This is a genomic window from Blautia sp. OM06-15AC, assembly GCF_003481425.1.
Classification (GTDB): Bacteria; Bacillota; Clostridia; order Lachnospirales; family Lachnospiraceae; genus Fusicatenibacter; species Fusicatenibacter saccharivorans.
The window spans coordinates 1-376,421 of the sequence record NZ_QULD01000002.1 but is presented as its reverse complement, the minus strand read 5'-3'; the positions used below and the strand labels follow the sequence as shown (position 1 = coordinate 376,421).

The following is a 376,421-nucleotide window of genomic DNA, read 5'->3' as shown; positions in this document are numbered from 1 at the left end:
GGTACGTTAGTTAATGAGTTACTATAAAACGAGTGTTTTGACACCCATATCATACTTATTAGACATTTTTAAATTAATCTGATATACTTTACATGAGTTCTCGCAATGAGAATACTACACATATCTCTATGGGATACAGAAATGCGTACTACGTTTATTGATGACGGAAAATAATCACTCTCTCCTATTTGATTGAAATCCAGACAGGGAGGTATAACGAATGAAAGATTATGGAATTTATGAAAAAGTAAAACTAAACGGAATCGTTCCTGGACGATTGATTCGCCATACCCGGGCGGACAGTGCAATCATAAAAAGTCACTGGCATCCAGAGTTGGAAATAAATACGGTTTTTGAAGGCTCTTCCCGCTTCTTTATAAATGGAAGAATTGAAGATGTAACGCCTTCACATGTTGTTGTGATAAACAGCAGAGAAGTCCATTCGTCTATCCCTTTTTTTCCACAGGGCGGGATCTGCGTTACAGGGGTTACGATACAAATCAGCTACGATTTTCTAAAAAAAGTGATTCCAGATTATGATAACTGTTACTTTATTCTTAACAATATGGCAGAACGGAAGATACAGTTACTTCTTGAAGAAATGAATAAGAAATGTAAAACACAAGATGCAGCATATATGAATATTTATGCAATCAAACAAATTTGTGAAATTGTGTATATTCTTGCAACAGAATGTTGTATGAAACGGGAAAAGTTCGAAGCGACAAGTTCGGAAAGTTTTCAGCGTTTTGAACATGTTCTTAATTATGTTCATGAAAACTACAGCAGCAATCTCAAGACCAGTGAAGTAGCAGAACGTTTTTTCTTCTCCAAAGAATATTTTTGCCGTTTATTCAAAAAAAATACAGGTATGACATTTAATCAGTATGTGACACAGTGCAGGGTTATTCATGCAGAACAATTGCTTAAGGACACAAACACACGGATCTCTGAAATCGCTCAGGAGGTGGGCTTTTCGGATGAGGGAAGTTTTATCGCTCAGTTTAAAAAATATTATTCGAAAACCCCTGGAAATTATAGAAAAATGATAACAAAAAATCCATTTTATGATTAGGGGGTCAAAAGATACACCCGTGCGAACCTTGAAAATTTCATACAAAACAACAAATTTATGTCAGGAAATGGTATAATGATCTCAGATTATTTGTGAGGTGATCCTATGTCTTTTGCTAAGAATGAATAATTTCTTATTCACAGAAGAAGGGACCAGGGTTATCAGCTGTCCTGCCGGAAATGCCCCGAAAAGCTGCAGCTATATCAAGCAGACAGGGCAATGCCGGTCAGAGGACTTTTAGCCACAAAGCTTCGGTTCGGAATTAAACTTGCAGCATTGAATTTTAAGAAACTGTCAGCATATCTGGACAGTCTGGATCAGTGCGCCTTACTTTCAGCAAACAGCTAAAAAAGTAACAAAGAATCTGAATGTATGTTAATGGAAAACACTACTAATATGAAATATTTGTTGTCTTATATGAAATTTTCAAGGTACGTTAGTTAATGAGTTACTATAAAACGAGTGTTTTGACACCCATATCATTTATAAAAATGACTGGTCAATATTACTAAATTCAAAGGTTAATTTTCCTATATCTTACAATATACTATCTATGATATCTTTCAGATAAGTAAAAGCGCGCGTAAAAAACTTAAAATAATCTTGGAGGATTATCACAATGAGAGATAAGAATAATGGAGAGATTGCAAAATCTCAAATGTTTGGATACGCACTTTTTGGCTGTGGAGCTAATTGTCTGGGTGGTATTCTTGGTTCTTTTTAACACTGTATCTGACCGACAATCTGCTGTTGTCCATGTCGTTTATTGCTTTTATGATGTCTGCCGGACGTATTATCAACGCAGTGACAGAATTTTCAAGCGGTTTTATCATTGACCAGACACACACTTTGTCTCTGTGTAAATATGACGCTCAAGCTGCAAATAATGGCATTGCACAATCTTCTGTCACCCTGTTTGCTGAAAGATGCGGATATGCAGTCGTTCCTTTGGTCTGTAGCATTTTGTTAGTTTTGATTAGTAACTTTATGAATCCAGATGAAGAAGTTATAAAATTGAGAAATACCCAATAAAGGAGAGAATTCTAATGACACAATTATTCAATAAATTTTATATTCCTGAAGATGTAGGCATTTCCTCTGTAGCTATTGCCCAGTTTCTGAAAGAATGTGATGAAATAAATTATAAATTGCGGACTCTTCATATTGTTCGCCATGATAAAGCGATAGCAGAAGTTTCCAAATATCCGTTTTGTGCACTTGATAAAAGATTGGTATATTCCGTAAGCAAAACATTTACATCCACGGCTATAGGGATTGCGGTAAAAGAAGGTTTGTTGCGGGTAGATGATTTCCTTCTTGATTATTTTCCGGAATGTCGAGATTTGGACATGGATGATGCAGCCCGTACCATAAAAATTTGCCATCTTTTGACTATGAGTACGGGTCATGGCGTGGATACAGTGGGAGATATGTGCAATGGCATAAGACCCTGGCCGGAAATCTTTTTTACCAGAAAAATGGTATATGAGCCAGGAACTCATTTTGTCTATAATTCCGGAGGAACTTATATGCTGTCAGAACTTATCAGCCGTGTGACTGGCATGTGCCTGAAAGATTGGTTACAGACGCATCTATTTGATCCTCTGGAGATTACAGATGTCAGTTGGGATAAACATGGAGATGTTAACACTGGAGCATGGGGGCTTTTGATTGCTCCACGTGATCTCACAAAACTGGGACTTTTGTACTTACATAAAGGTGTTTACAATGGCATACGCATTCTCACGGAAGAATGGGTTACGGAGGCATCATACCCCCACATTTCCACAAACGTGCAGGGATGTGCCGGATGGGGCCGCCACTATGGATATCAAATTTGGGAGAACAGTCCGGGGAGCTATCGTGCTGATGGAGCATTTGGCCAGTATTGCATGGTATTTCCGAAAATGGATATGGTTATTACAACTACTGCTGAAGAAACGGATGGAAGCAGAATTTTCCCTCTGATTGAAAAGTATATCCTTAATAACATAACTGAGCAGCCGAAACCTCGTGATGCATGGTGTTACCAATACATGAAAAACGTAATGAACCAGTGGGAAACTCCCGTTGTATATTCGCCGAGTGCTTCTTATCTAATGCATATGCTTCAGGGAAAAGAATTTGATTTACGCAGTCGTACATCAGATGAAAAACATACTCTTCGCTTTGAAATTGGCAACAGCCGTATGGAGTTTGTAATCGATGAAATACAGACTATTCACAGTTCCTGTACTGTTGATTTGTTTGGAGAAACCACATATGCAATTGAAATTCCGTCAAATAGCCCACTTATTGGAGACGAACAGAGAAACCGTATTTGGAAATATGCTGCCCATCACAGTTGGGTAGACCAGAGTACCCTTATTTTGACTATATGCTGGCAGGAAACCGGGCATTCACAAACATGGAAATTCTATTTTCATGAAAATACCTTGACTTTGATTGTCACAGATAGTACTAAAGGAATGTTTGAATTGTCTGGTGCGGTGAGTGACCGGAATGTAAGATTTGCTGATATGATTTTTGATGGTGCTTTTAGATAGAAACACGTAAAAATACTCCGGGGATTTTTATTTTTCCCCGGAGTATTTCTGTCAATATCATCATCTCTTCCTTCAATAAACGCCAGGATATCATCCAGTGATCTGTCACTATGAGAATACGCTTCATAAAGAGTAGTTTTTATCTTTTCAGATTTTCCGTATTATCCTTCTTCTTTTCCGGTATACTTCTTCCATTTGACACTCCCCACAGCAAGGGGTTTTACGACGCATTGGATAAGCAGCAAGCTTTCGGATCACGCCATTATCCCTTACAGAATAATGGATTGCATCGATGTAGAGAATAGGATAGACCTCGTCCAGTGGCCGGTTTTGCCAGTCTTCAATCTATGGCAGGATCTTATCCGTCACATCAGAAATTTGAACGCAAAGCAAAAAATTCCCCCGCACCAGCTACTTCCGGTACAGGGGATTTGTCATACTTTATTTTGTTTTCTTCTTTAAAAATCCAATCGATGTCTTACAGATCAGTTTATCGAAAATCATAAACATGGCCGGCAGAATCAGGATAACAACGACCATACTGATGATCGCGCCCCGTGCAAGCAGAGTACAGATGGAACCGATCATCTCAACCTGAGAGTAGCAGGCCACACCGAAGGTTGCGGCAAAGAAGCTCAGACCACTGCTGATGATGGACGGCATACTGGTCTTATGGGCAATACTGATAGCTTCCTTCTTGTCTTTTCCATTCTGGCGCTCTTTCTGATAACGGGTTGTCATCAGGATCGCGTAGTCCACGGTTGCACCGAGCTGAATCGCTCCGATTACGATGCTGGCCACGAATGGAAGGCTGGTTCCCTGATAATACGGGATTGCCATATTCAGCATAATTGCAAACTCGATGACTGCTACCAGAATAATCGGCAGAGAAATCGATTTGAAGATCAGCAGAATGATGATAAAGATTGCACCAATGGAAAGCACGTTTACGTTGACAAGGTCAGCATCGGTAACATCCTGCAGGTCTTTCATCAACGGTGCTTCACCGATGACCATTCCATTTTTATCGTAGGATTTTACGATTTTGTCAATCGCTTTGACCTGTTCGTTTACTTCATCTGTTGCGGACTCATATTCAGAGCTCACAAATGCAAGCTCATACTCATCGCTCTGCAGCATGCTTCGGAGATTTTCCGGGATCATGGATTCCGGAATCGTCGGTCCAAGCAGGGAACTCATGCTGATGGTCGATTTGACACCTTTTACGTTGCCGATCTCCTCCATCATTTTCTTTTTCTGTTTGGAATCCATATCGCGGTCCATCATGACGATGTGCATGTTGCTGACGTTGAACTGCGCTTTTACTTCATCGTTTGCCACGTTACAGTCCAGGGTAGATGGAAGGGAACGTGCGATGTTGTAATAAATCTGGGTATGATTGTTTCCGTAGATCGACGGGAACAGCAGAACCAGGAAGATCACAACCCATACTTTATAATGTTTGGTGATAAAGGCGGACGGTTTATCCAGGCTTTTTACCAGCGGTTTGTGTCTCGTTTTCTCAATTGCCTTGTCAAATACCAGAACCATGGCCGGCAGGACGGTGACACAGCAGACAACGCCGATCAAAACACCTTTTGCCATAACGATACCAAGGTCGCGGCCAAGGGCAAAGGTCATAACACACAGTGCCAGGAAACCGGCTACGGTGGTAACGGAGCTTCCGGCTACGGATTTGAACGTGTTGGCGATTGCATGGCCCATCGCACGCTCTTTGTCATCCGGGAAACGCTTTTTATTCTCCTCGAAACTGTTCAGCAGGAAGATGGAGTAGTCCATCGTAACACCAAGCTGCAGCACGGCGGTCAGCGCTTTTGTGATGTAGGAAGTCTCACCAAGGAACACGTTGCTTCCCAGGTTGTAAAGGATTGCAAGTCCGATACTTAACAGGAACAGGATCGGAACAACGAAGGAAGTCGATGTCAGCTCGATGACAACGAGGCTCAAAACTGCGGCGATGACAACGTAAACCGGCAGCTCTTTTAATGCTACGTTTTTGATATCGGTAACAACACCGGTCATACCGCCGATGAAGCACTGCTCGTTCGCAATTTTACGAAGATCCTCGATTGCCTCCATGGAGTCATCGGAAGAAGTCGTATTATCGAACAGAACGAGCATCATGGTTGCATCCCCATTGTAGAATGCTTTCCGGAGTTTTTCCGGGATCATCTCAACCGGCACGCTGATGTCTGCCACATCGTCATACCATAAAACTTCTTTTACGTGGTTTACCTGCTCGAATTTTTCTTCGAGTTTCTGTACGTCCTTCATTTCCATGTTTTCCACGACAACCATGGAGAACGCACCCATGCCGTATTCATCTACCAGAATGTCCTGTCCTTTTACAGTTTCCAGATGCTCCGGCAGATAGCTGAGCAGATCATAGTTTACTTTCGTTGCTGCCATTCCGATGACTGACGGAATAATCAGCAGAAATCCAATGATCAGCATCAGAATCCTGTGCTTGGCAATCCATTTGCCAACTTTAACCATTTTCATTCATCTCCTCTGATTCATTTTTAACTTGTTTTTCTAGTACCACATCTTACAACTTAAATGACTATTAGTCAATATTTGAAATGGTGAAAAATGAATTTTGGTCATTTTTTGTTTACTTTTACAAAAAATAACGGAAATCGGAAATGGGAATCGTTGATTTTTCTGCGCATCAAAAAAGAGTGCCTGGCTCCTTCGTCCTGACACTCTTTTTTATGCATTTTTTTATTTCACTTCAACCAGCTCAATCTCAAAATTCAGCTCTTTTCCAGCCATCTCATGGTTGGCATCAAACGTGATATTGGTCTCGTCTTTTGCAGTAACTTTTACCGGGAACGGCTGGCCATACTGGTTCTGCAGATAAACCTGCTGTCCGATCTCTACTTCCTCTGCTCCCGGAAGCTGTGCGATCGCAACGGTGAAAATTGCGTTCGGATCCGGCATTCCGTAAGCCTCCTCCGGCATCAGATGGATGTTGACTTTTTCGCCGACTTCCATCTCTGCAACGGCTGCATCGAAGCCGCGGATCATCTGGCCCACACCGCAGATGAACTCGAGCGGTTCGCCGCGGTCGTAGGAAGAATCAAACTGGGTTCCATCGTTGAAGGTTCCTCTGTAGTGGGTACGGCAGGTTTTTCCGACATTCTTACCTTCCATAACCGGAGTCGGTGCACCGCATCCGCCGCCGCAGGTTCCGCAGGAACCGCCGCAGGAGCTCTCCTCTTCCTCATGGCTTCCGCAGTGGTCGCCGCAGGAATGGCCTTCCTCGTGATCGTGGTGATCGCAGGTTGCACCCGCAGATGTGAGCGTTCCGTTTAAGTAAGCTTCCACCGCTGCATCCACATCTCCCTCCGCTCCGGAGCAGAGCTCTACGCCTGCCTCAGCAAGAGCAGCCTGTGCACCGCCGCCGATGCCGCCGCAGATCAGAACATCCACGCCCTGCTCGGAAAGAAGGCCTGCCAGTGCGCCGTGGCCGGTTCCGTTGGATCCGATCACTTCGCTGGAAACCACCTGATTGTCTTCTACTTCGTAAACCTTAAAATTCTCTGTTTTTCCAAAATGCTGGAAAATATTCCCGTTATCGTATGTAACTGCAATTTTCATCTAACTAAATCCTCCGTAGTTTTTTCTTACGCCTCTTTTTCCTGCATAAAGGCTTCAATCTGGTCTGGATCACGCATCAGATTCTCGGAAAGAACCTCGCATCCGTCCTCTGTAATCAGGATATCATCCTCGATCCGGATTCCGATCTCCCACTCGTCAATATAAAGACCCGGCTCATCGGTGATGATAGCGCCTGGACGCAGCTTGTCGTTCCATGCCGCGGTCACATCGTGTACATCGATGCCGAGGTGATGGGAAACGCCGTGCATGTAATAGGTTCCGACCTCCTCTTTCTTCTCGATCAGGCCAAGTTTCACACAGCCCTCGCCGAGAACATCCTTTGCGATATCGTCGAGCTCTTTTAATGTCATACCCGGTTTTGCTGCTTTTGCAACGGCGCGGTTTGCTGCCAGAACAACGTCGTAAACCTGTCTCTGACGGTCCGTATATTTTCCGTTGACTGGATACGTTCTGGTGATATCTGCGCAGTAGCCCTGGAATTTTGCTCCGAGGTCCATCAGAAGCAGGGTCTCATCCTCGCACACGTCACGGTTGGTGTCGTAGTGCAGCATCGTTCCGTTTGCACCGCTTCCTGCGATCGTCGGGAATGCGGTTCCGTCTGCTCCCTCGTGGAAAATCTTGTACTCGAAATCAGCCTGTGCCTGATACTCGGTGCAGCCCGGTTTCAGGTTTTTCATTACAAATTTCAGCGCATCATCCGTGATTTTGATTGCCTGGCGGACAAGTGCGATCTCATCCGCATCCTTCTGCATACGCAGTGCCGCGATGACAGGCGCAATGTCTTTGATCGGTCTGCCCGGGAATTTCTTTGCAAACTCCTCTGCCTTTACCATGTTGTAGTCCGGCAGATCCTCGAACTGATAGCGGTAGCAGTCGAAATACAGTGTTCCGATGTCTTCGCGTGCCATCAGACGGTTTACCATACCCTCAAAGGAATCCAGGAAACGAACGTCGTCGATTCCGGTAATCTCCTGTGCCTCGGATACGGTTACTTTTCTTCCAAACCATCTCTCCTGGCTCGGATCCGCTTTCTCGATAAACAGAATGGATTTCTCCTCTTTTGCGGTCTTTTTCATCATCAGGATCATGTGATCTCTGCGAAGGCCGGTCAGATAGAAAAAGTTGCGGTTTGCTTCAAACGGCAGATATTCGTCTGCGCTGACATGCAGCTCGATTCCAGAAAACAAAAGCAGTGCGGAATCCTGGTCCATTTTATCAAAAACCTGTTTTCTTCTTTCTGTAAAGTTCATCTGTCTTTCCTCACTTTCTTTTAGAGCCTGCCAAGATCTGTTTTCGGCTCCTCTACTAAGATAACACGTTCGTGCTTTTTTTCCTACCTTTTTCCTGCTTTTCTGTAAAAATTCTTATTTTATTCCGCACTTTCCAGTCCTTTGACAACTTCCAACGCTTTTTCGAGCTGCACATCGCTCGTCGCGTCATCCGGCAGCTCCACCTCGACATCCGGCGTAATGCCGACCTTGTGGATGTCGTTTCCGAGCGGCGTGTAATAATGGGCAATCGTCAGTTTCACCACGCTGCCGTCCGAGAGCTGGAATGTATTCTGGACAATGCCTTTTCCGAATGTCGTCGTTCCGACAATCGTTCCGATGCCGTAATCTTTGACTGCTCCCGTGAAGATTTCTGCCGCACTTGCCGTATTTTCATTGACCAACACGACGAGTGGAATCGAAATCGGGGTATCGCCGTCGCAGGTATACTCTTCCCGTTTTCCATTTTTATCCTCGGTATACACGATGAGTCCCTCCGGCAGGATCTGGCGCAGGGTGTCACAGACTGCCGTCACGAGGCCGCCCGGATTGCCGCGCAGATCGATGATCAGGCGCTCCATGCCCTGATCCTGCAGTGACTGGTATGCTTTCTGGAACTGCTCGGAGGTAAGCCCTGTAAACTCGCTGATGGCCAGATAGCCGATCTTGTCGTCCAGCATTTTACCGTCTGCCACAATCGCCGCAAGCTTCTCTTTTTTGACTTCCGTTTCAATCAGATCCGCCTCGCCTTCCCGCTCGATGGAAAGCGTCACGGTATCGTTCTCGCTGTTTTTCAGAAGACCGACCGCATCGTTGAGGCTTAAGCCTTCGAGTGTCTGCCCGTCAATCTTTACAATGCGGTCATCCGCCTGAATACCGGCCTTCGCCGCCGGGGTATCGTCCTGTACGCCGGTGACCTGCAGCTTATCGCCGTCCAGCGTCACCGTAACACCGATACCCTGATAGTAGCCCTCCTGCGCTGTCTTGATCGCTTCGTATTCCTCTCTCGTGTAATACGTAGAATACTTGTCGCCGAGGCCGCTGATCATCCCTTTATACATCGCATCCGACAGCTCTGTGTCATCCACATCGCCCGCGTAAAGCTGGCTGATCATCGCTTTGATCGCCGCCGTCTTCCGCCACGACCAGAAGCCGCCGGGGTGGTCCGCACTGCTTCCCGGCCAAAGAAACGTTGTTCCGACAAGCACGATCATTACAAGCGCCAGCATGGAAATCATGCCCGCAAAGTAGCTCTTCCGCATCTCATTTTTTCGGTTTTTCTTTCTGTTTCTGCGCTTTTTCGGTTTTTCCTGCTCTGCCGCTTTTACGCCCTCTTTTTCTTCCTTCATCAGTTCTTCCAAAATATGCCTCCCAATCGAAAGATCCCGGAATCTTTTGACGGATTCCGGGACTTATTTTTACTTTATTATATTGTCTAATCCTATCAGACTTTCAAGTGTTTTCGAATCGTAAAGATACTGCCGACAAGTCCGATTCCCATACCGAGAATGAGTCCGACCGGAAGCAGAATCCGGAATACGGCCGATACCGGCATGAATGCCATAAAGTTCGACAGTACGCTGAACTCCGTCATAACGTAGCTGATGACTCTGTTGTATACAACGTACAGCAGCCCCAGCGGAATCGCTGCTCCGACGAGACCGATCAGGATACCCTCGATCAGGAACGGAGCCCTTACAAACAGGTTCGTCGCACCGATCAGCTTCATGATACCGATCTCCTCTTTCCGGACCGAAATACCGATCGTGACGGTATTGCTGATCAGGAAAACAGATACGGCAAGAAGAATCAGGATGATCGCGATGGAAACGTAGCCAATGACACGGTTCATCGTCGTCAACGTTGTTGTTGCACCCTCGGCCTGTTTAACCTCACGGACACCGTCCAGCGAGCGGATATACTCAGCCAGTGCATCCTGCGTCTCTACCTGGTATACGTAAACCTCGTAGTGAGCAGAAGTTGCGAGCGGGTTGTCGTTTGGCTTAAAGCCGTCCTTGTATTCCTCTTTTCCTTCGAAATACTGTTTTGCAAAGTTTTCCCACGTCTCATCCGCGGAAACATACTTACATTCCTTGACCACATCGGTCTTGGCCTTGATCTCCGTTCCGATCTCATCGATCGTCGCCTGATCCACATCTTCGTTGAAGAAGACGGTCATGGATACGTCTGTCTCGGCATTTTTTACGATATAGTTAAAGTTGATGACAACCGCAAAGAAGATACCGAACAGAAAGATACAGGCTCCCATGGTTGCGATGGATGCCAGCGAGAACATCTTGTTTCTCCAGATGTTTTTGACACCCTGTTTGATGCTGTAGCCCAGTGTACTAAACCTCATGGTACTCGCCCTCCTTCTCATCGCTGACTACCACGCCTTTTCGCATGGTAATAACGCGTTTTTTCATGGAGTTGACGATCTCACGGTTGTGGGTTACCACAAGAACGGTCGTTCCTCTGTTGTTGATTTCCTCCAGGAGCTTCATAATCTCCATGGAGTTTCCCGGGTCCAGGTTTCCGGTCGGCTCGTCCGCCAGAAGAATGTCAGGCCGGTTGACAATGGCTCTTGCCACGGCAACTCGCTGCTGCTCTCCTCCGGAAAGCTCCTTCGGGAAGGATTTGTACTTCTCTGCCAGTCCGACCAGCGTCAGGACTTCCGGCACGCGCTTTTTGATGACGCGGTTCGGTTTCTCGATGACACGCTGTGCGAATGCTACGTTTTCATAGACATTCCGGTCTTTTAAAAGGCGGAAATCCTGGAATACGACGCCGACACCGCGGCGGTATTTCGGCACTCTCCAGCGTTTCATTTTATTTAAGATCTGTCCGTTTACCTTAATGGTACCGGATGTGGGCTCGAGTTCTTTCAAAAGGAGCTTGATCAGCGTCGATTTTCCAGAACCGCTGTTTCCCACGATAAAGACGAATTCCCCCTTCTCGATGTGTAAGGATACGTTGTTGACGGCCGGCTGGCCTTTCGCGTAACTCTTACTTACACTATCCAATGTTATCATGCAATTCCTCCTTCAAGGGTTCTCGCTTAATAATCGAGCGTTTCCATGTATTTCATGTACTGCACAACCATAAGCGCAATCTTGAATGTGATCGCATCTTCAAAAACTCTAAGATCGAGTCCCGTGCTCTTCTGCAGCTTATCCAGCCGATAGACAAGGGTATTTCGGTGTATATAAAGCTGTCTCGAGGTTTCCGAGACATTCAGAGAATTTTCAAAGAATTTATTGATCGTTGTCAGTGTCTCCTCATCAAAGTCATCCGGCGATTTGTTGCCGAAAATTTCTTTGATGAACATTTTGCACAGTGGGATCGGAAGCTGGTAAATCAGACGGCCGATGCCCAGTGAGCTGTATGCATAGATATCATTCTCAGCGGAGAAAATTTTTCCGACGTCCATCGCCATTCTGGCTTCTTTATAGGAACGCGATACTTCTTTGATCTCCTTGACAATGGTACCGTAAGCAACGTGGGTTTTCCCCTCCTCATCTCTTCCTGCTGCTTCCAGAATGGTGGCTGCCACTTTGTTCATCTGGGCATAATCCTCACCTGGAGCAAGTTCTTTTACGATGATGATGTTTTTCTCATCAACTGCAGTTATAAAGTCACCGGATTTGGTACCGAGCAGACTCTTGACGCTCTCGAGCGCCCCGCTGTTTTTATCCGGATTTGTCTCAAGAATAAATACAAGGCGGCGTGCTTCCACTTCAATATGTAACTTCTTCGCCCTGTTGTAGATGTCGACCAGCAGCAGGTTGTCGAGCAGCAGATTCTTGATAAAGTTGTCTTTATCGAAGCGCTCCTTGTAGGCGGTAAGGAGGCCCTGAATCTGGAAGGTAACCATTTTCCCGATCAGGTGAATGTCATCGTTTCCGCCTTTTACAACCAGAATGTACTCCAGCTGGTGTTCATCGTATACTTTAAAAAACTGATAATTTTTCATGGTCTGGGAATCTGCCTGAGACTGCGCAAACGTTACAATATCATTCTGGCTGATCTCAACCTCCGGAAACGTCGTTACCAGAACTTTTCCTTCTACATCAGTCACGCAGAGTTCGACACGCGAAATATTTTTGATTCCCTCAATGGTACTCTGTAAAATCTGATTTGAAATCATATTTTCTTCCCTCTTTCATCCTATAGTTTGTCTCCGGCTGCACCCGCTTTCATTTCCAGGCATATCCACACCCCTATGGTTCTGCGCCTGATGCAAAGTACCTCACAGATATACTTATTTTAATACAAAATAGACAAAAAAGGAAGAGAAAACACAACATTTATACCACAAATTACGTAAAAAGGTCAGGAGAAATCCGTCTGGAAGCCCTCTCCTAAGACCTCTCTTGCATCCGACACAACGACAAACGCGTCCGGATCGATCGTTCCTACGATCTGTTTGAGCTGCGGGATCTGTTTTTTGCCCACAACACAGAATACCATCATACGCTCTTCGCCCGTGTACATTCCCTTGATGTGGATGCCGGACGCGCCGCGGTCGAGTTCTTTCATGAGCTCATCGGCTACCTGCTCCGGATGCGCGGCAATGATAAACGCGGATTTCGCATAATTCATACCTTCCATCAGGGCATCCGTCATTTTCGTCGTCACGTAGATTGCCACGATCGCATAGAGCGAAGCGTGGATACCGAAGACAAAAATACCGGCGATGACGATGATTCCATCAAGCACCTGCATAACCTGTGCAACGGAATAGTGGCGCAGCTTTCTCTGGATCAGAGCCGCCATCATATCCGTTCCGCCCGTCGTACCGTTTCCGATGAAGACGAGGCCGATGCCTGCTCCCATCAGAACGCCGCCGAACAGTGCGGAAAGCATCCTGTCATCCGGCACCAGCTGCAGCACCGGGAGAACGGCAATCCAGAACGTATTCATCAGGGTTCCGAAGATGGTTTTCACCAGAAAATCGCGGCTCATGCGGATTCCGAACAGAAAGAGCGGAATGTTCAGCACAAGGTTCGTCACCCAGAGCGGAACTCCTTTTCCGAACAGCATCTGGCTCAGTTGTTTGATGACGATTGCAAGACCGGAAAATCCTCCGGTAACAAGCCCCGCCGGGTCGTAAATCGAGCTGGTCGCAACCGCCATGACCGCGGTTCCCAGCGTAATCAGCAGATAATCTCTCCACTGCTGTTTGTTCCGTATCCAGTTCATGAACTTCAACCGTCCTTTTCGCTGTTATATTTTGTTACCATCCACTTGAACGTATTCTTCTTTAGCAGAGTTCCCCACCAGCTCGTTTTTATACCGGCCTCGTTCTGCAGCGTCGAATGCTCGCCAAGGCTCAGCCAGATTTTTGCGCTGATTTTGCTGCTGTTTTCCAGAACGAAACGATCCTGCCGCGTTCCCGCAAGGCCGCTCACAATCACGTCCGTCGTCTGGCTGTTGATCTCGTTGACCAGGCTGTCAAACGCGGATTCCTCCAGCGTCTCGACGACAGCACCGCCTCCGATCTCAATGCCGGGATACGTTTCTGTCAGATATTTCTGCAGTGTCTGCAGTTCTTCCCCAGTGTCGCCCAGTACGAAAATCCGGCTTTTTTTCTGAATCAGTCCCCAGAAAAAGCGTGCGATGAACTCGTTCGTCTCCACTTCCTCATAGGACGGCGTCTCCGGGTCAATTCCTGCTGCCTCCAGCACCTCGGTTTCCCCGATGACCGTCAGATCCAGATCTTCGATATACTGTTTCCACGTCGGTTCCTTGCTCGCCTGCATCAGCATCTGCATCGTAACAATCCCGATGGTGTTCAGCTTATCGTTTGAGAGGTATTCCTCTGCAATCTCCATCGCCGCATCGACGCGGTAATGTTTCAGCTTCACACCTAAAATTTCCAGTTCTGCATTCATTGTTCTGTATACTTCTGTTTTCCTTCGAAATCCAGAAGCGTTTCCTCCATGTTTTCCTGCCGTTTCTTCCGGCAGCGCTGTCCGCCTTTTTCTTCTGGCAACAGCTAATCTTCATTATACTAAAAAAAGAGGCTGTTGTCAAAAACAGCCTCTTTTTCTGCCCTGTTTTCACAGAATTTTTACAATTTATCAGACCGTCTGCGGATTAAACCTCAAACATCAGATCGCCGTAAGACGGCATCGGCCACATCTCTTTGTCTACGATCATCTCCAGTTTGTCAACCGGTGCACGGAGTGCCTCCATAGCCGGAGTAACTTTCTCGTAGTAGTATTTTGCTTTTGCTTCACCGTCTTCCATCTCGCATCCTGCATTCTCGATTGCGATCAGCTCGTCAAGTGCTTTCTGGGTTTCCTCAAGCAGTGCACTTGTCTCGTTCAGCAGATTCTTCTGTACACCAACTGCTGCAACACCTGCTGCGGTGATGGTGTTGATAGATCCAGCCAGGGAAGTCGCATATTTGATGACTGCCGGGATGATCTGTTTGCTTGCCATGTCGATCATGGTCTTTGCTTCGATGTTGATGGTCTTTGCATAGTTCTCGAATTTAACTTCTGCACGGGATACCAGCTCTGCCTCGGTGAATACTTTGAAATCGCCGAACAGTTTGATTGCGGTATCAGTGGTCAGTGCCGGGATTGCATACACCATGGATTTGATGTTCGGAAGTCCTCTTCTCTCTGCCTCAGCTAACCACTCATCTGCATATCCGTCGCCATTGAAGATGATTCTCTGATGCTCACTTAAGTTCTTCTTGATCAGATCATGGACAGCGTCCTCGAAGTTTTCAGCGCCTTCCAGTACATCGCATGCATCGCGGAATGCTTCTGCAACGATGGTGTTCAGTACGATGTTCGGAGCTGCAACGGAATCACGGGAACCAACCATACGGAACTCGAATTTGTTTCCGGTGAAGGCGAACGGTGAGGTTCTGTTACGGTCGGTAGCATCTTTCTTGAGATCCGGAAGTGTCTTAACACCAGTCTCCAGAACGCCCTCTTTTTTGCTCTTTGTTGCATTTCCGGTGCTGATGAGCTGCTCTACAACATCCTCCAGCTGCTCTCCAAGGAATACAGAAATAATAGCTGGCGGCGCCTCGTTAGCTCCCAGTCTGTGATCGTTTCCCGGATCGGCTGCGGACTCACGAAGCAGATCTGCGTGAACATCAACGGCTTTCAGAACGCAGCTTAATACGAGCAGGAACTGAATGTTCTCGTGCGGTGTTTTGCCCGGCTCAAGAAGGTTGATGCCGTCATCTGTGGTGATGGACCAGTTGTCGTGTTTACCGGAACCGTTGACACCTGCGAACGGTTTCTCATGCAGCAGGCATTTCAGTCCGTGCTGGCATGCAACTCTCTTTAAAGTCTGCATAACGAGCTGGTTGTTGTCAACTGCTACGTTTGCCTCGGAATAAATGGAAGCCAGCTCGTGCTGTGCCGGTGCAACCTCATTGTGCTGTGTCTTTGCTGTAACACCCATCTTCCACAGCTCAATGTTGACATCTTTCATAAAGGAAGCAATTCTCTGACGGATGGTTCCGAAATAGTGATCGTCCATCTCCTGTCCTTTTGGAGGCATTGCGCCAAACAGGGTACGTCCGGTGTAGATCAGGTCTTTTCTCTGCAGGAATTTCTCTGCATCTACCAGGAAGTATTCCTGCTCCGGTCCTACGGAAGGAGTTACTTTCTTGGAAGTGGTGTTTCCGAACAGTTTTAACAGACGCAGGGACTGTACATTCAGAGCTTCCATGGAACGAAGAAGCGGTGTTTTCTGGTCAAGCGCCTCTCCTGTGTAGGAGCAGAATGCAGTCGGAATGCAGAGGGTTGCGCCTGCTGCGTCCTGACGAACGAAAGCCGGTGAGGTGCAGTCCCATGCTGTATATCCTCTTGCCTCAAAGGTAGCACGCAGTCCACCGGACGGGAAAGAAGATGCATCCGGCTCGCCTTTGATCAGCTCTTTACCGGAGAAGCTCATCAGTACTTTGCCGTTCGGCATCGGTGCTGTGATAAAAGAATCGTGCTTTTCTGCAGTTGCACCGGTCAGCGGCTGGAACCAGTGTGTATAGTGTGTTGCTCCTTTTTCAATTGCCCATTCTTTCATCTCATGTGCAATCGTATCTGCAGTAGCAAGATCCAGCTCACCGCCTTCTTCGATGATCTTTTTCAGCTTCTTGTAAACATTTTTTGGAAGACGTTCCTGCATTACAGTGTCATTGAATACATTTTCGCCAAAAATTTTGGCTGGATTTACATATTCTCCCATTTTCTTTCTTCCTTTCCATTTGTGAATTTTGCGATGCGACCTTCCCGCCGGATTCTAAAAAGATCCTAATACAAGAAAAAGGAGTTCTCAAAAAGGTAGCTAAAAAAGCTATATTTTTTGTAGAACGCCCTTGTTTTACATTCGCATATGGATTTGATTTCCAACTGATACTAAAATAACTCAAAAACCCCAAAAACGCAAGTGCTTTTTTGAACTCAGTCCCTTTTTCGTATTATTTTACAAAACTTTCCTAATTCAGGCGAAAAAATTAGCGGATTCGATGAAAGCTTTCGCGGCAGTCGTCAAGGTCTCGTACAAGCACGGACTTTGACTCGTTGCTCGCGAAAAAAAATACTGTGCGGACCCTGAGGGGGAAGTCCCCCAGGAATCCTGCACAGCATTTTCGTGCTTAAACTCAGGCTTTGTTTGCAGAACCGAACAGTTCGATTTTCTCTCTTACAGTAGCTTTGATAGCTTCTGCGCCCGGAGCAAGCAGTTTACGAGGATCAAATCCTTTACCCTGCTGATCTTTGCCCTCTTCGATGTATTTACGTGTAGCTGCTGCGAATGCAAGCTGGCACTCTGTATTTACATTGATTTTGGAAACGCCAAGGTCAATGGCTTTCTTGATCATGTCATCCGGGATACCTGTACCACCGTGAAGAACGAGCGGCATAGTTCCTGTCAGCTCCTGTACAGCTGCCAGAGTCTCAAAGCTCAGTCCCTGCCAGTTAGCCGGGTATACACCGTGGATATTGCCGATACCTGCTGCAAGCATATCTACACCGAGGTCTGCAATCATCTTGCACTCGTTCGGATCAGCGCATTCGCCCATACCTACAACACCATCTTCTTCTCCACCGATAGAACCAACTTCTGCTTCCAGAGACATTCCTTTCTCTTTGCAGACAGCTACCAGTTCTTTTGTTTTTGCAACGTTCTCTTCGATCGGATAATGAGATCCGTCAAACATGATGGATGAGAAACCTGCTTCGATGCATTTGTAGCATCCTTCGTAGGTTCCATGGTCCAGATGCAGAGCAACCGGAACAGTGATGTTCAGTTCTTCGATCATAGCCTTTACCATAGCAGCTACAGTTTTAAAACCTGTCATGTATTTTCCTGCACCCTCGGATACGCCAAGGATAACCGGAGAATTCATCTCCTGTGCGGTAAGAAGGATGGATTTTGTCCACTCCAGGTTGTTGATGTTAAACTGACCAACTGCATAGTGGCCAGCTTTTGCTTTGTCCAACATTTCTTTTGCTGATACTAACATAGCTCAAATGACCTCCTGTGTCTGTAATTGTGCCGCGTGCCCTTTTAGAACAGACCGCCGCATACTTGTTACTTTCATAACTAGTTTTATTATACAACATCTTTCTGCAAATGCCAAATGGTTTTCGTAGCGAAATCCATTTTTTTGCACTTTTTTGTGAAAAACTTATCAAAAAGCCGTGCCTACTTATTGTTCAGAACCAGTTCCATGGCATGTTTGCGCGCTTCGATGCAGACATAGCCGTGATCTCCGCCGTATTCGCCGTCCAGAGTCCAGGAAATCTCCTGGTTGGACTCGATGATGATGCGGTCGGTCTTGAACGAATCGATGAGGTCTGTGTGATCCTCCTGCATCAGCAGGGACGCAATGATCTCATTCAGTTCCAGCGGGTTTTTCGGGCGTTTGATCAGGGTTACCTCGAAGAGTCCGTCATCCAGGCGTACATCCTGTCCCGGCAGGTTTTTGAAGCCGCCGACGGACTTGGCATTCGTCACCATACCGTAGATATACTCTCCCTCAAAGGTTTCCCCGTTTGCCTCGACTTTAATCCAGTACGTCGGCACATTCCAGATCCGTTTGGATCCCTCCAGCAGGTATGCCAGATGGCCGAGAATGTTTTTCATGTGCTGGTCTGTCTCATAGGAAACATCCGTGAAAAGGCCGAATGCAGCGATGTAGACAAAGCTGTCGTTGTTGAACGCTCCCACATCACAGGAATACAGGTTTCCCTCGATGATATCCTTTGCCGCCTGTACCATATCTTTCGAAATAGAAAGACTGTTTGCAAAGTCATTGGTGCTTCCGGCCGGAATATAACCGATCGGAACGCGCTGATCCACTTCCATCAGACCGCTGACAACTTCATCCAGTGTTCCGTCGCCCCCGCTGCAGACAACGAGATCCACCTGCGGCGCAAGCTCCTTTGTCTTTTCGAAACCATCTCCGACTGCCTGCGTCGGGTGGACAATGACTTCATATCCGCCTTTTACAAAAACATCGATAATTTCAAACAGTTTACTTTTAATCTGTGCTTTTCCGGAAAACGGATTAAAAATAAACAACATTTTTTTCTTGCTCTCCATGCAAATGCTCTCCTTTGTATCCCATTTTAGCTGTTCTGTATTCTGTATTGTACCTTATTCGCAAAGCAGATGCAACCCCGTACATTGCCACAATTTCGCAATTGTGTCATATAAAATATGATATACAACAAAACAGGAGCCACCTACTAAGAGGCAGCCCCTGCGGATTTCAAAACTATTTACAGATTAAACCAGCTCGATTACAACTTCCATAGCTGCATCACCTTTACGCGGTCCGATCTTGATGATACGGGTATATCCGCCGTTACGGTCTGCATATTTCGGAGCGATCTCATCGAACATTTTCTGTGGCATATCGATGGACTTGGTGTTTTTCTTGCGTCCTGCTGCTTCGGTCGGAACCTCTGTTACAGGATAGAAGAAGCTTGCCATCTGACGTCTAGCGTGAAGTCTGGACGGAAGATCTTTTTTGATCTCTTTCTGAACTTCATCGTATACGGTAACTTTTTTGCCGTCTTTTACTTCTTTCACACGTTTGCCATCAGCATCTTTGCGAGCTACTTTAGCAGTAACGGTAACGGTCTCAAAGTTATCTTTCTCTTTTACAGCCAGTGCGATCATGCTTTCAGCGATCTTACGGATCTCTTTTGCTTTGGTCTCAGTGGTAACGATTTTTCCGTGATACAGAAGGTTGGTTACCTGGTTTCTTAATAATGCTTTTCTCTGGTCAGATGTTCTGCCAAGTTTTCTATATTTTGCCATTTTAAATTTTCCTCCATTTGTGGAACCCACAAGTCATGCTGCCTCGGACTTACTGACAGGGGGTTTTCGTCTACAAATCAAACGGAAAGATAAATCGCTGTGATTTATTCTCCGTCCCCAGGACTCAGTGACAGTCCCAGTTCTTTCAGCTTTGCAAGTACCTCTTCCAGAGACTTGCGGCCCAGGTTACGAACCTTCATCATGTCTTCGGAAGTTTTGTTGCACAGCTCTTCTACGGTATTGATACCGGCACGTTTCAAGCAGTTATAGGAACGCACGGAAAGCTCAAGCTCGTCGATGTTCATCTCCAGAACTTTCTCTTTCTCATTGTCCTCTTTCTCGATCATAACTTCTGCTGTCTTCGCATTCTCAGACAGATCGATGAAGAGTTTCAGATGCTCGCTTAAAACCTTAGCTGCCAGGCTGACTGCCTCGTCCGGATCCAGTGTTCCTCTGGTGTAAACATCCAGTGTCAGTTTATCGTAATCGGTAATCTGACCTACACGAGTGTTCTCCACTTTGAGGTTTACACGCTCAACCGGTGTATAGATAGCATCCACAGCGAGAACGCCGATCGGCATGTCATCGCTCTTGCCTTTGTCAGCACTGATATAACCGCGGCCTTTTGTGATCGTCAGCTCCATGTACAGCTTGCTGTCCGGGCCGCCGTTCAGGGTTGCGATTACCTGATCCGGATTCATGATCTCAATATCCTGATCTACCTGAATATCGGATGCTCTTACAACTCCCTCGCCCTCGAACTCAATATAAGCAACTTTTGCTTCGTTGGTTTCGCTGTTATTGCGGATTGCAAGGCTCTTCAGGTTCATGATGATTTCTGTAACGTCTTCTTTTACTCCAGGGATGGAGCTGAATTCATGAAGAACGCCCTCGATTTTAACCTGGCTTACTGCTGCTCCAGGGAGGGAAGAAAGCATAATTCTGCGAAGAGAATTACCTAATGTGATACCGTAGCCTCTTTCCAGAGGTTCAACCACAAATCTGCCGTACTTCTTGTCATCAGAAATCTCAGTAATTTCAATTTTCGGTTTGTTAAAATCAAACACTCGAAAGCCCCTCCTTTTAAATTGGTTGGCTCATTACTCATGGGAATAAAGCCTTCCGCGTATGGCGATTCTTTATTTAGAATACAGCTCGACGATCTGCACTTCGTCAACCGGAACATCGATCATTTCGCGGGTAGGACGCTCTTTTACAACACCTTTGAGTGCCTCAAGATCAGCCTCGATCCATTCTGGAGTCAGACGGCCGCCTGTAACCTCTACGATGTCTTTATATCTCTGAGAGGATTTTTTACCCTCTTTGATTTCGATGGTATCACCAGCGCTTACAAGGTAAGACGGGATATTTACCTGTTTGCCGTTAACCAGAACGTGTTTGTGGTCAACGATCTGACGTGCTTCTTTTCTGGTTCTAGCCATTCCCATACGGAACAGAACGTTGTCCAGACGGAGTTCAAGAAGGATCATCAGGTTCTCACCAGTCTGTCCTTCCATTCTGTCAGCCTTTTTGTAATAGTTAACAAAAGGTTTCTCCAGAACGCCGTAGATGAATTTTGCTTTCTGTTTTTCTCTTAACTGAAGACCATACTCAGACATTTTTCTGTTTGCTCTTTTCAGCTGTCTTGTGGACTTCTTATCAATTCCAAGATATACAGGATCCATTCCGAGGGATCTGCATCTTTTCAGGACTGGTACTCTATTTACTGCCATGTTCTTAACCTCCTAATCAGACTCTTCTACGTTTTGGTGGGCGGCATCCGTTGTGCGGAACCGGTGTTACGTCGCGGATGCTTGTAACTTCAAGACCGCATGCCTGAAGGGCACGGATTGCAGCTTCACGACCTGATCCTGGTCCTTTTACCATAACGTCAACAGTCTTTAAGCCATGAACCAGCGCTGCTTTGGTAGCAGTTTCTGCAGCCATCTGAGCTGCGTATGGAGTAGATTTTCTTGAACCTCTAAATCCCAGACCGCCGGCACTTGCCCATGAAAGAGCGTTTCCTTCTGCATCAGTCAGTGTTACGATTGTATTATTGAAGGAAGACTGGATATGTGCCTGTCCGTGTTCAACGTTTTTTCTGACACGACGTTTTGTCGTTTTCTTTGTCACTTTTGCCATTTTAAAACTAACCTACACTTTCTTAATCTTATATTGGACTACTGGTTAAATTATTTCTTCTTATTTGCAACAGTTCTCTTAGGACCTTTGCGGGTTCTTGCGTTGGTCTTTGTTTTCTGACCACGAACCGGAAGGCCTTTACGATGACGGATACCTCTGTAGCATCCGATCTCCTGCAGACGTTTGATGTTCATAGCGATTTCTCTACGAAGATCTCCCTCTACAACCTGAGTCTCATCGATAACTGCGCTGAGTCTCTTTACTTCATCGTCTGTCAAATCTCTGCAGCGTGTATCTGGATTTACTCCAGCCTCTTTTAAGATACGATCTGCACTTGTTCTACCGATTCCGTAGATATAGGTCAGACCAATCTCAACACGTTTGTCTCTTGGTAAGTCTACACCAGCTATACGAGCCATGTACTTTGTCCTCCATTTTTCTAAAACATTAATATTTTCCTAATTGGGATACAGGTATGCGTGTATCCAGCCGTGTTCGCACGACCTTTCTCCTTCTGCCACCTGACAGATGGGAGTATTAAGCAATATTATAAGGGATGTCTGCGCTCCGCGCGTCCATCCGCCGGAGGTGTCCTGGCTGCTTTGTCTGCCAGGTGTCTCACTTTATAATATTAACAGCAAAACAACGCACTCACGCGCATCTTTGCTGCAGCCGCACTTAAAATCTGCACAATTACGATCAAGCCTAATGACGGATTAGCCCTGGCGCTGTTTGTGCTTTGGATTCTCACAAATGATTCTGATGCTACCTTTTCTTTTGATAACTTTGCATTTCTCGCAGATCGGTTTTACAGAAGATCTAACCTTCATGATGAATCCTCCTTTCTTTGCTCCTTAGCGCCCCGTGTAGGGGAATTTTCTGTTGTAAACTTTTGGAATGCGTTTTCTTTTTGTGGGTTAGAAAAAAGTCCACGCGCAAAAGTTCGTTTTATAGTATAGCATTTTGTCCCCGGAAATGCAAGGAATTTTTTACATATTTTTTCACTTTTTTTTGCTCCTTTTCTGTGCATTTTTTCATTTCTCCCACCGGTAAGAAAAAAAACAGGCAGGACAGATTTTTTTCTCTGTCCCGTCTGTTTTTACAGGTAACATCTTTTTTTGCATCATGATCCTGAGTTCAGCGGTTTGTATTTGCTTGCGCATACGGATTCTGATTTTACTACATTTCCGCTTGCATCTTTGTAATCACGATACGTTACATTACTCATTTCATCGATCTGCTTTACCCTTGGCTCAATGGTATAGTCGTCTTCTTTTGTTCCGAGAATTTTTACGGTCAGTGTGTCACTGCTGTCCATATTCATCACAATTTTCACCGGGTACTTATGATTATTTTCAAATTTGAAATCCGGTGAATCCCAGAATACGGTTGCATCCATTCCAGACGGCACATAATGTACCGGCATCGAATGGTTGGCTCTTTCCACCACATCAAGGTCTGTGTACAAAATAGCGGAAAACAGTGTGGAGGACACCTGGCATTCGCCTCCTCCAAGTACCTGGACGACTTTGCCATCCTGATAGCCTGCTGCCTCCTGATATCCTTTTTCCGCCGTTGTATCACCTACGACACCATTAAAAGAGAAGGTTTCTCCCGGCAGAACAATCTGTCCGTTGCAGATAGATGCCGTAAGTCCGACGTTGTGAATTCTTCCGCTCGTTCCACCCGCTGCGCTGGAGCTGTAACTTCCAAGCGTGTCTTTAAACAGGTTTGCGTTCATCTTCTCGGTTGTAATCTCCGGCTCGGTAAATGTAAACGGAATCGTGATATCCGTATTTTCTTCTGCACTCTCATACTCGGCTTTCGCATTGTCCGCATTCATTGAGGTTCCGTTTTTCGATGCCACAACGGAATATCCGTTATCCGGATCCAGCGTCGCATTGACGGGATCGGTATAAATCTGGCTTGCAATTCCGGCAAAATCCGGTTCTGTCAGCTGATTTTCTGCCGTCGGGCAGGAAATTACATCCTGGAAATTCATTGCTGTCACATTCGTCTGGATCTGCTGTTTTAAGGCATCCACATCCGGTCTGGTTCCGGAAATGCCTTTATGCACGATCAGGCCGGTATCTGTTACTTCATATGTAGTATCCTGCATGGAGTTGTAATCCTGAATGCCGGATGCCTGTACAATTCCTTCCACCTCATCTGGATGGGTCGCAGTCGGCTGCACATCATAGGAAAGCTTCTCTGCCTTTCCCCATTTCATCTCGACCCACTCCAGACCGCGAACCAGAAGATTTCCATGGCCTTTTTCATATGCTTTTTCAATTTCTGCGGAAGCATCCATCCCCAGCATTGGAAATACGTTCATCGTATACTGCTGACCATCCAGCTCAACGGTAACAGCTGTATCTTTATAATCTTCTTCAAACTTCTGTTCTACTGTCTGCGCAGCTTCTTTTTTGCTCATTCCCTGAATGTTTACTCCGTTAATAGAAGCATCTGCCCAGATTTTGTCATCCTCGATGATCAGACAGAAGATTCCATATGCAGCGGCAAGTAAAACAATCACTGCAACTACGCTCAATGCTGCAACAAGGCCTTTTTTCTTTCCCCTTTTTGTCATTGCACATTTTCCTTTCCTGTTATCTGTAAGGAGCAGCGATGCCATTGCTGCAGATCCGAATTTTTTTCAGACTGCAGCCTGCTGTTTCATAAAATGTTTCCCTGATTTCTGCCGGTACATGGATTTTACCGCACCGCACAGGAGATCCTTCCCGGTAAAATTTCTCCGTAAAGTTTCTCTATTGCATTGTATCACATTATTTTGAGAATTCAACCAAATATTTCAACTTCACACAGAATTCACAAACATATATTCTTCTGTCGCTTTCGAGCCCTCATCTGTCATTTTCACGGTTTTCCGGCCGCTCTTTTCTCCTGTCTTTTCACTTTTTCTTTTTTTTCTGACGGTTTAAAAATTTTGTTTCAAAAGTGCACAAATTCTCCTGGTTTTTACAAAAAGTTTTCATAAAATTTTATACTTTTTTCATTGCTTTTTCTATTAAAATATTGCATAATACATCTGGAAGGTTTCAAAAGGGACTGAAAAGAAATTCAGATGCCCGCCGCCGCGGATGCTGCAGGGTTTGCAGACTGGTGCTTGCTTTGTGGCTGTCAGAAATCTGAAGGCCGGTGATCGAAATCTTTGTTCTGTAGAACGGTTACTGTTATTGGGGATGAATACAGAGAAACACATACAGAGAAAAAGCCATCCGGCATGCCGGATGGCTTTTTTTATCGTATTTCTTATTTATCTCTCCAGATAATACGTCCCTTGTCCAGATCGTATGGGGACAGCTCGATGGTTACTTTGTCTCCCGGAAGAATACGGATAAAGTTCATACGCAGCTTTCCGCTGATATGAGCCAGTACAACGTGTTTATTTTCCAGTTCTACTTTAAACATTGCGTTTGGTAATTTCTCGAGGACAGTTCCCTCTACTTCAATTACATCTGCCTTAGACATTGATTAATCCTCCTTCAACTCTTTGCAACTTTTTTCTTTTAATGCCTTACGGATATCTTCATCACGAACCGCATCCGTCATTTCGTAATCCGGCTGTACGTGAATCAGCTTCTTCTTTTTCGGCCGGTTGGCGGTACGGATTTTTCCGTCCACCAGGAATACGTATGGCTCCTGTACATCCGAAATCACATACAGCTTTCCTTTATCGTGGCCGGCCAGGCTTCTGGCAAACATTCCTTTCACAATCGGTTTCATAAATCCTCCTCCGTATGCGAAAGTGTCAGAATTTCCGGTTCTCCCTCCGTAATCAGAATCGTGTTCTCATAATGTGCGGCAAGAGAGCCGTCTTCTGTCACAACGGTCCAGTCATCATCCAGCCATCTGACTGCATAGCCTCCGGCTGTGATCATCGGCTCGATGGCGAGCGTCATGCCAGGCTGCAGACGGACGCCGCGGCTTGGCTGTGCGAAGTTCGGCACTGCCGGATCTTCGTGCAGGTGCGTTCCGATGCCGTGGCCTACCAGGTCGCGGACAACGCCGTAGCCGAAGCTCTCTGCGTATGCACCGATCGCCGCCGAAATCTCATGAAGATGATGGCCTGCTTTTGCGTATTTGATTCCTTCAAAAAAGGCCTGGCGTGTTACTTCCACCAGTTTTCTTGCCTCCGGCGAAATCTCACCGACCGCGTGTGTGCGGGCTGCGTCGGAATGGTATCCTTCATAGATAAGTCCCGCATCCAGGCTGACAATGTCGCCCTCTTTCAGAATCCGTTTTTTACTTGGGATTCCGTGAACCACTTCTTCGTTCACAGAAACGCAGATCGAAGCCGGATACCCATTATAGTTTAAAAAGTTGGGAGTGCATCCGAAGCTGCGGATCATCTCTTCTCCGAGCTTGTTGATTTCCCAGGTTGACATTCCCGGATGGATGGCGCGGCCTAATTCATCGTGTACCTTCTCCAGCAGTTCACCGGCACGGCGCATTTTTTCAATTTCCCGGGCAGTTTTAATTGATATGGACATCCTTTACGCTCCTAAAATCTTTACTATATCCTGAAATACCACGTTGATATCCTGGGTTCCGTCAACTTCCACCAGAACATTGGCTTTCTTATAGTAGTCAATCAGAGGCTGTGTCTGAGCATGGTATACAGACAGTCTCTTCTGTACGGTCTCAGGTTTATCGTCATCACGGAGAACCAGCTCGCCGCCGCAGGTATCGCATACATCTTCTACCTTTGGTGCGTTAAATTCTACATGATACGTTGCTCCGCATCCGATGCAGGCACGGCGTCCGCCCATACGGTGAACGATATTTTCATCCGGTACTTCTACATTGATTGCGTAGTCAATTTTCTCTCCGCGTGCTTCCAGGGCTTTGGTCAGTGCCTCTGCCTGCGGAATCGTTCTTGGGAAGCCATCCAGCACGTAGCCCTTTGCTGCGTCCGGTTTGGAAATACGGTCTACAACAAGATCGCAGGTCAGCTCGTCCGGAACGAGTTCTCCCTTGTCCATGAATGCTTTCGCTTTCTTTCCAAGCTCGGTTCCCTCTTTGATATTTGCGCGGAAGATATCGCCGGTTGAAATATGAGGAATCTCATATTTTGCAGCGATCTGTTTTGCCTGTGTACCTTTTCCGGCACCAGGTGCCCCCAACATAATAATTTTCATGCGCTTTTCCTCCCATGTTTGAATTTGCAGCAATCCACTGCGTGTAATTTACCCTATTATACCATAAAATAAACCACAATAGCAAAAATTTTCTCTGTTAAAGCCTCTTTAAAAGCGCTTTAAACAAAAGAAAGGGCCTGTCTTATCCAGACAGTCCCTCTTATGCCTTAATCGTTTAAGAATCCTTTGTAATTGCGTACCAGCATCATGGATTCAATCTGTTTTAAGGTTTCCAGAATTACGCTGGCAATAATGATCAGAGAAGTACCTCCAAAGGATACATTCGCTTTGAAAAATCCATTAAAGAAAAATGGAATCACTGCAACAATGGTAAGACCTGCTGCACCGATAAAAATAATATAGCTGAGCAGATTGTTCAGATAATCTACCGTGGATTTACCCGGGCGGATGCCTGGGATAAAGCCGCCCTGTTTTTTCATGTTATCTGCAACTTCCATCGGGTTGAAGGTGATGGAGGTATAGAAATAAGCGAAGAAAATAACAAGGACAATGTAGAGAATCAGGCCCAGCGAAGCAACTGGATTGGTTTTATCAAACCAGTTGTTGGAATTCAGCATCTTGATCAGCGTTCCGCCGATGCCTTTGATATCCGACTTTCCGACAAACGACAGGATAATCGATGGGAAAGACATGATGGATGATGCAAAGATGATCGGGATAACGCCCGCTGTATTTACCTTCAGCGGAATATTGGATGACTGTCCGCCAACCATTTTTCTTCCGGCCATTTTCTTGGAATACTGTACCGGAATTCTTCTCTCAGCGCCATTCAGGATCAGTACCAGCACAACGACAGCGATGATCACAACAGCGATGATAATCCACATCAGCAGACCACGCGCGATGGTTTTGCCTTTTACGAAGGTTTCGTAAAGGGTTACCATATCCTGCGGGATTCTGGAAAGGATGTTGATTAACAGGACCATAGAAATACCATTTCCAACGCCCTTGTCGTTGATCTGTTCTCCCACCCACATAAGGAAGGCAGAACCGGCTGTCAGAGCTGCCACTACAACAATCACATTAACTGCGTTAAAAGTGGTGAGGAGTCCCTGGCGTCCAAAGCCTACTGCCATGGCAACAGACTCAAACAATGCAAGACCTACTGTCACATAACGAGTAATCGCAGTCATTTTCTTTCTTCCCTCTTCGCCGTCACGCTGCATTTCCTCAAGTCGTGGAATTGCAATGGTGAGCAGCTGAATAATGATGGAAGAAGTAATGTACGGTGTAATACTCAGAGCAAAGATGGAGAAACGGTCGAAACCGCCGCCCGTGAATGCATTCAGGAAGCTGAATGCCTCATTCGTATTATTTGCAAAATAATTCGCAAAAAAGCTTGTATTGACACCCGGTACAGGCATCTGAGAGCCTAACCGGATGACAACAAGCATCATAAGCACATAAAATATTTTGCGACGAACATCTTTGACCTTAAATGCATTGATAAAGGTCTTAAACATTAGATCACCTCGACTGTTCCACCTGCCGCTTCAATTTTTGCCTTTGCGCTCTCGCTGAAAGCATTTGCTTTTACAGTGAGTTTTTTGGTGACTTCACCGTTTCCAAGGATTTTTACGCCATCTCTCGGATTGGAAACAAGACCAGTCTCAATCATAGTTTCTACGGTTACAACAGCTCCGTCCTCATAACGATTCAGAGCATCTACATTGATTCCAACGATTTCCTTGGAGTTTCTGTTTTTGAAACCTCTCTTCGGAAGACGTCTGTATAAAGGCATCTGACCACCTTCAAATCCCGGTCTCGGTGCTCCGGAACGTGCTTTCTGTCCTTTGTGGCCTTTACCTGCTGTTTTACCATTTCCTGAACCATGTCCACGGCCTCTGCGGAAGTTATCGTTCTGTCTGGAACCTTCAGCCGGCTGTAAATTAGATAAGTCCATTACGGTACCTCCTTATGCTTCTTCTACTTTAACCAGGTAAGAAACCTGATTAACCATGCCGCGAACTGCTGCGTTATCCGGCAGTTCTACCGTCTTGTTAACTTTTTTCAGACCCAGTGCTTCCACGGTTCTTCTGTGTTTCGGAACACATCCGATCGGGGATTTCACCAGTGTTACTTTTAATTTATCTGCCATTTTTCACATCCTCCTTAAGCAAAGATCTCGTTTGTAGATTTGCCGCGAAGTCTTGCTACTTCTTCTGGAGTCTTCAGCTCAGACAGACCAGCGATGGTAGCCAGAACTACGTTCTGCTTATTTCTGGATCCAAGGGATTTTGTACGGATGTTCTTAATACCAGCTAACTCGATTACGGCACGGGCTGGGCCACCAGCGATGACACCAGTACCTTCAGGAGCTTTCTTTAACAGAACCTCTGCGCTTCCGAATTTACCTACGTAGTCATGAGTGATACTTCCGTTCTCATTGATTGCTACGCTTACCAGTTTCTTCATAGCGTCTTCTTTACCTTTGCGGATAGCTTCCGGAATCTCGGCTGCTTTTCCAAGGCCTGCGCCTACGTGTCCATTGCCGTCGCCGACAACTACTAAAGCTGTGAAACGGAAGTTACGACCACCTTTAACAACTTTTGTAACACGCTTAATTGATACGACTTTTTCTTCCAGTTCGAACTGGCTTGCATCAATAATTGTATGCTTCATGTGTTCTTTTCCTTCCTTTCTTAGAATACCAGCCCAGCTTCTCTAGCTGCGTCTGCGAATGCCTGGATTTTTCCCTGGTAGATGAATCCGCCACGGTCAAATACAACTTCAGTAATACCTGCTTCTACAGCTTTCTTTCCAAGAACGGTTCCAAGATATGCTGCTGCATCTACATTGTTGGTTTTCTCAAGCTCTGCTTTAACATCTTTCTGAAGAGTAGAAGCAGAAACTAAAGTATTTCCAATCGTATCGTCGATAATCTGAGCATACATATGGTTATTGCTGCGGAATACACACAGACGCGGACGCTGTGCAGTACCTACGATATGATTACGTAATCTTCTATGCTTTTTCTGGCGCATCTGCGCTCTTGATACTTTACTAATCATGTTCACACTCTCCTTAATTATTTCTTACCAGTCTTACCAACTTTACGTCTGATCACTTCATCAGCATACTTGATTCCCTTGCCCTTGTATGGCTCAGGTCTTCTCTTGTCTCTGATTTCAGCGGCATACTGGCCAACTTTCTCTTTGCTGATACCGGAAACAATGATCTTGTTGCCGTCTACAGCGGAGGAGAGCCCTTCCGGATCGATCATCTCTACCGGATGAGAATATCCAAGAGACAGAACTAATTTGTTGCCCTGTTTTGCAGCTCTGTAACCTACACCGTTTACTTCCAGTGTTTTGGTATAGCCTTCGCTAACACCAATTACCATGTTGTGGATCAGAGTTCTGGTCAGACCATGAAGAGCTTTCATTTTCTTCAGATCGTTCGGTCTTGTAACTACTACGTGTCCGTCTTCCAGTTTGATGGTCATTTCAGACGGGAGAGTTCTCTCTAATGTTCCTTTTGGTCCTTTTACTACAACGTGGTTGTTTTCCTGGATGTCTACTGTTACACCTGCAGGAATTGCCACTGGCAGTCTTCCAATACGTGACATACCAATTTCCTCCTATTAACTTAGATTTTCGGAGAGAGCTTTAAGCTCTCTCTGTTTTCAGTTGCCTTGTTTCGTTTCTATTACCAAACGAATGCCAGAACCTCGCCGCCGACCTGCAGCTTACGAGCTTCTTTATCGGTGATAACACCCTGGTTTGTGGAAAGAATAGCGATTCCAAGTCCGCCAAGTACTCTCGGCAGCTCATCTTTGCCAACATAGATTCTCAGACCCGGTTTGGAGATTCTCTTCAGACCGGTGATGATCTTCTCGTTTTTGTCAGCGCCGTATTTCAGGGTGATGTGCATATTCTGGAATGCACCCTCATCGCTGAGTTCATATTTTGCAATGTATCCCTCGTTTACCAGGATATCAGCGATTGCGATTTTCATTTTGGATGCCGGAACATCTACTGTATCATGTTTTGCAGTGTTAGCGTTACGGATTCTTGTAAGCATATCTGCAATCGGATCACTCATACTCATTTGAATTTGCCTCCTTCTAAAATTTTACCAACTAGCTTTCTTAACGCCAGGAATCTGGCCTTTGTATGCTAATTCACGGAAGCAGATTCTGCAGATTCCGTATTTTCTTAAATATGCGTGTGGACGGCCACAAATTCTGCAACGATTGTATTCTCTTGTAGAGAATTTAGCTTTGCGCTGCTGTTTGATTTTCATTGCTGTTTTAGCCATGAATCAATTCCTCCTATTACTTTGCGAATGGCATGTTGAATAATGTCAGTAATTCACGAGCTTCTTCATCTGTGTTAGCAGTGGTAACGAAGATAATGTCCATACCTCTGACTTTATCAACTTTATCATACTCGATCTCTGGGAAAATCAGCTGCTCTTTGATACCAAGAGCATAGTTTCCTCTGCCATCGAAAGCGTTCGGATTTACGCCGCGGAAGTCACGTACACGAGGCAGTGCCAGGTTGATCAGGCGGTCTGCGAACTCGTACATTTTCTCGCCACGAAGGGTAACTTTGCATCCGATCGGCATACCCTCACGGATTTTAAAGTTTGCTACGGAATTTTTCGCTTTGGTGGTAACTGCTTTCTGTCCGGTGATAGCTTCCATATCACTGATTGCAGCGTCCAGAAGTTTAGCGTTCTCCTTAGCTTCACCAACACCCATGTTGATTACGATTTTGGAGAGCTTCGGCACTTCCATCACGTTTTTGTATCCAAATTTTTTGGTCATTGCATCAACGATCTGCTCGTTGTAAAGATCTTTCAGTCTACTCACGGTTTTGCCTCCTCTCTTCCTTAATCAATTACTGCGCCGTTCAGCTCTTTTGCTTTTGCAACGCGGGTTCTAACAGCTTTTGTTTTGCCGTTTTTCTCAACCATCTCAACTTTGATTCCAACGCGGGTCGGAACTCCTTTTACAACCAGCATTACGTTGGATGCATCGATAGGAGCTTCTTTGTTAACGATTCCGCCCTGCTGATTGCTCATAGACGGTTTCTCATGCTTTGTAATCATGTTTACGCCTTCAACAACAACACGGTTGTTCTTTACGTCAACGCTGACTACTTTGCCGGTTTTGTCTTTATCTTTGCCGGCGATTACCTTTACGGTATCGCCTTTTTTAATCTTCATTGACATAGCTGTCCTCCTATAATACTTCCGGAGCTAAGGAAACAATCTTCATGAACTGTTTCTCACGAAGCTCTCTGGCTACTGGTCCAAAAATACGGGTTCCTTTTGGAGTTTTGTCATCTTTGATAATAACTGCTGCGTTCTCATCAAATTTGATGTAAGAACCGTCTTTACGACGAGCGCCTTTTACGCTTCTTACAACAACAGCTTTTACTACGTCACCTTTTTTAACAACGCCGCCTGGTGTTGCATCTTTGACCGAAGCAACGATTACATCACCAATGTTGGCATATCTTCTTGTAGAACCGCCCATAACACGAATGCATAAGATTTCTTTTGCACCGGTGTTGTCAGCGACTTTCAGTCTAGTTTCCTGCTGAATCATGCTGGTATTCCTCCTTTAGCATTCTGATCTCTTATTTATTTCGCTTTCTCAACGATCTCCACAAGTCTCCATCTCTTATCTTTGGATAAAGGTCTTGTTTCCATAACTCGTACGGTATCACCTACATGGCACTCGTTGTTTGCATCGTGTGCTTTCAGCTTATATGTGCTTTTTACAATTTTCTTGTACAGAGGATGTTTTACATGGTCTTCGATGGCAACCACGATAGTCTTATCCATCTTATCGCTGACAACTTTGCCCACGCGAGTTTTTCTAAGATTTCTTTCTTCCACGATATTTTCCTCCTAATTACTCAGCTGCGTTTGCCTTCTGGGCAATAACAGTCTGGATTCTTGCAATATTTTTGCGAACCTCTTTGATTCGGCTTGTATTGTCAAGCTGGTTGGTTGCATTCTGGAATCTTAAATTGAAGAGTTCCTTTTTAGCAGCTACTAATTCGTCATTCAGCTCAGCTGCGCTCTTTGTATTTAAATCTTTTACAAATTCGTTAGTTTTCACTGTTATCACCGCCTTCTAAGTCTGCACGAGAAACAACTTTGCATTTACATGGTAACTTATGCATGGCAAGACGTAATGCCTCGCGGGCTGTTTCTTCCGGAACACCTGCGATTTCGAACATTACACGGCCTGGTTTTACTACTGCTACCCAGTACTCCAGAGAACCTTTTCCGGAACCCATTCGGGTTTCAGCCGGCTGTGCGGTTACTGGTTTGTCCGGGAAAATTTTGATCCAAACTTTACCACCACGTTTGATGTAACGTGTCATGGCGATACGGGCTGCCTCGATCTGGTTGGATTTGATCCAGCATGGCTCAAGGGCTACGAGACCAAATTCACCGTAGTTAATTTTGTTTCCTCTGAGGGCTTTACCCTTCATGGAACCACGGAACTGTTTACGACGTTTTACTCTCTTCGGCATTAACATAATTAATTCTCGCTCCCTTCCTTTTTAGTTCTGGTTGGAAGTACTTCGCCATTGTAGATCCATGCTTTTACGCCAACTTTACCGTAAGTGGTATCTGCTTCAGCGAATCCATAATCGATATCGGCACGCAGGGTCTGCAGCGGAATAGTTCCCTCGCTGTAGAACTCGGTACGAGCCATATCAGCTCCACCAAGACGTCCGGATACAGATGTTTTGATTCCCTTAGCGCCAGCTCTCATCGTACGCTGCATGGTAGACTTCATAGCACGACGGAAGGAAATACGGTTTTCCAGCTGTAATGCAATGTTCTCAGCAACGAGCTGTGCATCGCGGTCCGGTCTTTTTACTTCTTTGATATCTACGATAAGCTTTTTGTCAGTCAGTTTCTGAACTTCAGCTTTTACTTTCTCGATCTCTGCTCCGCCTTTACCGATAACAACGCCCGGTTTTGCGGTGTAGATGATAACTTTTACTCTGTCAGATGCTCTTTCGATTTCGATCTTGGAAACACCTGCGCTGTACAGTTTCTTCTTCAGGTATGTGCGGATGTTGTAGTCCTCTACGAGGTTATCTGCGAAATCACCCTCGGCATACCATTTGGAATCCCAGTCTTTAATAACACCGACTCTCAGGCCGTGTGGATTAACTTTCTGTCCCATGACATGTCCTCCTTATTTCTCGTCTAACACAATCGTGATGTGGCTGTTTCTCTTCAGGATTCTGTAAGCTCTGCCCTGTGCTCTCGGATGAATTCTCTTCATGGTCGGAGCCTTGTTAGCGAAGCACTCAGCTACATACAGGTTTTCTCTGGAAAGACCGTTGTTGTTCTCAGCGTTTGCGATTGCGGACTCCAGCAGTTTTTTCACTACGCTGGAGGCATATCTCGGGTTATAAGTTACAATACCAAGTGCGGTTGTTACGTCTTTACCGCGGATTGCATCTAAAACAAATCCAGCTTTCTGCGCAGACATTCTAGCGTAGGATAACTTTGCAGACGGTCTGGTATCTTTGTTAGCATTTCTTGCTCTTTTAATCTGACTTCTATGTCCTTTAGCCATTGCTAAAAAACCTCCTCTCTCAAATCATTCTACTTAGCGGACGCCGGATTTCTTCTCGTCCTTGCCGTGACCTCTGTAGGTTCTGGTTGCTACGAACTCACCGAGTTTGTGTCCAACCATATCCTCTGTAACGTATACCGGCACATGTTTTCTTCCGTCATGAACAGCGATTGTGTGTCCAACGAATGACGGGAAGATTGTAGAACGACGTGACCAGGTTTTAATGACTGTTTTATCTCCTGAAGCGTTTGCAGCGTCAACTTTCTTTAACAGGCTTTCATCTGCAAATGGTCCTTTTTTTAATGAACGAGACATCGTTTACCTCCTTATTTCGATAAAGCTTTTCCATCGCGTCTTCTTACGATGTACTTGTTAGACTGCTTGTTCTTTGCTCTGGTCTTCAGGCCAAGAGCCGGTTTTCCCCAAGGAGTAGACGGGCCCGGACGTCCGATACCGGTCTTTCCTTCTCCACCACCATGTGGATGGTCATTCGGGTTCATGACAGAACCACGTACAGTCGGGCGGATACCCATGTTACGTTTCCGTCCTGCTTTACCAATGTTGATCAGGCTGTGCTCGCCATTTCCAACAACACCGATGGATGCACGGCAGTTGATCGGAACCATTCTCATCTCTCCAGACGGAAGACGAAGGGTTGCGTATTTGCCTTCTTTAGCCATCAGCTGAGCGCCATTACCAGCTGCACGAACAAGCTGTCCGCCTTTGCCTGCATGAAGCTCTACGTTGTGAACCATGGTACCAACCGGAATCTCGGACAGCGGCAGGCAGTTTCCAGGTCTTACTTCGGCAGCAGCGCCGCTCATAACCTTCATGCCAACTTTCAGTCCTTCCGGAGCCAGGATGTATGCTTTCTCGCCGTCTGCATAGCAGATCAGAGCGATGTTTGCTGTTCTGTTCGGATCGTACTCGATCGATTTAACAGTTGCCGGAACATCATCTTTTCTTCTCTTAAAGTCGATGATTCTGTATTTTCTTCTGCTTCCGCCTCCGCGGTGTCTTACAGTGATTTTACCCTGGTTGTTACGTCCAGCGTTTTTCTTCAGGGACACTACCAGAGATTTCTCCGGTGTGCTCTTCGTGATTTCGTTGAAATCAGAGGAGGTCATGTGTCTTCTGGAAGGTGTATATGGGTTAAAGCTTTTGATTCCCATTACTTTGTTCTCCTTTCATTTCGTATCGCACTTATGTGTGCATATTTCGAACAGCTGCTAATTAAAGTCCTTCGAAGATCTCGATGTCTTTGCTGTCCTCGGTCAGAGCAACGATTGCTTTCTTGCTCTTTGCAGTTTTTCCAACTACCATTCCACGACGTTTGTTCTTTCCGTCCATGTTCATGGTGTTTACGCTTTTAACTTTTGTTCCTTCGAACATTTTCTCAACTGCTTCTTTGATCTGAGATTTGTTTGCTTCCGGGTGAACCATAAATGTGTATTTCTTCTCGCCCATAGCGTTCATGCTCTTCTCAGTTACGATTGGTTTCAGGATTACGTCGTAATATCTGATATCTGCCATTATGCGTACACCTCCTCGATAGATGCAACACTGCTCTTGGTTGCGATGATGGTGTTGTATTTCAGCATGTCGAATACGTTGATGGTATTAACAGATGCAGTCTGAACGCCAGCAATGTTTCTTGCGGAAAGTGCTACGTTTTCGCTGTCATCTCCGATGATTACCAGTGCGTTGTTTACTTTGAGGTTATCAAGCACTTTCTTCATCTCTTTTGTTTTAACTTCTGCAAGTTTCAGCTCATCAAGAACGATGAATTTGTTCTCCTGAACTTTGCTTGTCAGAACGGATTTTAATGCAGCTCTTTTCTCTTTCTTGTTCATTTTGAAAGAGTAATCTCTTGGTACTGGAGCGAATACAACTCCGCCGCCTGTCCACTGAGGAGCTCTTGTTGAACCCTGTCTTGCGTGACCTGTTCCTTTCTGTCTCCACGGTTTTCTTCCGCCACCGCTTACTTCGGAACGGGTTTTAGCTTTCTGAGTTCCCTGACGATTATTTGCAAGCTGAAGCACTACAGCCTGATGTACCAGATGCTCGTTGATTTCTACACCGAACACTGCATCATTAAGCTCCATGCTGCCAACTTCTTTGCCTTCCATATTTAATACAGATACGTTAGCCATTACGTGTGTTCCTCCTTTCAACGAACTTATTTACCGCATTTTACTGTCTCTTTGATGGTAACCATGGATTTTTTCGGTCCTGGTACAGCACCTTTGACTAACAGTAAATTGTTCTCTACGTCAACTTTTACGATTTCCAGGTTCTGTACGGTGATTTTCTTTCCACCCATCTGTCCTGGCATTCTTTTTCCTTTGAATACCTTACTCGGATCGGAGCAAGCACCATTGGAACCTGCGTGACGATGATATTTGGAACCATGAGCCATAGGTCCTCTGGACTGACCATGTCTCTTGATGGCACCCTGGAATCCTTTACCTTTGCTTGTTGCAGTAGCGTCGATTTTGTCGCCTGCGCCAAAGATATCGGCCTTGATTTCCTGTCCTAATGTATAGGTTTCGGCATCTTCAAATCTGAACTCTTTCAGATATCTCTTGCAGGAAACACCTGCTTTTGCGAACTGGCCTTTCATCGGTTTGTTCACACGGTTTTCTTTCTTCTCGCCGAAGCCTACCTGAATTGCACTGTACCCGTCGTTGTCTGCGGTTTTCACCTGTGTTACAACACACGGACCTGCCTGCAATACAGTTACCGGTACTAAAACACCGTTTTCGTCGAAGATCTGAGTCATTCCGACTTTTGTAGCTAAAATTGCTTTCTTCATTCCTTTTACCTCCTGTTTTATCTACAGCGGAACTTCCTATTATAAAGAAGTTCATTCTAGCGAACAGTTGATATAAGTGGAACACTATGACCCTTAGGGATGTTGATTCCTTCGAATGAGTGTTGCTTCTATATCATCTATTGCTTACTTAATTGATGGCCGGGGGCTGATCCCGGACTTTTTGCAGCTGATCTTATTTGTTTTTCATCTTGATGTCGATGTAAACACCAGCCGGCATTTCCAGTCTTGATAATGCATCCACTGTTTTCTGGGTAGGTGCGATGATATCAATCAGTCTCTTGTGGGTTCTCTGCTCGAACTGCTCACGGGAATCTTTGTACTTATGAACGGCACGAAGGATAGTTACTACCTCTTTCTTCGTTGGAAGCGGTACTGGTCCGCTCACCGTTGCTCCGTTCTTCTTTACAGTTTCGATAATTTTCTGTGCAGATGCATCTACTAACTGATGATCATACGCTTTCAGTGTAATTCTCATTACTTGACTTGCCATAAAAAAAGTCGCCTCCTTTTCGCACTTTTACGAGTACGACAAGCGGTGACTGTACACTTACCCGTGTGTGTCCTGATGTTTGCACACGGTCGTTTCCACTCTTACAGGTGGACTTAATTGTGGGTACAGTGACTTGTCGCCAGTTTCTTTAACTTGACATTCGCTCCACGGAAAACCCGCTGTTTCTCAGCGGCAACCTCGCGCTTCAACGCTATCAATGTCACAACAGTTGTTAGTATACAAGAAAGCACGCGAAAAATCAAGGTTTTTTTTTATTTTTTTCGATTTATCCGTTTTTATGCAAAAAGAGAAATACAGGGGGGCCGTGTTGTGCACTTTTCCTATATTTCTCTCTTTTTTGACGTTTTCCAACTATTCAGAGCCCCATCTCGATTCCGCTGCGATGCATCTCGATGTGGCTTCTTGCCATATGAACAAAAAGAAAAGAACGTTCATTCATGCAAGCATGATTCGCGTTCTTTTCTTTTCGTTCGCATGGCTCTGAATAGTTACAGAATGTCGGAATAATCTAAGATTGTGATGCCGGTTGCAGGATCTTCAATGACTTTCGGGTCATCTCCGGCTGCGTGGGCCTTCTGGAGGAGTTCTTCCGCCGTGTAAACCGGCATGGCAAGTTCGATCGGCTCGGACGGTTCCGGTTCCGGCTCTTCGATGGTTTCTTCAAACTCTTCGATTTCTTCCACAGTTTCCGGCTCTGTAGATTCCGTTTCTTCGGTTTCTTCTGTCACTTCTTCCGCTGTTTCTTCTGCGGCAGCTTCTTCGACGATTTCCGTTTCTTCCACGGCTTCCGGAATTTCTTCGGTTTCTTCTCCTCTTACAAGGTTCTGCAGATCGACGGTATGAAAGGACACCTGCTCCGTTCCTTCTTCTTCCAGATCCGGAATTTCAAATTCGTCCTGTTTCTCTTCTTCTGCCGTTTTCTGGTCGGCTGCTCTCAACTGTTCGGTCATTTCCTGTTCTTCCCGTTTCTTTTTTTCTACCAGGGCAGCTTTCTTTCTGCTGCGAAGCTCTTCGGACGCTTTCTCATCGTCCTCGTCCTCGTCTTCTTCCTCTTCTTCCTCATCCTCTTCTTCATCACGTTTCCATACCTCGGAAAGGATGAACAGAATGACCAGAAACAGAATGGCAAGTCCGATGATCATGATTCCCTCTCTGCTCTGCGCCGCCATCGACAGAAAGCCGATCACCGGAATCGTGACGATCACTTTGCTCACGGTTGCTCTCACGGTAATTTCCGTTGTGTCTCCACTGATCACATTTTTTACGGATGCGGTTCCGGCAGCGGTGTCGAGGGACTGTATCGTATAGATATACTTTCCGGAATTGTCATCAACCAGGATTTTGTCTCCCGTCGCAACCGATGACGTATCTGTCTTCTTTGCGTACGTGACAGCGCCGCGGGAAATGTTGGTATTTCCCATCCCGTCTGAGACAAGTGTCGTGATACCGGCAAACGGCGGAATCACCAGTGCGCCTGCTGACAGGATTGCAAGCAGAAGCAGCGTATTCACAATTACCTTCAGTAATTTTGACATATTCAATTCTCCTTGTATTCTCAGTCTTTGCCCCCTATTATAACCCCTTTTCTTCGATTATGCAAGAAAACGTTACGCATCGTGTCCCGGCCGCCCGGTTCCGCGTGTCGAATTTTTCGATTTTTTCTTGAAGATCTGTCCTGTTTCTTCTATACTATATGCATAACCAAAGGGGGAATACTTTCATATGAATACACTGATCAAAACCATCGAAGATCTTTCCCTGAACGCATGGCCGTCTCACCAGATCGAGCTGTACGACGGATGGATTCTTCGTTTTTCTTATTTTTATACACACCGGACCAACAGCGTCGAGCAGATCGGGCCGTCCACGATTCCGGTGGAGGAAAAAGTGCAGTACTGTGAGGAGATCTACCGTCGCTGGGGTACACCGGCAATTTTCAAGATCAGTCCGCTTGTCAATCCCGGCTTTGATGCAATGCTCGCCGACCGCGGCTATGTAGTCCAGCACACGACGCACGTCATGACAATGGATCTGGCGAACTTTGCCAAAAAGGATCCTGCCGTTGCCGTGACCGTCAGCAGCTTTATCCCGCCGAAATGGATTGACAGCCTCTTTGCTTTAAAGAGCACGACGAACGTGATGCACCGCATGGTCGTTCCTTCGATGTACCGCGCTATTCCAAAAGAAACCATCTGTACCTCCATCCAGGATGAAACCGGAACGATCGTTGCCACCGGCCTTGGCATCCGCGACCGCGATTACGTCGGTGTCTATGCCATCCATGTGCATCCTGCGTACCGCCACCGCCACTACGCTTCCTCGATCTGCCGCACAATCCTCTCCGAGGGAATCCGGCTCGGTGCAACGAAAGCATATCTTCAGGTTGTCGAGGGAAACACGCCTGCGATCACACTGTATGAATCGCTCGGTTTTTCCTATTTCTATACCTACTGGTTCCGCGCGAAGAACGTGGTCTGATTTTCGTCTGATTTCACATAAAAAAGCATAGCAAAACGGCATGTCAAAATTTTCTGACATGCCGTTTTGCTCTATGTTCATGCTATAAGTGCAGTAAGATTATTCAGCAAAAGGACTGCTTAAATATTTTTCAACGCCGTCCATGGCTTCGCTCTCGTCTTTTCCGTTTGCGGTCACGGTAACTTCCTCGCCATTGTCCAGACCAAGTGTCATCATACCCATAATGCTCTTCGCATTTACTTTTTTTCTGCCGCTCTCGACGTAGATTTCACTTTCGTACTGGCTCGCTACCTGTACCAGCATGGCAACTGGTCTCGCCTCCAGGCCGCTTGAAAGACGAATTGTGATTGGTTTCTTAATCATAATACTTCTCCTCCTTGTTTCCTTCGCAAATCTTCTGCAATCTCTTTTAGTTTCCTTAATCTATGATTAACTCCGGATTTACCAACAACCGGCGTTAACATCTTGCCCAGTTCCAGAAGCGATGCTTCCGGGTATTGTAAGCGGAGCCTTGCCATCTGCTCCAGCGGTTCCGGCAGAGAAGAAAAGCCTGTGGTTTCTTCGATATACCGGATATCTTCGATCTGGCGGATCGCCGCGCTGACCGTTTTGTTGATGTTGGCAGTTTCACAGTTCACCTTTCGGTTGACACTGCCGCGCATTTCTTTTAAGATCCGCACGTTTTCCAGATTCATAAGTGCGATGTTGGCTTCCATGATGCCAAGCATCTCCACAATCTGTGCGCCTTCTTTCATATAAACCACATGGTGGTTTTTCCGGAGAACGATCCGTGCATCAATTCCAAAGCTTTTCAGAAGTTCCTGCACCTGTTCTGCTCTCGGCGCATCGGGGCAGACAATTTCGAGATGGTAAAACCGGTTGGGATCGCTGATGGAACCGGACGCTAAAAATGCGCCCCGCAGAAATGCCCGTTTGCAGCACTGACGCTGTACCACAACAGCCGGAATCGGCATTGTTAACTGCCGGTCTGTCTCGTGTAACTTCACTGCCTGCAGAATCTGACAGGTTTCTTCCCTGTCATTTGCGCGGATCAGATACGTATTTTCCTTCTGATTCAGCTTAACTGCAAGCTCTGCCTCTATATTAAATGTTTTTTTCAATAAAGTAAAGTACTTTCTTGCCACATACGCATTCTCTGTCTGAATCCGTATCGTCCCGTCCTTCTCGGAAATCTGTCCGCAGAGTGACAGGATCGCCGCTGTTTCCGCAATCTGGCAGTGGCGTGCCGTCGGAAGATGTCTCGATAATTCCTCTTTTACCTCGCTTGAGAATGACATCCTTCCACCTCTAAATTCCTTTTCGGATGGCGTCTTTTTCCAGATCCCGGTGCTCAATCCGGATTCCATAGTCCTTCGCGTTGGAAAGACGCCGGTACAGCTCGTTGGCAAGGGTTACGGAACGGTGTTTTCCGCCGGTGCAGCCGATGCTGATAATGAGCTGATGCTTGCCCTCGGAAATATAATTCGGAATCAGAAAACGGATCATATCCTCTAATTTTTCCGCAAACACCTGCGCTGTCTCAAATCCCATCACATAATCCCGCACCGGAGCATCGTTGCCGGAGAGCGGGCGCATGCCTTCTACGTAGTAGGGATTCGGCAGGAACCGCACATCGAAAACAAGGTCCGAATCCGCCGGGATTCCGTATTTGAATCCAAATGAGAGCACAGTAATCATCAGATTTTTGAATTTCTGATCCTGCACGAAAATCTTATCGAGCTCCGCTTTCAGCTCTCTTGTGAGAAGCTGGCTCGTATCGAGAATGTAGTCCGCATCTTTTTTCAGGAACTCAAGTGCTTTGCGCTCTTTTCTAATTCCCTCATCCACCCGTCCAAGACCTGCCAGCGGGTGCGTTCTTCTCGTCTCTTTGTATCGTTTGACCAGCACGTCATCGGACGCGTCCAGAAACAGGATCTCATAGCAGATTCCGTTGATGCTCATCCACTCCAGAACATTCTGCAGGTCCGGGAGCGCCTGGCCGCTTCGGATATCGATTCCGACTGCCACTTTCTGGATTTCTCCGGAAGTACCGTCGGCGGTAAGCTGTGCAAATTTTTCAACCAGCGGGATCGGAAGGTTATCGACGCAGAAATATTCCGCGTCCTCCAGCATTTTCAACGCTGTACTTTTTCCCGCACCGGACATGCCGGTCACAATTACAAAACGCATGTTTTTTCTCCTTTGGTGGATAACGAAAATCAGAATTCCCCGAGGAACTGGATTTCCGGCTCAAGCTGTACGCCAAACTGTTCTTTTACTTTTGCCTGGATCTGACGGATCAGTTCCATCACATCCGATGCGGTTGCACCGCCTGCATTGATCAGAAAGCCGCAGTGTTTTTCCGATACTTTTGCACCGCCGACTGCGTAGCCGGAAAATCCGGCATCCATCACAAGCTTGCCTACAAAATAGCCTTCCGGCCGCTTGAATGCGCTGCCGGCGCTCGGATACTCGAGCGGCTGTTTCTCTACCCGCTTGTTTTTCAATTCCTGCATGCGGGCAAGAATTTCTTCTTTATCTCCCGGAACAAGCATAAGTTCTGCTCCAAGTACGACGTAGCCCCTGTCTTTGATGACGCTGGCACGGTAGCCGAAGCCGAGCTCTTCTTTTTCCAGTTCCCGGATCTCACCTTCTCTTGTGAGTACAGTGACATTCTGTACAATATCCTTCATCTCTCCGCCGTAGGCTCCCGCGTTCATACGGACGCCGCCGCCTAAAGTTCCAGGGATTCCGGAGGCAAACTCCATACCGGAAAGACCGGCTTCTCTTGCCGCCCGGCTGATGGATACGAGCATGCTTCCGGCTTTCGCCCGGATTCTGTTTCCTTCCACTTCGATTCCCTGAAAGTTTTTGTAAACCGAAAGAATCACACCGTGGTAGCCCTCGTCACTTACAACGAGATTGCTGCCGTTTCCGGTGACGAACCACGGGATCTCTTTTTCTTCGCAGAGAGCCACGATTTTTCTGATTTCTTCTTCTGTATGAGGAGCGACGAAATAATCTGCCGGACCGCCCACGCGGAAGGTCGTATGATTTTTCATCGGTTCTGCGGTCTGTACCGCATCTTCCCCTGCAATTGCATAAAGTTCTCTGACAATCTCTTCTTTGATCACGATTTTTACCCTTTGCCGCATCTGCGGCCGAACATTTCATTATGAATTACTACGAATTACAGATTATACTTTTTTTAGACGCGAAAGCAGCCGACATCCCTCACTTCTTCGTTCGTTCTGCCAGCCGCTGTTTTTCTTCTTCGTCTGCCCGCCTTTTTTGCAGGCTCACGGGCTATTCTACCACGAACCCTCAAAAAGTGCAACGAACTTTTTCGTTCCGGCTCTTTTTTCTATCAGATCTTCCGGATCAGTATCATTTCCTACATCAGACAGTCTTTTCCATGGATTCTCGACGGGGTGACAAGCACCATCTGATTCATGAGATTTTCTTCCGAAAGAACGGCAACGCGCAGATATTCTCTCGTATGTCCCGTCCAGTAACGGACGCCGTCGATCTCGACTTCTTCTTCCATGAGCACTTCCAGCTCTTTTCCGAAGAAGCCTTCCATATATTCCTGTCTCCGTCTCTCGTCCAGTTCCAGCAGAACATGGCTGCGCTTCGTCTTCTCCTGCTCCGGAATCTGGCCTGCCATCGCTGCGGCGCGGGTGCCTTCTCTTCTCGAATACTTGAAGATGTGAGTCTCGAAGAAATGAATGTCCTCGACAAAGGCGCGCGACTCTTCAAACTCCTCCTCACTCTCCTGCGGGAAACCGACAATCACATCGGTCGTCAGCGCCGGATTTCCATATACCTTACGCAGCAGATCGCATTTGTGTTTGTATTCTTCTGCGGTATATTTCCGGTTCATCCGCTTCAGTGTTCCATTGCTTCCGCTCTGCAGTGAAAGATGGAAATGCGGGCACACCTTCGGCATTGCGGCGATCGCCTCTGCAAACTCTTCGGTGATGATGCCCGGCTCCAGGGATCCGAGACGGATTCTTCTGATGCCGTCCACTGCATCAACAGCGCGGATCAGGTCGAGCAGCGTCTCTTTTTCGCCCTCCGGGAAATCGAGTCCGTAGGAGGAAAGGTGGATACCGGTCAGCACGACTTCCTGGTATCCGGCCTCCACCAGACGTTTTACTTCTTCTACCACATCACTCTGGCGGCGGCTTCTGACTCTGCCGCGCGCGTACGGGATAATACAATAAGTACAGAACTGATTGCATCCATCCTGTACTTTCAGGAATGCGCGGGTGTGCTCCGCCGTTTTGCTGATCGAGAGTGTCTCGTACTCACGGTTGTGTGTCATATCCACGAGGAAGCTCTTACACTCCGCGTCGGATGGTTTTCCACCATCCTCACGTTCTGCCAGAAAGTTTTCCAGAATATCCACAAGATCTTTCTTCTTATTATTTCCGATGATCAGATCAATCGCCGTATCCTCTTCGAGTTTTTCCCCAGCCGCCTGCACATAACAGCCGCAGGCCACAACAACCGCATCGGGATTCATCTTTTTCGCTTTGTGCAGCATCTGCCGCGATTTCCGGTCCGCAATGTTCGTCACGGTACACGTATTAATAATGTAAACATCCGCTCCCGGTGCAAAAGGCACGATCTCGTACCCTCTGTCTTCGAGGAGCTGCTGGATGGCTTCCAGCTCATATGCGTTCACTTTACACCCAAGATTATGCAAAGCTACCGTTTTTTTCATGCCATACTCCTTTCTTCTTCATCTTTATTATTAAAAATCACGAAGATTCCACTTTATCTTTGTATGTTTTCGCATTGACTTTTTCCCCTCCAGACGGTAAGATAAAGCTGTTAAATGAGGGTAATAAATAATGTTAACCAAATAACAGGGAGGATTACAAACATGAAAACAGTACAGATTTCTCTTAATTCTATCGACAAAGTAAAATCTTTCGTCAACGACATTTCCAAATTCGATTTTGATTTCGATCTGGTATCCGGAAGATACGTAATCGACGCAAAATCCATCATGGGAATCTTCAGCCTCGACCTTTCCAAACCGATCGACCTGAACGTCCATGCTGATGGAGATGCTCTTCAGACCGTACTTGATGTTCTTGCTCCGTACATTGTATAATTACGATAGAACATAAGGGCCGCGCACTCGCCGCGGCTCTTTTTTTGTCTTTGTTTATCATCAGGACCGGATCTTGTTTTTCAGAACCCCCAAAACAAGATCCGGCCTTTTTGTTCTTTAAAGCAAGTTTTCCTTAGCAGACCTCGATCGTCTCTGCGGTAGAAACTGCGCGTTCCATCATCTCGTCGATCACGTCGTCCAGATGGCGCTCGGAGCATTTGATGACATTCAGGTTCGGTTTTGTCACCGGATGCTTTGCAACGAAGATCGTGCAGCAGTCCTCATACGGCAGAACAGATGTCTCGTACGTACCGATTTTTTCGGAAATATCGACGATCTCCTGTTTGTCGAAACCGATCAGCGGACGGAAGACCGGCATGGTGCAGACTTCGTTGGTAACGGCGAGGGAATGCATCGTCTGGCTTGCCACCTGTCCGATACTCTCTCCGGTGATCAGGCCAAGGCATTTGTCCTGACGTGCAAACGCTTCTGCGATCTTCATCATATAACGGCGCATGATGATGGTCAGCTCGTCGTGCGGGCATTTTTCGTAGATTGCAAGCTGGATCTCGGTGAAGTTGACCACATGCAGACGGATCGGGCCGCTGTAGCGTGCAACGAGTTTTGCAAGATCCACAACCTTCTGTTTGGCTCTCTCGCTGGTGTACGGCGGAGCGTGGAAGTAAACGGCATCAATCTTAACACCGCGTTTTGCGATCATGTATCCGGCAACCGGACTGTCGATACCGCCGGAAAGCAGCAGCATGGCCTGTCCGTTTGTGCCGACCGGCATACCGCCAGGGCCTGCGATGCTCTCGCAGTACAGATAAATCTTCTGACGCAGCTCGACGTTCAGATAGATATCCGGCTCGTGAACGTCTACTTTGAGGTTCGGGCAGACATCGAGGATGCGGCCGCCCAGCTCGCAGTTGACTTCCATTGTGTGCATCGGATAGTTTTTGTTCGCACGGCGTGCGCATACCTTAAAGGTTTTCTCCTCGGTCGGGTACAGCTCTTTCACGTAGGAAACCACTGCCTCTGCCAGATCTTCAAAGCCGGTGTCCTCTAAAATGACAACCGGGCAGATCTCGGCGATACCGAAAACTCTTGTCAGCGCATCGACAGCGCCCTCGTAATCAAAGTCTCCTTCGGTGTTGACATAGATTCGTCCCATCTCACGGGTGACCTGGAAATTTCCGTCTACCGGGGCAAGCGCGTGCTCCATCTGTACGCAGAGCGCTTTCTCGAACAGATGACGGTTCTTTCCTTTAATGCCGATCTCGGCATATTTTACCAGAAATGCTTTGTACATCATCGTTTTTTATTCTCCTTTTTTCTCAGCCAGATCACGGAAGAACAGAGGATATTCCTCAGAAAATTTCTTCAGGATCAGGTCAGATACCTGACGCATCTGCGGATGTGCGGCGTTGGCGCTTCGAAGCCGGATAAAGTGGCGCCACTCTCTTAAGTTCATGGTCATGACGATCTCGGTTTTCAGGGAGTTCGGAAGAATGCTTCTTGCCTCCTCCGGCTTTGCTCCGAGTTCGAGCATCTGGAAGTAATACTGCTCTGCAGCTTCCATTGCTTTCTGCCATACCTCGTATTTTTTACTGTCGTTCTCGTCGTCCAGATCATAGGAAAATCCGGTTGCCAGATCGATACAGGTGATCTGGTTTCCAAATTTATCTTTCGAATAGTTGCAGTAGCGGGTGCTCTCCTGGCTGTAGCTTGCGATACGGTGGCGGACGATCTCATGGGTCACGCCGCGGTCGCACGTTACTTTTACGGTGATGGAGCCGTGCTCAATGACGGATTCATGGCCGCGTTTGATGATGCCTGCGATGAATTTCTCTGCAGTGCCTTCTCCAATGCGCTCCTCGCTCTTGTAGCAGACTCTTCCGATTTTCTCGATCCGGCGCAGCATATCCTCGTAGGATTCGGTGCTCAGGATTTCAATTTCCGGCTGTATTGTAATCATAATTTTCCTCTTTCTATTATTTCCTGGTAAATCTGCGCAGCATCGGCAGTACCTCGCGCAGCGTATCCAGGGTATAATCAATCTGTTCCAGTGTCGTAAATTCGCTGAAGCTGAACCGCACGGCAGACTCCATCTCGGCTTTCGATGCGCCGATGGCAGTCAGCGTCGGGCTTCCGGCTCTCTTGTGTGATGAGCAGGCGCTTCCGGCGGAAACGTAGATCTGGCGGTCCTCCAGCGTGTGCAGCAGCACTTCACTGCGCACATTTAAGAATGATGCATTGACAATCTGCGGCGCACCCTCTTCTTCCGGCATGCCATGGATGACCACATCGTCCAGCTCCCGTAAGCCTTCGATCAGACGGTGTTTGCAGGCACGCATCTGCGCGGTCTGCTCGTCAAAATGCTTGTAAACGATCTCAGCGGATTTCGCAAGGCCTGCGATGCCCGGCACATTGTCGGTTCCGGAACGCATGCCGTTCTGCTGGCCGCCGCCTAAGATCAGCGGACGGATTTTTACTTTCTCATCAATATATAAAAAGCCGCTTCCCTTCGGTCCGTGGATCTTGTGGCCGCTCACGGAGAGCATGTCGATGCCCATCCGTTTCGGATAAATCCGGTATTTGCCGAACGCCTGGATCGCATCGACATGAAAATACGTTTTCGGATTTTTCGCCTTGATTCTGCGTCCGATCTCCCCGATTGGCTCAACAGAACCGATCTCATTGTTGACATACATAATCGAAACGAGAATCGTCTCCGGCGTGATCGCTTCTTCGAGTTCGTTCACATCCACAAGGCCTTCTTTATTTACCGGCAGGCGCGTAATACGGAACCCCTGCTCCTCCAGAAATGCCAGCGGTGCCGACACGGCCGGGTGCTCGATCGCGCTTGTGATAATGTGGTTTCCCGTTCTCTTATTTGCCATTGCTGTTCCGACGAGCGCCCAGTTGTCGGACTCTGTGCCACCGGAGGTAAAGAAAATTTCTTTTTCTTTGACTTTCAGAATCTTTGCCAGCGTTTCCTGGGCGGTTCTGATATATTGTTCTGCTTCTACCCCTTTTTGATGCATCGCAGACGGATTTCCATAATGATTTACCATCAGATCACAGACGAGATCTGCGGTTTCCTGATAAACACAGGTGGTTGCGGAATTGTCCAGATATGCTTCCATTATCTTGTTCGTTCCCTTCCTTCTAAAAGATACACCAGAATGGAAAGCACGGTCATTCCGGCCGTTTCCGTGCGCAGAATGCGCTTTCCGAGCGTAATCGGCTCTACCTTTTCCTTCATGGCCATTTCCACTTCCGCTTCGTCGATACCGCCCTCCGGTCCGATCAGGATCGCAATAGATTCACCCGGTTCAATGGATTCCAGAATTCTTCTCGTTCCTTCCATCCCCTCTGCGTTCTCATACGGCATCAGGCGAACGTCTGATTCTGCTATCATTGCAAGCGCCTGCTGAAATGTAACAGGCATGTGTACCGTCGGAATCTGCATCCGTTTGGACTGCTTTGCCGCACCAAGCGCGATCGTCTGCCAACGCTCTGCTTTCTTTTCCGCCTTTTTCCGGTCCAGCTTCACAACGCAGCGTTTCATCTCCACCGGAACAATTTCCGTCGCACCAAGTTCCACTGCTTTTTGGATGATCAATTCCATTTTGTCACCTTTTGGCAGACCCTGAAACAGTACAATTCCGGACGGGAGTTCTCTGTCTGCTGCTGTGACTTCTTCTACTGCGGCAAGAACCTCCCCTTCCGGAAAATCCGAAACGGCACAATGATATTCCTTTTCGCCTCCGGTACTGACCAGTATTTTTTCGCCCGGCCGCATGCGGAGCACATTTTTGATGTGATTAACGTCACTGCCCGTGATGTGGACAGTGCCGTCATAAATCTGACTTTCTTCTACAAAAAAACGGTACATGAATCTGTTCTCTTTCTCTTCTGGTGTTTCGCTTTTCTTAATTTACATCGGTTTTCTTGCTGTAACGGAAACCCATTCGCCCTGATGTGTAACTTCAACCACTTCAAGTCCCGCTGCAACGACTGCCTCTTTGACAACTTCCTCTTTCACATCGAGAATGCCGGATGTGATATAAACAGCGCCCGGCTTCATCTGGTGTACGATTACCGGCGTCAGCGGAACGAGAACATCTGCAAGAATATTGGCGGTAACGATATCGTATTTCTCGTATCCGACTCTGTCCTGTACTTCTTTGTCATCAATGATATTTCCGATCATCATATCAAAAGCTTCTACCGGAATTCCATTGACTTCTTTGTTTTCCTCAACCGCAGGAACCGCACACGGATCGAGGTCTGTTCCGACCGCATGACGCGCACCAAGCTTCAGTGCAATAATCGAAAGAATACCGCTTCCGGTTCCGACATCAAGCAGCTCGGTATCCTTTGTCACATATTTCTTTAACTGACGGATGCAAAGCTGTGTTGTCTCATGCATACCCGTTCCAAAGGCTGTGCCCGGATCGATATGGATGATCATTTTATCCCGGTCTTCCGGCTTTACTTCCTCCCAGGACGGGATGATCAGAATGTCGTCCACATAGAACTGTTTGAAATACTGTTTCCAGTTGTTGATCCAGTCCTTGTCCTCTGTCTCAGACTCTGTGATGGTGCACTCTCCAAGGTCCAGGAACTCCTGCATTTCTGCAAGTGCCGCGCGGACATCTGCAAGAACCTTCTCCTTGTCCTCATCCACATCGAGGTAAAAATTCAGGTAGGCAATGCCGTCGTCATCCGGAATATCCGGCATGATATCCACGAACATCTGCTGTTTGTCGCTCTCGGTCAAAGGCTGTTTGTCCTGAATTTCCACGCCTTCGATTCCCACATCGGCCAGAGTGGAGATCACAATGTCTTCCACTTCCGATCTTGTTTTTAATGTAAATTTATTCCATTTCATTGTTTAAACTCCTTTTTGCGCTTCTCTTTTCCATACGTGCAAAGAAAACCACATTTATCATACACGATATCGTTCCTGTTGTAAATGTTATTTTCGGCTTTTACGGCCCGTCTCAATCCGAAATCTTTGTCAGAAAGCCATCTTTTTTCGCCTTCTGATAACGCCATATCAGCCCGAGTGTGGATAAAATGCGAACCCCAAGATCTATCAGGTTGAACCGGTACAGTGCCGTAAGATCTGCCCCAAGTGCCGTATACAGACGGACACCAAGCAACGGCAGAACACTGTTGGTCAGCGTCGTCATCATCGTAAAGAGGCTGATCAAAAGCGAACGGTTCTTTTCCGGTGCGGCATTTAAAAGAATCTGTACCGTGCAGAGTGCAACGGCACACTGTGGAGCGTTCAGAACCGTCATCAGAACAATAAAAGTAACCCCGCGGTACGCCAACGGTAAATGTGGAACCAAAATCATAATAACCGGGCAGAAGCAAAGACCGATCCCGGCGAAAATCAGTGCAAAATCCGGCGATTTTTTCCGGACAACCTTCGCGATCATTCCAACTGCCGCAAGCTGACCGATATTGAAAACACCGTTGCAGATGGAAAGTGTCATCTCCGACATTTTGCAGTATTTGACCTGTCCTAAATACCACATGCTCCAGTCAAGCTGCCAGGTGATATAGAAAAAGACCACCGGCACGAAGAACCAGCGCAATGCTTTATTTTTCCCACACTTGTGATCGCCTCCAGCAGGTCAGAAACAGAAAAACGTGAGGATGCATTTCCCGCTTCTGCCGGAGCTTTGCCCTCCTCCTGCTGTTTCACCGGAATTTTTTTGATTGCAGCGGCCTGCAACAAAACGCAGACAGCACACAGATAAAAGAAGCTTCGGAGTACCAGAAGTTTTCCATCGGCCGTGTGGCATCTTCCCATCAGAATCCCGCAGATCACCGGTGCAAGAATGCCAATCACAAACATGAACTGATTCCGAAAGGCATAGACATCGTTTCGCTGCCGCAGTGAAACCGCAGCACCGAACATTGCCTGCCACTGCGCATTGTAAATAGCAAGTGCCCCCGCAGTAAATGCCAGTGATACAAAAAACAGCTCCATACGTCTCTCGCCGAGTGCCGGTACACTTCCAAGAAATGCATAGCCGGCACACATCACAAGAAGCGTAAGCATCGGTATCGTCTTTGTCGACTTCAGACGATCCGCCAGAATTCCAAGCGGCAGCAATGCTGCACACGCTACAATGTTCGGCACCATCTGGATAATGCCGATCTGACTGTCGGTTGCACCCATGTTTGTCGCATACAGATTCAGACCGAAACCGTTAATCGATGTGATATATTGCAGAAATACACCCTCGACGGCAAACAGCAGCATGATCTGCGCAGATGGCGGCATCTTTTTTGCCCGGTAAAACAGACTCTTTTTCATTGCTTCATCCCCCATGCCTTCTTTTGTCATCTTCACGTTCCTGCCCCCTGCCGGATACGTAAAGATTCTGCTTTCATAATGGCAATTGCATGTTCAAATGTCAACAGAAATACCCGGATCCGATGTGAGAATTTTAACGGCATTTTCTGTCAATATTCACAAAAGAAAAAAGGGCATTCTTCCTGTTGAATGCATGGGTTTGGCATAAGAAAAAGGAGCCCCCGTTTTACCTGGGGCTCCGCCTATTGGAAATGTTTATAGCAATCTCAGAAACTTGCGTTATTTTCGGGGTTTGCTATCAGAATTCGATCTCGCGCAGATATCTGTGCAGCGCATCCTGCCAGGTCGGCAGTTTTTCGAATCCGTTCTCGGTCAGTTTCTCTTTGCTCATGCGGCTGTTGGACGGACGTTTTGCTTTTGCCGGGTACTGGTCAGAGCTTACCGGTGATACACTTACTTTTCCGTAAGCCGGATCGATCTCAGCGGCCTGTTTGAAAATCTCGCAGGCGAACTCATACCAGGAGCAGAGTCCCTCGTTTGTTGCATGGTAGCGGCCGTAGTTCTCTTTCTCTGCCATGTCGACAAGCAGGCGGGACAGGTCGTAGGTGTAGGTCGGGCTTCCTACCTGATCATCTACAACAGTCAGATGATCGTGTGTCTTTCCAAGGTTCAGCATGGTCTTGATGAAGTTCTTTCCGTTCACGCCGAATACCCATGCGATGCGGACGATGTAGAATTTTTTCACCCATTTCTCTACCGCGAGCTCTCCCTCGTATTTCGTCTGGCCGTATACGTTCAGCGGATGACGCTCATCATCCGGCTCCCACGGGCGGGTACCCTGGCCGTCGAATACGTAGTCGGTGGAGATGTAGATCATTTTGCAGTCAAGGTCATGGCAGACTTTTGCGATGTTCTCGGTTCCGACTGCATTGACCTGATGTACTTTTTCTTTTTTGTCATCATCCTCAGCAAGGTCTACAGCGGTCCATGCTGCACAGTGGATTACGACATCCGGGTTTGCTTCGGTAATGACTTTTCTTACGCTTTCTGCATCGGTGATATCCATTTCTTCAATATCAACGCCGATTCCTTCATGACCGCGTTTTGCAAGTTCATTCATGACGTCATGGCCGAGCTGGCCTTTTACACCTGTTACAAATACTCTCATAATGGTTCTCCTTTTTTCTGATTTTGTTATCGTTATGTTTTGTCTGTCTCTTGTTTTTCAGTCTGATTTTCTGTTTGTACCATGAGTATAAAGGATGACGTTATGTCATGGTCAAGCACTTTTTTTCAAAAACTGCCCCGGATTTTTCTTCCGGGGCAGTTTTCTTCAACGCTGTTCGCTTTTATTTGTCGATATATTTTCCGTTCATCACGTCCATCAGGTACTGGCCGTACTGGTTTTTCTTCAGCGGCTCGATGTCGGTCAGAAGCTGGTCTTTGCCGATCCAGCCGTTCAGGTAACCGATCTCCTCGAGGCACGCGATCTTGCGGTGCTGATGGGTCTCGATGGTTTTTACGAAGTTGGTTGCCTCTACCAGACTCTCATGTGTACCGGTATCCAGCCAGGTGAAGCCCTGTCCGAGAAGCTCAACGTTCAGGCTGCCGTCTTCCAGATAGATCCGGTTCAGGTCGGTGATCTCAAGTTCTCCGCGCGGTGACGGTTTCAGGTTCTTTGCATACTCTACGACTTTGTTGTCATAGAAGTACAGACCTGTAACACAATAGTTTGATTTCGGTTTCTCCGGTTTCTCTTCGATGGAGATGGCTTTTCCCTCGGAGTCAAATTCTACGATCCCGAAACGCTCCGGATCATCTACATAATAGCCGAATACGGTTGCGCCTTTTCCGGTCTCAGCGTTTTCTACTGCTGCTTTCAGGCGTTTGTTCAGACCGTGTCCGAAGAAGATGTTGTCGCCGAGCACCATGGCAACGGAATCATCCCCGATGAACTCCTCGCCGATGATGAAGGCCTGTGCCAGTCCGTCCGGGCTTGGCTGTACCTTGTAGGAAAGCTGTACACCGAACTGATGGCCGTCACCGAGCAGTGCCTCGAAACGCGGGGTGTCCTGCGGGGTGGAGATGATCAGGATGTCGCGGATGCCTGCATTCATAAGAACAGACAGCGGATAATAGATCATCGGCTTGTCATAGATCGGGAGAAGCTGTTTCGATGTTACCATAGTTAACGGATAAAGACGTGTGCCGGAACCTCCGGCAAGTACGATACCTTTCATAATTCGTTACTCCTTTTTCGTATATGATACCTCTAGTATAACCTCATTCCCGGAAACGCGTCAACCCGTATCGTAACGTAACCGTTACTGTTCACCCAGCAGTGAAACACTTGCTGTTTCGCTGCGTAAGAACATGTTTCAGGTGTGAGCAACCCTCCTTTTGCGAAGCAAAACTTTAAATGAGGGTTGCGAATGTTACAGTTCGCTGGGCACCAGTGAACTGTAACACGTAACGGTGTGTGATAACTTTGTGACGTTTCTGTTATCAGCAGCTGTATTTCGTCAGTTTCTGGCGGGAATAGATCGAGCTGTTGCGGTTGAATACGTAGGCCGCGGTGCAGACAATAAAGAAATATGGCAGATAATCGTAGCCAAAAATCTCGCCGCCAATGAAAATAGCCGCCAGTAAGGTGTTGGTTCCGCCGCCAAAAACCGCCGCATAGCCAAGCGCCGCGGAAAGCTCCACCGGAATACCGAACAGATTGCCAAGGACTGCTCCCAGGGTTGCTCCGATGGTAAACAGCGGTGTTACCTCGCCGCCCTGAAACCCGGCGGACAGCGTCAGAATTGTCAGGATAAATTTCAGCGCCCAGTCATATGCATATACCTTTTCCCCATGAAATACCGCTTCCACCAGATTCGTTCCAAAGCCGCAATACCGTCCGCGGTACAGAAGCAGGAACAGAATGCTAAGGATAACACCGATGGAGAAAACACGCACCAGCGGATTTTTGATTTTTTCGCCGAGATATTTTTTCGTGTGCTTTAAGCACCAGGCGAAGAGGCCGCCTGTGATTCCAAAAATAATACCAAGTGTAATCAGACGCACCAGCAGGAACGGTGTCAGGCTTTCGCTGATGTGGACAGCCAGATTTTCTTTGCGGATTCCAAGCAGGGAAGCTACAGCGCTCGCAGAGAAAGATGCGGTAAACGCCGGAAGCAGTGCCTCGTACCGCATTTCACCCGCAGCGAGCACCTCTACCGCAAAGATCACAGCTGCAATCGGCGTTCCGAACATGCCCGCAAAGCCGGCGGCCATACCGGTTACCAGAAAGATACCGGGCGCGTTTTTAAACGGTAATTTTTTGCCGGCAAAATAGGAAAACACAGCACCGATCTGAACGGCAACGCCCTCGCGGCCGGCACTTCCACCGAACAGATGCGTCAACGCCGTTGAGAGCATTGCCAGCGGAATCATGCGAAGCGGAAGCTCTGTCTCCTCTTCATACGCTACATCAAAAATCAGACTCATGCCTCCTTTTCCCCTGCCACCGAATTTCTGATTGACTGCCACGATCACAAGACCTGCCATAGCGAGAAACGGCAGACACCAGAAAAGATGTGCCACGCGAACAGCCGTGACTTTCAAAAGCAGACGGCAGAACAGCGCCTCAATCAGACCGACTGCCGCACCGAGCGGAACGCCGGTCACACCGAGCAGCAGCAGGGCGCCGTAGGTGCGAAGGGATTTCTTCAGTTCTTCTTTCATTCTCTTTCTCTCCTTTTCGAATTCTGCTGTTATCATATCACGAAGCGGACAGATTGTGAACTATGGATACCTTTTCCTCCATACTCTTTGCCAGTGCGTCGGCAAATTTTTCCTGCATCCGGATTGCTTCTGTCATCTCCTGCTCCGTAAACTGCGCCGCAGCTTCCTCCTCGGACTGAAACAGCGGAAGAACCAGCTCTCTCGCATACTGTTTTCCCGTTTCAGTCAGACTGATGATTTTTTCCCGCCGGTTTGCCGGATTGACTTCCATTTCGATATATCCTGTTTTCGTTTTTAGTCCGTTTTCGTACTTTTTGTTTTAGTGTTTTTTTCTTCCTTTGTCAAGATTTCCAAAAGCCTCTTTTTTCCGTATATTTTCCGGCATTTTTCAAATACTAGCAACTGTCCAGACACTGTTAGGGAAAGGAGATTTTGAAGATGAGAAAAATCAGAAGAGTGTATATGACGCTGGCATTGGCGGTATTACTGGCCGGGATGACGGCCTGTGGAAACAACACCACGAACGACACCGGAAATGGCAATACCAACACGGAGAGCGACATGGGACAGACGGATAACAGAAACGATGTCAATACGACAGAGATGCCGTCAAACGACAATGTAAATGATGTGACGGAGGGCACCGATGGGAATGCCAACGGTACGAACGGTACAAATACCGGGGATGGAAATACCCTTGGGGATGATGTCGGCGACGCCGCTGAAGATGTGACCCGTGGTGTCGGTGAGGGCGTTGAGGATGTCGGCCGCGCGGTGGACGATGTGGTAAGCGGCGGCGACAATGAGACGCAGAATCCGCAGGAAAACGGAGCAACTACACAGAATGGAGCGGGGATGGCACAGTAAATATGCACTTCTGCTGCTCCCGTATCTAAAAAACTTCCCTTGGCGAACGATATATGCAGGTTCGCCGGGAAGTTTTTTTACTGCCAGGCACATCAGCACCTGGTTTGATCCGTCGCTTTTGATTTTTTCTTTTACAGACCGCATCTGAATTTTCTGCCCTTCGCGCCAAGAATGCTGGCCATCTGATCGCTCCACGCTGCACGCTCTGCATAAATATCAACCCGTTCCAGATCTCCGCTCCGGTCCACAAAGGCAGGGAACAGAAATCCACAGATAGGATTTCCCGGCTCGTATTCTCCAACCAACGGGCAGACAGCGCAGATCAGATAGGGGAACATCTCCTCGGATTCCCCCAGGCGCTCTTTATCGGAGGCCTTTGCAGGAATATCATACCGGTCATAAAACATGTAAATGGCATAAGCCCCGTGAATCTGCAATCCTTCGATCAGGATATCATAGAACGTTTCCAACAGCGCATCGTTCTTCAGTCCGCATTCCCGCAGCGCCATCAGCATCTGCCAGATACTGCCCGGCCCCTGGGATGTTTCCGGAAAACGGTATTCCCGCAGCTTCTCATTCGATTCCGCAAACGGAATTTTCTTGGCAATCGCCAGATTCCTGGCCTTTTCCGAACCGGACAGTTTCAGAAAATGAATGTTGAAACTGCCGTCATACTCCCCATCCGAATCCGTATAGCAACCCGCCATCCGCACAAACGAAGTCCGCGCCGGCGTCATCCTCCTCGTCAGCTCCAGCATGTCTTCCCGATTAATCATACATTCCCTCCGACAGTAAATATATTCGAAACTCTCTGCCTTTGATCTTATCATAACATGCTTTTTCTGTCAGCAAGTTTTTCGGAATCAGATGGGATACTTATTGACCAGCTTCTTAAATTCCGCCACAGACACTGCCATACAGTCGGCGGCATCCTGAATGCTGATCGTTCCTTTTTTTAATAAATTTGATAACACCTCAAGTTTGCCTTTTTCAATGCCTTCCGTTTTGCTGTCTTCCATCATTTCATCAATTGCCTGGCTTATATTTTTATAAATTGCGTTCCTTCTCACCATTTGATAAAATCAAGACAGTATCTCGCATTTTATGATTTTGACATAGAAAGGAAAACACATGAAATTAGCAGTAATCAGTGATCTTCATGGGAATTATTATGCACTCTCGGAGGTGATGGAGTTTCTTCGCAGGCAGCAAATTGACGGTATCATCGGGCTGGGGGATTTTGTGACGGATGGGCCGTTTCCGCAGAGGATGATGGGGGTGCTCCGCGAAATGCAGGAGGAGTTTCCGTGCTATCTGGTGCGCGGCAACCGGGAGGAATATCTGCTTGAGAATCTCTGGCAGCCGCAGAACTGGAAGGCGGGTTCTTCGACGAGCGGGCTTCTGGATTACACGTTTCGGAATCTTACCGAGCAGGATCTAAAATTTTTTGAGCAGCTGCCGACAGACGGTGTTCTGATTGGAAAGCTGGATGAAGCCGGGAAACTGGTTCCCGTTTTTGTGCCGCAGGAAGAAGTTACACCGGACACCTGCCGTGAATCCCTTTTCCCGGCACTTCGGCTCTGCCACGGCGCACCTGGTGAAATCCGAGGGAATTTCGGGCTGCATCCGGAGCTCCTGCTTTCTCATCTGGAAAATCTCGATGCCTCCATCCTGCTTGGCGGCCACAGCCACAAGCAGGAACAGAAAGAATACGCAGGAAAAACGTATCTGAATCCAGGATCCCTTGGGCTTGCGCTTGATGATGTCGGCGGCCATGCGCACTTCGCAATTCTGACGTTGGAAAACAGCACATGGCAGATCGAATGTTTTCAGATCCCCTATGATCTCGAGGGCTATCTCGCCGAGTTCGACCGTGCCGAACTGGAAACCCACGGCAGTGTACTTGCCCGCTCCTTAAAGCGGACGCTGACCTGCGGTATCAATTACTTTTATCTCACGGTAAAACGGGTGCGGGAACTTGCGGATGCACTGGCGCTGACTGATCTTGACGAAGAGCTCTGGGAAAAAGCGGAACGGGAGCTGAAATAGATTTTTTGACAGAGGAACGTATTCCTATTACACTGCATAAGTGAAAAAACTCATTGGCTAAAACAGAAAAGCAGCTCGAAAGAAAGCAGGCTGTGCAACTGCACACAGCCTGCCTTCTTTTTTATCTTTTCTATTTCCTGCTTCTGCCTTACTTCGCAGCAATCACATCCTGCATATCATACATACCGGCTGGCTTTCCAGCCAGGAATTTTGCGGCCTCTACTGCACCTTTTCCAAAAACTCCCTTGGAATATGCTCTGTGGGACAGGGTAACAACCTCGTCCGGGCCTGCGAAGATGACGTCGTGATCTCCGACGATGGTGCCGCCGCGTACAGCAGAGATTCCGATTTCTTTCGGGTCACGCTGCTCGTGGCGCTGGCTTCTGTCGTATACGTAGTGGTACTGGTTGTCCATTGCCGCGTTCAGGCTGTCTGCCAGGGCGATGGCGGTTCCGCTTGGAGCGTCGCATTTCAGTTTGTGGTGTTTCTCCACGATCTCCATATCAAAGCCTGCTTCGGCAAGCACTTTTGCAGCTGCCTGTACCAGTTTCATCAGCGTATTCACACCAAGGGACATATTTGCAGAGCGGAGAACCGGGATTTCTTTGCTGGTCTCCTGCACTTTTTTGAGCTGATCCTCGGTGAGGCCTGTGGTGCAGAGGACGAGTGGAAGTTTTTTCTCCTTGCAGGCATCGAGCAGTGCGTCGGCTGCCTTGTAGGAAGAAAAGTCAACGACTACGTCTGCCGGAACATCGCATTCTGCCAGGCTTTTGAATACCGGATAATCGTTCTGGCCGTTGTCGTTCATATCGATTCCGGCTATGATTTCTGCATTTGCATCTTCTTTTACCAGGCCGGTGATGACCTGTCCCATATGGCCGTTGCAGCCATGCATAATAATTTTAACCATTGTCTTTTTCCTTCTTTACTTCGTGTATTCTTAACTTAAGCCAGTTTGATTCCAAAATCTTTCATAGCCTTTGCCAGGCGCTCCTGGTTCTGCGGCTCCATCTCGGTCAGCGGCAGACGAAGCGGTCCAACCTCTTTGCCCATCAGGTTCAGCGCTGCTTTTACCGGAATCGGGTTTACTTCGCAGAACAGCGCATCGATGAGCGGCAGTGCTCTCAGCTGGATTTCTCTGGATCCGGCCACATCGCCGTCGAGGAATTTCTGTACCATGTCGTGGGTCTCACGCGGTGCTACGTTAGAAAGAACGGAGATTACACCGCTTCCGCCAAGGGAAAGGATCGGCACAACCTGATCGTCGTTTCCGGAGTACAGATCGATCTTTCCATCGGTGAGCTGCATAATTTTTGCGACCTGGGAAATGTTTCCGGAAGCCTCTTTGACTGCAACGATATTCTCAACGTTGTTGAACAGATAGACGATCGTTTCCGGTGCAATGTTTACGCCGGTTCTGCCCTGAATGTTGTAAAGGATGACCGGCACTTTGACGCTGTCTGCGATTGCGGTAAAGTGTGCAATCAGGCCCTTCTGTGTTGCTTTATTGTAATACGGAGAAACGAGAAGAAGTCCGTCCACGCCGTATTTTTCTGCTTCCTGAGACAGATAAATTGCTGTCTCCGTGCTGTTGGAGCCGGTTCCTGCAATTACCGGGATTCTGTGATTTACTTTTTCCACGGTATATTTGATGGCATCCAGATGCTCCTCATGGGACAGGGTCGAAGCCTCACCGGTGGTTCCGCAGATAACGATGGCGTCGGTTCCGCCGGCGATCTGCTCCTCAATCAGTTCTCCGAGTTTTTCGTAATTCACTTCCTGTGTTTCGGTCATCGGTGTGATAATTGCAACAGCTGCACCTTTAAAAATAGACATTCTCTTTTCCTCCTGTATGTTGTGTCAGATAAAACCATAAGAAATCAGTCGCCGGAGCTTATCTCCCACGGAAAATTTCACTTTCCGTTAAAAAAAGAGGCGCCTCATCCCAGATAAGATCGCCTCCAAATTCACACATACGCAGTATCTATGATCAGATAGCTCTCCATCTCTCGATGACAGTCGCAGATTTTTTCAACCTGCGCCCAGGAGCATACCGGTTCAGCGCCGGATGTCCTTCGGCATTCTTCCCTTTTCCTCTTCTTCTTTTGCTGCTGAGGCATCCGAAAAGGTACTCTTGAAGTAATGCGACCTCTATCCACTTCAGTTCTGCTTTTACTATAGCATCATTAAATTTTCTTGTCAACAGCGGATCGCGCTTTAACTCTCACTATATTCCAGCTTGCTCACCGAAACCTCATATGCGGTCCGCTTTTCCATTTCCGTCTCGCTCAGCCGCTTCATATATTCCCGGCTCTGGATCCGTCCCCAGATGAGAACGTGGCCGCCCACGGCAAACGCAGAGGCATACCGCGCATTCCGTCCCCAGCAGATGCACGGGATATAATCTGATTTTCCATACGGACGGTTGACCGCGATCAGAAGGTCGGCGATCTCTCTTCCCAGAGGTGTTTTCCGGTAGACCGGCGGTTTACATATGTATCCATCGAGGTAAATCTGGTTGGATTTGACGGAATCGTCCTCTTCCTCCACGAAGCTTAATTCCCGCGCAAATACGGAGAGTACCAGACGGTTCTTCTTCTCCTCGTGGCGGTTGTAGGACCGGAACTGACCGCTGATGCAGATCCACTCACCCTGGTAATCCTGTGATACATCCACCAGCCGCTCGGAGACCATCACCGGAATGATGTCCTGCGATTCACTCAACCGCTTGACCATCACATCGACGAGGTAAAAGCCCTCTCCGAATACCTGATGGCTGAATGTAAACGGGGAGACAATCTCTCCCATGATAACCACCTGATTGTTTTCAATCATCTTGTCTGCCATAATGAAAATCCCCTTCCTTTGTCTTTTCTTTCTGAATATTGATTTCTGATCGGTACTTTGCTGATCTATAATCCTAATGTATGAACCACATTTCTTTTTCAGAACCACTTTTTTCCAGATTTTTTTATTTCTATTCAAATCAGCATTCTGCCCAATTTTTTGTATATGTTTCTGTAAAAACCGCACCACATGCTTCGTATTTTCTACCATTGCAATACAAAAAATGTCACATCTTCCCTGTTTTTTTTCTCTGTTCTGTGCTATAATAGTTCAGATAGGCAGGCATCCAGCAGAGACAAAACGGCAAGGCACCTGCCTTTGTGCTGTGATAAACATTCCCGGCCGGCTTGAAATTTTGAAAAATTGAACCCGGCAGGGTCAACCCATAGGAAGAGGAATGAAGAAATGAAAACAACGAGAGAAGATGTAAGAAACGTTGCCATCATCGCCCATGTCGATCATGGTAAAACTACACTGGTAGACGAGCTTCTGAAACAGAGCGGCGTTTTCCGTGTCAATCAGGAGGTTCAGGAACGTGTCATGGACTCGAACGATATCGAGCGTGAGCGTGGAATCACCATTCTTTCCAAAAATACAGCAGTTTACTACAAAGGAACGAAAATCAACATCATCGACACCCCAGGCCATGCGGACTTCGGCGGCGAGGTTGAGCGAGTTCTGAAAATGGTAGACGGCGTTATTCTGGTTGTAGACGCATTCGAGGGCGCTATGCCGCAGACCAAATTCGTGCTGAAAAAAGCACTCGAGCTGGATCTGTCCGTTATCGTCTGCATCAACAAGATCGACCGCCCGGAAGCACGCCCGGATGAAGTTATCGACGAAGTGCTCGAGCTTCTGATGGACCTCGATGCATCTGACGAACAGCTTGACTGTCCGTTTCTGTACGCATCCGCAAAGATGGGTCATGCGGTACTCGATCTGAACGATACCCCGAAGGATATGACTCCTCTGTTCGAGACCATCCTGAAATACATCCCGGCTCCGACCGGCGATCCGGAAGCTGGCACACAGCTTCTGATCAGTACCATCGACTACAACGAATACGTTGGACGTATCGGTGTCGGCAAAGTTGAAAACGGAACGATCCGCGTGAACCAGGACGTTATGCTGGTCAACCACCACGATCTGACCAAGAAGAAAAAAGTAAAGGTCAGCAAACTGTATGAATTTGACGGACTGAAAAAAGTAGAGGTTACTGAGGCAGGCATCGGTTCTATCGTTGCTGTTTCCGGTATCCCGGATATCCACATCGGAGATACTCTCTGCGGCGATCTGGACAACCCGGTTTCCATCCCGTTCCAGAAAATCTCCGAGCCGACTATTTCCATGAACTTCATCGTAAACGACAGCCCGCTGGCCGGTAAAGAAGGTAAATACGTAACTTCCCGCCACCTGCGTGACCGTCTGATGCGTGAGCTGAACACTGACGTTTCTCTCCGCGTCGAGGAGACTGATTCCGCAGACTGCTTCAAGGTTTCCGGCCGTGGTGAGCTGCATCTGTCCGTCCTGATCGAAAACATGCGCCGTGAGGGATATGAGTTCGCAGTAAGTAAGGCAGAGGTTATCTACAAAGAGGACGAGCGCGGACGCAAACTCGAGCCAATGGAAATCGCATACGTTGACGTTCCGGACGAGTTCTCCGGTACTGTCATCCAGCTCCTCAGCGAGCGTAAAGGCGAGCTTCACGGCATGAGCCGCGCAAGCGATGGTTCCACCCGTCTGGAGTTCGAAATCCCGGCACGAGGCCTGATTGGTTTCCGTGGAATCTTCATGACCTCCACCAAAGGAACTGGTATCCTGAACACCGAGTTTGAAGATTACGCACCGTACAAGGGCGACATTGAATACCGCAAACAGGGTTCCCTGATCGCTTTCGAGGCAGGCGAGTCCGTTACCTACGGTCTGTACTCCGCACAGGAGCGCGGTACTCTGTTCATCGGACCTGGCGAGAAGGTTTACGCCGGTATGGTTATCGGACAGAACGGTAAGGCCGAGGATATCGAGCTGAACGTCTGCAAGACGAAACACCTGACCAACACCCGTACTTCTTCCTCCGACGAGGCACTGCGTCTGACTCCGCCGAGAATCCTTTCCCTGGAGCAGGCTCTGGACTTCATCGACAAGGACGAGCTTCTTGAGGTTACTCCGGTTTCCTTACGTATCCGTAAGAAAGAGCTGGATTCCAGACTTCGTAAGAGAGCGGCAATGAAATAAATTTTCATAAAATGACATAAGAACCGCCGGTTCACTCTTGATTTGAGAGTAAACCGGCGGTTCTTTGTCGTTTTTCTATTCTGTTTTCTATTCGTTTGTCGTTCCGCCATGGAAGCCGTAATACGTCTCTCCCGCTGCAAGATCCACGCCGTTTGCCGCTGCAAGAGTATGAATCGTGACAAGCTCATACCCGCGGTTGATCAGCTCCGGCACGATCGTTGCACACGATTCTACGGTCGTCTCGTGGATATCATGCATCAGGATAATGTCTCCCGGGCTTACACTGTCGAGAACGGCGCTGATGTTTGCCTGTACATTTTTTGTCTGCCAGTCCAGGGTATCGACATCCCACATGATGCTCGGGCGGCCGATAGATGCGAGCAGTTCATCGGTGCTGTTTCCATACGGGAAACGGATGACAGTTGCACCCTGTCCGTTGTTGTACTGGGCGATCAGATCATCCGTCATCTGGAACTGGGCAAGGCCGTCGTCGGTGCTCAGTTCTTTCATATTCGGATGCGCATAGGAGTGGTTTCCAAGCTCACAGCCGATCGCCGCCATGCGCGGGATCACATCTGCACCGTATTTTTCCACATTGCTGCCGAGCATAAAGAACGTCGCCTGTGCCCCGTACTGCTCCAGCGTATCGAGAAGCGTGCTGGTATAGACGCCTGGGCCGTCATCAAAGGTCAGGGCTACCATCATCGAGCCGTTGCGGTCTGGCTGGTAAACACCCTGGTCATCAAAGTAACAGCCTTTTCCGCCGATCGCTTTCCAGCCGGTCGCCATGTAACCATTGGAATCAAAATGGTACTGGTTTCCGTCGATATCTGCCCAGCCGTTGACGTAGTACGTTGTGGCATCCGTTGCGTACCACCAGCCCGACGAGCTGTACTGCCATCCCGGCGTCTCATTCGGCGGCGTGGTCTCCGCAAGCTTCTTAATTCCCGCATTTCCCGATCCGTCCTCCGCCTCCGGCGCCGTCTCGCTCACCGTCTTTGCGGCTGTGTCATTACTCAGTACAATTCCTTTTTTCGCAAGCTGCGCTCCCGCAAATTTCCAGATAAGCGCAAGAAAAAGAAGGCCGATTACCACACACAGGGAAATCCGTGATACTTTCTGCATCATCTGTCTGCGGCGCATCTGCTTTCTTCTCTGTTTCAATGATTTTCTTTCCATATGATCTGTTTATACTCCATCGTCCCGCCCCTTTGCGGAACTTTCTTCCATCGTAACACAAACGTTTTTCGACATTTTTCTACTTACTATCATAACGTGATCTGACCTAAGATGCAAGGCACAAATTCTTACATTTTTCCACTTCTGGTAAATTAATGTTTATCGTTTCTTAACATCTTGTCACAAAAAAAGAGTGACTCTGCACCCATGGTAAAAGCGGATACAAAATCACTCTTTGTCACTCTCTTTTAAAAAACCTGGTTTCTTTCTGGTGCTTTGCCACCAAATCACAGGTCTTCCACCTGTCCAGCCTGATTATCCTCTCTGCTTAAGAGTAACTGCAAAATTTTAACGTTGCCAGAACAACAGAAGCAAACACCTTATGCCTCATGTCCTATTTTAGTCAGGAAATCGCTGCCCATCACCCATTTTTCGTTTTCCAGCGTCACAACGGACTCGAGTTTCCAGGTGACGGTCTCTATTTTGGTTTTGCGGAAGAAATGGAGGAAACGGGTTCGTCGCTCGATCGCAGCGGTCACGTTGGTTTCGATCTTCATCTGGTTGGATTCGTTGGTTACGGTTGTGGAGACGCTGCTCACGGTGATGCTGGTGATTCCGGTGTTGGTGTCGCTGTTCAGGTAGGCATCGCAGAGCTGCTGGTACTGTTCTTTGGCGGTTTTCTGTACGGCGGTGTCGGCGGAAAATTCATTTTTGATGGTGCTGAAGGATTTTCCGGCGGCTGCGGCTGTGAATACCTTGTCCAGGGACTCTTCTGCGCGGTCGGCGATGGTTTTGCCGGTGGAATCGTTGAGTTTTAAATCCGGCAGGAATTCCATGCTGCTGTTGTCCTGCACGAGGACGATCTCGCGGTATGGGTCTTTCTGTTTTTCGGTCAGTTCAATGGTGTGGCCGCCGAGGAAGAGATACGGGATTTTGTAGATGCTGACGTTATCTGCCGTCTCTTTTAAATACTTTTTCCCGACCTGCACGCCGTCCAGATAGAACGAGGCATCCGCCGGGACGGTGATTTCGACATCCGTCACGCAGCTGTCTTTCGGCACAACGTACCACTCTTTGAAGTTCCATTTTACGGTATCCCCGGCGGCGATCTCCAATGTTTCTTCCTGCGAGTCGCTCATGCCTTTTAACGTGTACCGCACAGTATAAATCCTGTTTTCCCCGGTCTCAAGATTCTGTTTTCTGCGCATGAAAAAGCTCTTGATCTCCGGTGTTCCCTGCCCGTCAGTGCCGTCCTGTTTTGCTTTCCAGGTCATTGCATTGACGTAGTTCTTCCGCGACAGAAACGTGCTGTCCGGGAACTGGCATACATCGTATGCACTGTTCCAGTCTCCTGCCAGGCATGCTTCCACGTAATTCCGTCCTGCCGCCTGCGGCGCATACAGATACGCGCCTGCCATAAAAAATACGGCGCACAGAATCAGAAACAGACTGAGATTCACGATCAGAATCCGCAGACTCATCGGCAGATCACGAAATTTTGCCGCCCGTATTTTCACAGAAAGCTCCGTCGTCTCTTCTCCATCTTTTTCCACATGGCGGAATTTTTTTCCTTTTCTTTTCCACTCTTGGAGCATAGTTTTCCTCATCTTTTCCTCTTTATTTGGTAATTATTCAGAGCCATGCGAAATGGAAGAAAAAATTGCGAATCATGCTTGCATGAATGAGCAGTTTTTTCTGGAATTTCATATGGCGACAAGCCACATCGAGATGCAGCGTAAGCGGAATCGAGATGGGGCTCTGAATAATTACCTTGTTTCTTCCACCGAATACGTATGCACCCGGTCACTCGTCTGGCTGTATGCCTCGCCTTCCGCATAATACTCCTGCGACGTCGTGGAAAAACGCGTAATCGTCTCTTTCACACGCTCCCCCGTCGTTCCCTGATGAAGAAACAGCCCCACGATCATCAGAATCGCAAACACATTCAGAATCAGTACCGCCGCATTTGCCACGATGCCAGGTAATTTTTTTATCCACATAGGCTTCCCTCTTTTCTGTCTCCATTGTAACAAAATGCTCCCGAAAATACAAGGAAAGCAGAGACCCCGGCGAACCGGAAATTCTCTGCTTTCCACAAATGACATATTTATTTTTTAACCTGAAAGGGTTTACTCCTCGGTATCATCCTTTGACGGAATCATTTCCTCAAAGTCGAAGTCAAGCATCGGCTCTTCCTCTTCAGCTGACGGTTCTTCAACCGGAGCTTCTGCTGCCGGAGCATCGTCCTCAAGATCTTCGGTCAGAATCAGATCCTCGTCCTCTTCTTCCTCGATCATGCTGTCGGTATTCAGATGAATGTTGCTGTAACACTTCATACCGGTACCGGCCGGGATCGGTTTACCGATGATAACGTTCTCTTTCAGGCCTACCAGATGGTCAACCTTACCCTTGATAGCAGCGTCGGTCAGAACCTTGGTGGTCTCCTGGAAGGATGCTGCGGACAGGAAGGAATCGGATGCCAGGGATGCTTTGGTGATACCAAGCAGTACCTGTTTTCCTTCTGCCGGCTCTTTGCCTTCTGCGATCAGAGCTTTGTTGGTCTCGTCGTAATCCAGGAAGTCTACCATGTCGCCCGGAAGGAATTCGGTATCTCCGTTTTCCTCGATGCGGATCTTCTTCAGCATCTGGCGAACGATAACCTCGATATGCTTATCGTTGATTTCTACACCCTGCAGACGGTAAACTCGCTGTACCTCGCGGATCATGTAATCCTGAACGGCACGTACACCTTTGATCTTCAGGATATCATGCGGGTTGACAGAACCCTCGGTCAGCTCGTCTCCGGCTTCCAGAACTGTTCCGTCTGCGATCTTAATACGGGATCCGTAAGGGATCAGGTATGTCTTGGATACGCCGTCTTCCGGATTGGTAACAACGATTTCGCGTTTCTTCTTGGTGTCTTTGATCTGTGCAACACCGGCGATTTCGGTGATGATGGCAAGTCCTTTCGGCTTTCTTGCCTCGAAAAGCTCCTCGACACGAGGAAGACCCTGTGTGATATCTCCACCGGCAACACCACCGGTATGGAAGGTACGCATGGTCAGCTGTGTACCAGGCTCACCGATCGACTGTGCTGCGATAATTCCGACAGACTCACCAACCTGTACTGCCTCGCCGGTTGCCATGTTGGCACCATAGCATTTTGCGCAGATTCCGTTACCGGAACGGCAGGTAAGAATGGTACGGATTTTTACTTTTGTATAATGCTCACCGTTCTCGTTGATGCCGTCTTTGATGACACGGGCAGCACGTTTCGGGGTGATCATATGGTTTGCTTTTACAATGACGTTGCCGTCCTTGTCTTTGATCGTCTCGCAGGAGAAACGGCCTGTGATACGATCCTGCAGACTCTCGATCTGCTCTTTTCCGTCTGTGAACTCGCTGACCCACATACCCGGAATTTCGTCCTTGCCCTCGGCACAGTCGATTTCACGGATGATCAGGTCCTGAGAAACGTCTACCAGACGACGGGTCAGGTAACCAGAGTCGGCGGTACGAAGCGCGGTATCGGACATACCTTTTCGTGCTCCATGTGCGGACATGAAGTATTCCAGTACCTGAAGACCTTCACGGAAGTTTGACTTGATCGGCAGCTCGATGGTGTGTCCGGTTGTATCGGCCATCAGTCCTCGCATACCGGCCAGCTGTTTGATCTGCTTATCGGAACCACGGGCTCCGGAGTCAGCCATCATGAAGATGTTATTGTATTTATCCAGTCCGTCGAGCAATGCTTTTGTCAGCGCATCGTCGGTCTTCTTCCAGGTATCTACAACCTCTTTGTAACGCTCTTCGTCTGTAATCAGACCACGTTTGAAGTTTCTTGTAATCTTGTCTACCGTTGCCTGTGCTTCGGCGAGCATCTCCGGCTTCTGCGGCGGCACGGTCATATCGGAAATGGATACGGTCATGGCTGCACGGGTGGAGTATTTATATCCGGTTGCCTTGATATAGTCCAGAACCTCTGCGGTTTTGGTAGCTCCGTGTGTATTGATGACTTTTTCCAGAATCTGTTTCAGCTGTTTCTTTGCAACGAGGAAATCAACCTCAAGCGCAAGCTCGTTACCCGGAACCGTACGGTCTACGTATCCCAGATCCTGCGGCAGAATCTCATTGAAGAGGAATCTTCCGAGTGTGGAGCTTACGTTCTGCTGCATTACAGTACCATCTTCCATCTCTTTTTCGCAGCGGATGGTAATCTTGGTCTGCAGGGTAATGTATCCGTTCTCGTATGCCAGGATGGCTTCGTTCATATCGCGGAAGAAGCTTCCTTCGCCCTTCTCGCCCGGACGCTCCTGTGTCAGATAGTAGATACCAAGAACCATATCCTGGGAAGGAACGGCTACCGGACCACCATCGGACGGTTTCAGCAGGTTGTTCGGAGAAAGAAGCATGAAACGGCACTCTGCCTGTGCTTCTACGGACAGCGGCAGATGGACAGCCATCTGGTCACCGTCGAAGTCGGCGTTGAATGCGGTACAAACCAGCGGGTGAAGCTTAATTGCTTTACCTTCTACCAGAATCGGCTCGAACGCCTGGATACCCAGACGATGCAGTGTAGGGGCACGGTTCAGCATAACCGGATGCTCTTTGATGACGTCCTCGAGAACGTCCCATACCTGCGGCTCGAGTTTCTCGACCATTTTCTTTGCGTTTTTGATGTTGTGTGCAGTACCGTTGGAAACCAGCTCTTTCATAACGAACGGTTTGAACAGCTCGATTGCCATTTCTTTCGGCAGACCGCACTGGTAAATCTTCAGTTCCGGTCCTACGACGATAACGGAACGGCCGGAATAGTCAACACGTTTACCAAGAAGGTTCTGACGGAAACGGCCGGATTTACCCTTCAGCATGTCAGACAGAGATTTCAGCGGACGGTTTCCAGGACCGGTAACCGGACGGCCACGGCGTCCGTTGTCGATCAGGGCATCAACTGCCTCCTGAAGCATACGTTTCTCGTTGCGCACGATGATATCCGGTGCACCGAGCTCCAGCAGTCTCTTCAGACGGTTGTTACGGTTGATGATACGGCGGTACAGGTCATTCAGGTCAGATGTTGCAAAACGTCCTCCGTCAAGCTGTACCATAGGACGCAGATCCGGCGGAATAACCGGAACCGCATCAAGAATCATCCACTCCGGACGGTTTCCGGACTCACGGAATGCCTCAACAACCTCAAGTCTCTTGATGATGCGGGCTCTCTTCTGTCCGGTAGAATCTTTAAGACCTGCCTTTAATTCAGCAGACTCTTTTTCCAGATCGATTGCCATCAGAAGCTCTTTGATGGATTCCGCACCCATACCTGCACGGAAGCTGTTTCCGAACTCCTCTCTGGCATCCTGGTATTCTTTCTCGGTCAGAACCTGTTTGTACTGTAATTTGGTATCGCCTGCATCAAGAACGATGTAGTTTGCGAAATACAGAACCTTTTCCAGAGTTCTCGGAGACAGATCCAGGATCAGTCCCATACGGGACGGAATTCCTTTGAAATACCAGATGTGGGATACCGGAGCTGCCAGCTCAATGTGTCCCATACGCTCACGGCGCACACTGGATTTTGTTACTTCTACGCCGCATCGGTCGCAGATTACGCCTTTGTAGCGAATTTTCTTATATTTACCGCAATGGCACTCCCAGTCTTTGCTTGGTCCGAAGATTCTTTCACAGAACAGACCGTCTTTTTCCGGTTTCAGCGTTCTGTAGTTGATGGTCTCCGGTTTTTTTACCTCGCCATGGGACCACTCCCGGATTTTCTCCGGGGAGGCAAGTCCTATTTTGATGGCATCAAAGCTCATCTGGTAATTTTCTTTTTTTGCTGTTTCTGGCATTTGATTACCCCTTTCCTCGCAAAGCGAAGATCTACAAGTTACATGTCATCATCTGAACTTTCATCCAGATCAAGATAAGAGTCTTCTTCTTCATCCTCTTCCACATCTACCATTTCTTCTCCGTCAAATTCTTTCTTGGAGAATCCATAGTCACCAAATCTCTCGTCCTCTCTGTCAGAGTAACGGTCTCCCTCGATGATGTGGTTCAGGTTGGTATCACCGTAATCAACTGATTCCATAATTTTAACTTCGGTATTGTCATCACGCAGTACGCGGACATCGAGTGCCAGGGACTGCAGCTCTTTCAACAATACTTTGAAGGATTCCGGAATACCAGGCTCCGGAATATTGTCGCCCTTGATGATGGCTTCGTATGTCTTCACACGGCCAACCACATCGTCAGACTTCACAGTCAGGATCTCCTGCAGCGTGTAGGATGCACCGTACGCCTCAAGAGCCCAAACCTCCATCTCTCCGAAACGCTGTCCACCGAACTGAGCTTTACCACCCAGAGGCTGCTGTGTAACGAGGGAGTATGGGCCGGTAGAACGGGCATGAATCTTATCGTCTACCAGGTGATGCAGTTTCAGGTAATGCATGTGTCCGATTGTCGTTCTTCCATCGAACGGCTCACCGGTACGTCCGTCGCGAAGCTGTACCTTACCGTCTCTTGCGATATCAACACCCTTCCACAGTTCTCTGTGATCCAGATGCTCTTCCAGATACTGATATACTTCCGGAAGCAGAATATCTTTATATTTCTCGGAGAATGCATCCCATTCCATGTTTACATAATCGTTTGCCAGTTCCAGGGTATCCTGAATATCTTTCTCGTTTGCGCCGTCGAAAATCGGGGTGGATACGTTAAATCCAAGCGCTGCTGCTGCAAGGCTCAGGTGGATCTCCAGCACCTGTCCGATGTTCATACGGGACGGCACACCCAGAGGATTCAGCACGATGTCCAGCGGACGTCCGTTCGGCAGGAACGGCATATCCTCTACCGGAAGTACACGGGAAACGACACCCTTGTTTCCGTGACGACCAGCCATCTTATCGCCGACAGAGATTTTTCTCTTCTGTGCGATGTAGATGCGGACTGCCTGGTTTACTCCAGGAGAAAGTTCGTCGCCGTTTTCACGGGTAAATACTTTGGCGTCCACGATGATACCATACTCACCGTGCGGTACTTTCAGGGAAGTATCACGTACTTCTCTTGCTTTCTCGCCAAAGATGGCACGGAGCAGACGCTCCTCTGCGGTCAGCTCGGTTTCTCCCTTCGGAGTTACTTTTCCGACCAGAATATCACCGGCACGTACCTCTGCACCGATGCGGATGATTCCACGCTCGTCCAGGTCTTTTAAGGCTTCATCGCCGACGCCCGGAACGTCTTTTGTGATCTCTTCCGGTCCAAGCTTGGTGTCACGGGCCTCTGCCTCGTACTCCTCGATGTGGATGGAAGTGTAAACATCATCCTGTACCAGACGCTCGCTAAGAAGAACGGCGTCCTCGTAGTTATATCCTTCCCAGGTCATAAATCCGATCAGCGGGTTTTTACCAAGAGCAAGCTCGCCCTGGTAGGTAGACGGACCGTCTGCGATTACTTCGCCGGCCTCTACATGGTCACCTTTAAATACGATCGGTTTCTGGTTGTAGCAGTTGCTCTGGTTGCTTCGCATGAATTTGGTCAGATGGTAAACATCTTTTGTTCCGTCATCATTGTTCATGCGGATCTCGTTGGAGCAAGAGTAGGAAATGGTTCCTGCTTTCTTTGCAACGACGCAGACACCGGAGTCTACGGCTGCTTTTGCTTCGATACCGGTTCCTACTACAGGAGCATCGGTGATCATCAGCGGTACGGCCTGACGCTGCATGTTGGATCCCATCAGCGCACGGTTCGCATCGTCGTTCTGAAGGAACGGGATCAGCGCCGTAGCAACGGAGAATACCATCTTCGGAGACACGTCCATGTAATCAAACATGTGCGGCTCGTAGGACTGGGTCTCATCCAGATAACGTCCGGAAACGTTCTTGTTGAGGAAGTGTCCTTCTGCATCCAGCGGCTCATTTGCCTGTGCTACATGGTAATTATCCTCTTCATCTGCGGTCATGTAGACTACTTCGTCTGTAACACGCGGATTTTTCGGATCTGATTTGTCAATTCTTCTGTATGGAGCCTCAACGAAGCCATACTCGTTGATGCGCGCATACGATGCCAGAGAGTTGATAAGACCGATGTTCGGTCCCTCAGGAGTCTCGATCGGGCACATTCTTCCGTAATGGGAGTAGTGTACGTCTCGAACCTCGAATCCGGCACGGTCACGGGACAGACCGCCAGGTCCAAGGGCGGAAAGACGTCTCTTGTGCGTCAGCTCTCCAAGCGGGTTATTCTGATCCATGAACTGGGACAGCTGGGAAGATCCGAAGAACTCTTTGATTGCAGCTGTAACCGGTTTGATATTGATCAGGGACTGCGGAGAAATTCCGTCGATGTCCTGTGTTGTCATACGCTCACGTACCACACGCTCCATACGGGACAGACCGATGCGGTACTGGTTCTGAAGCAGCTCACCTACGGCACGGATTCTACGGTTGCCCAGGTGGTCGATATCATCGGCATTTCCTGCGCCGTATTCCAGATGCATGTTGTAGTTGATGGAAGCGAAAATATCTTCCTTTGTGATATGTTTCGGAATCAGGTCGTGAATGTCACGTTTGATCGCCTGTTTGATCTCTTCGATATCGGTATTTTCCTCCAGGATCTTTTCCAGAACCGGATAGTATACTTTCTCGTTGATGCCAAGTTCTTCCTCGTCAACATCTACCCATGCTTTCAGATCTACCATTAAGTTGGAAAGAACTTTTACGTTTCTCTCCTCTGTCTGAATCCATACATACGGTACTGCTGCGTTCTGAATCTTGTCTGCGAGTTCCAGAGTAACGGTGGTGCCTTTTTCTGCAAGGATTTCACCGGTGGACGGATCTACAACATCCTCAGCGAGGATCTGGTTGCGGATACGGCTGCGCAGTGCAAGTTTCTTGTTGAATTTATAACGGCCTACCTTTGCCAGGTCATAGCGACGCGGGTCAAAGAACATGCTCATGATGAGGCTCTCTGCATTTTCTACTGCGAGAGGCTCGCCCGGACGAATTTTCTTGTACAGCTCGAGAAGACCTTCCTGATAGTTGGTGGAAGTATCTTTGGTGAAGCTTGCAAGAATCTTCGGCTCTTCACCGAACAGCTCTACGATCTCTGCATTGGAGCTTACTCCAAGTGCACGGATGAGGACTGTGATCGGAACTTTTCTGGTACGGTCTACGCGGACATAGAAGACGTCGTTGGAATCGGTCTCGTACTCCAGCCATGCTCCACGGTTCGGGATTACGGTACAGGAGAACAGTCTCTTTCCGAGCTTATCATGTGCGATGCCGTAATAAATACCAGGGGAACGTACCAGCTGGCTGACGATTACTCGCTCTGCACCATTGATAACGAATGTTCCTGTTGCTGTCATCAACGGCAGATCACCCATGAAAATTTCGTGCTCTGTGATCTCGTCTTTTTCCTTATTATATAATCTTACTTTTACCTTTAACGGTGCCGCATAAGTAGCGTCACGCTGTTTACACTCTTCGATTGAGTATTTTACGTCATCTTCACACAGTGTAAAGTCTACGAATTCAAGGCTCAGCCGTCCGCCGTAGTCGGAGATTGGTGAAATGTCATCAAAGACTTCCTTGAGTCCGCTTCTCAGGAACCAGTCATAGGAATCCTTCTGGACTTCAATCAAGTTGGGCATTTCCAATACTTCTTTTTGTCTCTGGTAACTCATTCGCATACTTTTTCCGGTAGGTATCGGACGTATTCTGTTTTTCTCCATTGACGTTGTCACCCCTTGTGTTATAATATATTTATTACCGCTCATGCCTGAACAAAAGGTTTTAGGCATATCTTGCCATAATAGTGCATTTTCTAGATTATCATGTTTTTTCAAGTGTGTCAACAAAACAGATTGTATTTTTTTCAGTACAATCTGTTTTTTACTGGTTTTTCTTCCGTGACCCTGTTAGAATAATACTTTAGATGTGATTGAAAGCACCGAATTTTCAGAAAAAACCGCCTGTTTGATTTTTTTATTTTTCAAATCAAACAGGCGGTTTTTTTATTCTAATTTTTTAATATTTCAGAGCTCCATCCCGATTTCGCTTATGCCGCGTCGAATCGTTCTTTTTAATGCTGAATATTGTCAGCCATCATGTCCATAAAGCTCCATGGTTTCAGAACTTTGTTGATCTCTGCAAACACTTTATCATCGTAGTTGTGTTTTACTTCCGTTTTGCGGTCAAACACCATGGTATCCGCATCCTCTGCTTCTACTTCCGGCCAGTGCGGGAGTCCGGCATGATCCGGGGTGCCGTTCTTTGCGAAGGCAAGAAGTGCTCCGAAGATTTCGCTTTCCAGTTTATCGCTGACATCCGGGATGCCACAAATTTCTACGAGATCTGCGTTTCCGAAGAAATATGGGATATCGGAGCAGTGCCATGCCGGCTTGCCGTGCTGGAACGGGAATTCCAGAGCGAAGTTGTAGAGATATGCTTTGCCGCCGCCTTTTGCGAACAGTTTGGCAAGTTTTACGGTCGGCTCACGCATTGCACGGTCGATGGCAAGAACATCTACGCCGTTCTTCTCCGGATATGCTTCTTTGAAAGCGTCCAGAACCTTTTCGGCATTGTCTCCATAAACCTTTTTGAGGATTTCCAGAATCTCTTCCGCTGTCAGTTTGTTCTTATCATAAGCTGCCGGTGCAAACGTTGCGAACTCGCCGTATACGGTTCCGATCATCATCGGAATCTGATGTGCATGCTCACGGAAGCCTGCGTCGAATGGATTTCCATAGAAGTAATCGCCCTTTTTCGGGCCGCCGCCGATGTAGCCGCCACTCTGTGCAATCGCCGGAGCCACTTTTGCATATGCAGCAGCAAGCTGCGGATACGGTACAGTTTCCAGCTGAGCCACATCGTCAAAGCCGAGCGCTTTCATCATTGCCGTAATAATCTCCGTGCCGTCTTTCTCTCCTGCGCCGAGCGGATCGTCCTCCATAACACCGCTCATGACAAGGCCTTTCTGGAACAGGCCGTCTGCTGATGGAATCTGCATCAGGTCAATCACCTTCATTCCGCCGCCGGACTGGCCGAAAATGGTTACATTCTCCGGATCGCCGCCGAACAGGGCAATATTGTCATGTACCCACTGCAGGGCTGCCACCATATCGGCGTGGCCTGCGTTTGCGGAGTTTTTGTATTTTTCCCCAAACGGAGACAGATCCAGATATCCTAAAATATTCAGTCTGTGGTTGACAGAAACAAGAATCGAATCACCTTTCTTTGCGATGCTGACGCCGTCATACGCAACCTGCTCGATGGAAGATCCCGCTGCGTATCCACCGCCGTGGAACCATACGAGAACCGGTTTTTTGGCTTCCGGATCAAGTTTGTTTGTCCAGATATTTAAGGACTGGCAGTGCTCATCCTGCGGCCAGTAGCGGTGCGGAACCATAAGCTCGCCGTTCGGTGTATCTTGGTTCTGAAGCGGGCATACAAAGCCGTAGTTTGTCGCATCCTTCACGCCATCCCATTTGGACGGAACCGGCATCTGGAAACGGTCTGCGTATGCATACGGAATTCCTTTGTAAATGTAAACACCGTCATAAAAATAACCTTTTAAATCGCCGGATGTGGTATGCAGCACCGGCACGCCATCGTAATCAAATATTTTCCCCATTTTGAAATACCTCTTTTCTGTAGAATTTAGCATTTATGTTGTTTTCAGTATAAACAATATTTTCGTCCTTTTCTACTCGAATTGTCGCAAGATCTTCTTATATTGTTGCTTTTTTTCCACTCTTTCTCTGTATTCTCCCACCGCGAGTGCAATTTTTTGAAGATTTTACAGAATCTGCTCCACCTCAATCAGCGCCGTCTCGTGCGGCTCCAGGCGTTCCTGCACCGTGAGGCTGCCTTCCGGGTCGGTTTCCTGCTCCCAGACACGGTATTCCGGGTCCGCACTGTGGCACAGCATCGCGCGCTCCATCCGGTTCATCCGCTCCGGAGCTCCCATCCGCACCCACGCATCGTAGCTGCTGCCGTGCTCTTTTGTCACTTTATACAGCCGCAGGCAATATTTTCCCGGTTCCAGTCCGGTCAGTTTCACTGAAAAGGTCCGGATTTCCCCCATATTGAATACGCGGTAACGGTCCGTGCGGGAAATATTCACGGCATGGCGGTAGCGGTACAGCATATCGTAGTGAACATAGTTGTACAGGTAAATCTGGCTTTGGTTTTTCTCCGGCTCCGTGCTGATAAAATAGCCGTCCCCACGCTTCACCAGACGAGATCCCATTCTGCCGAGCAGCCGCAGCGCAGTGCAGACCGCCTTTGGAATGCCGTTCATCGTGAACAGCCCAAAACCTCCATGATACGTTTCCCGCGCCGGAAATACTTCATCCAAACGGTCATTGACCGAGAAATACGCAATTCCCTGCAGCGCCTCTTCATTTTCCAGAAGATTTTTAAACAGCCATGCCGCTTTATAACAGGTATCGTTGCACAGATCCCTCTGCCAGATGTTGCTGCTGCACTCATCCACCAGAACCGGCAGTGCACCAAGCCCAGCCTTCTGCAGCAGACCTTTTACCTTCTCCCCGCGGTTCCGCAGAAAATCCGGGTCGCGGCTCACAATCATATTGACGCTCTCGTTGTTCTGGATCAGATTCATTTTCTCCTCTTCCTCTCCATAGATCACCGTGCCAAACGAGCGGAATGCAAAAATTTCCGGCACACATTCCTTTTCCTTCATAGTTTCGATAAAGGCTTTGAGATGTTCCTCCGGTCCAAGACCAAAGGAAAGACATGTTACAAGATCCGGGCTCACACGTTTCATCTCCTCGTACGATGCTTTCCACGTCTCAAAGAACTCATCTCCTCCATCAATCGTGATCACGTCTCCGCTGATCCACGGGTTGAAAATCCAGCGCCGCATCTGGTTGATTCCATACCGTTCCCTTAGATGTTCCATCAGGTTTTTGATCAGCATGCGCCACTCAGCCAGATCTCGCGGAGAGCTGCTTAGCGCCGGACGCATCGTTCTTCCCGGGTCTGTTTTTGCCAGCAGCAACGGCATATGGCCGAATTCCAGCAACGGCTTCGCTCCCGTGGAAAGGATGAAATCGATCACCTCATCAATATAGTTCCAGCAGAACTGAATCTCGCCCCACATATTCCGCCGAAGTACGCACATATCATCATCAAGAATTCCTTTTACGCGGATCAGCTCATAGCCGAGCTCCTGCACCAGCTGTTCCAGCTCATCCTGCACCTCGCGGTTCAGCACACTTGCCGCATAGCCAGCATTGATCACGCGCTTCCAGTGGCCTGCCACTCTTGGTTTCCGTCCGTTTACTGCCGCTGTCACGGAAACGGCACTCTCATTTATCGTCTCAATCTCCTGCTCCGTGACCGCTGCATACTGCAGGAGACTCTGGAAAATATCATGGTCTCCCGCCGCCTCTTCCCGCTCTTTTCCTTTCTTTTCACGCTGTTTTACTGTATATTCCATCTGCTTCCGGTATTCGCTCGGTGTCATACCGCGGTATTTGCGGAATGCGCGGATCATCGCCGTCTCATTGACAAATCCATTGTGATAGGCAATCTCCGTCAGCGTTGCGCCGCTGTGCATTTCCTGTACGGCATGCGCCAGGCGCACCTGCGTCACGTACTCCCGAAATGATACACCGAAATACTGCGGAAAGCTCCGTGAAATATAGGCACGGCTCAGATAAAGATGATCCGCCAGATCCTCCAGCGTAATCTCTTCCCGGCAATGCTGCAGAATATAGTCTGATGCCCGCTGAATGCGTTCCCTTCCGCCCCGGCCCTGTTCCACCTTTTCCCCGGATGTAAAGTAAAAAAGCAGATCCTCCAGAAGCGCCGTCACACGGCTTTTCATATAGATCGGTTGTTCCTCATTATTCTTGTACATCTCAAGAAAGATCCGTGCCATATCCCGCCGGATCAAATCAAATTTTTCCTGCTGATCTTCCATATAAAAAAACGACTGACATTTGACTTCACATTTCAGCAGCTTAATGTGAAATGAATCAATCGTCTCCGCTGAAACGCAGAGCGACAGAGCAAGTCCGTCTTCGTCCAGATCCAGGTCACAGATCTGAAACCGGTTGATCGCAAAGATAGATCCCATCGGGAGATTGTGAACTTCCCCGTCCTCGTAGCTGACTCTTCCACTCCCACGAAGCAGAAATAAAAGTTCAAAATCCGGATTCCACAGTTCCCGTTTCTTCTCCGGCCGGAGTAGCCGAAAACGGAATCCCGGCATTTCCTGTTTTGTTCCTTTCAGCATCATGTCTTCGTCTCTGTTGTCTCTTTCCATTTCACACCTCATGATAGATTTTTTTGTTGTATTGTACCACAAAAAAGGTCCCGCAAAAAGATCTTCTCCTTTTGTGGGACCAATTTTTCGGTTTTTGTTTTAGTTTTTGCAATTATTCCTTCACCTTCAGCACCAGACACTGATACGGTTGCAGACGGATCGTTTCCTCGCCTGCCTCGCAGGTGTCATAGTTATTCAGAAGTACTTCTTCGATTGTGTCTGTAAATGGCAATGTAATGCCATCCGCAAGAGAAGTAGTAAGGATCAGAATATTATTCTTCTCATCCTTCCTGCGGTACGCCAGAACGCCGCTTACCGTCTCGTATTCCGGAATCAGCGTTCCGTAGAGGAAGGTTTCTTCCAGATCTTCACGTCGTCTTACTGCCACCATTTTGCGGTAAAACCACAGCAGGGAATCAGGATCTTTTTCCTCGGCCTCATAGTTCAGTTCCGTATAGTTTTTATTCACCGGGAACCACGGCGTACCTGTTGTGAATCCCGCCTCGGCAGATGCATCCCACTGCATCGGAGTTCTGCTGTGCTCGCGGCTCTCGCGGTTGATCTGCTCGAGCGCTTCCGCATCCGTTTTTCCTTCTGCAATCAGACGGTCGTAAATAGCAAAGGTCGGTTTGTCGACGAATCCCTGAATAGACTGTTTCGGGTTGTCGCGCATGCCAATCTCCTGTCCCTGATACAGAAATACAATACCCGGCAGGAAGAAATTGGTGACCGGAAGCATCTTTTCGCTGTAGCGGTTCTGGTCCTCCGGCATCAGGAACCGGTCGATGATGCGCGTTTTGTCATGGTTTTCGAGAAAGTTGCAGAGCATGCCGCGGCCATCCACGATTTTCTGCGCCGCAAAAAGCTGATCGCGATAATCGTCAAACAGCGCCACGGTATTGCCCCATTTCGGGTTACGCACATTGTCGAGGGTGTGACAAAAATCGAAAACGGACGAGAAACTGCCGTTTTCCCCAATCACATCCTCCACATCCTCCGGTCCCATGTGATCGTACTCTCCGATCGTCAGCGCATCGGTCGGCGCAAAGGTGCGCTCCTTCATTTCACGCAGAATGTCGGCAAGACCGTCTACGTTGTTAAAATACTCGAACGCCATATTGTACTCGTCCGGTCCATCCGGCGGAAGGTTGGTGTACTGATAATTCTTTTTCAGATGGCTGATCGCATCAAGACGGAATCCGCCAAGTCCCAGATCCATCCATTTTAAAATCATCTCATAAATTTCTTCCCGCAATTTGGGATTCTCCCAATTGAGATCCGGCTGCTCTTTTGTGAAGATGTGGAGGTAATACAGTTTATCATATCCCGGTACTTTCTCCCACGCGCTGCCGCCAAAAATCGACCGCCAGTTGTTCGGCTCTTTGCCGTCTTTTCCTTCCCGGAACACATAATACTTTCCGTACTTTCCAAACGGATCTTTGAGTGCCGCCTGAAACCACGCATGCCGGTCAGAGGAATGATTCACGACAAGGTCCATCAGAATGCGGATGCCGCGTTTTTTTGCCTCCGCAATCAGCTCCTTCATGTCCTCCATCGTTCCAAACGACGGGTCGATATCCATGTAATCGGAAATATCGTATCCGTTATCCACCATCGGGGATGCAAACACCGGACAGAGCCAGATGACATTGGCTCCCAGCTTTTCTATTTTGTCAAGATGACGGATCACGCCTTTCAGATCTCCTATGCCGTCTCCATTGGTATCCTGAAAACTCTTCGGGTAAATCTGATATCCGACCGTTTTGTGCCACCACTTTTTCTCCATTACTCTTCTCCTGTTCATTTTGTTTTTATAATGCGGGCCGTTCTTTAGGTTTACCGCAAAACCTATAGTGTTTCCACTATATCACAAAAGAATGGATTATGCTACTTTTTCTTTTTGATTTTTCCCGATGTCCGCTTTACCGTTACGGTTCACTGTTTTTTCATCAGCGGCAAAATCACGCAGGAAGCAGCTTTTCTGCCCATATGAATGGTCTGATGTGCAATTTTATTTTCCGTTTTTTCCGACCACAGCCCTTTCTGATTGCTGTGGACATGGTACTGCGGGAAGTCGGAGGAGGAAACATCTACACGAATGCGGGAACCCTTTGGAATCGTGTATACAATATTCCACATAGTAATCTGTACCTCTGCCACGCTGCCCGGTTCATAGGCTCCGGCCCCCGTTTTTCCCTGCTCCAATGTTGCAATCGAGGAACGAATGTTGTACGCTTTTCCTTCCGGCGTTACCTCCATGATTTTAGCGGTAAATGCCGTATCCTCGCAATCACTTTCCACGAACAGACGGACGGAAGCTTTTCCGTTCAGCGTGAAAGTTTCTTCCAGCGGTTCTGATACAAAGCTCAGGACATCCTCACGATAATCCGGTTCCGGCTGAAGATGGCTGCCGATCTGCGGCATCGTATGCAGAAGGGCTTCTCCGCCGATGCTCTCGACGGGAGTGGCCGGGTCAAACGTGTAGTTTCTCGTTTTTTCCCGTTCCGGCGCGTCTTCCCGCAGTGTTTTCTCATCCAGATACAGCGTCATGCTTCCCGCAGTTTCTTCTTCTCCCAGTCCGTCGGACACGCTATCAATCCAACGGTCTGAGCCGATCTCATAGGCACGGATCCGCTGTGTTGGGATTTCTTTTTGTTTCAGCGTCAGCTCAAACCATTCCAGCATCTTTGGAATTTCTTCATTCTGCGGGTGCAGCACCTCTTTGCCCTCGAGGCAGATCTGGAAAAAGTGGTTCCAGGCGCCGATTTCGAGCCAGCTGTGCTGTTTTGTTTCCGCGTTCAGCCGCTCCCACGTTTTCATACTGCTGCCGTGGTGATGATCGTACCAGCCGCTTAAAAGATAAATCGGAACCTTCGTTTTTGATGGAATTTCCCGTAACTGTTTCCACCAGCCCGTCTGCCAGAGTGCCGCATCCGGGCTCGGGCTTGTGATGTATTCGCGGTAGGACGGAACACGCTGTCCCCACAGCGCCTCGTCCACTTCAATCTGCGGCAGATAACGGCAGCTTTCGCGATAGTCAGCATTCACTGGTTTTTCCGCATTTTCCATCGACCATGCGGTCAGGATATCGTGGCGGAAGCAGCCCTTCTCGTAGGCTGATACAAAACGATCCGTTCCATAGTCCTCCAGAAACATTGTGGCAACTTTCCCCTCCGCGGCATCAGCGAACGCCCAGCCGGTCATGCTTGTGTAGGAATGGCCCCAGTAGCCTAAGATTTCGCACCATGGCTGCTCCACAAGGTAATCCATGGTGTCAATGCCATCGTTCCGCTCATTAATGTTTGGCTCCCATTTTCCTTCCGACTGCTCTCTGCCGCGGCAATACTGGTAGACATACACATAACCCCTGCGCGCCAGTCCCTCGCCGTAGGCACGGTGAATACGGTCGTTGCCCGGATAGCAGGTACGAGTCAGGATGACGGGATATTTCTTGTTTTCTCCTGATCCGCCTTCCCTTGGAAAATAATAGATTGTATGCAGCTTCACACCATCGCGCATCTCGATCTGGCTGTCTTTTCTTTCAAATGCTGCACAGCTTTCGGAAACGCCGCTTTTCGCAAATTGTGCTTCTACGCGTTTTACCGCAGCCGTCATAAAATCTTCTGCCATTGCCCTAAACCTCCATTTCCAGCAGTGCCATACCGAGTGTCTTTCCATGTTTGTCCAGCGCCAGCGATCTTGTGACACCGCCGCCGAGTGTCTTGTCGAGGACAAAGTTCAGCGCATGGATTCCGTCCAGTTCGTAGCGGGTTACTTTTCCGTGACAGATTTCGCGGAAGTATTCTGCTACGCGTGCTTCTGTTACTTTTTCTTTCAGCATTTCATAATTGTTCTCATCATATGGGATCACCGAAATATTGGAGATCTCGCCTTTATCGCCTGTTCTTGCATGTGCAATCTCTTTTAATTTCATCGCCTTATACCTCCCGGAATGTAACTTTTGCTTCTACTGCATCGCGCGGCACAAAAATTGAGCAGACCGAGACAATCTCGGACACCCGTTTCACTGCTCCGCCGCCTCCTGCGGGACCGTTGGTATAGAGAGCCTCCACCTCGTTTGCCAGCAGAACGGCATTTTTCCGGTCTTTCGTTCTGCCTGCGGCGCGGAGACGCACTTCACACGGAGTTCCACTTCCGATCTCCTTGGAAATTGCATCACGATACAGGGAATTGCATCCGATAAAATCAGTACGGTACTCTTCCAGCTCGATGCCTGTCAGTTCAATCCGCTTCTCCAGAATCTCCGCCGCCAGCTCCGCCCGTGCCATACAGTTGCTTCCGCCATAGGAAATTTCACCCTCACCGATGAAGCAGTCCTTGTAGCCGACACTCACTTTCAAAGTTTCCGGTCTTCCATGCGTTGTCGCATGCTCGGCGCAAACCTGGTTTTCCCCGATCTGCCGGAACGTCACCTTTGAAAAGTCCGCTGTTGCATCCGGGGTCAGGTAAGCCTTGGGGTTGTGGATTTCGTAGATCATCTGCTCTTTACAGGTATCCACACTCACCAGTCCGCCACTTCCCTCGACTTTTGTCACGGTAAATGCGCCTGTCTCGTCGATCTCAATGAGCGGGAATCCAAGTTTCCACAGATCCGGCACATCCTTGTAGCCCGGATCCGCAAAATAGCCGCCTGTCACCTGTCCGGCACACTCCAGCAGATGGCCTGCCAGAACCGCCTGTCCCATCTGATCCGGGTTGTCGTCAATGTTCCATCCAAATTCATATACCAGCGGTCCGATCGTCAGTGCAGGATCGGAAACGCGACCGGTAATGACAAGATTGGCACCCTCTTCCAACGCTTTTGTGATGCCCTCCGCACCCATATAGACATTCGCAGAAATCAGAACATCTTTTTTCTCTTTTAACAGCGTGCCATCCTCCAGCACTGTTTCATTTTCATACTTGTCCAGCTCGTCTGTAATATCATCGCCGGTCACACAGGCAATCTTCAATCCACTGACACCCAGTTTTCTGGCAATTTCACACGTCCGTTCTGCAGCAGATACCGGGTTGGCAGCTCCCATATTGGTAATAACTTTTACTTTGTTTTTCGCCATCAGCGGGAGAATTTTTTCCATTCGATAGTCGAGCAGCTGGTTGTATCCCTTCGACGGATCTTTCTCTTTGTCCTGCTGCCCGATCGCAACGGTGCGTTCCGCCAGACACTCGAAAATAATGTAGTCCAGATTTCCTTTTTCCATCAGTTCCACTGCCGGCTCAATGCGGTCTCCCGCATAGCCTGCGCCGCTTCCGATTCTGATTTTTTTCATGTTCTATGGCCTCGCTTTCTTTGATCTGAGATCATTGTAATGCGATATCCGGGCAGATACTACAAAAGGGATCGTAATTTCTAAAATTTTAGAAATCATGATCCCTCTTTTATGTGAGTTCTGTTACAGCAAAGACAGAAAATACCACAAAGCTCCAAAGCTGCAGAAATTCCGGCATTTCATTCTCCTTCTGTCTTATTCTTTGATTTTATTGTATAACGTTGCCAGCGAAATTCCGAGTTCCTTTGCCGCTTTTTGCTTCCCTTCCATATCCCGTCCGTACAGCAACAACGTATTTTTGATCTCCTGCCGTTCAAAGCGGCGCACCCGCTCTTCCAGCGTCATGTGAGCCTCTGATTCCCGTTTTTCAAACTGTACGAGACTCGTCACAATTGAGATGCTTCCGCGGATCTGATGCTCTTCCCAGATCGGATAAACACTTGCAAAGTATTCCTGTGTTCCCTCTCTCCGCACCATTCCCTCGACCGGGATGCCGCTCCAAATAACTTCCGGAGCAATGGCAGATTTTCGGTACTCCGTGATTTTATGACCTTTCGCGGTTTCAAGCGGAACGCCGATGAAATCGCTGTAGACTTGATTGAAGAACACAATCCTGCTGTGCTGATCGCAGATCAGGATTCCCTGCTGTAAAGATTCCAGAACGGAATGTACCTGCATTTTTCGTTCCTCCCGTTTTCTCTTTCTGTACTCTCGGAGTCTTTCTGTCATGAGGATATTTAGCCCTTATACTCCTCCGTAAATGTCTTGTATGAATAGATCACATTCTCAATTTCATCTCCACGGTCGCAATTACATTTTGATACCACATGGCATCACCATACCTTCCGGCAATTTTTAACTTTATTGCCACAAAGTATGGACTCAGTTCAAAAAAACGCACGGCAGGAAATCCCGCCGTGCGTCCATAGATTCTGATTTACGCTTAAATTATTTAAGAGTAACTTTAGCGCCTTCAGCCTCAAGTTTAGTTTTGAGCTCTTCAGCTTCTGCTTTGGAAGCACCCTCTTTGAGGACTTTCGGAGCACCGTCAACTACTTCTTTAGCTTCTTTCAGGCCAAGTCCTGTAGCTTCACGTACAACTTTGATAACTTTAACTTTGTTCGGGCCAACCTCTGTCAGCTCTACGTCGAACTCGTCTTTCTCCTCAGCTGCTGCTGCATCGCCTGCTGCTGCTGCAACTACAACGCCTGCTGCTGCGGATACGCCGAACTCTTCCTCACATGCTTTTACAAGATCGTTTAACTCTAATACAGATAACTCTTTGATAGCGTCAATAAACTCTGCGGTTGTTAACTTTGCCATTTTATTTTCCTCCTTGGATATTTTCTGAATAATGTTCTCAGGCTGCGTATTTCACGCTGCCCGCTTGAGGCTTAGGCCTCTGCTGCGCCGCCTTTGGACTCTGCGATCTGGTTGAGGACGCGAGCCAGGTTTGCGATCGGGGACTGGATGCTTCCAAGCAGTTTGCCAAGAAGTTCTTCTCTTGACGGAACGTTTGCCAGTGCTTCCATTCCAGCTTTGTCGTAGTAGTTTCCTTCTACAACACCAGAAACCATCTCCAGCTTCGGAGCGGTTTTTGCAAATTTAGCGATGATTCTTGCCGGAGCTGTTGCATCGTCCTTGCTGATTGCGATAGCGTTTGTGCCATCCAGGTCTTTGGTAAGAGACTCGAAAGCAGTACCAGCGAATGCACGTTTCATCATTGTATTTTTGTATACTTTGTAATGAACGCCTGCTTCTCTTAACTCTTTACGCAGCTGAGTATCCTGAGCAACGGTTAATCCGCTGTAGTTTACCAGCAGCACGCACTGTGCGCCTTCTACCTGTGCGCTGATCTCTTCCAGGACCGGCTTCTTCAGATCGATTTTTGCATTGATTGCCATGATTGCACCTCCTTGTAGTATTTCGTACCTACGCTTTGGAAGTATAAAAAAAGCTCTTCGCGAAGATTGGCGAAGAGATCTCAAAATTCCATAACATGAACCTTGTGTAACTTCTCCTCGGCAGGCGTTTGAAACTTACGCCTTGCGGCACCTGCTGTCTTCGGCGTGATACAGGTGGTATGATATCATATGTGAGGAGGGTTGTCAAGATCAAAATAGACTTTTTTCATATTTGTGCAACTTCATCAAAATATGCGTTCTATTTTTTCAAACCGTTTCTTCCTATACCATGTTATACTTACGTTGTTGTCGCCTCCCAAACTGGCAACAGGAAGGGGGTGAGCGCATGTCTATACTTATTTCTCTTATCGTTTCCGTTGTAGCAGGTGTAATCAGCTACTATATCTGCAAGTGGCTAGACGGAAAACATGGTGACAATTAGCACAGGCGGATGCCCTTCCGTAAAATAGGGAAGAACCCCCAGCAGTTGCCGCTGCTGGGGGTTCGCTTTGTGAACACATGTCACTTATTTCTCTTATTAGCTACATATACTATATCATATGCCGAATCGAATTTCAAGATTCCTCTCCCACATTTTTATTTCACTTTCACCAGTCGCACAGCCATATACGGTCTTGACGGCATGTCGATCGTGAATTCTCCGCTGTGGCGGCCTGCCGGGGTGATGGTCATGTTCCAGGTGTCGATGATTTCCGATGAAGATATTCTGAAGCTCAAAGATCTGCCGATCTGGTTTACACACGCAAAAACCGACCCGGTTGTCGTTCCGGATGACTTTGTCGTTCCGACCTATGAGCGTCTGGCAAAGGTCAATCCGAATGCACACTTCACCTACTGGGACAAGGTACTCGATCACACCGGAACCCAGAAAAATGCAGACGGCACCCCATTCGAATACATCGGCCACTGGTCCTGGATCCCGATGCTGAACGATGAGTGTGTCCTCGATTATGACGGCAAACCGGTTATGACGGACGGAAAAGAAACTCCGATTCTGGAGTGGATGGCTGCACAGAAAAAAGCATAACACAGCACTTGCCGGATTCTCCGCCTACGGCGGATTGTTGCAGTGAAAAAAACAGATGGTATGAAATCGGACTTCAAAGCTGATTTCATATCATCTGTTTTTGTCTGTTCTTGTCTTTTTTTCTCTGTTCCGTTTGATATCGTCAACCGTGCAAGTCGGCTGATCTTTTCGAAAAGCTCTTGCCCCTACTGTTCTTTTCTTTTCAGCTCTTCATAAAATTTCTGCAGCACATAAAATGCCGGTTTGCGGTACTTTTTGTCCTCAGAGAGCAGCCCCTTTCGGTTATAATATTTCTGGATCAGGCTTGTTCTGCGCGGGCAGCGGAAGTCGTAGAGAATCCAGGGGGTCATGCCCTTGATGTAGTCAATGTTCCGCAGCGTTGCAATCTGTTTTTCGTACACATCCGCCTGGCACTCCTCGGTTCCTTTGTCCGAGATGGTTCCATGGTGATGCGGCAGCGCGTCTGCGCCGAACTCCGTTACGATAACCGGCTTGTCCGGCTGGCTGTTTTCCATCAGTGCCGGCAGCATCGCAAAATCCGGGGTGTACCAGCCGCAGTACTCGTTGATGCCGATGATGTCAAGGTATTCCATCAGACGGTCCTCAATCTTATTTTTCGCAGCATTAACCAGGCAGGCCGCAGACACCATTCGCGTCTCATCTTCCCGATGCGCGCATTCTGCCAGTGCGCTCATGAATTTCAGCCGTTCATCCGTATCGGCATTCTCATTTCCGACAGACCAGATGATCACGCTCGCGCGGTTCCAGTCACGGTTGATGAGTTCGCGGAGCTGATTCTGGGCATCCTCATATGTTTTTTCACGTTCAAAACGAATTGCCCAGTAAACCGGAATTTCCTCCCACAAAAGAAGCCCAAACTCGTCGGCGAGTTTTGCCATTTCTTCGTTATGCGGGTAATGTGCAAGGCGCATGAAGTTGCATCCCAGTTCTTTCGCAATGCGGATATTTTCGATCCGTTCCTCTCTTGTCAGGCCTTTTCCGTTTTCCACGCTGTCTTCGTGGCAACTGATACCACGCAGGAAAACGGGCTCTCCGTTCAGCAGAATGTCTCTGCCGTTCACGCGAATTTCACGAAAGCCGACCCGATCGCTGACGGTATCGGTTCCACAGGTTACTTTTACATCATACAGCTTCGGTTTTTCCGGTGTCCAAAGCTCCGGTTTTGCATCAAAAACAACTTCTCCGGCTCCGTTTTCCAGCTGGATTTTCCGGCTCACGCCAAGCTCCTCGATGACAAGCTCTGCCTTGGCTGTGATTTTTTCCGACAGTGTCACTTTCGCCATAACATGTCCAAATGTTCCGTCCGGCACAAGCGCAATTTTAAAAGTTTTGATATGGCATTTCGGAACACGGATCAGTGCGATATCGCGGTATACGCCGCAGTAGTTGAACCAGTCGGTATTCTCGGTCGGCACCTGCTCCGGCCGTCTCGTTCCGTCAACAGCAAGCACGATGCGGTTCTCCGCTTTCAGGTATTCTGTGATATTCCAGAACGCCGGTGTCGATCCGCCGCGATGCATACCGACGTATTTTCCGTTTAAGAAAACGCGGCACAGATAATTGGCTGCGCCCACCTTCAGAAAAACTGTTTCCTCTCTTTCTGCGATATAGGAAATTTTTCTCGTAAAGATCATGCTTCCCTCATACAGGAGATACATCGGATCGATGGTATTCCAGCTGCACGGAAGCTGCATCACCGGCCACTCGTCAAAGGAATAGTCGATTGGCACAGTGAAGCCTTTTTCGTCGCGGTATCTCTCTTTGTACCATTTCTGGCGCAGACAGGTATCGTACTGATCGACTGCATAATGCCAGCCGCCGTTCAGCAGCTCCTCTCTTCTTCCCCCTTCAAATATCATCGTGTCCACTGTGGCAAATCCCGTTTCGTACTGTTCGGTATAATCCTCGAGATGGATATCCGACATATACTTTTTCTCTTTTTTTGCTTCCATAAACTTTTCCCTCACTTCTCCAAACGATCCGAAACACGCTCTGCGAGTTTCTCAGGGTATCGCGGCAGTCGCCGGGTCTCGTGCAGACACGGACTTTGGCGCGGCACCACCCATTCCTTGTTTTTATTATAACGCTTTCACAGGAAAAATCTATGGTCAAAACTGTTGAGGATATTGCAAAAATTGCGGTACCGCTTATTTTTCTCAATGTCATTAACTTAAAAGCAGAAGATATTTATTCCGAAATGGATTAGATATCTTCTGCTTTTTTTGATATGCTTATATTGTAAAAAGAAGCCATGAACCTGCTCAAAAAAGGATGTGATTATGCATGAAGCATTCTCAGAAACGTATATTCATGGATATAGAAAAAATGACTTCTGATGAATTTAAGGCATTTTGCCGATCAGGTAATAAAAATTATTTTACCAGAATTCGAAAAATGCCTCTTCAGGATCTTCTTTTCACGATGATAAACAGAAAGGGGTTGACGTTGGCATTGGAACTGAGAAATTATATGAAACTTGCTCATCCTGGTGTGTCTATTTCAAAACCAGGATATCTGAAACAGCGTATGAAACTTAATCCAGATGCTTTTTTAGAATTATATAAATATCATAACCGTAACTTTTATGCAGATTCCACCTTTTCAACTTACAAAGATCATTTAATATTAGCCGCTGACGGCTCAGATATTAATATTCCTACCACTGCTGAAACACTGAAACTATATGGTTCTGCAAGCCGGAAAAACACAAAGCCCCAAGCTCAAATAGGATTAGGCTGTATTTATGATGTAATGAATCGTATGATACTGGAAAGTGACTGTAATAAGGTGAAATTTAATGAAATGCGCCTGGCCGAAAAACAGATGGAGCGAATACCGGAAACAATAGGCAGCATTCCCTATGTTATTATCATGGACAGAGGCTATCCTTCTACGCCAGCGTTTATACATATGATGGATAAGGATATTAAATTTATCGTACGTTTAAAAAGCAGTGATTACAAAAAAGAGCAAAACAGTTTAATAGAAAAGGATCAGCTAGTTAAAATAAAACTTGATAAGTCAAGAATCAGACATTACGAGGGAACGCCAGATGGAGAACGTATGAAAGAATTAGGTGAAATTTCATTGCGTATGGTAAAAATCCTATTAGAAAACGGAAGTTTAGAAGTTTTGGCTACAAATCTTTCACAAACTGAATTTCATACAGAAGAAATAAAAGAATTATATCATATGAGGTGGGGGATAGAGACTGCGTATGAAACGCTAAAGAGTCGGTTACAGTTAGAGAATTTTACAGGAACAAAACCTATTCTGTTATTACAAGATATATACAGCACTATATATCTGAGCAATTTAGTTGAAGATATCATATTAGATGCAGAGCGTGAACTGGATCAGAAAGAAGCGAACAGAAAACATAAAATGATGATCAATCAGACTGTTAGTATTGGAATCTTAAAAAATGATCTGATTTATATACTTCTTGAAACGGATGGTCAAAAGAAAAATATGTTATTTCAGCAAATATATGAAGATATCAGTAAAAATCTTGTTCCCATTCGTCCTGATCGGCATTATACCAGAACGAAAGGGCAATTAGCAGGAAAATATTCGAATACCCATAAAAGAGCGTACTGAGCTAAAAAATACGAGTACAAAGAGAAGGGGATAAGTATGCCCATATACAAACAAAAAGCAGGAATCATAGTTTTATAAATGCTTACGATTTCTGCTCTTTGCTAAAGTTAATGACATTGTTATTTTTCTTCGTTTTCGTTCTTTCCTTCCGCCGCCATCTGCCGCTTCCTCCGTGTCACAAGGCCACCGATCCGTCCCGTTTCTTTTGCCGTGAGTGATCGCCAGCCGTCATTCAGCACGCGTTCTAAAAGCCCCAGCTCACCTGCGATTTCGTATTTCATTTTCTCCTTCTCCGTCATATGTTCCAGATCAATTTTCTTCTGCCTTGCCATTTTTTCTACACTCCTTTTCTCTGCATTTTTGCTTTATCCAGAGTGTAGACACTTTTTTCCGGCCTTATACCTCCTGTTGTCAAACGGCTATGAGCAATCCGCTTCGCTGCTTGCTCATAGCCGAAGAGCTGCTTCGCAGCTTATCTTTTCATCCCTGCTTTCGAAATCCCCCCCGAAGGCAGGAATCTTTTATCTGCCGCCACAAAAAAAACCTCGCTTTTTGAAATACGGTCCGGTTTCCCATTCCGTTTTTTCAAAAAGCGAGGTCCTTTTCTTTATTTCTATTCTATGTTCCTATCTCCTCACTCCGGCGTCTCTCCGAGCCCGCTTTTAATTGCGGCAACAGCCGCCCGAAGTGCCTCCTCTTCATCCTCCCCGCTGCTGCAGATCTCAATGGTTTCTCCCTGCCTGATTCCTGCGGCAACGATACTCAAAATACTCTTTAAATTAACCGTTCCCTGCATCCCGTTGTTTTCATAGGTAAACGACATGGAAGATTTGTACCGGCTTACACTGTTTGACAAATTTACCGCGTTTAAAAGATGCAGACCTGACGGATTGACAATCGTTACTTTTTCACTTACCATCTTACGTTCCACCTGTCTTTCCTTTGTAATCCGCTCATTTTTCTTTGAAAAATGGCTACTTACTCATTTTTTGCCGTGTCCCGAGTTCAAAAATCCTCCTGCAAGCTTTGCCTGCATCGGTTTTTTGACCTTTTGACACTGATATTTTCATGATAGCACAGTTTTGTTAATACAGTTTGAACATTCTGTTAGATACTCCTCAATTCTTTCCTCTTACTCAGCTGACTGAAGAACAGGTAATAAATAAAGTATGCAATCGTTGTGATCACCCACGACAGCGGATAGCAGAAGGCTGCTCCTTTTAAGGAGTGGAAATGCGGCAGAACCGCCGTCATCCACACGATACGTACTCCGCAGATTCCTATTCCGGTGATAAACATCGGAATCCATGCATCTCCGACACCGCGGAGTGCACCGGAAAGGATTTCGATGGAAATGTAGGTAAAGAAGGTCGGAACCAGGAAATGGATCAGTCCGTGACAGATTTCACGCACCGCCGTATCTGTGGTAAACAGAGAAATCAGTGTATCACCGATAAACCACATAAACACAACCATCAGACCCGTCATCAGGAATGCCATGATCATGCTGGTGCGCACACCGCGGTGTACACGATCCATCTTTTTCGCACCGTAGTTCTGACCGACAAAGGTTGTCGCCGCAATACCGAGCGCATTGATCATCATCCAGAAAAGACCGTCCACCTTTCCGTAAGCCGCCCACGCGGCCACATTGTTGGTTCCCAGCGAATTGACGGCAGACTGAATGATTACATTCGATACCGAGTACAGAATTGACTGTACGCCTGCCGGAAAACCAATGCGGACAATTCGTTTCAGCATAATCCAGTCGATGCTGATTTTCCGCAGATGAAGCCGGTAAATGTCTTTGGTCCGCATCAGAGAGCCCATAACAAGAACCGCACTGATGATTTGAGACAGAATGGTTGCAAGTGCCGCGCCCATAACACCCATTTGCAAACCGACAACAAATAAAAAGTCAAGCGCGATATTGGTCATACAGCAGATGATCAGATACAGCAGCGGACGTTTCGAATCGCCGACCGCACGCAGAATACCGGAACCCATGTTGTAAATCAGGTTTCCGATGGTTCCAAGGAAATAAACACGCATATAAATCAGCGCATGATTTACAACATCATCCGGCGTGTTCATCAAATCGAGCATCCATCTCGAACAGCCAATGCCGACTACTGTCAGCACAATACCTCCGAGAATGGAAAAGGCAATGGAAGTGTGCACTGCCCACTGCACCTTGTCCTCTTTATTGGCTCCGTAATGCTGTGAAATAACAACCGTCGCACCACTCGAAAGGCCGACAAAAAATCCGACCAGCAGATTGATCAGCGTACCTGTCGTTCCGCCGACCGCCGCAAGTGCCTGTTTTCCGAGAAAGTGTCCGACAATCATGGCATCTGCCGTGTTGTAAAGCTGTTGGAAAAACGTTCCGAACAGAATCGGCAGGAAAAAGATCAGAATCTGCTGCCAGATAACACCTTCCGTAATCTGATTTACCTTTACTACTTCTTTCTTCTCTTTGTTCATACCCAAATACCTTCTAAAACTGCCGCCGGATCTCATGGCTGATTCCGACGGCAGTCCCCCTTTAAAATTTTCTTCTGCTCCTCTGCAGATACTCTTCTTCTGTTTTATATTTTCAGCTGCTTCATCCCTCTTGGCAAGCGGATATTTGCAATCCGCTTCGCTACTTGCTTGATTCGGTTAAGTAATCTTTCAAAAAATCAAACAGCGTCTGCATTTCTTCCCGCGTGCCAATCGTAATACGCAAATAATTGTCAATGCGGGGTTTCTCAAAATACCGCACATAAATATGGCGTTCCCGGAGTGCCTGAAAAATCTTCCCGGCCGGTACGCTTTTGTGCGTTGCGAAAATAAAGTTCGATTTCGAATCTTCGAAAGAAAATCCCAGCTTTTTCAGCTCCTCCTTCGACCACTCTCTCGTTTCCATCACTTTTTTCACCGTCTTGCGGAAATATTCCACATCGCGGATCGCTGCGGCTCCGGCTGCGATCGTGGTCTGATTCATGGTATACGAATTGAAAGAATATTTCACATCATTCAGATACGAAATCATCTTCTCATTTCCGATTGCATAGCCGATGCGCATGCCGGCAAGCGAACGAGATTTTGATGTTGTCTGCACAACCAGCAGGTTTTCATATTTTTCCAGCAGCGGCTGCGCAGTGGCTGCTCCGAAATCCACATATGCCTCATCCACAATTACAACCACATCCGGGTTGTTCTGTAATATCGATTCGATCGCAGAAAGCGAAAGCTCCACACCCGTCGGTGCATTCGGGTTCGGGAACACGATTCCGCCATTTGGATGATTCTCTGCAAAATACTGCTCCGGCACAATGCAGAAATTTTCATCGAGCGGGATCTGCTCGTACGGAATGCGGAATTCCTCCGCCCAGACATCGTAGAAGGAATACGTAATGTCCGGGAAAAGAATCGGTTTGTCAGAGTTAAAATACGTCATAAACGCCATCGCCAGAACATCATCCGAACCAACGCCGACAAAAACCTGCTTTGTGCTTACGTGGTAGACATCCGCGATCGCCTGCACCAGTTCTGCCGCGGTCGGATCCGGATAGAGACGGAGGGTATCCTCTTCTGCTACCCGTCTGATCGCCTCTGCGGCTTTTGGTGACGGCGGATACGGATTCTCATTCGTATTCAGCTTGATCATGTCAGCCTCATGCGGCTGCTCGCCCGGTACATACGGCACAACTTTTCTTACATTCTTTTCCCAGTTACTCATAAGTTCCTTCCTTTCTGCCTGTGGTCAGGAAATGCACCCTGACTTTATTCCGTCTTTCTGTTTTTTTGGAAACCCCTGTGAATCGTAACCATTTTTTCTTTTCCTTCTGCTCCCGGCAGTTTCCCGCCGACGCAAAGTCCCTTTTCTTCCCGGTGAACCGCTTTATCCTCTCTTCTTCCAGGTAGACGGATAGAAAAGAATCAGCATCGGAAACAGTTCCAGACGGCCTGCCAGCATATCAAAAATCAGAATCAGCTTGGAAACCGGACCGTATCCAAAGAAGTTACTGGTCGGTCCTACCTGGTCAAGACCCGGTCCGATGTTGTTCAGTGTTGCGGCAACTGCCGTGAAGTTTGTCTCGAAGGAAAATCCATCCACACTGATGATCAGCATGGAAAAGCTGTAGATCACCAGATAAACAATCAAAAATACGTTGATCGCCCGCAGAACCTCATGCTCTACCGGGTGATCGTCGAAACGGATGCGTTTGATACTGCGCGGATGTACGATCGAACCAAGCTCTTTTTTCACGGTTTTTAAGAGGATCAGGATTCGCGAAACCTTGATTCCGCCTCCCGTTGAACCGGCACAGGCTCCGATGAACATCAGCATCACCAGAATACATTTTGACAGCTCCGGCCAGAGGTCAAAGTCCGTCGTGGAATAACCCGTTGTCGTGATAATCGATCCGACCTGGAAAAAGGCAGTCCGCACCGCTTCACCGATGGAATGGTACATCGGATAGGTATTCCAGGAAATCACGCCTCCTGCCAGAAGGATAATCAGGAAATACGCTCTTACCTCCTGGGACGAAATGGCGGCCTTTCCCTTTTTGCAAAGCATCAGATAATAAAAGTTAAAATTCACACCGAACGCAATCATGGCGATTGTCAGAATCCACTGCTGCAGTGGTGTGTACACTGCACAACCGCTGTTCAACACGGCAAAACCTCCTGTTCCGGCAGCTCCCATGGCGAGTGTGACAGAATCAAATGTCTTCATGCCGGAAAGCAGCAGGGCAGCAATGGTAAAAAGTGTCATGCCAAGATAAATCTGATACAGAATTTTAGCAGTTCCGCGCACTCTCGGAACAAATTTGGAAACGGTCGGTCCCGGGCTCTCTGCCTTCATCAGGTTCATGACGGAACCGCCCTTCATCGGAAGCAATGCAAGAATGAACACAAGAACGCCCATACCGCCAATCCAGTGGGAAAAGCTTCTCCAGAACAGGCTGGCGTGTGAAAGTGCTTCCACATCGCTCAAAATGCTGGCTCCTGTCGTTGTAAAACCGGAAACGATCTCAAACAGCGCATTGATATAAAACGGAATTTCCCCCGTAATTACAAACGGCACCGCTCCGAAAACACCAAGGACAACCCAGCTTAACGAAACGCAGACAAATCCGTCGCGGGAATAGATTTCCATATTGGACGGTTTTCTGAAGCAGAGGATCAGACCGGCCGCAATGCAGAGCAGTCCCCAGATAAGATACGCAAAGCCTGTCTTTTCCTGATACATGGCTCCGACCAGCGCCGGAAACAGCATCAGCATACCTTCCACTTTCAGCACCCAGCTGATGACAAAACGAATCATTTTATAGTTCATAATCCGCTTCCCCCGTTACTCTGCCAGAATCTCATGGATATCCTGAAGACCGGTTTCCGTTGTTACGATAATGACGGAATCTCCTGCCTCAAAGGAATCCTGTCCACCCGGAATGATGACCTTTCCCCGTCTGTTAATCGCTGCTACCAGAAGGTTTGGCCGTGTTTTCATATCCTGCAGACGGATGCCGATCATACGGCAATTCTGGTTCACGATAAACTCAAGAGCCTCCACACGGTCTTCCATCAGCTTATACAGCGTCTCAACGTTGCTTCCGATGGAGTTTTTCATTGCCCGGACATACTGCAGAATGTACTCTGCGGTGATGTGTTTCGGGTAGATCAGGCTGTCCAGGTTCAGGCTGTGGATAACATCATTAAATTCCAGATGGTTGATTTTCGTTACAACCTTTGAGGATACCTTCTCTTTCGCATACAGCGACAGAATGATGTTTTCCTCATCCACATCGGTGCAGGCCACAAAGGAATCCATATTCTGGATGCGCTCCTCTTTTAAGAGCTCCTGGTCACTTCCGTCACCGTAAATAACGGTTGCATCTGGCAGTGCTTCGCTTAAAACCTCACAGCGATCCTTATTTTTCTCGATAATCTTGACATCGACGTTCATATTTGCCAGTGATTTTGCGAGATAATACGTAATTTCACCGCCGCCGACGATCATCGTACTGTGTACCTTGTTTGTATGAACACCGATTTTCTTAAACAGGCTCTCTGCGTTCTGCGGTGTGGTAATGATGGAAAGGCTGTCTTTTGCCTGGATCACAAAATTTCCATCCGGTATGTAAACCTCGCCGTTTCGCTCAACAGCACAGACCAGCAGACTGTACTGAAGCGCTCCGGCCAGCTCACGCAGCGACATATGGACAATTTTCGATGTTTCCGGCACTTTAAAGCGCAGCATTTCGATTCTTCCGCGGGAAAAGCTGTCGATCTCAATCGCAGATGGGAACCGCAGCAGTCTTGCCATTTCCATGGCGGCCGCGTGCTCCGGGTTGATGATCATGGACAGACCCAGCTTTTTACGGATAAATTCTCTCTCCTCCCGATACATCGGATTTCGAACTCTGGCGATGGTGTGACAGTCTGCTGCCTGTTTGGCGATGACACAACAAAGCAGGTTCATTTCATCACTTTTGGTTACGGCAATCATCAGATCCGCATGCTCAATATCCGCCTCCTGAAGCACCTGATAGCTTGCTCCGTTTCCTACAATTCCCATAACGTCATAGGTGTTGGAGACGTTGCGGACGACAATACTGTCTGTGTCGATGACCGTCACAAGGTTGTCCTCGCGGCTCAGCTGGGCGGTCAGTGCGGCTCCGACTTTTCCGCAGCCCACAATGATAATTTTCATGTTCTCTCCCTTCAATGCAAAAGCATTTCGCGTAAAATAGTAAAGACCCGCCAGGCGGCATCGTAAAACCATTTTTCGATGCACTCCAAAAAGCAGATCTGTACCCCTATTGTACGATGGCGATTATATCATATTTCCAGGAAAAGCGGAATAGATTTTAACAACATTTTGGACGGAGTTTTTGTAATGATTGATCAAAAAAGGGAAAACCTGTTGAACCTTGCGCTGGCCGCAACGGAAGTCGAACGGCGGCGTGTGCCGGAGCTTTCGGCAGGTTATAACTCTTACAGCAAAACATGGGAAGTAATTGTACAGTATCAGGGAGACCTGGCTTTTCTGGAGGAGCAGGGAGTTCGTGTGACGCTGCTGCTGTTTTCGTATGCCATTCTTCTGGTTCCGGAGTCCCTGATGGATTACGTGACAGGACTGCCGCAGATTACCTATCTGGAGAAACCGAAATTACTTTATTTCGCAGATGCATTTGTGCGGAGCATATCCTGTATTACGCCTGTGCAGGAGGGGGTTATGGGTCTGTCTGGGAATGGGGTGCTGCTTGCATGCATTGATTCAGGCGTGGACTATGCGCATCCTGATTTCTGCGCACCGGACGGGACAAGCCGAATTGCAATTTTATGGGATCAGACGATTCCGGGGAATCCTCCGATGGGGTATGCTCTTGGGTCGGTATATACACGGCAGCAGATCAATGAGGCACTTGCATCTTCTACGCCGGAAGAACGGTTTGCCCTCGTGCCGTCCCGCGATGTGACGGGGCATGGGACAGCGGTGCTCGGAATCGCAGCGGGAAATGGGAGATCCTCGGCAGATGCGGCCATGCGGGGCGTGGCACCGGAAGCAACACTCGTGGTCGTAAAGCTTGGGAATCCTGATCCGGCGGATCTGCCGCGGACATCGCAATTGCTGCAGGCGGTGGATTTCTGCGTAAGATATGCACTTCTGGTGGAGCGGCCGCTTGTGATTAATTTGAGCTTCGGGAATAATTACGGTTCGCACAGCGGGGATTCCTTACTTGAAACGTATTTGAATGCAGTGTCAAATTTAGGGCAGAACGTGATCTGTATCGGGGCAGGAAATGAAGGGGATACCGGACGCCATTATACCGGGAACCTAAAGTCGGACCGCAAGTCGTCCGGTCAGACGCAAACAGTCCGTCCGACATCTGATCCGGCTGCGACGTCTGCGGTCTCGGCAACGGCTGACCGCGCTGTCTCCGTTGAATTTCAGGTCGGTGCTTATGAATCCTCGTTCAGTCTCCAGATCTGGAAGGTTTATGGGGATGAAATCTCGATCGAACTGATTTCCCCCGGCGGCATCCGCTCCGGCACGCTCTCTCCTGTCCTCGGCACGGCGCGTCTGACGCTTGGTCCGACAGAACTTCTCCTGTTTTATGGCATGCCATCCCCCTACAGCCAGGCGCAGGAAATTTACCTGACCTTTCAGGGCGCAGGAAACCATCTGTCCGTCGAAAACGGCATCTGGACCTTGCGTCTCACCCCCGGCCGCCTGATCTCCGGTTCCTTTGACCTCTGGCTTCCCGGCGGAAACGCCGTCGGTTCACAGACACGCTTCTTCTCCCCCACTGCCGACACCACACTCACCATCCCTTCCACCGCCCGCTCCGCCATCACGGTCGGTGCCTACGATCCCCGCCTTTCCTCCTATGCCAGCTTCTCCGGCCGCGGCTATACCCGTATTCTCCACGAAATTAAACCTGATCTCGCCGCCCCGGGTGTCAATATCCCAGCTCCCCGTTCCGGCGGCGGCTATGCTTCCTTCACCGGCACCTCGTTTGCCACGCCTTTTGTATCGGGAAGCGCCGCTCTTATGATGGAATGGGGTATTCTGCGCGGAAATGACCCGTTTTTATATGGTGAAAAGCTGAAAGCTTATCTCATCGCAGGCACAAAACCCATCGCATCCGAGAGCGAATACCCGAACAGGCGGGTGGGATGGGGACGACTTTGTTTAGAAAGTAGCCTGCCAGATTAAAGTTATTGAAGGATTCGATAGAAGAAATAAAAGCGCAATGTAAAGAGTTAAACGACAAATGAGACATATTTTTATCTCTGTACTATCTTGTACTTTGCTACGAAAATAAAACTCGTAGCAAGGTACTTATAGTGTTCATTTGTCTGGCAACTCTTTTTTATTTAACTGTTAATAACTTGCTGTTTAAAATTTTTTGAATGCAAAGAGAATCACTTACCCAAAAGATATTCTTCCAACATTTCCTTTACTTTTTTCTCAATTTCGTCTATGATCTCTTCACACCTTGTCTTTTTCATCCCTGCACCAGTTCCTACCGCCAGTAACTCTTTTCTGCCTGGATTTCTTCCATTTCCATCTACTGACGTAGTATGTTCGCCATAATACGTATTACTGTAAGTAAGATCATATGCCGGACTTAAATGCCATTTATCTTCGTCTGCTTCGTACAAATACGTGAAGTTCTTCGAATGATCATCTCTGTTATGTGCAAAAACATTGAAACACATTCGGCGGAACATATTTTCAACATCTTCATCGCAATTGCGTGTCATGATTTTTGTCAGTTTCATTAATCCATGATAGTCCAGACTTGGCTGCTCAAAATCCAATTCCAGAATTGCAGCTGTCGTCAACATGTGCACTTTCTTTTTCCCTTTCAAACAGTTTCTCCTGTCAAACCTTTTAGTTCCAAAATATCCTTTACATTTTTCTGATGGAAACAATCTCGTTTCACTCATCATAATTCCGCAGGCCTTGGCACAGCAGGAATAGTCATATTCCATTTTTCCTGCATCTTTTCCGTCCACATGCGCTGGAAATTTGATAATCCATTCTTCATTATCAATGGTTGTCATGATTTTAGGTCTTGCTCCGCCGCTGGTACCTCCCAGCAGATACAATTCGTCCAGTTTATCCGAATACTCTGTATTCAGTATCTTTTGACACTCTTCCGCCAGTTTGTCCAGATCTGCACTGCTCTGCTCCTCTGGAAAATTCTTTTCCGGGTGATATGTCAACGCTCCCATCCCCGATGTGCCCACAATCGCCAGACGATCCAGTACGGTCAGTTCATCCGGATTTTGTTTATGTGCCCGTAACAGGCGATCCAACAGTAATCTGCCCCAATGATCTGGAAGACTGTCCGCAAAAACCCCAAATAATCCTTCAAAATGATCCTTAACTGGAACAAATACCTGTTTTTGCAAAGGCAATGAAAATGGGTTGATCGAAAATCCGGTTTCCAGCCATTCATCACTGTACTGAAATGCCACTTTGTGGTCTGCCGTCATAGCTAATGTTCCCACCGTTTGATCCTCATAACACACCTGCAGTACTTTATCTTGTTTCATTGATAACCTCCTGAATATCTTTATACGGTACCTGCGTGAAAATATTTCTGAGCTCATCTGCAAGATCCAGTGCGATTGCAATTTTCGTTAAAGATAACAGGGAAATTTGTCCTGTCGTTTCGAATCTTTTGATTGAGCCGTAACTCACTCCGCTTATAGATGCTAATTTTTCCTGCGTAATTGAACGTCTCTTTCTGATTTTTCTCACTCGCTGCGCAAGTTTTTGATCCAGTTCTTCCGGAGTTTCCCATATAAATTGTTCCATTTTTTCCCCTTCTTGTTACAGATTATATGTTATCTAAAATATCCTGTTTTTATTCAAAACAGATTATATATTATCTATTCTATTTTACCACTCACGTGCAGAAAGCACAATGATTTCCTGCCCTGTTTCCATAAAAACTCCACCCCGTTTTTGTAACTGCAGATAAATTTTGCATCTCCTTTACTCTATAGGGATAATTTGCGCTTTTTTGACTATCCGGTAGTATTTGTTTCAGAGTAAGTAAAAAAGCCTCTGCCGGGCAAAAATTTTGCTTTCCGGCAGAGGCTTTGCTGGTCAAACGGATATTCATGCAAGCATGATTCGCGATTTTTCTTCCATTTCGCATGGCTTGGAATCGTTACAAATACTGGCTGAATTCCACTTTTTCTTTATTTGGTCCTTCGATCGTGAAGAAACGGACGCCATTTTCCCAGAACGGAAGGAAATGTACTTCATCCTGCGTCGTATTCAGACCGGCCCCGGTAATCATTTCGTGAACCTTTTCAATATTCTTTACGTCAATCGCCACATGGTCGATTGCTCCGGGTTTCAGTGCTGCAGCTTTGTTTTCGTACGTTTCGATCACAAGTGTTCCAAGCTTTAAGAATGCCACTTTCTCATCCGCCGCCTCATTTACGGTGCGGAATGCAATTTCAAATCCAAGCTTTTCATAAAACGCAATCGTCATCTCAATATCGTTGGTCGGAATAGAGCGTGTCTGAAAAAGGCTTTTCGTGAGCTGCGAGTCCCAGTTCGTGGGAGATTTTATCCGAATAAGGGCGGCGTAGCGGGCTACGGCAACCGAATGAGGGTAAAATATACCGCAAAGTGGAGCTTGCAGATTGCGGAAATGATTTTTCAGACACGCTCTAGCACCTTTTTTCTCCACACAAAGGCTTGCAACGGCGTTTCCAAACCGGGCAAACGCTGCCAGTTCTTCCTGCGGCTGTAAAGATATGCTCCATTCCACCAAGTGTCACTACAACTATTTTTACACTCTGATGATATAATATTTCCGCTGTTTTTGCAACATTTTGCTCTCTCCTGCCCGTTCGCTGCCGTTTTGCTGTTTCTTTTTTTCACAGATCACAAGGATGAGTGCCAGCATTCCTCCCATCAGGCTGCACCAACTGCCAGCCGTCCGTCCGGGCGCATGGTACACAAGAACAATTTTGTGCTCGCCTGATGGGATTTTTGCGCCGAGAAATGCCGTGTTTGCGCGGAACAGCAGTGTTTCTTTCCCATCCACTTTCAGCACAAAATTTTCATCGTATGGAATGCTGGTGATGAGGTATCCGTCTCTTTCCGCGGAAACCACGCCTGTGATGCCGTCGCCGCCGTATGTTGCTGTTGTTCCGCCAATCAGGGTAACCGCCTGACTGTACAGCTGCTCCGTTTTTTCCAACGGCTGTGCCATACCAGTCCATGTCTCAAAATTTTTCAGGATATAATGGCCTTTTCCCATCCGAATGAATACGGTTCCATCTTCTTTCATCGTTACAAGATAGTTAAACTGTGTATTCCCATTGGCATACGTATGGTTGATGCCGGTCAGGCGGTTGGTCTGGCCGTTGATGCGGATAAACATATCATGACTCGCTTTCTGATTCTCCACCTCGAAAGAAACGGCGAGCAGCGTTGCTCCCTCTGCGGCACCCGGCAGCGTTGCTGAGACGGTCACGGATTTTTTCGTCTCAATCTCATATCCGTCCGCTGTCTTCTGAATGCGCAGATCTTCCTGATCGGTCTCTGGAATTTCAAGGTTTACTTTCTGAAAACAACTGTGAAACAGGGGTCCTACAGAACCATTCTTTGTATCTGAATCTGCAGCGGCTCTGAAATTATCCACAGATTCCGCCGATTTTTCCTGATCCGTGATTGCCGCTGTTGTCTTCCGCATTTCCTGATCCGGGATCACGGCTGCCGTCTCCAGTATTTCCTGGTTCTGCGGATAAGGTAACGATTTGTATTCCGTCTCGGAAACCACCTGGTCTGTCACGTAGGCAACCGGCGCTGCGGATATGGCACGATAAACCTGAAAGTCCCCGTAATCCCGGTACAGTTCATACCCTTCCGGCCGTGTTTCTGCCAGAATGTACTTCACGCCCATGAGCTGCCAGAACAGCGGATCATCGGAAACCGTCTGCATCATGCGGTTGCGGAAGGCTTCATTAATCCCATACGTCTCGTCCCGGAATTTCTTATATTCTGCATTGTATGCCGAGGAATAAATCGTCGAAACATTCTGCCCAATATCCCATATCCGGTTGACGTTCGCAAGGTTCTGTCCGCCGTCTCCATACTGCTCCATACGGTACCAGCCGGGATCCTCCGCACGGATCTCGCGGATTGCCGCTGCAATCTTGCTGTCCGTCAGAGCTTCATACGTTTTGCGCGGGATCATCACATGCTTTTCCTGATTGATTGCTTTTCCGGCAAATGCAAGAATCACAGCACTAAAGACGAGCGGTAGAAACGGAAGCTCTCTGCCCCGCAGCTGTTTTTTTGCCGGAAACCACCGCCATGCCAGATAGCACGCAGTCACACAGATCACATCCAGTATGCCGAGATGCCAGTATGGTTCAAAGTATGTCTCTTGCTTTGCATTCCACATCAGAATCAGAACTATGAGGTACGGAAACAATTCTCGCAGCTCTGTCATGACTTTGCGCTTAAAATTCCCGGTGCTTCGATTTTTTCCACACTCCCGCTTCCGGACAAGCTGGTTTTCCACATAAAGCCCGACTTCTGCACAGAGGACCGGAAGAAACGGGATGAATACTTTATCTTTGCTGTACAGGCCACCGTTCAGCAGATAGCCGAACAGGGGAATACAAAAGAATACCAGCAAAAGGAAGGACAACAGTTTCTCACGCAACCGGCTCTTTCCGATCACTCTGCCCAAAAGCGCCACCCCCGCAAATGCGGAGAGGCCAATGCCATACGGCGTGTAGCAGAGACGCAGGATCAGAAACTGCGGTTTCCACATCGCCGGATCGGTAAAAAGTCCTGCAATGCCGCCCGCTGCGGTGCCGCGTCCGCCCTCGCCGCTGCCGCCGAACAAGGCGGCAGCCGATGGGATCAGCAGAATACCGGAAAGAAGGATTCCTGCGAGGACCGGAAGCGCAAAGCGGATTGCTGCGCCAAAAAAGCTCCGCAAACCCGCCAAAGCTTCGACTGTTCCTGAAGATTTTTCACCTGCCATCTGCTTTTTCTCTGCCCCGGCCTTTTGATTCCGCGACACTTTTCGATTCTCCTGTTCCGCTTCATACGCAGCATTTTCTGTACCGCATTTCAAATACTCCGTCACCGCATACGCCGTGAGCGCAAGCAGCCCGCCGACAGAAAAATAAAAGCTGGTCAGAATCATCCCAAGAACGGAAAGAATCAGAAGACCGCTCTTTCTCTTCTGAAAATGGCGATCCACGCCCAGCAGAGCCAGCAGCAGAAACGGCATATAATTGACAAACATAAGCTGATTATAGGAATGATATAGAAGTGCGGTAGAACACGTAAAGAAAAGTGATGTAAAAAGACAGTTGCCGTAATGCAGACCCTTTTTGCTGATCCATTGATAAAAAAGCACTGCATCCGCCGCATACAGCAGCGCGGAGGAACCCATCACCCACAGGTCCATCGGGATGAACGGGAAAAGGTAGGATAACAGCATGGTCGGACTCAGCAGTCCGTAGTAGGCAAAATGGTAAATATTCTGACCTCCTCCCAGATTCCATGCGAAATCCGGGAAGAGGTTTCCGGTCGCGTAAAACCGCTTTCGGAAGTAATCGGCAAGGGTGCTGTGCTGGCTGATCCAGTCAATCGAGGAGCCGAATACGCCGTATTGCAGGACGAACAGCCGGCACAAAAGCAAAGAAAAGAAAAACAGACCAGCCGCCGTAAAATCCTTTCCGGTAAGACCTTCCAAGAAGCCGTTCCGCCGTCCTTTCGGCTGGCCTTTCTTTTTCCGTGATTTTCCCGGCTCTCTTATTTCCTTTAAGATTTCCTTTTTCATGCCCGGATTTCTCCTCTTTCAGACGCATGGCGTTTGTCGGCATACTCTGGAAAATACACGTTTTTCTTTTCTGCCGTATGGGTATCTTTTCTTCTCTTTGCAGCACTCTCCTGCTTTTTCACCGGCTGCACACTGTGCATCTTGACCGTCTCTTCACTCGTCTCCTTTAAGAGATAGATCGGACGGTGCTTTGTTTCAAGATATGTCTTGGAAAGATAAATGCCTACAATGCCCGTGCAGAAAAGCTGTACACCGCTCACCAGAAAAAGGATGCATGCCATCGACGGCCAGCCCGCAACGGGATCGCCAAACAGCAGCGTTCTTCCGATGATGAACACGATCAGAATCATAGAAATCAGGAAAAAAAGCACGCCCATGACAGATGCAAGTGACAGCGGGGCTACGGAAAAGCCTGTGATGCCGTCGACCGAGTACGCGAGGAGCTTTCGAAGCGGCCACTTCGACGTCCCGGCGCAGCGGTCCTCGTGCTCAAATTCCAGCCATTCTGTGTGAAAACCGACCCATCCGAAAATCCCTTTGGAAAAGCGGTTGTACTCACTCATTTCCAGCACGGCATCCACCATTTTGCGGCTCATCAGACGGTAGTCCCGTGCACCGCTTACAATCTCTGTTCTGGAAAGGCGGTTGATCACACCGTAGAAGGCATTTGATAAGAAGGATTTGATTTTTCCCTCGCCCTCCCGCGAACTGCGGCGTGCCGCTACACAGTCACAAGTGCCGCTCTGCAGCATCGCGTACATTTTCGGAAGAAGGGACGGCGGATCCTGAAGGTCGACATCCATCACCGTTACGTAATCACCTTTAGCCGCCTGCAGTCCGGCGTACATGGCTGCCTCTTTTCCGAAATTTCTCGAAAACGAGAGGTAACGGCAACGCATATCCTTCTGCGCAAGCCGGCGCATCTCAAACAGACTGTGATCCCTTGAGCCGTCGTCAACAAAGATCAGCTCGAACTGAACCTTCTGCTGTTCTTCCATCTCATTCATCTGACGTACCATCGTCTCGTAGTAAACCGGAATTGCTTCCTCTTCGTTGTAGCATGGTATGATAATACTGATTGTCTCCATTTTTTTCCTCCCGGGGATTACATACTCTCTCAGAATCCTTCTTCAGATCCTTCCTGCTGCAATCCCGCTTCTGTCTCATTCTTATGCAAGTCAGGTTTTTGTGGCTGTTTCTCCCGCTGCAGAATCCTCGCCTGCCTCCGGGAAACGCAGGATGACTTTAAACAGATCGCCGTCTGCCGCAAGCTCCATGCGGCCGCCCATGTTGGCCGTGTAGCTTGATGCAATCGCAAGGCCAAGGCCGTGCCCCTCGCTCGTCCGTGATTCGTCGCCGCGCACAAAGCGTTCCATCATTTCCTCCGCTTCAAAATTCATCTCATAGGCGGAAATGTTTTTCATCGTCACGAAAATCTCCCCGTTTTCCTTCCCTGCGTCAATGTAAACTCTCGTTCCGCCCAGGCTGTATTTCAGGATATTTTCCACAAGATTCTGTATCACGCGGTACATTTTCCCATTATCCCCAAGGAACGGCAGTGGCTCATCTCCGAGCGCCGTGCGAAACGACAGATTGCTCTGCGCAATCGCATCGTCCATATCGGCGAGGGTCTGCTCGATCAACCGTTTCATATCCATTTTTTCCATCTGGAATTTTTCGGTTCCGCTTGTCGATTTGGAGAGCTCGAAGAGGCTTTGGATCATCTCCTTTAGCTGTTCCTGTTTCACAGAAATCACTTCGACGTAATCCTGTGCCGCCGGTGTCAGATCCTCTTTTTTCAGAAGATCCGTATAGCCGACCATCGAGGTGAGCGGTGTTTTCAGATCGTGCGATACATTGGTAATCAGGTCAATTTTGAGACGCTCCGCCTGCATCTGTTTTTCTACGCTCTTCTGCATAGCGCTCTCAATATTTTCCAGCTCTGCAAATGCCGGATACAGCAGAGATTTTTCGGATATTTCATGGATCCGACTTTCCATGCTGCCTTCTGCCATCGTATGGATCTGTTCCATCAAAAGGCCCATCTCCCGGTTCAGGCGACTGCGGTATGTTTTCCAGGCAAACAGAATTAAAATCAGCGTGGTCAGCCCAAGAAGAATGACAAACAGTACCTCGCCATCCATTCCGTTTATCAGTCCGGTGATCATGGTAATCACGATTAGAAGTTCCGCAATCAGTGCCACACGGAACGGCCATTTACTCTGACCGGCAAGCTGCCGTTCCAGGCTGGTCCGATCTCTGTAACGCTTCCTTTCTCTGCAAAAAAAGGACATTTCTCTCAGTTGTTTCTTTTCATAGCGACAGACAAGAATGCCGGCACTGAGAAGGAAAACGCCACAGATTCCAAAAAACAGAAGACCTGTCTGCACACACTCTATTACAGTACCCCATTCGGCAACAATGCGGTATCTGGCATAACTGTGCCGGAGCGGCTGAAGCCATTCGAAAAAAGCAAATCCTCCGACAAGAACCAGAAGCTCATTTGGCACCTTTTCGGATTTTTTCAGAAACAGCTGCTCTTTCTCTGCTTCCGCAGCGGCTCTTGCCTCAAACTGCATCTGCCGGGATTTTTCTATTTCATTTGTCTCGGACTTATCTGCGGCTGCCCCTTCGCTGCTTTTTGCTGTTTTTCCCGCTTTTTCCGGTTCGCTACCGGCAAAAGCAGTCATTTTCGAGTTCCCGGTATTTTTTCGGAATTTCCATACCAGATACAAGGCTGCGGCTATGCCCAAAACGCCGACTACCGTCACTCCGATGCCGATTCCCCATTCGATGCTGCGCCACATTCCCCATTCGAATTCACTGGCCCATTTCCGCAGAAGCTTTCCGCACAAAATCAGTACCATAGAAAGATCGAGAAGCATCCACAGCAGGATGCGTTTTTCAGTTTCCGTTAATTTTTTCAATTTTGTATCCAATTCCCCACACCACCTTTAAATATTTTGGATTTTTCGGCGCAATTTCTATTTTCTCACGAATGCGCCGGATATGAACCATGACGGTATTTTCTACGCTGTAAGCATCCTCCTGCCAGACCTGGCTGTAGATTTCTTCGGCTGAAAATACGTAGCCGGGATGCTCCATCAGAAGCTCCATGATTTTGTACTCGGTTGCAGTCAGGCGGACGGATTCGCCGTCCACCAGGAGTTCTTTGGTGTTTCGGTTCAGCAGCAGACCGCCGTTTTTCAGGATATCCTGGCTTTGCGTGGTTCCGTTTGCGGCGCCTAAGGAAAAGTAACGGCGGAGCTGGGATTTGACACGGGCCATGAGTTCGGCGGTGTTGTATGGTTTTGTTACGTAATCATCGGCGCCCATCGAAAGTCCGATGACTTTGTCGCTCTCTTCGGTTTTCGCGGAGAGCATGATAATCGGAATGTTGTTTTTTTCTCTTATTTTCATCAGGGCGGAAAGGCCGTTCATTTTGGGCATCATGACATCGAGCAGAATCAGATGGATCTGTTCTGTCATGAGGATGTCGAGCGCCTCCATGCCGTTGTAGGCTTTTTTTACCTTGTAGCCTTCCAGTTCTAATAGTTTGCCGAGAGACCTTACGATTTCCCGGTCGTCGTCTACGACTAATATGTTGTATTGGTTCATCTTGTTTTTCCCCTCTTGGTTCTATGGTGTTTATCATAGCAGAGAAAACGGAGATTATTTGGATAAAAAACTGACATTTTTCTTAAAATGTAATCCCCCATTACGTTTTCCTGCTTTTTTTACAAAAAAAACACTGATTGGTAGAGTTGTAAGCTGGTGTAAAAAATAAAAACAAACGCATATAAATTAGTAAAAATGCCTGCCATAGCACCTGAAAATGTGGAAAAAGATAAAAAAAGTCAATATAAGTGGACAAAATACACAATATCAAACGGGGATTTTATTTGATATGATGTAAATATCACAAATAATCAAAGAAAATGCGTAATAAAAACGCACAAAACAACGGAAAGGATGGGGAGTATGGCGAAGGAAAAAATGAAAAAGAAAAAAGGAGAGAAAATTACCCCTGCAATCTTGTGGAAACAGCGTTGGCTGCTTGTGATGTCAGTACCATTTGTAATCTGGCTGATTATCTTCAAGTACATTCCGCTGTGGGGATGGACCATGGCATTTCAGGAGGTAAAACCTGCGACATTTGCACTTCCGATCTGGGAGAGAACCTGGGTTGGATTTCAAAATTTTACAGATGCATTCAAAGACCGTTTGTTCACACAGACATTAATCAACACATTGGGAGTAAGCTTCCTTGACATCGCGGTTGGAACGATCGCAGCAATCGCATTTGCGGTTCTTCTGAACGAGATGTTCTTTATGAAGTTCAAAAAAGTAACGCAGACCATTTCTTATCTGCCGCACTTTGTATCCTGGGTTATCATTGCAAGTATTGCAAAGAATATTTTCAACGACGGCGGTGTTGTTGACAGTATCTTCGGCAAGAACCTGCACCTGATGAGTTCCAACTCACCGCTTATCTGGGTAACCATTATCCTGATTAACTGCTGGAAAGAGGTTGGCTGGAACGCAATTATTTATCTGTCCGCCATGGCAGGTATTGATCCTGGTCTTTACGAGGCCGCTGATATGGACGGTGCAAGCCGTCTGCAGAAGATCTGGCACATCACTCTGCCGGGTATCCGACCGACCATCATTGTACTGCTGATTATGAGCATCGGTGGCGCCCTGAACGTAGGTATGGAGCGTCAGATGCTTCTTAGTAACCCGCTGGTTGAGGATCACACGATGGTACTTTCCTGGTTCTCTTATAAGAGAGGTATCGGAAACAGCAACTACGGTCTTGGTACCGCAATCGGTGTATTCCAGTCTGCAGTCAGCGTTACCCTGCTGCTGATCGCCAATAAGATTGCCGGTCTGGTAGGCGAAGATAAACTTATGTAGGAGGACGCGAATATGAACAAGAAAGCAAAAAAATTTGACTACGTACTGGCGGTAATCTTCGTATTCCTCGTCATCATCACCATTTATCCGTTCCTGAACGTACTGGCGATTTCGTTCAACGATTCTACGGATACCATTAAGAATGTAAACTTCATCATTCCGAGAAAGTTTACATTAAGCAACTATAAATATGTATTTAAAGACGGCGGCATTGCAATGCCGGCTGTGATTTCTGTAGCAAGAACCATCATCGGAACAATCGTAGGTATTGTATGTACCTCGATGGTTGCTTACACATTAAGCCGCAGAGACTTCGTACTCCGCAAACCATTTCAGCTTCTGTTCGTTGTTACCATGTATGTCGGTGGCGGAATGATTCCGGAATACCTTCTGATTATCCGTACCTTAAAGCTGGGCAATAACTTCATGGTATACATTCTGCCTGGTCTGATGTGGGTTTATAATATGATTCTGGTCCGCTCTTATATCGACGGACTGCCGATGGCTCTGCAGGAGGCAGCAAAGCTCGACGGAGCAAACGATTTTCAGATCTGGTATAAAGTCGTTATGCCGCTTTGCAAACCGGTTATCGCAACCGTAGGTCTGTACTATGCAGTAGGACAGTGGAACTCCTTCATGGATACTTACCTGTATGCGAAAAAACTCCCGACTCTGCAGTACAAACTGTATGAGATTATGAACCAGGCGACCATGAAAATGGACGTTCATGCAGGAACCAATGTACAGACGGCCGTAACACCAATGTCCGTACGTATGGCCGTAACGATTGTAGCAACTGTGCCGATCGTTATTGTATATCCGTTCCTTCAGAAATACTTTATCGGCGGTATGACACTTGGTTCTGTTAAAGACTGATAAAAAGCAGTATTAAAAAATTTTCAGAAAAAGATGATGTTTATTCCTGCCAGGCGAAAGAAAGAGTGCAGGATGACATAAACCATTTTAAGGAGGGCTTTTATGAAAAGAAAAGTAGTATCACTCATGTTAGTATCTGCTATGGTGGCCGGAATGCTCGCAGGATGCGGTTCCGACAGTGGCAGCAGCAAGGGAGGGTCCAGCACAGAGACTGGATCAGCGGCAGAGGCAAGTTCTTCAGGCGAGACAGCAGATGATGCAGATGACAAATCTCCGATTACCTTTGAGTATTTTAACGCTGATGGTAAAAACGGCAACTGGGATAACCCGGTAGCAAAAGCAATCACAGAGGCAACAGGCGTTACACTGGATGTTTCCTATCCGGTAGCATCCCAGGGTGATGCAAAAGAAGATATTGCGCTGATGATCGCAAATGATGAGTATCCGGACATGATTTATGCAAAAGGCTCAGCAACGGATTTGTATCAGGCAGGCGCGCTGATTGATATGACAGACCTGATTGAAAAATATGGTCCAAACATCAAAAAAATGTACGGAGCAGAGATGGAAAAACTGAAATGGAGCCAGGATGATCCTGGAATCTATCAGCTTTCCTACGCAGGTGTAAACCAGAAAACCCTGACAACAGGCGGAAGCTGCCAGATTCAGTGGGCTGCATTAAAAGAGAACGATTATAAATATCCGAAGACACTGGATGAGTATGAAAAAATGATCAAGAGCTATCTTGCAGCACATCCAAAAACAGAAGATGGTCTGGATATGATCGGTATCACCATGAGTGCTTCTGACTGGCACTGGATGATTACCCTTGGAAACCCGGCAGGACTGATCGCTGATGCATCCCCGGATAATGGACAGTGGATCATTGACGACGAGTACAACGTACATTACAAACATGTAACAGATGAAGAGAAAGAATACTTCAAATGGCTGTGCCGTATGTACAACGAAGGTATCCTGGATCCGAACTTTGCAACGCAGACAGATGATGACTATATTGCAAAAGTTGCCAGCGGCCGTGTTGTTGCCATCACCGATGCTGAGTGGCATTACAGCCAGTGCGAAGCTACTCTGGTAGCAGACGGAAAAGTAGATCAGACTTATGTTGGACTTCCTGTAACCTTAAGAGAAGATCAGGTAGAAAAAGCCCTTCTGTATCAGGGAACTACCGTTGGCTGGGGTATTGGAATTACCAAGAGCTGTGAAGATCCGGTTCGTGCCATCAAATTCCTTGACTATCTGTGCTCCGATGAAGGACAGATCCTGTATCACTGGGGTATTGAAGGCGAGAACTACTTCCTCGATGATAACGGACAGCCATATCGTACCGATGAAGAAGTTGCAAAAGCTCAGTCTGATCCGGATTATGCAAAGAATACCGGTATTGACAACTACACTGGATTCCCGATCTACGGAACAGGTTCCTACTCTGAAGACGGATTCCCATATACTCCAACTACCAAAGAGTCTGTTATTGCAAACTACAATACAGCAGAAAAAGAAGGATGCGAAGCGATGGGATTTGAGATGCTGACCGACATGTTTGCACAGCCGGAAGAGTTCGATCTTCTTCCATACTCTGCACTGTGGGCATATCAGCAGCCACAGGAACTTGCTGAGAAACAGACAATTCTGGACGAAATTGCTTGGCCGGGACTTGTTAAATGCGTAACTGGTACCGAAGATGAGTTTGATGGAAACTGGGAGAGCATGGTACAGGAGCTGACAGACAATGGTCTGGCAGATGCAGAAGAAGCTATGACAGAGTTCCTTGCTACCAAACTTGTTGATGTAGAGTAAGTAAAGCAAAAACATAAGGTTTTGCCGTTGAACGGAAGGCGGCACAAAAACATGGTCTGATATTATTAAATGTCAGGCCATGTTTTTAAATACAGCGACAGTAATGGGAAATGTGAAACATTGTAAAAAGATAACAGTATATGGAAAATCTGCAAACAATTTCATGAGACAAAATAATCGGGAGGTTTTTGGAAAATGACAGAAAAGAAGGAGTTTCAGGTAAACAAAAACACACCGTTCTGGGATGCATCACTGACGGATCAGGAAAGAATCGACTGGCTGTTAAAAGAAATGACGGTCGAAGAAAAACTGGGATACCTCGCCAGCTCTTCCCCGGATCTGCCGCGCCTTGGCATTCCGGGTGTCTCTGTGGGCGGTGAGGCGGCACACGGCGTTGAGGGCAGAAACGATCAGAACGGTCTTGGAAAACCGGATGTGACAACATCCTTCCCACAGCCGATCGGTATGAGTGCATCCTGGGATCCGGAGCTGATCAGACAGGCCGGTGAAATAACAGGAACCGAGGCGCGCGTCGTATGGCACCGCCATCAGGGCCATGGACTCAGCAGATGGGCTCCGACCGTTGATCTTGAGCGCGATCCGAGATGGGGAAGAAACGAAGAAGGTTACGGAGAGGATCCTGTGCTGACCGGAAAAATGGCCGGTGCTTATATCCGGGGAATGCAGGGCGATGATCCGAAGTATCTGCGCTGTGCAGCGACCTTAAAGCATTTCTATGGAAACAACACGGAGGTCGGCCGCGGATGGAAAAATTCTTCCATTGACCCGCGGAACAAATATGAGCTGTATCTGGAGCCATTCCGCAGATGTATTGAGGATGGCGGCGCAGAGGGCATTATGACGGCATATAACAAGATCAACGGAACGATCGGTATCCTGAATCCGGAAGTGACCGATATTCTGAAAAAACAGTACGGTCTCCGTCACGTTGTCAGCGACGGCGGTGCGATGGGACTTGTCGTGAATCTGCATCACTATTTCGGACAGCATGCGGAGACGATCGCAACGGCGCTGAAAGCCGGTGTGGATGCCATGTCTGACGATCCGCGTATGGTAGAGCAGGCGGCACGCGAGGCATATGAGCTTGGCATTCTGAAAGAAGAGGATATGGACCGCTCTATTCGCTGTATGATGGAGACGAAGCTTCGTCTCGGCGTTTATGATCGGGAAAATCTGAATCCGTATGACCGTGTGACCGAGGACGATATCGATTCCCCGAAGGCACGTGAAATCTGTAAAGAGCTGAGCCGCGAATCGATCGTACTTCTGAAAAATGAGAACGGAGCGCTGCCACTTGACAAAGCCCTGAAAGCAGAAGATATTGCCATTGTCGGACCGCTTGGTGGTGCATGGTATCAGGACTGGTACGGCGGAACGGCACCATACCGCACAACCTTCCTGCAGGGGATGGAAGTACTGAAGCAGGAGAACATTACATTCGCGGATGGTCTGGATCGCGTTGTTTTCCGCTGTGATGGAAAAGGTCTTGCCGTAGCAGAAGACGGAACACTTCAGATGGCAGATGAGCCAGATGTGTTTATCAAGGAATACTGGGGTGAGGGAAGCTATACGTTCAAGAGTGTCCGTACCGGAAAATACCTCAGCGCAAGACTCTCAGAGTCGCAGGGAGAAAAGCCGAAAATGGGACAGATTGCGGCAGACCGGGAGGAAGCCTTCGACTGGTTCGTGATGGAGATTTTCCACGTGGAGCCACAGGAGGATGGCAGCGTTGTGCTGACCAACCGTTTCCATTACCCGGTTTATAAGGATGCAGAGGGATTTTTCTCCTTTGAGCAGACGGAGGGAATTCCGATTACGATGGAGGTTGTCGAAAACGGAATTGAAAAAGCAGTTGCTGCAGTCCGGGGCAAAAAGCAGGTTTTACTTGCGCTCGGCTGTAACTCCGTGATCAATGCGAAAGAGGAGATCGACCGCAACACACTGGAGCTGCCAGAGGAGCAGGAGATGCTGCTTGACCGGATCACAGAGGTCAATCCGAATACCGTTCTGGTGCTGTTTACGAATTATCCGTACACACTTCAGAAAGCGATGGAAAAACTGCCGGCGATCATCATGTCTGCAACGGGAAGCCAGGATATGGGAAGCGCAATGGCAGAGGCTGTGCTTGGAATCTATGCACCGGCCGGCCGTCTGAATATGACCTGGTATGAGAGTATCGATCAGCTGCCGGACATTGATGATTACGACATCATCAAAGGAAAAAGAACGTACCGCTATTTCGACGGGAAGGAATTGTATCCATTCGGCTATGGCCTGACGTATACCACATTTGCGTATGAGAACTATAAGATTTCCTTAAAAGATGACCGTCTGCTGCAGATCTCTCTCGATGTGAGAAATACGGGCGCTACCGCAAGCGACGAGGTCGTCCAGATCTACGGTTCCGCTCTGGAATCCTGCGTAAAGAAACCAATCTGCCAGCTGCTTGATTTTGTCCGTGTGAAAAACATTGCCCCGGGCGAGACGAGACACATCGCACTGGAAATCCCGGTGGAGGAGCTTCGCTTCTACGATGTCATCAGCCGCAGACTGATGGTAGAAGAAGGAACGTATGAAATCTATGCGGGCGCATCCTGCAAGGATAAAGCCGTTTCCGCAGAAATCTTTATTCCGGGCGGAAAAAGGGGAGTACGCGATCTGAGTGCATTTACCGCGGCAGACCACTACGATGATTACGAGAACATGTATCTGACGGAAGGCCACTTCAATTTCAAGGCAGTCCGCGTGCAGGATGAGACGAAAGAAGGTGTTCTCGTTTACCGTGACTGTGATCTTTCCGATGCTACTGTTCTGGCACTTCATGTGAAGAGTGAACGTGGCGGCAGTGTGGAAGCCTTTGTGGACGGTATTTCGATGGGAAGCTTTACCGGTGACACAAGAACCTGCGAGTTACGCAGCGCTCCGAAACTGGACCGTTATGCGGAGGACGAAGTAAAAGAGCGCAATCGGTACCGTGAGCCGGTTTATGAGGATATCGAAATTTCCCTCGCAGACAGACCGCAGACGGATGGCGCATCTGAGATCCGTCTCGTCCTGACGGGAGATATGCGGATCTGCTATCTGCGTGTGCTGCAAAATAAGAGCACAGGAAAAATTCATATGGGTGTAGCAAACTAACCAGATCATGTATTGTCTGAAAAAAGTATTGACAAATTGTGTGAATATGAATAAAATATTCCTGTAAAAACAAAATACGGAGATCTTCAGGGCAGGGTGTGATTCCCTACTGGCGGTATAGTCCGCGACCCGCTGCGATATCAAACAGCGGCTGACTCGGTGCAACTCCGGGACCAACAGTTAAAGTCTGGATGAAAGAAGATGAAATAAAATTTATTTGCATGGAAATATTTTTGGTGCCCTGAATTCAAGAAAAGGAATTCAGGGCACTTTTTTTCGCGGGCAACGAGCCAAAGTCCGTGCTTGCACGAGACCTTGGCGACTGCCGCGAAAACGAGTTCAAATTCGTGGAGCGTATTTGGACTCGTTACTTCCGGCAGAACCGGTCAAGATCTCCAGAAAAAAAAGGAGAAATACAGTTATGAATGCACAGACAACAGCAAAACAGACATCAAAGATGTCGCAAATCGGAAAAACCCGTTACATGGTACAGGTGGCAATGCTCGGCGCCGCCGCAGTCGTATTGATGTTTTTTGACATCCCGCTTCCGTTTGCCCCGAGTTTCTACAAGATTGATTTAAGCGAAGTTCCGGTGCTGATCGGAGCCTTTGCGATGGGACCTCTTGCCGGAGCTGCGATTGAGCTGATTAAGATTCTGCTGAACCTTGTTATGAAAGGAAGTACCACCGCAGGTGTTGGTGAAGTAGCAAACTTCCTGATCGGCTGCGCGTATGTTATGCCGGCCGCATGGATCTACAAAACACAGAAAACAAAGAAAAATGCCATGATCGGTATGGCAGTCGGAACTGTATTTCTGGCAGCAGCCGGCGGTCTTCTGAACGCTTTTGTACTGCTTCCGGCTTATGCAGCAGCCTTTGGAATGCCGATGGATGCCCTTGTGGGAATGGGATCCGCAGTCAACAAAGCAATTACAAGCCTTCCGACCTTTGTTCTGTTTGCCGTTGTACCGTTTAATATCATCAAAGGTGTTGTGGTATCACTGGTAACCATGCTTCTGTACAAGCACATCAGCAGACTGCTGAAGGGTGAGGCGATGAATTAGTTCATCATTTCCGAAATCATTTTTGTAAACGGAGAATCCAATAAATACATTGTAGAGAGACGGACAAAATGCAGAGAGAAATCCTCTGTTTTTTGTCCGTCTTTTAAAATTTTCGGGGAATGGCGGCAATGGATTGCCCACACAGGTCTTTTAGTAGTACAATGAAGCATAATCGATAAAAGAAAATACACAGCGAAATTGGAAAGGAGCGCAAAAAAAAGAGATCCGCACATTGGCTGAAATCTCTTTTCTATCACATTTTAATATTGTTATTATGTCTCGAAACTGTTAAGCGCTTTCCAGATGTTCCATCACTTGAACGCCCCATTTAAAAAGGGCGGTTCGCATGGCGAAGGTCAGGACTGCGGTAAGCAGAATCATCATGCTCGTGGTGATGTGGATGTTGAGGTGAAGTTTTCCGTACAGCAGGTAGCCGGCTCCGATCAGGATTGCGCCGACGGTGAGGTCGATGAGAACGGAGATCAGGGAGCGGTTGTTGGATTTTATGGCGGCGGTTTCGTTTTCCCAGTTTAATTTCGGAAATGCAAGGTCAAAAAGGAGCTGTTCATAGTTGACGAACAGGGTAAATAAAACCGTGATCGCCGTGGTGTAAAGAAGGGTCGCCGGGTGCAGACCGAAGACGACAGCAATTATGTTGAAGACCAGAGCGTACGGCAAGGTGCCAAGGAGACTGATCAGGATGCCGCTTACCAGCATGGCACGGATCTGGTCGTGATAGCTCATCGGAATGCATTTCATGTAAATGTATTCGCTGCCTTTTCGGGACATCGCTGTGGCGGAGATCACGCAGAACATGGACATCATGACGGCGATTCCGGCGGCGGTAAGGACGGCAACTGCGACGGGCAGTTCCCCTTTCAGGAGGCGGAATATAGTGCCATCGGCGACAAGCCGGGTCCAAAGGCCGGTGGTTTTAGCCATGCCAAGGCTGGAAATGATTGAAATGAGGGCAATACCAAGCATGAAGACCGGCCAGATGAGAGGCATCAGAACACAATTCATGAACCAGGCCGGTGTGCGGTACAGTTTTTTCCATTCAATCATCGCGTAGGTGCGGACCGGATTTTTGCTTTTGACGGTTCGGGTCACTTCTTCTTTGGATAAAATGCGTTTTTCGCTGGTGGTCTCGCTCATGCCGAGGACAGCCGGAAGGTAGATTTTCCAGGCGAGGGCGAAAAAGACAGCAAGGATGACGGCGGTTGTAGCGATGTAGAGTATCATTTTGAGAAAGGATGCATCTGCAAGGCTTCCGGTCATCAGGGGCAGGTTCGGAAAAATGGTCCGGAAGGCGCGCAGAGTGCCCTTCTGGCTTTCCATCAGGTTCATGATATCCTGCATTTCAAAATTTCCGATACTGCGCGAAAATACGTTGATGCCGATCGCAAAAATCAGGGATGCGGCGAATCCGAGGTAGCTTAAGAAATCCTTGTTTCGGATATTTTTGAAAAGACGCATCACGAGCATCGTCAAAACTGCGGCGTAAACGAGCGGCACAACCGGGAAAATAAGGCAGGCGAGGATCATATTGATCCAGTAAAAAATGCCCATTTTGGCGCTGATCCCGTACCCTAACAGAAACGGAAAGAACAGCAGTACAATAAGATAGTATTCGTTCAGCAGACAGCAGAAGCCTTTCGCACCGACAATCTGCGCCGGGGTAAACGGCAGCGGCAAAAGCTTTACGAGGTCAGAGTCCATGTAATACTCGCTCAGAAACAGCGGCAGGCCATAGAAGAAAATGACCATCATGCCAATGGCACAGACGAACTCGATCAGCAGGGTTTCCAGCCCGAGCGGCTGCAGGAAGGTATAGCCGGAATATCCCAGAAGAAACAGTAAGACCGACACGGGAAGGAGGCAGACACCAAGCAGAAGGTATACAACGATACGTCCTCCGTCCGAAAATGCTTTCTTTTTTCCGCTCTTCTGATTGCTTTTTCCTGGTCCGCTTTTCAGAAGGAAACGGGTGAGAATCCATAAGTTACGCATGTTCGGTGATCTCCAGAAAGATATTTTCAAGTGTCTGATCCGGATAGGCCGCTTTTAATTCTTCCAGAGTACCCAGGTATACCTGGCGGCCGTGATGGATGATGGCGATGCGGTCGCAGAGTTTTTCCGCTACTTCCAGCACATGGGTGGAAAACAGCACGGCGTTTCCGGCATCGGCGTGTTCACGCATCATCTGTTTGAGCTCGTGCGCGGAGCGCGGGTCAAGGCCGGTCAGCGGCTCATCGAGAATCCAGACCGGCGGCTTGTGGATCAGTGCGCCCATCACCATGATTTTCTGACGCATGCCATGCGAGTAGCTCATGATACGGCTCGAAAGGTTCTCTTCCATCTCAAAGCGTTTTGCGGTTTCTTCGATAAAACGCTGACGCTCTTCCGTTCCGACACCGTAGATATCTGCCATAAAATTCAGATATTCAATTCCCCTGACGCGAAGAAACGCATCCGGGTCGTCGGGCACAAAACCGAACTGGCGCTTGGCTTCGAGCGGATCCTTCTGGATATCTTTTCCATTGATTTCAATCGTTCCCTCGGACGGTGCCAGGATGCCGGTGATCATTTTTAATGTTGTCGTTTTCCCGGCTCCGTTTGGGCCGATAAATCCGGTGATCTTTCCATCTTCGATATCCCAGGAAAGATCATCGACGGCTTTTTTGCTTCCATCGCCGTAAATTTTGCTGACGTGGTTCAGACGAATCATGTTTTATTCCCCCTCTTTTTTTCTTGTAAAACGAAACTGTGATTCTCTTGCTTCGTTTCTAAAAACAGACTGCCCTTTTCTCACTCCGAAAGCTCTTATCCTTCCCTGCGCAGGAAAAGGAGTCAGGCAGATCTTCGCAATCCGCTTCGCTACTTGCTTGATTCGGTTAAATTTCGAAGCACGGGCTGTGATCTTGTGTTTTTTTCAGTATGCATTCTTCTGCCAGAACTGTCAATCAGCGGAACGAAAAATACAGAATTTTGTAAGAACTTGTAAGACTTTTAGAGCGTGTCTGAAAAAAAGATACCGCAAAGTGAAGCCTGCAGATTGCGGAAATGCTTTTTCAGACACGCTCCAGAATCAAATCCGATTTTACCCTCTACTTTTTCAGAATCACATCGATGACTGTATCGACTCCATCCGGCAATACCGGGTCTTCGCCGAGATCGGCGAATGCCATGGTCGGATAATCGCTGTGTACCCAGCTTGTGGAAACCGGGATTTCCGCGCCGGTTGCGACGTAGCGGATCGCCTGGATTTCTTCTTTTTTCACGCCGGGCAGCGGCAGCGGCCCAACGGTATTTTCATAGACATGAAAATACAGATGGTTTCCGTGGCGCGTCACACGGCCAAAGTCCGGTTTCTCAATACCGGCTTTTCCGCAGCCGTAAATGCTCTCTCCGTTTTTCTTCATCCACTTTCCAATCTCAGCCAACCGTTCGATCGACTCCTCCGGGATATTTCCCCTGGCGTCCGGGCCGACGTTCAAAAGCAGGTTTCCACCCTTCGATACGCACTCGACCAGCTTTTTGATCAGCATCGGTGCCGGTTTGAAGAAGTGGTCGTTGGCACAATAACCCCAGTGATTGTTCATCGTGACGCAGGATTCCCAGGCGATATCGTTTCCATTTACATCCTGGATGCCATTCGGCGGAATCATCTGCTCCGGGCTCACAAAGTCGCCGTGGTACGGGGTCGGATTTCCGGCCGCCAGAGAACCGTAGCCCTCTCCGCTCACCTCGAGACGGTTGTCGATGATGACATCCGGCTGGAGCTTCCGCACCATATTGATCAGCTCCGTCGCTTTCCATGCTTCGCCGCGCAGCGTATCGTAGGAAAAGTCAAACCACAGCACATCGAGCTTTCCGTAGTTTGTGCAGATCTCGCGTACCTGATTGTGCATGTAGGTCAGGTAGCGGTCGAAATCGCGGTCATCGTTTTTGTATGCCGGGTTGTTCCGCATCGGGTGGTTCCGGTCGCCGTAATGTGGGAAATCGTCGTGGAACCAGTCGAGCAGAGAGAAATACAAACCAACCTTCAGTCCTTCTGCGCGGACGGCATCAACATACTCTGCAACGAGGTCGCGGCCGCATTTCGTGTTGGTGGATTTGAAATCGGTATACTGGCTGTCGAAGAGGCAGAAACCGTCGTGATGCTTGGCAGTCAGAACCATGTATTTCATGCCGGCCTCTTTCGCCGCTTTTGCCCATTTCCGCGGCTCGAAATCAACGGGGTTGAACTCCTCGAAATATTTCATGTAATCTTCTTTTGGAATCTGCTCGGTACTCCGCACCCATTCTCCGCGCGCCGGGATGGCATAAAGTCCCCAGTGGATAAACATGCCGAAACGGGCGTCGCGGTACCACTCCATCCGCCTGTCATAAGCTTCTCTGTCAAATTTGTACATCGTTTTGCTTCCTCCTGTTTTAGTTTTATATTGGTAATGATTCAGAGTACCATTTCGCATGGCTCTGAATCGTTACGTCAAGCGGATATTCGCAATCTGCTTCGCTACTTGCTTGATTCGGTTAAATCTTAATTTTCACCCATTTTCCCTGTTTGAATCGGATCGTCGCAAAGATAAACCGTGACATCTGATCCGCCAGCACGCCGAACCAGATTCCGACGATGCCAAGCCCCAGCGTGTAACCGCCAAGATACGAAACGATCGTACGAATAAATGTAACGCTGATCATAGATGCAACTGCCGTATAGAGCGTATCTCCCGCACCGCGCAGGCATCCCATGTAAATAACCTGACAGATCTGGAAAATGACGACGAAGATAATGACATGGATGATGCTGACACCGATTTCAATGATATGCTGTTCTTCGAAAAACAGGCTGTACAGCCATCTTCCGCCGAAGAGATAAATCGCAACGAGGCATACTGCGATGCCCGCGCCGATCAGACGGCACGTTCTGCCGTACTCTTTCGCAAGATCCGGCTTTTTTGCGCCGAGGCTCCGGCCGATCAGTGCAACCGCTGCGGACTGGAGGCCATCGCCGAACGCAAACGAAAGCGACATAATATTCATGCCGACCTGGTGTGCCGCCATCGCATCGGTTCCCTGCTTGGCCGCCATGATCGCCGTCATCATAAAGCCGATCCGCATGAAAACCTGCTCGAAAAACACACTGTACCCGACCCTGACCAGGCTGATGAACGCTGCAATCGTCGGTTTAATTTTGTTCTTCAGAATATAGCCAAGATTCAGGAATCCGTCTTGCTTTGTGATGGAAAGGATGCTCATCACACATCCGACAACCGTTCCTGTGACGGTTGCCAGTGCCGCACCCTGAATGCCGAGTGCCGGGAACCCGAAATGGCCGTTGATCAGAAGATAATTCAGGATAATATTAATCGTATTTGATGTTACATTTGTGCGCATCGTGATTTTTGTATTGCCCGCACCGCGCTGTGCCGAGTTGATCCCCATCTGGATACAGTTAAAAATCATACCGCCCATGATGATACGGAAATATGTTACTGCGCCGTTATGCGTCTCCGCCGTTGAGCCGCACAGATGGATGATCGGACTTGCAAACGCCACAAATCCAACACTGAATGCAGCTGCCGCAAGGATAATAAATACAAGCGCAGTTACCAGAGTCTCATTCGCCGCACCCTGTCTTTGTTCCCCTCGCCGCCGCGCAACAAGGGCGGAAATCGACACATTCAGCGCAAAGAAAAACGCCAGGCCAAGCAGCTTCGGCTGTGTCGTCAGACCGACCGCGGCAACTGCGTAGGAGCCAAGCGAACTTACCATCAGCGAATCTACAAGACCCGCAAATGCAATGAAAAACGACTCCACGATCGCCGGCCACGCCATGTTGACGGCGGTCTGGAATGTGTCTTTGTGGTATTTCCCCTTTAACTTGTTTCCTAAGTACCCCATTTCTTTTCCTCTCTTTCGTCCCAATACCAATTTCTATTTTACTTTGTTTTAACAGAAGGGTCAATACGGTACCGGCAGAAAAAAGCCAGCCGCAAAAGCAAAATTCTTTTCGCTTTTTGTGGCTGGCTTTTCTTTTATCTTTCCGTAGCGATTCAGACCCCCATCTTGATTCCGCTTACGCTACATCCCAGTATTGCTTCTTATTTTTTCAGCACAAATTCTGCCTTATTCTCTGTCGTGCTGTCGCTTCCGATGAAGACTTCGAAAGCACCGTTTTCACTTTCTACACGCTCATTTTCTGTCAGGAAGCGAAGCTCTTCTTCTGTGATTTTGAAGATGACTTCGGTTTCTTCTCCCGGCTGAAGGGTTACCTTGCAGAAATCTTTCAGCTCTTTCACCGGGCGTACCACGGATGCGGCTACGTCGTGGATGTAAAGCTGTACGGTCTCGGTTCCCTTTGTATCGCCGGTGTTTTTCACGGTTACGGAGGCTTTAATCTCATCTTCCATGCCAAGCTCTGCCTTGTCCAGTTTCACATCTGAAATTGCAAAGCTGGTGTAGCCAAGGCCATATCCGAACGGGAACAGTGGTGCGTTCGGGATGTCGAGGTATTTGGAGCGGAAGCGGTCTTTGTCCTTGCCCGGCACATGCGGTCTTCCGGTGGAATACTCGTTGTAGTGAACCGGCACCTGGCCTACAGAGTATGGGAAGCTCATGGTCAGCTTGCCGCTTGGAGCGTATGCACCAAAAACAACGTCTGCGATTGCATTGGCACCTTCGGTACCCGGCATCCATACTTCAAGAACGGCTTTTGCTTTCGATACGACATCGCGCAGGTCGAGCGGACGACCGTTGAAGAGGACAACGACAACGTTTTCATTGACTTTTGAAACGCGCTCAAGCAGTCTCTGCTGGATTTCCGGGATGCGGATGTTCGCGTTGCTGGTTGCCTCGCCGGACTGCAGACGATCCTCGCCGATCGCAAGAACGACAACATCGGCCTCTTTTGCTGCGTTTACAGCCTCAAGAAGCATTGCTTCTTCCTCTTCCGGCGTGGTGGACTGCTCCATCGCCTCGCCGAAGCCCTCCAGGCGGATGTCGGAGCCAAGCATCGGAGAGCCTGCATGGAAGCTCATGTTTGTCGTATCTGCCTGCGCTTTTACGGCCTCTTCCAGATTTGTCACATCCTTTGCATCTCCGATGAAGGACCAGGAGCCCATCAGGTTTCTGCTGTGGACATACGGTCCGACCCAGGCAATCTTCTTCTCCTTGCCAAGCGGCAGGATTTTCTCTTCGTTTTTCAGCAGTACAAACGATTTTCTTGCGGCTTCTCTTGCCAGGGCGCGGTGCTCTTTGCAGAGAATGACTTCTTTTTCTTTCGTCTCGTCTGCGTCTTTATACGGATTTTCAAACAGTCCCAGTTTGTTTTTCAGTTCCAGAATACGCATGCAGGACTCGTCGATCAGATCCTCGGAAAGCTTACCCTCTCTTACAAGACGGCACAGGTTTTCGCAGTAAATGCCGGTCATCATATCGATATCGACGCCTGCCTCGGCGGAGCGGACAGCTGCCTCCTCACGGTCTGCGCAGTAGCCGTGGTAAATAATCTCCTCGATTGCCGCCCAGTCGGAAATCAGAACTCCGTCAAATCCCATCTCGTCACGCAGGATGCCGCGCATCAGTTTCTTGTTTCCGGTTGCCGGAACACCGTTTACCGTGTTGAAGGAAGTCATTACCATCGCTGCGCCTGCATCGATACCGGCTTTGTAGGATGGCAGATAGAAGTCACGGAAGGTATGCTCGGAAAGCTCTACCGTATTGTAGTCTCTTCCTGCTGTCGGAGCACCATAGCCTGCGAAATGCTTCACACAGGAAGCAATCTTGTACGGCTCCTTCAGATCGTCTCCCTGGAATCCGCGCACCATTCCGGCACAGAACAGACCGTTCAGATACGGATCCTCACCGGTAGACTCCATGACACGGCCCCATCTTGCATCGCGGACCAGGTCGGTCATCGGTGCGAAGGTTACGTGAAGGCCGGAAACAGCTGCCTCTTTTGCAGCAACTGCCGCACACTTTTTGGACAGCTCCGGTTCAAACGTTGCGCCCTGTCCCAGTGGAATCGGGAAAATGGTCTTGAAGCCGTTGATGACATCCAGCATGAACAGCATCGGGATGTGATGCGGGTGCTGCTCCACAAAATCCTTCTGGATTTTCTTTAACGTTTCTGCACCCATGCTGCCCAGGATGGAACCGGAAAGCGCTACATTTTCCGGCGTAAAGCCTTTATCCGCCATCGGTCCCATGGCTGTGATGTCCATATCTTTATTGAAGAAGGCACCCACCACCTGGCTCATCTGGTTCACTTTTTCTTCCAGCGTCATGTCGGCCAGAAGCTCTTTTAATTTCTGCTCGGTCATTTTTTCTCCTCCATACCTCGTTTTTGCTGTATCTGCTTCTTCAGAAACCCCTAAAATGTCAGAAAAATATCGTTTTTCCGTTTTTTCTGAATCTTATACTGAAATTTTACCACATCTGATCTGAAAAAAATATCCCCTGATCCGACCTTTTTCTTTCACTATTCTGACCTGTTTGCTGTTGTTCCGGTGCGTAAGAAAGTGATAAAATCCTCTGTTATTTCCCGGACATGTGAAGGGTGGCTTTCCGCTATTTTTCACTAAAGCTTCTTCGGTATTCCAGCGGTGCGTATCCCGTATTATCCTTAAACATCTTCGTAAAGTATGAGAAATTGCTGTACCCCACATACAGCGACACCGTATTAATCGGCAGCGTGCTCTGTGTCAGAAGCTTTTTTGCCTCCTCCACCCGCTTTTGGATGATATAATTACTGATCGAAATACCCTTTTCTTTTTTAAAAATCCGGGACAGATAATCCGTATTCAAAAAGACAAGCTCCCCAAGCTCCTCCCGGTGAATCTCCTCCCGGTAATGTGCATCGATATAAGCGCATACCTGACTCGTAACCGAATCTGATTTGTTGATGTACTGTCTGTACTGCACTGCTTTCCGAACCAGTACCCCCGCATATTCCATCATCTCTTCTCTTCCGTAAAGAGAATTTCGATGCAGATTTTCCATATCCGCATCTGCAAACAGTGCGTACGCCTTGATCTCCCGTTCCGAAAGCCATGCATACACCACCTGCGTCAGATCGGTACGGAGTGCTACCAGAAGCTCCCTGGTAATCATTCCTTCCCGCTCCGTCCGGTCAAGGTATTTCTGCAGCCGCTCCAGCAGCTCCTCCGGTTTTTCCTCCGAAAGCAGAGCTTTCCACACATCCAGCTCCTTATTTTCGTAGCTGGTCTGCGGAGCCTGAAATTCGTTCAGAAACAGCACCTCGTTCCGCACGGAAAGGCTTCCCTCCCGCATTTTCTGAAGATTCCGGCTCTGCTTTTGCATCCCCCGCACAGATTCCCACTGTCCGGCACCGCACCACAGCTCCGGATAGATTTTTTCATTCATCCACGCAACAAACTGCCGCAGAATTTCACAGTCCCGCTCACCGTCATGCGGGAATGCTTTTTCCTTTGACTGTGTAACAATCCAGTAGCTGCCCGGTTCCTGGTAAAAAACAGTATCTACCGCAATGTCCGTTTCCTCATACAGTTCCGACAGCACATTTTCGATCACAAATTCCATGGTCGCCGTATCCCACATTTCCCGCTTATTGCTCTTTATTTCCGGCATCAGACAAATCAGCCGGAAATAGTGTCCCGGTCCGTATGGCAACTGACGCTGTGCCGCCGTTTCGCAGAATTTTTTCTCAGAGAAGCCGTCTTTCAGCACATTTTTCCAGATATCCTGCTGCAGAATTTTTCTGTTCTGATTCCACTTGATGCTTTCCTGCCTGAGATCCTGTATTTTCTTTTCTTTCGCAACAGATTCCGCCGCACGCTGCACGGCCGCCTTCAGCTTTTCAAAATCAATGGGCTTCAGCAGATAATCGACACTGTTCAGCTGTATCGCTCTTCTGGCATAGTCAAACTCCGCATAGCTTGTCAGGAAGATGACCTGGACCTTCAGCTCCTCTTTCCTGACCCACTCCACAAAATCGAATCCCGTTCCGCCCGGCATCACGATATCGCTGATTACAATATCAATATCCACCATTCCCATGATGTTCTTCGCCTGCTGTACGGAAAACGCGGTATACACCTCGCTCACCCCGGTCTCTGTAAGATCGAGATTTCTTTTGATACTTTCAATCACGTACTCTTCATCATCCACGAGCAATAGTTTCATGTTCTTCTCCCCCTGTCTTGTATGGAATATGGATATCTACAATCGCTCCGCCGAGCGGGCTGTTATCGAAATGAATCTCTCCTGTATCACCATAATAATAACGGAATCGTTTCAGGCAGTTTTCAATCCCGATATGCTTTCCATGCTCGGAAATATCTTCCCCTGCTTTCAGCCTTTGCAGCGTCTCCTCCGGAAATCCGTTTCCGGTATCCGAAATATAAATGTTGACATACTTTTCTTCGCCGCGGTCCTCCGGGTAAACCGTCACGGAAATCAGCGGAACCGTCTCCAGCGTCAGAGCATGTTTTGCCGCATTCTCTACAAACACCTGAATCAGAAACGGGAAGATTACCGCGTCTTTCACTTCTTCATGGACTTCAAAATAATAGGTGAATTTTTCCGGATAGCGCAGCAGCAGAATTTTGAGGTAATTTTCGCAGTGGTTCGTCTCCGCCGTCACCGGCACCATCTCGCTTGTATTGCGGAAAATGTAGGCGAGATAATCGGACGTAATACGGCTCATCGACTTTGCATGATCGTACTGTCCGAAGTCAATCATGCTGTAAATAAAGTTCAGACAGTTCATGTAAAAATGCGGACGAATCTGGATTTTGAGGTAATCCATCTCGATTTTCTGTTTTTCCAGCTCCTGCTCATACAGCGTGATCTTCAGACGTCGGATCTGATGAATCATGTTTCGGAATTTATCGTCAATCTGCTCCAGCTCTACCAGATTTCCTTCCGACATCTGATAGGTGAGATCCCCATTGTCATATTTTTGAAGATTTTCCGTAAACATAGCGACCGGCTTCAGGATTTTTGTCTTCAGATGGAACAGCAGCACGGAACCGGCAATCACCATCAGAAATGCAACGCCGAGAAGAGCAAACACACTTCCCGTCATCAGATTTAAGACTCCCGTCCAGGAGATTTTTGTACGAATTTCAAACGGTGCCTGTGAAAGCTCCTGCCGGAACGTATAATTGCCGGTATCAAGCTTCAAACCATCCGTTACAATTCCTTTTTCCGTCAGTGTTCCGATGCTTTTTCCGTTCTGGTCAACGAGACTGACATAGCCGCTCTTCCCAAGAGACAGCTCAGAGAACGGTTCCAAAATCGTCTTCAGATTGACGTAGCAGCCGAATCCGACGCCCTGACTCTGTGCTACCTTGAGCATATAAACCTCATTGCCCTGGCGCATCACGGTCCATTTTTTCTTGACTGCATACGTCTGCTGGGACAGACTCCTGATCCGGCGCTTCAGCGCTTCCTGCAGATACGGATCAATGGAATAACGCCCGTCGGAGGAAATGCTCAGCTGATATAAGCTCTCATCCTTCTGCGTATAGAGAAAAACATTGTAATCCGTTCCAAAATCCCACGCTGCAGATACATAGTTCCTTCGCAGCTGTGTGATGACATATTCCTCATACTGATCCTTCTCCATCAGATCCATGTATTTCCAGAAAGCAGAATCCGGGTTGGAGCTGTCCATTACGGTCGAAAACAGATTTCGGCTGATTCGAAAAAAACGGTTGTCCAGCTCATCCGTATACAGCTTTGAAACCTCCTCCAGCTGCTCATATACCTGCTGCTGCGTCCGGTTCAGAATAAGCATGCTCCCAGCCAGAAAAAGCAGCATCATACTCAGCAGGCAGATCAAAAGATAACGCCCCTGCTGCGCCAGTGTTGTTTTTTTCGTCTGTTTTGAAATATGCATGAAGTTTCCTCCTTTTTTTCTGTTCCGGTACGCTCGGAATCTTTCCATGTTTGTTTTTGCGAACGGATCTTTTTTACTGACTATGATAATACAGCAGAAAAACAGCACACCTCATGTTTTCATGAGTCTGTACTGTTTTTCTGCTGTATGCCGGAAACACAAACGTGTTTCTCTTTTTTCATTTCCGCATGTGAATCATCCTTTTACCGCGCCAAGTGTGATACCTTCTGCGAAGTATTTCTGAAGGAACGGATAGATGATAAACAGCGGCAGCATGGCGATAAATGCGATTGCCATACGGATGGAGGTTGTCGGCAGCTTTGCCACCTCCGCGCCGATATTTCCGGTTACTTTTCCGCTTGCCAGATACTGAATATCGGTGATCATCTGATTCAGCAGGTTCTGGATGCTGTAAAGCTTCTGACCGTCATTTCCTGATAAATAGTATAAACCATTTGTCCAGTCATTCCAATAGCCAAGTGCGGAAAACAGTCCCATTGTTACCAGAATCGGTTTTCCAAGCGGAAGGGTGATGCTGGTAAAAATTTTCATGTGTCCGGCACCATCGATCTTGGCCGCCTCGAACAGCGCGTCCGGGATACTGGTGTTAAAGTAGCTTCGGATCATCAGCACGTTGTTTGCACTTAACAGGAAGCCCGGAACAATCAATGCCCAGATCGTGTTTTTGATATGAAGATAATTTACATACATCAGGTAGGTCGGCACCAGTCCGCCGTTGAACAGCATCGTAAAGAATACGAAAAAGGTAATTGCTCTGCGGTACGGCAGTTTTTTAACCGAAAGCGGATACGCCAGAAGAGAGGACATCGCAATATTTGCAGCGGTACCGACGATGGTTACAAAAATGGTAATTCCGTATGCTCTCAGGATTTTCTCGCCCTGGCGGATGATATAGGAGTAAGCATAGAAGCTGAATTTTTCCGGGAAGAACGAATATCCGTTGCGGATCAGTGTGTTTTCATCGGTCAGCGAGGAAATAAATACGAGTACAAACGGCAGTACAATGGATAAGGTAATCAGAACGAGTACTACATTAATCCAGAACTGGAAACGTTTTGCTTTTTTTGAATTTGTCATACTTCCATCCTCCTAGAATAATGCCTGGTCTTTGTCTACTTTGCGGACAATCCAGTTACTCAACATTACGACACAGAAGCCTACCAGAGACTGGTATACACCGGCTGCAGATGACATACTGATATTTCCCTGTTCAATCAGGGCACGGTATACGTAGGTATCGATAACGTTTGTGGTCGGGAACAGAACACCGGAGTTCATTGGTACCTGATAGAACAGACCGAAATCGGAGTAGAAAATTCTTCCGATGCTGAGAAGCAGCAGGGTAATGATGGTCGGAACGAGGCTCGGCAGTGTGATTTTTGTGATCTCCTGCCATTTGCTTGCGCCGTCCAGTCTGGCAGCCTCATAGAAGGAAGGATCAATACCGATCAGCGATGCGATATAAATCAGGCATCCGTATCCTACGCCCTTCCAGCAGTTCGCGATGATCAGGATCGCCGGCCAGTATTTCGGTTTCTGGTACCACTGGATCGGGTCAATATGGAAGAACGGAAGGATCGAATTGTTGACAAGACCATTTTCCGCACTCAGAAGCGCATATACGATGTAGCTTAAGATAACCATGGACATCAGGAACGGAAGAAGAATTGCACTCTGGTACACTTTTTTGAGCTTTGTGTTTCTTACCTCCGTAATCAGAATCGCAATGGCAATTCCGACTACCATGTTTACAAGAATAAATGCGACGTTATACAGCAGCGTGTTTCTTGTAATGATCCATGCATCCTTCGAGGAAAACAGGAACTTAAAGTTGTCGAGTCCTGCCCATGGGCTTGCCCAGATACCTTTTGCAAAGTTCAGTTTTTTAAACGCAATCACCATACCTGCCATCGGGATATAGTTGTTGATCAGCAGATACAGAAGTGCCGGAAGCATCATCAGATAAAGCGGCCAATATTCCTTCAGCACGTTTTTCTTTTTCTCTTTTTTAACCTCTGCTTTTTTCATAAAGCGTGTCTCCTTTTATGAGGGCTGTTTTTTCAGGTTCTTTCACAGAGAAAGCTCCACATCTTTTCGGGTAAGAGTGGAGCCTTCGGTTACTGTATCACACCGGATTTTCTTTTGCCCCGGTCGTGTTCTTTTTACAAATTATGGTGCTTATTTCGCTGCAAGAAATGCATCCAGCTGCTCCTGCTTTGCAGCAATGACATCATTGATTCCCGCATCATCCAGTGCCTCCAGGAACTGTGGAAGCAGTTCTTCCGGATCTCCAGAACCGCTGTAAAGTGCTCCGCTGTACTGTTTTACAACGTTGGACAGAGCCGATACCTGATTGGTATATTCGCTGTTATCAAAGATAAATCCAAGTGCTTTCGACTCGATACCGGAATCATTAAACTCCTGCATTTTGTCCCAGAGCTGCGGGTCAGATCCGTTCCATTTGTATGCGATAAACTGGTTCGGAAGCTCCCATCCACAGTTAAAGCTGTAGCCTACGTTGTCTGCTGTTACGCCATCCGGGTAGTTGATGATTCCGTTTTCTTCATCTTCTACTACGTAGTCGGTTCCCTCTTCGCCCCAGTTCAGAAGGTTCATGACCTCCGGGCTGCCATAGATATAATCCAGAACCTGCATTGCTTTTTCCGGATTTTCGGAGTTCTGTGCTACAGAGAAGATAATTCCGCTGTAGGAGGAAGAGTTGATTATCGGTGCATCATAGAACGGTACGATTTCAAAATCATATCCGGTAGAACTCTGGAACTCAACCGGGGTACCTGGATGATAGGAGAAGAACAGGGAGAACAGGTTTCCTGCTTTGCATACGGTTCTCCAGTTTTCTGTGTTTGTTCCGGCATCCTTGCTGATATAGCCTTTCTGATACCAGTCATACAGCATCGTTGCGGTATCTTTGAACCAGTCGGTCGCAAAGAAGTTCTCTACGGTTGTGCTGTTGGTCTGATCCATCAGAACGCCCGTGTTGGCATCGCCAAGTGCATCACCACGGAACAGACGGGTCAGTGGGGTATCACCTTCGTTGATGGAATACAGCATTGTCATGTCAGGCTCGCCTGCCTGTACGGTCTCAAATACTTTCTCCATATCCTTCGGCTCTTTGATTTCATCGGTATTGATATTATACTTTTCTACCAGGTCTTTTCTCATGAAGATGGCTGGAATGCTGCCTCGTTCGATCTGGTTCGGAACGCCATAGACAAACCCATCAATCTGATTTGTTTTTGCAATATCCTCGCCATAGATATCTTTCAGGTTTGTGCCGTATTTGTCAATCAGTTCAGACATATCCATGATCTGGCCGGAATGCATATACTGTACAGCTGTTGTTGCATTTGTGTACAGAAGATCGATTTTCTCATCGCCGGAAAGCATCAGCTGTAACTGCTGAGATGCGCTTGCCCACGGAAGAACAACGATATCGAGCTTTGCATTCAGCTCCGGCTCCAGAATCTCGTTGATTTTTTCTTCGATTCTCTCTTCATCCTGCTGCTGGCTGCCCTGCAGTACCATAGTTACAGTGTACGGCTCGCCTTTTTCCTCTGTCTTTGCTGTGCTTCCGGAAGCTGCGGAGGAACCGGAATCAGAACTGGATCCTGTGCTTCCGCATGCTGCCATGGAAAATGCCATGGTTGCCGCAAGAATGCCTGCTAACACTTTTTTCTTCATACTTTTTCTCCTTTTCACGTATCGTGTTGTGTGACCTTTGATGGTTGTATTATAGCAGGATTTTGACTTGCAACTCTATAACTGATTTGACTTTGAAGTATCACTCTTCCGACCTTTGTGTCTTTTTTGTGTCTTTTTTCTGTCAAAAATCTTCCACCATCTTTGCCCCTTCTGCCCCATCGAGTTCGGTCACGGTTCCATTCATGACACGGTAAACTCTCTGGCAGAGGCTGAGGACACTCGGACGGTGCGTCGTAACGATACAGGTTTTGTTGGGACGCTGACGGATGATGTTTCGGAGGACGTTTCGTTCCGTCGTGACATCCAGTGCCGAGGTGGCTTCATCGAGAAGCAGCACCGGGGCATCGCGGAGGACGGCACGGGCGATGGCAAGCCGCTGGGACTGGCCTTCGGAGAAACCGCGGCCACGTTCCCCGACGCGGCTGTTGATGGTATCCGGCAGATGCTGGACGAAATCCCAGGCGCAGGAGATTTTGAGTGCCTCAATGATCTCCTCGTCGGTCGCATCCTCTTTTACCATACGCATATTTTCGGCGATTGTGCCGGAAAGGATCGTATTTCCCTGCGGAACATACGCGAAGAGATGACGCGTTTCAGCGTTCATGGGAACCGTCTTTCCGTTTGAGACAATGATCACGGTTTCCCCCTCCTGCGGGCGGATGAGACCGAGAATCAGGCGGATCATCGTTGTTTTTCCCTCGCCGGACGGGCCGACCAGCGCTACGATCTCGCCGGGAGCGGCCTGAAACTCCGATTTGGTGATTACTTTATTTCCTTCTATATAAGAAAATTCTACCCCGTGCATCTGTACCCGGAAGCCATCCTTTGCCAGCGGATCAAGCGCGGCACTCTCCGGGATATGGATTTCTTTTGGCAGCTCCACGAGCTCACGGATCCGGTGCGCCGAGACGGAGCTGTTGAGGAAGGACGGAATAATCGAAATCACGTTTCCAAACGCGCCGGAAAGGTTGCTCCGCTGCTGCAGGAACAACGTCATGGTTCCATAGGTAATGTCGTGCGTCCACAGACGGAACAGACAGTATCCGAATGCCGTAAACTCCACCGCACTCCCGAGAATGGACATTACAATATTGGTTTTAATCGTAAACAGATTATATTTCAGGCTGATGTCTTTGAAAAGTCCCTGCCACCAGCGCATCTTTTTGCTGTAATACGGCGCAATGCCAAACGATTTGATGGTATCAAAATTGTAGAATGCTTCTACCTCAAAGCTCATCAGGTTGCTGCTCATCTCGCGCACTTTTTTGCTGTATTCCCGCTGACGGCGGATCATAAACCGGGACATCAGAAGCAGGAACGGTGCGCTTAAAAAAGCAATCAGTGCCATGACCCAGTCATAATGCAGGATTACGAAAAAGGTGGCAATAAACCGATACACGGCAATGATAATCGTCGGGAGCCAGCTGATTGCGTTGCCGCTGACCGTTCCAATGTCGCCGTTGAAACGGTTGAGTACGTCACCGTTTGCGTATTTGCTGATTTCCAGCCAGTCCGCATCAACGATTTTGTCAAAAATATCCGCCTGGATGTCGTTGTTGATGGCGATACCAAGCTTCGTTGAAATGCGGTTGATGACACTCTCAAACCCAAGGCTGAACACGGTGCTTCCGATCATGATGCAAAGCAGCAGCGGGAGCTTCTGTATCTGGTATCCGGTGATGATATCGATCAGGTATTTTCCTGCCACGCTGCTGACAAGGCCAAGAGAAGTGCTTAAGATGCCGAGAATCGTGTAAAAAACGATCGCACCTTTATAGCGCGCACTGTAGCCAAAAATCCATTTCCAGTCATCGATGATTTCAGAGAACGTTCCATTTTTCCATCGCTCCGACAGGATGCGGATAGACTCAAAGGGAGCGTCTTTACTTTTCTCTTTGGATTCTTCCTGCATGCGCGCCTCCTCTCTTTTTCCCGTCTGCGGTGCGGATCATATCGTATTTCTTCAACAATTCGACACGTCCCGCACCCACTTCAATGCTCAATTTCTGTCCTTTTTCTCCCTGCCCCAGCCATTTCAGGATTCGCTCCACGTATGCAGCCGGGAGCAAAAACGGATACCTCGCCGCATAGGGATACTTGTTTTTCATATAGGAAGCTTCCGGAACCAGCGATTTCCAGATTCCCCCGGCTGTGTGCTTTTCCATTCCGGTTTCTGCCGCATACAGGGTAATGTTTGCACTGTGGATCCGTCCCGCGCTCGATTTTCCGAACGAACCGGCATCGAGAATATCGATCAGAAGCGCTTCGGAATCCGAGTGAAGCTTCTTTGCGGCACGGACTGCCCCACTTGCTTCATAGGAAAAGCCCAGATACCGCTCGCCGATATCCAGCAGATTGATACAGAAGCACGTCATATGATACTCTTCGCACAGCTGCCAGAACATTTCCCAGTCTATTTTTCTTCCATATATACGAATCATCTGTACCATATCACAGATCTGACGGATCCCGACGCCGCCGTGAAGAAAGTGCTTGAAGCTGTGACAGAGAAGATAGAAAAGATGATGCGTTTCTTCTAAGGTAAAGATACTCTGACCCTGCACTTCCACCCTGGATGGATGCGCAAAAACATCGGAAAATGCACGGTTCAGATAACCATAGGCAGAGGATTCTGTGCTGAACAGCCTGGTATGTATTTCATAGAAGACCCCTGTTTTCGGATGAATGTAGCCCATCTCTTCCGGGGCATCACCGTCTTTGGCACCATTTGGCATTGCGGTTTCTTTGTCCCGCACAAAGCCCTTCCTCATAAAACAGGCATCTACTGTTGCAAAATCCTTTGCCGAAATCAGAAGATCCTCATCCCCGGACGGGCGCAGATCCGGCTTCGGATAGAGACTTCTGCACACAATTCCTTTCATCACCAGCGGCTGCACGCCCAGATGCTCCAGCTCCTTTTCATCGGAAAGAAACAGCGCTGTACGCGAAACCTGCTGCAAAACACTCTGCATTGCCTGCGTTTTTACCTGTCTGCGAAGCTCGTCCGGAAGTTCTGCAAATTCCGGTGTTTTGCCCACAACATCGTAGACCGCTGACAGCAGCGAATGCTGTGCCGCTAGGACAAACAGATGATTCCATTGTTTTTCTGTCAGCGCCTGAATTTCCGCCGGCGATGCTTTTTCTTCTGTCAAAAACGCACAAATCACCGCAAGGAATGCGGTTTCTGTTTCTGTAATCATCTTCTTTTCCTTTCATTTTCTGTGCACGCATCATTTTTCTTTTTATCCACACCGAATAACCGGGCATATCCATGCATCAGAATCGGGCGAAGCGGGATGATGCGAATCCAGACCTGTGCAAAAAACTCCCACCAGAACGTTCCCGGTACAAGTATTTTTCCTTTTCGTTCCACTTTTGTCACCCGTGCAAAGATCTGCTTCCGTTGCACATGATGCTCGATTTCCGTCTGTGCATCCCCGATTATGTCATAACCGTCTGCATGAACGCGGCAGATCCGATGCACGACAAACTGTCCGCCCGGCCGCTCATAAAATACGATATCACCTCTCCGAAGTTCCCGCTCCGGCGCTCGGAAGAAAATACTGTCGCGTCCATGAATCAGAAACGGCGCCATGCTGCTCCCGGAAATCACCATACGCATTTCTCTGCCCTGCTCTACAAGTTCTTTCAGCATTCCGACATAGGCACGTGTATCCATCATTTTCATGCATGTTTCTCCCTTTTCTGAATCATGTTTTTGTGCAGTGCAGCTGCATATGTTTCACTTTCGAACGAACCGGCCCCGATCTCCTGCTCCAGCGTTTTCACCGCATCTTCTGAAATGTCGCACGCCAGATGATACACCGGAACTTTTCCAGCAAGCTGTTCGAGAAGGTCGAGACTGTGCACCATTCCCTCCCTGTCCCAGCGGTTCATGGTGATCTGTCCGTACAGACTCGTAAATGCCTCTGCCGGACGCAGCCGCCACGCCTGATTCGTCTTTGCCTGGCTCAGCATTACAATGCATCCGACCGGGAGCTTTTTGTTTTCGCAGACTCCTGATGTTCCGCAGACCGGCCAGCCGTTTGCTGTCCACGCTGTGCCATCATATTCCAGCAATGCCTTATCCCCATTTACGGTACGGCTTCCCCGGTACTGTTCCCAGAGTTCCGCCTGCGTGGTTTTGCCCGTTCCCGATGGTGCAGAAAAGAGCATTGCTTTCCCCTGATACTCCGTGTATGCACAGTGCAGAATCAGGCACGGCTGCTCTGCCAGACGGCGCTCCAAGGCAAGGAGGGAAAGAAAAACAACTTCATACTTTTCAACTTCTGCCAGATACCACCTGCCGACGAAAACCTCCGCACGATTTTGCGCAGTCTCACGGTAGAATGCATAAGGACGCGCTTCTCCTTTCACACCGATCCGGCGGCTCTCCAATCCTTCTTTTGTATGAAACACCTGCAGATCGACCCGATCCACAATCAGCTCCCCTCCGCTTCCGGCAATATGTCGACGGCCGTAATGATATATGTATAATCTGCAGAATCCGTTTCCACCAAAAATTTTTCCATATCCACCGGAAGTACCAGCTCTTCCGGAAACTTCAGCCGGAAGGAAAAACTCCCTGTCTGAAATGTTTTTTCCATCAAAAACTCCTCTTTCTCCCCATGATCTTCCCTTCTCTCCGCCACGTATCACGATCCCTTTTTCCGCATTTATGATAACAAAAAAAAGAGTCTCCGTCAATCTTTGTGGCTTTTTTGTAATTAAATACGTAATTTTATTTTTGACTGATCTGCAGCGTTTTATAGTCATGCCGGAAATACAGGATCTCCGCCGCACTGGTAATTCTCCACGAAAAGATATACAGCAGATACAGTGACGTAATGGTATGGAAATACGCGAAAATCGTGTACACCCAGATCACACGGAACACACAGGAACCGAGAATAATGATAAAAATATTCTTCCACAGCGAGTTTTCATCGTTGTATTGCAGAATGGAAATCTGCTGATTGCGTTGATATACTCCTGGGATACTTCGCGGTTTGGAATGGATACGTTTTCTTTTTCGTTATCGTATGTCAGATCTTTCATTACCTGTACCAGATTCTTTTCATCACGGAAGCGCACCTGACTGTACTGCTCTCTGAGATCAAAAATCAGATAGTCGTTCAGCATGCGCAGCATTTCGTCAATGCCGCTTGTTGCGCTTAAAAATTCCTGCATATTGGTTTTTATTACATCATACTGATTCCGATGTTTTTTATATGTTTCACTTCTGCCGATTTTTAAATTCTGAAATAGTGCATCGGTGTCTGTGCTTCTGTCATAATAAGCCGCCAGCATATCCGCTGCCATAGATTTTCCAAATCGTCTCGGACGGCTCACGCACAGATACCGCTGGAGTGTCCGCACACAGCGATTTGTTTTTCGTTTTTGAGCAGATTACATTCCCATCTTTTTCCAGTTTTTACTTGACTTTTCCTAGTTCTTCTTCTATAATCTTTTTGTAATGATAAATGTAATTTATTTCTGCGAACATTCTACATATTTTTCTTGCTGACTGCAGAAATACTTTCTGCCTGAAAAGGCACAGCATTTTGCAAGAGGGGAGTTTGTGATGGAACCGATTGCTTCTCCGACCCGGTCGGATTTGTTACAAAAGATAAATGAAAAAAAATATCGTGTCAATTCCGATTATCTGCTGCGTGAAATTGCAGGGGAATATGCGATTATTCCCGTTGGGACTGCCTGTCAGATTTCGAATGCAGTGATGGTTCCAAACGATACCGCTGCATTTCTCTGGAATGCTTTTCAGCAGCCACGTACCATTTCGGAAGTCGTTGCACAGGCGTTAGAGGAATATGAGGCTGCGGAAGATACGATTCAAAATTCTGCTTTAAATTTTGTGCATGATACTTTAAGGTATGCATTATTAGAGGAGGTTATATCGTTATGAAGAAAGAGTGGATGGAACCTGTTGTTGAGGTTCAGGAATTTGCTGCAAATGAATATGTGGCGGCCTGCGGGGATAGCGGGAAAGTTTATAAATTTGTCTGCGATGCTGGACAATACGGTCATAATTATAATGTTTATTATTATGATGGATCTGGGCAAAAAAAATATATCGCAAAAGAAGACTCATGGGGAGGCTGGGGCTCTCAAGCTCAATTTTCTGGATATCATCCTTGTAACAAGACTCATGAAGCGGAATCTGACAGTGGATTTATCAGTGGTTTTATAGATGACCAGTCTACCCGCAATGATGAAGCAACCCCCGTTGTCATCTGGACCGAAAATGGTACAAACGTTCATTGTACTACCAGACTAGACATCAATACTTGGGAAACCGCCAAATCCTGATTTTTCCACTAAATAATAATTTTTCAAACCACAGCAAAAGGATCGAACCCACTCGTTTCGATCCTTTACTATACCTATTAATAATTGGTTCATCAAACCACTTTTTTCGGAGGAACCTTTATGAACTACATGGACGACGCTTCCACCTTCGAGCGTTCTTTTCTCCAGAAAGCGCGCCAGCAGCACATTCCTATTACCGGCGCGCTTGAACTTCTGCCACTCTGCAATATGAACTGCGACATGTGTTATGTCCGTCTGTCCCGTTCAGAAATGGAATGTCAGGGACAACTCCGCACAGTTGATGAATGGATTCTGCTTGCACAGCAGATGCAAAAAGCCGGTACACTTTTTCTTCTTCTGACCGGCGGTGAACCACTTCTCTTTCCTGATTTCAAAACACTATATCTTGAGCTTCGAAACATGGGTATGATTCTTACCATCAACACCAATGGAACCCTGCTGGGCGAATCCTGGGCTGATTTTTTTGCTGAGTACAGGCCGCGCCGCATTAACATCACGCTCTACGGTGCCGATGCCGCTTCCTATAACCGTCTCTGCCATTACCCCCAGGGCTTTGATCAGACCGTCCGCGCCATCCGTCTGCTCCGCGAACGAAACGTTGATGTCAAAATCAGCTGTAGCGTCACTAAAAAGAACGCGCATGATTTTCCAAAAATCTTTGTTCTCGGAGAAAAGCTTGAAGTCCCCGTTCATGCCGATCACTATATGATGCCCGCCGTCCGGGAACGCTCCCTTCCTTTTGATGCTCAGGTCCGCCTGAACCCGGAAGACGCCGCTGCGCTTGCCCTGCAGACACTGAAACTGCAGCTGACCAGCGATATTTTCCGGCAGTACGTTCATGAATCCATCCACCGCGTCAACAATCCGTCTTTTCCACGGGACAATGGTCATATCTCCTGTCTTGCCGGAAACTGCTCCTTCTTCATCAACTGGCAGGGCTTTCTTTTCCCCTGTGTGATGTTATCCGAAATCTCCGCCCCTGTTTTTGATCTTGGATTTATTTCCGCCTGGGAAAAAGTTTCCGCCGCTGCACAGAAGATTTCCCTAAGTTCCCAATGCTGTCAATGCCGTTTGCAACCGATATGCCGCACCTGCGTCGCAGCCGCGTTTTTAGAAACCAGTTCTTATCGGGGAATGCCTGGTTATCTCTGCCGCTATTCCGAGCATTACTATCACCTGCTGCTGGCAGAAGAAGCTTCTTTTTCCTCCATCGCCTTATAGTCTTTACATATGCTGAAAACGCCGGACAGATTTTTCTCTGCCCGGCATTTTCTATCTTCATGTTTATGATTCAAGCAGCTGCAATACCGCATCCAGCATAACTGTCTCACCTTTTTCCAGTTTTACCGCTTGACGCATCTCTCCATACACAACTTCCCCTTCATACGCCTGATCCGCCGTAACCGCACACCGTGTCAGTTTTCCATTCTCCCACGCAAGTGCAATCGATGCATTTCCAACCAGCCGCAGGCCTTTCACTTCTCCATGATCCCACGCCTTCGGCAGCGCCGGAAGGAGAATGATTTTGTGTTCTCTGCTCTGCGCCATCGCGCGCTCCAGCTTTTCGGTAATCTTCTCTGCCTCTTCGATCACCAGAGTATGACCCATGGTATACACACGGCCGCCCGTTGCTTTTGCCGACAGGCACATGGCCAATTCCAGGGCATTTTTTCCTAGGTTTCCGCTCAGATAAATCGTGTGATCGTTGACCTTTCCTGTACGGTCAAAATATTTTGCACGGTTCAGCATCACCTCAACCGACACTTTTCCCTTCGGTGCACGAAGATGCAGCACCATACAGTCCGCCGGTCTGGAAATGAAGCAGGTTCGGCAGATTTCCAGCGATCATCGCACCAAGCCGTCCATTCTGTCACCAAAAGAGGGAGGCAGACGATTCCACCTCCCTCTTCGTTTTTCAATTTCTATCTAATACTTAATACTCGACGTTCTCTTCATTTCCTTCTTTTCTGACCGTCAGAATCTCTGTCTCACGTCCTGTCAGCGCGCGGCTTCTTTCGCCCGGCTGCTGTCCGCCGATGGAGATTTCATACTCGCCCGGCCGTACGACACATCCGCCGTCCTCTGTGATAACAGCAAAATCTCTTGCATGCAGTGTCACGGAAACCTCTTTTTCTTCTCCTGCCTGCAGTTCCACGCACGCGATGCCTTTTAACTGGAAACCTGGCTCACCCGGCTGTGCGTTTTTGTATTTCACATAAACCTCTACGCTCTCATGCAGCGGATATGCACTCTCATTCTTCACCTTCGTGCACACGGTCACATCGTCGAGCACCGCGCTCGTCTCCTGCTCCGTTTTTGCGCCGCTGTAGGAAATTGTTCCATACGTCAGTCCATATCCAAATGGATACAGAATATTTTTATCAGTATAGCGGTAGGTTCGTCCTGCCATGCTGTAATCGGTGAACTCCGGCAGATTTTCTGTTCCCTGATAGAAAGTCACCGGCAGTTTTCCGTTCGGTGCATAATCGCCGAACAGCGCCTCGGCCACGGCTTTTCCGCCGCGCGCACCCGGATACCAGCTGTCAAGGATAGCCGGTACATGCTCCTCGGCCCAGGACAGGTCGATGGCACTTCCTGCCGAGAGAACGAGGACTACCGGTTTTCCAACCGCTGTGATTGTCTCAAGCAGTTCCTCCTGTAAGCCCGGCAGATTGAGGCCCAGCTTATCGCCGCTCGCGTATTCGTTTCCGGCATCGCCTTCCTCGCCCTCAACAGTTGCATCAAGTCCAAGGCACAGAACGACAACGTCTGCGTGCTCAGCGGCAATGACAGCCTCTTTGAAACGGTCTTTGTCCTCGCCGAGTCCTTCGACTTTATTTTTATACAGATGGCAGCCCTCTGCGTATGTCACTCTCACATCATCACCGACATACTGCTGAATTCCTTCCAGCGGTGTGATGTATCTGGACGATGTTCCCTGATAGTTTCCAACCAGCGCTGCTCTCGAGTTCGCGTTCGGTCCGATCACGGCGATACTGCGGATCTTCTTCACATCGAGCGGCAGCATGTTGTTTTCATTTTTCAGCAGAACCATACTTCTTCTCGCTGCCTCGACGGACAGATCAACATGCTCTTTGCACTCGACTAGATCGTAGGACAGATCTTCGTACGGTGACGGATAGTCTTTCATCATACCGAGGCGGATGCGGATTTCCATCAGGCGCTCAACTGCCGCGGTGATTGCCTCTTCGGATACCAGGCCATCCTCGTATGCTTTCGGCAGATGCAGGAAAGCAACGCCGCAGTTCAGGTCACAGCCGTTGTTGACGGCACGCGCTGCGGACTCCTCTACATTTTTGGTCACTCTGTGGTGCTCATGGAAATCTATGATTGCCCAGCAGTCGGAGACAACATGGCCTTCAAAGCCGAACTCATCGCGCAGGATGTCCTTTAACAATGTCTTGCTTCCGCATGCCGGTTCACCGTTGACACGGTTATACGCGCCCATGACTGCCTCGACTTTTGCATCCTTGACACAGCGTTTGAAGGCATACAGATAGGTGTCATACAGATCATGTTTGCTGACTCTTGCGTCAAACTCATGGCGGATCGCCTCTGGGCCGCTGTGGACGGCGAAATGTTTGGCACACGCCGCTGCCTTCGGGTGATCCGGGTCCGGTCCCTGTAATCCGCGGATGTAGGCGCATCCGAGCTCACCAGTCAGATACGGGTCCTCACCATATGTCTCATGGCCACGGCCCCATCTCGGATCACGGAAAATGTTGACGTTCGGTGCCCAGAAGGTCAGGCCTTTGTAGATGCCGCGGTCGCCTTTTCTCGAAAACTCGTTGAATTTTGCACGTCCCTCGGTAGAAACAACATCACCGATCTCCTGCAGCAGCTCTTTATCAAACGTTGCTGCAAGGCCAATAGCCTGCGGAAATACCGTTGCCACACCAGCTCTTGCCACGCCGTGCAGCGCTTCATTCCACCAGTTGTATGCCGGAATGCCAAGACGCTCGATCGCCGGTGACTGATAGACCATCTGGCTCATTTTTTCTTCCAGCGTCATCTGGGAAACCAGCTGTTTTGCATACTCTCTCGTCTCTTTACTCATAGGTAAAATCCTCCCGAAATTTGTTGCCTCTATTATATCGCCGCGTTTCCCGTTCGGCTAGTCAAGTATTGCTCTTTGCTTCTCATTTTATGCGATTTTTGCGAACAACACAGGGGAACATACGAGGAAATCGTGTATGCGTAACCATCTGATATACACGCAGAAACTCCCGGCAGAATTTCTCGTATAAGATCTTCCGTCGGGAGTTTCCCTTATCTATTCCTGTGAAATTTTATTTCTGATACTCTTCCTCGATATTTTTTACCGCACGGAGCTTGTTCGCGTATTCCAGAATCTCTTCTTTGGAATATTTCTGTTTCCGGCACCAGGTGAGGATTTCTTCTTTTACTTCCTCCGGCATCTTGTTGTTCATGCGCAGACAGTCACAGAAGGTTCTCTTCGGAGAATAATATTTGTAGGAACCAAACTCTGTCTTTTTCTCACAGATTTCACCCGGGACATCGGCATTCTGGAAATAAAAACGTCTGATTTCAAAATTTTCCAGATCCATTTTTTTTCGGTCTGTCCGTGCTGTTGCAACTGCAATCGTAGCCGGCTCTTCTTTCAGCATTCCGGCAAGCCATGCAGCACTGTCCATGCAGATGACTGCGCGTGGGTTTACTTTCGCAATTTCAATATATTGATAGTCTTCCGGTTTTTCATAACCACAGTCCTTGCACCAGTACCAGCCGCGTGCAAATCGTTCCAGACTTCCTTCCTCTTCCATTTCTGCCAGCTGCAGTACAGTCACCTGATGATCTCTGAGGTCTGCGAAGCTCATATATCCATGATGTTCTTTAAATAACGTCGTGATCTTCTGGTATGTTTTAAAAAGCATATTTTCTTTCCCCTTTCAGGATGTGATACATGTTTTTTCATCTATAGGCGTTTGCACATATAATATTCCAATTTTCATGGAATGGCAAGCACTAATTTGCAAAAACCATGTTTTTTCTCTGTTTTTTTCTTATTAGCTGCTGCTAACATATTTCTCTTTTTATCACTTATAAGTATACCTTTTTTACCTGAAATATGCAACCTGCTGATCCGCTTTTTCTGTTCTCATACCAGCAGAAAAAGACCGGATTTTTTACTTCTCATCCGGTCTTTTTCTCTTTCATTCTATCTTTTAACGTTTACCGTAAAACCTTTTTTCACTCTGCCGCTTCCAGAATTTCTTTTAATGCTTTGATATAAAGTTTACACTCCTCCATCGTTCCCACGCTCACACGGCTCATCTCAAAAGCGCCGATACGGATGCCCTTTTCCATCAGCTGTTCCTGAATCCAGGCAGGATCTTTTCCGGTATCGAAGTAGATGAAATTCGACTGGGACGGATAAACCCTGCAGCCAAGCGCTGCCATCTCTTTTTCCAGATATTCTCTTCCCTCCACGATTTTTGCTTTCTGCTCCTGATAATATTCCTGGTCTGCCAGGCCTGCCACTGCCGCTTTCTGGGCACAGACATTCAGGTTCCAGGAAGCGGAACATTTCCGCATGATTCCAATCAGCTCTTCGGAGCCCAGCGCATAGCCGACACGAAGGCCTGCCATCGCATAATATTTGGAAAAGGTACGGAGAACCAGAATCGGTTTTTCCGGATGCGCTTTCATATAATCAACCATACTGCAGCAGTCCGGCTCGGTGGCAAACTCCATGTATGCCTCATCCATCACCAGCAGCACGTCCTCCGGAAGAGTATCTGCGAATGCTTCCAGCTCCCCGATCGGCACATACGTTCCGGTCGGGTTATTCGGATTGCAGATCACCACGATTTTTGTTTTTTCACCGATTTTTTCTTTCATGGCAGGGAGATTAAATTTCTGCTCCTCGGTTACCGGTACGGAGACCGGCACACCGCCATTTAAATACGCCATGTCGGCAAATGCCCCGTAGGTCGGCGCGGAAAACAGCACCTCATCTCCCTCGTCCAGAAAGGTCAGTCCGATCATATCGATCATCGCACTCGATCCGGCGCCTGTCAGTACATTTTCTGCTTTTAATCCGTACTGCTCCGCTACCTTCTGTTTCAGCAGTACTGCCGCAAAATCAGGATAAAAATGGCTTCCCGCCATAGAGTCCTCCAGTGCCGCCACTGCCTTCGGTGACATTCCGTAATTGTTTTCGTTTAATCCCATATGGATCAGTTTTGAGGTGTCCTTCGCAAATGCCTTCTGACGTTTGCTCGGCGGCATGCTCTGTAATGCGTGGCTGATGATTTTATTTACTTCCATATTCATTTCCTCCTGTTTTCACGGCTTCTATTGTTTTTTTTCCGGAAAATTACCGTTTTACGGCTCCCCTCGAAACAGCTGCTAAGCCATCTGCAGAGCCTTCCCGTTTTCCGATTTTTTGCTTAAGACTCAGAAGAGCTGTCTCCCAATACCAGATATTTGGTACGGATCATGTTTCTGGACGGGTCGATCTCAAAGTTTGTGATATCGGTGCTTACCAGATAAATATTGGAAGAATTCAGTACCGGTACGCCGAAGCAGTAGTCGTTTACCAGTACGCTCTCAGCCTGGTGCAGCAGCTCAAATCTGGCGGTCGGATCGCTTTCCTCATTCGACTGTGCCATCAGTTCGTCATACTCCGGGCAGTTGGTCTTGTTATCGTTGTAGCTGTCGTTGGAACGGTACATGGAAAGGAAGGTGAACGGATCTGTAAAGTCTGCAGTCCATCTCATGCGGGCAAGCTGGAAATCACCGGATCTTCTCTCTGCTACCTGTACCTGCTGCTCCTCTGCCTGAAGCTCCACCTCGATGCCAAGGTTTGTTTTCCACTGTGCCTGCAGGGCCTGTGCCATATCGCTGTCGAGCTGGAGGTTCGGGTATTTGTAGGTGATGGCCGGGAAGCCTTCTCCATCCGGGTAACCGGCCTCTGCCAGAAGCTCTTTTGCCTTGTCCGGATCAAAGCCGATCGGATCTTCCTCTACTTCCTCTGCCCAGTCCTTGCCGCTTGCGGAGGATTTCAGATGTTTTGCTACGAAGAAATCACTTGCCTCATAAGAGGAACCGCACGCGGAAGCTACCTCATCGCGGTTGACTGCCATAGAGAACGCCTGGCGGACACGGACATCGTCAAACGGTGCTTCATTTACATTAAACAATACGTAGTAGCTTGTCATGGCCGGAGAAGTAATCAGCTCATCGCTGTCTTTATACTCGTCCATAACGGTATAATCTGCTGAGATAAAGTTCAGCTCACCGGATTTATACGCATTGATGATGGACTGTGTATCGTCCATAACCATCTTTTTGATCGTATCGGTTTTGATCCGGTCTGCCTGAACGTAATTTTCATTTTTCTTATAAACGCTGTACTGGTTCGGTACATACTCTGCGAGGTAGTACGGTCCGCAGCTTACCAGCGCATCCATGTCATTTCCCATTGCCCAGTCGCCGTTGGTTTCTGTCTGAAGCTCGCGATGCGTCGGCATATAAACCGGAAGTACAAAGAGCTGTTCGAAGTAAGCGCACGGCTCCTTTAAGTTGAATACGATGGTCTTATCATCGCTGGTGTCTACGCCAAGACCGCTCTCATCGCCGGTTCCGTTGTACATCTCCTCAGCTCCCACAATCGGGTAAAGCATTGAGGAATAACCACTCTTGCAGTTCGGATCCAGTGCGCGGACAATGGTATTTTTGAAATCGGCACTTGTCACATCGTCTCCGTTGCTCCATTTTGCATCGCTGCGGAGGTGAACGGTGTACTGTGTCATATCCTCATTGACATCAACGCTTTCTGCCAGAATGTAATCCCAGGAACCGTCCTCTTTCATTTCCATGATCGGCGCCATACACACATCATCGTAGGACCACCACCATAAACCGCTCTCTCCTGCGCTGTCCAGGCTTCCGGCCTCGGTATTCATCGTTGTTACAATCATATCGGAAGTACTGCCGCTTTTGCCTCCTCCGGAAGAGCTGCTGCTTCCTCCGCTGCTTCCGCATCCGGCAAGGGATCCTGCCAGAAGAACAGCCGCTGCCAGTGTCGCTGTTGTTTTCCATAATTTCCTCATAATGTTCTCCTCCTTTTGCTGCTGATGCTTGTTTGAAACACAGCTCCGGTCCCTGAAACCTCTGTTCCCAAACCTGCCGCACCGGAATGGTTCTATTTTGCTCCGGCCAGCAGCGGTTCGATTGCCAGACCCTCCCTCTGTCTCAAATACCGCGGGGAATATAAGAAGCAAGCCACTTTCCTGCCCTCAATATCATACGTTGCCGGGCGGGCCTGGCTGCATTCTTCCATAGCGTAGGGGCACCTCGTGTGGAACGGGCATCCTTTCGGCGGATGGATCGGACTTGGGATTTCGCCTTCCAGCAGGATTCGTTTTCTGCTTCTTGCGGTCTTCGGATCCGGGATCGGCTCTGCAGAAAGCAGTGCCTTCGAATATGGGTGAAGCGGACGGCGGTAAACATCATTGGATTCTCCGATCTCTACCATGTGTCCCAGATACATGACACCGATCCGGTGGCTGATATGCTTTACCATGCCAAGATCGTGTGCGATAAAGAGATAGCTGATACCCTCTTTTTTCTGAATATCCTCCAAAAGGTTGATGACCTGTGCCTGGATGGAAACGTCGAGCGCCGAAATCGGTTCGTCGCAGACGATAAAGTCCGGTTCGAGTGCCAGCGTTCTCGCAATTCCGATTCGCTGTCTCTGGCCGCCGGAAAATTCATGCGGATATCTTCGGATGTGGTCCGGTTTTAATCCAACCGTTTCCAGCAGCTCCTGCACGCGTTCTTTTCGCTTTTTTTCATCGTACATGTGATGAATCACCATCGGCTCCTCAATAATCTCACCGACGGTAAAACGGGGATTTAAGGATGCATATGGATCCTGGAAGATCATCTGCAGCTTCTGCCGGTAGGGAAGCATCTTTTTCCGGGAAAGCCTGGAAATATCTTCTCCCTCGAAAACGATTTCGCCCTTTGTCGGCTCATAGATCCGTAAAATCGTGCGGCCAAGTGTACTTTTTCCACAGCCGGATTCTCCGACCAGTCCGAAGGTTTCCCCTTTTTTTACCTCGAAGGAAATACCATCTACGGCAATGACCTTCTGTGCTCCCTTCATTCCTCTGTTCACATCAAAGTATTTACACAGGTTTTTTACTTCCAGTACATTTTCACTCATTGGCAGCCGCCTCCTCCCCGGAAACTGTGATTTTTGTTTCATCCATACATTCCAGCCAGCATCTGCAGCAGTGCGTCTCGCTGTAGGTTGTCACCGGAGAGGCCTGTACCTCACAGATCTTCATAGTGTAAGAACAGCGGCTCATAAATGCGCAGCCCTTCGGAAGCTTTAAGAGGTCCGGCGGTGTTCCCGGAATCGGAACGAGCGGTTCGTCGTTATCCTTTGCCGAATTGTTGATACTGTTCAGAAGACCTTTCGTGTACGGATGATGCGGTTCGTAGAAAATCTCATCGACGGTTCCCTCTTCTACGATCTGTCCTGCGTACATAATGGCAATCCGGTCACACATAGAAGCGACAACGCCGAGGTCGTGGGTAATCATAATAACGGAGGTTCCTTTTTCCTTCGTCAGCTTTTTCAAAAGCTCCAGAATCTGTGCCTGTACGGTCACATCCAGTGCGGTTGTCGGCTCATCTGCGATAATCAGCTTCGGATCACACGCCAGAGCCGTCGCAATGATGATTCTCTGCCTCATACCGCCGGAAAATTCGAACGGATACTGATCGAGCCGCTTTTCCGGACTTGGAATTCCGACCTGCCGCATCAGCTCAATGGCTTTCGCTTCCGCCTCTTTTTTGGAGCAATTCTGATGCTTTCGAATTCCCTCTGTCATCTGAATTCCGATTTTCAGGATCGGATTCAGAAATGTCATCGGATCCTGGAAAATCATGCCGATGCGGTTTCCGCGGATCTGCTGCATTTTCTTTTCATAAGCCCGTTTTTCTTTCCGGTCCTTCGTGTGCGGCGGAGAAATGTTTTCTCCGTCGAAAAGGATCTCTCCTTCTTCCACTCTGCCGTTCGATGCCAGAAGCCCCATCAGGGTCAGCATGCCGACACTTTTTCCGGAACCGGACTCGCCGACAATACCAAGTACCTCGCCCTCTTCCAGATGGTAGGAAACATCGCGGACTGCGCTGACGGTTCCCTGCTGCGTTTCAAATTTTGTTGTGAGATGGCTGATTTCGAGTAAACTCATACGCTTCACCCCCTGGTTTTCTTTGGATTAAAGGCATCGCCGATTCCCTCACCGAGGAAGTTCAGGGAGAAAATGGTGATACAAATGCAGATGGTCGGCAAAAGCAGCTGTCCCGGGTGCATGGTGAGCACCTGTCGGGCATCCTGCGCCATGGAACCCCAGCTTGCCATCGGAGCGGAAATGCCGATTCCGATGAAGCTTAAGAAGGCTTCGGTGAAAATGGCGTTCGGAACAAGGAAAGTAATCTGTACGATGATCGGCCCGATGGCATTGATCAGCAGATGGCGGAACAGAATTCTCGCATCGCTTGCTCCGATGACGAGTGCTGCCATGGAAAATTCCTGCTCCTTTAAGGCGATCAGCTGGCCTCTTACCTGACGTGCCATGCCGATCCAGCCCGGAATGCAGATACCGATCAGAATGCTTCGTACATTCGATCCGAGAACCATCATGATCAGAATAACGTAGATCATAGATGGCATTGCGTAGATGATATCCACAATACGCATCACAAAGTTATCAAATTTTCCACCAATGTAGCCGCACAGTCCACCGATCACCACACCGAGTACGGTGTTGATGACGGCTGCTCCAAAACCAATCGCCAGGCTGATGCGGCCTCCGTAGCAGAGTCTTGTAAATACGTCACGGCCGAATTTGTCGGTTCCGAAAATGTGCTGTGCCGAAAAGCCCGCGTACTGATTGGCTGCGTCCTGTGCATCGTATGCATAGGGGCTGATCATCGGTCCGAAAATGGAAACCACCGCCAGAAGGAGGATGACGACCAGTCCGAGAACTGCCATTGGATTTTTCTTAAATCTTCCCCATGCCGCTTTCCAGAAGCTTTTGCTCTCCACGGCAATAAACTCGCTGTTCTTTTTGGATGGATCAATCGGTGAAAACCAGTCCATAACAGTCACCTCCTAGTTTGTCAGTTTGATTCTCGGGTCAATGAGGGAACAAATGATATCCACCGCCAGGTTGGCAACGGTGATAATCACACCGATGAAAACACTGAAGCCAAGGACTACGGTGTAATCACGGTTTGTGATGGCATTCGTAAATTCACGTCCGATTCCGGGAATGGAAAAAATAGATTCTACGACGAAGCTTCCTGTGATCAGAAATGCGATAGCCGGTCCGAAATAGGTGACAACCGGGATCAGTGCATTTTTAAGGACGTGACGCGCGGTGATGTACAGATTGCTAAGTCCCTTCGCTCTTGCCATCGTTACGTAATCCATCTGAATCGCCTCGGAATACGTACTCTTGGTCAGTCTGGCAATCGAAGCGATCTGTCCGAATGACTGTGCTGCCACCGGAAGAATGTAGTTGGCCGGAGAACCAAGACCGACGATCGGGAGTACCGGCCACCAGACACCGAAAATCATCATCAGCAGAATCGCTGTGACGAATCCCGGGATACTGACCCCCAGCGTCGCAATTCCAAGCAGGGTGTTTTTCACTGCCAGCCGCTTGCTCGTCGCCATCCAGATACCCATCAGAATACCGATGAAAGCGGATACCGCGATAGAGAGAAGTCCGATGCTTAACGTATACGGAAATCCTCTTGCGATCAGTGTATTAACAGAAACGTTCTTTTTATAGGAAATGCCGAGATCCCCGTGCATCAGATTTTCCATGTAAAGAATATACTGTTTCCACATGGGTTCATCCAGCCCGTAGGTCGATTCAAGCTGCTCAATGGCGCTCTGGGAAAGATTGTCTGCCTCGAACGGGCTGCCCGGCATAATCCGAATCAGGAAAAAGGTAATGGTGATCAGTGCCCAGATCGTCACCACTCCAATAAATAAACGTTTTATGATGTATCTTACCATGCAGCATTCCTCCCGTTCCGGCTTTTTTAGCTCAGAAGAGGCAGCTGAACGATCTGTTCTGGCTGCCTCTTTGCACCTTTTTACTGTCTTTTGTTTTTATAATGCTTCCTCGCCACGCTGGCCGGTACGAACCCGGATGACATCTGCCACTTTCTCGACAAAAATCTTTCCGTCTCCGATATTTCCGGTACACAGCTTCTTTTCCAGGAAGCCTTTTAGCACTTCAATTGTCTTATCGTCACCCACGGTCTCGAATTTGCATTTCATCAGTACATTCGGCCCGCTCATGGTTCCACGGTACATCACCCGGTAACCCTTCTGGTTTCCATATCCGGTGATATCCGTTTCCATCACGCCGTACACGGCACACGATTCCATGATGTCGATGACATCCTCCCGGTTCGCGGGTTTGACAATAACTGTCAGCTTTTTCATATCCGCACCACCTTTTTATTGATCCTTTTTCATCAATTCTTTTTATTTGTCATTGTGGAAGTGGAAGTTTGCATAAGCGCTGCATCCGTGCTCGTGCATATCCAGTCCGTCGATCTCTTCCTTCTCGGTTACGCGAAGTCCGATGGTCTTTTTCAGGACGAAGAACAGAATGAACGCCAGGATCAGGGTATATGCCGCAACTGCTACAAAACCGATCAGCTGGATGATAAAGCTGCATCCCTCGCCGAAAATACCGGTAAATAAGGTTCCGAGTGCTCCACAGACACCGTGTACACTGATTGCACCAACCGGGTCATCGATTTTTACGACTTTATCAAAGAATTCAACTGCAAATACAACGACAACACCTGCAACTGCTCCAATGAACAGTGCCTCGTAATCATTGACTACATCACAGCTTGCTGTGATAGCTACCAGTCCGGCCAGTGCGCCGTTCATTGTCATACTGATATCCGGTTTTCCATAACGTACCCAGGTAACAATCAGGGTAACAAGTGTTGCTGCTGCTGCTGCGAGGTTTGTGGTCATGGCAATGTCGCCAAGGTTATAGGTTGCTGCTGTGGTTGATCCACAGTTAAATCCGAACCAGCAGAACCAGAGGATAAAGACACCAAGTGCTCCAAGCGGAAGGTTATGACCAGGAATAGCAACCGGTTTTCCCTCTTTTGTGTATTTTCCGATACGAGGTCCGACCATTTTTGCACCGGCAAGGGCACACAGACCGCCGACCATATGAACTGCCGTAGATCCTGCAAAATCATGGAACCCGATCTGGCTTAACCAGCCGCCGCCCCAGATCCAGTGTCCGGTGATCGGATAAATGAAAACGCTGATGGCTGCGGAGTAAATCAAATAAGAGATGAATTTGGTTCTCTCTGCCATAGCACCTGATACAATCGTGGCCGATGTTGCACAGAACACAGTCTGGAAAATCATAAATACGCCGATCGGCAGTCCGTTGAACATGCCATCTGCATCTGCCAGCGATTTCGGGTTAAAGAAACCTGCTGTTCCGATAAAGGCATTGCTTCCTCCGAACATCAGCGCAAATCCGATGATAAAGAAGAAAATAGAGCCGAGCACGAAATCCATCATATTCTTCATCAGAATGTTTCCGGAGTTTTTCGCTCTTGTAAATCCTGTCTCCACCATGGCAAATCCGGCCTGCATAAAATACACCAGAAAGGCTCCGACCATGGTCCATACGATATTGAGTAATACCTGTGTGTTTTCCATAATAAGTTCCTCCTCATTCCCATCTTACCTGTTCCCGTCTGCAGATCTTCTGAAACGGTCATCCTGAAACGGTAGCTTTCAGATTTTTTAAAGTGCCTGTTCGCCGTGCTCACCTGTCCGGATCCGCACTGCATCTTCGACATCGTAAACGAAAATTTTTCCATCGCCGTAGTTTCCGGTTGACAGGTTTTTCACAACAAAATCAACGATTTTCGGAACCTTGTCGTCCTCCACAACGGTCTCCACTTTAACCTTCGGAATCATTTTGGCCACGATTTCCGCTCCACGGTACATCTGACGATATCCCTTCTGATTTCCATATCCAAGGATATTTGTGATCATCATACCGTTTGCCTTCTGCTCCTCGAGGCGTAGCTCCAGGTTTTCGAGGCTCTCCGGACGAATTACAATTTCCAGCTTTTTCATGATTTTCCCTCCCTTTCCGAACCGGCTCCTGTACAAGCTTCCTACCTCCATTTACCGGCTCTGCTGCTTCTATATAGAAATCTGTTTTCTGACAGATTTTCTAACCTCTTCTTTCATGCCTGGACTGTTCCGCAGCTCTGCTGTTTTTACAATTGTTTTTATAGTTGTTTTTACAGTCGTTTTTTTGCAGCTGTTTTTTTGCAGCTGTTTTCACAATCCACTGTTTTTAATTAATCACACTCGTCGGCATTCCCTCCAGGTAAGACCGGAAGTTTTTCACCGCCAGATCGACTGCGCGGAGTCTTGCTGCCTTCGGCTGCCAGGCGATATGGGAAGTAATAAAGGTGTACGGCGACTGCATCAGCGGAATCTGATACTGCGGCGGCTCATTTGCGACAACATCGAGTCCTGCCATATAAACCTTTCTCGATTCCAGCGCCTCAAGAAGCGCCTCCTCATCGATGATGACTCCCCGTGCGGTGTTGATAATGATGACACCGTCCTTCATTTTGGCAAATGCTTCACGGTTCAGCAGGTTTTCTGTTTCCTTCGTATGCGGACAGTGAATGGAGATCACATCCGACCGTTCGAAAATTTCTTCCATGCTGACCTGCTCGATGCCGTCATACTGCGGCCCCGTCTTTTTGTGACGGCTGTTTGCGATGACCTTCATGCCAAAGCCCTTTGCCATTCTTGCCGTCCAAAGACCGATTGCGCCAAGTCCGATGATTCCCATCGTTTTCTGGTAGAGCTCAATCTGCGGCACGAACAGTTGATTGTAGCTTGCCTGCGGATTCGTTTCTTTTTCTTTCCAGTACCCTGTTTTGGTGTAATCGCTCTGTACCGTCACGTTATGACAGATGTTCATGAGCAGTGCCATCGCATACTGGGCAATGGTGACATCACCGTAAATCGTATTCGTTATGGTCACGCCCCGGCGTCTTGTCATTTCCACATCGAAGTCTTCAAATCCATGTCCCAGCGTTGCGATATATTTCAGATTCGGATGCGCTTCAAAGAGCTTTTCGTTGATCACTCCTTTGTGGACCCAGATACCAAGTGCTGCGTCGGCGTTCCCGATCTGACTGCTGTAATCTTCGAAGGTGTACCTCTTTTTCTCCTGATGGATGATACGGAACTTTCCGATCTGTGGTACACTCTGCAGCATTTTGTTCCACTCTGCTTCTATTTCTTCGTACGTCAGATCGATGGTTCCCGGGTCTCCCTGAAAAACGACTACCTCATAGTTTTCTTCTTTCATACGCCTCGCCTCCTGTTGTACTTCTGTCTTTTTATGTTCCGATTTCAAGATGGATTTCCAGTATGCCGACAAGTTGATTCTTCTGTTTTTATTCTGTAAGAATTTCCTTTTCCTGTTGCCTTACAACGGATTTATTTTCCCATTTATGACCGAGATACCGGACAATGTAAAATCCTGCACGGACTACCCAGTCGAGGGTCTGTGCAATCCAGACACCAAGGAGTCCCACATGGAGGGAAACACCGATCAGATACGCCAGTGCAATTCGAACGAACCACATGGACAGGATGCTGACCGTCATCGTAAACTTGGCATCGCCGGCAGAACGCATCGTGTTCGGAAGGGTAAAGGCCAGCGGCCAGATCATCATACAGCAGATGCTGTGGTATCGGATCACAATCACTGCCATCCGGTAAGCGCCATCGGAAAGGTTATATGCTCCGGCGAACAGTGGTGCTGCTGCCAGAAGCAGGATATTCAGAATCCAAAGGAATGCGTAGGCTCCTGTGATCAGCTTCTTTGTATAGCTTCTCGCCTGCTTATAATCTCCCGCTCCGACACACTGGCCAACCACGGTTGTCATGGCAAGTCCCATCGCCGATCCCGGCATAAAAGCAAGCTGTTCCACGGTCATTGCACAGGCATTTGCTGCGATCGATGCTGTTCCAAATCCGGCAATCATGCTCTGGGTCAGCAGCTTTCCGATCTGGAACATACTGTTTTCCAACGCCTGCGGAACACCGATGAAAAAGATCTTTTTCAGCATCTCCTTGTCCCATCCGGCCAGGAACCATTTCGTACAGTGGATCTCGTATTTTTCCTGATGCAGCAGTACAAGAATCACAACACTGGCAAATGCTCTGGAAATCAGAGTGGAAAGTGCCACGCCTGCAACTCCCATGTCAAAGCCGAAAACAAAAACGGCATTTCCGATGATATTCAGCGCATTCATCACGATGGAAGTAACCATTGAAATGTTTGAGTTTCCCATAACCCGGAAAAGCGCTGCCCCGGCATTGTAGATGCCAAGGAACGGGAACGAAAGCGATGTAATGAAGAAGTATTCCACCGCATAGGCCATAACCTGCTCTTCCGCCGATCCGTAGACCACACGGAGAATCCAGCGGTTTCCGAAAAAGGAAATGCCGCAGATAACAAGTGCAATCAGTCCGCAGATCATCACGAGCTGTTCGGCTGCGTGACACGCTGTTTTCTTATCCCCGCTTCCGAGGAACTGTGCTCCAACAACGGAACCGCCGCTTGCCATCGATGTGAAAATCACGATCAACAGTACGCAGATCGTATTGACAAGTGAGATTCCGGAAACAGCCGTTTCACCGGCCCCGGATACCATCACCATATCTGCCATACCGACGGTAACGGCCAGCACCTGTTCCACAATCAAGGGAACGATCAGCCGGATCAGACGCTTTCGGTCGAATAAAACATTTGTGTTTTCCATCGGACTTTCTCCTTTCCGGTTCTGCATTTTTTCTGTCCTGTTTCTGACAAAATCAAATCTGGTTTTCAGAAGCAGTCCCTGATACCTTTGATAACAAAAAACGACCTGGAAGTCTTCCTTCCAGATCGCCCCGTTGCGAACTCTTTACTGACGTTTCTCCTTTGGATTGAAAAACGCGGCACGAAGCTTTCCCTTCGTACCGCGCCTTCGCGAATCCATTACTTATATGGAGTTTATCTTGAAAAACAGACAGATCATTTTCTGGTTTCCTGAGAGTGTTTTCCGGGAGAAATTTAAACCTGGGAGAAAGGGAAGAAATAAAAAAACGGAGAGATTCTTTTTTCAGAACCGCTCCGTTGCGTTGTCTTTATTTTGTTCCATTGCTCTGCTGTTTTTCAACATAGGCACATTCTAACGGAATTCCCGCTTTTTGTCAATCCTTAAATTTTTCGATGATTTCCGGTCTTTTGCGTCAGTTCTGTCAATTTTATACAATTTTGCCGATATTTTTTCAGTCATTTCTGAACATTTTTCTCATGAACCTTTGAAATTTCTTTGTTTTCTTTTAAAATCGCGGAAAAACTCCGGCAAAATTCTGTGAAAATTCAGAGCGAACGCCAGACTTTGCTTTCATCAAATATCCGCCACCTGTCCGGCGCCTGTTTGAAAAAGACTCCGGTATATCAGATCCAGTCAAAATCTCCGCCGGTAATCGCAAGACTTAAGAGTGCATCCATCTTTTCCACTTCCTCTTCGCCCTCAATTCTTTGCAGCAGCACTGCGGTATCCAGCACATCCTCCAAAGATTCGCCAGGTCCGATCTCATAATCCACCTCTGCCTCGCAGTCCGGGCATGGAATTTTTTCCATCGTCTGAAGGGATAAAAAGCGGTTGCCGCATTTCTTGCATTCATAATAACCACATGTTTTGGTTCCGTCTGGTACGTAATACATAGATTCTTATCCTCCTATCCATTTTCCGTTTCTTATTCTACCATACTTACCTTGCCAAAACCAGACATCTGAAAAAGAATCGTTTTTGCAAAAAACAACTCGTAAACACATGCGTACAAGTATTACACTGATTCTTGAAAGAAAAAGGACGCTGTATGCTCTCGTTTCTTTCGGGGCTGTAGCGTCTTTTCTGCTTTCACGGCTCGCGCAGACCGCAGGGCAGTCAAACAGATTTTTCAGCAGACATAGTTTAAGCCCGATCGATTCTTTTTTCTCTCGACCGGGCTTTTAATGAATTTCCAGTAATTTCATTTTATACACCTGCTGCTTTCATTGATTTCGGGGTATTTCGTTATGTTCCTTTTGGACCATACCTCCTGAATTTTTTTGTTTTTATTTTTTCCCTATGGGCCTCTGCCTTTCATTGGAATCATCTCCTTTAGGTTCTATATGTAAACTCTTCAGAGATTTTTTTGATGTTCAGATTAACTATGCCATTGGACTGTACCTCTTACTTTCTTAGATTTCGTTTTGATGTTTCTTTTTCGTCTTGATGTTTCTTTCTTGTTTTTATTTTTGTTCTCTTTTCTTTTGTTGATCTTATATTAACTCATCTTCTCTGTTTTGTCAATACTTTCTTTTAATTTATTTTGTATTTTATTATTTTCAGAATATTATGACATTAAAATCGAAAGATCAGAAACCTGATGCAGTCTCACTTACAAAGAGGCGGCCGCAGGCTTTCGCAAAATTCAACCCCCGGCTTTTTTTGACCCACCGCAGGGCGATCCTGCTCCCTCCGGAACTCCACAGAATCTTCTTTCCAAAAGAGTAGAACGAAAGACTCCGCTGTCTTTGCCTTTCGCAAAGTCCAGCGGAGCATTTTTCCCATATTCTTTCTTCTCTTCTTAATTTCTTATTTGCAGAGTTCCTCGGCCAGTGCCTCGATCTCTTTTACGTTCTCTTCCTTCACAGCGGACATTACTTTTACATTATTCTCTGTCCAGGTGATATTTTTGCTCTTCTCAAACATACCTTTCATCACTTTCGCTGCGGTCGGTGCCCAGCTTCCGTTTTCGATCAGACCGATGGTGCGGTTCTGGAAGCTGCGCTCTGTCAGACGGTTGATGAAATCCTGCATGAACGGGTAAATGCCTGCATTGTAGGTCAGGGTTGCGAGAACCAGCTTACTGTAACGGAAAGCATCCGCTACGGCAGCAGACATATCGTCTCTTGCCAGATCGTAAACAACGACCTTCGGGCATCCTTTTTCTTTCAGCTTATCTGCAAGCAATTCGGCAGCTTTTTTTGTATTGCCGTAAACAGAAGTATAGGCAACCACAACACCTTCTTCTTCCGGGCGGTAGGAAGACCAGATATCGTATTTTTCAATGTAGTGGCCAAGATTTTCCGTCAGAACCGGACCGTGCAGGGAACAGATTTTCCGGATATCCAGCGTACCTGCTACTTTCAGGAGCTTCTGTACCTGCAAACCGTATTTTCCGACAATACCGATAAAATAACGGCGTGCTTCGTCATCCCATGGTTCCTCGCGGTCGAGTGCACCGAATTTTCCAAAACCGTCTGCTGCGAACAGAACCTTGTCCGTGCTGTCGTATGTAACCATAACCTCCGGCCAGTGTACCATCGGAGCGAACACGAAGGTCAGAACGTGTTTTCCGAGCGTAAGGGACTCACCGTCCTTTACTTCCAGTTTCCTTCCGGCGAGATCCATCTTTGGGAAAAAGTTTTTCATCATGGCAAAGGTTTTTGTGTTTGCAACAACGGTTGCTTCCGGATATGCTTTTACGAAGTTTTCAATATTCGCAGAGTGATCCGGCTCCATATGCTGTACGATCAGGTAATCCGGTTTTCTGCCATCCAGTGCTTTCGCAACATTTGCCAGCCATTCATCCGCAAAGTTTGCATCTACGGTATCCATAACTGCCGTTTTTTCATCGAGAATTACGTAAGAATTATATGCCATGCCGTTCGGCACTTTGTACTGACCTTCAAACAGGTCTACCTGATGATCGTTAACTCCCGCGTAGATAATATCCTCTGTAATTTTCATAAAAATCCATATCCTTTCCATCTTGTTTTTTCCTGCCCGGAACCTGCTCCGAACCGTATATTTTTATATTATCCTATGATGGAGGAAAAAGCAAGGAAAAAGCAAGTAAAAATAGTAAAGATTACTATTTTTACTTGCTTTTCTCCGTTCACACACACGATATCCCTTTTCCACAGCTTGCAAATCATCACAATACTTCTATTTTACAGGCATGTTCTTTTGTTTCTTTATCATAACTGATTCCAACCGCCAGTCGCAAAAGCAAGTGCAGAAAGATTCCGAGCGTACATGCTGATACTATGAGTATAGTCTTTTTCTGTGGGAGGCGCAAGAATGGAATCCCGTTTCTCACTTCTTATTTATTTTCCGGGAAAACAATCTCTTTCTCTGGTACGCCTTCTGATTTGATGACGTAGCCGTCAACATCATCAAAATGAATCTTGTACTGATATTCGCTTTCACGTCCCTCTTTTGAGTCATCGGCATCAGCGTAATAGGTAAGGCGAATTTCGAAAGTATTTTTGTTTCCTTCGCGCCAGGACTCATCGCCGATCAGCCAGTCGTTTTCGAGGTTTTTGTTTCTTTTCAGCAGCACCTCGGCGTACTGCTGTGCGCCCCTCCAGATTCCTGTGTTTTTGTACCGGTTCTGCATGGTGTTCTGATACTGCCACAGTGTTACAAACATGATCGTCGCCATAATTGCCGTGAAAAGAACGGTTTTGTATTTCTTTTCTTTTTTCTGTCTCTGCCGGCGGATACATCGAATGGTTCCGATCATCATCATTGCCAGAACAAACAGATACCACAGGGTCCAGAAGATCTGCTCTTTTCGTTCCAGACCGCCGGGAATGAATTCTGCCAGCTGATCGCCCCAGACGAAATTTACCAGGGATGCCAGAATGCCGATAGACAGAATGGATGCTGACCCATAGACTTTCCGGCTTTCTTCATCATCGAGGTTCTGGAAGAAATACCACAGCGATACAAACGCTGCTGCCACCAGACCGCCTAGAATCAGGCCGCCGCCCACGTTTACGATCTTTGCCGCCCACGCTGCCGCTGCCACACCGATCACCAGAAATCCCGCGATCACGTTTGCGTTCCGGTCCTGTTTTTTCTGCTGCCTTGAAATGTCACCTGCGTTCTGCAGCATTTCGGCCACCTCCTTCTGAGTATACTGAATTTCCGGCGTTGCCTCTTCCTTCGCCTTCTCCTGCCGTTCGGAGCGCATCAGTTCCAGCACAGAAATCCCAAGTGCCTGAGCCAGCGGCTCAATCGTCTGGATATCGGGAAAGCCAAGTCCCCGCTCCCACCGGCTGACGGCTTTATCCGTCACATGAATCTTTTCCGCAAGCTCTGCCTGCGTCATCTTTTTCTCTTTTCGCATTCCGGCAATAAACCGCCCGAACTCTTTCGCTTCCACGTCGTGTCCCTTCCTCCTGCTGTTCCCGCACCGCCTCATGTTGCCCAGCGGAGCGTTTTTACAGTCTCAGAATAGGCGAAAATAGGCTGTTTTGTCAATCTACGAATCCTTTACCTGCGTTTTTACGCCAAAAAATCCCCGATTCAGCACAAAAGTGCCAAATCGGGGATCTTGTATTTTCCTGTATTTACAGCCCGATCATATTTGCAAACAATACGATCAGCGGAATGGCAATGATGGTTCTCTCCAGAAAGATCACCAGCAGTTTCCAGAAATTCAACGGAATTTCACTTTTGATAAACGCCGGGGCGGGAACTTTTTGTTAAAAATATCGGAATCTGCCGAATTCTGCGATTCCCCCTGCTTCTTTCGTTGCATAGGCAAACAGTCCAACTCTGCATCCTGTGAAATGATCCATTTTGAAATAGAGCTGATGCCATGGTCCGATCTGTTTCCATTTTTCATCGCTCCAATATAAAAACCGGACTTTATCGTGCTGGTTCTGGAAATCTGCTTCCAGCCGGATTCTTATTCTCGATGATTCAACCGACACTGCTTCCCATTCGATTTCTTCGCTGTTGCCCTGATTTCCTTCCAGGCTGTCATTTTCCGCTTCGAGAGATCTCATAACCAGAAACATCCGTCCATCACGCTTTGTAACGGCCGCCATGCCGTAACATCCCTGTAATGCACACATACCTGCATAATCTCCGTCCTTCAGTCTTTCCGCATCAACGGTTACTTCTGTTATGCACATCGGAAACTTCATCCTCTGGGTGATCGTATTTACTGCCTGCGTGACATTTTTGCACTGCTTTTTACAGCTCATTCGGAGGCACCCTTTTTCTGCATCATTCTCAATCCAGGAAAGTTCCGGTTCGTGATTGAACTGCCAGCAGCTCTTCCATCCAAACGTTCCAAACAGCCGTTTCTGGTCCGGATTCCATTCTGAAAAATCATCACTCTCCACAAGCGAATGATACTGTTCCTCCGGTCTTGTGCTTTTTGTTTCCACTTCACAGAGTGCCCTTCCCGAATCACCCAATACCGGATAATTTTCTTTTATGATCTGCTCTTTTTGTTCGCCCGGCGCCGGCATATAGGTAACTCTGACATTTTTCTCCCATTTTACTGGCACAAGAACCGGGATTCTGCCGACAGCACCTCTGTCCTGGAAAAGTACGGCGTACCATTTATGATCCGGCGTATCCACAATTCCTCCCTGCGCAACGCCCTGGCCGCAATACCCCATGGTATCACACAACACATCTCCGCCTCTAAATTCTCCCGTCAGGCTGTCTGATACATAGCATGCCTGCGTCCGCATCCACCTGTCCGGAAGGGAATGAATCAGGAATAAATAATACATTCCATTGATTTTATAAAAATGACTTCCTTCAAAACCAAGCCCCGGATTCCGACTATCACTGACCAGAATCCGATCCAGTCCGCCTTCCTTTGGACCGCCCAGATCTTTTTTCAATTCCTGCAGACGAACATTTCTATTGCCGGAAACAATATAAACATGATCATCCTCAAACAAAAGTGAGCAGTCATGATAAAAGCCTTCTATGATGCGTTTTTCCCATGGTCCTTCGATATCATCAGCAGTATAAAGGTATGTTTTTCCGGTATCATTCGCCACAAAGCAAATATAATACATCCCTTTATGGTATCGGAGCGATGCGGCCCACATGCCTTTTCCATAGCAGTTTTTCTCACCAACAAGCCTCTGTTCCTCTGTGCTGTCCAGTCTTTCATACACATAGCTCAGATGTTCCCAGTGAATGAGGTCATACGACCGCAGAATCTCACACCCCGGCATAAAGTGCATTGTAGTGCTTACCATGTAATACGTATCATCTACCCGGATGACATCTGGATCCGGATAATCCAGTTCTGTAATTGGATTTTTTCCTGCTATCTTCATATGCTCTCTCCTCATATAATATTTCAGGGTCATGCCAAAACAGCATGACCCTGGATAAAATGCAGTATCTTTATTCTTTTACTCCGCCAAGAGTAAGCCCGGCAACAAAGTATTTCTGTAAAAATGGATAAATACAAATAATTGGAAGCATGGTAATAATGGTTGCTGCTGCACGGACCGACGTCGGTGTGACCGAACCGGCTGCATTTTTCATTGCTTCCACAGAGGTTCCCTGATTCGTAACCGATGATAAGAGTTTCATAAGCTCATACTGAAGGGTCGTCAGATTGCTGTTCATTCTGTTGTACAGCATCGCATCAAACCAGGAGTTCCACTGTCCTACCGCCACAAATAATGCTACGGTTGCATATACCGGCTTACAGAGCGGTGAATAAATCTTCAGAAAAATCGTGGTATATCCTGCACCGTCAAGCTGCGCGGACTCTTCCAGACTGTCGGAAATTCCGTTCATATAGGTACGGATTACCAGCATATTGAACGCACTGACCATTCCAGGAATTACATATACCCCGAAACTGTTTGTCAGGCCAAGTTGTTTGTACAGCAGGAATGTAGGAATCATTCCACCGTTGACATACATGGTGATAACCCAGAATAAGGATAATTCTTTTTTAAACAGAAAGCGTTTTCTGCTTACAATAAACGCCAGGATTGCATTTGCTACCAGTGCCAGTAGCGTTCCGATGATGGTTCGCGCCACTGTGATATATGCGCCCGTGATCAGGTTATCCTTCTGAAGAACGGTGATATAGTTTTTCCATGTGAATTTTCTTGGCAGCAGATAAATTCCTCCGCGAAGGGCATCTGTACCATCGTTTAATGATATTGCCAGTGTATTTAATACCGGATACAGTGTAATGACTATAAACAGTACCATGATAATACCATTTATTATCGGAAACAGATCCAATTTTCCGGTCTTTTTTCCAGTTTTTTTTGCCATGATGAACCTCCTTAGAACAATCGCTCTTCGCCATTGCGTTTTGCAATCTGGTTTGCGATCATAATCAGTATAATGCTGACTGCACTCTTGAAAATACCTGCTGCCGTACCGATTGCATAATCGCCCTGGCTGATACCCCATTTCAATACGTAGATATCAATGGTCTGTGATACTCTCTGTACCAGGCCGTTTCCTAAAAGATACTGAATTTCAAATCCGGCATTCAAAACGTTGCCTACGTTCATCAGGAGAAGAATCATAATGGTCGGTTTGATTCCAGGAAGTGTCACGTACTTAATTTTATTCCACCTTCCGGCGCCGTCTATGGATGCCGCCTCATATAAAGATGGATCAATTGCTGTGATTGCTGCCAGATAAATAATGGCATTCCAGCCGGTTTCCTTCCACACATTTGCAAAAGCAACAATAGGCCAGAAGTAGCTCGTATGTGCAAAAAAGTTAATTGGCTGTTTGATGATATGCAGATTCACCAGAACTTCATTTACAATACCAGTTCCGGAAAGCATATCATGCAGAATACCGGTTACAATAATCCACGAAAGGAAATGCGGCAGATAGGAAATGGTCTGAACCACTTTTTTTCCTATATGGCTTCTGATTTCATTTAATAAAATTGCAAACGCAATTGCCGTTACGAAAGTTACAACAAGATTGATAACTCCCATTGCCAGAGTATTCCGGATAACACGGATAAACGTCATATCTGAGAACAGTGTCCGGAATTTTTCTAATCCTACAAACTCTGAATGCAGGATTCCTAGTTTCGGTTTGTAGTTCTGAAATGCCATTGCCCAGCCAGCAAGCGGAAGGTAATAGAAAATCACACCATATGCTACGATAATTGCTGCCCAGAAAAGCAGGACTTTCTGTCTTTTGATTTCTTTCCATGTGATTTTTGTTCTGGGCTCTTTTGTTTTTGATTTTGTTCTCGCTAAAGACATGACCTCACTCCTTAAAAAAACGGGCAGATGAAATTTTTCACATCTGCCCGCTTCAAAATTTCATTTTTTATTTGAACTTCGCTGCCTGCTCCATTCTTGTGTCTAATTCAGTCTGCAGTTCACTGATAAAGTCTTCCGGGTGGCATGCATTGTAAGCATCCATGTAGGTATCCCATGCCGCGTCAAAATCTTTTGCCATAACAACCTGCGGAAGCTGCTCATGTTTTACATCTGCAATTTTGTTCCATGCAACTCCGCCAGGTGTATCTGTTGTGAAATTGTTAGAGAAGGACCACATCGGATACCAGTCTCCAGGTGCCTCATTTGTTCCAAGCATCTCAACATAAGTCTCAACACCATAAGCCTCAAAGGTTTCTTTTACATCCTGATTTAATCCATCAAAGAACTCACTTGCCTGTCCATCCGGTTTATTGGCGTTAATTCCATCATCACTGGTTCCAGTGTACTGTGGGAAGTAGGAATATGGGCAGGTATGAGATGCTTTGTACGCGGTATCAGACTGTTTCGTCCGCTCTTCCTCTGTTCGGTAGAATTCTCCGTTTTCATCCACCTCATAATCGGTACCCTCTACACCCCAAAATCTGAGATTGTGAATATCCTGATCCAGAAGATCATTTACAAACTGTAATGCTCCTTCCACATCTTCACAGCTTGTTGTAATTGCAAGACCGCTCGACTCATTAAATGCCCCGCCTGAATTGTGCCACTGATTGTCACGGCCATCAATCGTAACCGGAACAGGAATATAATCGCAGCCCTGCTCATCCAGTCCAGCCTGTTTGATTGCATCATTTGCATTCGAGAAATCCCACCACTGATCAATCATTCCAAGTACACGTCCGGTAGAAAGTTTGGAAATATATTCATCGTAACTCTGTGTAAAGGATTCCGGATCTACAATTCCCTTCTGATACTCTTCATTCAGTTTTCGGAAGTAGGCAACCGCTGTATCCGAAGTGTTATAATCTAAAACGGTCAGTGTATCCGGATCTACCATACAGGATCCATCATTTGGATATCCGTCGAGGAACTGCGGGGCATTCTCCAGACAGAAATATCTCCAGTCGTCACAGAGGATGGTGTATGGAATATTTTCCGTTCCGTCTTCCATAGTCGGATTCGCTTCGTTGTAGGATTCAATCAGATTAAAGTAATCATCCATTGTTTTAATTTCCGGATAACCCGCCCATTTTAAGACTCTGGCCTGAATCCAGAATGCTTCATCATTATGTGTACATACTTTTTCTTCATTTTTAATGCAGCTAAACTGTGGAATCCAGTAAATATGGCCATCATCCTGTCTTAATTTTTCCCACTCAAGATCAGAGAACAGATTTTTAATATTAGGATAATCATCCAGATAGTCATCCAGTGCAACCAGTGCATCGGCATCATATAACTGCATCTGTCCGTTTCCGCCCTCAATAAAGTCCGGATACTCTCCTCCTGCGATCATGGTGCCAATAGCCTCAACATCCGTCTGACCCGTCAGCCAGGTTTCTTTTACCTTTGCGCCTGTTTTTTCTGCAATGATCTGCTGAACCTCATTATCATCATTGATTTCGGATCCCGGGACTGCAAAAAATGCGGTAAATTCTTTTATCTCTCCGTCAGAATCTCCCTTAGAGGAACTCTTTCCTCCTGCTCCACATCCTGCGAGCAGGGTTGCTGCCATTGCCGAGGCAAGCAGCATGCTTACAATTTTTTTTCTCTTCATCTTGTAATACCTCCCTTTGATAGTATTTATTTTATCAGTTTGCAGGTTTGAAACAATCGGATGAACTATAGTAAGAAACAGGGTAAATTATAGATCGTAGATACGCACTATAATTTACCCTGTTTCTTACTTCCTGTTTTCTTTAACTTCCCTGCTGCATCTGTTTTCGGAATCTGGCCGGTGTGCACCCTTTCACCTGAATAAAACGGTTTACAAAATAATCCAGATCATGATATCCTACTTCTTCTGCAATCTGCACAATTTTTTTATCCGTGCGGATCAGAAGGCCTGCGGCCTGCTCCATCCGGAAATTGTTCAGATAGTCCTTGAAGGAAAGACCATATTTTTTCCGAAACAGCTGCCCGAGATAGGCACTGTTGACATAGTATTTTTCACTGAGACCCTTCAGCGTGAGGTTGGCGGCATAATTCTCTTTGATTTCTTTTTCTACCATGCCGAGAACGCCCCTGGAAACGTTTTTTCGAAGCTGAGAAAGATAATCGCCGTATTCACATGCAAAGCGCGCCATATGCGCCTTACTGCCACGCAGGATACCATTCTCAAAGCTGCTTTCACTGATCAGCCGCAGGATTTCTTCCTGGTTTACGTCATTATCCTGCTCACTCGCCAGATGGATCAGTTGGAAAAGCAGATAATTGATATTCAGATTCATGCTCTCAGCATTCATTCCCATCTGACTCATTTCTTCATAAAACTGTTCTACTGCTTTCCGGATCTCCATGTGGTTATTCTGTTCAATGGTGGTAAGAAGCTGATCCAGCCCCTGTTTGCATAAGACCATTCCAGCCGCTGTAACCTGCACTTCATCCTCATAATAATAGATTTCTTTTCGTGCCCGGAACCCCTGAAAAGAGCGGAGCATACAGGCATTACCATACGATCTTGCCACATTGCTGATATCTGGTACTTTTTTCCCAACCAGCATAATAACCGGCTGTTTCGTATTATTGACAAGATATTGCCGGAATGCAGAAAGGTATGTTTTATCATCCATTCCCAGACGCTCCGCAAGGTTTTCAGAATATACAAAACCAATATCATATATTTTTTCATCCGCAGAAACATCAAATACACAGTGCTTGGCATCTTCTTTCAAAAATTCTCTGCAGCAGTCATACAGCTCTCTTTGAAAATTCCGCAGGTCTTTATCGCTCTGTTCTTCCAGATTGTTCGGCTGTTCTTTCTGAATCTCCACATAACGGATTCCCTGCGTATCTTTCATGTGTTTTTTTACGTAATTAAGATTGACATCATCGTATTTTCCATGGATTAAAGAGATCAGATGTCTCGAAAAATAGGCATGTTCCATTTCCTCATGTGCCTTTGATTCCTGTCTCTCCCGGTCTGATAATGCACGAACCTTATGCAACAGTTTTAACAGGGTTTCCCGGTCAACAGGTTTTAACAGATATTCCGTACATTTATTCTGCATGGCACGCCTTGCGTAATCAAACTCCGCATAACCGCTCAGAATAACAAAATACGCATCCGATATTTCTTCCCTTCGTATCTGCTCCAGTAATTCCAGACCTGTCATACCAGGCATCCGGATATCTGCTATGATAAGATCCACTTTTTCTTTTTTCAAATATTCCAGTGCTTCCAGACCGTTTTCTGCCGTCGCAGCAATTTCAAATCCTTCTTTTTCCCAGTCTATGATGACCTTAATTCCCTGCAGGATAAAGGGTTCATCATCAACCAACAGTACTTTTAACATTTTTCTCCTCCCTGCTCTACACTACATATACTCCAGGGGCATCCAGATTGTTATCAGTGTACCCACCCCTTCTTCTCCATCCAGATCGATCTTCACTTTATTTTCCGATACCATTTTCAATCTTAAACATGCATTGACAATTCCTACCCTTCCTTTCTTTTTCAGCATCTCAATGTCTGCGTTTCTCATGTTTTCCAGAAGTTCCTGCCTTTTGCCTTCTTCCATTCCGTTCCCAGTATCTTCTATTTCCATGCAGATCAGCTCGTTTTGTTCATATACTCTTACAAAAATCCAGCCTGGAGACGCTTTACTTTCAATTCCATGCACACATGCATTTTCTACGAATGTTACCAGCGTAAGTTTTGGAACCTTTCTTTTTCTGCATTCTTCATCAATCTCAATCTGATAACTCAGTCTTTCTCCGAAACGATATTTCTGGAGTGCCAGATACGCCTTTACAAATTCCACTTCCTGTTCAATCGTCACAGAGTCCTCGCCCCATTCGACATACTGTCTTTGCATGACAGCCAGTTTTTCAACCATATCCGCTGTTTCATTCTCATTTTTCAAAATGCTGTGCATGCGGATGCTCTCAAGTGCATTAAACAGAAAATGAGGATTAATCTGGCTGTGAAGGGCAAGAAGTTCTGCATTTTTGCGGCTGACAAGCATCTCCTGCTCTACGAGTTTGTTTTTATAAACTGTCTGAATCAGCTCATTTGTCCTGGCCGCCATTCGATTGTAGCTTCGAACCATACTTCCGATTTCATCTTTTCCGCCTTCATGACGCATCGGTACAAGCTGTTCGGAATCCACGCTTTTAAACACTTCATTCAGCTCCGTAATACGTTTTGTGAACGAATGATTCAGGATATGTACAAAAAAGAATGGCAGAATCGCATTAATCAGGATCAGAAGCAGAATACTCGGTAAATTATGAGCAATATTCGCAATCGCGTTCTCCCCCGTACGTCTGACATACACCTCAAGTTCCGTACCATACAGATTGACCGTCTGATGATATCCCTTCTTTATTTTATCATCCAGTTCTTCAAAGTCTGAACCTGTGCTTCCATGTTTCGTATTGGAAAGTACAATCTGATTCTCCTCACAGATCAAAACTTCGTTGTCAAAATTCATTTTCTGAAGCGTACGCATCGTGTTCCCATAGTCAAATTCCAACTGCAGCATTTTTTCCTGATCTCCTGAAAAAAAATCGAGTTTTTGAAGAAATACCACCTTGCGTTCCTCTGCCGTTCCGGATCTGTTTTTGTCATAGACAAAGAAAAAACCTTTTGTTTCCCCACTCTGGTTCAGTTTCTGATACGCCTGCGTTTCTTTCAGATCCTCTATATTACCTACTTTTCCTCCCTTCACAATGGTGTCATTGTTCGTATACATCGTAAATACAATCTGATTCATTCCCAGCAGATTTTCTAACAAAGTATCCTTGAAAAACTCCTGGTATTCCATGATATACTGAGCAGAGGTATCATATTTTCTGGATAGAAAATCATCAATATATCTGCTGGTATAGATCGTTTTTGCCATTTCTCCTGCATTATTTACCACGCTGCTGATGTTGTAGCTTACCGCATTTGCAATGTTGGTCATATCATGTTTCTGCTTTTCCATCTCGGAATTTCTTATGATTAAAAAAACCACGCTGTCCGTAATGATCAGCGGAAGCAGTACGCAAAAAATATATAAAATGTATAATTTCTTTTTGACCGTAAAGTCATCCATCCGTTTTTCAATTTTTTGAAGCAACTCTTTCATTCTCAGAACCTCTCACGTGAATCAGGGAGCAGACACTGCCTGCTCCCTTCTGGATTTTCCAATGTCATCTTTCACACAGTTATCTTATCATATCCAGATTTAGATTGGAATTCTGTTTTCAGTTCTCTTCTTTCAATTTTTTCTCTTGTGATCTCTGTTTTACTGTATTATGATAATATCAAATTTACAGCAGTCCTCCGGAGGCAATATTATGATTGAACATTTAGACGGGATTCACGAAACCGTAACGTATAAAGAGAACAGCAGTCTGCGGCTTTTTGTAAACACAGACTGCGAGGACTATCCCATTCACTGGCATACTCCCATGGAAATCATTATGCCTCTGGAAGGGACTTATACGGTTTTCCTCGGGGATAAACCTGTTCTTCTTCAGGAGGGCGACATTATTTTCATCTGCCCTGGGATCCTTCACTCTCTTGTGGCACCGGAAAACGGAAAACGAATTATTCTGCAGATTGAATGGTCGGTTGTGTCAAAAATCCGCGATCTCAATTCCATCCTCGCGCTGATTTCCCCGGTTCTCACTCTTACTCCTCAGACCGCTCCTGACATCTATTCCGATATTTATCATCTTATCTGCCAGATTCTTTCGGAATATGAAGAGGATTCCTTTCTTTCGGAAGCTGTTATCTATGCGCGCATGCTTGATATTCTTTCTCTGATCGGCAGATACCAGGCCTTTGCATCCTGCCGTTTTGATGCCGGACCGCAAAAGCAGAAAGAATATCTGGATCGTTTTCTTTCCATCTGCAATTATATTGATGAACACTGCACGGAAGATCTTTCCCTTGACCAGGTTGCAAAAACAGCAGGCTTCAGCAAATACCACTTTACCAGACTGTTTAAGCAGTTTACAAATACCACCTATTACAAATACCTTAATCGCAAAAGAATTGATCATGCCATGCTGCTCTTATCCGATCCCGATATTCCTGTCACGGAAGCAGCACTTCAGTCTGGTTTCTCCAGTCTTTCCACCTTTCTTCGCGTCTTCCGTTCTGTCAAACAATGTACGCCTACGGAATTCCGCGATATGTATATTTATCCGGAAAAATTGCAGAAAAATCCCTAATTCCTGCTGCTACAGGTAAACCATGCAAAGTCTGCATGGTTTTTGCTTTCCATTCCATTAGAAGAAGCATACATGCCGATGGTACATCCGACAAAACCACCTGCCTCTTCTGTTGTGTACGGAAGAAGACTGATTTCCTCTGCCGCACATTCCCAGCCATTTTCTGACGCAATCCATACTTTTGCCGTCTGATCATGGCATTGCAGGCGTATTTTCAGCAGTTGTTCCGTCTCTCCTGGCAGTAAAACTTCTGCTGCTTTCGTTTCTGTTCCTTTGATACACGTTACAACACGAAAAACTTTCTGTTCCTGCTTTTTTGCGATTTCCATCCTCAGATGATTCTCATGATTCTGGTAAAGAACCAGACCTGCCGTTTCCTTCTCGTTTTCCGGCACAAAGAAAACTCCTGTTTCCGCTTCAAAGCGATAGCTTTTCTGCCGTAATCCAAGATAGGAGCAATAGGCTGCTTCTGCAATACTTTCTTTTCGGGGATACAACCGCAGCATTCCCTCTTTTTCTTTCAGCGAATAAATGGTTTCATCACACCCGCCAATTCCAATCAGTCTCTGATCCAACTCTTTATCCCAGAAATGAATCTGATCACATTTTGTAACTTCCTGTGCAAAGCGATATTCTTCCATTGGGATTTCCACCTGTTCTTCCAGATGTCCCACTCCAGGCGCAATGACCGGCCATCCATTTTCCCATATCACTTTAGCAAGAAATGTCTCTCTGCCCATACTGCTGTGTTTTCTGCACGGCCGTGAAGCAAGCATTACTACATACCAGTTTCCATGTCCATCATCTACAAGATCTCCATGGCCTGCATAAATCACCGGATAATCCATTCCCAGATTGCGATGTGTAAAAATGGGGTTCCTCGGGCATCCTTCAAACCACTGAAACAGTTTTCTGCTTCTGGCAACTGAGATACTGTGTTCCGGACCTGTACCGCCCTCTGCATGCATCAGGTAATAATATTCTCCGATTTTGTAAATATGCGGCCCTTCCGGCCAGATGCAGTCTTTTACCGCACCTTTCCAGATTGCCATGCTTTCTCCTGTCAGTTTCATGGTGTTCAGATCAAGTTCCTGTACCCAGATTTCCCAGTCCCCATTATATCGCACACCTTCCGGGTTTGGTCTTGTTCCGCAGTAATAGCACTTTCCATCTTCATCAAAAAACAGGCTTGGATCAATTCCTGCTGCTTCTTCACCAAGGTAATATGGATCTGACCACGGGCCTTCCGGATTTTTCGCTGTAACGATAAAATTTCCACCGTAGCTTACATTTGTTGTTATCATATAAAATAATCCTTCATGATAACGAATCGTCGGTGCAAAAATACCTCTTGAGATTTCACTTCCCTCTACTGGAAGCTGCTCCTTCCGGTTCAGAATATTTCCGATCTGTTCCCAGTGTGCCAGATCTCTGCTGTGAAAAATCGGAACTCCCGGGGCATAAACAAAACTTGAATTTACAATATAGTAATCATCCCCCGCCCTGCAAATCGACGGATCCGGATAAAAACCGGATAAAATTGGATTATTTGCCGTTACCATAACTTTCTCCTTTACTGTACATACCCGAATCCAAGAATCGTAAACTGTTTATTCCTGTCTTCTTCTGGTATTGTAATTCTCACGATATGTTTCTTACTCTCTTCCTCCTGGAAAAGAATGACCGCATTGCAATGCAGCCAGTTATTGATATGCGGATCCGCTGTCATACAGTATCCTCCATCTACGGAAATCTCTGCTTTTCCCGTATAAATTTCACCGGAATCTTTAAAAACAAGAAGCAGACTTCTGCAGGTTATCGTCATTTCGAAATAGTTTTTATCGGAATTGGTGCCATCATACATCCAGTTATACGGGAACTGCGGCACAGGTGTAAGTTCTGCATCCATTTCGACACTCTGCAGTTCCCTGTCCACGGCTGTAAATCCACCTTCATCAATTTCGGCTCCTCTGTATCCATCTTTTCGATCCAGCAGACGAACTGTTTCAAAACTCTTTCCGATTGCGGGTGGCTCGCTCATGCATTCTTTCAGTCGTTCTTCCGCCTTCATCTGTCTTTCCAGTGTTTCAACCCCACATTGATTCCTGAGATCGCATTGTTCAAACAAATACTGCAGACAGTCCGCCATAATCGTGTGCCCCATATTGTTTGGATGAAACATATCATAAAAAAACTGATTTTTTGTCAGAACCCGTCCCCGTCCTTTTGGCATCTGAAACTGCGGGCTTACGGCATCCCGTATACTGACCATCGGAAGATCATAGCGGTATCCCACCGGTTTCAGGCGTTCCTGAAGATTCCAGTCATTTGCAAAAACAGAAAACAGAAGCACTACAGCAGGCTTCCAGGGAAGATTCAGCACTTTACGTACAAGGCTTTCATAGCAGTCCCCCTTTGTTTCATCCCCTTCATCATTAACAGCAAATTCGATCACTACAAGATCCGGCTGTTCCTCTCTGCGCAGAACATCTCTGTCAAAACGGATCATTCCCAGTTCCGAAGGGGTGCCTCCCACTCCTGCTTTTATCAATCTGACATTATCCTGTGCTGCAAAGCGCTTCTGAAATAATTTGCAGGACTGATAGGCGTAACATTTTGTATGGATCGGAATTGCTCCCGCCCCCTGCGTGATAGATCCGCCGATATATGCAAGCGTAACTTCTTTTCCGTCTCTGGCTTTTTCAATTACTCTCTGTATCCGGCAGGTATTTCCGAAATTCATCAGAGATCTTTGTATCATTTCCCTGTATTCTTCCGAACGGACATCTATTTTTTCTTCTGCGGTTTCTTTCGGTGCATCATATCCATCATTTAAATAAAGTCTTACACTTGCTTTTCCCAGCAATTCCGGTATCTGAAAGATAAATTTTATCTGCCCCGGAATATCATCATCTTCTGTCCATGTATAATCGGACAGATCTATTTTTCTCTCCATTCCATCTCCGGGCAGTTTGGTTTTCAGATTCGTTCCCCCTCCATAGAGATCCTTTTTTCCATACATCTGAAACACAAATTCAACAGACTCTCTGGGATCATCCAGTTCCACAGAGATTCCGATGCTGTGTACCAGTTTTCGAAATCCTTCTACGTTCTCCAGTAAGGCCAGTTCCTCCTGATCTGTGATATTTCCGGCAATCTGTGCACTGTTGATCAGTCTTCCGTCACTCTCATACACGAACTGGATTCCGGTTCCATCTTCCTGTTTTGATCCAAAAATTTCTTTGTCCTTTAAAATATAAAAATAGGGTCTCATTTTTTCCGGATCTCTTGGCGCCTTCGGTCCTTCCATCCTTATTATTCCTCCTGCTTTTCCTATGTTAACTCAAGATAACTCCATTGTAACAGAACTCCAGGTGCTGTACACCGGGAGAAACTATAGGAAACCTTCCTGCAAAATATATGATTTTATTACCGATAGATCCGGTAATTTCCTGACAAAGCAAGCATTGCAAAAAGATACAGAAAATTATCATAATACCGTCTCTCGCCTGTCCGAAGCGGTGTATTCCAGAAACGTCTTACACATTTCTCTGCATACGGTCCGTCTGCGGCAAGTGAGGCCTGTGCATTTACCGCAATAATTGCCGTCGGATGAAGTGCTTTTTCTTCCAGCCTGGTGCCGTCAGTCAGAAATACCCCATCCCAGTGTTCCGCCTGTTCTTCACAGTAAAATTGCTGCAGCTTATTGGCATTTTCCGTCTGCCAGGGATCCGCGTCAAACCAGAGATGATCCATTCCGATATTGGCAATCGTACGATACGCATCGCTGTAGTACCAGTCATGACGGCCGAAAATCTCCTGATGCTGTGCATGCGGTGTTCCGTCATAATCTGCATATTCCGCAGATAATCCGGTTCGGAAGTGACATGCCGTGTGAAGATATTTTCGGCTTGCGTCCGCTGCCTTTTTCCAGAATTCATGATCGCAGGGATCTGCCCACAACGCAAACAGCTCATAAAAGTGCGGCAGATGATAGGATGGATCACTGAACTCAAAAGAGGTAACAAATTTGATCAGATGATTTTCCGGATTCCACATCGGCTCTCCTGGATGCCCTGGCTCTCCCTTATGGACACATTCCCGTAAAATTGCTCTTGCCTCGCTGCTGTAATCGAAAATGCCTTCTCCATCTCCCCATCTCTTTGAAGCAAAAAAGAGCGCCATTGCAAAATATTCTTCTCCATCCGGTGCCGGTCCGTCCGCGTTTCTTGTACCATCGACAGCACACGACCAGGCAAAATAATTTTTTCCCGGACCATCCTCGATATACATATACGTCCGTACCCATTTCCATAAACGGTCAAATTCTTTTTTCCGGTTCATCTGGACGCACACCATCATTCCATATGACATGCCCTCCGTTCTGACATCATGATTTCCGGTGTCCTCCATGTATCCCATGTCCGCACCTGCTTCATGATAGAAACGCTCTTCTTCACTCCCATAAAAGATTGTTTCAAATGTTTCTTTCACTCTTTTTTCAATTTCCTCTTCGGAATATCCACACTCTTTAAAAATATTGCGGTATACTCCTGTTTCATATGCTCCTGCCATATTTTATTTTTCCTCCTGTCTGCCGTGATACGTTTCTGCCGGTCCAAGATAACTTTCTTCCGGCTTTTCCCCCATCGGATAAATCACGATTTTTTCGAGAACGAAGCCGGGTGTCACATGATAGACCCGAAGTGTATTGAACCCTGCTCTGCATTTTATCGAAACTGTTTGTCTTCGAATCTGACTCAGAACACCTTCTGCCCATTTCTCTGCCTGATCACCGACCTGATAATCTTTCTCCACTGCGTTTACGGTTTCTGTCATCTCTTCATTTATCCTGACCGCATAAAGAAGTTGATTCTCTCTGGTAACCGGATTGGATGGCTGCATATAGAATTCTGCTTCATATGTTCCGCTTTCTTCCAAAACAAATTGATACTCCAGATACGGCGCATCCTGTCCCGGAACTGTGCAGGCATCGGATGGAAATGCCTTCATCGCTGAATTCGTCTTTCCATATCCCTGCAGATTTTCAAATTTTACCTGTCTGTCTTTGTAATTTCCAGGAACAGAATTTACATAATGTGCCGCTTCGATGCTGAGATACCCCATTGTATCCACAAATACATTTTTCTTATCCTGTAGATTTCCTGTATAAACCGGCACTGTAATCTCACATTTTCCTTCCGGTGTTGCAATCTCGAGCGAATCCTGAATAGTATCCTGGTTCGTTTCCGGTAATCTCTGTTTTATCAAGGTAAGATTCAGCCGCACTTTCTTCTGGCTCACGCCATCCAGCCATCCTTCCATCGGCTCCACAGACAGCCAGCCCGGTTTTTTCAGAACTTTGTACTCTGCCTTTAAATCACTCCGGCTATATAGGGTGACGGATGCTCTGGTACAGTCCGGATTTAAGAAATCCTTTAATTTCATCGTGTTATCCAGCCACGGGCTTCCTTCCGCATGCTGCGCCGTGCCGTCTGCTGCCACAAGGATGGATCTTTTCTTTAATGGTATGACCCGCATAACGACTGGATTCCTGCATTCATCTTCATTCCAGTGTGTAAATCCAATATGCTGTGACATTCCCATTCCATACCATCTTCCCTGATCCATCTGATGATACATTTCCACAGCTTTTCGATCCTGTTCCATGCATCTTTCCACTTCATCCACATAATCATTGGCACAGACCGCACCAAGATTAGCATAATAATGATTCCAGCCTGCAAGAATCTGCATCTTCACAAGATTCATTGTCCCAAATGCCGGATAATATACAAGCGCGATAAATGCGGACAGATTCTGCGGATTCGTTTTTTCAATTGTTTCATATACGTCCTGCAGTTTTTTCAAAAGCTGCTCTGCTTCTTCGAAGATCCTGCTGCTTTCCTTTTCCTGCACCGGATGATACGTCTCCGGGTTCAGTGCTTCCGGCCTTCTTCTGTGGATGATTTTTGTGTACTGCTCTAAAATGTCTGCAATAGTGTCCTGTGTCTCTTCTTCCACAGAACCGAATTGCTGTCTCACCCACTTTCTGGTGTACTCCTGCGTGCAGTTAAGCGCCCTGCTTCCCCAGCGATCAAAGTCATACGCCATGTCCAGAAAAAAGCTCAGTGGAAATTCCTGTGTGGCGATGTCTCCGACATTTACCATCCAGAGTTCCCGCACACCAAAATCGTATGCCATACTCATCTGCTCCCAGATTTTCGGCAGATAAGAACTGTTGATCCACTCATAGGAAACCGGCCATCCGTGGTAGTCCAGATGATAATACATACCATAGCCGCCTGCGTGTTTTCGCATCTCTTCTGTTGGAAGTGTCCGGAGATTTCCATAGTTATCATCACAGAGCATCAGAATCACATCCTCTAACTCCTCTGCTCCCATCAGTCCCTTTGTTTTTTCATCTCCATAGAAAAATTCTTCTACTTCTTTGTATAAGGCTATCATACGCGGAACCCTGGTCAGATCAGGATTGACATGTTCCTGAATCAGTTTTTTCTGCGTTTTCAGTACATCCCGCAGCAATTGAATATTATCTTCCAGTGTTGCATTCTTTCCCATGATCGCAGTATCCGCTTCTCCACGCATGCCGACGGTGATCACATTTTCAAACTTTCCGCTTCTTTTCAGTCCATCTTCCCAGAATTTTGTAATCCCCTCTCTGTTTGTTCTGAAATTCCAGGCATCTCCGTAAACAGAATTCTTTCCCCTAAGATATTTGTATTCTTCCCCCTGCCTTAAGCACGGCTCATGATGTGACATTCCCATAATAATTCCGTATTCATCTGCAAGCTCTGCGTTTAAGAGACCCGGTCCATCATCTGCAAATCTTGCGCTCCACATAGCCGGCCAGAGATAATTTCCTTTTAATCTGAGTAAAAGTTCAAATACATGATCATAAGCTTTTGCATTAAAGCCGCCAAAATTATGATTGCACCAGTTTCCAAATGCCGGCCATTCATCATTAATAAAAAATCCCCGGTATCTGACGGATGGCTCTTTGCTGATACAGGCCATGTCTTCCCTCAGTTCTATCTTTTCCTGCTTTGGCGGCATCAGTCCGCACCAGTCGACAAACGGTGAGACTCCCAGCATTTCCGATAAATGAAAAAGGCCATAAATCGTTCCTCTTTTGTCGCTCCCGGCAATTACAAGAAGGTTCGATTTTGTCCTGTTTTTTATTTCAGGAAAAATCCATGCATAGCATTCTCTCTTTTGTTCCAGCTCTTTTAATTCCGCACTCCCGGCTTCTTCCAGCTTTTTCAGGAAGCTGCTTTTTCCTTTCGTCGCGGCAATGATCGTCCAGTCCTCCCCGCTGCTTTCCAGTGTTTCCGGTATCTCTTTTTCTACCAGAATCTGCGGTTTCTTTCCCGATACAAGTTCCACATCGTGTGCTACCTTTTCCGTAACTCTGATTACGCCCGGAAAGGCACTTTGCTCCAGACAAATTCTCATAGGATTCCCTCCCGTATTTTATAAAAAGCCCCCATCTGTTTACTGGTTATCACCATTGTAAACAAATAGGGGCCTTCGGACTATTTAGTTCTTGTCATTCAATATGCAAAAATTGCTATTCTTTTTGTTCATTCGTTGATTGAGCTCTTTCTGTAAATCCTCAAAATAGCTCTGTGGATCGCATGCGTTGTATGCTTCCATATAGGAATTCCATGTTTCTTCAAAATTCTGTGCCAGAATCACCTGCGGAAGCCACCGGTGTTTTACTTCATCCATCCGTTCCAGTGTCTGTCCTGCCTGTGTATTTGATGTCAGTGAATTGGTATACGAATACATGGGATACCACACTCCCGGCGCATCATTTCTCCCAAGCATATCTACATAGTTTGTTACTCCATACGCCTCAAAACATTCCTGTATATCCCAGGGCTGGCTTTTCCAGAATTCTGCCGGTTGATTTTCCGGCGAAAATGCATTGATTCCATCTGACAGCATTCCTTCACTCCTTGGAAAATAGGAATATGTACAAAAATGCGTCTTTTTCAGTTTCTGATCATTTACCCTTACGCCCTGCTCCTCATTCAGATAAAATATTCCGTTTTCGTCTATCGAATAATCCAGATTTTCTTCTCCCCAGAAACGTAATTTCGTAATCTCCGGATCAAGGAGGTTATTTACAAACTGCATTGCCCCTTCCGGGTCTTCACAGGAAATGGTAATAGAAAGTCCTGACGCGGTATCCAGCTCTGCTGATCTTGCCGTATGCCACTGATTCTTTACTTTTTTGTCTATTGTTATCGGAAGTGGCACATAATCACATCCATAACTGCGCAGATTTCCGGAATCATACGCTGTCTGTATGGCATAATAAAACTGCCATCTTTGATCTACCATGCCAAGAACAGCACCTGTGGATAGTTTGTCCAGATATTCTTCATAAGTATCCAGAAATGTTTCCGGGCTGATCATTCCTTTTTTGTATTCTTCATTTAATTTCTGATAGTATCTTTTGGCTGTCGGTGTTGTATTATAGTCAATGACCTGCAGTGTATCTGGATCTACGATGCAGCTCCCATCATTCGGATATCCATCCAGAAATTGAGGAACATTCTCCAGACAAAAGTATCTCCAGTCATCGCATAAAATAGCAAACGGAATATTCGGTGTTCCATTTTCCAGGCAGGGATTTGCTTCCTGATACCGTTCCAGAAGATCAAAATATTCATCCACCGTCGTGATTTCCGGATAGTCTGCCCATTTCAAAACTCTTGTCTGAATCCAGAAAGCTTCTCCGCTGTGGATTACTTCCGTGTCCTGTCCCTGTGAAACTCCGAATTGTGGAATCCAGTAGATATGTCCGTCTGCCTGCCGAAACAGGTCCCACTGTTCCTCTGTCAGATAATTTTTTATATTGGGATAATTGTCCCAGTATTCGTCAATGGGAATCAGTGCTCCTGCATCATATAATTTACTTTCGCCGGAAATAAAATCCGGATACTCGCCGGCTGCAATATAAGCATTCAGTGCATTATCCTTTGTCTGTCCTTTCAGCCATGTTTCTTCACAATCGGCTCCGATCTGTTCAGCGATCTTCTTTTTCATATCATTATCCGAAGTGATCTCTTCCCCTGTTGTTGAAAAAAAGGCCGTATAATGACGGATCTGATTTCTGCTGTTCTGGCTCTGGTACAGGAGAGCAGCTATTCCAGCTATCATCAGACTCCCTGCCAGTAATAATATTGTTGTTTTTTTCTTCATTCTTTTCCCCTGTCTCATTTCCTCTTTCTATTTGTTATAATAAGCACCTGATATTCTGCAATAATACTTGCTAAAAATAACACCTAGGCCTCTGGCTTAGATATTGTCATTATTGTTTTTATTTTATTGCTTTCTACTTCTTGCACACCAAGGGCAGCCCCATGTTAGCCACTTCAATTAAATAAGCAAGCTAAAACCTATAATAAAAAGAGCCCGACGCATCAGGCTCTTTCAAGGTGTTGTCCGAAGACGGCCACCGCAATTCATAACTATAATGTACCACACAGGGTGAAATCCTGCAAGAAATTTTAAGAGTTATATGTTTTTCCTTTCAGCAGTTCTGCCGCAAGTGCCTCATTGATATCATCGGACAGATTGTTTTCCTCCGGTTTGCCGAAATATGTTTCCATTGCACGGCTTAAGGTATCAAACGCACCGGAAATGACCTACTGGAATGGTACAGACATCGAATATTCTGGATCCAGGAACGCAACGTCTGCCTGTGCAAAAATGATCTTACAGCAGTTGGAAACCAAACCGCCCTGTTTTATTCGTGGATCTTTCTGATATTGCACATTTTAACAAATTCCGGATCAAAATGCTTGACCGCAGTTCCCTGATAGCCAAGATCCAGTGAACTGATTTTCTGCATCTCCTCTTCAGTCAGTGTAAAATCCCATATCTGGAAATTCTCTTCGATTCTCGCTTTGTGAACCGATTTCGGAATGACCACAACGCCGCGCTGCACATTCCAGCGCAGAACAACCTGTCCTACGGTCTTTCCGTGTGCGGCAGCGATTTCTTTTACCATCTCGTTGTCAAACGGATTGTGGCGTCCTCCGCCGAGCGGTGCCCATGCCTCCGGCACGATCTGGTACTCTTCCATGACTTTTAATGCAGACTCCTGTGCGAAGTACGGATGCATTTCAATCTGGTTTACCATCGGACGGATCGCTACCGTTTCCAGTTTACGGTATCCTGCCATGAAATCACCTGCAGGCTGATGGATAAACATCAGATCGATGTAGTCGGTTCCAAGCAGTTCCAGACTCTTTTCTACGGTTCCTTCTGTCAGATACTGGCTTGCCCAGATTTTGGTGGAGATGAAAATGTCCTCTCTTGCCACACCGGATCTTTTGATTCCGCGTCCGACCGCGCGCTCATTCATGTAAGCCTGTGCAGTGTCGATCATGCGGTATCCGCAGGCTAATGCGTCCACAACCGCCTGCTCTGCCTGATCTGGTGTCATCATAAAGGTTCCGATTCCCACTGCCGGAATCTGCACCTGATTGCTTAATGTAAAGTTCATCATCATAACCTCCCTGTTTTATTTTGATGTGTGATATTTTGTTATTTCCCTGTCTTTGTAGCTTTAGCTTATCACCCGGGAGTTGCTACCGGTCAAGGACTTTTTTAAAAAAATTTCTAAAATCTAATCGTTCATTCCTATTTCGTATCGACTGAAATATTTACAAAAACGTCATATCATGAATTCCGTTGTCCATGATATGACGTTTTTCCTCTCAGCATTCGGTTTTCTATCTTTTTATCTTTTCAATCCTGCACTCATGTTCTTTCGTCTTTTTATTGTAGTTAATTCCCACCAGAAGAATATTTCCTGTATATTCCAGAATAGAATCCGGATATTTTTTATCCCAGATCTGCTCTATGGCAGTATCTGTGCTTTTGTTCCACTTAAGTTCTACCAGCAGCGCCGGATAACTTGTTCTGTATTCCGGTTTCGGAAGATAAACAAAATCTGCAAAACCGCGTCCGGTCGGTAGCTCTCTTACGGGTTGGAAATAATACTGCATAGAGCTTAAATATGCTATCGTAAGCACGCTGCTCAGGGAATTTTCATCATTATATTGGATCACCGAACTGTACTCCTGATGAATTCGCTCTATCCCATCTGCTACCGCTTTTTCATCCATATCCAGGGTTGCATCCAGCAAATCTGCGGATTCCTTCTGAAAAGTAATCATTTCATTCCATTTATTGCGTTTCACCGCATTGTTTAATTCATGTCTGATTTCCTCATTTGGAATAAAAACCTGCTCCCTGTCCTGATCGTAAGCCAGATATCCCAAGTGGATCAGATACGTCAGTACATCATCCCGGTTGGCGAAGCTTACGGTATCATTCTGGAAAGATGTCACATCCACATCCACGGCGGCCCCCGACATCATTTCTATAATTGCCGCCCGCAGTCCGTCGAAATTCATGTTAATCAGTGGCACGATTGCTTCATAGCTGCCGGTATTGGACCAGTAGCTTTTATATTTTCCATTCAGCATCAGGCTGACAACGGCTTTTGGATTATATACCTGATACCCTTCCAGAGAATATCCATCATACCATAATTTCACCTGCTCATAGATCTGTCCGTACCTGTCGCATAAATCATGCACTTCCTCTTCTGTAAAGCCAACATACGGTGCCATTCTTCCTGCATCCAGCATGGTAAATTCTTCAAAATTGTTGAGAGCGGACTGTGTCTTTAATTTCTTGATCGGCAGAATTCCTGTCAGATACGCCAATGCAATATATTTTGACGGTTCTGACCCTTTAAACATGCCACGCAGAAAATCAATATACTTTTCCTGTACTTTATGATTCTGTGCCTCATCACGGATCAGTACATCCCATTCATCGATGATGACAACAAATTTGTTTCCGCTGGCAGCCTTGATATAAGACATCGCACCATAAGCAGTTTTTACCGTATCCGGAATCAACTCTCCGTATTTTTCCTTCAGTTCCTGCAGTATTCCATGATTGATATATTCCACAACCTGATCCGCATTCCCGGCGTCCATCATGCACCATTGTACATCAAAATGAATGACATCGTACTGATTCAGATGTTTTTCAAAAGACGAAGCCTTGCAAATCGCATAATCTGCAAACAGTGCTCTGGAATCACAGCCCTTGCTGTAGTATGCTGACAGCATCTCCGCTGTAATCGACTTTCCAAAACGTCTGGGACGGCTGCTGCAGATAAATTTTGATGTCGTACTGATTACTTTATTGGTGTATTCCAGAAGCGGTGTTTTATCTACATAAATTTCCGAATGAATGACTTCCGAAAATGCTTCATTTCCCGGATTTAAAAATCTTCCCATGGCGTCCTCCTGTTCACATTTTTTCTGACTGATACATTCATTATACACGGAAAAAACGCGGATTGGTAGACTTTATCTTTTAAAAAATGCTGCACCACGGATTCTTTTTCCATGGTACAGCATTTCCAAAATTTCTATTCTTGATTAAATATCCAGCGCCGCATGATACCCCTGATATACGGCATTGGTGATGGTAGATACACGTCTTGCGTCTCCGATCACGCGTACAAACGGCGCGGTATTACGGAGCTGCTCTACAACGTCGGTTCTTGCTCTCTGGCCGAGGGCGCAGATGACGGTGGTTCCTTCTACGAGGTGGCGCTCCCCATTCGCATCGGTGCACCATACGCCTTCCGGGGTGATCTCCTCGGCGCGGTAACCGGTGTGGACGGCTTTGACCTGTTTTTCGATTTCTTTTAAGAGCAGCGGGCGGTGGCGGACGTTTGCATCCGGGGCGAGGGCGTCGCGCATTTCGACGAGCTGAACTTCTTTTCCTTCCATGCCAAGAGAGATCGCACACTCGCATCCGGCGAGGCCGCCGCCCATGACAACGACTTTGTCGGAAATCTTGTCGAGATTGCGGTACAGCTCATTGACAACGACAACCTGCTCTCCATCCATGCCTTTGATCGGCGGAACAAGCGGACGGGAGCCTGCGGCGATGATGAGGGCATCCGGTGCTTCTTTCTCGACGTACTCCGGTGTTACCTCGGTGTTGAAGCGGATTTCCACACCTGCATTTCTTGCGAAACGCTCGTAGGTCTCGGTCAGCGCGAACATTTCCCGTTTAAACGGCAGGGCAATTTCGCTCTTTAAGATACCGCCGAGCGCTACTTCTTTCTCGCAGAGCACCACGCTGTGGCCTCTTCTTGCTGCAGTCCATGCCGCATACAGTCCTCCAGGGCCTCCTCCTGCGATGAGGACTTTTTTCTTCACCAGAGCCGGCTGTACTTCATCGCCCTCCATCTCTCTTCCGATCAGCGGATTGACGGTGCATCGTCTCGTGCCGGTTGCCGCACGCTCTGCCATACAGGTGAAGCACCGCAGGCAGTGCACGATATCTTCGGAACGGTTTTCCATGACTTTGCGCGGCAGGAATGGATCTGCGAGAAGGGCTCTTGCCATGTAAACAACATCGGCTTTTCCGGATGCGATGATCTCTTCCATCTGCGCCGGATCATTCAGACCGCCGATCGTTGCGACCGGAATGGAAACGTGTTTTTTGATCTCGGCTGCGAGGTAAACGTTGCATCCGTGGTCTTTGAACATCGACGGATGCGTATCGCCGAAGCCTCTCTGATACGTTCCGGCGGAAACGTGAAGCAGATCGATGCGGGACTCCAATGTCTGTGCGATGCGGACACCTTCTTCCAGATCATAGCCGCCCTCGAACAGCTCGGAACCGCTGAAACGGAACTCGATCGGGAACATCGGGCCGACAGCGGCGCGGACGGCATCGAGTACCTGACAGGCAAAGCGGCAGCGGTTTTCCAGGCTTCCGCCGTACTCATCGGTTCTGTGGTTGAAATACGGGGAGAGGAACTGGTTGATCAGCCAGCCGTGGCCGCCGTGGATCATGATCATCTCGAAACCGGCGCGTTTGGCAAGGCCTGCTACCGTTCCGTATGCCTGTACGATCTCATCAATCTGCTCTTTCGACAGTGCGCGGACCGGTACGCCGTCCGGGCGTGTCGTGTCGGACGGGCCCCACTGGCACATTTCGTGCTGTCTCGTTTTATCGGTCATGTAAGTTCCGGCATACATACCGGAATGGGACAGCTCCAGGCTCGGCACAGCGCCGTGGCGGGAAATTGCATCGGCAGCGTACGTTGCAGATGCCAGGGAATTTAAGACTGCGGTATCCAGATGATACGCATGGGAACCATCGGTTACCGGGTGTACCATGCACTCGCTGACGGTGACAGCTGCTGCTCCGCCCTTTGCGCGAAGCTCATAGAATGCTGCGGACTTCGGTCCGATACATCCGTCGTTCGTGATATCAGTTCCGCCCATCGGTGCGGAAAACATGCGGTGCGGGAAGGTCTTTCCTGCAATGGTAATCGGGCTGCAAAGGTGTGGGTAATCGTATTTCATTTTTGCTTCCTCCTCTTTTTTAAATCTGTAAAATACCCCATTTTTTTTTATTCAAACAGCATCCCCGGAAGGAAATGCAGTTTTTTGCCAATCGTTCTGGCAATGAATCCGACCAGAAGGGCTGCTACGATGGTTCCCTCGCGGACACCGTTCAGCTCACGCGCCAGGAAGAACGAAGCGGCAGCGGCAATGACGGCCATCGAAACATCGAATGCGATTTTCGTCACACCGAACTCCGTTTCCCATCTGGCAACAACCGCGCGGACAAAGGATTCGCCCGGCAGCATGACAACATCAGCGAGCACTTCCATGTAAACACCGACGCCGAGGATCAGACATCCGATCAGAAGATAAGCAACTTTTGCCGCATACATCTGCGGATTCAGTGCGTTTAACAGAATCATACTGAAATCAATGAAAAATCCAAAGGCAATGGATACCGGGATCTGAAGAAGGGATTCCGGTTTGAAATTCTTTCCGAGAATCACAATCTGGAGAACGATCAGCAGGATGCTGAAGATGATCGTAAAGTTTCCGAGAGATAATGCAAAGTTAAGACTTAATACGTAAGGGATCGAAGAGATCGGAGACGTTCCGAGATTTGCTTTGGTGATGAGTGCAACCCCGAGGGAGTTTACAAACAGTCCCGCAAGAAAAATCAGGTAACGTTTCAGAAGGTCTTTTTTGTTGTTTGTCATAGGTGCAGTTCAAATCCTTTCCTCATAATTGTAATTCTTTGTTATCTTATCACCAACCGCAAAACATGTCAACTTTTACATGTTTTATTTTACTTATTTTTTCTGTGGATTTTCCGGTGAAGCTGTGCTATACTCAAAAACACAAAAGCAAAACGGTTTTGAAAAATTATTTGGATAAAGGAGTTTCATGCGAATGGGAACTTTGAAATATGCGATTCTCGGACTTTTGAACCGAAATGAAATGACAGGCTATGAACTGTCGAAAGAATTTGAGACAACCTTATTTGAATTCTGGAATGCAAAGCACAGCCAGATTTATCCGGAACTGAAATCACTGAACGCCGAGGGGCTGATCCAGTATCGGGTGGAAATCACGGGAAATGTGCTGGAGAAGAAGGTCTATACGATCACCGATGAAGGACGGCGCGATTTTTCGGAATGGGAAGAAACGCTCTGCCCGATCCAGACGGCATCCAAGGATGAATCCCGCCTGCGGCTCTTCTTCCTCGACGGCGCTTCGCCGGATTTTCAGCAGCGTTTTCTTGCCGACCAGCTTTCCCAGCATCAGAAGCATCTGGAACATCTGCTGGAAAACCAGAAAAAGTTTGATGAAATCCCTCCCACAGATGACCGCGCGTTTTCGGATTATCTCGTCCTGCGCGGCGCGGTGTACCGGGAAGAAGCTGCACTGCAGTGGATTCAGGAATGCATCAAACTTGGTGAGCAGCGGTCTGCGGAATTAAAAAAATAATTAAAAAATGCAGAGAACCTGTTTTTTCGGTTCTCTGCATTTTTTATAAACGTATTTATACTTATTTCTCCATTGCCTTTTTGATCGCTCCAAGCAGCTCCTCATACGTCTCATACGCCGGGATCTGCGGATAGTCGGCTTTGATCTTATCGGTCGAGCGGAACAGGAATCCTGCCTTGCTTGCCTGAATCATGCCGAGGTCATTATAGGAATCGCCGCTTGCGATCGTTTCGAATCCGATAGACTGCAGTGCTTTGACCGTGGTGAGCTTCGACTGCTCGACTCTCATCTTAAAGCCGGTGATCTCTCCGTCGTCTGCGACTTCCAGGGAGTTGCAGAACAGGGTCGGATAGCCGAGTTTTTTCATCAGCGGTGCGGCAAACTCCGTGAAGGTGTCGCTGATCAGGATCACCTGGGAGAAGGTGCGCAGCTCGTCGAGGAACTCTCTTGCGCCCGGCAGTGGATCAATCTTCTCAATCGTAGCCTGAATCTCTTTCAGTCCCAGGCCGTGCTCTTTTAAGATTCCAAGTCTCCATCTCATCAGTTTATCGTAATCCGGTTCGTCGCGTGTCGTTTTTTTGAGTTCCGGGATTCCGCTTGCCTCTGCAAACGCGATCCAGATCTCCGGTACCAGTACTCCTTCTACGTCCAGGCATGTAATATACATTGTTATAATCCCCTTTCCTGCGCTGCCCGCCTTGTTTGCCGACGGGGTTTTGTTTTTTTTCACAGCATCACTTTACCACACTATATCATAGAATCCATATCACTGCAAATTAAAATCACGTTTTATTTTTTTATACGTATATATCTCTCTAAAATTACATTCTTTTTACAAAATCGTTGTTTTTTACAAATTCATATATTTATTTATATGTTTTTTGACTATTGATTTATTTTTCATATATTTATATAATAATTACAATCATTTTTATTAATTTTCTATTTTATCATCCATATTAACGAACGAATTTACTTTTCAGATAGTGCACTAATCTAAGGATAAATAAAAAACTAAAACCATCCAACAATACTTATGAAAGGAGACCACTCATCATGAAAAAATTAAAAACATGTCTTGCATTTTTTATTTGTTGTATTCTGTCCTTAAATATGGTAATTTGCAATGTAAAGGCAGATAATAATGTTGTTCTATCTAACAAAGCATATCTATTAAAAACCGGAATGCCACAAAAGGAAATAGAAAAGCTGGATGATGACGTCATGCAGTTCATTGTGGATGACTTAAAAAGTGGAGGTAAACATTTTGAATATATTAATTCAAATATCGAAAATCAAATATCGATACTCAGTAGCGAAACTTTAACCGGTATTTCCTTTACTGCATCAGCTTTTAAAAATGCATCAACCATTTATATCTATCCAACATACGAGTTTACTTCTAATAAACAACCTCGCGGAAAAGACAGTTTTTCTTTTCAATTAGGCGCTGCTATGAGACCGTATGAATATGGTGGAAAATTATGGTACAAAGATAATACTATGAACGATTGGAAAGTCGGTGGAACTCTTACTGCAAATAATCAGCAATTATCTGGTGCTGAATTTTCAGGGAGTCAACTAGGAACACCCGACTATGCCATGAAGCTTAAAGGTGTTACATACTGTCACGCTACTGCAGGTAATAGCAGTGATAAAAGAATTGTAATGGGATACTTATATAATCCCCAGAAAACCGGCTACAGTATCTCTTTTTCCTACAACGGTGGTGGAATTAGCTACTCTCCATCAGGAACAGCCTATACTGCATATAAAACAATGAACCTAAGTTATTAAACTTTCATTCACCACATACAAGTACATTTAATTTCTAATTACTCTTTCAAAGTAACAATTTGCCTATCCAGAAGCACAAATTTCTCTGATAGGCAAATTGTGTTTAAGGTATTTTCAAGTAATTTAAGTAAAATCATGAGCAAGTCGCCATTACTCGTAGAAAAACGGGCAGATTATGAATGTTTTAGGAATTGCAGGAACAAAAAGTACAGAACAACCATTCAAAAAAACTTTTAAATCCGGCATCAACTGAATAAAGCCATAAATAAGAGGTAACTCATTATGAAAAAAATCAAATTTTTATTTTTCACCCTGTTATTCTGTTTTTCTGTTCCAGTCAAAGCAGACACTGCATTCGAAAATGACGATACGGTATTGTGCTCTTTTTTAAAAGAAAACGTACCAGAAAATGCTTCGCCAATAGAATCCAGTTTAGAAAACGAGTATCGAAAAACTTCTTCCAAACCTATCGATTTCTATTTTTTTAAACGATCTGAAAAGACAAAAAGTTTCCAAGATCTGTATGCCGCAAATGTACTCACCTATCAGGAAAAATCAGATCGTTCTTTGTTATATCAGACAGTTTTCGATTTTCAAAATATAACCCAGGTAAGAACTGCGAAAGAAGACTTTATCCGTCTGGAGACAGATCCACTGATGTATCTTTTTGAATTAGAAAAAGCAGAATTGTGGACTCGGAACAGCACGGAAGAACCCTGGACGCTGGAACGGAAAATCACAACGCCTGGAAACCCAGATTTTTATCTTCCTTATAGCCAGTTTTCTTCTGATAAAAAATATTTTCGAATTCTGGCATCTTTTTCCTGGAGCCCGAGCCCTGCTGAGGAAAGCGAAGTTTCTTCGCCAGAATATCATTGCATTTATACCTCTGTGTATCCGGTATATCAGATTCCGGTGAAAGTACTCGTTTTGATATGCGGAGGCGCAGCTTTCTTCTTTCTCTACCGGAGACACAAAAAAAATCATATCTCCCAAAAAGATGTTCCGTAAGCTGCGCCTTTTCAACATGTTTTCGTCACTGTTCAGAGCCAACTTCCAAAATGCTACGCATCTCATCGGTGTGGCTTTATCTGCTTTTCATCGCATCCCGAATCCGCTCCAGTGCCTCGGTCAGGGTTGCGCGCGGGCAGGCGATGTTGATCCGCTGGAAGCCGCGACCGCAGTCTCCGAAGATCTTGCCGCTGTCGAGCCACAGCTTCGCCTTGTTGATGATCAGGTCTTCCAGTTCGTCGACAGAAAGCCCCGTCTCGCGGAAATCGAGCCATACGAGATATGTTCCCTCCAGGTCGATCATCTTCACGCCCGGAATCTGCTCCTCCACATACTGCCTTGTAAATTCTGCATTTGCCTTCACATAGGAAAGCATTGCCTCATACCACTCCTCGCCCTTATTATATGCCGTCTCGCATGCCACCAGACCCATCACACCAAGCTGGCTCGTTCCGGCTGCATCGAGCTGTTTCCGGAATTTCGCACGGAGTTCCGGGTTGGCGATAAAGATGTTTGACATCATCATACTTGCCAGATTGAATGTCTTACTCGGCGCGGTGCAGGTGATCGTGATGTCCTCGTACTCTTTTTTGATCGCAGCAAACACCTGATGCTCGCCCTTAAAAATGAAATCTCCATGGATCTCATCACTTACAACGGTCACGCCGTACTGCACGCAGAGATCGCCGATCGCCGTCAGCTCCTCTTTCGTCCAGACTCTTCCGACCGGGTTGTGCGGATTGCAGAGGAAAAAGAGCTTCACGTTTTCAGCTTTCAGCTTCTCCTCGAAATCCGCCACATCCATGTGATAGCGGTTATCATTGCCGAGCACCAGCGTGCTGCTGACAACTCTTCTGCCGTTATCCGCAATGACTTCCGAAAATGGATAGTAAACCGGTGACTGGATCAGCACGGCATCCCCAGGCGCGGTGTAAGCTTTGACTGCCATCGCAAGTGCAAATACAACGCCCGGCGTTTTGATCAGCCATTCTTCTTTCGGCTCCCAGTTGTGATGGCGTTTCATCCATCCCGCAACGGCCTCAAAATACGGAGTCTGCGCATCGCTGTAGCCGTAAATGCCCATTTTCGCACGCTCTACCAGCGCATCCTCGATGTAGGAGGATGTCTCAAAGTCCATGTCCGCCACCCACAGCGGCAGCACGTCGGCTGGCATACCGCGTTTTACTGCGAAGTCATATTTTAAACAGTCTGTATTTTTTCGGTTGATGATTCTGTCAAAATCAAGATTTCTTTCCGTCATTTTTCTCTTCCTCAATTTCTGCAAAAACCTTCTCAAGCTCGCCGATCAGGTCCTCGATATTTTCAATTCCAACAGAGAAGCGAAGGGTGCTCTCCGTAATTCCGTTCCGCTCACGGATTTCCTTCGGCACATCGGCATGTGTCTGCGTCGTCGGATACGTAACGAGTGTCTCCACGCCGCCGAGGCTCTCTGCGAAACGGATCATTCTTACCTTTTCCAGAATGGCAAGGGCAAACTCTTTGCTCTCGAGCTGGATTGTCAGCATGGCACCGAAGCCTCTTGCCTGTTTTTTCATAATCTCATGGCCCGGGTGATCCGGCAGTCCCGGATAAATCACTCTTGTGACTGCTTTCTGCTGCTGCAGCCATGCGGCAATCTGTTCTGCATTCTCCTGGGAGCGTTCCATGCGGATGCCAAGCGTCTTCATGCCGCGCAGTACCAGCCAGCAGTCAAACGGAGCAAGGCCTGCACCTGTTGTCTTGATCAGGAAACGCAGTTTTTCCTGAATATCTTCGCGGTTCGTCACGATAAAGCCTGCCAGTGTATCGTTGTGGCCACTCAGGTATTTCGTGCCGCTGTGAATCACAACGTCCGCACCGAGATCGAGCGGATTCTGAAAATACGGGGACATAAAGGTGTTGTCCACAATCAGAATCAGGTTGTGGCGTTTTGCAATATCCGCCATCTTTCGGATGTCGGTTACGTTCATCATCGGGTTCGTCGGAGTTTCGATGTAGATTGCTTTTGTATTTTCTTTCACATAACTCTCCACGTCATCACGGCAGCAGTCGATGCTGGAAAACTCGACGCCGTTTTTCTCGTTGACGTTGTGGAACAGACGAATGCTTCCGCCGTACAGATCGGAATCCGCAATGATGTGGTCGCCCTGGCGGAACATTTCCATCAGAAGAGAGATCGCTGCCATGCCGGAGCTTAATGCAAACGCATCAATTCCGTTTTCCAGTGCAGCCACCATCTTCTCCAAATGCTCTCTGGTCGGGTTCTGCAGTCTGCTGTAATCAAATCCGGTGCTCTGTCCTACGCCCGGATGCGCATACGTTGCGGTCTGATAAATCGGGTAGCTGAGTGCGCCGTAGTGGCTACACTGTCCTTCGTCTTCTTCTAAATGGATACATTTTGTGTCAATTCCTCTTGCCATATGAATAATCTCCTGTTATTTCGTAATTTTTCTTTCTATACTAATCTGATAGGTTTTGTAACGTAACCTATCATAACAGAAAATGCGGCGTTTGTATATTCCCTTTTTTCTTTGACTTGTTATAAGTTTTTCCTATAACTATCGTAAAAAAACGCCGCCAGAAGATTTTTTCTCCCGGCGGCCGCCTCTTGCATCCATATTTTAAATAAGTTCCGCACAGATCGGATAATGATCAGAAAGGCACACACCGTCCTTCTGCTCCGTCCATTTTTCCACCTTTTTCAGTTCCCAGTCCCCTTTGAGAATGATGTAGTCAATCGAGCACTGCGGATCATTCGGATCATCGCGATGATAGTTGTGGAAGGTAATGCCGATTCCTTCCGTCGCATTCACAAGACCGGCAGTTTCCCTCAGCGGTTTCATCTCTTCGCTGTCCGGCTCGGCATTGAAGTCGCCGCTAAGAATCACCGGCACATCGGCAAATGCTTTCTCTGCTCTCAGATGTGCGAGAATCTGCTCCAGGCCAAGCTTTCTCGCCCCGGCGCACTCGTGATCCAGATGGGTGTTGATGACGCGGAACACTTTTCCGGTCTCCATATCCTCAAATACCACATCCGTCGCAGTACGCGGGCACATACTCTGTACCGGATAGCGGGATCCCGGCACGTACGGTGTCGGTGACAGCCAGAAGGTTTCCAGGCTCACACTCTGAAAACGTTCTTTCCGATAGGCAATGATCATTGCCTCACCGGTCAGATCCTTTTCTCTTCCACATCCGGCAATGTAATATTCCGTCAGATTTTCCTTCAGCCAGGCAGCCACATGCGGCAGTACCTCCTGAAAACCGATGATATCCGGCTTTTCCTGTCTGATTTTTTCCAGAATCAGCGGTCTGCGGTAGATAAAATTATTGGCTCCATCCTGGCCAAAATCACAGCGAATATTAAATGTTACAAATTTCATGGTAAAATCCCTCTTTTCATTTGTTTTCCTAACCCTTATTTTTGCTGGAAAGCGCTGTGCTTTCTCTTCTTTTTCTTCGTATTCACACGGCGCAGACACGCATAGCGCAGCTTCAGCCGCATTTTCCAGCTGCAGCCCGGTACCGGCTCCATCAGCTTTTCCAGAAAATGGTTCAGCGTACGTTCCTCATAAGGAGACAGCAGAATCTCACCGTAGATATGTTTCTCGATCAGATGGCAGACACGCGTATATTCGCCTGGCTCGACCGCCGGAAATCTGCGGGCGAGTTCTGCATCGGTTGCTGCTGTTTCTTTGCCGCCTGTCCAAGGCAGATGATCCGCGCCGCCTCCGCCGCAATCACAAGCAGCGTCAGCAGAATCAGAAGCACGCCAAGCAGCCCGAGAAGAAACAGCGAAACACTGCGCAGTACCGGAAGAACGGCTTCGCCTGCCTTGCTCTTTCGGTTTTCCACACCGGTAATCTGCTCCGCCGACAGCGAATTGTTCTCCAGCACCACATTCTTCTGGACAGAATCTGGACTTCCGACCATTTTCTGAAGAGATGCAACATTATACAGGAACAGTTTGTTTTTTAGGTATTTTCTTTCACTTGTTTTTCTGTTGCTCCTTCCTCCATTTTTTGCTCTGCCTTAACTTCTAAAGACCATCCCAGAAAAACGCAAGTATTTTTAGTATTCCAGATACGCCCCTTTCATCGGGCTTGCTGCGTGGAGGCTGAAAAGACGGAGTACGCCTTTTTTGTATTTCGGCTCGCGCGGTTTCCAGTTCCGGCGGCGTTCTTTTAAGATCGCATCAATTTCTTCCATGGACTTGCGTTCTCCTGCGATTCCGATGATGTTAAGTTTTCGTTCCTTCACATCAATCTCAATCAAATCCCCTTCCTCGACGAGTGCGATCGGGCCGCCGTCTACAGCTTCGGGACTGCAGTGGCCGATGACCGGGCCGGTGGAGGCGCCGGAGAAACGGCCGTCGGTGATAAGCGCGATGCTCTTTCCAAGCTCTTTGTCGCTGCTGATTGCCTCGGAAGTATAGAACATCTCCGGCATACCGCTGCCTTTCGGGCCTTCGTAGCGGATGAAGACGGCGTCGCCTTTCTGAACCTTATGTTTCAGCACGGCATCGAGGCACTCCTCCTCGCTGTCGAACGGTCGGGCACGGAGGACGGCGTGGAACATTTCTTTCGGGCAGGCCGTGTGCTTGATGACGGCTCCCTCCGGCGCAAGGTTTCCGCGCAGAACAGCGATGCTGCCGTCCGTTCCGATCGCCTTGTCATACGGGCGGATAATATCTTCTTTTGTAATCGAAGTTCCATACCGCTCATTAAATTTTGCGAGCCATCCGCTGCACTTCTCATAAAATCCATTTTCACGAAGCTCCGCCAGATTTTCACCCAGTGTCTTTCCGGTCACTGTCATCACATCGAGATGCAGATGATCTTTGATTTCTTCCATAATCGCCGGAACGCCGCCCGCATAATAGAAGCACTCTGCCGGCCATCTTCCCGCCGGGCGGACATCGAGCAGATACCGCGCGTTGCGGTGCAGACGATCGAATGTGTCGCCGGTAATCTCGATGCCGAACTCATGCGCAATGGCCGGGATGTGCAGCAGGCAGTTTGTGCTTCCCGAAATTGCCGCGTGGACAAGAATCGCATTCTCAAAACTCTCTTTCGTCACAAGATCGCTTGGCCGCATATGCTCCATCTGTGCCAGTTTTACCGCCTGGCTGCCTGCCTCCTGTGCATATGCCAGAAGATCCGGGCTTGTCGCCGGCATCAGAGCGCTTCCAGGCAGGGCGAGGCCGAGTGCCTCCGCCATGATCTGCATCGTGGATGCCGTTCCGATAAACGAACAGGCACCGCAGCTCGGGCAGGCATTGCATTTCGCCCAGTCGAGCTTCTCCTCGTCGATCTCACCGCGCTCAAATTTTGCGCTGTACATGCCAAGCTGCTCCAGTGTCAGCATCTCCGGTCCCGCATTCATCGTTCCGCCCGGCACAACAACCGCCGGAATATCGACACGCGCAAGGCCGATCAGATTGCCCGGCATACCCTTGTCGCAGCTCGACAGATAGACGCCGCCGTCAAACGGTGTCGCATTCGCGTGGATCTCGATCATATTGGCGATCATCTCGCGGCTCGCAAGACTGTAGTTGATGCCGTCCGTTCCCTGGCTCTCGCCGTCACAGATGTCGGTGCAGAAATACCGCGCCCCGAAGCCCCCCGCTTCCGCAACGCCTTTCCGCACTTCCTCGACCAGCAGATTTAAGTGGCCGCTTCCCGGGTGGCTGTCCCCGTACGTACTCTCCACCATAATCTGCGGTTTTTCAAGATCCTCTTTTTTCCATCCTGTTCCAATCCGGAGCGGATCCATCTCCGGTGCAAGTTTCCGCATTTCCTGACTCTTCAGCATTTCCTTCTCCTCCCGCTGTTTTTTAGGTATTAAAAATACTCTTTCTGCTTTTCACTATAGCAATCCCTGTATTTGATTGCAAGACAAAAAAGCTGCAGTCTGCAGGGATTCCCCACAGACCGCAGCCTCTCTGAACAGCTCACAGATTTCTCTGTTTTCTGTTTGCCTGCTTCCGCAGATAATTTCCAATGCTTGTAAAACTAAGCAGCGTCACAATCAGAAAAACACCCGGGATCAGAATGATCCACCATGCCTTTGTCATCAACGCTTTTTCCGAAAGTGACAGCATGCTGCCCCAGGAAATCACCTCCAGCGGAAGACCGATTCCCATAAAACTCAGTGTGGATTCTGCTACAATCGCACTTCGGATGTTCATAACCACCATAAACATAATAGACGAAAAAAAGTTCGGTGCCAGATGGTGCCATAAAATATAGAAAAAACTGCCTCCCATACAGCGCGACGCAATCACGTATTCACTGTTCCGGATCTGCCGTACTTCGGTCCGCACAACCTTTGCAATGCTTGTCCAGCTTGTCATTCCGATCACGGCAGAAATCGTAATCACATTGGATTTTCCCGCAGCAGCCAGAAGAAAAATGACAAGAAGAAGATTCGGCACCGACAAAAAGATCTCGGTCAGCCGCATCAGAAGCGCGTCCAGCCACGCCGGTGCACATCCGCTGACTGCGCCGAAGAGAACGGCAATCACAGTGGAAATCAGCGTAGAAAGCAGACCGATCGCCAGCGATATTCTGCCGCCGTACCAGATCATCGAGAAAATATCTCTTCCCATCGTATCGGTTCCAAACAGAAATTCCCGGCACGGCATGACGGAACAGTTTTTCAGATCCATATACGAGGGATCCTTCGTCATGATCTGCCCACAGAAAAGGCAGCTCAGCACAAGAAGACCCAGAAAAAGCTCTGCTGCCACCGGCCGGTCCTGATACCATTTTTTCTTTTTTTCTGCTTCTGTTTTTTCTGCAGGCCTCTCTCCTGCAAATTGAAATAATTGTGTTTTTTCTGTCACAGCATCATTACCTCCGATGTTTCTGCCGCTTCTTTCTCCCGCATCCGCGGATCAATTCTCTCGTTGATGATCTGTGCCGCCATATTGCACAGAATCACAACGATTCCGGACATCAGGCAAAGCAGCATCAGAAGATTGTAATCTTTGTACCGTGCGCTCTCATACGCCAGCGTTCCGATACCGGGATACGAGAAAACCGTTTCTACAATATAGGTTCCCCCCAGCACATGCGGAACAGAAATGGCCATGATGCCAAGATACGACGGAATCGTATTCCGCAGGCAATGCCGGAACAGAACCGTCTTTCGTTTCAGCCCCTTGGCTCTTGCCAGAAGCACATATTCTTCCCGCACTTCATCCAGAATTTTATTGCGGATCATGTATGCGTAATACCACAAATGACTCAGCACTACGACCGTCATCGGCAGGATCAGATGACAGACACGGTCGGAAAAATCTGCCTGTTTTCCAACAGAGTAGGCACCGGAACTCGGCAGCCATTTGAGCTGCATGGAAAAAACAAGAATCAGAAGCAGCGACAGCCAGAATTCCGGAATACATCCCGTGATGGTTCCCACCTTACAGATGATGCGGTCCAGCCAAGTATCTTCCTTCCATGCACAGAAAATTCCAAGAAGCAGCGCGAGGGTGAAAATCAGCAGAAATCCAATGCCGCCAAGCACCAGCGTATTTCCAATTCTTCCCTCGATCACGCGCGTTACATCCATTTTATATTTGTACGAAATTCCGAAATCCCCATGCAGCGCATTGCCTGCCCAGCGGATATACTGTACGGAAATGGGATCCTTCAGTCCCAATTTTTCTTCGGCCCACGCTCTTTCTTCGGGCGTCATTTTTTCCACGCGGTCTCCGTAATATGATACCAGCGGATCTCCCGGCGCAAGCCTTGAAATATAAAATACGAGCACAGACAGCAGTAGAACACTTGCCAGAAATGCCGCTGCTTTTTTTCCATAGTAAAGCACTCTGTTCCGGCTTTTCATCCTGCATCGCCTCCCTCCATCAGCACAAAATGATCTTTTTCCACTTCCCGCAGTGTTCCCGTCCGGGGAAATTCTGTATTGGAAAAATCCGGTACAGCTCTCGCTCTTTCCCTTCGCGGATCCGGAATCGGAATGGCCGCGATCAGTGCTTTCGTATATGGATGCAGCGGATTTTCAAACACGGCTCGCGCCGGGCCGGTCTCCACCAGTTTTCCATGGTACATCACACCTACTCTGTCACACAGAAATTCGACCATATCCAGATCATGCGCAATAAACAGGAACGAAAAACCGTGCTCCTTCTGCAGATGACGGAACAGATTCACAATCTGTGCCTGTATCGACGCGTCCAGCGATGCAATCGGTTCATCCGCCACCAGAAGCTCCGGCTCCATCGTCAGTGCCCGTGCAATCGCAACGCGCTGCCGCTGTCCGCCGGACAATTCTCCCGGATATTTTTTCAGATATTCCGGATCCAGCCCCACGTATTTCATCTGGAATCTGGCTTCCTCCTCATAGCTTCCCCGCAGCGGCCGGATTTTCTGCACGCGCATCGGCTCCTCAATAATGTCGCGGACCTTCATCTTCTGATTCAGACTGGAACCGGAATCCTGAAAAATCATCTGGCGTGTCGTCTGCAGCATTTTTTTATTTTTCCGGAACTGGCCTCTGTCGCAGGTATCAATCCCTTTATAATAAATCTGGCCGGCATATGGCTGATAAATATTCATCACACAGCGTGCAGCGGTAGATTTTCCGGAACCGGATTCTCCTACCAGTCCAAAAATTTCTCCTCTTCGAATCTGAAACGATACATCATCGACTGCCTTGACTGCTGTTTTCCGGGACAGTGGAAAAATATGGGTCAGATGACGCACATCCAGCAAAATCTCATGTTCCATCTGTGTTTCCTCCTATCGGCGGCACAACCTTCGGTGCTCTCTCATCCAGCAGCCATGTTGCCGCATAATGGCTGTCTGTGACCCGGAACATCGGCGGCTCCTCCTCAAAATCAATTTCCAGCGCATAAGCATTGCGGCTGGCAAAGGCATCGCCCTTTGGCGGATGGAGAAGAGACGGCGGCATTCCCGGGATAGACGGCAGGCTTTCTTTTCCCCTCGAAAACGCCGGTATGGAACGCAGCAGTCCCCACGTATACGGATGACGGGGATCATAGAAAATCTCATCCACGGTTCCAATCTCTACTATTTTTCCCGCATACATGACCGCTACCCGGTCTGCGATCCGCGCTACAACGCCAAGGTCATGTGTGACAAAGACCGTCGCCGTTCCCAGTTTTTTCTGAATTTCCCGAAGCAGGTCCAGAATCTGTGCCTGAATCGTCACATCCAGCGCTGTCGTCGGCTCATCAGCAAACAGAATTTCCGGATTGCCCGCCAGCGCAATCGCCAGTACGACCCGCTGCCGCATTCCGCCGGAAAAGTGATACGGATATGCCTTTTTCCGCTCTTCTGCCTGCTCGATTCCCACCAGCTGCATCAGTTCTGTCACTCTCTGTTCCACTTCTTCTTTTCCCATGTCTTTCTGATGCGCCCGCACTGCCTCTGCAATCTGCGCTCCGACTGTCATCGTCGGATTTAAGGAAGTCATCGGATTCTGGAAAACCATCGAGAACAGTTTTCCCCGCAGTTCCCGCATTCTTCTCTCCCCGTATCCTGCAATTTCTTCTCCATTGACCAGAATTTTTCCGTTTTTGATCTTTGCATTCTCCGGCAGCAGCTTCATAATGCTTTTGCAGAGCACACTTTTTCCGCAGCCTGACTCGCCTACAACAGCGAGCACCTCACCTGCATTCAGGGAAAAGCTGACATCGCGGACCGCCTGTACTTCCCCCTCATCCGTAAAAAAGCTGACGGAAAGATGTTCCACTTTTAATCGTTCCTTCATTCCGTTTTTCTCCTGTACAGACAAAAAGGAGGTAACCATACCTCCTTCGTCTGCTTTTTTGTTTTTATTCTTCGATTGTCCAGTCCTGAATATTCCAGAAAATACCAACGCCGTGGTGGCCCAGCACCGTGTCTTTGGAAATTCCCTGAATACCGGAATCTGCCACATAATTTGCATCAATATAACAGATGAATGCATAGGCCGGATCTTCTGCCAGTTCTTCCTGGAATTTTCCGTAATATTCTTTCCGCACTTCCGGATCGTCACTCTGGCGGGCAAGAGACAGATACTCATCTACTTTTTCATTGGAATAGCTCGAATAATTCGCCCCTTTGTCCGTGCCGAAAACCTTATATGTATGATCGTCCGCATCGAACGGGCTTCCCCAGCCGATCAGACAGGCCATCTGTCCGCCCCAGTCCATCTGTGCCGGAATTTCTACGGTACAGTTGATTCCGGTTTCCCGGAGCTGCTGTGCTGCTGCCTGGGCAATATCAATGCGGTCCTGCTCACCGGACATCACGCTGATGACAAAACCGATTTCTTCGCCGTCCCGCTCATAGAAACCATCGCTGTTTCTGGTGCATCCGGCCGCTTCCAGAATTTCCTGTGCTTTTTCCGGATTGTAATCATAGTGTTCTACATTTTCGTTATTATAAATGTTACGCTGCAGAGGACTGTATGCCGGCATTCCCTCGCCAAGAAGTACAGAATCAATGATCGCCTGACGGTCAATAGAATAGCATACCGCCGGAATGATGTCTCTGTTTTTCGTCCAGTAATCATTTGCAAAGTTAAATAAAATTCCGCGGTAATCTGCCGTTGTCATATCGTAGCAGGTAAAACCGTCTTTTTCTTTGAAATTCTGTGCATTTTTCGGGTCAAGCAGCGCCAGATCCAGTTCGCCGGATTCCAGCTGCATTGCCTGTGCATTATCATCCGGTACAATTTTGAAAATGACCTTGTCAATCTTTGGTGCACCGAGGTAATAATTTTCATTTTTTGTCAGAACGATCGACTGGCCTTCATCCCAGCTTTCCAGCTTGTACGGACCTGTTCCGACCGGTGCTCGGAAGAAATCCGACTCCTGCATATTTTCACCTTCCAGCAGGTGCTTCGGCAGGATGGCCATCGTCATGTATTCCAGGAAAGCCACGTTCGGCTCGGAAAGGCGGAAGGAAACGGTGCTGTCATCTATAACTGTAATCTCTTCTACATCCTCATAATTTGGTGCATTTTCAGATCCGTTTTCCGGATCCATGATCGCTTCGATGGTGAATTTCACATCATCCGCCGTAAATTTTTCTCCATCATGCCATTGGATGCCATCCCGGATATGAAAGGTGTAGGTGCAGGTTTCTGCATCGTACTCCCATTTTTCTGCCAGACCCGGAACAATGTTGTCATCCGCATCGTGTGCGGTCAGTCCGTTGAACAGCAGTAGATTAATTTCACCGTGCTCATCCATCGCCGGATTAATCCTGGTATAATCAGCAGAACCGTAAACCAGGGTCGTCTCTTCCTCCCCTGTCTGGCCGGAAGAAGCTTCCGTCTCTGTTTTCGACAAATCTGTACTGTTGCTGTTTTTCCCTCTGTCCTGACCGCATGCCGCAAGGGATGCTGCAAGAGACACCATCAGCATCAAAGATAATATTTTCTTTTTCATCCTTTTCCTCCCATTTTCAGACCGTTTTTACCCGGACTGACCGCTTTTTTGCTTTGTACTCCCATGATCTGCGCGCCTGATCCATGTACTGTTCGTTCATTATATTTGATATTTCAGGCTCTCACAAGCCGGGTGGGGGGATATTTTTTTCTTTTCTTGTAAAGTTAATCGTCTCATGCAGAGGGAGTTGCCCGTTTCTTTTTTGTTATCCTATTTTCTTTACCCTATCACATCCGTAACCGCATTCACCGCTTTCGCCACAAAGCTGATCGTCTTTTCATTGAACACTTCCCCGTCTTTTGAGATCGAAACGTGTGCGAGTCCGATCTCATCTTTCTCGCTCGCTTCGGTGCTGCCCATGAGGGTTGTCCATTTGATATGGACATCGTCGGCAGTGATGGCGTGGTCGCATATTACGATGTACTGTGCTTCATCGAACAGCGGCGAATTGGATTCCGCATAGACGATGATGTCGTTGTTTTTTTCCTGATAGACGCGCACGGTATAATTTACCAGGTCTTTTTCATCCGTAATATAGTCCTTGTTCGGCGATACGGTTTCTTCGCAGATCAGGCTTGCATCTTTTGGAATGGTATTCTTCTCTTTCGTTTTGGTCATCCCGATCATCAGCATACAGTTGCAGAGCGCTGCGATCAGAACTGCAAGCAGCAGGATTTTTATTCTATGTTTCATTGTTTTCTCTTCCTTTTCCCATGTCATAGTTTGTCACTGATGTTTCATTTCCATTATACATGATTCCCCCAAAATAAAAAACGTTAAAATACGTCCGTCCCCATAAAAGCTTTTTTGAAAAAATTTCTCAAAGAAAAAGTTTTCCATTTTGTTCCAAATATGTTATGCTATACTATCCGTTAGGCAATTCTAACTTGATGCACTCTCGCAATAAAGGAGGTCCTGCATGCCTTTAAATTTAACCGTTTTCAATCAGTTTTACGTCATCAATAAAATCTGCGGCCAGGAAAAGCAGCGTCATTATCTGGAGTCGCTGGGGTTTGTTCCCGGGGCCAGGATTTCGATTCTAAAGAAAAAATTTTTACGCTTCTCAATAACAGAAGCGAAGAAAAACAGTACGCCTTTCTGATGACGGATGTCGACAATTTTCATCTGCTCAACGATTACTGGGGTTATGAGACGGGTACGAACATTCTGAATTTCATCCTGAAAAAGCTGGAACTCTTTCCGCAGACACTCTTTGTGAACCGCTATCACTCCGATATCTTTGTCGGCATTATCGATATCACCTGGCAGGATCCGGCCGTGGTGCGGGAAAAGATTTCCGCCTATCACAAGCAGGCGATCCGCTTCTTCCACGATCGGAATATCCGCATTTCCATGGACGATTTCGGATCGGGGTATTCTTCTTTGAATTCGCTGAAGGATATTCTTTTTGATGAAGTCAAGATCGACAAACATTTCCTCTCGGCGGGCCTTTCCGAAAAAGGAAAAATTTGAAGAGCTGATCGCTTGACAAAGTCCGAATTCTATACTATGGTTATCTTGCCCGGTAGTTACTACCGATTCAATTCTGTTATCAACTTTGTTGGGAGGTATGCATGATGTATTCCATGAAAGAAGCCTGCGTTCAGACAGGCATGTCGTATGAAACCCTGAAATTTTACTGCAAAGAAGGCCTCGTCCCGAACGTAAAACGCGACAGCCACAATTACCGCGTTTTCGACGACCGCGACATCAAATGGATCCAGAGCCTCGGCTGCCTGAAGCGCTGCGGCATGACGCTGGCGGAAATGAAAGAATATCTCGCCTACTGCCTCGAAGGTCCATCCTCCATTCCGGAGCGTAAAGAAATTCTCGCGGTAAAAAAAGAAGCGCTGCTCGCATCGATGGAAAAACTGCAGAAAGCCATCGATTATATCGACTGGAAACAGAATTTTTACGATGATGTCCTGTCGGGAAAAATCGAATATCACAGCAATCTGATTTCCGATGAAGAGATTGCACAGAAGGCACAGTAGTCCTTCCTATCCTATGCAAAAAACGGCGCCGATCTTTTTACAGATCAGTGCCGTTTTCTCATTTTTTCTCTTCTTTCCTCCACCGTCTCCATGCGTCGTCTGCGGAGCTGTTCATTTACTTCGGCTGCGGTCCGCATACTCTGTCCGAAATCGACGATGTGCCACAGGATTTTTGCTCCCAGAATAAAGGATCCGTAGATGGCTGCATCCAGCGGGCCGTACCAGAAATGCCAGTAATGTGCCAGCGGCAGCAATGTGATTTCCAGCAGGCAGGTATGCAACTCTGTTGAATTTATCTCGTCAATCATGTCATCATCTCGTCACGTAAGTGACGTGATTAATTTTCTCGAATATTATATGTTTTTCCGTCTCAGATCCGATCCAGCACTTCCCCAATATCCCCTTTAATGCACACCGCTCTGTCACGGATCAGATCCGGGACACGCATATCGCTGGTGTTGATGCAGACATAAAGATTATCTTTATCTTCTGCTGTCATGCTGAAAAATGGATATTTGATGATTCCCGGCGTGTTGTATCCCACGCCGAGTTCCAGATACAGGATATGGCCTCTGTTGTGACGAAGCAGGAAATCGATGCGTCGGCTGGATGCCTCATGCCAGCCTTTATCTTCCACAAACGTGTCATCCGCGCGCAGATTCATGCTCATCGGTTTTCCGCAGTGTGGGCAGTACGGCACCAGTTCTGATGGGATCCGCATGCTCAGGTTTCCGTTCTCCGGCGGAACAAGGCTTCCGTCTTCCAGGATCTGATACCCCTGGGCAAGCAGCATCTTTCGAATGATTTCTTCATTGTCATACTTTTCCTTGCAGCACGGCTCAGAGCACTGAAACAGGCCGTAATCTCCCTGCGTGTAAAACAAACGGTTTTTATCAAATCCGGCTTTCTGGAAGCAGTGGTCTACATTTGTGGTGATGACAAAATAGCTCTTATTTTTCATCAGGCTGAGCAGTTTCTGGTAAACCGGTTTTGGCGCGTCCTGATAACGGTTGATGTAAATGTATCTGCTCCAGTACGCCCAGTATTCTTCCAGCGTATCGTAAGGGTAGAAGCCGCCAGAATACATATCGTGGAAACCGTATTTCTGTTCAAAATCTGCAAAATATTTCCGGAACCGCTCACCGCTGTAGGTAAATCCGGCCGATGTCGAAAGCCCAGCCCCGGCTCCTATTAAAATCGTGTTTTTTTCCTGCAGTGCGGTGCGAAAACGCTCCATCTTTTTTTCAAATTCTCTTTCTTTCCAACTTTCAAACATCACAAATTCACCTCTTCTTTTCTTTCTGCTTTTGTTCCCCATTCTTCAGCGATTACTTTTCTCCCAGCAGCTCCTCATAAATCTCCCGGTCGCGGTCCTTGAACACGTTGAAAATGACCTTCTCCACGCTCGTCTCTTTCTGCGCCAGAAACTCTTTCACCGTCGCAACGGCAATCTCCGCTGCTTTCTCGTTCGGAAAATGAAATTCTCCAGTGGAAATGCAGCAGAACGCCACGCTTTTCAGTCCGTTCTCCGCCGCAAGTGACAGGCACGACCGATAGCAGTCCGCCAGCTGCCGGCAGTGTGTTTCCGTCAGATGGCCGCCCACAATCGGTCCAACCGTGTGGAGCACATAGCGGCACGGCAGATTATACGCCGGCGTGATTTTCGCCTGCCCCGTCGGCTCCGCATGGCCCTGCGCTTCCATCATCTCCTCGCAGTACAGCCGAAGCTGCACACCCGCAAACGTATGGATGCAGTTGTCAATGCACCGGTGATTCGGCACGTAACAGCCAGTCATCCCGCTGTTCGCCGCATTCACAATCGCATCGCACCGGAGCGCGGTGATATCGCCCTGCCAGAGATACAGCCCCTGCTGCACCGGCGTAAGGTCGTCGACATTCGTCACGCCCTTTTTTGCCGTCTCCTCCTGCAGATACGCATCCTGAATGTTCAGAAATTCTGCACTGCTCTTTTTCACCATGCGCACATTCATCAGCCCCCGCAGAAGCTGTCTCTGCCCGGTGCTGTCAGACGGAATCTGCATTCCGCGGTACTCCCGGCTCTCTTCCAGCAATGACTGGATCAGAAAATTTCTTCGTTCACTCTGGTTCATGTTATTCCCTCATTTCCATCGTTTCTATAGACTTTATCTTATCACTATTCCCATAAAATCTGTAGCTAAAATAAGGGGACTACTGCCCTCTTTTGCGAATCGTTCCTCTCGGACACGTCTCCGCGCATCGGCCGCAGTGCAGGCACTGGTGCTGGTCGATGACGGCCGGGATGCGGCTGATGTCGAAGTATTCTCCCTCGGCCTCGTACACGCGGAACACCTCAAGTGCCGCGCGTGTATCGCCGGGATAAATTTTCTGCATGTATGGATTTTTTCCGAAAATTTCATCCAGCTTTTCACTGTGGATGTTCTGGATTCTGCCGCGGAGAGAGACTGCTTTTTTATCTTTCGTCGCAGAAATTGCCACATAGCCCTGCTCCATGAGCTGTGCATAAAAGGCTTTTCCTTTTGCCGTCAGAAAATACACTCCTTTCTTGTCCCACAGCATCATATTGATCACACGGGTCTGTGGATGACCGTCTGCACCGATCGTTGCCATCGTGGTTGAGTGCATCTCCTCTACTAACATCTTCAGATAATCATTTCTCTCCATAGCGGCAGATTCCTTTCTCTTTTTACTTCAAATTCATAGCGACAGATTAAAACTCGTACGGCGGGTTTCCGGAAAAGTCTGCGATTACACCGTGTGCATTGTTCAGATAGAATACCTCGAAAATCGGGTTGTCAGCGGTTTGGTACTGGCCTTTTACAATCGGATTTCCCATGCACATTTCTTTTGCAGCCATGTTGTTTTCAAATACAGCTTTTCCGTTCAGACGGATCCATGCATAGGATGGGCTGGAAGTGGAAATTTCAATTTCCGGATTTGCCAGCATATCTTTATAAACATCTTTTGTGTTGTTGGTACAAAACCACAGTTTTCCTTCCATTTCGCCAATAAACATAAACGGACGGCATTTTGCTTTTCCATCGCGTCCTACAGTTGCTAAATACTGTACCGGGTTTTCTTTTAAGAATTCTACTACTTTACTCATGATGATGTCCTCCATTTTCGTTTTTTGATTTTGTTTTTGAGCTTGTTTCTTATGATTTGGTTTCGGCCTTTTTCGAATGCGCTCCAGACCTTTTTTCGCGAAAGGATTGCTTTTTTCTTTCGATGGCTTTATAATAAGCCCAAAGCGTCTTAACATAAAGTAAGCACAATATTGTGCTGTAGTTACCAAAAGGAAACTATTGTGTAAATACAAGGTTTTCCGTGCTTACTTTTACAAGAAAATCTTTATGAAATGGAGGTTTTTTATGTCAGTTTCTGAAAAAAACGCAATATCTTTAGCCGATCTCCCGGCCTGCCCGGTAGAGACTACCTTAACCTTAATCAGTGATAAATGGAAAGTCCTGATTCTCCGTGATCTGATGCCGGGCACCAAACGTTTTGGCGAATTAAAAAAATCCATCGGTCACGTTTCCCAGAAGGTTCTGACGAGCCAGCTCCGTCAGATGGAACAGAGCGGGCTCGTCAGCCGTAAAGTTTATGCAGAAGTTCCACCGCGGGTAGAATATACCCTCACCGACCTGGGCTACAGCCTACAGCCAATCATGGATGCCATGTGGAGCTGGGGAGAAAATTATAAGAAAAAACTCTCCGCCGAAGAATCCGAAACTGCCTGATATTCGTTTGTTTTTTGCAAAAAAAATGTCTCAAAACCAGTCTTTTGTTTTGAGACATTTTTATTTTTTATTTTTCCCGGAAGTTCGGACTGTTTTCTTTCAGCACCACTGTTTCCCAGCTTCCGATTGTTCCATCATACTGTCCGTTCCACACCGGATACTGTTCGACCGGAAGTTTGATTTCCACGGCATTCCGATTAAAGTTCTGCACGAACACATACCGGATTCCGTTCTTTTCGCGCGTTGTAACCTCCACGCCATCCGGAATCTCTTTCACCACCGATATGACACCTGCTTCTTCTGCCAGTTTCCTGCAGAGCTCATCGTACAGACCCTGTTCAAAATCGGCACAGATCTGATATGCTTTTCCTGCGCCATACTGGTTTTCTGTCAGTGCAGGCATTCCTGCATAAAAATCTTTTCCATAAGTCATCAGCACTTCTGCTGCCGATGGTTTCACCAGTTCACAGAGATTGCTGCACCGGTACGTCCGGGTCAGATGCAGACGGTTTTGCGGGACCGGAACTCCTTCGTTCCATTCCCCATCGTACAGGCCGTCAATCTCCATGCTCCGAAGTCCCATTACATCCAGCAGTCCGTGCGGCGTTCCGCCAAGGAAACAAAGATCCGTCTCATCTACAATTCCGGACCAGTACGTTGCCAGGAAAGTGCCGCCTCCGGCCACAAACTGCCGTACTTTTTCCGCCCATCCTTCCCGCTGCAGATAAACCACAGGCGCTGCCACGATCTGATAGTCCGAAAGGCCCTGCGTTTCATCGATGACATCAACATCCAGGCCGAGTCTGCGGAAGGCGCGGTATGATTTTTCCACGGTTTCTTTGTAAAACAGGCCCTGATTCCGTGGCCCTGCCGCATCTTCCAGTGCCCACCGGTTTTCGGTGTCATAAATCACAGCCACTTTCGGACTGCAGATGGCACCGGAAAGTTCCTGCATCTGCGCCAGGGTTTCTCCTACCTTTGTCACTTCCCGGAATACACGGGTGTCATCTCCTCCATAATGGTCTATCACCGCTCCATGAAACTTTTCGGAAGCCCCACGGCTCTGGCGCATCTGGAAATACAGGACACTGTCCGATCCGTGCGCCACGGCCTGCATGGATGCGGCGTGCAGCATGCCCGGCTTTTTCAGTTTGCTGACCGGCTGCCAGTTTGTTGCGGACGGACAGCTCTCCATCAGATAAAACGGCTTTTTCTGGATACTGCGCATGATATCATGCTGCATCGCCGTATCTGCTGCCGTAACTGCTTCCGCTTCTTTGTGCCAGGTCGGATAATTGTCCCAGGAAACAAAATCAACAATGTCGGCAAACTTGTGATAATCCAGTCCCTTGAAATCATACATCATATTGATGGTCGTAGGCTGTTTGGCACCGGCATCCCGCAGCGCGCTGATCTCCCATTTCACAAAATCGGCTGTCTGATCTGTTACAAATCGTTTCCAGTCCAGATTCAGTCCGTGCAGCGATGCGTCTCCTTTTGGCGACGGACTCTCCACCTGATCAAAACTCTGGTATGTATGACTCCAGAACGCCGTGTTCCATGCATGGTTTAAGGCCTGTAAACTGCCATATTTTTGTTTTACCCAGTTCCGAAATGCCTCCTGGCAGAGCGGACAATGGCACTCTCCGCCTAGTTCATTCGAAATATGCCATGCAATGACACCTGGATGATCCCTGAACGCTTCTGCCAGTTTTGTATTGATCTTTCTCGTTTTTTCCCGGTACACCGGCGAGGTATAGCAATGGTTATGACGCTCTCCGTACAGATTTCTCTGCCGCATCGCATCCATGCGGAGTACTTCCGGATATTTCTGTGCCATCCAGCGCGGTCTTGCCGCTGTCGGTGTAGCCATCATGACAGAAATTCCATTTTCATACAGGCGGTCTACCATTTTTTTGAGCCATTCCAGATCAAACACGCCTTCTTCCGGCTCCAGGAATGCCCAGGAAAAGATGCCGAGGGAAACTTCATTTATTTTCGCTTTTTTGAAATACGCAAGATCCTGTTCCAGAATTTCCGGATATTCCAGCCATTGTTCCGGATTGTAATCTCCGCCATGCAGAAGTTTTCCAAAATTTATATTCTGTCTCATGAAAATCTCCTTTTATTCTCAAATGCCTCGGAATGTAAAGGTAAATTCCAGTTTCTGGTCAACCGGAATCAGGTATTCCGGATGGGTCTGTGCACCCCAGCTGTCGTCTCCTCCGACACCCATCTGCTGTTTTGCCACGCGCACAACGGTGTAATGTACCTGCGGCAGTTCATACGGATGCATCGCATTTTCCAGCTCGTGCGGTGTGTACGGCAGTGCGGAAAATTCCATCTTGTCGCCGCTGAACATCATACCACGGCCCTTGCGGTTCGTCACGGTTGCCCAGCGTACACCAACCTTGTTGCCGCACTCCTGCGGAACGAGATATTTCGCCATATTGTCTTCGACTTTATTCTTATAAACGCCAAGCTTTGCTCCGGCGCAGCGGTCCACATACGTCTCCTCCGGTCCCATGCCGTACCAGGTAACGTGGTCGTAATCGGCATCCAGCTTGAACATCACGCCGAATTCCGGCATATCGCCGAGCTCTTTCACCGGATCATACGTCAGCGTCGTCTGAATGCTTCCATCGCCGAAGACACGGTAGGTCAGACGGCACTCACTCGCCGGTGTGGTCGGCATTACATAGCGGTAGCTGACTTCTGCGCAGTCCTCGTGTACTTCGATTTCCGGCGCATACAGTCCCGGATAATGGCTGCCGTTCGGATATTTGTGGGACAGATACATCGAAGCAATCTTCCACTGGCTGTAACGCATCGGCATCAGGCTTCCGCAGTCATTGTCGATCGGCGCACGCCAGAAGTTCGGTTTCGGAATCATTTTGATCATCTCAACGCCGCCGTAACGGTACGATACGAGTCCGCCGTTCAGATCGGAGAACATCACATCGAAATTCTCGCCGCGCACACCAAAATCATGGTTGGAACGGATCACTTCAAATTTCGCCGGTTTTTCTGCTTTCGCTGGTGCTTCCACTTCATAAACACCCTGTCCGAATGCAACTTCATGGCCGCGCTTGCCCCATACGTTATCTTCTTTCAGGCGGAAGGAAACGGTCACCGCATACTCGCCCGGAAGTGTCTGTACGGCAATCGGAAGCTCCACTGTTTTTTCGGAAAGCGGTTCCACGGAAACTTCCATCGGCACTTCTTTCAGTTTCTTTCCTTCTTTTTCGAGAATTACCACGCAGTCAAACGCATCAGTATTCACAAACAGGTTCTTATTTTTTACAACTGCTTTGTCTTTCTGTACATCCACAGCAATGTTCTGATAGCAGAATTTTACTTCCTGCATCTTCGGGGAAGCATCGCGCTCGCCGCCGTATACAATACCATTTCCGCTGAAATTGTAATCACATGGATGATCGTCAAAATCGCCGCCGTACGCCTGAAATTCTTTTCCGTAGCGGTCTTTTTTGTAGATTGACTGGTCGATATAATCCCAGATAAAGCCGCCCTGGAACAGCGGTTCTTCCTCGGCAAGATCCATATATTTCTTCATGGCGCCGCAGGAATTTCCCATCGCATGCGCATACTCACAGCAGACATACGGTTTTCTTCTGTCTTTCGACAAGAATTCACGGATTTCATTGACCGTCGTGTACATCCGGCTTTCCATATCGCTGGTGTCGTTGTATCTGCGGTCGTCATTAACTCCTTCATAATGAACAAGACGGGTCGGGTCCATCTTCCGGTACAGCTGGGACATTTCAAAAATAACTTTTCCGCCAAACGATTCATTTCCGCAGGACCAGATCAGAATCGCCGGATGGTTTTTGTCTCTCTGATACATCGAATTCACACGGTCGAGCATGCAGTCCATCCACTCCGGGCGGTCGCATGGTACAACACCGGAGAAATCTCCGTTTCGTACCGCATCCGTATCTCTCGTTCCATGGGACTCCATGTTGCACTCTGCAATCATGTAAATACCGTATTCATCGCACAGATCATAAATGCCGACCGCATCCGGGTAATGGCAGGTACGGATTGCATTGATGTTGTTCTGTTTCATCGTTGTCAGGTCTTTGATCAGCTCTTCTCTCGAAACAACACGGCCGGATACGGAGCTGAACTCGTGGCGGTTGACGCCTTTAAAGACAATGCGTTTTCCATTCAGCATCATGATGTGGTCTTTCATCTCAAAGCGGCGGAATCCGACTCTCTGCGGAATCAGTTCCTGCACCGTTCCATCCTCTGCGGTGACTTCCAGCAGAAGATCATACAGCACCGGTGTCTCTGCGGACCACAGTTCCGGGTGATCGACTTTCAGAACAAACTGTGTTTCCCCATCCAGCACACCTTCGGTGCTCTGCAGTGCCGTTCCGTCTTTTGACAGGGTAATTTTCACTTTTCCTTTTCCGATCGTTTTCGTATCAATGACCAGATCTGCCTTCGTAAACGTATCATCCAGCAGCGTCTGTACTTTCAGATCCGAAACGTGAACCTCCGGAATCGTGTACAGATACACATCACGGTAAATACCGGAGAAACGGAAGAAATCCTGATCCTCGCACCAGCTTCCGCTCGTCCATTTGAAAACCTGCGCAGCCAGTTTATTTTCGCCCTCTTTCAGATACGGGGTCAGTTCAAACTCGGACGGAGTAAACGTATCCTCGCTGTAGCCAAGGAACGTTCCGTTCAGCCATACGGCAATACCGCTCTCTGCTCCCTGGAAGGAAACAAAAAGCCGTTTTCCTTTCATCTGATCCGGCACTTCAAAATATTTCACATAGGAAGCCGTCGGATTGAACCGCTCCGGAATCTCGCCCGGCTGGATTTCTTCTCTTCCTTCCCACGGATACTGCACATTGGCATACTGCGGTGCGTCGTATCCCTCCATCTGGATATGCGCCGGCACGCGGATATCATCCCATTTTGTGCAGTCATACTCCGGTGTCTCAAATCCCGGAATCGTGCTCTCGTAGTTCTTTGCATAGTGGAATTTCCACAGTCCATTCAGACTGTGACGGAAGTTTTCCACATGCTGCTCCATTTCTTCCACCGATCCATAATACCTGTGATCGGAATGCGCCGGTACCCGGTTCTCTCCATAATACGTCGGGTCCTTCACTTTTTCATACTGAAATACACCCATTTTTATTTTCCTCCTTCTGGAATTTTATTTTCTTTGATCTTTTGAAAAAAGGTGGATATTCATCCAAATATCCACCTTTTCTGTTCGATTCTTTTTCTTATTTTACAGCACCTGTGATACCTTCTGTGAAGCTCTTCTGGAAGCAGAAGAAAATGATTGCTGTCGGGATCGTACAGATGAATACGCCGAGCATCAGCACGCCATAATCTACAGTGTAGCCGCCGAGCAGGTTCGCTACCAGCATCGGCATGGTAATGGAATCATTGTTCTGTAAGATAACCTTTGGCCACAGATAGTTGTTCCATGCATTCATGAAGGTGATGATCGTTGCTGCCGCATAGGTCGATTTCATGGTCGGCATATACATGCGGAAGAAAATTCCTGTCTCGCTTAAACCATCCAGTCTTGCCGCTTCGATGATATCGTGCGGGAAAGAACGGGAAGCCTGACGGAACATCATAATCATAAACGGAGTGGAAATCGAAGGAAGCATAAATGCTGCCATCGTGTTGACCATTTTTAACTGTGAAAACATACGGAACATCGGGATCATGATTGCTGCGAACGGGATCATCATCGCAGTCAGAAGCACGGTAAATACCGCATCTTTCGCTTTGTCATGATAAATTTCAAATCCATAACCTGCGATTGAGCAGACCAGAAGACAAAGGACCGTCAGTACCGTTGCATTCCGGAACGAGTTCCACAGTGCAAGACGCAGGTTCTGCTGCGCAATCAGTGACTTGAAGTTTTCCATCAGATAAGTACCCGGAATCAGTTTTCCGGCAATAACATCAATACTTCTGTTCGTAGACGCGCAGAACATATAGTACAGCGGAAATACAGAAAGGAGGGATGCTACCGTTAAAACCAGATACATGAAGAATTTCTTTGTTTTTCCCATTATCGCTCGTCACCTACTTTCATCTGAATCAGTGCCAGAATGGCAACCATAATCAGGATCAGGATCGACATTGCTGCCGCATAGCCGAAGTTTGGACTCTGTACAAAGGACATGTTGTAAATGTAATGAGACATGGTCATGGTCGATTTTCCAGGACCTCCGTTTGTCAGGTTCAGGGACTCATCGAACAGCTGCAGCGTACCATTGGTAGAGGTAATCGTGGTCAGCAGGATCATCGGCTTTAACAGCGGAACGGTGATCTTGAAGAAGGTCTGCAGCGGGCTTGCGCCGTCAATTTTTGCTGCTTCGTAGATTGAGTATTCAATGTTCTGCATACCGGAGAGGTAGAATACCATATTGTATCCCGTCCATCTCCAGACCAATGCGATGATGATAACGGCACGGGCTGTCCAGGCATTGGAGAACCACATGATCGGATGCATGCCAAGTCCGCGCAGAACGGTGTTGATAAATCCATCGTTTGCAAACAGGGAACGGAAAATCATTGCGTAAGATACCAGCGATGTTGCGCACGGCAGGAAAATGCAGGTACGGAACAGTCCCTTGAAACGCAGATCTTTGTTGTTCAGCATCGATGCAAACATCAGACCAAGGATCAGCATGATCGGCACCTGAATAATCAGGTAGAGGAAGGTGTTACTTAAAGTCTGTTTAAAAGTCGGGTCTTTTAAAATACGCGCATAGTTTGCAAATCCGTTGAATTTCAGGTTAATGCCCATACCGGTCTGCAAAGACAGGATAAATGCCTGAATCATCGGATAAAAGCTCATCCATGCGATCAGAATCGTTGCCGGAAGCAGAAAAACCCATCCGGTAAAATTCTGTTTTCTTTCCAAGTTCATTCCTTTTTTCTTCTGGCTGCTCATGGAATCTTCCTTTCTTTTTTCGCTGCGAGGTACGCTTGAAAAAATCTTTTTGCAGACAACATTGCATGTTCTCCTGCAGAAATCATTTTTCAAGCCCACCCCGGGGCAGATACAGAACGGGCCTGCTTCTGTCTGTCTAGAAGCAGACCCGTTTCTTATCCTCCTACTTTTTTACAATATGAGAAATCTTAGTTACCCATGTTGAACTCTACGGTTTCCTGTGCAGTCTGGAGTTCGCTGTCCATATCTGCTCCTGTCTGGATGATATTGGAAAGTGCGGTTCCGACAGCATCGCGTGCATCGTAGTAGAATGCTCCAGTGATGTTGGATGGAGTCTTGGTTGCGAAATCAACGATTTTTGCATAAACCGGGTCATCACTGAAGAATGCAACTGGCTGTGCATATGCTTCGGACTCTCCTGCCGGTGCCCAGGTTGCCAGAGCGCCTTTTGCGATGATGTCATCGTAAAGAGCTGTGCTGCCTGCGAAGGTAGATTTCATAAAGTCAATGGCAAGATCGGTTTTCTTGCAGTTGGAAGAAATTGCCCAGGAAGAACCACCGTTGTTGGAGTAGTTGGTTGCTCCGTCGATGCCGTCCAGTTTTGGCATATTGGTGAGCGCCCATTTACCGGACTGATCGTCGTTTGCTGTGATGGAAGCCATGATCCAGCATCCGTTGATAACGCCTGCTGTGGTTCCGTTGTTGATGGATGCAATGTACTGATCCCAGTCGGTAACTTCTACCAGAGTACCGTCTTTTACCATCTGGCTGTAGATCTCAAGGATTGGTTTTAATGCTTTGTTGTCTACGATATTTACGGATCCATCCTCATTAAACAGAGACTCGCCGCAGGACTGCAGCATTTCCATAACAAGGTCCGGAGATCCGGCCTGAGATGTCAGGATTGGCTGACCTGTTTTCTCTTTGACAACTTTTGCTTTTTCCATAAAGTCATTCCAGGTAATGTCTGTGAAATCATCTACGGTAAAGCCTGCCTCTTCCAGCATATCGGTACGCAGGCACTCGATCACGGCGCCATTGTCAAACGGAATTCCGTAGTTCTTTCCATCCAGTGTAGAGTAAGCAACTTTTGCGGATGAGAATTCACCAAAGTCGATACCGGAATCGGTCAGATCTGTGAAAATGTCCGGGTAGTTGGTTGCATATTTCTGGAAGGAGTTGTCCTGCATCAGGAAGATATCCGGCAGAGTACTTAAGTCTCCTGCAGAAACTGCTGTGGTCAGGCGGGTTTCAATGTCATCGGACTGTACTTCGCTGACTTCTACTTTAAAGCCTTCGTGATCCTGTGCGTAAATCTCAGCTGCTTTCTGGATCGCATAAACGTTGAAGTTCGGGTCCCAGGTCCATACGGTTAAGGTGTTGTCATCATCTGAACCACCTTCTACTACGTCGCTGCTCTCTGATTTTGCAGTGGTGTCATCTGCTGCTGATGCATCGTTTCCGCCGTTGCTGGAGCTTGTTGTAGTTCCTCCGCTGGATCCGCATGCAGCCAGTCCAAGTACCATTGCTGATGCCATTACGATTGATACAATTTTTCTTCTCATATTGCACATCCTCCTTAAGATGTTATTTTACAACCTGACTTTTTCACATATATCGCTTAAAAGTCTTTTGGTTGTTTTGTACATTTTTTAGGTTTTTATCCCCTCAACATGTACAAATTATAACAACATTCTTTCGTCTGTTGTGCGCATATTCGACTCTATCCTATGCATTTTCAACTATCTATAGATATTTTCACTTTGTTTCACCATCCTTCCTGTGTTTTTATGTCAAATTTCAACAAATTCTGCTCGTAATGTTCCGGTGCCCTCCGCCATTGCTGGGGCGAAACGCCGAGAATCTTTCGAAAATTACGATTAAAAGTGGATATTGTTGTGAATCCGCAGTGCAGTGCAATGTCACTTACGGAGGCATTTGTCTTTCTCAGCTCTTTGCACGCTGCCCGGATCCGAACCCAGTTGATATATTCCACCGGCGGCATCCGCATGGATTCCTGAAAAATACGGCGCAGATGTGTCTCACTGATGTGGCACACATCCGCAAGTTCTTCAATCCGGATGCTCTCGTGGAAATTTTCCCCGATATAATTGAGCGCAGGAAGAATCAGGGCAATGCTGGCATCATCCAGAATGGCATTCTTTTCCTGCGTCTCATCTTTTTCATTCCATCTCGCAATCTGCATCAGAAGCGCCCGCGTCAGCCCCTTTACTTCTTCCAGATAAAATTCCTCTTTTTCATCCATGCATTTAATAATCAGTTTGATCAGCTCCGCCACCTCAGGTCTGTCCTCATTTTTCGAGTAATGAGCCCTCTGGTTGATGCGGGAAATCAGCTTCTGTGCCATACGCGAATTATCCTTATACAGTTTTGTGATAAAGCCTTCCACATCAATAAACAGCCATGCCCAGGAGCACAGACTGTTTTCCTTTGAGTTTGTCGTATGTGGAAAGTTCTTTGGTACTACCGTAAATGCCCCCCCGTCGTACGGAATTTCTTTATCTTCCAGGACAATTGTCCCCTCACCGTAATAGCAGACGCCGATCTCCATCATATTATGAAAATGCAGGTAATCAATCTGATAACCGTAGTTCTGTACCCATTTTTCGCCCAGAAGCGCCAGCACCGGACATTTCTCCGGCGCTTCGTAGTAGCGGTATTCCATCCTGGGCTTTTTCTTTCTGCTCATGGCCGTCCGCTCCGGTTACTCTGCTTTTTTCTGAATCATCGCCAGAAAGACCAGCGGCTCTTCCCCAAGGCAGGAAATCGCATGTCCGCTGCTGTCCTCGCAGAACGTCGTCATGCCAGCCTGTACCGGATAGGTCTTGTCATTATCCTGATACATTCCCCCGCCGGATAAGATGTGGTACGTTTCTGTCTCTCCGTGATGCTCATGATACGGAAGCTCGTCGCCCGGTAAAATTGTTACTTTCGCAAATAATGTCACCTTTCCGGAAAGACGCTCGCCCTCCAGTAATTTTTCTGTTGTGTGTCTGTCTGCCATTTTTTGTTCTCACTTTCTTTTTTCTGCTGTTTATTTTACTCCAGATTGCTTAAATATTCTACCACGAAAGCAAAAAATACCTGAACACTTCCGTTCAGGCATTCCATTTCTATTTCACAATTTTTCCTCTGTCAATCTCCACTGTCGTGTCGCACAGGGCTGCAATGTCTTCCCGGTTGTGGCTGGCAAGAAGAATGGTTTTTCCTTCGTCTTTCAGTTTCAAAAACAGCTGCCGCATCTCCTGCACGCCCTGGTTGTCGAGGCCGTTCATGGGCTCGTCCAGGATCAGAAGGGACGGATCTTCCATGATTGCCTGTGCGATGCCGAGGCGCTGGCGCATACCGAGGGAATATTTGCCGACGTGCTTTTTCGCTTCCGGGTCCAGGCCGACTTTTCGGATGGCTTCGTCGATCTCTTTCTTTCCGATTTTCCCGCGGATGCCGGCAAGAAACTGCAGATTCTGCCTTGCGCTGTATCCCGGAAGGAAGCCCGGTGTTTCGATGATAGCGCCAATGCTCTCTGGCGCTTCGATTTCTTTTCCGATCTGTTTTCCATTCACCAAAACCGCACCGCCGTCCACCCGCAGAAATCCGCAGATGCATTTGAACAGAACCGTCTTGCCGCTTCCGTTTCTTCCGATGATTCCGTGAATCTTCCCCTTCTCAAAATTCAGACTGATCCCATCCAGCGCCGCATAGCTGCCGAATTTTTTCGTTACGTTTTCTATTCTGATCTTCTCTTCCATCGCCCTAGATTTCCTCCACAAAATTCAGATCCTTCTTCCGTATTCCGAGATACGAAAGGATCGTACATGCGCCGATGACAGCCGCAAAGACACTGTAAACATATGCTATCGACGGCCCGTTTCCATACCCCTGCCACTTGTAGCTTGCAATATTCATCCAAAGCGGCGGCGCGCAGTAATAGCCGATTGTGATGTTGGAAAATTTGCTGAGCAGAAGCGCGGTGAGTGCGATGCCGCAGTTGATGACGATTCCAAATCCCCTGTGTACCAGAAAATTTCCGGCATAACTCACAACGCCTGTCATAACCGACAGGCACCAGATTGCAAGCATTGTGAGCCCCATTGCCTCCTGCGGCGAAAATCGCGAAATGATCAGATAATCCAACGGTTCCTGGTCAAAGGTATATGCCGCATTCGTCTGAGCCAGCGTACTGATCACCTTCCCCCATCCGGTTTCCCACCCTACATTCGGAAACACAAGCAGTACCGGAATCATACTTAAGCATATGGTGTAAAAAAAGGAAACAACCACAATGTATAGCATGTTTCCCCAAAACCAGCTTTTCCGCCCGACTCGCAGAATCTGCCACCCGCTGTTCGGTTCCAGAAACGGAGCATCACAGAAAAGCAGCAGAGCCCCAAGAACGATGATAATCTGGTCTCCATTATATCTGGTCATAAACGGCAGCATCCAAAAAGTCACATCAACTCCGGTCTGCTCGCAGAAGCCTCGAATACCCGCCGTCATTACATGAAAAAGGATCGCAATCCACAACAGCGCAACATAAAATCGTGGTGTTGTGAATGTTTTCCGCAAACGTATCTGACATACCCGAAGGCTCATCCGTATTCTATCCATTCTGCGCCCTCCTCTTTACCACTCGCACGAAAATTACACCTTCCATTCCTGTCAGAATAAGGAAATAACCAGCTATCACAAAAAAATCCTTAAAATTCCGGATACTTCCCCCATGGAGCTGGTACCATCTCATCTGGCCCGGCAGCTGCAGCGCTTCTGCTACAAGCTGGCTTGCATAATAAAAAAGAGCCGGTGTGCTGACCAGCACGAACAGATTTTTTATTTTTCCCGATATCATAAGCGCAAAAACTGCCATAAATGCATACTTGACAGCCTCAACTCCAAATCTTGCGGCAAGGTAAAACGGCAGGACGAGTCCATTTCCATAGTTTAAACCGCCTGTTAATGTTTCAAGCTCTTCTTTTTTTATCCACGGTATTTTTAATGCCAAAATGCCATAAACAACTGCCATTCCCAGAAAAATACTGATCACAGAGCCGAAAAAGGCCACTACCAGATGCGACCAGCAATACGCTGTTCTCCCTATGCGTGTCTCAATGCATCTAAGATAGCCATTTCTGCTGTCTTCCCAATAGCTCAGCGCAAACGGCAGCACAGCCAGCACAGAAAACACTTCAAAAAATGCACCCACACCATGGCTGCTGACAACCAGGTAATATACCGATACATTCCACCGGCTCTGCATTGCTTCCTGACTGATGTTCAACACAGTAACCAGCATCGCACCTGCAATGGCAAAATAAAATTTTCCTGATAAAAGCATTCTTGTAAAATCCATTTTTATCATTCGAAAAAAATTCATGAAAGATCACCTTCTTTCTGTTTTGATTTTCGAGATAGTTTTACTGGTTGATACATTCCATCCCTCGAAACTTCTCTGCGTCTCTATAAAAGATGTGACCCCGCTTAGCCCGGAGCCACATCTTTCACAAAAATAATTTATTCTTTGAGTAAATCATAAAGCTCAGACAAACTCACCCCGCAATTTCCCGTCCATCCAGTGCATTGATGTAAACATACTGTTCGATCTCATCTTCTATAAATCGAAACTGCCACGCAGGAATCATATCACACATCCAATGCCCTGTTTCATTTCTTCCCGTTGTCATCGGGTAATAAATCAGTTTCATCTGATCCAGCGTAATCGGCTCGGCAATTGCCAAATCATACTTATTTCTCAGCGTTTCCAAAATAATATCTTTTTCCGCAAGAGATACCGGTTCCTTTTCCCGAATAGCATAGTGATTAACTGCTTGAAGATATTGAATTCCGCCCTCCGTTATAACAGCCTGTATTTTAGATGACGGAATATAAAGATCATCCTGCCGGTTAATTTCATTGCATAATACAGGAACCCCATTCAGATATCCCTGAAAAAACAACAGGAAGCAATCATCTGCTTTTGACCACTCATATTTCTGAATCTTCTGAGGCTTTAGCAATTCTCCATTCTCGATTGCCTGTTCCATTAATTCCTGCTGTTTTTCCATCTGTTTATACGAAAAACTGTATTTACTGGTCAATTCAACTTTTTCCCAGTCTCCAATCCATCTAACAAACTCTTTTCCTTCCTCTATCAGCTTTTCTTCGTCTTCCAATGAAATTTCCTGCTCATTGTCTCTGACTAAAATCCCTTCACCATAGGCTGATGTAATATATTCAACAGGTAAATTATAATAAACTTTTTTTCCTTCTTCCGTTTCTACTCCTAATATATTGCTGACAGACACCGTTCCATTTTGATTTTTTAATTGTTCGCCAAGTATTCCCTCATACGAATAACAAACATCCGGCTCTCCTGTGTCTCCTTTTCTTGTTTCCAATCCACTTTCCGGGATTTTCCCAAGTATTTTATTGAACACACTTTCTCCTTGAAATCCATCCACTTCTATCACACATTTTTCAAACTCGTTCCATTTTTTGTCAGGCATGTCAACAACCGCATCAATTTTTGCCTGACTGCCAAGCTGAAAACTAATATGCTCACCATCGCTTAATTCCTGATCATTTTCATGTGTCACATTTGTTTCCGTTTCATCATTGCTGATAGAAATATTCCGTTCTTCTCCATTTTCCTGTTTTTTTACCTGCTGCAAATTTTCTGACTCATTCCCCATATTCTGACAACCCGAAAGAAGCAGCAATATCGTCAGAACTCCCAACACTTTCTTTCCCATATATCCCCTCTTTTCAAAATTTCGTTCTTTCTCTTCTGTACTCGAAGCATAACGAAAATTTTCTCCATCGTCAACGGATCTGGGATATCATGCTCTATCTGGGATAATCGGTACAGATGGCAAAAAATAAGACTTTGTCCTTTGAAATCCGCATTCTTTTTGCTTCCTTCATACAAACAAAGTCTTTTTTATTGCGTTCTATGAGGTAGGTATCAAAAGGTCTTTTGACACTGATATCATTTTATCGGAAACACTGCCTCTGCGCAAAACAAATCTCCTGTCTCATAATACTTTAACGCGCCACCTACCTTTTGCATCGTCCGTTTTACACTTTTGTGCCCAATCCCGTGGCTGCTTGTATCTTTCTTCGTCGTATTCAAACTTGAATTTTCATTTAAAACAGATCTCTCTATTTTGTTTTGAATCTCCAACCGAAGATATCCCATTTTTTCCTCTACAAAAATTATAATTTCTTTCTTCTCTGTAACTTTCCGCTCTGCTTCAATCGCATTATCCATGAGATTTCCAAACACAGTGCAAAACTCCAAATCATCAATTCCTTCCATTTTGCTCAGAATCGTACATTTCACATCTACTTTTTCACTTCTCGCAAGAGTAATTTTTGTATTAATCATAGAATCCACATAACTGTTTCCGGTCTGAATCAGTGTCTGCACATCTTCAATTTTCTGATTAATTTTTTCCCATACCTTTACCATTTCCGACTGCGGCATGGTCTCCATTGCCTCTTGCAGAGGTAAAAGATAATTTTTCAAATCATGTTTAAATTCTCGTAATTCTTCATTACTTCTCTTAATAATTTCCATACTTTCCTTTGAATATTTCTCTTTTTCTTTCATCAGTTCATATTCTAGCTTTGTTTGATTATCCTTGCTCATTTGCTGTACTATAAAGTACATAATCAGGCACATCAGCCAGATACAGCATACGCACAGCAAAATCCATTTCTGTTCCTGCATCTGCACACTTGGCAGATCTCTTACTACCAAAATCATAGTATCTCCCGCAATAATTGAGAAAACAAGGTTGCATCCCATGACAATCCATTGCCAGCTTATCAGATTCTCTCGTTCAAACAAAAGACTATTTAGTAATTTACCAACAAAAAAATAAGAAATTTTTGATAATAGCACGAGCGCAATTCTTACTGTATCCTGATCTTGAATAAACGATGCAACACTTTCTTGAAGGATAAAACTGCCGCCGAAAAGGATCGCTGTGTTTACCATCATCAATACTGCTCTCGCAACTACCGCTGCAGTAACCTTTCTCAGAACACTTCCCTGTGTACCCACCATCAAATAGACAAAAAGCCAAATCAATGTGATCCACATTTCCCACCTGTCATATAACGCAGGATACTTTTCCAACGCAGGAAAGATTAGCCCAAATAGCACTGCAATTCCCCACAAAACTTTACCTTTTTTCCCTCTGGGTTTCTGCTGCATAAAATCCATGCAGAATTCCAACAAAAGTATGTTTTCCCAAACAGAAATTGCAAGTTCAAAGACCTTCCAAAATGCTGCACTCATTCCATCACCACTCCCATAATTTTCATTCGAACCTGATTCAGATAATTTCTGCTGACAGGAATGCTTTTCCCGTTCAATAACAGAAGTTCTTTTTCGCGCAACCGATATACATAGTTCATGTTAACCAAATATCCTTTATGTGTCCTTACAAATTTATGCGCTTCTAGTTTTTTCTCCACTTCTGACATTTTCATTCTTACACGAATCGCCTCATCCCTCGTATCTTTTTCCCGATAAAAAAGCAGATAGTTCTTCTCGCTCTCCACAAACCAGATATCACGCAATGCAAGTTTTACACTCTGACGCCCTGTCTGCAGTTCTATTTGGGGAACTTTCTTTCCTGCCTTTTTCTGCAGTTCCAGCAACTGCGGCTCCAGTTCCTCATCCAGATGTGCCTTGCGGATAAAAAAGAATGGATGATACACCAATGACTGAAACACCAGATCATCCTTATTCGATACAAACACAATGCAACATTCCCTGTTCCACTTTTTCAGATACGATGCAGCCTCAAATCCATTCACTTCCGGCATATCAATATCAATAAAAAAAACAGAAATCTCATCAAGATTTTTGATTCCTTCCAGCATCTCCTTCGCAGATACGTAGCACTCCATTTCCACTGCAATCTTATGTTTCTGACATAAACCTCGAATTCTGATTTCCAGTTTATCTAAAAATGCTTTATCATCATCGCATAAAATTAAATTCATTATTTTCCCCCATACTCTTCTTATCGAAGATTCTACTTCTCAACAGCATACCAAATTTTTTCTTTTACCTCAAGCAATCTGGGATAACCCGCAGTATTTGGGATAAGCCGCAACGTAAAACAGCACCCGAATCATTTTGACTGATGCAGGTGCTGAAATGTATGGATTCTTTTTTCTGTGTTACGCCACGACATCCTCGAACTGCGAATTGTAAAGGTTTGCATAGAACCCATTCTTCGCGAGCAGCTCTTCATGGTTGCCCTGCTCGATGATATCTCCGTCCTTCATGACAAGAATCAGATCCGCATCGCGAATCGTAGACAGCCGATGGGCAATGACAAAGCTTGTTCTGCCCTTCATCAGGTTATCCATTGCTTTCTGGATCTCGATCTCTGTTCTGGTGTCAACGGATGAGGTCGCCTCATCGAGAATCAGGATCTTATTGTCTGCAAGAATTGCTCTTGCGATCGTCAGAAGCTGTTTCTGTCCCTGGGATACATTACTTGCATCCTCATTCAGCTCCATCTGGTAGCCGCCCGGCAGGGTCTGAATGAAATGGTGTGCCCGCGCAGCCTTCGCCGCTGCAATAACTTCCTCATCCGTGGCATCTGGCCGGCCGTAGCGGATATTTTCCATGATACTGCCTTTGAACAGCCACGTATCCTGCAGCACCATACCAAAAGCATCGCGAAGCTCTCTGCGGTTGAAATCCCTGATATTGTGGTCATCCAGAAGAATTGCTCCGCTGTTTACATCATAATAACGCATCAGCAGCTTAACCATCGTCGTTTTTCCTGCTCCGGTCGGGCCGACAATGGCAATTTTCTGACCCGGTTTTACCTGCGCGCAGAAATCATGAATGATGATCTGATCCGGATTGTATCCGAACTGTACATGATCAAAGGTTACCGCTCCTGTTACCGTCCCAATATCAGCCGGATTTTCCGTGGTCTGATCCTCTTCCTCTTCGTTCAGGAATTCAAAGACACGCTCGGATGCCGCCGACATCGACTGTACCATGTTGATCACCTGCGCAATCTGCTGGATTGGCTGGGTAAAGTTTTTTACATACTGGATGAATGCCTGGATGTCACCGATTGTAACCACGTTTCGAATTGCCAGCAGGCCTCCGGTCAGCGCCACACAGGCGTAGCCCAAATTCCCGACAAACATCATAATTGGCTGCATCATACCGGATAAGAACTGCGATTTCCATGCGGAATCATAGAGAATGCTGTTGGTTTTCTCGAACTCTGCAATGGTATCCTTTTCACGGTTAAATGCCTTAATTACAAGATGGCCGCCGTAAACCTCCTCAACCTGTCCATTAATATGACCCAGATATTCCTGCTGGTCACGGAAGAATTTCTGGGATTTCTTCGTCACCAGTCCGATCAGCCCCATGGAAATCGGCAGGATCACAAGTGCGATCAGCGTCATCAGCGGAGAGATACTCAGCATCATGATCAGAACGCCGACCAGCGTTGCCACAGACGTGATAATTGTAGTAATACTCTGGTTCAGTCCCTGACCCAGTGTGTCGACATCGTTGGTAATACGTGAGAGCACTTCGCCATAGGTACGGCTCTCAAAATATTTCATCGGCATGCGGTTGATTTTCTCCGAAATTTCCTTTCGAAGCCGATAACATACCTTCTGGGTAACACCGGTCATGATCCAGCCCTGGATGAAACTGAACAGGGCGCTCATCAGATACAGGCCAAGGGTAAACAGCAGAATTTTTCCGATTTTCGTAAAGTCAATGCTGCCTGTCCCTCTGATTTTTTCCATCAGTCCCTCGGACAATGCCGTTGTTGCTTTTCCGAGGATTTTTGGTCCCGCAACGTTGAACACGGTCGAACATGCGGCACAGAGCATAACGACAAAAATCGCAATTTTATATTTTCCGATGTACTGTGCAAGCTGTTTGATCGATTTTTTCAGATTTTTCGGCTTCTCGCCCGGCTGCATACCGCGGCCCATGCCTCCCATCGGTCCTCTTTTGCGCGGCTGCTGATTTCTCTTGTCACTCATGGTCAGCCACCTCACTTTCTATTCCAAGCTCCTTTGCCGAAAGCTGGGATTTTGCAATCTCCTGATAAACCTTACAGTTCTTCAGCAGTTCCTCATGCGTACCTTTTCCGACTACCTTTCCGTCATCGAGCACCAGAATCTGCTCCGCATGGAGAATCGTGCTGATCCGCTGTGCCACGATGATCACGGTGCTGTCTTTGACATTCTCCGCCAGTGCTTTTCGAAGCGCCGCATCTGTTTTCAGGTCAAGTGCAGAAAAGCTGTCATCGAAAATAAAGATTTTCGGATCCTTTGCAATCGCACGCGCAATCGCCAGACGCTGCTTCTGTCCGCCGGACACATTCGTTCCGCCCTGGGAAATCGCGGTCTCATATTTATCATCTTTTGCTTCAATAAACTCTGTTGCCTGTGCAATCGCGGCTGCTTTTTCGATCTCGGCATCGGTTGCATTTTCTTTTCCGAAGCGCAGGTTCGATGCGATCGTTCCCGAGAACAGCACGCCTTTCTGCGGCACAAAGCCAATCTCGTCGCGCAGATCCTTCATGGTAATGTTTCGGATATCTTTCCCATCCAGGGTAATCTGTCCGCCCGTCACATCGTAAAGACGCGGAATCAGGTTTACCAGCGTTGATTTTCCGCAGCCGGTACTTCCGATAATTGCCGTTGTCTTTCCCGGCTCCGCCACGAAATCAATATCATGCAATACATCCTCTTCCGCTCCCGGATACCGGAAATTGACATGGCAAAAGCGAACAACACCATTGTGTACGTCTAATTTTTCCGGCGTTTTAGCATCCTGAATCGAAAGCTCTGTCCGGATAACCTCATCGATACGACCTGCGGCAACCGCAGCACGCGGCAGCATGATAGACATCATCGTCAGCATCAGGAAGGACATAACAATCATCATGGCATAGGTAATGAACGCTGTCATTGCGCCGACCTGCATCGTACCCTCATTGATTCTGTGTGCACCAAACCAGACAATTCCTACGGTCAGTACATTCATAATCATCATCATACCGGGCATCATAAAGGTCATGACACGATTGGTAAACAGTGTCGTCCCGGTCAGCTCCCGGTTTGCCGTATCAAAGCGTTCTTCTTCTTTATCCTCTCTTCCGAATGCACGGATAACGGAAAGTCCGGTCAGGATCTCACGGGAGACCAGATTGATGTTATCTACCAGCTTCTGCATCTGTTTGAATTTCGGCATTGTAATAGATACAAGCAGCATGACATAGCTGATAATCACAATAATTGCCAGTACGATAATCCAGCCCATGCCGGCCCCTGTTTTTACCACCTTGACCACACCGCCAATACCAAGAATCGGCGCATACGCAATCATGCGCAGCAGCAGCACCGATACCATCTGGATCTGCTGGATGTCATTGGTACTTCGCGTAATCAGAGATGCGGTGGAGAATTGATCCATTTCCGCATTGGAAAACCCAACAACCTTTTTGAACACCTGATCTCTCAGATCACGACCGATTCCGGCAGCGACACGGGATGCAAACAGTCCGACAAAAACCGTTACCACACCCATCAGAAGTGCCATGCCGACCATCTTAAGACCCGCCGTCAGAAGATACGACTTCTGAATCCGGTCGATATCAAGTCCCGCCGCTTTATCTGCGGAAACCGCATAGGCAATTCCCATCGATTTTACCAGGGAGCTTCCCATCGTATCGAGCGTTTTTTCCATGCTATCGCGCATCGAAAGCACGTCATCCTTCTCCATCTGTCCACTCTCGAGCATAGACGCAAAAATCGGACGGACATCTACGCAGGTCACTTCCACCTTGTTTCCATCCTCATCTTCTTTTTCCTGCCGGAAGCTCTTCAGCTCCACATGCATCATCTCTCCGATCTGCTCTATCGTCATGTTTTCAAACACGGACGCATCCTGACCGGTCTGCTGTGCCACGAGCTGTTTGAAGGCAGTTTCCTCCATCGCACCCATCTGGTAATTCATAAGGAGTGCAACGGTCAGCGTTTCATCCGCTGTATCTAGTTCTTTTTCGGAAGCTTTGTTCCGTTCGTAATAGCCGTCCTTTTTCGTATAAAGGCTTTCCCACAAGTCTGCCTCATCATCCGTCATGATGAACTTTGCTGTCTGAAATTCTTCCTCTGTGATTCGTTTCGGTGTAACGTGCTCAACACCGCTGTTCTGAATGCCCACATCGATGATGTCGGATGTATACGACGGGAGCGACAGGTCGCACCACGCCTGGACAAACAGAAGCACAAGAATCACGAGAATCGATTTCCAGTACGGGATCATGTTCTTGAAAATCTTACTCATTTTTCCCCTTTCTGTCTTTTTTTGTGTACCAGCTTGCCGGCACACTAATTCTGTCGTTTTCGGGTGTCAATTTCTTTTTCTGCGATCTCATAGATACGATCCAGATAATCAACCAGCTGATCTATATCCTCTTCCTTTAACTGTGACATCACAGAGCAGCCAAAGTCCTGCATTCTGTCCCGTACCTCTTCCCCCTTTTTCCAGCCCTTCTCTGTCAGACTGATATACGTATTTCTGCGGTCTTTTTTGTCAACGCTCCGCTCTACATATCCTTTTTCTTCCAGTCCGCGCAGTGTGCGCGACACAGCCGGCGGAAGTGTTTTGGTCTTCGCCGCCAGCTCTGAGCTTGTAATTTTTCCGTTTTCTCCCATTTGCAAAATCGCACCCATAACGGAAAATTCGGAACTGCTGAGTCCCGGAACCAGGTCTGATACGTTCAGTTTTTTAAACTGGTGCACCGCACGAAACAGTTTTTCAAATGCATCCTTCATATTATCCCCCTCCTTTTTGTGCAAATACTTAACAGTGTTATTTATTTACGCGTGTTAAATAATAACACCGGCAAATTTCCATGTCAAGAAATTTGCCAGTGTTTATGTTTTTTTTAGAATTTACGCTACTCAAATAGAATTTGACAAACGCTGCCATTTTGTTTAGATTAGAAGCAAATACGAAAGGACACCTTCATTCCCATGCCAGGTTTTATCTTACATCTCACCGCAGCCCAAATGCTGTTAAAGCACCTCCCGTCCCACCCGGATTTTCCATATCCGATTTCATCGGTAAATGATTTCCTAATCGGAAATCTTCTGCCGGATGCGACGCAGCAGAAAGAATCCTCCCATTTCCGCGACCCGCTTTACCGCGAAAAAATGATGGTATTCCCGGATCTTACACGGTTTACAGCGAAATACCGTTCACTTCTGCCAGATTCGAGCGCACTGGGATATTATTTTCATCTTTATATTGACCGGAAATTTTTTAAGGATTTCATTCCGCAGATTGTGGAATTTTATAATGCGGATGGAGAAATTACAGATATGAGAGATGAGATTGCAACGGTTTATATCAAAAAATCGCGGACATCCATTCCTTTTTCCAGATATCTCACGGAGGAGTATTATTACGGGGACTATACACGAATGAATACATATCTTGTCAACCGCTATTGCATCCCGCTCGATCTCAATCCTAACGTCACGAACCCTGGAATCGCAGAAATTCCGTATGAGAACGTCCAACAGGTACTTGACCTCCTCCATCACTTCCTCTCCGTCCCGCCGGAAGCCGCGCAGGATCTGAAGGTCTTTCCGCTTGAAGAACTGCTTGCGGCACTGGAACAATATGTAGAAGAGTTTTTGGCTGTGCCGAATAAGTATATTTCATAATTCTCCATTCAAAAAGGAGCAGAACCCACACCAGATTCCGCTCCTTTTTCAGAATGTAATTTTTCCGTTTCCTCTTACACTACATCTTGAACGATCCCTTCTCTGTCATCCGTATCCATTTGTTTTTTTCTTCGATATTCCGTTGGTGTCCTCCCATAATATTTCTTAAATGTTTTGCAAAAATAATCCATATTTTCAAATCCCGTCTCGCCGGAAATTACAGTTATCTTTTTCTCCGTCGTGGCCAGAAGCTTTGCAGCCTCCTGCAGACGATACTTCACCAGATAATGCACCGGCGTATCGTGAAGATATCTTCGGAACAGATTCAATGCCGTACTTTTGCTCACCATAGCCTGCCCGGCGATATCCTCCAATGTAAGATTATGTCGGAAATTTTGATGAATATATTGCATCATCAGCTGTGTTCTTCCCTGTGAGGATGCCGTATTTTCTCTTTTTTTCTGCAGCACTTCCGAATCCATGTGCAAATAAAGCAAGTGCCACAATTCCTGCGTCAGAAATAAAGTAACCAGTTCCCGGTCTTTGTCTGATTCCTGCGCTTTGAGAATTTTCTGCATGAGCTCCAGTGCTTCTGCCTGCCATTTTATTTCCCTGCAAAAGACAATGCAGTCCACCTTACACGCCTGTATCGGTGCAATGTATTTTTTGTAAATCAGGCTGTCTGCCGGAGCGAGAAATGTCGGTTTCAGAACGAAATTTGGCACAATCGCATGGCCTTCAGAAAAATAGCGATGCAAAATCTTTGAGTTAATAAAAATGCCCGTTCCCTGTCCCAGTGAAAACTGCTTTTCGCCAACCCAGAAGGTTGCTGTTCCCTCCTGTACAAAAACAAACTCAAACTCCACATGCCAGTGCCATTCTACACAATGAAAATCAAACAACGCAAGATCGTCGTAATACAATTGAAACGGATATTCACTGTTTCCATGCTGTATCGTTTCCATCATGCTTTCATCCGTTTGGATCTTGTTATAAAATGTATTAAATTCCATCTTTCCCCGCCTCCGTTTTTCAGGCACGCCCCTCTCTATTTTACGATATTATACAATAAACAGACGATATATTCCAGTGAAAGCGACACTATTTTACGTTATTATACAAAAAGAATCGTTGTCGCTCCATGGAACACGGTGAACGGCAACGAAACGAACACTACGGCCGCAGCAGTTCTGCCATTTTAAAAAACGGAGTATATCATCATGAAAAAGAACTACCACAAAACCTTAATTGCCTGTTATCTTGGATTTATCACGCAGGCAATTTCTGCAAATTTTGCACCTTTACTATTTCTTACCTTTCACAGAACTTACCATATTTCTCTTGGAAAAATTGCGTTTATCTCGACAGTATTCTTTTTCACACAACTTCTTGTCGATTTGTTCTGTGCCAGATATGTCGATAAAATCGGTTATCGCAGGTGTGTCGTTGCTTCTGAGATTCTTTCCGCCTGCGGCCTGATTGGACTTGCCTTTCTGCCCAATATTCTGCCAAATGCCTATGCAGGAATTTTGCTCAGTGCCATGATCTATGCCGCCGGAAGCGGACTGATTGAGGTTCTTGTCAGCCCAATCGTAGAGGCTTGTCCGTTTGACAATAAGGACAGCGTTATGAGTCTGCTTCACTCCTTTTACTGCTGGGGGTCTGTAGGCGTCATCTTACTTTCCACTGCTTTTCTGGCAGTTTTTGGTATGGAACGCTGGCCGATCCTCGCATGTATCTGGGCTGTACTTCCACTGTACAATACGTTTAATTTCCTTTCCTGCCCGATTGAATCACTCACCGGAAGCGAAGAAGGACTTACCATTCGTCAGCTGTGCCGTCTTCCCATTTTCTGGATTTCCCTTGTTCTTATGGTCTGCGCCGGAGCAAGCGAGATTTCGATGGCGCAATGGGCTTCCGCTTATGCCGAGTCTGCATTAGGTCTCTCAAAAAGCATTGGAGACATTGCAGGACCGTGCCTGTTTGCTGTTATGATGGGCATCAGCAGAACCTTCTATGGTAAATACGGGGAAAAAATTGACTTAACAAAATTTATGATCGCATCCGGTACACTTTGCCTGATCTGTTATCTGGCTGCAGCTCTCGCACCATATCCTCTTTTAAATCTTACAGGCTGCGTTGTGTGTGGTTTCTCCGTAGGAATTATGTGGCCGGGAACCATCAGTATTTCATCCTCTAAAATTCCACTCGGCGGAACTGCACTGTTCGCACTTCTCGCCATGGCCGGAGATATGGGTGGTTCCATTGGCCCATTTGTTATTGGATTTGTCACACAAAACACCGGCGACGATCTGAAGGCAGGTATGCTGGCCGGCTGCATTTTCCCTGCTGTACTGATTTTGTCTGTTTTTCTGCTCCGACAAAGGAACGCAGAGCAAAAATAAGCACCGAAGAGATACTGTAACGTGTCTCAGACACAGGAGCCGGACAGTCCGGCTCCTTTTTTTCATGTCTCTGCAATATTTCTCACAACTCCCGAAAACAGAATCGATCCGTCCTGCCCCGTGACAAGAAACAGGAATGGACGATCCAGTACAAAGTCGATTTCGTCGTCCGGTATTTCTGCTGCGGCTTCTGAAACGCCAAGTTCTGTATACGCTGCTCCGGTTACTCCGTTTTCGTCGATTTCAAGCATGGCGGCGTGGTCTGCTTTGCTCAGGTATAAATTCTCTTTGTCCCCTGTTAATGGGCTGAAATCTGCCAGATCTGCATCCAGCGCATCCGTTACACCCAGTGCGCGCACCGTTTCGATCAGGTCTGTTTTTTCCGATACTTTAAATTTAGGAACAGACAGGTTCACCATAGGGGAATACCAGTTATCACTGCTTTCATCCCGCCGTATAACCTTCATCAGATCCGGATCCGATACCAGTTCATTGACATCGGTATTTTCATCCGGAAGCAGGAAATACATGGAGCCGCTGTCCTGAAGGCTAAGGCTGACTGCACGGAAATGTTCGCCCTGGTAGACATCCATCCATTCCGTTTTTTTCATCATGTCCACAGTGGTATCTCCCGCAGCTCCGTGGAAGGTTTCCTTCTCTGTATTCACTTCCCAGAAATTTTCCCTCCACATCGCCTTATAATAGATGGTTGATACCAGTTCAAATACCGTTTCCGGGGCGATCGCCATGTCTTTCGTATATTCCTTCAAAAGTCCGCCGGTATTATCATCCGTCCACGTCCGCAATGCCTGATTCATCTCTTCCGATCCAGGTGTTCCTCTGAATGTCGATGCATAGTACTGTTCCGCAAGCCGCTGCAGCGTTGTGTCACTGTATGTTTCCTCACCATCCAGCCACAGCGAATTTGCCAGCACACTTTTCAGCGCGGGCGTGTCTGCATAATTGCTTTCCCAGAGTGAAGAAACATTTTTCCGTAAGGTGTCCATATCCTGCGCACCAAGCATATCCAGAATCTGCTGCCGCGTATTTCCATCCGAAGTTTCCGCCAGCATTGCAAACGCGATATACAGGTTGATCGGCGAGCAGACGGTATTTTCATCTTCTGAAACCAGCATCTGTTTCATCAGGTTCTGATAATACGCATCCATTCCCGACTGCAGTTCTGCTGATTTTGCTGTCAACTCCCGGTACGAATCCCACCAGTCCCAGTGTGCATCGCTTTCCATGAATTTCTGTGCATCCATCGTCTGCGCCACAGATGCCGGATAAGCTGCCATAACCGTCTTTAGCCCCGACGGGTAACGGACTGCCGAACTCCCCTGTCCATTTCTCCATGTCGTAACCCCCAGCACAGCTCCGCCGATGATCACCGCGCAGGCTGCCGCGGCCGTCCATTTTTTCCATGCAGCCCTTCGTGAACGCTGATATTTCCCCGCGTTTTCCACCATACCAGGATCCAGATTTCCCAGCGTTTCAAATAATTCTTCTTTCTTCATACTTCGAACCCTCTTTCCGTCAAGTGTGTATGCAGTTTCCCGCGGATCCGGTTCAGCGTAACTGAAACATAGTTTTCGCTTCTGCCCAGACGCCCCGCGATTTCGCCGATACTGTCTACATACCAGTACCGCAGAACAAACATGCATCGTTTCTCCTCCGGCAGCTTCTGCAGAAACTGATTGATCTCCGCGATCAGTTCTTTCATCTCCCACTGCCGCTCAATATCATCTTTCCCCGAAACACATTCTTCCAGCTCGTCCAATACTGCATCCATCTGACTTCCTCCGCGTTTTTTGCGATGCATTTTTCGATACAGATCAAACGAAAGATTTCTCGTTATTTTTCCAAGAAATGTGGATAACAGAGACGGCCGGTGCGGCGGCATAGCATTCCACGCGTGAAGCCAGGTGTCGTTGACACATTCTTCTGCATCCGCCGGATTCTGCAGAATATTCTGTGCAATGGACGTACAGTATGTACCATATTTCATCGCAGACTCGCTGATCGCTGTTTCGTTCCTGTCCCAGTACATTTGGACAATATGAGTATCCTCCATATGGAAATCCCCCCTTTCATCTATCATCACGCCATTTTGCAGAAAATCTTACACTTTTCAAAAGAAATTTCAGTTCAAAAAAGGGCGTGACCGAAGCCACGCCCTTCCATTCTTTTATTTTCTTTATGCCAGAATCGGTTTTAAAGCCTCTGCGAGTTTTTCTTTCTCTGCTTCTGCCTCTGCCAGATCCTTGCCAAGTGTTGTGTAGTATACTTTGATCTTCGGCTCTGTTCCGGACGGGCGGACGATGACGGTTTCACCGTTTGCCAGTTTGTAGATCAGAACGTTTGCGGATGGGAGTCCTGTTTCTTCCGGTTTCTCGTAATCGGTTACTTTGACAACAGCGGAACCTGCGATCTCGGTCAGCGGCTCTTTTCGAAGGCCATCCATAATACCGGCCATCTTGTCCATTCCGCTAAGTCCCGGGAACTCGAAGCTGTCTACTTTGTTCAGGTAACGGCCATACTCGGCATAGATCTCTTCCAGTCTCTGTTTCAGGGAGCTTCCGATGCTTCTGTAATAAGCTGCCATCTCGCAGATCAGCATGGAGCCGATGACTGCGTCTTTATCTCTTACATACGGGCCAGCCAGGTATCCGTAGCTCTCCTCGAATCCGAAGATGAAGCGGTCTACTTCGCCGTCTGCCTCAAGGTTTGCAATCTGATCGCCGATCCATTTGAATCCGGTCAGAACGCTGCGGAGTTCTACGCCGTAGTGCTCGGCAACAGCATCTGCCAGCGGTGTGGATACGATGGATTTGACAGCAACCGGTTTCTCCGGCATGGTGCCTTTCTCGATGCGGCCTGCGCAGATGTAGTCGAGAAGCAGAACGCCGACTTCGTTTCCGGTTACCAGCTCATAGCTTCCATCCGGGCATTTCATGGCGATACCAACACGGTCTGCATCCGGGTCGGTAGCCAGCATCAGGTCTGCGCCGGTCTCTTTTGCAAGATCCAGGCCTTTTTCCAGTGCAGCAAAGATTTCCGGGTTCGGATAGCTGCAGGTGGTGAAGTATCCGTTCGGATACTCCTGCTCCGGAACGATCGTGATATCGGTGATGCCGATGTCTTTTAATACACGGGTAACCGGTACAAGACCAGATCCGTTCAGCGGGCTGTAAACGAGCTTCAGTCCGGCTGTTTTGCAGAGGCCCGGACGAACCTGACGGGATTCGATTGCTTCATACAGGGCATTCTTGCAGTCTTCTCCGACAAAACGGATCAGTCCTTCTTCCACGCCCTCTGCGAACGGCATGTATTTTACGCCGGTCAGGATATCGGTTTTCTGAATCTCTGCGTATACAATCGCAGCAGCATCGTCAGTCATCTGGCATCCGTCCGGACCGTAGGCTTTGTAGCCGTTGTATTTTGCCGGGTTGTGGGATGCAGTTACCATGATACCTGCGTTGCAGTTGTAATAACGGGTTGCAAAGGAAAGTGCCGGTACCGGCATCAGTGCGTCGTAAATTCTGACTTTGATTCCGTTTGCTGCCAGAACACCTGCTGCTGTTTTTGCGAATACATCGCTCTTAATACGGCTGTCATAGCTGATGGCTACGGTCTGGTTTCCGCCCTGTGTTTTTACCCAGTTTGCAAGTCCCTGTGTTGCCTGACGTACTACATAGATATTCATACGGTTTGTTCCTGCGCCAAGTACACCACGAAGTCCTGCGGTTCCGAATTTCAGAGATACAGCAAAACGGTCCTTGATCTCCTCATCGTTTCCTTCAATCCGTGCCAGCTCCGGGTTTAGATCTGCGTCTTCCAGATCAGCTGCCAGCCATCTCTTATACTCTTCCAGATACATGTGTTTATCTCTCCTGTTCTCTTTTATTTTATGTCCTGCTATGTAATGTCCATCCTAATGCAAGCATAAGTACACTATAGTCATAATATACCATAGCCAGCCCAAAACAGCAATTAAATTTGGTCATTTAAGCAGAATTTTACCGTTCTTTTTCTCTTTTTTTCGACTGTATCGGCTGTTTTCAGACAGAACAGGAGCAAAACAGATTTATCAGCCTTTTTATTCCTCTCCCGGTCTGTGATGATAATCAAATCCACATTTTTCCAGAAATGCCCGAGCGATTACCGTCGCACCGATCTGGTTCGGATGGATTCTGTCCCAGGCGATGTAGGAAGAATGGCGGTACTGGAAATAATCATTGAATACGGCCTGCAGGTCGATGAAGCGGCAGCCGTATTTTTCAGCCAGCTCACTGCAGATGGCCCCGTAGGTGTCCATGCGTTTTCTCATCCAGTCCTCTCCATTTGGCTCCATGTAGTATGGGGTCATAAGGAAAATACCTTTTACGTTGTCTTTTACGGAAAGAATCATCTTTTCGACGTTAAAACGGTACTCCTCCGGGGATACCTGCTCGTCCGGGATAGCCGGGCTGTCGAACTGTCTCCAGACATCGTTGATACCGATGCAGATGGAAACCCAGTCCGGTTTCAGAGATACCACATCGCGGTCAAATCTCTGCAGCAGATCGCGGCTTGTGTTTCCGCCAATACCGGAGTTTGTCACACGCAGATACACCTCCGGGTAAAATGCCGCAAGCATATTCTCGACGATTCTGACATAACTCTTTCCAACATTTTCAAATAAACCTTCCCCCACCGGCTGTGCGCTCTCCATATCCGTTACGGAATCTCCTGCAAATACAATCCGGTCCATGTGTTCAAAAATCATTTCTGTACCTCCTCTGGTCCTAATTTTTTAAATCTTCTGAGCCTCATTATAGTCTTGCCGTTTCGACTGTGCAAGGCAATCTTTGCGAATCCCCCACTTGGCGGACGCAAAAATTCCCGGCGGCAAAGCGTCGTTTTTTGTGCCTTGCTGTCGGGAATTTCATCTTTCTTTTTCTTACTCAATGCCATCCATATAAGCATTGTAAATTGCCGGGTCAATATTCTCTTTGATTGACTCATACACGCCCTGGGATGCCTCGCGGATGTCAGCTCTTGTCTGGTCATCGAGTGTCAGAATCTTCGTTCCGCTCTCCTCGATCGTCGCAATTTTATCGGCGATACGGGCATCGGACTGCTCTCTTGCGTACTCGGTCGCAATCTTTGCCGCCTTGGTCATGATCTCCTGCTCGTCCTCCGGCAGAGCTTTGAAGAAATCGTCGTTGACAATCAGGGAAATCAGATGCGGCAGATGGTTCGTTTCCACTACGTAATCCTGCTGCTCATACAGGTTATTCGAAACGATGACCTCATACGGGTTCTCCTGCGCATCAATCGTGTGCTGCTGCAGGCCGATGTAAACCTCACTGAAGCTCATCGGCGTCGGGTTGGCACCGATGGCTTTCCAGAATGCCAGATGGTAGCTGTTCTCCATGGTACGGATCTTCTGGCCCTTGAAATCCGAAAAGCTGTAAACCGGCTTATTCGTACTCATGACACGAAATCCCTGATCTGCCATACCGAGCAGGTGATAGCCGCCCTCCGTATAAACATTGCTGATCAGATCGTAAAACTCCGGATTATCAATCTTCTCACGGCATTCATTGAGAGAATCAAACACACACGGCAGATCAAACACAGCAAGATCCCCCATAAAGGAAACCTGCGGTGCCGTATTCTGTACGACAAACGGAATATCACCATCGGCACACGTTTCAAGCAGATCGCGGTCGCCGCCGAGCGTTGAGTTTGCGTAAACCTGAATTTTCATCCTTCCATCGCTCAGCTCTGAAATCTCTTCCGCAAACTTCTCAGCGAAGATCTGCGTTACCGTGTCCTCCGGGCTCGCCGTTGCCAGCGGCCAGGAATAGCGCTGTGTCGTCTCTTCTCCGGAAGAGCCGCAGCCGGCAAGCGATGCGCCAAGCGCAATGACAGCGGCAAGTGCCGTCACTTTTCGGAAAAGCTTTTTCTTTTTTGTCATCTTTTTCATCGTCCTTCGCTCCTCCCTATAAAATTCCAATCGAAATTGCCGGAATAAATGTAATCAACAGCAGTGCCGCGAGGAAGAAACCGATCATCGGCATAGCCTTCTTTGCGATCTGCATGACCGGAACCTCGGTCAGGGAGCTTGCCACGAACAGGTTGACGCCGATCGGCGGTGTTACGAAACCAATCGCAAGGTTGACAACCATGATGACACCAAACTGAATCGGATTCATGCCGATCGCCTGTACAATCGGCAGAAGGATCGGCGTCAGAATCAGAATCGCCGGTGTCGTATCCATAACCATTCCGACAATCAGCAGGAATACATTGATGATCAGAAGGATCGCAACCGGGCTGTGGAAGTTGTTCAGGATAAACTCGCTGACCGTCTGCGGTACCTGCATCAGCGTCAGCACACGGGAAAATGCCGTCGATGCCGCCAGAATAAACAGGATCGGGGTGAAGGTACGAATCGCCTCAACCAGAATGGACCAGATGTCGCGGATGCGGATACTCCTGTACACAAAAAGGCTGATGATCAATGCATAGAATACGGAGATAACAGCCGCCTCAGTCGGGGAAGCGACACCGCTGTAGATACAGCCAAGGATGATCACCGGACTGAGCAGTGCAAAAAAGCTCTCTTTTAAAACGCGAAGCAGGCCTTTGTCATGCAGCACTTTGACTTCTGCATGGATCTTCTCTTTGTCCTCCCCATACCGTTTGCAGTGATAAACGGCATAAACCATCAGCAGCAGACCGATCATCAGACCCGGTACAATTCCGGCAAGGAACAGGTCACTGACCGAAGCGCCGGAAGCCATACCGTACATGATGAACGGAATACTCGGGGGAATGATAACGCCAAGGCCGCCGGCAACTGCCACAATCGCTGTGGAGAATGTCAGATCATAACCAAGGGTAGTCAGAATCGGGATTGTCATGCTTCCGACAGCGGCAACGGTCGCCGGAGCGGAACCGGAAATCGCACCGTAAAAAAGGCAGGTGACGATAACCGCGCACGGCATACCTGCGGTGAATTTTCCGAGAAAATAGGCAAAGACATCAAACAGTTTTTTGGAGATGCCTCCCTTAGCCATGATGATACCGGAAAGGACGAACATCGGAACTGCCAGCAGTGGGAAGGAATCGAGTCCTCCGAACATGGCACGGATCAGATATTTGGCTCCTACCGTAAAAGATGGGTCAAACACCGACGGAAGCACAGATGTGATTCCAAGGGTAATCGATACCGGAACAGCGATGACCAGCAATGCAACAAAAATCAGAAATAATACTACGACTGGCATTAGCGTTCCTCCTCATTCGAATTTTTAATCGTATGGATGCGGTTGTCGATACCCGCGTTCAGGGCATTTTCTGTGGCGTTATCTGCTCCGGCATTTGCCTCGATGAAGGATTCCGGCGTATTTCGCTCCGGATGGGCCGGGTCGAAAACGTTCTCACCGCGTGCCACACGGAACTCGATCATCCACCGCTGCAGAACGCGGAATGCAACCAGCACAAAGGAGACGAGCGGTGCTGCCTGGATAAAGTACATCGGAATTTTGCAGGCCGGGGAAAGCTGGCCGCTTTTAACTGACGACATCATATAGGAAAAAGCAAACGGAATCATATAGATGAAAAAAATCAGTTCAAATGTATGATTCACAATTTTGAAAACAGCTTTTCCTCTCCGCGGGAAAATCGCAACAAACTGCTCGATCTTGATGGAAAGGCATTTTTTGCTGCAGTAGCTGACGCTTAAAAAACCGCACCAGATAAAAATATATCTGGTCAGCTCTTCCGACCACGACAGCGACATGCCAAGGACGTAGCGGCAGAAAACCTGAATTCCCATGATCAGCGTCATGGCGATCAGGCCGATCACAAGAAGAAATTCTTCGAGGTTTTCATCCAGCCAGTGAAATACTCTCTTCATAAAAGGCATACCTCCGTTAAATTTATAACAGAACAATAATACAAAAGGGACATCGGCATCAACAGCAAAGCTAAAAATACCGGTGTCCCATAAAGAAAAAACGGTTACATGGCTTTGTGAAGCAGATCCAGAACGGTGCTCAGATCATTGACTCCCATCTGACCCGGTGCGGATGCTTTCTTCGCCGCGCCGAAGGTCATGGAAGAACCAAACACCTCACCGCAGAGACGGCTGATTACACCGGTGCCTGCCATAGACATGGTGATGATCGGTCTGTCCGCATAATTGGTGGTCATTTCCTCTGTTGCCGCAAGCAGGGTCAGAACGTCTTTCTTATTCTGCGGCATAACAGCGATCTTCGGAATATCTGCGTTCATATCCTGCATTTTGCGCAGTCTGTAGATGATGTCTGCTTTTGCAGGAGTTTTGAAGAAATCATGGTTGGAAGCAACAACCTTTACGCCTGCTGCGTGTGCACCGTCGATGATCTTCTTTACAATGTCATCTCCGGTAAAGATCTCAACATCCACCAGATCCACATATCCGGTCTGTGCTGCTTTGATGTTCAGCTCCGCATAGGCTGTCGGCTCAATCGCTTTTTCACCGCCCTCTTTGGAGGTACGGAATGTCATCAGAAGCGGAATATTGCCGAGTGCTTCGCGGAGGTCTTTTAACACGTCCTCTACCTGTGCAAAGTCGAATACACCCTCGAACCAGTCTACACGCCATTCTACAACGTCAACCGGAATCGAATGGAAAGTTTTTGCTTCTTCGATGATATCGTTTTTGGTAACGCCTACGATCGGAACGATGATCTTCGGTGCACCGGCACCGATTTCAATATCACGAACTTTTACTGTATTCATGTGTTTTTCCTTCTTTCTTCAATATTAACCCTAACTTTTCTTTTGCAGGCTTTTCTTTTTCACGCCCGGATTCCCTGGTACTTCGTACTCCCGCAATCCTTAACCTCATTTTAGTTGTCCTGCTGTGCAAGTTCAACCATTTTTTTATAGCGAATGTTTACAAACAGTCCAAGCGCAACACCAACTGCGGTCAGAACGATGTTCATGGTCATAACGCCGGACGGCTGCATTTTAGATGCTGCGGTCAGGATGGTGTAGTTGCAAAGAGAAGATGCAATCATAACCAATGCGGTTACGGTTCCTTTGATTTTCGGGAACAGCATATTGCAAACGGAAGTTGCGATCTGAAGCAGTCCGCCTGCGCCTGCCCATCCGATAATGAAAGCACCGGCAATCATCAGCGGTTTGCTCTGTCCCATCAGGACAGCAATCATAGTTACAAGGCAAATGGCCGGGTAAACAACGATGAAACGAACATCTTTGATTTTTCTGGTCAGGAACGCTGTTACGATCAGTGCCAGCATGGTTCCTGCAGAATAATAGGTCTGCATGATGGACGGATCAGCCCAGCCTACATTCTCTTTTGCAAAGTTCTGTGCACAGTTCAGCCACAGCTGGAATGTACCGGTGCAGGTGAATCCGATCAGGATCATGGCGATGGATTCGAAGGAGAAATGTGTATGTTTCAGACTGTCGATCAGGCCCTCTTTTTTGCCGGATGCTTTCTGGTCAGCGTCTGGCAGCGGGAACAGGAATACCAGTACAAAAAGTACGATATAAGCGATTCCGCATCCGTAGAATAACGGATTGTAGGAGGTAAGGCCTGCTGCTGTAGAAGTAACAGCTACACCAAGAACAAATGGAAGCAGCATCTGAGCAATTGCGATGAAGAATTTGATTCCCATGGTAGCAACGCCAGGAGCTTTGTAAATAATCTCGGATACTGCCGGGTAAATACCGGTATCCAGAAAGGAGTTTGCGATACCGCCGATAATGGCGCATACGTAAGCGATGGTATAACCACCGTGTGTTCCTGCATGAAATGCAAGGGCAAGGCCGATCAGATAAATTGCATAAGAAGCACTTCCGATTGCGGTGGAAATGCGACGTCCGAGCTTGTCGGACAGAGGACCTGCAAATGGCAGTGCGATCAGACGGCCAAGACCGAGTGCTGCGGAAATTGCGGTAATTGCCATTGCTTCCACTCCCCATGCTGCTGCCAGAGCCTCTTTGATGACTGCCTGGCCCAGAATAGAGCATCCAACACCGTGGATAAAGTAGTTCAAGTACAAAATTAATGCACTTGGCAGGTATTTCTTGTTCATGGTTTCTCTCCTTTTTAAATAGATCATGTGTTGAGGTCAAATTGTCTTTTTCCTCTGTTCGGTTCATCATTTTGTTTTGTCACAAACAACAGATTACCAGTTTCGTGAATGTTAAAAAAATAACATTTGCCTTTATTTTAACAGTGAAAGTGTGTGCGGTCTAATGCTTTTAAAGGAAAAAATCAATGCATTGAATGCATTGATATGGTATACTTGAGTTATCATAATAAGAGGAAGCAAAGACTTTCTTACGGAACCATTTTTTCAGGAGGAAAAACCACATGACACTGAATCAGATTCTCTATTTCCGAAAGGTCGCCCGGCTGGAAAATTATCACCAGGCGGCAGAGGAGCTTTATATTTCCCAGCCATCCCTGAGCCGTTCGATGGCCGCCCTTGAAAGCGAGCTTGGAATCACGCTGTTTGAAAAGAAAGGGCGCGGTGTTGTCCTTACCAATGCCGGCCGTCTTTTCCTGGAGCATGCAGACCGGATCGCGGGCGACTGTGACATTGCGGCAGGCAAGATGAAAGAGCTCGCCTCCGGTGGCGGCAAAATCAATATCGGTTATATTTTTCCACTTGCCGGACATTATATTCCGCACAACGTCCGTACCTTTCTGGACCAAGAAGAAAACAAAAATGTTGCATTTAGCTTCTGGCAGAACCATACCCCGGCCATTGCACAGAAGGTGAAATCCGGCGAACTCGATCTTGGGTTTGGCGGCTTTTTAAAGCGCGACGACATGGAGTTTTTTCCGTTGATCCAGCAGCCGCTTGTCATCGTGTCCCCGGAACAGCATCCGATTGCCGATGAACCGGAGGTTCCGCTTGTAAAGCTTACCCGTTATCCGGTGATCGGCTACGACCGCGCATCCTGGATGGGGGCCTACACCGGTCATCTCTACCGCAAATATCAGCTTCATCCGAATATTATCATGGAATGCCCGGATGAATATTCGATTGCGGCACTGGTACGCGAAAACTTCGGCATCGCGCTCATGCCGCGAACCGATATTCTGGAACAGGCAGACGGTATCCGCATCCACACACTGAAAGGTCTCGAGATTTATCATCAGACTTTTATGTTCTGGATGAAGAACCGCTACCGGCTTCCGGCTGTCGAACGGTTTACCGAATACATGAAACAGCACGCTGACATTATCGAAGAGTCCAGAAACGATAGCGAAAACGTATCAAAAGTTTATCTGAAAGATATTGTTAATTTTTAGTCGAAAGCGTTATGATGGATTTGTCACAAACAGAGGATTACCGCTCATGTAATGAATAAGGAGAAATTTTCATGAAGAGTGCTTACCCAAAAATTTTCGAGCCAATTACCATCAAACGAACAACGATTAAAAACCGTATTGCAATGACCCCGATGGGAACCAACTACGGTGAGACAAGCGGTGAAATGAGTAACCGTCATATGAACTACTACTCTCTCCGCGCAAAAGGCGGCGTTGGTCTTATTATTCTGGAGAACGCCAACATCGAGTACCCGGTCGGTTCCAACGGAACCAGCCAGATCCGTATCGACCACGACAGCTTTATGCCGCGCTACTATCAGTTAGTCGAAAACCTTCATAAAAACGGTGCTACCGTAGCGATCCAGATCAACCACGCCGGAGCTTCCGCATCTTCCGCAAGAACCGGTATGGAAACCGTTTCTTCTTCCAACATCCCGACAAAAGCCGGCGGAGAAACCCCTCGCCCGATGACAAAAGAAGAAATCATGACAACCGTGAAAAAATACGGCGAAGCTGCAAAACGTGTGCAGGCCATCGGCTTTGATGCCATTGAAATCCACTGCGGCCACTCCTACCTGATGAGCCAGTTTATCTCCCCGTATTACAATAAAAGAACCGATGAATTCGGTGGTTCTGTAGAAAACCGCCTGCGCTTCCCGCGTATGGTCCTCGAAGAAGTACGTAAAAACGTCGGACCGTGGTTCCCGATCATCGTTCGTATCTCTGCCGAGGAGCGTGTTCCGGGCGGAAACACACTGGAAGATACCCTGGAATACCTGGAGTACCTGGATGAGTTCGTAGATATGTACGACGTATCCTGCGGTCTCAACCCATCCCTGCAGTATCAGATCGATTCCAACTTCCTGCCGGATGGATGGCGTTCCTACATGGCAAGAGCCGTAAAAGACAAATTCAAAAAACCGGTCATCAACGCTGGTAACTACCGTGATCCGAAGGTCGTTGAAAAAGTTCTGGAAAGCGGCGATGTTGATATCGTCGGCATGGGACGCGGCCTGATCGCTGAGCCGAACTGGGTAAAGAAGGTGGAAAACGGCGAGGAAGATATCCTTCGAAAATGCATCTCCTGTAACGTCGGATGTGCCGGAAATCGTATCGGTGTCAACCGCCCGATCCGCTGTACCGTAAACCCGGCTGTTCCGGAAGGCGATGTTTACAAAGCACTGAAAGTGAACAAAAACTGTAACGTTGTTGTTGTCGGCGCCGGTACTGCCGGTATGGAAGCAGCCTGCACCGCTGCAGAAGTCGGATGCAACGTTTTCGTACTCGAGAAAAACGACCACATCGGCGGTCTTTCCACTTTCATCTCTGATCTTCCAAGCAAGAGCCGTATGAAAGACTTCCCGAAATACCTTGAGGCAAGAGCCGCCAGACTGAAAAACCTGTATATTTTCCTCAACACCGAAGCTACGGTGGATAAGATCAAACAGTTCAAACCGGACATCATTGTAAACTCCACCGGTTCCGTTCCGCTTGTTCCGCCGATCAAAGGCCTGAAAGAGAACATCGATGCCGGAAACGTAAATACCATCTTTGGTATGATCAACAATGTAAACGCCGGAAAATATCCGGAAGAAGCCTGTCAGGGCAAGAAAGTCGTTGTAGTCGGCGGCGGTTCCGTAGGACTTGACGTTATTGAATACTTTGCACCGAGAGGCGCCGAGTGTACCATCATCGATATGCTGCCGCAGATCGGTATGCTTGCAGACCCGATCACCAAATGCTCCATGCGTGAGACACACGACAAATACGGTGTAAAAGAATATGTCAATACTGCTCTTCAGGAAGTAAAAGAAAACGCATTCACCGTAAAACTTCCGGACGGAACCATCCAGGATCTCACCTTCGATTACGGATTCAACTGTCTTGGAATGCGCTCCAATAACCCGATTCTGCCGGAGATCCAGGAAGCATTCGCTGATACCAATACTTATGTATACACCATCGGCGATTCCGTACGTGCACGCCGCATCATGGAAGGTACCATGGAAGGCCGCGCGATCCTGAATGTACTGGAGTCCCAGGGCTACCTGCATCTGGAGCCGCTTGAGTAATCACTGAATCACTTTCTTACACAATATAAAAAAACAGAAAAGAGGAAAATATCATGCCAAATATTACAGGACATACCGAATTAGTTGGATTAATGGCTTACCCGATCCGTCACACCCAGTCTCCGACAACCCACAACCTTGCATACGACAAAAACGGAGATGACGTCATTCAGCTTGCTTTCGAAGTTGATAACGATTCTTTAAAAGATGCTGTGCAGAGTATCCGCGCGCTGAAAATGCTCGGTTCCAATATTTCCATGCCAAACAAAACTGTTGTCCACAAATATCTGGACGAGGTAGATGAAGCAGCTAAGTTATGCGGCGCTATCAACACCGTAGTCAACCTCCGCGACGAAAACGGTCAGGTAACCGGCAAACTGAAAGGCTACAACACCGATGGTATGGGATACTGGCAGGCACTGACCGAAGAAGGCATCGATTTCAAGGGAATGAAGATGGTCCTGATCGGAACCGGCGGTGCTGCTACTGCAATTGCAGTGCGCGGTGCTCTGGATGGAGTTGCAGAAATTGAAATCTTCAACATCAAAGACAAATTCTACAGCCGTGGAGAGGAAATTGTTGATCTGATCAATAAGAACACCAACTGCAAGGCTACCATGAACGATCTGGCAGACAAAGACCTCCTGAAAGAAAAAATGCACGCAGCTGACCTGTTCTGCGATGCTACCGGCGTAGGAATGCATCCACTCGAAGACCTTTCCAACATTCCTGATCCTTCCTTCTTTAAAAAAGATCTCATCGTAACGGATACCGTTTACGCTCCGCGCGAAACCGTTATGATGAAACAGGCAAAAGAAGCAGGATGTGAGAAAGTATTCAACGGCATGGGAATGATGCTGTTCCAGGCACTCATCGCAATCAAGCTGTACACCGGAAAAGATACTCCGGTTGACTACATGAAAGAGAAACTTGGAATCTGATTTCCGGGCGAATCTTTTCCATCTTAAACCTTAATCAAAAACCAACACGAAAAGAGGAAATGAACTTTGCGTCATTTCCTCTTTTTTTCTTGCTTTCTTTCGGCATCTGGAGTATAATTCACTTCATATAGTAGCAGTTTAAAGTGCTACAGCACGATTTATCATCATGCGGAAATACGAGGAGAGAGAGGATTTCAAATTATGTCAAAACACATCACAGGACACACCGGATTATTATGTTTACTCGGAAGCCCGGTTGCACACAGTGTTTCTCCGGAAATGCACAACGAAGCATGCGACCAGCTCGGCCTTGATTATAGCTACCTTGCCTTTGATGTACCGGAAGACAAAATGCCGCAGGCAGTCGAAGGACTCCGCACCATGGGTGCAAGAGGCTGGAACATCACCATGCCTGGCAAAAATATCATGTGCAAATTGGCAGACAAGGTTTCTCCTGCTTCGGAGATCTCCGGCGCATGTAATACCATCGTCAACGACAACGGCGTTCTCACCGCTTACACCACCGACGGTGTCGGCTTCATGAGAGCAGTTGCAGAAAACGGCGTAGACATCATCGGCAAAAAGATGACTCTGCTCGGTGCCGGCGGCGCTGCTACTGCAATCCTGGTACAGGCAGCCCTCGACGGCGTGGCTGAGATCAATGTATTCAACGTCAGAGACAATTTCTTCGGAAGAGCCGAGGAAATCGTTGCAAAACTCAATGAGCGTACTTCCTGCAGGGTTACCCTGCACGACTTCTCCGATCCGGAAGTCCTTCGCGCATCCATCGCAGACAGCGCCATTCTTGTCAATGGAACTTCCGTCGGAATGGCTCCAAAAACCGAGAACACCATCATCACCGACACAACGATGTTCCACAAAGACCTCTTCGTTTTCGATGTGATCTACAATCCGCAGGAAACCCGCCTGCTGCGTGAGGCAAAAGAGGCTGGATGCAAGACCGGAAACGGTATGTACATGCTGTTATACCAGGGAGCTGCTTCCTTCAAACTGTGGACTGGCGAGGATATGCCGGTTGAGATCATCAAAGAGAAATACTTCTCCGGAAAATAAGAAGAACTCCTGCTTTGCCGAATTTTCCGCCTGCGGCGGGTCGCTTCGGCGACACGCGCAAAAAGCGACACGAACAAGAAACGGCAAAAGGCTTCTGCCACGGATTTTTATCCGCTGGCAGAAGCCTTTTTTATAATCTTTTTTTTGATCTTTTTTTGATCAGCCCGCTTTCTGTACTTCATCAAGCTGTGCTGTATACAGTTTATAATAATGGCCTTTCTTTGCCATCAGCTCATCATGTGTTCCGCTCTCCATAATACCGCCGTTATCGATATACATAATCTTATCGCAGTTGCGGATCGTAGACAGACGATGCGCAATGATAAATGAGGTTCTGCCCTTCAGCATGGCATTGAGTCCCGTCTGCAGTGCTTTTTCGGTCTGTACGTCAATGCTTGAGGTCGCCTCATCGAGAATCAGAATGGCCGGATCGGAAAGCAGGGTACGCGCAAACGAAATGAGCTGCTTTTGTCCCTGGCTCAGCATGGAACCACGCTCCCTTACCTCCGTCTGATAGCGATCCGGCATTTTGCTGATAAACTCGTCCGCACAGACAGTTCTGCTCGCCTTCACAATCTCCTCATGTGTTGCGTCAAGCTTTCCGTAACGGATATTATCCTCAATATCTCCCGAGAAAATAAAGCTGTCCTGCATCATAATACCCATCTGCTCACGCAGGGAATGAATGGTCACCTGCGAGATATCCTGTCCATCAATCAGGACGCGACCGCCATTGACATTGTAAAACCGTGAAATCAGATTGACAATCGTACTCTTTCCGGCTCCGGTCGGTCCGACAAGCGCCACACTCTCACCCGGTTTTACCGTAAACGAAACATCGTTTAAGATCTGTTTTGACGCATCGTACGAGAAATTTACGTGATCGAAGGTCACCTCACCGCGGATTTTTGGCATTTCAACGGCATCTTTTGCATCCTTTACCGTCACCGGCTCATCCATCGTCTCAAAGATACGTTCCAGATACGCAATGTTGTTGATAAAGTTATTGAAGATGTTTCCAAGGTTCATGATCGGCTGCCAGAAATACGATGCATAGCTCGAAATCGCTACAATCGTACCAACCGACTTATTTCCCTGCCCGAAAAGGATCAGACCGGACAGAAAAATGGCAGCACGCACGCAGACGGAAATTGAATCGATACCCGGCCATACCAGGTTGGAATAGCGAACTGCTGTATTCCATGTTCTGCGGCAATCCTTGGAAAGATCTTTGAAAATCTCCGCATTCTCATCCTCTCGTGCAAAGATCTGCGTAATGCGGGCTCCGACAATATTCTCCTGCAGATAGGCATTCAGGTTTGAGTTCTTGTTCGAAACTGCCTGCCATGCACGTCTCTGTTTATTCTTGATCCAGACCATGAAAACGCACAGCACCGGCACGCCGCAGAGCACGACAAATGCCATCTGCACATCAACCAGAAACATGAAAATCACGATAAACAGAAGGTTGAAGCTCTCCAGAACGATGTTGATCAGACCATTTGACAGCATATCCGATACCGAGTTGACGTAGTTGACAACCCGAATCAGGATCTTGCCGTGCGGGCGGTCATCGTAATACTGGAACGGCAGCTCCTGCAGATGTGCAAACAAATCTTTTCGGATATCATAGATGATACTCTGACTGACATCCACCATAATGCGGCTTCGGATTGTTGTGAAGATCACGCTCACCAGATAGATGCCGACCAGCATTCCCACAAGAGAAAATAAAAGCCTCTCGTTTTTCTCCGGAATTGCAAGGTCCAGCGCCCGCTGGATAATCATCGGCGCCACATAGCCGGACGCACCGCCGATGCCACTCAAAAGGATCGCAAAAACCATCCGTTTTGCATATTTTTTGATATAGGATGAAGCTCTGAGCAGATGCTTGATGTCAAACGGCTCTTCGAGCACTTCATCCTGCTTGTATGTATTTTTTGCCATTGCTTCCCCTCCTACAGTTCATCCACACCGGTCTGCAGCTTCACCAGTTCATAATAGTAACCCTTCTTCTCCATCAGTTCCTCATGTGTTCCCATTTCTTCAATATAGCCATTTTGCAGAACAATAATCTTGTCCGCTGTTTTCGTTGTCGAAATTCGCTGTGCAATCACAATCTTGGTACATGGAAAATCAAGCTCCCGTAAGGACTGCTGAATCTGTTTCTCTGTTTCCATATCAACCGCCGATGTTGTATCGTCAAGAATCAGAACCGATGGACGGATCGCCAGTGCTCTTGCCAGAGAAATTCTCTGCTTCTGGCCTCCGGAAAGACCAACACCGCGCTCTCCGACCAGGGTATCGTAGCCCTCCGGCATCTTTGAAATGAAATCTGCCGCAGCGGAATACCTTGCAAACTTGACAACCTCGTTCATCTTGATCGAATCATCGCCGTAGGCAATGTTTCCCTCGATCGTGTCAGAATACAGCAGAACATCCTGCGTGGCAAGTCCGATCTGTTTTCGGAGATCATACAGCTTCAGCTGTTCTACAGGAATTCCGTCAATCCGGATCTGTCCTTCTGTCGGCTCATAAAACCGCGGGATCAGATTGATCAGCGATGTCTTGCCGCAGCCGGTCTCGCCCATGATCGCAACCGTCTCGTTCGGATGGGCCGTGAAGGAAATATTGTGCAGAACCGGCAAATCACCATCCTCGTATTGGAAGGAAACGTTATCAAACTCGATTTTGCCTTCAAACCGCTCCGGATGGGAAACGGCATTTTCTTCGTCCCTGATTTTCGGTTCGGAGTAATACAGCTCCATGACCTTTTTCGACGCTGCTGAGAACCGCTGAAATTCGTTCATGATATTTCCCATCTGACGCATCGGATTGGCGATTGCCCAGATGAGGCCTGAAAATGCCACATAGTCTCCCATAGTAAGCTGTCCTCTGATCATAAAAACACCGCCGACTGCGAGCAGGACAACCGGCATCAGGTTCGCAATACTCTCGACAATCGGGAAAAATTTCAGCCATACCATTCCGGTTGCCTTATTCGTCTCCGCATAGTCGGTATTGGCACGGTCGAATTTCTCGATTTCGTAATCTTCTCTTGCAAACGCTTTGACAACGCGGTTTCCGGAAATATTCTCCTGTGCGCATGTATTCATCTGTGCCAGTTTTTCACGCAGCGCCGCATGCATCGGGGCAACGCGGTTCCGGAACAGATAGATAATCCAGAATACAAACGGTGAAATCACAAGAACGCACAGTGCCAGCTTCCAGTTCGTATACAGGAAGAAAACGGCCGCTGCAGCAAACAGAGAAAATGACTCAACCACCATTCGTACAACCCATGCAACCATGTGACGCACCGCATCCAGGTCTCCTGTCTGCCGTGTCATCAGATCTCCTGTCCGATAGGTACTGTAAAACGTCATATCCTGACGCTGAAGCTTGTCGTACAGATAATTCCGCACCCGGTACAGAACACTCTGCGACACCGTCTCATAGATCATACAGCTGCCATAAACAACGATAACACGCAGGAACGTAAAGCCGACCATCGCAAACAGCAAGCGGTAAAGCAGGTCACGGTGTACCTGAAGATTTGTCGCCGCGTTCTCCCCCGTTAAAAACAGATCCACAATTTTTCCCGAAAAATAGGGAATCGTAAGCTGCAGAATATTGTACAAAACGGTTCCGAGAATACCGACAAAGTACAGCGCCCGTTTTCCCTCCATGTTTTCCCACAGCCACGCAATTTTGTTTTTCGGGAATTGTTTCGTGTTGCTTTTCATGTTTTCATATCCCCCCTTATCTTAGGAAATTGAGTTACCAAATTCAGCATTAATTTTCTTTCAAATGCTTTCGCCATTGTATCAATTTTCATTTGGATATGATATAATGCGACTGTACAAAAATAGAATGTTTCTATTTTTCCGAAACTGATATTCCCAGAAAAATACTGAATATTTTTTACCTGAAGGGGGACTTTTCCGTTGAAGAATCTTTTTGAATACAGTGACATCCTGCACTCGCCGATTGAAGCCTTTTCCTGCTGCTCCGACAGTTTTTCCATGCCGGTCAAATCCCACTGGCACTATTTTACGGAGGTTCTTTATCTGCAGGAAGGTTCTCTTCTCGTGAGCTGCAACGATTCCGTCTACCACATAAAACCGGGCTCTTTCATCCTGTTTCCTCCACAGACGGTCCACGCACTTGCCGCAGACCAGGATCGGCCATTCCGCTATTTCTGTATCAAATTCAACCTGAACCGCATCCAGCTCACCGGAAGCTACCTTCCGAACCTGAGCTTTGCTTTCCATAAAATCGCCACGATGACCTATCCTTCGCTTTTGTTTACGCAGGAAGATCTCTCAGAGCTGAATCTCCATGATTTTTTTGTAACCCTTGAGAGGGAGGCTCTTGAAAAGAAATACGGTTATGATGCCTATATCTATTCTCTCTTTTCCACACTGTTTCTCCGGCTTCTGCGTATCTGGCACTGCCAGGGAATCTGTTTCAATCCCGAATCGATTTCCGAAAGTGAGGAACAGAGTATGCAGGATATCCTCGTCTATCTCGACCGCCATTCCCAGGAAAACATCAATATCGAGGCACTGGCACATAAATACAACATGAGCTACTCCTATTTTGCCAAACTTTTTCTGAAGCATTACGGGCAGAGCTGTAAGCAGTATATCGAGTTTATCCGCCTGAACAAGGTTGAAAACCTGCTTCTTTTTACCGACTATGACCTGAACTATATTGCAGCCGAGACCGGCTTTGCGGACTGCAGTCATCTGATCCGCACCTTTAAAAAGCGGTACCAGATCACCCCGCGGCAATTCCGTCAAAAGCACCAGACCACGGTTTCCTCGTCTCTCCCGGCGAAGCTGGGATAATCTGAAAATGAAAAAACCCTGCAAAAAAGAGCGTTGCCATAAGAAAACATGAAAAAAACCAGTAAAATCAATGTTTTTTAGGGCAGCGGAAAACGGGGCAGGTCAAAACAACTGAATAATCAGACAGAAACAGGGTGTTGTCAAGCATGACAGCGCCCTTTTCTGTTCCCCGGCTAAGCCGCAGATTTTGAAAAAGTCTGCGGCTTTTCTTTTTGCCCAAACGCAGAAAGGAGGCGACGGCCTATGTACTTCACTTCCGGCAGCGACCGGGCCTTTGAACAGCCCAAGCCCCGGCCAGAGCAGCCGGACGAGGCGGCACCGGGATTGGAAAACTCGGTGTTGGAAAATCCAACATCGGATAATCCGACACCGGGAAACCCGACATTGGAAAATCCAATGCAATTAAATAAAGATATATCAAGTAAAGAAAAAACAACTACGGATGTATCAATTACCGATTCCATTCCTATCCTTTCCCGACCCTTCCCATCGGAGGACGAAGCGGCACAGCCGCCGGAACGGAAAGGAACGGGAGCGAAATCACAGAGCGCCATAGAGATTTATCGTGAGATCATCATGGACAACATCGAGTACGAACACCTTTGCCAGCACGCCAAGGGCATTGACCGGGAAACGCTGGACGAGATCGTGGACTTGCTGGTGGAAACCGTGTGCAGCGTCCGCAAGACCATCCGTATTGCCGGGGACGATTACCCGGCAGAGCTGGTGAAATCCAAGTTTATGAAGCTGGACAGCTCTCACATCGAGTTTGCTATGACATAATCGGCAATTATCCAAAACGCCGGGCGCGGAGGTGTCAAAGCCTCTGCGTCCGGCGCTCTTTTTTCTTATGCCTGCCCCATTGGGAAGTTAGGCAGTTCTTCCAACAGTTTCAGAATAAGGTGCTGCTTCATATCTTCGTCAACGGCCAACTCGTCGATCATGGGGGTGTAGTGTTCGATCACTTTTTGTTTAGCCCATAGCTCACCGGCGACGGCGGCCCTGATGGTAGCTGTGTCCAGTAACATTTCCTGTTCGGCCATCGTGTCAACTCCTGTCGTTTTTTGTCTTATTCCAGCATACCACAGAACCGGCGGGAAAACCAGCGCCGGAAAGATTTTCCTACGCATTTCAAAGCCCGTTCCGACGGGTATTTGATAAATCATTCTGCCACCCCATCGACCACCGCCGAAAAGCCTTGATTTCCGTGGGCTTTTTGCCCCCTAAATGCGTAGACAGGAGGGGCTTTTACTGGCTTTTGGTTTCATATTTCCAGTGTACCCAGCAATAGAAATGTGTTCTTCTAACATCTAATAATTCATATTTTATGCCTTGTATTCTCTCCTGAAAGGAAATATAATTAAATCTATTAGAGATAAAAAGTGTAGTACAATGCTGACATAAGGCAGGTGAACATAGAACAACATGAAAATTTTGATTGTTGAGGATGATTTAGAGATCAGCAAATTGCTGGCTGATTTTTTACAGGGAAATGGATATGAGGTGCTTTGTCAGTATGATGGGCTTCATGTGTTAGACTGCATACAAGAACATCAGATTGATCTTATTCTGCTTGATATAATGCTGCCTTATCGGAGTGGTGATACTATACTTGCGGATATTCGTAAATTCTCAACGGTTCCTGTCATAGTAATTTCAGCAAAGGAAACAACACAGAACAAGATTGATTTGTTGCGGCTTGGTGCGGATGATTACATTACAAAACCTTTCGATATGGAAGAAGTTCTCGCCAGAATTGAAAGCAACTTACGCCGGATTCAATTTCAAAACAGCACGCCGTCATCTTTGAAGTGCAATGATTTGGTTTTAGATTTAGACGGCAACAGAGCTATGCTACAAGGGGCGGAGTTACCTTTAACTGCGAAAGAATTTGCTATACTGGAATTGCTTATGAAATACCCGGACAAGATCTTCTCAAAGGCGAATTTGTTTCAAAGTGTTTGGAATACAGAGTATATCAGCGAGGACAACACCTTAAATGTCCATATTAGCAACTTGCGAAACAAGATGAAAGCCATTTGCCCGGATAAAGAGTTTATAGATACTGTGTGGGGCATTGGATACCGTTTGCATAAAGCCGAGGGGTAAGCTCTTGGCTTTATGCTTTTTTTATGGTTTCCAAATAGAAATTAAGAAATTCTTTATGATTTCCCCTTACACTAAAATGTAAAGGAGGATGACAACATGAGTTCTGTTATTTTGGAAGCACATGACTTAACAAAAGAATACCGGCACACAGTTGCCTTAGATCATATTGATTTGAAAATTGAAAAAGGGAAAATTTATGGCTTCATAGGCCAAAATGGAGCAGGAAAGACCACCTTTTTGAGATTGGTTACAGGATTAGCGTTTCCGACAAGCGGCACCTTATCGTTGTGGGGGAAAACCGTCGAAAAGGAATTGCAGGAACAGAGAAAGCGGATCGGTTGCATGATCGAAACACCTGCGCTTTTTCCGACAATGACCGCTTATCAAAATATGGAGATACAGCGTATCCAACGTGGTATCCCTGACAAAGCAGTTATCCAAAAAACTTTAGACATGGTAGGTCTGAAAGATACCGGGAAAAAAGCTGTCCGTAATTTTTCGCTGGGGATGCGACAGCGATTGGGTATTGCAATCGCACTATTAAATACACCAGAATTTCTTATTTTGGATGAACCGATCAATGGGCTTGATCCTGCTGGAATTGTGGAAATTCGTAATTTGCTAAAGTCCCTGAATAAGGAATACGGAATGACGATATTGGTATCCAGCCATATCTTAGAGGAACTGTATCAGACAGCATCAGAGTTTATTTTAATAGACAAAGGCAAAATTATCGAAGAAATATCAGATCGAGAACTAAATGATCGTTGCAAACGGCATATCGCAATAAAGGCAACTGATCCACAAAAAGCTCTGATCGTTTTGGAAGAAACGCTACACACAGATAGTTTTAAGCTGATGCCAGATGGCATAATTCGCCTATATGATTATCTCGATGATATGGAAAAAGTGGCTGCTGCTTTGTCAGATGCACATATTCTCGTTACAGGTCTTTCTGTGGCCGGTGATACATTAGAAGATTACTTTTTAAGCAAAATAGGAGGGACAGGAAATGTCAAATCTCCTAAAAGCTGAATTTTATAAGCTGTTCCATAGCTGGTATTTTTGGGGGATAGGATTGTTTAATCTCCTTTTAAGTAGTGTGTTGTTACTGGATAGCGTTGGGGAAACATCCAACCTTTTCTTTGCTTCGATATACAATATGCCAATCCTATATTTCCTCACAATCATCTTTTCTGCCCTGTTTGTTGGAAATGATTTTGGCAGAAGAACATTACAATCATATATCAATGCCGGACATCGACGCGGAAAGATACTATTTGCGAAGCTGGTAGTTCATCAAATCGCCTGCATGGTTATCCTGTCTTTTCCACTGTTGTTACATAGCATAATTGGTACGTTTGTCACTAAAGGAGCATTGGCAAGCATCGGCATAGTTGTAATGGTGATTGCTTCGCAATTTGCAATGTGCCTATTACCTTTTTTCTTTGCCTTCATTTTCCGTGATATAGGAAAGAGTATGGCTGTGCCGATGGTACTCTTTTTCTTAATGGTCTTTTTGATGAATGGAGATCAAGTGCAGCTTATCTCACAAATATTGCCTATGGGCCAGCTTCGGCTTATGGCATTGCAACAATCCAACATATCCGGCGGGCAATTCATGTTTTCAGATTTTTTATGGGTACTGGCATTATGCTTAGGTACTTATCTGTGGTTCCGACGCTCGGATTTGAAATAACAAGGAGGTGTGGGAATGAACAACTTACTGAAAATGGAAAAATATCAATTATCACATAATATCTTTTATTGGTGCGGTTTAATAGGGATATTTTTGATTGGTTTTTTTACCGCAGATACTTATGTCCCGGAAGCTATGGGGCCTATGGGTGGGGCTGCTACATCCCTCGCAGATATTTTTAATGGAATGGTTTACGATTCAACCTTTCTCCTGATTATTATATCCAGTATTTTAGCTCTGATTTTAGGACAGGAATTTTCCAGTCGGACGATTGATCTTGAGGTCAATGCAGGACATTCGAGAAAAACCATTTTCTTTGCTAAAGTAATCTCATACTTAATTACATTTAATATCATGGCTCTTGTTTATCCTGTGGCTGGTTGTATAAGAGAAAGTGTCCGCTTTGGTATTACCGAAGCAGGCAACCTTTGTTATCAGGTCAGTAAGGCGATTTTATATTCTCTGCTTTTGAACAGTGCGACTTTTCTTATTGCAATCTGGATTGTTTTTTGGTTAAGAAGCTCTGCAAGAGCAATAGCTGTTACCGCTTTAGTCACTTTTGTTCTTAGCCTTTATCTTGGGTATGGAATGATGTTTGATCTTCCTGTTGCATTTTTGGCAACCTATCAGATACGGGAAGCGGTTTTTTCTGTGACCTATTTTTTGCCATGGGCCATTTTAGTTGGCGTTGTTTGGATAGTTGCTTTGATAACCTTTTCATGGATTAGCTTTCGCAAATGTGAACTCAAATAACAAGGAGGGAGGTGTCTGGAATAAAGCTGTTGTTAATTTTAGTTATCGCAGTCTTGATAGTAGTGCTTTTCAAATATGTGCAAATCAAAAGACAAATCCGTAACCTATCGAAACAAATGACCGATCTTACAACTGGAAAATCGGAAAAGATGCTGGACATCTCTCTTGTTGATAAAGATATAGAACAACTGGCCGCAGTATTAAACCAGTATAATGAAAAGCAAAGACAGTCCATTGCAAGCACATTACGGCACGAAATGTATTTGAAAGAGTCCATTGCTAATATTTCACATGACTTGCGTACCCCTCTGACGGTAATACTTGGCCATTTACAATTATTAAAAAAGGAGAATTTATCAGCAGGTCAAACACAGCGTATAGAAACCATTTATAATAAAGCAGAAAGAATGAAAGCGCTGATACAAACCTTTTACGATGTTTCTGTAATAGACGCAAAAGAAGTAACTCCTGTGCGTGAAGATTTCAACTTAACAAATTTGCTGATAAATCTTATCACAGAGAACGCCCCAGCATTGGAAGCAAAAGGCATATCTCCTGTAATTGGTCTGCCAGATCATTCCGTTTATCTCCATTCGGACTATGGTATGGTAGAACGTATTTTTCAAAATCTTATTATAAATGCTATTCGATATTCCTCTGGCTCGATTAAAATTGACCTGAAGCAAGGCAAAGAAAAGAGTGCTATTTTTATCATTGAAAATCCCATTGATAGTAAGGTGGAAATAGACCCAAACCGACTATTTGAAAGATTTTATACCGGGGACAAATCAAGGCATAATAGTGGTACAGGAGTGGGGCTTGCTGTGGTAAAACTATTAACTGACAAGCTCGGCGGCAATGTGTTCGCTAAAATTGAAAATGATACACTAACCATTTCATTGGAAATCAAATAAACAGTATTGTTTCAACTGCCGGGCGACGGCAAAGAAAAAAAGCCGTCGTACAACAGCCCTTTTGACACGCCCATAAAACCAGCGGCGGCTTTGAGAAATCAAGGCCGCCGCTTCTCTTTGCCCAGCGCAGGATCGGCGGCCCACGGAGGGAGCCGCCATGCTGATATACTGTCCCGTGACTATGAATTGGAACAGACTAACCTTACAAACCTTGTCGAATATCTTCGGCAAGAAGTCAAGGAACAGGAAAAGCAGAAAGTCAATGTCAGACAGTTTATTGCAGCGGTCAGGAAGTACACTGATATGCAGCAGCTTGATGCCTCTGTTCTCCGGGAGTTTGTGGAGAAAATTTATATCTCCGAGGTTTATACGCCGGACGAGAATGAGCCGCGCATCAAGGTCAGAGAAATCGAGATCGTCTATAACTTCATTGGTGCATTTGATTTTGAGGACGCAAGGGAGCAATCCCAAGCAGCCCAAAAAGAAAAGAAAACCGGCGTAGCCTAAACTACGCCGATTCTCTCACATAAATGTTTTCTTACGTCACCGCCCCTAAGCAGGGCTTTGTCTACAGTCTGAAATCTCCCGGAGTTTTTCCGGGAGATTTTTTTCACAGGACGCCTTTTCTGATCAGAAAATAACGCTTTTAGATATTGAGCAGATCACTGAATACTTTCAGTGCTCCGTCTGTCTCGTGAGCCAGAACGCGTTTTGCAAGGACTTTACCAAGCTGTACGCCTTCCTGGTCGAAGCTGTTTACGTTCCACAGGAATCCCTGGAACATGATCTTATTCTCGAAGTGTGCAAGCAGTGCTCCCAGCGTCTTCGGATTTACCTGATCTCCGATAATGATGCTGGACGGACGGCCGCCTTCGAAGTTTTTGTTTTTATTCTCATCTGCTTTACCGCAGGCAAATGCAACGATCTGAGCTGCTACGTTTGCGCAGAGTTTCTGCTGGCTGGTGCTGCCCTGGATGTCGACATCGGTCTCCATCTGGTTATTGCGGAATCCTACAAACTGCAGCGGAACGATATCAGTTCCCTGATGCAGCAGCTGATAGAAGGAATGCTGTCCATTGGTACCTGGCTCGCCGAAGAGAACCGGACCGGTCGGGTAATTGACCGGCTCGCCGAAGCGGTTGACCGATTTACCGTTGGACTCCATATCTACCTGCTGTAAGTGAGCCGGGAAACGGTTCAGTGCCTGGGAGTACGGAAGAACTGCAGTGCTTGGATAGCCAAGAACGTTTCTCTCGTAAACACCGATCAGCGCATCGAGCATCTCCGGGTTCTGTAATACGTCTTTGTTTGCAGAAAGTTTATCTTCTGCTGCAGCGCCCTCGAGGAATGCTGCGAATACTTCCGGTCCGAAAGCCAGGGACAGAACAGCGCCGCCGACTGCGGATGTGGAAGAATAACGGCCTCCGATATAGTCATCCATGAAGAATGCTGCCAGATAGTCGTCGCTCTTTGCCAGCGGAGAAGTCTCACTGGTAACGGCGATCATATGCTTGGATGCATCCAGGCCTGCATTTTTCAGAGCGTCTTTTACGAAGGACTCATTGGTCAGAGTCTCCAGTGTGGTTCCGGATTTGGATACCAGAACGAAGATGGAATGTGCTACGTCGATCGAATTCAGAACAGCTGCTGCGTCATCCGGGTCAACGTTGCTGATGAATTTTGCTTCCATTTTAAAGCAATCGTTTTTCTTTGCCCAGTTTTCCAGAGCCAGATACATCGCACGCGGGCCAAGGTCGCTTCCGCCGATACCGATCTGCACAACGGTGGTGAATTTTTCACCTGCTGCGTTGGTGATCTCACCTGCATGTACTTTGTTCGCGAACTCTGCGATGCGGTTCTGCTGCTCTACGTAGAAAGCACGTTTGTCTACGCCGTCTGCCGTAACGGTGTTTCCGAGCTGGCCGCGGGTCAGCTGATGAAGCACGAGACGGTTCTCTCCGGTGTTGATGACAGCACCGTTGTAAAGCTCCTCAAATTTTTCAGAAAGCTGTGCCTCTTCTGCCAGTTTTACGAGTGCGGCAAGGACATCCTCATTCACCTGTTTTGCTGCGTAGTTATACGCAAGTCCTTCTGCCATCGGAACGCTGTAAGATTTTACGCGCTCTGCTCCGTTTTCGCCGGACATCACCTCGGCAAGATTGACACGCTCCACTTTTTTCAGCTCCTCAAAAGAAGCCAGTTTATCAAGATTGTTCCAGGTAACCATTGTTAAGTTCCTCCTGTTTTTTTATTTTGTCTCTCTATTCCGTCCGCGGAAACATTTTTATTCCCGCTATTATACCAATGAAACAGACTGCTTGCTAAAAACAGTCTGTTTCGTGATATTTTTTTATTTCGTATAGTTATAAGAAAGAGCTCTTGCGATCTCCCACTGATATTCCGGCAGAGTCTTTGTCATGGACAGTGCCTCGTCGATATCGTAATCTACATATTCACCGTTCTTGTATGCAACTACGCGGTCTGTTTTTCCTTCCAGAAGAAGGTCCACTGCGTAAGCACCCATGATAGACGCGTATACACGGTCTTTACATGTCGGGCTTCCTCCACGCTGCATATGTCCAAGAATCGTTGCACGGGTCTCGATGCCGGTTGCAGCTTCGATTCTGCGCGCCATGCTGGTGGAATGGCCGATGCCCTCAGCATTTACGATGATATGATGTTTTTTGCCTTTTCTACGGTTCTCGATGATGTTGTTGATGATCTTCTGCTCATCGTAATCGTATTTCTCCGGAAGAAGAATATCCTCTGCGCCATTTGCGATACCGCACCACAGAGCGATATATCCGGCATTACGTCCCATAACCTCGATGATCGAGCATCTCTCATGGGAAGTGGAAGTATCTCTTACTTTATCAATGGCTTCCATTGCAGTGTTTACCGCGGTATCAAAACCGATGGTATATTCTGTGCAGGCGATATCCAGGTCGATGGTTCCCGGTACACCTACGGTGTTAATTCCAAGAGCTGCCAGTTTCTGCGCTCCTGCAAAAGATCCGTCTCCGCCGATAACTACCAGTCCGTCGATGCCGTGTTTTCTGCAGACATCTGCAGCACGTTTCTGGCCTTCCGGTGTACGCATCTCTGCGCAGCGGGCGGTATAAAGGATAGTACCTCCGCGCTCGATGGTGTCGGATACATCGCGGGCTGTCATGTCGATGATTTCTTCGTTCATCAGTCCGTCGTAGCCTTTCAGGATACCTTTCATCTGAACGCCCTTCTGCAGACCTCTTCTTACGGCTGCACGGATCGCTGCGTTCATACCTGGTGCATCACCACCGCTGGTAAGCACTCCGATTGTCTTTACCTTGTTAGTCGTTGCCATATGAATTCCTCCATCTCATCACACACATTAATAAACGAGTAGTTTTATTTATTAATCACACACAGTTTTATTTTAAAGCATTCAGGCCCTTTTTTCAATACTCTTTTCTACAACTTTCACGTTTCCGGTACCGAATTTTGCCTGAAGTGACGCCACCAGACGGGCATCTGCCTGCACATTGCGGCTCGGCGGCAGTTTTTTCATCGCTTTGATCGATTTGATGTAGAGAATCACGCTGTCCTTGCCGTCGGATTCATGCAGCATCTGGTACAGATCCGCCACTTCTCTCTCGTACGTTTCCTTGTCCGGGAACTGGATCCAGAGCTCTTTCGGGATGCCTGCAAACGGGAAAATTTTCTCGCAGATCAGCTTGCTCGGCTTATCATCCTCCGCGGAAACACGGCCCTGGATGAAGACACGCGCATCGGTCTGCATCATCGCTGCGTTTTTCTCGTAATCGCGCGGGAATACGACGATTTCCATACTGCCGACGAGGTCCTCGAGTGTGAGAAATGCCATTGTCTTGTTATTCTTTGTATATTTGATTTTTTTATCCGTGATAATGCCGCCGACAATCTCTTTCGCGCCGTCGGTGACGGATGGGAAACCCGTCTCCTCATCCGGCTGGAAGTCTGTCGTTACCGCGGAAATGTTCTTCCGCCAGCACTCCTCCTGCTCCTCGAGCGGATGACCGCTGACGTAGATGCCGAGCACCTCTTTTTCGAGCGCCAAAAGATCACTCTTTTCGTATTCTCCGACATCCGGGTACACCGTTTCATACGACCGTTTGGTCGTCTCATCTACGAAGTCAAACAGACTCATCTGGCCGCTTAACGAATCTTTTTTCTCGCGCGCCACATCATCGAGCACATTGGCGTAGACGAACATGAGCTGCTTTCTCGTCACGCCGAAGCAGTCGAATGCACCCGCCTTGATAAAGTTCTCGACAGTCCGCTTGTTGACTTCTTTTCCGCTTAAACGCTCTGCGAAATCCTTTAACGAGCGGAACGGGCCGTTTGCACTCCGCTCCTCCACGATCGCCTCCATGACCGGCTTTCCGATGCCTTTGACCGCCGCCATGCCATAGCGGATCGCCTGGCCGTCCACCGTGAATTTTCCTTCGCTTCGGTTGATGTCCGGCGGCAGAATGGAAATGCCCATCTGGCGGGAACTCAAGATATACTCTGCGACTTTTCCCGGGTTATCGATGCAGGAGGTCATCAGAGCCGCCATGAACTCAACCGGGTAATAGTATTTCAGCCATGCCGTCTGGTACGATACGAACGCGTACGCCGCCGCATGGGATTTGTTGAAGGCGTATTTCGCGAAGTCGATCATCTCGTCGTAGATCTTGTTCGCTGTCTTCTCATCAATGCCGTTTTTGATACAGCCCGGCACGCCCTCGGCCTCGTTTCCATAAACGAAATTCTGGCGCTCTTTTTCCATGACGGATGCCTTTTTCTTCGACATCGCACGGCGCACCAGATCAGCCCGTCCAAGCGAATAGCCCGCCAGTGCCTGTACGATCTGCATAACCTGTTCCTGGTAGACGATACAGCCGTACGTCGGCTCCAGAATCGGTTTTAAGAGCGGTGTATCGTACGTAACGGATTCCGGGTTGTTTTTTCCTTTGATGTACTGCGGAATAAAATCCATCGGGCCCGGCCGGTACAGGGAAATTCCGGCGATGATATCCTCGAGGCTCTGCGGTTTTAACTCCTTCATGAAGTTTTTCATTCCCGCACTCTCGAGCTGGAATACACCGACCGTTTTCGATGCGCCGATCATGCCGAGCACTTTCGGATCGTTGTAATCGATGTGAAGCAGATCAATTTTCTTATTGCTGTAACGCTCTGCGAGCTTTGTCGCATTCTGAATGACGGTCAGGGTCCGAAGCCCTAAGAAGTCCATTTTCAGAAGTCCCAGTTCCTCGAGCGTCGTCATCGTGAACTGCGTGACGATCGTTCCGTCGCTTCCTCGCGAGAGCGGCACAAATTCCACCAGCGGACGCGAGCCGATGACAACACCGGCGGCGTGCATCGACGTGTGGCGCGGCAGACCTTCAAGTCTCCGTGACATGTCGATCAGATGTGCAACCTCTTCATTGCCCTGGTACAGCTCCCGCAGCTCGTGGTTCATCTGCAGTGCCTTGTCGATCGTGATATTCAGTTCATTCGGAATCATCTTCGCGATCGAATCGACCTGTGCATACGGCATATCCAGCACACGGCCGACATCGCGGATGACACCGCGCGCCGCCAGTGTACCGAATGTGACGATCTGTACAACGCGGTCCTTGCCGTATTTTCTCGTTACATAGTCGATGACCTCCGGGCGGCGTTCGAAACAGAAATCCACGTCGATATCAGGCATGGTAACTCGTTCCGGGTTCAGGAAACGCTCGAACAGGAGCTGGTACCGCATCGGGTCCAGCTGTGTGATGCCAAGGGTGTAGGAAACAATACTTCCGGCCGCCGATCCTCGTCCCGGTCCGACCATGATGTCGTGGTCGCGCGCAAATTTGATGAAATCCCACACGATCAGGAAGTAATCGACGTAACCCATCGTTTTGATCGTATCAAGCTCGTATTTCAGCCGCGCTTTCAGTTCATCCGTCGCCGGGTGATACCGTTCCTCGAGGCCGTCGTAGCAGAGCTTATTTAAGTATTCCCAGGAAGTGTATCCTTCCGGCACATCGAATTTCGGAAGTTTTGTGACACCAAATTCGATCTCCACATTACACCGGTCTGCAATTTTCTGTGTATTTTCGATTGCCTGCGGTGCATACGGGAAGAGCGATGCCATCTCCGCCTCGGATTTCACGAAATACTGGCCGCCCTCGTAGCGCATGCGGTCCTCATCCGTGATCTTCTTTCCGGTCTGCAGGCACAGAAGAATATCATGGGAATCCGCATCTTCTGCGTACGTGTAGTGAATATCATTCGTCGCCACCAGCTCGATGCCGGTTTCTGCCGAGAGGCGCATCAGCTGCTGATTGACCATCCGCTGCTCCGAGATGCCGTGATCCTGCAGTTCCAGGAAGAAATTGCCTTTTCCGAAAATCTTCTCATACCGCAGTGCGGCCTCTTTTCCCATCTCGTACTGGTTCCGCACCATCGCACGCGCCACCTCACCTGCAAGGCAGGCGGAAAGCGCGATAATGCCCTCGTGATACTTTTCCAGAATCTCCATGTCGACACGCGGCTTATAGTAAAATCCATCGATAAAGCCCGCCGAAACAATCTTCATCAGATTGGAATAGCCCGTATTATTTTCCGCCAGCAGAACCAGATGGTAGTACCGGTCCTCTCCGCGGCTGGTTTCGCGGTCGAAACGGGAACCCGGCGCCACGTAAACCTCACAGCCGAGGATCGGCTTGATGCCCTGCGCGCGGGCTTCTTTATAAAAATCGATACAGCCGAACATGACGCCGTGATCGGTGATCGCGGCGCTGTTCATGCCAAGCTCCTTGACTCTGGCAACGTACTCTTTGATCTTGTTCGATCCGTCCAGAAGGCTGTATTCGGTATGTACATGTAAATGCGTAAAACTCATCGTTTTCTCCTCTATTTTCCAAAGGCATGTTCCGCTGTCTCCAAGATCGTCTGCACCAGGCTGTCCGGCTCGATCGGCTTGGTCAGATGGCTGTTCATGCCCGCTGCGCGGCATCCCTCTTTGCTCTCTTCGGAAGACTGCGCCGTCATCGGGATGATCGGGACTTGTTTTGCTTCCGGAAGCTCCATGGTGCGGATCTGCCGCGCCGCCTCAAGGCCGCCCATCACAGGCATCATCAGATCCATTAAAATCACATCAAATTTCTGCGGATTCGCCGCATACTTTTCGACCGCCTCGCGGCCGTTCCATGCCTCTTCCACCGTCGCACCGTGATCGGTCAGGTAAAACTCGGCGATTTCCATGTTGATCTCATTATCCTCGACAAGCAGAACGTGGAAGCGGACAAGCTCTTTTCCTGCGATCCGTGTCTTTACTTCCTGAATCCGCTGTCCCTCGCAGTCAATGTAAAACGGAAGCCGGAATACATACGTCGTTCCGACGCCCTGCTGGCTCGTTACCTCGATCGTGCCCTGCATTTTTTCGATCAGTTCTTTGACGATCGACATGCCAAGGCCCGTTCCCTTGTACTGCGTTCTCGCACCGGACTTCTCCTGTGTGAACGGATGGAACAGCTCTTTTTCGATAAATTCGCTGCTCATTCCGATGCCGCTGTCCGTGATGCGGAACTCGTAGACGACCCGGGTTCCGTCGCAGGAGACTTCGCCCGCATACGTATCGATCATTCCGCCCGGCTTGTTGTACTTGATTGCATTGCTGAAGAGATTCAGCATAATCTGCCGCAGGCGCAGCGGACTGCCGATCAGTCTCGTGTGCGTCAGCTCACCGCGGTGCGTACGGTGGGTAATGCCCATCTCCGTAATCTGCGCATTGACAAGGGATGACACATCATCCATCAGATGCGTCAGGTCAAAAGAAACGCTCTCGATCGTCTCTTTTCCGGACTCCAGCTTATTCATATCGAGCACATCGTTGACGAGTGCCAGCAGATGGCTTGCGGAAAGATTGATTTTATCGAGGCAGTCGTCCACTTTTGCCTCATCCTGCCGGTTTTTGCGGATGATATCCAGCATGCCCATAATGCCATTGATCGGCGTGCGCACATCGTGGCTCATGCGGTTCATAAATTCTGTTTTTGCACGACTTGCACTGTCTGCAGCTCTAAAGGCATCCTGAAGCTGTATCTTCTCCCTCTCTTCCCGGCTGTGAAACTCTGACGTATCACGGAAAAGGATCATGCCGTGTACCACAACGCTCTCCCGCTTTGTCTTTCGGTCGTAGACGGTATCCTGTGACATAAGAACCGTCTTCTGCAACCATATTCTTCTGCCGGACTCATCTGTTTCCTGATACTCCACGACTACCTGCTTATCTCCGTTTTCAAAGCGCTGCAGCAGTTTCTTCGAGGAATCCACAATGCGGTATGATTCCAATGTCTCCTCCGCGACAAACGCACTGCATTCCCCGCAGTATTTCTCGTAGGAACACGGCAGATCTATATTGAGGTCAAATTTCTTCTGCTCGCTGTGGTAAAAAATCTGCTCCAGCGAATCATTCGTCAGATCAACGGCGAACACGGCCTCGGCCGTCTCGAGAAGTGCCTCGGCGTAGTGGCTGTTTTCAATGATCGACTGTTTCATCTGTTCATAGTATTGGTCGAGCTGTTCTTTTTCATTCCGAGCAGCTTCCCCATTGGAGCGGAACCGCTCAAATCCCATCAGAAAATGGTGCAGTCCGCCATCCTCGGCCGCGTCGTAGAACAGAATGGTGACTTTTCCCCGGCAGAGCGCTTCCCCTTCGCTGCCCTCCTGATACTCGTACAGAATTTCTACGCTCTCTTCTCCCTTCTGATAGCACTCCTTCAGATGGGTAAGATCCAGCATTCTACGCATTTCCTTTCTCTTTTCCTCATCCGTGATGCCCTGCACAATATGCTCGGCCGCACCGGTATAGCTGCCGTCCTCGGCAAGGAAAAAGCCCGAAACGGCACGCAGAATCCGGTACTGGTCCTGTCTTGCATTGCAGTAAATACAGTTGGAAAAATGGTATCCCTTTTTCTTTACGACGTCCAGCGCTTCCAGGCTGATCTTCCGCTCTGCGGCGGCTTCTTCCATCTTCGCGCGGTTTTTGTCGATATACATGTTCTGGTCCGCATGGCGGAACAGTTCCCGGATATCACAGTCTTCAAATTCCGTGGACAGTGCATAGCCTCCGGCGTAGCTGATCGGCATCTCCGGGTGCTGGCGGGAATATTCTGCCGTCTGCGTGCGGATGTGATTCATGCACGCTTCCACTTCTTCGCGGTTCAGTCCGCGCAGAATGGCAAGAAACTCATCTCCGCCGTTTCTTCCGACGAAATACTCCTCCGGGACTGCTTTTCGAAGCTGAACGGCAAAGGAACGGATATATTCGTCTCCCTTGTCGTGACCCAGACTGTTGTTGATCGTGCGCAGATTGTTGAGGTCAAACACGCAGACCGCATACACGCCGGAAATTTCTTCTCCTCCGTCGCTTCCCTCCAGAATCTCTTCGCATTTATTTTTATTTGGCAGGCCCGTCGCCTCATCGAGATAGACTTTCTTCTGCAGAATACGGTTCATCGCCGCATAGCGGACGGCCTTGATCAGCTCCATGCCGATGACAAACACCAGACCGATGATATCTCCTACTACCACCTGCTCCAGCTTCTTCAGCGAATACGCCATTCTCTGCGAATACGCTTCCGCAAGGCCCGTCGCCTCGTCACAGATTTTGAAAAAGGTCTCACTCTTTTCGATAATCGCGGTATTCTCATATCCTTTTTCACGCACCAGCAGAATCTCTGCCTTCAGCTCTTCAAAATACGATGCCAGCTCCGTCATCTTATCCTGAAAATCCCGGTCATCCAGGCGCACCAGATCCAGCTCGCTGCTTCCGTTCCGCAGACCGTCGATATAAGCGTTGATGTCTGCAATCATCGTATCCTGCGGTTCTCCCGCATCTTCCAGCTTGATAATCCGCTGCGTTTTTCCGCGTACCAGACCGGCATAGTTGACAACGCGGGCCGTTCCCTGTATTTTCTCGACCATCGACATAATGCAGAAAAACAGAATAATCAGAATGATCGTCAAAACCGTCATTGCGGTTTTGGAAATAAAAGATGTTTTTTTCTTACTTTTCTTTTTCTTCATCGCTCTCCATCAGATCCTGTGTCATTTTTTGTCATATAGATCATATTATAAGCGTAATCCTCTCTTCGCGCAACCGCAAACCGGGCGCAGAAAAAATTTCAAAATTTTATCTGCTGTCTGACACAAAAAAAAACGGACACCGGAGAGGATGTGCTTCCTGTCCAGTGCCCGATTTTTTCTTATTTTGCTTTTTCTGCCGTCCAGATTTTACCGTCGCGGATGACAACCTGTTTTTCTTTCATCAGATGGCCGACCGCGCGCTTAAATGCTGCTTTGCTGAGGCCGAATTCTCTCTGAATCACTTCCGGTGATGCTTTGTCATCAAATGGAAGGACACCTGCAAATTCCTCGATCACAGAAAGAACGCTCTCTGCATCGATTGCGATCTGCTCGTACGCTTTTCCGCGTGCGGACAGGGAGAGTTTTCCGTCCTCTTTGACTTCTGTAACGCGGCACTCAAGTTCCTGGCCGACATGATAGTCTGCCTGTGCTTCTCTCTTTGGAATCAGGCCGGAGTAGCGGTCATCAACAGCAACGAAAACGCCGAAGTTTCCGCTGATCTCGTAGATTCTTCCCTTTACGATATCGCCTACGACGTACGGAGAATTGGTTTTCAGGAAATGGTAAACCTTCATCGTTGCGCAGAGACGGTCGCTCTTGTCGATGTAGAGGGAAACCAGAACCTCATCACCTGGATGGAGGCGGCGGGTCTGCTGTTTAAACGGAAGAAACAGATCTTTTTCCAGACCCCAGTCCAGAAATGCTCCGATCTTTCCGGTAGCAGCTACGTTTAAGACAGCCAGCTCTCCAAGCACCAGCTTCGGCTCTCTGGTTGTCGCAATCAGACGGTCGCTGGAATCGCGGTACAGAAATACTTCCAGCTCATCTCCCTCTTTTGTTCCTTCCGGCACCTGTTTGATCGGCAGAAGAACACGTTCCTTCTCGCCTGCTTCCCGGGTCTCCCCAAGATAAATACCGAATTCTACTTTCTTTACTACTACCAGCTTTTGCTTTCTTCCTATATTTAACATTTGACTTCCTTTCTTACTGCTCGCCGAGAGCCTTCATGCTCATCTCCTCGAGCAGGTCGCTCTTGATGTGGTACAGCTTGTCGGACAGATCCACGTAAACCTCATGCGGATTGACCAGACGTTTGGACTCCTCCCAGAGGGTATCTTTCTCTCTGGTGCAGATGTCGCGGATCTCCATGACGGATGGAGAAGTGTAGACGCATGCGCCCTTCTGGAAAATCGGAACGAGGAGCTCGCGTAAGGTGTAGGTTCCGCCTTTGATCTTCGTCTTTTTCCAGGTCTCGATCGGGTCGAAGATGATCATATCTTTGCTCTCGTCGAAGGTCTCGTCTGCGAGGCAGATCAGGTCGGCACGGATCTTTCCGGTTTCTTTATCATAAATACGATAAATCGTCTTATTGCCCGGGTTTGTTACTTTCTCGGAGTTCTCGGACAGCTTGATCTTCGGTGTGAATTCTGCGTCATCTTTATCTTTTGCTGCTGCCAGCTTGTAAACGCCGCCGAATGCCGGCCAGTCACCGGATGTGATCAGGTTGGTGCCGACGCCCCAGGAATTGATCTTCGCACCCTGGGTTTTCAGGCTGTCGATCAGGTACTCATCGAGGTCACTGGATGCGGAAATGATGGCATCACCGAAACCTTCTGCCTCGAGCATCTGATATGCTTTTTTCGACAGGTAAGCCAGGTCACCGCTGTCGATGCGGATGCCGTAGCCCTTCATCGGTAAGCCCTCTGCTCTCATCTCTTTGAAGACGCGGATCGCATTCGGAACACCGGATTCGAGAACATCGTAGGTGTCTACGAGAAGAATGCATGCTTCCGGATACATTTTCGCATACGTTTTGAATGCGGTGTACTCATCCGGGAAGCTCATGATCCAGCTGTGTGCGTGGGTTCCCTTGACTGGAACGTCAAACATCTGTCCGGTCAGGACATTGGAGGTTCCGATGCAGCCGCCGATCATGGCAGCACGCGCGCCGTAGATACCGGCATCCGGTCCCTGTGCACGGCGGAGTCCAAACTCCATGATGCCGTCGCCCTTTGCCGCGTAAACAACGCGGGATGCTTTCGTCGCGATCAGGCTCTGATGGTTGATCATGTTCAGAATCGCGGTCTCTACAAGCTGTGCCTCCATGATCGGAGCGACAACTTTTAAGAGCGGTTCTCTTGGAAATACGACGGTTCCTTCCGGGATCGCATAGATATCTCCGGTGAAATGGAAGCCTCTTAAATACTCCAGGAAATCATCGTTGAAAATATGGAGGGAACGGAGATAGTCGATGTCATCCGGTGAAAAGTGAAGATCGCGGACATACTCGATTACCTGCTCAAGTCCTGCACATACGGCGTATGCGCCGCCGCATGGATTCTTTCTGTAAAATGCATCAAATACCACGATCTGATCGGACGGGTTCTCGTAGTAGCCCTGCATCATGGTAAGTTCATATAAATCGGTTAACAGTGTAAGGTTCTGCGCTCTCATGGCAAATTCCCCTTTCCTCATTGTGTTTATTACGTTCGTATCTTATTCTTTCCGATTGTACCACAATCATTGAAATTCCACAACTACGTATGGCTGTCCTTTTTCATCGTTCAGCGAGATAAAACAGCCGTTTTCCGTCTCGGCGCGCAGCGGATGCAGGACATCGCCGAGGTGCGCCTGCTGTTTGTATTCGGCGCGCATCCGGCGCACGGTGAAGTTCTTCGGAAGGCATTCACCGGCAAGGGAAATGAACTGTGCGTTATTGACGTGGTGGTTCGTATCGAGGTTGTGCGGCTGCACCGGGAACGGTTCGCCGATGAAATCTGCTTCCGGCATTTTCACTTTGCGCTCGCCGAAATCCTCGTCGATCGGATCGTCAATGCCATAGGCGTCTGTCGTCTCTTTCGGTGCGCGGACGGGATGACCCGTTTCCATATTGACGTAAGACCAGATGGAGTTGGCACAGGCGAGCATTTCGCCGTCTTCTGTTTCCATCGTGAAGTTACGCATGCCAAGAAATCCTTTGAAGCCGCTCGCCCATGTAGTGATTTTTACCGCTTCACCAAGGGATGGATAGCGGCGCACATGAATCTGCCACGCGGACAGCACCCAGGCGCAGCCTCGTTTTTTGAGCTCCGCAACGCCCTCGCCGATCGCTTCCGACTGGAAGGTACTGCAGTCCTGAAAGTAATTGATCAGCCCCGGCAGGGTGAGATTTCCGTCCTCACCGATTTCGCTGTAGCGGATTCTGCTCGTAAAGGAATACTTCATCGTTTCGTTCCTCCTGCTGTATTTGTTTTTGAGCATCGAAAAAGGCCTCAGGTACGAGACCTGAGACCTTTTAATGAGCTGGGCTACCTGGATTCGAACCAGGAACTGACGGAGTCAGAGTCCGTTGCCTTACCGTTTGGCGATAGCCCATTGCCTTGCGACAAAATGTATAATACACTATCGCAAGAGAAAAGTCAACACCTTTTTTGAAATTTTTTTATTTTTTTCAAAAAACTGACTTTTGGAACATTTTGGAAGGGATTTGACGGCTCAACCCGGCCGTTGTCACTCTCCCGCCACGTATTTTTTGTCGATGTTGACGACGCATTCATACTTCTCATCCATTTCCTTCATCAGCGCCCCGATCTGCCCGATCACGCGATCACAGTCTTTCTTCTTATAAGAATACGGGATTTCAAGATCAAAAATCAGCTTCTTTTTCTCCGCCCCGTTGATCATACGGAAATCGTGGAAGGAAAGCTCCGGATCGAGAATGGAAATTACGTTTCTTACCTTCTCCTTTGTCGCAAGAACCGTCGCATCGTGGATCTCCACCGGATCCATGTGGATGACCAGCAGAATCCCCAATTTTTTGCCGACCTCATGTTCAATGCGGTCGATAATATCATGCGATACCTCGATATCGACATCTCGCGGCACCTCCGCATGGATCGATGCCATACTTCTGCCAGGCCCGTAGTTGTGGACAATCAGATCATGGGTTCCTACAATTCCTTCATAGGAAGCAACCTCTTTCATGATCCGTGCATACAGATCCGGATCCGCGCCCTGCCCGATCAGCGGTTCCAATGTATCTTTTGCAATGGAAATACCGGACCACATAACGAGTACCGCCACAACAAGTCCTGCGATTGCGTCGATATTAACCGAAAGGAAATGGCAGATCAATATAGAAGCGATCGTTGCGCTCGTCGTGATCACGTCGCCCATGGAATCCGCCGACGTTGCCAGCATCACCTTCGACTGAATGCGGTTTCCCAGTTTTCGGTTGAAAAGCGCCATCCACAGCTTTACACCAACCGAGAGCACCAGAATCAAAAACGGAACCATCTGAAATGTGATCTCTTCCGGATTGCGAATTTTCTCCAGGGAGCTCTTTAAAAACGTAAAGCCGACTTCAATAACCAGAAACGAAACGATCAGCGCTGCAATATACTCGATCCGTCCATGCCCGAACGGATGCTCTTTGTCGGCCGGTTTGTTTGCCATCTTGACACCAACAAAGCTGATGACCGAAGATGCCGCATCGGAAAGGTTATTGAACGCATCCGCCATGATCGCCAGAGAATGCATCCCAACACCGATCAGCAGCTTGGCGGCAAACAGCAATACATTGCAGCAGATTCCTACCATACTGGATAAAATACCATATCTCGTCCGCACATCCGCATTGTCAGTGTTCTCATACTCTTTTACAAAACATCTTACCAGAAAATCTGTCATGGGTTCCCCTTCTTTCCACAATACATTCAGAAACATTAGCTTAGATAAAAAGGGCCTCACGCATCGCCGCGAAGCCCTTATGTTTTTTCTGTCTTTTTCTATAGTAGGCAGTGTTGAAAAAAAAGTCAAGCCTAACATATTTTCGGAGATTCTATCGACAGAGAGAAAAAGCAACGCAGACTGCTTCTTTTCAGCAATTCTGCGCCGCTTTTTCTCTGTTTTTTCAGATTTTATCTCTTTTCAGGCAGATTTGACAATCGAATGAGAGTTTTTCTTTTTCCTGCCTGAAATAGCGTTACCGCCCACCGGTACCCAGCGAGCCGTAACGGAATAGCTACTATTTTACTTTATAAATTTTCGCCATATCCTGCACATACAGCGGATAGAACCGATAGCCCGCAAAATCGCTCCGAAGTGCAACCTCACATGCCATATCCTCGATATACAGGTTTGCCGCATCGTCACAGAGCAGTGTTTCCATTTTTTTGTAAATCTCAACCTGCTCCTCTTCATCCGTGCTGGTCTTAACCTGCTGATACAGTTTATCATACTCTTCGTTGCTGTAGTTGATAAAGTTCTTGGATGATGTTGAGGTAAACCGTTCCAGCAACGCGCGTCCGGTCAGATATGCCGCATCAACGCCGACAACCGTGGACTGGAACTTCCGGTCTGCATATACATCCGACAGCCAGCTGTCCCACTCGACCTGCTGAATTTTGGCAGTAACACCGATCGCTTTAAGCTGCTCTACCAGAACCTGGGCTGTATCGATATGCTGCTGATAATTGTTCGGCACTGTAATCGTAAGCTCAAATCCATCTGGGTATCCGGCTTCTTTTAACAGTTCTTTTGCCTTCTCAATATCCTGATTATATCGCTCTGACAGTTCCGGCACATAATATTTTCCAAATGCCGGGAACATGCTGCTTCCGATGATCGTTCCTTTTCCGTCCGCAATCATATCCAGCACTTCCTGGCGGTTTGCCGCATAGCACAGCGCCTGGCGCACCTTCACATTGTTGAGCGGTTCCACGGCATTGTTCAGATACAGCGCCTGTACCAGGTTCATACCGCCGTCATAAATCGTAAAATCGGAATCTTCGGCAAGCTGCGCTGTCTGTGTGGAACTGAGACGTGCATACATGTCCAGTGTACCGGATTTCAGGTTTGTTACGACTGCATTGCTGTCCTTGACAATTCGAAATGTTACCTTGGCCAGATACGCCTGATTTTCCGTATCCCAGTAATCGCTGAATTTTTCAAGGACAATGTTTTCCTGCGGGGATCGTGATACATAGTGGAACGGGCCTGTTCCGACCGGATCTGCTTCCAGATCTTCCACATGCTCAGGTACAATCGCTACCGTCAGATAGGCAAGAAACTCGGTGTCTGCCTCTTTTAAATAGATGTCGATCGTGCTCTCGTCCGGAATTTCAACCTTGTCCACATTGGAAAATGCCTCTACCAGAGGCGTTCCGTCTCCGTTGATACCCGCACAGCGTTCGATTGAATATTTTACATCCTCTGCAGTGACGGTCGTTCCATCGTGGAATTTGACACCATTCCGGAGCTTGAAGGTATAAACCTTTCCATCCTCCGAGATCGAATGGCTCTCTGCCACCGCATCGTTCAGATTTCCTTCTTCATCGGGCTTTACAAGGCCCTCATAAATATTGAATAGGATTTCTTTCGTTCCTGCCGCAACAGATTTGTGTGGGTCAAGACTATCCTCAATGTCCTGAGGAATTCCTACCGTGATGGAACCTCCCATAACAGGTTCCCCTGTCGGGGTTGATTCCGTTGATACCTGAGAACTTGTGGTATCGGAAGAATCTGCTTTCCCATCCTTGCCATCCTGGCATCCGCCAAGTACAACAGTAAGAGCTGCAACTAAAAGCAGCGCAAGTACGCTTCTTCTTTTCTTCATGATTTCTCCTTTTGATACGAGTTCTCTCATTTTGTAATTGTCACGCCTATTGTATCGGACCTGTTCCCAAATAGCAAGTACATTATTGTATACAATTTATTTTCCGAATTCGAAAATCACGTATATCCGCCCCGCGTATTCCGGATTCTTTCCCTCGGGATGTACCGGAAAAGATAAAAATTTTGCCGCCCGGGAATTTTAACATTCCCGGGCGGCAAACGCTTTTGCTTTTTTTCTTTTATCCTTCAATGGAGATTGTCTTTTTCTGCTCCACAGCCGGTTTTGCTTCCTTCTTCGGTACGAAGAGTTTCAGCAGACCGTGTTTAAATTCAGCCTTGATATCCTCTTCGGTAATATCTTCACCTACATAGAAGCTTCTGCTGCATGCACCTGCGTAACGCTCTTTGCGGATGTAGCGGCCGTTCTCTTTTTCTTTCTCGTCTTTGTCAAGACCTTTCTCTGCACTGATGGTCAGATAACCATTTTCCAGTGTGGCCTGAACTTCATCTTTCGTGAAGCCCGGAAGGTCAACCACTACCTCGTAGCCATTATCCAGCTCGCGAATATCTGTTTTCATCACATGGCTGGCTTTGCGGCCATACAGTTTCTTTTCTGTATTCTTCATCTCTTTGTCATAATCATAGAACGGAAAATCGTTGAAAAAGTCATCAAATAAATTTTCTCCAAAAATACTAGGCATTAACATAAGTCATCGCTCCTTCTTATTCTTCTCATGGAACCTGATCCATGCTTTTTCTCCGGTTTTTCTTTTCACCGGATCTTTTTGTTTACCTGTTTCTTTGGAACGGAAAGGCTTCCGGATACCGGAGGTTTTCTTCTTTTCCTCTCTTTGTATCCCTCTTCCTTTGTTCTAGATGTAATATAACACTTATTATTAGCACTGTCAAGAGGTGAGTGCTAATTATTTTGTGAAGAATTTGTGAACGCTACAAACCATGCAAAATGTTGAAAAAAGACGCCCTGCTAGTTTACTTGCAAAGGCGTCTTTTTTTGCTATTTTATAGGGCGACAGCCCTACAGCGAGGGAATTCTTTCCCGAGCTGTGCATGGCGTAACATTCTCTTTCGCACTCGATTTTCTTGGTTTGACCACATTTTTACGACAAATTCTTGGAAAAATATATTTGTCTGATTTTCTTACTACTCCTCATCTCTTTTATTATTAGATTTCAGGCATACTTGCTAATTTCTTCTATTCAGTCTTCCCCTCTGGGAAAATAATTTTAAACACAAAGAAAAAAATCACCATGGAAACTCCACCTGTAATAATTGTCACAAGCATGTTATAGACTGCCGGGGCCACATATGCAGATGCAACTGGCATCCACAGATTATTAAATCCATTACAAATCAGTGAAATTACCACCCATGCAACAAAATACCAAATTGCCTGATATACAGGATTTCCATGGCTTTTAAAAGTAATATTTCTCTGACGTGGAAAATTGATACACTGTGCAAGAAATGACCCCAATTCATAACTGATAAAATAGCCAAGTCCACCACCGATCAGTATATTTCCCGTTGCATCACGCAATACATTATACCCCAGCAAACTCCATGTAAATTTTACTACAAACAGATTCATGGAAACCTTTGGCCACATAAACTCTGTACCAGCCAGTCCAATTCCCAAAATCCCTGGTAAAAATGTAAATACAAGATACTGGAATACTGTCACGCCCATACTGAATATAACAAAATAGAATATCTGATAAAGCCATTTTGCAATAGCAGAATGTTTCTCTTCAAAACATTTCCATATATTTTTTATATGATTCATCTGCACTTCCCTTCGGCTCCTTTTAATAATTTTTCATATTTCTTATTATTTCTTCTGTTTCTGAAATATCCGCCAACTACTTTTTTTACTCCACGCATAAAGTGTCCATTCACAGCATCGACAATTCCATATACCATTTCCATACTGACTGCCCCGCCGGTCATTTTGGCAATACCTCTAAATGGCATGTTGTAAATAAAAAGAATATTCAGATCCGGCTTTCCCTGTGCCTCACTCTTCTTTTTCATTTTTGTGAGACATCTATATATCAGTCTTGCAAGTCTGCTTTTTGCATAATACATCTGACAGATTGCATCATTGATTTCCAGATTTCCACTCCATCTTCCATTCGGTATCTCATGACCAAGAAGTTCACGAAATTCCTCATCTGATATTTTCTGCACGATTCCTGTATAATAGTAAGGCATTTTGCCGGATTATAAGGATATCCTTTACTGTTTCCTGTTCTCTCGGTCATACCTGTTAAACGAATATCTGCAACACTGGCACCTACCATAATCTGATAAGTTCCTGTTTCTGTTTCCCACTGTCCTGTTTTTATATTCCAATAACGGAATGTCTTATCATCAAAGGGAATTCTGATCTGTCTGCTTTCTCCTGCCTTTAAATAAACTTTTGCAAAACCTTTCAGTTCTTTTTCCGGTCAGAATATCCAATGTTGCAGAAGCGCCTGCCTGTCCATTCAGATAGCCATGCAAAATCGCTTTGCAGCAGGTGTGCCATGGCATTTCTATCGCAGATCCTGCACTCAATATTCCAATAATATTTTCATTCACTTTGCTGATATCCTGCAAAAGATCTATCTGATCCTGCGGAATACGCATATGGGTTCTGTCCAGTCCTTCTGATTCACTGATCTCATCAAGACCAAAGCAGAAAATCACAATATCCGCGTTCATAGATAAATTTAATGCAAACTTTCTATCATTCTCATCTACATCTCCATTTCTCTGATAGCCTCTTGTCATTCCCAGAATATTCAGATCATATTGTTGCAAAATTGATGACATATCTTCTACTTTTGTTGGATTGACCATAGAAGATCCTGCCCCCTGATATCTGGGTGAAAAAGCAAAATCTCCAATAACAGCGATGGATTTTTTTGTATCCAGCGGAAGAATCTGTTTTTCATTTTTCAGAAGAATCATGCTTTCTGCTGCTGCTTTCTTTGCCAGTTGATGATGTGCGTTTCTGTCAAAGTTTTTATTTGAAAGCTTCTTCCCTGATGTCAGCTCCATCACTGCATCCACCAATTCTCCAACTCTTTCATCCAAATCCGCTTCCTTCAGCTTTCCACTTTGGACAGCAGCAATCACTTCTCTTGCAGAATCGTACCCACAGGACGGCATCTCCAGATTTGAGCCGGCAGCAACACCTTTCACATGGTCATTGCTTCCGCCCCAGTCTTTGCGCAGGATGTCTGTCAAAAGATGTTTGTCCTCATTAGCATAAATCCCATTAATCTGGTTGTAACTGCTCATGATTGCTTTTGCGTGTCCTTCTTTAACAGCTATCTCAAAACCGGTCAGATATATTTCTCTTAATGTCCGTTCGTCAACAACTGCGTCCATTGCCATTCTCCGAAGTTCCTGACTATTAACCGCCAGATGCTTCGGGCAGGCATATACGCCTTTACTCTGTATTCCACGAATATATGACGCTGCCATCTTCCCGGAAAGATATGGATTTTCTGAAAAATATTCAAAATTTCTTCCACATAATGGGCTTCTTTTAATATTTAATCCCAGACCAAGCAGGATATTTACATCCATACTTGCTGCTTCCTCTCCAAGAGCCTGTCCGATTTCTTCCCCCAGGTCCTGATTCCAGCTGTTAGCTATTGTCGCTGCTGTGGGAAAACAAGTTGCATTCAAGGATGCATTCAGTCCCAGATGGTCTCCTGCTCCTGCCTGTTTTCTGATTCCATGCGGTTCATCTGAAAGAAAGATGGACGGAATGGAAAGCCGGTCAATTTCTCTGGTCTGCCAGACAGTTTTTCCACTGAGGAACGCTGCCTTTTCTTCTATTGTCATCTTTTCAACCAATTTTTGCTGTTTCATAACTGTTTTCCATCCCACTTTCATCTTTATTCAGCATTCTTTCTTTTCTTATATTCTCTGATTACCAGTACTTCCATTCCTGTCATGAAAAGTGCTATTACAATATCGATACCAATTCCTGCTTTCTTCCAGTTTTCCATACCTGTTTCTTCGTGTTCTCCATCATAAGCCCAGCTGCTTACAACTGTATACATGACATTTTTGCAGGCATTTCTCATCTGAAGTACAGATGTTGGATGCTCCGGATTGGCTACATTGTTCTCTTCTCCGTTGAATGTAGACAGCATTGCATCTTCATGAATTCATCACTATCTATTACTCAACAACAATTAACACACTTTTTCTCTTCTTATATTTCTTCACCAGAACTACTTCCAGAAGAATCAGGATAACAGCTACTGCCACGTCCACACCAACCATGATTTTCATCCACAATGCCAGTGTTAAAGATGTTTCACCAGCATATGCATTACTGTTCACAACAGTATACATAATGTTCTTGCAGGCAGTTCTCATATACTGAACTGTGGATGGGTCAGATGTATCTGTAACAAAGTTTGTTCCTACATCAAATGTAGACAAACAGCAGGAACCGCCAGTTGCGATTACCTGATCTGCATTCATGTTAAATGCACCAGCAAAATAGTCGGTTTCTACAAAGCCTTTGAATCCCCATTCATCACGGAGAAGCGTTGTCTGCAGTTCGTAATTTCCGCCAGCCCACACATTTCCAATGTAGTTAAAGGAAGACATTGTAGCTGTAATATTGCTGTTTTTTACACAGATTTCGAATGGTTTCAAATACAGTTCACGCATTGCCTGTTCATTTGACCAAGTGCAGATCATAATCCAACGGTTTGTCTCCTGCTCGTTCATTGCAAAATGTTTCATATATGCATAAACACCATTCTCAGCAGCACCATTTACAACCTGTGCAGACATAGTTCCTGCAATGATTGGGTCCTCTGACGGGTACTCATATGTACGCCCACCAAATGCACTTCTATGAAGGTTCATAGATGGTGCATACCATCCAGAGCAACCAAGTTCTGTAGCCATTTTTCCCATATCATATCCGTATGTATGAGCTAAATCCTTATTCCATGTGCAGGCGATCATAACATTTGACGGGAATCCTACAGAACCTGCACCTGTAAAGTTATTGCTCACAGCGGATGGTCCATCGCAGTCAACAGTAGCAACTTTTTCAACGCTTTTTGCTTCTGCAGTCTGGAATCCGGCATGGGCGATCATATTCTGCATCTCATCAATTATAAGCTGATCCAGAAGTGTTTCCCAACGCTCATCATCTTAATCTGCACCGCGAAGCTCCGTCAGTTTCATTCCATTATCCGCACCAGTCACAGGCATTTCGGCATCTGGAATTTCCGGCATTTCATAGTTGGAAGTTACAATAAATCCCTCTTTTAAATCCTCCGGCATAGACGTGCTCGCAGGTGCAGCTGTTGTTTCATCATAACTCTTGAAGCCATCTTTACGTGATAAATAGGTAAGATGTCCGTCTGCATAACCGAATTGATTTACAGCAGCAGTCAAGTCTGTCGAACGTGGATTTGCCTCATCATAAACAATATCTTCATCTACTGTATAAGTAACAGAATCGATCACATTATGAGAATCGCTGTTGATACTGATCTCATAATCTCCTGCTTCCAGCACGTAGCATCCATTTTCCAGGTAATCATAAGAAGCCATGTCCTCAGCTGTAAAAGAAATTGTTACCGTCTGTGATTCACCTGGTTTCAATTCATTTGTTTTCTCATATCCAATAAGATTTGCCGTTGATTTCTCAATTCCTCCATTGGTATATGGCGGGTTATAATAAACTTCCACAACATCTTTTCCAGCTATGTCCCCAGTAAGTAATAATATAGGTAAAAACTGACCGCAGGATATACGCACAGAACACAACGACCATTACCGTCCAGAATGTCCTCCACGCATTATCCGGCAGCAGCTTGTACATACACCACCTAGAAATAAACGGAAATGCCAGATCTATTACTGCTATTGCCAGAGCACATACCATATCCAGCAAAAACAGCTTCCTGTGTGGTCTAAAATATGACAGGAATATCTGCATCTCACTTTTGTTTTTAAAATCTTTCTGGTTCATTTCTTATTGCTCCTGATTCTTATTTATTCTCTTATTTTAGTATAAATTCAAGTCGAACGCACGTAAAGATTTGGTACGTGATTCTGGTCAGCATAAGCTATTGAAATGTTTTAAATTTGGTGTTACAATTTGTCACATTAATAGCCACTATCGGAAATGTTCTCAAAATCAAGCCTATTCTCAGAGGAAACAAAGATGGCTATATTGTAACTTATAAAAATGTCCGTGGACGTAAAGCAGCCCTGAATACTCTGATCAATCTGGTTTGTGATAATATTATAAAACCTGAAGAACAGATCATCGATATTGCACATGCCGACGCTTACGAAGATTCTCTTTATATCATGGATAAAATAAGAGAAAAAATCAACATACGTGATTTTATCAACACATCTTACGACTTCTGCACCGGAAGTCATGTCGGTCCTGATACAATTGCCCTTTTCTTTATCGGCAAAGACAGAGAACTGGTCCAGTCATAATTCTTCACACAAAAAGGCCGGGATCCTTTCGGATCCCGGCTATATATGGGGAGAATAAGCAATGGAAGTTAACCTTCAATTGCGATATAACCATCTTTTTCTTCAACGACTTTCGGTGCTTTCTTCGGAACAGAAAGTTTCAGAATGTCATCTTCACATTTCACATGTTTTCTGAATTTCATCCCTCGTCGGCATTACACGCAATGCTCCTTTTCTTGTTGTGATCACAGATGCTGCTGCATTTGCAAAAGTCAACATTTCCTTTAGTTTATTTTCATCTAAACCTTCCATTCCGTGTTCACAAATATAATGTAATACACAACCACAGAATGTATCTCCTGCTCCTGTTGTCTCAATTGTATTTTTCTGAAGGAACGGTTTTACTTCTACCATCGTTCCGTTATAGTATGCACGACTTCCTTCTTTCCCCATAGATACAAGAATCAACTGAATCTGATATCTTTCTCTGATCCAGTTTACCCCGGCAGTATAATCTTCTTCACCTGTCAGCCACTGAATCTCATTATCTGAAATTTTCAGAATATGACAGTGTGCTAATCCATATAATACCTGTTCCTTTGCCTCATCCAAAGAATTCCAAAGAGGTGGACGTAAGTTCGGATCAAAAGAAATAACTGCACCAGACTCTTCTGCAATACGGATTGCTTCTTTTGTTGCTTCACGTACTCCTTCATGTGTCATAGACAATGTTCCGAAATGGAAGATTTTTGTTTCTTTAATAAGTTCTGCCTGAACTTCCGTTTTATTCAACATCATGTCTGCTCCCGGATTTCGATAAAATGAGAAATCTCTGTCTCCATCCGGATAAGTATGCACCATTGCCAGTGTTGTATGGATTTCCTTGTCTGTACATAATCCTTTTGCATCAATCCCTACTTCTGTTATCACATCTCTCAGCTGTTCTCCGAAAAAGTCTTCACCTACTTTTCCGATGAATGCCGTCTTATGTCCTAGTTTCGTCAGCATTGCAAGTACATTGCAGGGTGCGCCTCCTGGATTTGCCTCAAAAAGTGGGTTTCCCTGATTACTTTTTCCATTTTCTGTAAAATCAATTAACAATTCTCCAAGTGCCACTACATCATATTTTTTCATCATATTCTCCATTCTGCCGCAAAAAACGACATTTCTTCTATCATTGATACTATGCTCCTATATGCAAAAGGGATTCCCGTTTCAGGAATCCCCTATCATTATCCATGCATCTTCAATTTCAATATAATTTTTGTCCTAAACCAGATTGTATTTCACTATATCGATTTTAGCTGCACCTTCAGCAAAGAATGAAATTCCTTTTGCCTCTTGTTCTGTAAATATAACAGCAGACATAACCTGCTCACCGTCATTAATAAATATTTCAGCACTGAATCTATCCAAGATCACACGAAGCTTTAATTCATTGGCATCGCCATTTACCAGACACCTTCTCTGATGAACTAATGCTCGTTCGGTTCCTGAAAATTTTCTGTCAATTTTCAGGACAGACTCATCCGGGCGGAAACTTAATTCTGTATAAAACTTCTCATTTTGTGCAAAACGTAATACAAATTTCTTATACACATTTTCTTTATCTTCCGGACGTATCACAAGTTCCATATCTATAGTTCGTCCTTCGATTTTGTCTAATGTGATCGCATCATTATCTATTACTACATCGTTGTACTCAACTCTGTCTTTACGCATTGCATCGAGTTCTTTGATCGGAGTCTGATAAAGTCTTCCGTTTTTGACAGACACTTCTCTCGGCAGACTCATTTGCGCAAACCATTTTGAGTCATTACAACGATGAGCAGTCGTATCCCAGTTCTGCATCCAGGCAATCATAATTCTACGGCCATCCGGTGCAAGCAAAGTCTGCATTGCATAATAATCCATTCCATAATCGACGCTTTGTACTGTCTCTTCTTTTAAGGTATGTGTCTCCGGATCCATCTCTCCGATGATACATAAGGTCCCATTTCCATTATGGAACTCCAGTCCTTCCGGCAACATGTCCTGTGGACTTGTCAGAAGAACATGTTTTCCATCTAATTCGAAAAAGTCCGGACACTCCCACATCTTTCCATAACGTTTTTTATTTTCTGCCAGTACACTGACAAATTCCCATTCAAATCCATCTGCACTTTTATAAAGAAGAATCTGTCCACTTCCATCTGCCGGACGGCTTCCGATCACACAATAGAAGTACCCATCTTTTTCTTTCCAGATCTTTGGATCCCGGAAATCCACTTTACTTGCACCTTCCGGCAAGTCTTTAGCTGTCAGAACCGGATTCTTTTCATATTTCTTATAATTTTTTCCATCTCCAACAGCCACTGCCTGTGTCTGAATATCCCTTGCCGTTCCATCTTCAAGCGTCTCCTGATCTACAGCAGTATAAATCAGCAGCTGTCTGCCGTCGTCCAGTTCTATTGCACTTCCTGAAAAACATCCTATCTTATCATAATCTTCATCCGGTGCCAGAGCTGCCGGAAGATATTCCCAGTGAAGCAGATCTTTACTTACCACATGGCCCCAGTGCATACTGTTCCAATGTGTATCATATGGATTATACTGGTAAAACAAATGATACTCTCCCTGATAGCAGGAAAAACCATTTGGATCATTCATCCATCCAACATATGGACTCACATGAAAAGCCGGTCGATCCTCTGCTTTTATCTGCAGCCCCTGTTCAGCTTCATATTTTCTAGCCTTTTCTAACATCTCACTCATGAAAATTCTCCTGTTGTTTGTATCGTTATTTTTCTTCACTCAACGACTTCTGATACTCATCAAAGTATTTCTGTTTAATTGAAATATAATCAGAAAGTCCATACTGTTCCATTTTCTTCAGATAAAAATCCCACTCTTTTTCAATTCCGCCATTCAGGATCCAGTCTGCTTTCTTCTGTTCTGCATATTTTTTGATATCTGTATCATACTGAGATACTTTATTGGTATCATCAATGCTCATGAATACGTTTGGATAAACATATTTACTGTTCATATCCTGTAAATAAGTTTCATGCATATTGTCCAGACGCCATTTTGCATCCTCTGGCTGTGTTACATAGACGTCATAATATTCATTCAGAACTGCAAGAGGACCATTTACAGATTGTGCTTCACGTACTTCTACCGGAGACTGATCCCCCAGATCCATGTGTTTCAGCATTTCTCCACCATCTTTATTGGTAGACAGTTCAAAAATGTTAAAGGAATCCTTCTCTCCATAAGTTCCCCAGTTATTCTGCGGTGACTGAAGTGGTGCATACATCTGATCGATCCATGCAGCAGCAAGTGCTGTGTTACGGCAGCTGGATGTAAGAACACATCTTCCACGATCATATCCACTTGTTTCACTGTTATTCTGTCTTGTAATGTTCCGCATACCATCTGGTCCTGTCAGAGCCGGCAGCATAACATAATCTTCATTATTATCAATATTGGCGATATCCCATGTAAAGCAGAGACCATAGCGGTGATTCTTTCCTTTGGCGACATAAGTAGACCACTCTTGTGTAAATGCTTCCGGGTCGACCAGATCCTCTGTTACAAGTTTATGTAACCACTCAATTCCTTCTTTGTATCCTTCCTGAACGGTTGTATAAATAACTTTTCCTTCGTCCGTTACAGCGAAATGATCTCCTGTATCTCCATAGCCTTCTCCAAATCCATTGAGCAGAATTGCCGGATCCTGGTCACCATTATTGATGATAAATGACATTGGAATCACAGCACCTTCAATCGAAAATTCTTTTTCAAGCTCATCTGCATGATCACGGAATTGAATCAATACCTGTTCCAGTTCATCTGTTGTTGTCGGAATCTCGAGTCCTAGATAATCCAACCATTTTTTATTAATATACGGAATATCTCCGATTGCCTGAATGGCTTCTTTCCCAGAACCAAGCTGTTCAATCCATGGGAAGGAATAAATATGTCCATCTGGTGCGGTGCACATTGTCCTGTATTCTGGATATTTTTCAAACACTGCCTGTAAATTCGGCATATATTTATCTATCAGATTTTCCAGCGGAATGATAATCCCCTGTTTTGCATAACGCAACAGATCATAATCACTCATTCCGGCATTGAATAATCCATCTGGCAGATTTCCAAATTGTGCAAGCGCCAGATTCTTCTTATCAGAGAACTGATCCGATACAAAACAAGTCCAGTCAATATGAACATTGGTCTGCTCTTCCATTCGCTGAAAAATTACTCGTTCATTCGGATCCTGTGTTGATGTAGCCGGTGCACTTGTAATAAAGGAAAGCTCTGCAGTTTCCTTTAATGGAAACTGCACCTCCGATACAGGTGTACCCGGATCAATTTCAGCCTCAAGCTGCTGCTTTTTTCCACATCCTGCAACTCCCACCATCATCGTCAGGGACAGTACAATTGCAAGCAATGCATTTACTTTTCTTTTCTTCATATCTGTATCGTTCCTTTCTTATTAGCCTTTTACCGATCCGACCATAATTCCTTCATCAAAGTATTTCTGGAAGAATGGGTACATTACTAACAGTGGTAAACTTGATACTACGATCGTTGCATATTTCAGCTGTTCTGCTACTTTTGCCATTTCTGCTGTACTCTGAATATCAGCGATCATTCCAGGCTGTGGTGTATTCTGTACCAGGATGGAACGGAGTACCAGCTGTAATGGCTGAAGATTTGCATCATTCAGATAAATCATTGCATCGAAATAACTGTTCCACATTCCAACAAAAGACCAGAGTGCCAGTACTGCGATGATTGGCTTACATACCGGAAGCATGATTTTAAAGAAATGCTGGATCTCATTTGCACCGTCAATCGCAGATGCTTCTCTTAATTCTGTCGGGATTGACTGATAATAAGTTCTGGCAAGAATCATATTCCATACATTAAATGCTCCTGGAATCAGGATTGCCCACACTGTATTAACCATGTGCAGCTGATTGATCAGGATAAATGTAGGAATCATTCCACCACCAAAGAACATTGTGATCAGGAAAATAACATTGAAAAAGTCTCTTCCTACAAATTCCTTCTTTGACAGTGGATACGCAGCCAGTAATGTCACAAAAACAGAAATTACTGCAAATGCAAGTGAATACAGGAAGGAATTCAAAAATCCACGCCAGATCATTTCGTTCTCTAATACTCTTCGATATGCGTCTAATGTCCAGTCCTTGGTGTTAAAACTCAATCCCTGGTTATTCAAAACAGTAGGATCCATAAAGGATGCGAGTACTACATAAATAATCGGTATCGCTATAGAAAGGACGAATAAACCAAGAATAGTAAATCCGATTCCAAGGATTACTTTGTCTGTCCTTGAATATTTTCTCTTTTTTTTCTCCATCTCTTCTCCCTCTTTTCTATAATCCTTCTCCATCATTCAGTTTCTTAACAACCCAGTTCACAAAGATCAGCAAGATAACATTTACAACTGAATTGAAAAGACCTACCGCTGTCGAATATCCATAGTCTCCATTCAGAAGTCCAATACGGTATACATATGTAGACAGGATTTCTGATGCCGGAAGGTTCATATCTGTCTGTAAAGCATAAGCTTTTTCGAAACCAATACTCATGATATTTCCAGCCTGCAAAATAAACTGAATTACAATGATATTCTTAATTGCCGGCAATTCTACATACCAGATCTGCTGCAGAAGATTCGCTCCATCCATGAGGGCTGCTTCTTCCAGCTCCTTGCTGGCATTCGCCAGTGCTGCTGTGTACATGATAGATGCCCATCCTGCGGTCTGCCAGATTCCACTTGCAATGTAAATTGTCCGGAATGCAGAAGGCATTGTCATCCAGTTTGTACTGATTCCTAATACTTTATTCAGTGGGCCTACAGGAGATAAAAGCATACGAACCATACCACAAAGCACGATGACTGAAATAAAGTTTGGCATATAGATCAAAAGCTGCACTTTCTTCTTAATTCCGGTCTTACGAATACGATTCAGAAGCAATGCAAGAATGATTGGAACCGGAAATCCCCACAGTAATCCATAGATACTCAATTTCAACGTATTCATCAGATAGTTCATAAAATCTGGTGAAGATAAGAATCGTCTGAAATACTCAAGCCCTACCCAGGGACTACCAAGAACTCCTTTTATTACATTGTAATCTTCAAAAGCAATCAGAAGACCTCCCATCGGGAGATACTTAAAAATAATTGTCAGTAAAAGTCCCGGCATCAGGAAAAAAAGATATAACTGCCAGTTTTTCTTCACATAAGTCATCTTTTCTCTCCACGTTCGCTTGCTTACGGACTTTGCTTGATTTTGCATTCTTTTCATGCACTTCTTCCTCCATTCCATTGATTTTATGAGAACCGGTTACGTAACCGGTTATTTTATGATTTGATATTACTATATCCATTTCTTTCTGTCAACACTTTTGTATACTAAAATAACCGGTTACGTAATCAGTTATTTTATCGTTGCGTTTTTCCATCAAAATTGCTATACTGAAAAATATTATTAACCGTCAGCCATCATATTGAAGGAGATTCAACTTTTATGAGTAAAAAGAAACAGGTAACTTTTGCAGATATTGCGGAATACACCAATTTTTCAAAAACTACAATATCAAGATACTTCAATCATCCTGATTCTCTTACCTTGGAAAACCAGGAAAAGATTTCACAAGCTCTTGACACACTTGGATATAAAAAGAATAAGCTGGCAAAAGTTCTGGCAAATGGAAAAAGTGAATTTATTGGAATCATTGTTCCGAATCTTTACCTGCACTATTATTCTGAGATGCTGACACAATTCCTTTCCAGCTACCGTGATTATCATTATAAGTTTCTTGTTTTCGTCAGCGAACATGGCGCAGAAGAAGAACAACAGTATATTGAAGAACTTCTGTCTTATCAGATTGAAGGACTGATTGTTTTAAGTCACACTCTTCCATCTGAGAAACTCGCTTCCTACCAGATTCCTGTCATCGCAATTGAACGCGAAGCAGAACATATCAGCAGCGTCAATACTGACAACTATATGGGAGCACTTCAGGCTACTTCTCTGTTGATTCGAGATAAATGTGATATATTAATTCACATAAATGTCAATGTGAATAAATCCGCCCCGGCTTATGACCGAATCTGGGCCTTTCAGGCAACTTGTGAAGAATATCATGTGCCATATGATATAGATTTGAGTGTAAAAGGTGCTTCTTATCATGAGCTTTTGGATGTAATCCGAGAGATTTTCAATAAGATAGAATCAAAATACCCCGATCAAAAAAAAGGTATCTTTCTTGCGAACGATACCTATGCTAATATGTTTCTTAATTTAATTTTCCAAAAATACGGGACATTTCCTTCCACTTACGAGATTGTTGGATTTGACAATTCTCCGATTGCCAGCGAGGCAATCCTTCCGATCACAACCATCGGACAGCAGATCGATGTGATTGCAAAAACTGCCATGGATCTTCTGGTCCAGCAGATGGAGGAACAGAAAAAGCGTGTTCCCAAACCATTGGGTGAACCCATCCATAAACAGATTACACCTATATTAATTCGCCGCAATACAACAGAATAATTTATTTCTCATGTAAAAAGGCCGGGATCCTTTCCGATCCCGGCTATATATGGGGGGAGAATAAGCAATGGAAGTTAACCTTCGATTGCGATGTAACCATCTTTTTCTTCAACGGCTTTCGGTGCTTTCTTCGGAACAGAAAGTTTCAGAATACCGTCTTCATATTTCGCATGGATATCTTCTTCACTGACTGCATCACCAACATAGAAGCTTCTGCTTAAAGTACCAGCATAACGTTCACGTCTGATGTAGTTGCCCTTCTTATCCTGTTCATCTTTATCAAGACCTTTGGCTGCTGACAGTGTCAGATAACCATCCTTCAGCTGAACCTTAATCTCGTCTTTCTTAAATCCCGGAAGATCCACATCCAGTTCATAACTGCCATCAGTTTCACGGATATCCGTTTTCACCATGTTCTGCGCATGTTTACCATAAAGCGGATTCTTCTTGCCCCAGAACTCATCTTTAAACGGGAAGTCCATCCAGTCATCATCAAATAAGTTTTCTCCAAAAATACTAGGCATCAACATAAGTCATCGCTCCTTTTCATGACAAACAAATCTATTTTTAAGTCTTTCGACTGTTACTTACTAATCTATTTTAAGGATACCGCCCGAAGCCTCCGGGCAGTATCACGAGTCTTTAACGATCATACATTACCTGACGGAAATGAATCAACTTCTCAATCATTCAATGGTGATATATTTCGGATCGTTGGAAACCGGTTTTGCTTCTTTCTTCGGAACAAACAGTTTCAGGATACCGTGTTTGTACTCGCCCTTGATGTCTTCCTGTGTAACATCTTCACCTACATAGAAGCTTCTCTCGCAGGCTCCTGCGTAACGTTCACGTCTGATGTAACGTCCTGTCTTCTTGTCATCCTCTTCCTCATCAAGGCCTTTAGCTACACTGACTGTCAGATAACCATCTTTCAGTGCTACCTTAACTTCATCTTTCTTGAATCCAGGAACATCAATTACAAGTTCATAACCTTCCTTGGTTTCTTTAATATCGGTCTTCAGAAGATTCTGTGTTCTGTGTCCGTACAGCTTCTTCTCTGCTTTCTTCTCATCTTTATCATCGTAATAGAACGGTGTAAAGAAATCATCAAATAAGTTTTCTCCAAAAATACTAGGCATTAACATAAGTCATCTCTCCCTTTTCTTTTATGATCTATCTTGAAATAAGTTTTAAGTTCTGAACTCGGTTGGTATGAAGGATATTCAAAAGATTTTCTTTCAATCTTTTTATCTCATATCCCTCTTCCTTTGTTCTAGTTGTAATAGAACACTTATTATTAGCACTGTCAAGAGGCGAGTGCCAATTATTCTGTGAAAAATTTGTGAAGCCTTGATTTTACGGGCTTCACAGGGATTTTTCACTTGCTTTCGCACTCTATTTTCTTGATTTGACCACATTTTTACGACAAATCTTTGGAAAAATATATTCGTCTAATTTTCTTACCACATTTTACGACAACGACTTATGGTTTATACCACAGCAGGTACGGTTTCCGGCAGATTCATTTTAGACATCTCATTTTCCACGTGAGACTTCTTTAATTTTCTTTGTCAGGTCTTTCCGAACAATCTTACCGTCAAAGTTCTGACGGAGCTTGTTCTTTATTTCTTCATGGGTACTTTCACCCTCTGCAAATTGCTCCATCTTTCTCTCCTCCTGCGGCATTAACTAAAAAAATCAAACTCGTCCACCGCAAAGGCGATGTCAATCTGGAATGGCTCCCGCTGTGGCATCTGTAATCCCTGTTCATCTGCAATTACCAGATAATAAGTAGCTGTATTGCTGTATTTTAGAGATTTTAGATTAAACTGACAACGGAAAGTTCTTTCTGCACCGTTATCACTGGTCTTATCTGCAATAATCTTCTGAATATCACTAATCTGCTTGCCGTCCTCATCTGTAAAGTAAACCTGATGGTCACTAATCTCTGTCATTAGCTTTGTCAGAATTACTTCGTTAATACACGGAAAGCACTCTGTTCCTACCAAATCTTCTACTGTCAGCTTTTCAAAACGCTGATACAGACGAGCTTCATCCTCAACATAACGTGCCACATCATATAATTGCGGAATGTTGTCACTATGAAGCCATTCAGAAATAAAACCGTCCAGTCCGGCAAGATATTCCTGCCGCATGGTACGGGTCGCCGCGGTTAAAAGCAGATGAATTGCCAACCGCCCAAGATCTGGTTCTTCCTCCACAAATCCGCATCCCTGACGAACCATCGCCCAAAATGCTGCGTCTGCATGATATTTTACAAAATCCTGATAAACCGTATTATTATTCAAATCCAGTCCCGCCTGGAACACACTACGGAGAATCATATTAGGCTGTGCATCTTTCAATCCACAGATTGCCGCCATGACAGCCATGTGTAACTGTGCCGGTGTTTCCGGAACTTTATTCTGCGTGCTAACTTTCAAACGACAGTCTTTCGCATTGAAATAAGCACGATAATTCTTAACCTGTTTCCTCATTGCTGGATTTGATATAAGTCCCATCTCATCCATCCAGATAGAAATCAGATCCGCCCGAAACTCTTCGCTGTAAAGCTCCACATCCAGAAGCCAGTTATCATCAGGGCGGTTATAGACACACGGACTGTAAACCAGATAATTTGTGCTCAAATCATCTACTGAAAGCAGTTTTTTACAGAAAACGCATTATTTCCAGTCAGTGCAATCACCTTTGCATTTTCTAAAACCACTTCATCCAATTTATCCTCAAATTCCTTATCTTCATCGTACCAGAAAATGATACGACGCTGATAAAACTCAGGAAGAGGTGCAGCAAATCTGCGATTTAAATCTTGTATTATTTTATCTGTATCCATGCTGTCCTCCTACCTTATAATTTTCCAATTTGCTTTTCGTTTTGTTCCGCCCTGTACCAATCTACCTTTTTCCTGTAAAGAAGCGAACATTCGAGAAATCGTTCTTTTCGATATACCCATTTTTTCTGCATAATAGGCCTGTGTTGCAGACGGATTCTTCTCTATAATCTGCAACAATTTTTCTATCTGCGTCTGTTCCTTATTAAGCGGCACTTCAGCGATATTAGTGCCATCATCAACGCCACATTTAACGCCATTAGCGCCATTTTTAGTGCCATTGGCGTTAATCATGGCGTTATTGGTAGCAACCTGATCTCGATAAATATTAATACGCAAATCAACTTCGCCACCAATAAACTCCAGCTCCCGCAATCCGGCAGCTTTTACTTTATCAATAATTCTCGGAATGCCGCTTCCCCAATGCTCAATCAGGTTCATATAGGCAAACGCATGGGCAAGGGCTTCATTTCTGATTTTGGAATAGCCTTCTTTCATACGCTCCATCGTTTGTCCCATTGGCAGCTTTCCTGGAGAAGTAATTTCCAATCGGTTGTCATATACCGCTACCTGTATCGTACCATGATCCAGATAACTACGATGTACCATAGCATTTATAATCAACTCACGAATGGCATCCGGTGGAATCTCATAAACATCCTGGCGATAAATTCCCACAATTGTAGCACCCAGATGAATATTTCTCAGGTTCTTCGCCATAGCCATCGGAACGGATTCTTTTACTCCATCCCGGATAGCTGTTTCCACCCTTTCCTGAAAAGCATCTTCCTTTTCTCTGGTTTCCAGATACGGATCTGCTTCATTCCTGTACTCTCTGGAAAAATAATCGTTTAAAGCAACTACAACTGCTCTGGTGTACGATTTATATTTTTCCCTGTCCATCGTCCGCAAATATTCCCATGCCTGCCTGTCCTGTTCATCACAAAGGTTCAAACGGATATTGGTATTGATGATTTTCCGTTCTTTTCTCATACAAGCATCCCTCCGTTTCTCTGGATCTTCCTTACGGTCATTGCTTCATAACCTTTCGCTGTGGCACAGATGTCCCGTACAATCGTCATTCGGTTCTTGTCATATTCTCCGAAGTTCTGGATCATACAACCGCCACCGCCCACTACATACAGACGCATCAGTTCTGGATTGTATTCCCGTTCCCTCAGCTTATGAAAGATTTCTTTCGTATAATCTCCGGCAGTTTTACGAATCACTGTCAGATATTTCTCACCAATATCTGCTGTACCGGTACGGATCACCTGCTCAATCACTAGATCGTCCACTACTGTTCCCAGTTCTTTCAGCAGGGATTCCCTTACAGCAAGCACACACTGATGTGTTCCATATTTCTCTGTAAAGCATTTCTTCTCTAATGGACGGGAATTGTTGATATACATGATGTTCATAGTTCCGTTTCCAATATCCACAAGCATGTTGATTCCTTTGAAATCCTGTAAGCGGTAAAAGGCTGCTGTAAATCCCTGTGGGTAAATATCAGCACCTGCAAACTCCACATGATACTCTTTATTACGGAATGTAAAATCTACACATTCATTCTGGAGAAGATATTTCTGAAAGTCTTCTTTCTGTGTAGCTACCCAGGTAAGGGGAAGTCCGGCAGCGATATGTACCGTTGCCCGGTTCATACATTTCCCATCCAGTTCCCTTGCGATAGCCGCCAGTGTCAGCACATAATAGTCCTCTGCTCAATGTTGCCAGTCCTTGCATATTGTAATTCCAGTCATCTGGCAAACTTAACATCAGCGATAATAGACCTTTCGCTTTCAATGTCAGATTCTTATTCTTGAAATGATGATTACTCATTACCGTAAAATTCTTAGTTCTCTCTACACGAAAAATCTGTGCCATGCTCCCATCCTCCTTTCCAGTTCAAAAGAAAAAGACGCAAGCCATATCTTATGACTCACGCCTTACTTCGCTCACAATATTCTATTTTTATCAGTTACCTGCCAGATTAGTTACTGGCAATCCTTATACATAAATCAATTCTTTCAGGATAATCTCTTCTGCAATCGCTCTGTGCTGATTGGCAGCTCTTACCCATGCCATCTGATCTTTCTCCTTATCCGGCAGTGGTTCTTTTTCTTCCAACTGTTTCAGAATCACTTCTTCCCGTTCCCTGGCTGCCTTGTCTACTTCCAGAAGATGCTCTCCAATGGTGTTCTGCAGAAGCATCACCTGATGTAGTCTTATCAAAGTTGCTGTTCAGATGATATTCAGAAATATATGGCTCACCCAGTTCTGCAGATGCCGGCGCTTTTGTAGCCTCTTCATAATTTGCAAAATGATCTGCTCGTGAAAGATATGTCACATCGCCTTTTGCATTTTCAAATACATTTGATGCTGCAATATCATCTGATGCTCTTTTATTTTCTCCCTTATATACTACATCATCACCTGCAGTATAAGTTTTCTGATCCAGCACAGTGTGTGAATCGCTGTTGATTGAAATCACATAATCCCCTTTTTCAAGAACATATGCTTTTGCATTATTCTCATCATAAGAAGCCATATCTTCTATACTGAATGTAACTGTAACAGTCTGAGTTTCTCCCGGCTGAAGCAGATCTGTTTTTGAAAACTCGATCAGATTTGCAGAAGATTTCTCGATTCCGCCATTTGTATATGGCGGTTTATAATACACTTCTACTACATCTTTTCCGGCAACATCTCCGGTGTTGGTTACTTCTACATCTACAGAAATCTGTCCGTCTTTCTCCTCCAGTTCACCCATTTTCTGTTCAAATTCCGTATAACTCAACCCATATCCAAATGGATACTGTACAGTCTTATCGTAATCAATCGAACCTTCCTGTGCAGCTGTTTCATAATACTTGTATCCTACATAAATGCCTTCCACATAATTTGTAAATGCCGGAGCATACACCTGAGCGGTTCCTGCGTTCATTCCTTCAACGGCCATATCTGCCAGATTTGTATACTCCGTTTTTTCTGCATTATTCCACCACGGTGCAGTCGTCATATCATAAATGAATGTATCCGGTGTTTTTCCGGAAGGATTGACTTCACCTGAAAATACTTTACCGAGTGCATTAAATCCCACATTTCCCGTTCCTGGGCACCATACAACAGATTTAATCTGAGGATATTCATCTACGAAACCAAGTTCAAACTGATTTGCTCCATTATAAATTACGATCACATTGTCAAAGTTTGAGCAAACCATATCCACCATATATGTCTATTTTGCCATTACATCAAATATCTCCTTAAATGCTTCTTACTCCACTTCCTCCAGTTCTGTTCCTTCTGGAAGAATATATCCGCAGTTATCACATACTCCGTCCTCTGCAAGTATCCCGTCTTTCACAAAGGCTTCAATGCCTCCCGGTTCATGACAGCGTGGACAATCTAATTCCTGTATCCTTTTCTGATTTCTTACATCCTGGCAATTGGAAAATTCAATTTTACCCATAGTGATTCCTCCATTTTCATTCCATATCAATTTGTCTTCGTAAAAAAGTTCCTACTATACGGGAAAAATTGCTGATATTACGAATATAGGCAAAGTCTTTTCCATAGATTCTCTTTTCCACGGAGAGCTCTTCTTCATTCCCTGCAAAAATACCAATTACGAAAATTCCCTGATTTCTGGCCCGACGTACCTCATATGCAGTATCTTTCACAGCTTTTTCTCCGTCATAGATCTTGGGCTGGCGGGTTCCTGGTCGTTGTATGCTCATATCACAGGGTTTTCCATCACTTAATACGATTAAAATCTTATTTTTTTCCGGTCGCTCCATGAGAGAGGAACCGACTGTTTTCAGTGCAAGCCCATCTCTGTTATTGGCATATGCACGAAATTGAAAGATTCTTTCATTTGTTTCCCTTGGATCTTCATAATCCCGAAATCTCTGAAGTACTGTATATCCCCAGAAAGCACAGTATCCTGTCACCCGATGAGGAATTCCTGCCTGGCTTAATGCTTCACTGATAATATATCCCTGCGCCGCTACCTGATCCTGTCTGTCAGCCTGGGAACCACTGGAATCAATCAGGACGTCTATTACAAACTCAGAATCTTCTGCTCTCTTTTTTCTATTAAATAACTTGTCATCGTCTGTTCTTCCAATTTTCCATAATCTCTCAGGAACAAGCTGTCCTGCATCAGATCTGCTGACAAAATCATCCTTTCGGATTATAAAGGCCCGTTTCAGTGACTCTGCCAACACAGAAATATTTCTTTTAATGATCCAGTGATTATTTCCATAATAGGCTTTATTTTTTTCAAACTGAAGCTGAGAAAAACGGTATTGATTATTTTTAATCACAGGGCTCTGTAATATTCCATCTGTAAGATACAGGTTACAGTTTTTATGGATTCCTGTACAAAATTTCCGGTTGACTCTGGCCTGCTCCGATTCACTTAGATACGATTTTCCGTAATTCAGTTCCACATATTCCCGTATCCGTCGCACTGCCTGTGGATTTATATTCTCCGAGCTTTCCGGAACTTCTTCATTTTCCGGAGAGAAATAAAATCTTTTTTTCTTTTTGTTTCTGATATCCAGACTCATCATCTTTTTTTTGAGATTAGAAAGATATTTTTGAATGATGTCTTCCATCTGTTCATCCGTCATGCATTCCTGCCACGCGTCATTGGCTAATGCCATATCCGGTAAATTCAGAATCTTCTCCAGATTTCCATTCCTTTTTTCAAAAGAGGGATCCAGAACATGATTATAAATCTCATCTATCACGTTTATGACATCTTCCGTATTTTCCGCATCCTTCAGAGAAAGAATCTTGTACAATGCAATCTCTGCCTGTGGATCCATTCCCTCATCGTCTGTGTTCTCCAGAACATGCCTTATATACAGAAGCCTAATCCTGTGAATCAGGTCTGTTCCAGCTTTGTCTGATACCTGCTCTTTCTCGGCCTTTTCCAATTCTCTGAACGCCTGTTCTCTGATTTCCTTTGTTCCCAAACGTTCTCGAATGATAAAACGCTCCACAGCAGCATCCATGCATAATCCAGCAAGAGGCAAAAGTATATCTTCTCCAGCAGAAAAATGTAATTTTTTCATCAAATACATGCCAAGTTTCTTCTGATCAAAATATCGTGCAAAGGCACCCTGCTTCACTGCCTCATATAGAACCGTTTGTTTTGAATAAACATATTTTTCTGTGTCCGGTTCAAATTCCATATCATAATCACCACTGACTGTCCAAAAAAGATTTCTGATACGATTGCTGATCTCCAGACGATGTTCTTCCAGTTGTTTCGCCGGCCATCTGACATCCTCCATACAAGTTTACCCCCATATGTCTTTTCCGGTCCAGGAAGATGGGATTCTGGTAGAAACCACATCTTCTACGATCTCTTTTTCAAATACATCAAAACTTTTATTTATGATTCCCATCTGGATTGCATCAATTGGAGAAAGTCCGCTTTTTGTTGCTTTTACAGCAGAAACCAATCCTCTCAGGTCAAGAGATTTTGTTGAGATTTCTCCATGATAAGCTTTGATCTGCAAATCCAGAAACAGTCCTGCAAAAGCTTTCAGTGCACTTTTTTCCCCATCTGGAAAATGTTGTCTTAATACAAAAAGGACACTATCCTCATCCATTTCAGGCATATCAATTACCATAAACCTTGAAACCAATGCTTCATTTAGCTCTCTGGTACCTGCGTAGCCATAATTCATCGTGCCGATAAATCGTGTTGCCGGATGAAGTAAAATCCTGTTATATCCTGGAATATCGATTCTGCGCCGATGATCCAGTGTGGCATGCAGTACAGAAACCGCATCATTTTTTGCCATATTGATTTCGTCCAGGATTCCAAATCCTCCAAATTCCGCGCATTGGTAGATGGGGCCTTTCCGAAGGCGAACCTCATTATTTATAAAGGTATCCGTTCCAATCAGATCGGCACTGTCTGTATTTACATGAAAAGAAATGTCGTATTCCGGTCTTCCGAATATCCATGCCAGTGTCTCACATAGTACATTTTTCCCTGTAGCTTTCGCACCGGAAAGTAACAGGTTATCTCCCTGAAGAAGCGCTGCTATTGACATTTCCAGAATCTTTTTCCCATAAAACAGGATATCCGGTTTTTCTACCCGTTCCTTTACCTGATCCTCTACCTCATAACGCATGTGAAAATCTCTCAGTTCTCCAATTAGTTCCTGCGCTATCTTCTGGTCTTCTAAATATTTTTCTATTTCTGCCCAATGATTTCTCATGAAGATTTTCCTTTCTTTACAATTAGTTATGCCAAATCAGATAATATTTCTGTTTACTCAATCTTCAAACTTTCAATCCTCCAACTCACAATCCCAACTTCTTTACAATTTCTCCCAGTGCACTTCTTACAGGAGAATCTTTCGGAAGCTGTATGATCGGCTTTCCATCACAGTCATACTGATATACCTGGTCATCATGTGGCACAACCCCTAACAATTCCAGTCCCTGATTTCGAATTTCTTCCAGAGTTCCGGCATCCAGTTTTCCATCCGGAACACGATTCACGATTAATCCAGTTTTCTGTGGTTTAAAGTTTAACTCCTTCATCAGCTTTGCAATACGTCCGGCTGCCTGAACACCTCTTCTGGAACAGTCACTCACAAGAATCGCAACTTCCATCATTGGCAGGATTCCTCTGCTGATATGTTCCATACCCGCTTCGTTATCAACCACAATATATGGATAATGGCTTTGCAGTTTCTGAACCTGGGTCTGCACAAGACCATTTACAAAACAATAGCAGCCCTGTCCCTGGGTTCGTCCCATTACCATCAAATCATAATCGTCTTCTTCTGCAATCGCATCAGAAAGACGCATTTCCAGATATGCCTGTTTTGTCATACCGGAGGGAATCTGATATCGTGGGTCTATGCCTGCCCGCTCAATTTCTTCTCTCAGCTCCCCAAGTGTGACCTCCGGCTCAACACCGAGCACTTCGTTCAAATTTGCATTTGCATCTGCATCCACCGCCAGGACCGGACGTTTTCCGCTTTCACATAAATACTGGATCAACAATCCACAAAGAGTTGTTTTTCCTACGCCGCCTTTTCCTGATACTGCAATTACATGTCCCATGTTTTTCCTCCTAAAATTCTGAACAATCTGTTGACTTTTTCTTTAAACCTCATTATAGTTGTTACTATATAAATTACAATAATCAATCTGTGAGATTTGTATGGTTACTCAACACATCAGAAAAATTGTTGAGAAATTATATGATACTAACTAATACAGGAGTATATAATGTCAGAAAAAACGAGAAAACAAGATCGCCGTACCCGCTATACCAGGCAAACCATAAAAGATACGTTCTTAGAGTTGTTAAATCAGAAAAGTTTTACGAAAATTACAGTTACAGAGATCTGCAAAAATGCTGAAATCAACCGTGGCACTTTTTATCTTCATTACTACGATATCCATGATGTATTATCAGATATTTTTAATGATATGACTCAGGATATGTTAACAACGGTAGATCATTTATTCTGTCTAAATCAAAAAAGCTGTTCCTATCCGTTCTGTCAGAAAATACAGATGGAATCACAATACAGGGCACTGTTTCTGGATGATGCAATTGCCCCTATTCTTCTGGAAAAAATAGCAGAAAATACAAAAGAAGGCTATGTGACCTGGCTTATGTCACACAGCCTCCTGACCTTTGAACAGGCAGAATCGGTTTTTTATTTTCAAATGAATGGCTGCCTTTCCATCAACAGACTGATGCTCCGCAATCACTGTAATGACTGGAAACAGATTCAGACAGTAATCGACAAATTTATCAAAGCCGGGCTGGAAAGTTTTCTGATTCATGATCAGAGAGAAGAAAAGGCTTCCGATAATTTTTGCAGCAAAATTTCTCCAACTGTTACCGCATCTTCTACACTCAGATAATGATCGGCATGATCCTGAAGAAATATTTTGCCAGATGCAGGAAATTCTTCATCTGCAAACCATATCTTTAAAGTTACCGGATATCTTGGCAGAACTGGAAAAACAGCACACAGATCCGCCTTTGTTTCTGTGAATTCTGCACCTAGGTTTTTACATGCTTTCTGAATTTTCTCAGGATCTTTATCCTGCAAAAGCTTTTCCAGTTTCTGCTCTGCAGTCCGGTCAAACTTGGTTCCCCGAATCAATCCATCTTTCAGGTTACCAAAAGTAATGAGCTTCTGTGAGCCTTCTGTGCCATCGGCCATATCCAGATAATGCAGCAATGTCAGATAATGCCATTCGTCCACGTTTGAGTTAATACGAAACTCAGGGAGTTGAATTTCAATTGTTTCATAAAAACTCAGTACTTCAAGCACATTCCGGCTGCTATGAAAAACAGCCCCGCTTTTTGCAGCAATCTCCTCTCCGGAACGATTTTGCAGCCGTTTTACTGCTGCCTGCAACATTTCCTGAAATGCACGATTTTCTGTTTGATTTTTGTATTCCATAAGTTCTCCTTTGTGAACATTTATAGTATCTGTGTTGACTTTTCCTTTAATCTCCATTATAGTTGTAATTATATTATTTACAATCATCAAAGCATTAAAAAATGTACAGTTTATCAACACATTAAAAAGAACTGTTGAGAACTTAGGATGTTTTAAACAAACCAGAAATATTTTCATCCCAAAAACGTGAAAACAAGATCATTATATCATACTACAAGGAGTTTCTTATCATGAAATATTCAACGAAATTAAGTGATACTGTTCATGTGATGGTTCTGATTGCTATCAACCAGGAAAAATCCCTCTCCAGTGCCTCAATTGCAGAAAGTGTCCATACAAATCCCGGCTTTGTACGCCAGCTTATGTTAAAACTAAAAAAAGCGGAACTTATGACAAGTGTAGCCGGACATGCCCGTCCTTCTCTTTCAAAACCAGCCGATCAGATTACATTGCTGGATATTTATAAAGCAGTTGAAGGTGATAAACCATTGCTTCATTTAGATACTCATACCAATCCAGATTGTGGCGTTGGTATTAACATTCAGTTATCTTTGCAGGGATTTTATAATGAAATTCAAAAGGCTGCCGAAGAAAAAATGAATACGATTACTTTACAGGATATCATAGATACCTACTATCAGCGGATATCTATAGAAAATAACTTACAGAATATTATTTAACAGGAGAACACTTTCATGTACCTTCAGCAAATACGAAATGCTACCAAAACACTGTGGGAGAAGTAGACTATGAGAAAACAATCTGGTCAAGTTCATAGCAGGGAATCTTCTGCAACTCTCCAACTGACAGTAAGTTTACTCTATCCTTAATTGCTTAAGCTGGTTGTATATGAATAAAGAATGATGTATAGTATTTGCAAGAGGCACCTTCTTTCGTAAATGTTGCAAATGTTTGTTTCGTCACTTTCATTATACAACATCAAGAATCAAGGTGTCTTTCTTTTATGCAAAATCACGAACTTGCTCATTTATAGATAAAACGATTTTATTTTTATTTCGAAAGCCGTTTTTACTAAAAATACGTCTGCCGTTTTTGGTCATTATTACTATGCATTGATACCTGGTCAAATTTCTTCCGAAAACAGATGATTTCAGGAATCAACTTGTCGACACACTCCTTTGTAGTATGTTGTCTATCTTCCATTGAAATCTCTCTTCTTTGGTGATACAATGTGCTACAATGCTTATCAAAAGTTACATCATTTTGGGGGACATTTACACTACAAAGGAGAATTTTATTTATGTTTCAGGTTTTTGTTGATTCAGCGGCAAATCTGCCTGCTGTTACTGCGAAAAAATACGATATCCATGTCGTTTCTTTCGTCAATCTTGTGAATGGAAAAGAGCTGGTCTGCTTCGACCCAGATCTGTCACCGGAAGAGGAGCTTTCAAAAGGAAAAGAATATTACAATGCCATGCGCACCGGCTGTGAAATCAAGACCGGACTGATCAGCACCGCAAATTTTGCGGATGCGTTCCGCACCGCTCTTGAGGCAGATCAGGATGTCATCTATCTTTCCTTAAGCAAAAACATCAGCGGAACTTATAACTCCGCAAGACTTGCTGCCGAGGAGCTTCTTGAGGAATACGGCGGAAAACGTAAAATCCGCCTCGTCGATTCCCTGAATGCCTCTCTTGCACAGGGCATCCTCGCCATCTATGCCAGCGAAATGCGCGATCGGGGCATGAACGTAGACGAAGCGGCAGATCTTCTGGAAACCTACGTCGGCAAAATGAACGGCATTTTCACCGTCGGCGATCTGAAATATCTTTCCCGCACCGGAAGAATCAAGGGAAGTGTCGCTGTGGTCGGAAATATGCTGAAAATCAAACCGATTCTGCGTGGAAATGAAGATGGCTATATCGTTTCTTATAAGAATGTCCGCGGACGCAAGGCCGTTTTAAATGAACTGATTCGTCTTTTCTGTGAAACGATCGAAGACCCGGAAAACCAGATCGTCGGAATCGCACATGCAGATGCCTATGAGGAATCTCTTTATATGATGGAAGAAATCCAGAAAAGAGTGAAGGTGCGTGAATTTATCAATACTTCCTACGATTACTGCACCGGAAGCCACGTCGGACCGGATACGATCGCTTTGTTCTATCTCGGAAAAGACCGCAGTCTTCTGTAAAAGGAGCAACCAGACTAACCACTGCTGTTCCACTGTATTTTTTCCGAAATTGCTGCAAACAGCGGAAATACTGTTTCTTTTTTCCATGCATAATTCCACCTGTTTTTCCACATACTACCCATACAGCACAAATTATGGAAAGTACATTGCGGAAACAGGAGGAATTTTTCATATGAAAGCGACGGGAATTGTTCGAAGGATTGATGATCTGGGGCGTGTGGTAGTTCCCAAGGAAATCCGGCGCACGATGCGGATCCGGGAGGGACAGGCCATGGAAATTTATACCGGACGGGAGGGTGAGATTATCCTGAAGAAATACTCACCGATCGAAGAGCTGGCGGAATGCGCAGCAGGGTTTACAAAATCGATTTCAACGGTGACCGGATGTCTCGTTTGTGTTTCGGATCAGGAACAGATTGTAGCGGCAAACGGGCCGGAACAGAAAAATTATCTTGGCAAGTCCATCAGCAGCCGGCTGGAGGAAGCGATTCTGAACCGGAAAACAGTACTTGCGCGTCCCGGTGAAAAGGCTTATTTTTCAATTTTGGAAAACACAGACAATACTACTCCTCTGCCGGAGCTCATTTTTCCGATTCTCTCCTCCGGTGATGCCATCGGTTCGGTCATTCTCTGCGGCAAAGACAGGGAGTCCCTGCCGGGCGACACGGAAAAAAAGCTCCTCCAGGTAGCGGCAACGTATCTCGGACGGGAAATGGAAAACTAAACAGGGGATTTATCGAAGGCAATTTATCAAAGGCTTTTTGCATCATCCACACCGGTTATGCAAGAGGCCTTTTCCTGTTATTCTGTAATTCGAGATATTCCAATTTTATCTTGCTATTTACACCTGCATTGTCTACAATAAAAATGACGTGCACGAAAACCTTCAGCCGATACGCCCGAAGCTTTTCTGTGCCTGCTTTTATAAGCCGGGAAAAATTCCCGGAGTATCCTACATTACACAAGGAGGAATTTCCATTCATGAAATACATTGCAAAGAAATTCGGCTCTCTCCTTCTTACGCTGCTTCTTGTATCCTTTTTATCGTTCTTTGCCTTTTCCGTCATACCCGGAGATGCGGCAAAATCGCAGCTTGGAACGGAGGCGACGCCGGAGCGGATTGAGGCTCTGCAGAAGGAAATGGGCCTGGATCGGCCGGTTCTGGAACGGTATGCTTCGTGGGTAACCGGCTTTTTTCATGGAGATCTCGGCACCTCGTATTCGTACTCGATGCCGGTCGGAGAACTGATCCGCGATAAAGTTCCGATTACCATCGCTATCACCGTTATCGCATTCCTGATGATCCTTGTTGTCTCGATTCCCATCGGCATTTTCACAGCACAGCACGCCGGAGGCCATCTGGACCGGCTGATCATGACGATCAATCAGGTGATCATGTCTGTGCCGGGATTTTTCATCGGTATTCTGATCACGTATCTTTTCGGTCTGATTCTCAAATGGTTTCAGCCGGGCGCCTATGTGCCGATTTCTGAAAATTTTTCCGGTTTTATCGGTTATCTTGTTGCACCGTCTGCCGCCATTGCACTTCCGCGCTGTTCCATGGCTGTCAAAATGCTGCGCAGCTCTGTGCTCTCGCAGCTCGATGCCGACTATGTGCGCACCGCCTATTCCCGCGGAAACAGTACACGCCGTGTTATGTATCACCATGTGCTGAAAAACGCCCTGATTCCGGTACTGACCTTCTGGGGCATGACAATCGCAGATATTGTAGCAAACAGCATTATTCTGGAACAGGTTTTTTCGATTCCGGGCATGGGCAATCTTCTGATCACTTCGATCTCCAACCGCGATTACCCCGTGGTTCAGGGCATCCTTGTACTGATCGCCGCCCTCATTATTATCATCAATTTCGTGGTAGATCTGCTGTATGGCAGAATTGATCCGCGTATCCGCGTAAAAGACTGACGGGAGCTTTCGATCATCAGCTCCCGCGACCGAAAGGTCATGGGGAGCCGCCCACGACAAAGGAAAGGGTTTTCATTATGAAAAAGAAACGCAATCTCACGCTGATCATCGGAGCTGTTCTCACCGCTTTTATGCTTCTGTTTCTTCTGATCGGCTTTTTCTATACACCGTACGACCCGGATGCAATGAACGGCGCAGCCAAGTTTGCTGCTCCCTCTCTGTCGCACCCGTTCGGCTGCGATCACTTTGGACGCGATATTTTCAGCCGCGTCTTAAAAGGAACCGGTACAACCTTCTTCGTCGCTTTCGCTACTCTGCTACTCGGCGGAACCATTGGTGTTCTTGTCGGTGCGTTCACCGGGTATTTTGGCGGATGGATTGACGAAATCCTGATGCGCATAAACGATGTCATTGTTTCCTTTCCGGGAATCCTGCTGGCGCTGGTATTTATCGCGCTGCTGGGTCCCGGCAAATACAACGTGATCCTTGCACTCGGTATCGTATTCATTCCGAGCTTTGCACGTATCACCAGAAGCGAATTTCTCGCACGCAAAGATATGGACTATGTCAAAAGTGCCCGTCTGATGGGTGTTTCCCATCTTCGGATCATATTTGTACATATCCTGCCAAATACGGTCCCGTCCCTTCTTTCGATGGCAGCAATCGGTTTCAACAACGCCGTTCTCTCCGAGGCCGGCATGAGCTTTCTCGGCATCGGTGTCCAGCCGCCCGATGCCTCGCTTGGACGGATGCTCTCAGAATCCCAGACGTATCTGATGACTGCTCCCTGGGGCTCTGTTTTCCCCGGTCTTGCCGTCATTTTACTGGCGCTTGGCGTATCGCTCCTCGGCGACGGATTACAGAAGAAAGGCGGTAACTGATATGGCACTTCTCGATGTACGTGACTTAAAAATTGCATTTTACGATACCACGCCACCGACCGAAGTGGTAAAAGGCATCTCCTTTTCCTTAGAAGAAGGTGAGACGCTTGGCATTGTCGGGGAATCCGGTTCCGGCAAAACGCAGACAGCACTCTCCATTCTGCAGCTTTTAAAGGAAAATTCCGCCGTATCCGGTGGAGAAATTCTTTACGAAGGTTCTTCCGTTACACACGCTTCCAGCCAGGATCTGCAGCGCATCCGTGGAAAAGAAATCAGTATGATTTTTCAGGAGCCGATGACCTCTTTAAATCCGGTTCTGGCCATCGAAGAACAGATTGCAGAGGGACTGCTGATTCATGAGAGCTGCACACCGGCAGAACGTCATGAAAAGGTTCTTGCTATAATGCATGAGGTCGAGCTTCCCGACCCGGAAAAGCTTTGCAAAAAATACCCTCACCAGCTCTCCGGCGGTCAGCGCCAGAGGGTGATGATCGCTGCGGCGCTTATTACAGAACCGAAGCTTCTGATTGCAGACGAGCCGACAACAGCTCTTGATGTGACGATTCAGTCGCAGATCTTAAAGCTGCTGAAAAAAATCAATGAACGCCATCACACGGCGATTCTTTTTATCTCACACGACCTCGGCGTCATCCGTTCGCTCTGTGACCGGGTCATCGTCATGAATCATGGGACGATTGTGGAATCCGGCAGTGTAAACGATGTCTTTTTCCACCCGAGGGAAGACTACACCCGCCGCCTGCTCGATGCAATTCCGAACCGACGAACATCGCTGCGAAAGCGAATCAAAATCGCTCCAACAGCTCAATGGCCGACAGGCTCTGACAAAAAAGCTGCTCCGCCTGCGGAAAAGGAGGAATAACCCATGGAAGAAATCAGTCCAAACAACATTCTGAAAGTCAGCCATATTTCTGCCTCCTATCAGGAGGGAAAGCAGAGAAAAACGGTGCTTCATGATATCTCTTTCGAGCTTCATGAAAATGAAATTCTCGGTCTCGTCGGAGAGAGCGGATGCGGAAAATCGACACTCTCCAAAGTGATCTTAGGATTTATCCGCCCAGATGAAGGCGAAATATTTTCGCAGGTCGACCATCCGCAGATGATTTTCCAGGATCCATTTTCTTCCCTGAATCCTGCGAAGAAAATCTCCTGGATTTTAGAGGAGCCGCTTCGGATGCAGAAGGTTCCAAAAGAAGAACGAAAAAAACGGGTTCTTGCGATGGCCGAAAGAGTCGGCCTCTCCGCAGAGCACCTGAAACGCCGCCCGCATGAGCTCTCCGGCGGCCAGCGCCAGAGAGTCAGCATCGCGGCCGCACTGATCCAGGGCTCACGCCTGATCCTTGCCGACGAACCGGTTTCCGCTCTCGATGTGACGATTCAAAAGCAGATCATGGAGCTGATGGTTCAGCTTCAGGAGGAGCTTCAGCTCTCGATTCTCTTTATCTCGCATGACCTCAACGTGATCTATCAGATGTGCGACCGGGTTCTCGTGATGAAAGAAGGCCGGATTGTGGAGAACGCGGAGACGGAAGAACTGTTTGCGCATCCGCAGAATGATTATACAAAGGAGCTTCTGGCGGCATCACCGGAGCTGTAGTTTTATTTCCAGCATTCTCTAAACACCCGAAGTACATTCTTGGAAAAGACCTTCTCGATCTCTTCATCGGTGAAACCGTCGTGGCTCATCACATCTGCGAGATGCTGCATATGCGCGGTGTCCGGCACATCCGTTTCACCACTGAAACCGTCAAAATCGGTTCCAAGGCCGATGATGTCGATGCCGCCGACGTTGCGCAGATATTTCATATGGCGTACCATATCCATCGTCGATGCCTTTTTCGCCGCCGGCTCCTCGCGCAGAAACGACGGACAGAAATTGATACCGGTGACGCCGCCACGCTCTGCGAGCTGACGAATCATTTCATCTGAAAGGTTTCGCAGATGGAAGCACGCACCGCGCGCATTGGAATGAGATGCAATGACCGGACCTCTCGTATGTGCAAAAACGTCGCGGATTCCGGCATCATTTAAGTGTGATAAATCGATCACTATGCCGAGCCGCTCCATCTCCTCGACAAAGGTAATACCGGTCGGCGTCAGCCCGTTTTCAAGATCCGGAAGATATGGCTTTCCCTCTTCCTGCGCCGGGTTTGGGAATCCGAGTTCATTCGGGAAGTTCCAGGTCAGTGTGGAAATCCGCACGCCGAGATCGTACATCGTATGCAGTTTTTCAATACTTCCCTCGTAAACACCACCCTCTTCGACGGTCATCACCGCGCCTATTTTTCCTTCCTTCTGTACCTGCATCAGATCCGCATACGTTTTGATCTGACAAATGCGGTCCGGATACCGTTCCACCTCTGATTTCCAGAGATCAGCCAGCTTTCTCACATGCTCAAACGGCGTTTCGTCTTTCAGTCCCTTCAGGAACGTAAACAAAGAAAAGCACTGGCAGAGGCTGCCGCCCTTTTCCAGCTTATCCAGATTGATCTGAAGATCCGCATCCGCAAGATGCTCCTGTTTTTCCTTCCACTGCAGCGCCGGGATGGTGTCGCAGTGCATATCAATTACCTGAAACATGGCAATAATCCTCTTTTCTGTTTTTTTTCTATTCTATCATATTTCGCTGCATTCCTTCACAAAAACTGGAAGAAAACGGAAAAAACCGCCTGGCTCATGGTAAACCCATAAGGCTAGAGAAAATATATCTTTCCGGAATCGCAAAAAATTTGGGGGTTCGCGTTTTTTCTCGAAAAAAACTTGCAAATCTCGTCTGAGATGATATACTTTTTGCATTGTGTTACTTTATGAAAGCACTGATCTTCCAAGAAAGTGCTTCTGCTTATGAAAAAGAAAGAGGTATCTATGCTCCAACTGATTGAAACCATCAACAATGCCGTGAACAATTTTATCTGGGGTGTTCCGGCTATGATCTGTATTTTCGGTGTCGGTCTTTACCTGAGTCTGCGCACCCGTTTTCTCCAGATTCGAAAATTCCCGTATGCGATCCGCACAACGCTCGGAAGAATGTTCCGCAAACGAGATGCTTCCGATGGCGCAATTACACCGTTCCAGGCGGTCTGTACAGCACTTGCCGCCACGGTCGGTACCGGTAATATTGCCGGTGTTGCCGGCGCTATCGCTATCGGCGGACCCGGTGCCGTATTCTGGATGTGGGTTTCCGCTCTGCTCGGCATGTGTACGAAATTTGCCGAGGTAACACTGGCTGTTTTCTATCACGAGAAAAATGCCAACGGGGAACTCGTCGGCGGACCGATGTATTACATCAAAAACGGTCTCAGCAAAAAATGGCATTTTCTGGCCTATCTTTTCGCTGCTTTCGGTGTACTGACTGTGTTCGGAACCGGAAATGCAACGCAGGTCAACACCATCACAACCGCAGTCAACTCCGCACTGATGAATTACCATGTGATCTCAAAGGACGCGGTCCCGACCTCCAACCTGATTCAGGGTATCATCATTGCGGCACTCGTAGCGCTGATCCTGCTCGGCGGTGTCAAACGGATCGCACAGGTAACAGAAAAGCTCGTTCCGTTTATGGCTCTGTTTTATATTGTCCTTGCCATCGGTGTAATTTTGCTGAACCTCAACCGGATTCCGTCTGTTTTCGTTTCGATCCTTGAGGGCGCCTTCCGTCCCTCCGCCGTTACAGGCGGTATCGTCGGAAGCATGCTTATGAGTGTAAAAAAAGGTGTGTCCCGCGGTATTTTCTCAAACGAGGCAGGTCTTGGTACCGGTTCGATCGCGCACGCCTGTGCCGACACAAAAAAGCCGGTCAAACAGGGTATGTTCGGTATCTTTGAGGTATTTACTGATACGATCGTGATTTGTACCTTAACTGCACTTGTTATTCTCTGCAGCGGTACTTCCATCACCTACGGACAGGCTGCCGGCGCAGAGCTGACCATCAGCGGTTTTACCCTTACATACGGAAACTGGGTTTCGCTGCTCACCGCGTTCGCGATGTGCTGCTTCGCCTTTTCCACGATTCTCGGATGGGGACTTTACGGTGCACGCTGCATCGAGTTTTTATTCTCCGAAAGAATCACAAAATATTTTATGGCCGCCTATGCGCTGGTTGCCATCCTTGGCGCCACCGCAAACCTCGGCCTGATGTGGAGCATTGCCGAGACCTTCAACGGTCTCATGGCGATCCCAAACCTGATTGCGCTCTTCCTGCTTTCGGGCAAGGTTGTGGAGCTTACAAAGGAATACTTTTCCGGAGAAGGCAAAACCCGGTAAAATTCCTTTTCTCGCGGCGCATTCCCTTCTTCTGTAAGAAAATCATGTAAATTCGCCTTTTCCCTTGACAATCAGGTTGCTACCCCTTACACTGTTAAAAGTTTATAACATGTTTACCAAAGAGGGAAAACCGGGAGGAACTTTTGAATGGAAAAATGGAATGAAGTAAAACTGGTGCCGGAGTTTTCGGAACAGGGCGTGGACTGCTATCGCCTCGCAGGCGGCGATTATGAGAACGAATACTATGTCGTTTCCGAAGCAGAGACAAGAAAGCTTCTGAACACACCGGAGGTTGTCGGATATGAGGTTTATCACTGCCTGATTCCGTCTACTTCACAGATGCTTTATTATTTTAAAGAGCAGGGAAAGGTAACCGCAGCCAACATCCTTTCCATCCTGCGCGGCGCTTTGAATTATCCGCTGGAGGAAAGCTGCTACCGTGAGCACATTCGTGTACATGACATCAGTTTTCTGTCAAGTGAGCGCGTCTTTAAAGAGGAAGAAATCGCAGGGCTGGAAATCAAATACAGCAAGCTGACGATGGTTCCGGGAAGTACACTTCTGATCGGCGATATCATCGCAACGGGTGAAACGCTGATCCACTGCCTGCGCTACGTAACCGATTTCTACCGTGAGCACGGTGCTTCCCTTCGCAACATTATCATCTTTACGATCGGCGGCACAACCGGAATCAAAATTCTGGAACGTCTCACAAAAGAAATCCGCGAGTTCTGGCCGGAGTTTGAAGGCTTTATCACCGTATATTACGAAGGAATCTTCAGCACCTATCAGGACAGGGGCGTATCTGGAATCAATCTGCCGGATGTCGATTTCTACTGGAAAGACGGTATCATTGCACCGGAGTTCCGAAGAGAAACGCTTTCCATGCGCGATCCTCTGTTTGAAAAATGCATCATCTACGATGGCGGTGCAAGACGCTATGAAATCCATGAGCATGTCGAGGAGGTTCTCGATTTCTGGAATAAAATGCTGGAGAAGGCCGACCGGATCGACTTCACCAGACTGCTCGAGGAGAAGCTCGGCTGCCCGCTTGGCGCATCCTACGAAGAGTGGATTCACATCAATCACTATGAAGAAATCGATGAACGTGTGACCAAATGGCTGTACCGCCAGGAAAAAGGCTATATTGCAAGCCTTGGCGATGCTACCCTGAAAGAAATTGCGGCTGAACGAATTGAAGAGTTTACCGCAGCACTTCGCAAATACATGCTGTAACAAAAAACCATTTCTTACGGTTCGCTGAATTTCGGCGAACCGTAATCACAGTTTTCAGGAGATATTATGGAAAAAGAAAAGAAAGTAAAAGATGTTGACTTCGCGGACAGCGCGGTTCCGTCTTCTGCCCGGAAAAATGTAGTAACCATGTTTATGATCATGCTTGGCTTCACCTTCTTCTCGGCAAGCATGTGGGTCGGCCAGCAGCTCGCTGACGGCCTCGATTTCTGGGGCTTTTTGGGATCACTGATCCTTGGTGGAATCATTCTTGGTATTTATACCGGTCTGCTCGGCTACGTCGGTGCAAAAACCGGTCTGTCACTTGATCTTTTGTCCCAGAGAGCCTTTGGCGAAAAAGGTTCCTATCTGCCGTCAGCCATGACCAGCTTTACGCAGATCGGATGGTTTGGTGTCGGTCTTGCCATGTTTGCAATTCCGGTTTCCAAGGAGCTGCTCGGCGGAAGCACTGCGGCACAGTGGGGACTTGTTCTTCTTGCCGGCGTCTGCATGACCGCCTCTGCCTATTTTGGTATTGAATCTCTGACCATCGTCAGCTATATCGCTGTACCAAGTGTTGCCATTCTCGGAACGATCGCCATGGTCATGGCCGTAATGAGAGGCGACGGAACGATCATCGATCAGTTTGCCAAATCCAGCGGATCTCTGACTATCATCGGCGGTGCCGGTCTTGTCATCGGCTCCTTCGTTTCCGGCGGAACCGCAACCCCGAACTTCGCACGTTTTGCAAAGGACGGAAAAGCGGGTGCCATCACCACGGTTGTGGCCTTCTTCATCGGAAACTCCCTGATGTTCTTCTTCGGTGCCGTTTCCTCGATCTTTGTCGGCGGAAACGATATCTTCGAGGTTATGGTCCGCCTGAACCTGTTCTACCTGGCTGTTCTCGTTCTCGGTCTTAATATCTGGACTACAAACGACAACGCTCTGTATACCGCAGGTCTTGGTCTTGCCAACATCTTCCATCAGAGGAAAAAACCGATGGTTCTCCTTTCCGGTATCATCGGAACGGTTGCCTCCGTATGGCTGTACTACAACTTCTGCGGCTGGCTCAACATTCTGAATTGTACCCTGCCGCCGGTCGGCATGATTCTGGTGCTCGCCTACTTCATGAACAAAAAGGACTTTGAAACCGATCAGCCGAAGCTTAAAACCGTAGACTGGTTTGCGGTTGCCGGTGTCATTCTCGGTGCCATTGTTGCGAACCTCTTATACTGGGGCATCGCTTCCATCAACGGCATGGTTGTTGCCGCTGTATGCTACTGTGTCGGTCAGGCCGTAAACAAAAGAAAATAAGCAAAATCGTCCTGAATATGTTCCTGTATCTTATCTCCGGAACATGTTCAGGGCTTTTTATTTTTTCGGATTCGCGTTATAATATATGCATAACTCTGCATAGTTACAATTTTCGAAGCGAAAGGAAACTACCCGGATGATCCATTCCACCGTATCTGCTCCCAAAGGAGAAAAAACAAAATACCGTCTTGCCGAATCCATGAAGGAGTGCATGAAAACAACACCCGTTGAAGAGATCACCGTGCGCCAGATCTGTGAAATCTGCGGTGTTACCCGCCAGACCTTCTACCGCAATTTTCTCGACAAATACGATCTAATCAACTGGTACTTTGATAAATTACTGACAAAATCCTTCGAACATATGGGGCGCGGAACGACCGTTTTTGACAGTCTGGAAAAGAAATTTACCTATATTCAGAAAGAAAAAGCTTTTTTCGCCGCTGCCTTCCGCTACGACAAGCAGAATTCTCTGCGTGAGCACGATTTTGACCTGATTCTCGCGTTCTACGAAAATCTGATTCACGAAAAAAGCGGCAGTCCGGTTTCACCGGAAATGCATTTTCTTCTCGAAATGTACTGTCAGGGTTCCATCACCATGACCGTAAAATGGGTGCTTACCGGCATGGATCTGACACCTTCCGAGTTTGCAGCTCTTCTCGTCCGGGCAATGCCGGAAGACTTAAAAAAACTGTTCCGGAATCTGCAGCTGCTCTCTTAGAGCGCGTGTCAAAGTGGGGCTTGCAGATTGCGGAAATGGTTTTTCAGACACTCTCTGGTTATTTTTCACAAATTTTGTTCTGTTGTTTTTGTCACAATGGCGATTTTTTTTAAAGTGTTACACTTCGCTTCTTCTGTCACTTTCTTTTTCCCTTCCGGATTTGTTAATATAATAACAAGTTCAGTAAAACCATTTATTCATTTTAGAAGGGAGTTTTTCAATCATGGCAAATCGTATTAATTTAAATGCAACCTCTTATCACGGAGCAGGCGCTATTGCCGAGATCGCAAATGAAGCAAAGGCACACGGCTTCAAGAAAGCTTTCGTATGCTCTGACCCGGATCTGATTAAATTCAACGTTACTTCCAAAGTAACCGATATTCTGACCGCAAACGGACTCGACTATGAGCTTTACAGCGATATCAAGCCAAACCCGACCATCGAAAACGTAAAACACGGCGTAGAAGCTTTCAAGGCATCCGGCGCTGACTATCTGATCGCCATCGGCGGCGGTTCTTCTATGGATACCTCCAAAGCAATCGGTATCATCATCGCAAACCCGGAGTTTGAGGATGTCAGAAGCCTTGAAGGCACTGCACCGACCAAAAATCCATGCGTACCGATCATCGCTGTTCCGACCACAGCCGGTACTGCTGCAGAGGTTACCATCAACTACGTTATCACAGACGTTGAAAGAAAACGTAAATTCGTATGCGTTGACCCGCACGATATGCCAATCATCGCAGTTGTTGACCCGGATATGATGTCCTCCATGCCAAAAGGACTGACCGCTTCTACCGGTATGGACGCTCTGACCCACGCAATCGAGGGTTACACCACAAAAGCTGCATGGGAAATGACTGACATGTTCCATCTCAAAGCCATCGAACTCATCTCCAAATCTCTGCGCGGTGCTGTCGCAAACACCAAAGAGGGACGCGAAGGAATGGCTCTTGGCCAGTACATCGCAGGTATGGGCTTCTCCAACGTAGGTCTTGGAATCGCTCACTCCATGGCACACACCCTTGGTGCTGTTTATGATACCCCACACGGTGTTGCATGTGCCATGATGCTTCCGATCGTTATGGAATACAACCAGGAGTGCACCGGTGAGAAATACCGCGAAATCGCACGTGCCATGGGCGTTACAGGTGTAGACGAAATGTCTCAGGAAGAGTACAGAAAAGCAGCGATTGATGCTGTTAAGAAGCTGTCCGCAGACGTTGGAATCCCATCTGTTCTCGAGGCAGTCAAAGAAGAAGATCTGCAGTTCCTTGCAGATTCCGCACACGCAGATGCCTGCGCACCGGGCAACCCGAAGGATGCAAGCGTAGAAGATCTGAAGGATCTGTTCCGCAAAATCATGGCGTAACGAACACAATTCGTTTCCCACATGCGAAGCGGATATTCGCAATCCGCTTCGCTACTTGCTCATAACTGAATAACTGTTCCGCAGTTTATCAGAAGGAGCTTGCACTCCTCCTGATACAAGCAAGTCCCCCCCCACTGCTTATTGCTTTTCGCAATGGAAGCAGGGGACTTACTTGATTCGGTTAAATCACCCCGGAAAACAGAAATTTTTATCCTGTTTTCCGGGGTGATTTCTCTTTTTATTCTACTGTATTTCCGTCTGCATCCACAGTCACAGTATTGACCGTTGCATTATCGAGAACCATATTGATCATGCGCTCCATCATGATATTGCGCACTACCGTATCTTCCCCGTAATAGTCATTGGCTGCCTTCAGGAAATCTTCCTGCGACATATTGGCATTGGCTGCCTCATCGTTTAAGATCTGCTGGTAATCCTGGTCATCTGTTGTCCAGCCTTCTGCCTCTTTTACGGCATCCAGAAGAAGGGCACTTTTTGCCATCGTTCCTGCATACGTTGCTTTCTCCTGATTGTAGGTCGCTCTGTCCGCATACTGCTCCAGATAGTCGTCCAGGGAAATGCCGTAATTCTGAAGATAAGCGGTATACCGTTTATCGTAATCTTCTTCGCCAAGGGTGATATAGGATTTCGGAATTTTGTGAAACGTACAGCCGTCTGCCACCTGCTGCATCGCGTCATTCTGCAGATTATTTTCCGCTGTCGTCTCATTTGCAGCCTCCAGCTCTGCGCGTTTTCCGGCACGGTATTCCTCCACAGTACTGTAATCTGTATTTTTTGCTACCCATGCATCATCGAGCTCCCATCCGTCAATGTTTTCTGCCGGGCGGGTAAACGCATTTACCGTAACGGTAAACACAACATCTTTTCCTGCCAGATCGGTACTCTGATAGCTGTCAGGGAATTTCAGGTTCAGATCCTTTGTCTCCCCTGTTTTCATTCCAATGACACCATCCTCAAATCCATCGATGAAGGTACCGGATCCGATCACCAGATTGTAGGAATCGCTGCTTCCGCCGTCAAACTCCTTGCCATCAACTTTGCCAACATAGGCAATATCGGCGGTGTCGCCTTTTTGTACGGTGGCATCCGGATCGTCCATGGTGACAGCTGTCTCTGCCATAATGGCCGTCTGTACGTCATCATCCGTTACCTGCTCTACTTTCTTTTCCAGTGTGAGCTTTTTGTAATCTCCAAGCGTTACACACTCTGCCGGATCAACTTCCTCATCGACAACCGGAATCCCGTCTACATCACTCGGGGAAGCGTATTCCTCAGAAGCTGTGCTGTCGGACGATGTGCTGCCTGCGCTCGACGCATCGGATGCTGAGGAAGCGCTTGTGCTGCTTGCGCTTGATACGGAACTGCTGCTTGTTGTATTGTTTTTTCCACATCCGCTCACACTGGCTGCTCCCAGTGTCATGAGCAGAAGCATGACTGCTGCTTTTCTTTTCATTCTTGAATTTTCCTCCATACTACGCCGTTCCCGGCGCGTTGTAAATCTCATTTTACCATACTTGTCTGGTAAAAAAAAGGCTGGGGCTCCGATTTTAGAAATTCTTATGATTTTCGACCGTAAAATCGCCTGGATTGCGCTAAAATGTGTTTGCGTTTTGCCGAAATCAATGTTAGAATGTTCATAGACTGGCATTGTATGTTCCGATGCCCACATTATTTTTTGCAGAGGAGGAATAGAGGGATGAAACCCTGGATTATCGTATTAATCGTATTAGCTGTCATCGCTGTCATCCTTGGTCTGCTGTATTACTTCGGTAAAAAAGCACAGACAAAACAGGCCGCACAGCAGGAACAAATGGAGGCCATGAAACAGACTGTCTCCATGTTGATCATAGATAAGAAAAAGCTTCGCATGAAAGATTCCGGACTTCCACAGATGGTCATCGACCAGACACCGAAAATGATGCGTCGTGCAAAACTGCCGATCGTCAAAGCAAAAGTCGGTCCGAGAATCATGACCCTGATCTGCGACGCTGCTATCTTCGATCAGATCCCGGTAAAAAAAGAAGTCAAGGCTACCGTAAGCGGTATCTATATCACCGGAGTTCGCGGCATCCGCGGTTCTTTAGAGCAGCCGGCAAAGAAAAACGGCTTCTGGCAGAAAATGCTCCGCAAGGCACGCGGCGAGGAAAAATAAAATTTCATCTGAAGCAAAAAGAAACACGCTTTGCGTGTTTCTTTTTGCTTTCGCGGCAGTCGCCAAGGTCTCGTGCAAGCCCGGACTTTGGCTCGTTGCTCGCGAAAATACCCGAGTTGAATGATTTTCATTCTTCCCGGGTATTTTTTTATAAATTCAGTTTTCCGCCTTCCCGCGGTCTTACCTCGATATCGATTACGCAGTCCCCCACGTAGCTGTCGTTGATGTCGAGCGCGTATTCTGCCTTCAGTAAAATCTGATCCGGCGTCTCTTTCATTCTGACCTTCGTCGCCGCAACTCCCATGTTGATCATGCCATATGGCGTGTGATAAAACGAAATGTTCTTTTTATCCTCCTCAAAAATCATATGGACATCAATGAGGCCGCGTTTGCGCACCTCGAGGGCGTTTTCCGTAAATTTGATCATGTTGTGCGTCATCATGTCAAAGCCTTCGGTTGCCTCGTCGTAGATCAGAAAGTGATGGCCGTTTTTCTTGTAGTACGAACCCGTCGTCATAACCTCCACCGGTTCTTGTTCGCCGGATTCCTCATCCATCAGATACTGCAGTCCGCGGATGCTGATGAGTACGTCTTTTTCCATCCTTTTCTGGTGTTCCTCTCTCTTTTCTGTATGTCGTTTTTAATAGTTTTCAATCTGTACCTGTTTCGTATCGCTGATCTGTTCCGGCAGAACGGAATGTGCGAAGGCATTGAACCGCTCCACGCCGTCGCTTGCAAAGAACTGGTATTTCTGACGGCCCAGCTCATCGTTTCCCGGATTCTCCAGATCCAGCTCCCGCAGCAGTCTGCACAGTGCCTGTGAGGTTTCGTATGCCGGGTTGACGAGTGTTACTTTTTCTCCGACTACTTTCCGCAGCAGAGAACGCAACAGCGGATAGTGGGTGCATCCCATAATCAGCGTGTCGATGTCTTTATCCAGAATCTCTGCCAGATAGCGGCGCGCCACTTCCTCGGTGATCGGATCTTTTGTCCAGCCCTCTTCCACGAGCGGCACGAACAGCGGACACGGTTTTCCGTAAACGGTGATCGCCGGATCTGCCTCGGTAATGAGCTGCTGGTAGAGGCCGCTCTGAATAGTGCTCTCGGTTGCGATGACGCCGACACGCTTGTTCTGCGTCGTCTCGACGGCCATCTGTGCACCCGGTTTTACCACGCCGATGATCGGGAGATCAATCTCTTTTTCGATCGTATCGAGTGCCAGCGCACTTGCGGTGTTGCAGGCGATGACGATTGCCTTGACCTGCTGGGTTTCCAGAAAGTGTACGATCTGGCGGGAATAACGGATGACGGTGTTCTTCGATTTGGAACCGTACGGCACACGCGCGGTATCTCCAAAATATACGATTCGTTCGTCGGGCAGGTTTCGCATAATCTCACGCACTACGGTCAGTCCGCCGACACCGGAATCAAAGACGCCGATCGGCGCCTGTCTGTCTGCTTTCATACTTTCCTCCATTTTTCATCCGGCATTACTTTTTTGTCATGCCGAATGGGGTTCATTTCTATATTATATATCTGAATTTTTACATTTCTTTTTTCATTTCACGACCCTGGTTAAAATAGGTCGCTGATACATTATTTTAACCCGAATGGAGGAATATTGCAATCATTTCTCTTGAAAGTCTTTCGAAAAATCCGCCTAACGCCAGAAAAACCGGAACGAAATCCAGTCACTTTTCAGGATTTCGCGGTAGGCGGCGTCACTCAACAGATTCTGCAGCGGAATCCGGCTTTTTTCGACTTTTTCTGCACTTTCGCCGTCCTCGTTTACGGGGCGCAGGGCATCCGAAAAGCAGATGGACGGGTACAGCATGCACCACCAGTTGTGCCCTTTGGCTCTGCCGATGTTGATCTGAAGAGCGTCGTACGTTCCGGCGGGGAGAATATAATTGCCCGTTTCTTTTTCCTCAAAACTGGCTTTTCCGTACGTTACGGTGATATCGTCAGTACTGCCTCCTGCGCGCAGCGTCTGAAGGGCGGCGGCACGGATGGAGGGCTCGTTTTCACGCAGGATTTTTTCGGTTTCTGCTTTTGTTTCGGCTCCGTGCAGGATCGTCTGCAGTTCTTCGGCAACGGCATCGCGTACCTGAAGCTTGATCTGCTGGTCGGAGGCGCAGTCGCTGTTGGCTCTTACGTGAAAGCGCACGATCTTTGCAGCGACTTCCTGCTGCAGACGGGACTCGCGGAGAAGATTGGCGGTTCCGGAAAGGATCAGCGCCGCAATGCAGACGGGGAGCCAGCGGCGGCAGAAAATTTGAAATGCCGCCTGGAATTGACTTCTATGCTGGTTCCCAAATGTATTTCGGGGCTGCGCCTGCCTGTCCCTGGATTTCTTCTGTGTCTGATTTTGATTCCGTTTCCGGCTCTGTACTTTTTTCTCATTCATATGCTGCCTCCTGTTTTTTCCAGTTTTGCCGGATTTCAAAACTTTTATACACAGACACTCACTACCCGCTCCGATATTCCATACACTTTAAACCTTTTACGGCGCTTTCGGAATCCACGGAATGCTCCTTTCGTTTTCCAACGCATAGCACAAGTCCGCCAGTGTCACCGCCTCTTTTCTTTTCACCCGGTTGTCATAAATTCCGCACAGGTACTCACCGACGGACTCCACCTGTTTTCCGTTCTGCTCCATGATATCTTCTGGTTTTTCTGCGTGAAACAGATAGGCACTGTGCCCAAGCGCACGGTCCTGTTCCAGGTACTTCAACAGTTCTTCCATCCGTCCCCGGTCACTGAGCAGTGCATCGGAAAATACAATCGCCTGGACGTGTCCGGTGTCGAGATCATATTCCTCTGTGCTGTCATATTGCTGCGCAATCTCCTCAAACGTCTCCGCTTCAAAGAACAGCGATGCGGGGTCCTCGTCGGTTCCCTCCTCCTGCTCATCCTTTCCCTGGCCGGTCACCACCGCAAGATTCGCAGGCGCATACCAGACGCGCCATTTACCGCCAGCCGTCTCCTTTTCTCCGCCGCTCTCACTGACCGCCGTCCCGGTTTCTTCCCCAGTTTCACTGTTTTCCGGCGCAGTCGCCTCTTCCGACACATAATCAAAGGCAACCGCCAGTGGATACAGCCGCTTTTCCGGCTCTACTGCCCCGCAGGATGACAGGAAAATCATACTGCCCAGCGCCAGACACACAAGCCGCAGTTTTTTCATATGCTTCTGGCAGAAGCCGAGCAGCACCGTGATGGCAAGGAAAAACGGAAAGTAACCGTATCGGACCGACCAGCCGCTTTCCGCGCATGACAGCAGCCATATAAAAAGCACTGTACCGATCTGTACATAGAGATTCTGCGGTTTCCACAGTCCCGTCTTCTCTCCGATCAGCGATACGTAAAACAGCAGACTTCCCAGTGTGAACAGCAGTCCCATCAAAAGAAATGCCATCCACAGAATATCAAACCGCTCCAGAAATCCACCCGGCAGGCTCGTTCCTGCCATTAACAGTAAGAGCGGGTCCTGCGCCGCAGCCGTGCCGCGCCGGCCGAAAACGCCGAGCAGCGCCATGCTTCCTGCAATTACAAGAAGCCCCGTTTTCCAGATACTCTGCGTCACCGGAAGAATGACACTCCTGTGCTCTTTCTGCACATGCCCCAGTAAAAACGGCAGCAGCGCAATCGGTGTTCCATTTTCCAGTGTTCTCCACACATTCCACCCAAAAAGTATTCCGTTATCCACAATTTCAACAGACTTTGCTGTCTTCCAGGCATCCTCAAACGAGGAAAAATGCATCTGCGGAACCGTCAGCAGAAGCAGAATCAAAATCCCGCCCACAATCCACGGATAGAGTGCTTCCGCCAGCCGTCCTCTTTTCTGTACTTCACTGCCGACACCAAACCCGGCCGCCGCGAGCAGAAACAGTCCGCAGAGCTCCTGCGGTACACCCGCTGTCAGATACACGGCGGCAAGCTCCGCCATTCTGCGAAGCAGTGTTCCGCCGAGGAAAAGCAGATAACACAGATGCATCACTGCCAGAAGGAGTTTCCCAGCCTTTCCCATCACGCTTTCCAGGCGGCAGTAAAGCCCGCCAAGGCGCACGAGATAAATGCACCACACCGCCAGCAGCCCATATCCAACGAAAATCCCTGCCATACCGGGCAGGCCGTCCGATGCGCCGTACGCCGCGAGCTGCCAGAACGCCGGGCAGAGCAGAACGAGCACGATCTGGCGTTCCATCTGGCGCTGTGAAATTCTGTCATTTTCCGAAAACATGCGTCACTCTCCCCTTTCCTGTTTTTCTTCCGGCTCCGCAGCTTTTCTGTTTTTCCGCAGCCGCACTCTCTGATCGCGCTTTGTAAAGACCGGCCGCTCCCGCATCTGATGCAGCGGCGGCCGCCATACGGAATCCTTCGGCGCATGGTAGCCCGCAAGTCCTTTCCCGACGAACGGCATCAGATAGGGAATGCCAAAACTCGTAAGCCCGGCGAGATGACCCGCGAGAAGAAATGTGCCGAGCACCATGCCGAAAATGCCGAGCCATCCGCCGAGCAAAATAAAGCCAAATTTCAGCAGCCGGAACGGTGCGCCGAACTCTTCGTTCGGAATCGCCAGCGAACAGAGCGCCGAAACCGCAACCACAACGACGGTCATCGGGCTCACCAGATTGGCGGAAACCGCCGCATCTCCGATGATCAGTCCGCCCACAATTCCGATCGTCCCGCCAAGCGGCCCCGGCATGCGCACACCGGCCTCGCGGATCAGTTCAAAAGCAAATTCCATCAGAAGAATTTCCAGAATGCCGGGGAACGGAACGCCTTTCCGCGCTTCGGCGAACGCCAGCAGGAGTTTGGTCGGAAGCACCTGCGTGTGAAAGCCCGTGACAGCCAGGTATCCGCCCGAAATCCATAGGGCGAGAAAGACCGCCGCATACCGCAGCAACCGCTCAAATGAGACGATCAGAAAATGATGATACCGGTCCTCACTGACCTTTAAAAAGCTGTCAAATGATGCCGGGAAGAGAATCCCGACCGGGGAATTATCACATAAAAGCAGGATTCTTCCGTCCAGAATCTCCATCGCCGCGCGGTCCGGCCGTTCGGTCGTCTCGAAGCGCGGGAACGGCGATTTCCACTGCGGTTCGCAGAGCTGCTCGACCATGCCGCTGTCAAAAACGCCGTCCACTTCCCAGCCGGCAATCTGCTGTTTTACCTCTTCCAGAAATTTCGGATAAATCAGCTCTTTCTCATACACCAGAGCCAGAACCGTATCAGAACGCGCACCAAAATGTATCTCCTCCACTTTCAGATCGGTGGTCCGCAGACGCTTGCGGACGAGTGCTGTGTTGGTTTTGACGGAATCGGAAAAGCCCTCGTTTGAGCCGCGCAGCACTTTCTCGGACTCGGCTTTCTGGACTCCCATATTTGGATATCCCTTCGAACCGATTTTGACGGCGCAGTCGTAACCGTCCACAAAGAGAACGGCGTTTCCCGCCAGCATCGAGGCAAAGGCATCCTCGAGGGTGTCAAATTCCAGCGTGTCCGAAATTCCGAGCTGATTTTCCGAGAGAACCCCCGGGATATCTGCCTCGGGAACCTCCATCAGACGGTTCAACAGCTTCCCGATCACGGAATCCTTCAACATAACGCAGCTCACCGCCACTTCTACGTAGATCAGCAGCGCACCGGTTCCGCCCGTTTTGCCGAGTTTCATCGGGCGGATCTGAATATCATCGCAATTTTCACACCATGTACGGATCACGCTTTCATTTTCCGCCAGGGTGAGTGAAATCTGCGTCTTCTCTTTTTCCATGCCTGCGTCCCTCCTTCTCCTCCTTTTGAAAGCTTCCGAAAAACCATCTGGAGAAATATACTCTGCAAAATTCCATAAAAAAACATTCTGTCACGATTTTTTTACTCTGTAACAGAATGTTCCTTTTTCGAAATTTTATACGCTTTTATTTTTCTTCTACACCCGTCATGCTCTGGTGATGTACGGTCTGCATAATACTCTCCTGCTGTCGCTCGATATGCTCGCGGATCATCTTCTGTGCGCCTGCAAGATCCCGATTTTTCATACGTTCATAGAGGGCATCGTGCTCCTCGACCAGGGAACGTCGGGATTTTACATCCTTTAAATATTCAATCCGGTAACGGTACATTTGCTCCCGCAGATTGTTCAGCAGCTGAATCAGGCGCTCGTTGTTCGTCGCCTGATAAATCACATCATGGAATGCCACATCTGCCTGTGCAAGCTTCTGCAGATCATCCGTCTCTGTTGTCTCCAGCATTTGTTCAAAGCTGCGCGATGCCTGATAAAGCTTCTGCAGTTCGCTCTCTGTAATCCGCTGACACGCCAGTTTTACCGCCAGCTCCTCCAGTCCAAGCCGCACCTCCAGCACATCGTTCAGGTCTTTTTCCGTGATCTGTGCTACCTGCGCACCCTTCCGCGGCACCATGATCACAAGGCCGTCCAGCTCCAGCATACGGATCGCCTCGCGGATCGGGGTACGCGAAACGCCGAGCTGATTTGCCAGCCGGATCTCCATCAGCCGTTCACCCGGCTTTAACTCCCCGCGCAGAATCGCCTGGCGCAGCGTGCGGAACACGACATCGCGGAGCGGAAGGTACTGATAATCCTCCATCTGCAGGTCTAACTCATTTTTTGCCATACTTTGTACCTCCCGGTTTTGATACTGTAGTCAGGAATGTCTGTTTCGACAGTCCGCTTATTTTTAACTGATCGCGGGCAAATTCTGCCTTGTCCGGATCGTCGAAAATGCCGAATACGGTCGGGCCGCTGCCGCTCATCATCGCATTGACCGCACCGTTTTTCATCATCTGTGCCTTGATCTCATCGATCACCGGATACGCCGGACACGTCACGGATTCCAGCACATTTCCCATGCGGTCCGTGATGCCGTACAGGTCATGATTTCGGATCGCCTCTACCATGCCGTCGATATCCGGATGCTCCGTCACCTCATCAAGATGCAGGTTTCCATAGACAAATTTCGTCGAAACATTGATGCCCGGTTTTCCGATCAGCACGTAGCACATCGGTACGCCGGGAAGGGATGTCAGCTTTTCGCCGATTCCTTCTGCCAGCGCCGTACCGCGCATCACACAGTACGGAACATCCGCTCCGATCTGCACACCCCGCTCCATCAGCTGGCGTTTTGTCAGACCAAGCTGAAACATGCGGTTAATTCCTACCAGTGCTGCTGCCGCATCCGAGCTTCCGCCCGCCATGCCGGCCGCTACCGGGATAAATTTTGTCAGGTTCATATCGACTCCCTGATGGATATCAAATTCATCCATCAGAAGCTTTGCCGCTTTGTATACGAGATTTCCGTCATTACACGGAAGGAACGGCAGATTGGTTGTCAGCCTTATGCCAGGTTCTTTTCTCTCCTTTATTTCCAGCTGATCGTACATCTGGATCGTCTGCATTACCATGCGGACTTCATGGTAACCATCCTCTCTTTTTCCGGTCACATCAAGACCAAGATTTATTTTTGCAAGCGCACGCAGTTTCATCGTAGGCACCACCTTCGGTAATGTTTTTTGTATACATAGATATTAATGGATTTTTCTTCTATTTTCAAGCGTTATCTTCTGTTTTTGTACATAATTTTATACAATTCAGTTCAACAGACTTAGAAACGCAGGCGTAAGCAGTGGCTGCGTGAAACGAACAAGAACAAAATAAGAGTTTACGAACCTGTCGAAACTTGCTATAATTTTCATCAGATATCAGGGCAAAAGATCAAAAAGCCGGTGCAAGCTCGCTTGCAAGAGGATTTTTGATCTCTTGACCCCAACATTTTTGCCAGATGCCAGAGCATGTCTGAAAAAAACTTTTCGTAAGCTGCGAATCTCAGATTGCGGAAATGATTTTTTCAGACATGCTCTAGCTTCTGCGAAGGAAAAGGAAGTAGCTTTTTATGAGTTCACAAAGATCTTATTCATTTTCCCGCCAGGTTCTGGTCAACGGAATCCGCGATGGCATTCCGATCGGGCTTGGCTATTTTGCGGTCTCGTTTTCGCTCGGCATTGCAGCGCGTAAGGCAGGTCTTAGTCCTTTTCAGGGCTTTCTCGCCAGTCTTTTCAACAATGCTTCCGCCGGAGAATACGCTGCCTTTACACTGATTGCCGCCAACGCAGGCTATCTGCAGGTCGCTATCATTACGCTCATCGCCAATGCGCGGTATCTTCTGATGAGCTGTGCGCTTGCCCAGCGCTTTTCGCCGGACACGCCGTTTTTCCACCGTTTTCTCATTGGTTACGATGTAACGGATGAACTGTTTGGCATCACAATCGCGCGCCCGGGCTGGCTGAATCCGTATTATACATACGGTGCCATTCTCGTCGCTGCTCCCGCGTGGTCGATCGGCACGGCTCTTGGCATTATTGCCGGAAATCTGCTGCCGCTGCGCGCTGTCAGTGCCTTAAGCGTGGCGCTGTACGGCATGTTCCTTGCAATCATCATTCCCCCGGCGCGAAAGAGCCGTGTGGTAGCGGGTCTTGTTGCCGTCAGCTTTTTCTTAAGCTTTATCTGCAGCTATCTCCCGGGCATCTCCACTCTCTCCGACGGAACCAGAACGATTCTGCTCACCGTTCTGATTTCCTGCGCCGGAGCTATCCTGTTCCCGGTAAAGACAGAGGAGGAAAATGCTGATGTACAATAATTATATCTATATCGCCGTCATGGCCCTGGTTTCCTACACCATCCGGATTCTGCCGCTGACGCTGATCCGGAAGCCGATTAAAAATCAGTTTATTCAGTCGTTTCTGTACTACGTTCCATACGTGACGCTGTCAGTCATGACCTTCCCGGCGATTGTCCATGCAACACAGAGCCCTGTTTCCGGCGCACTCGCGCTTGTCGTCGGCATCGCAGCCGCATGGTTCGGTGCAAACCTGTTTCAGGTTTCGGTGGCATGCTGTGCCGTGGTATTTGTGATTGAATTGTTTTTGTAATAGAAATGAGCCGCCCTGTGAGAACAATCCTTTTCCCCGGGGCGGCCCGTTTTGTATGTATTACTTTTCTGTTTCTGTTTTTCTGAAATGATAAACGCTGACCGAAGCCGCCGGCAGTGCAATCTGGAAGGAGTCTTTTTCCCGTGCAGGTGCTTTTCCTTCTTTGCAGCGGACTCGGTTCGGATGTTTCGCATCGTTGTAGTTCTGCGGATCTTGGGAGTACAGTGTTTTGGCCTCAACAAATTCCGGATACTGTTTGAATTTCAATTCGATTTTCTTTGATTCGCTGTAGCTTGTATTTACGAGGTTGACGTAGATATCATCATTTTTGATCGAAGCAAAGATGCAGACCTCAGGATCTTTGTTCTTTTCCTCAAAGCCAAGCGTATACGCACCCTGATGCACCTGATACATATCGAACACATCGTAGTTTGGTGTCAGAATACAATGCTCACCATCCGTCAGGAACAGGGAATTCAGGACATTGACAGACTGTGCCACACATGCCATGCGCACATCCCCTGTATTGCGGTGGAAGATGTCGAGCGTCAGTGCAGTTGTAACGGCATCGCGCATCGTACACTGCTGATACAGCGCCGGGCGTGCATTAAACGCACTGCTGTGCCAGTTTCCCCACTCACCGACAATCAGTTCACATTTTCTCGGTGCCGCCTGAAACGGACCCTCCGGTTTCGGAAGTGCCTCAAGACCAGCGTCTATCAGGCGGCGCTGCTCGTGAATGACATTTTCCAGCTCTTTGCATCCATTGATCACATCATACCACTGTTTTTCATCAAACTTTTTCTCTGTCTGAAGCTGTTTCAGATTCCAGTTGTAAAAATGGAGATCATAGCCGTAAAGCGATGGCATACGGTATTTTCCCATCTCCTTAAAAAAGTCTTTCGTCCACGCAGCACGTTCTTTCGGCTTATTTCCATCCGGGCCGCTGGCGATGCATTTCATGGAAAATGCCTGATCGCCGCCTCCAAACGACGGACAGGAGGAACTGAATTTCCGGTATTCGTTCGCATACATCTGCGGCGTCATTTTTCCACCGCCGTCCCATACTTCATTTCCGATACCCCAGTATTCAATCTCGAACGGTTTTTCATGGCCGTTTGTTTTTCGTTCCTGCGAAAGTGCCGTCGGCTCTTTGCGGTTACAGTACTCCATCCACTCTCGCATCTCGGATGGAGAGCCGGTCATCATATTGATATTAAACCATGGCTTCGCGCCGATCATCTCGCAGAATTCCATCATCTCGTGCGTACCGAACTGATTGGGATCCGTCTCGAAAGTACCGAAGTTTTCATTGTATGTAACCGGCCGCTGCTCCCGCGGACCTATGCCGTTCCGCCAGTGATATACATCCGCAAAACATCCGCCCGGCCAGCGGATCACCGGCGGGTGCAGCTTCTGAAATGCATCCACAAGGTCTTTTCGGATTCCATGATAATTCGGAATCTCCGAATCCTCTCCAACCCAGATTCCATCATAAATACAGGAGCCAAGAAACTCTATAAAGTGTCCCTGCAGTTCCGGGTAAATATATTTTTCTCCAGCTAATTTTCGAAACGTAATCTTCTGCATAAAAATCCTCCAAATGAAAGCGTGATGTGTATTTTTGCTACTTTTCAGTATAGGACACTTTAAAGGAAAATACAATTTATTCTGAAAAGATCTCCGTAAAACTAGGATTTTCTGGTTTTACGGAGATCACAAATTTTTATGCTCTTTTTTTGTCTGCTCCCCTCGGCGGATTTACCCGTCGAAATTTTAGCGCCCGTTCTGGAGTCGTTTCCGGACAATCTTCATCAAATACAATAGGTTTTTCTTTTGCTGCTTTTAGTTCCCTTAATTCTTCTTCTGAAAAAGCGAGTTCTTTTATCAGGCTTTCTGTCATTTCTTTAGTATTTACCATAATAAAGCCCCCTTTCAAAATTGGTTGCATATCTTGCGGAGATTAATCTTGTCACATCTATTTCTGCCCCATTTTCATTTTTCCGTATTCTTTCCGTATACACTACAAACAAAACATCATCACTTTTTATATTTCCAATCATAATCTCTGTATTACGCTCTATTTGCGCTGTCCCTGCAGATAAATCACCTATGATATCATATCAATCTTCAACATTACTATTTTCCTCATCATAATATTCTATTCGATCATAATCAAAAAATACACGGGCAGCACTTTTAAATGAAATTCCATGTTTTTCTATATTAATTTTATTCTTTTTCTCATCATATTCGAAAATCATTCCACCAAGTGAAAATGTTACAGTTTTGCTATTCTCCAATGATTACCTCCGATTTCAGTATTTTACTGTTTTTATCGTATCATCTTTTCTTTTCTGCGTCAATGCATGATGTTAATTCACAAATTGCAATTCTCTACTTGACATCTGATATTATCAGTGATATATCAATAGTATAATCAGAAAGAAATGCAAGATTTACCAGTTGATAACGCATAAAAAACTATACAGGAGAATTTTCATGGATCAGAAATTATATGACAGTTATGTAAAGATTTTAAAAAACGAGCTTGTTCCGGCGCTTGGCTGTACAGAGCCGATTGCCATTGCATATGCGGCAGCAAAAGCACGCGAAGTACTCGGACAGATGCCGGAATCGATCGAGCTTTGCTGCAGTGGAAACATCATCAAAAACGTAAAGGGTGTTAAAGTTCCAAATTCCAACGGTCTGAAGGGCATTGATGTTGCGGCAACGCTTGGCGTCGTCGGAGGCTGTGCCGAACGTGAACTTGAAGTACTTGAAGATGTGACCGAGGCAGATATTGAAAAGACAAAAGAACTGGTACAGCAGGGATTCTGTACCTGTACTTTAAAAGAAGGCGTAGAGAATCTCTACATTGTTGCAAAAGTCATTGCCGGAGAGCACAGCGCGGAGGTAACGATTGTAAACCGTCATACCCTGATTTCACGCATCGTAAAAGATGGTGAGATACTTTATCAGATTGCGGCTCATGAGGATTCCCCTGAATACGTTGATAAAAGTGTGCTGAACGTCAAGGATATTCTTGAATTTGCCGATACTGTGAAGATCGAAGACATCAAAGAAATTCTTGACCGTCAGATCACCATGAACTCTGCCATTTCCGATGAAGGTCTCCGTCATCCATACGGTGCACAGGTTGGCCGCACGCTGCTGAATGAATACGGCAATGACGTAAAAATCCGCGCCCGCGCCCGTGCAGCGGCAGGCTCCGATGCGCGTATGAGCGGCTGCTCTCTTCCGGTCGTCATCAATTCCGGCAGCGGAAACCAGGGCATGACCGTTTCCCTTCCTGTCATTGAGTTTGCAAAAGAATGGAACGTTTCCCAGGAAAAACTGTACCGCGCACTCGTTGTCAGCAACCTGATTGCGGTTCATCAGAAAAAATATATTGGAAGTCTTTCCGCTTACTGCGGCGCCGTCAGCGCAGGCTGTGGAGCCGGTGCCGCCATTACCTATCTTTCTGGCGGAACTTATGAAGATGTCAGTCTGACGATCGTCAACACCATTGGAAACGTCGGCGGTATTGTCTGCGACGGCGCAAAATCCTCCTGTGCGGCGAAAATTGCATCCGCTGTTGACGCTGCTATTCTCGCCCACTACATGGGCCAGCATCACAGAAGTTTCCAGCCGGGCGAAGGTATCGTGCGGGAAGATGTCGAGGATACGATCAAGAGTATGGGATACATCGGAAGAGTCGGCATGAAAGATACCGATACGGAAATCCTGAATATTATGATCGACCGTGTGGATATTGACGAAGTGTGTAAATAACGAAAGTATTACGATAGACAGCCATCTGGACAAACTTGCACAGATGGCTGTTTTTATATTGCTCTTTCTGTCCATACAAAAACCCGCTGCGACGCCCTCTGTCGAACAAAATTTCCGATAAATTGTGACACACATCTTGTGGAAAGCTTTTTTCAAACAGGCTCTGATTTTGATTAGCAGTCCCTGTCACATCCCATAATTCAATTTCAGTTTCGCAAAAAAGTCTCTCAACGTCAGCTCCGCATTCGGATCATGGTAAACGCGAATTTTGCGGTTCTTTCCGGTGAAGTGATAGCTCATGTCCTCATAGCTGATTTCCGGCGCTTCTACCATTTCATAGAGGTCGGTACGCTGTACCTCTGCCAGCAGCAACCCAACTGTCGGAGAATCGCCGAGACCCCAGATTTCGCCGTGCGGCCATTCCTGGAACTGATAGAAGGTGTTGTTAAAGTCTACCATCTGCTGATACAGATAATTTCCAATTTCTCCACATGGCTGAACATTAAGCTGCAGCTCGGCAAGAGAAACTGTTACTTTCTTGTATACGGTAGACGGAACCTGCCATACCTTCATGCCGGATTTCATCACAACGTTTGCAGCTGCGATATCCTGGCGGAGGTTGAACTCTTCTCCCCCTTCCGGATACGGTGCTCCGCCGATCCAGATGGCGGTCATGCGGTCTGCGATTTCCGGTTTCATCAGAAGTGCGGAGGCAACGTCGGTCAGTGCTCCCTGGCAGGCGATGAACAGCGGATGCGGATCATCTTTCATGGCTTCTTCGGCGATCAGCTTTGCGCCATCCGACACGGCCGGAGTCTGCTCGTCCTTCATCGGAAATTCCGATCCTTTGCAGACCGGGCATACGCCCTGCCGATCCATCAGATCCAGCACTTTATTGACCTCGTCCATGCTCGCCTGTGCCGTGTGGCCATCGCCATAATCGCGGGAGAACATGTTGAAGTGACACGGAACGATGCCTTTCAGAATAAACATCGGTGTCATCAGGTGATGTGCCAGTGCGAACTGGTCGTCCGCCTCATTTTTGCAGTCTGTGCTGACAATCATACGCACGCGTTTGTTGTCCGGCACGGAAAATGTGTAATTCATTTTTTTCATAGTAAATCCTTTCTGCTGTAAAAGCCAAAAACATACAAAGCAATCCGCCCGAAGACCGCACAGCTTTACGGTTTCCGGGCGGATTTGCCTTAGATCTAATTATACCTAATGTTGATCTTTCGTTAGTTTGCTTCTTTTGCTGCTGCAATCGTATCAAGGTTAGACTGCGGAGTTTCTGTAGCTCCTCCGTTTTCATCCAGCCATTTATCCAGCTGCTCCTGTTTTGCATCCATAACAGTCTGCAGTCCGGCTGCATACAGCGCATCATTCAGTTTCTGGAGTGTTTCTTCTACACCAGCAACTCCGACAGAGCCTGTCTCAAGTGCTGGACGATACGTATTCAGTGCATTCTGCAGAGCTGTGATCTGTGTAGAGTATTCAGAAGAATCCCACATAAATCCGTATGCCGGTGAATACTGTGCCCAGTCGTTATGGTGCTGCAGTTTATCCCAGTAATTTGCATCCTTGGAACCATCATTCCATACGTATGTGTTAAACTGATTGCCCATAAACCATCCTGTATTCTGATGATATTTAAAGTTAGAAGCATCTTCACCATCTACATAATAAGCAGTACCATCATCCAGAACTTTATAGTTTACATCCTGAATACCATTCTGCCACAGATTCATAACCTCCGGATCTGTATACAGCGCGGAGATAAACTTAAAGGCCATTTCCGGATCCGCACTGTTGGTTGCGATGCCAGTATCATAAAAACTTACGTTTGTAGTTGAATATCCACCTTCTACATCCTGTCCAAAATACATTGCATAGCAGTCTGTTCCTGTAGATGCCTTTGCCTCAACAAGATAGCCCGGCTTAATTGCTGACATATAAGAGAACGTATTTCCAGCCTTCATCATAACTGCAGCTCCCTGTGTATCCGTCAACGCATCCGGATAAATGTATCCTGCATCAAACCATTCCGCCAGCTGGGTTACTGCTTCTTTGTAAGTATCGGTTTCAAACTCGTTCACTACGGTTGTGGAGTCATGATCAGCCTCCCAATCCAGAACACCGAACTGATCCGCTAACTCGTCGAAAAATGCAAGACGTCTCATCGGGCTTGCACTTCCCTGCAGATACAGAGGTGTCATTTCCGGATGTGCTTCTTTTACTTTCTTGAAAATTTCAGTTGCAACAGACCAGTCATACACTTTTCCGGTGTATTCATCCTGATTCAGCTCCAGTCCGTATTCCTCTGCGATACCAAGTTCATCACAGATATCTGCTCTCATAGTCAGACCACCAAGTTCAACCGATTCCTTCTGTGCCGGAAAACCGAACAGAATACCATTCATGGAACCTACCGTTGCATTTGCTTCACCAAGCACATCTTTAATAGCCTGTCCCTCCGGAGTATCCATATACTGGTTCATATCGACAATACCATTCATTGCAATCCAACTGGAAGCATTGCTGTAATAAATTGGCATAACATCCAGCTCATCACCACCGGAAATCATCAGCTGAATCGTCTGCTGATATTCTGCATACTGCAGTGGAAGAAATTCCACTTCAATATGGTATTTCGGAATCATATATTCATTCAATGCATCCTGTACTGCAGTACGTGCTGCGTCATCCTGCTCGTAGAACTCGACGAAGGCAAATACGAGATGATAAGGATTTTCTTCCGTATACTCACCAAGCTCTGTTTTTGTTACGGAAGCATCTGCCTCGCCAGATGCCGATGCTGTTGATGTTGTTCCAGAAGAGCTCTTGGATGAGCCGGAAGTGTCTCCACTGTTTCCGCAGCCGACAAGCAGGCCGCCCACCATTGTCGCTGCCAGAAAAGCAGCAAGCATTTTTCTTTTCATATAAAAATTCCTCCTTAAAATAAGTTTATCACGAAGCAGCCCTTTTCGCTGCTAATGATTCATTCCATCTGTATCAGCCTTTGACTGCACCAAGAGCGATACCTTTTGCATAATATTTCTGGAAAGATGGGAAAATCAGCATAATTGGCAGAATTGCTACAAATGCGATTGCCATCTGGATTCCCGTTGCCGGAATGGTCGATGCAGCTGCTGTCACATTCGAGTTGGAGCTCTGTGTCAGGAACTGAATATTCTGTACCATCTGGTTCAGAAGGTTCTGTACGTTGTACAGACCTGTATTCTTAACGATATAGTACAGACCATTGGTCCAGTCATTCCAGTAAGCAAGGCCTGCAAAGGTGCCCATTGTTACCAAGATCGGTTTTCCAAGCGGAAGTACGATTTTCCAGAAGATGGTAAACTGGCTTGCACCGTCAATCTCTGCCGCCTCGTATAATCCATCCGGAATGCTTGTGGTAAAATAAGTTCGAATCATCATAACATTCCATGCAGAAAGCAGGAAGTTTGGAAGCAGCTGTGCAAAAATCGTATCTTTGATATGGAAGGTACCTGTCCACATAATGTAAGATGGAACGATACCGCCGTTGAACAGCATGGTAAAGAACACGAAGAACATCATCACATTTCTGCCCGGAAGATTTTTTACTGACAAAGGATAGGCCATCAGAGCAGACAGAAGGACATTCAACAGAGTTCCGACTACCGTGACACCAATACTTACTCCATAGGCCTTCAAAATCTGACCTCCGGATTTGATGATGTAGGAATAGGACGCGAGGGAGAACTTCTTCGGAAAGAAGGAGTATCCATTCGCTACCAGTGTGTTTTCATCTGTAATAGAAGACATAAATAACAGAATAAACGGTAAGATAATGGCAAGCGTCCAGATAATCATGACAGCGTTTGCTAAAATCTGATATTTGGAAAATGGTTTTTCTTTCATACGTGATCTCCTTAGAACATTGCGTTTTCTTTGCTGACTTTACGTACGATTCCGTTTGCGGTAAGGACAATGATAAATCCGATGATGGACTGATAGAAGCCGGCTGCTGCAGACATTCCGACATTTCCGGATTTCATCAGGCCGCGGTATACGTAGGTATCAATAACATTGGTTGCCGAGTACAGAAGTCCTGAATCACGTGGTACCTGATAGAACAGACCGAAATCGGAATAGAAGATACGGCCGACACTCATCAATGTCAGGGTGATTACGGTTGGTTTCAGGAATGGAAGCGTAATGTTTTTGATCTGCTGCCATTTGGTTGCGCCATCCAGAGAAGCTGCCTCATACAGAGACGGATCAATGCCATTGATGGTAGATATGTAGATCAGACATCCATATCCTACACCCTTCCAGGTATTTACAAAAATCAGAATGAACGGCCAGTATTTCGGTTCTGCATACCAGTTCACAGCATCTTTTCCAAGTGCACTTAAAATCGAATTGTTTACAATACCTGTACTCTGACTTAAAAATGCATATACAATGTAGCCAAGAATAACAGCCGACATCAGATATGGAAACAAGATTGCACTCTGATAAATTTTCTTTAATTTTTTATTAAACGTATCGCAGATAAAGATTGCAAAAATAATTCCGACTACCGTGTTCAGAACAATAAACGCCAGATTGTAAAGTAACGTATTTCTTGTAATAGTCCATGCATCCGATGATGCAAACAGAAATTCAAAGTTCGCCAGTCCGCAGAACGGGCTCTTCCAGATTCCCAAACGGGCATTGTACTTCTTAAATGCTACGATAATGCCTGCCATCGGAATATAATTGTTAATGAGCAGATAGATCGCGCCTGGAAGGAACATCAGATACAGCGGAAGGTATCGTTTGAATTTTGCTGCTTTGCTGTGGCTGCTCCCGGATGATGCATGGGATTTTTTTAAAGATGCCATGTTTTTCCTCCTCGTTTCCTCTTTGTTTTCTCGTTTTTTTGTCGTTGCAAGTATGTTCGAACAAAATTGCTTTGACTATCAACTGTTGTTATTATATAATTTTAATAAACTTTTTAGCAATTCACATTGCTTAGGTTTTATTGCACTTTTCTTAGAATCTATGTGCAAATTATATATAATTACGGAGGCATCCTTCTTGAATTCATCAAAACATCGTACTTTTTCACTAAACTTCAATTTTTTTGACCACACTATGCACAAACACAAAATATATTCCCTAAAGAAAAAAGCATTTTGGTATTGGATGCGTATTTTAATAATGTTCAGTATTTTATTGCTGTTTTTAATTTTTTATATTTCCAAACAGCTTCAGCATGAAACCTACCAGGGAATTCATCAGACAATGGATCTTTATGTCCAGCAGTTAAATAAGAGTATGGAAACTGCTGAAAACTGTCTCTGGGAATTCGCTAATAACAATACTGATGTTGTCGATACGATCACTTCCAAAAACAACCCAAACGCAGTGATTTCCCAGATTAAAGCCTCCAGGCTTTTGGATAATACTTTAAGTTACATGACAGACATTGACGGTATGTTTGTTTATGGAAAAGCAAACGACCATTTTGTCTGCCGCTATAAAAATGGGGGCTCCAATGACTGTAGTTCCTACATGAAAAAGCTTTTACGTCAGTCGGGAGAGGACGCCTCCGCTCTCAACTTCAAGAGTTGGTATTATATAGAGCTGGAACGCCATACCTATCTGATCCGAATTATCAATGATCTCCATGGCTATCTTGGTGCCTGGATCCGTCTGGATGAACTGAATACTCCATTTGATGATTCAAATACCATTTTTCTGTTTGCTGATGAAAATGGTATTCCATACGACAACGAAAGCTGGTCCGATTTTAAACTGTCTACCGACTTTTCTACCCAGAAATCTCATCGGATCCGCGGAAAGGACGGTATACAATATTTACAGGTCGCTGAAAAGCTTCCTTCTTCTACCTGCTCCTTAAATGCACTCATCCCCTCCGAAGAAGTCAACACTCCTATTTACAATATGCTCAAGCTTCTGCTCGGGGGTGCTCTGCTGATTTTCGTGGTTTCTCTTTTATGGACCGTTTCCTATGAACACCTGATTTCAAAGCCTCTTGATCTGATCCGGAAAATGGCATCACAGGTCAAAGAGGAACAACAGGTGCCGCACCCGGATCTTTCCAATGAGCGGTGTGAGGAGGTTCTGGAAATCGGTGAAACACTGAATAAGCTGATGAATCGAATTGAGAAGTTAAAAATCAATGTTTATGAGGATAAATTAAATCTGAAGGCACTGGAGATTCAGTATCTGAAATCCCAGGTAGCGCCGCACTCTCTGATCAACTGTCTCTCCGCAATCGCATCAATGCCATTCACGGAAGAAGGAAGGCGGCTCACAAATGAATTCGTCCGCACACTTTCGAATCATTTGCGGTACACCCTGCAGGATAAGACAGCCGTTCCTTTGAAAGAAGAACTGAAATACGTAGAAAATTTTCTGGAGATGACAGAACTGCGGTTTCCAGGCTGTCTGAACTGGGAAATCCATGTGGATGAGAAATGCAGGAATGCTTCTGTTTTTCCGATCATTCTGCTGATGTTTACAGAAAATACCATCAAGCACAACATGATCATGGGCGAAGAGCTCCGTGTCCGTATCACCGGCAGCCTTGTGGAGCGCAATGGTGAAAAATATGTGGTTCTCACTCATCTCGACTCCGGCAGTGGTTATTTTGAAGAGGATCTGGAATACCTGAACCGGCCAGTTTCCCAGCAGGTTCATGACTTTGATGGAAAAAAAATCGGAACCTACAATCTGCTCAAACGGCTTTATCTTGTTTATGGAGAAAAAGCCCATGCGCATTTTTCCAACGAACCCGGATGGGGTGCAAGATCAGAGGTTACGATTCCATACATTCCATACCGGGAGGATGGCAATCCGCCGGAAAGCAAAATTGAAACATCGGAACCTCTTTTTTCACATGCTTCCGACACACCTCAGGTCCCCTGCAAAAGAAACGAGAGCTAAAGCTTGTTTGAAAAAGGCTTTCGGCTTGCTTTTTGTAACGATTCAAATCCATGCGAAACGGAAGAAAGGAACAGGGCTTTTACAATGAACATTTTAGTAGTGGATGATGAATATTATATTGTGAAAAACATTATCGAAACGACAGACTGGTCGGCGCTCGGGATTGAGCAGGCGTTTCCTGCCTACAGTGCCAGCCAGGCAAAACGAATTTTTGAGGGTTCCCAGGATATTGATATTCTTTTGACTGACATCGAAATGCCGCGCGAAACCGGTCTGCAGTTAGTGGAATGGCTGCATGAGAACAATTTTCATCCCATCGTACTCGTTCTGACCGGCCATCAGCGATTTGATTATGCGCAGGAAGCGCTGAATTTACATATTTTCTCCTACCTGTTAAAACCAATCGACCCGGATCAGCTTATGGAAAAGCTGGCGGCGGCTGTGCAGGAGGTGAAAAAAAATGCATGGTATGAGAAAGAGCGGCTGAATATGGAAGAGCACCTCTCCACCGATGCCTCGGACCCGATCAGCGTCATCAAGGACTATATCCGTTCGCATCTTTCCGATCCTGAACTGGGCCGCACCTCCATCGCCGAGAAAATCCACATGAACCCGGACTACCTGTCCCACATTTTCAGTACGAAAACAGGAGCGTCGCTCAGTAGCTACATCATGGACGAACGTATGACAACCGCAAAACGTCTGCTTGCCACCACCAGCTTCTCCCCCCAGCAAATCTGTGACCAGATCGGAATCGCAAACGTTTCCTACTTTTACCGGCAGTTCAAGAAAAGCAGTGGAGTGACACCGCAGCAGTATCGGGAGAAGCATTTTCATGGATAATCACGAGCCCTGGAGCGTGCCTGGAAAAGGTCTCCAGCGCACAAAAAAACAGAGTGTATTGGAATTCTTCGTTTCCATACACTCTGTCTCATTTCTTACCCACAAAAATCCGCCAGATCCTCTTTCAGATAGTTCTGCGTCTTCTCCAGATCTTTCTCCCGGATACTCTGCATAATATCGTTATGATGCGCAATGTCCAGTGCCGGGTTTACGTTGGACCAGGTCTGCCAGTAAAACTGGGCGTAAGCGCGTTTTAAGACGTTCATGGTGCGTTCAAGCTCCTGATATGCGTAAGCGTTGCCGGAGAAGGAAATCAGCTTCAGATGGAATGCTGTATTTGCCTCCCAGTGATCCCAGACGCTGTCGGTGCTCTGCTTGCATCTCTCATCAATCTCGGCAAGCTCCGCCAGATTTTCTTCGGTGATATGTCCGATCGACTGACGAAGATATCCGCCCTCGAGAACAAGGCGGAAATCCAGAATATTCTGTGCCTCTTCGCGGGACACGCTGACAACCTGGTAGCCGAAGCGCGGGAAGCTGTGGAGAATTCCCTCGTTGCAGAGCGTCACCAGTGCTTCACGGATTGGCGTCTTGCTGCAGCCGAATTTCTGTACCAGCTCCTGCTCGTTGATAATTTGATTGGGTTTATATTCATCGGTAAAAATGCCGTTCAAAATGGCCTGATATACCATATTTTTAAGGCTTTCCTGTTGTTTTTTCATAAGGGGAAACTCCTTATCTTTTATTTTCTTCACTTTTGCGCATCCTGATTTTTTTCTTCTCCAAATGCGCCCTGTTTTTTATCTTAACAAATTTTTTTTTGCTTGTAAATGCCGTGCTCCCAGATTTTTACCGGTAAAAAAGAGGAAAATGATGTTTTCACCATTTTCCCTCTTCTGTTCCCTCATTGGACGTTATCGCTTATTCTGTCTGCCGTCAGATCACATACTCATTCGACTTCTGCATCTGCCATTCCACCAGATCTGCCAGCGTAATATTGTCCACCACACTGTTGATGGCATCGTTCAGTTTTTTCCAGAGCATCACCGTAACGCACTGATCTTCCCTGCCGCAGTCGGCGCCGTCTTCTACACAGTCCACCGGCGCAAGGCTACCCTCGGTCAGACGCAGGATCATTCCCACGGTATATTCTTCCGGCTTTCGTTTCAGGGAATAACCGCCCGCCGGGCCGCGCACACTTTTTACGAAACCAGCTTTATTCAAAATCGAGATGATCTGTTCCAGATATTTTTCCGAAATCTCCTGCCGCTTTGCCACATCTTTCAAACGCACCGGTTCGCCGGTATTGTTGAGTGCCAGATCCAGCATCAGACGAAGCGCATACCGTCCTCTTGTCGAAACTTTCATTTTATTTCCTCCGAATATATGTCATGATAAAAATACTTTCTTTTATTTTATCCCATATTCTCTACATATTCAATAGGAAATATAACACAAAACCAAAGCATGTCCGAAAAATGCAATGACTTTTTATCCGCTTTCCATGCTTACTTATCATCTCAAATCCTGCGCAATCTCTTCTCCCATCTTCTCTACCGCATCCACAATCTCCCGGATCTGCTCTCCGGTAATTTCATCGATATGCACGCCACCGGTGCAGACGGTCACGGTACGGCAGGCACAACAGATTTTTTCCGCCAGCATCCGGCACAGTACCTCATCTTTATGTCCGGTGCGGTTCCACACCGAGGAAGTCGCACTCCAGCTCCCGTCTCCGGTCAGCGATTCCCGTGGTACGGCCTGCACTACACAGCCGATATGCGGCTTTTCTCCTCCGGCGAGACAGATCTGAAAGTCCTCACCAATCTTCATTACCGTCACTTCCATCATGCATCCTGCGGCTGTTGCCTTTTTCGTCAGCATCCCTTCCATCTCCGATACTCCTTCACTTCCACGCCGAACGGCGACAGCAGCTTCGCCGCCAGATGCGTCACCATATCGTCAATCGACTCCGGTTTCTGATAAAACGTCATCATTGGCGGAACAATCCACACATTTGACATGCGTGACAGCTCGTACAGATTCCGCAGATGAATCTCACTCATCGGTGTCTCCCGCGCTGCCAGCACGAGCGGACGTTTTTCTTTGATGGTCACATCCGCCGCGCGCAGCAGCAGATTGTCGGTGTATCCGCTTACAATACCGGCCGCCGTTTTCATGCTGCACGGCACAATCACCATGCCTTCCGTCCGGTACGACCCGCTCGCCGGGCCTGCACCGATGTTGTCCTGCTCGAGTACTTCATCTGCCAGCGCTTCCACCTGCGAAACACTCCAGTCTGTCTCCTGTTCCAGCGTCAGCTTTGCACTGCGGCTCATCACCAGAAGGGAACGGTATTCCTCACTATCCCGCAGAATTTCAAGGCACTTCATCAGCAGCGGCATTCCACTCGCCCCGGAAGCGCCAACTACAATCCGTTTTTCCACAGCCATCCGTCTCGTTCCTTCCTTTTATCCACAGATTCCGTCAATCCATGCGAATAACTCGTCGAGATCGTAGTCGCCCGCATGCGGTGTATTCCATGGGGAATGGTAATCCACCTCACAGCCTGCCTCACGAAGTTTTAATACCAGCATCGCCGAGATCACCAGAGAGGTGTCGCGGTCGCACTCGCCGTGGCGGATGCGGAAATGCTGTGCTTTTTCTGCTTTTTCGTCCATAATGTATTCCATTGGATTCATCATTTTCACAACTTCTGCTTCCGCACACGCGCCCTGTGCTTTCGTGTGTGCTGTGCTGTATTCCGTGAAGTGACGGCAGTTTGTCGTCTCGTTTCCAAACAGATCATTCTCCGGGCTTTCCAGATCCAGCGCATCAAAAGCAGGTGCCGTTTTCATCCGGGTGATGTCTTTGACATAAGCGGTAAAATCCATGCCCTGCACTTTGCCGTTCTCGACGATCAGCCATGGTTTATCTGATAAATCCACACCCTGGTCAGACGCTCTCTGCGCAGATTCCATCACAACGCGTTTTACATATTCCTTCAGGGATCCTTCTCCGTCTGCATCAAGTGTCAGTGGATCTCCGTTTTCATCCTTCAATCCAAGGCTGTTTACATATGCCGGAAACATTGCTTTTTCCTCTGCCGAAACAAGGATCTGTTCTTTCGTCATCTCGCCATCCACCGGTGTGAAAACCGGGCGGCCGCCCTCATCCATTTTCATGTTGGCACGGTGAAAATCATTTACTCCGCAAAATTCCCATTCATACGCCATGTCTGCGTGTTCAAGGTTTGTGATTGGGCAGTAGCAGGAAGCCGCAAACACGTTATCTCCGGCATCCGCCGCGCCAAGTGCCTGCAGATACGGCTCATAGTCCGGGTGATTTCCCGTGCTTCCCATCAGGGATGACAGCGCACCTCCGGCACTCGTTCCATTGGTGATAATTTTGCTCGCATCGCCAGGCAGCTCATCCGCGAAAAAGTGGAGATATCGCACGGCTGCTTTATAATCAACCACGCAGGATGGTGCTTTTCCGTTGTACCGGCCATCTGCCCCCTTCTGCACTCTGCCGCGGATTGCCGGGGATGCCACAACATAGCCGTGCTGCAGTGCACGAAAAATCGTGTTGGGTCTGCCCTGTAAAAATGGATTCGTTCCAGGCTCATCCGCCGGACCCGGCATGTAGCCGCCGACCGTATTCGGCATGAAAACCGGCGCGCTCCCTAAATCATAGCCATGCAGGGATGCTCCCTCATAATAGCATTCCGGCACAAAAAGATTCATCTTCTGAAACTCTTCATTAACCGGTTTTTCCACATAAATCAGGTCGCGGAACGCCCGAAACCGGATCGTCTCGCCACACAGTGTTACTTCTTCTATTGTATAATCGTTTTTCTCAAATTTCAGCATACCAGGCTACTCTCCTTTTTTGACAAAATATACTTTTTAGAACACAATATAACATTTTTTTGCAAAACATGCTTTTATTCCTCGTCCAGCCAGTGTTTCGGATCAACTTCCAGAAACCTCGCCCGCACAAATCTTTTCTTCTGATCATACGGCACGGTACAGTCAAAAATTGTCTTGCATGCAATTCCGTGATCGCGGATCGATGGCGAACACGTCGGATCGTTTGACGGATCGAGCGGATGACACCGGACACCTGGGATCGTGATGATATCCGCATCGCCCTGGAATCGTGTGTTCATTGCCCAAAGGACATCGTTCATATCGAAGCAGTCCACGTCCTCATCCACGAGAAATACATGTTTCAGTTCACTGAATGCAGAAAAAGCCAGCAGCGCCGCCTGACGCTGTCTTCCCTCATCACTTGGACCAAGCTTTTTAAATTGAAGAACAGCCATATATTTTCCGCCGCCCGCAGAACCACAGTACACATTCCGGAGTCGTCCCGGCATTGCTTTTTCTACCATGCCATAGATACTCGCTTCCGTCGGAATGCCCGCCATGGAAACATGTTCCTCGCTTGGTCCGATGCAGGTCTGCATGATCGGATTTCGCCGGTGTGTTACCGCTTTTACTTTAATCAGGCGGCACTGATCGCTCGCCGGACCGGTATAACCCGGAAATTCCGGCATGGCGTAACCGGTGTGGCTGTTCTGATCTTCCTGCACACGCACGCCCGGGATAACCTCGCCCTCGATCACATACTCTGCATTCGCAATTGCCATCTCATTTACCGAAACGCAATGGCACAGTTCCACCGGCTCTTTCCGCAGCGCACCTGCAACCGAAAGCTCATCGTAACCAAGCGGTGTTGTCGGCGGCTCAAAGCAGGAACCGATCTCAATCGCAGGATCGACGCCGATGCTGATGGAAATCGGCAGTTTCTGGCCAAGCTCCTCCGCACGGTCTGCCATCGCGCCGATATGGCGTGCACCCGGCGTGAAGAAAATCGAAAGTTCGTCTTTTCCCTGAATACAGAGACGGTGAATCGTCACATCGTGCAGCCCGGTATCCGGGTGAGAAGCGTAACACATGCCAAGCGTGATGTACGGGCCTGCGTCATCCGGCGTGTTGGTCGGTGCCGGGACGAGGCGGTTCAGATCAAAATCGGGATCCGTCGCCAGATGCACAACCTCCTGACACGGCGGCGCACCCTGAAATTCCACCGGTGCAACCGGCTTTTCCACGCTGTGATACAGCATTTTCCCAAGATTCTCCGGCTCACAGTCCAGAAGTGCAGCCACACGCTTCCGGCTCGCCAGGACACCGATCGCAACACTTGCGTCCGGGTGGCCTTTGATATTGCGGAAAATCATTGCCGGTCCTTCTTTCGTCGGACGTTTTACCGTTCCGCCCGCGCCGACATAGCGGTAAACTCCGGCAAGCTCCGCCATCGGATCAACTGCAACATCCGTCTCGGCAAGCTGTCCCGGCATATTTTTCAATCGTTCCAGCGCACTGCGCAGATCTCTTACTTTTTCAGCCATAATCATTCTCCTTATTCCCCAAATCAAAACTATCTCATAGAATGTTCTTTTTTGTACTCCATTCAGCCAGCAAATCCATCGGATCCTCTCCATCCACTTTCCCTGCTGCATGTTTTATCCTTTTTTATTTTAAAAAGAAACCTTTGTGGAATCAATTCGATCTGTGGTACAATTGTTTCCAGAATGGAATGAATGAAATGGAATGATTTTCAAAAGGAGGTTCTCTCTTATGACCATGGAACAGATCGACTTTTTTCTGATGACCGTCCGATGCGACACTTTTTTAGAAGCTGCAGAAAATCTTCATATCGCACAGTCCACGCTCTCGAAGCAGATCCAGAAGCTGGAATCCGAACTGAATCTCACCCTCTTCGACCGCACCCGCCGCCAGGCGGTTCTGACTCCGGCAGGCAAGCTGTTCTGCCAGGAAGCCTCAGAGCTCTCCCGCCAGTATCATCAGATGCTGCAGAAAATGCGCCACTTTAAAGAGTCGGAACGCCAGCCGCTCCGCGTCGGCTCTCTTCCGTTTCTGACGCAGTATCATCTCACCTCCCGCATCCGCGCTTTCGCACATACGCATCCGGAGGTTGAACTGATGCTGGAAGAGTGTGAAGAAAACGAGCTGATGGACGGTCTGCAGTCCGGTCGTTTTGATCTTGTCATTGCACGGGATTCCATGATTTCACCGCAGAAATATCACTTTGTACCTCTCGCAAAGGATCGTCTCTGTGTGATGCTCCCCATCGATCATCCGCTTGCAGAAAAATCTTCCCTGACAATCGCTGACATTGCCAGAGAACCTCTGATTCTTATGCATCCCTATACCTCGATTTATCAGCTCTGTATGCAACTATTTGAAAAGGCAGACCAAAAGCCGCACATCCTGCGCACTGCCCGCCTGGAATCCATGATAAGCTCCGTGGAAGTCGGCGAAGCCTTAAGCCTGTTTGCCGGGAGTAACTTTGCATTGTTCCACCACCCAAACGTCACCGCCGTTCCTCTGCGCGACGCACCGCCTCTTGTGATCGGTGCCGCGTATCCGCTCAAAATGAAAGCATCAAAAAAGCCGGGAAATATCTCTGCACAGACGCTGAAATCATTTGTCTTTTTTATTCAAAATCCCGTATAAAAACACGCTTCTGGTGCTTTCAAACATGCCAGCGGCGTAACGCTGACGCAGCATGAGACAGACCTATGGTTAATAGCAGGCAAAAACAAAAATAGCTGGTAAAATGTCTGACGATCGCCGGAACCGATATTTACCATCCGATCCAGGACGATCTGACCGGTGCGGAAATCGCTTTTGGCGGTGATATGATTCGTTCTCTGAAAAACGACAACTATCTTGTTATGGAAACCGAGGCACAGGAATTTCCAGGATGGATGCCATACAAGGGCCAGCTCCGCCAGCAGGCTTACAGCCATCTTGCCTCCGGTGCAAACAGCGTCATGTACTGGCACTGGCATTCGATTCATAATACGCTCTGGCATCATAATTTCCCATGCGGTTTATCTAAGCCCAAAAAAGAAGCATGTTTGTTTTTTCAAACACGCTTCTTTTTTTTGTATGCTTTTTTATATTCTCTTTTACTTTGTATCCTTTTTACTGAACTGCCTCAAATGCCTCATCCAGATCCTCGATGATATCGTCGATGTTCTCGGTACCGATGGAAAGACGGATGGTGTTTGGTTTGATTCCCTGATCCAGCAGTTCTTCCTCGGTGCACTGGCTGTGTGTAGTGGTTGCCGGATGGATCACCAGAGATTTTACATCGGCAACGTTAGCCAGCAGGGAGAACAGCTCCAGATTGTCGATGAAATCTTTTGCTTTCTGTGCATCACCTTTGATTTCGAAGGTGAAGATGGAACCGCCGCCGTTCGGGAAGTATTTTGCGTACAGTGCCTGCTGCTCCGGATCATCGGATACAGACGGATGATGTACTTTTTCTACCTGTGGCTGGCTCTCCAGATATTTTACAACCTTCAGCGCGTTCTCTACATGACGCTCTACACGGAGAGACAGTGTCTCAAGTCCCTGCAGAAGCAGGAAGGAATTGAACGGAGAAAGAGTTGCTCCTGTATCACGAAGAAGGATCGCACGTACTTTTGTAACGAATGCAGCAGGTCCAACTGCTTTTGTAAAGCTGATGCCGTGGTAGCTCGGGTTTGGCTCGGTCAGGGATGCGAATTTGCCGGATCCCTCCCAGTCGAATTTACCGCTGTCTACGATCACACCGCCAAGGGTAGTTCCGTGACCGCCGATAAATTTGGTTGCGGAATGTACAACGATATCTGCGCCGTACTCGATCGGGCGAACCAGATACGGAGTTGCGAAGGTGTTGTCTACAACCAGCGGGATTTTATTCTCATGTGCGATTTTTGCGAGTGCTTCGATATCTACCACATCGGAGTTCGGGTTTCCAAGCGTCTCGATGTAGATTGCTTTTGTGTTCTCCTGAACGGCTGCGCGAACCTCATCCAGATCGAATACATCAACAAATGTGGTGCTGATGCCGTACTGTGGAAGGGTGTGTGCCAGAAGGTTGTAGGAACCACCGTAAATGTTCTTTGCAGATACGATATGGTCACCTTTCTGTGCCAGGTTGATGATGGTGTAGTTGATAGCTGCTGCTCCGGAAGCTACTGCAAGTGCCGCAACGCCGCCCTCCAGTGCTGCCATTCTCTGCTCGAAAACATCCTCTGTCGGGTTGGTCAGACGGCCGTAGATGTTTCCTGCATCCTGGAGTCCGAATCTTGCTGCTGCGTGATCGGAGTTGTTGAATACGAAAGAAGAGGTCTGATAGATCGGCACTGCTCTTGCTCCGGTTGCCGGATCCGGATTTTCCTGTCCTACGTGAAGCTGTAAGGTTTCAAATTTAAGATTTCTTTCTGCTCTTGTTTTTTTGCTCATGATTGTATTCTCCTGTTCTGTTTTTCGTTTTTCTATTTCTTTTCATGTTCGATTTTCTATTATTTATCGGAACCGGTTGCCATCTTGTTTTGTCCATGCTGCAATGCGGCTCCGTTTTCTTTCGGTTTTATCTGCTTACACTGCAACACATGACATCATAGATCACAATTCGATTCTCTGCGAAAACTGCTCTCATTCACTTCGCTTCCTCTCGTTTTGGTGATATTTCCTATCTGTTTACAAGGATTATTATAGCGACAGTCTTCTGCTTTGTCCAATATAGAAAATTGATGGCTGGTTATAGGGTTTTCCTATAGCTATTCTTTATCGCCAATATTTTTTCTTCTGAAATTTCTATATCCAATCATGCTACATAAAACAAGATAACAAATGCAATTCATCTCCCACAAGATGGGACTCGCAGCTTGCGAAAAGCCTTTTTCAAACACACTCCGAAGAGTCAAAGCGGATATTCGCAATCCGCTTCGCTACTTGCTCATAACCGAATAGCTGCTTCGCAGCTTATCAGGAGTGACTTGTACCACTCCTGATACAAGCAAGTCCCCACCCACTGCTTATTGCTTTTCGCAATGGAAGCAGGGGACTTACTTGATTCGGTTAAAGTCTTCTTGTTTCTCCTTTTTTACAGCACAAGCTCCTTATATTTCCGAATTTCTTCCAAATACTGCTGTCCCAGTGCGCTGATCGACATACCCTTCCTGGAAACATAACCGATCATCATGTTTTCCTCTGCATGAAGCGGCACCGCGCGGTAATCACTGCCGTTTAATTCCTCACAGATAATGCCGGAGCAGAGCGTATAGCCATTCAGTCCGACCATCAGATTCAGCATGGTCGCACGGTCATTTGCCTTAATGATTCTCTTATATTCATACGTCGAAAGCACTTCCTCTGCCAGGAAGAACGAATTGTTGCTTCCCTGATCAAAGGACAGGCACGGATATTCCTTTAGCTCCTCCATAGTGATCTCTGCCTGATCTGCAAGCGGATGATCCTTCCAGAGATAGACGTACGTTCCACAGGAAAACAGGTCGTGGAACTCAAGGTTATTGTCCTTCAGCAGCTTGTTCAGCACCTTCGCATTAAAGTCATTCCGATATAAGATCCCAAGCTCGCTCTTGAAGTTCTTTACATCCATCAGCACATCATACGTTCTCGTCTCATAAACCGCAAACTCGTACTCATCCATACCAAACTGCTTCACCAGCTCCACAAACGCCTTTACGGCAAAACTGTAATGCTGCATCGACACGCTGAATTTTTTCTTTCCCTTGGTGCGATAAATATAGCGGTTCTCGAGAAGCTGATACTGGTCTGTGACCTGACGTGCGTAACCCAGAAACTCCTCGCCCTCCGGGGTCAGTACTGTTCCGTGGCTGCTGCGCTTGAACAGCTCAATTCCAATCTCTTTTTCCAGCTCCTTGATTGCTCCGGAGAGACTCGGCTGTGAAATATAGAGTGCCTTTGCCGCCTCATTCATGGATCTGGAATCTGCGGCCCGAATTACGTAGCGAAGCTGTTGTAATGTCATAAGTAAAGTTCCCTTTCTGGTATAAATTAATATGCGAAACTGCCATTCGCGGTGGAGAGAAAATGCCGCGGATGGCAGTGTTCGCTGATATCTATTATTTTAAAATCTGAAGCTGTTCCCTTTTATTTGGCAAACAGGGCTGTGGAATAGTATCTGTCTCCGTTATCCGGCAGGAGCACAACGATGGTTTTGCCTTTATTTTCCTCTCGTTTTGCGAGCTGGATCGCCGCATACAGAGCTGCTCCGGAGGAAATTCCTGCGAGAATCGCTTCCTCGGCTGCCAGATATCTTCCGGTCTCGAAAGCGTCCTCATTTTCTACTTTGATGATTTCATCGTAAATGCTGGTGTTCAGTGTATCCGGCACAAAGCCTGCGCCAATTCCCTGGATTTTGTGCGGTCCGGAAACACCGTCGGACAGTACCGGGGAGGATGCCGGTTCTACTGCTACGATTTTTACTTCCGGTTTTTTCTCTTTTAAATATTCACCCGTTCCGGTGATGGTTCCGCCGGTGCCGACACCTGCAACAAAGATATCAACCTCTCCGTCGGTGTCTTCCCAGATCTCCGGTCCTGTTGTCTTTTTGTGGGTTGCCGGGTTTGCCGGGTTCACAAACTGGCCTGCGATAAAGCTGTTCGGAATCTCTTTGGCAAGCTCATCGGCTTTCTCGATTGCACCCTTCATTCCCTTCGTTCCATCGGTCAGAACAACTTCTGCGCCGTATGCTTTTACAATATTGCGGCGCTCCACACTCATTGTCTCCGGCATGGTAAGGATCATGCGATAGCCTTTTACGGTTGCTGCCGCTGCCAGTCCGATTCCAGTGTTTCCGGAGGTCGGCTCAATGATAACCGAGCCTTCTTTTAAGAGACCTTTTGCCTCAGCGTCCTCGATCATCGCTTTTGCAATACGGTCTTTTACGCTACCTGCCGGGTTAAAGGATTCTACCTTTGCGATCAGTTTCGCCTGCAGTCCTTCTTTTTCTTCAATTCTTTTCAACTCTACCAGCGGTGTCTTTCCCACAAGATCCAGAATGCTGTCATATACCTTTGCCATCGTTGATTTCCTCCTTACTTTTGCGCTCTTTTCTCTATTTCCTTATTTCCTATTGAGTTTGTATGTTTTAAGTTGGTTCCATCTTATTCCAATTGGATGGAAATGTCAACACATTTCACTGGTATGATTAGAAAAGATCCTTACACTCCCTTTGCCAGGGCAATACTGACCGCCATTCCGACAAGAGAAGAGAACAAGGCGCCCGCCAATGTGTACCGTGTTTTTTTGATCTGCACCGCGCCAAAATAGACTGCCATGGTATAAAAAACCGTCTCCGTGCACGACATCATAATCGATGCCGCCCGTCCGGCAAAGGAGTCACAGCCCGCCTCTTTGTAGAGATCCAGCAGAAGACCCACCGCCGCGCTGTTGGAAAAGAGACGCACAACACCGAGCGGTACCAGCGCAGACGGGATTCCCGCCGGTTCCAGCACGGTTCCAAGCAGTTTTCCAAATTCCTCCAGAAATCCCGATGACCGCAGCACGCCGACCGCCGCCATCAGCCCGATTAAGGTCGGCACAATTCCGATCACCGTCCGCATGCCGTCCTTCGCCCCGTTCAGAAAATCGCCGAACACATCCTGTTTCATCAAAAGCCCCAGTCCGACCACATAAAAAATCAGCACGGGAACCATCAGATCTGAAAGCGCCGAAAGAAAACGCAAAAAATCCCCTCCCCAGAAAAATCCTATCAGATACACTCCGATACAATTTATTCCGCGGGCGGGGATTTATGTAATTTTATTTCACTTTAATCTGAAACAGACGCGCCATATACGTCTCCGGGAAGTGAATCTGCAGCGTCTTGCTGTAGTCATCGTAATGGAACACATCACCGCATGCTTTCGGGTAAATGCAGCTTACTTCCAGCTCTTTTCCCGGGAATGCACGGTCAAGCGGAACCTCAAAACCGGCCTCTCCGCCGCGTCTCCACACACCAAGATAAATTACATCTCCCGGCACACGGATTCCGGCTGCGAGGTGTTTTTCTTCATTGTCTGCCCATCCCATCGGCCAGAACGGAACGCCGTCCTTGATGCCGCTGCGGATCTCTTTGTAGCAGTCAATTCCCTCTTTTACAAGTTCAAACCGCTCCGGCGAAATTTCTGCGAGATGGCCGCTTTGGTGAATACGAAGCAGCAGCGCATTTACCATATTGAAAATAACTTCCTCTTTTGTGCCGTCCCGCAGCGGATATGACCAGATCGCCGCCTGCTCCGGCGTCACGCCGATGGCTGCATTCGCCGAAATCGTCGCATAATTGCGGTAATCCTCCTGATCGCTCGTCGACTGAATGCTGTTTCGCGCCAGCATCGCATAGTCCATCCGAAGACCGCCGCTCGAGCAGTTCTCAATGACAAGATCCGGATACTTTTTGTAGATGCCATCCAGCCATGCCAGATACGCTCTCTCATGCTCCAGAAGACCGTCTCCAAAACTGTCTGCATCCACTTCCGTACCAATACCAGGCTCAATATTGTAGTCCATCTTGATATAGCCGACACCGTAGTCCCGTACCACACGGTCGATGACTTCGGTCACATGTTCAATCACAAGCGGATGACGGAAATCCAGCTGATAACGGCTTCTGTCATACACACGCTTGCCGTGGCGCAGGAAGAAGCACTCATCCGGCAGAATGGAAGCCTTCTTACAGTTGATACCCATAACCTCCAGCTCCAGCCAGACACCAGGAATCATGCCCTTCGAACGAATATAATCCGTCACCTCACGCACTCCATTCGGAAAGCGCTTTTTACTCTCCTGCCACTCACCGACACTGTCCCACCAGTTGCCGTCCGCATACCAGCCGGCATCAATGACAAAATACTCACATCCGGCCTTCTCTGCCGCATCCACCAGCGGGAACTCTTTTTCTGTGGTCGGATCTCCAAACAGACAATTCATATAATCATTAAAAATAACCGGCAGATTTTCATTATCTTTGTTCGGACGGCGGATCTTTCTGCGGTACTTCGTCAAAGTACCAATCGCTTCCTCGAAATCATCATGACCTACGCCGACAGCCACCGGAACCGTCGTAAAGGAATCTCCCGGCTTCAGGTTCTTCGACCAGTGTGACTGAATCTCTGTCGGACCGCTCACCGCCAGATAAAAATGGCAGTTCTGATCTCCGATCTCATAATGCCAGGAACCACTGTGGTCAATCTCAAAAAACAGACTCGAATCTGCCGCACTGTTTCCAATATATCCCATCGGCACATATTCCTTCGCCGACCAGTTGCCCGTATTCGTAATCTCAATCGTCTTCGAAGTTCTCTGATAATTATGCGGCTGCGTCTGCGCCATGCCAAGATCTGCAAACCGGTACTTCTTCACCGTCAGCTCCTTCTGCCATCCATTGTGAACCACAACCATCGACATCTTGTCATCCGAGCTGACAAGCTCTGGAATTCCCTCTTTCTGTTCCTTCTCAATACCCCAGTAACTAAAACTCGAAATGTACTCCAGTGTCTGGTCTTCCTTTCCTTCGTTCGTCACTGTATTGTACATTCTCGCAACCGGAATCCCATCAAAAAACTGCATCACAGACTCCACCTTCGCGCCCGTCACATCATCCGACTGCACAATCCGAAGCAGATCCCCGTTCTCATTTCTCTCCTCCGAAATCGAATCAAACTTCAGCATAAAGCCCGGAGCCGTCACAATATACTTATTTCCATGCTTCTCATACGGCCGGTTATACCCCGAAAAATTCACCTGCACCAGCTGGAAGCTCTCCTTAATCTGAGCTTCCCGCATTCCTTCCATCATCCACACTCCATCCGGCTTCCGGCAAAGATTCTCCGCGTCAAACGGTGCATGTGAAAAATGAAACAGCTTCAGCTGATTCTCTTCCGTCACCCCAAACACAATATGAATTCCATTCACATCATAACAAATCAGCTCTGCCTTGATCGGGGTCTCAATCCTGCTCGTCCATTTCTGCATCTTAAAAACCCTCCTTTGGAAATTTTTCTCATATTTCCAGCATATAACTTGTCCCCTCTAAAGTCCAGCACATTCTTGCTTTTTCCATCCTATTCTTTTCAACCATCTTGCGCCGATCCGCCCTTCAGGCGGATCCAGACTTTCCTCCCGTTCTCACTCCCAGCTCACGCGCCAGCCGTTATTTCACAACCCCAAACGTCGCAATCTCAAACTCCCGGAGTGTCACATGATACACCCCGTTCTCATCCGGGCAAAGTACCTCACCCTTCTCTTCCACTACATTACTGCGGTAAACCTCTTTCATCCAGCTCTCCTTTCGGAAGGAAAGCACCTCATCCTGCGGCATATTGTTCACAAACCGCACAAACAGATCGTCCTTTGCAAGTCCCTTCTTAAACGCCGTCAGATGAATTCCTTCCCCTTCAAAGCGGAGGAAGCTCATTTCCAGCGGCATCTCGCCCGATACGAGTTCCGGTTTTACCTGACCCGGCTTTCTGAGCCATGCTTTCGAAAGACCGGCCTGTGCTGCTGTCAGATCCTGCTGGAATGCGTAACCCTCGGTAAATGCCTCGCCCGTCTTACCGGCTGCATACGGCACAACTTCAAACTCCAGGGTAAACGTTCCGATCTGCTGCGCCTTTGGCGTCGGGAAATAACCCCAGTCACCCATCTCCGCAACGGAGCGAAGCAGCGTTACCGCAATCGCATTCTCCTCATCCGCCAGAACCTCATATTCATACAATCCGCGGTTTGCCACAAGAAGACCATTTGTCTCATCTTCCATTGCAGCAAAACACTGCTGTCTTTCACATCCGCAGGGATTCGTCCAGGTATCATTATGACGGTTATTTCTCTTTACAACCTCAAAGGCAGAATCTGCCAGATGCGTAAACGTATTCAGACCCGTCGGCATTACAACGCGGACTCTGTGATCCTTTGCCTGATTGCAGATTGTCGTTGCAACGTGCAGGCCTTTTCCCGATTTTTCCAGTGTCAGAACCGTCTTTACTTCCATCGGAACCAGTTCCTTCGAACGGTTTGCCACACGCGTATATGGGTCAATACACATCTCACGCTGTCTCTGCAGTTCCTCTCCCATACCAGACGGAATCATCATTTCGTGACAGATCTCAACTACCGTGCGGAATGCATTTTTCTCCACACAGCGAATCTCAGCTTTCATGCCTTTCGTTGTGATTGTCTGTTTTCCAGAGTCCTGAATATAAATATATTCATTTCCCATATCTCCGGTATCTTCATAGAATCCCAGATTTTCATACGTTCTTCCGGTTTCCTTATTCAGAATCTGGTAGGAACCATCCTCATTGACCGTAACTTTCAGGTTTTCATTTTCCAGAACGCGCTCATTCGCAAAATCTGCAGAGGTTTCCTGGTTCTGATCCGGCTCTGCCTGCTCCAGATAATATGTTGCATATCCCATCGCCGGAACTTCTGCCTCAAACGTTACCAGCACCTTCTTTGCCATATATGGCTGACGGAACCGGTCATCCGGCAGATCGTACCCGAAGGAAATTCCTGCATTTTCGATTTTTGCCGGAACTGCATTTCCGTTTGCATCGCGAAGCACCAGATTTGGCATTTCTACCGCCTCCGCCGCCTCATAACCATCCCATACAAACAGATTGTAATCGCGGAACAGATGCAGTTCTTTTGCAATGACCTGTTTTTTCGCATTCCCGGAAGTATTCCATACAACGAATGGAATCTTTTCACTGTTTCCAGGAAGTGCCGCGGTATTCACCTGATCGGTCAGGTATTCTACACTCTCATCGTAAATCGCATCTGCCACCTGTCTGCTCTTCGCAAAGCGGGTTTTCATTTCTTCATTTACTTCATCGACGCTGCAGCCGCAGATGCTGTCATGCGGATGATTCTGCATCAGCTTTTTCCAGCTGTAAATCATCTGGTCTTCCGGGTATGCTTTGCCAAGCACCTCTGCCATGGCTGCCGCCGGTTCTGCTTTCCGCTCCAGCGCTGTTTCGCCGACACGGTTGTCCACTTTCAGTCCCATCCAGGAAGAAGCGGTGTTTGCCAGTGTCCATCTTCCGTCTGTTTCCTGGCTTGTCAGCTCGCCTTTTACCGTAGAGAAATTCTCGGAAATTTCTTTTTCCATTGCCTTTACATAGGTTTTGAAATCCGAATGAATAAATTCAATGTCCGGGTACAGTTTCCGTGCAACACGGATTGCCTCGGTAATGTCCTTCTGCAATGGCTGATGGTCGCATCCGTTCATCATCAGAAGCTGATGTGTTGCCGCAAATTTTCTCGCATCGGCCAGTTTTTTGTCCCAGTAAACTTTTGCTTCTGCCTCATCCACCGGAATCTCCACTCCGTTGTTATACCAGTTTGCAAACAGAATACCCGGCAGTTTCGTTCCGTCCGGGGATGCCCACATCATTTCGGAATACGTGGACTCATACTGTCCTCCGGTTACCTCATTATTCGGTCCGATCGGTTTTACGCCGCGTCCGAACACAACCGCATCCATGCCCGCCTGCTTCAGCACCTGCGGCATCTGTCCCGCATTTCCGAATGCATCCGGGAAATAACCAACATTTCCGATTGCTCCGTAACGCGCTGCTTCCTGCATGCCGACCTGAAGATTGCGGACACATGCCTCACCGCTGGTCAGAAACTCATCCTGCAGAATGTACCACGGGCCAGTCTGGATTTTTCCTTCACGGACGCATTTTTCCACCTGCTCGCGTTTTTCCGGGCGCACTTCCAGGTAATCGTCCAGGGCAATCGTCTGTCCATCCAGGAAAAATCCGCCAAATTCCGGATCGTTCTCTGCTTTTTCCAAAATATTATCTACCAGCTCAATCAGTTTCATTCTGTGTTTTTCAAAAGACTGATACCACTCTCTGTCCCAGTGGGAATGGGAAATAATATGAACAGTTGTTTTCATGATGTGTTTCCTCCTGTTATAAAAATGATTTTCAAACTTAAAACTCTTTCTATATTAAGTCTTGTTCCTGTATTGCCGTGTTGATTTGATATATCATATCATAAAAAAACGCAATGCTTCTGTCAAGTATTTCTACGTTTTTCCATGATTTTATATCATTTTCTTTTTATTTGATATATTATTTTTAGTTTGACTTATCTTTTTCCCGAGATTATAATACAAAGCAAGTCGATATCACACTTTTACAAATACAGTTGTCACCAATCATACTATTTGAGGAATTTTACAGACATGGATAGAAATAAAAGAATAACGAAACCCAAATATGAAATCATCAAAGAAGCTCTTTTAGAGCGCATCCGCACCGGACAGTTTTCTTCCGATGCCGTGTTCTGCACGGAAAAAATGCTCTCGGAGCAATATGAGGTAAGCCGCATCACAGCAAAGCGGGCGATTGAAGATCTGGAACAGCAGGGAATCCTGTATCGAAAACGCGGCGTCGGAAGCTTTGTCTCGCAGAAAATCCCACCGGTTTCCTCCTCCGCATCAGAAAACGACAGCAAATCAAAAATGGTTTCCCTGCTGCTTCCCTTTGCCACAACACAGGGAAACATTTCGGAAACGATTGGTTCCTTAAGTGCCGCACTGGCGGAAAAAGGATACTTTTTAAGCATTCATATCACCGGCTCTTCCTCTCCGAAGGAACGTACGACACTGGAACTGCTCCGTTCTCAGAACATCGCCGGACTTGTCTACTATCCCAAGCGTGACAATATCCACCTGGAACAGTTAAACGATTTCCTGTTTGCAAACCGCCCGGTTGTCATCATCGACAAGCAGACCGACTGTCCGTATTTAAACAATGTTGTCTGCGACAATTACGATGGCGGACGGCAGCTCACCCGTCACCTCCTGGAACAGGGGCATCGCAACATCGCCTTTTTCACAACAGCTCCCCTTTCCGAAACCTCGTCGGTCCGTGATCGTTTCGGCGGATTTTTGCACGAAATGAAAGCTGCCGGAATCATGCCCGATTCCCGGCAGCTTATCACCTGGCCACATGCACTTTCTACAGAAGATGCCCTTTCAACAGAAATCACACCTTTTCAACAGCAGCTCCTTACCCTGCGGCAAAATGGAATTACTGCACTTCTCGCAGAAAATGATCAGGTTGCCGAACTCATCTTTCTCGCCTGCCGTACCATTGGCCTTAGGATTCCGGAAGATCTCTGCCTCTGTGGTTTTGATGACACGAGTCTCAGCCGGAGTCTTGAAATTACCTCTATTCATCAGGACTTTGAAAGCATCGGACGGGAAGCCAGCCGGATTCTCCTTTCCGCACTGGAAAACCCTGCGGCGGAACCGGAAAAAATTGTACTGCCGGTGACACTTGTTCCCCGGGCATCCTCGCTTCGAATGATAAAAACAGAATCATAAAACCAGATCATTTTTCATCTGAATTTTCTTCCAGAAATTTTCGGATCTTCTCTGGCGGCAGCAATGCATAAATACTTTTATGGAATGTTGCCGCCACTTCCAGTTCTCCGTAATATCCTGTACGCACATCACAATTTCCCTGGAATGCCTCCCGCAGTGTCGCATTCAGCGCTGCTCCCTCATCACTGTCCATAAAATCTTTCAGCATCCGGCAGCAGGTGTGCGTGTTTTCATAATAGCGGCGGTATGCCGGATGAAATTCCCGCATCCATCCGCTCACGGATACACAGAACAACGCCGTCGGATGGATCACCGGCTGATAAAGAAGACGCCATTTTTCCTGCTGTACTGGATCTGCCGCAAACGCAAGCAAAGAAACTTTCAGCTCTTCCACAAAACCAGGATAATCTCCCTCCGTCAGAGAAATAATTTTCTGATTGCGCAGATACTGGTTGATGTTCGTCGCATCAATCTGCTCCGGAGAAATGTACTGTAAATAACGGGACATCATTTTCAAATCCGTACCTGCGTGCTCAATCGTATGCTGTGTGATTTTCTGCCACAAAAACTGCTGATATTCCGTAACCGGCGTATCCAGATATGCCATCCACAAATACTGTGCCAGCAGCCGGGCATCCCGGGATTCCATCTGATTCCGGGTAGGATCTTCCGGGCAAAAATCGGTATCTGCAAGCATCCCCGCAAGCTGATCAAGCGACTGGCACACAGGAAGCTGTCCGCTCAGACGATCCATTTCGCTGATCGTCTGCTGAATGGTAAGCATCTGCGACTGGAGTGCATTCAGCTGTTTATGCAGATAAAATGGTGTTGTGCGCGGCTTGTGAAGAATCGCGCGGATATCCGCCAGTGAAAGTCCTGCCTCGCGCAGCTTGCGGATGATAAAAAGTTTTTGAATATCTGCTTCTGAAAAATCATGGTAACCGTTATGTTCATCAACAACAGGCGAGATCATCTTCTGATCGATATAATAATAAACCGTCCTCCTGGACAATCCTGTTTTTTTGATTACTTCCTGAATTCTCATTGTTGCACCCCGTTTTTCCTTTTGTCCAGTCATTCCCCCGCATTCTGACCGTTTCTCTTTTTTTCACTCTTTTTCTTTCTGTTTTTCCGCTTTTTTTCGTTTTGATTTTATAAAAGCATACACCTGGTGTATACTTTTGTTTCCTATTATATCCTGTTTTCCCTCAAAAAGCCACGTAACAATTCTCTTTTTCCATAGAAATCTTCTGCTTTTGAGAAAAGAATGCTGTTTATTTCTGAAAAAATTTGCATTGACTGTCCACCAACGATATCCCGTATAGTAAAGGAAAGGATTTGCAACAAAATTTAAGAGAAAGGAAATATCCCGTTTTTTGTATTCTCCAAAACGAATCGTCATTCAAAGTCAAATGATTTTTCATGCAAAATTCATTTTTCTCCGAATCGTTAAAAAATAAAAACTACAGCCTGCATAATCAGTTTTCATTGATATAAAAAAACGGGATCGGGTGAATGGTATGATGTTAAAAGATAAAGTTGCAATTGTTACCGGCGGAACCAGAGGAATCGGCTATGCCATTGTGCACAAATTTCTGCAGAACGGCGCGAAAGTCGTCCTGTTCGGATCCCGGGAAGAGACCGTTGCAAAAGCGGTTGCATCTTTAAAAGAAGAAAACCCGGACTGGGAAGTTTCCGGTGCATGGCCAAAGCTGACCGATGCAGCTGCCATGGTAGATGAGATCAACAAAGTCAAAGAAAAATACGGCAAAATCGATATTCTTGTGAACAACGCCGGTGTCTCAGACAGTACACCAATTGACAAGTATACCGCAGAGCGCTTTGCCAGTGTCATGGATCTAAATGTCAACGCCATGATGAACGGCATCCTTCCAACCGTTGCTATTATGAAAGAACAGGGCGGCGGCTGTATTTTAAATACCAGCTCAATGGTCAGCATCTGCGGCCAGCCGGGCGGCGTTGCCTATCCATCCAGTAAATATGCGGTCAACGGTCTGACCTGGTCCCTCGCACGGGAACTTGGTCCTTTCCATATCCGTGTAAACGCGGTTGCACCTGGCATCACCCGTACCGATATGGTTGCCGCACTTCCAAAAGAAATGATTGATCCACTCATCAACCGCATTCCTCTTCGAAGAATTGGTGAGGCAGAAGACATTGCAAACGCATTCCTCTTCCTGGCAAGCGATATGGCTTCGTATGTAACCGGAGAAATTCTTTCCGTGGATGGTGCGATGAGATCCTGATTTATTTTTCATCCAGTTGTACACCATTTTCTGATTTTGAGGTTATCTGCGTAAAATCTATAGTTTTATAATAGGAAAAATCCTGCAAGACGTTAAACTATCTCTCAACCTTCCGCTTTTCATTTTGAAGATTGGGAGGCCGTTCATGTCCCACAGGATTTTTTCCTATATAGCAGCAGATATTCTCAATCCGATTCGCTGCTTATTGTTTTTCACCATGGAAGCAAGGGACTTCCTTGATTTGGTTAAATCATATTTGGAAACTTCTAAAGTGTCAGTCGACGTAGTTAGAAAAACAGCATCACCAGCCCCAGCGCACAGAGCAAAATTCCCGTCACGCGGTTCAGCATTTTCACATTTGCCCCGTTGGCCCATTTCGCTCCAATCTGTGCAAAGACCAGGGTACTGATGACACAGGCAATCAGAATTGGAATGTCCGGCGCGCCGCCGATATAAAAATGGGAGATCGCACCGGTCAGAGCTGTAAAGGTCATAATAAAGACGCTCGTTCCAACTGCTGTTTTCAGTTCATATCCGAGCACGCTGGTCAGCACCAGAAGCAGCATCATGCCACCGCCTGCTCCGACAAATCCACAGATAAATCCAATCACAACACCGCAGAGAATCGACTGCTGGATTTTCTGTTTTTCTGATTTATTTGCCTGTACTTCTTTCGTCGTCATGATCGGACGGATGATAAATTTCAGTCCGACAAACAGTGTCATCACTTTCGAAAATCCGCCCATGGTTCCATTTGGCACAAGCGAAGATACGAAGCTGCCGACCAGTGTAAAAATCAGAACAGATATCAGCATAATCACGCCATGGCGGATATCAATGTTTTTATTCTTTTTATAAGTCCAGGCACTTACTCCTGATGCCAACACATCCGATGCCAGCGCAATGCCAATCGCCTGATAAGCCGGCATGTGTAAAAAGGTAATCAGCATCGGTGAAACAACGGCCGCTGCGGAGAGTCCCGCAAGTCCCGTGCCAAGGCCGGCGCCAAGACCAGCCACAATACATACGATAAGTTGTGTTATTGTCATAGTTTTTCTGTCATCCGCTTAGATCCGTTGCACTTTTCCTGTACTTTGCCATTTAGGGGCAGATGACTGTTTTCCTCCTCTTTCTGTTTTTGTTTTGTCTTATTTTTCTATTATGTTCTTCTCTCTGGCTTTCAGCGTTTTTATTTTTCCGTCACGTTCCTCCGAATCAGCTCGCATAATCTGAGAAATTCTTCCCTGTCTTCTCTGGAAATTCCGGAAAACAACGATTCTCCAAACGCTCTCTGGCAATCCTGTCCAAAGCGGATAATTTCTGATGCACTTTCTTCTAGCTTCAAATGCACTTTCTTGCGATCCGCCGCATCTGTTTCTTTTTGAATGTATCCTTTTTCACACAGCTTGTTCACTGCCAGTGAAACATGCGATTTCTGCATTTTCCGCACACGCACAATATCCACTGCAAGATCAAACTGGCTGTTATTCGCAAGAAACAGCAGAACATCCACTTCCGCAGCTGACAGATCATAACGCACCATGACCTTTTTTCGGTACTGGTTGTATTTTCGTTCTACCTCCACTGCAAATTGCCATTGTTCATCAAACATACTTTTTCACCTTCTTTTTTAACTTGATATTCTTATTTGTTCTATTTTGAACTTTTTTGTATAATAGTTCTTTTTTGAACATTTGTCAAGGAGTGCACACGGAAAACGTTCGAACTTATAAATCTAAAGTATTTTTATAAAGTGCAGAAAATTATATTCTTGACTCTATAATTATTGTAGGGTTTACTATAATCGTAATATTCTACAACAGGAGGTTTCCCTATCATGGAACGAAACTTAACAACCGGCAGTATCTGGAAAAATATTTTCTATTTTTCGCTGCCTTATCTCTTATCGTATTTTCTGCAGACGCTCTACGGCATGGCAGATCTTTTCATCATCGGACAGTTTGAAGGCGCGGCCGGTACAACAGCCGTTTCCATCGGCAGTCAGGTTATGCATATGATTACCGTTATCATCGTGGGACTTGCCATGGGAACGACTGTCAGCATCGCGCAGGCCGTCGGCGCAAAAGATAAAAAGCAGGCATCACGCTGCACAGGAAATACCATCACTTTATTTCTCGGTGTTTCCGTCGTGCTGATGGTAATCCTGCTTCTTCTGGTAAAACCGATCGTACTTGTGATGTCCACACCATCCGAAGCCGTTTCCGGCACCGTCGCTTATCTGACGATCTGTTTCATTGGTATTCCATTTATCACCGCGTATAATATCATCAGTTCCATCTTCCGTGGACTTGGTGATTCGAAAAGCCCGATGTACTTCATCGCAGTCGCATGTGCGGCCAATATCACACTCGACTATCTCTTTATGGGCGCCCTGCATCTTGGTCCATCCGGTGCCGCGCTTGGAACCACGCTTTCCCAGACACTCAGCGTCATTCTGGCACTGATTGCGATCCGCAAACGTGATACCGGCATCCGTCTTACCCGGTCGGATCTCTCCCCTCAGACAGCTGTGATGGGACAGATTCTTAAAATCGGTGTTCCGATCGCCCTGCAGGATGGTTTTATTCAGATCGCCTTTATCATCATTACCATCATCGCTAACCGGCGCGGTCTGGAAGCAGCGGCTGCAGTCGGTATTGTAGAGAAAATCATCAGCTTCCTGTTCCTGATTCCATCTTCCATGCTTTCCACTGTTTCGGCGCTCGGCGCGCAGAACATCGGTGCTGGAAAGCAGAAGCGTGCCGAACAGACCATGTGGTGTGCTGCACTGATTACTGTCGTTTTCGGACTGATCGTCGTTATTACGATTCAGTTTATTTCCGTTCCTGTGGTCGGTCTTTTCACAACAGATGCGGAGGTTGCACGCCTCGGCGGTCAGTATATCCGCGGTTATATCTGGGACTGCATTTTTGCTGGAGTCCACTTCACCTTCAGCGGCTATTTCTGTGCCTGCGGACGGTCGGAATTTTCCTTCCTGCACAATATCATTGCCATTCTGCTTGTCAGAATCCCCGGTGTGTATCTGACTTCCATCTGGTTCCCGGACACGCTGTTCCCGATGGGCATTGCAACGGCATGCGGATCTCTGACCTCTATTATTATCTGCCTGCTGGTGTTCCGGTACTTAAAGAAGAAACCGATTCGTACTGCTGCATAAATTTTCTTTGGAGATATCTTTATGACAGACGATCGCAGGAAATCACCTTAATTGACAACGGAATGACAAGCGATCCGGAAAAATTTGTAACAGAAATCCGAATCCCGATTCGACCTTCGGATTCTTTTTAAAAACAACAACCGGGAATATCTGATTTTTTGATTTCAGATATCCCCGGTTGTTGTTTTCTTTTGTTTTTTTCGGCCTTTTCTACCACACCGGCTTCTGCAGGCAGAACGGCAGTTCCAGTCCATTTTCCTCGAGAAGTTCCTGGTTCGTCAAAATTTCTTTTGCATCTCCATCGCAGACAATGCGCCCGCCGGACATCAGAATCACGCGACTGCACGTTTCCAGAATCATGTCGAGATCGTGCGATGCGATGATTTTCAGATGTTCAAAATCGTTCAGAATGTGGATCAGTGATCTGCGGTTTCTTGGATCGAGTGCAATCGATGGCTCGTCCATCAGGATAATATCCGGTGTCATAGCGAGAATCGTCGCGATGGATGCCATCTTTTTTTCTCCGCCCGACATTTTGTAAATTTGTTTGTCCCGCAGATGCTCGATGTGAATCTGTTTCAGTGCATGGTTTACACGTTTTTCCACCTCTTCCTCCGGCAGCCCGTAATTTCGCGGAGCAAATGCAACATCCTCAAATACCGTCGACATGAAAAGCTGGCTGTCGGAATCCTGGAAGACATAGCCGATTTTTTCGCGCACTTTAGGAAGCATCTCTTTTACAACCGGCATTTCCTCCACACGGATGCTGCCCTCGTAGTCCAGATTCAGTCCCACCAGAAGTTTCAGCAGCGTCGATTTTCCAACACCGTTCGCGCCGATCAGTCCGATGCTGTCATTTTCGTGTGCAGTAAACGTGATGTCCTGCAGAATCGGGACTGATTTTTCGTAAGAATAATTAACATGTTCAAAATTGATGTGAATATGGCTCATTTTTGATATCTCCCGACAATTCTTTTCTCTTCCCGCGTGCAGGCAACTGCACCAGGTTGCTTTTCTACTTCTTCCGACTTGTTGCAAATAGATGTCTTCCCACGCAGCGCTTCATCCCGTTACTTTCAGTACGGCAAAAAGTACAAGCCACACACCCATATACAGCCAGTCCTTCGCTTTGCACGGCTCCTTCGCTGTATAGTAAAATTCCCCCTGATAGCCACGCAAAGTCATGCTTTCATACACCTCATTTGCGCGGTCCATGCTGCGCAGAAGCAGCTGGCCGGCCAGTGTTCCCCATACCTTGAAATGAACACCCTTCTGATTCGGCGCGCGCAGACTGTACGCCTGGGTCATGCGGTTTGCCTCCTCGAGAAGCACCGTGACATAGCGGTACGTCAGCAGCACCTGTGTCACCAGAATGGCAGGGATATGAAGCAGACGCAGTGCATAACAGATTTTCTCGATGGATGTTGTCGCAATCAGAAGATACGCCGCCAGTACGCTGTAAATACCTTTGATCATCAGCGTCACCATGGAAAGCATCCCTGCTGTCAGCGGAGCAGTACCAATATGCCCGATTACCTGACGGTCAAAGATCGGATTGAACAGCCCCACAAAACAGACGAGCGGCAGAACAATCCGAAGCCGCCGGATGCTGTCGCTTAACGAAATTTCGCCGACAATAAAGAGCACAATCGGATAAATTCCCATGCGCAGCAGGCCGGTCAGATCGTACTTTGGAAAGGACATCGTTACGGTCAGAAAAACAATCGTCAAAACGAGTTTAACCAGTGGATGAATTTTGTTCACCCACTGGTCTTTCGCCGCAAGCATGTCCATATGATGAATTTCATATAATGCATTGCCAAGTTTATTCATTTTTCTCCTGTTCCGTACAGCTTATGACTTTTTCTTTTTAAAGAAGCGGAATGCATAGCATGCACCGACACAGACAACAAGAACGACTGCGGATCCCGCAATTCCGGAAAAACTGGTTCCAAACGTGGAATCAGAATTTTTAAAACCATAATCCGGCAGAAGTGCCGTTTTTTCCTGAATCTCTTCCGCCGCTGCATGTGCGCCGGTTCCGTTATTTTCCAGTTCCGTCGAACCGGTCAGACGCTCCATGGACCACTCAAGTCCATCCGGATTGGAGGATGCCGCAAGAGAAACGGCTCCGCCGATCACCAGTGCTGCGATGCCTAAGATCGCAATTGTCTTCTTGAAAGAAAAGCGGCTCTTTGTTCTTTCTTCGCTGCATGAAAGCATCTCCGGGCGCGCTTCATAGACGAACAGCAGAACGGCCGCTGTAATCAGGCCTTCCACAAGACCAATCGCGAGATGAATCGGCTGCATTGTTGCCACAAATACAGAAAACGGCAGATCCGTTATCCCGGATGCGAGCGTTTCCAGCGCCACACTGAAAGCGCCAAGCTGCAGGGTCACCACACAGCCGAGAATCGAAGCGCCGGCAATTTTTCCCCGTGACATTCCCTTTTTCATCATTGGACGCCAGAACAGGAAATATCCAAGAAAACACCCGTAAAACGCCATGTTCCAGATGTTGCACCCGAGTGCCAGAAGTCCGCCATCCGCGAACAGCAGACACTGAATCAGCAGCACACCGATCATCGTCAGGAATGCGGCGTACGGTCCAAGCAGTGCCGTCAGCATCATACCGCCGCAGAGATGGCCGCTCGAACCCGTGCCTGGAATGGTAAAATTAATCATCTGCGCCGCAAAGACGAATGCACCCATAACTCCCATCACCGGGATTTTTTTCGGGTCGCTCTCCAGGCGCACTTTTTTCACAGAAAAACCAGCTGCTCCGCCGGAACAGACATACATTGTTGCAGCCACTGCAGGCGCAACCAGCGCATCAGCCATATGCATAATGTTCTCCTCCTTTTTGTTTTCTGTTTTTTTCTTTTTTTTACTTTACTACGCTAAAATTCGTCCTGCAAGCCCCCGTGGGGGTTATTTTTTCAGATTTTTTTACGATTCTTTTTGTTCACTTTTACCGATTTTTTATGAACATTTTGTTTAAATTTAAAGGGTGACTTTTTAACATTTATATGGTATTCTATAGACAACACAGACGGATATCCCGGTGTCGGGATTCCGTACACACACTATCTCGAGGACAGGATTCCTGTCCGATCCGCGGCCGCCTGCACATCATCGGGTCGCCGCGGTTTTTTCTACAGAAAAAAGCCCTCCGGGCAGGATTCTTTCTTAATTGTAGTGCCAAAACCGGTTCTTTACGGGTTCTGGCTGTATTTTCGAGTATTGGTGTGAATTTCATCTTGACGAGAAGGAGACTCTCTTATGAGCACAGAGAACTTAGAACACGAAGATCAAAACAGAACACCGGAACCGACCATTGATATCCGGAGCAATGAAGCACCCGCTGATCCGGAACAGGAAATTGTTTCCCAGGGTGTTCACAACTACAGCGCCGCTGAAACGTATGTGCGTCCGACCGATCCGGCCATTCTGCAGCAGCTTGAGTGGTTCCAGGACCAGAAACTGGCACTGATGATGCATTTCGGTCTGTACTGCCAACCGGGTATGGTTGCTTCCTGGGCATTAAGTGACAAGGATTCTGACTGGTCCCGCCACCAGGTAAACTGGGCAGACGGAGAAACGTTCAAAAAACAGTATTTTAATCTGAACCGTTCGTTCAACCCAGTCCGCTTCCAGCCGGAGGAGTGGGCACAGATGGCAGAGGACTGCGGGTTCCGATATCTGATTCTGACCACAAAGCATCACGACGGATTCTGCCTCTGGGATACGAAATATACCGATTATAAGACAACCGCAGAGGACTGCCCGTTCCATGAGCACAAAAATGCGGATATCGTGAAATCCATGTTTGATGCATTCCGTGAGAAAGGCATCGGCATCGGTGCTTACTTTTCCAAAGCAGACTGGCACTGCCCGGACTACTGGAATGAGAAGCTTAGAAAAGACGGCATGACATCCCGCGGACCATCCTACGATCCGAAGGAGTACCCGGAAGTGTGGAACCGTTTTAAAGAATATACAAAGAATCAGGTGCTGGAGCTCTGCGAGAATTACGGCAAGCTGGATATTCTCTGGTTCGATGCCGGCTGGGTGTGCGAGCATAACGGACAGGATATTGATCTTGGCGACATCGTTGACGAAGCGCGTAAGATTCAGCCATGGGTTCTCTCCGTTGACCGTACGATCGGCGGCGCTTATGAGAACTACGTTACCCCGGAGCTCTGCATTCCGGAAGAGCCGCTCGGTGTTCCGTGGGAGAGCTGCCTGACACTCGGCGTAGACTTTACGTACGAATACGGCGATCACTACAAATCTCCACGTGAACTTGTCGGCCTGCTTGTCAACATCGTTGCCAAAGGCGGAAACATGGCACTGAACGTCAGCCCGCAGCCAGACGGCCGCATCCCGGTCGACGCCTGGGACAGCCTGAACGGCTTTGGACAGTGGATGAAAACATACGGCGACGCCATCTACGGAACCCGCATCTGCGCACCGTACCAGAGCGGAACCCTTTCGTTCACACAGAAGGGTGACTCCGTGTATGTATTCCGGCTGTATCCGACGGTGCAGGAATCGGTAGAGGCTGAGATTTTCGTGCCGTATACAGAAGAGAAGATTTCTGAGATCTGCATGGTGGAGAATGGGGAAACGGTTGCTTTCAGAGAAGTGGAAGGCGGACTTTGCATCACCGTTCCGGCAGGATACCGAAGAGGCTCAGCACCGATTGCGTTGGTGTTTGAGATGAAGAAAGAGCGGTAAATCAACAAGTGTAAAATTTTCCTTGATCCATTTAGGTCGGCTGGACTAGTCATTGATACGCCTAACGTCAAAACAGTTCAAGTGCATTTCTGCACCTGAACTGTTTTTCTGCTTTTTCAATATAATTGAAAAAACTATATTCATTTAAGAAGTTGAATCTTCCCTATATGGTAATATTCTCAGAATTTCATCTGTCTGCATGTTCTGACACCGTTGACGTAAATATCATTTGCCAGTTCTGTGACTAGCCGCATATCCTGCCAGGTTTCACACTTGTTCCCCATAAAAGTAATGTTATCAAAATGGACATCATGAACACGTACTTCTTCTGTCGGTGTCTGGTACCCCCGGATCACGGAAACCGGGATATCTCCGTTCAGCACCTGGATATTGTCAAAATAGATATCATTAATCTCTCCTTTGGCAAGCTGTTCCGTATATTTGCAAAGCAAAACCTTAATATCGAACAGTTTCTGTTCTGCCTGCTCTACTCTGATATTTTTATAATGTATATCATGAACATGACCGCCATCTGCCTGATGGATGGAAATCGCCGCACCACCCATGTTTCCTTCATACTGGCAGTGTATGATGTCACAGTCTTCAAATACCAGGTCGTGGATTTCGCTCTGGAGGGCATAACCAAGCTCTATGGCATTACCGGGTTCTGCATTCCAGATTACGTTATTGTGAACACGCACTTTTGTTACATCACGTACCGTTGACGGATCTTCAAACAATCTTTGGGATTTGATGCAGATACTGTCGTCTGTGGAACGGATAAAGCAATTTTTCACCTCTACATCCTGGCTGCTCGTAATATCAATACCGTCTCCCGTTACAATCCTCGACATAATATTCATATTATCAATCACAACATGGTCACACGCCGCAGGAACTACATGCCAGGAAGGTCCGTCTACAGCCGTAAAGCCTTTTAAGAGTACATTATTACACCACTTGGTATAGATAAAGAAACGGTGTGCATTACTGTCCGGCAGATGCCAGCAGGCTCCGTTGATAATTCCGTTTCCTACAATGGAAATATTGTCACAATGGTCTGCATATACACACCCTGATACAACAGCACCTTCCTCAATATAAACCGTATCATTGGACTTTAAGGTAAGAACTCCTACATTATATACCTTGCCCTTTTCAAAGCAGATGGTGGTATCTGCCGGTTTCTCAATCCTGTGCGAGCAAAGTACAAACAATGCATCATGAAGACCACCATCTGTTTCTACAGTAAACTTTCTCGGCTCATCAAGATGGATATGGACTGTTTCTCCTTTTACAGAAGGAACTATGCCAAAGCTGGACGGACGGATTTCAAGTTTTTCATATGATGCATGGATTGAAATCTCCAGATCATACGCTTCGTTATCTACTACTACAACATAGTCAAACGAATCTGTATGGTATACCACTCGCTCTGTTCCATTGCAGGTAACACTGTATTTTGCTGATTTTTCCAATTCATCTACAGAATTTAAAATAAATCTCGGTTCCTTGACCGGGTCCGGATTAGGATAATAAATCAAATCATTTTTAAAATCCTTCATGTCTCTTTTCCCTCCTATGCTCGTATAATGTTCTCAGAAACAAGGTGGTCACTACTGTTTCCAATACTGATACGCAGTTTCATTCCGCTGCTGACGGTTTCCATGTTTTTGCCATAATATGAAAATTCTTCCTGGTCAATCAAGAAATCTACATCCTTCTTTTCCCCCGGCTCCAGGAAAACCTTCCGGAAACGGACAAGTTCTTTCTTTGGACGTACTACAGATGCATATAATGTTTCATAATAACACTGGACTACTTCTGTTCCCGCAACATTCCCTGTATTGCACACATTACAATGTATATGTACTTTTTTATCCTGTCCTGTCTGCACATCAATGTCCGAAATATCAAACTCTGTATAGGACAATCCATAGCCAAATGGATATAACGGCGTATTTGGGATATCCATATATCTGCTGGTGAAACGATTTTCTGAATTATCTTCTGTAAATATATGCCCGGTTTTTACATCCCAGTAGCTTATGGGCACCTGTCCCACACACCATGGGATACTCACAGCTAATTTGCCGGAAGGGTTTATTCTGCCATACACAAGATCTATGATTACTTCAGCTCCCATAGTGCCGGGTCTCCATGCCATAATGACAGCCTTGGATCTTTCTGATATCCTCCGCAGGTCCAATGGTCTTCCTGTAATTACCACAGTCACAATATTACTTGTACGTTCTGCTATTTTTTCAAATAACACCTGCTGTTCTTCCGGCAAAGTCAGGAATGCCCTGCTGGCAGCCTCTCCTGACTGGGACTCATGTTCCCCAAGTACACATACAACCGTATCTTCATGGGTTATCGTTTCCAGCCACTGCTCATCCCTTGGCTTGTCAGACACTTCCTGTTCCACCTGCCATACTTTACACTCTTCATCAGAAAGAATATTGCATCCTGTAATACATTCTGCTTCTATCTGCTTTTTTTGTAAAATATCTTCTATTGTTTCAACTGCCTCATGTTCTCCAAAAATTGACCAGCGGCTTAAGAATTCTCTTGACGCTGTATAAGGACCTGCCCAGATAACTTTCTTCTTCATGCTTAATGGCAGCAGCTTTTCATTTTTCAAAAGGACACAGCTTTCGCCAGCCAGCTGATATGCTTTTTCCCGGTTATGCAGAGTAAGTTTTCCACTCTTGCCAAGACCGGCAAACGGATTTTCAAAAAGCCCAAGCTGATTTTTCATCATCAGGACCCGGAATGCACTTTCGTCGATAAATGATTCCGGAATCTGTCCGTTCTTCACCAGTTCCTCCAGTCGGAACATATAAGCAGGACTCATCATATCTATATCCACTCCGGCTTCTATGGCCTGAACCGCCGCTTCATCCATATCGGCTGCCACACCCTGTTCTTCCAGCTGTCCGATGGAACCCCAGTCTGAGATCACTGTACCATCAAATCCTTCTTTATCCCGCAGAAGGTCTCTGAGAAGTTCCTTATTCCCACTGATCGGTTTTCGGTCTATGGCATTAAAAGCGGTCATAACCATAGCAGGTTTTGCCTTCAACGCCATGCGGAAAGGTTTTACATACTGTTCCAGAAATGTTCGCTGGGATATTTCAACATCATTATATTCCCGGCCTGCATTCACTGCTCCATAACCCGCAAAATGCTTCAGGCATGCCGCTATTCCAGTATCATCTTTCTGCTGATAGCCATCTACCATTGCTTTTCCCATGATCCCATTTACATATGGATCTTCTCCAAAGGATTCCATCATCCTTCCCCATCTGGGATCTCTTGAAACATCAATCATAGGAGAAAATGTTGCTCTGAGCCCTTCTGAAGATGCCTCCAAGGCAGCTATAGAAGCCGCCTCAGACACCAGTTCCGGATGAAATGAACACGCCTGCCCCAACGGAATCGGAAAAATCGTCCGACATCCATGGATAACATCTGCCATAAAGAGAAGCGGGATATGATGGGGATGCTGTTCCATATATCTGCTCTGGATATCATAAATTTTATCTTTACCGATCACTCCTAGCACTGAACCGGCATATTGAATGATCCATTCCGGTGGTAACTGTTCGCCAACAACACCGGTAAGCACTGCCTCTTTGTCAAAATATACACCGGTAAGCTGTACCATCTGTCCTATTTTTTCCTGCAAAGACATTTCTGACAGCAATTGCTGTAATTCATGTATTTCCATAAATACTCCTTATGTTCAATCCGTTTATTTCTAATGTTCATTTCTCCAAAGAGCACCTGAGCTGTTTTTCTGCTTTTTCAATATAATTGTATCATGCAAGCGGCCTTACGGTTCCTTCCGTAATTCCATTTTCATTAAACGCATCGACTCTCACATATACCGTTTCGCCTTCGACCAGCGCGCCAATATTCTGCTCCGGCATAAAGGTCATGCAGCTGTGATACAGCTTGTCCGGAGCAAAACCCCAGAGGACGTTGTATCCGACGGCGTCTGTCTGCGGCTCAATGGTGATGCGCATATCCATGGTTCCGGTTCGTTCTGCCTGATACTGCGGTGCGAATGGTTTTTCGCCGTTGCCGAGTCCGAAGACACGAAAGCCGGAGATGCATGGATTCTGATTATACGGTACTTCAAAAACAGTAAGTTTCAGATAGCGGATCTGTACACCCTCTTCTTTTACAACGAAATCGTGTGGCAGATTAGCTTCTGCATCTGATTTGTCTGCCAGGACAAAATAGTTTGTTCCATCGGCGGATGCCTCAAGCAGCCATCTTGTTTTATGCTGGCTCGGGTCGATATATCGTTCTCCCTGACGCTCGCCCGGCAGGGGTACATCGATTTTATCATCCGCAAAATTGATCTGTACGGCGCGGACATCTTTTACCTCACCAAGATCCATCGAAATCCACTCGCCCGGCTGATTTCCGGCGGCGCGCCACCAGGTCTGGATATTTTCATCTGCCGCAAACGACGGTTCTCTGCCTTCTTCAGAGGACGATGCACTCATTGCTTTCTGATAGCTTAAGAGATACCACTCCGGTTTTGCCCATGGATCTTCTTTTGCCTGCTCCACTGCCATCGGCCAGTCGCCGAACTGCTGATTGCAGAACAGAACACCATCTTTGTCGAAGCCTGCCCGCCAGATGCCGACGCGACGCTCCATATCGTGGTTTTTGCTAATCTGCATTGTCGCGGTATGCCACCAGTTTCCATAGCGGTCTTCCATCGTCGAACCGTGGCCTGCACCGCGCAGGAATCCGCCCGGTTTATAGGAATATGGATTGTTCTTTGCCAGACGGAACGGGCCAAGCGGGGAATCACTCTCGTAAACACCGTCACCGTAAACGTTGTATTCCGTTCCCGGGCCGGCATACTGGAGGTAATAGGTTCCGTCATGCTTCGTCATCCATGCGCCCTCGATGAACGGTCTCTGACTGAACATAATTTTGGCAAACCCGATCTGCTCCTCCGTCAGATGATCCGCATCTTTTCCCTGTGCTTTCAGAAATTCTTTGAATTTTTCAACAGCTTCTTCTTCACTCAGTGGCATTTTGGAATGATTTTCTCCGACGCGCTCGTATCCGATTTTTTCCGGCTGACCGTAGATCAGTTCTTTTCTCTCTGTCTTTGGAACCATCGTCTCCGGGTCAAGCTCCACACCCCAGATCGGAGTCACGTTATTGCATCCCCAGTAAAAATAGAGCTTTCCGTCATCATCAAGAAACAGGTTCGGATCCCAGAAATCGAAGGTTCCCGGAATACGCTCAAACGGACCGTTTAAGATATCTTTCGTACGGTAAAAATCGCAGATCGTGCCACGACGGGATGCGCTGAAGTACACGTAATCGCCGATCACACGCACATCCGGCGCATAGTCATACAGCGGCAGGCTCTCCGGCAGCCGGTGGCTCTCCCAGTGCACCATATCCTCCGAAACCCAGACACTTAACGTCATGGACGCAAAAATATAATACTTTCCCTGAAATAAAATCATCGACGGATCGGCGGCCTCGCGGGAAATCTTGTCCTCGCCGCTTCTCATATCCTGAATGAACTGGTAACGGTAATCCATATTTAACGGATTGCAGAAATACTGTTTTTTCATCAAAATTCCTCTTTCCGGACCGTACGTAAAAACCCCTGTTCGTACATCCTTTTTTCTTATGATAGAAAAAGTTTAGCATATCCCGCAAAGAAAGGAAATGTTCTGATTTGACTTTTTTGTTGCACTTTTTGGACTGTTTTTTGTCTCATGTATTGGACAAATTCCTGTCAAAAATAATACTCTTTGATATGCATCTTTATATATGTTGCTTAGCATTTAAACAGCGCAGATCATTAACTGATCTCTAAAGCAAGGGTGAAAAGCCTATTTTTTGAGCTCTCACCCTTGAATATCATAGAACAACGATTTCATTTACAGACTGTTCCACAGTATTCCGGAAAATCTGTTTCTTGCAACTCTCACTCCACAGAACTGATTTTTTATGTCATTTTTGTATCTTTTCCTTCCATTTCTGTATTGTTTCTGTAAAGACATGCTCTTTTTGCTTTTCATCTTCCTGCGCCTCATACTTAGATAGTAAGGAATTAAGTTCCCTGTCCCATATCGAATAAAATCGAACGGTTTTTACTTCTTCCTGTATCGTTTTGATTTGTTTTTGATCTTGTCTCGAAAGACTCCGCATTCGTTTTTCCAGTTCCTTTTTGTAAATAGAAACCCCTTGCGGAAATCTTATATTGCTTGCCTCTCTTCTATCTTCTAACTCTATTCCTTTTCCTGATAAAACTTCTTCACTGTATAGCATTTGTAAAAAGGAGACTGCTTTTAAAGGTTGCTTTGTGTTCTTATTAATTCCTGCATAAAGTGTAACATTTGCAGTGAATCCGCCTTCCTGATTCGGCATTGCAAATACCGTATGAACTGTTTTTTCACCTCCAAGTTCTTCCAAATCATTTAGACTTACTACTCCTGTATCTTTTATTTTCCAGTTTAAAGCTAATGATCTTGTTTTTAATGCTGCTGTTTCATCCAAAACTTTTTTTATTTGCTCTTCCGAATATAGAAGTGTTTTTTTCTTATAATCAACTACCTCACTAAATGTATCAAAAAATTGAACCCCACTTCTTTGCCCTACAATCTGTTGAATTGCTTTTTCTTTTTGTCTGGCTAATTCCAGCCAATTTCTTGATATTTCTGTATTTTCCGGTAAATCCTGTGTTGTAAATGCATATAGAAAATAATCGTATGTCATAGGAAGCAGTATTTGTTCCTCATTAGCCATACCTGCAGACAAAATCCTCTCTTCTAAAATATCTATATCAAAATATTTCATGTATGGTTTCAACGAAAGAAAGGTTCCCTGATACATTTCTTTTTGGGGATCCTCAAAAACAACTGCTCTTTGCTCACTCCAGGTCGGATTCGGCCCTTCTGCGAAAAATACATCCGGCCCTTCTCCCGTCGTAATTTCATTCTGGATCTCCTGTACTTTTTCTTCCGAAGCCTGTTGCCCTGATGGGATTACCATTAATTCCACTCCATTATTTTTATATATTTTCTTCCAGGCTGCCACTATTTGAAGTACCGTTTTTTTATTTTCTTCATCAACACAAATTTTTAATGGCATTTCCGTTTTCTCAATTTCAATCTTGGCTTGTGTATCTGCATATACCGTTTCTGCATTTAAGCTCCCACTGACTAATGTGATGTTAATCAGAATCAAACCAAAAATTTCTTTCAACCTTTTTCCCATCATTATGCTACCCCCTATGTTTCTATATAGCACAAGGCTATTGCATGACTTCTGTTTTTTTACATATCATACAACAGCCTTGTGTTTTAACCATTAATTATCATATCCGTGACAAATTGTTCTTGTTTCTTTCACATTAGCAGTATTTCCTGCGTTACAATTTAAACATTTTGTAGTTTTTATTCCTGTTCTATACTGCTTCAAATCAGTTCCCCATGCGTGACCATGAGTACATGTAACTGTACCACTGCTTATCCAGCTTCCCCATACGGTTGACGATGTTATTCTTCCTCCACATCTCGGGCAAACTGCAGCATACGGCATAATTTCTTCATACGCAAAAGTATTCTTACTTTCGATAACATCCGCTTTTGTTACATTGGCAGAAAATGTACTGGCCAACATTAAGGTCATTAGAAAAATGGAAATTTTTTTCTTTACCGCTTTCATACTTTTTTCCTTAAAAATTTATTATACCTGTCAACGTACGTTCTACATTTGTATAACAAAAAAATACCATACTTCCTACTTTTTGTCAATCTTTTTCTACATTTGTCTAATTAATCATTATACCCATGGCAGACTATTTTTTCTTGCCTGATCTTTATCTCAAAAAAATTTCCACATTCATTACACCTGATTTTTTCTACTCCATATCTGGCTTTCTGTAAGTCATCTCCCCATGCATATTGATGTGTACATACTACATTTTTTTCATTTTCCCATGCATTCCAAACCACTTCTCCTTGTACCGCAGCTTTGCATTTGGGACAATTTTCTATATGCGATGATGACCATATTTGTCGCGCTATTTGCATTTCCGAAAAACTCAAAATAATTATTCCAAAAAGAAAAACAGTGATATATATTCGAAGTTTTTTTCTTGCTAAAAACACATTGTAAAATCGTTCTTTCAGTATCTTTGTTTCTGATACCATCGAAACAACTCCAGACAATTCTTTTCTCGTTTGTTTTGAAGCCACTTTCAAAATAACATTGCAATAATCTTTCCGTTGTGTCAGATTCATATATTTTGTAACAGTTGCATCACAGACACATTCCATGTCTATATTTGCCATTTTTTGCACCCATAGCATCGGGATACAAAACCAATAAACATCCCTTATAATTTGAAGAAACATTTTATACCATAAATCGTGTTTTTTCTGATGTGTCAATTCATGTAAAAAAATCAAATACCATTCTTCATAGGAGTAATTTTCCGTTTCCAGCATTCCTTGTGGAATCAATATCTTTGTATTTCGTACACCAAACAACATAGGAGAATAAAAATCTTGATTTTCACAGACCCAGATTTCTGTTTTTTTTATTTTACAAACTTCGCTTGCTTTTTTTAGAGCTTCTAATACGGAATTTTTTTGCATCTTTTTACATTCTGCAAATATTCTTTTTTTCCATATTCTATATTGTATTGCGTGAAACAAAAGACATAAAATCATCCCTGCAATCCATATATACAGCAAAAATTTTTCGCCTGACATCCACCCTCGAATTGAAACGTTTCCCATTTTCGTCATGATCGCGGTCTTTTGATTTTGTTCCCCGATATAATATGCCGGCATAGAAATCATAAAAGGATGTTGCCGAAATTTCTCTGTCACACTCCAAAACGGAAAGCACATTTTAAGTGTCAGAAGTATCCAGACTATCTTTCTCCAGTAATGACCGAGCCTTTTCCCCATTATTTTTTGTACAACATATGCCATAAATGCGACTATGCCTATTGAAAGATTCCACTTTATGATAAATGCCATCTGTAACTATATCCTCTACACCACTTTTTCTATTTTTGTCTGTCAATAAATTCCTGCAATTGCTTAACCTCTTTTGAGCTAAGTTTTTCTCCATCATACAGTGCCGATGCGAATTTTGCTAATGACCCTTGAAACATTTTATCTAACATGTTTTTTCCAACCGTGCCTATATAATTTTCTTTTTCTACTAATGGTACATAAAGATTTGATTTCCCGTTCCTCACTTTTTGAATAAATCCTTTTTTTTCCAAACGAGTAAGCAATGTTAAAATGGTACTCGGTGCAACATTTTTCTCTACATTCAATTTTTCTTCAACTTGAAATCGACTGACAGGTTCCTCATATTCCCATATAATCATCATAATTTCCTGTTCTGATTCTGGTAATTTTTTCATTTCTACTCTCCGCTTTTCTCTACTTTGATCAGATTATAGCATATGTTCCAGAAGAATGCACTTCAAAAGCACCGACCAAATGGTCGGTGCCTAAATACTGGTTTCATCAAAAATGGTTCATTTTATACCACACATAAATACGCAAAATATCCTGCATAGCATAAAAGCATAACGACACCACACGTTTTCCGTAATTCCCTGTTCTTGTACGTCCCAATCCATAAAACCAGACCTGCCAGAATTGCGATTCCTGTGTCTACGATAAATTTAGTTTCAAATGGCACCGGACAGATCAGTGCGGCTGTTCCAATTACAAATAAAATGTTAAAAATATTGCTTCCGACAATATTTCCGATTGCAATTCCTGCATTCCCTCTTTTTGCTGCTGTCACAGATGTTACCAGCTCCGGAAGAGATGTTCCAAGAGCAACAATCGTCAGTCCGATAAACCGCTCACTCATTCCAAAGTATCGGGCAATCTCGGTTGCCCCGCTGACGGCAAAATCACTTCCTTTTACAACCAGGATGCCGCCTGCCACCATCAAAAGAAGGCATTTCCAGACAGGATAATTTTTCGCTTCCTCCTCTTCCGGATTTTCCCCTTTTTTCGACATTACAAACAAATAGCCAAGATATACAAGAAACAGTACCCATAAGACTATGCCCTCGGCAAACGTTACTTTTCCTCCTGTGATTCCGCATATCATTAAAACTACCGTAACAAACATCATAAACGGTATTTCATAAAACAAGGTAGACCTTTGTATTGCCACATTTGTTATCAATGCCGTAAGTCCGAGAATAATAAAAATATTCAAGATATTACTTCCAACCACATTTCCTATCGTAATTCCTGCGTTCTGCTGCATCGCTGCAGTAATACTCACAGCAGCCTCCGGCATACTCGTTCCCATTGCAACAATGGTAAGTCCGATAATCAGCTGGGGAATTCCAAACTTTCTTGCTATGCTTGCAGACCCTTCCACAAACCAGTCTGCTCCTTTTACCAGAAAAAGGAAACCCACTATCAAAATTCCTGCCTGTAACATCATACGTATCTTCCTCTCTTTCTTTTGCATCTTTGCAGTAGGTGTTATAGGCACAAAAAAAGAGACTCCTACTGCATCTACAGTAAAAGTCTCGCTATTTAATCACTTTCCGAGTTATTGAATATCAATAGCTGTACTGACGAAGAAGTGAACACGGTTGGCTAGCTACTCCCTTTTATTTTTTCAGTCTATCAAATTTCTTTTTTTTCGTCAACATTTTTTTGTTCCTCAGCTTCCGGAAATGTTTTACAGTCCCTTTTGATTTTCAAAAATCTTTTGTCCGGTTCTGGTTTCATTCCAGATTCATGCACAGACCCCAGTCCTGGTCATTGGCATACGGATCGGCAAAATCGGTTTTCTGGCCGTTGACGGAATACGGATACACGTACGCACAGGTCGCTGTTCCATCCTCAAAGAACATGGACAGCACGCCACGCAGGGAATGCTCACCGCGAATATTATATTCTTCGTTTCCGGTCAGGCGAGCGTAGCGTTTGAAGGTTCGACCGTTTTCTGCACTCCAGTAGTGCGGGAAGGTGTCTCCGAAGACTCTGCGTTTTCCGAACCAGTAGCCGTCCCAATGGCGGATTGCAATTTCATGCAGATGGTAGTCCGGCTGCTGGCCGTCGAAGAGTTCGAGGACGGCGATCTGCTGCTCGGCTCCGCGCAGGTATTTTTCTTCCCCGGTCACCTCGTAAACCTGAAGAATGACTTCGGCCGCCGGCTGTATGATCGATTGCTCGTAATTTACTTCCGAAGCCGGATAAGCCGTTCCAATCTCAATCAGTTGATCAGCATGACATCGAAACAGATCTTTTACTGTTTTCAGATCCTCCTGTTCTCCTGCCTTTTCCAGCTCTTGACAGAGCATCACAATCGGCATTTCAATCGGATAAAAACGGAATCCATCCTGTTCATAAAATTTCTCTGTGATATGAACTGCTGTCTTCAGATCTTCTTTTTCTCCCCACAGCTTCCAGCATTCAAGAAAGAATGTCACTGCCCATGGGTAGTTGTAAAGCCGGAAATAGCTGTTGTCCTTTCCGGAACAGTTGCAAACAAGACCTGTTGCTGCATTTACCAGCTCGCGAAGATAGAATGCATGGTACTCACGAAGGCTTTGCTCCGCTTTTTCCCGGTCTTTTAAAAGATTCTGCTGCAGTGCCCGTGCAATCAGCACACCCATACCGGTACGCTCCCGTCCGGCATTGAAATCGTTTTCCGGCGTGCAGACGAGAATTTTTTCTTCGTTATCATACGGCAGATAGGCACCCTGCAGTTCTTTGATCTTTCCATGATACTGCTGGTGATCGACGATAAACGCACACCGTTTTGCCGCCAGTGTTTCCGGCCGCTCCTGCACGAGAAGACGGCAGGTGGTTTTCACCTCGTCGGCACAGATCGAAAGTACATACTCCCCTGTTTTTTCATTTTCAAACAGATATTCATAAACACCATTTTCCGTCTTTTCCAGCGATGTTCCGTTTACCGTCACTTTTTCCGCCGGAAATACCGGTTCAATGGTTACCTTACTCGTCTCTCCCGGATAAATCACATACTGCTCCGCATCCACCAGAATCACCTGGGAAAATGCTCTTAATTTCTCCCGGAAATCTTCGCGTCCCTGATGCGGAAATACTTTCCACTCCAGCGTCATCGTGTCTCCCGGCGCAAATTCCTGTGCGGACGGGTGCAGCCAGAAGCAGCCTCTGTCATTGCTCTGCAGTTTCAGATCGCGCTCAATACTGTAAGCAGAAAGACTGCCTTTTGTGAGTACCATTCCCAGATGCGGAGCCGCACCGCCCATGCGGAGTGCCATGATATAACTGGTATTTTCCCCGCAGAAAATATGTGCATGGCACCGGTAATCCCGGCAGGTCACACTGTCCGTGTAGCGATCCTGCAACGGAAATGAAACCCCAATACTTCCGGCATTTGTAAAATACGGATGCGCACCGTTGTAAGAAACCACAATCTTCGTTGTCAGCACATCTCCGTCTTTCTCATTCTGCACCTCAGCCGAAAACTCCGGCGGGCATTTCACCTCGGCGTATGGGAAATCCTCCCGCAGCCAGTTCATCTGTTTTGGATCTTTGGAAAATACAATTTCTTTCACGTTCCCAACTCTCATTTTTTATTTCCCCTCGTATTATATAGTAGTAGTTTTTAGAGACCCTCTCCAAGGTCTTTATAAC

General features: G+C 46.8%; 329 protein-coding genes, 1 tRNA gene, 9 pseudogenes, 2 riboswitches and 1 other annotated feature. Of the genes and pseudogenes, 68 read left to right on the top strand and 271 right to left on the bottom strand.

Features of this window, described 5'->3' with window-relative positions:
- Positions 1 to 220 precede the first annotated feature (220 nt).
- Together DXB83_RS05340 and DXB83_RS05335 are read left to right on the top strand one after the other, a co-directional pair.
- Positions 221 to 1,075, top strand: a complete 855-nt coding sequence (locus DXB83_RS05340) for an AraC family transcriptional regulator (protein WP_117510987.1) — start codon at positions 221 to 223, stop codon at positions 1,073 to 1,075.
- Between the two features lie 1,046 nt (positions 1,076 to 2,121).
- Positions 2,122 to 3,621 carry a serine hydrolase domain-containing protein gene (locus tag DXB83_RS05335; protein ID WP_118660048.1) on the top strand — a complete coding sequence of 500 codons (1,500 nt, stop codon included), beginning with the start codon at positions 2,122 to 2,124 and terminating at the stop codon, positions 3,619 to 3,621.
- A 234-nt stretch (positions 3,622 to 3,855) separates the two neighbouring features.
- Here the strand turns inward: DXB83_RS05335 and DXB83_RS05330 are convergent.
- From DXB83_RS05330 to DXB83_RS05095, 48 genes and pseudogenes are all read right to left on the bottom strand, one after another.
- Positions 3,856 to 3,999, bottom strand: a pseudogene (locus DXB83_RS05330) (transposase); the annotation flags it as partial.
- A 63-nt stretch (positions 4,000 to 4,062) separates the two neighbouring features.
- Positions 4,063 to 6,138 carry an efflux RND transporter permease subunit gene (locus DXB83_RS05325; RefSeq protein WP_117804618.1) on the bottom strand — a complete coding sequence of 692 codons (2,076 nt, stop codon included), beginning with the start codon at positions 6,136 to 6,138 and terminating at the stop codon, positions 4,063 to 4,065.
- Between the two features lie 228 nt (positions 6,139 to 6,366).
- Complete coding sequence (locus tag DXB83_RS05320; protein ID WP_117804619.1) at positions 6,367 to 7,245, bottom strand: NifB/NifX family molybdenum-iron cluster-binding protein; 879 nt, start codon at positions 7,243 to 7,245, stop codon at positions 6,367 to 6,369.
- Positions 7,246 to 7,271: 26 nt separating this feature from the next.
- Positions 7,272 to 8,516, bottom strand: coding sequence for an aminopeptidase P N-terminal domain-containing protein (locus tag DXB83_RS05315; protein ID WP_118666737.1), 1,245 nt, complete (start codon positions 8,514 to 8,516; stop codon positions 7,272 to 7,274).
- Between the two features lie 119 nt (positions 8,517 to 8,635).
- A complete protein-coding gene (locus tag DXB83_RS05310) occupies positions 8,636 to 9,895 on the bottom strand; it encodes a S41 family peptidase (protein ID WP_243106412.1) in 1,260 nt (419 codons plus the stop codon).
- Between the two features lie 83 nt (positions 9,896 to 9,978).
- The gene (ftsX, locus tag DXB83_RS05305) at positions 9,979 to 10,893 is read right to left on the bottom strand and encodes a permease-like cell division protein FtsX (RefSeq protein ID WP_022461639.1); all 915 of its coding nucleotides are present in this window, start codon (positions 10,891 to 10,893) and stop codon (positions 9,979 to 9,981) included.
- Positions 10,883 to 11,566, bottom strand: coding sequence for a cell division ATP-binding protein FtsE (gene ftsE, locus DXB83_RS05300; RefSeq protein WP_022461638.1), 684 nt, complete (start codon positions 11,564 to 11,566; stop codon positions 10,883 to 10,885). The genes ftsX and ftsE overlap by 11 nt, the downstream gene beginning before the upstream one ends.
- A 26-nt stretch (positions 11,567 to 11,592) precedes the next feature.
- On the bottom strand, positions 11,593 to 12,681 hold the full coding sequence (locus DXB83_RS05295; protein WP_117510479.1) for a PucR family transcriptional regulator: 1,089 nt from the start codon (positions 12,679 to 12,681) through the stop codon (positions 11,593 to 11,595).
- A gap of 185 nt (positions 12,682 to 12,866) precedes the next feature.
- Complete coding sequence (locus DXB83_RS05290; protein WP_118697336.1) at positions 12,867 to 13,736, bottom strand: YitT family protein; 870 nt, start codon at positions 13,734 to 13,736, stop codon at positions 12,867 to 12,869.
- Between the two features lie 5 nt (positions 13,737 to 13,741).
- Positions 13,742 to 14,428 carry a WecB/TagA/CpsF family glycosyltransferase gene (locus tag DXB83_RS05285; RefSeq protein WP_117510477.1) on the bottom strand — a complete coding sequence of 229 codons (687 nt, stop codon included), beginning with the start codon at positions 14,426 to 14,428 and terminating at the stop codon, positions 13,742 to 13,744.
- A 205-nt stretch (positions 14,429 to 14,633) separates the two neighbouring features.
- On the bottom strand, positions 14,634 to 16,748 hold the full coding sequence (locus DXB83_RS05280; protein ID WP_118697335.1) for a glutamine synthetase III family protein: 2,115 nt from the start codon (positions 16,746 to 16,748) through the stop codon (positions 14,634 to 14,636).
- A gap of 415 nt (positions 16,749 to 17,163) precedes the next feature.
- Complete coding sequence (gene fba, locus DXB83_RS05275; protein ID WP_022461579.1) at positions 17,164 to 18,027, bottom strand: class II fructose-1,6-bisphosphate aldolase; 864 nt, start codon at positions 18,025 to 18,027, stop codon at positions 17,164 to 17,166.
- 182 nt (positions 18,028 to 18,209) lie between these two features.
- Positions 18,210 to 19,109 carry a diacylglycerol/lipid kinase family protein gene (locus DXB83_RS05270; protein ID WP_022461578.1) on the bottom strand — a complete coding sequence of 300 codons (900 nt, stop codon included), beginning with the start codon at positions 19,107 to 19,109 and terminating at the stop codon, positions 18,210 to 18,212.
- Between the two features lie 186 nt (positions 19,110 to 19,295).
- Positions 19,296 to 19,832 carry a bL17 family ribosomal protein gene (locus DXB83_RS05265; protein ID WP_022461577.1) on the bottom strand — a complete coding sequence of 179 codons (537 nt, stop codon included), beginning with the start codon at positions 19,830 to 19,832 and terminating at the stop codon, positions 19,296 to 19,298.
- 104 nt (positions 19,833 to 19,936) lie between these two features.
- A complete protein-coding gene (locus DXB83_RS05260; RefSeq protein ID WP_022461576.1) occupies positions 19,937 to 20,899 on the bottom strand; it encodes a DNA-directed RNA polymerase subunit alpha in 963 nt (320 codons plus the stop codon).
- A 72-nt stretch (positions 20,900 to 20,971) separates the two neighbouring features.
- Positions 20,972 to 21,565, bottom strand: a complete 594-nt coding sequence (gene rpsD, locus DXB83_RS05255) for a 30S ribosomal protein S4 (RefSeq protein WP_022461575.1) — start codon at positions 21,563 to 21,565, stop codon at positions 20,972 to 20,974.
- A gap of 16 nt (positions 21,566 to 21,581) precedes the next feature.
- A complete protein-coding gene (gene rpsK / locus DXB83_RS05250; RefSeq protein ID WP_022461574.1) occupies positions 21,582 to 21,974 on the bottom strand; it encodes a 30S ribosomal protein S11 in 393 nt (130 codons plus the stop codon).
- A gap of 50 nt (positions 21,975 to 22,024) precedes the next feature.
- On the bottom strand, positions 22,025 to 22,393 hold the full coding sequence (rpsM, locus tag DXB83_RS05245) for a 30S ribosomal protein S13 (RefSeq protein WP_117510474.1): 369 nt from the start codon (positions 22,391 to 22,393) through the stop codon (positions 22,025 to 22,027).
- A gap of 297 nt (positions 22,394 to 22,690) precedes the next feature.
- Complete coding sequence (rpmJ, locus tag DXB83_RS05240) at positions 22,691 to 22,804, bottom strand: 50S ribosomal protein L36 (RefSeq protein WP_003022746.1); 114 nt, start codon at positions 22,802 to 22,804, stop codon at positions 22,691 to 22,693.
- Positions 22,801 to 23,004 (bottom strand): hypothetical protein, encoded by a 204-nt coding sequence (locus DXB83_RS05235; RefSeq protein WP_118697334.1) that lies wholly within the window; start codon positions 23,002 to 23,004, stop codon positions 22,801 to 22,803. The genes rpmJ and DXB83_RS05235 overlap by 4 nt, the downstream gene beginning before the upstream one ends.
- A gap of 93 nt (positions 23,005 to 23,097) precedes the next feature.
- A complete protein-coding gene (locus tag DXB83_RS05230) occupies positions 23,098 to 24,564 on the bottom strand; it encodes a VanW family protein (RefSeq protein ID WP_158581088.1) in 1,467 nt (488 codons plus the stop codon).
- 683 nt (positions 24,565 to 25,247) lie between these two features.
- Positions 25,248 to 25,466, bottom strand: coding sequence for a translation initiation factor IF-1 (gene infA, locus DXB83_RS05225; protein ID WP_022461642.1), 219 nt, complete (start codon positions 25,464 to 25,466; stop codon positions 25,248 to 25,250).
- Between the two features lie 3 nt (positions 25,467 to 25,469).
- A complete protein-coding gene (locus DXB83_RS05220; protein ID WP_022461643.1) occupies positions 25,470 to 25,721 on the bottom strand; it encodes a KOW domain-containing RNA-binding protein in 252 nt (83 codons plus the stop codon).
- A complete protein-coding gene (gene map / locus DXB83_RS05215; protein ID WP_022461644.1) occupies positions 25,718 to 26,488 on the bottom strand; it encodes a type I methionyl aminopeptidase in 771 nt (256 codons plus the stop codon). The genes DXB83_RS05220 and map overlap by 4 nt, the downstream gene beginning before the upstream one ends.
- 3 nt (positions 26,489 to 26,491) lie before the next feature.
- On the bottom strand, positions 26,492 to 27,136 hold the full coding sequence (locus DXB83_RS05210) for an adenylate kinase (protein ID WP_022461645.1): 645 nt from the start codon (positions 27,134 to 27,136) through the stop codon (positions 26,492 to 26,494).
- A 167-nt stretch (positions 27,137 to 27,303) separates the two neighbouring features.
- Positions 27,304 to 28,620 (bottom strand): preprotein translocase subunit SecY, encoded by a 1,317-nt coding sequence (gene secY, locus DXB83_RS05205; RefSeq protein ID WP_022461646.1) that lies wholly within the window; start codon positions 28,618 to 28,620, stop codon positions 27,304 to 27,306.
- Complete coding sequence (gene rplO / locus DXB83_RS05200; protein WP_022461647.1) at positions 28,620 to 29,060, bottom strand: 50S ribosomal protein L15; 441 nt, start codon at positions 29,058 to 29,060, stop codon at positions 28,620 to 28,622. Before rplO ends, secY begins: the two co-directional genes overlap by 1 nt.
- 12 nt (positions 29,061 to 29,072) lie before the next feature.
- The gene (gene rpmD, locus DXB83_RS05195) at positions 29,073 to 29,255 is read right to left on the bottom strand and encodes a 50S ribosomal protein L30 (protein WP_022461648.1); all 183 of its coding nucleotides are present in this window, start codon (positions 29,253 to 29,255) and stop codon (positions 29,073 to 29,075) included.
- A 14-nt stretch (positions 29,256 to 29,269) separates the two neighbouring features.
- Positions 29,270 to 29,779, bottom strand: a complete 510-nt coding sequence (rpsE, locus tag DXB83_RS05190; RefSeq protein ID WP_022461649.1) for a 30S ribosomal protein S5 — start codon at positions 29,777 to 29,779, stop codon at positions 29,270 to 29,272.
- 20 nt (positions 29,780 to 29,799) lie between these two features.
- Positions 29,800 to 30,168: a 50S ribosomal protein L18 gene (gene rplR, locus DXB83_RS05185; RefSeq protein WP_022461650.1), complete on the bottom strand. Its 369-nt coding sequence runs from the start codon at positions 30,166 to 30,168 to the stop codon at positions 29,800 to 29,802.
- A gap of 17 nt (positions 30,169 to 30,185) precedes the next feature.
- A complete protein-coding gene (rplF, locus tag DXB83_RS05180; RefSeq protein ID WP_022461651.1) occupies positions 30,186 to 30,725 on the bottom strand; it encodes a 50S ribosomal protein L6 in 540 nt (179 codons plus the stop codon).
- 80 nt (positions 30,726 to 30,805) lie between these two features.
- Positions 30,806 to 31,207, bottom strand: coding sequence for a 30S ribosomal protein S8 (rpsH, locus tag DXB83_RS05175; protein WP_022461652.1), 402 nt, complete (start codon positions 31,205 to 31,207; stop codon positions 30,806 to 30,808).
- Positions 31,208 to 31,231: 24 nt separating this feature from the next.
- Entirely contained in the window at positions 31,232 to 31,417 is a 186-nt protein-coding gene (locus tag DXB83_RS05170; protein WP_022461653.1) for a type Z 30S ribosomal protein S14, read from the bottom strand.
- A gap of 16 nt (positions 31,418 to 31,433) precedes the next feature.
- Positions 31,434 to 31,973: a 50S ribosomal protein L5 gene (gene rplE / locus DXB83_RS05165; RefSeq protein ID WP_022461654.1), complete on the bottom strand. Its 540-nt coding sequence runs from the start codon at positions 31,971 to 31,973 to the stop codon at positions 31,434 to 31,436.
- Positions 31,974 to 31,993: 20 nt separating this feature from the next.
- A complete protein-coding gene (rplX, locus tag DXB83_RS05160) occupies positions 31,994 to 32,335 on the bottom strand; it encodes a 50S ribosomal protein L24 (RefSeq protein ID WP_022461655.1) in 342 nt (113 codons plus the stop codon).
- A gap of 10 nt (positions 32,336 to 32,345) precedes the next feature.
- On the bottom strand, positions 32,346 to 32,714 hold the full coding sequence (gene rplN, locus DXB83_RS05155) for a 50S ribosomal protein L14 (RefSeq protein ID WP_022461656.1): 369 nt from the start codon (positions 32,712 to 32,714) through the stop codon (positions 32,346 to 32,348).
- Between the two features lie 35 nt (positions 32,715 to 32,749).
- Positions 32,750 to 33,007 carry a 30S ribosomal protein S17 gene (gene rpsQ / locus DXB83_RS05150; RefSeq protein WP_022461657.1) on the bottom strand — a complete coding sequence of 86 codons (258 nt, stop codon included), beginning with the start codon at positions 33,005 to 33,007 and terminating at the stop codon, positions 32,750 to 32,752.
- Between the two features lie 16 nt (positions 33,008 to 33,023).
- The gene (gene rpmC, locus DXB83_RS05145) at positions 33,024 to 33,233 is read right to left on the bottom strand and encodes a 50S ribosomal protein L29 (RefSeq protein ID WP_022461658.1); all 210 of its coding nucleotides are present in this window, start codon (positions 33,231 to 33,233) and stop codon (positions 33,024 to 33,026) included.
- Positions 33,223 to 33,660: a 50S ribosomal protein L16 gene (gene rplP, locus DXB83_RS05140; RefSeq protein ID WP_022461659.1), complete on the bottom strand. Its 438-nt coding sequence runs from the start codon at positions 33,658 to 33,660 to the stop codon at positions 33,223 to 33,225. The genes rpmC and rplP overlap by 11 nt, the downstream gene beginning before the upstream one ends.
- Before the next feature lie 2 nt (positions 33,661 to 33,662).
- Complete coding sequence (gene rpsC / locus DXB83_RS05135; protein ID WP_022461660.1) at positions 33,663 to 34,319, bottom strand: 30S ribosomal protein S3; 657 nt, start codon at positions 34,317 to 34,319, stop codon at positions 33,663 to 33,665.
- Between the two features lie 12 nt (positions 34,320 to 34,331).
- Positions 34,332 to 34,718 carry a 50S ribosomal protein L22 gene (gene rplV, locus DXB83_RS05130; protein ID WP_022461661.1) on the bottom strand — a complete coding sequence of 129 codons (387 nt, stop codon included), beginning with the start codon at positions 34,716 to 34,718 and terminating at the stop codon, positions 34,332 to 34,334.
- Between the two features lie 33 nt (positions 34,719 to 34,751).
- Positions 34,752 to 35,033, bottom strand: a complete 282-nt coding sequence (rpsS, locus tag DXB83_RS05125) for a 30S ribosomal protein S19 (protein WP_022461662.1) — start codon at positions 35,031 to 35,033, stop codon at positions 34,752 to 34,754.
- 11 nt (positions 35,034 to 35,044) lie between these two features.
- Positions 35,045 to 35,890 carry a 50S ribosomal protein L2 gene (rplB, locus tag DXB83_RS05120; RefSeq protein ID WP_117510470.1) on the bottom strand — a complete coding sequence of 282 codons (846 nt, stop codon included), beginning with the start codon at positions 35,888 to 35,890 and terminating at the stop codon, positions 35,045 to 35,047.
- A gap of 61 nt (positions 35,891 to 35,951) precedes the next feature.
- Positions 35,952 to 36,251, bottom strand: coding sequence for a 50S ribosomal protein L23 (gene rplW, locus DXB83_RS05115; RefSeq protein ID WP_022461664.1), 300 nt, complete (start codon positions 36,249 to 36,251; stop codon positions 35,952 to 35,954).
- A complete protein-coding gene (gene rplD, locus DXB83_RS05110) occupies positions 36,251 to 36,871 on the bottom strand; it encodes a 50S ribosomal protein L4 (RefSeq protein WP_022461665.1) in 621 nt (206 codons plus the stop codon). The genes rplW and rplD overlap by 1 nt, the downstream gene beginning before the upstream one ends.
- A 26-nt stretch (positions 36,872 to 36,897) precedes the next feature.
- Positions 36,898 to 37,533: a 50S ribosomal protein L3 gene (gene rplC / locus DXB83_RS05105; protein ID WP_022461666.1), complete on the bottom strand. Its 636-nt coding sequence runs from the start codon at positions 37,531 to 37,533 to the stop codon at positions 36,898 to 36,900.
- Positions 37,534 to 37,726: 193 nt separating this feature from the next.
- Positions 37,727 to 38,044, bottom strand: coding sequence for a 30S ribosomal protein S10 (rpsJ, locus tag DXB83_RS05100; RefSeq protein WP_117510469.1), 318 nt, complete (start codon positions 38,042 to 38,044; stop codon positions 37,727 to 37,729).
- Between the two features lie 509 nt (positions 38,045 to 38,553).
- Positions 38,554 to 39,600 (bottom strand): hypothetical protein, encoded by a 1,047-nt coding sequence (locus tag DXB83_RS05095; protein WP_118697332.1) that lies wholly within the window; start codon positions 39,598 to 39,600, stop codon positions 38,554 to 38,556.
- A gap of 187 nt (positions 39,601 to 39,787) precedes the next feature.
- Between DXB83_RS05095 and DXB83_RS05090 the strand changes: the two genes are divergently transcribed.
- Positions 39,788 to 40,543 (top strand): GNAT family N-acetyltransferase, encoded by a 756-nt coding sequence (locus DXB83_RS05090; protein WP_117510467.1) that lies wholly within the window; start codon positions 39,788 to 39,790, stop codon positions 40,541 to 40,543.
- A gap of 99 nt (positions 40,544 to 40,642) precedes the next feature.
- On the opposite strand, the gene DXB83_RS05085 is transcribed toward DXB83_RS05090, so the two are convergent.
- The 5 genes from DXB83_RS05085 to mtaB form a co-directional block, all read right to left on the bottom strand.
- Positions 40,643 to 40,906: an HPr family phosphocarrier protein gene (locus DXB83_RS05085; protein WP_022461839.1), complete on the bottom strand. Its 264-nt coding sequence runs from the start codon at positions 40,904 to 40,906 to the stop codon at positions 40,643 to 40,645.
- Entirely contained in the window at positions 40,903 to 41,841 is a 939-nt protein-coding gene (gene whiA / locus DXB83_RS05080; RefSeq protein ID WP_117801362.1) for a DNA-binding protein WhiA, read from the bottom strand. Before whiA ends, DXB83_RS05085 begins: the two co-directional genes overlap by 4 nt.
- Before the next feature lie 10 nt (positions 41,842 to 41,851).
- On the bottom strand, positions 41,852 to 42,733 hold the full coding sequence (rapZ, locus tag DXB83_RS05075; protein WP_022461841.1) for an RNase adapter RapZ: 882 nt from the start codon (positions 42,731 to 42,733) through the stop codon (positions 41,852 to 41,854).
- A 29-nt stretch (positions 42,734 to 42,762) separates the two neighbouring features.
- Entirely contained in the window at positions 42,763 to 43,674 is a 912-nt protein-coding gene (murB, locus tag DXB83_RS05070; RefSeq protein ID WP_416822211.1) for a UDP-N-acetylmuramate dehydrogenase, read from the bottom strand.
- 263 nt (positions 43,675 to 43,937) lie between these two features.
- Positions 43,938 to 45,272: a tRNA (N(6)-L-threonylcarbamoyladenosine(37)-C(2))-methylthiotransferase MtaB gene (mtaB, locus tag DXB83_RS05065; protein WP_117804624.1), complete on the bottom strand. Its 1,335-nt coding sequence runs from the start codon at positions 45,270 to 45,272 to the stop codon at positions 43,938 to 43,940.
- A 162-nt stretch (positions 45,273 to 45,434) separates the two neighbouring features.
- Between mtaB and DXB83_RS05060 the strand changes: the two genes are divergently transcribed.
- The gene (locus DXB83_RS05060) at positions 45,435 to 45,668 is read left to right on the top strand and encodes an HPr family phosphocarrier protein (protein WP_022461844.1); all 234 of its coding nucleotides are present in this window, start codon (positions 45,435 to 45,437) and stop codon (positions 45,666 to 45,668) included.
- A 133-nt stretch (positions 45,669 to 45,801) separates the two neighbouring features.
- On the opposite strand, the gene thiI is transcribed toward DXB83_RS05060, so the two are convergent.
- From thiI to DXB83_RS05005, 11 genes are all read right to left on the bottom strand, one after another.
- Entirely contained in the window at positions 45,802 to 46,980 is a 1,179-nt protein-coding gene (gene thiI, locus DXB83_RS05055) for a tRNA uracil 4-sulfurtransferase ThiI (RefSeq protein WP_082424694.1), read from the bottom strand.
- Positions 46,981 to 46,989: 9 nt separating this feature from the next.
- Positions 46,990 to 47,646, bottom strand: a complete 657-nt coding sequence (gene thyX / locus DXB83_RS05050; protein ID WP_118697331.1) for an FAD-dependent thymidylate synthase — start codon at positions 47,644 to 47,646, stop codon at positions 46,990 to 46,992.
- A gap of 16 nt (positions 47,647 to 47,662) precedes the next feature.
- Positions 47,663 to 48,817, bottom strand: a complete 1,155-nt coding sequence (locus DXB83_RS05045; RefSeq protein ID WP_117804625.1) for a cysteine desulfurase family protein — start codon at positions 48,815 to 48,817, stop codon at positions 47,663 to 47,665.
- Positions 48,817 to 49,569: a 16S rRNA (uracil(1498)-N(3))-methyltransferase gene (locus tag DXB83_RS05040; RefSeq protein ID WP_117761423.1), complete on the bottom strand. Its 753-nt coding sequence runs from the start codon at positions 49,567 to 49,569 to the stop codon at positions 48,817 to 48,819. The genes DXB83_RS05045 and DXB83_RS05040 overlap by 1 nt, the downstream gene beginning before the upstream one ends.
- Before the next feature lie 42 nt (positions 49,570 to 49,611).
- The gene (prmA, locus tag DXB83_RS05035; RefSeq protein WP_022461849.1) at positions 49,612 to 50,568 is read right to left on the bottom strand and encodes a 50S ribosomal protein L11 methyltransferase; all 957 of its coding nucleotides are present in this window, start codon (positions 50,566 to 50,568) and stop codon (positions 49,612 to 49,614) included.
- 112 nt (positions 50,569 to 50,680) lie between these two features.
- Positions 50,681 to 51,223 carry a hypothetical protein gene (locus DXB83_RS05030; protein WP_117804626.1) on the bottom strand — a complete coding sequence of 181 codons (543 nt, stop codon included), beginning with the start codon at positions 51,221 to 51,223 and terminating at the stop codon, positions 50,681 to 50,683.
- On the bottom strand, positions 51,211 to 52,041 hold the full coding sequence (locus DXB83_RS05025; protein ID WP_117804627.1) for an MFS transporter: 831 nt from the start codon (positions 52,039 to 52,041) through the stop codon (positions 51,211 to 51,213). The genes DXB83_RS05030 and DXB83_RS05025 overlap by 13 nt, the downstream gene beginning before the upstream one ends.
- 268 nt (positions 52,042 to 52,309) lie before the next feature.
- On the bottom strand, positions 52,310 to 53,179 hold the full coding sequence (gene rfbD, locus DXB83_RS05020; protein ID WP_022461851.1) for a dTDP-4-dehydrorhamnose reductase: 870 nt from the start codon (positions 53,177 to 53,179) through the stop codon (positions 52,310 to 52,312).
- Between the two features lie 181 nt (positions 53,180 to 53,360).
- Complete coding sequence (gene rfbA, locus DXB83_RS05015) at positions 53,361 to 54,251, bottom strand: glucose-1-phosphate thymidylyltransferase RfbA (protein WP_022461852.1); 891 nt, start codon at positions 54,249 to 54,251, stop codon at positions 53,361 to 53,363.
- A 265-nt stretch (positions 54,252 to 54,516) separates the two neighbouring features.
- On the bottom strand, positions 54,517 to 55,740 hold the full coding sequence (locus tag DXB83_RS05010) for a chloride channel protein (protein ID WP_055227751.1): 1,224 nt from the start codon (positions 55,738 to 55,740) through the stop codon (positions 54,517 to 54,519).
- A gap of 37 nt (positions 55,741 to 55,777) precedes the next feature.
- On the bottom strand, positions 55,778 to 56,011 hold the full coding sequence (locus tag DXB83_RS05005; protein WP_022461854.1) for a MarR family transcriptional regulator: 234 nt from the start codon (positions 56,009 to 56,011) through the stop codon (positions 55,778 to 55,780).
- A 167-nt stretch (positions 56,012 to 56,178) separates the two neighbouring features.
- Here DXB83_RS05005 and DXB83_RS05000 point away from each other — a divergent pair, with 167 nt between their 5' ends.
- Positions 56,179 to 56,607: a hypothetical protein gene (locus DXB83_RS05000; RefSeq protein WP_117761427.1), complete on the top strand. Its 429-nt coding sequence runs from the start codon at positions 56,179 to 56,181 to the stop codon at positions 56,605 to 56,607.
- Between the two features lie 131 nt (positions 56,608 to 56,738).
- On the opposite strand, the gene DXB83_RS04995 is transcribed toward DXB83_RS05000, so the two are convergent.
- Positions 56,739 to 57,383, bottom strand: a complete 645-nt coding sequence (locus tag DXB83_RS04995; protein WP_118666727.1) for a DUF4317 family protein — start codon at positions 57,381 to 57,383, stop codon at positions 56,739 to 56,741.
- Positions 57,384 to 57,470: 87 nt separating this feature from the next.
- On the bottom strand, positions 57,471 to 57,629 hold the full coding sequence (locus DXB83_RS04990; RefSeq protein ID WP_158565022.1) for a hypothetical protein: 159 nt from the start codon (positions 57,627 to 57,629) through the stop codon (positions 57,471 to 57,473).
- 109 nt (positions 57,630 to 57,738) lie between these two features.
- On the opposite strand from DXB83_RS04990, the gene DXB83_RS04985 reads away from it, so the two are divergent.
- Positions 57,739 to 58,656: a metallophosphoesterase family protein gene (locus tag DXB83_RS04985; RefSeq protein WP_117510457.1), complete on the top strand. Its 918-nt coding sequence runs from the start codon at positions 57,739 to 57,741 to the stop codon at positions 58,654 to 58,656.
- Between the two features lie 148 nt (positions 58,657 to 58,804).
- Here the strand turns inward: DXB83_RS04985 and dapB are convergent, their stop codons facing one another.
- From dapB to DXB83_RS04970, 3 genes are all read right to left on the bottom strand, one after another.
- Positions 58,805 to 59,566: a 4-hydroxy-tetrahydrodipicolinate reductase gene (gene dapB / locus DXB83_RS04980; protein ID WP_117510456.1), complete on the bottom strand. Its 762-nt coding sequence runs from the start codon at positions 59,564 to 59,566 to the stop codon at positions 58,805 to 58,807.
- 35 nt (positions 59,567 to 59,601) lie between these two features.
- Positions 59,602 to 60,492, bottom strand: coding sequence for a 4-hydroxy-tetrahydrodipicolinate synthase (gene dapA, locus DXB83_RS04975; protein ID WP_022461866.1), 891 nt, complete (start codon positions 60,490 to 60,492; stop codon positions 59,602 to 59,604).
- A 151-nt stretch (positions 60,493 to 60,643) separates the two neighbouring features.
- A riboswitch (Lysine riboswitch) is annotated at positions 60,644 to 60,818 on the bottom strand.
- Positions 60,819 to 60,873: 55 nt separating this feature from the next.
- Positions 60,874 to 61,503 (bottom strand): single-stranded DNA-binding protein, encoded by a 630-nt coding sequence (locus tag DXB83_RS04970; protein WP_055220802.1) that lies wholly within the window; start codon positions 61,501 to 61,503, stop codon positions 60,874 to 60,876.
- A 405-nt stretch (positions 61,504 to 61,908) separates the two neighbouring features.
- Between DXB83_RS04970 and typA the strand changes: the two genes are divergently transcribed.
- Positions 61,909 to 63,738 (top strand): translational GTPase TypA, encoded by a 1,830-nt coding sequence (gene typA, locus DXB83_RS04965; protein ID WP_118697329.1) that lies wholly within the window; start codon positions 61,909 to 61,911, stop codon positions 63,736 to 63,738.
- An 87-nt stretch (positions 63,739 to 63,825) separates the two neighbouring features.
- Here the strand turns inward: typA and DXB83_RS04960 are convergent, their stop codons facing one another.
- The 15 genes from DXB83_RS04960 to DXB83_RS17350 form a co-directional block, all read right to left on the bottom strand.
- Complete coding sequence (locus DXB83_RS04960; protein ID WP_117761431.1) at positions 63,826 to 64,917, bottom strand: polysaccharide deacetylase family protein; 1,092 nt, start codon at positions 64,915 to 64,917, stop codon at positions 63,826 to 63,828.
- Positions 64,918 to 65,297: 380 nt separating this feature from the next.
- Positions 65,298 to 66,524, bottom strand: coding sequence for a hypothetical protein (locus DXB83_RS04955; RefSeq protein WP_147342469.1), 1,227 nt, complete (start codon positions 66,522 to 66,524; stop codon positions 65,298 to 65,300).
- 159 nt (positions 66,525 to 66,683) lie between these two features.
- Complete coding sequence (locus DXB83_RS04950; RefSeq protein ID WP_117804634.1) at positions 66,684 to 66,917, bottom strand: hypothetical protein; 234 nt, start codon at positions 66,915 to 66,917, stop codon at positions 66,684 to 66,686.
- A 129-nt stretch (positions 66,918 to 67,046) separates the two neighbouring features.
- A complete protein-coding gene (gene rpoC, locus DXB83_RS04945; RefSeq protein ID WP_117804635.1) occupies positions 67,047 to 70,763 on the bottom strand; it encodes a DNA-directed RNA polymerase subunit beta' in 3,717 nt (1,238 codons plus the stop codon).
- Positions 70,764 to 70,801: 38 nt separating this feature from the next.
- Entirely contained in the window at positions 70,802 to 74,641 is a 3,840-nt protein-coding gene (gene rpoB / locus DXB83_RS04940; protein WP_117510452.1) for a DNA-directed RNA polymerase subunit beta, read from the bottom strand.
- Positions 74,642 to 74,991: 350 nt separating this feature from the next.
- The gene (locus DXB83_RS04935) at positions 74,992 to 76,542 is read right to left on the bottom strand and encodes a carboxylesterase/lipase family protein (RefSeq protein WP_117761434.1); all 1,551 of its coding nucleotides are present in this window, start codon (positions 76,540 to 76,542) and stop codon (positions 74,992 to 74,994) included.
- Positions 76,543 to 76,707: 165 nt separating this feature from the next.
- A complete protein-coding gene (locus DXB83_RS04930; protein WP_158568555.1) occupies positions 76,708 to 79,206 on the bottom strand; it encodes a GH39 family glycosyl hydrolase in 2,499 nt (832 codons plus the stop codon).
- Positions 79,207 to 79,318: 112 nt separating this feature from the next.
- Positions 79,319 to 80,992: an alpha-glucosidase gene (locus DXB83_RS04925; protein ID WP_118697328.1), complete on the bottom strand. Its 1,674-nt coding sequence runs from the start codon at positions 80,990 to 80,992 to the stop codon at positions 79,319 to 79,321.
- Between the two features lie 149 nt (positions 80,993 to 81,141).
- Positions 81,142 to 82,836: a CocE/NonD family hydrolase gene (locus tag DXB83_RS04920; protein WP_158581087.1), complete on the bottom strand. Its 1,695-nt coding sequence runs from the start codon at positions 82,834 to 82,836 to the stop codon at positions 81,142 to 81,144.
- Positions 82,837 to 82,840: 4 nt separating this feature from the next.
- On the bottom strand, positions 82,841 to 83,140 hold the full coding sequence (locus DXB83_RS04915; protein WP_022462826.1) for an AtuA-related protein: 300 nt from the start codon (positions 83,138 to 83,140) through the stop codon (positions 82,841 to 82,843).
- A 4-nt stretch (positions 83,141 to 83,144) separates the two neighbouring features.
- Complete coding sequence (locus tag DXB83_RS04910; protein ID WP_117761438.1) at positions 83,145 to 84,497, bottom strand: acyclic terpene utilization AtuA family protein; 1,353 nt, start codon at positions 84,495 to 84,497, stop codon at positions 83,145 to 83,147.
- Between the two features lie 195 nt (positions 84,498 to 84,692).
- Positions 84,693 to 85,175, bottom strand: a complete 483-nt coding sequence (locus DXB83_RS04905) for a helix-turn-helix domain-containing protein (protein WP_173841386.1) — start codon at positions 85,173 to 85,175, stop codon at positions 84,693 to 84,695.
- A 270-nt stretch (positions 85,176 to 85,445) separates the two neighbouring features.
- Positions 85,446 to 85,820 (bottom strand): 50S ribosomal protein L7/L12, encoded by a 375-nt coding sequence (gene rplL, locus DXB83_RS04900; RefSeq protein ID WP_022462823.1) that lies wholly within the window; start codon positions 85,818 to 85,820, stop codon positions 85,446 to 85,448.
- A gap of 71 nt (positions 85,821 to 85,891) precedes the next feature.
- Complete coding sequence (rplJ, locus tag DXB83_RS04895; protein ID WP_055227784.1) at positions 85,892 to 86,401, bottom strand: 50S ribosomal protein L10; 510 nt, start codon at positions 86,399 to 86,401, stop codon at positions 85,892 to 85,894.
- A gap of 37 nt (positions 86,402 to 86,438) precedes the next feature.
- Positions 86,439 to 86,583 (bottom strand) — a sequence feature (ribosomal protein L10 leader region).
- Between the two features lie 415 nt (positions 86,584 to 86,998).
- Entirely contained in the window at positions 86,999 to 87,094 is a 96-nt protein-coding gene (locus tag DXB83_RS17350; RefSeq protein WP_158565852.1) for a DUF5605 domain-containing protein, read from the bottom strand.
- On the opposite strand from DXB83_RS17350, the gene DXB83_RS04890 reads away from it, so the two are divergent.
- A complete protein-coding gene (locus DXB83_RS04890) occupies positions 87,093 to 87,449 on the top strand; it encodes a hypothetical protein (protein WP_117804638.1) in 357 nt (118 codons plus the stop codon). The two genes, DXB83_RS17350 and DXB83_RS04890, sit on opposite strands and share 2 nt — an antisense overlap.
- A gap of 185 nt (positions 87,450 to 87,634) precedes the next feature.
- Here the strand turns inward: DXB83_RS04890 and DXB83_RS04885 are convergent, their stop codons facing one another.
- Positions 87,635 to 89,422: a glycoside hydrolase family 2 protein gene (locus tag DXB83_RS04885; protein ID WP_117804639.1), complete on the bottom strand. Its 1,788-nt coding sequence runs from the start codon at positions 89,420 to 89,422 to the stop codon at positions 87,635 to 87,637.
- A gap of 358 nt (positions 89,423 to 89,780) precedes the next feature.
- On the opposite strand from DXB83_RS04885, the gene DXB83_RS04880 reads away from it, so the two are divergent.
- On the top strand, positions 89,781 to 91,070 hold the full coding sequence (locus DXB83_RS04880; RefSeq protein WP_238033145.1) for an IS4 family transposase: 1,290 nt from the start codon (positions 89,781 to 89,783) through the stop codon (positions 91,068 to 91,070).
- A gap of 119 nt (positions 91,071 to 91,189) precedes the next feature.
- Here DXB83_RS04880 and DXB83_RS04875 read toward each other — a convergent pair whose 3' ends face one another.
- The 6 genes from DXB83_RS04875 to trkA form a co-directional block, all read right to left on the bottom strand.
- Entirely contained in the window at positions 91,190 to 91,402 is a 213-nt protein-coding gene (locus DXB83_RS04875; RefSeq protein ID WP_055220834.1) for a small, acid-soluble spore protein, alpha/beta type, read from the bottom strand.
- Between the two features lie 302 nt (positions 91,403 to 91,704).
- Positions 91,705 to 91,989, bottom strand: a complete 285-nt coding sequence (locus DXB83_RS04870) for an HPr family phosphocarrier protein (protein ID WP_117804640.1) — start codon at positions 91,987 to 91,989, stop codon at positions 91,705 to 91,707.
- 188 nt (positions 91,990 to 92,177) lie between these two features.
- Positions 92,178 to 93,554: an MATE family efflux transporter gene (locus tag DXB83_RS04865; RefSeq protein ID WP_117804641.1), complete on the bottom strand. Its 1,377-nt coding sequence runs from the start codon at positions 93,552 to 93,554 to the stop codon at positions 92,178 to 92,180.
- A 160-nt stretch (positions 93,555 to 93,714) separates the two neighbouring features.
- The gene (gene hisC / locus DXB83_RS04860) at positions 93,715 to 94,794 is read right to left on the bottom strand and encodes a histidinol-phosphate transaminase (RefSeq protein ID WP_117510360.1); all 1,080 of its coding nucleotides are present in this window, start codon (positions 94,792 to 94,794) and stop codon (positions 93,715 to 93,717) included.
- A 162-nt stretch (positions 94,795 to 94,956) separates the two neighbouring features.
- Positions 94,957 to 96,399, bottom strand: a complete 1,443-nt coding sequence (locus DXB83_RS04855; protein WP_117804642.1) for a TrkH family potassium uptake protein — start codon at positions 96,397 to 96,399, stop codon at positions 94,957 to 94,959.
- Positions 96,400 to 96,414: 15 nt separating this feature from the next.
- Complete coding sequence (gene trkA / locus DXB83_RS04850; protein ID WP_334295286.1) at positions 96,415 to 97,788, bottom strand: Trk system potassium transporter TrkA; 1,374 nt, start codon at positions 97,786 to 97,788, stop codon at positions 96,415 to 96,417.
- 171 nt (positions 97,789 to 97,959) lie between these two features.
- On the opposite strand from trkA, the gene DXB83_RS04845 reads away from it, so the two are divergent.
- Positions 97,960 to 99,783 (top strand): S8 family peptidase, encoded by a 1,824-nt coding sequence (locus DXB83_RS04845; protein ID WP_117804643.1) that lies wholly within the window; start codon positions 97,960 to 97,962, stop codon positions 99,781 to 99,783.
- Positions 99,784 to 99,992: 209 nt separating this feature from the next.
- Here DXB83_RS04845 and DXB83_RS04840 read toward each other — a convergent pair whose 3' ends face one another.
- The 7 genes from DXB83_RS04840 to DXB83_RS04810 form a co-directional block, all read right to left on the bottom strand.
- Positions 99,993 to 101,132, bottom strand: coding sequence for a type II toxin-antitoxin system HipA family toxin (locus tag DXB83_RS04840; RefSeq protein WP_055227801.1), 1,140 nt, complete (start codon positions 101,130 to 101,132; stop codon positions 99,993 to 99,995).
- Positions 101,119 to 101,397, bottom strand: coding sequence for a helix-turn-helix domain-containing protein (locus DXB83_RS04835; RefSeq protein WP_055227803.1), 279 nt, complete (start codon positions 101,395 to 101,397; stop codon positions 101,119 to 101,121). The genes DXB83_RS04840 and DXB83_RS04835 overlap by 14 nt, the downstream gene beginning before the upstream one ends.
- 358 nt (positions 101,398 to 101,755) lie before the next feature.
- Positions 101,756 to 102,367, bottom strand: a complete 612-nt coding sequence (locus DXB83_RS17115; RefSeq protein WP_330422101.1) for a VOC family protein — start codon at positions 102,365 to 102,367, stop codon at positions 101,756 to 101,758.
- A gap of 21 nt (positions 102,368 to 102,388) precedes the next feature.
- Positions 102,389 to 105,409, bottom strand: a complete 3,021-nt coding sequence (locus DXB83_RS04825; RefSeq protein ID WP_117761454.1) for a YfhO family protein — start codon at positions 105,407 to 105,409, stop codon at positions 102,389 to 102,391.
- A complete protein-coding gene (locus DXB83_RS04820) occupies positions 105,406 to 106,497 on the bottom strand; it encodes a glycosyltransferase family 2 protein (protein WP_118697325.1) in 1,092 nt (363 codons plus the stop codon). The genes DXB83_RS04825 and DXB83_RS04820 overlap by 4 nt, the downstream gene beginning before the upstream one ends.
- A 90-nt stretch (positions 106,498 to 106,587) precedes the next feature.
- Complete coding sequence (locus tag DXB83_RS04815; protein ID WP_118697324.1) at positions 106,588 to 108,348, bottom strand: sensor histidine kinase; 1,761 nt, start codon at positions 108,346 to 108,348, stop codon at positions 106,588 to 106,590.
- Positions 108,314 to 109,027 carry a response regulator transcription factor gene (locus tag DXB83_RS04810; RefSeq protein ID WP_118697323.1) on the bottom strand — a complete coding sequence of 238 codons (714 nt, stop codon included), beginning with the start codon at positions 109,025 to 109,027 and terminating at the stop codon, positions 108,314 to 108,316. The genes DXB83_RS04815 and DXB83_RS04810 overlap by 35 nt, the downstream gene beginning before the upstream one ends.
- A gap of 363 nt (positions 109,028 to 109,390) precedes the next feature.
- Between DXB83_RS04810 and DXB83_RS04805 the strand changes: the two genes are divergently transcribed.
- The 5 genes from DXB83_RS04805 (at position 109,391) to DXB83_RS04785 (ending at position 117,245) form a co-directional block, all read left to right on the top strand.
- A complete protein-coding gene (locus DXB83_RS04805; protein WP_226906422.1) occupies positions 109,391 to 110,326 on the top strand; it encodes an ABC transporter permease in 936 nt (311 codons plus the stop codon).
- A gap of 12 nt (positions 110,327 to 110,338) precedes the next feature.
- Positions 110,339 to 111,202, top strand: a complete 864-nt coding sequence (locus DXB83_RS04800; RefSeq protein ID WP_117812981.1) for a carbohydrate ABC transporter permease — start codon at positions 110,339 to 110,341, stop codon at positions 111,200 to 111,202.
- 102 nt (positions 111,203 to 111,304) lie between these two features.
- Positions 111,305 to 113,023, top strand: coding sequence for an extracellular solute-binding protein (locus DXB83_RS04795; protein ID WP_117510367.1), 1,719 nt, complete (start codon positions 111,305 to 111,307; stop codon positions 113,021 to 113,023).
- Positions 113,024 to 113,218: 195 nt separating this feature from the next.
- Complete coding sequence (locus DXB83_RS04790) at positions 113,219 to 116,182, top strand: glycoside hydrolase family 3 C-terminal domain-containing protein (protein ID WP_117510368.1); 2,964 nt, start codon at positions 113,219 to 113,221, stop codon at positions 116,180 to 116,182.
- A gap of 78 nt (positions 116,183 to 116,260) precedes the next feature.
- A riboswitch (FMN riboswitch) is annotated at positions 116,261 to 116,389 on the top strand.
- 214 nt (positions 116,390 to 116,603) lie between these two features.
- The gene (locus DXB83_RS04785) at positions 116,604 to 117,245 is read left to right on the top strand and encodes an ECF transporter S component (RefSeq protein ID WP_022461231.1); all 642 of its coding nucleotides are present in this window, start codon (positions 116,604 to 116,606) and stop codon (positions 117,243 to 117,245) included.
- 288 nt (positions 117,246 to 117,533) lie between these two features.
- Here DXB83_RS04785 and DXB83_RS04775 read toward each other — a convergent pair whose 3' ends face one another.
- From DXB83_RS04775 to DXB83_RS04700, 16 genes are all read right to left on the bottom strand, one after another.
- Positions 117,534 to 119,255, bottom strand: a complete 1,722-nt coding sequence (locus DXB83_RS04775) for a putative ABC transporter permease subunit (protein ID WP_117510369.1) — start codon at positions 119,253 to 119,255, stop codon at positions 117,534 to 117,536.
- On the bottom strand, positions 119,248 to 119,973 hold the full coding sequence (locus DXB83_RS04770; RefSeq protein WP_055221955.1) for an ABC transporter ATP-binding protein: 726 nt from the start codon (positions 119,971 to 119,973) through the stop codon (positions 119,248 to 119,250). Before DXB83_RS04770 ends, DXB83_RS04775 begins: the two co-directional genes overlap by 8 nt.
- A gap of 379 nt (positions 119,974 to 120,352) precedes the next feature.
- Positions 120,353 to 121,660: an alpha-L-fucosidase gene (locus DXB83_RS04765; RefSeq protein WP_117801282.1), complete on the bottom strand. Its 1,308-nt coding sequence runs from the start codon at positions 121,658 to 121,660 to the stop codon at positions 120,353 to 120,355.
- 121 nt (positions 121,661 to 121,781) lie between these two features.
- Positions 121,782 to 123,152 (bottom strand): MATE family efflux transporter, encoded by a 1,371-nt coding sequence (locus tag DXB83_RS04760; RefSeq protein ID WP_117804651.1) that lies wholly within the window; start codon positions 123,150 to 123,152, stop codon positions 121,782 to 121,784.
- 200 nt (positions 123,153 to 123,352) lie between these two features.
- Positions 123,353 to 125,572 (bottom strand): beta-glucosidase BglX, encoded by a 2,220-nt coding sequence (gene bglX, locus DXB83_RS04755; protein WP_118697322.1) that lies wholly within the window; start codon positions 125,570 to 125,572, stop codon positions 123,353 to 123,355.
- A gap of 247 nt (positions 125,573 to 125,819) precedes the next feature.
- Positions 125,820 to 127,415 (bottom strand): response regulator transcription factor, encoded by a 1,596-nt coding sequence (locus tag DXB83_RS04750; RefSeq protein ID WP_118697321.1) that lies wholly within the window; start codon positions 127,413 to 127,415, stop codon positions 125,820 to 125,822.
- Entirely contained in the window at positions 127,393 to 129,135 is a 1,743-nt protein-coding gene (locus tag DXB83_RS04745; protein WP_118697343.1) for a sensor histidine kinase, read from the bottom strand. Before DXB83_RS04745 ends, DXB83_RS04750 begins: the two co-directional genes overlap by 23 nt.
- Positions 129,136 to 129,330: 195 nt before the next feature.
- Entirely contained in the window at positions 129,331 to 130,233 is a 903-nt protein-coding gene (locus DXB83_RS04740; protein WP_118697320.1) for a carbohydrate ABC transporter permease, read from the bottom strand.
- Positions 130,234 to 130,245: 12 nt separating this feature from the next.
- The gene (locus tag DXB83_RS04735) at positions 130,246 to 131,184 is read right to left on the bottom strand and encodes an ABC transporter permease (RefSeq protein WP_117761461.1); all 939 of its coding nucleotides are present in this window, start codon (positions 131,182 to 131,184) and stop codon (positions 130,246 to 130,248) included.
- A gap of 150 nt (positions 131,185 to 131,334) precedes the next feature.
- Positions 131,335 to 132,858, bottom strand: a complete 1,524-nt coding sequence (locus DXB83_RS04730; RefSeq protein ID WP_118697319.1) for an ABC transporter substrate-binding protein — start codon at positions 132,856 to 132,858, stop codon at positions 131,335 to 131,337.
- A 142-nt stretch (positions 132,859 to 133,000) separates the two neighbouring features.
- Positions 133,001 to 134,791 (bottom strand): ABC transporter ATP-binding protein, encoded by a 1,791-nt coding sequence (locus DXB83_RS04725; protein ID WP_118640575.1) that lies wholly within the window; start codon positions 134,789 to 134,791, stop codon positions 133,001 to 133,003.
- Positions 134,763 to 136,079 (bottom strand): nucleotidyltransferase domain-containing protein, encoded by a 1,317-nt coding sequence (locus tag DXB83_RS04720; RefSeq protein ID WP_118640576.1) that lies wholly within the window; start codon positions 136,077 to 136,079, stop codon positions 134,763 to 134,765. Before DXB83_RS04720 ends, DXB83_RS04725 begins: the two co-directional genes overlap by 29 nt.
- A complete protein-coding gene (locus tag DXB83_RS04715) occupies positions 136,076 to 136,567 on the bottom strand; it encodes a S24/S26 family peptidase (protein ID WP_118640577.1) in 492 nt (163 codons plus the stop codon). The genes DXB83_RS04720 and DXB83_RS04715 overlap by 4 nt, the downstream gene beginning before the upstream one ends.
- Positions 136,564 to 137,319, bottom strand: a complete 756-nt coding sequence (locus DXB83_RS04710; RefSeq protein ID WP_118697318.1) for a hypothetical protein — start codon at positions 137,317 to 137,319, stop codon at positions 136,564 to 136,566. The genes DXB83_RS04715 and DXB83_RS04710 overlap by 4 nt, the downstream gene beginning before the upstream one ends.
- Positions 137,320 to 137,321: 2 nt before the next feature.
- On the bottom strand, positions 137,322 to 137,486 hold the full coding sequence (locus tag DXB83_RS16390) for a hypothetical protein (RefSeq protein ID WP_158581086.1): 165 nt from the start codon (positions 137,484 to 137,486) through the stop codon (positions 137,322 to 137,324).
- A gap of 277 nt (positions 137,487 to 137,763) precedes the next feature.
- A complete protein-coding gene (locus DXB83_RS04700) occupies positions 137,764 to 138,258 on the bottom strand; it encodes an AAA family ATPase (RefSeq protein WP_256372477.1) in 495 nt (164 codons plus the stop codon).
- 205 nt (positions 138,259 to 138,463) lie between these two features.
- Here DXB83_RS04700 and DXB83_RS04695 point away from each other — a divergent pair, with 205 nt between their 5' ends.
- The 3 genes from DXB83_RS04695 to DXB83_RS04685 all read left to right on the top strand — a co-directional run bounded on the left by DXB83_RS04695 (position 138,464) and on the right by DXB83_RS04685 (position 140,448).
- A complete protein-coding gene (locus tag DXB83_RS04695; protein WP_022462364.1) occupies positions 138,464 to 138,802 on the top strand; it encodes a PqqD family protein in 339 nt (112 codons plus the stop codon).
- Positions 138,799 to 139,206 carry a hypothetical protein gene (locus DXB83_RS04690; protein WP_118640580.1) on the top strand — a complete coding sequence of 136 codons (408 nt, stop codon included), beginning with the start codon at positions 138,799 to 138,801 and terminating at the stop codon, positions 139,204 to 139,206. Before DXB83_RS04695 ends, DXB83_RS04690 begins: the two co-directional genes overlap by 4 nt.
- Positions 139,207 to 139,326: 120 nt before the next feature.
- Positions 139,327 to 140,448: a radical SAM protein gene (locus tag DXB83_RS04685; protein WP_118640581.1), complete on the top strand. Its 1,122-nt coding sequence runs from the start codon at positions 139,327 to 139,329 to the stop codon at positions 140,446 to 140,448.
- 63 nt (positions 140,449 to 140,511) lie between these two features.
- Here DXB83_RS04685 and DXB83_RS04680 read toward each other — a convergent pair whose 3' ends face one another.
- The 23 genes from DXB83_RS04680 to DXB83_RS04570 all read right to left on the bottom strand — a co-directional run bounded on the left by DXB83_RS04680 (position 140,512) and on the right by DXB83_RS04570 (position 169,720).
- Entirely contained in the window at positions 140,512 to 141,063 is a 552-nt protein-coding gene (locus tag DXB83_RS04680) for a glycoside hydrolase family 95-like protein (RefSeq protein ID WP_270475924.1), read from the bottom strand.
- A gap of 97 nt (positions 141,064 to 141,160) precedes the next feature.
- Positions 141,161 to 143,338 (bottom strand): glycoside hydrolase family 3 C-terminal domain-containing protein, encoded by a 2,178-nt coding sequence (locus DXB83_RS04675; RefSeq protein ID WP_305764453.1) that lies wholly within the window; start codon positions 143,336 to 143,338, stop codon positions 141,161 to 141,163.
- A 199-nt stretch (positions 143,339 to 143,537) separates the two neighbouring features.
- Complete coding sequence (locus tag DXB83_RS04670; RefSeq protein ID WP_022462444.1) at positions 143,538 to 144,143, bottom strand: type IV toxin-antitoxin system AbiEi family antitoxin domain-containing protein; 606 nt, start codon at positions 144,141 to 144,143, stop codon at positions 143,538 to 143,540.
- 316 nt (positions 144,144 to 144,459) lie between these two features.
- Positions 144,460 to 145,539: a histidinol-phosphate transaminase gene (hisC, locus tag DXB83_RS04665; RefSeq protein ID WP_158579800.1), complete on the bottom strand. Its 1,080-nt coding sequence runs from the start codon at positions 145,537 to 145,539 to the stop codon at positions 144,460 to 144,462.
- A 122-nt stretch (positions 145,540 to 145,661) separates the two neighbouring features.
- Positions 145,662 to 147,326, bottom strand: a complete 1,665-nt coding sequence (locus DXB83_RS04660) for a peptide ABC transporter substrate-binding protein (RefSeq protein WP_118697317.1) — start codon at positions 147,324 to 147,326, stop codon at positions 145,662 to 145,664.
- Between the two features lie 92 nt (positions 147,327 to 147,418).
- A complete protein-coding gene (locus DXB83_RS04655; protein WP_117804663.1) occupies positions 147,419 to 148,444 on the bottom strand; it encodes an ABC transporter ATP-binding protein in 1,026 nt (341 codons plus the stop codon).
- Complete coding sequence (locus tag DXB83_RS04650) at positions 148,437 to 149,480, bottom strand: ABC transporter ATP-binding protein (protein WP_118697316.1); 1,044 nt, start codon at positions 149,478 to 149,480, stop codon at positions 148,437 to 148,439. The genes DXB83_RS04655 and DXB83_RS04650 overlap by 8 nt, the downstream gene beginning before the upstream one ends.
- Before the next feature lie 5 nt (positions 149,481 to 149,485).
- A complete protein-coding gene (locus DXB83_RS04645) occupies positions 149,486 to 150,391 on the bottom strand; it encodes an ABC transporter permease (protein ID WP_117801251.1) in 906 nt (301 codons plus the stop codon).
- Between the two features lie 12 nt (positions 150,392 to 150,403).
- Positions 150,404 to 151,318: an ABC transporter permease gene (locus DXB83_RS04640; protein ID WP_117801249.1), complete on the bottom strand. Its 915-nt coding sequence runs from the start codon at positions 151,316 to 151,318 to the stop codon at positions 150,404 to 150,406.
- A gap of 96 nt (positions 151,319 to 151,414) precedes the next feature.
- Positions 151,415 to 151,753: a P-II family nitrogen regulator gene (locus DXB83_RS04635; protein ID WP_022462439.1), complete on the bottom strand. Its 339-nt coding sequence runs from the start codon at positions 151,751 to 151,753 to the stop codon at positions 151,415 to 151,417.
- Positions 151,754 to 151,795: 42 nt separating this feature from the next.
- Positions 151,796 to 153,010, bottom strand: coding sequence for an ammonium transporter (locus tag DXB83_RS04630; protein ID WP_118697315.1), 1,215 nt, complete (start codon positions 153,008 to 153,010; stop codon positions 151,796 to 151,798).
- Positions 153,011 to 153,097: 87 nt separating this feature from the next.
- On the bottom strand, positions 153,098 to 153,436 hold the full coding sequence (locus DXB83_RS04625; RefSeq protein ID WP_118697342.1) for a P-II family nitrogen regulator: 339 nt from the start codon (positions 153,434 to 153,436) through the stop codon (positions 153,098 to 153,100).
- Between the two features lie 226 nt (positions 153,437 to 153,662).
- Complete coding sequence (locus DXB83_RS04620; RefSeq protein WP_118697314.1) at positions 153,663 to 154,697, bottom strand: 2-hydroxyacid dehydrogenase; 1,035 nt, start codon at positions 154,695 to 154,697, stop codon at positions 153,663 to 153,665.
- 88 nt (positions 154,698 to 154,785) lie between these two features.
- Positions 154,786 to 156,159, bottom strand: coding sequence for an MATE family efflux transporter (locus DXB83_RS04615; RefSeq protein ID WP_118697341.1), 1,374 nt, complete (start codon positions 156,157 to 156,159; stop codon positions 154,786 to 154,788).
- 683 nt (positions 156,160 to 156,842) lie between these two features.
- Positions 156,843 to 157,112 carry a hypothetical protein gene (locus DXB83_RS04610; RefSeq protein ID WP_022462435.1) on the bottom strand — a complete coding sequence of 90 codons (270 nt, stop codon included), beginning with the start codon at positions 157,110 to 157,112 and terminating at the stop codon, positions 156,843 to 156,845.
- Positions 157,113 to 158,028: 916 nt separating this feature from the next.
- Positions 158,029 to 159,186, bottom strand: coding sequence for an FprA family A-type flavoprotein (locus DXB83_RS04605; RefSeq protein ID WP_118640593.1), 1,158 nt, complete (start codon positions 159,184 to 159,186; stop codon positions 158,029 to 158,031).
- Between the two features lie 355 nt (positions 159,187 to 159,541).
- The gene (locus DXB83_RS04600; protein ID WP_118697313.1) at positions 159,542 to 160,609 is read right to left on the bottom strand and encodes a helix-turn-helix domain-containing protein; all 1,068 of its coding nucleotides are present in this window, start codon (positions 160,607 to 160,609) and stop codon (positions 159,542 to 159,544) included.
- 322 nt (positions 160,610 to 160,931) lie between these two features.
- Complete coding sequence (locus DXB83_RS04595; protein WP_118601255.1) at positions 160,932 to 162,539, bottom strand: glycoside hydrolase family 43 protein; 1,608 nt, start codon at positions 162,537 to 162,539, stop codon at positions 160,932 to 160,934.
- Positions 162,540 to 162,609: 70 nt separating this feature from the next.
- A complete protein-coding gene (locus DXB83_RS04590) occupies positions 162,610 to 163,503 on the bottom strand; it encodes a carbohydrate ABC transporter permease (RefSeq protein ID WP_118595818.1) in 894 nt (297 codons plus the stop codon).
- 11 nt (positions 163,504 to 163,514) lie between these two features.
- Positions 163,515 to 164,465: an ABC transporter permease gene (locus DXB83_RS04585; RefSeq protein WP_118595817.1), complete on the bottom strand. Its 951-nt coding sequence runs from the start codon at positions 164,463 to 164,465 to the stop codon at positions 163,515 to 163,517.
- Positions 164,466 to 164,532: 67 nt separating this feature from the next.
- Positions 164,533 to 166,203 (bottom strand): extracellular solute-binding protein, encoded by a 1,671-nt coding sequence (locus tag DXB83_RS04580; RefSeq protein WP_118595816.1) that lies wholly within the window; start codon positions 166,201 to 166,203, stop codon positions 164,533 to 164,535.
- Between the two features lie 142 nt (positions 166,204 to 166,345).
- Positions 166,346 to 167,941: a response regulator transcription factor gene (locus DXB83_RS04575; protein WP_118595815.1), complete on the bottom strand. Its 1,596-nt coding sequence runs from the start codon at positions 167,939 to 167,941 to the stop codon at positions 166,346 to 166,348.
- A gap of 21 nt (positions 167,942 to 167,962) precedes the next feature.
- On the bottom strand, positions 167,963 to 169,720 hold the full coding sequence (locus DXB83_RS04570; protein WP_118697312.1) for a sensor histidine kinase: 1,758 nt from the start codon (positions 169,718 to 169,720) through the stop codon (positions 167,963 to 167,965).
- Between the two features lie 211 nt (positions 169,721 to 169,931).
- Between DXB83_RS04570 and DXB83_RS04565 the strand changes: the two genes are divergently transcribed.
- The gene (locus DXB83_RS04565) at positions 169,932 to 170,813 is read left to right on the top strand and encodes a helix-turn-helix transcriptional regulator (RefSeq protein WP_118601257.1); all 882 of its coding nucleotides are present in this window, start codon (positions 169,932 to 169,934) and stop codon (positions 170,811 to 170,813) included.
- On the opposite strand, the gene DXB83_RS04560 is transcribed toward DXB83_RS04565, so the two are convergent.
- The 9 genes from DXB83_RS04560 to DXB83_RS04515 all read right to left on the bottom strand — a co-directional run bounded on the left by DXB83_RS04560 (position 170,810) and on the right by DXB83_RS04515 (position 185,964).
- On the bottom strand, positions 170,810 to 172,375 hold the full coding sequence (locus DXB83_RS04560) for a glycoside hydrolase family 43 protein (protein WP_118697311.1): 1,566 nt from the start codon (positions 172,373 to 172,375) through the stop codon (positions 170,810 to 170,812). The two genes, DXB83_RS04565 and DXB83_RS04560, sit on opposite strands and share 4 nt — an antisense overlap.
- Positions 172,376 to 172,386: 11 nt before the next feature.
- Positions 172,387 to 174,123, bottom strand: coding sequence for an SGNH/GDSL hydrolase family protein (locus tag DXB83_RS04555; protein ID WP_118601259.1), 1,737 nt, complete (start codon positions 174,121 to 174,123; stop codon positions 172,387 to 172,389).
- 119 nt (positions 174,124 to 174,242) lie between these two features.
- The gene (locus DXB83_RS04550; RefSeq protein ID WP_118601260.1) at positions 174,243 to 175,388 is read right to left on the bottom strand and encodes a glycosyl hydrolase family 8; all 1,146 of its coding nucleotides are present in this window, start codon (positions 175,386 to 175,388) and stop codon (positions 174,243 to 174,245) included.
- 3 nt (positions 175,389 to 175,391) lie between these two features.
- Positions 175,392 to 178,289: a glycosyl hydrolase 115 family protein gene (locus DXB83_RS04545; RefSeq protein ID WP_118601261.1), complete on the bottom strand. Its 2,898-nt coding sequence runs from the start codon at positions 178,287 to 178,289 to the stop codon at positions 175,392 to 175,394.
- A gap of 84 nt (positions 178,290 to 178,373) precedes the next feature.
- Entirely contained in the window at positions 178,374 to 180,047 is a 1,674-nt protein-coding gene (locus tag DXB83_RS04540; protein ID WP_118601262.1) for an extracellular solute-binding protein, read from the bottom strand.
- 547 nt (positions 180,048 to 180,594) lie between these two features.
- Positions 180,595 to 181,356 (bottom strand): aldo/keto reductase, encoded by a 762-nt coding sequence (locus DXB83_RS04530; RefSeq protein ID WP_226906347.1) that lies wholly within the window; start codon positions 181,354 to 181,356, stop codon positions 180,595 to 180,597.
- A gap of 229 nt (positions 181,357 to 181,585) precedes the next feature.
- Entirely contained in the window at positions 181,586 to 183,172 is a 1,587-nt protein-coding gene (locus DXB83_RS04525; protein WP_118601263.1) for an AAA family ATPase, read from the bottom strand.
- Between the two features lie 144 nt (positions 183,173 to 183,316).
- Positions 183,317 to 185,266: an oxidoreductase gene (locus tag DXB83_RS04520; RefSeq protein ID WP_118697310.1), complete on the bottom strand. Its 1,950-nt coding sequence runs from the start codon at positions 185,264 to 185,266 to the stop codon at positions 183,317 to 183,319.
- A gap of 47 nt (positions 185,267 to 185,313) precedes the next feature.
- The gene (locus tag DXB83_RS04515) at positions 185,314 to 185,964 is read right to left on the bottom strand and encodes a YczE/YyaS/YitT family protein (RefSeq protein WP_118601265.1); all 651 of its coding nucleotides are present in this window, start codon (positions 185,962 to 185,964) and stop codon (positions 185,314 to 185,316) included.
- Positions 185,965 to 186,157: 193 nt separating this feature from the next.
- Here DXB83_RS04515 and DXB83_RS04510 point away from each other — a divergent pair, with 193 nt between their 5' ends.
- Positions 186,158 to 186,715 (top strand): PadR family transcriptional regulator, encoded by a 558-nt coding sequence (locus DXB83_RS04510; RefSeq protein ID WP_118601266.1) that lies wholly within the window; start codon positions 186,158 to 186,160, stop codon positions 186,713 to 186,715.
- Positions 186,716 to 186,776: 61 nt separating this feature from the next.
- On the opposite strand, the gene thrH is transcribed toward DXB83_RS04510, so the two are convergent.
- On the bottom strand, positions 186,777 to 187,382 hold the full coding sequence (gene thrH, locus DXB83_RS04505) for a bifunctional phosphoserine phosphatase/homoserine phosphotransferase ThrH (protein WP_118601267.1): 606 nt from the start codon (positions 187,380 to 187,382) through the stop codon (positions 186,777 to 186,779).
- A 389-nt stretch (positions 187,383 to 187,771) separates the two neighbouring features.
- On the opposite strand from thrH, the gene DXB83_RS04500 reads away from it, so the two are divergent.
- Together DXB83_RS04500 and DXB83_RS04495 are read left to right on the top strand one after the other, a co-directional pair.
- Entirely contained in the window at positions 187,772 to 188,512 is a 741-nt protein-coding gene (locus tag DXB83_RS04500) for a hypothetical protein (RefSeq protein ID WP_022462533.1), read from the top strand.
- Positions 188,513 to 188,794: 282 nt separating this feature from the next.
- Positions 188,795 to 189,523, top strand: a complete 729-nt coding sequence (locus tag DXB83_RS04495) for a hypothetical protein (RefSeq protein WP_022462534.1) — start codon at positions 188,795 to 188,797, stop codon at positions 189,521 to 189,523.
- A 76-nt stretch (positions 189,524 to 189,599) separates the two neighbouring features.
- Here DXB83_RS04495 and DXB83_RS04490 read toward each other — a convergent pair whose 3' ends face one another.
- From DXB83_RS04490 to DXB83_RS04440, 11 genes are all read right to left on the bottom strand, one after another.
- The gene (locus DXB83_RS04490; protein WP_022462535.1) at positions 189,600 to 190,784 is read right to left on the bottom strand and encodes a MalY/PatB family protein; all 1,185 of its coding nucleotides are present in this window, start codon (positions 190,782 to 190,784) and stop codon (positions 189,600 to 189,602) included.
- Positions 190,765 to 191,943 carry a trans-sulfuration enzyme family protein gene (locus DXB83_RS04485; protein WP_022462536.1) on the bottom strand — a complete coding sequence of 393 codons (1,179 nt, stop codon included), beginning with the start codon at positions 191,941 to 191,943 and terminating at the stop codon, positions 190,765 to 190,767. The genes DXB83_RS04490 and DXB83_RS04485 overlap by 20 nt, the downstream gene beginning before the upstream one ends.
- 201 nt (positions 191,944 to 192,144) lie before the next feature.
- Positions 192,145 to 192,906, bottom strand: a complete 762-nt coding sequence (locus tag DXB83_RS04480; protein ID WP_022462537.1) for an endonuclease/exonuclease/phosphatase family protein — start codon at positions 192,904 to 192,906, stop codon at positions 192,145 to 192,147.
- Between the two features lie 229 nt (positions 192,907 to 193,135).
- Positions 193,136 to 193,420, bottom strand: a complete 285-nt coding sequence (locus DXB83_RS04475; protein WP_147342031.1) for a hypothetical protein — start codon at positions 193,418 to 193,420, stop codon at positions 193,136 to 193,138.
- A gap of 174 nt (positions 193,421 to 193,594) precedes the next feature.
- Positions 193,595 to 195,337, bottom strand: coding sequence for a dihydroxy-acid dehydratase (gene ilvD, locus DXB83_RS04470; protein WP_055227858.1), 1,743 nt, complete (start codon positions 195,335 to 195,337; stop codon positions 193,595 to 193,597).
- A 139-nt stretch (positions 195,338 to 195,476) separates the two neighbouring features.
- Positions 195,477 to 196,370, bottom strand: coding sequence for an ABC transporter permease (locus tag DXB83_RS04465; protein WP_055227859.1), 894 nt, complete (start codon positions 196,368 to 196,370; stop codon positions 195,477 to 195,479).
- A complete protein-coding gene (locus DXB83_RS04460) occupies positions 196,367 to 197,374 on the bottom strand; it encodes an ABC transporter permease (RefSeq protein WP_118697309.1) in 1,008 nt (335 codons plus the stop codon). The genes DXB83_RS04465 and DXB83_RS04460 overlap by 4 nt, the downstream gene beginning before the upstream one ends.
- Entirely contained in the window at positions 197,371 to 198,276 is a 906-nt protein-coding gene (locus DXB83_RS04455; RefSeq protein ID WP_118601275.1) for an ATP-binding cassette domain-containing protein, read from the bottom strand. Before DXB83_RS04455 ends, DXB83_RS04460 begins: the two co-directional genes overlap by 4 nt.
- Positions 198,266 to 199,282, bottom strand: a complete 1,017-nt coding sequence (locus DXB83_RS04450) for an ABC transporter ATP-binding protein (protein ID WP_117805028.1) — start codon at positions 199,280 to 199,282, stop codon at positions 198,266 to 198,268. Before DXB83_RS04450 ends, DXB83_RS04455 begins: the two co-directional genes overlap by 11 nt.
- Before the next feature lie 64 nt (positions 199,283 to 199,346).
- Positions 199,347 to 200,948, bottom strand: a complete 1,602-nt coding sequence (locus DXB83_RS04445; protein ID WP_199695873.1) for an ABC transporter substrate-binding protein — start codon at positions 200,946 to 200,948, stop codon at positions 199,347 to 199,349.
- 219 nt (positions 200,949 to 201,167) lie between these two features.
- Positions 201,168 to 201,641, bottom strand: coding sequence for a hypothetical protein (locus tag DXB83_RS04440; RefSeq protein WP_117510953.1), 474 nt, complete (start codon positions 201,639 to 201,641; stop codon positions 201,168 to 201,170).
- Positions 201,642 to 201,867: 226 nt separating this feature from the next.
- Between DXB83_RS04440 and DXB83_RS17245 the strand changes: the two genes are divergently transcribed.
- The 3 genes from DXB83_RS17245 (at position 201,868) to DXB83_RS04425 (ending at position 202,942) form a co-directional block, all read left to right on the top strand.
- Positions 201,868 to 202,050 (top strand): FeoA family protein, encoded by a 183-nt coding sequence (locus tag DXB83_RS17245; protein ID WP_118697308.1) that lies wholly within the window; start codon positions 201,868 to 201,870, stop codon positions 202,048 to 202,050.
- On the top strand, positions 201,999 to 202,421 hold the full coding sequence (locus DXB83_RS04430; protein ID WP_279220880.1) for an EAL domain-containing protein: 423 nt from the start codon (positions 201,999 to 202,001) through the stop codon (positions 202,419 to 202,421). The genes DXB83_RS17245 and DXB83_RS04430 overlap by 52 nt, the downstream gene beginning before the upstream one ends.
- Positions 202,422 to 202,522: 101 nt before the next feature.
- Positions 202,523 to 202,942 (top strand): MerR family transcriptional regulator, encoded by a 420-nt coding sequence (locus tag DXB83_RS04425; RefSeq protein ID WP_330421837.1) that lies wholly within the window; start codon positions 202,523 to 202,525, stop codon positions 202,940 to 202,942.
- Positions 202,943 to 202,986: 44 nt separating this feature from the next.
- On the opposite strand, the gene DXB83_RS04420 is transcribed toward DXB83_RS04425, so the two are convergent.
- The 5 genes from DXB83_RS04420 to DXB83_RS04400 all read right to left on the bottom strand — a co-directional run bounded on the left by DXB83_RS04420 (position 202,987) and on the right by DXB83_RS04400 (position 206,048).
- Positions 202,987 to 203,250, bottom strand: a complete 264-nt coding sequence (locus DXB83_RS04420; protein ID WP_118697306.1) for a hypothetical protein — start codon at positions 203,248 to 203,250, stop codon at positions 202,987 to 202,989.
- A 62-nt stretch (positions 203,251 to 203,312) separates the two neighbouring features.
- Positions 203,313 to 204,218 carry an SIR2 family NAD-dependent protein deacylase gene (locus DXB83_RS04415; protein ID WP_226906349.1) on the bottom strand — a complete coding sequence of 302 codons (906 nt, stop codon included), beginning with the start codon at positions 204,216 to 204,218 and terminating at the stop codon, positions 203,313 to 203,315.
- 52 nt (positions 204,219 to 204,270) lie between these two features.
- Positions 204,271 to 205,053, bottom strand: coding sequence for a protein-ADP-ribose hydrolase (locus DXB83_RS04410; RefSeq protein ID WP_118601282.1), 783 nt, complete (start codon positions 205,051 to 205,053; stop codon positions 204,271 to 204,273).
- A gap of 79 nt (positions 205,054 to 205,132) precedes the next feature.
- Positions 205,133 to 205,606: a pyridoxamine 5'-phosphate oxidase family protein gene (locus DXB83_RS04405; protein WP_118697305.1), complete on the bottom strand. Its 474-nt coding sequence runs from the start codon at positions 205,604 to 205,606 to the stop codon at positions 205,133 to 205,135.
- Positions 205,607 to 205,652: 46 nt separating this feature from the next.
- The gene (locus DXB83_RS04400) at positions 205,653 to 206,048 is read right to left on the bottom strand and encodes a pyridoxamine 5'-phosphate oxidase family protein (RefSeq protein ID WP_117801882.1); all 396 of its coding nucleotides are present in this window, start codon (positions 206,046 to 206,048) and stop codon (positions 205,653 to 205,655) included.
- 265 nt (positions 206,049 to 206,313) lie between these two features.
- On the opposite strand from DXB83_RS04400, the gene DXB83_RS04395 reads away from it, so the two are divergent.
- Entirely contained in the window at positions 206,314 to 206,682 is a 369-nt protein-coding gene (locus DXB83_RS04395; RefSeq protein WP_117801881.1) for a winged helix-turn-helix transcriptional regulator, read from the top strand.
- Positions 206,683 to 206,749: 67 nt separating this feature from the next.
- On the opposite strand, the gene DXB83_RS04390 is transcribed toward DXB83_RS04395, so the two are convergent.
- The 16 genes from DXB83_RS04390 to DXB83_RS04315 all read right to left on the bottom strand — a co-directional run bounded on the left by DXB83_RS04390 (position 206,750) and on the right by DXB83_RS04315 (position 227,512).
- Positions 206,750 to 208,795: a beta-galactosidase gene (locus DXB83_RS04390; RefSeq protein ID WP_118697304.1), complete on the bottom strand. Its 2,046-nt coding sequence runs from the start codon at positions 208,793 to 208,795 to the stop codon at positions 206,750 to 206,752.
- 18 nt (positions 208,796 to 208,813) lie between these two features.
- Positions 208,814 to 211,852: a glycoside hydrolase family 2 TIM barrel-domain containing protein gene (locus DXB83_RS04385; protein ID WP_118697303.1), complete on the bottom strand. Its 3,039-nt coding sequence runs from the start codon at positions 211,850 to 211,852 to the stop codon at positions 208,814 to 208,816.
- Positions 211,853 to 211,949: 97 nt separating this feature from the next.
- Positions 211,950 to 212,756 (bottom strand): carbohydrate ABC transporter permease, encoded by an 807-nt coding sequence (locus DXB83_RS04380; RefSeq protein WP_226906346.1) that lies wholly within the window; start codon positions 212,754 to 212,756, stop codon positions 211,950 to 211,952.
- Entirely contained in the window at positions 212,756 to 213,619 is an 864-nt protein-coding gene (locus DXB83_RS04375) for a carbohydrate ABC transporter permease (RefSeq protein ID WP_226906345.1), read from the bottom strand. The genes DXB83_RS04380 and DXB83_RS04375 overlap by 1 nt, the downstream gene beginning before the upstream one ends.
- Positions 213,620 to 213,831: 212 nt before the next feature.
- Positions 213,832 to 215,208, bottom strand: coding sequence for an ABC transporter substrate-binding protein (locus DXB83_RS04370; RefSeq protein ID WP_118697302.1), 1,377 nt, complete (start codon positions 215,206 to 215,208; stop codon positions 213,832 to 213,834).
- A gap of 203 nt (positions 215,209 to 215,411) precedes the next feature.
- A complete protein-coding gene (locus DXB83_RS04365) occupies positions 215,412 to 216,353 on the bottom strand; it encodes an AraC family transcriptional regulator (RefSeq protein WP_243001870.1) in 942 nt (313 codons plus the stop codon).
- A 15-nt stretch (positions 216,354 to 216,368) separates the two neighbouring features.
- A complete protein-coding gene (locus DXB83_RS04360; RefSeq protein ID WP_118666672.1) occupies positions 216,369 to 216,668 on the bottom strand; it encodes a cupin domain-containing protein in 300 nt (99 codons plus the stop codon).
- A 109-nt stretch (positions 216,669 to 216,777) separates the two neighbouring features.
- On the bottom strand, positions 216,778 to 217,413 hold the full coding sequence (locus tag DXB83_RS04355; protein WP_118697301.1) for an ABC transporter ATP-binding protein: 636 nt from the start codon (positions 217,411 to 217,413) through the stop codon (positions 216,778 to 216,780).
- A gap of 4 nt (positions 217,414 to 217,417) precedes the next feature.
- Positions 217,418 to 218,272: a hypothetical protein gene (locus tag DXB83_RS04350; protein WP_118697300.1), complete on the bottom strand. Its 855-nt coding sequence runs from the start codon at positions 218,270 to 218,272 to the stop codon at positions 217,418 to 217,420.
- Entirely contained in the window at positions 218,265 to 219,035 is a 771-nt protein-coding gene (locus DXB83_RS04345) for a hypothetical protein (RefSeq protein WP_118697299.1), read from the bottom strand. The genes DXB83_RS04350 and DXB83_RS04345 overlap by 8 nt, the downstream gene beginning before the upstream one ends.
- Before the next feature lie 172 nt (positions 219,036 to 219,207).
- Positions 219,208 to 220,410, bottom strand: a complete 1,203-nt coding sequence (locus DXB83_RS04340; RefSeq protein WP_118697298.1) for a hypothetical protein — start codon at positions 220,408 to 220,410, stop codon at positions 219,208 to 219,210.
- A 236-nt stretch (positions 220,411 to 220,646) separates the two neighbouring features.
- Positions 220,647 to 221,963 carry an ATP-binding protein gene (locus tag DXB83_RS04335; protein WP_118697297.1) on the bottom strand — a complete coding sequence of 439 codons (1,317 nt, stop codon included), beginning with the start codon at positions 221,961 to 221,963 and terminating at the stop codon, positions 220,647 to 220,649.
- The gene (locus tag DXB83_RS04330) at positions 221,960 to 222,676 is read right to left on the bottom strand and encodes a LytR/AlgR family response regulator transcription factor (protein ID WP_118697296.1); all 717 of its coding nucleotides are present in this window, start codon (positions 222,674 to 222,676) and stop codon (positions 221,960 to 221,962) included. The genes DXB83_RS04335 and DXB83_RS04330 overlap by 4 nt, the downstream gene beginning before the upstream one ends.
- Positions 222,677 to 222,856: 180 nt before the next feature.
- Positions 222,857 to 224,710 carry an ABC transporter ATP-binding protein gene (locus DXB83_RS04325; RefSeq protein ID WP_118697295.1) on the bottom strand — a complete coding sequence of 618 codons (1,854 nt, stop codon included), beginning with the start codon at positions 224,708 to 224,710 and terminating at the stop codon, positions 222,857 to 222,859.
- Complete coding sequence (locus DXB83_RS04320; RefSeq protein ID WP_118697294.1) at positions 224,703 to 227,021, bottom strand: ABC transporter ATP-binding protein; 2,319 nt, start codon at positions 227,019 to 227,021, stop codon at positions 224,703 to 224,705. Before DXB83_RS04320 ends, DXB83_RS04325 begins: the two co-directional genes overlap by 8 nt.
- Before the next feature lie 44 nt (positions 227,022 to 227,065).
- On the bottom strand, positions 227,066 to 227,512 hold the full coding sequence (locus tag DXB83_RS04315; RefSeq protein WP_118666670.1) for a MarR family winged helix-turn-helix transcriptional regulator: 447 nt from the start codon (positions 227,510 to 227,512) through the stop codon (positions 227,066 to 227,068).
- A 201-nt stretch (positions 227,513 to 227,713) separates the two neighbouring features.
- Here DXB83_RS04315 and DXB83_RS04310 point away from each other — a divergent pair, with 201 nt between their 5' ends.
- Positions 227,714 to 228,409: a hypothetical protein gene (locus DXB83_RS04310; RefSeq protein WP_118697293.1), complete on the top strand. Its 696-nt coding sequence runs from the start codon at positions 227,714 to 227,716 to the stop codon at positions 228,407 to 228,409.
- Between the two features lie 74 nt (positions 228,410 to 228,483).
- Here the strand turns inward: DXB83_RS04310 and DXB83_RS04305 are convergent, their stop codons facing one another.
- Positions 228,484 to 229,422 (bottom strand): AraC family transcriptional regulator, encoded by a 939-nt coding sequence (locus tag DXB83_RS04305; protein WP_118697292.1) that lies wholly within the window; start codon positions 229,420 to 229,422, stop codon positions 228,484 to 228,486.
- Positions 229,423 to 229,629: 207 nt separating this feature from the next.
- On the opposite strand from DXB83_RS04305, the gene DXB83_RS04300 reads away from it, so the two are divergent.
- Complete coding sequence (locus DXB83_RS04300) at positions 229,630 to 230,814, top strand: MFS transporter (RefSeq protein ID WP_117804438.1); 1,185 nt, start codon at positions 229,630 to 229,632, stop codon at positions 230,812 to 230,814.
- Positions 230,815 to 230,876: 62 nt separating this feature from the next.
- Here DXB83_RS04300 and DXB83_RS04295 read toward each other — a convergent pair whose 3' ends face one another.
- From DXB83_RS04295 to DXB83_RS04250, 9 genes are all read right to left on the bottom strand, one after another.
- Positions 230,877 to 232,331 (bottom strand): serpin family protein, encoded by a 1,455-nt coding sequence (locus tag DXB83_RS04295; RefSeq protein WP_118697291.1) that lies wholly within the window; start codon positions 232,329 to 232,331, stop codon positions 230,877 to 230,879.
- Positions 232,328 to 232,888, bottom strand: a complete 561-nt coding sequence (locus DXB83_RS04290; protein WP_118595764.1) for an RNA polymerase sigma factor — start codon at positions 232,886 to 232,888, stop codon at positions 232,328 to 232,330. The genes DXB83_RS04295 and DXB83_RS04290 overlap by 4 nt, the downstream gene beginning before the upstream one ends.
- A 123-nt stretch (positions 232,889 to 233,011) precedes the next feature.
- Positions 233,012 to 234,694: a phospho-sugar mutase gene (locus DXB83_RS04285; protein ID WP_118595765.1), complete on the bottom strand. Its 1,683-nt coding sequence runs from the start codon at positions 234,692 to 234,694 to the stop codon at positions 233,012 to 233,014.
- A gap of 219 nt (positions 234,695 to 234,913) precedes the next feature.
- Complete coding sequence (locus DXB83_RS04280; RefSeq protein ID WP_117761871.1) at positions 234,914 to 235,582, bottom strand: SGNH/GDSL hydrolase family protein; 669 nt, start codon at positions 235,580 to 235,582, stop codon at positions 234,914 to 234,916.
- Positions 235,583 to 235,756: 174 nt separating this feature from the next.
- Positions 235,757 to 236,788, bottom strand: coding sequence for a TRAP transporter substrate-binding protein (locus DXB83_RS04270; protein WP_243108853.1), 1,032 nt, complete (start codon positions 236,786 to 236,788; stop codon positions 235,757 to 235,759).
- Between the two features lie 16 nt (positions 236,789 to 236,804).
- A complete protein-coding gene (locus DXB83_RS04265; protein WP_117761873.1) occupies positions 236,805 to 238,094 on the bottom strand; it encodes a TRAP transporter large permease in 1,290 nt (429 codons plus the stop codon).
- Entirely contained in the window at positions 238,094 to 238,726 is a 633-nt protein-coding gene (locus DXB83_RS04260; protein WP_118697289.1) for a TRAP transporter small permease, read from the bottom strand. The genes DXB83_RS04265 and DXB83_RS04260 overlap by 1 nt, the downstream gene beginning before the upstream one ends.
- Before the next feature lie 104 nt (positions 238,727 to 238,830).
- On the bottom strand, positions 238,831 to 239,592 hold the full coding sequence (aroD, locus tag DXB83_RS04255; RefSeq protein ID WP_117801863.1) for a type I 3-dehydroquinate dehydratase: 762 nt from the start codon (positions 239,590 to 239,592) through the stop codon (positions 238,831 to 238,833).
- Between the two features lie 110 nt (positions 239,593 to 239,702).
- Positions 239,703 to 240,917, bottom strand: a complete 1,215-nt coding sequence (locus DXB83_RS04250; RefSeq protein WP_117510065.1) for an MFS transporter — start codon at positions 240,915 to 240,917, stop codon at positions 239,703 to 239,705.
- Positions 240,918 to 241,198: 281 nt separating this feature from the next.
- Between DXB83_RS04250 and DXB83_RS04245 the strand changes: the two genes are divergently transcribed.
- From DXB83_RS04245 to aroE, 4 genes are all read left to right on the top strand, one after another.
- Positions 241,199 to 242,146: a LysR family transcriptional regulator gene (locus tag DXB83_RS04245; RefSeq protein ID WP_118697288.1), complete on the top strand. Its 948-nt coding sequence runs from the start codon at positions 241,199 to 241,201 to the stop codon at positions 242,144 to 242,146.
- A 71-nt stretch (positions 242,147 to 242,217) separates the two neighbouring features.
- Positions 242,218 to 244,239: an oxidoreductase gene (locus DXB83_RS04240; RefSeq protein WP_118697287.1), complete on the top strand. Its 2,022-nt coding sequence runs from the start codon at positions 242,218 to 242,220 to the stop codon at positions 244,237 to 244,239.
- Positions 244,240 to 244,289: 50 nt separating this feature from the next.
- Positions 244,290 to 245,180 carry a quinate/shikimate dehydrogenase gene (locus DXB83_RS04235; protein WP_334291836.1) on the top strand — a complete coding sequence of 297 codons (891 nt, stop codon included), beginning with the start codon at positions 244,290 to 244,292 and terminating at the stop codon, positions 245,178 to 245,180.
- Positions 245,181 to 245,381: 201 nt separating this feature from the next.
- On the top strand, positions 245,382 to 246,254 hold the full coding sequence (gene aroE / locus DXB83_RS04230) for a shikimate dehydrogenase (protein WP_117510061.1): 873 nt from the start codon (positions 245,382 to 245,384) through the stop codon (positions 246,252 to 246,254).
- Positions 246,255 to 246,413: 159 nt separating this feature from the next.
- Here the strand turns inward: aroE and DXB83_RS04225 are convergent, their stop codons facing one another.
- Entirely contained in the window at positions 246,414 to 248,201 is a 1,788-nt protein-coding gene (locus tag DXB83_RS04225; protein ID WP_055267792.1) for an ABC transporter ATP-binding protein, read from the bottom strand.
- Between the two features lie 11 nt (positions 248,202 to 248,212).
- Complete coding sequence (locus DXB83_RS04220; RefSeq protein ID WP_055267790.1) at positions 248,213 to 250,000, bottom strand: ABC transporter ATP-binding protein; 1,788 nt, start codon at positions 249,998 to 250,000, stop codon at positions 248,213 to 248,215.
- Between the two features lie 201 nt (positions 250,001 to 250,201).
- Here DXB83_RS04220 and DXB83_RS04215 point away from each other — a divergent pair, with 201 nt between their 5' ends.
- Entirely contained in the window at positions 250,202 to 251,107 is a 906-nt protein-coding gene (locus DXB83_RS04215; RefSeq protein ID WP_055267788.1) for an AraC family transcriptional regulator, read from the top strand.
- A 273-nt stretch (positions 251,108 to 251,380) separates the two neighbouring features.
- Positions 251,381 to 251,884: pseudogene (locus DXB83_RS04210) on the top strand (DUF6017 domain-containing protein); the annotation flags it as partial.
- A 71-nt stretch (positions 251,885 to 251,955) separates the two neighbouring features.
- On the opposite strand, the gene DXB83_RS17345 reads toward DXB83_RS04210, so the two are convergent.
- Positions 251,956 to 252,273: a helix-turn-helix domain-containing protein gene (locus tag DXB83_RS17345; RefSeq protein WP_242998350.1), complete on the bottom strand. Its 318-nt coding sequence runs from the start codon at positions 252,271 to 252,273 to the stop codon at positions 251,956 to 251,958.
- A 259-nt stretch (positions 252,274 to 252,532) separates the two neighbouring features.
- On the opposite strand from DXB83_RS17345, the gene DXB83_RS04200 reads away from it, so the two are divergent.
- From DXB83_RS04200 to DXB83_RS04175, 6 genes are all read left to right on the top strand, one after another.
- Positions 252,533 to 253,216, top strand: a complete 684-nt coding sequence (locus DXB83_RS04200; RefSeq protein WP_055267786.1) for a response regulator transcription factor — start codon at positions 252,533 to 252,535, stop codon at positions 253,214 to 253,216.
- A 96-nt stretch (positions 253,217 to 253,312) separates the two neighbouring features.
- Positions 253,313 to 254,251 (top strand): ABC transporter ATP-binding protein, encoded by a 939-nt coding sequence (locus DXB83_RS04195; RefSeq protein WP_055267784.1) that lies wholly within the window; start codon positions 253,313 to 253,315, stop codon positions 254,249 to 254,251.
- Positions 254,229 to 254,915, top strand: coding sequence for an ABC transporter permease (locus tag DXB83_RS04190; RefSeq protein WP_117510060.1), 687 nt, complete (start codon positions 254,229 to 254,231; stop codon positions 254,913 to 254,915). The genes DXB83_RS04195 and DXB83_RS04190 overlap by 23 nt, the downstream gene beginning before the upstream one ends.
- Before the next feature lie 15 nt (positions 254,916 to 254,930).
- Positions 254,931 to 255,668 carry an ABC transporter permease gene (locus DXB83_RS04185; protein ID WP_118697286.1) on the top strand — a complete coding sequence of 246 codons (738 nt, stop codon included), beginning with the start codon at positions 254,931 to 254,933 and terminating at the stop codon, positions 255,666 to 255,668.
- Positions 255,669 to 255,679: 11 nt separating this feature from the next.
- Positions 255,680 to 256,582, top strand: a complete 903-nt coding sequence (locus DXB83_RS04180; RefSeq protein WP_055267777.1) for a sensor histidine kinase — start codon at positions 255,680 to 255,682, stop codon at positions 256,580 to 256,582.
- A 6-nt stretch (positions 256,583 to 256,588) separates the two neighbouring features.
- Positions 256,589 to 257,089, top strand: coding sequence for a DUF4368 domain-containing protein (locus DXB83_RS04175; protein ID WP_117510059.1), 501 nt, complete (start codon positions 256,589 to 256,591; stop codon positions 257,087 to 257,089).
- A 139-nt stretch (positions 257,090 to 257,228) separates the two neighbouring features.
- On the opposite strand, the gene DXB83_RS04170 is transcribed toward DXB83_RS04175, so the two are convergent.
- The 17 genes and pseudogenes from DXB83_RS04170 to DXB83_RS04090 all read right to left on the bottom strand — a co-directional run bounded on the left by DXB83_RS04170 (position 257,229) and on the right by DXB83_RS04090 (position 279,365).
- The gene (locus DXB83_RS04170) at positions 257,229 to 258,809 is read right to left on the bottom strand and encodes a glucose-6-phosphate isomerase (protein ID WP_118666654.1); all 1,581 of its coding nucleotides are present in this window, start codon (positions 258,807 to 258,809) and stop codon (positions 257,229 to 257,231) included.
- Between the two features lie 123 nt (positions 258,810 to 258,932).
- Entirely contained in the window at positions 258,933 to 259,925 is a 993-nt protein-coding gene (gene pfkA, locus DXB83_RS04165; RefSeq protein WP_022462041.1) for a 6-phosphofructokinase, read from the bottom strand.
- Positions 259,926 to 260,006: 81 nt separating this feature from the next.
- On the bottom strand, positions 260,007 to 263,480 hold the full coding sequence (locus DXB83_RS04160; protein ID WP_022462040.1) for a DNA polymerase III subunit alpha: 3,474 nt from the start codon (positions 263,478 to 263,480) through the stop codon (positions 260,007 to 260,009).
- 11 nt (positions 263,481 to 263,491) lie between these two features.
- Complete coding sequence (locus DXB83_RS04155; protein WP_118697285.1) at positions 263,492 to 266,668, bottom strand: ATP-binding protein; 3,177 nt, start codon at positions 266,666 to 266,668, stop codon at positions 263,492 to 263,494.
- A 179-nt stretch (positions 266,669 to 266,847) separates the two neighbouring features.
- Positions 266,848 to 267,699: a CvfB family protein gene (locus DXB83_RS04150; RefSeq protein ID WP_022462037.1), complete on the bottom strand. Its 852-nt coding sequence runs from the start codon at positions 267,697 to 267,699 to the stop codon at positions 266,848 to 266,850.
- Between the two features lie 13 nt (positions 267,700 to 267,712).
- Positions 267,713 to 269,182, bottom strand: a complete 1,470-nt coding sequence (locus tag DXB83_RS04145) for a nicotinate phosphoribosyltransferase (RefSeq protein WP_055218976.1) — start codon at positions 269,180 to 269,182, stop codon at positions 267,713 to 267,715.
- A gap of 66 nt (positions 269,183 to 269,248) precedes the next feature.
- Positions 269,249 to 269,953, bottom strand: coding sequence for an acyl-[acyl-carrier-protein] thioesterase (locus DXB83_RS04140; RefSeq protein ID WP_117510057.1), 705 nt, complete (start codon positions 269,951 to 269,953; stop codon positions 269,249 to 269,251).
- Between the two features lie 78 nt (positions 269,954 to 270,031).
- Positions 270,032 to 270,103 (bottom strand) — tRNA-Gln (locus DXB83_RS04135).
- A gap of 135 nt (positions 270,104 to 270,238) precedes the next feature.
- Positions 270,239 to 271,417 carry a cation diffusion facilitator family transporter gene (locus tag DXB83_RS04130; protein WP_117510056.1) on the bottom strand — a complete coding sequence of 393 codons (1,179 nt, stop codon included), beginning with the start codon at positions 271,415 to 271,417 and terminating at the stop codon, positions 270,239 to 270,241.
- Between the two features lie 337 nt (positions 271,418 to 271,754).
- Positions 271,755 to 273,344: an ABC transporter substrate-binding protein gene (locus tag DXB83_RS04120; protein WP_118697284.1), complete on the bottom strand. Its 1,590-nt coding sequence runs from the start codon at positions 273,342 to 273,344 to the stop codon at positions 271,755 to 271,757.
- A 238-nt stretch (positions 273,345 to 273,582) separates the two neighbouring features.
- Positions 273,583 to 274,050: an Hsp20/alpha crystallin family protein gene (locus DXB83_RS04115; protein ID WP_117801853.1), complete on the bottom strand. Its 468-nt coding sequence runs from the start codon at positions 274,048 to 274,050 to the stop codon at positions 273,583 to 273,585.
- A 506-nt stretch (positions 274,051 to 274,556) separates the two neighbouring features.
- Positions 274,557 to 275,147 carry a hypothetical protein gene (locus tag DXB83_RS04110; protein WP_118697283.1) on the bottom strand — a complete coding sequence of 197 codons (591 nt, stop codon included), beginning with the start codon at positions 275,145 to 275,147 and terminating at the stop codon, positions 274,557 to 274,559.
- Positions 275,144 to 277,228 (bottom strand): annotated as a pseudogene (locus DXB83_RS04105) (beta-glucosidase). Before DXB83_RS04105 ends, DXB83_RS04110 begins: the two are co-directional and overlap by 4 nt.
- 26 nt (positions 277,229 to 277,254) lie before the next feature.
- Positions 277,255 to 277,515: a hypothetical protein gene (locus DXB83_RS04100; RefSeq protein WP_243108851.1), complete on the bottom strand. Its 261-nt coding sequence runs from the start codon at positions 277,513 to 277,515 to the stop codon at positions 277,255 to 277,257.
- 28 nt (positions 277,516 to 277,543) lie between these two features.
- Entirely contained in the window at positions 277,544 to 278,482 is a 939-nt protein-coding gene (locus DXB83_RS16825) for a glycoside hydrolase family 3 N-terminal domain-containing protein (RefSeq protein ID WP_243108849.1), read from the bottom strand.
- 57 nt (positions 278,483 to 278,539) lie between these two features.
- A complete protein-coding gene (locus DXB83_RS16820) occupies positions 278,540 to 279,082 on the bottom strand; it encodes a fibronectin type III-like domain-contianing protein (protein ID WP_243108846.1) in 543 nt (180 codons plus the stop codon).
- Positions 279,066 to 279,365: a hypothetical protein gene (locus DXB83_RS04090; protein WP_243105425.1), complete on the bottom strand. Its 300-nt coding sequence runs from the start codon at positions 279,363 to 279,365 to the stop codon at positions 279,066 to 279,068. Before DXB83_RS04090 ends, DXB83_RS16820 begins: the two co-directional genes overlap by 17 nt.
- Positions 279,366 to 279,484: 119 nt before the next feature.
- On the opposite strand from DXB83_RS04090, the gene DXB83_RS04085 reads away from it, so the two are divergent.
- On the top strand, positions 279,485 to 279,847 hold the full coding sequence (locus DXB83_RS04085; protein ID WP_243105430.1) for a DegV family protein: 363 nt from the start codon (positions 279,485 to 279,487) through the stop codon (positions 279,845 to 279,847).
- A 153-nt stretch (positions 279,848 to 280,000) separates the two neighbouring features.
- On the opposite strand, the gene DXB83_RS04075 is transcribed toward DXB83_RS04085, so the two are convergent.
- From DXB83_RS04075 to DXB83_RS04055, 5 genes are all read right to left on the bottom strand, one after another.
- Positions 280,001 to 280,960: a carbohydrate kinase family protein gene (locus DXB83_RS04075; RefSeq protein WP_118697282.1), complete on the bottom strand. Its 960-nt coding sequence runs from the start codon at positions 280,958 to 280,960 to the stop codon at positions 280,001 to 280,003.
- A gap of 135 nt (positions 280,961 to 281,095) precedes the next feature.
- A complete protein-coding gene (locus DXB83_RS04070) occupies positions 281,096 to 282,580 on the bottom strand; it encodes a glycoside hydrolase family 32 protein (protein ID WP_118697281.1) in 1,485 nt (494 codons plus the stop codon).
- 25 nt (positions 282,581 to 282,605) lie between these two features.
- Positions 282,606 to 284,285, bottom strand: coding sequence for an ABC transporter substrate-binding protein (locus DXB83_RS04065; RefSeq protein ID WP_118697280.1), 1,680 nt, complete (start codon positions 284,283 to 284,285; stop codon positions 282,606 to 282,608).
- 21 nt (positions 284,286 to 284,306) lie between these two features.
- On the bottom strand, positions 284,307 to 285,200 hold the full coding sequence (locus DXB83_RS04060) for a carbohydrate ABC transporter permease (RefSeq protein WP_118697337.1): 894 nt from the start codon (positions 285,198 to 285,200) through the stop codon (positions 284,307 to 284,309).
- A gap of 16 nt (positions 285,201 to 285,216) precedes the next feature.
- Positions 285,217 to 286,155: an ABC transporter permease gene (locus DXB83_RS04055; protein WP_118697279.1), complete on the bottom strand. Its 939-nt coding sequence runs from the start codon at positions 286,153 to 286,155 to the stop codon at positions 285,217 to 285,219.
- 222 nt (positions 286,156 to 286,377) lie between these two features.
- On the opposite strand from DXB83_RS04055, the gene DXB83_RS04050 reads away from it, so the two are divergent.
- Positions 286,378 to 287,406, top strand: a complete 1,029-nt coding sequence (locus DXB83_RS04050; protein ID WP_118697278.1) for a LacI family DNA-binding transcriptional regulator — start codon at positions 286,378 to 286,380, stop codon at positions 287,404 to 287,406.
- A gap of 74 nt (positions 287,407 to 287,480) precedes the next feature.
- Here the strand turns inward: DXB83_RS04050 and DXB83_RS04045 are convergent, their stop codons facing one another.
- The 14 genes and pseudogenes from DXB83_RS04045 to DXB83_RS03980 form a co-directional block, all read right to left on the bottom strand.
- Positions 287,481 to 287,936, bottom strand: a complete 456-nt coding sequence (locus DXB83_RS04045; protein WP_118697277.1) for an Hsp20/alpha crystallin family protein — start codon at positions 287,934 to 287,936, stop codon at positions 287,481 to 287,483.
- 156 nt (positions 287,937 to 288,092) lie between these two features.
- A complete protein-coding gene (locus tag DXB83_RS04040; RefSeq protein WP_118697276.1) occupies positions 288,093 to 288,551 on the bottom strand; it encodes an Hsp20/alpha crystallin family protein in 459 nt (152 codons plus the stop codon).
- A gap of 391 nt (positions 288,552 to 288,942) precedes the next feature.
- Positions 288,943 to 289,071, bottom strand: coding sequence for a hypothetical protein (locus DXB83_RS17005; protein ID WP_274422184.1), 129 nt, complete (start codon positions 289,069 to 289,071; stop codon positions 288,943 to 288,945).
- A gap of 20 nt (positions 289,072 to 289,091) precedes the next feature.
- Positions 289,092 to 290,260, bottom strand: a pseudogene (locus tag DXB83_RS04035) (hypothetical protein).
- Between the two features lie 9 nt (positions 290,261 to 290,269).
- Positions 290,270 to 290,971, bottom strand: a pseudogene (locus DXB83_RS04030) (ATP-binding protein); the annotation flags it as partial.
- A gap of 275 nt (positions 290,972 to 291,246) precedes the next feature.
- Positions 291,247 to 291,963, bottom strand: coding sequence for a ParM/StbA family protein (locus DXB83_RS04025; protein ID WP_243108842.1), 717 nt, complete (start codon positions 291,961 to 291,963; stop codon positions 291,247 to 291,249).
- A 10-nt stretch (positions 291,964 to 291,973) separates the two neighbouring features.
- Positions 291,974 to 292,141: pseudogene (locus tag DXB83_RS16810) on the bottom strand (helix-turn-helix domain-containing protein); the annotation flags it as partial.
- Between the two features lie 123 nt (positions 292,142 to 292,264).
- Positions 292,265 to 292,477: pseudogene (locus tag DXB83_RS04015) on the bottom strand (TnpV protein); the annotation flags it as partial.
- Positions 292,476 to 293,489, bottom strand: a pseudogene (locus tag DXB83_RS04010) (fibronectin type III-like domain-contianing protein); the annotation flags it as partial. The pseudogenes DXB83_RS04015 and DXB83_RS04010, both read right to left, overlap by 2 nt.
- 45 nt (positions 293,490 to 293,534) lie before the next feature.
- Positions 293,535 to 293,729, bottom strand: coding sequence for a hypothetical protein (locus tag DXB83_RS04005; RefSeq protein ID WP_055226254.1), 195 nt, complete (start codon positions 293,727 to 293,729; stop codon positions 293,535 to 293,537).
- 16 nt (positions 293,730 to 293,745) lie between these two features.
- Positions 293,746 to 294,879: a cobaltochelatase CobT-related protein gene (locus tag DXB83_RS16805; protein WP_243108840.1), complete on the bottom strand. Its 1,134-nt coding sequence runs from the start codon at positions 294,877 to 294,879 to the stop codon at positions 293,746 to 293,748.
- A gap of 690 nt (positions 294,880 to 295,569) precedes the next feature.
- Positions 295,570 to 296,502 carry an AAA family ATPase gene (locus tag DXB83_RS03995; protein ID WP_117804451.1) on the bottom strand — a complete coding sequence of 311 codons (933 nt, stop codon included), beginning with the start codon at positions 296,500 to 296,502 and terminating at the stop codon, positions 295,570 to 295,572.
- Between the two features lie 85 nt (positions 296,503 to 296,587).
- Entirely contained in the window at positions 296,588 to 297,358 is a 771-nt protein-coding gene (locus tag DXB83_RS03990; RefSeq protein WP_055226248.1) for an ATP-binding protein, read from the bottom strand.
- A gap of 737 nt (positions 297,359 to 298,095) precedes the next feature.
- Positions 298,096 to 298,722, bottom strand: a complete 627-nt coding sequence (locus DXB83_RS03980) for a DUF3786 domain-containing protein (RefSeq protein ID WP_055226247.1) — start codon at positions 298,720 to 298,722, stop codon at positions 298,096 to 298,098.
- A gap of 230 nt (positions 298,723 to 298,952) precedes the next feature.
- Between DXB83_RS03980 and DXB83_RS03975 the strand changes: the two genes are divergently transcribed.
- From DXB83_RS03975 to DXB83_RS03940, 7 genes are all read left to right on the top strand, one after another.
- On the top strand, positions 298,953 to 299,402 hold the full coding sequence (locus DXB83_RS03975; protein WP_055221751.1) for an Rrf2 family transcriptional regulator: 450 nt from the start codon (positions 298,953 to 298,955) through the stop codon (positions 299,400 to 299,402).
- 581 nt (positions 299,403 to 299,983) lie between these two features.
- On the top strand, positions 299,984 to 300,877 hold the full coding sequence (locus tag DXB83_RS03970; RefSeq protein WP_118595257.1) for a DegV family protein: 894 nt from the start codon (positions 299,984 to 299,986) through the stop codon (positions 300,875 to 300,877).
- A gap of 172 nt (positions 300,878 to 301,049) precedes the next feature.
- Positions 301,050 to 301,601, top strand: a complete 552-nt coding sequence (locus DXB83_RS03965; protein WP_055221761.1) for a stage V sporulation T C-terminal domain-containing protein — start codon at positions 301,050 to 301,052, stop codon at positions 301,599 to 301,601.
- Between the two features lie 257 nt (positions 301,602 to 301,858).
- Positions 301,859 to 302,803: an ABC transporter permease gene (locus DXB83_RS03955; RefSeq protein WP_022462693.1), complete on the top strand. Its 945-nt coding sequence runs from the start codon at positions 301,859 to 301,861 to the stop codon at positions 302,801 to 302,803.
- Positions 302,804 to 302,880: 77 nt separating this feature from the next.
- A complete protein-coding gene (locus tag DXB83_RS03950) occupies positions 302,881 to 303,684 on the top strand; it encodes an ABC transporter permease (protein WP_022462692.1) in 804 nt (267 codons plus the stop codon).
- A gap of 1 nt (position 303,685) precedes the next feature.
- On the top strand, positions 303,686 to 304,564 hold the full coding sequence (locus tag DXB83_RS03945) for an ATP-binding cassette domain-containing protein (protein WP_117804454.1): 879 nt from the start codon (positions 303,686 to 303,688) through the stop codon (positions 304,562 to 304,564).
- A gap of 3 nt (positions 304,565 to 304,567) precedes the next feature.
- Positions 304,568 to 305,299 carry an ABC transporter ATP-binding protein gene (locus tag DXB83_RS03940; RefSeq protein ID WP_117804455.1) on the top strand — a complete coding sequence of 244 codons (732 nt, stop codon included), beginning with the start codon at positions 304,568 to 304,570 and terminating at the stop codon, positions 305,297 to 305,299.
- A 2-nt stretch (positions 305,300 to 305,301) separates the two neighbouring features.
- Here the strand turns inward: DXB83_RS03940 and DXB83_RS03935 are convergent, their stop codons facing one another.
- Complete coding sequence (locus DXB83_RS03935) at positions 305,302 to 306,282, bottom strand: dipeptidase (RefSeq protein ID WP_117804456.1); 981 nt, start codon at positions 306,280 to 306,282, stop codon at positions 305,302 to 305,304.
- Positions 306,283 to 306,567: 285 nt separating this feature from the next.
- On the opposite strand from DXB83_RS03935, the gene DXB83_RS03930 reads away from it, so the two are divergent.
- The 5 genes from DXB83_RS03930 to fucO all read left to right on the top strand — a co-directional run bounded on the left by DXB83_RS03930 (position 306,568) and on the right by fucO (position 312,602).
- Positions 306,568 to 307,965, top strand: coding sequence for an alanine/glycine:cation symporter family protein (locus tag DXB83_RS03930; RefSeq protein ID WP_117510041.1), 1,398 nt, complete (start codon positions 306,568 to 306,570; stop codon positions 307,963 to 307,965).
- A gap of 147 nt (positions 307,966 to 308,112) precedes the next feature.
- Entirely contained in the window at positions 308,113 to 309,201 is a 1,089-nt protein-coding gene (locus DXB83_RS03925; protein ID WP_117804457.1) for a phosphoribosyltransferase, read from the top strand.
- 66 nt (positions 309,202 to 309,267) lie between these two features.
- A complete protein-coding gene (gene codB, locus DXB83_RS03920) occupies positions 309,268 to 310,512 on the top strand; it encodes a cytosine permease (protein ID WP_117804458.1) in 1,245 nt (414 codons plus the stop codon).
- A 136-nt stretch (positions 310,513 to 310,648) separates the two neighbouring features.
- Complete coding sequence (locus DXB83_RS03915) at positions 310,649 to 311,230, top strand: TetR/AcrR family transcriptional regulator C-terminal domain-containing protein (protein ID WP_022462686.1); 582 nt, start codon at positions 310,649 to 310,651, stop codon at positions 311,228 to 311,230.
- Positions 311,231 to 311,453: 223 nt separating this feature from the next.
- Positions 311,454 to 312,602, top strand: coding sequence for a lactaldehyde reductase (gene fucO, locus DXB83_RS03910; protein ID WP_055226239.1), 1,149 nt, complete (start codon positions 311,454 to 311,456; stop codon positions 312,600 to 312,602).
- Positions 312,603 to 312,840: 238 nt separating this feature from the next.
- Here fucO and tig read toward each other — a convergent pair whose 3' ends face one another.
- Positions 312,841 to 314,076: a trigger factor gene (gene tig, locus DXB83_RS03905; RefSeq protein ID WP_158565835.1), complete on the bottom strand. Its 1,236-nt coding sequence runs from the start codon at positions 314,074 to 314,076 to the stop codon at positions 312,841 to 312,843.
- Between the two features lie 243 nt (positions 314,077 to 314,319).
- Here tig and DXB83_RS03900 point away from each other — a divergent pair, with 243 nt between their 5' ends.
- Positions 314,320 to 314,775: a hypothetical protein gene (locus DXB83_RS03900; RefSeq protein WP_117510035.1), complete on the top strand. Its 456-nt coding sequence runs from the start codon at positions 314,320 to 314,322 to the stop codon at positions 314,773 to 314,775.
- Positions 314,776 to 314,923: 148 nt separating this feature from the next.
- Here DXB83_RS03900 and DXB83_RS03895 read toward each other — a convergent pair whose 3' ends face one another.
- The 7 genes from DXB83_RS03895 to ispE form a co-directional block, all read right to left on the bottom strand.
- On the bottom strand, positions 314,924 to 315,376 hold the full coding sequence (locus tag DXB83_RS03895; protein WP_022462143.1) for a DUF1934 domain-containing protein: 453 nt from the start codon (positions 315,374 to 315,376) through the stop codon (positions 314,924 to 314,926).
- A 39-nt stretch (positions 315,377 to 315,415) separates the two neighbouring features.
- On the bottom strand, positions 315,416 to 316,240 hold the full coding sequence (gene murI / locus DXB83_RS03890) for a glutamate racemase (protein ID WP_022462144.1): 825 nt from the start codon (positions 316,238 to 316,240) through the stop codon (positions 315,416 to 315,418).
- Positions 316,241 to 316,435: 195 nt separating this feature from the next.
- Entirely contained in the window at positions 316,436 to 317,182 is a 747-nt protein-coding gene (gene spoIIR / locus DXB83_RS03885; RefSeq protein WP_118697274.1) for a stage II sporulation protein R, read from the bottom strand.
- 96 nt (positions 317,183 to 317,278) lie between these two features.
- Entirely contained in the window at positions 317,279 to 319,015 is a 1,737-nt protein-coding gene (locus DXB83_RS03880; protein ID WP_118697273.1) for a GerAB/ArcD/ProY family transporter, read from the bottom strand.
- Positions 319,016 to 319,018: 3 nt separating this feature from the next.
- Entirely contained in the window at positions 319,019 to 320,551 is a 1,533-nt protein-coding gene (locus DXB83_RS03875; protein ID WP_118697272.1) for a spore germination protein, read from the bottom strand.
- 145 nt (positions 320,552 to 320,696) lie between these two features.
- Positions 320,697 to 321,410 (bottom strand): GntR family transcriptional regulator, encoded by a 714-nt coding sequence (locus tag DXB83_RS03870; RefSeq protein ID WP_055221789.1) that lies wholly within the window; start codon positions 321,408 to 321,410, stop codon positions 320,697 to 320,699.
- Positions 321,397 to 322,278 (bottom strand): 4-(cytidine 5'-diphospho)-2-C-methyl-D-erythritol kinase, encoded by an 882-nt coding sequence (ispE, locus tag DXB83_RS03865; RefSeq protein WP_117801837.1) that lies wholly within the window; start codon positions 322,276 to 322,278, stop codon positions 321,397 to 321,399. The genes DXB83_RS03870 and ispE overlap by 14 nt, the downstream gene beginning before the upstream one ends.
- Positions 322,279 to 322,685: 407 nt before the next feature.
- Here ispE and DXB83_RS03860 point away from each other — a divergent pair, with 407 nt between their 5' ends.
- Positions 322,686 to 323,429 carry an AzlC family ABC transporter permease gene (locus DXB83_RS03860; protein WP_022462149.1) on the top strand — a complete coding sequence of 248 codons (744 nt, stop codon included), beginning with the start codon at positions 322,686 to 322,688 and terminating at the stop codon, positions 323,427 to 323,429.
- Positions 323,419 to 323,721, top strand: a complete 303-nt coding sequence (locus DXB83_RS03855) for an AzlD domain-containing protein (RefSeq protein WP_022462150.1) — start codon at positions 323,419 to 323,421, stop codon at positions 323,719 to 323,721. Before DXB83_RS03860 ends, DXB83_RS03855 begins: the two co-directional genes overlap by 11 nt.
- A gap of 60 nt (positions 323,722 to 323,781) precedes the next feature.
- On the opposite strand, the gene DXB83_RS03850 is transcribed toward DXB83_RS03855, so the two are convergent.
- The 3 genes from DXB83_RS03850 to DXB83_RS16800 form a co-directional block, all read right to left on the bottom strand.
- On the bottom strand, positions 323,782 to 325,311 hold the full coding sequence (locus DXB83_RS03850) for an alpha-N-arabinofuranosidase (RefSeq protein ID WP_117510029.1): 1,530 nt from the start codon (positions 325,309 to 325,311) through the stop codon (positions 323,782 to 323,784).
- 136 nt (positions 325,312 to 325,447) lie between these two features.
- Positions 325,448 to 325,642 (bottom strand): hypothetical protein, encoded by a 195-nt coding sequence (locus DXB83_RS03845; RefSeq protein ID WP_118697271.1) that lies wholly within the window; start codon positions 325,640 to 325,642, stop codon positions 325,448 to 325,450.
- Between the two features lie 202 nt (positions 325,643 to 325,844).
- Complete coding sequence (locus DXB83_RS16800; protein ID WP_243108839.1) at positions 325,845 to 326,024, bottom strand: BrnT family toxin; 180 nt, start codon at positions 326,022 to 326,024, stop codon at positions 325,845 to 325,847.
- Between the two features lie 199 nt (positions 326,025 to 326,223).
- On the opposite strand from DXB83_RS16800, the gene DXB83_RS03835 reads away from it, so the two are divergent.
- On the top strand, positions 326,224 to 327,516 hold the full coding sequence (locus tag DXB83_RS03835; protein ID WP_055226223.1) for an L-cysteine desulfidase family protein: 1,293 nt from the start codon (positions 326,224 to 326,226) through the stop codon (positions 327,514 to 327,516).
- A 57-nt stretch (positions 327,517 to 327,573) separates the two neighbouring features.
- Positions 327,574 to 327,693 (top strand): DUF6783 domain-containing protein, encoded by a 120-nt coding sequence (locus tag DXB83_RS17340; RefSeq protein ID WP_368250375.1) that lies wholly within the window; start codon positions 327,574 to 327,576, stop codon positions 327,691 to 327,693.
- Between the two features lie 9 nt (positions 327,694 to 327,702).
- Here the strand turns inward: DXB83_RS17340 and DXB83_RS03830 are convergent, their stop codons facing one another.
- The 4 genes from DXB83_RS03830 to DXB83_RS03815 all read right to left on the bottom strand — a co-directional run bounded on the left by DXB83_RS03830 (position 327,703) and on the right by DXB83_RS03815 (position 332,387).
- The gene (locus DXB83_RS03830) at positions 327,703 to 328,632 is read right to left on the bottom strand and encodes a nucleoside hydrolase (RefSeq protein WP_070103170.1); all 930 of its coding nucleotides are present in this window, start codon (positions 328,630 to 328,632) and stop codon (positions 327,703 to 327,705) included.
- 122 nt (positions 328,633 to 328,754) lie between these two features.
- Positions 328,755 to 330,455 (bottom strand): ABC transporter substrate-binding protein, encoded by a 1,701-nt coding sequence (locus tag DXB83_RS03825; protein WP_117804462.1) that lies wholly within the window; start codon positions 330,453 to 330,455, stop codon positions 328,755 to 328,757.
- 73 nt (positions 330,456 to 330,528) lie between these two features.
- Positions 330,529 to 331,419 carry a carbohydrate ABC transporter permease gene (locus DXB83_RS03820; RefSeq protein WP_055226220.1) on the bottom strand — a complete coding sequence of 297 codons (891 nt, stop codon included), beginning with the start codon at positions 331,417 to 331,419 and terminating at the stop codon, positions 330,529 to 330,531.
- Positions 331,420 to 331,430: 11 nt separating this feature from the next.
- Complete coding sequence (locus tag DXB83_RS03815) at positions 331,431 to 332,387, bottom strand: ABC transporter permease (protein ID WP_055226218.1); 957 nt, start codon at positions 332,385 to 332,387, stop codon at positions 331,431 to 331,433.
- A 403-nt stretch (positions 332,388 to 332,790) separates the two neighbouring features.
- On the opposite strand from DXB83_RS03815, the gene DXB83_RS03810 reads away from it, so the two are divergent.
- Both DXB83_RS03810 and DXB83_RS03805 read left to right on the top strand, forming a co-directional pair.
- The gene (locus DXB83_RS03810) at positions 332,791 to 334,458 is read left to right on the top strand and encodes a sensor histidine kinase (protein ID WP_158565836.1); all 1,668 of its coding nucleotides are present in this window, start codon (positions 332,791 to 332,793) and stop codon (positions 334,456 to 334,458) included.
- Positions 334,459 to 334,542: 84 nt separating this feature from the next.
- Positions 334,543 to 335,301 carry a response regulator transcription factor gene (locus DXB83_RS03805; protein WP_055226214.1) on the top strand — a complete coding sequence of 253 codons (759 nt, stop codon included), beginning with the start codon at positions 334,543 to 334,545 and terminating at the stop codon, positions 335,299 to 335,301.
- 95 nt (positions 335,302 to 335,396) lie between these two features.
- On the opposite strand, the gene DXB83_RS03800 is transcribed toward DXB83_RS03805, so the two are convergent.
- The 6 genes from DXB83_RS03800 to DXB83_RS03775 form a co-directional block, all read right to left on the bottom strand.
- Positions 335,397 to 336,023 carry a GntR family transcriptional regulator gene (locus DXB83_RS03800; RefSeq protein WP_055267169.1) on the bottom strand — a complete coding sequence of 209 codons (627 nt, stop codon included), beginning with the start codon at positions 336,021 to 336,023 and terminating at the stop codon, positions 335,397 to 335,399.
- Between the two features lie 214 nt (positions 336,024 to 336,237).
- Positions 336,238 to 336,669: an RrF2 family transcriptional regulator gene (locus tag DXB83_RS03795; protein ID WP_055226207.1), complete on the bottom strand. Its 432-nt coding sequence runs from the start codon at positions 336,667 to 336,669 to the stop codon at positions 336,238 to 336,240.
- A gap of 147 nt (positions 336,670 to 336,816) precedes the next feature.
- Positions 336,817 to 337,194, bottom strand: a complete 378-nt coding sequence (locus DXB83_RS03790) for a hypothetical protein (protein ID WP_330411396.1) — start codon at positions 337,192 to 337,194, stop codon at positions 336,817 to 336,819.
- The gene (locus DXB83_RS03785; protein WP_117510025.1) at positions 337,179 to 337,754 is read right to left on the bottom strand and encodes a UbiX family flavin prenyltransferase; all 576 of its coding nucleotides are present in this window, start codon (positions 337,752 to 337,754) and stop codon (positions 337,179 to 337,181) included. Before DXB83_RS03785 ends, DXB83_RS03790 begins: the two co-directional genes overlap by 16 nt.
- Before the next feature lie 18 nt (positions 337,755 to 337,772).
- Entirely contained in the window at positions 337,773 to 339,173 is a 1,401-nt protein-coding gene (locus tag DXB83_RS03780; RefSeq protein WP_118697269.1) for a subtype B tannase, read from the bottom strand.
- 74 nt (positions 339,174 to 339,247) lie between these two features.
- On the bottom strand, positions 339,248 to 340,717 hold the full coding sequence (locus DXB83_RS03775) for a UbiD family decarboxylase (RefSeq protein ID WP_055226200.1): 1,470 nt from the start codon (positions 340,715 to 340,717) through the stop codon (positions 339,248 to 339,250).
- Positions 340,718 to 340,946: 229 nt separating this feature from the next.
- Here DXB83_RS03775 and DXB83_RS03770 point away from each other — a divergent pair, with 229 nt between their 5' ends.
- Together DXB83_RS03770 and DXB83_RS17240 are read left to right on the top strand one after the other, a co-directional pair.
- Positions 340,947 to 341,846: a LysR family transcriptional regulator gene (locus tag DXB83_RS03770; RefSeq protein ID WP_055226198.1), complete on the top strand. Its 900-nt coding sequence runs from the start codon at positions 340,947 to 340,949 to the stop codon at positions 341,844 to 341,846.
- Between the two features lie 101 nt (positions 341,847 to 341,947).
- Positions 341,948 to 342,202, top strand: a pseudogene (locus DXB83_RS17240) (beta-galactosidase); the annotation flags it as partial.
- A 118-nt stretch (positions 342,203 to 342,320) separates the two neighbouring features.
- Here DXB83_RS17240 and DXB83_RS03760 read toward each other — a convergent pair.
- The gene (locus DXB83_RS03760; RefSeq protein ID WP_117510022.1) at positions 342,321 to 343,628 is read right to left on the bottom strand and encodes an O-acetylhomoserine aminocarboxypropyltransferase/cysteine synthase family protein; all 1,308 of its coding nucleotides are present in this window, start codon (positions 343,626 to 343,628) and stop codon (positions 342,321 to 342,323) included.
- 358 nt (positions 343,629 to 343,986) lie between these two features.
- On the opposite strand from DXB83_RS03760, the gene DXB83_RS17335 reads away from it, so the two are divergent.
- Entirely contained in the window at positions 343,987 to 344,130 is a 144-nt protein-coding gene (locus tag DXB83_RS17335; protein WP_442857932.1) for a DUF6783 domain-containing protein, read from the top strand.
- Positions 344,131 to 344,271: 141 nt separating this feature from the next.
- On the opposite strand, the gene DXB83_RS03755 is transcribed toward DXB83_RS17335, so the two are convergent.
- The 5 genes from DXB83_RS03755 to DXB83_RS03735 all read right to left on the bottom strand — a co-directional run bounded on the left by DXB83_RS03755 (position 344,272) and on the right by DXB83_RS03735 (position 352,116).
- Positions 344,272 to 345,180 carry a LysR family transcriptional regulator gene (locus DXB83_RS03755; RefSeq protein ID WP_055226191.1) on the bottom strand — a complete coding sequence of 303 codons (909 nt, stop codon included), beginning with the start codon at positions 345,178 to 345,180 and terminating at the stop codon, positions 344,272 to 344,274.
- A 122-nt stretch (positions 345,181 to 345,302) separates the two neighbouring features.
- Positions 345,303 to 346,235, bottom strand: coding sequence for a cysteine synthase A (gene cysK / locus DXB83_RS03750; RefSeq protein ID WP_117804466.1), 933 nt, complete (start codon positions 346,233 to 346,235; stop codon positions 345,303 to 345,305).
- A 140-nt stretch (positions 346,236 to 346,375) separates the two neighbouring features.
- Positions 346,376 to 346,900, bottom strand: coding sequence for a spore maturation protein (locus tag DXB83_RS03745; RefSeq protein ID WP_117801829.1), 525 nt, complete (start codon positions 346,898 to 346,900; stop codon positions 346,376 to 346,378).
- Between the two features lie 76 nt (positions 346,901 to 346,976).
- Positions 346,977 to 349,187, bottom strand: a complete 2,211-nt coding sequence (locus DXB83_RS03740; protein WP_118697268.1) for a glycoside hydrolase family 36 protein — start codon at positions 349,185 to 349,187, stop codon at positions 346,977 to 346,979.
- Positions 349,188 to 349,365: 178 nt separating this feature from the next.
- Positions 349,366 to 352,116: an alpha-mannosidase gene (locus DXB83_RS03735; RefSeq protein WP_118697267.1), complete on the bottom strand. Its 2,751-nt coding sequence runs from the start codon at positions 352,114 to 352,116 to the stop codon at positions 349,366 to 349,368.
- Positions 352,117 to 352,407: 291 nt separating this feature from the next.
- Between DXB83_RS03735 and DXB83_RS03730 the strand changes: the two genes are divergently transcribed.
- The gene (locus DXB83_RS03730; protein ID WP_118697266.1) at positions 352,408 to 353,553 is read left to right on the top strand and encodes a substrate-binding domain-containing protein; all 1,146 of its coding nucleotides are present in this window, start codon (positions 352,408 to 352,410) and stop codon (positions 353,551 to 353,553) included.
- 7 nt (positions 353,554 to 353,560) lie between these two features.
- Here the strand turns inward: DXB83_RS03730 and DXB83_RS03725 are convergent, their stop codons facing one another.
- On the bottom strand, positions 353,561 to 354,598 hold the full coding sequence (locus DXB83_RS03725; RefSeq protein ID WP_158579589.1) for a helix-turn-helix domain-containing protein: 1,038 nt from the start codon (positions 354,596 to 354,598) through the stop codon (positions 353,561 to 353,563).
- Positions 354,599 to 355,073: 475 nt separating this feature from the next.
- Between DXB83_RS03725 and DXB83_RS03715 the strand changes: the two genes are divergently transcribed.
- Complete coding sequence (locus tag DXB83_RS03715; protein WP_199596439.1) at positions 355,074 to 355,820, top strand: SDR family NAD(P)-dependent oxidoreductase; 747 nt, start codon at positions 355,074 to 355,076, stop codon at positions 355,818 to 355,820.
- A 287-nt stretch (positions 355,821 to 356,107) separates the two neighbouring features.
- Here DXB83_RS03715 and DXB83_RS03710 read toward each other — a convergent pair whose 3' ends face one another.
- Together DXB83_RS03710 and DXB83_RS03705 are read right to left on the bottom strand one after the other, a co-directional pair.
- Positions 356,108 to 356,869, bottom strand: a complete 762-nt coding sequence (locus DXB83_RS03710) for a sulfite exporter TauE/SafE family protein (RefSeq protein WP_117510014.1) — start codon at positions 356,867 to 356,869, stop codon at positions 356,108 to 356,110.
- Positions 356,870 to 357,009: 140 nt separating this feature from the next.
- Positions 357,010 to 357,432, bottom strand: a complete 423-nt coding sequence (locus DXB83_RS03705) for a MarR family winged helix-turn-helix transcriptional regulator (RefSeq protein ID WP_055226165.1) — start codon at positions 357,430 to 357,432, stop codon at positions 357,010 to 357,012.
- A 225-nt stretch (positions 357,433 to 357,657) separates the two neighbouring features.
- Between DXB83_RS03705 and DXB83_RS03700 the strand changes: the two genes are divergently transcribed.
- Entirely contained in the window at positions 357,658 to 358,998 is a 1,341-nt protein-coding gene (locus tag DXB83_RS03700) for an MATE family efflux transporter (protein WP_118697265.1), read from the top strand.
- A gap of 210 nt (positions 358,999 to 359,208) precedes the next feature.
- On the opposite strand, the gene DXB83_RS03695 is transcribed toward DXB83_RS03700, so the two are convergent.
- The 3 genes from DXB83_RS03695 to DXB83_RS03685 form a co-directional block, all read right to left on the bottom strand.
- Positions 359,209 to 359,949 (bottom strand): energy-coupling factor ABC transporter ATP-binding protein, encoded by a 741-nt coding sequence (locus DXB83_RS03695; protein WP_118697264.1) that lies wholly within the window; start codon positions 359,947 to 359,949, stop codon positions 359,209 to 359,211.
- A gap of 111 nt (positions 359,950 to 360,060) precedes the next feature.
- A complete protein-coding gene (gene cbiQ / locus DXB83_RS03690; protein WP_118697263.1) occupies positions 360,061 to 360,831 on the bottom strand; it encodes a cobalt ECF transporter T component CbiQ in 771 nt (256 codons plus the stop codon).
- Positions 360,832 to 360,852: 21 nt separating this feature from the next.
- Positions 360,853 to 361,845 (bottom strand): energy-coupling factor ABC transporter permease, encoded by a 993-nt coding sequence (locus DXB83_RS03685; RefSeq protein WP_118697262.1) that lies wholly within the window; start codon positions 361,843 to 361,845, stop codon positions 360,853 to 360,855.
- A 435-nt stretch (positions 361,846 to 362,280) separates the two neighbouring features.
- On the opposite strand from DXB83_RS03685, the gene DXB83_RS03680 reads away from it, so the two are divergent.
- Positions 362,281 to 363,738, top strand: a complete 1,458-nt coding sequence (locus DXB83_RS03680) for an alpha-L-fucosidase (RefSeq protein WP_118697261.1) — start codon at positions 362,281 to 362,283, stop codon at positions 363,736 to 363,738.
- 179 nt (positions 363,739 to 363,917) lie between these two features.
- On the opposite strand, the gene DXB83_RS03675 is transcribed toward DXB83_RS03680, so the two are convergent.
- From DXB83_RS03675 to DXB83_RS03635, 9 genes are all read right to left on the bottom strand, one after another.
- Complete coding sequence (locus tag DXB83_RS03675; protein WP_118697260.1) at positions 363,918 to 365,303, bottom strand: glycosyl hydrolase family 28 protein; 1,386 nt, start codon at positions 365,301 to 365,303, stop codon at positions 363,918 to 363,920.
- 14 nt (positions 365,304 to 365,317) lie between these two features.
- Positions 365,318 to 367,471, bottom strand: coding sequence for a glycoside hydrolase family 3 N-terminal domain-containing protein (locus DXB83_RS03670; RefSeq protein ID WP_118697259.1), 2,154 nt, complete (start codon positions 367,469 to 367,471; stop codon positions 365,318 to 365,320).
- Positions 367,472 to 367,562: 91 nt separating this feature from the next.
- Positions 367,563 to 369,356, bottom strand: a complete 1,794-nt coding sequence (locus DXB83_RS03665) for a family 43 glycosylhydrolase (RefSeq protein ID WP_118697258.1) — start codon at positions 369,354 to 369,356, stop codon at positions 367,563 to 367,565.
- A 385-nt stretch (positions 369,357 to 369,741) separates the two neighbouring features.
- Positions 369,742 to 371,010: an extracellular solute-binding protein gene (locus tag DXB83_RS03660; RefSeq protein ID WP_118697257.1), complete on the bottom strand. Its 1,269-nt coding sequence runs from the start codon at positions 371,008 to 371,010 to the stop codon at positions 369,742 to 369,744.
- A 90-nt stretch (positions 371,011 to 371,100) separates the two neighbouring features.
- Complete coding sequence (locus DXB83_RS03655; RefSeq protein ID WP_055220368.1) at positions 371,101 to 371,457, bottom strand: hypothetical protein; 357 nt, start codon at positions 371,455 to 371,457, stop codon at positions 371,101 to 371,103.
- Positions 371,458 to 371,567: 110 nt separating this feature from the next.
- Positions 371,568 to 372,782 (bottom strand): M56 family metallopeptidase, encoded by a 1,215-nt coding sequence (locus DXB83_RS03650; RefSeq protein ID WP_118697256.1) that lies wholly within the window; start codon positions 372,780 to 372,782, stop codon positions 371,568 to 371,570.
- A gap of 29 nt (positions 372,783 to 372,811) precedes the next feature.
- On the bottom strand, positions 372,812 to 373,177 hold the full coding sequence (locus DXB83_RS03645) for a BlaI/MecI/CopY family transcriptional regulator (RefSeq protein WP_022461242.1): 366 nt from the start codon (positions 373,175 to 373,177) through the stop codon (positions 372,812 to 372,814).
- 122 nt (positions 373,178 to 373,299) lie between these two features.
- Positions 373,300 to 374,229: a calcium/sodium antiporter gene (locus tag DXB83_RS03640; RefSeq protein WP_118697255.1), complete on the bottom strand. Its 930-nt coding sequence runs from the start codon at positions 374,227 to 374,229 to the stop codon at positions 373,300 to 373,302.
- Positions 374,230 to 374,518: 289 nt separating this feature from the next.
- Complete coding sequence (locus DXB83_RS03635; protein ID WP_118697254.1) at positions 374,519 to 376,357, bottom strand: six-hairpin glycosidase; 1,839 nt, start codon at positions 376,355 to 376,357, stop codon at positions 374,519 to 374,521.
- Positions 376,358 to 376,421: the final 64 nt, after the last annotated feature.

Coding starts and splice junctions, on each gene's coding strand:
- DXB83_RS05060 (WP_022461844.1), top strand. CDS start 45,435: ATGAAAACAGTACAGATTTCTCTTAATTCTATCGACAAAGTAAAATCT.
- spoIIR (WP_118697274.1), bottom strand. CDS start 317,182: ATGAATGAGAAAAAAGTACAGAGCCGGAAACGGAATCAAAATCAGACA.
- DXB83_RS03970 (WP_118595257.1), top strand. CDS start 299,984: ATGTTTCAGGTTTTTGTTGATTCAGCGGCAAATCTGCCTGCTGTTACT.
- DXB83_RS03895 (WP_022462143.1), bottom strand. CDS start 315,376: ATGGAAAAAGACGTACTCATCAGCATCCGCGGACTGCAGTATCTGATG.
- DXB83_RS04610 (WP_022462435.1), bottom strand. CDS start 157,112: ATGTATTACGTACCAGACGGAACCAAAACATGTGGTTATTATGAATGC.
- DXB83_RS04410 (WP_118601282.1), bottom strand. CDS start 205,053: ATGAACCAGAGTGAACGAAGAAATTTTCTGATCCAGTCATTGCTGGAA.
- DXB83_RS04985 (WP_117510457.1), top strand. CDS start 57,739: ATGAAATTAGCAGTAATCAGTGATCTTCATGGGAATTATTATGCACTC.
- DXB83_RS03945 (WP_117804454.1), top strand. CDS start 303,686: ATGGCACTTCTCGATGTACGTGACTTAAAAATTGCATTTTACGATACC.
- DXB83_RS05000 (WP_117761427.1), top strand. CDS start 56,179: ATGAGAAAAATCAGAAGAGTGTATATGACGCTGGCATTGGCGGTATTA.
- DXB83_RS04865 (WP_117804641.1), bottom strand. CDS start 93,554: ATGAACAAAGAGAAGAAAGAAGTAGTAAAGGTAAATCAGATTACGGAA.
- ftsX (WP_022461639.1), bottom strand. CDS start 10,893: ATGAGGTTTAGTACACTGGGCTACAGCATCAAACAGGGTGTCAAAAAC.
- DXB83_RS04245 (WP_118697288.1), top strand. CDS start 241,199: ATGACACTGAATCAGATTCTCTATTTCCGAAAGGTCGCCCGGCTGGAA.
- DXB83_RS04120 (WP_118697284.1), bottom strand. CDS start 273,344: ATGAAGAAAAGAAGAAGCGTACTTGCGCTGCTTTTAGTTGCAGCTCTT.
- DXB83_RS04500 (WP_022462533.1), top strand. CDS start 187,772: ATGAAAAAATTAAAAACATGTCTTGCATTTTTTATTTGTTGTATTCTG.
- DXB83_RS05340 (WP_117510987.1), top strand. CDS start 221: ATGAAAGATTATGGAATTTATGAAAAAGTAAAACTAAACGGAATCGTT.
- rpsE (WP_022461649.1), bottom strand. CDS start 29,779: ATGAAGCATACAATTATTGATGCAAGCCAGTTCGAACTGGAAGAAAAA.
- DXB83_RS05045 (WP_117804625.1), bottom strand. CDS start 48,817: ATGGAAGCATATCTGGACAATTCCGCAACCACCTGTGTTTATCAGGAA.
- DXB83_RS03705 (WP_055226165.1), bottom strand. CDS start 357,432: ATGTTTGATGAACAATGGCAATTTGCAGTGGAGGTAGAACGAAAATAC.
- DXB83_RS04575 (WP_118595815.1), bottom strand. CDS start 167,941: ATGTTAAAAGTACTGTTGGTTGATGATGAACCCTTTATCCTGCAGGGA.
- DXB83_RS05230 (WP_158581088.1), bottom strand. CDS start 24,564: ATGACAAAAAGGGGAAAGAAAAAAGGCCTTGTTGCAGCATTGAGCGTA.
- hisC (WP_117510360.1), bottom strand. CDS start 94,794: ATGAGTAACTGGGAAAAGAATGTAAGAAAAGTTGTGCCGTATGTACCG.
- DXB83_RS04400 (WP_117801882.1), bottom strand. CDS start 206,048: ATGAGTAAAGTAGTAGAATTCTTAAAAGAAAACCCGGTACAGTATTTA.
- rpmJ (WP_003022746.1), bottom strand. CDS start 22,804: ATGAAGGTTAGATCTTCTGTAAAACCGATCTGCGAGAAATGCAAAGTT.
- ispE (WP_117801837.1), bottom strand. CDS start 322,278: ATGAAACTGCGTGCGCTTGCAAAAATAAATCTTGGTCTTGATGTGACC.
- DXB83_RS04910 (WP_117761438.1), bottom strand. CDS start 84,497: ATGAAAAAAATCAGAATCGGAAGCGGCGCAGGCTATGCGGGAGACCGC.
- rpsK (WP_022461574.1), bottom strand. CDS start 21,974: ATGGCAAAAGTGACAAAGAAAACGACAAAACGTCGTGTCAGAAAAAAC.
- cbiQ (WP_118697263.1), bottom strand. CDS start 360,831: ATGAATAAACTTGGCAATGCATTATATGAAATTCATCATATGGACATG.
- DXB83_RS04960 (WP_117761431.1), bottom strand. CDS start 64,917: ATGGAAAGAAAATCATTGAAACAGAGAAGAAAGCAGATGCGCCGCAGA.
- DXB83_RS04110 (WP_118697283.1), bottom strand. CDS start 275,147: ATGAATCATATAAAAAATATATGGAAATGTTTTGAAGAGAAACATTCT.
- DXB83_RS04270 (WP_243108853.1), bottom strand. CDS start 236,788: ATGAAAAAGATGACAAAAAAGAAAAAGCTTTTCCGAAAAGTGACGGCA.
- typA (WP_118697329.1), top strand. CDS start 61,909: ATGAAAACAACGAGAGAAGATGTAAGAAACGTTGCCATCATCGCCCAT.
- DXB83_RS04585 (WP_118595817.1), bottom strand. CDS start 164,465: ATGTCTTTAGCGAGAACAAAATCAAAAACAAAAGAGCCCAGAACAAAA.
- DXB83_RS04875 (WP_055220834.1), bottom strand. CDS start 91,402: ATGGCAAGGCAGAAGAAAATTGATCTGGAACATATGACGGAGAAGGAG.
- DXB83_RS03850 (WP_117510029.1), bottom strand. CDS start 325,311: ATGCAGAAGATTACGTTTCGAAAATTAGCTGGAGAAAAATATATTTAC.
- DXB83_RS04955 (WP_147342469.1), bottom strand. CDS start 66,524: ATGAGGAAAACTATGCTCCAAGAGTGGAAAAGAAAAGGAAAAAAATTC.
- thyX (WP_118697331.1), bottom strand. CDS start 47,646: ATGATTACAATACAGCCGGAAATTGAAATCCTGAGCACCGAATCCTAC.
- cysK (WP_117804466.1), bottom strand. CDS start 346,235: ATGGCAAAGGTATATGACAGCATTCTGGATCTTGTGGGAAAGACACCG.
- rfbA (WP_022461852.1), bottom strand. CDS start 54,251: ATGAAAGGTATCGTACTTGCCGGAGGTTCCGGCACACGTCTTTATCCG.
- DXB83_RS04970 (WP_055220802.1), bottom strand. CDS start 61,503: ATGGCAGACAAGATGATTGAAAACAATCAGGTGGTTATCATGGGAGAG.
- DXB83_RS04805 (WP_226906422.1), top strand. CDS start 109,391: ATGGCGAAGGAAAAAATGAAAAAGAAAAAAGGAGAGAAAATTACCCCT.
- DXB83_RS04405 (WP_118697305.1), bottom strand. CDS start 205,606: ATGGAGAGAAATGATTATCTGAAGATGTTAGTAGAGGAGATGCACTCA.
- DXB83_RS04145 (WP_055218976.1), bottom strand. CDS start 269,182: ATGAGAGCGCAGAACCTTACACTGTTAACCGATTTATATGAACTTACC.
- DXB83_RS04615 (WP_118697341.1), bottom strand. CDS start 156,159: ATGGAAAACACAAATGTTTTATTCGACCGAAAGCGTCTGATCCGGCTG.
- ftsE (WP_022461638.1), bottom strand. CDS start 11,566: ATGATAACATTGGATAGTGTAAGTAAGAGTTACGCGAAAGGCCAGCCG.
- DXB83_RS04150 (WP_022462037.1), bottom strand. CDS start 267,699: ATGTTAAATATAGGAAGAAAGCAAAAGCTGGTAGTAGTAAAGAAAGTA.
- DXB83_RS04395 (WP_117801881.1), top strand. CDS start 206,314: ATGTCAGTTTCTGAAAAAAACGCAATATCTTTAGCCGATCTCCCGGCC.
- dapA (WP_022461866.1), bottom strand. CDS start 60,492: ATGTCTATTTTTAAAGGTGCAGCTGTTGCAATTATCACACCGATGACC.
- DXB83_RS04555 (WP_118601259.1), bottom strand. CDS start 174,123: ATGGAAGGACCGAAGGCGCCAAGAGATCCGGAAAAAATGAGACCCTAT.
- DXB83_RS17345 (WP_242998350.1), bottom strand. CDS start 252,273: ATGATTTATCAAATACCCGTCGGAACGGGCTTTGAAATGCGTAGGAAA.
- rpsM (WP_117510474.1), bottom strand. CDS start 22,393: ATGGCTCGTATAGCTGGTGTAGACTTACCAAGAGACAAACGTGTTGAG.
- DXB83_RS04290 (WP_118595764.1), bottom strand. CDS start 232,888: ATGGAGGATACTCATATTGTCCAAATGTACTGGGACAGGAACGAAACA.
- DXB83_RS04480 (WP_022462537.1), bottom strand. CDS start 192,906: ATGAAATTTGTAACATTTAATATTCGCTGTGATTTTGGCCAGGATGGA.
- DXB83_RS04090 (WP_243105425.1), bottom strand. CDS start 279,365: ATGAACCAGAAAGATTTTAAAAACAAAAGTGAGATGCAGATATTCCTG.
- DXB83_RS04330 (WP_118697296.1), bottom strand. CDS start 222,676: ATGAATTTAATTTTATGCGATGATGATAAAGCATTTTTAGATAAACTG.
- DXB83_RS04770 (WP_055221955.1), bottom strand. CDS start 119,973: ATGATTCGTCTGAACCACGTCAGCAAAATTTACGGCGATGGAAGCAAA.
- rpoB (WP_117510452.1), bottom strand. CDS start 74,641: ATGGAGAAAAACAGAATACGTCCGATACCTACCGGAAAAAGTATGCGA.
- DXB83_RS04855 (WP_117804642.1), bottom strand. CDS start 96,399: ATGAACTATAAAATGATTCGTTTTGTCATCAGCTGGGTGCTGAAAGTG.
- DXB83_RS04485 (WP_022462536.1), bottom strand. CDS start 191,943: ATGGCAAGAGGAATTGACACAAAATGTATCCATTTAGAAGAAGACGAA.
- DXB83_RS04845 (WP_117804643.1), top strand. CDS start 97,960: ATGATTGATCAAAAAAGGGAAAACCTGTTGAACCTTGCGCTGGCCGCA.
- DXB83_RS04685 (WP_118640581.1), top strand. CDS start 139,327: ATGAACTACATGGACGACGCTTCCACCTTCGAGCGTTCTTTTCTCCAG.
- DXB83_RS03860 (WP_022462149.1), top strand. CDS start 322,686: ATGAGTTCACAAAGATCTTATTCATTTTCCCGCCAGGTTCTGGTCAAC.
- infA (WP_022461642.1), bottom strand. CDS start 25,466: ATGTCTAAGGCAGATGTAATTGAAGTAGAGGGAACTGTCCTCGAGAAA.
- DXB83_RS04550 (WP_118601260.1), bottom strand. CDS start 175,388: ATGGCAGGAGCATATGAAACAGGAGTATACCGCAATATTTTTAAAGAG.
- DXB83_RS04880 (WP_238033145.1), top strand. CDS start 89,781: ATGGATATAGAAAAAATGACTTCTGATGAATTTAAGGCATTTTGCCGA.
- DXB83_RS04055 (WP_118697279.1), bottom strand. CDS start 286,155: ATGAAAAGAATGCAAAATCAAGCAAAGTCCGTAAGCAAGCGAACGTGG.
- DXB83_RS04225 (WP_055267792.1), bottom strand. CDS start 248,201: ATGGCAAAAAATACATACAAGCAGGATGAAGTGCTCGAAGAGCCGTTT.
- DXB83_RS04260 (WP_118697289.1), bottom strand. CDS start 238,726: ATGAAGAGAGTATTTCACTGGCTGGATGAAAACCTCGAAGAATTTCTT.
- rpsS (WP_022461662.1), bottom strand. CDS start 35,033: ATGTCTCGTTCATTAAAAAAAGGACCATTTGCAGATGAAAGCCTGTTA.
- DXB83_RS04530 (WP_226906347.1), bottom strand. CDS start 181,356: ATGAACTTTACATTAAGCAATCAGGTGCAGATTCCGGCAGTGGGAATC.
- DXB83_RS04495 (WP_022462534.1), top strand. CDS start 188,795: ATGAAAAAAATCAAATTTTTATTTTTCACCCTGTTATTCTGTTTTTCT.
- DXB83_RS03870 (WP_055221789.1), bottom strand. CDS start 321,410: ATGGCAAAAAATGAGTTAGACCTGCAGATGGAGGATTATCAGTACCTT.
- DXB83_RS04730 (WP_118697319.1), bottom strand. CDS start 132,858: ATGAAGAAAAAAGTGTTAGCAGGCATTCTTGCGGCAACCATGGCATTT.
- DXB83_RS03900 (WP_117510035.1), top strand. CDS start 314,320: ATGAAACCCTGGATTATCGTATTAATCGTATTAGCTGTCATCGCTGTC.
- DXB83_RS04800 (WP_117812981.1), top strand. CDS start 110,339: ATGAACAAGAAAGCAAAAAAATTTGACTACGTACTGGCGGTAATCTTC.
- rplL (WP_022462823.1), bottom strand. CDS start 85,820: ATGGCAAAGTTAACAACCGCAGAGTTTATTGACGCTATCAAAGAGTTA.
- rplV (WP_022461661.1), bottom strand. CDS start 34,718: ATGGCTAAAGGACATAGAAGTCAGATTAAAAGAGCAAGAAATGCTAAC.
- fba (WP_022461579.1), bottom strand. CDS start 18,027: ATGTTAGTATCAGCAAAAGAAATGTTGGACAAAGCAAAAGCTGGCCAC.
- DXB83_RS05010 (WP_055227751.1), bottom strand. CDS start 55,740: ATGAAAGAAGAACTGAAGAAATCCCTTCGCACCTACGGCGCCCTGCTG.
- DXB83_RS04890 (WP_117804638.1), top strand. CDS start 87,093: ATGTTCCAGGTGTCGATGATTTCCGATGAAGATATTCTGAAGCTCAAA.
- rapZ (WP_022461841.1), bottom strand. CDS start 42,733: ATGCGTTTTGTAATTGTGACCGGCATGTCCGGTGCGGGAAAAAGTACA.
- DXB83_RS04070 (WP_118697281.1), bottom strand. CDS start 282,580: ATGAGTGAGATGTTAGAAAAGGCTAGAAAATATGAAGCTGAACAGGGG.
- DXB83_RS03855 (WP_022462150.1), top strand. CDS start 323,419: ATGTACAATAATTATATCTATATCGCCGTCATGGCCCTGGTTTCCTAC.
- DXB83_RS05090 (WP_117510467.1), top strand. CDS start 39,788: ATGAATACACTGATCAAAACCATCGAAGATCTTTCCCTGAACGCATGG.
- DXB83_RS04490 (WP_022462535.1), bottom strand. CDS start 190,784: ATGACGGAAAGAAATCTTGATTTTGACAGAATCATCAACCGAAAAAAT.
- DXB83_RS05280 (WP_118697335.1), bottom strand. CDS start 16,748: ATGGGAGAATATGTAAATCCAGCCAAAATTTTTGGCGAAAATGTATTC.
- DXB83_RS04250 (WP_117510065.1), bottom strand. CDS start 240,917: ATGAACAAGAAATACCTGCCAAGTGCATTAATTTTGTACTTGAACTAC.
- DXB83_RS03770 (WP_055226198.1), top strand. CDS start 340,947: ATGACCATGGAACAGATCGACTTTTTTCTGATGACCGTCCGATGCGAC.
- DXB83_RS05315 (WP_118666737.1), bottom strand. CDS start 8,516: ATGAACTTTACAGAAAGAAGAAAACAGGTTTTTGATAAAATGGACCAG.
- DXB83_RS05270 (WP_022461578.1), bottom strand. CDS start 19,109: ATGGAGAGCAAGAAAAAAATGTTGTTTATTTTTAATCCGTTTTCCGGA.
- DXB83_RS03760 (WP_117510022.1), bottom strand. CDS start 343,628: ATGAGCAAAAAAACAAGAGCAGAAAGAAATCTTAAATTTGAAACCTTA.
- DXB83_RS04305 (WP_118697292.1), bottom strand. CDS start 229,422: ATGGAATTTAATACATTTTATAACAAGATCCAAACGGATGAAAGCATG.
- DXB83_RS17245 (WP_118697308.1), top strand. CDS start 201,868: ATGCCTTTAAATTTAACCGTTTTCAATCAGTTTTACGTCATCAATAAA.
- ilvD (WP_055227858.1), bottom strand. CDS start 195,337: ATGCTGAAGAGTCAGGAAATGCGGAAACTTGCACCGGAGATGGATCCG.
- DXB83_RS04315 (WP_118666670.1), bottom strand. CDS start 227,512: ATGAAGGATGCATTTGAAAAACTGTTTCGTGCGGTGCACCAGTTTAAA.
- rplD (WP_022461665.1), bottom strand. CDS start 36,871: ATGGCTAACGTATCTGTATTAAATATGGAAGGCAAAGAAGTTGGCAGC.
- DXB83_RS03940 (WP_117804455.1), top strand. CDS start 304,568: ATGGAAGAAATCAGTCCAAACAACATTCTGAAAGTCAGCCATATTTCT.
- DXB83_RS04370 (WP_118697302.1), bottom strand. CDS start 215,208: ATGAGAAGAAAAATTGTATCAATCGTAATGGCATCAGCAATGGTACTT.
- DXB83_RS04285 (WP_118595765.1), bottom strand. CDS start 234,694: ATGTATCTGGAAGAGTATAAGAGATGGCTGGCAGCTGATCTGGAAGAC.
- DXB83_RS04870 (WP_117804640.1), bottom strand. CDS start 91,989: ATGGTAAGTGAAAAAGTAACGATTGTCAATCCGTCAGGTCTGCATCTT.
- DXB83_RS04565 (WP_118601257.1), top strand. CDS start 169,932: ATGATTGAACATTTAGACGGGATTCACGAAACCGTAACGTATAAAGAG.
- DXB83_RS04155 (WP_118697285.1), bottom strand. CDS start 266,668: ATGAAGAAAAAGAAAAGTAAGAAAAAAACATCTTTTATTTCCAAAACC.
- DXB83_RS03650 (WP_118697256.1), bottom strand. CDS start 372,782: ATGGCATTTATCATAAAGTGGAATCTTTCAATAGGCATAGTCGCATTT.
- DXB83_RS17350 (WP_158565852.1), bottom strand. CDS start 87,094: ATGACCATCACCCCGGCAGGCCGCCACAGCGGAGAATTCACGATCGAC.
- DXB83_RS04450 (WP_117805028.1), bottom strand. CDS start 199,282: ATGAAGGAACGATTAAAAGTGGAACATCTTTCCGTCAGCTTTTTTACG.
- rpsD (WP_022461575.1), bottom strand. CDS start 21,565: ATGGCAGTAAATAGAGTACCAGTCCTGAAAAGATGCAGATCCCTCGGA.
- thrH (WP_118601267.1), bottom strand. CDS start 187,382: ATGTATATTACATGCCTGGACGTAGAAGGAGTACTGGTACCGGAGATC.
- map (WP_022461644.1), bottom strand. CDS start 26,488: ATGTCCATATCAATTAAAACTGCCCGGGAAATTGAAAAAATGCGCCGT.
- DXB83_RS04740 (WP_118697320.1), bottom strand. CDS start 130,233: ATGACAAATTCAAAAAAAGCAAAACGTTTCCAGTTCTGGATTAATGTA.
- DXB83_RS04355 (WP_118697301.1), bottom strand. CDS start 217,413: ATGGAAGAGAAGATCAGAATAGAAAACGTAACGAAAAAATTCGGCAGC.
- codB (WP_117804458.1), top strand. CDS start 309,268: ATGGAAAAAGAAAAGAAAGTAAAAGATGTTGACTTCGCGGACAGCGCG.
- DXB83_RS04350 (WP_118697300.1), bottom strand. CDS start 218,272: ATGGATAGAATACGGATGAGCCTTCGGGTATGTCAGATACGTTTGCGG.
- DXB83_RS03845 (WP_118697271.1), bottom strand. CDS start 325,642: ATGGTAAATACTAAAGAAATGACAGAAAGCCTGATAAAAGAACTCGCT.
- rplR (WP_022461650.1), bottom strand. CDS start 30,168: ATGATTAGTAAAGTATCAAGAGCGCAGATGCGCCAGAAAAAGCATAGA.
- DXB83_RS04040 (WP_118697276.1), bottom strand. CDS start 288,551: ATGTTAATGCCTAGTATTTTTGGAGAAAACTTATTTGATGATTTCTTT.
- DXB83_RS17005 (WP_274422184.1), bottom strand. CDS start 289,071: ATGGAGCAATTTGCAGAGGGTGAAAGTACCCATGAAGAAATAAAGAAC.
- DXB83_RS03975 (WP_055221751.1), top strand. CDS start 298,953: ATGAAATATTCAACGAAATTAAGTGATACTGTTCATGTGATGGTTCTG.
- DXB83_RS03955 (WP_022462693.1), top strand. CDS start 301,859: ATGAAATACATTGCAAAGAAATTCGGCTCTCTCCTTCTTACGCTGCTT.
- DXB83_RS04455 (WP_118601275.1), bottom strand. CDS start 198,276: ATGGAACATGAGATTTTGCTGGATGTGCGTCATCTGACCCATATTTTT.
- rplW (WP_022461664.1), bottom strand. CDS start 36,251: ATGGCAGATATCAGATATTACGACGTAATCCTGAAACCAATCGTAACT.
- DXB83_RS04220 (WP_055267790.1), bottom strand. CDS start 250,000: ATGAAAAGCAACACGAAACAATTCCCGAAAAACAAAATTGCGTGGCTG.
- DXB83_RS04885 (WP_117804639.1), bottom strand. CDS start 89,422: ATGGAAGCAAAAAAAGAGAAAAAGTATATGTCGGATATCCATCTCGAG.
- DXB83_RS04365 (WP_243001870.1), bottom strand. CDS start 216,353: ATGAGCAGAAAGAAAAAGCCCAGGATGGAATACCGCTACTACGAAGCG.
- DXB83_RS05210 (WP_022461645.1), bottom strand. CDS start 27,136: ATGAAAATTATTATGTTGGGGGCACCTGGTGCCGGAAAAGGTACACAG.
- DXB83_RS04560 (WP_118697311.1), bottom strand. CDS start 172,375: ATGGTAACGGCAAATAATCCAATTTTATCCGGTTTTTATCCGGATCCG.
- murI (WP_022462144.1), bottom strand. CDS start 316,240: ATGAAAGCAGACAGACAGGCGCCGATCGGCGTCTTTGATTCCGGTGTC.
- DXB83_RS04375 (WP_226906345.1), bottom strand. CDS start 213,619: ATGAACTTGGAAAGAAAACAGAATTTTACCGGATGGGTTTTTCTGCTT.
- fucO (WP_055226239.1), top strand. CDS start 311,454: ATGGCAAATCGTATTAATTTAAATGCAACCTCTTATCACGGAGCAGGC.
- DXB83_RS04195 (WP_055267784.1), top strand. CDS start 253,313: ATGAGTTCTGTTATTTTGGAAGCACATGACTTAACAAAAGAATACCGG.
- DXB83_RS04440 (WP_117510953.1), bottom strand. CDS start 201,641: ATGAAACATAGAATAAAAATCCTGCTGCTTGCAGTTCTGATCGCAGCG.
- DXB83_RS04595 (WP_118601255.1), bottom strand. CDS start 162,539: ATGAAGATAGCAGGAAAAAATCCAATTACAGAACTGGATTATCCGGAT.
- DXB83_RS03950 (WP_022462692.1), top strand. CDS start 302,881: ATGAAAAAGAAACGCAATCTCACGCTGATCATCGGAGCTGTTCTCACC.
- DXB83_RS03800 (WP_055267169.1), bottom strand. CDS start 336,023: ATGAAAAAACAACAGGAAAGCCTTAAAAATATGGTATATCAGGCCATT.
- DXB83_RS03785 (WP_117510025.1), bottom strand. CDS start 337,754: ATGGCTGTGGAAAAACGGATTGTAGTTGGCGCTTCCGGGGCGAGTGGA.
- DXB83_RS04650 (WP_118697316.1), bottom strand. CDS start 149,480: ATGAGTTTACTCGAAATCAGCCATCTCACAACAAAATTTGAAACGCAG.
- rpsH (WP_022461652.1), bottom strand. CDS start 31,207: ATGAGTATGAGTGATCCGATTGCAGATATGCTTACAAGAATCCGTAAC.
- rplX (WP_022461655.1), bottom strand. CDS start 32,335: ATGTCAATGAAGATTAAAAAAGGCGATACCGTAAAGGTAATCGCCGGC.
- DXB83_RS04795 (WP_117510367.1), top strand. CDS start 111,305: ATGAAAAGAAAAGTAGTATCACTCATGTTAGTATCTGCTATGGTGGCC.
- DXB83_RS04765 (WP_117801282.1), bottom strand. CDS start 121,660: ATGTACAAATTTGACAGAGAAGCTTATGACAGGCGGATGGAGTGGTAC.
- DXB83_RS04060 (WP_118697337.1), bottom strand. CDS start 285,200: ATGGAGAAAAAAAAGAGAAAATATTCAAGGACAGACAAAGTAATCCTT.
- rplF (WP_022461651.1), bottom strand. CDS start 30,725: ATGTCACGTATTGGAAGACTGCCAGTGGCAATTCCTGCAGGTGTAACA.
- prmA (WP_022461849.1), bottom strand. CDS start 50,568: ATGAAATGGAATAAATTTACATTAAAAACAAGATCGGAAGTGGAAGAC.
- DXB83_RS03695 (WP_118697264.1), bottom strand. CDS start 359,949: ATGAGCCATATTCACATCAATTTTGAACATGTTAATTATTCTTACGAA.
- DXB83_RS05085 (WP_022461839.1), bottom strand. CDS start 40,906: ATGATTAAGAAACCAATCACAATTCGTCTTTCAAGCGGCCTGGAGGCG.
- DXB83_RS03730 (WP_118697266.1), top strand. CDS start 352,408: ATGGATAGAAATAAAAGAATAACGAAACCCAAATATGAAATCATCAAA.
- DXB83_RS04005 (WP_055226254.1), bottom strand. CDS start 293,729: ATGGGTAAAATTGAATTTTCCAATTGCCAGGATGTAAGAAATCAGAAA.
- DXB83_RS03795 (WP_055226207.1), bottom strand. CDS start 336,669: ATGAAAGTTTCGACAAGAGGACGGTATGCGCTTCGTCTGATGCTGGAT.
- DXB83_RS04915 (WP_022462826.1), bottom strand. CDS start 83,140: ATGAAATTAAAAGAGATTGCACATGCAAGAACAGGCGATAAAGGCGAG.
- DXB83_RS03995 (WP_117804451.1), bottom strand. CDS start 296,502: ATGAGAAATCATTGGGCAGAAATAGAAAAATATTTAGAAGACCAGAAG.
- DXB83_RS04130 (WP_117510056.1), bottom strand. CDS start 271,417: ATGACAGATTTTCTGGTAAGATGTTTTGTAAAAGAGTATGAGAACACT.
- DXB83_RS03700 (WP_118697265.1), top strand. CDS start 357,658: ATGGAACGAAACTTAACAACCGGCAGTATCTGGAAAAATATTTTCTAT.
- DXB83_RS04990 (WP_158565022.1), bottom strand. CDS start 57,629: ATGATGGAAGACAGCAAAACGGAAGGCATTGAAAAAGGCAAACTTGAG.
- DXB83_RS03775 (WP_055226200.1), bottom strand. CDS start 340,717: ATGGCTGAAAAAGTAAGAGATCTGCGCAGTGCGCTGGAACGATTGAAA.
- DXB83_RS04515 (WP_118601265.1), bottom strand. CDS start 185,964: ATGACAAACAACAAAAAAGACCTTCTGAAACGTTACCTGATTTTTCTT.
- DXB83_RS03725 (WP_158579589.1), bottom strand. CDS start 354,598: ATGAGAATTCAGGAAGTAATCAAAAAAACAGGATTGTCCAGGAGGACG.
- DXB83_RS03810 (WP_158565836.1), top strand. CDS start 332,791: ATGGATCTTTATGTCCAGCAGTTAAATAAGAGTATGGAAACTGCTGAA.
- DXB83_RS04360 (WP_118666672.1), bottom strand. CDS start 216,668: ATGGCAGACAGACACACAACAGAAAAATTACTGGAGGGCGAGCGTCTT.
- tig (WP_158565835.1), bottom strand. CDS start 314,076: ATGAAAAGAAAAGCAGCAGTCATGCTTCTGCTCATGACACTGGGAGCA.
- DXB83_RS05325 (WP_117804618.1), bottom strand. CDS start 6,138: ATGGTTAAAGTTGGCAAATGGATTGCCAAGCACAGGATTCTGATGCTG.
- aroE (WP_117510061.1), top strand. CDS start 245,382: ATGTCAAAACACATCACAGGACACACCGGATTATTATGTTTACTCGGA.
- DXB83_RS03645 (WP_022461242.1), bottom strand. CDS start 373,177: ATGAAAAAATTACCAGAATCAGAACAGGAAATTATGATGATTATATGG.
- DXB83_RS03930 (WP_117510041.1), top strand. CDS start 306,568: ATGCTCCAACTGATTGAAACCATCAACAATGCCGTGAACAATTTTATC.
- DXB83_RS03790 (WP_330411396.1), bottom strand. CDS start 337,194: ATGGAAGGGATGCTGACGAAAAAGGCAACAGCCGCAGGATGCATGATG.
- DXB83_RS04785 (WP_022461231.1), top strand. CDS start 116,604: ATGAATGCACAGACAACAGCAAAACAGACATCAAAGATGTCGCAAATC.
- DXB83_RS04925 (WP_118697328.1), bottom strand. CDS start 80,992: ATGGAGAAAAAGTGGTGGCACAAAACGGTCGGATATCAGATTTACCCG.
- DXB83_RS04065 (WP_118697280.1), bottom strand. CDS start 284,285: ATGAAGAAAAGAAAAGTAAATGCATTGCTTGCAATTGTACTGTCCCTG.
- DXB83_RS04590 (WP_118595818.1), bottom strand. CDS start 163,503: ATGGCAAAAAAAACTGGAAAAAAGACCGGAAAATTGGATCTGTTTCCG.
- DXB83_RS05220 (WP_022461643.1), bottom strand. CDS start 25,721: ATGAAACCGATTGTGAAAGGAATGTTTGCCAGAAGCCTGGCCGGCCAC.
- DXB83_RS04725 (WP_118640575.1), bottom strand. CDS start 134,791: ATGCAGGAAGAATCCAAAGAGAAAAGTAAAGACGCTCCCTTTGAGTCT.
- DXB83_RS04325 (WP_118697295.1), bottom strand. CDS start 224,710: ATGAGTGACAAGAGAAATCAGCAGCCGCGCAAAAGAGGACCGATGGGA.
- DXB83_RS04240 (WP_118697287.1), top strand. CDS start 242,218: ATGAAGAGTGCTTACCCAAAAATTTTCGAGCCAATTACCATCAAACGA.
- DXB83_RS03825 (WP_117804462.1), bottom strand. CDS start 330,455: ATGAAAAGAAAAATGCTTGCTGCTTTTCTGGCAGCGACAATGGTGGGC.
- DXB83_RS04115 (WP_117801853.1), bottom strand. CDS start 274,050: ATGTTAATGCCTAGTATTTTTGGAGAAAATTTATTTGATGACTTTTTC.
- DXB83_RS03755 (WP_055226191.1), bottom strand. CDS start 345,180: ATGACATTACAACAGCTTCGCTACGTAATTCGGGCCGCAGATTCCAGA.
- DXB83_RS04635 (WP_022462439.1), bottom strand. CDS start 151,753: ATGAAAAAGCTGACAGTTATTGTCAAACCCGCGAACCGGGAGGATGTC.
- DXB83_RS16390 (WP_158581086.1), bottom strand. CDS start 137,486: ATGGAAAAAACATTTCAGACAGGGAGTTTTTCCTTCCGGCTGAAGTTT.
- thiI (WP_082424694.1), bottom strand. CDS start 46,980: ATGTACAAAGCATTTCTGGTAAAATATGCCGAGATCGGCATTAAAGGA.
- DXB83_RS04695 (WP_022462364.1), top strand. CDS start 138,464: ATGGAACCGATTGCTTCTCCGACCCGGTCGGATTTGTTACAAAAGATA.
- DXB83_RS04720 (WP_118640576.1), bottom strand. CDS start 136,079: ATGATTACAGAAACAGAAACCGCATTCCTTGCGGTGATTTGTGCGTTT.
- DXB83_RS04415 (WP_226906349.1), bottom strand. CDS start 204,218: ATGTTTGAAAGTTGGAAAGAAAGAGAATTTGAAAAAAAGATGGAGCGT.
- DXB83_RS03680 (WP_118697261.1), top strand. CDS start 362,281: ATGAGCACAGAGAACTTAGAACACGAAGATCAAAACAGAACACCGGAA.
- DXB83_RS04905 (WP_173841386.1), bottom strand. CDS start 85,175: ATGCAGGTACATTCCGTTCTGGAATCTTTACAGCAGGGAATCCTGATC.
- DXB83_RS04345 (WP_118697299.1), bottom strand. CDS start 219,035: ATGAATTTTTTTCGAATGATAAAAATGGATTTTACAAGAATGCTTTTA.
- DXB83_RS04715 (WP_118640577.1), bottom strand. CDS start 136,567: ATGAAAATGATGGATACACGTGCCTATGTCGGAATGCTGAAAGAACTT.
- DXB83_RS04820 (WP_118697325.1), bottom strand. CDS start 106,497: ATGGAGACAATCAGTATTATCATACCATGCTACAACGAAGAGGAAGCA.
- DXB83_RS04045 (WP_118697277.1), bottom strand. CDS start 287,936: ATGTTGATGCCTAGTATTTTTGGAGAAAACTTATTTGATGATGACTGG.
- DXB83_RS04425 (WP_330421837.1), top strand. CDS start 202,523: ATGATGTATTCCATGAAAGAAGCCTGCGTTCAGACAGGCATGTCGTAT.
- DXB83_RS04825 (WP_117761454.1), bottom strand. CDS start 105,409: ATGAAAAAGGAAATCTTAAAGGAAATAAGAGAGCCGGGAAAATCACGG.
- aroD (WP_117801863.1), bottom strand. CDS start 239,592: ATGAATACAGTAAAAGTTCGTGATATTGAAATCGGTGCCGGTGCACCG.
- DXB83_RS04525 (WP_118601263.1), bottom strand. CDS start 183,172: ATGGGAAGATTTTTAAATCCGGGAAATGAAGCATTTTCGGAAGTCATT.
- rplJ (WP_055227784.1), bottom strand. CDS start 86,401: ATGGCAATCAATGCAAAAATCGATCTGAAGAAGCCGGTCCTGGAAGAG.
- DXB83_RS03710 (WP_117510014.1), bottom strand. CDS start 356,869: ATGACAATAACACAACTTATCGTATGTATTGTGGCTGGTCTTGGCGCC.
- DXB83_RS05265 (WP_022461577.1), bottom strand. CDS start 19,832: ATGGCAAAATATAGAAAACTTGGCAGAACATCTGACCAGAGAAAAGCA.
- DXB83_RS04520 (WP_118697310.1), bottom strand. CDS start 185,266: ATGAAATACGATTACCCACACCTTTGCAGCCCGATTACCATTGCAGGA.
- DXB83_RS04690 (WP_118640580.1), top strand. CDS start 138,799: ATGAAGAAAGAGTGGATGGAACCTGTTGTTGAGGTTCAGGAATTTGCT.
- DXB83_RS04160 (WP_022462040.1), bottom strand. CDS start 263,480: ATGAGTTTTACGCATTTACATGTACATACCGAATACAGCCTTCTGGAC.
- DXB83_RS03675 (WP_118697260.1), bottom strand. CDS start 365,303: ATGAAGGATTTTAAAAATGATTTGATTTATTATCCTAATCCGGACCCG.
- DXB83_RS03735 (WP_118697267.1), bottom strand. CDS start 352,116: ATGAAAACAACTGTTCATATTATTTCCCATTCCCACTGGGACAGAGAG.
- DXB83_RS04790 (WP_117510368.1), top strand. CDS start 113,219: ATGACAGAAAAGAAGGAGTTTCAGGTAAACAAAAACACACCGTTCTGG.
- DXB83_RS03835 (WP_055226223.1), top strand. CDS start 326,224: ATGGATCAGAAATTATATGACAGTTATGTAAAGATTTTAAAAAACGAG.
- DXB83_RS03655 (WP_055220368.1), bottom strand. CDS start 371,457: ATGAAAGCGGTAAAGAAAAAAATTTCCATTTTTCTAATGACCTTAATG.
- DXB83_RS04810 (WP_118697323.1), bottom strand. CDS start 109,027: ATGAACCAATACAACATATTAGTCGTAGACGACGACCGGGAAATCGTA.
- DXB83_RS04075 (WP_118697282.1), bottom strand. CDS start 280,960: ATGAAAAAATATGATGTAGTGGCACTTGGAGAATTGTTAATTGATTTT.
- DXB83_RS03715 (WP_199596439.1), top strand. CDS start 355,074: ATGATGTTAAAAGATAAAGTTGCAATTGTTACCGGCGGAACCAGAGGA.
- DXB83_RS04750 (WP_118697321.1), bottom strand. CDS start 127,415: ATGAAACTATTGCTCGTGGATGATGAAGAGTACGTGATTGAAAGTATC.
- rplB (WP_117510470.1), bottom strand. CDS start 35,890: ATGGGAATCAAAAGCTTTAACCCATATACACCTTCCAGAAGACACATG.
- DXB83_RS03780 (WP_118697269.1), bottom strand. CDS start 339,173: ATGCTGAAATTTGAGAAAAACGATTATACAATAGAAGAAGTAACACTG.
- DXB83_RS04460 (WP_118697309.1), bottom strand. CDS start 197,374: ATGAAAAGCCGGAACAGAGTGCTTTACTATGGAAAAAAAGCAGCGGCA.
- DXB83_RS04295 (WP_118697291.1), bottom strand. CDS start 232,331: ATGAAGAAAGAAGAATTATTTGAAACGCTGGGAAATCTGGATCCTGGT.
- DXB83_RS04950 (WP_117804634.1), bottom strand. CDS start 66,917: ATGTGGATAAAAAAATTACCTGGCATCGTGGCAAATGCGGCGGTACTG.
- DXB83_RS03820 (WP_055226220.1), bottom strand. CDS start 331,419: ATGAAAGAAAAACCATTTTCCAAATATCAGATTTTAGCAAACGCTGTC.
- DXB83_RS04190 (WP_117510060.1), top strand. CDS start 254,229: ATGTCAAATCTCCTAAAAGCTGAATTTTATAAGCTGTTCCATAGCTGG.
- DXB83_RS04840 (WP_055227801.1), bottom strand. CDS start 101,132: ATGAAACAAGATAAAGTACTGCAGGTGTGTTATGAGGATCAAACGGTG.
- rplO (WP_022461647.1), bottom strand. CDS start 29,060: ATGGACTTATCTAATTTACAGCCGGCTGAAGGTTCCAGACAGAACGAT.
- DXB83_RS04605 (WP_118640593.1), bottom strand. CDS start 159,186: ATGAAAATTACAGAGGATATTATCTACGCGGGAGTTAACGATCATCAG.
- DXB83_RS16805 (WP_243108840.1), bottom strand. CDS start 294,879: ATGGAAGACATCATTCAAAAATATCTTTCTAATCTCAAAAAAAAGATG.
- DXB83_RS05290 (WP_118697336.1), bottom strand. CDS start 13,736: ATGAACTGGATACGGAACAAACAGCAGTGGAGAGATTATCTGCTGATT.
- DXB83_RS04100 (WP_243108851.1), bottom strand. CDS start 277,515: ATGCTGTCTACATTCAACGGAGAAGAGAACAATGTAGCCAATCCGGAG.
- DXB83_RS03670 (WP_118697259.1), bottom strand. CDS start 367,471: ATGGAAATACATGAATTACAGCAATTGCTGTCAGAAATGTCTTTGCAG.
- DXB83_RS03875 (WP_118697272.1), bottom strand. CDS start 320,551: ATGGAAAAAGAGAAGACGCAGATTTCACTCACCCTGGCGGAAAATGAA.
- DXB83_RS04335 (WP_118697297.1), bottom strand. CDS start 221,963: ATGAGTGCAGCATTTTGGAAGGTCTTTGAACTTGCAATTTCTGTTTGG.
- rpoC (WP_117804635.1), bottom strand. CDS start 70,763: ATGCCAGAAACAGCAAAAAAAGAAAATTACCAGATGAGCTTTGATGCC.
- DXB83_RS04200 (WP_055267786.1), top strand. CDS start 252,533: ATGAAAATTTTGATTGTTGAGGATGATTTAGAGATCAGCAAATTGCTG.
- DXB83_RS04835 (WP_055227803.1), bottom strand. CDS start 101,397: ATGGAACAATTTATATGGGAAACTCCGGAAGAACTGGATCAAAAACTT.
- DXB83_RS05235 (WP_118697334.1), bottom strand. CDS start 23,004: ATGCACAGAAAAGGAGCAAAAAAAAGTGAAAAAATATGTAAAAAATTC.
- DXB83_RS16825 (WP_243108849.1), bottom strand. CDS start 278,482: ATGATCGCCCATGCCGGATTCCAGACTGCAGAAGCAAAAAGCGTTGAA.
- DXB83_RS04640 (WP_117801249.1), bottom strand. CDS start 151,318: ATGGTAAGATACATCATAAAACGTTTATTTATTGGAGTGGTGACGATC.
- DXB83_RS04745 (WP_118697343.1), bottom strand. CDS start 129,135: ATGCATATTTCAAAACAGACGAAAAAAACAACACTGGCGCAGCAGGGG.
- DXB83_RS04300 (WP_117804438.1), top strand. CDS start 229,630: ATGAAAAAGAACTACCACAAAACCTTAATTGCCTGTTATCTTGGATTT.
- dapB (WP_117510456.1), bottom strand. CDS start 59,566: ATGGTTAAAATTATTATGCATGGCTGCAACGGCCATATGGGACAGGTC.
- DXB83_RS04140 (WP_117510057.1), bottom strand. CDS start 269,953: ATGAAGTATTCCTTTACGAGCAGAATCCGCTACAGCGAAATCGGTGAG.
- DXB83_RS04660 (WP_118697317.1), bottom strand. CDS start 147,326: ATGAGGAAATTATGGAAAACAACAGCGACACTGGCAGCGGCTGTTCTT.
- DXB83_RS04185 (WP_118697286.1), top strand. CDS start 254,931: ATGAACAACTTACTGAAAATGGAAAAATATCAATTATCACATAATATC.
- DXB83_RS04310 (WP_118697293.1), top strand. CDS start 227,714: ATGCCAGGTTTTATCTTACATCTCACCGCAGCCCAAATGCTGTTAAAG.
- DXB83_RS05040 (WP_117761423.1), bottom strand. CDS start 49,569: ATGTACCGTTTTTTTGTAGAAGAAAGTCAGATTTATGACGGCACTGTC.
- DXB83_RS03665 (WP_118697258.1), bottom strand. CDS start 369,356: ATGAAAAAACAGTATTTCTGCAATCCGTTAAATATGGATTACCGTTAC.
- bglX (WP_118697322.1), bottom strand. CDS start 125,572: ATGACCGAGCAGAAATTAAAAGAGCTTCTGGCCGACATGACGCTGGAA.
- DXB83_RS04670 (WP_022462444.1), bottom strand. CDS start 144,143: ATGCTTTTTAAAACATACCAGAAGATCACGACGTTATTTAAAGAACAT.
- DXB83_RS04620 (WP_118697314.1), bottom strand. CDS start 154,697: ATGAAAGAAGAAAACTATGAGGTAGTCGTTTTTCAGGGAGACCCGGGA.
- DXB83_RS04920 (WP_158581087.1), bottom strand. CDS start 82,836: ATGGCAGAAGATTTTATGACGGCTGCGGTAAAACGCGTAGAAGCACAA.
- DXB83_RS04630 (WP_118697315.1), bottom strand. CDS start 153,010: ATGGAAAACACACAGGTATTACTCAATATCGTATGGACCATGGTCGGA.
- DXB83_RS03915 (WP_022462686.1), top strand. CDS start 310,649: ATGATCCATTCCACCGTATCTGCTCCCAAAGGAGAAAAAACAAAATAC.
- DXB83_RS03640 (WP_118697255.1), bottom strand. CDS start 374,229: ATGATGTTACAGGCAGGAATTTTGATAGTGGGTTTCCTTTTTCTGGTA.
- DXB83_RS03990 (WP_055226248.1), bottom strand. CDS start 297,358: ATGGGACATGTAATTGCAGTATCAGGAAAAGGCGGCGTAGGAAAAACA.
- DXB83_RS05295 (WP_117510479.1), bottom strand. CDS start 12,681: ATGATTTCAAATCAGATTTTACAGAGTACCATTGAGGGAATCAAAAAT.
- DXB83_RS04380 (WP_226906346.1), bottom strand. CDS start 212,756: ATGGGAAAAACAAAGAAATTCTTCATGTATCTGGTTTTAACGGTAGCA.
- DXB83_RS03925 (WP_117804457.1), top strand. CDS start 308,113: ATGGAAAAATGGAATGAAGTAAAACTGGTGCCGGAGTTTTCGGAACAG.
- DXB83_RS04420 (WP_118697306.1), bottom strand. CDS start 203,250: ATGATTGACGAGATAAATTCAACAGAGTTGCATACCTGCCTGCTGGAA.
- pfkA (WP_022462041.1), bottom strand. CDS start 259,925: ATGGCAACGACTAACAAGGTAAAGACAATCGGAGTGCTTACCAGCGGT.
- whiA (WP_117801362.1), bottom strand. CDS start 41,841: ATGTCATTCTCAAGCGAGGTAAAAGAGGAATTATCGAGACATCTTCCG.
- DXB83_RS05170 (WP_022461653.1), bottom strand. CDS start 31,417: ATGGCTAAAACAGCAATGAAAATCAAACAGCAGCGCAAAGCTAAATTC.
- DXB83_RS03685 (WP_118697262.1), bottom strand. CDS start 361,845: ATGCATATGGCTGATGCGCTGGTTGCGCCTGCAGTGGCTGCAACAATG.
- DXB83_RS03740 (WP_118697268.1), bottom strand. CDS start 349,187: ATGCAGAAATGGACGAGCAGGATTGAGACCCCGATCAAGGCAGAGCTG.
- DXB83_RS03815 (WP_055226218.1), bottom strand. CDS start 332,387: ATGGCATCTTTAAAAAAATCCCATGCATCATCCGGGAGCAGCCACAGC.
- DXB83_RS05285 (WP_117510477.1), bottom strand. CDS start 14,428: ATGAATGCAGAACTGGAAATTTTAGGTGTGAAGCTGAAACATTACCGC.
- mtaB (WP_117804624.1), bottom strand. CDS start 45,272: ATGAAAAAAACGGTAGCTTTGCATAATCTTGGGTGTAAAGTGAACGCA.
- DXB83_RS03935 (WP_117804456.1), bottom strand. CDS start 306,282: ATGTTTCAGGTAATTGATATGCACTGCGACACCATCCCGGCGCTGCAG.
- DXB83_RS04280 (WP_117761871.1), bottom strand. CDS start 235,582: ATGATTTTTGAACACATGGACCGGATTGTATTTGCAGGAGATTCCGTA.
- DXB83_RS03980 (WP_055226247.1), bottom strand. CDS start 298,722: ATGGAATACAAAAATCAAACAGAAAATCGTGCATTTCAGGAAATGTTG.
- DXB83_RS04340 (WP_118697298.1), bottom strand. CDS start 220,410: ATGGGAAAGAAAGTGTTGGGAGTTCTGACGATATTGCTGCTTCTTTCG.
- DXB83_RS04545 (WP_118601261.1), bottom strand. CDS start 178,289: ATGAGAATTTGTCTGGAGCAAAGTGCCTTTCCGGGCGTAATCAGAGTT.
- DXB83_RS05320 (WP_117804619.1), bottom strand. CDS start 7,245: ATGAAAATTGCAGTTACATACGATAACGGGAATATTTTCCAGCATTTT.
- DXB83_RS03660 (WP_118697257.1), bottom strand. CDS start 371,010: ATGATGGGAAAAAGGTTGAAAGAAATTTTTGGTTTGATTCTGATTAAC.
- DXB83_RS03805 (WP_055226214.1), top strand. CDS start 334,543: ATGAACATTTTAGTAGTGGATGATGAATATTATATTGTGAAAAACATT.
- DXB83_RS05095 (WP_118697332.1), bottom strand. CDS start 39,600: ATGTCAAAATTACTGAAGGTAATTGTGAATACGCTGCTTCTGCTTGCA.
- DXB83_RS04580 (WP_118595816.1), bottom strand. CDS start 166,203: ATGAAGAGAAAAAAAATTGTAAGCATGCTGCTTGCCTCGGCAATGGCA.
- DXB83_RS03830 (WP_070103170.1), bottom strand. CDS start 328,632: ATGAAAAAAATGAATTACACATTTTCCGTGCCGGACAACAAACGCGTG.
- DXB83_RS04570 (WP_118697312.1), bottom strand. CDS start 169,720: ATGAAAGAGTTGCTTCAAAAAATTGAAAAACGGATGGATGACTTTACG.
- DXB83_RS04930 (WP_158568555.1), bottom strand. CDS start 79,206: ATGGAAAGAGACAACAGAGACGAAGACATGATGCTGAAAGGAACAAAA.
- rfbD (WP_022461851.1), bottom strand. CDS start 53,179: ATGAGAGTATTTGTAACAGGTGTAAAAGGCCAGCTCGGCCATGACGTC.
- DXB83_RS04540 (WP_118601262.1), bottom strand. CDS start 180,047: ATGAAGAAAAAAACAACAATATTATTACTGGCAGGGAGTCTGATGATA.
- DXB83_RS04390 (WP_118697304.1), bottom strand. CDS start 208,795: ATGAGACAGAATATAAATTTTGGAAAACTTCTGCATGGCGGAGATTAC.
- DXB83_RS04735 (WP_117761461.1), bottom strand. CDS start 131,184: ATGAAAAAAGCAGAGGTTAAAAAAGAGAAAAAGAAAAACGTGCTGAAG.
- DXB83_RS04050 (WP_118697278.1), top strand. CDS start 286,378: ATGAGTAAAAAGAAACAGGTAACTTTTGCAGATATTGCGGAATACACC.
- DXB83_RS05335 (WP_118660048.1), top strand. CDS start 2,122: ATGACACAATTATTCAATAAATTTTATATTCCTGAAGATGTAGGCATT.
- DXB83_RS04510 (WP_118601266.1), top strand. CDS start 186,158: ATGGGAACTTTGAAATATGCGATTCTCGGACTTTTGAACCGAAATGAA.
- DXB83_RS04625 (WP_118697342.1), bottom strand. CDS start 153,436: ATGAAAAAGCTGGAAATTGTAATTCGTCCGGAGAGCCTCGAAAACCTG.
- DXB83_RS04445 (WP_199695873.1), bottom strand. CDS start 200,948: ATGAAAAAGAAAATATTATCTTTGATGCTGATGGTGTCTCTTGCAGCA.
- rpsC (WP_022461660.1), bottom strand. CDS start 34,319: ATGGGACAGAAAGTTAATCCACACGGCCTGAGAGTCGGTGTTATTAAA.
- rplC (WP_022461666.1), bottom strand. CDS start 37,533: ATGAAGAAAGCAATTTTAGCTACAAAAGTCGGAATGACTCAGATCTTC.
- DXB83_RS04170 (WP_118666654.1), bottom strand. CDS start 258,809: ATGGTTACCTGGAACAATCTTGATAAACTGGCTTCTTTTGAGGAGCTG.
- DXB83_RS05025 (WP_117804627.1), bottom strand. CDS start 52,041: ATGACAAAAGAAGGCATGGGGGATGAAGCAATGAAAAAGAGTCTGTTT.
- DXB83_RS04385 (WP_118697303.1), bottom strand. CDS start 211,852: ATGGGTGTATTTCAGTATGAAAAAGTGAAGGACCCGACGTATTATGGA.
- DXB83_RS04935 (WP_117761434.1), bottom strand. CDS start 76,542: ATGGGGAAAATATTTGATTACGATGGCGTGCCGGTGCTGCATACCACA.
- secY (WP_022461646.1), bottom strand. CDS start 28,620: ATGTTTAAGACCTTTATCAATGCATTTAAGGTCAAAGATGTTCGTCGC.
- DXB83_RS04320 (WP_118697294.1), bottom strand. CDS start 227,021: ATGAGTAAGATTTTCAAGAACATGATCCCGTACTGGAAATCGATTCTC.
- DXB83_RS03635 (WP_118697254.1), bottom strand. CDS start 376,357: ATGAGAGTTGGGAACGTGAAAGAAATTGTATTTTCCAAAGATCCAAAA.
- DXB83_RS04760 (WP_117804651.1), bottom strand. CDS start 123,152: ATGGGGTACTTAGGAAACAAGTTAAAGGGGAAATACCACAAAGACACA.
- DXB83_RS05005 (WP_022461854.1), bottom strand. CDS start 56,011: ATGGAAGTCAATCCGGCAAACCGGCGGGAAAAAATCATCAGTCTGACT.
- rplP (WP_022461659.1), bottom strand. CDS start 33,660: ATGTTAATGCCGAAGAGAGTAAAACGTCGTAAACAGTTCCGTGGTTCC.
- DXB83_RS05030 (WP_117804626.1), bottom strand. CDS start 51,223: ATGTGGTATTTAGGACAGGTCAAATACTGCAAAATGTCGGAGATGACA.
- DXB83_RS04265 (WP_117761873.1), bottom strand. CDS start 238,094: ATGCCAGTCGTAGTATTATTTCTGATTTTTGTTGCATTGCTGGTCATC.
- DXB83_RS04775 (WP_117510369.1), bottom strand. CDS start 119,255: ATGCGTAACTTATGGATTCTCACCCGTTTCCTTCTGAAAAGCGGACCA.
- rplN (WP_022461656.1), bottom strand. CDS start 32,714: ATGATTCAGCAGGAAACTAGACTGAAAGTCGCTGACAACACCGGTGCA.
- DXB83_RS04645 (WP_117801251.1), bottom strand. CDS start 150,391: ATGGACTGGTTTTCACCGATTGATCCATCCAAAAAGAACAGCGAGTTT.
- DXB83_RS04655 (WP_117804663.1), bottom strand. CDS start 148,444: ATGAGTGAAAATGTACTGGAAGTAAAAAACCTGTGTAAATACTTTGAT.
- rpsJ (WP_117510469.1), bottom strand. CDS start 38,044: ATGGCAAGTCAAGTAATGAGAATTACACTGAAAGCGTATGATCATCAG.
- DXB83_RS03965 (WP_055221761.1), top strand. CDS start 301,050: ATGAAAGCGACGGGAATTGTTCGAAGGATTGATGATCTGGGGCGTGTG.
- rpmD (WP_022461648.1), bottom strand. CDS start 29,255: ATGGCAGATAAATTAAAAGTAACACTGGTGAAATCCCCGATCGGATGT.
- DXB83_RS03880 (WP_118697273.1), bottom strand. CDS start 319,015: ATGTTTTCGGAAAATGACAGAATTTCACAGCGCCAGATGGAACGCCAG.
- DXB83_RS04995 (WP_118666727.1), bottom strand. CDS start 57,383: ATGATTAATCGGGAAGACATGCTGGAGCTGACGAGGAGGATGACGCCG.
- hisC (WP_158579800.1), bottom strand. CDS start 145,539: ATGGAAGTAAATAAAATCATCAGCCACGCATTACAGAGCATGCCGCCG.